Source organism: Streptomyces fulvorobeus (assembly GCF_013167895.1).
GTDB classification, from domain to species: Bacteria; Actinomycetota; Actinomycetes; order Streptomycetales; family Streptomycetaceae; genus Streptomyces; species Streptomyces fulvorobeus.
In genome coordinates this window covers 1,992,667-2,454,039 of record NZ_BLWC01000001.1, presented here as the reverse complement: position 1 = coordinate 2,454,039, position 461,373 = coordinate 1,992,667, and the positions used below count along the sequence as shown (strand labels likewise).

The window sequence follows — 461,373 nt, the reverse complement described above, 5'->3', positions numbered from 1 at the left end:
TGGACCAGCTCCCGGAGCTGCTGGGGGAGGGCGACGACCCCGACGCCTTCCGTCCGCGCCACCGCCTGCTCGCCCTGGCCCGGCACCACCGCCCCGGCCTGCGCCTGCTGCGTACCGGCCTGGTGCTGGAATCCCTGATCCCGTCGATCCTGGAACAGAAGGTCACCACCGACGAGGCGTACCGCGCCTGGCGCCTCCTGGTCCGCACCCACGGCACCCCGGCGCCCGGCCCCGGCGGTCCCGCCTTCACCGCGCTCCAGCTGTACGTGATGCCCGACGCCCGGAGCTGGGCACTGATCCCGTCCTGGGAGTGGCACCGCGTGGGGGTCGACGCCAAGCGCTCGGCGACCGTCCTGCGCGCGGTCCGGGTCGCACGCCGGCTGGAGGAGGCGGCGGCGATGGCCCTGCCCGAGGCCGCCGCCCGTCTGGAACTCGTCCCCGGCATCGGCCCGTGGACCTCGGCCGAGACGCTCCAGCGCTCCAACGGAGCCGCCGACGCGGTCTCGGTCGGCGACTACCACCTCCCGGGCATCGTCGGCCACGCCCTGGCGGGCAACAGGAACGCCGACGACGAGGAGATGCTGGACCTCCTCGCCCCGTACGCGGGCCAACGCCACCGGGCGACGCGGCTGATCCTGCTCTCGGGCCGCACCCCGCCCCGCCGGGCCCCCCGCATGACCCCGGGCGACATCGCCCGCCTCTGACCGGGCGGGCGGCAGCCCACCTCACGCCGGACCGGCGACCGAGGACGGGGCGGCCCGGTGCGGGCCGCCCCGGGAAACTCACCGCAGCGCGACGAAGTCCTCCACAGCCCGCCCGCCCCGCTCCGCGGGCGCCGCCGCCGCATGACCCACGGCCACCGCCCCCAGGGGGTCCCACGAGGCCGGCAGGTCCAGCACCTCGCGCACCACGTCGCGGCAGAACATCGTCGAGGACACCCACGCCGAGCCGAGCCGCTCGCCCGCCAGTGCCACGAGGAAGTTCTGGACGCCCGCCCCCGCCGCGACCACGAACATCTCGCGCTCCGCCGCGTCCCGACGCGCGTCCCCGTACGTGTGCGAGCCGTCCATCACGAGGCACGGCACCGCCAGGTACGGCGCCCGGCGCAGCACATCGCCCCGCCGTACCCGCCGCTCGATCGACTCCTCGCTCTTGCCGTCGCGCCGCAGATCGGCGACCCAGGCATCACGCATGGCGTCCAGCAGCCGGGTCCGCGAGCCCGCCGACTCCAGCAGGACGAAGCGCCACGGAGTCGTGTGATGGGGCGCCGGAGCCGTCACCGCCGCGGCCACCGCGCGCCGGACCGCCCCCGGGTCCACCGGTTCGTCGGTGAACTCCCGCACCGTGCGCCGCAGGGTCACCGCTTCCCGCACCGCCTCGGACGTGCCGAGCCGGAACATGTCGTCGGCCGGATCCCGCACGAGCGCCCGGGCCCCGGCCCCGTCACCGCCAGGCCGGGCGGCACCCGCACCGTCCTCGTCGTCGGCCACCACGTCCGGCAGCCCGCGCACCACCGCGACCGGCAGTCCCGCCGCCTTGCCCTTCACCAGGTCACCGGCCGAGGCCAGCTCGTCCGCGGTGGCCACGACCGTCGCGCTCAGCGGATTGCCGAACGCGTCGCTGCCGCCGCGCAGGTCGTCCAGCACCCGGACGCCCGCCGCCCCGATCGCGACATCCGTCAGACCGTTGCGCCAGGGGCGCCCGAAGGTGTCCGTGACGATCACCCCGACCGAGACCCCGAGCACGTCCCGCAGCCCTTCCCGGAGCGTCCGGGCGGAGGCGTCCGGGTCCTCGGGCAGCAGCAGGACGGTCCCGGCGGCCGTGTTCGACGCGTCGACGCCGGCGGCGGCCATGACCAGGCCCTGCCGGTTCTCCACGATCCGCAGGGTCCCGCGCCGCGCGACCACCCGCACCGTCTCCGCGTCGATCGCCGCCTCCCGGTCGGCGGCCCGCACGATCCGGCCCTCCGCCTTGGAGACGATCTTGGAGGTGACCAGCAGGACGTCCCCGTCCACCAGCCCCGGCTCGGTGCTCGCGATCAGCTTCGCGAGGTCGTCACCGGCCCGCACCTCCGGGATGCCCGGCAGTGCCCACACCCGGTACGAGGGCGGCCCGGCGGGAACGCCGCTCATGCCCGTACCTCCTCGGCGAGCGCCAGCGCCCGCTCCGCCATCCCGGCCGCCGCGTCCACATCCGTCATCATCAGCGGTACGGCACGGCACCGGATGCCCGCCGCCTCCACCTCGTCGACCGCAGCGGCGTCCACCGTGTCGACGAGCCACCCGTCGAGCAGCCCGGAGCCGTAGTGGCGCGCCACCGCCGAGGCGGTCGTCTCGACGCCCACCGCGGCCAGCACCTTGTCGGCCATGCCCCGCACCGGTGCGTCACCGACGATGGGGGAGAGGCCGACGACCGGCACCCCGGCCTCGGCGATCGCCTCCCGGATGCCGGGCACGGCCAGGATCGTCCCGACCGAGACCACCGGGTTCGACGGCGGGAAGAGGATGACGTCGGCTTCCGCGATCGCCTCCAGCACCCCCGGGGCGGGCTTGGCCTGCTCCGCGCCGACCGGCACGATCGCCCGCGCCTCGACGGAGGCGCGCAGCTTCACCCAGTACTCCTGGAAGTGGATGGCCCGGCTCTCGCCGTCGACATCCACCGCCACATGCGTCTCGACCCGGTCGTCGGTCATCGGCAGCAGCCGGACCCCGGGCTTCCAGCGCGCGCAGAGCGCCTCGGTGACCGCGCTCAGCGGATAGCCCGCGCCGAGCATCTGCGTACGGACGATATGGGTCGCGAAGTCACGGTCGCCGAGACCGAACCACTCCGGCCCCACGCCGTACGCCGCGAGTTCCTCCTTGACGTGGAAACTCTCGTCGGTACGCCCCCAGCCCTGCTGCTCGTTGATGCCACCGCCCAGGGTGTACATCACGGTGTCCAGGTCGGGGCAGACCTTCAGCCCGAACAGATGGATGTCGTCGCCGGTGTTGCCGATCACCGTGATGTCCGCGTCGGGCGCGGCCTGCTTGAGGCCACGCAGAAAACGAGCACCACCGATGCCGCCGGCCAGAACCACAATGCGCATGCGCAGCAGTTTGTCAGGCGGGTACGACATCCACGGCGGCCGGGGCGCATCGGGCCGCGTGCATCGGCATGTCGGTCAGGCCGGGGAAGTAGATGTGCAGGCTGACGGCCGGTTCCAGCGAGTCGTTGACGACCTCGTGCACCTGGCCGGGGGCGAGGACCCGCTCCGTGCCGGCGCGCAGGGAACGCGTCCCGCGGTGGGTGTGCTCGGTCAACTGTCCTTCCAGCACGGTCAGTACGCCGGAGGACGGGCCGTGGTCGTGGCGTCCGCTGCCCTGGCCGGGCACCCAGCTGAGCAGCCAGACCTCGTAGCCGGGTCCCTTGCGCAGGCGGTGGTACCAGCGGCTCGCGCTGTCGTACTGGACGAGGGGCGCCCACCGGGCGCGGTCGGCCGCGAGGGAACGGGCCAGGCCGGCGAACTCGGCCACGGTGGAGGGGTGCTCGCGGGCGGGCCGCAGGAGGTGCTGGACCTCAAGGATGTCGCCGGCGATCTGGAGGTCGCTGTCGCTGTTCATGGGTGCGGTGGTTCCTCGGCGTGAGTGGCACGTGCGGGGGGCGTCGCGTGGCGGGGGCGTCGCGCGAAGGGGAGTCGCGGGGCTGACGAGTCACGGGAGCGATGAGCCGTCGCGCGGGAGGAGCTGGAGAGCCGGATCGGCAGCTGAGGCCGGACGCCGGATTCGGAGCGGGAGCGCGCGGACGGCCAGGGGCCGCGAGGACATCAACAGCTGTGACAGCTGGAACAGCAACAGCGGGCCTGGACAGCGGTGCGGAACCCACGGACGTGGGTCGTGCGCATGGCTGAGGTCATCGCTGGCATGCGGTCAAGCAGACCGGCTCCCAGGATGTGTGTCAACTCAATGACCGGTTTGGCCGCAATGTTTCACCTCATCCGGTTGCCTGATCCGAAGAAAGGTTTGTGCAGCGGCATCAGCGGAGACATGGCGCATCAACCGCGCGGGCAAACGCCGTTGGGGGCCTGTGACCCGAATGTGATCTTGGTCGCTTCGGTGATCGAATCGCGACAGCGCGGGTATCCGGTCGTCTCACCCGGTGAGAGCGGATGACGCACCACCCGCAAGGCATATGTCAGGTTTTTGACGATTTGAACACTTACCGCATACGCTTGGTTCCGCAGAGTGAATCCCGGGGCCAATACCAGATCTTCGCTTGACTGGCACGGAGATACACACTTGTAATTTCACTCGTGTCGGCCGGTCGCAACCAGTAGCGGCCGCAACACGGGGACGCAAGAGACGGACGAGGGGCGCACATGACCGAGCTGTTCCAGCAACTGCTGGTCGAGGACGCGGACGAGGAACTCGGCTGGCAGGAGCGCGCGCTGTGCGCCCAGACCGATCCCGAGTCCTTCTTTCCCGAGAAGGGCGGCTCCACCCGCGAGGCCAAGAAGGTCTGTCTCGCCTGTGAGGTCCGGTCCGAGTGCCTTGAGTACGCGCTGGCCAACGACGAGCGGTTCGGCATCTGGGGCGGGCTCTCCGAGCGCGAGCGGCGGCGCCTCAAGAAGGCCGCCATCTGAGAAGCCGTACCGCCGGGGCGGCCTGCCGCCGAGGCACCGCGCAACCGGCGACGGCCGCGTCCGGGAGCTGACCCCTCACCGGCCGCGACCGCCGCGTCGTGAACAGGCCGACGGCCCGTTGTCCGGACCCTGCCCCGCAGGGCCGGGACAACGGGCCGCCGCCATGTCCGCACCCGCCGGTCCGGGCCCGGAAGCCGCGCCCCGGACCCGGTTCCCCCGCTCGGCGCCGCCTCAGTTGTCCGTACCGTTAGTGTGGGGCCCCGTCCGAGATGCGCCAACGCCCCGCCGGGGCGCGCGTGTACACCGATGCAGCCCCCGGGGGGACGCCCCCCGGACCCGGCCGGAGGGCCCGTACCTCGATGTCCGTGCACAGCCACCCGGCGGCGCCGAATCCGGCCGCCACCGCCCCTGAGTTCCCCCGGCACGTCGTCACCGCCGTGCTCGTCTCCCACGACGGCGCACGCTGGCTGCCCGACGTGCTCGCCGGGCTGCTCGGCCAGGAACGCCCCGTGCAGAACGCCGTGGCAGCCGACACCGGCAGCGCCGACGACTCCGCGCGGCTGGTCACCGAGGCCATCGGCGGCGAGCGCGTCCTGCACCTCGCACGCCGTACGGGCTTCGGCACCGCCGTCGACGAGGCAGTCCGTACGGCCGGTGTCCTCACCTCCGAGGACCTGCCGTACCTGAAGCGGCCCAGCGGCTGGGACCCGGTCACCCGCTCCTGGCGCGACGACGCCTACGACCTGCCCGAGCTCCCGCACGGCGAGCCGGTCCAGTGGCTCTGGCTGCTGCACGACGACTCCGCACCCGAGCCCGACGCGCTCGCCGAGCTGCTCCGCGTCGTCGACGGCGACCGGCACGCCGCGATCGTCGGCCCCAAGGTGCGCGGCTGGTACGACCGCAAGCAACTGCTCGAAGTCGGTGTGTCCATCGCCAACAGCGGCCGCCGCTGGACCGGACTGGACCGCCGCGAGCAGGACCAGGGCCAGCACGACCAGGTCCGCACCGTGCTCTCCGTCTCCTCCGCCGGCATGCTGATCCGCCGGGACGTCTGGGAGGAGCTCGGCGGGTTCGACCGCGGCCTTCCCCTGATCCGCGACGACGTGGACCTCTGCTGGCGCGCGCACAGCGCGGGACACCGGGTGCTCATCGCCCCCGGCGCCGTCCTGCGGCACGCCGAGGCGTCCGCGCGCGAACGCCGCCCGATCGACTGCGCCGGGCGCTCCGTCTCCAGCCCGCACCGCGTCGACAAGTCGGGCGCGGTCTACACGATGCTCGTCAACGCCCAGGGCAAGGCCCTGCCGTGGGTCCTGCTCCGGCTGGTCGTCGGCACCCTGCTCCGCACCCTCGCCTACCTGGTGGGCAAGGTCCCCGGACAGGCCGTCGACGAGGTCACCGGACTCCTCGGCACCCTGCTGCGGCCCGGCAGGATCATGGCGGCCAGGCGCCGGCGAGGCAGAGCCGCGGTCGACGCCGGTGAACTGCGCTCCCTGTTCCCCCCGCCCGGCGCCACCGTCCGCGCCACCGTCGAACAGGTCGCCGACAACTTCGGCACCCGATCCGAGTCCGAATCCGGAGGCTCGCGGCACGGCGCGGTGGAGTCCGGCCCCGGCGGTGACGACGCCGACTTCCTGGAGGTCGAGCAGTTCGCCCGGCTGAAGCGGATCGCACGCAGGCCGGGCCCCGTCCTCTTCGCCCTCCTCCTGCTCGTCTCCCTCATCGCCTGCCGGGGCCTCCTGGGCGGCGGGGCACTCGCGGGCGGCGCGCTGCTGCCCGCGCCCGCGGACGTCTCCGAACTGTGGGGGCGCTACGCGGACGGCTGGCATCCGGTAGGCACCGGCGGCACCCAGACCGCGCCGCCCTACCTCGCGATGATCGCCGCCCTGTCCACCCTGTTCCTCGGCTCCACGGGATTCGCGCTCACCCTGCTCCTGGTCTGCTCGGTGCCGCTCGCCGGACTCACCGCCTACTTCGTCTCCCGGCCGCTGATCCCGTCACGGCTCCTGCGGGCCTGGGCGAGCGTCGCGTACGCCTTCCTGCCCGCCGCAACCGGCGCACTGGCCACCGGCCGCCTCGGCACCGCCGTCCTCGCCGTCCTGCTCCCGCTGATCGCGGGAGCCGCCGTCCCGGCCCACGGACTGCGCGTCGCACCGGGGACGGGAACACCCCGCGGCAGCTGGCGCGCCACCTGGGCGTACGCCCTGCTGCTCACCCTCGCGACGGCCTTCACGCCCATCGTCTGGCCGCTCGCGGTGACTCTGGGCATCGGCGTGCTCGTCCTGCGCAGGGGCGACATCACCGCCTACGCGCTCCGCTTCCTGGCCGCCGCCGGCACCCCGCTGCTCGTCCTGGCGCCCTGGTCACTGACCCTGCTGACCAGCCCCGCCGACTTCCTCAAGGAGGCGGGTCTCGACCTCGGCGCCGGTACCGCGTCCGCCGTCGACCTCCTCGGCATCAGTCCGGGCGGCCCGAAGGCGGCGGGCGGCTTCCTGCTCCTGGGCATCGTGCTGGCCGCCCTCGCGGCGCTGCTGCGCGGCGAGCGGCAGTCCGCGATCCGTACGGCCTGGGCCGTCGCGCTCGTCGCCCTGCTCTTCGCGGGCATCGCCAACGGCTCGACGTGGGCCGGCCCCGCCACCCTCGTCTACGGCATGGCGCTGATCGCCGCCGCCCTGCTCGGGGCGGACGGCGCCCGGGTACGGGTCGCCGAGCTCAGCTTCGGCTGGCGCCAGCCCGTAGCGGCCCTGATCGCCCTGGCCGCCCTGGCCGCTCCCGTCCTGGCCGCGTTCGTCTGGATGGCGGGCGGCGCCGCCGGACCGCTGGAGCGCCGGGACCCGGTGCAGGTGCCCGCGTTCGTCGCGGCGGAGAGCGTCACCCCGGACCAGCCCCGCACCCTGGTCCTCGGCGGTACGTCACCGGCTTCCGTCTCGTACACCCTGGTCCGTGGCTCGGGCGCCCGCCTCGGGGACGCCGAGCTGACCGAGTCGGGCGGCGGCAACCCCCACCTCGACAAGGCCGTCGCCAACCTCGTCGCGGGGTCGGGCGCCGACCAGGGCCGCCAGCTGAGCGGCTTCGCCATCCGGTACGTCCTGGTCCGCGACGGGGCCCCGCGCCAGGTGAGCCGGGTGCTCGACGCGACGCCGGGCCTGAGCCGGCTCAGCCAGCTGGACGGCAGCGCCCTGTGGTGGGTCGACCGTCAGGTCGCCAGGGTCATGATCGTCCCCCCGTCCGCCGGAGGCGGCGAGGAGGGCGAGTGGCTGCCCGTCGCCTCGCGGCCGGTGGCCGCCCACACCAAGGTCCCCTCGGGGGCCGCGGGCCGCGTGCTGCGGATCGCCGACGCGGCGGACCCGGGCTGGCAGGCCACGCTCGACGGGAAGCCCCTGACCGGCCGGACCGTCGACGGCTGGGCCCAGGGCTTCGAGCTGCCCGCCGAAGGCGGCACGCTGGACCTGACGTACGACGCCCCGGTCACGCACACCCTCTGGATCTGGGCGCAGGCCCTGCTCGCGGTGGTCCTGCTGGTGCTCGCCCTGCCGGGCCGGCGCAGGCGGATCGACGACGACCTGCCGGAGGAGACCGACGCCGTTCCGCCCGAACCGGTCGCGGGGGAGGGCCGCAGGGCCCGCAGGCTCCGGGCCGCGGCCCTGGCGGAGGCCGAGGACGGCCAGGAGGGTGAAACGTCCGCAGCGGCCCCGGTGGAGGCGCCCGGGGAGTACATCCCGGCGCAGCAGTCCGCCGACCCGTACGCGGCGGTCCCGGAGGGCCAGGACGCCTACGCCCAGCAGCCCGGGTCCGACCCGTACGCGGCGGTCCCGCACCAGCAGTACGCCCAGTGGGACGGGCAGCAGTACCAGGGCGCCGACCAGCAGCAGTACCAGGGCGAGCAGTACGGGAGCGGTGTGCAGCCGCCGGCCGGCCAGTACGGCGGCGAGCAGTACCCGGCAGCCGGGCAGTACCAGGCCGACCCGTACCAGGCCGACCCGTACCAGCAGAACCCCGCCTACGACCAGTACGGCTACGCACAGCAGCCCTACGCCACGGGTCCGGGCGAGACCGCCCCGTACGGCGGCCAGGGCCACTACGTCACCCCGAACGACGAGCACGACGAAACCCCCGCCCCGGGCGAGACCCCGTGGTACCCCGGTAACGCATCGCGAGGCGAGTCCGAGTGAAGTCCACCCCCCTTTCCCTCATCGCGGGCGTCGTCGCCCTCGCCGCGGTCACCGGCTTCGCCGCGCTCAACGCGCCGGGCGATCCGGCCGCCCCCGAGGCGAAGGCCGCGACCCGGCTGCCCGTCGAACGGTCGAGCCTGCTCTGCCCGGCGCCCAGCAGCTCCGACCTGGCGAGCACGACGTACACGTCCTTCACCCCGGCGGGCGAGGGCGACGGCGGGGCGGGCGAGGCCGAGCTGAAGCCCGCCCTCGCGCTCACCACCGACGAGGTGGCGGAACCGGACCCGGAGAAGGAGAAGAAGGCCGCGGCGGAGGCCGACAAGCCGGTCGTCGCCCTCAAGGAGCCCGGCCGCCCGGTGGGCGCCGAGACCTCGGCCTCCGACGCCCCCGCCCTGGTCGGCACCGCCACCGGCCGCCTGGCACCCGGCTGGACCGCCCAGCAGACCACCGCCGTCACCGCGGGGGAGGCCCGCGGACTGCTCGGGGCCACCTGCACACGACCCGACACGGACTTCTGGTTCCCCGGAGCGAGCACCTCCAAGGCGCGCCGGGACTACGTCCACCTCACCAACCCCGACGACAGCGCCGCCGTCGCCGACATCGAGCTGTTCGGCCCGGACGGGCCCCTCCAGTCCGATGTGGGCGAGGGCATCACCGTCCCGGCCCGCTCCAGCGTCCCGATGCTGATCTCCACCCTGACGAGCGAGGCCGTCCAGGACGTGGCCGTCCACGTCACCACCCGGTCCGGCCGGATCGGGGCCCTCGTGCGGGTCGCGGACGACACGGTGGGCAGTGACTGGCTGGCCCCGTCCGTCGACCCGGCGGAGACCCTCGTGCTGCCCGGCATCCCGGCCGACGCGACCTCCGTCCAGCTGGTGGCCTTCGCGCCGGGCGAGGACGACGCCGACATGAAGGTGCAGATGATGGGGAAGAGCGCGATGTTCAGCCCCGCCGGGAACGACACCCTGCGCATCAAGTCGAACATGACCGCGAGCGTCGACCTGAGGGACATCACCCGGGGTGAGCCGGGTTCGCTCCGGCTGACACCCGTGGACGCCAGGCGCACCACCCCGATCGTGGCCGCGCTGCGCGTGGTCCGGGGAACCGGGAGCAAGCGGGAGGTCGCCTTCATCCCGGCGACCGCACCGGTGGGCTCCCGCGCGAGCGTGGCCGACAACCGGGCCAAGGGCTCGACGCTCTCCCTCACAGCCCCGGGCAGGACGGCCGAGGTCAGGGTCACCGCGTCGGCGGGCAGCCAGGGCGGCGAACAGACCGTCAAGACGTACACGGTCAAGGCAGGCACCACACTCGCGGTGGTCCCGCCCGTCCCGTCCGGGCTCAAGGGCAGCTACGCGCTGACGGTGGAGACGGAGTCGGGCGGACCGGTCCACGCGGCGCGCACACTCGCCCTTCCGGAGGGCGGCGTCGACATGTTCACGGTGCAGACGCTGGCCGACGACGGAGGCACGGTGGAGGTGCCGACGGCCCGCCAGGACCTCTCGCTCCTGGACGACTGACCGCCCCTCCCGCCCGCCCCCGGCTCAGTCCTGCCCGTACCGGGGATCGACCGACTCAGGCGCCAGCCCGAGCAGCTCGGCGACCTGTTCGACCACGATCTCGTGCACCAGCAGGGCGCGTTCGTCGCGGCTCTTGGCACGGATCTCGACAGGGCGCCGGTAGACGACGACCTGAGCGGGCTGCCCCTTCCCGGCGGAGACCGCGCGCCCCAGCGGCACGGTGTCACCGAGCGTTCCCGGCACGTCCAGGACCTGGAAGTCGACGTCCGCCAGCTGCGGCCAGCGCCGTTCGAGCCGTTCCACCGAGTCCTGCACGAGGTCGCGGAACGTCTCACTCCTGCTGGTCGACAGCGGCACCTGCGGCGGTGCGACCGGCCCGCGCATACCGCGCCCGTGACGGTCGCGGCGACGCATGCGGGGCTCGGGCGGGTGGGGGGGTACGGGACTGTCCATCACCGACGCAGCGTAACCCTCCCGGCGGCGAGCCGAACGCCCCTCCCGTACGGGCCCGACGTGCGTTTCCTTCCGAACATTCAGGCCAAGGTGAGACCGGATCAGGCCCCGCCTCCGACAGCCGCGCACCCGCCGAACGACGGTGCGCGCGCCCGGCGACGGCCGGAATCGAGGGGACGCCCCGTGACGGTTTCCGCTACCGGGCAGGTCAGGCCGGTCAGCCGCGAGACGGCTGTGCGTGATGTCACAGGGCGACACGTGGGGGTGAGGTGCGGGAGAGTCGTCGCAGCCCGCTCAAGAGTGCGGTACCGTCCAACGTCGTGAGCCCTGTACGTCGCTGTTCGCGAACCGCGTGCGGCCGCCCTGCCGTCGCGACACTGACGTACGTCTATGCCGATTCGACTGCGGTCCTCGGCCCGCTCGCCACCTATGCCGAGCCCCACTGCTACGACCTCTGCGCCGAACACAGTGAGCGGCTCACCGCGCCGCGCGGCTGGGAGGTCGTCCGGCTCTCCGACCCGTCCGCTCCCACGCGCCCCAGCGGTGACGACCTCGAAGCGCTGGCCAACGCGGTACGTGAAGCGGCGAGGCCGCCCGACCGCGGACCCGGCTCCGGCAGTCGCGGACCGCGTACGGCGGACCCGGTGGAGGTAGCGCGCCGGGGCCATCTGCGGGTGCTCCGCTCGCCCGACTCCTGACAGCCGCCGCGACCGCCCCCGGCTCTCCCGCACCTCTCGCGGCTCTCCCGCACCTCCTACGCGTCGGAGGCCCCGCCACCGCCTCCCGCTCCGGCCACCCACTCCCTGACCGGGCTGGATGCCGCTCTGACCGGCATCCCGGGTAGTTTGGGCGCTCCGCAGAGACCCCCAGGAGGACCGGCCGTGGTTGCTGATCTGTCGCAGCTCGTGAAGGCGTACGACGTGCGCGGCGTCGTGCCCGACCAGTGGGACGAGCCCCTGTCCGAACTCTTCGGCGCCGCCTTCGTCCAGGTCACCGAAGCGGACGCGATCGTCGTCGGCCACGACATGCGGCCCTCCTCGCCCGGCCTGGCCGCGGCCTTCGCCCGGGGCGCCGCGGCGCGCGGCGCCGACGTCACCCTGATCGGTCTCTGCTCGACGGACCAGCTGTACTACGCGTCCGGGGCGCTGGACCTGCCGGGTGCCATGTTCACGGCTTCGCACAACCCGGCCCGCTACAACGGGATCAAGATGTGCCGGGCGGGCGCGGCCCCGGTCGGGCAGGACACCGGCCTGACGCAGATCCGCACCCTGGTGGAGGACTGGTCCACGCACGGCGCGCCCCACCGGGCCCCCACGGCCCCCGGCACGATCACGGAACGCGACACCCTCACCGACTACGCCGCGCACCTCCTCGGCCTGGTGGACCTCTCCGCCGTCCGGCCCCTGAAGGTCGTCGTGGACGCGGGCAACGGCATGGGCGGCCACACCGTCCCGACCGTCTTCGCGGACCTCCCGGTGGACCTGATCCCCATGTACTTCGCACTGGACGGCACCTTCCCGAACCACGAGGCCAACCCGCTCGACCCGAAGAACATCGTCGACCTCCAGGCCCGCGTACTCGCCGAGGGCGCCGACCTCGGCCTCGCCTTCGACGGCGACGCGGACCGCTGCTTCGTGGTCGACGAGCGCGGCGCAGGCGTCTCCCCGTCCGCGATCACGGCCCTGGTCGCGGCCCGGGAACTCGCCCGCAACGGCGGCGAGGGCACCGTCATCCACAACCTGATCACCTCCTGGTCCGTACCCGAGGTGATCCGCGAGAACGGCGGCACCCCCGTCCGTACGCGCGTCGGCCACTCCTTCATCAAGGCGGAGATGGCCGAACACGGCGCGATCTTCGGCGGCGAGCACTCGGCGCACTACTACTTCCGGGACTTCTGGAACGCGGACACCGGCATGCTGGCCGCACTCCACGTACTGGCAGCCCTGGGAGGCCAGCAGGCCCCGCTCTCGGCACTCCTCGCCCAGTACGACCGCTACACGGGTTCGGGCGAGATCAACTCCACCGTCGACGACCAGGCCGGCCGCCTGGCCGCGATCAAGGCGGCGTACGGCGACCGCGACGACATCACCTTCGACGAACTCGACGGCCTCACGGCGACGTCGAAGGACTGGTGGTTCAACGTCCGGGCCTCGAACACGGAGCCGCTGCTGCGGCTGAACGTGGAGGCGAGGGACGAGGAGACGCTGACGGCGGTACGCGACGAGGTCCTCACCCTGATCCGCACCTGACCCGCTCCCCACCCTCCACCGCACCCCCACCGGACACCGCCCTCCGACGCGACGCCTCAAGCGGGGCACTTCGCATGGGTTCTCCGCCCCCAGCCCCTCCGGCGTTTGAGGAGCGGGGCCCGGGGCAGAGCCCCGATTACGGTCAGGGCGGTCAGGGGGGACAGCCCACCGCAGGCGCACCCCGTCCACCCCACCGGCCCCGGCCGCGCCCGTGCCACCCCGGCGCTAAGCTGACGTCGCCTGATCCAAGCGACCGCACCCGCACTCGCAACCCCGCCACGCACGACCCCCCGCGCCCCGAAGGGACCCACCCCATGCCGCTCGAAGCCGGCCTTCTGGAGATCCTCGCCTGCCCGGCCTGCCACTCCCCGCTCGACGACCGGTCGGCGGCCGAGAAGCCGGAGCTCGTGTGCACCGGCACCGACTGCGGTCTCGCCTACCCGGTGCGCGACGGCATCCCGGTCCTCCTGGTCGACGAAGCCCGCCGCCCCGCGTAAACGCCACCGGAGACCCCGCGCACGGCGCGACCGGGTCGGCGACGACCACCGCCGCGCGCTCCCGGACCCGCACCCCGCACCCCGTACGGTGATCGGAGCCCCACCCGCCATGCTCGACGAGTCATTGCTCGACGCCCCGGAAGCCCTGGCCCGCGCCGACCGCCGCGGCCTGCTGCGCGGCGCCGCGGAAGCCGGCGCCCGCGTCCGTACCGCGGCGCGGCACGCCGCGGAGGCCGGCATCGGGAACCTGACCCCGGAGGGCCGGCCCAGGGCCGTACTCGTCGCGGGCCCCGGCGCCGCCGCATCCGGCGTCGCCGACCTGATCGGCACACTCGTGGGCGCCGCCGCCCCCGTCGTCCGTATCCACCCCACCGGCGTCGCCCCCGCCGCAGGCGCCCTGCGCTGGGCGCTCCCCGGCTGGGCCGGCTCCGTCGACCTCCTGCTCATCGCCACGCCCGACGGCTCCGAACCGGGCCTCGCCCAGCTCGCCGAACAGGCGTACCGCCGCGGCTGCACGGTCGTCGCCGTCGCTCCCACGCGGTCCCCGCTCCGCGAGGCCGTGGACGGCGTGCACGGCCTCGTCGTACCGATGGCGGCCGCCCCGCACGGCGAGTACGACGCCGAGACCGAGGCGGCGGGCCCCGGCACCCTCTGGGCCCTGCTCACCCCGCTGCTCGCCCTGCTCGACCGCCTGAGCCTGGTCGACGCGCCCGAAGAGGTGCTTCAGGGCGTCGCCGACCGCCTCGACCGCACCGCCGAACGCTGCGGCCCGGCCATCGCGACGTACAGCAATCCGGCCAAGACCCTCGCCGCCGAGCTCGCCGACAGCCTGCCCCTCATCTGGACGGAGGCCGGCGCTGCCGGCCCGGTCGGACGCCGGTTCGCCGCGGTGCTGACCGACCTCGCCGGTCGCCCGGCCCTCGCCGCCGACCTGCCCGAGGCACTGCCCTCGCACGGCCAGCTGCTGGCCGGGGCCTTCGCCGCGGGAGCCGACCCCGACGCCTTCTTCAGGGACCGCGTCGACGAGCCGGAAGCGATGCGGGCCCGCGTCGTCCTGCTCCGGGGCCGCCCCGCCGGTGGCCTGAGCGCGGCCCCCGCGGCCCGTGAACTTGCCCTCAGCCATGACACGCCGATCAGCGAACTCGAACCGGAGGAGGGCACCGAGCTCGAAACCCTCGCCGAGCTCCTCGCGGTCACCGACTTCGCCGCCGTGTACATGACCCTGGCCTCCCGGCCCCACTGACGACCCCGCCGCACCCCACCCCATCGCTTCCCCGAGGACGAACTCCATGGACCGGCTCTCCAACACCGTGCGCCCCTACGCCTGGGGCTCCACCACGGCCATCCCCGAGCTGCTCGGTATCGCCCCCACCGGCGAGCCGCAGGCCGAGATGTGGATGGGCGCCCACCCAGGAGCACCGTCCAGGGTCACCCGCTCCGGAGCCGAGCTGTCCCTCACCGAGGTCATCGCCGCCGACCCCGCCCGCGAACTGGGCCGGGCCGTCGTCGCCAGGTTCGGCCCCCGCCTCCCGTTCCTCCTGAAACTGCTGGCCGCCGGCGCACCGCTCTCCCTCCAGGTGCACCCCGACCTCGACCAGGCCAGGCAGGGGTACGCGGACGAGGAGAACCGGGGTGTCCCGGTCGCGGCCCCCCACCGCACGTACAAGGACGCCAACCACAAGCCCGAACTGATCTGCGCGCTCACGCCCTTCCAGGGACTCTGCGGCTTCCGCAGGCCCACCGAATCGGCCGACGCGATGGAGGCACTCGGCGTCGATTCCCTCAAGCCGTACGTGGACCTCCTGCGCGCCCAGCCCGAAGAGGCGGCCCTGCGCGAGGTCCTGACGGCGATCCTCACCGCTGAACCGGCGGAGACGGCCGCGACGGTCGGCGAGGCGGCAGCCGCCGCCGAACGCCTCGGCGGCGCCCACACCCCGTACGCCCAGCTCGCCCACCACTACCCGGGCGACCCGGGCGTCCTCGCGGCGATGCTCCTGAACTACGTCGAACTCCAGCCGGGTGAGGCCCTGTTCCTCGGTGCCGGCGTCCCCCACGCCTACCTCGGCGGCCTCGGTGTCGAGATCATGGCCAACTCCGACAACGTGCTGCGCTGCGGACTCACCCCCAAGCACATCGACGTCCCCGAACTCCTGCGCGTCGTCCGCTTCGAGGCGACCGACCCGGGCGTCCTGCGCCCCGAGGCGGCACCGTCCGGCGAGGAACCGTACGAGACCCCCGTCGACGAGTTCCGGCTCTCCCGCTACGACCTCTCGCCCGGCGCCGCCCCCGTCGACCTGACGGCGGCCACCCCGCAGATCCTGCTCTGCACGTCCGGCGCCCCTCTGGTCGGCGATCTCGAACTCTCCGCCGGCGAATCGGTCTTCGTTCCCGCGGACGAAAGCGTAGAAGCCTCCCGTACGGGCACGCTCTTCCGCGCGACCGTGGTGGCTTGACGTACCGTCCGCACCAACGGCTGCAACAATGTCCGGCCGTACCGCGGCGCCCGTGCCGCAGCACCGAGGAAGGGACACCAGGCACCCATGAGCGCGTCAGGCGGAACCAAGGCGATCGTGGCGGCACTAGTCGCCAATCTCGCGATCGCAGTCGCCAAATTCGTGGCGTTCCTCTTCAGTGGTTCGTCGTCGATGCTCGCGGAGAGCGTCCACTCGCTCGCCGACTCCGGCAACCAGGGACTCCTGCTGCTCGGCGGCAAGAAGGCCAAACGCGAGGCCACCCCGGAGCACCCCTTCGGGTACGGGCGCGAGCGCTACATCTACGCCTTCCTCGTCTCCATCGTGCTGTTCTCGGTCGGTGGCATGTTCGCGATCTACGAGGGCTACGAGAAGATCAAGCACCCGCACGAGATCGAGGCGTGGTACTGGCCGGTCGGCGTGCTGGTCTTCGCGATCATCGCCGAGACCTTCTCCTTCCGTACGGCCATCCGGGAGTCCAACCTCACCCGCGGCGACCGCTCCTGGACGGAGTTCGTCCGCCGCTCGAAGGCCCCCGAGCTCCCGGTCGTCCTCCTGGAGGACCTCGGGGCCCTCGTCGGTCTGATCCTGGCTCTCGCCGGTGTGAGCCTCGCCCTGGTCACCGGCGACGGCGTCTGGGACGGCATCGGCACCCTCTGCATCGGCATCCTGCTGATCGTCATCGCGATCGTTCTCGCCGCCGAGACGAAGTCCCTCCTCCTCGGTGAGTCCGCGGGTATCGAGGACGTGGAGAAGATCAAGGCCGCGGTCGTCGACGGCGAGACGGTCACCCGCATCATCCACATGCGCACCCTCCACCTCGGCCCGGAAGAGCTCCTGGTGGCCGCCAAGATCGCGGTCGAGCACGACGACACCGCTGCCGAGATCGCGCACGCCATCAACGCCGCCGAGACCCGCATCCGCGCGGCGGTCCCGATCGCCCGGGTCATCTACCTGGAGCCGGACGTCTTCGACGAGAAGGCCGCCGCCGCGGGCTCCGGTCCCGGCGAGTTCCCCGGCGCCCCGGCCCCGACCGAATCCGGCCACTGACGAGCGCTGACGTCCACACCCCGCGGCCCGGTGACCGCCCGCAGCCCCTGGACGGGCTGGGGCACACCGGGCCGACCGGTGTAGATTCTTATGGAGTAACAGACGTCGCTGCTGATGGCGGTCGATCGGTCCGCACTGTGGACCGGCCGAGGGAGAGAGGGCCTCCGACGGACTGCACTGCGAACTCCCGGGCATTCGTGTGCCCGCCGCCGCAGAGCCAGCCCAGCCCACCCTCGACCCATCACGAGGAGCAGCCCGTTATGACGACGGTCACCAATCGCCAGGACTTCAAGGTCGCCGACCTTTCCCTCGCCGCCTTCGGGCGCAAGGAGATCACCCTCGCCGAGCACGAGATGCCCGGCCTGATGTCGATCCGCAAGGAGTACGCCGCCACGCAGCCGCTGGCAGGCGCCCGGATCACCGGCTCGCTGCACATGACCGTGCAGACGGCCGTGCTCATCGAGACCCTGGTCGCCCTCGGTGCCGAGGTCCGCTGGGCCTCCTGCAACATCTTCTCCACCCAGGACCACGCCGCCGCGGCCGTCGCGGTCGGCCCGGACGGCACCCCGGACGCCCCCGCCGGCGTCCCGGTCTTCGCCTGGAAGGGCGAGACGCTTGAGGAGTACTGGTGGTGCACGGAGCAGGCTTTGACCTGGCCGAACACCCCCACCGGCGGCCCGAACATGATCCTGGACGACGGCGGTGACGCCACCCTCCTCGTGCACAAGGGTGTCGAGTTCGAGAAGGCCGGCGCGGCCCCGGACCCGGCGACGGCGGACAGCGAGGAGTACGCGCACATCCTCACCCTGCTGAACCGCACCCTCGGCGAGGCCCCGCAGAAGTGGACCCAGCTGGCGTCCGAGATCCGCGGTGTGACCGAGGAGACCACGACCGGTGTGCACCGTCTGTACGAGATGCACCGCGACGGCACCCTCCTTTTCCCGGCGATCAACGTCAACGACGCCGTCACCAAGTCGAAGTTCGACAACAAGTACGGCTGCCGCCACTCGCTGATCGACGGCATCAACCGCGCCACCGACGTCCTGATCGGCGGCAAGACCGCCGTCGTCTGCGGCTACGGCGACGTGGGCAAGGGCTGCGCGGAGTCCCTGCGCGGCCAGGGCGCCCGTGTGATCATCACCGAGATCGACCCGATCTGCGCCCTGCAGGCGGCGATGGACGGCTACCAGGTCGCCACGCTCGACGACGTCGTCAGCCAGGCCGACATCTTCATCACCACGACGGGCAACAAGGACATCATCATGGCCGCCGACATGGCCAAGATGAAGCACCAGGCCATCGTCGGGAACATCGGTCACTTCGACAACGAGATCGACATGGCCGGCCTCGCGAAGATCGAGGGCATCGTCAAGGACGAGGTCAAGCCGCAGGTCCACACCTGGAAGTTCCCCGACGGCAAGGTCCTGATCGTCCTCTCCGAGGGACGCCTGCTGAACCTGGGCAACGCCACCGGCCACCCCTCGTTCGTCATGTCCAACTCGTTCGCGGACCAGACCCTGGCCCAGATCGAGCTGTACACGAAGCCCGAGGAGTACCCGACGGACGTCTACGTGCTGCCCAAGCACCTCGACGAGAAGGTCGCCAGGCTCCACCTCGACGCACTCGGCGTGAAGCTCACGACCCTGCGTCCCGAGCAGGCCGCCTACATCGGGGTCGAGGTCGACGGGCCGTACAAGTCCGACCACTACCGCTACTGATCCACCGCCGGCGCCCGGTCGTCACCACCTGGCGCCGGCGGAGGGCACAGCCTCAGCAGCAGCTACGCGAGCAGGCCCCCGCACCCCCGTGTCGGGGGCCTGCCCCGTATCGCACCCGCACAGCCCGAGGAACCCGAAGGACCCCATGCCCCGCGGCCGGTATTCGCTCCACGATCTCCACGACCACACCCCCCTCGGCGAAGAACACTTCCACTGCGCCCCCGGCCCCTCCGGCTGGCGCTACGTCTCCCAGACCACGGCCCCGTCCGGGGACCACCTCGGCTCGCTCGACCTCACCCTCGACGAACTCGGCCGTCCCATCCGCCTCGAACTCCACGCCAGGAGCTGGCAGGTCCGCGGCGCCGCACTGGAAGGCGTCACCTGGGTCCGGACCGACCCGAGCGGGGCCCATGCCACCGAAGGCAATGTCCGCGCCCATGCCTTCACCGGTACGTCCCCCGCGTTCCTCGTCGCCACTGCCCGACTTCTCCGCCTCACCCCCGATTCCACCGAGACCCGGGTGCGGCTGGTCACCTTCACCGACCCGGTCCTCGCACCCCGCACTGTCGATCAGTCCTGGGCGCTGGTGAACAGTGAAGCGCACGCCACTGACAACGGCCCGCTGATCGTGGACGAGTACCAGGTCAGCGCCCTGGACACGGGCGACAGGCACACCGTGCACGTGGCCGGAGACGTGGTGCTCTCCGCTCCCGGCATCGAGCTCGAACACCTGGAGTCACCGCCTTCATCCGCCCCGCACTAGGCAGGCGGAGCGAACCCGGTGGAAGGTCCCGCCGCAGGCTCCCGCACCGGAACCCCCGCCCCGGATTCCCCGGCGCCGACCTCGGCCACCCCAACCGGACCAGGCACTTCCGCGCCGGGCACCGGCGCCCCGTACGCCCAGGCCGGCGAGGGTGCGAAGGCCCGCTGCGCGTCGCGCGCCTGGCGCTCGTTCACCACTGCCGCCAGGAAGGCAGCCGATGGCACCCCCGGCGGGACCGGTACGCCGGTCCTCGCCGCCAGATCACCGGCCAGCCGCTCCGCGACCGACCAGCCGACGCCGGGGTCGAGCTGGTGCATCCGCGTCAGGTACTGCCGGATCGCCAGCCAGAGATCGTCGGGAACCGACGACAGGTCGAGTGGCGCGAACTGCCCGACCAGCCAGGGCGGCGGAGGCGGCACGGCGACGACCCGTCCGGCCGGCAGCCGCTCACGTACGACGAGCGTGCCCGCGAAGACATCACCGAGCCGCCGCCCACGCGCCGACACCAGCGACGCGACACACGCGACGACGCCGAACGTCATCAGGATCTCGACGATCCCCATCGACCCCCGGACGAGCGCGTGGCGGAACCTGATGGGCCCTCCGTCGTCGCGCACCACGCGCAGCCCGACCGCCACCTTCCCCAGCGAACGGCCGTGGCTCAGCGTCTCGACAGCGATGGGACCCCCCACCAGCACGAGGAGGAAGGCCGCGACGGCTGTCGCCGCCTGCGCCGCCTCGTCCAGCGACCCCGTCGCGACAGCAAGGCCGATCGAAACAATTACAAACACGACCAGAAGCACCGTGAGGTCGATCGCTATCGCCAACGCGCGGCTCGGAAGCCTCGCCGGCCGCAGTCCCAGAACGACCGCGTCACCGGTCACCAGCTCATTCATCGCCACCCACCCTTCGCAGACCTTCCCTGCCCCTCGGAACCCCAGTCTGCCAAGCTGACCAGCAGCGCGCCGCAGTAGTACGGACCCGTACGCACCCATGCCTGGAGCAGCAGCCGACCATGGACCTCGACGTCTTCGTCACCGCCCACCGCACCGAGTGGGACCGCCTGGACCACCTTCTGCACCGTGGGAGGCGGCTCACCGGAGCGGAGGCAGATGAACTTGTCGCGCTCTACCAGCGCACGGCGACCCACCTGTCACTGATCCGGTCGAGCGCTCCCGACCCCCTGCTCACGGCCCGTCTCACCCAGCTCGTCGCCCGCGCCCGCTCCACGGTCACCGGCACCCGCAAGGCGTCCTGGCGTGACGCCGCACGCTTCCTCTCCGCCGGATTCCCGGCGGCCGTCTACCGCTCCCGGCACTGGTGGGTCCCCACCGCCGTACTCTCCACGCTTCTCGCCGCGCTCATCGGCTGGTGGATAGGCACGCACCCGGAAGTCCAGTCGGCGATCGCCGCCCCCGACGACCTGCGCCGGCTCACGGCGCCGGGCGGGGAGTACGAGTCGTACTACTCCAGCCACCCGGCGGCGTCGTTCGCCGCCCAGGTATGGACGAACAACGCGCGAGCCGCTGCCATGTGCCTGGTCCTCGGCGCGTTCCTCTGCATACCGGTGCTCTACATCCTCTTCGTCAACGTCCTCAATCTCGCGGTCGGCATCGGCCTGATGTCCTCAGCCGGCCGGCTGGACGTCTTCCTCGGCCTCGTCCTTCCGCACGGGCTGCTCGAACTGACCGCGGTGTTCGTCGCAGCCGGTACGGGACTCCGCCTCGGCTGGACCGTCATCGACCCCGGCCCGCAGACCCGGCGCTCCGCTCTCGCCCAGCAGGGCCGCGCCGCCATCGGTATGGCTATCGGACTTGCCCTGGTGCTGTTCATCTCCGGCCTCATCGAAGGCTTCGTCACTCCTTCCGGTCTTCCGACCTGGGCGCGGATCTTCATCGGCATCGCGGCTGAGCTGGCCTTCCTCGCCTACGTCTACATCCTCGGAGGCCGAGCCGCCCGTGCGGGAGACACCGGAGACCTCGACGTGGGCGAGCGCAGCGCGGAGCTGCCCTCCGCGGCCTGAGGAGCGATGTGCAACGGACCTCGCCGACCTGCTATTCTCCTCATCGCCCACAAAAGCTGTTGACACAGCCGGAGTGGGGAGGTAGATTTAAACAGTTCACCCGGACTGGACATGTACGGGTGTGGCAGTTAAGTTCATCTCGCTCGCACCGGAGGCCCAAGGCTTCCGCAGAGCTATCGATTCCCTTGTTTCGAAATCATCGGGCCGTTCAATCGGCCGGAATATTTCTGATAAAGTCGGATCAGCCGAAAGGCAAAGACTCTCCAGCGGGTCACCGGAATTCAGATACGGACCGGAAACGGAACGAATTGAATCTGGTAACGTTGGAACCGCCGGAAAGGGAATCGCGAAAGCGAGGAACTGGAAAGCGAATCCCGTTTCGACTGGGAATCGGACATGAAAGTGTCTGGTAGAGTCGGAGACGCAAGACCGAAGGGAAGCGCCCGGAGGGCCCCGGTGATACGGGACCGAAGGAAGCGTCCGTTCCTTGAGAACTCAACAGCGTGCCAAAAGTCAACGCCAGATATGTTGATACCCCGGCCTGTTTCGGCAGGTTGGTGGTTCCTTTGAAAAAGTCCCGCTCCGGCCCTTTGGGGTATCGGGGTGGGCAACACTAGCGAGGACGCTGTGAACGACCGGTCTTATTCCGACTCGGTCGTTCCGCTCTCATGGTGTGATCCCGATTACGGGAAAACATTCACGGAGAGTTTGATCCTGGCTCAGGACGAACGCTGGCGGCGTGCTTAACACATGCAAGTCGAACGATGAAGCCTTTCGGGGTGGATTAGTGGCGAACGGGTGAGTAACACGTGGGCAATCTGCCCTTCACTCTGGGACAAGCCCTGGAAACGGGGTCTAATACCGGATAACACTCTGTCCTGCATGGGACGGGGTTAAAAGCTCCGGCGGTGAAGGATGAGCCCGCGGCCTATCAGCTTGTTGGTGGGGTAATGGCCTACCAAGGCGACGACGGGTAGCCGGCCTGAGAGGGCGACCGGCCACACTGGGACTGAGACACGGCCCAGACTCCTACGGGAGGCAGCAGTGGGGAATATTGCACAATGGGCGAAAGCCTGATGCAGCGACGCCGCGTGAGGGATGACGGCCTTCGGGTTGTAAACCTCTTTCAGCAGGGAAGAAGCGAAAGTGACGGTACCTGCAGAAGAAGCGCCGGCTAACTACGTGCCAGCAGCCGCGGTAATACGTAGGGCGCAAGCGTTGTCCGGAATTATTGGGCGTAAAGAGCTCGTAGGCGGCTTGTCACGTCGGATGTGAAAGCCCGGGGCTTAACCCCGGGTCTGCATTCGATACGGGCTAGCTAGAGTGTGGTAGGGGAGATCGGAATTCCTGGTGTAGCGGTGAAATGCGCAGATATCAGGAGGAACACCGGTGGCGAAGGCGGATCTCTGGGCCATTACTGACGCTGAGGAGCGAAAGCGTGGGGAGCGAACAGGATTAGATACCCTGGTAGTCCACGCCGTAAACGTTGGGAACTAGGTGTTGGCGACATTCCACGTCGTCGGTGCCGCAGCTAACGCATTAAGTTCCCCGCCTGGGGAGTACGGCCGCAAGGCTAAAACTCAAAGGAATTGACGGGGGCCCGCACAAGCAGCGGAGCATGTGGCTTAATTCGACGCAACGCGAAGAACCTTACCAAGGCTTGACATATACCGGAAAGCATCAGAGATGGTGCCCCCCTTGTGGTCGGTATACAGGTGGTGCATGGCTGTCGTCAGCTCGTGTCGTGAGATGTTGGGTTAAGTCCCGCAACGAGCGCAACCCTTGTTCTGTGTTGCCAGCATGCCTTTCGGGGTGATGGGGACTCACAGGAGACTGCCGGGGTCAACTCGGAGGAAGGTGGGGACGACGTCAAGTCATCATGCCCCTTATGTCTTGGGCTGCACACGTGCTACAATGGCCGGTACAATGAGCTGCGATGCCGCGAGGCGGAGCGAATCTCAAAAAGCCGGTCTCAGTTCGGATTGGGGTCTGCAACTCGACCCCATGAAGTCGGAGTTGCTAGTAATCGCAGATCAGCATTGCTGCGGTGAATACGTTCCCGGGCCTTGTACACACCGCCCGTCACGTCACGAAAGTCGGTAACACCCGAAGCCGGTGGCCCAACCCCTTGTGGGAGGGAGCTGTCGAAGGTGGGACTGGCGATTGGGACGAAGTCGTAACAAGGTAGCCGTACCGGAAGGTGCGGCTGGATCACCTCCTTTCTAAGGAGCATTTCTTACCAGGCTTGCTTGGTCAGAGGCCAGTACACCGGCGAATGTTCGGTGCTGGTTGCTCATGGGTGGAACGTTGACTATTCGGCACGACAGGTTGGTTTTTCGAGTACTGCTTCGGCGTGGAAAGAAGGATTGGTCGGTCGGGTCGGGCACGCTGTTGGGTATCTGAGGGTTCGGGCATTTTTTTGTCTGGATCTTCGGTTGCCGGCCCCGGTGAACTCGCCTGTATGGGTGGGGTGGTGGGTGGCTGGTCGTTGTTTGAGAACTGCACAGTGGACGCGAGCATCTGTGGCCAAGTTTTTAAGGGCGCACGGTGGATGCCTTGGCACCAGGAACCGATGAAGGACGTGGGAGGCCACGATAGTCCCCGGGGAGCTGTCAACCAAGCTTTGATCCGGGGGTTTCCGAATGGGGAAACCCGGCAGTCGTCATGGGCTGTCACCCGCTGCTGAACACATAGGCAGTGTGGAGGGAACGCGGGGAAGTGAAACATCTCAGTACCCGCAGGAAGAGAAAACAACCGTGATTCCGGGAGTAGTGGCGAGCGAAACTGGATGAGGCCAAACCGTATGCGTGTGATACCCGGCAGGGGTTGCGCATGCGGGGTTGTGGGAGTTCTTTTTCATGGTCTGCCGGCTGTGAGACGAGTCAGAAACCGTTGGTGTAGGCGAAGGACATGCGAAAGGTCCGGCGTAGAGGGTAAGACCCCCGTAGCTGAAACATTAACGGCTCGTTTAAGAACCACCCAAGTAGCACGGGGCCCGAGAAATCCCGTGTGAATCTGGCGGGACCACCCGCTAAGCCTAAATATTCCCTGGTGACCGATAGCGGATAGTACCGTGAGGGAATGGTGAAAAGTACCGCGGGAGCGGAGTGAAATAGTACCTGAAACCGTGTGCCTACAAGCCGTGGGAGCGTCGCTGTATGTGCTTGCACATGCAGTCGTGACTGCGTGCCTTTTGAAGAATGAGCCTGCGAGTTAGCGGTGTGTAGCGAGGTTAACCCGTGTGGGGAAGCCGTAGCGAAAGCGAGTCCGAATAGGGCGTTTGAGTTGCACGCTCTAGACCCGAAGCGGAGTGATCTAGCCATGGGCAGGTTGAAGCGGAGGTAAGACTTCGTGGAGGACCGAACCCACCAGGGTTGAAAACCTGGGGGATGACCTGTGGTTAGGGGTGAAAGGCCAATCAAACTCCGTGATAGCTGGTTCTCCCCGAAATGCATTTAGGTGCAGCGTCGTGTGTTTCTTGCCGGAGGTAGAGCACTGGATAGGCGATGGGCCCTACCGGGTTACTGACCTTAGCCAAACTCCGAATGCCGGTAAGTGAGAGCACGGCAGTGAGACTGTGGGGGATAAGCTCCATGGTCGAGAGGGAAACAGCCCAGAGCATCGACTAAGGCCCCTAAGCGTACGCTAAGTGGGAAAGGATGTGGAGTCGCAGAGACAACCAGGAGGTTGGCTTAGAAGCAGCCACCCTTGAAAGAGTGCGTAATAGCTCACTGGTCAAGTGATTCCGCGCCGACAATGTAGCGGGGCTCAAGCGTACCGCCGAAGTCGTGTCATTCATACACATATCCCCAACGGGAGTATGGATGGGTAGGGGAGCGTCGTGTGCCGGGTGAAGCAGCCGCGGAAGCGAGTTGTGGACGGTTCACGAGTGAGAATGCAGGCATGAGTAGCGATACACACGTGAGAAACGTGTGCGCCGATTGACTAAGGGTTCCTGGGTCAAGCTGATCTGCCCAGGGTAAGTCGGGACCTAAGGCGAGGCCGACAGGCGTAGTCGATGGACAACCGGTTGATATTCCGGTACCCGCTTTGAAACGCCCAGTACTGAATCAGGCGATGCTAAGTCCGTGAAGCCGGCCTGATCTCTTCGGAGTTGAGGGTAGTGGTGGAGCCGATGAACCAGACTTGTAGTAGGTAAGCGATGGGGTGACGCAGGAAGGTAGTCCAGCCCGGGCGGTGGTAGTCCCGGGGTAAGGGTGTAGGCCGTGTGATAGGCAAATCCGTCACACATTGAGGCTGAGACCTGATGCCGAGCCGATTGTGGTGAAGTGGATGATCCTATGCTGTCGAGAAAAGCCTCTAGCGAGTTTCATGGCGGCCCGTACCCTAAACCGACTCAGGTGGTCAGGTAGAGAATACCGAGGCGTTCGGGTGAACTATGGTTAAGGAACTCGGCAAAATGCCCCCGTAACTTCGGGAGAAGGGGGGCCATCACTGGTGATCCGATTTACTCGGTGAGCTGGGGGTGGCCGCAGAGACCAGCGAGAAGCGACTGTTTACTAAAAACACAGGTCCGTGCGAAGCCGTAAGGCGATGTATACGGACTGACGCCTGCCCGGTGCTGGAACGTTAAGGGGACCGGTTAGTGCACTTTCGGGTGTGCGAAGCTGAGAACTTAAGCGCCAGTAAACGGCGGTGGTAACTATAACCATCCTAAGGTAGCGAAATTCCTTGTCGGGTAAGTTCCGACCTGCACGAATGGCGTAACGACTTCTCGACTGTCTCAACCATAGGCCCGGTGAAATTGCACTACGAGTAAAGATGCTCGTTTCGCGCAGCAGGACGGAAAGACCCCGGGACCTTTACTATAGTTTGATATTGGTGTTCGGTTCGGCTTGTGTAGGATAGGTGGGAGACTGTGAAGCGGCCACGCCAGTGGTTGTGGAGTCGTCGTTGAAATACCACTCTGGTCGTGCTGGATGTCTAACCTGGGTCCGTGATCCGGATCAGGGACAGTGTCTGATGGGTAGTTTAACTGGGGCGGTTGCCTCCTAAAGAGTAACGGAGGCGCCCAAAGGTTCCCTCAGCCTGGTTGGCAATCAGGTGTTGAGTGTAAGTGCACAAGGGAGCTTGACTGTGAGACCGACGGGTCGAGCAGGGACGAAAGTCGGGACTAGTGATCCGGCAGTGGCTTGTGGAAGCGCTGTCGCTCAACGGATAAAAGGTACCCCGGGGATAACAGGCTGATCTTCCCCAAGAGTCCATATCGACGGGATGGTTTGGCACCTCGATGTCGGCTCGTCGCATCCTGGGGCTGGAGTCGGTCCCAAGGGTTGGGCTGTTCGCCCATTAAAGCGGTACGCGAGCTGGGTTTAGAACGTCGTGAGACAGTTCGGTCCCTATCCGCTGCGCGCGCAGGAATATTGAGAAGGGCTGTCCCTAGTACGAGAGGACCGGGACGGACGAACCTCTGGTGTGCCAGTTGTCCTGCCAAGGGCATGGCTGGTTGGCTACGTTCGGAAAGGATAACCGCTGAAAGCATCTAAGCGGGAAGCCTGCTTCGAGATGAGTATTCCCACCCCCTTTGAGGGGTTAAGGCTCCCAGTAGACGACTGGGTTGATAGGCCAGATGTGGAAGCCCGGTAACGGGTGGAGCTGACTGGTACTAATAGGCCGAGGGCTTGTCCTCAGTTGCTCGCGTCCACTGTGTTAGTTCTGAAATAACGAACGGCTGTGTTGTTGTCCGGTGTTTGTTGATTTCATAGTGTTTCGGTGGTCATTGCGTTAGGGAAACGCCCGGTTACATTCCGAACCCGGAAGCTAAGCCTTTCAGCGCCGATGGTACTGCAGGGGGACCCTGTGGGAGAGTAGGACGCCGCCGAACAATCATTCCGGGAAAGCCCCGTACCGCAAGGTACGGGGCTTTCCTGCGTTTGCCCCCCTTTTTTTCAGCAGGCCCTGTCTCCCTGCTGGAGCGGCCTGCCTTTCGGAGATCAGAGGCGGCCCGCAGCCTTGAGAGCCAGGTAGGCATCGGCCAGCGCGGGCGCGAGCTTCTCCGGGGTGGCGTCGACCACCACCACGCCGTGGCGCTTGAGCTGTTCTGCTGTGCGGTCACGTTGAGCCTGTGCCTGCGTACCGGCCGCCGACTCGTAGATCGCGTCCACTGTGCCTCGTGCCTGCTTCATCGCCTCGATCCGCGGATCGGCGACCGAGGCGAGCAGTACCGTGTGGCGCTTGGTGAGCTGGGGAAGAACCGGCAGCAGACCTTCTTCGACCGGCGCGGCGTCCAGTCCGGTGAGAAGGACGATCAGAGAACGCCGGGGGGCGCTCATCAGGGCCGCCTTGGTGAGACCGTGAGCGTCCGTCTCGACAAGCTCCGCTTCCAACGGCGCCATGGCCCTGACGAGGGAGGAGAGAACATCGCCGGCGGCTGTGCCGCCCTGGACCCGCGCGCGGACGCGGCGGTCGTAGGCAAGGAAGTCGACGCGGTCGCCTGCGCGCGTCGCGAGGGCGGTAAGGAGCAGGGTGGCGTCCATCGAGGCGTCGAGACGCGGTACGTCACCGACCCGACCCGCTGATGTGCGGCCGGTGTCGAGCACGATGAGGATGTGCCGGTCCCGTTCGGGGCGCCAGGTCCGGACGGCGACCGACGACTGGCGGGCGGTGGCCCGCCAGTCGATGGAACGCGTGTCGTCACCTGGCACGTAGGCACGGAGGCTGTCGAACTCGGTGCCTTCGCCTCGGGTGAGCACGCTGGTACGTCCGTCGAGCTCGCGGAGCCGCGCCAGCCGCGAGGGCAGGTGTTTGCGGCTCGTGAAGGGCGGAAGAACCTGCACCGCCCAGGGGACCAGGTGTGTTCCCTGGCGGGCAGCGAGGCCGAGAGGGCCGTAGGACCGGACCGTGACCCGCTCGGCCTCGCGGTCTCCTCGCCGTGTCGGGCGGAGGAATGTGGTGAGGCGGCGCCGCTCGGCAGCGGGCACGGTCACTTCGTGCCGGGATGCGGACTGTGCGGTGCCGGCGGGCCAGCTGCTGGGCGGCCAGGCGTCGCGCACGTGTGCTCGAAGACGGCGGCGCGAAGGGTTGGTTACGGTGAGTTGCACCTCTGCCGCGTCACCCAGTCGAACAGACGTGTCGCCGGATCGGGTGAACCGGAGCGCGCGCACTGGCGCGGCCAGGGCGTAGTCGCACAGAATTGCTAGAGACAGCGGGGCGTTGACCGCGAGCATGCCAGTCCAGCTCGGGGCCAGGATGCCTACGGGGAGTGATCCCAAAGCGGCCAGTAGTGCGGTCCGTCCGGTGAGGGCCATGGTCACCGCCTCATCGGGGAACGGGCACGTGGGCGAGCACCGAGGTGATGACGGAGTCAGGGGTGACTCCTTCCATCTCCGCCTCGGGACGCAGTTGGATGCGATGGCGGAGTGTGGGGAGCGCCAGAGCCTTCACATCGTCCGGTATGACGTAGTCCCGGCCGGTGAGCCAGGCCCAGGCACGTGCGGTGGACAGCAGAGCGGTGGCGCCTCGGGGAGAGGCGCCGAGTGTGAGCGAGGGGGACTCGCGTGTGGCACGGCAGATATCCACGACATATCCGGCGATCTCCGGGGAGACCTTGGTCTTCGAGACGGCCGAGCGGGCAGCCTCCAGGTCGGCCGGGGTGGCGACGGGTCGAATACCCGCGGCTCGCAGATCCCGGGGGTTGAAGCCGTCCGCATGACGGGTCAGGACGCTGATCTCGTCCTCGCGTGACGGAAGGGGGACCGTCAGCTTGAGCAGGAAGCGGTCCAGTTGGGCTTCGGGGAGGGGGTAGGTGCCCTCGTACTCGACCGGGTTCTGGGTCGCGGCCACCAAGAACGGGTCGGGCAGGAGCCGCGGTGTCCCGTCGACGGTCACCTGGCGTTCCTCCATGGCTTCCAGGAGGGAGGACTGAGTCTTGGGGGCGTGCGGTTGATCTCGTCGGCAAGCAGCAGATTCGTGAAGACCGGGCCGGGCTGGAAGGAGAACTCCGCCGTGCGGGCGTCGTAGACGAGAGAGCCGGTGACATCGCTCGGCATGAGGTCCGGGGTGAACTGGACGCGTTTGGTGTCGAGTTCGAGCGAGGCGGCGAGGGCTCGGACCAGCAGGGTCTTGGCCACGCCCGGGACCCCTTCGAGCAGGACGTGCCCCCGGCACAGCAGCGCGACGACCATGCCGGTGACGGCCGCGTCCTGACCGACCACTGCCTTGGCGATCTCGGAGCGCAGAGCTTCCAAGGACGCGCGGGCGCTGTCGGAGTCCACGGAGTCCACGGGGGCCGGAGGGGCCGCAGGGGTCCAGACGGACTCCCTGGACTCCGCGGACTCGGGGGTCGGGGCGCTCATGAAGTGCGTACCTCTCTTTCGAGGGCGTCGAGTTGGACGGTGAGGAGGAGGAGAGCGGCGTCATCAGGGGGAGCCGTGCCGAAGAGAAGAGCGTGGAGATCGCCGCCTGCGTCGCTGACGCGTGCCGCGATGGCGGGAACGAGGACTTCGCTGGAATGCGCGTCGCGGGGAGAGACACCGGCGAGGGGGCGAGCCGGGTACGGGTGGCGGAGCGCAGGGAGTCGGCGGCCCGGTCCCGGGCGTTGGCCTTGCGATGCAGGCGGGCACGGCCCTCGGTGGTCTCGGAGGCGTGGATGGCCACCGGTAGCCGCTCGGTCACGAGAGGGCCCAGACGCCGTGCGCGCCAGATGGCGGCGCATACGGCAGCGAGGGCGAGTTGCAGGGTGCCCCACAGCCACCCGGAGGGGATCAGGTCGGTGAAGCTCGCCGAGCCGGGCGCGGCGCCGTCCTCGTCGGTGGCCCGGTCACCGGGCTCCTCGTCAGTTTCGGCGGCGGAGGGATCAGCGAGCGAGGGGAGGTACCAGAGGAGATGCGGGCGGGAACCGAGGAGTTGCAGGGCCAGAGAGGCGTTGCCCTGCTGGTCGAGGCGGTCGTTGTGGAGCAGGTCGGAAGAGCCGAGGAGGACGGTGTCGCCTGCTCGCTGGCCCTGGACGACGAGGACGGTGGGGAGGCCGTCGCTCGGGTAGCAGCCCGTGTCGGTGCGAACGTCGGCTCTGTAGCGGAGGCCGCCTGTCTCGGCCGGGCCGGCGGTGCGGGCGGCGGGGAGTTGGCAGCGGGGCTCCCTGGGTCTCACGGGGCGGGACGGCTCCGCTCGTACGCCGGGGGCCAAGTGATGCAGGGACCTGGCGGCGGGGGCGAGCAGGACCGTGCGGCCCGCGGAGCCGGCCGTTGCGGTGCTGAGGCGGCGCTGCTGGTACGTCGTGAGGAGATTGGGTGCGGTGACCAGGAGAGTCGTGTCGGGGCCGGTGCCCTTGGTGGCCTCGTCGAGTGTCGTGACGACGTCGACGGACACACCGCTTCGTTCGAGGAGTTCCGCGACAGCACGGCTGCCCTCCGGGTCGACGGAGCGCGGGTCGAGGCGGCCGTGGTGGTCGCCGGAGCGCACGGCTGCCAGGGTGATGCCCGCCACGACCAGGATGAGCAGGGCGAGCAGCAGCCCGCGGGTGCGGTTCCAGACCTGGCGTGCGGTGGGGGAGGCCGAGGTCGGGGAGACCGTCATGGTCTGGGTCACGCGCCCGCTCCCTGGGCCGAGGCGCCGGCCGGTACGGGCTTGGCGTCCATGAGTTCGAGGTCGAGGGTGCGCAGAGTGGCGTACGCCTGCTCGTCCGCTCTGCGGCCGCCGTACGTGACGTCGTCGAAAGCCCGGGCGGCGGCGCTTAGCCGGTCGGCGTACCGGGGGAGGGATCGGCCCGCTTCGGCCGCGGCCTCGTCCGCCGTGCGGCCGGGACGCGGGTCGAGCAGGGCCCGCTCCTCCAGGGTGCGCACCACGGCGCGCATGCGGTCCTGGAGCGCTTCGGTCCAGCGGCCGGAGTCCGCGTGCGTCTCGGCCGTCGTGCGGTACGCGTCCGCGGTCCGCGCGCTGCTGCCGAAGAGGGCGTCGGCCGTGCGGACGGTGCGTCGGGGGGTTCCCAGCCGCCACCAGAGGGTGGCGGCCAGGCCCACGACGATCAGTACGAGAAGGACGATGCCGAGCGGTCCGCCGGGTGCGCCTGCGGCGACCGTCTCGAAGAGACTCCCGAGCCACTCCCAGAAGCGGTCGAGAGCGCGTTGGAGAAGGTTCGGATCGTTCTCGTGGTACATCGGCTTGGACAGTTCGTCCTCCGCCGCCTCGCGGGCGGGTACCCGTGGAAGCTCCACGGGCGGCGTGTCGTCCGCGCTGATGAGTCGCCGTACCGACGTGACGGCCCCCGCCCCCGACACCGCATCAGCTCCTGGGGGTTTCGTAGCCCGGCACGTTCGCGGCCCGGGCCAGGTCGAGGTCGAGGGCTTCGCGGCGGATGCGCTGGTCGATGTAGAGCAGCGCCATCACTCCTGCGGTGAAGGGGTAGGTCAGCGTCGAGACGATCACCTCGCCGATGCCGGAGACGAGGAGGAAGGGCCAGCCGAATGCGGAGGTGTCGCCGCTCATCAGGTCGCCGACTCCGCCGCTGTCGACGGTCATCGCGATGATCGCGAACGGGACGCCGATCACCAGCGCGACGATGACGACCAGCAGGTAGGTGAGCGCCAGGATGCCGAAGGTGCGCCACCACGCACCGCGGACCAGTTTGGCGGACCGGCGCATGGACACCAGGATCGACTGCCGCTCCAGCATCAGTGCGGGGGCGGCGAGAGTGAAGCGGACCATCAGCCAGAGGACGACGACCAGGGCGGCGGCGAAGCCGAACACGGCCAGGAGGACCCCGGCGGTGGAGCCGACCAGGATGGCGGGGAGCAGGCCCACCGCCATGATCCCGACGCTCATGAGGCTGAGCAGCAGAGTCAGACCGACGAGCTGGGGGAGCCGGGGACGGGCCTCGTTCCAGGCGTCGGAGAGCGTCGCGCCGCGGCCCAGTACCGATCGGCTGATCACCACCGTGAGTACGGCCGTGGTGATGAGGGTGGCGATCATCGAGATGAGGGTTGCCGGCGCGGAGCTGAGGAGGGTGGACTGCACGGAGTCCGCGGCCTGGCGCAGGGCCTCGGCGCCGACGGCGTTCGGGTCGACCGAGACGGGGTCGGGCAGGAGATGACGCTGGATGAGGATGATCGCGATCTGGGCGATCACGGCGACGGTGAGGCTGACGCCCAGGACCGTGCGCCAGTGGGCGCGCATGGTGGACACCGCGCCGTCGAGGATCTCACCGACGCCCAGCGGGCGGAGCGGGATGACGCCGGGCTTCGCCGCCATGGGCGGGCGGCCCCATCCAGGGCCCTGAGGAGCGCCGCCCCAGCCGGGTGCCGGCGGGGGCGCTCCCGGGCCGCCACCGGGCGCGCTCGGTGGGGACCACTGCGCGGGGGGCGGCTGAGCGGGAGACCACTGGGGTGCGGGGCTGTTTGCGTCCACGGGGCCGGAGGGTCGGGGAATTCCCGTCTCCTGGCCGTCGGAGGGGGCAGATCCGGGCGAGGCCCAGCCCGGAGAGTCGTTCATTCTCGCTCCTTCACGATCCCGTCCGCTCAATGGGGCGGCGGGTTGGCAGCCATCGTGCCACGCGCCGCTGCGGTGCGGGCCGGGTGCTCTATCTCCTTTGCGCCTTCATTTGTGGGCGCCTCACCGGGCAGACTGGGCGGATGGCTGACAAGGACGCGCAAATGCCGGCGGGCACCGAGCCCCCCGCGCTCTCCGTACTCCGCTGGGCCGAGCCTCCCGAGGGTCCGGTACTGGTTCTCCTCGACCAGACTCGGCTGCCGGTCGAGGAGGTCGAGCTGGTGTGTACCGACGTACCCGCGCTCGTGCGGGCCATCCAGACCCTGGCGGTCCGGGGGGCTCCGCTGCTGGGCATCGCCGGCGGATACGGGGTGGCGCTCGCCGCGGCCCGTGGGTACGACGTGGCCGAGGCGACGGGGCTGCTGGAGCAGGCGCGGCCCACCGCGGTGAACCTCGGGTACGGGGTGCGGAGGGTGGCCCGAGTGTACTGGGCCGCCCTGGAGAAGGGCCTGGGCGCCGACCAGGCGGCCGGGGCGGCGCTGGCCGAGGCGCGGGTGCTGCACCGGGAGGACGCGGCGGCCAGCGGGCGTATGGCGCGTCACGGGCTGGCTCTGCTGGAGGAGCTGCTGCCAGGGGGCGGTCATCAGCTCCTCACGCACTGCAACTCGGGGGCCCTGGTGTCCGGGGGCGAGGGCACCGCCTTCGCGGTCGCGCTCCAGGCGCATCGGGCGGGCCGGCTTCGCAGGCTGTGGGTGGACGAGACGCGCCCGCTGCTCCAGGGGGCACGGCTCACCGCCTACGAGGCGGCGCGGAACGGGATGGCGTACAGCCTGCTCACGGACAACGCGGCGGGCTCGCTGTTCGCGGCGGGTGAGGTGGACGCCGTACTCATCGGGGCGGACCGCATCGCCGCGGACGGCTCGGTGGCGAACAAGGTGGGGAGTTATCCGTTGGCGGTGCTCGCCAAGTACCACCATGTGCCGTTCATCGTCGTCGCGCCGGTCACGACCGTCGATCTGACCACCGCGGACGGGCAGGCGATCACTGTGGAACAGCGTTCCGGACGGGAAGTGACGGAGTTCACACCCCCACACGCGGTGTCACCGGACGGGGCAGCGGGCGGATTGCTCGTGGCGCCCCTGGGGACACCGGCGTACAACCCCGCGTTCGACATCACACCGCCGGAGCTGATCACGGCGATCGTCACGGATGAGGGCGTAATCTCCCCGGTCACGGGGGTCGGACTGGCAGAGCTGTGTGCCAGGTCATCGCAGGTAACGATTAGCTAATGGGATGATGTCGTTTATGAAGGGACGCGTCCTTGTCGTCGACGACGACACCGCACTGGCCGAGATGCTCGGGATTGTGCTGCGTGGAGAAGGGTTCGAGCCGTCGTTCGTAGCGGACGGTGACAAGGCACTTGCTGCATTTCGTGAGGCGAAGCCGGACCTGGTCCTGCTGGATCTCATGCTGCCCGGTAGGGACGGCATCGAGGTCTGCAGGCTGATCAGGGCCGAGTCAGGTGTGCCGATCGTCATGCTCACTGCCAAGAGCGACACGGTCGATGTGGTGGTGGGCCTGGAGTCCGGGGCCGACGACTACATCGTCAAGCCGTTCAAACCGAAGGAGTTGGTTGCCCGGATCAGGGCGCGTTTGCGCAGGACCGAAGAGCCTGCGCCGGAACAGCTGGCCATCGGTGACCTGGTCATCGACGTGGCCGGTCACTCGGTGAAGCGGGAGGGTCAGTCCATCGCGCTGACTCCGCTGGAGTTCGACCTGCTGGTCGCGCTCGCCCGTAAGCCGTGGCAGGTCTTCACACGTGAGGTGCTCCTGGAGCAGGTGTGGGGCTATCGCCACGCCGCCGACACCCGTCTGGTGAACGTCCATGTCCAGCGGCTCCGTTCCAAGGTCGAGAAGGACCCGGAGCGGCCGGAGATCGTGGTGACCGTCCGAGGTGTCGGTTACAAGGCCGGACCGAGCTGACATGGCCCTGGGCAGCGCTGCTCCGAAGCCCGGGGACCCGGGAGTCCGTGCGGAGCGGGCTGCCGGTCCGGGGCGGAAGTCCTCCCGGATGAGCCGGGTGCTTCAGGGGGGTCCTGTGCCCCGCCTGCTGATGCGGTGGGTGCGGCGTCCGCTGCTGCCCGCTGTGCGGCTGTGGCGGCGCAACCTCCAGCTGCGTGTCGTCGCCGGCACTCTGCTGATGTCGATGGGTGTCGTGCTGCTGCTGGGCTTCGTCGTGATCGGGCAGGTCCGCAACGGTCTGCTCGACGCGAAGGGCAAGGCCGCCCAGACACAGGCCGCCGGTGGTTTCTCGGCCGCCCAGGAGAAGGCGAACGAGCCGCTCGTCCCGGGTGACCGGGGCAGGGACGGTACGGACGGCGCGGCCAACACGTCCTGGCGCACCGAGCTGGTCGACCAGCTCGCGAGCGGCGGCAAGAACGCCTTCAACGTGGTCGCGCTCAGCGCCGACTCCGTCGACGGAGGCGCGAGCAGCCGGGCGGCGCGTGGTTCGGGCAGTGTGGACGCCTCCAGCGTCCCCCAGCGCCTGCGGGAGGACGTGTCCAGCGGGCCCGGAGCCTTCCAGACCTACTCCCTGATCCGCTACTCGTACGGCAAGGAGTCACAGCCCGGACTGGTCGTGGGCAAGCGGCTCTACGACATCGACCACAACCCGTACGAGCTGTACTACCTCTTCCCGCTGACGCAGGAGGAGAAGTCCCTGAGCCTGGTCATGACGACGCTGGCGACGGCCGGGCTGTTCGTCGTGGTGCTGCTCGGGGCGATCGCCTGGTTCGTGGTGCGGCAGGTCGTCACGCCCGTACGGATGGCGGCCGGCATCGCCGAGCGGCTCTCCGCGGGCAGGCTCCAGGAGCGCATGAAGGTCACGGGCGAGGACGACATCGCCCGCCTCGGCGAAGCCTTCAACAAGATGGCGCAGAACCTTCAGCTGAAGATCCAGCAGCTGGAGGAGCTCTCCCGTATGCAGCGGCGCTTCGTCTCCGACGTCTCGCACGAACTGCGGACCCCGCTGACCACCGTGCGGATGGCCGCCGATGTCATCCATGAGGCACGCGCCGACTTCGACCCGGTGACCGCGCGCTCCGCGGAGCTGCTCGGGGACCAGCTGGACCGTTTCGAGTCGCTGCTCTCCGATCTGCTGGAGATCAGCCGGTTCGACGCGGGCGCCGCGGCGCTGGAAGCCGAACCGATAGATCTGCGTGCCGTCGTCCGACGGGTGATCGGCGGCGCGGAGCCGCTCGCCGAGCGCAAGGGCACCCGTATCCGGGTGGTCGGTGACGAGCAGTCGGTGATCGCGGAGGCCGACGCCCGCCGGGTCGAGCGGGTGCTGCGCAATCTCGTGGTCAACGCCGTCGAGCACGGTGAGGGCCGGGACGTGGTCGTGCGGCTCGGCGTGGCCCAGGGTGCGGTGGCCGTCGCGGTCCGCGACTACGGCGTGGGACTCAAGCCGGGGGAGGCGACCCGGGTCTTCAACCGCTTCTGGCGCGCAGATCCCGCCCGGGCCCGTACGACCGGTGGTACCGGTCTGGGACTCTCCATCGCCGTCGAGGACGCCCGGCTGCACGGCGGGTGGCTCCAGGCGTGGGGGGAGCCCGGTGGCGGTTCGCAGTTCCGGCTCACTCTGCCGCGTACGGCGGACGAGCCGCTGCGCGGTTCACCGATACCGCTGGAGCCGGAGGACTCCCGGTGCAACCGGGAGAACCGGGAGCGCGCCGAGGCCGGCCGGGCGGCCGTGAGCGACCACCGGCTGATGGCCGTACCGAACCAGGCGTGTACCACGGAGCGCTCGCCGCTGGCCGTGCCCGCGCGTACCCCCGTGGCACCGCGCGTGCCGCCGGCCTCCGTCCACCCGGCGGCGCTGCCGGGCAACGGGGCACGCGTGGTGGCGCGTCAGCCCGGGGACCGGCCGAGCGGTGGTGCCGACTACGAAGCGCAGAATCCGGACCGGGAGGACACCACTCGTGGACACTGACCGTCTGCAGGGCGGCCATGGACGCGCGGTGCGGATGTCCGCGCTGCTCTGCTGCGCAGTCGTGGTGCTGGCCGGGTGCGCCTCCATGCCCGTCGCCGGGGACGTGAAGCCGGTCGACGCCTCGCAGCCCGGTGACTCCCAGGTGCAGGTGTACGCGGTGGCGCCCAGGGAAGGCGCCACGCCCACCGAGGTGGTCGACGGCTTCCTGGAGTCGATGACCAGTGACGACCCCAATTTCATGACGACCCGCAAGTACCTGACCGGGGAAGCGGCCCGCACCTGGAAGCCGAGTGCGGGCACCACCGTGCTGGCCAAGGCGCCCAACAGGAGCGGGTCCTCGCTGTACGACAAGGACCGCAGGCGTACGGAAGGCACCTACACGCTGACCGGCGACCAGGTCGCAGCGGTGGACGCCCAGAGTTCGTACCAGCCGCTGGCGCCCACGGACTACTCCCAGACCCTCCACCTGGTGCAGGAGAAGGGGGCCGACGGCAAGCGGGAGTGGCGCATCGACATCGTGCCGGACGGCCTCGTGCTCGGGCAGTCGGACTTCAGGCGGCTCTACCGGTCCGTCAACAAGTACTACTTCGCCACGGGGCGGACCAACGGCCGTTCGACCCTGGTGGCCGACCCGGTCTACGTACGGAACCGGACCGACCCCGTCACCCGGATGGACACCGCCACGCAGACGGTCCGGGCGCTTCTCGGAGGGCCGACGAACTGGCTGCGGCCCGTCGCGGACTCCCGCTTCCCCACAGGTACGGCGCTGAAGAAGGGCGTCACCTCCCTGGCGCCGGACGACCAGAACGTGCTGAAGGTGCCGCTGAACAAGAAGGCGGACAAGGTCGGCCGGACGGCCTGCCGGATGATGGCCGCCCAGGTCTTCTTCACCCTGCGGGACCTGACGTCCGCGCGTCTCGAACAGGTGGAGCTGCGGAGCGAGCGGGGCCGGCTGTGCGCGCTGGGTGCCGACGAGGCGGTCGAATTCGCCCCGGACAGCGGTTCCGGTGCGCCGGACAGCCAGTACTTCGTCGACGCCAAGGGTCATGTGGGGCGGCTGCCGGGAAGCAGCAAGGGCACCGGTGACCCCGAGCCCGTCACAGGGCCGCTCGGCGAAGGGACGGTGCCGATGAGCTCGGTCGGCGTGGCCCGCGACGAGCAGTCGGCGGCGGGTGTCTCCGCGGACCAGCAGGACCTCTACGTCTCCTCCCTGGTCTCGGACGGGGAACTCGCCGAGCCGGTGGTGACCAGTGGGGCGGCCAGACCGGGTGACCGGCTCTCGGCCCGAGCTGGGACGGCCGGGGCGACCTGTGGGTCGCCGACCGTGATCCGGCGGGCCCGCGGCTGCTGCGCCTGGTCGGCGGCAAGGGCACGCCTCAGGAGGTCACTGTGCCGAGCCTGGACGGGGGACGCATCGAAGCCCTGCGGATGTCGGCCGACGGGGTGCGGATCGCTCTGCTCGTCTCGAAGGACGGGCGCACGACGCTGAAGATCGGCCGGGTCGAACGCCAGGGTTCCGAGGAGCAGCCGCAGGTCTCCGTGGAGGATCTGCGTCAGGCGGCGCCGCAGCTCACGGACGTGTCGGCGATTTCCTGGTCCGGCCGCAGCCGTCTCGTGGTGGTCGGCAAGGAGGAGGGCGGCGTGCAGCAGGTGCGGTACGTGCAGGCGGACGGCTCGACCTCGCCTTCGGGCGTGCTGCCCGGGGTGAACCAGGTGACGGCGGTCGCGGCCGCTGACGACGAGCAGCTTCCGCTGATGGCGGAGACCGAGGGCGACGGAATCGTCCGGCTCTCGCCCGGCGACAACTGGCAGACGGTCCTCAAAACGGGTTCGTCCCTGGTCTACCCGGGCTGAGGCGCTCCACAGTTGTCCACAGGGGGTGGACGGTCTCCGTCCGCCCCCGCACTGTGTGGGGATGCGGGGATGGTGGCGGGAGTTCACCGGACTGGTCCTGCCGGTGGCCTGTGGTGGCTGCGGCGGACCGCGTACCGGGCTGTGCGGGGAGTGCCGGGCCGCGCTGCTCGGTGCGGAGCCGCGCCGGGTGAGGCCCGCGCCCGAGCCGGGGGGACTGCCGGTGGTGTGGGCCGCCGCCCCGTACGAGAACGCGGTACGGGCGGTGCTCCTCGCCCACAAGGAGCGGGGCGCCCTGGGGCTCACCAGGGAGCTCGGAAGGGCCCTGGCGGGCGCTGTACGGGCCGGGGCGGGGGTTTCGGGCGGGGCGGGGCCGCTGCTGCTCGTGCCTGTCCCGTCCGCGCGGCGCTCCACCGCCGCGCGGGGTCATGACCCGGCGCGGCGCATCGCCCTGGCCGCGGCCTCGGAGCTGCGGCGTACGGGGACGCCGGCCGGTGTTCTCGCGGTCCTGCGGCAGAGGCGGACCGTGGCCGACCAGTCGGGGCTCCGGGCGGGGCAGCGGCGGGCGAATCTGGCGGGGGCGCTCGATGTCGCGGACGGGGCGGGGAGGCTCCTCGCGGGCGGTCGGGCGGTGCTGGTCGACGACCTCATGACGACGGGGGCGACGCTGGCCGAAGCGGCGCGCGCCGTGCGGGCGGGCGCCTCGGCGGCTGCCGGTGCACGCTGGAAGAACGCGGGGGAACAAGCCCTGCGGGCCGCGGTGGTGGCAGCCTCTCCGTCCGCCTTCGAAATAAACCGGAACTGACGTCGAACTCGTGTCGTTGCAGGTAGCGAGTGGCCAGATGAACCTGAACGGAGGTACGCGTGAGTAGCGGGTGCCGACAACCGGCCGGGCAGGCTATGTTCGGTTGTGAGGGATGGTGAATGTCAGACCTCGACGAATGCACCACCCGGTTTCGGGCAGGTAACTCATCAGCAGTCCAGACGCGCTGGAGCCGGTGAGGTGCAGACCTCGCCGGTCGGGGAAGAGGGGGTGAAAGCCGCCCAGTCCGAAGCTCCGGCCATGACCGGAGTTTGGTGCAAAAGGGAAATGCTCCGCCGTCGAAGCGGAGCGATCCGGGAACGGAGTTCTGCGTGGACATCGTCGTCAAGGGCCGCAAGACCGAGGTGCCCGAGCGGTTCCGCAAGCACGTGGCCGAGAAGTTGAAGCTGGACAAGATCCAGAATTTCGACGGCAAGGTGATAAGCCTCGACGTCGAGGTGTCCAAGGAGCCGAATCCCCGTCAGGCCGACCGTTCCGACCGGGTGGAGATCACGCTCCGCTCCCGCGGACCCGTCATCCGGGCGGAGGCGGCAGCGGGTGATCCTTACGCGGCACTGGACCTGGCCACCGGCAAGCTGGAGGCGCGGCTGCGCAAGCAGCACGACAAGCGCTACAGCCGCCGGGGCGCCGGCCGGCTGTCAGCCGCCGAGGTCGGGGAGATCGTGCCGGACGCCGCGTCGTTCAACGGGAACGGTGAGCTGGTCGCGGATGAGACGTCGACGGGCGAAGTGCCCACCACCAAGATCGGTCCCCTTGAGGTGCAGGGTGACGGACCGCTGGTGATGCGCGAGAAGACGCACGTCGCGGCACCCATGTCGCTCGACCAGGCGCTCTACGAGATGGAGCTGGTCGGTCACGACTTCTACTTGTTCGTCGACTCCGAGACCAAGGAACCCAATGTCGTCTACCGGCGGCACGCCTACGACTACGGAGTCATCCGTCTGGTGACGGACCCGCTCGCCGCTGACGAAGCAGGCGGCGCGGGGGCGCGCTCGGCGGCTGACGCCACCCGTTCGTGGTGCCCCTGGAGCGTCTGTGCGCCCCCAGGGGCACCGGCGTGCGGCCCTGGCACCCCCGCGTCGGCGTCCCGGCATGAAAGCATGGCGGCCCAGGCCAACGAGGGCTCCGTGAGCTGCGGTTGGCGGACAGCTTGTGGACGACAGGCCGCGGCCTTCAGGGGGAGGAACGATGGCGAACACCTTCGGACCCGTGCGCGACGCGAGGGGCGCCGACGCTGCCACCGGTACGGATGCCGGAGTGGACGCGGCCGACGACAGCTCCCGCAAGGAGCCCATCCGGGTCCTGGTCGTCGATGACCACGCGCTCTTCCGCAGAGGTCTGGAGATCGTCCTCGCGCAGGAGGAGGACATTCAGGTGGTGGGCGAGGCCGGGGACGGAGCGGAGGCCGTGGACAAGGCGGCCGACCTGCTGCCCGACATCGTGCTGATGGACGTACGGATGCCCAAACGCGGCGGCATCGAGGCGTGCACCTCCATCAAGGAGGTGGCCCCCAGCGCGAAGATCATCATGTTGACGATCAGCGACGAGGAGGCCGACCTCTACGACGCGATCAAGGCGGGCGCCACCGGATATCTCCTGAAGGAGATCTCCACCGACGAGGTGGCCACGGCGATCCGCGCCGTCGCCGACGGACAGTCGCAGATCAGCCCGTCGATGGCGTCCAAGCTGCTGACCGAGTTCAAGTCGATGATCCAGCGCACCGATGAGCGCAGACTCGTCCCGGCGCCGAGACTCACCGACCGGGAGCTCGAAGTCCTCAAACTCGTCGCTACGGGCATGAACAATCGCGATATCGCGAAAGAGTTGTTCATCTCCGAGAACACGGTGAAGAACCACGTCCGCAACATCCTGGAGAAGCTCCAGCTCCACTCCCGGATGGAAGCCGTGGTCTATGCGATGCGGGAGAAGATCCTGGAGATCCGGTAGGCAGCCGACAGAGGAGTGGACAGAGGGCGCAGGAGCCCGTCAGGCGAGAGCACGCGTGATCTCCGCCGTCAGCGGCTCGCGCAGCTCCGGGGCGTCGACCCGCTCCAGCCGGACGTTCGTACAGCCCACCCAGGACGCCGCTTCCACCAGGGCCTCGGCCATGGGTGTCACCGCCTTCCGCCCCAGGAGAGACACCTGCCGGGCGACCAGGGTCGAGCCTTCACGGGCCGGGTCCACGCGCCCCTGAAGCCTGCCGCCCGCCAGCAGCGGCATCGCGAAGTACCCGTGGACGCGCTTCGGTCTGGGGACGTACGCCTCCAGGCGGTGGGTGAAGCCGAAGATCCGCTCGGTGCGCGCCCGCTCCCAGATGAGCGAGTCGAAGGGTGAGAGCAGCGTCGTGCGGTGCCGGCCGCGCGGTGGCGACGCCAGGGCCTCCGGGTGGGCCCAGGCGGGCTTCGCCCAGCCCTCCACCGCCACCGGCACCAGCCCGGAGTCCGCCACCACCGCGTCGAACTGCTCGCCCTTGAGGCGGTGGTAGTCCGCGATGTCGGCCCGGGTGCCGACGCCCAGTGACCGGGCCGCCAGGACCACCAGCCTGCGGTGGCACTCGGCGTCGTCGAGGTCGTCGTGCAGGAAGGCGTCCGGGATGGCGCGCTCGGCCAGGTCGTAGACGCGCTTCCAGCCGCGCCGCTCCGTGCAGACGACCTCCCCGTACATCAGCGCCCGCTCGACGGCCACCTTCGAGGCCGACCAGTCCCACCACTCGCCGCCGTTCTTCGCGCCGCCGAGCTCCGTGGCGGTCAGCGGGCCCTCGGCGCGCAGCTGCCCGATCACCGTCTCGTACGCCCCGTCGGGCAGGTCGTGGTGCCACTGCGGACGGGAGCGGTAGGCGCGGCGGCGGAACGCGAAGTGCGGCCATTCCTCGACCGGCAGGATGCACGCGGCATGCGACCAGTACTCGAAGGACCGCCCGCCCGACCAGTACGCGTCCTCGACGGTGCGACGGTCGACGGCGCCGAGACGGGCGTAGGGAACGAGCTCGTGCGATCTGGCCAGCACCGAGATGGTGTCGAGCTGTACGGCTCCGAGGTGACGGAGCACGCCCGGCACACCCGCCCGGCGGTCCGGGGCCCCCAGGAATCCCTGTGCGCGCAGCGCGATCCGGCGGGCCTGGTCGGCGGAGAGTTCCACGGCGGGAAGCGGCACGGGCGTCATGCAGTGAACCCTAGAGCGAGGCACTGACAGCCGGGCCGCCACGCCGGTCGCGGATCGGCTGACAGGTCCGGGACCGCGGTCAGCGGCCCGCGGGCACGTACGGATGACTGCCCGGCAGCCCCAGGTCCGACGGCAGCAGCGCGCCGATCCAGACATCGCGGCGCACCCCCTTGTTGAGCAGCGCCGAGCGCTGCTCGCCCTCCATCCGGAAGCCGGCCCGCCGGGCTACCGATCGCGAGGGGGTGTTGCCGACCTCGGCTCGCCACTCCAGGCGGTCCGCGCCGAGCGCGGTGAACGACCAGTGGGCGCAGGCCAGTAGGGCTTCCGTCGTATAGCCCCGGCCCCGGTGCTCCCTGCCGGTCCAGAACCCCACCTCGTACGTCCCGGGCAGGACGCGGTGGTTGACGCCGAGCGCGCCGACGAGCAGGCCGTTCTCCCTCAGCACCACCGCGAAGTTGTACATCGAGTCGTCGTCCCAGCCCCGGGGCGACAGCGCGGCCGTGAAGATCTCCGCGTCGGCCCTCGCGTACGGGGAGGGCACCACCGTCCAGCGCTGGATGTCATGGTCCTGGCATGCGGCGTACACGCCGTCCGCGTCGTCCGGCGCGAAGGGCGCAGGATCAGGCGTTCGGTGGTGAGGGTGATCGGCTCCATGGGGGAGATTGTGGTGAGGAGCCGTCCGTCGTGCGAGCACTTTTGCCGCATCCCGGCACCTTCGGGCCCTCCCGTCCGTTGTTCTGGAGGGTGCGGTGAGGTCCACGCGGCAGCAGCCCTCCCGAGGCGGTGGGGTCCTCGCTTACGATGGCCGTTGCGGTGGGGCCCACCTGCCGTGCCCGCGCCAGCGTCCATAACACGACCCAGTGCCAGGCCCGACCGGCAAGGAGACCAGCCTCAGTGTCCGTCTTCAACAAGCTCATGCGTGCAGGCGAAGGCAAGATCCTGCGCAAACTGCACCGCATCGCGGACCAGGTCAGCTCCATCGAAGAGGACTTCGTCAACCTCTCCGACGCCGAGCTGCGGGCGCTCACCGACGAGTACAAGGAACGGTACGCGGACGGCGAGAGCCTGGACGACCTGCTTCCCGAAGCGTTCGCGACCGTCCGCGAGGCGGCCAAGCGCGTCCTCGGACAGCGCCACTACGACGTCCAGATGATGGGCGGCGCCGCCCTGCACCTCGGGTACGTCGCCGAGATGAAGACCGGTGAGGGCAAGACCCTCGTCGGTACCCTGCCCGCGTATCTCAACGCGCTCTCCGGCAAGGGTGTGCACCTGATCACGGTCAACGACTACCTGGCCGAGCGTGACTCCGAGATGATGGGCCGGGTCCACAAGTTCCTGGGCCTGTCCGTCGGCTGCATCATCGCCAACATGACTCCGGCCCAGCGCCGTGAGCAGTACGGCTGCGACATCACGTACGGCACCAACAACGAGTTCGGCTTCGACTACCTCCGCGACAACATGGCGTGGTCCCAGGAAGAGCTCGTCCAGCGCGGCCACAACTACGCCATCGTCGACGAGGTCGACTCGATCCTGGTCGACGAGGCCCGTACACCGCTGATCATCTCGGGTCCGGCCGACCAGGCCACCAAGTGGTACGGCGACTTCGCCAAGCTGGTGACGCGGCTTACCAGGGGCGAGGCAGGCAACCCGCTCAAGGGCATCGAGGAGACCGGCGACTACGAGGTCGACGAGAAGAAGCGGACCGTGGCCATCCACGAGCCCGGTGTCGCGAAGGTCGAGGACTGGCTCGGTATCGACAACCTCTACGAGTCGGTGAACACGCCGCTCGTGGGGTACCTCAACAACGCGATCAAGGCCAAGGAACTCTTCAAGAAGGACAAGGACTACGTCGTCGTCGACGGCGAGGTCATGATCGTCGACGAGCACACCGGCCGTATGCTCGCCGGCCGCCGGTACAACGAGGGCATGCACCAGGCCATCGAGGCGAAGGAAGGGGTGGACATCAAGGACGAGAACCAGACGCTCGCCACGATCACCCTCCAGAACTTCTTCCGCCTCTACGGCAAGCTCTCCGGCATGACCGGTACGGCGATGACCGAGGCCGCCGAGTTCCACCAGATCTACAAGCTGGGCGTCGTGCCGATCCCGACGAACCGGCCGATGGTCCGGGCGGACCAGTCGGACCTGATTTACCGCACCGAGGTCGCGAAGTTCGCCGCCGTCGTCGACGACATCGCCGAGAAGCACGAGAAGGGCCAGCCGATCCTGGTCGGCACCACCTCGGTCGAGAAGTCCGAGTACCTCTCGCAGCAGCTCTCCAAGCGCGGGGTCCAGCACGAGGTGCTCAACGCCAAGCAGCACGACCGTGAGGCCACGATCGTCGCCCAGGCCGGCCGCAAGGGCGCGGTCACGGTCGCGACGAACATGGCCGGCCGAGGCACGGACATCAAGCTCGGCGGCAACCCCGACGACCTCGCCGAGGCGGAGCTGCGCCAGCGCGGGCTCGACCCGGTCGAGCACGTCGAGGAGTGGGCGGCGGCGCTGCCCGCGGCGCTGGAGAAGGCCGAGCTCGCGGTGAAGGCCGAGTTCGAAGAGGTCAAGGAGCTCGGCGGGCTGTACGTGCTGGGTACGGAGCGCCACGAGTCGCGGCGTATCGACAACCAGCTGCGCGGTCGTTCCGGCCGACAGGGTGACCCGGGCGAGTCCCGCTTCTACCTGTCGCTGGGCGACGACCTGATGCGGCTGTTCAAGGCGCAGATGGTCGAGCGCGTCATGTCGATGGCCAACGTGCCGGACGACGTGCCGATCGAGAACAAGATGGTGACGCGGGCGATCGCGTCGGCCCAGTCGCAGGTCGAGCAGCAGAACTTCGAGACGCGTAAGAACGTCCTGAAGTACGACGAGGTGCTCAACCGGCAGCGTGAGGTCATCTACGGCGAGCGCCGCCGCGTCCTGGAGGGCGAGGATCTGCAGGATCAGATCCGCCACTTCATGGACGACACGATCGACGACTACATCCGCCAGGAGACCGCCGAGGGCTTCGCCGAGGAGTGGGACCTGGACCGGCTGTGGGGCGCGTTCAAGCAGCTCTACCCGGTGAAGGTCACGGTCGAGGAGCTGGAGGAGGCCGCCGGGGATCTGGCCGGGGTCACCGCCGAGTTCATCGCGCAGTCCGTCAAGGACGACATCCACGAGCAGTACGAGGAGCGGGAGAAGACGCTCGGCTCGGATATCATGCGCGAGCTGGAGCGGCGCGTGGTGCTGTCCGTCCTGGACCGCAAGTGGCGTGAGCACCTCTACGAGATGGACTATCTCCAGGAGGGCATCGGCCTGCGGGCGATGGCGCAGAAGGACCCGCTGGTCGAGTACCAGCGTGAGGGCTTCGACATGTTCAACGCCATGATGGAGGGCATCAAGGAGGAGTCCGTCGGCTACCTGTTCAACCTGGAGGTCCAGGTCGAGCAGCAGGTCGAGGAGGTCCCGGTGCAGGACGCCGCCGAGCGGACCTCGCTCTCCAAGGACGGGGCGCCCGTCGCGGCGGTCTCCCGTCCGGAGATCCGGGCCAAGGGCCTGGAGGCGCCGCAGCGGCCCGACCGCCTGCACTTCTCCGCTCCCACGGTGGACGGTGAGGGCGGTGTCGTCGAGGGTGACTTCACCAACGGCGACAGTGCTCGCTCGGAGGCGGACGGCATGACGCGCGCCGAGCGCCGCAAGGCGCAGAAGGGCGGCAGCCCCAGTGGTGGTGGCGGTGGCCGTCGTCGCAAGAAGTAGCGCACGGCGGTGAGGACGCGGCGGTACCGAGGTACCGCCGGCGTCCGCCGGACGGCTGGGGCCGGGCACCTTCGGGGTGTCCGGCCCCAGCCGTCGCGGCCTCGTGGGGCGCCGGGTCACGGTGGCCTCAGTCGCCGTGGGGGACGGGCCGGGCGTGCGGGACGCGTTCGCCGCCCAGCTCCACCGCCGCGCAGCGCCAGCGGAGGTCGGGGCCCCGTTCCAGGCGGAAGGCCATGGCGCGGACCCGGTCGCCCGCCGCGACGCTCGCGAACGCCTCGACGACCCCGGTGGCGGGCTGGGCGCCGTGGCAGTGCCGCAGGACCGGCCGGACGCCTTCCGCGCCGAACGGGCTGCTGGGGGCGAGTTCGGCGAGCTGGTCGTACGCCTCGCCGATGGTGTGCCCGAGCATCCAGTGCACCGGGCGCCGGCCGCTGAGCACCGCGAGCAGGCGTTCGGCGAACCACTGGTGCGGGCGGGGATGGCGCGCGGTCCGCTGTCGGATCTGCTGCGGAGGTACGGTGCCGGGCCTGCGCTGGTCGCGTCGTGCGGCGGGCCTGGTCTTGTCCATGCTCATGCTCATCGCCCCCGTGCTCTTCCGTGCCCGGCGGAATACCGGGCAGTAACTTCTGTTGCGGATCTTCTACGGGCCCGGAGGGTGGCACCGCAAGCCGGAGAACGCGCACCGCCGCGACGCCCGGAGATCACCTATCCGGGTGTCGGAGCCTGTGCCGCAAGGGCCCGGTGAGGGTGAGGGGCGGTCGCGGGGTGGACGAACGGGGGCCGTTCAAGGACCCCAACGGGGGACCTCCACGTATCCTGAGAACGTCTCCGACTACGAAAGCGGCCAGCCATGCGCGTGTACGTCCCCCTGACCCTCTCCGGTCTCGCTGCGGCGCACAGGGCGGGCGAAGTCGGACCCGGACCGCTGACCGCCTACGCGGTGACGCCCGCGCTGCGTGAGTGGTACGTCTCCGACGACATCGAGGAGCTGGAGTACGCGGCGCTCAACCGGGCCGCCGCCGCTTCGCTGCGTCTGATCGCCGGGAACCCGGACGAACCGCGGCGCAGGACCGTCGTGGCCGTCGACGTACCGGACGGGGCGGCGGTCGCCGATCCCGATCACAGCCCGGACGGGGCCTCGCTCGGAGAGGTGCGGATCGAGGCGGCCGTGGCTCTGGCGAAGGCCGCCGCCGTGCACGTCGACGCGGACGACGCGGAGAAGGACGTGGCGGCCGCCGCGGCGGCGCTGGGAGCCGCGGACCTCGGTGACGACGACGCGCAGTTCACGGTGGACGGCGCCGAGGACCACGAGCTGCTGTGGTTCGGCGTCCAGGAGATCCCCAACCTCATCGGCTGACTGTCGGACCCGCCGGGTACGTTCTTCACATGGGGACGTCAGGGAATCACCGAGCGCATCTGGTCTGGGACTGGAACGGCACGCTGCTCGACGACATCGAGGCCGTCATCGGCGCGACGAACGCCGCGTTCGCCGAGATAGACCTCGCGCCGATCACGCTGGAGCAGTACCGGGAGATGTACTGCGTCCCCATCCCCCTGTTCTACGAGCGGCTGCTCGGCCGGCTGCCCACCGACGCCGAGTGGGAGCGGATGGACGGCATCTTCCACCGCCACTACACCGAGCGCCGCGTCACCTGCGGGCTCACCCAGGGGGTCGAGGAACTGCTCGCGCAGTGGGGCGGGCGGGGCACAGTCAGTCCTTGCTGAGCATGTACGGCCACGAGGAGCTGGTTCCCGTGGTCCGGGGATACGGCATCGAGCGGCACTTCGTGCGGGTCGACGGCCGTACGGGGCCGTCCGGAGGCAGCAAGGCGCTGCACATGGAACGGCACTTCGCGGCGCTCGACGGGGTCTCCCCGGAGCGGGCGGTGGTCATCGGTGACGCGGTGGACGACGCGGTGGCCGCGGCGCACGTGGGCGCGCGGGCGGTGCTCTACACCGGGGGTTCGCACAGCAGGGCCAGTCTGGAGGGCGCGGGGGTGCCGGTGGTGGACACCCTGGCCGAAGCGGTGTCGCTGGCCGCGCTCATAGGGGTCTGAGCTGTGGCGGGCGAGGGCGGCCGGGGCCGGCCCTCCGCCCGCCGGCCCTCGCGCACTGTCCAGAGAGTCCAAGTGCGGGTCCATCTTTTGTACAGATGCGGCTCATGACGGTGACGGGGGCAAGCGAGATAGCCTGGGGCCGTGATCAGCGCGATACGCCTCGGGGGCAGCGAAGCCCCCGGCCTGCGCCCGGAGTGCCACAGTGCCCGGGCGATCCGCGCTCCCCACATCCCGGACCGCCTGCCGAAGATGGCCCATACGGTCCCGGATACCTCTCATGGCGGCATAGCGTCGACTCCGACCGGATACCCCGTGTCGTGGCGGTACGTCGTCTTTTTCACCTACGTCACGCAACGGCGCGCGACAGGAGTCAGAGGACATGCAGACCAAGCTGGACGAAGCCAAGGCCGAGCTGCTCGCACGGGCCGCCGAGGTAGCTGACAACAGCCCGGGCGGTGGAGCCGGTGGCCCGGGCCATACCCCCGGGCACACGTCGCCGGCCCGGGTGCCGGGACCGGGCAGGTGAACCGCCCCGGCGAGGGCAGCCTGCTCGCCTATCTCCAGCGGTACTACCTGCACACCGCTCCTGAGGACGTCAGCGGCCGTGACCCGGTCGACGTCTTCGGTGCGGCTTCCTCCCACTACCGGCTCGCCGAGAACCGCCCCCAGGGCACGGCGAACGTCCGGGTGCACACCCCGACCGTCGAGGAGAACGGCTGGACGTCCAGCCACTCCGTGGTCGAGGTCGTCACGGACGACATGCCGTTCCTCGTCGACTCCGTCACCAACGAGCTGTCCAGGCAGGGGCGGGGCATCCATGTCGTGATCCACCCGCAGATCATCGTCCGCCGCGATGTCGCCGGAAAGCTCATCGAGGTCCTCACCGACGTCAACGGCACCGGCCCGGCCGCCAAGGGCCGCAAGAACGCCAAGGGCGCCCAGGACGACAAGGCCGAGCTGCCGCACGACGCGCTCGTCGAGTCCTGGATCCACGTCGAGATCGACCGTGAGACCGACCGCGCCGACCTGAAGCAGATCACCGCGGATCTGCTGCGGGTCCTGTCCGACGTACGGGAGACCGTCGAGGACTGGGAGAAGATGCGCGACGCCGCCCTGCGCATCGCCGACGACCTTCCCGGCGAGCCGCTGGACGACCTCGCCGACGAGGAGGTCGACGAGGCCCGCGAACTGCTGCGCTGGCTCGCCGCCGACCACTTCACCTTCCTCGGCTACCGCGAGTACGAGCTCAACGACAGCGACGCCCTCACCGCCGTCCCCGGCACCGGGCTCGGCATCCTGCGCGCCGATCCGCGCCACACGGGCGAGGAGACCCACCCGGTCTCCCCGTCCTTCGACCGGCTCCCCGCCGACGTCCGCGCCAAGGCCCGCGAGCACAAGCTGCTCGTCCTGACCAAGGCCAACAGCCGGGCGACCGTGCACCGCCCCAGCTACCTCGACTACGTCGGGGTGAAGAAGTTCGACGCCGACGGCAACGTCATCGGCGAGCGCCGCTTCCTCGGGCTCTTCTCCTCCGCCGCCTACACCGAGTCCGTGCGCCGGGTGCCCGTCGTCCGCCGCAAGGTCGCCGAGGTGCTGGAGGGCGCGGGCTTCTCGTACAACAGCCACGACGGCCGCGACCTGCTCCAGATCCTGGAGACGTACCCGCGCGACGAGCTGTTCCAGACGCCGCCCGACCAGCTGCGCTCCATCGTCACCTCCGTGCTCTACCTCCAGGAGCGCCGCCGGCTGCGGCTGTACCTGCGTCAGGACGAGTACGGGCGCTACTACTCCGCGATCGTCTACCTGCCGCGCGACCGCTACACCACCGGCGTGCGCCTGCGGCTCATCGACATCCTCAAGGAGGAACTGGGCGGCACCAACGTCGACTTCACCGCCTGGAACACCGAGTCGATCCTCTCCCGGCTGCACTTCGTCATCCGGGTCCCCCCGGGCACCGAACTGCCGCACCTCACGGACGCCGACACCGAGCGCATCGAGGCCCGGCTCGTCGAGGCCGCCCGCTCCTGGGCCGACGGCTTCCAGGAGGCGCTGAACGCCGAGTGCGGCGAGGAGCGCGCGGCCGAGCTGCTGCGCCGCTACGGGCACTCCTTCCCCGAGGGCTACAAGGCCGACCACTCGCCGCGCGCGGCCGTCGCCGACCTGGTGCACCTCGAAGCGCTCCAGCGGGGCGAGAAGGACTTCGCGCTCAGCCTGTACGAGCCGGTCGGCGCCGTCGCCCGCGAGCGGCGCTTCAAGATCTACCGGACCGGCGAGCAGGTCTCCCTCTCCGCCGTCCTGCCGGTGCTCCAGCGGCTCGGCGTCGAGGTCGTCGACGAGCGTCCGTACGAGCTGCGCTGCGCGGACCGTACGAACGCCTGGATCTACGACTTCGGTCTGCGCATGCCGCAGATCGAGGGCAGCGGCGACTACCTCGCCGACGACGCGAGGAACCGCTTCCAGGAAGCCTTCGCCGCCTCCTGGACGGGCAAGGCCGAGAACGACGGCTTCAACTCCCTCGTGCTGCGCGCCGGACTCAACTGGCGCCAGGCCATGGTGCTGCGCGCCTACGCGAAGTACCTGCGCCAGGCCGGCTCGACCTTCAGCCAGGACTACATGGAGGACACCCTCCGCAACAACGTCCACACCACCCGGCTGCTGGTCTCGCTCTTCGAGGCGCGGATGTCGCCCGGGCGGCAGCGGGCCGGGACGGAGCTGACCGACGGGCTCCTGGAGGAGCTCGACGGGGCGCTGGACCAGGTCGCCTCGCTCGACGAGGACCGCATCCTGCGGTCCTTCCTCACCGTCATCAAGGCCACGCTGCGGACCAACTTCTTCCAGGAGGCGCAGAGCGGCACGCCGCACGGCTACGTGTCGATGAAGTTCGACCCGCAGGCCATCCCGGACCTCCCCGCGCCGCGCCCGGCATTCGAGATCTGGGTGTACTCGCCGCGCGTCGAGGGCGTCCACCTGCGCTTCGGCAAGGTCGCCCGCGGTGGTCTGCGCTGGTCGGACCGGCGTGAGGACTTCCGTACGGAGATCCTCGGCCTGGTCAAGGCGCAGATGGTGAAGAACACCGTCATCGTGCCCGTCGGCGCCAAGGGCGGCTTCGTCGCCAAGCAGCTCCCGGACCCGGCCGTCGACCGCGACGCCTGGCTGGCCGAGGGCATCGCCGCGTACAAGATGTTCATCTCGGCGCTGCTCGACATCACCGACAACATGGTGGCAGGCGAGGTCGTGCCGCCCGCCGACGTCGTCCGCCACGACGAGGACGACACCTACCTCGTCGTCGCCGCGGACAAGGGCACGGCGAGCTTCTCCGACATCGCCAACGAGGTGGCCGTCGCGTACGGCTTCTGGCTCGGTGACGCCTTCGCGTCCGGCGGTTCCGCCGGTTACGACCACAAGGGCATGGGCATCACCGCCCGCGGCGCCTGGGAGTCGGTCAAGCGGCACTTCCGCGAGCTCGGCCACGACACGCAGACGCAGGACTTCACCGTGGTCGGCGTCGGCGACATGTCCGGTGACGTGTTCGGCAACGGCATGCTGCTCTCCGAGCACATCCGGCTGGTCGCGGCCTTCGACCACCGGCACATCTTCATCGACCCGAAGCCGGACGCCGCGACCTCGTACGCCGAGCGGCGCCGCCTCTTCGACCTGCCGCGCAGCTCGTGGGCCGACTACAGCAAGGACCTGCTGTCCACGGGCGGTGGCATCCACCCCCGCAGCGCCAAGTCGATCCCGATCAACGCGCATGTCCGCGAGGCGCTCGGCATCGAGTCGGGGGTCACCAAGATGACGCCCGCCGAGCTGATGCAGAACATCCTCAAGGCCGACGTCGACCTCCTGTGGAACGGCGGCATCGGTACGTACATCAAGTCGTCCGGCGAGTCGAACGCGGACGTCGGCGACAAGGCCAACGACGCGATCCGGGTCAACGGCGAGGAGCTGCGCGCGAAGGTCGTCGGTGAGGGCGGCAACCTCGGCGCGACCCAGCTCGGCCGGATCGAGTTCGCCCGCAACGGCGGCCGGATCAACACCGACGCGATCGACAACAGTGCCGGTGTGGACACCTCCGACCACGAGGTGAACATCAAGATCCTGCTCAACGGGCTTGTCCGCGACGGGGACATGACCGTCAAGCAGCGCAACAAGCTGCTCGCCGAGATGACCGAGGAGGTCGGCCGGCTGGTGCTGCGCAACAACTACGCGCAGAACACCGCGCTCGCCAACGCCTGCGCGCAGGCACCGTCCCTGCTCCACGCCCAGCAGCGCTTCATGCGCAGGCTGGGGCGTGACGGGCACCTCGACCGGGCGCTGGAGTTCCTGCCCAACGACCGGCAGATCCGCGAACTGCTGAACGCGGGCAAGGGGCTCAGCCAGCCGGAGCTGGCCGTGCTGCTCGCCTACACCAAGATCACGGCCGCCGACGAGCTGATCTCCACGAGCCTGCCGGACGATCCGCATCTGCAGAAGCTGGTGCACGAGTACTTCCCGCGGCAGTTGCGGGAGCGGTACCCCGAGGCCGTGGACGCGCACGCGCTGCGCCGCGAGATCATCACGACCGTGCTGGTCAACGACACGGTCAACGCGGGTGGTTCGACCTTCCTGCACCGGCTGCGGGAGGAGACCGGGGCGTCGACCGAGGAGATCGTGCGGGCGCAGGCCGCGGCCCGCGAGATCTTCGGCCAGTCCCAGGTGTGGGACGCCGTGGAGGCACTGGACAACCAGGTCGACGCGGACGTCCTGACCCGGGTCCGGCTGCACTCGCGCCGCCTCGTCGAGCGCGGATCGCGCTGGCTGCTCGGCAACCGGCCGCAGCCCGTCCAGATCGCCGAGACGATCGGGTTCTTCCGCGACGGGGTGGAGCAGGTCTGGAACCAGCTGCCCAAGATGCTCATGGGGGCGGACCAGGAGTGGTACCAGTCGATCCGGGAGGAGCTCACCTCGGTGGGTGTCCCCGACGAGCTGGCGACGCGGGTCGCCGGGTTCTCCTCCGCGTTCCCGGCGCTGGACATCGTGGCGATCGCGGAACGCACAGGCAAGGACCCGCTGGCGGTGGCCGAGGTCTACTACGACCTCGCTGACCGGCTTCGGATCACCCAGCTGATGGACCGGATCATCGACCTGCCTCGGGCCGACCGCTGGCAGTCCATGGCCCGCGCCTCGATCCGCGAGGACCTGTACGCGGCGCACGCGGCGCTCACGGCGGATGTGCTGGCCGCGGGTGACGGGTCCTCGACGCCGGAGGAGCGATTCAAGGCGTGGGAGGAGAAGAACGCGGCGATCCTGACGCGGTCCCGGTCGACGCTGGATGAGATCCAGAGCTCGGACTCGTTCGACCTGGCGAATCTGTCGGTGGCCATGCGGACGATGCGGACGTTGCTGCGGGCGCACGTGTAGTCGGTGCGGTGGTGGACGCGGTGATGTGCGGTCCACCACCGCCCCTGTCTCCTCAGGCGCCGGTCGGGCCGGGTCGTGCCGTCCGGCGCCCGGGGGTGCGGGTCACTGCTCGTCCTCAGGCGCCGGACGGGCCGACGTCGGGCTGCGGCGCGGTGTCGGCGGGCGGGCCGGCCTCACGTCCTGGGCCGGGGGGGCCTTCCTCGGCCCGGTGAAGCTCTCGTAGGCCGCCACCACCTCCGCGGCGGGGCCGTCCATGCGCAGCGTGCCCGATTCCAGCCACAGCGCGCGGTCACAGGTCTCGGTGATCGACTTGTTGCTGTGGCTGACAAGGAAGACGGTGCCCGCCTCCTGGCGCAGTTCCCTGATCCGGTCCTTGCTGCGCCGCTGGAATCTCGCGTCGCCCGTGGAGAGCGCCTCGTCGATCAGCAGTACGTCGTGGCTCTTCGCCGCGGCGATGGAGAAGCGCAGTCTGGCTCCCATGCCGGAGGAGTACGTCCGCATCGGCAGCGTGATGAAGTCCCCCTTCTCGTTGATGCCGGAGAAGTCGACGATGTCCTGGTAGCGCTCCCGGATCTGCCGGCGCGTCATGCCCATCGCCAGTCCGCCGAGCACGACGTTGCGCTCGCCGGTCAGATCACTCATCAGCGCGGCGTTGACCCCGAGCAGCGAGGGCTGCCCCTGGGTGTGCACCCGGCCCCGCGTCGGCGGCAGTAGGCCCGCGACGGCCTTGAGGAGTGTCGACTTCCCCGAGCCGTTGGAGCCGATCAGGCCGATGGCCTCGCCCCGGTACGCGGCGAAGCTGACGCCCTTCACGGCGTGCACCTCCCGCGCTCCGGGGTTCCTGCCGCGCGAGGCCAGCCGGCTCAGGGCCGAGGTGGCGCTGCCCCTGCCGGTACGGGCGCCATGCACGGTGTACGTGATGTGGACGTCGTCCACGACGACGGTGGGAACGCGTGTATCGGGGATCTCAGCCACGTCCGTACCGCTCCTCGGCCTTCCAGAAGTACACGAAGCCACCGATCGCGAAGACGAGTGCCCAGCCCGTCGCGACGGCCCACACGTGATCGGGCAGCTGCTCCCTGGTGAAGCTGTCGATGAGGGCGAACCGCATCAGGTCGATGTAGACGGCGGCCGGATTGCAGTCCAGCGCCACCACGACCGCGTGCGGCACCCGGCCGCTCGACAGGTGCGTGTCCAGGCTCCACATCACGCCGGACGCGTACATCCACGTCCGCAGGACGAACGGCATGAGCTGGGCGATGTCCGGGGTCTGCGCGGCGAGCCGCGCCACGGCCATCGACAGGCCCGTGCTGAACAGGGCCTGGAGGGTCAGCGCGGGGATGATCAGCAGCCAGGACGGCTGGGGGTACTGGCCGAACGCGAGCAGGATGAGCAGGAGGACCACCAGCGAGTACATGAGCTGCTGGAGCTGCTGGAGGGCGAGCGCGATCGGCAGCGAGGCCCTGGGGAAGTGCAGGGCCCGTACGAGCCCGGTGTTGCCGCTGATCGCCCGGGTGCCCGCGGTGACCGTGCTGCTGGTGAAGGTCCAGATGAAGACGCCTGTGACCAGGAACGGTACGAAGTCGGCGACCCCGTTCCTGGTGTTCATCAGGACGCCGAAGATGAAGTAGTAGACCGTCGCGTTGAGCAGCGGCGTCATGATCTGCCAGATCTGGCCGAGCTTCGCCTGGCTGTACTGCGCGCTGAGCTTGGCACCGGCGAACGCCGTGATGAAGTGCCTGCGCCCCCAGAGCTGCCCGACGTACGCGGGCAGGGAGGGCCGGGCCCCGCTGACGGTCAGCCCGTGCCGGGCCGCGAGCGCGGCCAGCTCACCCGGTGCGTGGACCGGGAGGGGAGTGGGGGCGGCTGGTTCCACGGGCGCCGGAGGCGCTGCTGTCTGGCTCACCAAGATCACTTTCGACGAGGGCTGGAGCGAGGCTGCTTGCAGTGGGATCGGAAGGAAGCTGTCGACGGAACGCAACCGTATCGTCGCAACGCCGAGGGTAGGACGCTTTCACGTCGTAACGCAACCGTTCCGTCGTCACGGACTATCATTTCGCCCATGGCCACCGATCCAGGAACCCGACGCCGCACCCCGGCGGGCGCAGCCGTGCTGCGCGAGGACGTGACCGATGCGATCCGCGCCGCCGTCTTCGAGGAGCTGGCCTCCGTGGGGTTCGCCCGGATGTCGATCGAGGGCATCGCCCGGCGCGCGGGCGTCGGCAAGACGGCGGTCTACCGGCGCTGGAAGTCCAAGCTCGCGCTCGTCCTCGACCTGGTCTCGGCAGTCGCCTCGCAGGGCCTGCCGGCTCCGGCCACCGGTTCGCTGTACGGGGACGTCCGCGCCGTGCTCGAACTGGCCGCGTACGCCCTGCGCCACCCGGTCGCCTCGCAGGTCATCCCCGATCTGCTGGTCGAGGCGGCACGCAACCCGGAGATCTCCGACGCGATCAAGGCCGCCCTGCTCGACCAGCAGCAGGGCGTGGCCGCCGTCGTCGTGCGCGAGGCCGTGGCCCGGGGCGAGCTGCCCGGGGGCAGCGATCCGGACCGTGCCCTGGACCTGATCGTCGGCCCGCTGTACTGGCGCCTGGCCGTGGTCCGGGGAGACCTGCCCAAGGGCTACCTGGACGACCTCGCGGCCTCGGCCGTCGCCGCGCTGCGGCAGCACTGAGACAGACACACAGGCAGCACTGAGACAGACACGCAGGCACACAGACGGCACGGACACCGGCCCGCAGGGCGCACGGACACCGGCCCGCGCGCCACCGGCAGGAGGCGGCGAACGGCAGGCACCGTCAGCCGCCGGGACGGCCGCGCGGGCGTTACGTCCCGTCCGCCAGCAGCCGGTCCGCGACCCGGCCCGCCGCGCCCCCGTCGTCCAGATCGCAGAAGTCCCTGCGGAAGCTCTCGTACGCGTCCGCGTGCCGCGCCGCCAGCACCCCCGTGGTCCGCAGCGCGTGTGCCACCTCCCGCGTGGTGACCAGCAGCGGGCCCGGGGCCCGGGTCTCGAAGTCCAGGCAGAAGCCGCGCACGGTGTCCCGGTAGTGCTCCAGGTCGTAGGTGTGGAAGAGCATCGGGCGGCCGGTGTGCGCGTAGTCGAACACCAGGCCCGCGTAGTCCGTGACCAGGACGTCGGCGATCAGGAGCAGTTCGGTGGTGTCCGGGTGCCCGGACACGTCGAGCACACCGGGGCCGGTCGGCACGCTGCCCGTCACCCGGGGATGCCTGCGCACCAGCACCGTGTGGCCCGCGCCCAGCGACCGTGCCAGGGCGGCCGTGTCGAGCGCCGGGTCCCAGCGGTAGGGTCCGGGCCGGTCGCCGGACGGGGCCGTGCGGTCATGGGCCAGGTGGTCCCGGTAGGTCGGTGCGTAGAGCACGACCCGGTGGCCGTCCGGGACGCCCGTCCGGCGCCTGACCCGCTCGGCCGTCTTCTCCCGGTCGGGCGCGAACAACAGGTCGGCGGCGGGCGATCCCGCCTCCAGCACCTCGCCCCCGTACGCCAGCGCCCGGCGCAGGTGGGGGGTGGCGAACCGGCTCGGGGAGACGAGCACCGACCACTGCGCCGAGCGGTGCGCCAGCGAGGCGAGGACGTGGTGGTCGGCGTACAGGCTGCCGTCGAGGTCCGTGCCGAAGCGGCCGAGCGGCGTGCCGTGCCAGGTCTGCACGACGGTCTGGCCGGGGCGGCGCTCGAACCACTCGGGCAGCTGGTCGTCGGTCACGACGCGCCGGGCCCGCGCCAGCGCCTCGTACCAGGCGGCGCTGTGCTCGACGACGGGGACCGCCGTCTCCGGGACGTGCGCCGCCCGCCCCGCGCGCCCCGAGGTGACCCAGAGGTGCTCGGTGTCGGTGCCGCGCCGCACGAGTTCGGCGTGGACGGCCCGAGGGGAGTCGCCGCCCGTGTACAGGACGGTGTCGCGCAGCGGGAGGGCCCGCTGCGCCGGGTAGTGGGCGGTGCGCAGCAGGCGCCCGCGGTACGCGCCCCGGTCGGCGACCGGCAGGGCGGGGCCCGCGTGCAGGGCCAGCCGGTCGCCGTGACGCCGCTCCAGGGCCAGTTCGCCGCCTCCGTCCGGCCGGTGCAGCGGGAGCCGGGCGATGAGCGACGCCGTGCCCCGTACGGGACAGCCGTCGAGCCGCAGGTCCCAGCGGCCCTCCTGGAGGACTTCGGTGACGAGCCCGGGGGTACGCGGGCGGCGAAGCGGCCTTCCCGCCGCGTCACCGCCACGGTCGCCGTCTCGCGCAGCGCCTCGTGACGCAGGACCAGGTCACCGCCCGTGCCCCCGCCCGTGCCCTCGACGCACAGTCCGCCCTCGGCCGTCCAGCGTGCCCCGTCCACGACCGGCTCACCTGTCAGGTCCACCACGAGTTCGCCCGCCGGGCAGGCGGTGGCGGGCGGTGGCAGGTCGGGCGCGGCGGCGAGCGGGACCCTGCTGCCGCCGGGGAATAGCAGCAGGCCCCGCCACCGGGCGCCGCCCTCCGGTTCCACTTCGCGGGGAGCCCGGTGCGGTGGCGGCGGTACGGCGGCCAGTTCGGCGAGCGGAATCCGTACGGCGAAACGCCCGTCCTCCCCGCACTCCACCGGGCAGGTCCGTTCCTCCTCGGTGCCCTCCAGGGTGAGCGAGAGCGCCTGCGGGCGCGCTCCCCCGTACAACTGCCCGGTCAGGCGCAGGATTCCGGTTCCGCCGTCGTGCGCCTGTGCGAGTGCGGGCAGCCGGGTGACGGCCAGTTCGAGCCGGCCGTCCCGGTAGCCGAGCACCGCCCGCCGCCCGGCGTCCAGGTCGTGGACGAGCGGCTGGGCGGAGGCGGCGTCCAGGGCCCGCACGGCGGCCCGCCGCAACACCCCGTGGCTGGAGACCACCATGCCCACCAGCCAGCGGCCGGGGCGCAGCGTGCGCGGGTCGATGACCATCTCGAACCCCGCGCGGTCGTAGGAGTGCAGCTCCTGACCGGAGTTCACGGTCGCCTCCGGAGCCGTCACGGACCGCACGGGCACCTTCCGCAGCTGCCGGCCCTCCGCCGCCCGCAGCACACCCCACTTCAGCGCGTGCAGCGTGGTGTCCGCCGGGAGGTTGCGGATGTACGCGTATCCGCGCAGCCCGAGCCGCCCGTCCGTACGCCAGGTGGCGGCCGACAGCCGTGCGGCGGCGGGGAGGTCGGAGCGGCCGAGCCGTGAGTCGCCGTGTGCGACGCCCGGATGCCCGGCCCGGCGCCTGCCGGGCAGCCCTTCGACGGTGAACACGCCGGGCCCGTTGGTCCGTTCCAAGGCGAGGACGGCCAGCAGGTCGTCGAGTCTGCGCTCGCGCACCAGCCGCCACTTGACCCGCAGCTCCACGGGCAGCCCGTCCAGAACCGAGCTGCCCGCACGATCCAGGAAGGCGCCCGCGCCGGCCATGAACGCCGTGCGGTAGGCGGCGCTGCCCAGCGTCATCCCCTCCAGGAAGTACAGGAAGTCGTCGCGCAGGCACGACACGTCGTAGCGCCGCCGCTGTGCCTCGTCCCGGCCCGCCAGGAACGCGCTGACCTGCTCGCACGCGGCGATCCTGTCCCGTACACCCGTCACGTCCGTACGCCGCCGGGTGATCGAGCCCTCCCGCACCCGCCAGTGGTAGACGTGCTCGTGCAGCACGTCCACCGAGCCGGCGAGGTAGTGCGCCGGGATCATCACCGGGGTGTCCTCGTAGAGCCTCCCCTCGGGGAAGGTGAAGGCGTGGCGGTCCCAGAAGGAGCGCCGGAACACCTTGTTCCAGGCGACCCGGTCGGCCAGGAGGCGGGGGTCGCGGGTGATGTGGGTCCTGGTGCGGGTGGCCGTCAGCCACCGGTACTGCCACGCCTGCTGTCTGCCCCGCTCGGTCAGCCGCCAGACGTTGCCGGTCGCCAGGTCCGAACCGGTGGACTCCAGCGAGCCCAGCATCCGTGCGTACGCGTCGGGGACGAGGACGTCGTCGCTGTCGGCGAACGCCAGGTACGGGACCCCGGGGTGGTGTGGCGCACCCCCGCGTTACGGGCCGCGCTCAGCCCCGCGTTGGGCTGGTGGACACACCGGAAACGGCCGTCCCGCGCGGCGAACTCCTCCGCGATACGGCGGCTTTCGTCCGTGGAACCGTCGTCGACGAGCACCACCTCGATGGCTTCGAGGGACTGCTCGGCCAGGGACCGCAGGCACTGCTCCAGCCACTCCTCGACGTTGTGGACCGGGACGACGACGCTGAGCAGAGGCTTCATGGTCATGCTCAACCGGGGCGGGCGCCGCGAGTCACCGGCACTGACCCGAACGGGTGAAGGGAAAGGCCGGATCGCGTACCGGCCCGATTACGCTCGGCTGCCATGCTCCTCAGTGTGGTCATGGCCGTCTCCGGCGGACCGGGGTACCTGCGCGCCTCCGTCGACTCCGTGCTCGACCAGCCCGTACGGGAGCTCGAACTGCTCCTGACCGGCGCCGGAGCCTGCGACACCGTCGCCGCCATCGCCGCCGACTACCGGCAACGCGACACGCGGGTGCGGCAGCTCGCCGGGACCGTCACGGCGGGCGGTGCCCGGGACGCCGGAGCCGACGAGGCGCGCGGTGCCTACCTCCTCTTCCTCGACGGCGGCGACCTGCTCCTCCCCGGCGTACTGGAGCGGATCGCCGCCCTGACGGCGGAGAGCCGCCCGGACGTGCTGCGGCTGGGCCACGACCGCGTCGACCGCTGGGACGCGGTCCGTCCCGGCGCCTCCGGCGCCGTCCCCGCCGCACGCAACCAGCTTTTCCGGCGCGACTTCTGGGCCGCCCACGGGCTCCGCTTCACCGGCGGCCCGTACGCGGACGTCCTGCCCGTCCAGCGCGCGTACCTGCTGGCCTCCGACGCGGGGACGCTCGCCACCCTGGACCTGCTCTGCGTCCGTCACCGGCTCCCCGCCACGGGGGAGCGGCGGGGGGCCGGCGCGCTCCTCGACGCGTACGGACGGCTGCTCACCGAGACCGGCGGCGACCCGCGAGCCGCCGCCGCGCGCACGGCCCACCTCCGCGCCCTGCTGGACATGCCCGATGACGCCCCCGAAGCCGTACCCGCCCGGGACCGGGCCGCCCTGTTCCGCGCGGCCAAACTCCCCGGCCCCTACGCCGCGCACCGCGCGCGGGGCGCGGTCCGCACGGCTCGGGCCTTGGTCCCCGGCGCCCTGCTCCGAGGACGGAAGGCGGTGCGCACCCGCGTCCTGCGCACCGCCTACCGGGCCGACCTGCTGCGGCCGCTGGACCCCTGCCTCGCCGTGTACGGCGCGTACTGGAACCGGGGGATCGCCTGCAACCCGGCCGCCATCCACGCCAAGGCGCTGGAACTCGCCCCGCACGTGAGAGGCGTCTGGGCCGTCTCCTCGCGCCACCGCGACCGGGTGCCGCCCGGTGTGCCGTACGTGATCGAGGGCTCCCTCGCCTACTGGCGGGCCATGGCCACCGCCACCTACCTGGTCAACAACTCCAGCTTCCCCGGCGGCTTCACCAAGCGCCCCGGGCAGGTCTACCTCCAGACCCACCACGGGACCCCGCTGAAGACCATGGGACTGGACCAGCGCGGCTACCCCGCCCTCGCCAACGGCGTCAGCTTCGAGAAGATCGTCGCCCACGCCGACCAGTGGGACTACAGCCTCTCCGCCAACCCCCACAGCACCGAGATCTGGGACCGCGTCTACCCGTCCTCGTACGAGCACCTGAACCTCGGCTACCCGCGCAACGACGTCCTCTTCACCACCACCGCCGAGCGGACGGCCGAGATCCGCGCCGGGCTCGGCATCGCCCCCGGGCAGAAGGCGCTGCTGTACGCGCCGACCCACCGCGACTACCGCAAGGGCTTCCTGCCCCGCCTCGACCTGGAGCTGCTCGCCCGCGAACTCGGCCCCGATCACGTCCTCCTGGTGCGCGCCCACTACTTCTACGGGCGCTCGGCGGGGCTCCCGGGCGCGACGCGCGGCCGGGTCGTCGACGTCACCGGGCACCCCCGCGTCGAGGAACTCTGCCTGGCGTCCGACGCGCTGGTCACGGACTACTCCTCGCTGATGTTCGACTACGCCTGCCTGGACCGCCCGATCATCGGCTACGCACCCGACTGGGCGGCCTACCGCGCCTCACGCGGTACCTACTTCGACCCGCTCTCCGGCCGCCCCGGTGAGACACCCGGGGCGGTCGCCACCACCCAGGACGAGCTGGTGGAGGCCGTGCGGAGCGGCCTGGGGGAGACCGGGCGGACGAAGGTGCTCCGCAAGGCGTTCCGGGACCGGTTCTGTCCGTACGACGACGGGGGCGCGGCGGAGCGGGTGGTGCGGCGGCTGTTCCTCGACGGCGGACCGGGGTGAGCCGCACCACCACCCGAACGGCGGATCGGCCCCGTCCCGGGCGACTCCTCGGCATCGCGCCGTCGTTGTGCTCGACGGCGCACGCACACGGCGATGTCGGGAGAACCTCATGCACCAGTCCGCCTATGAGCAGATGGAACTCTGCATCGAGGCGTATCTGCCCAGGACGCGCAGGCACCGCGTCGTCGACCTCGGATCGCGGATCTCCGGCAAGCAGACCCGTACGCACAGGGGACTGCTGGCCAACCACGACATCGACTACTTCGGGGTCGACGTCCAGGACGGTCCCAACGTCGACGCCGTGATGAAACGCCCGTACCGCATCCCCGCCAGGTCCCGCAGCGCGGACGTGGTGCTCTCCGGGCAGGCGTTCGAGCACATCCCCTTCTTCTGGGCGTCGATGCTGGAGATCGCCCGCGTCCTGAAGCCCGGCGGGTACGCCTTCATCACCGCGCCCTCGCGCGGCCACGCGCACGACGCCCAGGACTGCTGGCGCTACTACCCCGACGGTTTCCGCGCGATGGCGGCCCACTCGCGGCTCGAACTCTGCGAGGCGTACACCGACTTCCCGCCACGCAAGGGCATCTGGCACGACTACCGGGGCATCGGCAAGGGCGCCTACTGGGGCGACTCGGTCGGGGTCTTCCGCAGGCCGCGGCGGTATCCCCGGCTGACGATGTTCGCCGTACGCGAGCTGACCGTGTGGTGGGCCAACCGGGTCGGCGGGGTGGACTCGGTCCCCGTGCCGCAACCGCTGCGGGGCCGCGAGCTGTGCGGGCGGCCGGCCCCGTCCCCGGTGGACGTACCCGTCAACAAGGGCTGAATCAATCACAGGTTGACGAAAGATGACATGAGCCGCAATGCGCGCGTACTGTCCCGGGGCATGGCTTGGCGCAACGCCGTCAACGGCGTCCTTCAGCAACTCACCGGGTACCAGCTCAGGCGGGTGTCCGTGCCCGCTCCCCGCACCGCCGCGGCGGGCCCGGAAGCCGCCGTGCAGCCCGAGCCGAAACCCGCGCCGAAGCCCGAGCCGAAGGCGAAGGCCGGTCCGCAGTTCCCGGCGGACTACGACGACGAGGCGAAGGACATCATCCGGGCGGTCAAGCCGTACTCGATGACCTCACCGGAGCGGCTCAACGCCTTCATCCTCGCCACCCGGTACGTCGCCCGCCACGGCATCCCCGGCGACATCGTCGAGTGCGGTGTCTGGCGCGGCGGGTCCATGCAGGCGTGCGCGAAGACGCTGCTCTCGCTCGGCGAGACCGAGCGGGACCTGTACCTCTTCGACACGTTCGAGGGCATGACCCCGCCCACCGACGAGGACCTGCGGCTCGACGGCAGGTCGGCGCGGGAGCTGCTCGACGCGCAGGGCAGGGACCGGCCGATCTGGGCGGTGGCCTCCCTGGAGGACGTGCAGGCCGGATTCGAGAACGTGCCCTACCCGAAGGAGCGCGTCCACTACGTGCGGGGCAGGGTCGAGGACACCGTCCCGGACCGCGCCCCGGAGAAGATCTCCATCCTCCGTCTGGACACCGACTGGTACGCCTCCACCCGACACGAGCTGGAGCACCTCTACGCGCGCCTGGTGAGCGGCGGTGTGCTGCTGATCGACGACTACGGCTACTGGCAGGGCTCGCGGCAGGCCGTCGACGAGTTCATGGAGAAGACCGGCGAGCGGCTGCTGCTGCTGCGCATGGACGAGGGCCGCATCGCCGTCAAGCCCTGACCCCGGTGCCCGCGCCGGGAACCCCGCCAGCCCCGTGCCGCACCGGTACGGGGCTCGGTCATCTCATCGACTCCCGGCCGCCGGCCGTCACCCGAACGGCTGCCGTCGGGTGACCGGGGCCCGGCCGGCGGGGTTAGCCCCGGGGGTGCGTCCGGCCCCGATGCGCCGGACCCGTCCCAGTCCCCCAGGTTGTCCGTCCGGAAGGATCGTGCACAGCGCATGGCACCCCGTCTCACCGTCGTCGTCCCCCTTTACAACGTCGAGGAGTACCTCGGTGCCTGCCTGGACTCGCTGGCCGGGCAGACGATGCCCGACCTCGAAGTCGTCATGGTCGACGACGGCTCCACGGACGCGAGCGGGCGCGTCGCCCGGGAGTTCGCCGCGCGCGACCCCCGCTTCCGGCTGGTCACCCAGGAGAACGCCGGGCTCGGCGCCGCCCGTAACACCGGGGTGATGGAGGCCGATCCGGAGGGGGAGTTCCTGGCGTTCGTCGACAGCGACGACATCGTGCCGCCCGGTGCGTACGAGCGGATGCTCGCCGAACTCGCCCGCTCCGGATCGGACCTCGTCACCGGCAACGTGCTCAGACTCCGCGCGAACGGCGCACTCGAACAGTCGCCGATGTTCCGCGAGATGATGAAGAAGCACCGGTCCGCCACGCACGTCACCCGGGACTGGACGCTCCTGGGCGACCGCATCGCCTGCAACAAGGTCTTCCGCCGGTCGTTCTGGGACCGCCACGCCTTCGCGTTCCCGACCGGGGTGCTGTACGAGGACATCGCCGTCGTGCTGCCCGCCCACTTCCTGGCACGCTCCGTCGACGTGGTCGAGGAGCCGGTGTACCACTGGCGCGACCGCGCCGGGTCGATCACCACACGGCGCGCGGTGCCCCGGGGCATCCGCGACCGGGTCACCGCCGTCTCCACCGTCAGCGCGTTCCTCGCCGCGCGGGGTATGACCGAGGCCAGGCGCAGGTACGAAGCGCACGCGCTCTCCGGGGACCTCTGGCTGTTCATCGAGGCGCTCCCGGAGGGTGACGCCGCCTTCCACGACGCCTTCCTCGAACACGCCAACGCCTTCGCCGCGACCGTCGACCCGGCCGTCACCGACGGGCTGCCCCTGCACCTGCGGGTCAAGTGGCAGCTCGTCCGGGAACGCCGGATGCCCGAACTGCTCGCCCTCCTCGCGTACGAGAAGTCAGACCGCGACACCTTCCATGTCCGCGGCCTGCTCCGGCCCCGCGCGCAGTACCCGGTCCTCGGGGGACCGCTCCCGTACCGCGCCACCGCTCTCGGCGCCACCGACCTCCCCGTCCACTCCCACCTCACCGAGGCCGTCTGGCGCGACGGGCTGCTGCACCTCAAGGGGTACGCCTACGTCCGCAACGCACCGGGACGCTCGGCCGGCACCGGCTGGCTGCGGTCGGGGCGCCGCGTCCTGCCCCTGCGCCTGCGCACCTTCCGTACGGACGAGGCGGCGGCCCGGTCCGGCCGCACGCTCCACCGCTACGAGCGGTCCGGCTTCGAGGCCGTCGTCGACCCCCGCAGGCTCGCCGCCAAGGGCGGGGGAAGGAGCGGCCGTACCACCTGGAAGCTGGAATCGGTCGTCCCCGGCGGTGGCCGTCCCCGCCGCGGGCCGATGCGTCTCCTCGGCAACCCGGCGGCGCCCGCCGTCGTGTACACCGGTGAGCGCACCCGGATCGTGCCCGTCCTGTCGGGCAACAAGCTGGAACTGCGTACCGAACGGATCGACGCCGTCCTCGTCGCGCACATCGCGACGGCGGACGGCGTACGTGTCGAGGTGCGGGTCCTCGACGGGAGCGAGCCGACGGCCCTGCGCGTCCAGGAGTGGCACACCAAGGAGACCCGGGAATTCCCCCTGGGGCCCGGCGGACCGCAGGGAGCGGCGGCCGGCACGGTCGTCGCCGAGGTGCCGCTCACGGCCTTCCACGGGTCCGACGGGGTGTGGGGCGTACAACTCGTGGGCGGCGGGCGGCGGACGCCGGTGGCCGCCCGGCCGGAGACCGGCTCCGCGCGCTACCCGCTCGCCGGTGGCCGCGAGATCCACGCGGCGGCCAACCCCTCCGGCGACCTGGTCCTCACCGACCGCGCCGGGCAGCCCGTCGTCGAACGGCTCTCCTGGGAGGACTCCGGGGAGCTCGTGGTCGAGGGGAGCCTGCCCGGGCCGTACGACAAGGGCGTCGAGCTCGTCCTGAGGCACGGCGGACACCAGGAGGAGGCCGCCTTCGCCGCCGGGACGACCGCGGCCGGGGACACGGCCGGATTCCGGGCCGCACTGCGGCCGGACGCCGTCGAAGGGCTCGCCGGCACCCTCCCGCTCGCCGAGGGCCGCTGGCACCTCTTCCTGCGCGAACACGGCGAGACCGACCCGGACGCCTACCTCCCGCTGCGGGCAGCCACCCCGCTCCACCACGCGCTGCCGCTGCACCACGGACAGGAGGGCGGCCGGTCCTTCACCCTGGGCCGGCGCTTCCACGACCGGCTGGTCCTGGAGTCGGGCAGCGCGCTGCCGGCCGCGGACCGGGGCGCGTACGGGCAGCGCCGGCTGCGCGAGCGGTACGCCGCCCTGCGCGGCGGGGAACTGCTTCCGGCCGTCCTGTACAGCAGCTTCGACGGGCGTCAGTTCTCCGACTCGCCGCGCGCGGTCCACGAGGAGCTGTCCCGCCGCGACAGCACGCTCGAACACCTCTGGGTGGTCCGCGACGAGCAGGTGCGCGTGCCGGCCGGAGTGCGGCCCGTCGCCCTGCACAGCGCCGAGTGGCACGAGGCCCTGGCCCGCAGCCGCTTCATCGTCTCCAACACCCATCTGCCCGAGTGGTTCGAGCGGGCCGAAGGCCAGTTCGTCGTGCAGACCTGGCACGGCACCCCGCTCAAGCGCATCGGCCGCGATCTGGCCGGCACCCCGAGCGCGGACGCCGCCTACATGGCCTCGATGCCGCGGCGGGCCGCCCAGTGGAGCGTGCTCGTCTCACCCAGCACCTTCTCCACCCCGGTCCTGCGGCGGGCCTTCGGCCACACGGGTGCCGTCATCGAGTGCGGCTACCCGCGCAACGACCTCCTGTACGCCCCCGACCGGGAGAAGGTCGCCGACTCCGTACGGGAGCGGCTCGGCATCCCCGAAGGCAAGCGCGTCATCCTGTACGCCCCGACCTGGCGCGAGGACCGGCCCAAGCAGGGCGGCCGCTACGCCCTCGACCTCCAGCTCGACCTGGCCCAGGCCGAGGAGCGGCTCGGCGAGGACAGCGTCCTGCTGGTGCGCCGGCACTACCTGGTGGGCGGCAGCATCCCCCGGAGCGCGTTCGTCCGCGACGTGTCGCGCTACCCGGACGTCGCCGAACTGATCCTGGTCAGCGACGTACTGGTCACCGACTACTCGTCGCTGATGTTCGACTTCGCCGGGACCGGCCGCCCGATGCTGTTCCACACCTACGACCTGGAGCACTACCGCGACACCCTGCGCGGCTTCTGCTTCGACTTCGCCGCGCGGGCGCCAGGTCCGCTGATCCCGACATCGGCGGGCGTGGTGGAGGCGCTGCGCGACCTCGCGTCCGTCACCGAGACCCACCGCGACGCCTACGCCCGGTTCCGGGAGTCGTTCTGCGACCTCGACGACGGCACCGCAGCGGCCCGGGTGGTCGACCTGATGACCGGCGGGGAGCGGGCATGAGCACACCGGAGTTCAGCTGCGTGGTCACCGGCGGGGCGGGCGCCGCCGCGCTGCGGGCCTCCGTCGACTCGGTGACCGGCCAGAGCATGCGGGCCACCGAAGCCCTCGTCGTCCTCCCCGCCGACTGCGATCCGGCCACCCGGGCGGCGGCAGGCAGGCTCGTCACGGACCGGCCCGGCCGGGTCCGCCTCCTCCTCGCGGACGGGACCGCGACCACCACGGGCGCCCTGCGCAACACCGGGCTAGAAGCGGCCCGCGGCCGGCACGTCCTCGTGCTCGGCCCCGGCGAACGGCTCCAGCTCCACGCCTGCCGCAACCTCTGGGAGGCCGCCGAACGCACCGGCGCCGACCTCGTCGCCGGCCGCTGGAGCCGGCTCACAGGAGAGGGCACGAAGGAGCGCGAACCCTCCTGGCAGCAGCAGCTGTTCGCCCGCTCCCGGACCCTCGCCCGCTTCACCGACGCACCGGAACTGACGGTCAGGGACGCCCTGGTGACCGGGTTCTGCCTGCGCCGCGAGGCTCTGGAACGGCACGGCCTGCGGTACGCGGAGGAGCTGAGCCGCAGCGAGATCCTGTTCGGCCCGCTGGCGGCCGCCGCGGCCGGCCGGATCGCACTCGTCCGCAGGCTGGTCGTGACCGGCCGGGCGGAGAGCGACCAGGACCTCACCGGAGTGCTCCGGGCCCACCGGAGCGTCTGCAACGCCCTGGTCGCCCAAGGGCTGCACGACCTGTGCGAACAGCGGGAACGCGCCTTCGCCACCGACCGGTTGGTACCGCTCGTGCGGACGTTCCCCCGGCTCCCCGCCGCCGAACGCGAACGGATCGTCTCCGCCGCCGCCCGCGGTCTCGCCGACAGCGTCCCGGACGCCGTCCGCGAGACACTGCCGCCCCTCGAACGGGTCGCCGTCCACCTCCTCGCGCGGGGCGACGCGGACGGCGTACTCGCGGCGTCCTACGCCCTGCACCGGCCGGCCGCCGTGGCCGCCCCCCTCGTCACGGGAGACGACGGACGGGTCCGCTGGCCCGTGCCGCCCACCGGCACCGGCGTGGAGCCTTCCCCCGGTATCGACGTCACCGAACTCGGCCATCAGTACCGCGGGTTCGGCGAGCTGCGGCTGATGAACCGCCTCACCCGGTGCGCGTCCGAGGACGGCCGGCTGCTCCTCGAAGGGCACCTGGTGCTGCCCGCCCACGCGGCACCCGACCCCGGGACACCGCTCACCGCCGAGCTGGAGTTCCGGGTCCGGGACGGCGCCCGTGCCTTCCGCTTCCCGGTCACCGGGGTGCGCGGGGAGGCCACCGCGATCCACTGGCGTACCCATGCCGACCTGACCCGCGTCCTGCGCCCCCTCGGCGCACGCGACACGGTGTGGGACGCCCGCCTGTTCGTCGAGGCCGGCGGGACCCGGTCCGTCAGCGACCTCTTCGCCGCCCACGACCTGCTCGACCGGGCGGACCGCTTCACCGCCCGGCCCCGGCTCGGACGGCTCGCCGGGGACACCTGGGAGCCCTACGTCACGCTCAGGAACCACCTGGCGCTGCGGCTCGTCCCCACGAACCGGCCCGCCCGCGCGCTGCGCCGCCTGGTCCACTACGCCACCCACTTCCGCCCCGCCCGCAAGGCCCAGCTCGTGCTGAAGGCCCTGCGCCGGAGGCGGGACCGATGGCGCTCGCGCGCCTTCAAGGCACCCGCTTACAACACCTGGCTCTGCCGGCTGCCCGTGCGCAGGGGTTCCGTCGTCTTCGAGAGCCACATGGGCAAGTGCTACGGCGACAGCCCCCGGGCCCTCTACGAGGAGGTGCGCCGGCAGGGCCTTCGGCTGCACTGCGTCTGGTCGTACGAGAGCTCCCCCCAGGGCTTCCCCGCCGACGCGCGGCTGGTGCGGCGCTGGTCGTGGCGGTACCTGTGGGCCCTGGCCAGAGCCGAGTACTGGGTCGACAACCAGGGCTTCCCGCAGAATCTCCGCAAGCGCCCCGGCACCACCTACCTCCAGACCTGGCACGGATCGGCGTACAAGCGCATGGGCTTCGACGAGACCCGCGTACGCATGCAGAACGCCCCGCAGCGCCGGCGCCTCCAGGAGGCCGTGCGGCGCTTCGACCACTTCCTCGTCCGCTCCGCACACGACGTGCACACCCTCGCCCGCGCCTACCGGCTGCCCGCCGACCGGCTGCTGGCGACCGGCTATCCGCGCAACGACGCCCTGCTGGCCGCGCGCGCCAGGGACGAGTCCGAGGGACGGCTGCCACGCCCCGCGCTCGCCGCGGCCCTGGGCATCCCCGACCACAAGAAGGTCGTGCTGTACGCACCGACGTTCCGCGGCGGGCCGGGGAAGCGCAAGCGGCGACGGCTCCCGCTGGACGTGGCGCGCTTCGCGGAACGCTTCGGGGACGAGTACACCCTGCTGGTGCGGGCCCACTACCTGGAGGCCGCGCGGCTGCCCGTCTGCCCGCCCGGCACGGTACTGGACGTCTCGGCGCACCATGACGTCACCGAACTGCTCACGCTCGCCGACGCGCTGATCACCGACTACTCCTCGATCATGTTCGACTACGTGCTGCTCGACCGGCCCGTCGTCCTGTTCGCGCCCGACCTCGACGCGTACGCCGCCGCCCGGGGCAGCTACTTCGACCTGCGGGAGAAGGCACCGGGTCCGCTGGTGGAGACGGAGGAGGAGCTGTTCGCCGTGCTGGGCCGGCTGAAGGCCACCGACATCGAGTTCCGGCAGGCGCGTGCCGCCTTCGCCGAGGAGTTCGGCCACCACGACAAGGGCGACGCGGCCCGCGCCGTCGTCGCGGCCGTCTTCGCCCGCCACCTCTCACGCACCTCCCGGGAGGCAGGCCGATGAGCCGCAGCCGTGACGTCTTCATCGTCTCCAACAGCACGGACGAACTCGGCGGAGTCACCGCCTGGACCCACCGCACGGCCCGCCTGCTCCAGGAGCGCGGGCACCGGGTGCGGGTGGTCGGCATCCACGCGTCCGAGCTGAAGATGGCGCTCCCCGACGCCCCCGGCCACCCCGTCACCGCCCTGTACCCGGCGCACCCGCCGACCCCCTGGGCGCCGAAGGGCCTGCGGGACCGCCTCCGTGTCCAGGCGCGCCGCCGCGAGGCGGCCAGGGTCCGGGAGAAGCGCCGCGCGGTCCAGCGGCTCTCCGGGATCTTCCGCACGGCGGACCCCGGAGCCGTCGTCCTGGTGACCCAGGTGTGGGCCATGGAATGGGTCGGCGAGGCCGACACCCGCGGCCACCGGGTCATCGGGATGAGCCACGAGTCGTACGACTACTCGCGGGCGAGCCACCGCTACCGCTGGATCAGGAACCACTACAGCGCCCTGGACCGCTGGCTCGTCCTCACCGAGGAGGACGCCGACAGCTGGGCGGGCGACGGCATGAACAACGTCGGCTTCATGCCGAACGCCCTGGCCGGACTGCCCGAGGTGCCCTCGCCGCGCACCGGCAGGTGCGTGGCGAGCATCGGCAGGCTCAGTGACCAGAAGGGCATCGACATGCTCCTGGACACCTGGGCGCTGGTGGCCCCGCAGCGGCCTGACTGGCGGCTCGGGGTGTACGGGGCGGGCGAGGACGAGGCGGAGCTGAAGGAGCGGTGCACCGAACTGGGCCTGGACGGTTCGGTCCGGTGGAAGGGCCGTACCGACGACGTGCCGGAAGCCCTCGCGGACGCGTCCGTCTTCGTCCAGTCCTCGCGCGGCGAGGGGTTCCCGCTGGCGCTGATGGAGGCGATGGCGAGCGGGGTGCCGTGCGCCGCCTTCGACTGCGCGCCGGGCGTCCGGGAGATCGTGCGCGACGGTGAGGACGGCCTGCTCGCCCCCGCCGGGGACATCGGCGCCCTGGCCGACCGGCTGCTGCGGTTGACCGGCAACCCCCGCCTGCGGGACGCGTTGGGGGAGCGGGCGCGGGTCAACGTGCAGCGGTTCTCCGAGGCGGAGACCGTACGGCGCTGGGAGGAGCTCTTCGACTTCCTGGAGCGCTGAGGGCGGGTGCGAGACCGCGGTGGCCGGCCCGGCCCCGCACGCCCGGCTCCGCACCCCGGGGCGCCGCCCCCTCAGTCGCCGGGCGCGCCCGCCGCCGCCCGCACCGCCGACTGCCGGGGCAGTGGGGCGGCGGGCCGCCGCTCGGTGAGCGGTACGGGCCGGGGCAGCCCCGCCGTCTCGCCCAGGAAGACCCGGCGCACCACCCGCTCGGCGGCGTACCCGTCGTCGTGGGGACAGAACCGCGCCCGGAACGCCGCCCGCAGCTGCGCCGACCGGGAGCCGCGCCAGTAACCGGAGACGAAGATGTCGAGCAGCTCGTCCTGGCTGCGCGCGACCGCGCCCGGCGGGAACGCCTGAAGGTCGAAGTAGGTCCCCCTGGCCGCCTCGTACGCCTCGCTGTCGTCCAGGTGGATGACGAGCGGGCGGTCCAGATTGGCGTAGTCGAACATCAGCGACGAGTAGTCCGTGACCAGCACGTCCGAGGCAAGGCACAGCGCCTCCAGGGAGGGATGGCCGCTGACGTCGATGATCCGGGGATGCGGGGTCCGGCCGGAAGCGGCCTCGGGCACGCTGTACAGGTAGTGCGAACGGGCCAGGACGACGAAGCGCGGGCCGAGGACCTTGACGAGCCGTTCCAGGTCCAGGGCGTGGTGCTGGGAGCGCCGGTAGTCGCGGTGCGTGGGCGCGTACAGGATGGCGGTGCAGTCCGGCGGGATGGACAGCGTCTCCCGCAGCCGCGCCACCTCCTGCGGGCTCGTGCGGTGGAAGACGTCGTTGCGCGGATAGCCGTACTCCAGCGTCGTGTAGCCGGAGGGGTAGGTCCGCTCCCAGACGAGCGTGGAGTGCAGGTTGGCGGAGAGGGAGAAGTCCCACTTGTCGATGTTGCGCAGCAGCTGCTCGAAGTCGGTGGACCCGGCCGCCGCCGGGCGGTCCACCAGGTCCGTGCCCATCGTCTTCAGCGGCGTCCCGTGGTGCGTCTGCACCAGCACCTGGCCGCGGCGCTTCACCAGCCGCCGGTCGAAGTTCACGTTGTTCACGAGGTACTTGGAGCGGGCGAGGGCGGTCCAGTAACGGTACGTCCCCGGGTGCAGCCTGCGCGTGCCGGGCGGCACGGTGTGCGCGTGCTCCGGGTGGCAGATCCAGGAGGTCCGCAACCCCGGCACCAGCTCACGGGCGCTCGCCTCGATCGCCGCCGGGTTGCAGGCGTAACCGCGGTGCCAGTAGGCGGCGAACACCGCGTCACGGGAGCGGACGGGCAGCCGCAGCTGGACGCGGTAGTGGAGCTGGAGAAGGGCCCCGCGCACCAGGTGGCGCAGGGACGCGGCGCGCAGCCGCAGCGCGCCGCGCGACTGCTGCGCGGCCCACAGCAGCCGGTACGTGCGGTGGGCGCCCAGCCGGATCAGCCCGTGGCGCAGCCGCGTGCGGTGCGGGACGGAGGCGCCGGGGGTGCGGTAGCGGACGCAGTGGGCGCGGGCGCGGCGGAAGAACTCGGCGCGGGTGCCCGGCGGGAGCCGGCCGTGCGAGGTGAACAGTGTCGAGAAGTGGTCGAGCATCCGCCGGAACATCGCCGGCCGCCAGAGCGCGAGTCCGGGGCGCGCGTCGATGAACGCGAAGACCCGGTCGTACTGGTCGAAGACGTCGAAGTGGCGCAGGCTCGTGGTGGAGAGGATGTTGCCCCGGCGCCGCTGGCGGTAGCCGACGCACACGGCGTCGAGGACCGCGATCGAGCCCGCGGCCATGAGCACCGGGTAGGTCCAGGGCGTGTCCTCGTAGTAGCCCGGCGGGAAGGTGAACCCCTCGGACTCCACGAACTCGCGGCGGTACGCCTTGTTCCAGACGACCATCAGGACCTTGAGCAGCTCGGGGCGGTCGGCGAGCCGGAAGGAGGGCGGGCCGGTCTCGGCGAGGTGCCCGGCGAGCTGGTTGCGGACGGTCTCGCCCGACCAGTACACCCGGGTGTAGTCGTAGACCAGGACGTCGGGGCCGCCGGTCGCCGCGATCCGGTCCGCGATGGTCTGGAGCGCGTCCGGCAGGAGGGTGTCGTCCCCGTCGAGGAAGATCAGGTAGTCCCCGCGCGCCCTGGCGATACCGGCGTTGCGCGCGGGCCCGAGGCCGGTGTTCTCCGGGAGGTGGACCACGGCGAAACGGTGGTCGCGGCCGGCGTACTCGTCGGCGATGGCGCCGCAGGCGTCCGGTGAGCCGTCGTCGACCACGACGGTTTCGAAGTCCTTGAAGGACTGGCCCGACACCGAGTCCAGGCACTCGTGCAGATACGCCTGGACCCGGTACGCGGGCACGATGACACTGAACCGGGGCACAACACATCCATGGGTCGGTCGCGGGCGGCAGGTGGCCCGCAAACGGCCGAAGGAGTGACAGGGTTACGCCAGACGTGGCATTCGGGGGACGTACGTGGTGGAGCGGCCCGGTTATGGGTAACGGGGCCGCTCCGTGTTGACGCGCCCGACGGGGCGCCGTGCCGGTGGTTACTTGACGGCGCCCGCCATCACACCGGACACGAACTGCCGCTGGAACGCGAAGAAGACGGCCAGCGGGATCACCATCGAGACGAACGCCCCGGGCGCGAGCACATCGATGTTGTTGCCGAACTGGCGCACCTGCTGCTGGAGCGCCACGGTGATCGGCGGGGAGTCGGAGTCGGCGAAGATCAGCGCCACGAGCATGTCGTTCCACACCCAGAGGAACTGGAAGATGCCGAGCGAGGCGATCGCCGGTCCGCCCAGCGGCATCACCACCTTGGTGAAGAGCCTGATCTCACCCGCCCCGTCGAGCCGCGCGGCCTCCAGCAGTTCGCGCGGGATCTCCGCGAAGAAGTTCCGCAGCAGGAAGATCGCGAACGGCAGCCCGAAGGCCGTGTGGAACATGATCACGCCGAAGGTCGTCTCGAAGATCCCGATGGTGCCGAAGAGCTCGGAGACCGGGATGAGGGCGACCTGTACGGGCACGACCAGCAGCCCGACGACGAGCAGGAACCACCAGTCGCGGCCGGGGAACTCCATCCAGGCGAAGGCGTATCCGGCGAGCGACCCGATCACCACGACCAGGAACGTGGTCGGCAGGGTGATCATCACCGTACTGAGAAGGGAGTCGGTGATGACCGAGTTGTCCAGCAGCCGCTGGTAGTTGTCGAAGGTGAGCTCGGAGGGCGCGGTGAAGATCTTCCACCAGCCGCTCGCGGCGATGTCGTCGGCGTCCCGCAGCGAGGAGAGCAGCAGCCCGATCGTCGGCATCAGCCAGAACAGCCCCACCAGGATCAGGAAGACCCGCATCACCCCGCCCCCGGCCCGGGCGGCGATCCGCGCGCCGAGGGACTGCCTGGCCTTCACCACTGGCGCTGTGGTCACCTGCGCCCCTCCTTCCGTATCCGGCGGATGTTGAACAGCATCACCGGGATCACCAGCAGCAGCAGGAGTACGGCGATGGCGCTGCCGATCCCCAGGTCGGCGTCGGTGCCGAACGAGGACCGGTACAGCTGGAGCGCCAGTACGTTCGCGTCGTCCTGCGAGGACCCCGGCGCGATGATGAACACCAGGTCGAAGATCTTCAGGACGTTGATCATCAGGGTGACCAGCACCACCGCGAGTACCGGTGCCAGCAGCGGCACCGTGATCCGGCGGAACACCTGCCACTCGTTGGCACCGTCCACCCGGGCCGCCTCCAGGAGCTCACGCGGCAGACCGGCCAGGCCCGCCGCGATCAGCACCATCGCGAAGCCCGCCCACATCCAGACGTAGCTGCCGATGATCCCGGGCGTCACCAGGGACGGTCCGAGCCAGTCGACGCCGTTGTACGGCTCCGAGAAGTTGGAGGCGGGCAGCCGGACCTGGGCGCCTTCGGCCGAGGCGGGCAGGGTGAACGTACCGTCCGCGCCCGCCGTCGCCGACGCGATGACCTCGCCGTCCCTGACCGCCTCCACCTTGAGGCCCTTGAGGCCGAGCTCCCTGGGATCGACGGTGTTGGGTGTGCCGCCGCCGCCCCTGGTGAAGTCCAGCCAGGCGGTGCCGGTGATCTTCCCGTCCCCGCCGCCCGCCGCCTTCGCGGGCGCCGCGTCGCCCGGCATCTTCGCCGGGGCCACGCCGACCAGCGGGATCAGGACCGGCTCACCGGCCGTGACCGGCTGCTTCGAGACGAACGAACCGCCGCCGCCCGCCTTGAGCGGGTGCACCGGCAGCGGATGCGCCTTGGGGAAGCCCGACGACTCGGCGAACGTGTCGTGCACCCCCACCCACACGGCGTTGGCGACCCCGCGCTCCGGGGCCTGGTCGTACACCAGCCGGAAGATGATGCCCGCGGCGAGCATCGAGATCGCCATCGGCATGAAGACGATGAGCTTGAACGCCGTACCCCAGCGGATGCGCTCGGTCAGCACCGCGAAGATCAGCCCGAGAGCGGTGGAGACCGTGGGTGCGAACACGACCCAGACCGCGTTGTTCTTCACCGCGGTACGGATGGTGGCGTCGGAGAACAGGGCCTTGTAGTTGTCGATCCCGGCGAAGCCCGTGCCCGCCTGGTCGAAGAAGGAACGGTAGACGGAGTAGACGATGGGATAGACCACGAGCGCGCCGAGAAGCACCAGCGCGGGCAGCAGGAACACCGCCGCGAGGAGCTTCCTGGTACCGGTGACGCTCCTGGCCGCACGAGGGCGTGGACTCTGGTCGGCGGGGGGCACCTCGGCGGTGCCCCCCTTGGCCGCTGTCGTCATCCCGTCAGCTCTTGTACGCCTTGGCCGCGTCGGACTCCAGCTTGGCTTGAGTCCCCGCGATGTCCTTCGGGTTCTTCAGGAAGTCCTGGAGCGTCTTCCACTCACCCTTGCCCGGCGTACCGCCGAACGACTGCGGTGCCTGGTCGGACATGTCGAACCTGACGTCGTCACCGGCCGCGACCAGCGCCTGGGCCATCTCGCGCTGCACGTCGTTCGGATACGCGGCGGCGTCCAGGCTCTTGTTCGGCGAGATGAACCCGCCCGCCTCGGCCCAGATCCTCGCCGCGTCGGTGGAGGCCAGCCAGGTCAGCAGCGCCTGCGCGCCCTTGCTGTCCTTCAGCGCCACCGCCGCGTCGCCGCCCGTCACCACGGGGGCGTCCGCGCCGACCGCGGGGAACGGGAACACCTTGGCGTCCGTACCGATCTTCGCCTCGGTCTGCGCGATGTTGATGGAGACGAAGTCGCCCTCGAAGACCATGGCGCCCTTGGGCTGGTCGCCGCCGGTGAACGTCTGGGTGACGGACGCGGGGAACTCCGTCTGGAGCGCGCCGTCCGCGCCGCCGGCGATCAGGGCGGGCTTCCCGAACAGCTCGGCGAGTGTGGTGAGCGCGTCCTTCACGGACGGGTCCGTCCACTTGATCTCGTGCTTCGCCAGCTGGTCGTACTTCTCGGGACCGGCCTGGGAGAGGTAGACGTTCTCGAACCAGTCCGTGAGGGTCCAGCCGTCCGCGCCGGCGACCGAGACCGGGGTGACGCCCGAAGCGGAGATCGTCTCGGCCGTGGTCAGGAAGTCCTTCCAGGTCTTCGGCTCGCTCGCGCCCGCGTTCTCGAACGCCTGGGCGTTGTACCAGACCAGGGACTTGTTCGCGGCCTTGAAGTACACCCCGTACTGGGTGCCGTCCACCGCTCCGAGGTCCTGCCAGACCTTCGCGTAGTTCTTGCTCAGCTGGGCCTTCGCCTCCGGACCCACGGGCTTGGCCCACTTCTTCGCCACGGCCTGCTGGACCGCGCCGACCTGCGGGATCATCGCGACGTCCGGCGGCTGGCCTCCCGCCACCTTCGTACCGAGGAAGTTGACGATCGGGTCCTGCGCCGGGACGAAGGTGACCGTCGCCCCCGTGCGCTTCTCGAACTCGTCCAGGACCTTGGTGAAGTTGGCCTGCTCGGGCCCGGTCCACACCGCGGCGACCGAGATCTTCTCGCCGTCCAGTTTCGGCAGTACGACGCTCGACGGGCTCTGGCTGTCCTTGGCCGCGCCCTTGCCGGGCTTGTCCTTGCCGTCGCTGTCACCACCGCAGCCGGTGAGGGCCAGTGCCCCGACCGTGGTGCATACCAGTGCGGCCCTACGCATGCGAGGGGTTGTGCGCATTCCTGCCCCGTCTCTCGTGCGCGCAGGTGCGCGGAGCGGTGCCGCCGCCGTGCGGCCCGCGTCGCCGCTCCGTTCACCTGTCGTGCGTTCAGTGCGTGTACGTCGTCCGTGAGCACAGTCCTACGCCCGGCACACGGACGCCGCAATACCGCCATCCGGATCAACCGGCTGATCGTAATGGGCTCGTGACGTGTGGTCAGTGGACCGTACGGCCGTTTCGGATCATGGAGTCAGGAGGGGAAGGGGAGGAGTGGGGGCAGTCGTTCCGCGTTCACCGAACGGGCCGCCCGCTCCAGGGCGCTGGCCAGCAGCGCGAGGTCCGTCGGTCCGTTGCCCAACTCGCGCACGGGCCGCCGGGTGGGCGGATCGCCCATCCGCTCCCACTCCAGCGGGACGACGGTGGGGCGCAGGGTCGCCGTACGGGGGATGCGGCCGGTGACCCGGCCCCCCTGGAACGGGGTGACCCGGCCGTCCGGATGCCCCAGCCTTCCCCGGCCGGGCGCCGGTTCGTCCGGGGAGGGCGGGACGGCCGGCGCGTCGAGGATGATCCGCAGCCGGGCTCCCCTGGCCAGCTCGGTGTCCTCCGTACGGTCAGGGCGGGCCGAGGTGGCGACCAGGTGGACACCGAGCCGCCCGCCGTCCCTGGCGACGGCCTCCAGGGCGCGTACGACGGAACCGGCGGCCGGGCGGCCGGGACTGCCGAGCGCGGGGGCGACCAGCGCGTCGAAGTCGTCCGCCAGGACGACGAGCCGGGGCAGCGGCGAGGGGCCGGGGACGGCGGTCCGCGCGGAGGGTCTCAGCCGCAGGGTGCCGGTGGCCGACGAGTCCGGTTCGCCGCGCTGCTCGGAGGCGGTCGGCGAGCGGCGGGCCAGGGTGCGCTGCCCCGCCTCGTGCCGGGCGTGCCACTCGGCGAAGTCCAGCGGGCCGAGCAGCTCGGCCCGGCGCTTGAGCTCACCGCCGAGTGCCTGGGCGAACTCCCGCATCCGCACGGGATCGGAGGCCACCAGGTGGGAGAAGACGTGCGGGAGCTCCGTGCAGGGGCCGAGCCCCTCGCCGCGCTCGCTGCCCGCCCCGTCGACGAGCAGGACGCCGAGCCGGTCGGGCCGGGCGGCGGCGGCGAGCGAGGCGGCGACGGCACGCAGCAGCTCGGTGCGCCCGCTGCCCGCGGGGCCCTCGATCAGCAGGTGCGGCCCTTCCTCGGCCAGGTCGACACCGAGGGGCCCGCGGGGCCCGGCCCCGAGCACGAGAACCGGCCGCCCGGCGTACACCCCTGTCCCACCCGGCACCCGGCCACCGGCACCGGTGGTGTCGGCGTCGGCGTCGGCGTCGGAGGCCGTGGCGGTGCCGGGGTACGGGGTGCGAGTGGTGTCGGTGTGGGGGGCCTGGTGCGGGGTGCGGTCCGCAGCGGATGTCTCCCCGCCCGGGTGCGGCGTGCGCCCGGACTCGCGGGAGCCCGGGTACGGCGTACGCGCTGAGCCGGTGCTCTCGCCGCGGGGGTGCGGGGTGCGGGCCGGACCGGCGGTGTCCGTGCCCGGGTACTGCGTACGGCCCGGGCCGTGGGCCGCGCCGTCCGGGGGCGTACTCCCCGGCCCCGCTCCCTGCCCGCCGTCCCGCTCCGGGGAGGTGCGCTGGGGGCCCACGCGGGCCGCCGTGCTCACGGTGCGGCCCGAGCCGGGGGAGTCCGGCGCCGGGGGAGCGGGAGAGGCGGCGGGGCGCGACGCACCCGGCTGCTCCTCCGCCGTGGAGGCCCAGCGCGCCATCAACGACGCCGGGGTGGCCCTCGCCAGCCCCAGCTCGTCCAGCAGCCGGGCCGATGGCGGCAGCGCGGCGGCCATCGGGCGGCCCGGCAGGGCCACCGAGCCCTCCTCGCGCAGAGGGGCCAGCGCCCTTCCGAACCGTTCGGCCCAGGCCACCGACACGGCGTCCACGGCCGCCACCGTGCCGTGCCCCGCCGGCCGGCCGCCCGCCGTGCGCAGCAGGCGCAGCGCGGTCGCGACATCGCCGCTCAGCATCGCGACGGCCCCGCACTCGCGGAAGGCGATCGAGGCCCGGCAGGCCGCGTCGTACGTCGCGGTGACCGGCGACGTGGGCGAGGACGCCGGGGTCTCGGCCAGGCAGACCAGATGGATGCCGGCGGCCGCCCCCGCACCGGCCAGCCTGGCCGTGGTCTCGCGCAGAGCGGCCGAGCCGGGGTCCCCGTCGACGACCACCACGGTGTACGGCCCGGTGTGCAGACGGGCGGCCTCGGAGACCGCGGCCCGGTCGGCACTGGCCCAGCCGGAGCCGAGCGGCCCCTCGTCCAGCCGGCGCACCAGCTCCGAGGTACGGGCCGTGGCCTGCTCGCGGTCGTACGCCAGGAGCAGACGGCAGTCCTGGCCGTGCATCGGCCGCAGATGGGGCAGCCAGCCGAGCCACGCCCACTCCCGTCGGCGCTCGTCCACGCCCCGCGCCCGGTCCGAGCTGATCAGCACGATCTCCAGGTCGAACGGCGAGTGCAGCGCGGCGAGCTGCGCCACCACCGACCTGGCCAGACCGGTCAGCCGGGCCCTGGGCCCCGCGAGACCGAGCGAACCGGCCTCGCGCAGGCCGACGGTCACCGGGACGGCGGGCAGCTCCGCCCGGTCGGTCGTCCCCAGGCGTACGACCAGGGCCTCGGGATGAGAAGTGTCGCGCTCCCACAGGCGCGGCCCGGGACCGAGGGCGGTCAGCAGCACCGCTGCCGGGTCGGGCCAGGTGCCCTCCGGGGCGGTGGAACGCGCAGACGGCGGGGCGGAGGGCGTGAAAGCGGAGGACGTGAAAGAGGCCGAGGAAGCCGGGGAGGGCACGCCACCCGGTTCGTCCGCCCGTCCCGCCGGGTCAGGGGCCGCCTCGCCCCTGCCGCTCTTGAGCCGCCGCGCCCAGGCCCCTATGCCCCCGCGCCGGGGCGCCTCGCCCGTGAGCGGGCGGCCGCCGTGTCCGGGGGTGCCGGAGGTGTACTCCCCGGCGGGACCCTGGAGGGCGTCGCCCCGCGCACCGTCGTGTCCGGCGGGCCCGGGCCCGCCCTGGGAAGAAGCCGCGTCGCACGCGGGTGCCGAGCCGCCCGCGTATCCGTTGCGCTCCTGGTGTTCCGCGTCCGCGTGCCGTACCCCGGCCGGGGCGTGGGTGACGGACGCCCGGTTCACCCGGAGATGGCCCTCGCCGTCCGGGGCGGTGGGCAGCACGGGCGTACGGGCGCCCGTGGTGAGCCGGAGCCTCGACTCGCCGAGCCGCAGCAGAGCGCCGGGGTTCAGCCGGACAGGCCGGTCGTGGACCTCCGTACCGTCCAGGGAGGTGCCGTTGGTGGAGCCCAGGTCGCTCACCGAGACCCTGCCGTCGTCCGAGACCGTCACCGCGCAGTGCAGCCGCGACACGTCCGGGTCGTCCAGCGGGACGTCCGCGTCGGCCGAGCGGCCGATCCGGATCTGCCCGCCGTGCAGCAGATGCACCCCGCCCGCGTCGGGACCGGCGACCACATGGAGGTGCGCGGGCACGGCGTCGTCCGCCGCCTCGTCCTCACCGGGAACCTGGAGCGAGAGCACCGCGCCGTCCACCAGTGGGGGCTCGCCCAGCGCGATGCGCTGCGTGTCGAGCCGCTCCCGCCCGGCGAACAGGACCACGGCGCCGCCGCCCATCGAGCTGTCGGGCCCGGAGACGGCCGAGGCCAGCCCGGAGGCGACGGCGGCGAGCGCGGTGCCCGCGGGCGCCGTGACGAGCACATCGCAGGCGCTCGCCGGGGTCGTGGTCCGGCCGCTGCGCGGCGCGAGGACGGTCAGCCGGATCTGCATCGCCGTCAGCGGTCCCTTCTGCGCGGGCACCCGGCAGGGGAGATGACCTGTGACTCCCCCCACCCGGCACGGACGCGTCGTCCGGTACAGGTCGTCACGTACCGCGAGGCTCCCGACCCCACGGTTCCGTGCTGGAGGCATCCTGTCACCTGCCACTGACAACACGCCCGGGGACCGGTACGAAATGATCTTGAATGGTCGGCTGTGGAGCTGAAAGTGCCTGCTCGGGTCCCTCCCGCGGCACTGCGAAGGCTTCCCGGGACCCCCGGACATCGATGTCGGACGCCCGTGCGACAACCATTCGCGCGTACGTCGCGTCTTCACCCCCACACACTCCAGGACACACAGGACACAGCGGGAACACGGCCGGGAGACGACCGGCCGACAGGCCGTTCGGCCCCACTAGAGTGGGCCGGAACATCCGGGCAGGCCCGGCGGACGGCAAGCACCACGATCAGCAGGGAGCGCATGACGTGCGGCCTGTAGGCAGCAAGTACCTCCTGGAGGAGCCGCTCGGACGCGGCGCCACCGGCACCGTCTGGCGGGCCCGCCAGCGGGAGACCGCCGGCGCCGAGGCGGCCGTCGCGGGCCAGCCCGGTGAGACCGTCGCGATCAAGGTCCTCAAGGAGGAGCTCGCCAACGACGCGGACGTCGTGATGCGGTTCCTGCGTGAGCGCTCCGTGCTGCTCCGGCTCACCCACGAGAACATCGTGCGCACCCGGGACCTGGTCGTCGAGGGGGATCTCCTCGCTCTCGTCATGGACCTGATCGACGGCCCGGACCTGCACCGTTATCTCCGCGACAACGGCCCGCTCACCCCGGTCGCCGCGTCGCTCCTCACCGCCCAGATCGCCGACGCGCTGGCCGCGAGCCACGCCGACGGCGTCGTCCACCGCGACCTCAAGCCCGCCAACGTGGTGCTCGACCAGCGCGACGGCCGGATGCGCCCGATGCTCACCGACTTCGGCATCGCGCGGCTCGCCGACTCCCCGGGCCTGACCCGGACGCACGAGTTCGTCGGGACGCCCGCCTACGTGGCGCCGGAGTCGGCGGAGGGCCGCCCGCAGACCTCCGCCGTCGACATCTACGGCGCCGGCATCCTGCTGTACGAGCTGGTCACCGGCCGTCCGCCGTTCGCCGGCGGTACCGCGCTCGAAGTGCTGCACCGCCACCTCAGCGAGGAGCCGCGCCGCCCCGCCACGGTCCCGGAACCGCTGTGGACGGTCATCGAGCGCTGCCTGCGCAAGGACCCCGACCAGCGGCCCAGCGCCGAGAACCTGGCCCGCGCGCTGCGTACCGTCGCCGCGGGCATCGGCGTGCACGCGAACTCCGCCCAGATCGCGGCGGCCGACGGGGTGGGCGCCCTGCTCGCCCCCGATCCGGCACCCGCGGCGGTGCCCGAGACACCGGGCGCCGCCGACCTCACGCAGGTGCTGCCGGGCAACGCGGGCTCGTACGACCCGAACGCGTACGGCCAGGACGCCTACGACCCCTCCGCCGCGACCAGCGTCATGCGCCGGAGCCCCGGCCAGGACCCGGGGCAGGGGTACGGCCAGGGGGCGGGCGGCGCCGATCCGACCTCCGTCATGCCGCCCGTGCCGCCCCGGCCCGACGGACCTCCCGAGCCCGACGGCCCGCACCCCTGGCAGTCGCAGCTCCAGGCGGCGCGCGACCGCAACGAGCAGACGCAGGTGCAGTACCTCGACCCGGACGACGACCCGCTGCGCCGCCGCCCCCAGCGCCGGCAGCCGCCGCCCCCGCAGCCGCAGCAGCGCCGTCAGCAGCCCCCGCAGCCTCCGCAGCGCCGGCAGCCTCCGCCCCACCAGCCGCGGCAGGAGCCCCAGCGCTACCAGCGACAGCCGCAGCAGCGCCAGCAGTACGCCCCCCCGCAGCAGACCCCGCCCCAGCCGCCGGCTCCCCGGCAGCCGAGGCAGCGCAGCTCCAGCCCGATGCGCATCCCGGGACTCGGCTGCCTCAAGGGCTGCCTGTTCACCGTGGTGCTCCTGGTCGTCGCGAGCTGGCTGATCTGGGAACTGACGCCGCTCCAGGACTGGGTGGCCCAGGGTAAGGGCTACTGGGAGGCGATCGGGGACGCGATCACCACCGTGACGGACTGGGTCTCGGATCTCGGCAGCGCCGCCGACAGCGTCGAGAACCCGGGCAACTGACGCCGGAGAGCGGCGATTCTGTAGCTATGTCGACTTCTGGGGGCCGATTTCCCCCGCAGAAGCCGAGGTTGGCGCCCTCCCGGGCACGCAGCACCCCGATCGCCGCGTAACTTTGTCGACCGGGGGTCCAACGCCAGCCGCTGAGGGAGCAGTCTTGGCACGGAATATCGGCAGCCGGTACACCGCCCACCAGATTCTGGGGCGCGGCAGCGCCGGCACGGTGTGGCTCGGCGAGGGGCCGGAAGGCCCCGTCGCCATCAAGCTGCTGCGCGAGGACCTCGCCTCCGACCAGGAGCTCGTGGGCCGCTTCGTCCAGGAGCGCACCGCCCTGCTCGGACTCGATCACCCGCGCGTCGTCGCCGTCCGCGACCTCGTGGTGGACGGCACCGACCTGGCGCTCGTCATGGACCTCGTACGCGGAACCGATCTGCGCACCCGACTGGACCGCGAGCGCAGGCTCGCCCCCGAGGCCGCGGCCTCGATCATCGCGGACGTCGCCGACGGCCTGGCCGCCGCGCACGCCGCCGGAGTGGTCCACCGGGACGTCAAGCCGGAGAACATCCTGCTCGACATGGAGGGTCCGCTCGGCCCCGGCGGCTCGCACCCGGCCCTGCTCACCGACTTCGGTGTCGCCAAGCTGATCGACACCCCGCGCCGCACCAAGGCCACCAGGATCATCGGTACGCCGGACTATCTGGCCCCCGAGATCGTCGAGGGCCTCCCGCCGCGCGCCGCCGTCGACATCTACGCCCTCGCGACGGTGCTGTACGAGCTCCTCGCCGGATTCACGCCCTTCGGCGGCGGCCACCCGGGCGCCGTCCTGCGCCGCCATGTCACGGAGACGGTCGTCCCCCTCCCGGGCATCCCGGAGGAGCTCTGGCAGCTCCTGGTCCAGTGCCTCGCCAAGGCTCCGGCCTCCCGGCTGCGGGCCTCCGAACTCGCGGCCAGGCTGCGCGAGCTGCTGCCGCTCCTGTCGGGCATCCCGCCGCTGGACGTGGACGAGCCCGACACCGAGCCGGAACCGCAGACCTACGACGAGCAGCAGTACGCCCCGGCCGCCGGGGAGCCCCGCCGCCGCGGCGCGGTCCCCCTCGTGCCCGGCGCCGCTCCGGACTCCAACCGCGACACCCACACGAGCATGCGCGTCCCCGCACCCGACGAACTGGCCGGTGGCCCGCTGGGCACGGCCCGCGCGCCGCGCGCCCCGGGCCGTCCGCGCCCCGGCTCGGCCCGCAACAAGTCGGCCGCGGTCCGCAAGCGGCGTATCACCCTGGGTGTGGCTGCGGTCGTCCTCGGGTCGGCGGTGGGGGTCGGCAGCTGGATGGCGACGGGTGGCGACAGCGTGGAACCGACCCCCCAGGACACCAGGAACTCGGCGCCCACATCGCCGTAGCGCCCGGCGCGAACGGGGGCCCGGCAGCGGGTGAGGGACAGCTTCACTCCGCCAGCCGTTACGCTGGACCCGTGGCAGTCGTCGATATTTCCGAAGAGCTGAAGTCCCTCTCCTCCACCATGAGGTCGATCGAGGCCGTCCTGGACCTGGATGCGCTGAGGGCGGACATCGCCGCGCTGGAGGACCAGGCCGCGGCGCCGTCCCTCTGGGACGACCCGGAGGCGGCGCAGAAGATCACGAGCAAGCTCTCGCACCTCCAGGCCGAGGTCCGCAAGACCGAGACCCTGCGCGGGCGCATCGACGATCTCGGCATCATGTTCGAGCTCGCCGAGGACGAGGGCGACGCGGACGCGCTGAGCGAGGCGGAGACCGAGCTGGAGTCCGTGCGCAAGGCGCTGGACGAGATGGAGGTCCGCACCCTTCTCTCCGGCGAGTACGACTCGCGCGAGGCGCTGGTCACCATCCGCGCCGAGGCCGGTGGCGTCGACGCCGCCGACTTCGCCGAGAAGCTCCAGCGCATGTACCTCCGCTGGGCCGAGCGGCACGGCTACAAGACCGAGGTCTACGAGACGGCGTACGCGGAAGAGGCCGGCATCAAGTCGACCACCTTCACGGTCGAGGTCCCGTACGCGTACGGGACGCTCTCCGTCGAGCAGGGCACCCACCGGCTCGTCCGGATCTCGCCCTTCGACAACCAGGGGCGCCGCCAGACGTCCTTCGCGGGCGTCGAGGTGCTGCCGGTGGTCGAGCAGACCGACCACATCGAGATCGACGAGTCCGAGCTGCGCGTCGACGTGTACCGCTCCTCGGGCCCGGGCGGCCAGGGCGTCAACACCACGGACTCCGCGGTGCGCCTGACCCACCTGGCGACCGGCATCGTCGTCTCCTGCCAGAACGAGCGCTCGCAGATCCAGAACAAGGCGTCCGCCATGAACGTCCTCCAGGCGAAGCTCCTTGAGCGCCGCCGCCAGGAGGAGCAGGCGAAGATGAACGCGCTCAAGGGCGACGGCGGCAACTCCTGGGGCAACCAGATGCGTTCGTACGTCCTGCACCCGTACCAGATGGTCAAGGACCTGCGTACGGACTTCGAGATGGGCAACCCCGAAGCGGTCTTCAACGGCGAGATCGACGGCTTCATCGAGGCCGGCATCCGCTGGCGCAAGCAGAGCGAGAAGTAACCCCTGACACCCCGTGGTCGAGCCCGGACGGCCTTGTGCCGCCCGGGTTCTTCCGTGTCCGAGGAGCGTCCGGCGTGCGGGAGTTGAGGGAGCGGCGTGGTGAATGCGTCACAGTCGTGGTGCCGAATGACTGTCAAGAGCCCTCATAGCGGTGCGCATTACACGAAACGGCCTTGACGTAACCCTTAACTCTGGACAAGGTGCTCAGGCAGCATGCGTATGTCCGGGACGGGTGCGGGCGGGGGCGGGCGGGCGGACCACAGCACGACGTGGGCCCCGCGGAGAGCGCAACCCCGCGGAACCGAGGACCCGCATATGGCTGCTCCATATTCAGAACGGCTACTGGGGGTAGCAGCAGATGACCAAGAAGACGCGAGTCCGCGTCGCGCGGATAGCCGCAGGCGCGGTAATCGCCGCGGGCGCCTCGCTCACCGCAGCCGGTGCGGCACAGGCCGTCGGCTTCGGCGTAGACGTCGCCGGTCTCAGCGTGAAGACCGAGGCCGACCAGCAGGGGCTGGAGGTCGGAGTCGACGCCTTCAACGGCGAGGGCGCCGGTGGCACGGACCCGGCCGGTGGCACGGACCCGGCGGGCGGGACCGACCCGGCCGGTGGCACTGACCCGGCCGGTGGCACTGACCCGGTGGGTGGCACTGACCCGGTGGGTGGCACTGATCCGGTCGGCGGGACCGACCCGGTGGGTGGCACTGACCCGGTGGGTGGCACTGATCCGGTCGGCGGGACGGACCCGGTGGGTGGCACTGACCCGGTCGGCGGGACGGACCCGGTGGGTGGCACTGACCCGGTGGGTGGAACGGACCCGGTCGGCGGGACCGACCCGGTGGGCGGCACTGACCCCGTGGGCGGGACCGACCCGGTGGGCGGCACTGACCCGGTGGGTGGGACCGACCCGGTCGGCGGGACCGACCCCGTGGGCGGCTCCGACGACGGCGGCTCGGAAACCGGTGGTTCCCAGGACGGCGGCAACGGCAACGGCAACAACGGCAACGGTAACGGCGGAAACGGCAACGCCACCGGCGGTAACGGAAGCGGTGGCAACGGCGGCAACGGCACCGGAGGCCAGCAGGCCGGCGGCACCGGGTCCTCCGGCACCGACGCCGGCGGCGCGGGTACCTGCACCGTCGACCTCGACGGCGCCCAGTGTGTCGACAACACCGACACGGACAGCATCGCCAGCCAGCCGGTCGCGCAGCCCAAGGGCAAGGACGAGCTCGCCGAGACCGGTGCGCCCGAGACCACGTTCCTGCTGGTCGGCGCCGCGACGATGATCGCCGGTGGTATCGGCTTCCGGATTCTTCCGCGCCTGGTGAGCGGCCGCACCGCCGCCTGACGGCGAGCAGCGGCAAGGTGTACGTAAGAGGGACCCGGCCCGCGCGAGCGGACCGGGTCCCTCTGCATGTCACGCGCCCCTGGGGCGCCCCCGGCGGGTCTGCGCGGCCTGCTACGCGAGCAGCGCCAGCGCAGCGACCAGCAGCACCATCAGCGCTATCAGCATCGCGGGGTTCAGCCCGGAGAACGGCCCCTGATCCCGCTCGCGCTCCATCTGCTGCCGCACGGCCCGGCAGACGCGGCAGCGCCCCTCGTTCACGGGCGCCGCGCAGTTCGCGCACACCAGTCGGTCATAGGTCATGCGCTTTCCTCCTCCGCGCGGCGGAGCCGCATACACGTTCTCTCCACACAACGCTCCGGGAAACGCGGCCGTTCCCCCTACCACTGTGCCAGCTCGCACGGATTTCGGCGCGGGCCGCCGCCCGGCGTACCGCAGGGCCCGTGCGGGAGGCCCCGCCGACGCGGGTTCCGCCGGTTCCGGGTGTCACAAATCACCCATTTCCGGAGCCCGCCTGCACGCGTGAGCCCGGTTCGCGTATGGTCACGCTCACCTACTCCCGGCCGACCGTGGTGCATCCGTGATCCGATTCGACAACGTCTCCAAGACCTACCCGAAGCAGAGCCGCCCCGCGCTCCGCGATGTCTCACTCGACATCGAGAAGGGTGAGTTCGTCTTCCTGGTGGGCTCCTCCGGCTCCGGCAAGTCCACCTTCATGCGGCTGATCCTCCGTGAGGAGCGCGCGAGCCAGGGCATGGTCCATGTCCTCGGCAAGGACCTCGCGCGGCTGTCCAACTGGAAGGTGCCGCAGATGCGCCGTCAGCTGGGCACGGTCTTCCAGGACTTCCGCCTGCTGCCCAACAAGACCGTCGCCGAGAACGTGGCCTTCGCGCAGGAGGTCATCGGCAAGCCCCGCGGTGAGATCCGCAAGGCGGTGCCCCAGGTTCTCGACCTCGTCGGTCTCGGCGGCAAGGAGGACCGGATGCCCGGTGAGCTCTCCGGTGGTGAGCAGCAGCGCGTGGCGATCGCGCGGGCGTTCGTGAACCGCCCCATGCTGCTGATCGCGGACGAACCGACCGGCAACCTCGACCCGCAGACCTCCGTGGGCATCATGAAGCTGCTGGACCGGATCAACAGGACCGGCACCACCGTGATCATGGCGACCCACGACCAGAACATCGTCGACCAGATGCGTAAACGCGTCATCGAGCTCGAGCAGGGCCGTCTCGTACGTGACCAGGCGCGCGGCGTCTACGGTTACCAGCACTGAGACCTCTGAGCATCGAGTACTGAAAGGACGCCATGCGCGCCCAGTTCGTCCTGTCGGAGATCGGCGTCGGTCTCCGTCGCAACCTCACGATGACCTTCGCCGTGGTGGTCTCCGTCGCCCTCTCGCTCGCCCTGTTCGGCGGCGCGCTGCTGATTCGCGACCAGGTCAGCTCGATGAAGACCTACTGGTACGACAAGGTCAACGTCTCGATCTACCTCTGCAACAAGAGTGACGCCAAGGACGTGCCCAAGTGCGCCAAGGGTGCGGTCACCGCGGAGCAGAAGAAGGAGATCAAGGCCGATCTGGAGGAGATGGAGGCCGTCGAGAAGGTCATCTTCGAGACGGTCGACGAGGCGTACAAGCACTACCAGGAGCAGTTCGGCGACTCCCCGATGGCCGGCAACATCACGCCGGACCAGATGCAGGAGTCGTTCCGCGTCAAGCTCGACGACCCGAAGCAGTACAAGGTCGTCGCCACGGCCTTCGCGGGGCGTGACGGGGTGCAGTCCGTCCAGGACCAGAGATCCATCCTGGACAACCTCTTCGAGCTGATGAACGGCATGAACACGGTGGCCCTCTTCGTCATGGCGCTGATGCTGGTCATCGCCCTGATGCTGATCGTCAACACCGTGCGCGTCTCGGCGTTCAGCCGCAGACGGGAGACGGGCATCATGCGGCTCGTCGGAGCCTCCGGCTTCTACATCCAGATGCCGTTCATCATGGAGGCGGCCTTCGCCGGCCTGATCGGTGGCGTACTCGCCTGCGCCATGCTGATAGGGGGCAGGTATTTTCTGATCGACGGCGGTCTCGCCCTCCAGGACAAGCTGAACCTGATCGAGTTCATCGGCTGGGACGCGGTCCTGACGAAGCTGCCGCTGGTCCTCGCGATCGGCCTGCTGATGCCCGCCGTGGCCGCGCTGTTCGCGCTCCGCAAGTACCTCAAGGTGTGAGATGCGCCCCCGGCGCCGCGCGGCCAACCGCCGGTGCGGCGCCGGAGGGTGGCCCTAGAATCGTCGCTATGCCGGGCCCTTCGTACCGCTTCGGGCCTCGCGGTCTCTGCCGCGGGGCGGCCCTCACCCTGCTCTTCGGATGTGCGCTCGCCACCGCCGCGGCCACGGGTTCGCTGCCGGGCGCGGCCGACCCGGCAGAGCCGGGCCCGCGGGCCCGCTCCGTGGCGTCCGCCGTCGACCCCCGCGAGGCGGTCGAGGCCGCAGCGGCCGAGGCCGAGGCCGACGGGAAGTCCGGGACGGACGCGGCCCAGGAGGCCGTCAGCCGCAGCGGGGACCGCTGGGGAGCGGTCTACGACGAGCGGGAGTACGAGGAGTTCGAGCAGGCCCTCGACGGTTCGTACACCGGTGTCGGCCTCTCCGCCAGGCGTTCGGCCGGCCGGGGCGTCATCGTCTCCCGGGTCGAGCCGGGCGGGCCCGCCGCCCGAGCGGGCCTCCGCGCGGGCGACCAGTTGCGTACGGTCGACGGGCACCGGGTCGACCGGCGCCCCGTCGCGGAGGTGGTGGCCCTGCTGCGCGGAGACCGTACGGACGCCGCCGCGGGCACCGCCGTCGCCCTCGGTCTCCGGCGCGGCGGGCACAGCTGGACCGAGACCCTGCACCGGGAGAAGCTGTCCACCGAGCCCGTCTCCGTACGGCGGCTGGGCAGCACGCCCTCCTCCGCCGTCCTGATCAAGGTCTCCGCCTTCACCAAGGGCACGGGCGCCGAGATCCGGGACGCCGTGCGCACGGCCCCCGGGGACGCCGGAATCCTGCTGGACCTGCGCGCCAACGCGGGCGGCCTGGTCACCGAGGCCGTCACCGCCGCCTCCGCCTTCCTGGACGGCGGTCTGGTCGCCACCTACGACGTGCACGGCGAGCAGCGCGCCCTGAACGCCGAGCCGGGAGGCGACACGGACCGGCCCCTGGTCGTCCTCGTCGACGGCGGCACGATGAGCGCGGCGGAGCTGGTGACGGGCGCGCTCCAGGACCGGGGCCGGGCCGTCACCGTGGGCACCCGTACGTTCGGCAAGGGTTCCGTGCAGATGCCCAGCAGGCTGGCCGGCGGTTCGGTGGCGGAACTGACCGTCGGGCACTACCGCACACCGGCAGGCCGCAGCGTGGACGGACGGGGCATCACCCCGGACATGGTGGCCGGTGCGGCGGCCCAGGAGCGGGCCGAGACGGTATTGAGTGGCCTGGGGGGTGGGTCGTAGTGCGAAAATGACCGCACTATGGCCAAGGAAAAAGACACAGGGCGCAAGATGATCGCGCAGAACAAGAAGGCGCGGCACGACTACACCATCCTCGACACCTACGAGTGCGGCCTCGTGCTGATGGGCACCGAGGTCAAGTCGCTGCGGATGGGGCGGGCCTCGCTGGTCGACGGCTTCATCCAGATCGACGGCGGCGAGGCGTGGCTGCACAACATCCACGTCCCGGAGTACGTGCAGGGGACCTGGACCAACCACGCGGCCAAGCGGAAGCGCAAGCTGCTGATGCACCGGGCCGAGATCGACAAGCTGGCGTCGAAGTCCCAGGAGACGGGCCACACCATCGTGCCGCTCGCGCTGTACTTCACCGGCGGCCGGGTCAAGGTCGAGATCGCGCTGGCGAAGGGCAAGAAGGAGTACGACAAGCGCCAGACGCTGCGCGAGAAGCAGGACACACGGGAGACGAACCGTGCGATCTCGGCGGTCCGGCGACGTCAGCGGAGTGCCTGAGCCGCAATGGGCTGGCACCGTCGTGCACCGGTCCCGTAGGATGTCACTGCACCCCCCGGGGTGTGGCACCACCTTTGAAAAAAACACATGGGGATGATCGGTTTCGACAGCGGATGTCGAAGCAGGGGAAGCGAGTCGAGGAAGCGGCAATGATCTCGTAAACCATATGTCGCAAACAATAATCGCCAATTCCAAGCGCGATTCCTCCGCCTTCGCCCTCGCTGCCTAATTAGCAGCTGAGCGAAGACTCTGCGGAGTGTCAGCCCGGGAGTGATCCCGACCCGGATCCTGGCATCAACTAGGGATCTAAACTTCTAGACCCGGTCACGGGGCCTGGAAGGAAATCAAACAGTGGCTGGGCCTGTCGGAGGCTTGTTCGTGTGACCTCCGGGGCCGAGAAAAGCGCAGCGAACTGCACTCGGAGAAGCCCTGGTTCCGCACCGTTGGACGCGGGTTCGATTCCCGCCATCTCCACAGTTCCCATGTACACGAGGACCCCGTTGCCACCCGGCAGCGGGGTCCTCGTGTTTTTCGCCGGCCTGGTCGCTCAGGAGTCAGGAGTCAGAGGCCCGGAGCGCCGCACGCCGACCGCCGCGACGACCAGGGCCAGCCCCGCCGCGACCACGGGCACCGCGTAGCCGGTCACCGTGGAGGCGTGCTCCACCGTCCAGCCGCCCGTCGCCGATCCGGCCGCTATGCCGCCGAGCAGGGCGGTCACCGCGAGCGTCATGCCCTCGTTCAGCTGCCCCTCGGGCGTGAGGCGCTGGACCAGGGTCATCCCGGTGACCATGGTCGGCGCGGTCGCCGCGCCCGCCAGCAGGAGGCAGCCCGCCAGGACGAGCCGTGAGTCGGTCGTGGCGGCGGAGAGCAGGGGGAGGGACATCAGCGCCGTCATCCCGGCCAGGCAGAGCAGCAGCCGGCGCCGCACGTTCTCGACGGGCCGCAGTGATCCGTAGAGGAGTCCCGCGGCGCAGGAGCCGGCCGCCTGGAGGGCGAGGATCGCGCCTCCGGCATGGGCGATGGACACCACTTCCATGGCGCCGAACACCGCGCCCGTGGCGAGGAAGGCGGCGAGCAGGGCGGGCATCCCGGTGGCGCGGAGAGGGGAGGAGGTGCGGGTACGGGGCGCCACCGGGGGTTCGGTCGCCCGCTGGGCGGCGAAGACCAGGACACCGGTCAGCATCAGGACCGCGCCGGCCACGGTGCCGGCCTCCGGGAAGAGCGCCCCGCACAGGATCGCGGCCAGGACGGGGCCGAGCATGAAGCAGAGCTCGTCGGCGGCCTGCTCGAAGCTGTTCGCGGTGTGCAGGGCAGCCGGATCGCCCCGGTGGATGTGCGCCCAGCGGGCGCGGGACATGCCGCCGGTGTTGGGTGTGGTGGCCGTCGCGGCGTAGGCGGCGAACAGGGTCCAGACCGGGGCGTCGTAGTGGACGCACAGCGCCAGCGCGAGGGAGCCGAGCGCGGCGGTCGCGGTGGCCGGTACGGCGACCCTGGCCTGGCCGTACCGGTCGACGAGCCGTGCGGTCCAGGGGGCGACCACGGCCGTGGCCGCGAGTCCGGTGGCGGTGACCGCCCCCGCCAGGGCGTAGGAGCCGTGGGCCCCGGCGATCATGATGACCGCGCTGACGCTGAACATGCCCATGGGCAGCCTGGCCAGCAGACCGCCCGCGGTGAAGGCGCGGACACCCGGCGTGGAGAGCAGCCGGCGGTACGGGTTGCCACGCACATCGGGCACGTCGGACGCAGCGGACCGGGCGGGTGGCAGGGGCGGGGCGGGGGTCTTCGGGGTGCCTGTGGCGGTGTCGGGCGGCATGCGCCCAGCGTCGGGGTGGCCGGCCGGTGCGGTCCAACACCTACTCGGCGCCCATTCACGCGGGCGTGTTGTAAGTTCTGCGCGTGCCCCCATCCGACACCGACCCCCGGCTCCTGCGCGCCTTCCTCGCGGTCGCCGAGGAGCTGCACTTCACCCGTGCCGCGGCCCGGCTCTACGTGGCCCAGCAGGCGCTCAGCAGGGACATCAGGCGGCTGGAGCGCGAGCTCGGCGCGGAGCTCTTCGCGCGTACCACCCGCCAGGTCTCCCTCACCCCGGACGGGCAGCGGCTTCTCCCGCACGCCCGGCGGGTGCTGGACGCCCACGACGCCCTGGCCGCCGCCTTCGGCGATCCGGCCGCCCGGCCGCTGCTCGTCGATCTCAACACCGACGGCATGACCGCTGCCCGGGTGCTGGCCCGGGCGCGGGAGCTCGCCCCGGCGTGCGAGCTGATGGCGCGCTTCGAGAGCGGGCTGTCCTGGGCGGCCGACGAGATCCTCGCCGGGCGGCTCGACGTGTCGTTCGGACGGGCCGCGGGGCTCGACCCCTCGGTGCTCTCCCGGCTCTCGGTGCAGCCCGTGCGGTTCGAGCCGATGGCCGTCCTGCTGCCGGGTGATCATCCGCTCGCCGGGCAGGAGGCCGTCGCGCTCGGCGAGCTGGCCGGAGAGGTCGTCTACGCGGGCGCGGGCAACGCGCGTACCCGGGAGTGGACGGATCTGGCCACGCTGCTCTTCGACGCCTGGTCGATCGTGCTGGCTCCGCCCGTTCCGCTTGCTGTCGGGGCGGCCGAGTTCCAGCGGGTCATGGCCAAGTCGGGTAATCCCGTTCTCGCGGTCGTCGACTTTCCGCCGATGCCGGGAACCGTGGTCCGGCCGCTGTTCCGGCCCGTCCCGCTGTCCCCGCTCATGATGGTCTGGCGCAATGGGCTGATTCACCCCGGTGTGTCCGCTCTGCGCGCCGCCGCTGCCCAACTGGCGGCGTCCGAGGGGTGGATGGAGCGTCCATCTGGATCTTGGCTGCCGGAAATCGACGCGTCACTGATGTGTCACCTTTCCTGAACAAGACCCAGGTACCGGAGTCCGGGGGTCAGGGCTGTGCGCTACATTCATGGTCCGGGTGCACTGGGACATGCGCGCGTGGACAGGGTGGGGGCCCCTTCCGGCCGCAGAAGTCCGGTCGTTCCGCTTGCTCCCGGTTTCATTGAGTGGGGATGTGCTTACACCTGTGGAAAATTGGCGTGAAGGTACCCGGACCGGGCACTCACACGAGCGGCACGAGGTCACGCTTCAACTCGACGGCCTCGGACGGCAGCTCTCCGAACTGATCATGGACCCGGGTGTTCCGGAAGGCTCCGAAGGTCCCGTCTTCGTCGACGCGAGCGGCCGTCGCAGCAAGTCGCTCCGACGCGTCGGCTGGCTGCTCGCCGCCGTCTGCGCCGGCTACGCCGTGACGCTGGTCGTCGCCGTCCTCGGGGGCAGCTCCGACGCGCCCTGGCTGCCACTGACCGGACAGCACGAGAAGTCGGCCGAGACCGGGGTGCGGCCCGCCCCGGCCGAACCGCTCGGCTCCGGGACGGCGCCCGCCGCCGTCCCCGCGGCCGAGCCGCCCGCCGAGCTCCCGCAGAGCCCGGTCCAGCCCGTGGACACGGCCGTTCTGCCGGTGGAAGAACCAGAAGGCGCGCGGTAGATGACACGCCCCGCCCCGCGGGTCGGGAGCCACCGGAAGAAGCGGGCGAAGCGCAGACTCCCCATGCGCTATCTGCTCCCGTCCGTGCTTCTCGTCGCCCTGCTCGCCATGCTCATGCTGCGTGGTTACGTACACAGCGAGGTACTCGCGGACCACCGCGTCCAGCCCCCGGCCCCCACCACCCAGGTGCCCGCGAACGTCCTGGAGGGCGGCCCGGTCATCGACGCGCGGTCGGCCACCGAGCCCGCCAAGACGCTCCGCATACCCGACCACAAGATCGTCCTCACCTTCGACGACGGCCCCGACCCCGTCTGGACGCCACGGGTCCTGGACGCGATGAAGAAGTACGACGCGCACGGCGTCTTCTTCGTCACCGGCACCATGGCCTCGCGCCACCCGGGCCTCGTCCAGCGCATGGTCGACGAAGGCCACGAGATCGGGCTGCACACCTTCAACCACCCCGACCTCTCCTACCAGTCGCCCAAGCGCATCGACTGGGAACTCTCCCAGAACCAGCTGGTGCTGGCGGGCGCGGCCGGCATCCGCACCTCCCTGTTCCGGCCGCCGTACTCCTCGTTCTCCGCCGCGATGGACAACAAGTCCTGGCCCGTCACGCAGTACATCGGCAGCCGCGGCTACCTCACCGTCGTGAACAACACCGACAGCGAGGACTGGAAGCGCCCCGGAGTCCGCGCGATCATCGAGCGCGCCACGCCCGAGGGCGGACAGGGCGCCATCATCCTGATGCACGACTCCGGCGGCGACCGGTCCCAGACCGTGGCCGCCCTGGACACGTTCCTGCCCGCGATGGAGCAGCGCGGGTACGAGTTCACCCACCTCACCGCCGCACTCGGCGCCTCCAGCGCGCACACCCCGGCCACGGGCTTCGCGCTGCTCAAGGGCAAGGCGTTCGTCTCCGCCGTCGGTGTCTCCGAGCGGATCACCGATGTGCTCGTCGTCGGCCTCGCCGTCATCGGCGTGCTGGTCATGGCCCGTTTCGGACTGATGCTGCTGCTCTCCTTCCTGCACGCGAGGCGGGTGCGCGGGAAGGGCTTCAGCTGGGGCCCGCCGCTTGCCCGGCCGGTCTCGGTGCTGGTCCCCGCCTACAACGAACGGGAGTGCATCGCCGCGACCGTGCGGTCCCTGGTGGCCAGTGACTACCCGATCGAGATCATCGTCATCGACGACGGTTCGACGGACGGAACGGCCGACATCGTCCGGGCGCTGCGGCTCCCGAACGTCCGGGTCGTCCGCCAGCACAACGCGGGCAAGCCGGCCGCGCTCAACAACGGCATCGCGCACGCCCGTTACGACATCGTCGTGATGATGGACGGCGACACGGTCTTCGAACCCTCCACGGTCCGCGAGCTCGTCCAGCCCTTCGCCGACTCCCGGGTCGGGGCCGTCGCGGGCAACGCCAAGGTCGGCAACCGCGACTCGCTCATCGGCGCCTGGCAGCACATCGAGTACGTGATGGGCTTCAACCTCGACCGCAGGATGTACGACCTGCTCGGCTGCATGCCCACCATCCCCGGCGCGGTCGGGGCCTTCCGCCGCGAGGCGCTGGACCGGGTGGGCGGCATGAGCGATGACACCCTCGCCGAGGACACCGACGTGACCATGGCCCTGCACCGGGACGGCTGGCGCGTCGTGTACGCGGAGAACGCCCGGGCCTGGACCGAGGCGCCGGAATCCGTCCAGCAGCTGTGGTCCCAGCGCTACCGCTGGTCGTACGGCACCATGCAGGCGATCTGGAAGCACCGGCGCGCCGTCATCGAGCGGGGCCCCTCGGGCCGCTTCGGACGGGTCGGGCTCCCCTTCGTCTCGCTCTTCATGGTCGTGGCCCCGCTGCTCGCCCCCCTCATCGACGTGTTCCTGCTGTACGGACTGGTCTTCGGCCCGACGGGGAAGACGGTCGCCGCCTGGTTCGGCGTCCTGGTGGTGCAGGCGGTCTGCGCCGCGTACGCCTTCCGGCTCGACCGGGAGCGCATGGTCCACCTGATCTCGCTGCCGCTCCAGCAGATCCTGTACCGCCAGCTCATGTACGTCGTCCTGCTCCAGTCGTGGATCACCGCTCTCACCGGCGGCCGGCTGCGCTGGCAGAAGCTGCGGCGTACGGGAGTGGTGGGGACGCCCGGCGCGCAGCGGACCGGGCGGGCCGCCGCCGGACGGGACCGGAGGCCCGTGGCATGACCGATCCGCACCAGCCGTACCCGCAGGCGGCGCACCCGCTGCCGTACCAGCAGGCCCAGCGGTCCCGGAGGCTCCCGAACGTCCCGCCGGCCGCTCGGCCCCACCGGGACGAGCCGGCGGCGAAGCCCGGACGCGACCGCTACCTCGACCTGCTGCGCGCCGTGGCCCTCGTCCGCGTCGTCCTCTTCCACCTCTTCGGCTGGGCCTGGCTGACGGTGCTCTTCCCGTCGATGGGCGTCATGTTCGCCCTGGCCGGCTCGCTGATGGCCCGCTCGCTGGCCAGGCCCGCCGCCACCGTCGTCCGCGACCGGCTCCGCAGGCTGCTGCCCCCGATGTGGGCGTTCGCGGCCGTCGTCCTGCCCGCCATGTTCGCGCTCGGCTGGAAGCCCGTACGGGAGGAGGGCCTGTGGTGGTTCGTCAGGCTCGGCTGCTACCTCCTGCCGGCCGGCTCGCCCCCGTACCCCGAGGAGAGCGGATCGCCCGGCGGGTTCTTCGAGGTGTCCTGGGCCGAACAGGGTGTGGGGCCGCTCTGGTACATCAGGGCCTACCTCTGGTTCGTCATCGCCTCGCCGCTCCTGCTGAAGGCGTTCCGCAAGCTGCCGTGGGTGACGATGCTCGCCCCGACCGGCCTCACCGCCGTGCTCGGCACGGGCCTGGTGACGGTCCCCGGGGCCACCGGCGAGGCGGTCCTCGACTTCGCCGTGTTCGGCTCCTGCTGGATACTCGGCTTCGCCCACCACGACGGTCTCCTGAAACAGGTCCCGCGCTATCTGGTGGTGTCATCGGCCGCGATCGTCATGGGCTTCGGCCTGTGGTGGGCCTCCGGGCACCTCACGGACGAGGGCTGGAACCTCGACGAGATCCCGCTCGCCCAGTCCACCTGGTCCTTCGGCTTCTGCGTGATCCTCCTGGTGTACGCGCCCTCCTGGCGGCGGCTCCCGGGCCGGTTCGCCGGGTGGGACAGCCTGGTCACCCTCGCCAACAACCGGGCCGTGACGGTCTACCTCTGGCACAACCTGCTGCTGATGGCGAGCGCCTACCTCGTCGACCAGCTGTGGAACGTCCCCTGGGTCGGCGACAACCTCGGCTCGTACCTGGAGAGCTCGTACACCGTGCTCACCCTGCTCGCCCTCTGGCCGCTCCTGGGCCTGGCGATCCTCGCGGTCGGCTGGGTCGAGGACGTGGCGGCCCGGCGCCGGCCGCGCCTGTGGCCGAACGGCGCCGGCGAGGACCGGCAGGAGCCGCCGCAGCCGCCGAGGACCCGCTCGGGCGGTCATGCCCGCGCCCGCTGACCCCGTGTCCCTCACCGGGGCGTCCGGCGCCAGGTGAGAGCAAGGTTGCCTACCGGTCACCTCGCAGCACCACGCCGAAACGCGCGCTCCATACGGTCGGGACACAAGCACACGACACCCTGTGGAGGCGCGTGATGACCGGCCGTTGGATCGAACAGTGGGAGCCGGAGGACGAGACCTTCTGGCGCGAGACCGGCGAGCGTGTCGCCCGGCGGAATCTCTGGTTCTCGGTGCTCTCGGAGCACATCGGATTCTCCATCTGGACCCTGTGGTCGGTGATGGTCCTGTTCATGGGGCCGGAGTACGGGGTCGACCCGGCCGGGAAGTTCTTCCTCATCTCCACGGCCACCCTGGTCGGAGCGCTCGTGCGGGTGCCGTACACCTTCGCCGTGGCACGGTTCGGCGGGCGCAACTGGACCGTGTTCAGCGCGCTGACGCTGCTCGTCCCGGCCGTCGCCGCGTTCGCGGTGATGGAACCGGGGACCTCGTACGGCACCTTCGTCGCCGTGGCCGCGCTCGCCGGGATCGGCGGGGGCAACTTCGCCTCGTCCATGACGAACATCAACGCCTTCTTCCCGCTGCGCAAGAAGGGCTGGGCGCTCGGGCTCAACGCGGGCGGCGGCAACATCGGCGTACCCGTCGTCCAGCTCGTCGGTCTGCTCGTGATCGGCACGGCGGGGGCCGCGTACCCCCGGATCGTGCTCGGGGTCTACATCCCCCTGATCGTCGTCGCGGCGCTGTTCGCCACGTTCCGCATGGACAACCTGCGGCCGGTGCAGAACGACACCGGGGCCGCGCTGGAAGCGGTACGCGACCCGCACACCTGGATCATGGCGCTGCTCTACATCGGCACCTTCGGCTCGTACATCGGCTACAGCTTCGCGTTCGGTCTCGTCCTGCAGACCCAGTTCGGACGGACCCCGCTCCAGGCCGCGTCGCTCACCTTCATCGGACCGCTGCTCGGCTCACTGATCCGGCCGGCCGGCGGCTGGCTCGCCGACCGGTACGGCGGCGCCCGCATCACCCTGTGGAACTTCGCGGGGATGGCCGCGGCCACCGGAGTCGTCGTCCACGCCTCCCGGACCGAGTCCCTCGGGGTCTTCCTCACCGGTTTCATCGCACTGTTCGTCCTGACCGGCCTCGGCAACGGATCGACGTTCAAGATGATCCCCGGGATCTTCCACGCCAAGGCCGTGGGCAAGGGCATGCGCGGCGAGGAGGCCGCGGCGTACGGGCGGCGGCTCTCGGGAGCGGCCATGGGACTCATCGGAGCCGTCGGAGCGCTCGGCGGGCTGGCCATCAACCTGGCGTTCCGGCAGTCGTTCCAGGCGGCGGGCTCCGGGACGGCCGCCTTCTGGTCCTTCCTCGCCTTCTACGCGGTGTGCTTCGGCGTCACCTGGGCGGTATACCTTCGGCGGCCCGCGGCGGTGGCGGCGAAGCCGCAGCTCAGCTACGCCGAGGTGTGACCCGGCCGGTGGCTCGTACCGGGGGACGTAACGGGTGTGAAATACAAGTGAACCGAGGCTGTCACGCAGTGTTGGCAGTCTCGGAACTCCGCACCGCCGAGCAGCAGCGGGACACGAGAGCCGGGTACACGCCATGCACGACGACGCACAGCACGGGCCCTCGCGGGCTTCACGGTAGGGGTGACCGCCGCCCGTCGCGCCGAGGAGCTCGGCACACTCCTCCAGCGCAGGGGCGCCGTGGTCCTCCACGCTCCGGCCCTGCGCATCGTGCCCCTCGCGGACGACAGCGAACTCCTCGCCGCCACCGAGGAACTCATCGAAGACGTCCCCGACGTCGTGATCGCGACCACGGCGATCGGCTTCCGGGGCTGGGTGGAGGCCGCAGACGGCTGGGGCATCGGGGAGGCGCTGCTGGGGGTCCTGCGCGGCGTCGAACTCCTGGCGCGCGGTCCGAAGGTGAAGGGCGCCATCCGGGCGGCGGGCCTCACCGAGGCGTGGTCACCCGAATCCGAGTCGATGGCCGAGGTCCTGGACCGGCTGCTCGGCGAGGGCGTCGAGGGCCGCCGTATCGCCCTGCAACTGCACGGTGAACCGCTGCCCGGGTTCGTCGACGCCCTGCTGGCGGCCGGTGCCGAGGTCGTCGGCGTCCCCGTCTACCGGTGGATGCCCCCGGAGGACATCGCCCCGCTCGACCGGATGCTCGACGTCACGGTCTCCCGGGGCCTGGACGCGCTCACCTTCACCAGTGCCCCCGCCGCCGCCTCGTACCTGAACCGGGCCGAGGTCCGCGGCCTGCTGCCGGAGATCCTGTCCGCGCTGCGGGACGACGTGATGACGGTCTGCGTCGGCCCGGTGACCGCGCTCCCGCTCCAGGACAGGGGCATCAGCACCCTCCAGCCGGAACGCTTCCGGCTGGGCCCGCTCGTCCAGCTGCTCTGTGCCCAACTCCCCGGCACCGCCCGCCCGCTGCCGGTCGCCGGCCACCGGATCGAGATCCGCGGCCACGCCGTGCTCGTCGACGGCGCCCTGCGCCCCGTGCCGCCCGCGGGCATGGCCCTCCTGCACGCTCTGGCCCGCAGGCCCGGCTGGGTGGTGGCGCGGGCCGATCTGCTGCGCGCGCTGCCCGGCAGCGGAAGCGACGAACACGCGGTGGAGACGGCGATGGCCCGGCTGCGCAGCGCGCTCGGCGTACCCCGGCTGATCCAGACGGTCGTCAAGCGCGGCTACCGGCTGGCGCTCGACCCCGTGGCCGACGCCACGTACGGGGAGTGAGGCGCGCGTATAGCGTAGGAGGGTGACGGATTCCGTATACCCCCTGCTGGGAGGGGTGACCCTGCGCCCCGCCGCCCTCGGCGACGCGCCCTCCCTCGCCGCCGCGCTGACCCGGAGCCGCGCCTGGATGCGCCCGTGGGAGCCCGCGCGCACCGAGGTCTTCTACACCACCGAGGGGCAGGAGGAACGCCTCACCGGCCTCCTCGCGGACCGGGACGCCGGGCGGGTGATGCCCTGGGTGGTCGCCGACGAGCAGGACCAGGCGGTCGGCGCGTTCACGCTCTCCTCCATCGAACGGGGACCGTTCCGCAGCGGCCGGCTCGGTTACTGGGTCGACGTCGGCCAGGCGGGCCGGGGGCTCGCGACCGCCGCCGTGCACCGCGTCTGCGACATCGCGCGCGACGGACTCGGGCTGCACCGGGTCGAGGCGGGGACCGTCGTGGAGAACACCGCGTCCCAGCGGGTGCTCGCCAAGTGCGGCTTCGAGCTGTTCGGGACGGCGCCGCGCTATCTCCACATCGACGGCGCGTGGCGCGACCACCGGCTGTTCCAGCGAATCCTGCACGACGGTCCGCCGCGCTGACCCGCCCCGGAGCGCACCGGAGCGCCGCGCCCGGCACGGCGGTGGCCCTGCGGTGGGTACGCGGCGCCGGGAAGGCGCTCACCCGGCGCGAGGGGTTCCGGCCCGGCCCTCCGACGGGCACTCTGGTGCTGACTCCCCATCGGGACCCGAGGCGGTGACAGGCTCATGGCGGCGGGCGCGTACGACCGGCGGTTCGACTCCGGCCGGATCTGCCTGGACCTGGTGGCGACGGCGGCGGGTCCCTCCGGGGCGTGCGAACGGCTCGCCGGGCCCGCGGCGCTCACCGAGTGGCTGGTGGCCGCCGGCCTGGTGCCCCGCGGGACGCCGCTCGCCGGGGTCGACGGGAGCTGGGTGGCCCGCTTCAGACAGCTGCGGGCCGGCCTCGCCCGGCTGCTGGCCGCCGAACTCGCCGGCGCCCGCGACGACCCGGCGCTCGACCGCGTCAACGCGCTCGCCGCCGGACCGCCGCCCGGACTGCGCGCGGTCCGCGCCGAGGGCGGCGCGCTCACCCGGACCCTGAACGCCCCGCCGGCCTGCGAGGAACTGCTCGCCGCCGTGGCCCGGGACTGCGTCGACCTGCTCACCGACCCGGCGTCCAGGGCGGCGCTGCGGCGCTGCGCGGGCGAGAGCTGCCGGCGGCTCTACCTCGACACCTCACGGGGGCGCCGCCGTCGCTGGTGCTCCAGCGAGGTCTGCGGCAACCGTGAGCGCGTCGCCCGGCACCGCCGCAGGGCGGCAGCCCTCGCGGACGGCCGCTGAGCGGGACGCCGCGAAGCGCGGGTACACCCGGGCCACCGCCCGCCCCCGCGAGCGCCCGGACCCGGCGGTCCGACGCGCAATCGCAACGCTGGTCACAGGTGCGGAGCGGGCCCTTCTTCGCGTACGGTTGACGGCTGCCCAGTGCACGTCAGAAGGGGGCCCCGGTGGCCGCGCAGGATGCCGCTGTCGATTCGTTGCGGGACCGGGAAATCGGTGTCGAGCAAGAACATCTGGACCGGGTTTACCACCGCCTCGAAGAGAAGATCGACGAGGCGGAATTTCTCATGCACGACGCCGTGAAAAGGGGCCAGGTCGGCACACCGGGGGCGCTCGCCGAGCGCGACGCCCAGGTGTTCCGGGCCGGGGTGCACCTCAACCGGCTGAACAACGAGTTCGAGGACTTCCTCTTCGGGCGGATCGATCTGCTGCTCGGCAAGGACGGTGAGCGCGGCCCGGACGGCGCGTTCACCTCCGTCGAGCCCGCCGACGACGCCGTACGCCCGGACCACACCGCGGACATCGCGGAGACGCTCCACATCGGCCGTATCGGAGTCCTCGACTCCGACTACGCGCCGCTGGTCATCGACTGGCGGGCCCCGGCGGCCGCGCCGTTCTACCGGTCGACGCCCAAGGAACCCGGCCGGGTCGTACGCCGGCGGGTCATCCGCTCCAAGGGCCGCAAGGTCCTCGGGGTCGAGGACGACCTGATGCGCCCGGAGCTCACCGCGCGCCTGGGCGGCGGCACACTGCCCGTCATCGGCGACGGTGCGCTGATGGCGGCCCTGGGCCAGGCCCGCAGCCACACCATGCGGGACATCGTCTCGTCCATCCAGGCCGAGCAGGACATGGTGATCAGGGCCCCCGCCGCCTCCGTCACGGAGGTCTCCGGAGGCCCCGGGACCGGCAAGACCGCGGTGGCCCTGCACCGGGCCGCCTACCTGCTCTACCAGGACCGGCGGCGCTACGCCGGCGGCATCCTGGTCGTCTCGCCGACCCCGCTCCTCGTCGCCTACACCGAGGGCGTGCTGCCCTCGCTCGGCGAGGAGGGCCAGGTCGCGATCCGCGCGGTCGGCTCGCTCTCCGACGAGGCGGCGGGCGTGGAGGGCGCCACCACCTACGACGAACCGGCCGTCGCCCGCGTCAAGGGCTCGTCCCGGATGCTCCACGTGCTGCGCAAGGCGGCGCGCGGGGCGCTGGAGCAGCCCGGGGCGCAGCCCGCGTCCCAGGACGGCCAGCTGTCGTTCGGGGACGAGGAGCCGGAGCCCGCGCGGTCCGCCGGCACCCCCACCCGGCTCCGGGTGGTCGCCTTCGGCGCCCGCGTCGAACTGGAGGCCGACGAGCTCCAGCGCATCCGCAACAACGTGCTCAGCGGCACGGCGCCCGTCAACCTGCTGCGCCCGCGCGCCCGCAAGCTGCTGCTGGACGCACTGTGGAGCAAGTCGTCGGGGCGGGGCCGCTACACCGACCCCGAGCTCGTCGCCGAGCTGCGCTCCTCCTTCGACGAGGACGTCTCCACCGAGACGCCGTTCCTCACCTTCCTCAACGACTGGTGGCCCGAGCTCACCCCGCGCAGGGTGCTCGCGACGATGGCCGACGAGCGGCGGCTCGGCCGGTGGGCCCGCCGCATCCTCAACCAGGGGGAGGTGCGGCGCCTCGCCCGTTCCCTCAAGCGGCTCGACAGCGAGGGCAGGGGCCCGCTCTCCGTCCACGACGTGGCGCTCCTCGACGAGCTCCAGACCCTGCTGGGCACCCCGCACCGGCCGAAGCGCAAGCGCGAGTTCGACCCGCTGGACCAGCTCACCGGACTTGAGGAGCTGATGCCGCAGCGCGAGGAGACCCAGTGGGAGCGGGCCGAGCGGCTGGCGGCGGAGCGCACCGAGTACGCCCACGTCATCGTGGACGAGGCGCAGGACCTGACGCCCATGCAGTGGCGGATGGTCGGCCGCCGGGGCCGGCACGCCACCTGGACGGTCGTCGGAGACCCCGCGCAGTCCTCCTGGTCCGATCCGGACGAGGCGGCGGCCGCCCGCGACGAGGCGCTGGGCGGCCGCCCGCGCCGCCGTTTCACCCTCACGGTGAACTACCGCAACCCGGCGGAGATCGCCGAGCTCGCGGCCAAGGTGCTCGCCCTCGCGATGCCGGGCATGGAGTCCCCGGTCGCGGTCCGCTCGACCGGCGTGGAGCCCCGCTTCGAGCCGGTGCGCGACCGGGACCTGGCCGGCACCGTCCGTGCGGAGGCGCGCAGACTCCTCACGGAGGTGGACGGCACCATCGGCGTGGTCGTGGCCATGAACCGCCGCGCACAGGCCCGCGAGTGGCTCGCGGAGCTCGGGCCGCGTGTGGTGGCGCTCGGCAGCCTGGAGGCGAAGGGCCTGGAGTACGACGCCACGGTCGTCGTCTCTCCCGCGGAGATCGCGGACGAGTCACCGGCCGGCCTGCGGGTGCTGTACGTGGCGCTGACCCGCGCCACGCAGCAGCTCACGGTGGTCTCGGGGGAGCGGGACCTGCCCGACGCGCACGGCGTGCCGGACCTGCTGAGGGAGTGACCGGGGAGCCCGCCGGGGCCGGCCGGGGAGCGGCCGGCTGGCCGGTTTCCGATCGTCCCGCCCTACGGGGACCACTTTCCGGGTGTCTTTGTTAGCCTGGAGTCGGCACCGGCTCGATCCAAGCCCCCGGGCCCAACCTTCGTCGCTTCGAGCGACCACTTGCCGCGAGGCGAGCATGGCGGGTCGGTGCCGCTAAGTGAAGAAGACAGGCCCGCGTCACCTTCCGGTGGCGCGGGTCTGTTTTCGTTCGGGAGGTGCCCCGGAGGTGTTCCGCACGGGGCGGGTGGGGTTCACGGGCGGCTGGGGGTTCCGCCGAACCACCTACTTCTCGTATGGTGGAAACTACTTTCCGAACTGTGGCAGTCATTACCGGCTACTCGCCGGTAGGTGCGACGATCGGGAAGCGTGACCGCGGGCGAGTGCCCCGGCCACGCGGCAATGAAGCTAAGGAAAGCGAAGGACTCGGCCATGGCAACGGCGCCCAGCGTCTCGTACTCGATGACGGTCAGGCTGGAGGTGCCCGCGAGCGGCACAGCGGTCTCCCAGCTCACCACGGCCGTGGAGTCCTCCGGAGGTTCGGTCACCGGCCTCGACGTGACCGCTTCCGGCCACGAGAAGCTGCGGATCGATGTCACCATCGCGGCCTCCTCCACCTCGCACGCGGACGAGATCGTCGAAGGTCTGCGCGACATCGAGGGCGTCGTGCTCGGAAAGGTCTCCGACCGTACGTTCCTGATGCACCTCGGCGGCAAGATCGAGATGGCGTCCAAGCACCCCATCCGCAACCGTGACGACCTCTCGATGATCTACACCCCGGGTGTCGCCCGCGTGTGCATGGCTATCGCCGAGAACCCCGAGGACGCCCGCCGCCTCACCATCAAGCGCAACTCCGTCGCAGTCGTGACGGACGGCTCCGCGGTGCTCGGCCTGGGGAACATCGGCCCGATGGCCGCGCTCCCCGTGATGGAGGGCAAGGCGGCCCTGTTCAAGCGCTTCGCGGGCATCGACGCCTGGCCGATCTGCCTGGACACGCAGAACACCGACGAGATCGTCGCCATCGTCCGCGCCATCGCCCCCGGCTTCGCGGGCATCAACCTGGAGGACATCTCCGCCCCCCGGTGCTTCGAGATCGAGGCGCGGCTGCGCGAGGCCCTGGACATCCCCGTCTTCCACGACGACCAGCACGGCACCGCCATCGTCGTCCTCGCCGCCCTGACCAACGCCCTGCGCGTGGTCACCAAGGAGATCGGGGACGTACGGGTCGTCATGTCCGGCGCGGGAGCGGCCGGTACGGCCATCCTGAAGCTGCTCATCGCCGCAGGTGTCAAGCACGCCGTCGTCGCCGACATCCACGGCGTGGTGCACGCGGGCCGCGAGGACCTGGTCTCCGCCGACCCCGACTCGCCGCTGCGATGGATCGCGGACAACACCAACCCGGAGGGCGTCACCGGCACCCTCAAGGAGGCCGTCGTCGGCGCTGACGTCTTCATCGGCGTCTCCGCCCCCAACGTCCTGAACGGCGACGACGTCGCCGCCATGGCCGAGGGCGCCATCGTGTTCGCGCTCGCGAACCCGGACCCCGAGGTCGAGCCCGCGATCGCCCGCCTCACGGCCGCGGTCGTCGCCACCGGCCGTTCGGACTTCCCCAACCAGATCAACAACGTGCTGGTCTTCCCGGGCGTCTTCCGCGGTCTGCTGGACGCTCAGTCCCGCACCGTCAACACGGAGATGATGCTCGCCGCCGCCGGCGCCCTCGCGGACGTCGTCGCGGAGGAGGAGCTGAACGCGAACTACATCATCCCCTCGGTCTTCAACGACAAGGTCGCCGGAGCCGTCGCGGGGGCCGTCCGCGCCGCCGCGAAGGCCGCGGGCGCCGCCGCCGAGAGCACCTCGGAACTCGCCTGAGAGGCGCTCTCCGCGCCGGCCGGCCACGGCCGGCGCGGAGGGTGCCCTGCCTCACCCGCGCCGCCGTACGGCGCGTCGCGGGTCGCGGCGTCCCAAACGCCCCTTTAGGGTGGCGGGCAGCGGGCCCCGCTGGGCCCGGCCCCGCAGAGCCCGGCATCCGCTGCGGACCGCTTCCGGGAGTCGACGGAACGTCACCACGGGCAAGTCGTGGCGCTTTTCGTGTGACTCCGGAGAGTTCCGGATTGGCTTTCCCGCCGCTGGTGGGGGCAGGATGCGTATTCGGGCGAGAGGGTCTGACATCAGACCCGGGTCCGGGGACTGTCAGAGGGCCCTGGCAGCATCGGCTTCGATCTCACGCCTCACAGGCAAGAAGAACACGGGAGTACAAACATGAACCGCAGTGAGCTGGTGGCCGCCCTGGCCGACCGCGCCGAGGTGACTCGCAAGGACGCCGACGCCGTGCTGGCCGCGCTCGCCGAGACCGTCGGAGAGATCGTCGCCAAGGGCGACGAGAAGGTCACCATCCCCGGCTTCCTGACCTTCGAGCGCACCCACCGTGCCGCTCGCACCGCTCGGAACCCGCAGACCGGCGACCCGATCAACATCCCCGCCGGTTACAGCGTGAAGGTCTCCGCGGGCTCGAAGCTCAAGGAAGCCGCCAAGGGCAAGTAAGGCCCCGAGCAGCAGACGAGGAGCGGCCGTCCCCGTACGGGGGCGGCCGCTCCTCGCCGTTCGCCGTGTGCGGGGCCTCCAGGGCCCCCGCACACGACGGACGGCGGCCGCCCCCTCCCAGGGGGCCGCCGCCGTCCGTCGTGTGCCGCTGCGCGCCGTTGCTAGACGAGCGCCCCGCCCGGCAGCTCGACCTTCGCGCCGAGCTTCTCGAGCTTCTCCATGAAGTTCTCGTAGCCGCGGTTGATCAGGTCGATGCCGTGCACCCGGGAGGTGCCCTGCGCCGCCAGAGCGGCGATCAGGTACGAGAAGCCGCCGCGCAGGTCGGGGATGACCAGGTCGGCGCCCTGGAGCTTCGTGGGCCCCGACACGACCGCCGAGTGCAGGAAGTTGCGCTGGCCGAAGCGGCAGTCGGAGCCGCCCAGACATTCGCGGTAGAGCTGGATGTGCGCGCCCATCTGGTTGAGCGCCGAGGTGAAGCCGAGCCGCGACTCGTACACCGTCTCGTGGACGATGGACAGGCCACTGGCCTGCGTCAGCGCCACCACCAGGGGCTGCTGCCAGTCGGTCTGGAACCCGGGGTGCACGTCCGTCTCCAGGGCGATGGCGTTCAGCGCGCCGCCCGGGTGCCAGAAGCGGATGCCCTCGTCGTCGATCTCGAAGGCCCCGCCGACCCGGCGGAAGGTGTTCAGGAAGGTCATCATCGAGCGCTGCTGGGCGCCGCGCACGTAGATGTTGCCTTCGGTCGCCAGCGCGGCGGACGCCCAGGAGGCGGCCTCGAGGCGGTCCGGGATGGCCCGGTGCGTGTAACCGTCGAGCCGGTCCACACCCGTGATCCGGATGGTCCGGTCGGTGTCCATCGAGATGATCGCGCCCATCTTCTGCAGTACGCAGATGAGGTCCTCGATCTCCGGCTCCACGGCCGCGTTGGACAGCTCGGTGACGCCCTCGGCCAGCACGGCCGTCAGCAGCACCTGCTCGGTGGAGCCCACGGACGGGTACGGCAGCCGGATCTTCGTGCCGCGCAGCCGCTGCGGGGCCTCCAGGTACTGGCCGTCCGCGCGCTTCTCGATCGTCGCGCCGAACTGGCGCAGCACCTCGAAGTGGAAGTCGATGGGCCGGCCGCCGATGTCGCAGCCGCCGAGCCCCGGGATGAAGGCGTGGCCCAGGCGGTGCAGCAGAGGGCCGCAGAAGAGGATCGGGATGCGCGACGAGCCCGCGTGGGCGTCGATGTCGGCGACGTTCGCGCTCTCGACGTGGGACGGGTCGAGGATCAGTTCGCCCGGCTCGTCACCGGGGCGGACGGTCACGCCGTGCAGCTGCAGAAGTCCCCGCACCACCCGTACGTCACGGATGTCGGGCACGTTGCGGAGCCGGCTCGGCCCGCTTCCGAGCAGCGCGGCGACCATCGCCTTGGGCACCAGGTTCTTGGCGCCGCGGACGCGGATCTCGCCTTCCAGCGGGGTTCCGCCGTGGACAAGCAGGACATCGTCTGTGCCGGTCATGAATCTCGCGTTCCGGAGTGGTCGGGCGGGGGCCATCGAAAAGGGTAATGGCCTCCTACCCCCCTTCCGTAAGGGCAACGGGGGCGGGACGACGTCATGAATCCGCCACAACACGCTCCGCGCAGTGTTCCTGGCGGAGGGTGACGGTCCGGATCGGCCCCGGAACCGTGCGCTCTCCGTGCACCCGTGCGCCCCTGAGCTGCACTGGTGACCGCTCAGGGACCACTTCGGCACCGCTGCGGGATGAGCGGGTCCACCTGGTATCCGCGGAGGCCGATGATGCGGGATCATTTCTGCCATGACCGAGGTGTCCTCGCTCACAGGGCGGCTGCTCGTGGCCGCGCCCGCCCTGGCGGACCCGAACTTCGACCGCGCGGTGGTGCTGCTCCTCGACCACGACGAGGAGGGCTCGCTCGGCGTGATCCTGAACCGCCCGACCCCGGTCGGCGTCGGTGACATCCTCGCGCCCTGGGCCGGACTCGCCGGTGAGCCGGACGTGGTCTTCCAGGGCGGACCCGTCTCGCTGGACTCCGCGCTCGGCGTGGCCGTGATCCCCGGCGACCACGGGCCCCTCGGCTGGCGGCGCGTGCACGGGGCGATCGGCCTGGTCGACCTGGAGACGCCGCCCGAACTGCTGGCCGCGGCTCTCGGATCGCTGCGGATCTTCGCCGGGTACGCGGGCTGGGGGCCGGGTCAGCTGGAGGCCGAGCTCGGGGACGGCGCCTGGTACGTCGTCGAGTCCGAGCCGGGCGACGTCTCATCGCCCCGCCCGGAGCACCTCTGGCGGGCGGTCCTGCGGCGTCAGCGCAGCGAGCTGGCGATGATCGCGACGTACCCGGACGACCCCTCGCTGAACTGACGCGCGGCCGGTCGCCGTACGGGTGCGCGGCCCGCGCGGGACCGGCCGCGGGGCCCGGCGTACCTGGCGGCTCCGGCACGGCGCGGCCTTCAGTACCCTTGGCGGTTATGAGCACTCTTGAGCCCGAACCCGGGGCAGGTACGGGGACCCTCGTTGAGCCGGCACCACAGGTGTCGCACGGCGACGGCGACCACGAGCGCTACGCCCATTACGTCCAGAAGGACAAGATCATGGCGAGTGCCCTGGAGGGCACCCCCGTGGTGGCGCTGTGCGGCAAGGTCTGGGTTCCGGGGCGCGACCCCAAGAAGTACCCGGTCTGCCCCATGTGCAAGGAGATCTACGAGTCCATGGGCGCCGGCGGCGACAAGGACAAGGGCAAGGGCGGCAAGGACAAGAAGTAGTCCGCACCGTTCCGTACCGGTCCGTGTTCGCGTTCGCGTTCGCGTTCGCGTTCGTAAGAGCATGTACGCACGGCCTGTGACAGGACCCCCGGGGCGCGGTGACGCGCCCCGGGGGTCCTTCGCGTTGCACGGGCTGCTTCCGCTGGTCACAGAGTGGTTGAGACCACTTGTCGGCGTCCGGATGCGCACCTACTCTCCTGCCAGTTGTGCAGAACGAAACGCGCGTTGCGCATGATGCAACGACTGACCGGTAGGGGCCCCGATGAATCTTTCTGCCCGAATTGCCGCCCCCACTGCGGCGCTGCTGCTGGCGGGCCTCACCGCCACCGCCTGCGCACCGCAGACCTCCGACACCAGCGCCAAGGGCGACGAGAAGTCCGGCACGCTCCGCGTCTGGCTGTTCCAGGAGGTCGGCAACAAGCCCAAGGAGCAGGTCGTCGACGCGGCCGTCGCCGCCTTCGAGAAGAGCCACAAGGCCACGGAGGTCGAGGTCGAGTACATCCCCGTCGACACCCGCGCCCAGCGGATCAAGGCCGCCTTCAACGACCCGAAGAGCGCCCCGGACCTCATCGAGTACGGCAACACCGACACGGCCGGTTACGTGAAGGACGGCGGCCTCGCCGACGTGAGCGAGGAGTTCGCGGCCTGGGACGAGGCCAAGGACACCGACCCGGTCGCCCGGCAGTCCGTGACGGTAGGCGGCAAGGTCTACGGAGCCCCGCTCTTCGTCGGCGTACGGGCGCTCTACTACCGCACCGACGTCTTCGAGGACCTGGGCATCGAGGTCCCCAAGTCCCAGGCCGAGCTGATCTCCACCGCGAAGAAGGTCCACAAGGCCGAGCCCGACCTGTACGGCCTCGCGGTCGGGGGCGCCTACACCTACGGCGCGATGCCGTTCATCTGGGCCGGCGGCGGCGAACTGGCCAACGAGAGCGGCGGCACCTACAAGGCGGCCATCAACAGCGACAAGGCCCGCAAGGGCATCGAGACCTACACCTCGCTCTTCGGGGACGCCAACTGCCCGGCCGCCAAGTGCGCCTCCATGGGCGGCAACGCGACCGTCACCGCCTTCGCCTCGGGCAAGGCGGCCATGGCCATCGGCGGCGACTTCAGCCACACCGCGGTCGAGGCGGGCGCGGTCAAGGGCAAGTACGCGGTCGTGCCGCTGCCCGGAGTCGCACCCGGCTCGATCGCCCCGGCGTTCGCGGGCGGCAACAACATCGGCGTACTCAAGAGCAGTGCGCACCGCACCCTGGCGGTGGAGCTGATGAAGTCGCTGGCCGGCAAGCAGACGCAGGCCAGGCTCTTCGACGCGATGGGCTTCCTGCCGACGTACACCGACGTACGGGACAACGCCGCGAAGAAGGAGCCGTTCATCGCCCCGTTCGTCCAGACCCTCAACGCGGGCGCCAAGTTCGTCCCCGCCTCCCCCGGCTGGGGTCAGATAGACGCCTCGCTCGTCCTGCCGACGATGTTCCAGGAGATCGTCAGCGGACGTAAGGACGTGGCACAGGCGTCGGACGACGCCGCGAAGAAGATGGACGCGGCGTTCGCCGCCGCGGGCTGACGATGACCGCGAACAGCACGACGTACAAGGCTCCGGCCCCCGCCGGGACCGCCGGGGCGGGCGGCGCACGCCCGCGCCCGCCTCGGCGCCGCCGCCCCGTCTCACCCGCGCGGCGGCCCGGCTGGACCCCCTGGCTCTACCTCCTGCCCGCGCTGGTCCTCCTCGGCGGACTCCTCGTCTACCCGATCCACCAGCTGGGCCTGATCTCCTTCCTGGAGTACACCCAGGCCCAGGTCAGCGGCGGCGAGCCGACCACGTTCAAGGGGTTCGGCAACTACACGGCCCTCTTCGGCGACAGCCAGTTCTGGCAGGTGCTCCTCGCGACCGTGGTCTTCGCCGCGGCCTGCGTGCTCGCCACCCTGATGACCGGCTGCGCGCTCGCCGTCCTGCTGACGCGGGTCCGGGCGCTGCCCCGGCTCGCGCTCATGATGGCCGCCCTCGGCGCCTGGGCGACCCCCGCGGTCACCGGGTCCACCGTCTGGGTCTTCCTCTTCGACCCCGACTTCGGGCCGGTCAACCGGGTGCTGGGACTCGGCGACTTCTCCTGGACGTACGGGCGCTACAGCGCCTTCGCCCTGGTCCTGCTGGAAGTGCTCTGGTGCTCGTTCCCGTTCGTGATGGTGACCGTCTACGCGGGCATCCGGGCGATCCCCACCGAGGTGCTGGAGGCGGCCTCGCTGGACGGCGCCTCGCAGTGGCGGATCTGGCGGTCGGTCACGGCACCCATGCTCCGGCCGATCCTGGTCGTCGTCACCATCCAGTCGATCATCTGGGACTTCAAGGTGTTCACCCAGATCTACGTCATGACCAACGGCGGGGGCATCGCCGGCCAGAACCTGGTGCTCAACGTGTACGCGTACCAGAAGGCGTTCGCGTCCTCGCAGTACAGCCTCGGCTCGGCGATCGGCGTCGTCATGCTGGTGATCCTGCTGGCCGTGACCCTGGTCTATCTGCGCCTCGTCCGGCGCCAGGGAGAAGAACTGTGAGCACGCTCAGCACCCGCTTCCGGGTCCGCAGGCCCGGCCGGCTGGCCGCCGAGGCCGCGGCCCTGCTCATCGCCGCCGCCGTCGCCTTCCCGCTCTACTGGATGGTGCTCTCGGCCTTCAAGCCGGCGGGCGAGATCCAGTCCACCGAAGCCCGCCCCTGGACACTGTCCCCCTCCCTGGACTCCTTCCGCCGGGTCTTCGAACAGCAGGACTTCGGCCGCTACTTCCTCAACAGCCTGCTCGTCGCGGGCACGGTCGTCATCGCGTCCGCGCTGATCGCCTTCCTGGCGGCCACGGCGGTTACCCGGTTCCGCTTCAAGTTCCGCACGACGCTGCTGATCATGTTCCTGGTCGCGCAGATGGTGCCGGTCGAGGCGCTGACCATCCCGCTGTTCTTCCTGATGCGGGACTTCGGGCAGCTGAACACGCTGGGATCGCTGATCCTGCCGCACCTCGCCTTCTCGCTGCCGTTCGCCATCTGGATGCTCCGCGGCTTCGTCAGGGCCGTCCCCGAGGCGCTGGAGGAGGCCGCCTACATCGACGGGGCGAGCCGCACCCGCTTCCTGTGGCAGATCCTCTTCCCGCTGGTCTTCCCCGGCCTCGTGGCGACCAGCGTCTTCTCGTTCATCTCGACCTGGAACGACTTCCTGTTCGCCAAGTCCTTCCTCATCAGCGACACCTCCCAGTCGACGCTCCCGATGGCGCTGCTGGTCTTCTTCAAACCGGACGAGAACGACTGGGGAGGGATCATGGCAGCCTCGACGGTGATGACCGTTCCCGTGCTGGTCTTCTTCGTACTCGTACAGCGACGCCTGGTCTCGGGACTCGGCGGAGCGGTTAAGGACTGACGTGCACCACCTCGTTCCCGCACCTGTGCGAACCCACATCCCCGCGCCCCCGCACACCGACGACCAGGGCCCGAACGGCTTCCTCCTGGGCCCGTCCACGACCATCTCGGCGCAGCCCGGCACCGAGACCACCGAGCGGTGGCTGCGCGCCACCGTCGGAGCGGCCTACGGCCTGCCGCTCGCACCGGGGCCGGCGGACGCCGAACGCGCCGGGCACACCGTCCGGCTGCGCCTGGACCCCGCGCTGGAACCCGAGGGCTACCGGCTGCGCACCGGCCCCGGCCTGGGCGTCGAGATCACCGGAGGCAGCCCCGCGGGCGTCTTCTGGGGCGCGCAGACCCTCCGCCAGCTCCTGGGGCCCGAAGCCTTCCGCAGCGCCCCAGTCGGCCCCGGCGGCCCGTCCGCCCTTCCCGTCGCGGAGATCGAGGACAGCCCCCGCTTCCCCTGGCGCGGCCTCATGCTCGACGTCTCCCGGCACTTCCTGCCCAAGGACGACGTCCTGCGCTACCTGGACCTCCTCGCCGCCCACAAGCTGAACGTCTTCCACTTCCACCTCACCGACGACCAGGGATGGCGCGTCGAGATCAGGCGCCACCCCCGGCTCACCGAGGCCGGAGCCTGGCGCGCGCGTACCAAGTACGGCCACCGCGCATCGGATCTGTGGGACGAGACCCCGCACGGCGGCTACTACACCCAGGACGACATCCGCGAGATCGTGGCGTACGCGGCCGCGCGGCATATCCAGGTCGTCCCGGAGATCGACATCCCGGGCCACTCGCAGGCCGCCATCAGCGCCTACCCGAGCTGGGCAACACCGACGTCATCGACACGAGCACCCTGCCCGTCTGGGACAACTGGGGCGTCAGCCCGAACGTACTCGCCCCCACCGACACCGTCCTGCGGTTCTACGAGGGCGTCTTCGAGGAGATCCTCGACCTCTTCCCCGCGGACACCTCGCCGTTCATCCACGTCGGCGGCGACGAGTGCCCCAAGGACCAGTGGAAGGAGTCCGCGACGGCTCAGGCCCGGATCGCCGAACTCGGCCTGGCGGACGAGAAGGAGCTCCAGTCCTGGTTCATCCGCCACTTCGACAGCTGGCTCTCCGCACGCGGACGGCGCCTCATCGGCTGGGACGAGATCCTGGAGGGCGGCCTCGCGGAGGGCGCGGCCGTCTCCTCGTGGCGGGGGTACGCGGGAGGCGTCGCCGCCGCGGAGGCCGGCCACGACGTCGTGATGTGCCCGGAGCAGCAGGTGTATCTGGACCACCGTCAGCACGGCGGCACCGACGAGCCGATGCCCATCGGATACGTACGCACGCTGGAAGACGTCTACCGCTTTGAACCCGTACCCCCGGGCCTCTCCGACGCGGCGGTCCGTCACATCCTGGGCACCCAGGCCAACGTGTGGACCGAGGTGATGCAGAACCGCGCCCGCGTCGACTACCAGGTCTTCCCCCGGCTCGCCGCCTTCGCCGAGGTCGCCTGGTCCCGGCTCCCGGCCCCCGCCGAACGGGACTTCGCCGGTTTTGAACGCCGGATGGCCTCCCACTACGCCCGGCTCGACGCCCTCGGAGTCGGCTACCGGCCGCCGGGCGGCCCGCTGCCCGGTCAGCTGCGGCCCGGAGTTCTCGGCCGCCCGATCGAGGGAACGCCCCCAACGTGTAAGCACCTCCCGGTGTGGGGAGGAAGGGGGCAAGTCGTACGAGAAGCGCTGAAGAGTGGCAATCCGCACTCCGCGCCGAAGGCGCGCGAAACGGGACCATCCTCCCGGTCAGGGGCGGAAACCTCCTTCGCGGACCCTCGCGTCGAGCCGCTCGGAAGATGTGCCAGAGTTGCCATGTCCGGGCTGTGAGCACGTACCGTACGGCGGAACAGGCGGGACAGCCGGGAGACCGGAAAGGGGCAGCTGGGTTGACCACTCACGCACCGCAGGCGATGCAGTCGGTGACGCTTCCGGCCTCGCTCGACGAGGCCGTGGCGGCACTCGGTGCCATGCCCGCCGCCGTACCTGTGGCGGGTGGCACGGACCTGATGTCGGCCGTCAACAAGGGGCTGCTGCGCCCCTCGGGCCTGGTCGGCCTCGGGCGGATCAGCGAACTGCGCGGCTGGCACTACCAGGACGGCCACGCGCTGCTCGGCGCGGGACTGACCCACGCGCGCATGGGGCGGCCCGACTTCGCCGCGCTCATCCCCGCGCTCGCCGCGTCCGCGCGCGCCGCGGGCCCGCCGCAGATCCGCAACGCCGGGACGCTCGGCGGCAACATCGCCGGCGCGGCACCGACCGGCGACTCCCTGCCGGTACTGGCCGCCCTGGAGGCCGAGCTGGTCGTCGCGGGCCCCGGCGGCGCCCGCCGGGAGATCCCGGTCTCGCACCTGCTGGCCGGCCGCGAGATGCTTCTGCCCGCCGAGCTGATCGGTTTCGTGCGCGTGCCGCTGCTGCACGCCCCGCAGGTCTTCCTGAAGGCCACGGGCCGCACCGGCCCCGGCCGTGCGACCGCATCGGTGGCGATCGTCCTCGACCCGGCCAGGCGCGGAGTGCGCTGCGCGGTCGGCGCCGTCGCGCCGATGCCGCTGCGGCCCCTGGAGGCCGAGCGCTGGATCGCCTCCCTGATCGACTGGGACGGCGAACGCGGCCTGGCCCCCGACGCGCTGGCCGCCTTCGGCGAGTACGTCGCCGCGGCCTGCGTCCCCGACCCCGACCCGCCGGCCGACGGGGCGGACGCCCCGCCCCTGCCCCCGGCCATCCAGCATCTGCGCCGCACCGTCGCCGCGCTGGCCCGACGCGCGCTCGGGAGGGCACTGTCGTGAGCAACGAAGACCCCACCGGACAGCAGGACCAGCACGACCCGTACGCACAGCAGTACGGCGGCTGGCAGCCGACCCCGCAGAGCGGCGAGTACGACGCGGAGGCCACGGCGTTCGTCCACCTGCCCCCGGAGGACCTGGCCAACGACCCGCTGGCCGCCCCCGGCCACGGGTACGTACCGCCGATGATCCTGCCGCTGACACCGGCCGCCGGCGTGGACCCGGCGGCGACGGGCAGCTGGGTCGTGCAGCCGCCGTACCCGGAGGCACAGCACCCGCACGCCCCGCAGGAGCAGCACCCTTACGCCCCCGATGGGGCGTCGGCCGGTGAGCGGGCCGCACCCTCCTCGGTGCACTGGCCGGACCCGAACCACCAGCACCAGGAGCACGAGCAGGAGCGCCGGGAGTACCCGGTCACGCCCCCGTCGACGGCCCCCTGGGAGTTCACCGAGGTGACGGTCGCCGCCGCGCCCACCCCCGGGGCGGAGCCGGCCGGTCACACCGGGCAGTGGACGATCCCGGTGGCCGAGGGCGACCTCCCGGAGGAGTCCGGCGAGTTCGCCGCCTCGTCCCCGGCCTCGCGGTGGTACACGGACACGGCCCCGCCGGCCACCCTGCCCGGTGGCGCACCGGCGCCCTGGGCGACCCAGCGCCCCGAGGAGCCCGAAGAGCCCGAGGAGGCGGCCCGGGCCGCCTCCGACGAAGTACCCCAGGACACTGCGGAGGTACCCGAGGCGCCGGAGACCTCCGGGGGCACCGGAACCGTGGAGCCCGCCGACCCCACCGGCTCAGGCGACCCGGCCGGGCTCACCGGATTCCCGTCCACGCCCACCCCGGCCCCCGACACCGCCACGTCGCAGACGGACGACCCGGCCGAGCCCGCACCCGGCCAGGACGCCGCGGCGGTGGCCGACCCGGCCGCGGATGCCGGCAGTGCTGGTAGCGCGGGCAGCGCCGGGAGTGCCGAGAGTGCTCCGAGTGACCACCCCTCCGCCTCGTACGTCCTGCACGTGAACGGCACCGACCGCCCCGTCAGCGACTCCTGGATCGGCGAGTCACTCCTCTACGTGCTGCGCGAGCGCCTCGGCCTCGCCGGGGCCAAGGACGGCTGCTCGCAGGGCGAGTGCGGCGCCTGCAACGTCCAGGTCGACGGCCGTCTCGTCGCCTCCTGCCTGGTCCCCGCGGCCACGGCGGCGGGCAGCGAGGTCCGTACGGTCGAGGGCCTCGCGGCAGGTGGCGAGCCGTCCGACGTGCAGCGGGCCCTGGCCGCGTGCGGAGCCGTCCAGTGCGGCTTCTGCATCCCAGGCATGGCCATGACCATCCACGACCTCCTGGAGGGCAACCACGCGCCCTCCGAGCTGGAGACCCGCAAGGCCCTGTGCGGCAACCTCTGCCGCTGCTCCGGCTACCGCGGTGTGCTCGACGCCGTGGCCCAGGTGATCGCGGGGCGCGAGGCGAGCGCGGAGGCGGCCGGGTCCGAGCCGGCCGGCGAAGCACGCATCCCGCACCAGGCGCCCCGGGCGCCGGTAGTGTCCAGCCTCAGCCGCGCGAGGGAGGCGACCTGTGAGCGACGCACACAGGCAATCCGCCGTCCCGAGCGCGACCCCACCGGCCGACCACAGCTGCTGCCGCAGCGGGGCGAATGACAAGGAGGCGGCGTGAGCAGCGACGCAGCCACCGCGGCCAACGCGACCAGCGCCACCCGCACCACGTACCAGGACAGCACCCGTCCAGGCTCCGGCCCGGACCAGGAGCCGCCCGCGCTCGGCCTGGGTGCCTCACTCCCCCCGGCCGACGCCCGCGCGAAGACCGAGGGCACCTTCCCCTACGCGGCCGACCTCTGGGCCGAGGGCCTGCTCTGGGCCTCCGTACTCCGCTCCCCGCATCCGCACGCCCGCATCCTGTCCATCGACACCTCGGCGGCGGCCGGGATGCCGGGGGTACGCGCGGTCGTCACCCACGAGGACATCCCCGGGGACGGTTCGTACGGCCGCCAGGTCGTGGACCGCCCCGTGTTCGCCTCCGAGCTGGTGCGCCACCACGGAGAGCCCATCGCGGCCGTCGCCGCCGACCACCCGGACACGGCACGCCTGGCCGCCGCGGCCATCGCCGTCGAGTACGAGGTCCTGGAACCGGTCACCGACCCGGAGAAGGCGTTCGCAGCCGAACCCCTCCACCCGGACGGCAACCTCATCCGCCACATCCCGCTGCGCTACGGCGACCCGGAGGCCGAGGGCGAGGTCGTCGTCGACGGCCTGTACCGCATCGGCCGGCAGGACCCCGCCCCGATCGGCGCCGAGGCCGGTCTCGCGGTGCCCCGCCCCGACGGCGGCGTGGAGATCTACACGGCCTCCACCGACCCGCACACCGACCGCGACCTGGCCGCCGCGTGCTTCGGCCTGGAGCCGGACCGGGTGAAGGTCGTCGTCACCGGTGTCCCCGGCGCGACCGGGGACCGCGAGGACCCCGGCTTCCAGATCCCGCTGGGCCTGCTCGCCCTGCGCACCGGCTGCCCGGTCAAGCTGGCCGCCACCCGCGAGGAGTCCTTCCTCGGCCACGCCCACCGCCACCCGACCCTCCTGCGCTACCGCCACCACGCGGACGCCGAGGGCCGCCTGGTCAAGGTCGAGGCCCAGATCCTCCTCGACGCGGGCGCGTACGCGGACGCCTCATCCGAGTCGCTCGCCGCCGCGGTCGCCTTCGCCTGCGGCCCGTACGTCGTCCCGCACGCCTTCATCGAGGGCTGGGCCGTCCGCACGAACAACCCGCCCTCCGGCCATGTGCGCGGCGAGGGCGCCATGCAGGTCTGCGCGGCCTACGAGGGCCAGATGGACAAGCTGGCGGCCAAACTGGGCATCGACCCGGCCGAACTGCGCCTGCGCAACGTCCTGTCCACCGGCGACATCCTCCCCACCAGCCAGACCGTGACCTGCCCCGCGCCCGTCGCGGAACTGCTCAGGGCCGTACGGGACTTCCCGCTGCCCGCCCTGCCGAAGGACATCGCGCAGGAGGACTGGCTGCTGCCCGGCGGCCCGGAGGGCGCGGGCGAGCCCGGCGCCGTACGGCGTGGGGTCGGGTACGCGCTCGGCATGGTCCACATGCTCGGCGCCGAGGGCACCGACGAGGTCTCCACGGCCACGGTCCGGGTCCACGACGGCATCGCCACGGTCATCTGCGCAGCGGTCGAAACAGGCCAGGGCTTCTCGACCCTCGCCCGGCAGATCGTGCAGGAGACCCTGGGCATCGAAGAGGTCCACGTGGCCGCGGTCGACACCGACCAGCCCCCGGCGGGCCCGGCGACGCACGGCCGCCACACCTGGGTCTCCGGCGGGGCGGTGGAGCGGGCCGCGAAGATGGTGCGCACCCAGCTCCTCCAGCCGCTGGCCCACAAGTTCGGCATGTCGACGGAGCTGCTCCAGATCGCGGACGGCAAGATCACCTCGTACGACGGTGTGCTGTCCACGACGGTCATGGAGGCCATGGAGGGCAAGGAACTCTGGGCCACCGCCCAGTGCCGCCCCCACCCGACCGAACCCCTGGACGAATCCGGCCAGGGAGACGCGTTCGTCGGCCTCGCCTTCTGCGCGATCCGCGCGGTGGTGGACGTCGACATCGAGCTCGGTTCGATCCGGGTCGTCGAGATGGCGGTCGCCCAGGACGTGGGCCGAGTGCTGAACCCGGCCCAGTTGGCGGTCCGCATAGAGGCGGGGGTCACCCAGGGCATCGGCGCGGCCTTGACGGAGAACCTCCGCACCGCCCGTGGCCTGATCCGGCACCCGGACCTCACGGGGTACGCGCTGCCGACAGCTCTCGACGCACCGGACATTCGCATCGTGAAACTGGTCGAGGAACGCGACGTCGTCGCCCCGTTCGGCGCGAAGGCCGCCTCGGCGGTACCGGTGGTCACCGCCCCGGCAGCTGTCGCCTCAGCAGTCCGCTCGGCAACGGGCCGCCCGGTCAACCGCCTCCCGATCCGGCCGCAGGCCGCGGTGACAACCCCCAAGGGATGAGCGGTGCCCTGACGGCTTGATTTACGTTGCACGTGCAACCCAGGGGTGCGGGCTGTCAGCGATGCTGACTACAGTGATCTCCGAAGCTGTAAGCAGTCGTAACCGGGGGAGGGGCACTGTGGCGAGCGACGTGGGGTCAGGGACGGGACCGGCTCCTGGGTGGCCGTTCGGCGGCGTCATCAGCGCGGTGCAGGACACGATGGGCGACCTGTACACGGAGCTCACGTCGTTCACCAAGTTCCGCGACCGCGTCGATGAGCTCCTTGAGGACCTCAAGGCGTCACCGGCCGACGCGAGGAAGCTGGGCGAAGACCGGGTGGCGCCCAGCGAGTTCGGTGATCCGGCATGGGCCGAGGCGAACGGACTGTACGGCTCGTACAAGACGGTCATCACCGAGCTGGAAAACCTGTCGAAGATGCTCTCGCACTCGATAGAGGGCATGGGCATCGCGGTTCTCGCGGCCCACAAGGGCTACGAGAACCTCGACGAGGACGTCCGCCACCGCATGCTCGCGATCAGCGACAGCACGAAGAAGCACTACGGCGGCGAGTACGTCCCTGAGCCGCCGGCCGGACAGGGCACACCGCCGCCCACCGCGAAGCCGACGCCCGAAGCGAGCACGGGTAACTACTGATGGCGGCGGTCACTGGAGCGGGAGCGGTAGGGGTGCGGACAGAGGCAGGGACGGGGGAACGGGATGTCTAGAAAGAGGACATCGTTCGAGGGCATGTCACATGAGCAGATGCTCAAGTGGCTCGACCAGGCCAACAGCGGGGCCGTGCAGGGTGCGGCGGACCGCTTGTCGAGTGCGGCTGCGGAGATCAAGAAGATCGCGGAGGAGTTGAAGATCCGTCCGCAGATCGTGGAATGGAAGGGCCAGGGCGCGAACGCGTTCCGTACCTGGACCGCCGACCTGGCCAACGCGACGTTGCGCCTGGCTGAGTACGGCGAGGGCGCGTCGAAGCGGCTGGCCGAGGCATCCGACGCGATCGCCCTGGCCCAGGTGACGATTCCCCGCACGCACGCAGGCGCACAGGCGAACCTGGACGCGGCACTCGCGGCTCGGAACGACCCGGATGCCTCGGCGGTGGCACGGACGTCGGCGGAGACGTTGCTCGCCGAGAGGGAGGCGAACCGCCTGGAGGCCGCCCGGGAGATGAAGAAGCTCGCGGAGGCGTATGAGCTGTCGAACGACCGGATCACGGGCATGGAGGTGCCGAAGTTCCCCCCGCCGCCGGAGGCGTTCGTGCCGGACCGGGACACGAACCGCAGTGGCGAGCAAGGTTATGACCGCGCAGCGACGGGCGGAGTCACGGGTGGGGTAGCCGGCGGAGCCACTGGTGGGTCCGGGGGCGGCTCGGCGGTGTATGCGCAGGCTTCTGATTCGTCGGTCAGGGAGGCGGTAACGCCGGGAGCGGCGTACGTGCCTTCACCTGCGGGCACTGCGGTGTCTCGTCCCGTGGGCATGGAAATCGACAGTGTCGCCACGCTGCCGGACGCTCCGGCCGTCCCTTCGGCCACTCCGCCGAGCATGCCGGGCGCAGGAAGGGGCGATGGCGGCCTGCCGCCGGTGATCGGCGGCGTCCCGCCAGTTGTCGCGGGTGGCCCGCGGGTGCCGCCCACGGCGAGCGGCGGAGGAAGGCAGGCAGGCACTTCGCGCCTGCCCATGCCTCCCGTGACGAGTGCGACCTCCGGCCCTGGCGCCATCGGCCGACCGCCGGGCCAGAACGGAATCGTGGGTGGCCGCCCGGTGCCACCAACTGCGGGCAAGCCGGTGGTGGGCCTTCCCCGTGGCACCGTGATCGGTGGCGAAGCGTCTCACGGCGGCCGTGCACCCATGGGGCACGGCCCGGGTATGAGCGGCCCCATCGGTGGCCAGAACGGCATGACGGGTGGTCGCCGCCTGGCGGGCGAAACCGGCGGAATCGTGGGTGGCCGTCCGCAGCAACAGGGGACCACCAGCGGCCGCCCGTTCACGCCCGGAGGCAGCGGCCTGGTCAGGGGCGGGGGACCGGCTCAAGGCGCACGAGGGGCCGGGCCGGTGGGCCGTGGTGGAGCCCTCACTCCCCAGCGCCCGGGCGACTCGCGCCGTGAGCCGAGGGGCGAGAGGCCGGACTACCTTGTCGAGGACGAGGAGACCTGGCAGCAGAACGGCCGGCGTATCGTGCCGCCGGTCGTCGACTGAGTAACTGGCGAAGGAATCGGATGCGGATCAGCAGAAGCACCAACGGGGGAGTCGCGCGCCCGGGAACCGTGGCCTCGGCCGTTGTCGGGTTGCTGCTAATCGGAGCCGTACCCGCTCGTGCGGACTCCGTACGTTCCGACCAGTGGCATCTCGACGCGATGCAGGCCGAGCAGATGTGGGAGACGAGCACGGGCGAGGGCGTGACCGTGGCAGTCATCGACTCCGGTGTCGATGCCTCGAATCCTGATCTGCTCGGCCAAGTGCTCAAGGGTAAGGACCTGGCGGAGGATTCACCCGGCGATGAACACGTCGACTATGACGGTCACGGCACGGGAATGGCTGGACTGGTCGCTGGTACCGGTAGGTCGGGTGGAGGCGATGGCGCCTTCGGCCTGGCTCCTGGGGCCAAGATCCTCCCTGTTCGTATGACGGATGACACGGGCAAGGTCAACGGGGCCACAGGTGACAAGAACTTCAGCGATGACGTGTCTGTCGGAATTCGGTTCGCGGCGGACAACGGTGCCAAAGTGATCAGCGTTTCCCAGGGGAACGAGGAGGGCAGCCAGGACATCAGCGATGCGGTGAAGTACGCCCTCCAGAAGGGATCGTTGGTCTTCGCTGCTGTCGGAAACACGGGTGACAAGGGCAATGCGCTCGAATATCCGGCGGCCACCCCTGGCGTTGTCGGCGTAGGTTCCACCGGCAAGAACCGCCAGAGAGCTCCCGCGTCACAGTACGGAAGCCAGGTGGACCTTGCGGCGCCTGGAGTGGACATGGTCCACGCGTGTGGCAACCAGAAGTCAGGGCTGTGTAAGTCCACCGGCACCAGCGACGCCACCGCCATCGCCTCCGCCTCCGCCGCGCTGATCTGGTCCCAGCACCCCGAATGGACCAACAACCAGGTGCTGCGCGTCCTGCTGAACACGGCAGGGGGACCCATCAACGGTGCCGAGCGCACCGACTACATCGGCCACGGCATCGTCCGCCCCCGCATCGCCCTGAAGACCCCGGGCGATCCCGGCCCCGCCGACGTCTACCCGCTGCCCGACCTCGCCGCAGCCGAGCCCGCCAGGCCGGCCGCCGAGCCGTCACGGGCCAAGGGCGGCTCCGAAGCGGACACGACCCCGGCCGCCGCAGCCCCGGCCGCCGACGACAGCGGCGACACCGGCCTCTGGGCCGGCCTCGGCGTCGGCGCGGCCGCGCTCGTCGGTGGCGCTGTGGCCTTCACGGTCATCCGGTCGCGCCGCCGCAGTGCGGCCCCCGCCGCCGTACCGCCGTACCAGCAGCAACCGTCCTACCCGGACCCGGCCTACGGCCCGCCCCCGGGGGCTCCGGACGGTCACTCCCCGTACGGCGGCCCGCGCCCTTGAGACCGTCACCAGGTCTCGGAACGCCTTTGCCCGAGAACATGCTCAGGGTGCCGTGCCGCGCGAGCCCCTCGGGTGCGAGAACCGACCAGATCCCGGTGGCCTGCCGTACGTCCCGGTGGTTCCCCGGGGGACACCAGCCCGCGCCCGTTGACGGCCGGGTCCAGCCGGCAGCCCGCCTCGCGGGTGCTCCCGGCCGCGTTCCATGGGGGCGAGGAACTTCTCGGCCCTCGCGCGGGGTTCCCCGGAGACCCGCATGCGGCCGGTGGTGCTCCGGGTGTCCCCGGCCCGGACTGGAGTCGCCGAAACCGGGCCGTTAGCGTGTGCGTCACCGAGTGCGGAGCTGACAGCTCCGGTGGAATCCCACACCTGCGTACGGGGGAACGGAACGGATGACGTTCGAGACGGAATGGGCGGCACTTCGCGCGGAATCGACACAACGAGTCGACATGCGCCTGAACGGTGTCCCCGCGGAACCGGGTGGCCCGTCCTCCGCCGACCTTGCGGTCAACCAGGACAACCTCGGCAAGATCGGCCACGACGCGTACGAACTGCGGACCCGGGTCTCGAAGGACGGCGATCACGCCAGGCCCTCGACCTTCGAAGCGGCCATCGCGCTCACCAACGGGAACTTCGAGAGCGGTTCGGGCCTCCTGAAGGTCCACGACCGCTGGAGCACGCACCTGAAGACACTCCTCGACGCGTGCTCGCAGATCTCGAACCACCTCAACTACACGGCATCGGCCCATGCGAAGGACGACGTCCAGATCGGTGGCGACCTGATCTCGGTGTCCAAGCTCAACGAGTATCTGAAGTAATCCGCGGGGGAGCAGTTCATGCTGAAGTACGAGGACATCGTCGACGCGCCGGTCGCCAAGCTGAAGACGGCCGCGGACGACTGGGCGGAGATGGTCACCAAGCTGGACCGGCTGGCCCAGGACGCCGCCAACGGGATGAAGGCCAAGGCGGACAAGGCCGAGTGGGAGGGCGCCAACGCCGGCGTCACCAGGGAGTTCATCCGCAAGACCGCCGCGGAGTTCAAGGACGCGGCGGCCGAGGCCAAGGGCGTCGGACTCGTCATGGCGGACGCCCACACCGCCATCAAGAAGGCCAAGGACGACCTGGTGACCATCCGGGACGTCGAGGGCCCGGCCGCCGGCATCCACGTCGACGCCAAGGGCAGGGTCACCGCCCGCCATCCGCTGGAGAAGGACAACGCGGCGCGGCACGACCCGGACTACAGCGAACTCCTGAGCAAACAGCGGGCCTCCCTGGAGGCATGGCAGAAGAAGATCGACCTCATCGTCGACAACTGCAACGACACGGACGTCGCCTTCAAGAACGCCCTGGAGACCAACGTCACCGAGGGCAAGGACTTCAACGCTCCGACGTACCGGAACCTGGACCAGGAGGAAGCGGCCAGGGCCGCACAGCTCGCCACCAAGGGCCGTGAACTCACGCACACCGAACTTCAGGCACTCAACGAACTGCTGCACGACAACTCCAGGTCCCAGGAGTTCTCGAAGAACTTCTACGAGAAGCTCGGACCGGAGAAGTCGCTCGCGTTCTTCGGTCAGCTCGCGACGGACACGCACGACTACGGCAAGGTCGACAAGGAACGTCTCAGGGACGTCCAGGAACTCCAGCGCAACCTCGGTCTGAACCTGGCCACCGCCTCGCACGACAAGGCGTTCACGGCGGAGTGGGGGCCGGAGCTGCGCAAGCTCGGGACCGAGCAGATCCCGCTCTCCAAGTACGACAACTCCGGTGGCGCGTACGGGTACCAGCTGCTCGGCGGCATCATGCGCAACGGTAACTACGACGCGAAGTTCCTCAACCCGATCGCGGAACACGTGGCGCAGCTGCACCAGAAGGACCCGTACCTGTTCGCCAACAACAAGCAGATCAACGGCTTCCTGGAACATCCGTTCAACCCGTCGGGCAAGAACGGCGCCGGCTACGACCCGACGACGGCCATGCTGGAAGCGCTGGGGCACAGTCCCGACGCTGCGAAGCATTTCTTCTCCGACCCTCCGACCGCGTACAACGAGGACGGGACGGTCAACAAGGGGGTCGCTGCCGATCTGGGGAAGGACCAGGACGGCAAGGTCATCGGGAACTACCTCGACTTCTTCGGAAACGAGAAATGGGAGGCGTTCCCTGATACCGGTTCGGGGAACCCGGATGACTGGAAGCCGGCACTCGACTACATGCCCGACGCTCTGGGGCATGCTCTGGAGTCCGCGACGACCGGTCATGCCTGGGACGACGCCTCGCCCGAGCTGACGAGGGACGAAACGACAGCGGCCATCATGAAGGACGTCATCGACACCTACGGCGGGGACTCCGGCCTGCGGGACCGCCATGAGGCCATGAAGGACAGTCTGGGCCGCATGGGCGCCGCCTACATCGACGACCTGAACTACTCGACGTACAACTTCGGCGGAGTCGGTGACGAGCTGGGCCGGGACGGTCTCTTCGCGAAGAGCAGTGACGGTTCGGAAAGGACCGACTTCGGAGAAGCGGAGACCCGCCGGTTCATGGCTGCGGTCGCTTCGGACGACGAGGGCTACAAGACCCTCAGTGCCGCTCAGCAGATCTACGAGGTCAGCGGTCTGCAGTCATTCGAGGAGGGGCGCCGGGACGAGGCCCTGGTGTTCGGCGGAAACGGAACGAAGGTCCATGGAATTCTGGACGAGTCGCGCAACATCGGGATCGCCCAGGAGTTCAAGGAGGACGAGGACCGCAGGAACCTGGAGATGGAGAAGAAGGCCGAGTGGCGGAAGTACGGTGTCAGTAGCGCTGTTGCCGGGGTGGTCGGTGTCGGTTCTGCCGTCGTGCTCGGCCCCGCTGCCGGCCTCGTCGCGGTGACCGCGGTGCCACTCATCATGGAGACGGTGGGCGGCGCGGTCGATACGCAGTACGCCACCGACACACTGCAGCACTTGAAGGACGCCGAGTACAGCAACGACGACGAGGCGCTCGACAGCATCGACCAGAACGACAGGCAGGGCCAGGCGAGCGCGGTGGCGCCGATCCTTCACTACGCGGATTCCGTAGGGATGACCCTTGAGGAGAAGCGCGAACTCCTCGCCGACACCGAGACCCACTACAACAACGGCGTTCTTGCTGCCCGACAGCCGATGAAGGTCAACTGATGACGATGCGCGTGCCCTTGTCCACGACGCTGTGTGCCGTGGTTCTCGGCGCTGCGGTGCTCTCGGGTTGCTCAGGCGGCGCGGAAGATGACCGGACCGCCCCGGCCGACCTCCCTCACTGCGAGCTGCTCCTCGGCAAGCGCAACGTGAGCACGGCGCTCGACGCGATGGGTCCCGGAAAGCAGGTGGTCTCCGCCCTCCCGGTCAAGGAACTGACCGGGCAGCTGGTAAGCGAGGCGAAGGCATGGAAGCGGGCGGACCTTCAGCACGACTCCTACAGCGCGTGCCGGATCGACGTTCTCGGTGAGGAGGAAGGCGCTCAGGTGCTGGAGGCCACGGTCAAGTGGTCTGCCCTGCTCCTGGACTCGATGAGTGAGCCGAAGCACGCCAAGACGTGGCGTGAGGTGAACGACCAGGTCTTCGTCGAGCTCGACGCGGGCCGGCCAGCCGCGAGACTGCTCCTCGCGTGCGGCGTGCCGGGAGCGGCGGAGGGCCAGGCGCTGGGTCTGCCCATGGAAGTGGCCGTGAGCGACTCCGGCCTCGACGAGGCCCTGCGCGGAAAGCTCCTTTCGGAGTTCGCGAGGGCTCTCACGAAGAGCGTGGGATGCACCAACGCGCCGCAGGTACCGCCCACTCTGCCGGAGTGACGCGGTGAGCGGCGACGTGACAGGCTGCCCGGGTCGGCGCGGACTGCCGCCCCCACCATGACGGGCAGACGGGACTCGACCCGCAGCCCTCGCTGGACCCGGCCCAGCAGCCCCGGCCGTAGCGGCGCCCGACCGGGGATCGGTCACGTGTGAAGGGGCCGCCCCCACCGTGGGGCGGCCCTTCACACGTGACCGTTCTGGAGACCGTGACCGGATTCGAACCGGTGTAACTCGAGTTGCAGTCGAGCCCCTGAGCCTCTCGGGCACACGGTCGAGGGGGGTGTTCCCTGCTTGCCCGGATGACGCTACGGCGGCCGTGCGGGGCGTACAAGGGGGTCGGCGGGCGTGCCATACGACTGCCATACGCCGTTCACGAGCGGGGTGCGGCGGGGTGCGCCCGGCCTACGACCGACGGACCAGGGGGCCTCAGTCCATCGACAGGGGTCCAACCGGTCTTCGCCCCTTACTCTTGCTCCATGACCGCTCCCGAACCGCGCGACGCCGAAACCTCGCCTCCCCTCGCGGAACTCACCCTCGCCGCCGGAAGCGAGAGCACGGACGGGTTGAAGGCCGAGGGCGTGCTCGGGCGGACCCACCGGGCGCTCAGCCTCGGCATCGTCTCCGTGGTGCTCCTCATCGCCTTCGAGGCCACCGCGGTCGGTACGGCCATGCCGGTCGCGGCGCGCGAGCTGCGCGGTATCCCGCTGTACGCGTTCGCGTTCTCCGCGTACTTCACCACCAGCCTCTTCGCCATGGTGCTCTCGGGCCAGTGGGCCGACCGGCGCGGGCCGCTGGGGCCGCTCGCCGCCGGGATCGGTTCGTTCGCGGCCGGGCTCCTGCTCTCCGGGACCGCCCAGAGCATGTGGATGTTCATCGCGGGGCGGGCCGTCCAGGGCCTCGGTGGCGGGCTGGTGATCGTGGCGCTGTACGTCGTGATCGGCCGCGCCTATCCGGAGCGGATCAGGCCGTCGATCATGGCCGCCTTCGCCGCGAGCTGGGTGATCCCCTCCGTCGTCGGCCCGCTCGCCTCGGGGACCGTGACCGAACACCTCGGCTGGCGGTGGGTCTTCCTCGGCATCCCGGCCCTCATCGTCTTCCCCCTGGCCCTCGCGCTGCCCGCGATCCGGCGGATGGCGGCGGGCCCGGCCGATGGTTCGACGGGCGGGGAGCCGCTCGACCGGCGGCGCGTCAGGCTCGCACTCGGCATCTCGGCGGGCGCGGGACTGCTCCAGTACGCGGGGCAGGATCTGGACCGGTACGCCCTGATTCCGGCGGTTGCCGGGATCGCGCTGCTGGTGCCCGCCGTACGCGGGCTGCTGCCGCCCGGCACCGTGCGGGCGGCGCGGGGGCTGCCCGCGGTGGTGCTGCTGCGCGGGATCGCGGCCGGTTCGTTCATCGCCGCCGAGTCCTTCGTACCGCTGATGCTCGTGACCCAGCGCGGTCTGACCCCGACCATGGCCGGGCTGTCGCTGGCCGTGGGCGGCGCTACCTGGGCGCTCGGCTCGTACGTACAGTCGCGCCCGCGTCTTGAGGAGCACAGGGAACCGCTCATGGTGGCCGGCATGGTGCTCGTCGCGCTGTCGATCGCGGCGGCGCCCACCGTGCTGATCGAGGGCGTGCCGGTCTGGATCGTCGCCGTGGCCTGGGCCTTCGGATGCTTCGGCATGGGCACGGTGACCGCGTCGACGAGCGTGCTGCTCCTGAAGCTGTCGGCGCCGCATGAGGCGGGTGCCAACTCGGCGGCGCTCCAGATCTCCGACGGCCTCTCGAACGTGCTGCTGCTCACGGGCGGCGGGGCGGCCTTCGCCGCCCTCGGCGGCGGAGCGCTGGGCGCGGCGGCGCACGGGGCGGGGGCCGGGGGAGTGGCCTCGCACCCCGGCGCGTTCGTGGCGGTGTTCCTGCCGATGGCGGGGGTGGCGCTCGCGGGGGCGTGGGTGGCGGCGCGGGTGCGGACGAACGCGTAGCACCGCCTGCCCCGTGATCCCGGGCAGGTCCGGCGGCCCCTGGCAGACGTCGACCGCGAACCTGCCCCGGCGCGCGCGGCGTCCGGCTCCTCCGGCTGCCCGGGTCCGCCGCGCAGGCGCCCCGTTGTGAAGCGGGTCTCAGCGGCGGCGGCCTCGGCCTGTACGTACGGGGTTCCAGCCGGCCCCCGGTAAGGTGGCCCGGTTGTCGTATCTCGTACGAGGTCGTGCGAGCCCCGTGGACAGCGCCCCACGTACCCGAGTGCCCCGAATCGGAGACCGTGACTACTACCGCCTCCCACCACCTCTCACCCGCCTTTCCCGGCCGCGCCCCCTGGGGCACGGCGGGGAAGCTGCGAGCCTGGCAGCAGGGCGCGATGGAGAAGTACCTCCAGGACCAGCCCCGCGACTTCCTCGCGGTCGCGACGCCCGGCGCCGGGAAGACTACCTTCGCGCTGACGCTGGCGTCATGGCTGCTGCACCACCACGTCGTGCAGCAGATCACCGTCGTCGCGCCGACCGAACACCTCAAGAAGCAGTGGGCCGAGGCCGCGGCCCGGATAGGGATCAGACTCGACCCCGACTACAGCGCGGGCCCCGTGAGCAAGGAGTACCACGGGGTCGCCATCACGTACGCGGGTGTCGGCGTCCGGCCGATGCTGCACCGCAACCGGTGCGAACAGCGCAAGACCCTCGTGATCCTCGACGAGATCCACCACGCCGGTGACTCGAAGTCCTGGGGTGAGGCGTGCCAGGAGGCGTTCGACCCGGCGACCCGGCGGCTCGCGCTGACCGGGACGCCCTTCCGGTCCGACACCAACCCGATCCCCTTCGTGGCGTACGAGGAGGGGAACGACGGAATCCGGCGCTCGTCGGCCGACTACACGTACGGCTACGGCAACGCCCTCGCCGACGGGGTCGTGCGCCCGGTCATCTTCCTCAGCTACAGCGGCAACATGCGCTGGCGCACGAAGGCCGGTGACGAGATCGCCGCACGGCTCGGCGAGCCGATGACCAGGGACGCCATCGGCCAGGCGTGGCGCACCGCGCTCTCGCCCACCGGGGACTGGATTCCCAACGTGCTCTCCGCCGCCGACAAGCGGCTCACCGAGGTGCGCAAGGGCATCCCCGACGCCGGCGGGCTGGTCATCGCCACCGACCAGGAGTCGGCCCGCGAGTACGCCAAGATCCTCAAGAAGGTGACCGGCCAGAAGGCGACGGTCGTCCTCTCCGACGAGAAGGCCGCCTCGAAGAAGATCGACCAGTTCGCGGCGGACGGTTCGCGGTGGATGGTGGCGGTCCGGATGGTCTCGGAGGGCGTGGACGTGCCGCGCCTTGCGGTCGGCGTCTACGCCACCACCATCTCGACACCCCTCTTCTTCGCACAGGCGGTCGGACGCTTCGTGCGGTCGCGGCGCCGGGGTGAGACCGCCTCCGTCTTCGTACCGACCATTCCGATGCTCCTCGACTTCGCCAACGAGATGGAGGTCGAGCGGGACCACGTCCTCGACAAGCCGAAGAAGGCCGGCGAGGAGGAGAACCCGTTCGCCGAGGAGGACAAGCTCCTCTCCGACGCGGAGAAGCTGGAGGACGAGGAGACCGAGGAGCAGCTGCCCTTCGAGGCGCTGGAGTCCGACGCGGTCTTCGACCGGGTGCTGTACGACGGCGCCGAGTTCGGCATGCAGGCGCACCCCGGCAGCGAGGAGGAGCAGGACTACCTCGGCATCCCGGGACTCCTCGAACCCGACCAGGTGCAACTGCTGCTCCAGAAGCGGCAGACCCGGCAGATCGCGCACAGCCGCCAGAAGCCGGCCGAGGAGGCCGACCTGCTGGAGAAGCCCGCCGAGGCGAGGCCGGTCGTCACCCACAAGCAGCTGCTCTCGCTGCGCAAGTCGCTCAACACGATGGTGTCGGCGTACACGCACCAGAGCGGAAAGCCGCACGGGGTGATCCACACCGAGCTGCGCCGGGTGTGCGGCGGCCCGCCGAGCGCCGAGGCGACGGCCGGACAGATCCAGGACCGGATCAAGAAGGTCCAGGAGTGGGCCACCCGTATGACGTGATGGCACCCAGTCGCCTTCCGGGTGGCCGCACGCTGCACGTACCACCGCCGGCCTGGGCGGGAGCACCGCTCCCCGCCTGGGCCCGGTTACTTTTCCGGCATATTTTTGGCCGATTGTTTACGGCCCGTTAACGCTGGTTCACATGTGGTGCACATGCCCTATACGGAGCGTGGCGGACGAGTCGCCCGACCAGGACGCGCGTAGATGTCCGGTTTCCGGACGGTGCCCGGCTGACCGGCGGTTATGCCCGGCAACCGTACGGAGGTTTCCACGGACGCCCGGATTCTGGACGAGGTCTTCCGCTGAGCGGACTGGCTCGCTACTGTCCCCGCCATATGAACGCCCCGTGGCAATACCGCCGCGGAGCGCAGCCGGTGCCATGGCCAGCCGGCGGCCTCTCCGTGCGTCGCCGCTGGGACCGGTGCCGCCACCGCCGCGAGAGAGCCGCCGCCACTCACCAAGAGGAGAGGGCGTCGTGACCGCGGAGACATCCCAGACGCTCGACCGAGGACTGCGTGTCCTCAAGCTGCTCGCCGACACCGACCACGGCCTGACCGTCACCGAGTTGTCCAACAAACTCGGTGTCAATCGCACCGTGGTCTACCGTCTGCTCGCCACACTGGAACAGCACGCCCTGGTACGCCGCGATCTGGGCGGCCGGGCCAGGGTCGGCCTGGGCGTGCTCCGCCTGGGCCGCCAGGTGCACCCGCTCGTCCGGGAGGCCGCGCTGCCCGCGTTGCGCTCCCTGGCCGAGGACATAGGGGCCACCGCCCACCTCACCCTGGTCGACGGCACGGACGCCCTCGCCGTGGCGGTCGTCGAACCGACCTGGACCGACTACCACGTCGCCTACCGGGCCGGCTTCCGACACGCGCTCGACCGGGGAGCGGCGGGCCGGGCGATTCTCGCCGCCAGGCAGCAGAGCGCACCGGACCACCCCGGCTACACCCTCACGCACGGCGAGCTGGAGGCCGGGGCGAGCGGCGCGGCCGCACCGCTCGTCGGGGTCTCGGGCGTGGAGGGCAGCGTGGGCGTGGTGATGCTCGCCGACGCCGTACCGGAGCGGGTGGGTCCGCGGGTGCTGGACGCCGCCCGGGAGGTCGCGGACGCGCTGCGGTAGCCGGGCGACCCCCGCACGCCCGGCCGCCGGACCGGACCCCGCTCGCACCGGGACCGTCCGCGCCGGGAGCGCGGCACGGCGGCGCCCGCCCCGCACCCGGGCACGGCAGATAGATTGGGCGGGTGCTCTCTCGTCTCTCGCGCCCCGCGCGCTCGCCCTCTGCGCACTGCCCGTCCTCGCGGTGTTCGGTACGGCGGCCTTCGCGCCGCTCCCGTTCACCCTGGCGGAGCCGGGGCTGACCGCGGATGTCCTCGGCAACGACCACGGGAAACCGGTGATCACCATCGAGGGCGCCCCGACGCGGACCACCGAGGGCCGGCTCCGGATGACGACGATCGTCGCCACCGGGCCGTCCGCCGACGTGCGCGTCGGCGACGTGATCGACAGCTGGTTCAGGACGGACCGGGCGGTCATGCCCCGGGACGCCGTCTACCCGACCGGCGGCTCCGAGAAGGAGATCGAGCGGCACAACCTCCGGGACATGAAGGAGTCGCAGAACGTCGCCGTCGACGCGGCCCTCGCCCACCTCGGCAAGGACTCCGGCTCCATCGACGTCACCCTGAACCTCGCCGACGTGGGAGGGCCCAGCGCCGGGCTCTTCTTCTCGCTCGGCATCATCGACAAGCTGGTGGGCGACGGCGCGGGCGGCGATCTCACCGGTGGCCGCAGCATCGCCGGAACCGGCACGATCAGCGCCGACGGCAAGGTCGGCGCCGTCGGCGGCGTCTCCCTGAAGACCCAGGCCGCGCGCCGTGACGGGGCGACGGTCTTCCTCGTGCCGAAGGCCGAGTGCGGGGAGGCGCGGGCGGAGCTGCCGAAGGGCCTGCGGCTCGTTCCCGTCACCACGCTGAGCGGTGCGGTGTCCGCTCTGCGGGCGCTGGAGCAGGGGGGAGAGGTCCCGAGCTGTTGACGCCCTTCCCGGCAGCCGGTCCCGGTTCCTCCACCGCAAGCCTCACCCCTCCCGGATGAACCCCTCCCCGACCAGCCACTCCTTCGCCACCTCGTGCGGGTCCTCCCCCTCCACGTCCACCCTGGCGTTGAGCTCCTGCGCCACCTCCGTCGTCAGCTTCCTGCTGACCGGGTCCAGCAGGTCCGCGATCTCCGGGTACTCCTCGGAGGTCGCCGCGTGGATGACCGGGGCCGCGTTGTAGTTGGGGAAGAAGTGCCTGTCGTCCTCCAGCACCTCCAGATCCATCGCCTTGATCCGCCCGTCCGTGGTGAACACCTCACCGAGCAGGCAGGAGTCGGACTGCGACACCTGGGTGTAGATGATCCCGGCGTCCATCTTCTGGATGCCGGCGGCCGGGACCTTCATCCCGTACGCCTTCTCCATGCCCGGCAGACCGTCGTCGCGCGCGGCGAACTCGTTCTCCACGCAGACCGTCACCGCGCCCGGGTCCTTCTTCACCAGCTCGGCGACGTCCGAGAGGGTCCGCAGCCCGTACCTGGCGTTGTTCTTCCGGCTGATCGCCAGCGCGTAGGTGTTGTCGAGGGTGGACTGCGGCAGCCACGTCACCCCGTTCCGGCGGTCCTGGGCACGCACCGCCTCCCACTGCTTGCGCGGGTCGACGATCGGCTTCGCCCGGCCGAGGTAGGTGATCCACGCGGTGCCCGTGTACTCGTACATCGCGTCGGCGTCACCCTGGATGATCGCCTCGCGGGCGCTGATCGAGCCCGGCAGGTTCGTCCGGTCCAGGACCTCCGCGCCGGCCGCCTTGAAGACCAGCCCGATCATCTGGCCGAGAACGATGTTCTCGCTGAAGTTCTTCGAGGTGACGGTCAGGGAAGCGCCCCTGAGCGGTTCGCCCGCACCGACCGAGCCGGGCTCCACCTCGTCCACCATCGGCGAACCGCTCTTCAGCCCGCACCCGGCGAGTGCCACCGACGCCACCACCATCCCGGCGAGCGCGGCCCTGACCGCGCGTCGGCCCGCTCTCACGGTGCCTCCAAACCACGCGGAGTCAGCGACACCTCGACCAGCGAGGCCATCCAGTCCACCAGCAGCGCCAGCACCACCGTGAGGACGGAACCGAGCACCAGGACCGGCATGCGCTGCGTCTGGATGCCCGACGTGATCAGGTCACCGAGCCCGCCGCCGCCGCCGAACGTGGCCAGCGTCGCCGTACCCACGTTCAGCACCAGGGCCGTCCGCACCCCCGCCAGGATCAGCGGTACGGCGAGCGGCAGCTCCACCTTCGCGAGCACCCCCACGCCCGACATCCCGATCCCGCGCGCGGCCTCGACCAGCGTCGGGTCGATCGATCTCAGACCGGCCACCGTGTTGGACAGCACCGGGAGCACCGCGTAGATCACCATGCCGATGATCGCCGTGGACGGGCCGATACCGAGCCAGATCACCAGCAGGGCCAGCAGCCCGATCGCAGGCGTGGCCTGCCCGACGTTGGCGACGGCCGTGACCACCGGGGCGCCCCGGCGCAGCCTCCGCCTGGTCAGCGCGATGCCCAGGGGGATCGCGATGACCAGCACCCAGAAGGTCGAGACAGCCGTCAGCCTGATGTGCTGCCAGACCCGCAGCCGCACGTTGCCGTCGTCCAGCGAGTTCCTCGCGATCGAGTCCAGGTGGACGCCGGTGATCCACAGGTAGGTGAGGGCCAGGATCGCCGCGAGGGCGAGCGGCACCGGTACCAGCTTGCGCCAGGTGATCCGCCGCGGCGGGCCGGCCGGTACCGGCGAGGGGTACTCCTCCTCGTCGCGGAATGCCTGGCCGCCCACGTCGTGCTCGCCGGGCGGTCGCGTCCCCGGCACCCCGCGCCCGCCAGGCGCCTGATGGCTCGGACTCATGGGGTGGTGCCACCCCCCTCCAGCTCCTGTCCGGTCCGGTGGGCCCGCAGCTCCTCCAGGTCGTGCTCGTGCTCGATCGCGGTGAGCCGGTCGGCCTCCAGGAGCTCCTGCACGGAGTTCATCAGCGTCACCATGTCGACGACCCCGATGAACTCCCCGCGCCGCCCCGTCACCGCCACCCGGCCGCCGCTGTCGGTCAGCACCGCCTCCAGGGCGTCGTGCAGCGTCGCGTCGCGCGTCACCGTGTCGTGCACCAGCTGCCCGGCCCGGGCCAGCGACCCGCGCGCCCGCATCAGGTCGCCGCGCCGCAGCCACTTGTACGGACGGTTCCTGCGGTCCAGCATCAGCAGCTCGTTGTGCGGGCCGTTGCGCAGCTTGTTGAAGATCGACTGGAGCGGGTCGTCGACCGTCACGGTGGGGAAGTCCGCGATCCCCACATCCCGTACCCGCGTGAGGTTGAGCCGCTTGAGGGCCGCGCCCGCGCCCACGAAACCGGACACGAAGTCGTCCGTCGGATTGGTGAGGATCGCCTCGGGGGTGTCGAACTGGGCGATGTGCGAACGCTCCCGCAGCACCGCGATCCGGTCGCCCAGCTTGATCGCCTCGTCGAAGTCGTGGGTGACGAACACGATCGTCTTGTGGAGCTCGTGCTGGAGCCGGATCAGCTCGTCCTGGAGGTGGTCGCGGGTGATCGGGTCGACGGCGCCGAACGGCTCGTCCATCAGCAGTACCGGCGGATCGGCGGCCAGCGCCCGCGCCACCCCCACCCGCTGCTGCTGACCACCCGACAGCTGCCGCGGATACCGCCCGTGGAACTCCCGCGGATCGAGTCCCACCAGATCGAGCATCTCCTCGACCCGGTCCTTCACCCGCGACTTCGACCAGCCGGCCATCTTCGGTACGAGCGCGATGTTCTCCGCGACCGTCATGTGCGGGAAGAGGCCGGAGGACTGGATCGCGTACCCGATCTTGCGGCGGAGCTTCACCGGGTCGATGTCGGTGACGTCCTCGTCGCCGATCCTGATCCGCCCGGACGTCGGCTCGATCAGCCGGTTGATCATCTTCAGCGTGGTGGACTTCCCGCAGCCGGAGGGCCCCACGAAGACGACCGTCTCACCGGCCTTGATCTCCATCGAGACGTTGTCCACCGCGGGGCTCGCACTGCCCGGATACGCCTTGGTCAGATTCTCCAGCCGGATGGGGGCGCCGGATGTCGCCGTGCTGCCGGGCCCGGCACCGGTCGTAGTCTCAGACACGGATACCCCTGGGGATGGTCAGCCGCCCGAGCAGGACGTACGCGGCGTCGAAGAGCAGGGCGAGTACGACGATGCCGAGCGTGCCGGCAAGGACCTGGTTGATCGCGTTGGCGCTGCCCAGTGAGGCGATCCCGCGGAAGATCTCGTTGCCGAGGCCGGGGCCGGAGGCGTACGCGGCGATGGCGGCGATCCCCATCAGCATCTGCGTCGAGACCCGGATACCGGTCAGGATCGGCGGCCAGGCGAGCGGCAACTCCACCCGGCACAGCCGGGCGATCCGCGACATCCCGATACCCGTCGCCGCGTCCACGAGGGACGGATCGACGCCGCGCAGCCCGACGATGGAGTTGCGGACGACGGGCAGCAGCCCGTACAGCGTCAGCGCGATGACGGTGGGGGGCACGCCGAGACCCACCAGCGGGATCAGCAGACCGATCGCGGCGAGGGAGGGGATGGTCAGGATCGTCGCCGTCGAGGTGACGGCCAGGGACCCGCCCCAGCCGCTGCGGTAGCCGGCCACCCCGATCAGGACGCCCAGCACGGTGGCGATGACCATGCACTGGAAGACGGCACTGACGTGCTGGAAGGCGTCGGTGAGCAGTTGCTGGTGCCTATTTCCCAGGTACTCCCAGAAGCTCACACGTCACTCCCCGGCTCAGTCGGTGTCCTCCGCAGCCTGCTCGACCAGCGGGATGATGCGGAGCGGAACCGGGTTTTCCATGACGATCGCCGTGGAGGCCCGGACAATGCCATCAAAACCGACGACCAGGTCGATCACCCGCTGAAGATCGGCGTTCGAGCGGGCGACGAGCCGGCACAGCATGTCGCCGTGCCCGGTCGTGGTGTGCAGCTCCAGCACCTCCGGCACACCGCCCAAATGCGCCCGTACGTCGGCCCCTTGGCCCTGCTTGATCTCCAGCGTGGCGAAGGCGGTGACCGGGTAGCCGAGCGCCGCCGGGTCCACGTCGGGACCGAAGCCCCGGATTACCCCGTTCGACTGAAGGCGGTCCATCCGGGCCTGCACGGTCCCGCGCGCCACCCCGAGACGCCGGGACGCCTCAAGCACTCCGATACGGGGTTCCCGGGCCAGCAGCACGATGAGCCGTCCGTCCAGCCGGTCGATCGTCACGGTCCGCCTCCAGGGGGTCGAGTAAGTGATGGTCATCATGTACAGATCGCCGACCTTGACGGCACCCCCGCTGCACAGATTGACCAGTCGGATCGCGAACTGTTGCGCACCTTGCGAAGCGGCGGGAACCTTCGGACATGACTGAGACTCTGCATACCAGCCCCGACACCGCCCGGCAGGCCGATCCCTTCCCGGTCAAGGGAATGGACGCGGTCGTCTTCGCCGTGGGCAACGCCAAGCAGGCCGCGCACTACTACTCGACGGCGTTCGGCATGAAGCTCGTCGCCTACTCCGGACCGGAGAACGGCTCGCGGGAGACCGCGAGCTACGTCCTGACCAACGGAGCCGCCCGCTTCGTCCTGACCTCGGTCATCAAGGCGTCCACCGACCACGGCCGCTTCCTGGAGGAGCACGTCGCCGAACACGGTGACGGCGTGGTCGACCTGGCCATCGAGGTCCCGGACGCGCGCGCCGCGTACGCCTACGCGGTGGAGCACGGCGCCCGGGGCATCGCCGAGCCCTACGAAGTCCAGGACGAGCACGGCACGGTGGTCCTGGCCGCCATCGCGACGTACGGCAGGACCCGCCACACCCTCGTCGAGCGCGGCGGCTACGACGGCCCCTACCTGCCGGGCTTCGCCGCCGCCGCCCCGATCGTCGCGCCGCCGGCCAAGCGCACCTTCCAGGCCATCGACCACTGCGTGGGCAACGTCGAGCTGGGCCGGATGAACGAGTGGGTGGCCTTCTACAACAACGTCATGGGCTTCACCAACATGAAGGAGTTCGTGGGCGACGACATCGCCACCGAGTACTCCGCCCTGATGTCGAAGGTCGTCGCCGACGGCACGCTCAAGGTCAAGTTCCCGATCAACGAGCCCGCCATCGCGAAGAAGAAGTCGCAGATCGACGAGTACCTGGAGTTCTACGGCGGCGCCGGCGTCCAGCACATCGCGCTGGCCACGAACGACATCGTCGCCACGGTCCGCTCGATGCGCGCGGCGGGCGTCGCCTTCCTGGACACCCCCGACTCGTACTACGACACGCTCGGCGAGTGGGCGGGCGAGACCCGCGTGCCGGTGGAGACCCTGCGCGAGCTGAAGATCCTGGTCGACCGCGACGAGGACGGCTACCTGCTCCAGATCTTCACCAAGCCGGTCCAGGACCGCCCGACGGTCTTCTTCGAGATGATCGAACGCCACGGCTCGATGGGATTCGGCAAGGGCAACTTCAAGGCCCTGTTCGAGGCGATCGAGCGCGAGCAGGAGAAGCGCGGCAACCTCTGACCCTGCCGGGTCAGCGCGACGGGCCCCGCACGGGGCCCGTTCCCCGCGCAGCCGCCGCCAGGACCGCGGTCACCGCCCCCCGGACGCGCCGGCGGACGGGGCCGTGCCGGCCGGGGCGGGAGCCGTCCGGCCGGCGGATGCGGAGGACGTCCGCTCCGGCGCCCGGGACGGGGGCGTCCGCTCCGGCGGGGCCGACGCCGACGCCGTCGGTTCGGGGGCAGGTTCCGGGGCCGTCGCCGGAGGGGTGGCGGGCCGCACGTCCTTCGGACCGCCGTCCGCCAGGTCGCCGAGGGCGGCCAGGGCGTCCTTTGCCAGGGGCGCGGCCAGCGGCGAGAACGCCGGGTTGGTGCGCAGGGCCTCCTCAAGGTGACGGCGGGCCGGACCGTACCGGGCCAGCTCCCGTTCGATGACACCCAGGTGGTACGCGTACGAGGCGTTCCTGACGCCCGTCTCCATGGCCTTGCGGGCGTACTCCACCGCCCGCGCCGAGTCCCCCGACCGGTGCAGCGCCCATCCCAGGGCGTCCGCCACCGCGGCGCTGCGGTGCCGGCGGGCCCACTCCGCGCGCAGCAGCTCCACCGCCGCCGCCGCGTCGCCGTGGTCCGTCTCCAGGCGGGCCAGGACCAGGGTCTCGTTCACCCCGGCGGTCCTCGCCCGCTCCAGCATCCCGCGCAGCTTCGTGTACTGGGTGAGGGCGTCGCCGTCCAGGCCCAGGGACTCGTACAGCTCGCCCAGTTCGAGCACGTACTCCGGGCGGGGCAGCTTCTCCACCGCCGTCTGGTACGCCGCCAGCGCCTCGTCCGCCCGGTCCAGGGCCGCCAGCGCGCGGGCCCGGCCCGCGTGCGAGGCGTGCTGACCGCCGTCGGTGCGCAGGGCCGCGTCGTACTGGGCCAGGGCCTCCGCCGGCTCACCGCGCTCCCAGGCCAGCTCGCCCAGCCGGTGCAGGGCCTCCGCCTTCCCCGCCAGGGTGGTCGCCCGGTCCGCCGCCTCCTGCGCGGTGGCGAGCGCGTCCTCGCGCCACCCCCTGTCGCGGTACATCTGCGCCGTACGGACCAGGGCCGGCACCCCCTTGCGGAGCCGGCCGAACTCCTCCGTCGCCTCCCCGGCCGCCTTGTAGTCGCCCAGGCCGTTGTACGCGTCGATCAGGACGTCGTACGCCCGCCACGTCTTCGGCTCCCGCGCCCTCACCGCCTCGCCCCACTTCTTCGCCGCGAGGAAGTCCTGCCGCGCGTTGGCGAGCGCCGCCAGGCCCGCCCACGCCTCCCCGTTGCCGCGTTCCCCGGGACGCGCGTCCAGCGAACGCCGCAGTGCCTCCTCCGCCCGCGTGTAGGACGCCGCGTCCGCGGTGCGCCGCCCCCACTCCACGTACGCCGAACCGAGCACCGCCCACGACTGCGCGTCCTCCGGGTGCCCGGCCACCCACTTCCGCCGGTCCCCGATCAGGGCCGTGAGATCCGTGAGCGCGGCGGGGGAGCCCGCCGCGCTCGCCTCCCGCGCCCTTTCGGCCGGCCCGGGCAGGCGCGGCCCGGTGTCCCTGCGGTTCTCCGGCACGGCCACCACCGCCCCCGTCACGAGCACCGCCGCCGCCACCGCCCCCAGCGCGGCACGGCGCAGGGTCGTCCGCAGCGTGGGGGCAGGCGGTGCGAGGGCCGTCGCGCCCTCCGGCGCGAACGCGGAGGCGCCGGACGGGGAGTCGTAGGGGCCGGGCGGCTGACGGGATTCCGGGTCCTGCTGCGGCATGACATCCATACCGATCACTCTGCGTCAGTACGAAGAGCACACCGCGCCTTGGGGAGGCCGCCGCAGACGGGTTCACACCTTTGGCCCCGGGTGCCAGTCTTGAAACATGGACGATCTTCTCGAACGGCTCCGTGCCGGTCTGCCCGCCGAGGCACTGCTCACCGACCCCGACGTCACCGCCTCGTACGCCCACGACATGGCGAGCTTCTGCGAGGCGGGCACACCCGCCGTCGTCGTGCTCCCCCGCACGGTCGAGCAGGTCCAGCACGTCATGCGCACGGCCACGGCCCTGCGCGTCCCGGTCGTCCCGCAGGGCGCGCGCACCGGGCTGTCGGGCGCGGCCAACGCATCCGAGGGCTGCGTCGTGCTGTCCCTGGTCAGGATGGACCGGATTCTGGAGATCAACCCGGTCGACCGGATCGCCGTCGTCGAGCCGGGCGTCATCAACGCGGTGCTGTCGCGCGCGGTGAACGAGCACGGTCTGTGCTATCCGCCGGACCCCTCCAGCTGGGAGACGTGCACCATCGGGGGGAACATCGGCACGGCATCCGGCGGACTGTGCTGCGTGAAGTACGGGGTCACCGCCGAGTACGTACTCGGCCTGGACGTCGTCCTCGCCGACGGACGCCTGCTCACCACCGGCCGCCGCACCGCCAAGGGCGTCGCCGGGTACGACCTCACCCGGCTCTTCGTGGGCTCCGAGGGCAGCCTCGGGATCGTCGTCGGGGCGGTCCTCGCGCTGAAACCGCAGCCGCCCCGGCAGCTCGCCCTGGCCGCCGAGTTCGGCTCCGCGGCGGCCGCCTGCGACGCGGTCTGCCGGATCATGGAGGCCGGCCACACCCCTTCACTCCTCGAACTGATGGACGGTACGACGGTCCGCGCCGTCAACGCGATGGCCGGCATGGGCCTCCCCGAAACCACCGAGGCGCTGCTGCTGTGCGCCTTCGACACCTCCGACCCGGCGGCGGACCTGGCCGCCGTGGGGCTGCTGTGCACCGCCGCCGGAGCCACCGAAGTGGTCCCGGCCGAGGACACCGCGGAGTCGGAGATGCTCCTTCAGGCCCGCCGCATGTCGCTCACCGCCCTGGAGACCATCAGCTCCGCCACCATGATCGACGACGTGTGCGTGCCGCGCTCGAAGCTCGGCGCGATGCTCGAAGGGACCGCCGCCATCGCCGAGAAGTACGGCCTCACCATCGGCGTCTGCGCCCATGCGGGAGACGGCAACACGCACCCCGTCGTCTGCTTCGACCACACCGACGCCGACGAGTCCCGCCGGGCCCGCGAGTCGTTCGACGAGATCATGGCCCTCGGCCTCGGACTGGGCGGGACCATCACCGGTGAGCACGGCGTCGGCGTACTGAAGAAGGAGTGGCTCGCCCGGGAACTGGGCGAAGTCGGCATCGAGCTGCAGCGCGGCATCAAGGCCGCGTTCGACCCGCTGGGGCTCCTCAACCCGGGCAAGCTCTTCTGACCCGCGCACCCCTCGCCCTCCCCTCCGCGTCCTCAGAGCTCCCCGTCCTGCGCCGGGGACTCGTCGGACGGCCACGGGTCGCTCAGCCACAGGTCGTCGGCGGGCAGCGGCGCCAGCAGGTCCGCGAGCGCGTCGTCCAGACCCAGCCGCTCGCGCTCCGTACCGGGCGGCACCACGCGCAGCGTCCGCTCCACCCACGCGGACACGGCGGCTGACGGCACCTCGAGCAGGGCGTTGCCGTCTGGTGAGGTGAGGGCGACACAGATGAGGTCGCGCTCGTCGATCTTCGTCGGCCAGATCCGCACGTCCCCGTGCCCGCACGGCCGGAACACGCCCTCCACCAGGAGTTCGCGCGCGAACGTCCAGTGCACGGGGGCCTCGGAGCCGATGTGGAACGTGATGTGCACGGCGTACGGGTCCGCGGTGCGGTAACTCAGGCGGGCCGGGACGGGAATGGACCGCTCGGGTGACAGGACAAGCTTCAGTTCCAGCTCACGTTCCACGACGTCCAGCATGAGAGCGCACGACCTTCCGATGCTCGGTGGCCGGTCCCACGACCGGCCCGCACAAGGAGAGACCGCCCTCCCTGCCACCTGTTACGCGACTTTCCGAAGGAACTTCAGTTTTTCCCCGGAGAAGGGTCAAACTCCGGGACCGGCCCGGGGGCGGGCGGCCGTCTGATAGATGTGGACCCTTGTACAGACGGTCTGAGACCTCGAAGAGAGATACGGGACCACGGTGATGAGCGCGCCAACCCCGGCACCCGGTGACGACAGCCCCCGCGAGGGGTACTACCCCGACCCGTCCATTCCCGGTTACGTCCGGTACTGGAACGGCGCCTCGTGGGTCCCCGGTACGAGCCGGCCGGCGCCCCGGCAGAGTGAGAGGGCCGCCGTGCCGCCGCCCTCGGATCAGGCTGCCGCGCCGGCGCAGCGGGCCGCCGCGGTGGAGGAGACAGGACCGGTCTTCTTCGACGAGGTCGACGACGCAAGCGAGGTGCACCAGACCGACGGCGAACCGGCCGTGGGCAACCGCTCGGAGGCGGGGCCCGCCTGGCAGGCCGACACCTCCCGCCAGGCCGGCTTCGGCGGCGAGCGCGACCACCGGGTCTCCTGGGGCGGCGCCCAGCCGGCCGACGACGCCCGTACACCTGAAGCCCGCACACCCGACGCCCGGACACCTGCCGACAGCGCCCCCGTGGACCGGGCCCCGGCCGAGCGCGCCCCCGCCGACCCCCGCAGCCCCGTGGGGCAGGACCCGGCCGGCGGCGCGCTGCCGGGGATGCGGGACGGGGTGCGGGAGGCGAGTGCGCCCGTCGTGGACGGGACCATGGTCGTCCGGTCCGACCGGCCGGCGGCTGCCGCGGTAGTCCCCCCGGCAGACGGGACGGTCACTATCCGCGCCACGGGAGGCCGGGGCGGCAGGGGCCGGGGAGGGCCCGTGCCCGTGCCCGCGGACGGGACGATGACGATCCGCGCGACGGGCCCCGCCGCCCCACAGCCCGCCGTCCCGCAGCCCATCACTCCGCAGCCCGTCGCCCCGGCCCCGGCCCCGGCCCCGGCCCCGGCCCCCGCACTGCGGCAGGTACCGCCCTCGGGACCGCGGCCGCAGATCCCGCAGGCCCCACGAACTCCGCAGATCCAACAGGCCCCGCAGGCAGCCGGTAACCAGCCCCACGGCCAGATCTACGCGGCCCTCGCCCCCGCCCCCGTACATCCGGCGCTGCCCACGCCTCCCGCGCCCGGCCCCGGGGGCGGTTCGGCGTCCTGGGCGCAGCAGGTGCACCAGCTCGCCCAGCCCGAGCAGGTGGCAGCACCGCCGCACCAGTTCCCACCGCAGCAACCGCAACCGCAGCAACCGCAACCGCAGCAACCGCAGCCGCATCAACAGCCGCAACCCCAGGGGCAGCGGGGCGCCGGGCCCGACCAGCCCGTCATCCCCTGGAAGCCACCTGTCGACGACCACTTCCAGCAGCTCGCCCGCGCCCGGACGTCGGCCAGGCCCGCCGGGCTCGGCAAGCGGTTCGTCGCCCGGGTCCTGGACACCGTCGTGCTCGGCGCGGTCGTCGGCGCGGCCGGATTCCCGCTCGTCAGCCATGCCCTGGCCCACATCGACGACAAGATCGAAGCCGCCAAGCAGTCCGGCGAGACGGTCACCGTCTGGCTGGTCGACTCCACGACGGCCGCCATGTTCGGCGGTGTCCTCGGCGCCTTCCTCGTCCTCGGCTTCCTCCTGGAAGCGCTGCCCACCGCCAAGTGGGGGCGCACGATCGGCAAGAGACTCTGCGGCCTGGACGTACGCGACATCGAGTCCCACGGCCCGCCCACCGTGGGCGCCGCCCTGCGCCGCTGGCTCGTCTACGGCGTGCTGGGCATCCTGGTGGTCGGCGTGTTCAACGTGCTGTGGTGCCTCATCGACCGGCCGTGGCGCCAGTGCTGGCACGACAAGGCGGCCCGTACCTTCGTCGCGGGCTGAGCCGTGGGCCGAGTGGCGGGCCGAGCGGTGGGCCGAGTGGCGGGTTCCCCCGAACGCACCTGAGCCGTTGCGGGCGTGGGTGGGCCGGGATGCACTGCCCCCATGAGTAACGACCAGCCGACGCCCGGCCAGCCGCCCGAGGACGACGATCCGTTCCTCAAGAAGCCGCAGGAGCCGACGCCGCCGTCCGGCGGTTCTCCCTACGGCAGCGTGCCGCCTCCGCCTCCTCCGCCGCCGTACGGTCCCGGCGGGTACGGCGGTCCGTACGGCGGCGTCGACCCGCTCGCCGGGATGCCGCCGCTCGCCGAACCGGGCAAGCGCGTCCTGGCGCGGCTGATCGACTTCCTCATCATCTCGATCCCGCTGTATCTGATCTCGCTGCCCTTCGGCGGCGCGGTGGACGTCACCAACGACAACGGTGACGAGGACTTCTCCTCGGCCGTCAGCAACTCGTACGGCGGGCACCAGCTGCTCTGGTCCCTGATCGGTCTCGTGGTCTACGTCGCGTACGACACCTATCTGACCAAGAAGGACGGCCGGACGATCGGGAAGCGGCTGCTGAGGCTGCGCGTCGCGATGCTCAACGACGGGCGCGTACCCGACACCAGTGCCGCGCTGATGCGCGCGGTCGTGCTGTGGCTTCCGGCGCTGCTGTGCTGCCCGTGTCTGTGGTGGCTGATCAACATCGTGCTGATGTTCACGGACAAGCCCTACCGGCAGGGACTCCAGGACAAGGCGGCCAAGACGGTGGTGGTCTCCGTCCCGTAGGGACGCGGCGGCTCAGCGGCGCAGCGAGTGCTGCCCGGCGCGCTCGGCGGCACGGGCGGCGGGGACCCGGGCCGGGGCTCCGCCGCCCGGCTGGGGGGTGCGGACGCCGGCCGGGGCCGACGCCGTGGTGCCCGCGCTCCGCGCGCCTCCCGTACGCGTCGGGAGCGGCACGGTCACGGCCACCAGCAGCCCGAGCGCGAGCGCCGTGGTGCAGACGACCGCGACCCCGGCGAGCGAACCCGTGCCGGAGAGCAGCAGCATGGCGAGGGCCGAGAAGACGACGGTGACCGAACCGTAGGAGAGCTGTGCGGCAGTGGGACGCGGCATGGCGGTATCCGTCCTCGGGACGTCGGTTGGGGCGGTCTCTCAACACGGTCGCACTGGCAAGCGACTCTACGACGGTGGATGCCCGAGCGGGACGTGCGGTAAGCGTGACCTAACCCGGTGCCGATGCACGGGGGCGCACGGGGTCACGTTCTTGGTCGGCGCGAGGGGGAACGCGCCCGTTGCGATTCCGGGAACGTCCGGATACCGGAAAGAGACTCCTGCATAGTGCACTTGGTGTGTCCAAGTCAAGGTCTGTCTTTTCTTCGATAACTCCGATCGAATGTCGTCACTTGTGACGCGTTTACGCGCGCGGCCCTCCAGAAACCCCCTGGCCGCGGACGCGGGCGCCTGGGAGGACTGCATCAAGTGACGACTACAAGACGTGCGCTCCGCACCACCGCGGTGATCGTGGCCCTGGCCGCGAGTGCCGCCACGGCATCGGCCTTCGGCACCGCCCAGGCGGACGAACAGCCCTCGGGCTCCGCCGCTTCTCTCATCGACCGCCGTGACCCGGCGGCTCCGGCGAAGGGGCACGACCACGATCTGGAGGGACCTTTCAGCAAGCAGCAGGACGCGCAGCGTCAGGCCGCCCTGGAGCAGGTCATATCCGGAGACAAGAAGGTCTCGAACCGCGACGGTTCCAAGGTCGTCAAGCTCGACGACAAGAAGTACGTCGAGCTCGGCCGCGAGAAGACCGACAAGATCTTCACCGTCCTGGTGGAGTTCGGCGACCAGGTCGACGACACCACCATGTTCGACCCTGACGGCGACGGCCCCAGGCCGCCCGTCAAGAAGTACGGCGGCACGCCCGGCCCGGCGCACAACCAGATAGCAAAGCCCGACCCGGCGAAGGACAACAGCACCGCCTGGAAGGCCGACTACAACCAGGCCCACTTCCAGGAGCTGTACTTCGGCGAGGGCAAGGGCGTCGACTCGCTCAAGACCTACTACGAGAAGACCTCCTCCGGCCGCTACTCGGTCGACGGCGAGGTCTCGGACTGGGTCAAGGTCCCGTACAACGAGGCCCGTTACGGCTCCAACTACTGCGGCAGCAGCAACTGCGCCAACGTGTGGGACACGGTGCGCGACGGCGTCAACGCCTGGGTCGCGGACCAGAAGGCCAAGGGCCGCACCCTCGACCAGATCAAGACGGACCTGGCGCAGTACGACCAGTGGGACCGTTACGACTTCGACGCCGACGGCGACTTCAACGAGTCCGACGGCTACATCGACCACTTCCAGCTGGTCCACGCCGGCGAGGACGAGTCGGCGGGCGGCGGCGCCCAGGGCACCGACGCCCTCTGGGCCCACCGCTGGTACGCCTACGGCACCAACGCCGGGGCGACCGGTCCGGCCGGCAACAAGGCCGGCGGCGCCGAGATCGGTGACACGGGCATCTGGGTCGGTGACTACACCGCGCAGCCCGAGAACGGCGGCCTGGGCGTCTTCGCCCACGAGTACGCGCACGACCTCGGTCTCCCGGACCTGTACGACACCTCCGGCGGCGGCGAGAACTCGGTCGGCTTCTGGTCCCTGATGTCTGCGGGCTCCTGGCTCGGCACCGGCACCGGTGAGATCGGCAACCTGCCGGGCGACATGACCGCCTGGGACAAGCTCCAGCTGGGCTGGCTCGACTACGCCACCGCCAAGGCGGGCACGAAGTCGCTGCACAAGCTGGGCGTGTCCGCGTACAACACCAAGGACAAGCAGGCGCTCGTCGTCGAGCTCCCGGAGAAGGCCGTCACCACCTCTGTCACCAAGCCCGCCGAGGGCTCGAAGCAGTGGTGGAGCGACATGGGCGACGACCTGTCGAACACGCTGACCCGCCCGGTCGACCTGACCGGCACGTCCGCCGCCTCGCTGGACCTCTCGGGCTGGTACGACATCGAGGCCGACTACGACTACCTCTACACCGAGGTGTCCGAGAACGGCGGCGCCGACTGGACCGCCCTCGACGGTACGGCGGACGGCAAGGCCATCCCGCGTGACGCCAGCGACAAGCCGGCGCTCACCTACGTCTCGGGCGCGTACAGGAAGCTCTCGTACTCCCTGGACGCCTACGCGGGCAAGAAGATCGACCTGCGCTTCCGCTACCAGACGGACGGCGGCGCGGGCGGCAAGGGCTTCACGGCCGACGCCATCACGGTGACCGCCGACGGCAAGGTGCTCTTCTCGGACAACGCCGAGGGCGACGACAACGGCTGGACCGCCAAGGGCTTCTCGCGGATCGGCGCGTCGTTCACCAACGACTACCCGCAGTACTACATCGCCGAGAACCGCCAGTACGTCTCGTACGACAGGACCCTCAAGGTCGGCCCGTACAACTTCGGCTTCTCCACGACCCGCCCCGACTGGGTCGAGCACTACCCGTACCAGAACGGTCTGCTGGTGTGGCTCTGGGACACCTCCCAGAAGGACAACAACACCTCCCAGCACCACGGCCACGGGCTGATCCTTCCGGTCGACTCCCACGCCGAGCCGCTGAAGTGGGCCAACGGATCGCTGCTGCGCAACAAGATCCAGCCGTTCGACGCCCCGTTCAGCTGGCAGCGCACCGACGGCTTCACGCTCCACAACGCCGACGTGCCGCTCCAGATCAAGCCCTCGCGCGGGGTGCCGTTCTTCGACGACCGCAAGGGCACCTACTGGTACCCGGAGAACCCGACCGGCGGGGTCAAGGTTCCTGACACCAACACCCGGATCTCGATCGTCAGCGAGCCGCGCAACGGCTCCTCGATGACCGTCCTGGTTGGTCCGTCGACCAAGTAACTCGTATCACCGCAGGTCACACCATGATCGGCCGTCGCCCTCTAGCGGGCGGCGGCCGATCGTGTTTAGGTGCCTCTTGTTCAGATCCTTATTGACGTGAAGTCTCATGGGGGAGCGCTGATGGCAGGCGGCGGTTTCTGCAGGTTGCCGAACGGCACGGTGGTGGTGGCCCTCACCCTGACCCACTCGGCCGAGGTGACGGTTCCGGCGGCGCCCGTCCGGGTCCTGGTCCACGCGGCCAACCGGGCGCGCGCCCTGACCCGGCTGCGCAACCTCGGGCTGCGCGCCGTCTACCTGCGCGGCAACGCCCAGCCGCCCACGCCGGACGAGATCACGGCCGTGCTGCACCACCCGGACGGCCTGCTGTGGCGGGCCTCCCCGCAGACCGGCCAGGAGCTCTGGCACCCGATCCGAGCCCTGCTCGCGCCGGGCGGCGGCTACGGGGGCCCGGTCCGCCCCGCCGCCTGAGCGGGCCGGCCGCCGGGCCCGTCCGGCGCTCAGGCGGCCGGCTGGACCACCGGCTTGCCGATGAGCGCCACCCCAGCCGTACGCAGCTCGCTCAGCGCCCGTTCCGTGGTCGCCTCGGCGACCCCCGCGGTCAGATCGAGCAGGACGTGCGTGGTGAAGCCCTCGCGGGCCGCGTCGAGCGCCGTCGCCCGGACGCAGTGGTCGGTCGCGATACCCACCACGTCGACCTCGGTGACGGAGCGGTCCCGCAGCCACCGGGCGAGGCCGACGCCGTTCTCGTCGACGCCCTCGAAGCCGCTGTACGCCGCGGCGTACGCGCCCTTGTCGAAGACGGTGTCGATGGCGCCCGACGCGACGGCGGGGGCGAAGTTCGGGTGGAAGCCGACCCCCTCCGTACCGGCGACGCAGTGGGCGGGCCAGGAGTGCTCGAAGTCGGGCCGGTCCGAGAAGTGCCCGCCCGGGTCGACGTGGTGGTCCCGGGTGGCGACCACATGGCGGTAACCGGGCTGGGCCTCACCGATCAGGTCGGTGATGGCGGCGGCGACGTCGGCGCCGCCGGCCACCGCGAGGCTGCCGCCCTCGCAGAAGTCGTTCTGGACGTCCACGACGATCAACGCGCGGTGCATGGCGGGTGTCCTTCGGTGGGGGAGAGGTGCGACGGCCGTGCCGGGTGGGGACGGTTCGAGCCTAGAGACTCCGGCCCCACAATCAAGTCCGCCCGGTGAACGGGGCCTCAGCGGCCCCGGCGGGCGCCCGGAGGACCGGGCGCCCCTCAGACGCGCTCGGTCGGAATCACCGGCTCGCCGCGGGACAGCTGGCTCGCCGACATCGGCAGCCCCCCGCGGGCGGCGAGGTGCCGGGTGCGGGCGGCCTCCAGCGGCTCCCGGGCCACGACCTCGCCGCCCCGCACCAGCTCCACCTGCAGCTGCCGGTCGGCCAGCTCCGCCGGGACCGGCCCGGTCCCGACCACCTCGGCCTCCGCCACCCCGTGCTCGTCCAGCCGGCGCGCCGCCCACTTGCGGCCACCCACCGAGGACTTGGCGCCCAGCGACTTCTTGGCGACCGGACGCAGCTCCTCGGCCGGGTCGGCGGACCCGGCGCGGGCGACCAGCTTGTAGACCATCGAACAGGTGGGGTGGCCGCTGCCCGTCACCAGCTGCGTCCCCACCCCGTACGCGTCGACCGGAGCCGCCGCGAGCGAGGCGATGGCGTACTCGTCCAGGTCGGACGTGACCACGATCCTGGTTCCGGTGGCGCCCAGCTCGTCCAGTTGCTGGCGCACCCGGTGCGCGACCAGGAGCAGGTCCCCGGAGTCGATCCGTACGGCCCCGAGCTCCGTACCGGCGATCTCCACCGCCGTACGGACCGCCTCGGTCACGTCGTACGTGTCGACCAGCAGCGTCGTGTTCCGGCCGAGCGAGTCCACCTGCGCCTGGAAGGCGTCCCGCTCGGTGTCGTGGAGCAGGGTGAAGGCGTGGGCGCTGGTACCGACGGTCGGAATGCCGTACCGGAACCCCGCGGCCAGGTCGGAGGTGGTGTCGAAGCCGCCGACGTACGCGGCACGGGCCGACGCCACGGCGGACAGCTCGTGCGTGCGCCGGGCGCCCATCTCGATGAGCCCCCGGCCACCGGCCGCGGCCGACATCCGGGAGGCGGCTGCGGCGATCGCCGAGTCGTGGTTGAGGATGGAGAGGATCACGGTCTCCAGCAGCACGCACTCGGCGAAGGAACCCTCGACCCGCAGGATCGGCGAGCCGGGGAAGTACACCTCGCCCTCCGGGTAGCCCCAGATGTCACCGCTGAAGCGGTAGTCGGCCAGCCATTGGAGGGTCGGCGCGTCGACGACGTCCCGGTCCCGGAGGAAGGCCAGCATCTCGTCGTCGAAGTGGAAGTTCTCCACCGCGTCGAGCACCCGGCCGGTGCCTCCGACCACTCCGTAGCGGCGCCCCTCGGGCAGCCGCCGGGTGAATGCCTCGAACACCGAGTACCGGTCGGCGGTGCCGGCCTTCAGGGCCGCCTGCACCATGGTGAGCTCGTACTGGTCGGTGAAGAGAGCGGTCGACGGCACGCCGACCCGTCGCCCAAGGTCCGCTGAGTTCATGACACGGATGCTACCCCCTATTTCGTCAAAGTGACGAGATGTAGGGTCCGTTTGTGCGATGAGCCCTCCCGGGTGGCAGCATGGGGTAGGTGAGCGTTGCTGCCCCCGTAGAGATCGAACGTCCTGAATCGGCCGAGGAGACCTCCGTCGTCCCCGAGCCCGACGTCCCCTGGGTGACGCTGGTCCACAACGACCCGGTCAACCTCATGAGCTACGTGACCTATGTCTTCCAGGCGTACTTCGGCTACTCCAAGGACAAGGCCCACAAGCTCATGCTGGACGTCCACCTGAAGGGCCGCGCCGTCGTCTCCAGCGGAAGCCGCGAGGAGATGGAACGCGATGTCCAGGCCATGCACGGCTACGGTCTCTGGGCGACGCTGACCCAGGACCGCAACTAGCCGCTTCGCCGCCCCGCCCCGCCCTTCCGTCCGCCCCACCATCGGAGAATCCATGGCCGGCCATTTCGAGGCCACCCCCGGCGGCGGCGCGGCCGTCGCGCTCGACGAGGTCGAGACCGCCATCCTGCGCTCCCTCGCCGTCCAGCTGCTGGAACTGATCGGCCCGGGTGACGAACCCGCCGAGGGCGAGGACCCCCTCGCCGCGCTCTTCTCCGAAGGCCCCAGCGAACCCCCGTCCGACCCCGCCCTGGCCCGGCTCTTCCCCGAGGCGTACGGCGACCAGGACAAGGAGCTGCGCGAGGCGTCCGCCGAATTCCGCCGTTTCACCGAGAACGACCTGCGCACCCGCAAGCGCGACGACGCCCTCGCCGTCGTCAGGACGCTCGACTCGCTCTCGCCCGCGGGCGGAGGCGGCGCCGTGCTCAGGCTCACCTCCGAGGAGTGCCGCCAGTGGCTCGGCTCGCTCAACGACCTGCGGCTCACCATCGGCACCCGTCTGGAGGTCTCCGACGAGGACGGCGCCGACGAGAGCTCGCTCTACCGCCTCCCGGACAGTGACCCGCGCAAGCCCATGGTGATGGCCTACCTCTGGCTCGGCGCCCTCCAGGAGACGCTGGTCGAGACCCTGATGCCGTAAGCGGGTCGCGACCAGCGCCCTCGGTGTTCGCTCAACGGACGCTCAAATCCGAATAACGATCGCGTCACCTGTATGGCCTTTTTTGCCGCCCCGGGAAACGCTTGTCCGCTTTTTCCTGTGGTGTGCGCCACACAATGACTCCAGGTCCCTGGGGCATACGTGATAAATCTTCACGACCGCCCGGGGACGTCACCCCTGTCCCCGTGGTCGCTGCGGACCGGCCGAACGCCGGAGGCACTCCATCCATATCCGGGGGATCAGGACCTGATCCGCAGCCTGAGAAGGCGCGGATCGGCGTGGAGAAAGGCGCACCACCCATGACATCGGCGCAGGTCGACAAGGGGCACGCGGAGCAGGAGCCCGCGCGTGCCGAAGCAGCGGGCGAGGGTTACCAGCGCGGACTGGGAGCCCGGCAGATCCAGATGATCGCCATCGGCGGAGCCATCGGCACGGGGCTCTTCCTGGGCGCGGGCAAGGCGATCGACCGGGCGGGGCCCAGCCTCATCCTGGCCTACGCCATCGCCGGCCTGGTGATCTTCTTCATCATGCGGTCCCTGGGCGAACTCCTCATGTACCGGCCGGTGTCGGGTTCCTTCGCGGAGTACGCCCGCGAGTTCATCGGCCCGTTCTTCGGATTCGTGACCGGCTGGACGTACTGGCTGTTCTGGGTCGTCACCGGCATCACCGAGGTCACCGCGGCCGCCACCTACATGACGTACTGGTGGGACATTCCCCAGTGGCTGTCCGCGCTCGTCTTCACCGTCATTCTGTACGGCGCCAACCTGATCTCCGTGAAGCTCTTCGGTGAGCTCGAGTTCTGGTTCTCGATGGTCAAGGTCACCGCGATCATCGGCATGATCCTGATCTGCGCCGGCGTCCTCACGCTCGGCTTCTCCGACGCCGGGGACACCGCGACCGTCGCCAACCTCTGGAACGACGGCGGATTCTTCCCCGAGGGCATCGGCGGCACCCTGATGACCCTCCAGATCGTCATGTTCGCCTTCCTCGCCGTCGAGCTCGTCGGCGTCACCGCGGGCGAGTCCAAGGACCCCCAGACCGTCCTGCCCAAGGCCATCAACACCGTGCCCTGGCGCATCGCCGTCTTCTACGTCGGCGCGCTGATCATGATCCTCTCCGTGGTGCCGTGGAGCTCGTTCAAGCCGGGTGTCTCCCCGTTCGTCGCCGCCTTCGAGCAGATGGGCCTCGGCGTCGGCGCCGCCATCGTCAACTTCGTCGTCCTCACCGCGGCGCTCTCCTCCTGCAACTCCGGCATGTACTCCACCGGCCGCATGCTCCGCGACCTCGCGCTCAACGGCCAGGGTCCCAAGTCCTTCACCAGGCTGACGAAGAACGGCCTCCCGCTGGTGGGCACCACCTTCTCCGCCGCGCTGATGCTCGTCGGCGTCTGGATCAACTACCAGTGGCCGGGCGAGGCGTTCAACTACGTCGTCTCCTTCGCGACCATCTCCGGCATGTGGGCCTGGATCATGATCCTGGTCTCCCAGCTCCGCTACCGCGCCAGGGCAGACCGCGGCGAGCTGCCGCAGTCCAGCTTCCGGGCCCCGGGTGCCCCCTTCACCAGCTGGTTCGCGCTGGCCTTCATCGGTCTCGTCATCGTGATGATGGCCGTGGACGAGGACGCCAGGATCTCGCTGTACTGCGCCCCGCTCTGGGCCCTGCTCCTGGGCGTCTCCTACCTGGTGCTCAAGGCCCGCAACCCCGAGAACACCGCCTTCGTCAAGCGCTGACCCCGCTCGAAGGCCACCCCGGACGCCCGGCCGCCCCAACGGCCGTGTCCACCATGTGGGCCCGTCCGTACCACTCCCCGGTACGGACGGGCCCGCACGCATATCCTGGGCGCCATGCTGACCATCACCCAGGCGCTGTACGACCAGATCGTCGCGCACTCCCGCGCGGACCACCCCGACGAGGCGTGTGGCGTGGTCGCGGGTCCGGCAGGAACGGGCCGCGCCGAGCGCTTCATCCCCATGCTCAACGCCGCACGCTCGCCCACCTTCTACGAGTTCGACTCGGGCGACCTGCTGAAGCTCTACCGCGAGATGGACGACCGCGACGAGGAGCCCGTGATCATCTACCACTCGCACACGGCGACCGAGGCGTACCCCTCGCGCACCGACCTCACCTACGCCAACGAGCCCGGGGCCCACTACGTCCTCGTCTCCACCGCGGACACCGACGAGGCGGGCCCCTTCCAGTTCCGCTCGTACCGCATCGTCGACGGCGAGATCACCGAAGAGGACGTCCAGGTCGTCGAGGCGTACTGAGCCCGCTCCTGACTCCCGGACCCCGCCCAGGAGAGTCATCTCCCGTACGCGGAACGGGAGTCAGGAAGCCGTTCCATGCCTCTTGTCCATCGTGTGAACGCATACCATCCATCATGTGGGATCACACTCGGGTTTTCGGGGTGGGAATCGATACGATGACCGCATGGTTATCCATGACGTGAGCGACAAGACGCCGGGCATGCTGCTCGTCGCGCGGCTGCACGTCGACCTGTGCAGGCTGTCCAGCGCGATCTGTCCCGGCTGCGGCCTGCCCGCGAGCCGCACCGTCTGAGCCGCGGACCGGAGCGCCACCCACCCGCCCCACCCCCTGCGCGGGGGCAGAAACGCGCGTCCCACGCCACTTCTCCGCTTCCGACAGGAGCCCACGCCATGGCCATCGAGGTCCGCATCCCGACCATCCTCCGCACCTACACCGACGGCGCCAAGGCGGTCGACGGCAGCGGGGAGACCATCGCCGACCTGCTCACCGACCTGGAGAGCCGCCACACCGGCATCCGGGAGCGCATCGTCGACGGTGAGGGGCTCCGCCGCTTCGTGAACGTGTACCTCAACGACGAGGACGTGCGCTTCCTCCAGGGCATCGACACGAAGCTCAGCGACGGCGACAGCATCACCATCCTCCCGGCCGTCGCCGGCGGCATGCGCTGATGCGTTACGACACCCCGCTGGCGGCCGTGGGCAACACCCCCCTGGTCCGCCTGCCCCGGCTCTCCCCCTCCGACGACGTACGCGTCTGGGCCAAGCTGGAGGACCGCAACCCCACCGGCTCGATCAAGGACCGCCCCGCGCTCCACATGGTCGAACAGGCGGAGAAGGACGGCCGGCTGACCCCCGGCTGCACGATCCTCGAACCCACCAGCGGCAACACCGGCATCTCGCTGGCCATGGCGGCGAAGCTCAAGGGCTACCGCATCGTCTGCGTCATGCCGGAGAACACCTCGCAGGAGCGCCGCGACCTGCTCACCATGTGGGGCGCCGAGATCATCCCGTCCCCCGCGGCGGGCGGCTCCAACACCGCCGTCCGCGTCGCCAAGGCACTCGCGGCCGAACACCCGGACTGGGTGATGCTCTACCAGTACGGAAACCCGGACAACGCGGGCGCCCACTACGCCACCACCGGCCCGGAGATCCTCGCCGACCTCCCGTCGATCACGCACTTCGTGGCCGGCCTCGGCACGACGGGCACCCTCATGGGGGTGGGCCGCTACCTGCGCGAACATGTCGAGGGCATCAAGATCGTCGCAGCCGAGCCCCGCTACGACGACCTGGTCTACGGTCTGCGCAACCTCGACGAGGGCTTCGTCCCCGAGCTCTACGACGCCTCGGTCCTCACCACCCGCTTCTCGGTCGGCTCGGCCGACGCGGTCACCCGCACCCGCGAACTCCTCCAGCAGGAGGGCATCTTCGCGGGCGTCTCCACGGGCGCCGCCCTGCACGCGGCGATCGGCGTCGGGAACAAGGCGGTGAAGGCCGGCGAATCCGCCGACATCGTGTTCGTCGTCGCGGACGGCGGCTGGAAGTACCTGTCGACGGGCGTCTACACGGCCCCCACGACGGAAGCGGCCATCGAGACCCTTCAGGGCCAGCTCTGGGCGTGACACGGACCGGGCCCCGCCCCCTGCCGTCCGCGAATCGCCGGACGGGCTGACCCGCCAGCCCGTCCGGCACTCCGCCGGCCCCGTCACCCCGACGCCCGCACCCGTGCCCACACCACCGGGTCCACCACGCCCACCTTCCGCCGGAACCCGCGCACCGCCACCTTCCGCGTCTCGTCCGGCTCCAGATAGCTCGGCCGCCCCTGCGCGTCGCCCACCGTCCCCTGCGGCAGCGCGATCACCCCGGGCCGCTCCGCATGGTGTTTGCTGGTGATCTTCGCGACGACGGCCGTGCCACGCCGTACCGACAGCACGAGACACGGCCGGTCCTTCGACCCCGGCCCGTCCTCGTACGGCACCTCGGCCCACCAGATCTCACCCGGCCGAGGCCGCTGCCCGGTCCCGCGCCGCGGCCCCGCCGGCCGGCCCGGCGGCCGGGCCCGCCCACCCGGACGGCCCCGGCCGCCGCGTACCCGGCCCTGCACCACCGCCGCCACCAGAGCGAGCAGTACGACCGCGGCCAGCGCCACCCACCAGGACGAGTTCATACGGACGACCGTACCGGCGCCTTCCATCGAACCGGTGACAGAGCAGGTGAGTTCCCCCACAACGGCAGGCCGCGGAGGAGCGACCAGGTGTTTCGCGCCTTACGCTCGACGAACCGTTCCACGCACCGCTCACCGCACCGCTCAGGAACCGCACGAACCCTCCCCGTTCCCACGTATCGGAGGTTCACGCTCCATGAAGCTCACCGTCGTCGGCTGCTCCGGCTCGTTCCCGTCAGCGGGTTCGGCTTGCTCGAGCTACCTGGTAGAGGCCGACGGCTTCCGGCTGCTTCTCGACATGGGCAACGGCGCCCTCGGCGAGCTGCAGCGCCACGTCGGTCTCTACGACCTCGACGCGATCTTCCTCAGCCACCTCCACGCCGATCACTGCATCGACATGTGCGCCTACTTCGTGGTGCGCTACTACCGCCACGACGGTGGACGCCCCGTCCCCATCCCGGTGTACGGCCCCGAAGGCACGGAGCAGCGGCTGATCACGGCCCACGGCGACACTCCGTCGGACCGGGCGATGAGCGAGGTCTTCGACTTCCACACGCTCAAGTCGGGATCGTTCGAGATGGGCCCCTTCTCGGTGCGTACGGAGCAGCTGTGCCATCCGGTCGAAACCTTCGGCATCCGTGTCGAACACGGGGGCCGGACCCTCACGTACTCCGGTGACACCGGGGCCTGCGAGGCCCTGGACGAACTCGCCTACGGCGCGGACCTGTTCCTGTGCGAGGCGTCGTTCGTCGACGGCAAGGAAGACATCCCCGACCTTCACCTCAACGGCCGCGAGGCGGGCGAGCACGCCGCCCGCGCCGGAGCGGGGCGCCTGGTCCTCACGCACATCCCGCCGTGGACGGACGCCGCCCGCAACGTGGCCGACGCCCGGCGGGCGTACGACGGCCCGGTGGAGCTGGCGGCCCCGGGCGCGGTGTACGAGATCTGAGGGACAGCCCTTGGGCGGGTCGGCGGGTCGCACCACGCACGAGGCCCCTCACCTTCCGCCGGGAAGGTGAGGGGCCTCGGTGTACCGGTCCGGCCAGGGCTTACGCCTTGGTCAGGTCCTCGACCTCTTCCTCGGGCTCGCGGCCCGGGGTGGTCAGGTTGAACTTGGTGATGGCGAAGCGGAAGACCACGTAGTAGATCACGCCGAAGACCAGGCCCACCGGGATCATCAGCCACGGCTTGGTCGAGATGCCCCAGTTGATCAGGACGTCGGTGAGACCGGCCGAGAAGCTGAAGCCCATGTGGATGCCCAGCGCCCAGGTGACGGCCATCGATATGGCCGTGAGAACCGCGTGGATCGCGTACAGCAGCGGCGCGATGAACATGAACGAGAACTCGATCGGTTCCGTCACACCCGTGACGAACGACGTCAGCGCGAGCGACATCATCATGCCCATCACGGCCTTGCGGCGCTCGGGGCGAGCGGTGTGCGCAATGGCGAGAGCGGCAGCGGGAAGGCCGAACATCATGATCGGGAAGAAACCCGTCATGAACATACCGGCGCTCGGGTCTTCGGCGAAGAAGCGCGGAAGGTCACCGTGGACGACGTCACCCGCGGGGGTCGTGAACTCGCCGATCTGGAACCAGGCGACCGAGTTCACGAACTGGTGCATGCCGATCGGGATGAGACCGCGGTTGATCAGGCCGAACAGGCCGGCACCCGTGGCACCCAGGCCGGTCATCCACTCACCGAAGTTGGTGATGACGTTGCCGATCGGCTCCCAGCCCAGGACGACCAGCACACCGAGCAGGGTGCCGACGGCGGCCGTGATGATCGGGACGAGCCGGCGTCCGTTGAAGAAGCCCAGCCAGTCGACCAGCCTGGTGCGGTGGAAGCGCTGCCAGAGAACGGCGGTCAGCAGGCCCAGAATGATGCCTCCGAGGACGCCCGGGTTCTGGAAGGTCGCAGTCGTGGCCGCCTCGGTGCCCTTCTGCCAGAAACCGCCGCCGAGGCCGGTCCCGGTGTAGGTGGCGCCCTCGTGGCCCTCCTCGATCGGGAACTGGTGGATCACCGCGTAGTAGGTCAGGAAACCCACCACCGCCGCGAGCGCCGTCGAGCCGTCTGCCTTCTTCGCGAAGCCGATCGCCACACCGATGCAGAAGAGCAGCGGCAGCCCGAACGAGCTGTCCAGGATGGCGCCACCGGCGCCCGCGAAGACCTTCGCGACACCTTCCGGGAGGTGCAGTTTCTCCTGGACGTCTGCCTGGCCGAGGCGGAGCAGGAGCCCTGCCGCGGGCAGCACGGCGATCGGCAGCTGAAGGCTGCGTCCCACCTTCTGCAGGCCCTGGAACAGGCCGGAGCCCCGCTTCTTCGCGGGGGCCGCCGAAGCGGTGGCCGTACTCATCAACTTCCTCCATAGGCAAGGCGCCGCCATGGACAGATACTCTTGGGGGCGACGACTCAAGGAACGCGGCGGGTCGGTGCCGCGTGGTCTGGACCACTGAGTGGTGTAGACCAGTTTTAGCACGGTGAAGGTTAGATAAGGAACCTGCGAATTCCCCCTGATTCCCAGTAGTGCGTCCGGCACCCTCGGTGACATGAAGGAGGCCCCCGGACCATGCGGTCCGGGGGCCTCCGTGCGGCCGGAAAGGGAGCCGGGAACGGCCTACTTCGTGAGGTCCTTCTCGATCTCCTCCTCGACCTCCTCGGGCTCGCGCCCAGGCGTCTGGAGATCGAACTTCGTGATGGCGAACCGGAAGATCACGTAGTAGACGACGGCGAAGCACAGCCCGATCGGGATGATCAGCCACGGTTTCGTGTCCAGGTGCCAGTTGACGACGTAGTCGATCAACCCGGCCGAGAAGCTGAACCCCGCGTGCACGCCGAAAGCCCAGGTGACTCCCATCGAGACACCGGTCAGGATCGCGTGCACGCCGAACAGCAGCGGAGCGACGAAGAGGAACGAGAACTCCAGCGGCTCCGTCACACCCGTCACGAACGAGGTCAGCGCCACGGACAGCATCAGCCCGGACACCTCCTTGCGCCGCTCCGGCCGCGCGGTATGGGCGATGGCCAGCGCGGCGGCCGGCAGGCCGAACATCATGATCGGGAAGAAGCCCGAGGTGAACTGGCCCGCTGTCGGGTCCCCGGCGAAGAACCGCGAGATGTCGCCCTGGACGGTGGCGCCGTCCCCACCGGTGAACTCGCCCGCCTGGAACCAGAAGAAGGTGTTCAGGAACTGGTGCATGCCGATCGGGATCAGCAGCCGGTTGGCGAAACCGAAGATCGCCGCACCCCACGCACCCAGATCGATCAGCTGCTTGGCGAACCAGGTCAGCGCATCACCCACCGGCTGCCACAACAGGCCGAACAGCACGCCCAGGATCACGCAGAGGAACGCCATCAGGATCGGGACGAGCCGGCGTCCGTTGAAGAAGCCCAGCCAGTCGACCAGCCTGGTGCGGTGGTAGCGCTGCCAGACGACGGCGGTCAGCAGCCCGATGAGGATTCCCCCGAGAACGCCCGGGTTCTGCGGCACCCCGTCAGGCACGGCCTCGGTCACGGAGCCGTCCACCGGGAACGCCGCCAGCACGCCCCGGTAGACGAGGAAGCCGACCACCGCCGCGAGCGCCGTGGAGCCGTCCGCCTTCTTGGCGAAGCCGATGGCGACCCCGATGCAGAAGAGCAGCGGCAGGCCCAGCTGGCCGTCGAGGATCGCCGTACCGCCGTTGAGGAGGACCTTGGCGAACTTGTCCCAGAAGGCGCCGTGCAGCGAGGAGTCGAAGAGGTTGCCCAGGCTGACGAGGAGCCCCGCCGCAGGCAGTACCGCCACCGGCAACTGCAGACTGCGGCCGACCTTCTGCAACCCCTGGACCGGCCCGTTCCACCACTTCCGTGCTGGCACTGTCGCGCTGCTGGAGCTCATCGGCATCCTCCCGGAACACGCCTGGTTTGGCGGTTGTCGCAAACTGGTGTAGACCAGTCGCGGTACGGTGCGGAGCCCGCTCGGAAGACAGGGCGCCGGTGATCGTCATCTTTCGTGATCAACCGGATACGCGCCTGAGAAGTTGGGCCAACCGTGCGTTACCGTGACGAAACGGACCCATGGTGGGCCGCTCAGAGCACGCAAAGACCAGGGAGTAGGACATGGCCAGCAAGGCTGAGAAGATCGTCGCCGGGCTCGGCGGTATCGAGAACATCGACGAGATCGAAGGCTGCATCACCCGCCTCCGCACCGAGGTCCACGACGCCAGCAAGGTCGACGAAGCCGCCCTCAAGGCCGCCGGAGCGCACGGCGTCGTCAAGATGGGCACCGCGATCCAGGTCGTCATCGGCACCGACGCCGACCCCATCGCCGCCGACATCGAAGACATGATGTAGCCCCTGTCACCCACTGACACCGGCTCACCCCACCGGCCGCCGTCCCCGCCCAGGGAACGGCGGCCGGTCCCGTACCCCGCGCACGCCCATTAGGCTGCCCCATGTCTCGCATCGACGGCCGCACCCCCGATCAGCTCCGCCCCGTCACCATCGAACGCGGATGGAGCAAGCACGCCGAAGGATCCGTACTCGTCTCCTTCGGCGACACTAAGGTCCTCTGCACGGCCACCGTCACCGAAGGCGTCCCGCGCTGGCGCAAGGGCAGCGGCGAAGGCTGGGTCACCGCCGAGTACTCGATGCTGCCCCGCGCGACCAACACCCGCGGCGACCGCGAATCCGTACGCGGCAAGATCGGTGGCCGCACCCACGAGATCAGCCGGCTCATCGGCCGCTCCCTGCGCGCCGTCATCGACTACAAGGCACTCGGCGAGAACACCGTCGTCCTTGACTGCGACGTCCTCCAGGCGGACGGCGGCACCCGCACGGCCGCCATCACCGGCGCCTACGTCGCCCTCGCCGACGCCATCGCCTGGGCGCAGGCCAAGAAGATCGTCAAGCCCGGCCGCAAGCCGCTGACCGGCACCGTCTGCGCCATCAGCGTCGGCATCGTCGGCTCCGTGCCCCTGCTCGACCTCCGCTACGAGGAGGACGTCCGCGCGGACACCGACATGAACGTCGTCTGCACCGGCGACGGCCGCTTCGTCGAGGTCCAGGGCACCGCCGAGGCCGCGCCCTTCGACCGCAGGGAACTCGGCGCCCTCCTCGACCTCGCCACCGCGGGCTGCGAGAACCTCACCGCACTCCAGCTCGAAGCGCTCGCCCGCACCCTCGGCGAGTAGAGAAGCAACCAGAAGCACACCACACAGCGTCGTTACGAGTACGGGCGCACGGGTCGAACTGTGCGCCCGTCCACGTAGCAACCTCCGGGGAGGGACCGCACCATGGCCACGCGCCATCACCGTCACCAACGCATCGCACTCGCCGTCACGGCCGGCCTGCTGACCCTCACCACGGCAGTCGGATGCAGCGCCCTCGACAAGGCGATGGACTGCGTCCAGACCGCCGACGCCATCGCCACCAGCGTCAGCAAGCTCCAGCAGGCCGTCTCCACCGCCTCCGAGGACCCGACACAGGCGTCCGAAGCCCTGGACGAGATCGACAAGGAGCTGAAGAGCCTCGGCGGCAAGACCGACAACGCCGACCTCAGCGCGGCCGTCGACGACCTCCAGGCCGGTGTCACCAACGTCCGCGGCGCCATCGAGTCCGGCGACGCCACCCCCGACATCACCCCGGTCACCAACGCGGCCACCGAGATCGGCAAGGTCTGCACCCCGGGATAATCGGGGCATGACGCGTCTCATCCTCGCCACCCGCAACGCCGGGAAGATCACCGAACTCCACGCGATCCTCGCCGACGCAGGTCTCACCCACGACCTCGTCGGCGCGGACGCCTACCCCGACATCCCCGACGTCAGGGAGACCGGCGTCACCTTCGCCGAGAACGCCCTCCTCAAGGCCCACGCCCTCGCCCGCGCCACCGGCCACCCGGCCGTCGCCGACGACTCCGGCCTCTGCGTCGACGTACTCGGCGGCGCCCCCGGCATCTTCTCCGCCCGCTGGGCCGGCACCCACGGCGACGACAAGGCCAACCTGGACCTGCTCCTGGCCCAACTCGCCGACATCGCCGGCCCGCACCGCACGGCCCACTTCGCCTGCGCGGCGGCCCTGGCCCTCCCCGACGGCACGGAACGCGTGGTCGAGGGCCGCCTCCTGGGCACCCTGCGCCACACCCCGTCCGGCACGCACGGCTTCGGCTACGACCCGGTCCTCCAGCCGGAGGGTGAGACCCGCACGTGCGCGGAACTGACCCCGGCGGAGAAGAACGCGATCAGCCACCGGGGCAAGGCGTTCCGGGCGCTGGTACCGGTGGTGCGGGAGTTGGTGGGCTGACGCCAAGAAGGCCGTCGCCTTCGAAACGAAGGCGACGGCCTCATTCTGCCTGTGGGCCCGGTGGGACTCGAACCCACGACACACCGGACCTAAACCGGCGCCCTCTTGCCAGCTGGGGTACGGACCCGCGCGCGACAGTCTACTGGGTGCGGTCTCGCCCCTTGGCGAAGGTTTCCGTCTGGCTGTGGCAGGAGGGGCACAGGTACCGCAGGTTCTCGCGGCGGTTGTCGAGTCGGTCACCGTTGATGTGGTCGATCTCCAGGACGAGGCGCTTGCCCTGCCATACATCGCCCAACCCGCAAGCGCCGCAGGCATGAGGCACCCCGGTCTCGTCGAGTGCTCGCCGCAGCAGCACCGTCCTGATCCGCGACGAACCAGTCGGGAGCCGTTGGAGGATGGCCTCGGCCGTCCGGCGATTGCGGGAGTTGCGACCGGGGTTGTGGCCCTGCCCGACGAAGTGGTCCGTCGACAGTCCGTACGCCGCGATGCTCCGTTTCGCCTTAGGGTGAAATGTCCGATGTCGATGCCGAACGTCTCAAGTTTTCGGCTGATGTGGGTGTAGACGCTGGCGTACGGGACGATGCCCATGAAGTCGAGCATCTCGCGGATGCTGTGCGAGCAGGCTGCTGCCTCCTGCAGTGCTTCCCTCGTATAAGAGTGGGCGGCCCGCGGTGGCAGCGGCTCGTCCACGAAGTGCGACGTGTCGATGCCGTAGTGGGCGAGCCTGATGCGGAGGTATCGGTGAGTTCCGCTGCCCAGGGGTGTGCCGAGCAGGCGCATGAGATCGGGAAGACTTGATGCGGCAGGCGCCGTCCGCGTGAGCAATTCGCGTGTGTATCGCGGCTTGCTCATGATGTCGCCCGCCGCTTGCGTCCACGATAGGTATCCGTCACCGCATGGCAGTTGGGGCAGAGCAGTCGGAGATTCTCCGGCCGGTTGTCCCACCAGTCGCCGTTGATGTGGTCGACTTCGAGCCGGAGTGGCTTGCCGTTCCACTCTGTTCCTGTGGCGCACACGGCGCACGACTCCGACGCCCCGGTCCGGAGGAGCTCGCGGCGTAGACGTTCACCGGGAACTCTGCCGTCCGACGGTGAGCCGAGGACCAGCCGGTTGCCGAGAGCCCCCTTTGGCCGGCGGGGAGGCGTACGAACGAAATGTGAGGTGTCGATGCGTAGTGCGGCTATCCGGCGGCCGATATGGGAGTGGTTGCCTCCGACCGGGTTGATCCCCAGTCGGCGTACGACCTCGACCACGCTCGTGGAACACGCGACCAGTTCCCGAAGCGTCTCCTCCGTGTGCCGGGTCCGCCGTGTCGTGAAGTGGGAGGTGTCGATCCCCGCCCCCGCCATCTTCTGGCGCAGATAACTCCTGCTCCCCGGAGTCACCGCGCCCCCGCACCACCGCACCGCGTCGTCGAAGTTCGTCGTCTCGCGCGCTGCCTCTTCGAGCAACTCGCGTGTGTACCGGATCGCCGCCATGTTCCCCTCCGTACGAGGCCACCCGTGCATGGCCTCGTACGGAGTAACGACCCGTTAATCGGAGCGTCACGTCCGATATCCGACAAGATGCGGAACGGCCCGCACCGCTTCGGGGATACCGACGCGGTGCGGGCCGTTGGCCCGGGAGGGGACTCGGGTCAGAACTTCGGGCCCGGGCTCTGGGCGTGGCAGAGTGCTGCCGCCTCCTCGGCCGTCTCCACCGACGGCGGGGAGCCCGCCAGCGGCTGGTTGGCCGTCTCCTTCATGCAGGCCACCGCGATCACGCCGACCAGGGCCGCCGCCATCGCGTAGTACGCCGGCATCAGGTTCGAGCCGCTCCAGCTGATCAGGGCCGTGATCACCAGCGGAGTCGTACCGCCGAAGATCGACGCGGAGATGTTGTAGCCGACCGAAAGGGAGCCGTAGCGGACGTTCGTGGGGAACAGGGCCGGGAGCGCCGCGGACATCGTGCCGAGCATGCAGACCAGGGAGAGGCCGAGCATCAGCATGCCGAGGGTGATCGCGAGGATGCTGCCCTGGCGGATCAGGAGGAAGGACGGCAGGGAGAGGAAGAGGAAGCCGAGCATCCCCGCCATCAGCAGCGGCTTGCGGCCGAAGCGGTCGGAGAGTTCGCCGAACCGGCTGATGACCAGCATCAGGAAGACCATGACGGCGAGCAGGATGAGCAGGCCGTGGGTCTCGCTGTAGCCGAGCTCGTCCGAGAGGTACGTCGGCATGTACGACAGCAGCATGTAGTCGGTGATGTTGTACGCGCCGACCAGGGCGACGCAGAGGATCAGCGTCGGCCAGTACTGCCGGAAGATCTTGGCGAGGTCGCCCTTGGCCGTGGTCTCGACGCCGTCCGCGGCCTCCGGTGCGTGGGCGGTGCCGCCTTCGAGCTTCTGGAACGCGGGGGTCTCGTCCAGGCGCAGTCGCAGGTAGAGGCCGACCAGGCCGAGGGGGCCCGCGACGAGGAACGGCACGCGCCACCCCCAGGACTCCATCTGCGCGGTGTCCAGAAGGGCGTACAGCGCGGTGACGAGGCCGGCCGCGCCGACGTAACCGGCGAGTGTGCCGAATTCGAGGAAGCTGCCGAAGAAGCCGCGGCGCTTGTCCGGGGCGTACTCCGCGATGAACGTGGACGCGCCGCCGTACTCACCGCCGGTGGAGAAGCCCTGGAGCATCCGGAAGAGGATCAGCAGGGCGGGGGCCCAGAGGCCGATCGTGCCGTGGGACGGGATGAGGCCGATGGCGAAGGTGCCGATGGCCATCAGGATCATCGTCAGGGCGAGGACCTTCTTGCGGCCGATCCTGTCGCCCATCGGCCCGAAGAACATTCCGCCGAGCGGCCGTACGAGGAAGGCCACGGCGAACGTCGCGAAGGAGGAGAGCAGCTGGGTCGTCTCGTTCCCGGACGGGAAGAAGACATGCCCCAGGGTGACGGCCAGGTAGGAGTAGATGCCGAAATCGAACCACTCCATGGCGTTGCCGAGCGACGCCGCCTTGACCGCCCTCTTCACCGCCTTGTCGTCGGTGACGGTGATGTCGGTCCGGCGCAGCTTGGGGTTCTGGCGCTTGCGGATGGCCCGGAAGAGGGTGGGGTGGCGTTTGACCGCTTCGGGGTCGGCCCCCTTGTTGGTGTCGGAGGCCGCCATGGCCGGTTCCTTTCCTGGGAGGACGCTTGCAGGGCAAGCTCCTGTTCGGCCATGGCAGCCGCAAACCGACTCATCGGCCGATTGGGACGTGGGTCACACGCCTTCGACCTGCGGGAACCGGCGGAACGGGCGGGTCAGACGCCGAGATCCTTGATGATCTTGGCCACGTGGCCGGTCGCCTTGACGTTGTAGAAGGCGTGCTCCACCTTGCCTTCCGCGTCGACCACGATCGTGGACCGGATGACGCCCGTCACCACTTTGCCGTAGAGCTTCTTCTCGCCGAAGGCGCCGTACGCCTTCAGGGTCTCCTTGGCGGGGTCGGCGACCAGGGTGACCTTGAGGTTCTCCTTCTCGCGGAACTTGGCGAGCTTCTCCGGGTTGTCGGGGGAGACGCCGATGACGTCGTAACCGGCACCGGCCAGGACGTCCAGGTTGTCGGTGAAGTCGCACGCCTGCTTGGTGCAGCCGGGGGTAAGCGCGGACGGGTAGAAGTAGACGATGACCTTGCGCCCCTTGTGGTCCGCGAGCGAGATCTCGTTGCCGTCGGCGTCGGGAAGGGTGAAGGCCGGGGCGGTGTCGCCGGGCTGGAGTCGCTCGCTCATGGTTCTCCTCAAGTGGCACATCAGGTGTCTGGGACCGAGCGTAATAGGGGTGCCGCCGGGTGTACGGGCGGTCGAGCTGACAGACTGTCGATGAATCTTTACCGGACGACGACCACGGAGGCGGCGCAGTGTCGGATGCCAGGACCCCTGCGCAGATCGAGGCGGACATCATCACCAGGCGCGAGCGGCTCGCCGTGGTGCTCGACGAGATCGGGGTGCGGGTGCACCCGAAGACGATCATGGGTGACGCGAAGGCCAAGGTGGCCGGGACGGTGGACCGGACGGCCGGGCGCGCGTTCGTCGCGGTGAACCGTTCGGTGTCGGACGTGAAGGCGCGGTTCGTGGCGAAGGACGGCTCGCCGCGTCTGGAGCGTGTGATTCCGGCCGCGCTGCTCGTGGTGGGCGTGGTCGGCCTGCTCACGGTGTCGGTGCGGCGCAGGAAGTGACGGGCGCCACCCCTGGGGCGTGCGGCGCGGGTGTGAGCAGGTAGGTTTCGGCTCGTGAGCGACAACACCCACGACGACAAGCTGCCCATCCGTATGCTGCACGACCGCGTGCTGGTGCGGTCCGATTCGCCCGAGGGCGAGCGGCGCTCGGGCGGTGGCATCCTGATTCCGGCGACGGCGGCGGTCGGCCGGCGCCTCGCGTGGGCCGCGGTGGTCGCGGTCGGCCAGAACGTGCGGACGGTGGAGCCGGGGGACCGGGTGCTGTACGACCCCGAGGACCGTGCCGAGGTCGAGGTGCGGGGCGTGGCGTACGTACTGATGCGGGAGCGGGATCTGCACGCGGTGGCCGCGGACCGGTTCGAGGGTGCGGTGGATTCGACGGGTCTGTACCTGTAGCCGGGGCGCTGTCCGTACCCCGCGGGGGCGGCGCCCGGATGGCGGCCGGGAGAGCCTGGTGACCGGTGTCACCGGGCTTTTCGCCGTGTTCTTGCTACGGTGGAGGGACCCCGACGAGACGCGCCGTACCGGGCCCCGCAAAGACGACGCACCGTGTTGTTCGCGTGTTCTCGTCGGAAGGTGCCTGTCATGGCCTGGGTTCTGCTGGTGGTCGCCGGTCTGCTCGAAGTGGGCTGGTCGGTCGGGATGAAGTACACCGAGGGGTTCACGCGGCTGTGGCCGAGCGTGTTCACCGGCCTCGGGATCGTCGCGAGCATGGTGTTGCTCTCCCATGCGGCGAAGACGCTGCCGATCGGAACGGCCTACGGTGTGTGGGTCGGTATCGGTGCGGCCGGTGCGGCGGTGCTCGGCATGGTGGTGCTGGGTGAGCCCGCCACCGCGGCCCGGATCTTCTTCGTCTGTCTGCTGCTGGTGGCCGTGGTGGGTCTGAAGGTGACCTCGGGCCACTGAACCCGGGTGCGCCGCGCGGGTCATGGGGCCTGTGGGCGGGCACCGCGTACGCCTTCGAGGGAGCCTCCGGTGTTGCCGGGGGCTTCTTCCGTTTCCGCGGTTTCTGCGGCTGCGGTACCGGTGGCGCCTCTGCCTCCGGTGTCTGTCCCGCCTCCGGTGGCGTCCGGGGTGGTGGCGGCGCTGGTGGCGGGGCGGCCGGGGGTGAGGCGGGGGACGGGGCCTCGGACGGCGTGCCCGTCGTTTCGGTGGGTTCGGTGGGTTCGGCAGGGGTGTCGCCGGTGCCTTCGGGTTCCGGTTCGGGTTCTTCCCCGGTCGGCGGGGCGGACTCGTCGGCGCCTTCCTGGAGTTCGAGTTCGAACTCGCGCGGCGCGGTGTCGCCGAGGGCCGCCGCGGTGTAGTCGGCCCAGGTGGCGGCGGGCGGGCCGCCGCCGTTCATCCGGGTCAGGCCGAGCGCTCCGTACAGCGGTGTCTGGGCGCCGGTCGCGGGGTCCTGGCCCATGACGGCGACGACGGTCGCGAGGTCGGGGGTGTAGCCGGCGAACCAGGCGGCCTTGTCCTCTTCCGCCGTGCCGGTCTTGCCGGCGGCGGGGCGCCCGGCCGCCCCTGCGGCGGTTCCGGTGCCGCCGTCGACGACGCTGCGCAGGATCGCCGTGGTGGTGTCGGCCGCGGTCCGGCTGACGGCCTGTTCGGTCTCCCTGGCCGGGAGCGTGATGGTCCCGCCGTCCTTGGTGACCTTCTTGACCAGGGTGTACGTGCCGTGCCTGCCGTGGTCGGCGAGGGTGGCGTACGCCTTGGTCATGTCCAGGACGCTGGCGGTGGCGGTGCCGAGCGCGATGGACGGTGACGCGGTCAGGTCGGGGGTGTTCTCGGGGACGCCGAGGCCGACGGCGGTGTCCTCGACCTTGCCGGGGCCGACGTCCTGGGCCATCTGGGCGTAGACCGCGTTGACGGACCTGTCGGTGGCGGTGCGGACGGTGACGGCCCCGTAGTCGGTGTCGTCCTCGTTGGCGGGGGCGTATCCGGTGGGGCCTTCCGGGCCCACCACCATGCGTTTGTTGGTGCCGTCGTAGACCGTCTCGGGGCCGATGGGGCGGCCGTCCTGGGTGGTGGAGCCGTTGGCGACGGCGGAGGTGAAGACGAAGGGCTTGAAGGTGGAGCCGACCTGGTAGTCGCGTCGGGTCGCGTTGTTGACGTACTGCCTGGTGTAGTCGACGCCGCCGTACATCGCGACCACCTCGCCGGAGTCCACGTCGATGGAGGCGCCGCCGACGCGCACGTTGCGGTCGATCGCCCGGGTGTCGCTGGTCAGGGAGATGACGTTCCTGTCGACGGCGTCGACGAGGGCGTCCTGCTTCGCCCTGTCCAGGGTGGTGGTGACGCGGTAGCCGCCGGCGGCGAGTGTCTTCTCGTCGATGACCCCGGTGCTCGTGAGGTGGTCACGGGCCGCCTGGACGAGGTAGCCGCGCTGTCCGGAGAGGCCCGTCGCGGGCTTGGTCTCGCCCGGTACGGGGAACCGGGTGGCGGAGCGTCCGGCGGCGGTGAGCCAGTCCTCCTTGACCATGCCGTCCAGGACGTAGTTCCAGCGGGCGACGACGTCGGGCCGGTTCTCGGGGTGCGCGACGACGTCGTACGCGCTGGGGGCGTTGAGGAGGGTGGAGAGGTACGCGCCTTCGGCGGTGGTGAGGTCCTCGACGTTCTTGCCGTAGTACGCCTGGGCGGCGGCCTGGATGCCGTACGCGTTGCGGCCGAAGTAGCTGGTGTTGAGGTAGCCCTCCAGGATCTCGTCCTTGGTCTCCTCGCGGTCGAGCTTGATCGCGATGAAGAACTCCTTGGCCTTGCGGACGACGGTCTGTTCCTGGCCGAGGTAGTAGTTCTTGACGTACTGCTGGGTGATGGTCGAGCCGCCCTGTCTGCCCTTGCCCGTGAGGGTGTTCCAGGCGGCGCGGCCCATGGCCTTGATGTCGACGGCGCGCTCGGAGTGGAAGTCGCGGTCCTCGGCGGCGAGTACGGCGCGCTGGACGGTGAGGGGGACCTGGCTGAGGCGGACGTTCTCGCGGTTGACCTCGCCGTCGCGGGCGATGACCGTGCCGTCCTCGTAGAGGTAGGTGTTGGACTGGGCGGTGGCGCTGGCGTTGGCGGCCGGAATGTCGACGAGCTGGTACCCGGCGATGAGACCGCCGATGAGGAGGAGCGCGACACCGAGGAGGGTGCCCAGGAGCATGCGCCAGGTGGGGAGGGCCCGGCGCGGGCCGGTGCGCCTGGGGCGCTTGACGCGCCCCTCCTCCTCTTTCGCGCCCCGCGCCCCGGGGGAGCCGGCGGGCAGGGGCCGGCCGTCGGGGTCGCGCGGGGCCCAGTGCTGCGCGTCGCTCATGTCGGTGGGGACTCCTCGGCGCCGTGGTCATTCGTCCCATAGTGCACTTTTTGTGCCGATAACTTGAGGATTCTCCTCCGATCGGTGCTCGCGGCGGCGACGCGGCTCGCGGCGGTGACAACCGGTCGCGGCGGCTGCGCCCCTGGTGGCGCGGATCGCCGCCGGCTATCCGATGGTGGATCTCTCGGTGCGGGAGCCGGACATCGAGGCCGTGATCGCGAGGATGCACGAGGCGGGTTCGGCGCCCGGCGGCTGAGCACGTGGACCGGGGCGTGGTCCCGCCGTCGATGACGTGCGCGGGACGTGTTCCCTAGGCTGCTCGGTATGACAAGTGAACTTCCGGATATGCGCGCTTCCGATACCGAGCGCGACCGGGTCGCTGAGCGGCTGCGCGAGGCGGTGGCCGAGGGCCGGCTGGAGACGGACGAGTTCGAGCACCGGCTAGACGCGGCGCTCAAGGCCCGTACGCACGGGGAGTTGGCGCCGCTGGTCCGGGACCTGCCGTCGCCGGGGTCGACCATGGAGCCCGCGGGTGCTGCCTCTCCCGTCCCGGCCGGGCGGGACGGGACCTGGGTGGAGCGCATCGGCGGACCTGCCACGTCCAGGAGGGCTTTCGCCTTCTGGGGCGGGTTCAACCGTGGCGGCCGGTGGACCGTGGGCCGTGAGTTCACCGCCTTCGCGATGTGGGGCGGCGGCCACCTCGACCTGCGTGAGGCCCGTTTCGAGGAGCGCGAGGTCCTCGTCCGCTGCTTCGCGGTCATGGGCGGGATCGGGGTCACGGTCGAGCCCGACGTCCATCTGGAGGTCGACGGCGTGGGCGTCATGGGCGGCTTCGGCGAGTACTCCCCCATGAGCGAGGAGGCCGAGCCGGTGCCGGGCGCGCCCCGGGTGCGGATCGTCGGCTTCGCGCTGCTGGGCGGGGTGGACGTGCAGCGCAAGTGGTCGAAGGCCGGGCGGCGGAAGCTGACCGGCGGCTCCTGACCCCCGCCCGGTCTGTCTGTCTGCCCGTCTGTCTGCCGGGGTACCGGACCCCGGCAGACAGACAGCGGGGCAGTCAGGGCCGGGTCACAGCTCGTCGGACTTCGGTGTGTCCACCAGCTGTTGCAGGTCGATCAGCTCCGCCAGCGCCCGGTAGCCGTCGTCGTTGAGGTGGAGCCGGTCGCCCGAGTCGTACGCCGCCAGGATGCGGTCCTTCGCGTACGGGTCGCGCACCGCCCGGTCGAAGTCCACGTACGCGTCGAAGACGGTGCCCGCCCTGATCTGCTCGTTGACGGCCAGCCGTACCGCGTTCCGTTCGGGCGTCCACGTCGGGTAGCCCTGGTACGGGGTGAGAGTCGCGCCGACGACCCGCAGCCCCCGGGCATGCGCCTGAGCGGTCAGGGAGCGGAGGCCGGAGAGGATGCGCTGCGGGTCGGGCTCCTGCGGGGCCTGCTGCACGTCGTTGATGCCGAGCGCGATGACCACCGTCCTGGCCCCGGCCACCGACAGCACGTCGCGTGCGAAGCGGCTCGTGCCGTTGGGTCCGGTCAGCGGGTTCGGGCCGTCGGCCAGGAGCCGGTTCCCTGCTATGCCCTGGTTGACGACGCCGTACCGGCCGCGAAGCCGGTCGGAGAGCAGGTCGGGCCAGCGGTTGTTGGCGTCGGTGGTGGAGCCGCTGCCCGCGGCGAGGGAGTCACCCAGCACCACGATCGTGCCGGGCGTCGTCTTGTTGCGGACGTCGACGGCCGTCAGATAACGCCAGTCGGTGGTCCGCCAGGTGCCCCGGTCGTCGGCCACGTAGGAGGTCTGATGGGAGTTCGGGTGGAAGGTGACCGGCCCGGAGGCCCTGGGGGTACGGAAGCTGACGATCAGGTCGGCGTCGGAGGCCACCGGAACGACGACCGGGTCACTGACCACCTGCTCGCCGGCCGGGACGCTGACGAGGCGCGCGCCCCGGAAGGTGACGGGCCGGGTGTTGACGGTGGCGCGGTCGACGACGAGGGGAGCCGTACCGAAGAGGTTGGAGAGGGTGATGCGGGCCGCGTCGCCCGCGACACTCGTGTGCACGGTGTTGCGGATGGTACGGCCGGGGAGTCCGCGCGCGGTGCCGGGTTCGGCGCCGACGGCTGCCGCGGTCCACGTCGCGACCCAGGTGCCCGCGGAGTTGGCCGGTGCGGCCGGGGGACGGGCCGCCGCGTGCGGCTCCGGCCCGGGCCGGAGCCCCGGCCGGGCCCCGGTCAGGAGCGTCGTCCCGAAGGCGATGACGGCGGCGAGTACGGCTGTGCCCGCCGCAAGGGCGATGAGCAGGGCATAGCTCCGGCGCCTCGGCATGTGCGGTGTGTCTCCTCGTGAAGATCGAACTGGTCCCATGATGCGACAGGCCGTCGGGAACTCGACATGCGGCCCGGGAGTAGGTGAGGTAGGGACAATGCGTACGGCACGGGGGCGAGTCGTACGCGGACGGGTGGGACGCATGGAACGGACCGAATCCGGAGCGCGCGACGGGCAGGACCCCGGGGCGCACGACGCCGGACAGAAAGCGGAACAGGGAGCGGGACGGGTGACCGATGCCGGGAAGCAGCCGGGGCGGGCGGATGCCGGTCCCACGGCTGGACACGATACGGGCGGTGGGCGGCGCTCCACGCCGCTCGCCGTGTTCGCGTACACGGCAGCGGACGAGGAGAAGCGCCGGGGCGTACGCCGGATGAAGGCCACCGCCACCGGTCTCCTCCTGCTCGTCGCACTGATCTACGTCCTGGCCACCTGGGCCAAGAGCGCAGGGGTGAGCGGCTGGCCGGCCTACGTCGCGGCGGCTGCCGAGGCGGGCATGGTGGGGGCGGTAGCGGACTGGTTCGCCGTGACAGCGCTCTTCCGGCGTCCGCTCGGCCTGCCCATCCCCCACACCGCCATCATCGCCACCAAGAAGGATCAACTCGGGACGTCACTCGGTTCCTTCGTGGGCGAGAACTTTCTCTCCGGAGAGGTCGTCCGTGACCGAATTCACGCTCTGGGGATCGGCGCGCGGCTCGGCGCGTGGCTGGCGGAGCCGGACCACGCCGACCGGGTCACCGCCGAACTGGCCACGGCGCTGCGCGGCGCGCTGACCGTGCTGCGGGACGCCGACGTGCAGGCGATCGTCGGCGAGGCGATCACACGGCGGGCCGAGTCGGCGGAGGTCGGGCCGGGGCTCGGCAAGATGCTGGAGAAGATCGTCTCGGACGGCGGCCACCGCAAGGTCGTCGACCTGGTCTGCGTACGCGCGCACGACTGGCTGGTCCTGCACGGCGACTCGGTGATGGACGCGGTGCAGGGCGGGGCGCCGGGCTGGACGCCGAAGTTCGTCGACAAGCGGGTGGGGGAGCGGGTCTACAAGGAGCTGCTCCGCTTCGTGACGGAGATGCGGGACATGCCGGCCCACCCCGCGCGCGGCTCGATCGACACGTTCCTGACGGACTTCGCGGCCGACCTCCAGATGGACTCGGACACCCGGGCGCGGGTGGAGCGGCTGAAGTCGGAGATCCTGGGGCGCGGCGAGGTCCAGGACGTCATCGCCTCGGCCTGGTCGTCCGTACGCACGATGATCATCGCGGCGGCGGAGGACGAGCAGAGCGAACTGCGGCTGCGGGCGAGGGCCTCACTGATGTCGCTCGGCGCCAGGCTGGCCACGGACGACCGGTTGCAGGCCAAGCTGGAGGGCTGGCTGGAGGACGCGGCGGTGTACGTCGTGACGACCTACCGCTCGGAGATCACGTCGCTGATCAGCGACACGGTGGCCGGCTGGGACGCGGGTCAGACGTCGAAGAAGATCGAGGCGAACATCGGCCGGGACCTCCAGTTCATCCGGATCAACGGCACGGTGGTGGGGGCGCTGGTGGGCCTGCTGATCTACACGGTGTCGCACGGGCTGGGGGCCTGAGGGCGATTCGCCTGCCCGGTTTGCGTTCGGGTCTCCGCTCTCTGCGCGCGGCGGGAGAACCTGGGGTGGGGGGCGGGTGTTCGGGCGGGCGGGCGTGCGGCTGGTGTTCAGGTGTGCGGCAGGCGTGCATACGGCGGGTGTTCTAGGTGCGTGTGCCCTCGGCACGGCGGGTGACCGCCCAGGAGGCCGCGGCGACGCCGCCCGCCACCGTGAACACCGCGGGCCACGCGCCCAGCTTCTTGGCGAGCGGGTGCGAGCCGGCGAACGCGGCGACGTACGCGACGGTCAGCCCCGCGGCGGCACGCGGCCCCGCCTGCCGGTTCCACTCGTACGCGGCGACGGCGCCGGCGGCGGCCAGCGCCACCCCGCCGAGCGGACGCTTCCTGGTCCACCGGGCGACCCCGTACCCCCCGACGAGCCCGCTCGCCGCCACCACCGCTGCCGGAACCTTCGCCGTCTTCCGCATCTGCCGCCACCTCGCCTTGTGTCTGGTCTGCGCCAATCCTAAGGGTGGCTGTCGTGGCGTAGTCGGCATCGTGCAGCGGTACGTCGTCCGGCGGGGACCGGGCGGCGGCGTGCCGGGGGTCCCGGCGGCGCGGGGCCCGGTATCGCGCCTGCACGCGTATCGCGGACCTTGCGCAGCGCAACACGCGACGCGGAGTCCGCAATCGCCCCCTTCGGTTGGAACCGGCGCCTCCATGGGGAGGAGGGAACCATGGCCGCTGCGCGGAAAGCCGATGTCAGGACGCTCGACCGGCTCGCGGGCCGGCAGCGGGGCCTGGCCACCCACCGCCAGCTCCAGGCCGCCGGAGTGGCCAGGAGCATGATCGGGCGCCGGTGCCGGCCGGGGGGTCCGTGGCAGCGGGTGCTGCCACGGGTGACGTTGATACAGACCGGCGCCCCGGACCCGTACCAGCGGATGCCGGCGGCGGTCCTCTACGCCGCGGGACCGGGCTCGGCCCCGCTGTCCGGCGCGACAGCCGTGGTGACGGGCGAGGCGGCGCTGTCGCTCTACCGGGTACGCGGTACGGGCAGCGGCACGGTGGACGTGCTGCTCCACGAGGGGCGCAAGCTGCGGGACATCGCGTACGTACGCATCCGACGCACCCGCCGGCCGCCGCCCAGCCTGCTCTTCGAGGGCGTACCGTGCGTCCGCAGGCCGCGCGCGGCGGCCGACTTCGTCGCCCGCGAGACCCGCCGCCGCCTCAAACTGGAGACCCACGGCATCGAGGTGGTCACCGTGGCCCGTCCCTGGTCCGGGACCACCCGGACGAGGTGGTGGCAGCGGTCTTGGCCAAGCTGCGCCTGGGCGCGGGACGAAGGGAGCCACTCGCGGTGAGGGTGGCGGCGTAGGAATGGGGACTGGGTTCTACCAGGGGAATCATCGGTGGGCTGATTTGAACTACGCAGTGGGGTCGCGTCTTGACGGAGCGTCGGTGGCCTGCTGGGGTTGTCGTGCTGAGATCGACTACAGGGGGTTTCATGGCCAGGTCCGATCTTCGTGCGCTGTTCAGGTCCAACGATCGTGAACTCAAAGCGGTCGACTTCTTCGCGGACCGGCGTGACGAGTGGGCCACTGTGGCGGCCGCCCTTGTGAAGCACACCCGGCGGGTTACGCGGCCCGGCTTCGACGTGGAGGACCTGGAGACTGCCCGGCGGAACACCCTGGTCTTCTACGGGGTGGGGGGCATTGGCAAGTCCACTTTCTCTCGCGGTGTGGCGGAGCACCTGGCGAGCGGCTCGGCCCGGGACTGGGCACCGCTCGATGCCGAAGTGGGGCGGGTTTTACCTGTACGCATCGATCTATCGCGTGAATCGGGTGCTGACTTTGAGACACTCATGCTGGCCTTACGGCTGGCGGCATCGGAGCTCGGTGAACCCATGCCGGCCTTCGACCTTCCCTTCCAGCGATACTGGGAGCGCAACCACCCCGGCGAACCGGTCGACGAGTATCTGCGGCGGCGCACCTGGTTCAGCAGATTCCCCGGCACACGGTCGCTCTCGGGTCAGATGCAGTCCGCGCTTTCCGACGTCGCGCAGGCGGTGGCCCTGCCGGGAACCGCGGGCGCACTCATCGGCCAGAGCGTCGGCCTGGTCGTGCGGGCACTGCGCGAGCACCGTCAGCAGGTACGCGCCCTTGCGGAGTGTCGTCGGCTAGCTGACCTGCTGGAGGCCGACCCGGACCTGGAGGCTCTGAGCTACTACTCTCATTTGCTCGCTTGGGATCTTAGCCGTGTACCGGACAAGAAGCGGGCGACTCTCGTAGTTCTGCTGGACTCCTTCGAGGACGTCGGCGACCGAGTACACCGCGATGTGGAGAGGCTGATCCAGCGCGTGGTGTGGCTTATGCCGAACGTGTTGTTCGTCATCACCGGCCGAAATCGGCTCCAGTGGGACGACCCCAAGCTCGAAGGCCAGCTCGACTGGGCGGGACCGGAATGTTGGCCGCTGCTGGTCGGCGGTGCGAGTGAGGAACCACGCCAGCACACGGTCGGTTACCTCTCGGCAGAGGACTGCGAGATCTACCTGTGTGAGCGGCTGACTATTGCCGGGCGACCGCTGATGGACGACCGCACCCGTCACATGATCACCGCGAACTCCCATGGCTTGCCGCTCTACCTCGACCTGGCAGTCATGCGGTTTCTCGACCTCTACCGCCGCCACGAACGCGCCCCGGCGCACAATGAGTTCAACCTCGACTTCCCTGCCCTCGTCGCGCGTACGTTCCGCGACCTCAGCCCAGATGTACGCCGTGTCCTGCGGGCCGTCAGCCTGCTGGACTCCTTCTCGGTGGAGCTGGCCACCGCCGCAGCGGGCTTGGATCACGATGCCCCGGCCCTCGATCTGGTCGAGCGACCGTTCGTCGACTCCGACCCCGATGCCCCCTGGCAGTATCGGTTGCACAACCTTGTGCGCGACGTGGCACGCGAGGCCGATCATACGAGCGAGGACCGGTGGAGCGAGGCTGACTGGGAGCGCGCGGCGCGCCGCACCTTTGCTGCACTCGGCCGGGAGACAATCGGTGACGACCGCACGCGGCTCGTGGCCGCACTGAGGCAGGGCTTGCGCTTGGCCCGCGACTACCAACTGGATCTGGGCTGGCTGGCCGACGCCGCATTCCAGTACGTCGACGACTTCATCTGGGAACCTATCGAGCTCCCCGCTCTGGACGAGAGCGGTGTGGCGGTGATCAGCACTCCCGCGGATGCGCTCGCCGTGACGCTTTCGGCGATTGCCCAACGACAGCGCGAGCACCGTGGACGCACGGCGGACCGACTGCGAGCGGTCCTGGCCTCGGATCAACTTCCCGAGGAACTGCGTGAACTACCGCGCTACTTCCTGGCGGAATGCGAGCGTGATCTGGGGCACTTCGACGACTCGCTGGACGGTATGCGACAGGTCGCCGACGCCGGAGGTCGACTCGCTGCCACAGCAGCACGTGGCCTGGTGCACCTGGCCCGCCGGGTCGGCCGGTTCGAGCGTGTACGTATCGCTGTCGATGCCCTCGGTTCGCAGGGCCGGGCCGACAGGGCCCGCGGCGACCTGTGGTGGACACAGGGGAACATCGGGCCGGCATGCTCCGCCTACGCCACAGGCCGGGACGGAGCACTGGGCCTTAACCAGCCGGGAGAAGCAGCGCTCTCCCAGGCATGCCTGGCCTTTGCCGCCGCCTTCCAAGACCGTCCGCGCGCAGCGGAACAGATCGCCCGCGCACGAGAAATGCTCGGCGGAGTGTCGATCCGATGGGCAGACATTCAGACCGCCATCGCCACGCTCGTACGGGATGCCGGTGTCGCCGCGGACCTGCCTCAGCGTGCTGAGGACACCGTCACCCAAGCCCGCGAAGCGGGACTCACGTCTTCCATCGCCTACATCCGCTTGGCGGTGTGCCTGCATTTCCTGGTGCTCGGAAGGCCCGCCCAACTGGACGAAGCGCGGGGGAACCTGCGGGCGTGCGTCAGAGGGGAGGAGTTCGCGTACTTGGCGGAACTTTCGTATCTCATGGCCGACGAGGAGCCGCCGGCTGACCTTCCCCGAGCGCAATGGCTGGACGGACAGGCATCCGTACGGGCACGCTGGGTGGCGATCGTTGAAGATCGGCGCCGGGAGGCTGCCGCGATCAGAGGAGAATGAGCCGGTGGCGAAGTACACCACGCTGGAGCAAATCGACCTGTCGGCCGTGGCCGACAGTTACGACCTCCGCGATCCAGGGCTCGCCCCCTTGTCGGGCGGCGCGGCCAACTCCAGCTTCCGTCTCTCCACGGCCTCCGCCGAATTCGTTCTGACCATCCTGGACAATCACGACACAATGAGCGCCAGATCCTTGGCTGCGCACACTCAGGCACTTTTCCTCCTCGGTATACCGACTACTGAGGTCGTTCCGGCCGCCGATGGCTCGCTCATCACGCATTGCCATGGGCGTTCGGTGATTCTGAAGACATGGATCGAGGGGCAGGTGTTGCAGCCCTTGCCGTTCACACTCCTGCCTGAGGCGGGTCGGATTCTCGCGCAACTGCACGATCTTCCTACGCAGTCAGCGGGTCTTACCGATATTCCGGTTGGAACCCGCCGCCTGTCGGCGGACCAAGAAGCCCTCATTCCGGAACTCCCGGACAGGGACTTCGCGGCATGGCTTACCGACCGGCTCAACTTGTTGCGTCGGGTCGAAGCGACGGATCGCCGCCCACGAACGGTCACACACGGGGACCTGTTCGACGACAACATCATTGTGCGGACCGACGGCAGGCTCACCGTCCTCGACTGGGAGACGATTTCCCTCGATGATCCGCTGCTCGACCTTGGTATGGCTGCTGTGGGATTGGCTCAGGTAGACAGCGAACTGGCCCCGGAGCGTGTGCAGGCTCTGGTCGCCGGTTACGAGGAAATCGCGCCGCTCTCGCAGAAAGACGAGGCGGCGCTCCCCGGGGAGATCATCCACGCGGCGCTGATCATCGCATTCCACCGCTACTACCGGCACAACATCCGGTTCCCCGACCCGTCCAAGAGCACATACCACAGGGAGATGATGAGGTTCGTGGAGTCGGTGGACGGGGCCGGGGTGCGGGGCTGACGGAACGAGGCTAGTTTCAGCCAGGGGGGATCTTTATCGGACACACGTGCGGCTGGAGTGTGCGGTGATGGTCAGGTGTAGCTGCCTCGCGGCAGCATGTCCGCATGGCTGCATACAGAGCGAACTTCGGACATGTGAACGACATCCTCCCTGGTACTCACTTTGAGTCACGGAAGGATGTGAAGGATGCCCAACTCCACAAGGAGCGCGAGGCGGGCATTTCGTGGGGGCGTGACGACGAGGATGAGCGGGCGGCAGATGCCATCGTGCTCAGCAATGGTTACGCAGATGATGTGGATCAGTGGAACGAGATCACGTACACGGGCGCTGGAGGGCAGACTCGAAACTCCAGTCAGCAGACGTCTGACCAAAGCTGGGATAACTATGGCAACGCCAGTCTCCGACGCAGCCGAATCAAGGGAAACTGTGTTCGCGTCATCCGTGGAAGTAAGGGTGAGCGGGCATACTCACCGGGTAGCGGTTATCGGTACGACGGTCTGTACGAGATCGTGGCTGATTGGTCGGAGACCGGGCGGGCTGGATTCCAGATTTGCCGCTTCAAGCTAAGGCGCCTCGCCGATGAGCGCCAGGAGCTCACCTCGGTTGAGCGGCAGGTCCAGGACATGCTGGACCGCAGAGGGCAGCATTTGACTGAGGATTCGGCTGACGACGCTGTCAGTCGAAGGCGCACCACGACGGTCGAGCGCATCGTCCGTGATACCGCGGTCGTCCGGCGAGTGAAGCGGTGGCATAACTTTGCGTGCCAAGTGTGCGGTCTCTCCCTCGCGGTGGGGGCAGATGGCAGAAGCTATGCCGAAGGTGCGCATATACACGCACTCGGCGGGCCGGATGGCGGCCCAGATGTCGATAGCAATGTGCTGTGCCTGTGCCCGAATTGCCACGTGCAGTTGGACCGAGGGGCGCTCTATCTCACAGATGACCTACGCGTCGTAAACCGGTTCGCGAGGGGTGGGGCGCCTCGGTCTGCGCCGTTGAGGACGGTGGAGCAGCACCGCATAGAGAAGCGTTTCATACGAGCTCACCGTCGCTTCTGGGGTATTCAAGAGCAGAGTCTCAATTCTTAAGCAGCCGCGATAGCGGAGTACGTCAGCACGCAGGAGTGATGAGCGTTTCGTACAGCCCAGCAACAGGTGCGGCGTCGCGTCCGTGAGGGAGTGTGGTGTCGGCAAAGCCGTGTCGGATGTCAACTGGCGTGAAATAATGGCAGGTTCAGGGGACGGGACGTTCCAGGTCGCTTCGGGTGGACGGTAATGGCGCCGATGGGGGTACGCGGATGACGGACGGGTCGAGCGTGGGTGGGCAGGGGTCCGGGGTGGCGGGCGGGACTGTCGCGGTGCGGATCGGGGTGAGTGGTACGCACACCCGGCGCGATGACCTCGAAGCGCTGCACACCTGGTTGCAGAGTGCCCCTGATCTCGAAGAGGTGCGCGAGGCCGACCAGCTGGCTGTCGGGCGGGAGGTCTCCGCTCAGCAGACCGAGGGCATGAGCGGGGAGCTGATCCAGGACATCGTGCTCGTGGTGTCCGTGGAGGTGGCTCGCAACGTCATCGACAAGGTCTGGCGGTCCGTGGAGACCTGGGTGCGCAACCGGCGCAGGTTCGCCGATCCCGAGGAGACGCCGCGCGTCACCCTCGACGGGCCGGCCACCGGGCCCGGGGCCGGGCTCGGGCGCGACACCGACCGGGACGGGGCTGGCCGGCCTGGCGGCAACGGCGACGGGCAGCCTGGCGGCGACACCGGCGGGCGGCCGGGCGGCGGAGGGCGTACGCGCGGTGACGACGAGGCCGGGGAGGTCTAGGCGCCGTGCCGCCGTACAGCGCGCGCGGCGAGGAGGGCAGGGGCAAGCGGCACCGTGCCGTGATCGTCGGCGTCGCCCCCTACACCGGTGGACGTAACGACCTGCCCGCCGTCCGCCACAACCTCCGGCTGGTGGCCGAGGCGCTGACCGCCGAGGGCACCGGGGTGCTCGACCCCGCGGATCTCGTCCTCATCCCCGGCGAGGGCGAGGGCGAGGGTAAGGGCAAGGGCGAGAGTGAGGGTGCCGGGAAAACCGGTGCCGTCGATCCGCTTCAGGTGCGCGCCGCCCTGCGCGCCGCGCGGGACGAGGTCGACGGGCTGCTGATCGTTTACTTCGCGGGACACGGCATCGTGCGCCCCGACGGCAGCGATCTGCATCTGCTCTTCACCTCCTCGCGGGTGACCCGGGACCGGCAGCACCCCTTCGTGGACACGCTGTCCTGGCGCGACGACGTGATGCCGGAGCTCTCCAAGGCCCGCGCCGACTGGGTCGTGGCGATCCTCGACTGCTGTTTCGCCGGCAACGCCCTGCAGGCGTTCAACCCTGCCGTGGGGCAGAACTTCGCCCTGCTCACGGCGGCGGAGCCCGGTGTGGAGATCCCTCCCGGTGATCCCTCGGCCGGCACGGAGTTCACGGTCCGCCTCCACCGGCTGCTGACCCGGCGCGCGGGCGCCGGGCAGCCGGCCACCTTCACTCGGCTCGTCACCGAGATACGGGAGGCGATGGCCCCCCTCAAAGCCGTCGACGGACACCGGTGGATTCCGGAGGAGCGGCGTCACGGGGACGACGTACTGCTCGCCGTCCCGGGGGGCGGGGGCAGCGGGGCCCTTCCGGCAGAGGGAGAGCGCGAGCCCCGGCCTACGGGGGAGCCTGTAGGTGCGCAGGGTGTGGTGCGGCGGCCTTCCGTGGTGGGGCGGCGGTGGTTACGGCCGGGGCTCCTCGGCCTCGTACACCGTGTACGCCGCCGGGCGTCGTCGTCCCACCAGCCCGTACGCCGCCGCGCGCCGTCGCTCCACCGCCCGGCCCCCGGGTCCGTACCCCGTGGCCCACGGTCGCGGCGCGCACGCATGACGGCGCTCGGTCTCCTGGGCGCCGTCGTCGCCGCCGGGGTCGCGGTCTTGATGTCCGGGGGCTGCCGGGCGGGGCGTCCGGGGACTGCCCGCCCGCCATGGAACTCCGGGTGCTGACCGATCCCGATCTGCGGTCCACCGTCAAGAAGGCCGCCGACGCCTATATGGAGCGCGGCGACGGCTGCCGGGCGGTCGGCATCACCACCTACGACGCCAAGGCCACCGACGCGGTGGCCGCCCTGCGGTCCTCGTCCCTCTGGCAGGACCCGCCCGCCACCTGTCCCGCGAGCGGGGACTGCCTGCGGCCCCAGCGTGATGTGGGCGCGCAGCCCGACATCTGGATTCCGGCAGCGGGAAGCGCCTGGCGCCGGGTGATGGACGACGGGCAGGCCAAGGACGGGGCGAGTGTCCCCGCTTCCTCGGCCGGTGCGGGGGCGAAGGGCGAGGGCGGTGCGGAAGGGGAGGCGGGCGAGCGGGTGGTGAGCCTGAAGTCCCTGGGGTCCGTCGCCTTCACGCCCATGGTCCTGGCCGTGCCGCTCTCCGTGCCCATGGCGGAAGCCGCGAAGACCGGATATCCGCTCGGCGCGATCGTCGCCGCACTCCGCGACGCCCAGCGGCCCGGCCGTTCCGTCTCGGTCCTACGGCCGGACCCCGAAGGCACCGACGGGGCGCTGCTGGCCACCGAGGCCCTGTACGGCTCATCGGGGGCCGGGGCGGCATCGGCCCTCGAACAGAGCATGGCGCAGGCGCTGCGGCCGATGCCCGGTACCGCCCGCGAGCTGATGTGCGCGCTGGCCGACGGCTCCCGCAACCGGCTGGAGGACGGTGCGGCGGTGCTCGTACCGGAACAGACCATGGCCCAGTTCAACCAGCTGCCCGCCCATCTGGGCCGCCCCGCCTGCGCGACGGACACGCTGGAGGGCCGCGCCGCCTACTACCCCTCCGACGTGCCGGTGCTGGATCTGCCCTTCCTCCGGGTCACCTGGGAGGACGCGGGCCGCGACGCCAAGGCGCGCGACCGTGAGGTGACGCGCTTCCACGAGTGGCTGGCCAACGACCCGCAGGCGCAGGAGTTCTTCGTCCAGGACGGTTTCCGCGGGGTCAGGGACGGCGAGCCCGTACCGCCTGCCGAGACCTCGCCGCTCAGGTCGGGACCGAACGGCTCCGCTGTTCTCCGCTCGATCCCGCCGACGACCGGCAGCAAGGCCACGGCCGCCTCGCTCAGCGCCACCCTGCGCCGCTACCGGCAGGCGCTCGGCCCCGGGCGGGTGCTGTATCTCCTGGACAACTCGACGTCGATGGCGGACAAGCGGGTCTGGGAGGGCCCGGGGCGGGCCAAGGAGCTGGTCACCCGGTCGATGGGCTCGCTGGGCGCAGGGGACACCTACGGAGTGTGGTCGATCGCCTCCAGGAAGGGCGCGGATGTGGTGCCGTTCGGGCGGCACGGCCGCGCCGCCGCGCAGAAGGCGGTGGCCGGGGCCCGTACCGCCGATGTCGACGCCCGCGTCGTGGGCGGCCTCCGCGAGGGGTTCGCCACGCTGCGCGACGGGCCGGCCGGGGAAGATCCGCCGAGGCTCCTCGTCCTGGTCACCGATGACGAGGACTCCAGGGACCTCACGAAGAAGGAGCTGGCGGACCTGGTCGCCCTCGCCGAACGCGCACCACCGGTACGGGTCGTGGTGGTGTCGTTGCGCAGCAGCGGCTGTACGTCGGGCCGGCTCAACGCGGCGCTCACGGCGGCGACCGGCGGGCGCTGTCTGGACCTGGCGGACGACATGGAGACCGAGCTGACCGCCGAAGTCGCCAAGACGGGTACGGGGGACGCGGAATGAGCCGGAGCGGGAGAGTTCGGGGGAACACGGGTACGCGAGGGCGGGCCCTGCCCGCCGCCGCGCTCGGCTGTCTGTTCGCCCTCGTCTCGGCCGCCTGCTCGGGTGGGCCCGGCGGTACGGCCCCGCCGGGCAAGGACGCCGGAGCGTCCGACCGGGGGCCGATCGTCGTCGCCAGCGGGCTCGACGTCACCGGGTCCGGCGGGGTGCGGCAGCAGCTCATAGAGGAGTGGAACCGGCGGCACGCCGGCTCCGAGGCCGAGCAGGCCAAGCTCGTCGAGCTGCCTGGCGGCGCCGACCAGCAGCGCAGCCAGCTGCTCGGCGCGTTGCAGTCCGGGAGCGCCGGATACGACGTGGTCAACCTCGACATCACCTGGATTCCCGAGTTCGCCGAGGCGGGCCTGATCCGTCCGGTGCCCGCCGACGAGCCGGTCGACCGCGACTTCATCAACCGGGTCCACCGGACCACCCTCTGGAAGGGCCGTTCCTACGCGCGGCCCTTCAACACCGACGTGGGCCTGCTCTTCTACCGCCCCGACGTGCTGGAGGACGCCGGAATCCAGCCCAGTCGCCAGCCCACCGTCAACTGGACCTGGCGCGACCTCAACGCCTCCATCAAGACCCTCGCGCTCAGTCCGCGACGGGGGGAGGACCAGGCGGGCTGGACCACGCAGCTCAAGCAGTACGAAGGACTCACCGTCAACGCCGTGGAGGCGTTCGCCACGGCGGGGGTCGAGCTCGCCGACGAGGACGGCAGCTACACGGCGAGCGAGGCGGAGCTCAAGAAGGGCCTCGACGAGCTCCTGGCGCGCACCCACCACGAGCGCATCCTGCCCAGCGCGGTCTCCTCGGACGAGACGGCGACGCTGGCCGACTTCGCGGCCGGACGCGTCGCCTTCCTGCGCCACTGGCCGTACGTGTACGGGGCGTTGCGGACCCTGCTGCCGCCCGACGCGTACTCCGTGAACCGGCTGCCCGGCACCTCGGTGCTGGGCGGGCAGAACCTCGCCGTCGCATCCGATTCCCCGCGCGCCGGGAACGCCCGCGCCCTCATCGAGTTCCTCACCTCGCAGGAGAGCGAGCAGTGCCTCCTCGACGCGGGCTTCGCCGCGACCCGGGCCTCCGTGTACAACAGCAGTTCAAGGCGCTGCTGGCCCCGTGTCGCCGCCACGCTCCGCCCCGCCCAGGGGGCGCCCCGGCCACCGGCGGTCCGTCGCCCACGCCGCCCGCCCCGGCGGGGGAGGGCGGCGCGGACGACCAGGGGGCGTTGGCGCGGGCCGCGTACACCCAGACCCTGAGCCGGGCGCTGAACGAGGCGGTGCAGCGCCCCCGCACGCCGTACTACGGGGCGTTCACCCAGGTGTTGCAGTCACACGTGCACGCGCTGCTGGCCGCCGAGTCGCCGGACAGCGCAGCGGTGGCCGCCAGGCTCCACCGCGACCTGCGGGACGCCTTCGAAGGGAAGTGACGCCGCACGCGGCCGCCCAGCGCACGCGGCCGGACAGCTCACGGGGACGGGTCAGGCGGCTCCGTGGCACGTCCGGTACGCCCGCTGCGATCCGCACCAGCACGCCGCGCTGCGCGCCGGGGGCCACGGGATCGCGCGGCCCCGGGCGGCGAGCGTGGTGGCGTACTGGGGGAGGAGGTCCGGATCGGCCGGGGAAGCGGCCTCCGAGGCGGCGAACGCCTCGTACGAGGGAACCGTGCCCGCGACGATGCCCAGGTTCGGCGTACCCCCGGCGTGCAGGTCGCGCAGTGCGGTCTCCAGGCGGGCCAGGTGCTCGGCAGGGGAGGGGTACTCGTCGGCCAGGTCCGGGTAGGCGCCCAGCAGCTCGGTCAGCTCCGCTTCCGGCCAGTGCAGGACGGCCACCGGGAACGGACGCGACAAGGCGGCCCGGTAGGTGCCCAGTTCGGCGCGGAGCCGGGTGATCTCGGCCTTCAGCTCGCCCGGGTCCGATGAGCCCAGGGACCACAGGCGCTTCGGGTCGTGGAGCTCGTCGAGCGGGACGTTCGCCGTGCTGAGGGCGTCGGCCAGCTCGTCCCAGGCGTCGTGGTCGTGACCCATCAGCCTGCGTACGCGGTGCCGGGCGGTCAGCAGGGACTGGGTGGCGTACGGGACCTCCTCGCCCGGCGCCAGGAGCAGGGTCAGGGCGGTCTGGAGGAAGTCGTGGGCCGCCTCCAGCTCGTCGTGGGCTTCGAGGGTCCCGGCGACGATCTCCCACGGGGCCGCCTGGAGGGGGCCCGCGACGCGGATGCCGTCGATGATCGCGCGGGCCTCCGCCTCGTGGCCGTACTCCCACAGGTTGGCCGCCTTGAGGGCCTTGACCAGGTACGGGTTGCCGGTCTCGGTGGGGGGCGCGCTGAGCAGTGCGTCGTAGAGGCCGGTGGCGCGAGCGCGGTCACCGGCCAGTTCCAGATGGGCCGCGGCCTGGAGGAACAGCGGTTCGTGGTCCTCGGGGTACTGCGCCGCGGTGCGCAGCAGGCGCTCGGCTTCGGTGATGTGGTCGGCAGGCGTGTCGGGGCGCATGGACCACACGGTACTGCCGTACGGGTGCTTGGCGAGAGAGCCGGCGGACGGCGTGGGTGACGACACATGTCCGTGGGTGACGGGGATGCGCCTGCCGGCCGCGCGAGGACCAGGCGTACGCCGCCGCCCGCGCATCCACGGACCGGTCCGTGCCGTGCTGTCCATCCGGTCCGTGCGGCCGTCCCTGGTCCGTGCCGTCGCCCCCCGGCCGCACCGTCGCCCCCAGGGCGCCCGTCACCTCGCCACGCCGCCTCCCGCCACGCCGTACCACCTGTCACCCCGTCATACCCCGCCGCCCGTCATACCCACCCTCCGTCGTTCCCGGCACCCGAACGACGTACCCCTCTCGCGCGGACCGCGCCGAACCTCCGCCGCGCGCGGCCCCGTTGGAGCGCCCCCCGATGACCAGGCAGGTCCCCGGCGGCAGCCCGATCCGTCCGGCGCGCGAGTGTCCCACCCCAGTGTTGCGTCTTAATGAAAGACGAAAGAAAAGTCTGGTCGGGGTTATTGACCGTGCGATCCGGGGCGGGCAAGGTTCCGGAGAGCGCTCTCCCATCCAGCTTTGTTCCAAGGAGACCCCCCATGCCCGCACCTGGCATACGTGTGTCCGCACCACCTCTGAGAACAACCTCGGCAGCCGCCCGCCGCGGCATCGCGGGAACCGTCATCGGCGCCCTGGTCGGCACCCTGCTCGTCCTGCTCCCCGCATCCGCCGCCCAGGCCGCGCCCGTCCTGCTGTCGCAGGGCAAGCCGGTGACGGCGTCCAGCGAGGAGAACTACGGCACCCTCGCCGCGTCCGCCGTCGACGGCAACAGTGCGACCCGCTGGTCCAGCGCCCACTCGGACCCGCAGTGGCTCCGCGTCGACCTCGGCGCGACCACCCAGGTCAGCCAGGTCGTCATGGACTGGGAGGCGGCGTACGGCAAGGGCTACCGCATCGAGCTCTCGACCAACGGCACCGACTGGTCGACGGCCTTCCAGACCACCACCGGCGACGGTGGCACGGACACCGTCAACATCTCCGGCGAGGCCCGCTACGTCCGGATGAACGGCACCGCCCGCGCCACCCCGTACGGTTACTCGCTCTGGGAGTTCAAGGTCTACGGCGAGACCGGCGGCGACGGTCCGCAGCTGCCCGGCGGCGGTGACCTCGGCCCCAACGTGCACGTCTTCGACCCGTCGACCCCCGGCATCCAGACCAAGCTGGACCAGGTGTTCAAGGAGCAGGAGGCGGCGCAGTTCGGCGCCGGCCGGCACCAGTTCCTCTTCAAGCCCGGCACCTACAACAACCTGAACGCCCAGATCGGCTTCTACACATCGATCTCCGGTCTCGGCCTCAAGCCCGGCGACACCACCATCAACGGTGACGTGACCGTCGACGCAGGCTGGTTCAACGGCAACGCCACGCAGAACTTCTGGCGCTCCGCCGAGAACCTGGCCCTCAACCCGGTCAACGGCACCAACCGCTGGGCCGTCTCGCAGGCCGCGTCCTTCCGCCGCATGCACGTCAAGGGCGGACTCAACCTCGCGCCGAACGGCTACGGCTGGGCCTCGGGCGGCTACATCGCCGACTCCAAGGTCGACGGCCAGATCGGCAACTACTCGCAGCAGCAGTGGTACACCCGTGACAGCGCGATCGGCGGCTGGTCCAACGGCGTCTGGAACCAGACGTTCTCCGGCGTCGAGGGCGCTCCGGCGACCGGTTTCCCGAACCCGCCGTACACCACGCTCCAGACCACCCCGATCTCCCGTGAGAAGCCGTTCCTCTACCTGGACGGCAGCACCTACAAGGTCTTCGTCCCGGCGAAGCGGGACAACGCCCGCGGCGTCTCCTGGAGCGGCACCCCGCAGGGCACCTCGATCGGCCTGGACAAGTTCTACGTCGTCAAGGCCGGCGCCACCGCCGCCACCATCAACCAGGCGCTGGCCCAGGGCCTGCACCTGCTCTTCACCCCCGGCGTCTACCACCTCGACCGGACGATCAACGTCAACCGCGCCGGCACGGTCGTCCTCGGCCTCGGCCTGGCGACGGTCATCCCCGACAACGGCGTCACCGCGATGAAGGTCGCCGACGTCGACGGCGTCAGGCTCGCCGGCTTCCTGATCGACGCCGGCACGGTCAACTCCCCGACCCTGCTGGAGATCGGCGCGCAGAACTCCTCCGCGGACCACGCCGCCAACCCCACCACCGTCCAGGACGTCTACGTCCGCATCGGCGGAGCGCACGCGGGCAAGGCCACCACCTCCATCGCCGTCCACAGCGACGACGTGATCATCGACCACACCTGGGTGTGGCGCGCCGACCACGGTGACGGCGTCGGCTGGGAGACCAACCGGGCCGACTACGGGGTCCGCGTGTACGGCGACGACGTGCTGGCCACCGGCCTGTTCGTCGAGCACTTCAACAAGTACGACGTCGAGTGGTACGGCGAGCGCGGCCGGACGATCTTCTACCAGAACGAGAAGGCGTACGACGCGCCCAACCAGGCCGCCATCCAGAACGGCGACACCAAGGGGTTCGCGGCCTACCGGGTCGACGACTCGGTGAACGTCCACGAGGGCTGGGGCATGGGCAGCTACTGCAACTACAACGTCGATCCCAGCATCAGGCAGGACCACGGCTTCAAGGCCCCGGTCAAGCCCGGCGTGAAGTTCCACAGCCTGCTCGTCGTCTCCCTCGGCGGGATGGGCCACTACAACCACGTCATCAACAACACAGGGGCTTCGACGGTCCCGGCCGGCACCACGACCGTGCCGTCCAACGTCGTCTCCTTCCCCTGATCCCTGCCCGATGACGTGATACCGGTGGCGCGGGCCGTGCCCGCGCCGCTGATCCCCCCGGGGTGGCCGCCGCCCTTTCCGGCGGCGGCCACCCCCGCCCCCACCCTCACTGGAGCCGCCATGCTCTCCCTGCGCAGACCAGCTCTCACCCTCACCGTGGCCGCCCTGCTCGCCACCTCCCTGAGCGTCGTGGCCCAGCCGACCGAGGCCCGCGCCGCCGACGCCCTCCTGTCCCAGGGCAAGACCGCCACCGCATCCTCGTCGGAGGGCGACGGCTACTCCGCCGCCCTCGCCGTGGACGGCAACCTCACCGGCACCCGCTGGGCCAGCCAGTGGTCCGACCCCCAGTGGATACGGATCGACCTGGGCAAGAAGTACAACCTCAGCCGGGCCGTGCTCAGCTGGGAAGGTGCCTACGGCAAGGCGTACGAGATCCAGGTCTCGGACAACGGCACCGACTGGACCACCGCCAAGAAGGTCACCGACTCGGACGGCGCCACCGACGACCTCGCCCTCACCGGCTCGGGCCGTTACGTCCGGATGCTCGGCACCACCCGCGCCAGCGGTTACGGCTACTCCCTGTGGGAGTTCCAGGTCTACGGCAGCGAGGGCACGCCCCCGCCGCCCACCGGCGCCGTGCGCGTGACCGGCTCCCAGGGGAACTGGCAGCTCACGGTCGGCGGCACCCCCTACACGGTCAAGGGCCTCACCTGGGGTCCCGCCATCGCCGACGCCCCCAAGTACCTCCCCGACGTGCGGTCGATGGGCGTCAACACCATCCGTACCTGGGGCACGGACGCCGGCACCAAGCCGCTCCTCGACTCGGCCGCGGCGAACGGCCTGCGGGTCGTCAACGGCTTCTGGCTCCAGCCCGGCGGCGGCCCCGGCAGCGGCGGCTGCGCGAACTACGTCACCGACACGGCGTACAAGAACACCATGCTCACCGACATCTCCAAGTGGGTGGAGACCTACCGCAGCCACCCCGCCACCCTCATGTGGAACGTCGGCAACGAGTCGGTACTCGGCCTCCAGAACTGCTACAGCGGTACGGAGCTCGAAGCGCAGCGCAACGCGTACACCACCTTCGTCAACGACGTCGCGAAGAAGATCCACACGATCGACCCGGACCACCCGGTCACCTCGACCGACGCCTGGACCGGCGCCTGGCCGTACTACAAGCGCAACGCCCCGGACCTCGACCTCTACTCGATGAACGCCTACGGCGACATCTGCGGAGTGGAGCAGGACTGGGTCGAGGGCGGCTACACCAAGCCCTACCTGATCACCGAGGCCGGACCGGCCGGTGAGTGGGAGGTGCCCGACGACGCGAACGGTGTGCCCGACGAGCCGACCGACGTGCAGAAGGCCGCCGGATACACCAAGGCGTGGGACTGCGTCACCGGACACCAGGGTGTCGCCCTGGGCGCCACGCTCTTCCACTACGGGACCGAGCACGACTTCGGCGGGGTCTGGTTCAACCTCGTGCCCAACGGGCTGAAGCGGCTGTCGTACTACGCCGTGAAGAAGGCGTACGCGGGCTCGACGGCCGGTGACAACACTCCGCCGGTCATCACGAACATGACGGTCAGCCCGGCCTCCGCCGCCCCGGCGGGCGGGGAGTTCACCGTGCGCGCCGACATCCGGGACCCCGAGGGCGACCCGGTCGTGAACAAGATCTACCTGAGCGGCAACTACGCCAGTGGCGACAAGCGGCTCGTCGAGGCGCAGTGGAGGTCGACGGGCAACGGCACCTTCGCCGTGACGGCGCCGGAGAAGCTCGGCGTCTGGAAGGTGTACATCCAGGCCGAGGACGGACGCGGCAACGCCGGCATCGAGACGAAGTCGGTCAAGGTCGTCGCACCGCCCGTCACCGGCACCAACCTCGCCCTGAACAAGCCCACCACGGCCTCGTCCCACCAGGCCGCGTACGGCGACTGCCCGTGCCCGCCCGCCCGGGCGACGGACGGCAGCACCGACACCCGCTGGGCCAGCGACTGGAGCGACCCGCAGTGGCTCCAGGTCGACCTCGGCGCCCGTACGTCCTTCCGCAAGCTCCAGCTGGTCTGGGACCCCGCCTACGCCAAGTCCTACGAGGTGCAGGTGTCGGACGACGGCACCACCTGGCGCTCCGTTTACCAGACGACCACCGGCAACGGTGACATCGACACCCTCGACGTCTCCGCGACCGCCCGCCATGTGCGCCTCCAGCTGACCGCTCGCGGTACCGGCTGGGGCTATTCCCTCCACGAGTTCGGTGTCTACAGCTGACCGCACCGACCCGACCGAAAGGCAGGAGAACCTCCATGGGATTACGCAGCAGACGGCTTCCCGCACTTCTTCTCGGCACCGCGCTCGTCGTGAGTGTCCTGGGCGTCGGCACGATCGCGACCGCCGCCGATCCGGGTAGTGCCACGGGACCGCGTACGACCGCGACGGCCGCGGCGCACACCGGGCACACCATGGCGCTGTCCACCCAGGCATCGGGTGACGACCTCGACGGGGACGGCTACATACCGGCCGTGCCGCAGGTCACCGGGGTGACACCGTCCACGGCGACCCCTCCGCGCGCCTACTTCCACGAGTTCCAGGCCAACTGCGAGGTCACGCACACCGCACCGGACGACCCGATCGTCTACCCGGGCCAGGCGGGGAAGTCCCACGACCACACGTTCATGGGGAACAGGTCGACGAACGCGAACAGCACCACCGGCTCGCTCTACGGCGGTGCCACCACCTGCAAGGCGCCGGCCGACGCCTCCGCGTACTGGATGCCCTCGCTGTACAAGGGCGAGCAGAAGATCCTGCCCGTGGGGCCGCAGGTCATCTACTACAAGGCGGGCGTCACCGACTACACCAGCGTGCGGCCCTTCCCCAAGGGCCTGCGGTTCGTCGTCGGCAACCCCATGCAGACCGCCCAGCAGTTCCGCGCCCACAAGGGCTTCGTCGAGGGCTGGGAGTGCGGTGACAGCTTCTTCAACACCGACATCCCGGCGAGCTGTCCGAGCCGGCCCGACGTGCAGCTCAACCTGCGCATGCAGGCGCCCAGCTGCTGGGACGGCAGGTACCTCGACACACCCGACCACCAGAGCCACATGAGCTACCCGGTCGTCAGGCCGGGGACCAACGACAACATGTGCCCGGCCTCCCACCCGGTCGCCCTGCCGATGGTCGAGTTCAAGATGGCGTGGCCGGTCAACGGCGACATGAGCCAGGTCCGCCTGGCCAGCGGACGCGGCTACTCCTTCCACTACGACTTCTTCAACGCCTGGGAGGAGCGCACCCTCAAGGCCATGGTCGACCACTGCATCGTGGGCGGCCTCCAGTGCGACCCGCGCGGTTACGACCAGAACCAGCCGCAGAAGGGCGCGGTACTGAACTCGGAGTACCGGCTGCCCTGATCACGAGCTGATCCGATACGGGCGGTCCGTGCCCGGCCGTCCCCTCGCCACCGCGGGAGGGGGCGGCTCTCGCCGTCAGTGGGCCGCCCGCTGCTGGAGGGTCGCCCGCCAGGCGGGGGCAGGCTCCTCCGGGCCGGTCTCCCGCGCACGGCCGCCGCGCGCGAAGAAGTCGGCGAGCGGCAGGATCGCCGCGCCGACGGTGACGGCGTCCGGTCCCAGGGTGCCGAGGTCGATGCGCACGTGGGAGGCCGGGTAGGACAGGGCGTAGGAGGTGGCGTACGTGCGTACGGACTCCAGGAAGCGCGCGCCGAGCTGGAGCCCCGCCCAGCCGCCCACCAGGATGCGCTCGGGCTGGAAGAGGTTGATGAGGTCGGAGAAGCCCGCGCCGAGGTACTCGGCGGTCTCGTCCAGCACGGCCAGCGCCGTGGCGTCCGCCTCGGGCACCGTGCCCTTCCCGTCCCCGCGGGGATAGGCGGCGGCGAGCATCGCGGTCAGTGCCGTCTCCTCGTCGGCGCCCTCGGGCGGGCACCCGCCCGCCTCGGCCCAGCGCTGGAGGAGCGCCTCGGCTCCCGCGTACGCCTCCAGACAGCCCTGGGCTCCGCAACGGCAACGGCGTCCGCGGACCCGTACCGTCAGGTGCCCCCACTCCACGGCCCGGCCCGGACGCATGGAGTCGGAGACCACGCAGGCGCCGACGCCGGAGCCGAAGAGCACGACCACCGCGCTCTGCGCCCCGCGGCCGGCCCCGAACCACATCTCGGCCTGGCCGAGCGTCTTGGCGCCGTTGTCGATGTAGTACGGCACGGTCTCGGGCAGCACCCCGGACTCGCGCAGCAGCCGCTCCAGCGGTACGGCGTCCCAGCCGATGGTCTGGCCGTGCACCACGGCCCCGTCGTCGGGGGTCCGCGCGACGATGCCGGGCACCCCGATGCCGACCCCGAGCAGCCGGTCGGGAGGGATGCCTGCCCGGTCCAGGACCTCGGCGATGCCGTCGAGGAGGTGGCCGACGACGACACCGACGTCGTAGCGGGTGTTGCGGCCGACGCGGTCGCCGGTCAGGGGTTTCTCGACCCGGGCGAGCTCGGTGAGGGCGAGGTCGAAGAGTTCGATGCGCACGCGGGTCTCCCCGACGTCGACGCCGATCATGTAACCGCAGCGGGGGCTGATGCGCACCAGGATGCGCGGGCGCCCGCCGCCGGAGTCGACGCTTCCGGCCTCCTCCACGAGCCCTTCCGCGACCAGCTCCGCCACCACGTTGCTGACCGAGCCGGAGCTGAGGCCGGTGGCGGGTCCGAGCGAGAAGCGGCTCAGGGGCCCGTCGAAATACAACCGTTGCAGAACGGCGGTGCGGTTTTCCCGCCGCAGGTCACGCACCGTACGGCCACTGCGCACCTTCACCTTGCCCCCTTTTGAAGTTCCTGCCCGCAACCTACAGGCGCCGAGGCCCTTGACGCGACCTTCGCTTGAGGTTTAACTCACATCCTAAATTAAGTCGTAGGGGCCTTCGAGGTCCGAACGCGGGACGCTGCTCCGGCCCATCTCCCCTCCGATGCCACTCACCTCCTGAAAGGCCCCTGTCGACATGCGCAGAAGCCGAGCCGCGGCCGTCGGTGCCGTCACCCTCTCACTGGTTCTCACCGCGGCCGCCTGTGGTGGCGGATCGTCCGGTACCGAGGGCTCCAACGAGAAGCCGAAGACCCTCACCTACTGGGCCTCCAACCAGGGTGCCAGCCTCGAAGTCGACAAGAAGGTCCTTCAGCCGGAACTCGACAAGTTCGAGAAGGAGACCGGCATCAAGGTGAAGCTGGAGGTGGTCCCCTGGGGCGACCTGCTCAACCGCATCCTCACCGCGACCACCTCCGGCCAGGGCCCGGACGTCCTCAACATCGGCAACACCTGGACGGCCTCGCTCCAGGCCAGCGGCGCGCTGCTGCCGTGGGACGCGAAGAACTTCGACAAGATCGGCGGCAAGGACCGCTTCGTCGAGTCGGCGCTCGGCTCGACCGGCGTCCAGGGCCAGGACCCCTCGGCCGTGCCGCTCTACTCCATGGCGTACGCCCTCTACTACAACAAGAAGATGTTCGCGGAGGCCGGCATCACCAAGCCGCCGGCCACCTGGGACGAGGTCGCCGCCGCCGGCAAGAAGCTGTCCAAGGACGGCAAGTGGGGCCTGGGCGCCGAGGGGTCGAACCTCTCCAACAACATCCACCAGGTCTTCGTGCTCGGCAAACAGCACGGCGCCGACTTCTTCACCCCCGACGGCAAGGCGGACTTCACCTCCGACGGGGCCGTCGCCGCCGTCAAGCAGTACGTCGACCTGATGGCCAAGGACAAGATCATCGCGCCCGGCAACGCCGAGTACGCGCAGAACCAGTCCCTCAGCGACTTCGCCACCGACAAGACCGCGATGGTCCTGTGGCAGACCGCGTCCGCCACCTTCAAGTCCCAGGGCATGAACGAGGACGAGTGGGGGTCGCGCCCGCCCCGGTGCAGTCCGGCGCCCCGGGCGAGGGGACCGGCACCAACTCCATGGTGGCCGGCATCAACATGGCCGTCTTCAAGAACACCAAGAACATCGACGGCGCCACGAAGTTCGTGAAGTTCATGACCAGTGACGAGGAGCAGAAGGTCCTCAACAAGGCGTACGGCTCCATCCCGCCGGTCAAGGCCGCGCAGGAGGACCCCGCGTTCAACGGCCCGGCCCTCGCGGTCCTCAGGGAGACCCTCGCCACCAGCGCCGCCGCCCTGCCCCAGGTCCCCGAGGAGTCGCAGTTCGAGACCGTCGTCGGCACCGCGGTCAAGGAGCTCTTCGCCGACGCCGCCGCCGGACGCCCGGTGACCGAGGCGTCGGTCAAGTCCAAGCTCGACAAGGCCCAGCAGCAGATGCCCAAGAAGTGAGTGCGGACACCACCATGACCACCACCGCAGCCCCCGACCACACGGGCGCGCGGACAGCACCGAAGGACAACCCCGGAGCGGCGCCCCGCAAGCGCCGCTCCGGGCGGCTGCGCCGTATCAGCCTGCCCTACCTGCTGCTGCTCCCCGCCGTCCTGCTGGAACTCCTCGTCCACCTGGTGCCGATGATCATCGGCATCGTGGTCAGCTTCAGGGAACTCACCCAGTTCTACCTGCGCGACTGGACCACAGCCCCCTGGGCCGGTCTGGACAACTACGCCCTCGCGGTCGACTTCGACGCCCCCGTGGGCCAGGCGCTCCTCAAGTCCTTCGTCACCACCTGCATCTTCACCGTCGCCTCGGTGGCCCTGTGCTGGTTCATCGGCACGGCCGCCGCGATCTTCATGCAGGAGAACTTCCGCGGCCGGGGCTTCCTGCGCACCCTGTTCCTCGTGCCCTACGCGCTGCCCGTCTACGCGGCGGTCATCACCTGGGCGTTCATGTTCCAGCGGGACAACGGCCTGGTCAACCACGTGATCCACGACCAGCTCGGGCTCACCGACAGCCCGCCGTTCTGGCTGATCGGCGAGAACAGCTTCATCACCCTGCTCGTCGTGGCGGTGTGGAAGGGCTGGCCCTTCGCCTTCCTCATCATGATGGCCGGGCTCCAGAACATCCCCCGGGAGATCTACGAGGCCGCCGCGCTCGACGGGGCCGGCGTCTGGCAGCAGATCCGCCGCATCACGCTCCCCTCGCTGCGCCCGGTCAACCAGGTCCTGGTCCTCGTCCTGTTCCTGTGGACGTTCAACGACTTCAACACGCCGTTCGTGCTCTTCGGCAAGTCGGCGCCCGAGTCCGCGGACCTGATCTCCATCCACATCTACCAGTCCTCGTTCCAGACCTGGAACTTCGGTACGGGCTCCGCCATGTCGGTCCTGCTGCTCCTGTTCCTGCTGGTCGTCACGGGGCTCTACCTCCTCTTCACCTCACGGGGAAGGAAGGCCACCGATGTCTAGCCACTCCGCGCCGCAGCCGCGCTCACCCATGGCCCCGCCGCAGTCGTTCCTGTGGAGCCGGCGGATCTTCCTCTCGCTGCTCACGGTGTTCGTGGTGCTGCCGGTCTTCGTGATGGTCTCCAGCTCGCTCAAGCCGCTCCAGGACGTCTCGGGGAAGTTCCAGTGGATTCCCTCGGGGCTCACCATCCGTCCCTACTTCGACATCTGGGAGACCGTCCCGCTCGCCGACTACTTCCTCAACTCGCTGATCGTGGCCGGTTCCGCGACGGTCCTATCCGTGGTCATCGCCGTCTTCGCGGCCTACGCCGTCAGCCGGTACGAATTCCGCGGCAAGCGCGTCTTCACCGTGACGGTGCTGTCCACCCAGATGTTCCCCGGCATCCTCTTCCTGCTGCCGCTCTTCCTCATCTACGTCAACATCGGCAACGCCACCGGCATCGCGCTCTTCGGCTCGCGGGCCGGGCTCATCCTCACCTACCTGACCTTCTCGCTGCCGTTCTCCATCTGGATGCTGATCGGGTACTTCGACTCCGTACCCCGGGATCTCGACGAGGCGGCCAAGGTCGACGGCTGCGGACCGCTCGGGGCGCTGTTCCGGGTCATCGTGCCCGCCGCGATCCCCGGCATAGTCGCCGTCGCCGTCTACGCGTTCATGACCGCCTGGGGCGAAGTGCTCTTCGCGTCCGTCATGACCAACGAGTCCACCCGGACACTCGCCGTCGGCCTCCAGGGCTACTCCACCCAGAACGACGTGTACTGGAACCAGATCATGGCCGCCTCCCTCGTCGTGAGCGTGCCCGTGGTCGCCGGTTTCCTCCTCCTCCAGCGCTACCTCGTCACCGGCCTGACCGCCGGCGCCGTCAAGTAGCCGCAGCGGTCCCCGACCCTGCCTCCCACCCACGGACAACCCAGAGAGGTCCCCTGTGTCCGCATCCATCGACCTTGCCGCCTTCCCCGCGACTTCGCCTGGGGTACCGCCACCTCCGCCTACCAGATCGAGGGCGCCGTCACGGCGGACGGCCGGGGCCCCTCCATCTGGGACACGTTCTCCCACACCCCCGGGAAGACCGACAACGGTGACCACGGTGACGACGCCTGCGACCACTACCACCGGTGGCCCGAGGACATCGCGCTGATGAAGCGGCTCGGCACCGACACCTACCGCCTCTCCCTCGCCTGGCCCCGGGTCCTCCCCGGCGGCGACGGTCCGGTCAACGACGCCGGACTCGACTTCTACGACCGCCTCGTCGACGGACTCCTCGACGCCGGCATCACCCCCTCGGTCACCGCCTACCACTGGGACCTTCCCCAGGCGCTCCAGGACCGGGGCGGCTGGGCGGAACGCGAAACGGCCGAGCACTTCGCCGCGTACGCCTCCGTCGTCGCCGGACGCCTCGGTGACCGGGTCACCCAGTGGGCCACCCTGAACGAGCCGCTCTGCTCCGCCTGGATCGGCCACCTCGAAGGCCGGATGGCCCCGGGCATCACCGACCTCACGACCGCCGTACGGGCCTCCTACCACCTGCTGCTCGCCCACGGCCTCGCCACCCAGGCGATCCGCGCGGCGGCCCCCGGCGCGCAGATCGGCCTCGTCACCAACCACTCGACGGTGGCCGCCGCCTCCACCCGCTCCGAGGACATCGCGGCGGCCGCCCGCCTGGACGGGCACATCAACCGCTGGTGGCTCGACCCGGTGTACGGCAGGGGCTTCCCCGCCGACATGCGCGAGGTGTACGGGGTCGAGCTGCCCGAGCGCCCCGGCGACCTCGACACGATCGCCGCGCCCCTCGACTGGCACGGTCTCAACTACTACTTCCCGGCGACCGTCACCGACGACCCGCAGGGGCCCGCCCCGTACGCCCGGGAGATCCGCCTGCCGGACGTGCCGCGCACCGGACTGGACTGGCAGATCGACGCGGACGGCCTGGAGGCGCTGCTGATGCGCCTCACCGACGACTACGGGGTCGGCCGGATCTACGTCACCGAGAACGGCTCCGCCTTCCCGGACAGCCGGAACGCCGACGGCTCCGTCCACGACCCGGAGAGGACCGGCTACCTGGAGCAGCACGTGGCCGCCTGCGCCCGCGCGGTCCGCAAGGGAGCGCCGCTGGCCGGGTACTACGCCTGGTCGCTGCTGGACAACTTCGAGTGGGCGTACGGCTACGAGCCGCGCTTCGGCCTCATCCACGTCGACTACCCGACACAGACCCGCACCATCAAGAGCAGCGGCCACCGGTACGCCGAGATCATCGCCGCCCACCGGCAGGCGCACGGCTGACGCGGCCGGGCGCCCGGCCGGGCCCGGCCGCCGGGGTCAGGCGGACTCGCGGACGATCAGCTCGGGGGTGAAGACCATGGACGTGGGCTCGGTGCGCACGCCCCGCACCTGCTCCTCGAGGAGCCGCGCCATGGTCGCCGCCATCCGCTCGACCGGCTGGCGCACGGTGGTCAGCGGCGGCCGGCACGTCACGGCGATGCCCGAGTCGTCGAAGCCGATGACGGCCACGTCCCCGGGGATGCGCCTGCCCTGTTCCCGCAGGACCTGGCAGGCGCCCTGGGCCATCAGGTCGTTGGCCGCGAACACCCCGTCGACCCCGGGGTGCTCCGCCAGCAGCCGGGCCATCGCCACCGCGCCGCTGTCGAGGGTGAACGTGCCCTCGACGACCGGCGGGTGGTGCTGGCCGGCCCGTGCCAGGGTGTCGCGGAACCCGCCGAGCCGCTCGCGGGCGGCCGAGATGTCCAGGGGCGCGCGGATCGTGGCGATCCGGCGGCACCCCCTGGCCAGCAGGTGCTCGGCTGCCAGCCGCGCACCGGTGTAGTGGTCCAGGTCGACGTAGCTGACCTGTTCCGACCGGTCGGGACGGGTGAACAGGACGGTGGGGACCCCGGCGGCGGTCAGCAGCTCCGGCAGGGGATCGGCGGACTGGATGGAGACCACCAGCGCGCCGTCCGCGCCGCCCTGGCGCAGATAGTCGACCGCCTGGTCCCTGGCCTGCTCCGACTCGGCGAACATCAGCACGGGGTGGATGCCCCGGCCCCTCAGGTATCCGAGGGCGCCGCTGACGACCCGGCCGAAGAAGGGGTCGGCGAAGACCCTGGCGGCGAACGCGTCCCCCGCGCCGGAGACGACGAGCGCCACGGTGCCGGCGCGCCGGGTCACCAGGGACCTGGCCGCCCGGTTGGGCGCGTACCCCGTGCGGTCGATCGCATGGCGTACCAGATCCTGGATGCCGGGGTCGACGTTGCGTACCCCGTTCACGACCCGCGACACCGTCGCCCGGGACACCCCCGCCTCCCGCGCCACGTCTTCGAGCGTCGGGCCCCGTCTGCTCATGGCCTGAACCTTAAACGCCTTCCGCCCGGACCCCGCCCGGGCATCGTGTATAACGGCCTGAGGGGCGAACGCGTGTACGCGCGCTCCGCAGGACCGTGACCGTGGTGACCGTGGCGGAGGAGGGGCCGATGCGCGACGCGAACCGTCTCCGTGGCTCCTTCGCCCGGCTGCTGCGCCCCCTCGGTCCGATCGTGCTCCTCCTCACCGCGGTCCTCCTCGCCGAGGGCGGCGGCCTCTCCGCCGCGGTCGCGCTCGCCGCGACCGCCGCAGCCGGTTCCGCTCTGCTGGTCTGCGCCGTCATCAGCGCGCGCTGCGCCGTCCCCGTGCCCCGCACCCGGGTCCGCACAGCCATCCGCGACCGGGAGAAGCGCACCGCGTTCCTGCCCCAGCGGGACCCCGACGCACGGGGCCGCACCCGGCCCCGCGCACCCGGCCGCGCCCTCCTGACGGCCGCGTAGGGGCTTCACCGCAGCAGGAATGCCGCACCAGCACCACCTGTGCACCCCGCGTGGGCCGTCCCGCCGAGTACGTACTCCCGGCACGACGAGACCCCCGGAGGGCTCACCCATGTCCGCTTTCATGTCCGCCTTCGCGAGCCTGGTCGGCTCGCTCGCCGACCTGCTCCAGCCGCTCTTCCACACGGCGTCCACCGCCGCCGCGATCGTCCTGTTCACCGCCCTCGTACGGCTCGCCGTACATCCCCTGTCGCGGGCGGCCGCCCGGGGCCAGAAGGCGCGGACCAGGCTCCAGCCCAAGATCGCCGCGGTGCGCGAGAAGCACGCGAGGAACCCCGAGCGGATGCGGAAGGCGCTCGCGGAACTGCACGCCGCCGAGAAGGTCTCCCCGCTCTCCGGATGCCTGCCGAGCCTTCTCCAGGCCCCCGCCTTCTTCCTGCTGTACCACCTCTTCTCCAGCGCGCGGATCGGCGGCGAGCCCAACGCCCTGCTCGGCCACCGGCTCTTCGAGACCCCCCTCGGCACCCGCTGGTACGACCTGGCAGGCGAGGGCGGCGCCTTCGGGGCGCAGGGCCTCGTCCACCTGGCGCTCTTCGTGATCGTCGCCGCCGTCGCCACCTTCAGCTACGGGCATACGAAGCGTCAGATGGCCGCCCACCCGATGACCCCCGCCACGGGCCCCGACGGCCGGCCGGTCCCCGGCATGGACGCGATCACGGGACTGATGCCGCTGATGTCCTTCATGACGCTCTTCACCGTGGCCTTCGTACCGCTCGCCGCCGCTCTCTACGTGGTGACCAGCACCACCTGGACCGCGATCGAGCGGGCCTGCCTGTACCGCGACCTGACGGCACCGGGCACCCCCGTCACCGCCGCGGTGTGAGGCGGGCGGGGATGGCGGAGGAGGGGGGCAGGCGGGTCCAGTGCGTGAACGGGGTCTTGCCAGGTGATCCGCCGTCTTGGAGGATCGGCCAAGCCCATTCGATGGCCGCAACCACCGACGGGCTCGATCTCGACCTTGGGAGATGGACCGTTGAAGCTGCTTCGAGTCGGTACGGCGGGCGCGGAGCGTCCCGCTCTGCTCGACCAGGACGGAACCCTGCGTGACCTGTCGGGCCTCGTCGGCGACGTCGACGGCGGGCTGCTGGCGGACGCGTCGGCGCTCGCCCGGATACGGTCCGCGGCCGAGGCGGGCGAACTGCCCGAGCTGGCCGCGGACGGCGTGCGGGTGGGGCCGCCGCTCGCCCGGATCGGCAAGATCGTGTGCATCGGGCTGAACTACCACGACCACGCCACCGAGGCCGGCGCGGCGATCCCCTCGGAGCCGATCCTGTTCTTCAAGGCACCGGACACCGTCGTGGGGCCCCAGGACACCGTGCTGGTGCCGCGCGGTTCCCGCAAGACCGACTGGGAGGTCGAGCTCGCGGTCGTCATCGGGCGGACCGCCCGCTACCTGGACTCCGCCGAGGAGGGGCTCGCCCACGTGGCCGGCTACGCCACGGCGCACGACGTCTCCGAGCGCGAGTTCCAGATCGAGCGCGGCGGCACCTGGGACAAGGGCAAGAACTGCGAGACGTTCAACCCGCTGGGCCCCTGGCTGGTGACCGCCGACGAGGTGCCCGACCCGCAGGCCCTGTCCCTGAGGCTCTGGGTCAACGGCGAGCTGAAGCAGGACGGCAGCACCGCCGACCAGATCTTCCCGGTGGGGGAGGTCGTCCGCTACCTCAGCCACTTCATGACGCTGTACCCGGGCGATGTCATCAACACCGGTACACCGGCCGGGGTGGCCATGGGGCAGCCCGAGCCCAAGCCGTATCTCAGGGCGGGCGACGTCGTCGAGCTGGAGGTCGAGGGGCTCGGACGGCAGCGGCAGGAACTGAAGGACGCCTGACCGCTGTCCCGCGGGGCGCCTGACAGCTCCTGCGGACCGTGGAAGGGCCGGAGGGCTCGCGTCCTCCGTACACCGGCGGGCGGGCCGGGAAGCACACAGGCTTCCCGGCCCGGGCCGTTATTGCGAGTTACTTGCAACAACCATCACCATGCAACACTATGGATTCCGGCGGGGCCGACCCGTCAGCTCTCGCGAGGCCGGCACCCCGTCGTGCTGCCCTTCCGACAGGTGATCGTCTTCCATCCGGCACCCGCCGGCCCGGTCGGCCCCGCCCGCTGCCGGTCAGCCGGTCAGCTCGGTGGCGAACTGCTCCAGTGCCTCGACGACCAGCGCGTGGTCCTCGGCCTGCGGCAGCCCGGAGACCGTGACCGAGCCGATGACGCCCGCGCCCTCGACCGCGATCGGGAACGAGCCGCCGTGAGCCGCGTAGACGTCCGGGTCCAGGCGCGAGGACTCCTCGAACGTGGTTCCCTTCGCCCGGAAGCGGGTGCCGACCAGGTACGAACTCTCCGCGTACCGCTCCACCACCCGGCGCTTGCGGTCGATCCACGCGTCGTTGTCCGCGGTCGAGCCGGGCAGCGCCGCGTGGAACAACTGCTGCGCGCCGCGCCGGATGTCGATCGCGACCGGGGCGTGCCGGGCGCGCGCCAGCCTGACGAGGAGAGTGCCGAGCGCGTAGGCGTCGTCGTAGCCGAAGTGCGGCAGCGTCAGGCTGCGCTCCTGGGCGATGAGCTCGGAAACGGTCGGAGCGGTGGGGCTCATGCGGAGTGCTCCTCGGTGGGGTGGGGGAGAAGGGTCACGGATGTGCCCTCGCGCGCCGAGCGGCGGGCGGCCTCCAGGACGTCCAGGGCCGCCGCGGCCTGGAGGGCGGTCACCGGGTTCTCGCCGGTGCCGCGCAGGGCGGCGGTCACCGCCGCGTAGTAGGCGGGGTAGTCGCCGGGGAGCGAGCGGACCGGGGCGCCGCCGTCGGTCAGGGGCGACTCGCCGGCGCCGACGCGGCCCCACAGCTCCTGCGGCTCCTCGCCCCAGGGCTCTCCTGCGACGGGGCGCAGCCCGTCGCGCAGCGCTGCCTCCTGCGGGTCCAGGCCGTACTTCACGTAACCGGCCGCGGAACCGAGCACCCGGAAGCGGGGGCCGAGCTGCGCCGTGGTGGCGCTGACGTAGAGGTGCGAGCGCACCCCGTTCGCGTGTGTGATCGCGATGAAGGTGTCGTCGTCGGCCGAGGCGCCCGGGCGGCGTACGTCGCTCTCCGCGTACACCTGTACGGCCGGGCCGAACAGGGTGAGCGCCTGGTCGACGACATGGCTGCCCAGGTCGTACAGGAGCCCGCCGATCTCCAGCGGGTCGCCGGACTCGCGCCAGCCGCCCTTGGTCTGCGGACGCCACCGCTCGAACCGGGACTCGAAGCGCTGTACGTCGCCGAGCGCGCCGTCGGCGATCAGGCGGGTGAGGGTGAGGAAGTCGTTGTCCCAGCGGCGGTTCTGGAAGACCGAGAGCAGCAGACCGCGCTCGTCGGCGAGCGCGGCGAGCTCCCGCGCCTCGGCGGCGGTGCCCGCGATCGGCTTGTCCACGATCACCGGCAGACCGGCCTCGACGGCGGCCTTCGCGAGTCCGACGTGGGTCTTGTTGGGGAGGCGATCACGATCAGGTCGAGCTCGTCCGCGCGCGGCCAGAGCTCGTCGGGCGAGGCGGCGAACCGTACGCCGGGGAACTCGGCGCGGGCCTGAGCCCGCCGCTCCTCGTTCGACGTGACGACCGTGTCCAGGGTGAGGCCCTCGGTGGCGGCGATCAGCGGGGCGTGGAAGACGGAGCCGGCCAGGCCGTAGCCGACGAGTGCCACCCGGAGGGGGGCGTTGGGGTTCCCAGTCATGCCCGCCACTTAAGCAACGCTGTTGCCAAAGTGCAAGCGGCGGGGACAATGGGGTCGTGAACAGAAGCAATACCAGGAGCGGCGGCGGAGCCAACCTCCCGACACTGCGCCACCATAACGCCGCGCTCGTGCTGGACCTGCTGCGTGTGGCGGGCGAGCGCGGGATCAGCAGGCTGGAGCTGGCGGAACGCACAGGGCTCACCCCGCAGGCGGTCAGCAAGATCACCACACGGCTGCGGGCGGAGGGGCTGGCGGCGGAGGCGGGGCACCGGGCTTCGACCGGGGGCAAGCCGCGTACGGTGCTGCGACTGGTTCCGGACGCGGGGTACGCGGTGGGGCTCCACCTGGACCGCGACGAGCTGACGGCCGTCCTGGTCGACCTCGCGGGCACCCCGGTGGCCGCCCGGACCTCGCCCCTCGACCTCGGCGCTCCGGCGGACCTGGTGGTGGCGGACGCGGCGGCGGCCGCCGAGGCGGTCCGGGGCGGACGGCCGGTCTTCGGGCTGGGTGTCGCCATGCCGGGCCCGCTGGACCACCGGGGCGGGGTGCTGCACCGGGTGACCGGCTTCCCGCAGTGGGACGGCTTTCCGCTGCGGGACGCGCTGGCCGGGCGGACCGGGCTGCCGGTGGTCCTCGACAAGGACACGAACGCGGCGGCACTCGGGCTGGCCCTGCGGGAGCCGGGCGGCAGCGACTTCGCCTACCTCCACCTGGGGACCGGGCTGGGCGCGGGGCTGGTGCTCGGCGGCGAGCTGCACCGGGGGGCGCGTACGGGAGCGGGGGAGTTCGGTCACCAGACGCTTCAGCTGGACGGGCCGCCCTGCGAGTGCGGGGGCCGGGGCTGCGTCGAGGCCCTGTGCCTGGCCGCGGTGGCGCGCGGCGACGTGGCGGAGGCGGTGCGGGTGCTGGGGCGGGTGCGGCGAATCTGGTGGGGCTGCTCGACATCGACCGGGTCGTGCTGGGCGGGCGGATCGTGGCGGCGGACGAGGAGGCGTACGTACGGGGCGTACGCGCGGTGATCGAGGACCGGGCCCGCCGCGGGGGCACGGGCCGCGCGACCCCGGTCACCGTGGCGGGCGGCGGTGACCGCCCGGTCGCGGAGGGAGCGGCCCAGCTGGTGCTGGCCCCGGTCTTCGGCCGGGTGAACGGGACGGGGGCGCTGCGGGGGGCGGTGTGAGGCGGCCGGGCGCCCGTGTACCTGCGGGGCGGCAGCCTCCCGGCTCGTCCGGGCGCTCCCGGCCGGACGGGTGACCGTCCCCGCGTGTCGGCGCCCTTCACCCCCGCGCCCGTGGCAGCGTCGCCGGAGCCCCGCCCCGCCCGGCCGTACGCGAGCAGCGAAGGGTGACCCCCTATGCCCCCCAAGCCCCCCGCCCGGCCGCGTGACGGCCGTGCCCTCATCACCCTCGGAACACTCGGCCCCGCGGCAGGCATCGCCGCGGCAGCCGTGCTCCTGGTCGGAGCGCCCCCCGCGGGCGCCACCGCCCCCACCGTCAGCGACGCCGGCCGGCAACCCGGCTGCGGCGACCCGGACGCCGCCGAGTTCCCCATCGAGACCCGCATCCACGGTGGCCCCGGTACGTACGCCTCCGGCGGCGGCTACGGGGTCTGGTACCTCGACCTCACCAACACCACCTCCGAGCCGTGCCGCGCCGTCCACCCGGTCCTGGTCCTCACCGACCAGGACCGGAGGCTCGCCGCCGACCAGATCCAGCTGGAGTTCTCCGCACGGACCGGGCGCGCCGACCCCGACGCGGAGTACCGCGTCAGCTGGGAGACCACGGACCGGGACGAGCAGATCGGCGTCTTCGGAGGAGGGGCGGAGGACGAGGACTTCGCCGGGTTCACCGTCCCCGCCGGACGTACCGTCACCGTCCAGGTCCGGATGGCCTTCACCTCCGGCACCGCGCCCGGCGAGGTCACCGTCAGCGCCGCCGTCGTCCACCGGCACAAGGGCGGCGAGGGCGCCGGCGACGGCGAGTGGGTGGGGGAGTCCGGCGCCTACCCCTTCGTCATCGTCGACGGCGGCGCGGGCGCGACGGCCGACCCGGACAGCGAGCCCGGCACCGGCACGACCCCCCGCGACGCCGCCGGCAACCCCCTCCCCGAACTGGCCCGCACCGGCCAGGACCCGGTGCTCCCGCTCGGCTTCGCCACCGGAGTGCTGATCATCGGCGGAGCAGCCGTCGTGACCCGCGCGGACCGCGCGCGCCGCGAACAGGACTAGGGGTGTCCGCGTGTCAGCCCCGTATCCCGCCACCGACGGGTTCCGGAGCCGCACGGACGACTCGACGCCCGTCACCCCGGCGTACCCACCGGGCGGTCGACGACGTCAGGATCAGCCCCTCGTGACCCACGAGTTCCAGCCGGTCGCACCAGCCACCTAAAATCGGGGACGTCGGCGCTGCACAACGCGGTGCCGCCGGCGTCCCCGCACCTCGCGTGCACCGTACGTACGGCAGGAGCCCGTCCCCATGGCAGAGCGCAAGCCGATCGAATCCTGGCTGACCGACATGGACGGCGTCCTCATCCACGAGGGCACGCCGATCCCCGGCGCGGACGCCTTCATCAAGCGGTTGCGGGACTCCGGGCTGCCCTTCCTGGTCCTCACCAACAACTCCATCTACACGGCACGGGACCTGCACGCCCGGCTCAAGCGCATGGGCCTGGACGTGCCGGTGGCCAATATCTGGACCTCGGCCCTGGCCACCGCCCAGTTCCTCGACGACCAGCGGCCCGGCGGCACGGCGTACGTCATCGGCGAGGCGGGCCTGACGACAGCGCTGCACGACATCGGCTACATCCTCACGGACCACGCACCCGACTACGTGGTGCTCGGAGAGACCCGTACCTACAGTTTCGAGGCGCTCACCAAGGCGATCCGGCTGATCAACGGCGGTGCCCGCTTCATCTGCACCAACCCGGACGAGACGGGCCCCTCCGCCGAGGGCCCGCTGCCCGCGACCGGTTCGGTCGCCGCCCTGATCACCAAGGCCACCGGCAAGGAGCCCTACTTCGCGGGCAAGCCCAACCCGCTGATGATGCGGACGGGGCTCAACGCCATCGGCGCGCACTCCGAGACCAGCGCCATGATCGGCGACCGGATGGACACCGACGTCCTGGCGGGCCTGGAGGCGGGGATGCAGACGTTCCTGGTCCTCACCGGTCTCACCACCCTGGCCGACATCGACCGCTACCCCTTCCGGCCGTCCACCGTCGTCGACTCCATCGCCGACCTGGTCGACCTCGTCGACCTGCCCTGACACCGGTCCGCGGGGGTGGTGGCGACCCGCGTCGCGACCCGGCCCCGGCCCCCTGCGGATGCGGAAGGCTGACGCGCGGGTGAACCTGCCGGAAGGAGGTTCACCATGCGTTCACTGCCCCTCACGTTCTGTGCCGCAGCGGCGGCCGCGGCGACTCTGCTGCCCGCGACCGCCGCACTGGCCGACTCCGAGCCCCAGGGAAGGGTCTCGGTCACCCCGTCCGCCACGGCCCCCGGCGGGGAGGTGGAGCTCTGGGTCGACGTCTGCGGCAGAGGCAGGGAGGCCAAGGGCAACTCCGACGCCTTCGTCTCGGAGGCCCACTTCGCCCCCGCCGACGAGACGGGCCTGTTCGCCGAGGCCCGCATCCGCTCCGACGCCGAACCCGGCGACTACGACGTCTGGGTGAACTGCAAGGGCGGCAAGGGCAAGGCCACCGGCAGGATCACCGTCGTCCACCACCGGCAGCCCTCGCCCGTCGCGCCCGTCAGGGCCGGCGGCGGCGGCACCGCCACCCTCGCCGACCAGGCGGCCGGGCAGGCGGCCGGGCAGGACGGCCCCGGCACGTGGCACGCCGTGACCGGACTGGTCCTGGGGGCCGTCGCGGCTGTCGCCGTCGCCTTCCGCAGCGTACGGCGCCGTCGCTCGGCCGCGGACTGACGTGTCGGCCACGGACCGCCCGGCGGGCACCGGGCGGCTGCTCACCGGAGTCGCCTGGGCCGTTCTCCTGCTGGGCCTGTGGCTCTGGGGACGCGAGATCACCGAGGGGCCGGACAGCGGCTCCGCACCGGCGAGCGGTGACGTCGCGGCGGCCGGGCGACCCCTCGGCGTACCCCTGCCCCCGCCGCACAGACCGCTCGACGGTGCCGCGCCGGAGCGGGTGGAGGTCCCCTCCATAGGTGTCGAGGCCCCCGTCGTCCGGCGTGGTCTGGACAAGGGCGGGGCGATCGACCCGCCGCCGTACGCGAAGCCGCAGACGGTCGGCTGGTACGGCAGCGGCACCGAGCCGGGCGCCGAGGGCGCCGCGCTGCTCGTCGGCCATGTCGACACGGAGACGAAGCCCGCCGTGTTCTACGGGCTCAGCACGGTCCGCCCCGGCGAGCAGGTCCGGGTGACCAGGGCCGACGGCACGGTCGCGGTGTTCACCATCGACGACGTCCAGGTCTTCACCCGGGAACGCTTCGACGCCGAGAAGGCGTACGGCCCCCGCGAGGACGGCCGGGCGGAACTCAGACTGATCACCTGCGGCGGTACGTACGACCGGAAGTCGCGTTCGTACACGGCCAACGTGGTCGTCTCGGCCTATCTGACGGGCCAGGAGCGCGAGGCCGCGAGGAGCCCCGCCTGAGCCATGGACCCGAAGGACTCGCCGGGATACGAACAAGGCCCCCTCACACGGTGAGGGGGCCTTGTTACTGCGTGCGCCGTCAGGGACTCGAACCCCGGACCCGCTGATTAAGAGTCAGCTGCTCTAACCAACTGAGCTAACGGCGCCTGCTGACCTGGAGAACTCTACCCGATGGGCCGGTGTGCCCCTGACCAATTCCGCCGCGCCGCACCCTGTGGGATGGTCGTTTTTTCTCTTTGATCCGTCAAAATGCGAAATGTCGGGAGAACGGAACGCTGACGCCCGGAGGGGAATCGCATGACTGTGCCGGTCTTCGAGGAGTACGAACCCGCTGTCGACTGTGCCTGTGCGGGGTGTACCGCGCAGCGGCGGACCGCGGCCAGGGCTCCGCGGGCGCGGGACGGCGGACATCCCGCGGCGCACGGCGCCCGGCGCGCGCTGGTGCTGGTGACGGCCGCGGGAGTGGTCCTTTCCAGCGGGGCCGCCGAGGCGGCGAGCACTTCGGGACACGCCGCAGGACCCGTCAGGACGGACGCGCCGGCCGATCCCGAGCCGGCCACTCCGCAGGGCGAGAAGGGTCCGCTCAAGGGCCCCGGCTCCCCGGGGCCGCCCGCGGAGCCGGCCTACCGGGAGACCACCCGGGCCGACATCATCAACCGGGCCAAGGTCTGGGCCGCCGCGAAGGTCCCGTACAGCATGCAGAAGTACTGGTCGGACGGTTACCGCCAGGACTGCTCGGGCTATGTGTCGATGGCGTGGAACCTGGACGGCAACGAGTGGACCGGCAGCCTCGCCCGGTTCGGGACGCGGATCTCCCGGGAGGAGCTCCAGCCCGGAGACATCCTGCTCTTCCACAATCCGTCCGACCCGGGCAAGGGCTCGCACGTCACGATCTTCGGCGGCTGGACCGACTACCGGCACACCCACTACACCGCCTACGAACAGGCACGCCCGCACACACGCAGGCAGACGACACCCATGGCGTACTGGAACAACTCCGACCAGTACGTGGCCTACCGCTACCGGGGCCTCACGGGAGGGGCGGGCGGCAGCGGCTCGTCGACGTCCTTCCCCGGGGCGGGGAAGTTCGGGCCGGGGGCGGACAACGCGCACGTGGCCGAGCTCGGCAGGATGCTCGTGGCGCGGGGCGGCAAGCGGTACTACACGCAGGGGCCGGGACCGCGCTGGGGTGAGGCGGACAGGCGCGCGACCCAGGCGTTCCAGAAGGCCCAGGGCTGGAAGGGCAAGGAGGCGGACGGCATCCCCGGGCCGCACACCTGGCGCCACCTGGTCTCGGGCACCGGGCGCGACATCCCCGCGGCCGGTACGGGCGGTAGCCCGAGTGCCGCGCCGGCCTTCCCGGGCCGCGGCTATTTCAAGCCGGGTCAGTCCAGCAGCCATGTCGCCCGCCTCGGGCGGCAGTTGGTGAGGAAGGGCCACGGAAAGCACTACCTGTCGGCCCCCGGTCCCCGGTGGACGGAGGCGGACCGCCGCAACGTCGAGGCGTTCCAGCGGTCCCTGGGCTGGCGGGGCGGCGCGGCCGACGGCTACCCGGGGCCGGAGACCTGGCGGCGGCTGTTCGCGTGACGGCACGGACATGACGGAGGCGGGATTGCGACCCATGGTGTCGGACAGCTCCGGATTCCCGGAGAACGGAAAGGCAGGGCAGCCGGTGCACGGACACGAGGGCGCGAGCGAGGTCCCCACCACGACCACTCCGGCCGGGGCCGGGCCGGCTGCGGTCACCTCGGCCTGGGACGGTCCGGCTGCGGACTCCCCGCCGGGTTCCCCGGAGCCCGGCCCCGCGGCAGGAACGGTCCCGCTCCGCGAACCGGCCCCGGAAACCCCGCTACCGGCCCGCGCACCGGAACCGGGCTCGGGCGGGCGCGGGCCGGAGTTCGGGACCGGGGCGCCCGGCGTGCCGGCCGGTGAGCACGCGGAGCGGGGTTCCGACACCGTGGTGGACCTGGTGCTCGACCTCGCCCCGGCGGACGCCGGCGCCGGGGCGTCCGTGCCGGCGCCGGTCAGGGGGTCCCACGGTGTCTCCGGGGCCGTTGACCCGGCCGCGTCCGTGCCGTGCACCACCGGACTCGTCAGCCTGCCGGGGCCGGGCGGCGGATGCGGGGGCCCCGATGCCGACACCTGGTGGGAGACCGGGCGGCGCCACCCCGTCATCGCCAACGAGACCACGGCCTCCATCCCCGTCCACCTCCTCTTCCGCGACGACCGCGACGCACAACAGGCCCGCGACGCACAACAGGCCCGCGACGCACACCAGGCCCGCGACGCACAGGACGCAGAAGGCCCCGGCAGGGGCCCGGAGCCCGGCGATCCGGGGGCGCTGCCCGCCTTCGTGGCCCAGGGAGCACGGCCCGCCCCGCGGCCGCCCCTGCCCCGCTCACCGCGGACCACCGCGCGGACACAGGTGCAGGCGCCGACCCGGCCGGCCCCGCTCGGCGACCCCCGGCTCTCCGAGCGGCCCGGGCCCGCGCTGCCCGGCTGGGCCGCGCTGCTCACCGGGGCGCTCGGCATCCTGGCCGGCCTCGCCGTCCTCTGGTGGTGCGGCGCGCTGCCCGCCGCCGCGCTCCACCGGGTGGGGATCGCCTCCCGCCCGTACGACGGCATCGGCATCGGGGCGTGGGCGCTCCTCGCCTTCCTGGTGACGGTGGTGCTGTTCGCGCTCGGCGGGATCGGCCGGGGACGGGTCGGGTACGCCCTGGTGCTGACCCTCTTCGGCGACTACCGGGGCAGTGTCCGCCGCACCGGTCTGATCTGGGTCTCCCCGCTCCTGCTGCGCCGCCGCGTCGACGTGCGGCTGCGGCACTGGCGCAGTGAGCCGCTGCCCTCCGTCGACGCGAACGGCACGGCGCTGCGGGTGGTCGTGCTCGTCGTCTGGCGTGTCAAGGACACCCTTCGGGCCACTCTGGGGGTCGCGGACCACGAGAAGTATCTGCGTGAGCAGGTCGAGGCCGCGATGGCGCGGGTGCTCTCGCAGTTGCCGGCCGACGCCTTCGACGAGGACGCGCACACCCTGCGCGACGCCGAGGCGGTCGGGGACGCGCTGACCCGGATGCTGAAGGCGGACTGCGCGCCAGTGGGCATCGAGGTGTACTCGGCGCAGCCGACCGGAATCGAGTACGCCCCCGAGGTCGCCGCCGCGATGCAGCGGCGACGGATCGCGGCGATCGACGCCAGGCACCGCGACACCGTGCTGACCTCGGTGGTCGACGCCGTCGACGACACGGTTCACCGGCTGACCTCGCGCGGCATCGTCGAGCTCGACGACTACGAGCGAAAAATGCTGGTGAAGGACCTGACCGTGGCCTTCTACACCGGTCGCAGCGGCACGGACGGCGTCTGAGGAGCGCCGGGGGGTGCCCGGGGGCGCTCCGGAATCGCATGCCCATTGGTCTGGACATGTTCATGCCCTGTCCATAACCTAGGACTTGGTCTAGACCGCACAACTCGCGCGCAGAGCAGAGCTGATGGAACCTCCCCCACGTTCTTGAGGAGCAAAAGCATGCGGAAAAAGGCAAGCGCGGCCGTCATCGGCCTCGCGATAGCGGGCGCTTCCATGTTCGCCACCAGCAGCGCCAGCAGCCACGGCTACACGGACTCCCCGATCAGCCGGCAGAAGCTGTGTGCCAACGGCACGGTGAGCGGCTGCGGCAACATCCAGTGGGAGCCGCAGAGCGTCGAGGGCCCGAAGGGCTTCCCGGCGGCCGGTCCTGCGGACGGCAAGATCTGCTCCGGCGGGAACGGCGGGTTCGCGGCGCTGGACGACCCGCGTGGCGGCAACTGGCCGGCCACCAAGGTCACCGGCGGCCAGGGCTACAGCTTCCGCTGGCAGTTCACCGCCCGGCACTCCACCAGCGACTTCCGGTACTACATCACCAAGAACGGCTGGAACTCCACCCAGCCGCTCACCCGGGCCGCGCTGGAGTCCCAGCCGTTCATGACGGTGCCGTACGGCAACCAGCAGCCCCCGTCGACCCTGACCCACCAGGGCACCATCCCCACCCTGAAGTCCGGTAAGCACATCATCCTCGCCGTCTGGAACGTCGCGGACACCGGCAACGCGTTCTACGCCTGCTCCGACGTGCAGTTCTGACGCTCGGCTCAGCACAGTGGTGCGGCGGCGGCCCGGGCGGGGGCCGCCGCTCCGGCGTGTCGAGGCGACGCAAAAGCGCGGTGGGCGGTTTCCGTATAACGGAAACCGCCCACCGCGTTGTCTGTGCGCCGTCAGGGACTCGAACCCCGGACCCGCTGATTAAGAGTCAGCTGCTCTAACCAACTGAGCTAACGGCGCCTGGTGACTCGAAAATAATACCTGCTCTCCGGGGGTGCTGACGCCACGCACCACCACCCCCGGGTCCCCGGCCGTCACGCCCGGGAGCCAGCCGTGCAGTGGGCTCAGAGCGCCAGTGACAGGAGCACCGGCGCCGCCCGCCGGTTCAGCGTGTCCGCCGCCGCCCGCAGCCGGTGGGCGTCCTCGATCGGCAGAGAGAGCGCCAGACATCCGGCCGACGCCCCGGCGGTGAGCGGCACCGCGGCGCACACCGTGCCCAGCGCGTACTCCTGGAGGTCCAGCACCGGGACCGTCGCGGGCTGGCTGTCCAGCTTGGAGAAGAGGACCTTCTCGCTGGTGATGGTCCGCGAGGTGAGCCGGGCGGTCTTGTGCCGGGAGATGTGGTCGCGCCGGCCGTTCTGGTCGAGCTGCGTCAACAGGCACTTCCCGATCGCGCTGGCGTGCGCGGCCGACCGGAAGTCCACCCACTCGTTGACCGCGGGCGTGCGGGGACCGTCCGCCATCTGGGTGACCCGGATCTCTCCGTCGACGTATCGGCTGAGGTAGACCGCGGCGCCGACGGAGTCGCGCAGCTGCACCAGGGTCTGCTGGAGCTTGTCCTCGAGGGCCTGGCGGCGGGGCGCGCCGGAGCCGAGCAGCAGGAGCGAGGCGCCGATCACGTAGGCCCCGTCCGTGACCTGCTCGACATACCCCTCGCGGCGCAGGGTCAGCAGCAGGGAGGCGAGGTGTCCGGTGGGCAGCCCGGTCTCGCGGGCGATCTGGACGTCGGTCACGCCGGTGCCGTGCTTGGAGACCGTTTCGAGCACGCGCAGCGCGTACTGCACCGAGTGGAACGGCGCGGTCGGTTCCGGCTTCAACGCCACGGCGTCCCCCTACCAGGTAGTGACCGTCGGCTTTCGCCCCACGATAGCCGCCGACACCCCGGCGAGGAGGGGGTGTTGCCGACTTGGCGAAGGCGCCCCGGCCCCGTCAGCTGGGGCGCATCCGTCCGGCATATGCCTCTGTCATAGACATCGGATCAACAGTGTGGTCACAGCACCGCGGCGAGGAACTCGCGCGTACGTTCGTGCTCCGGGTCGGAGAAGATTTTCTCCGGGGTACCGGACTCCACGACCCGTCCGGCGTCGAACATCAGCACCTTCTCCGAGACGTCCCGGGCGAAGTTCATCTCGTGGGTCACGCACAGCATCGTGATGTCGGTGCTCCTGGCGATGTCGGACAGCAGGTCCAGGACGCCCGCCACCAGCTCCGGGTCGAGCGCCGACGTCACCTCGTCGAGCAGCAGGATCTCCGGCCGCATCGCCAGGGCCCGGGCGATGGCCACCCGCTGCTGCTGGCCACCGGAGAGCTGGGAGGGGTGCGCGTCGGTCTTCCCCGCGAGACCCACCAGGTCGAGCAGTTCCCGGGCCCGGCTCTCCGCCTCGTCGCGGTCCATGCCCAGCACGCTGACCGGTGCCTCGGTGATGTTCTGGAGCACCTTCATGTTCGGGAAGAGGTTGAACTGCTGGAAGACCATCCCGATCTTCTTCCGGGACTCCCTCAGCTGCTTCTCTCCGGCCGGTTTCAGCGACCCGTTCGCGGCCCGGACGTGCGACAGGGGTGAACCGTCGACCCAGATCACCCCGTCGCTGACCTTCTCCAGCGTCATCAGCAGCCGCAGGATGGTCGTCTTGCCCGAGCCGCTCGGGCCGATCAGGGTGACGTGCTCACCGCGCCGCACGGTGAAGTCCAGCTCGTCCAGGACCACGTGGTCGCCGTACCGCTTCACGACCCGGTCGAAGCGGACGAGTGGCCCGACGCCGGTCGTCACCTGGCCCGGGACCGGGCCGGCGGGCTCCTTCAGGGGGCGGACTCAGTGGCCAAGGCGCTTCTCCAGCTTTCTCATCAGTAGCGAGGTCGGGTAGCTCGCGACCAGGAAGACCAGGCCCGCGAGGGTGAACGCCTCGGTGTAGGCGAAGTGCTCGGCGCCGTACCTGCGCGCCTCGAAGACCATCTCCTGGACCGTGATCACGGCGAGAAAGGGGGTCTCCTTGAACATCGAGACGGCGTAGTTGCCGAGCGCGGGCAGCACGTTGCGCACCGCCTGCGGGAGGATCACGGCCTGCCAGGTCCGCCTCGCCGGGAGCGAGAGCGCCCGCGCCGCCTCCCACTGGCCCCTGGGCACGCCGTCGATCCCGGCGCGGTACACCTCGGAGGTGTACGCCGCGTAGTGGACGCCCAGCACCACGACGCCGACGGTCAGCGGCTCGACCGAGCTGAACACCGCCGCCGCGCCGACCAGTTGGACCAGCAGCGGGGTGGAGCGGACGAACTCCGTCACGGCCCGGACCGGGAGGGTGACGAGCCTGCTGGGAGCCCGTCCGGCGACCGCGACGGCCAGCCCCAGGACGGCGGCCACGAGGGTGCCGAGCACCGTCGCGAGCAGGGTGACCCTGAATCCTTCGAGCAGCAGGGGCAGGGCGTCCCCCGCCGCGTTCCAGTCGAATCCGTTCACCGGACACCCCCGGCGGCGGCGGCGCCGCGGGTCCTGAACAGGCTGCCCGGACCGGTCTCCAGGCCGAGCCGCCGTTTGGCGTTCCGTTCCAGGAGGTTCATCAGCAGGGTCAGCGCGTAGGCCAGTACGAAGTAGGCCGCCAGCAGTGTCAGATACGCGGTGAGGGTCTCACCGGTGCGGTCGCGCACCTGCTGGACCACCGTCATCAGGTCGGCGGCCGAGATCAGCCACAGCAGTGGGGTGCACTTGAGGAGCTGGATCAGGAGGTTGGTGAAGGAAGGGATCATCTGCACCCACGCCTGCGGAAGGATCACCTTGCGCAGCCGCCTGGCCGGGGCGAGGTTCAGCGCGAGGGCCGCCTCGTACTGCCCGCGCGGTACGGAGTTGACGGCGCCGCGCACCACTTCGGAGCCGTATGCCCCGTAGTTGAGCCCGAAGGCGAGGACGCCGCAGAGCAGCGGCGTCAGCTCGTAACCGGTCAGGGGCGGCATCGCGTAGTACAGCCAGAAAAGCTGGATGTAGAGCGAGGTGCCGCGGAAGAACTCGACCACGGTCCGCGAGAGGCCGCGGACCAGGAGAAGCCGGCTGCCGGCCATCAGGCCGAGGGCGAAGGACAGGGCCAGAGCCAGCAGGGAGCCGAGCACGGTGGCCTGGAGGGTGACCCACAGACCGGCGCGGACCTGGGGGAGTTCGTCGAGGAGCGTGGAGAAGAAGTCACTCATACGCTGCGGTCCGCCCCCGTCAGCCCTTGCACAGATCGGCGGTCTTCAGGGTGGCGGGCGGGATCTCCGTGGCCCCGAAGCCGTAGGGCGCCAGCAGGCTCACATAGCGCGAGCGGTCCGAGACGATCTTCTTCAGTTCGCGGTTGAAGGCGTCCCGCAGGACCTCGTTGCCCTGGCCGAACACCGCGCCGCCGGGGGAGTACTGCTTCTTGCCGTCCAGCTCCGGCAGGAACGCCTCGGTGACCTCGGTGCCCGGGTTGGTCCTGGCGAGCCAGCGCAGCGAGATGCCGGTGAGCAGGAACGCGTCGACGCGCCCGCCCTTGACGGCGTCGGCGCCGTCCTGCGGCTTCTGCAGCGTCCTGATCCGGTCCTCGGCGATGCCCGCCCCCTTGGCGTACGAGCCCTCGACCGCGCCCGCCATGACGCCGACGGTGATCCCGGCGGCCTTGGCGGATGCCAGGTCGGTGACCTTCCTCGGGTTGCCCTTCTTCACCATCAGCGCCGTGGGGAGATGAACTCGGGCTCGGAGAAGAGGGCGTTGGCGCAGCGCTCGGGGGTGATCGCCATGCCCGCGCTGACCACGTCGTACTTGCCCGCCTGGAGTCCGGGTATCAGGCCGTCCCACTCCGAGAGGGTGGGCTTGAGCTCGTCGACGCCGAGGGCCTTGAATATCTCGCGGTGCAGCGTGGGCGCCTCGCCCTTGAGCTCGCTGCCCTCCAGAAAGCCGTACGGCGCCTCGTTCGCGTACGCGACCCGTACGAAGCCCTGTTTGCGGAGCTTGACGAGGGCTCCTTCGCCTTCCACCGCACCGGCGCCGGTCCTGCTGCACGCGGAGAGGAGGCCGGGAACGACGAGTGCTCCCCCCACGGCTGCCGATCGGTTGAGGAAACCCCGGCGGGACAGATTCGGGAAGTCAGCCATGGTTCGCAATCTCCTGGAGGTCGCAGTCCGGACGGGGTGACCGCCTGCCCGATCCCGGACGTCTATGCAGGGCGGGGCGCCATGTGACCCAACAGAGGCCGGAGGGAGACCGTTTCGTGCCCTGTGGCGGGCGGAGGGCGACCAGGGATGCGCGGGGTGTGTTCCCCGGCAGGTGCGTTCCCCGCCCGGCGCGGCCCTCAGGGGTGAACAGCGGAATACTTGGCAGGGTCGGGGGAAGCAGCGACGGGGTCACCTGCTCGGCGCTGCGGACGCAACAGGAAGGGCGGACATGACGACCATCGGACTTCTCTACCCGGGCCACTCCGCGGAGGACGACTTCCCCCGGATCGAGATCACGCTCGGCAGCGACATCAGACTGCCCCTGTTCCACACCGAGGCCGGAGTGGACGTCCACCGCGTCGGCACCCTGCGGGAGATCGGCGCGGCCGAGCGGCTCGCGGCCGGGTGGAGGACCTGCGCCTCGCCGGTGCCGAGGCCCTCGTCTGGGCCTGCACCGGCGGAAGCTTCGTGTACGGCTGGGAGGGCGCCCACGAGCAGGCGGCGACCCTGGCCAGGGCGGCCGGCCTGCCGGCGTCCAGCACCTCGCTCGCCTTCGTGCACGCGGCGGGGGAGGTGGGAGCGGCCCGCGTCGCCGTCGCCGCGGCCTACCCCGAGGACATCGCGCTGCTCTTCACCCGCTTCCTGGAGGCCGCGGGCATCGAGGTGGTGGCCACCCGGGGCAGCGGCATCATCACGGCCGCCGAGGTGGGCGCCTGGGACGAGCGGCTCGTGAAGGAGCTGGCCGTCGCGGGGGACCATCCGGACGCCGACGCGGTGCTCCTCCCGCACACGGCCCTGCACACCGCCGCGTACGTCAGGGAGCTGGAGCGACTCCTCGGCAAGCCGGTGCTCACGGCGAACCAGGTGACGGTCTGGGAGGGCCTGCGGCTGGTGGACCGCCGCGTCTACGAGCCGGGGCTCGGCGCCCTCTTCGCCACCCGGCAGCCGCCGCCCGGCGCCGTCGAGCCGCGGGGCATCGAGGTGAGGGAATAAGCGGAGCCATCCTCCTGTTGGCTTCTTCCGTTACGTACGCACCACCGGGAGAGGCCGAAACATGGACGAGATCCGAGGCGACCAGATTCGCGGCACCGCGGCGGGAACGGCTTCCGTGCCCCTGTCCGTGCTCGACCTGGTGACCGTGGGACAGGGCCGCACCGCGACCCAGGCGCTGCGCACCAGCGTCGACCTCGCCAAGCTCACCGAGCGCCGCGGCTTCCACCGCTTCTGGGTCGCCGAGCACCACTCCATGCCGGGTGTCGCCTCCTCGTCGCCCGCCGTGATCCTCGCCCACCTCGCCGCGCACACCGAGCGCATCCGGCTCGGCTCCGGCGGGGTGATGCTGCCCAACCACGCACCGCTCGTGATCGCGGAACAGTTCGGCACGCTGGAGGCCATGGCCCCCGGACGCGTCGACCTCGGCCTGGGCCGAGCGCCCGGCACCGACGGGGCGACCGCAGCGGCGCTGCGCCGTACGGACCGGCTGAACGAGGGGGCGGACGACTTCCCGCAGCAGCTCGCCGAGCTGGTCCGCTTCCTGGACGACGACTTCCCCGACGGCCACCCCTACGCCAGGATCCACGCCGTGCCCGGCCCCGTGCAGGCGTCCGCTCCGGGCGGCGTGCAGTCCCCGGCCCGCCCGCCGGTCTGGCTGCTCGGCTCCTCCGGCTTCAGCGCGCGGCTGGCCGGTGTCCTCGGCCTGCCGTTCGCCTTCGCGCACCACTTCTCGGCGCAGAACACCGTTCCGGCGCTCGACCTGTACCGCGAGTCGTTCAAGCCGTCCGCCGTGCTGGACGCCCCGTACGCCGTGATCGGCGTCTCGGCCCTCGCCGCCGACGAGGAGCGGGAGGCCCGCCGCCAGGTGTTGACCGGCGCCCTGTCGATGGTCCGCCTGCGCACCGGCCGCCCGGGTCTGATCCCGAGCCCGGAGGAGGCGGAGGCGTACACCTTCGCGCCCATGGAGCGGGAGTTCGTCGACGGCTGGCTCTCCAACGTCGTCCACGGCACCGCGGACGAGGTCCGCACCGGCCTCGACGACCTGGTCAAGCGGACAGGCGCGGACGAGCTGATGATCACCTCGAACGCGCACGGCGGCCAGGCGCGGCTGCGCAGCTACGAGCTGATCGCGGACGCGTACGGCCTGCCTTCCTGAACGCCATGGGCGCGCTGATCCACCCGGGGTCACCGGACAGCCCTCAGTCGCCGGACGGACCCGACGTTCCCGGAGCCCTGGCGGCGCGCGAAGCCCTCGCGCCGATCAGTTCCCCGATGCGCTCGGGGGCCACGGCCCGCGAGTACAGCCACCCCTGCCCGGTGTCGCAGCCGATCCTGCGCAGCCGTTCCGCCTGGCCCGCCGTCTCCACGCACTCCGCGGTGACGGTGAGGCCCAGCCGGTGGGCCAGCTGCACCATCGCCTCCACGATCGTCTCGTCGGCGGGGCTCGGGTGCGTGTCGTCCTCGTAGCGGAAGCCGCGTACGAAGGAGCCGTCCAGCTTCAGCACGGAGACCGGCAGCCGGCTCAGGTAGGCGAGGTTGGAGTAACCGGTGCCGAAGTCGTCGATGGCGATCCGGACGCCCATGTCGCTGAGCGCTTGCAGCGCCCGCAGCGGGCGGCCCGCGGAGCCCATCACGGCGGACTCCGTCAGCTCCAGCTGGAGCAGCCCGGCGTCCAGCCCCGTGTCGGCGAGGATCTCCGCCACGTCGGCCACCAGATCGGAGTCCCAGACCTGCCGTACGGCCACGTTGACGCTGATGAACAGCGGCGGCTCGTCCGGGTGGTCGAGCTGCCAGCTCCGGGCCTGGCGGCACGCGGTGCGCAGCACCCACCGGCCGAGCTGGACGATCGTGCCGTCCTCCTCGGCGATCGAGACGAACCGATTCGGCGCCAGCCGGCCGAACTGCGGATGGTTCCACCGCACCAGCGCCTCGACGCCGCGTACGGCCCCGTCGGCCATGCAGACCAAGGGCTGGTAGTCCAGGGTGAACTCGCCCCGCTCGACGGCGGGCCGCAGCGTGGAGGAGAGCGCCTGCCGGGTCATGCGGTGGGCGTTGCGCTCGGGGTCGAAGAGCGTCCAGCGCGCCTTGCCGTCCTCCTTCGCCCAGAACAACGTCGTGTCGGCGGCCTGCATCAGACCGGTCGGCGAGGTGCCCGCCGATGCCCGCTCGACCACTCCGATCGAGGCCGATACGGAGAGCCGCTGACCGGCGAGGTCGAAGGGCCGCTGGAGCGAGAGGAGCACCGCGTTCGCCAGCTCGGTCAGCTGGGGCGTGCCGGTGGAGTCCTCGACGAGGATCGCGAACTCGTCGCCGCCGAGCCGTGCCACCAGATGACTCCCGCCGCGCTCCGAGCCCTCGCGTCCGGCGCAGTCGGTGAGCCGGCCGGCGACGGCGGCCAGGAGCCGGTCGCCCATGCGGTGCCCCATGGTGTCGTTGACGGCCTTGAAGCCGTCCAGATCCAGGTAGCAGAGGCCGATCCGGCCGTGCGGGGGCAGTGAGTCGTCGTGGAACGGCGGTGTCTCCAGGGCCGCCGAGAGCCGTTCGAAGAACAGGGTCCGGTTGGGCAGCCGGGTCACCGGGTCGTGCATCTGGAGGTGGCGCAGCCGCTTCTGGAGCTCGCGCCGGTCGCTGATGTCCGCCACCGACAGCAGGAGGCCGCCGGTGGACGGCGGGTCCATGGGTACGACGGTGATCTCCGCCCACAGGGAGCGCCCGTCGGGGTGCTTCAGCCGGCGGGTGCAGCGAAGGCGGGAGCGCCGGCCGTGCAGCACCTCGCGGTACGCGTGCCAGGTGCGGTCGTCCGACGAGAGGCCGACGAGGGCGGCGGCCGGCTGCGCGGCCAGGGCGGCGGCTTCGGTGCCCAGCAGTCCGGCCAGGGCGTCGTTCGCGCTGACGATCTGGCCCTCGTGGTCGAGGACGGCCATGGCGAGTACGGAGACGTGGAAGGCGGCCCGGTAGTCGCGCAGTTCCGAAGGACTCGCCGCCACCGCATGACGTTCCGTGACCGGCGGCCGCACGGTGCCCAGTGCTCTGCCCGCCGGGGGCTCCGGCCCTTCGGAGGTTCCGCTCACCGCGTGCTCCCGCTGTGCAGATCGTCGTGAACAGGTGTCGTCGTGACAGGGCACCGTGTGGCGTCCCCTGTGGGGACCGTAACGACGGGGGAAAGCGTGGTGAAGCATAGAGGGTGGCGAGCCGGCCGCTCCAGCGCGCCGACCGACGCCGCTCCTCCGTACCCGCATGGCCCCTGCTTCCGACGTCAATCCAGTTTGCCCATAAGTGAACGTTTCCGTGTGCTCTTGTTCTGCCACTTCCCCGGATTGATTGATTGTGACTTTCTGTGACACCCAAGGTGCGGCCTCTCTGACCCGAGTGGGGCAGCCCAACAGGACGTACGGCTCCGGACCGGCACAGGGTGGGTGGGGTGTCCCGTGTTTCCCACCCGGAGGTAGACGTGCCGCGACAGCGCAGACCCGGGGGGCTGGAGAGACCCAGTCCACGTGGCGTGGCCGCCGCTCTGACCTCGCTCATGGCGCTCGCCGCGATGTCCCTCGTGGCGGGCCCCGCGGTCGCCGCCGACAGTGACGCGGGCCCCTGCGCCCTCCCCCGGAGCGAGGCCCACCACTCCCTCGGCCTCGACACCTGGAACGGCGCCTACCCCCGCCCCACCCGGACCCTCGACGCCGTCCTGGTCTTCCTGTCGTTCCCCGACTCCGAGCCCGCGGTCGGACCCGCCGCCCTCACCGCCGACTACTTCCCCTCCACCACCCGCTTCTTCGAGCGCGCCTCCTACGGGAGGTTCACCCTGCGCCCGCACCCCCAGCGGCAGTGGATCGAGATGCCCCGCGCCTCCACCTGGTACGGCATAGAGCGGGACTGGGACGCGGGGCGGCGCAGCGCCTACCTGCGCGACGCCGTCGAGGCCGCGGACGGAGCGGTCGACTTCTCGGCGTACGACATCGTCTACCTGGTCGCCGACCCGGACGCGCCCGGCGTCGACTCCGACGCCACCAAGGTCGTCAACTTCGACCGGCCGCTGCGCGCAGACGGCACGGACATCAGGCGCGTCGTCACCGTCTTCGAACAGCACCCGCCGGACCGGAACGTCCTCGCTCACGAGACCGGGCACGTCTTCGACCTGGCGGACCTCTACCACCGGCCCACGGACGGCAAGGGCGACTGGGACACCTACGTCGGGGACTGGGACGTCATGGGCAGCCAGTTCGGGCTCGCCCCCGAGCTGTTCGGCTGGCACAAGTGGAAGCTCGGCTGGCTCGACACGCGCCAGGTCCGATGCGTGCAGGGCAGCGCCGGCCTCACCCTGGAACCCGTCGCCGCCCCGCCCCTGCCCGGCGGATCGGCCGGCACGCGGCTCGCGGTCATCAGGACGGGCGAGGGCAGCGCCCTGGCCGTCGAGGCCCGCAGCGCCATCGGCAACGACCGGGCGACCTGCACCGAAGGCGTACTCATCTACCGGATCCGCAACGAGACCCCGTCCGGCGGCGGTCCCGTCGAGGTCCTGGACACCCACCCCGGCACCGAGGCGTGCTGGGACCGGTCCGTCTACCCGCCCCTCGCCGACGCCCCGCTGGGCGTGGGCGAGACGTACACCGTGCCCGGCGAGCGCACCAGGATCGAGGTCGCGGACCGGACCCCGTCCGGGTCCTGGACGGTCCGGATCACCACGGGTACGTAGAGAGCACGTACGCAGCGAGCACGTACGCGGGGAGCGTCCGGACACGAAGAAGCCCCCCGCTTCCGCGGGGGCTTCTTCCGTCTGTGCGCCGTCAGGGACTCGAACCCCGGACCCGCTGATTAAGAGTCAGCTGCTCTAACCAACTGAGCTAACGGCGCCTGGTGACGTCGTAGACATTAGCACCCGGATCGGCGGGAGGAAAAATCGAATACCCGGAGGCCGGGGAGGGCTGTGACCTGCCCACCCGCACGCAGGCCCACAGCAGCACGTCGGGGCCGGGGAGCCACGGGTCGCGGGTGTCGGGGGCGACCACCCAGCGGGGTCCCGTGCCCTCGGACCGGCCGGCCAGGGGCGGCACGGTCACCGCGTCACCGGTGCCGTGGCAGAGCAGCGGCGGTACGGCGGCCCGGTGTGCCCCGGGCTGTCCGGCGCCGCCGGTGCCCCACTCCTCCCAGCCCAGCAGGGACGGCAGCCGCTGGGCCGTACCGGGCGCGGCGAACAGGAGCATCCGGCCCCGGTGCGTGGCCACCGGGCCGGAGCCGGGGCCCTCGGTCCAGAGCTGCTCCAGCACGCGCCGGCCGAACAGCGCGGGCACGTTCACCACGTCGAAGACGGACCCGCAGGGCAGGACGCCCGGGGAATCAGGGTGTGCCTGCCACTGGGAGAACGTGCTGCGCGGATAGCCCGAGGCCCCGGCGAGCCAGGAGGCCCCCGCCGCGGTGACCTGGGTCGCCTGATGCCTGGGCTGGTCCCGCAGCAGAGCGAAGATGTCGACGTCGCGAGGGGAGGATGCCGCGGAGGCGGGGAGGGTCGTTTCGTCTTTCAGCCAAGCGCTCATACGGCAGGTCTACTAGGAGTGACGGCGCTGAATCAGAGAGTTGCCGAAAACGAGGACAGGGCGGCGCCCGCGGAGTATCTTGCGCGCGGGCATATGCCAGCGGCGGGGGCGGTGCGCGGCGAATCCCCCGGCCGGGTCAGGGGCCGGCGTTCCTGAGCAGCGACCTGCCGAACTCGATCATCTTCTTGGCATAGTCCTCCGTCCACTCCGCGCGCTCCGCGACATCGGCTGCCGTCAGCCGGTCGAAGCGGCGCGGATCCGCGAGCTGCGCGGCGGCCACCGCCTGGAACTCGACGGCCCGGTCGGCCGCCGCGCGGAAGGCGTGCGTCAGCTCCGTGGCACGGGCGAGGAGCTCCTGTGGGTCCTCCATCGCGTCGAGGTCGAAGAAGTGCTCGGGGTCGGCTGCCGCCTCCGACGGCTCGAAGAGCAGCGGCGCGGGACGCATCCGCTGCCGCTCGTTCCGTTCGGGTTGTGCCATGGGGTGCTCCTCCTTCGGGCGGCCGGGCGGCCACCCTCCATTGTCCGACCCGGCGCAAGAGGGCCGCCGCCGTGTGCCCGGCGGCCCCGGGCGCCGCCGCGTCCATCCGTCTATCCGTCTTCCCGAGGATCAAGGCCGCCAGCGCACCCGGTGTTCCGCGAGATGGGCCAGCACCGAGTGATTCGCGTCCCATCCGTCCGGGAACTTGACCGTGACACCCAGCTGCACCGGTTCCGTCGACGGGTGCTCGTCCAGCAGCTCCGCGACCCCCTCCCGGCACACCACCACGCAGGCGTGGCGGTGGCGGGAGGCCAGCACGCACAGGCGGCCCGTCTCCAGATGGAAGGCCGTGGCGTCCGGGCGGCCCGACAGGGGGTGCAGGACCACCGTCACGTCGAACTCACGGCCCTGGAGCCGGTTCGCCGTGTCCACGGCCACGCCCGTGACCCCCAGCTCGGCCAGCGCCGCCCGGACCGCCGCGGCCTGGTCGCGGTGGGCCGTGCCGACCGCCACCCGGTCCGCAGTCACGGGAACGGGGTGCGGGGAACGCTCGCTGGTCGCCGCGCCGCCCCGGTCCAGCAGCCGGCGCACGGTCCGGGCGACCGCCCGGACCGCCTCCGGATCGGTACGCGGCGTGTGCCGCGCCGGAAGTTCCAGCAGGCCCCAGCCGGACTCCGCCGCCTCGTCCAGCACCCGGTCGGGGCCCGATCCGTCCGACGGTACGGCGAACGCCAGGCGCCGTTCCCCGTGCGCCGTACCGCTGCGGAACGGCGTGTACGGGTAGAACGCGTCCGAGACGAGCGGCGCCGCCGAGGCCGGCAGCCGCCAGGACACCGGCAGCCGGTGCTGCGGCAGCTCCGGGTTGTGGGCGAGGAGCGTGGAGACGGCGCTCGCCGACGGATCGTAGGAGAGCCCCGCCCACTGGTCGGCGCCGACGATCGAGAAGGGGTCCAGCTGGCCCGGGTCACCGACGAACAGGGCCCGCTCGAAGAGCCCCGCGACCGCCAGCAGGGCGTCCGACCGCATCTGGTACGCCTCGTCGACGATCGCGTGTCCCCACGGCTCCACGTTCTTCACGTGGGCCCACTTGGCGGCCGTCGAGATGACGATGTCGAGCCCGGCCAGGTCTGTGGCCTTCGCCGACTTGCGTACGTTCTCCAGGCCGTCCAGGACCGTGTCGTACGGGTCGGAGTCGTTGCTGTGCAGACGGCCCACCGGCAGGCCGGGCTCCTTCTCGGCCAGCCGGACGACCAGGTCGTCCACCTGGGCGTTGGTCTGCGCGATCACCATCAGGGGCCGTCCCGCGGCGGCCAGTTCCAGCGCGGCGCGCACCACCAGGGTCGACTTCCCGGCCCCCGGGGGCGAGTCCACCACGACGCCGCGCGAGCTGCCGCGCAAGGTGTCGTGGAGGATCGCGTCGGTGGCCCGTGTCGCCTCGGCGCCCGGATCGAACGTGGCCCTCGTCGAGCTCACAGCAGGTCCTCCGCGGTCACGGGGTCGGGCCGTTCGGCCCGTTCGACGGCGGCGCCGGGAGGCCCGCCGTGGGTCCAGGGGGTCTCCTCCGGGTCCGGCAGTTTCGGGCCCCCGCGAGGATCGTGCTCGAACAGCGTCCACACGGTCCGGTCGCCGGGCTCGGGGACCGAGCCCGGCGCGGGCTCCTTGCTCCGCCCCATCCGGTCGGTGATCCGCAGCACCAGCAGGAGCCCGCCCTCCTCGGCGGGCGTCCCGCTCACGAACTCCGCGGTCTGCGGCTTGCCGTCCAGCGAGCGGTACACCTTCGTCCGCCCGCCGAGATGCGGGTGCTCGTCCGTACGGACCGTGACCAGCGGGCGCGGAGAGGGGCGCTTGGACTCGCTGTACGCCATCTCCACCCCCGTCACCTCCCCGACGAACGCCTCACCGGCCAGCCGGCGCCCCGCGAGGACCAGCGGGTCGTCCAACGCCTCCTGCGCGTCGAGCTGGGCCTGTGCCGCCTCCCGGGACGCCAGCTTCTGCGCCGCCGTCACCGCGTCGTCCCGGCGGGGCTGCGGGGGCTCTCCGGCCAGCACCCGGTCCCGGTGGGCCGTGAAGGACCACCGGTCGCGCGTCCAGCGGTCCTCGGCCCTGGCCCCCTCCGGCAGGCCGGCCAGCAGGTCGAGCCCCCGCCACACGGCGTCCCAGGTGGGCAGCGCCACCTTCGCCAGCAGGGACCTGATCTGCCGTTCGGCGCGGGCGAGTTCGGCCAGGAGGGCATCGGCCGCGAGACCGTCCTCCGCCGCCGCGAGCGCCGTACGCGCCCGGTCGTACGCCTCGATGGCGGGGGCCAGCAGCCGGTTGTCGAACGCCGGGTCCGTGGCCGGTCCGGCCGGCGGGCAGAGCAGCTGGCCCTCCCGGTCGCGCTCCAGCTCCGCCCGCAGGGCGGCCTCGGCGCCCGAACCGCCGTCCGAGGGGGCGATCCAGGCCAGCAGCGCACCGAGGTGCTGGTCCTCAAGACTGCTCTGGCCGGTCGCCCAGTGCCGGTTGAGCAGATCGGTCGTGGCGAGGAGCAGGGACGAGCCGGGCACCCGGGCCCGCTCCGCGTAGTGGGTCAGCCAGCGGCCCAGCAGGGGGACCCGGGCGGGCGCCGGATACGGGGTGTCCGGGTCGTCCTCCGCGGTCCGCCGGAAGCGCATCGAACGCCCCAGGAGACGTACGAAGTCGATGCCTGCCCGGCTCGGCACGATCAACTGGGCCGCGTCCGTGCAGAGTTCGACCTCGACCTTGGTCTTCTTGCCGGTCTCGGGATCGATCTGGCTGCGCTCGGCAGGCTCCACCACGCCGGCGTACGACTCGATGTGCGGCAGCACCGCCTCGGCCAGCTCGGCGAGGAACGCGAACCGCAGCTCACGGTCGCGCGGCTGGGCCACGGCCAGCAGCCGGGGCGCCTCCCGGTCCGTGCCCACCAGCGCGCCCAGTGGGGCGCCTGCCTCACCGGCGGTGGCGAGCGGCACCAGGACGAGCGGCCGGCCGGTGAGATGGCGGTGGCGGACGGTGGTCAGGGGTTGCGCCCGCCCGCTCTCCACCGCCTCCAGCCGGGCCAGCGTGGTGATCAGTGACATACCGCCCGGCCCTCCAGTGCCTCCGCGCGCAGCGCCGCGGCACGGCGCAGCGCGGCGACCGTCGGGTCCGCGGGGTCGCCCTCCTTGCCCGCGGCGGCGGCCAGCACCGCGCCGACCGTGGTGAGCCCGCCGAGCTCACCCCTGACGCTGCGGCCCAGCGCCTCCACCGCCCCGCGGGCCCGGGACCTCTCGCGGCAGTGGAAGGCGAGCTCGCACGCCGCCAGGCACTCCGGCGCGTACGCGGCGCCGACCGCGTCGACTGCCCGGTGGAGCTCCTGGGGCGAGCAGCCCGGATCGAACGTGGCGTCCTCGGGCAGGGTCGCGGCGATGTCCTCGATACGGGTCAGCCTCGTCAGCTGGCGGCGGGTGACGGCCCGCTGCTTGCGGACGTCGACGACCGAGGCGGTCGGCAGGTTGGAGAAGTCCTTCGGGCACACCAGCAGCACCCGGTGCCCGACCTCGGCGCCCTCGGTCATCGCGGCGATCCGCTCCAGGGCCAGGACGTAGACGGCGGACTGCCGGGCCGCGGCGCCGACCTTCGCCGCGTCGGCCGAACCGTCGATCATGGGGAACGACTTGATCTCGACGACCGTCCAGGTGCCCTCGGGGTGCACCACCACGGCGTCCGGCTCCAGGTAGGCGGGCGAGCCCGCCACCTCAAGGGCGAGCAGCGGATGGTCGAGCAGGGTCCAGCCCTGCGCCGCCGTCGCCTCCCGCAGCGCCAGCGCCGTCCTGGCCGCGCGGCCCTCGGGCCCGGCCGCCGCCAGATCCGGCACCCGCACCTCGTGCGGTGCCTCGCCGGGGCCGCCGAGCCGCTCGTACAGCAGGCGCAGCAGCTCCGTGCCGCCGTCGGCCTTCACCTTCGCCTCGAAGGCGTTGCCCCGCATGAAGGCGAACTGCGACTGGCCGAAGGCGGCGGGGGAGCCGAGCGCCGTGGCGAGCGCGGCCTTGTCCACCCCCGCGGCGTCCAGCAGGGCGCGGCGTCCGCAGCCGGGGTTGGCGGCGAGGGCGGCCAGCGCGCGTGCGTCGAGCGGGTGCGGGGCGACGGACGGGCCGCGCAGCTCAGCGAGCCGCTGCGGCAGCGTCTTCGCCGGCCGGGGCGCCGGTGTCGGTGGAGTCTGCGGAGGAGGTCCGCTGGCCGGGGATTCGCTCACCCGCGGAAGTCTCGCATCCGGCACTGACATCCGGGGTCTCACCGGTGTCCACGGCCGTGCGCTCGGGGGCGGAGCCGGCCAGGAAGCGGCCCTTCAGCCGGCCCTTCAGCCGGTCCGCGAGGCGGATCACCGGCCTGGCGAGAACGGCTCCGGCGGCCATCACGGCGACGCCCGCGACGGCGTCGAGGAAGTAGTGGTTCGCGGTCCCCATGACCACGAGCGTGGTCAGCAGGGGGTAGGCGACGCCGAGGGCGCGTATCAGCGGATGGCGGCCGTGCCGCCACAGCAGGACGCCGCACCACACGGACCAGCCGACGTGCAGGCTGGGCATCGCCGCGTACTGGTTGGTCATCCCGCCGAGCCCGCGCGGGGCGCTCGCCTCGGTGCCCCACCAGCCGTACGAGCTGTACTGGGCCATGGTGTCGACGAAGCCGTGCCGCGCGTCGAGCAGCCGGGGCGGGCAGGTCGGCATCAGCGTGAAGCCGATCAGGCCGACGAGAGTGGAGGTCATCAGCCAGGTGCGGGCCACCCGGTAGGCGTCCCTGCGGCGCCGGAACATCCATATGAGGACGGCCGGGGTGACGAGGTAGTGCAGCGACGCGTACATGAAGTCGGCGGGTATGCCGAGCGCCGGGTGGGAGGTCAGCAGGCGGTTCAGGGGGTGTTCCGCGTTGAGGTGGAGCGACTGCTCCAGGCGGAGAATGGCGAGCCCGTGGTCGACGGCGCTCGACACGTCGCCGCGGACCAGCAGCCTTCCCGCGGAGTACAGCGCGTACACCGCCGCGATGAGAGGCAGCTCCGTCCACCAGCGGGGGCGGTGGCCGGGTGCTGGCGCGGCGGTGGCGTGCTGCATCCGGTCGGCTCTCCCATGTTCATGCTGCCGTCGTAGGGCATTCAACCGTACGGTGTTCGCCGGCCGTGATTCCCGGGGGCCCCGGGACCCCTGGTGAGGGACGCCGCCATGGCCCCGGAGGTTGCCTCCCGGGCACGTGGGAGATGATGGAGCGGGGGGAATCGGCCGGGCCCTCGACGGGCCCCGGGCCGGTCGCCGCCCGTCGCCGACGTATCGGACACCGCCGTCCGGAACCCGACCGATCATGAGATCCCAGTTCCAGGGAGAGCTTCCATGGCACCGCGCATCCTGCTCGCCCGGCACGGCCAGACCCAGTGGTCCGTGCGGGGCAATCACACCGGCAGGACGGACATTCCGCTGCTGGACACCGGCCGTGAGGGCGCCAAGCTGCTCGGTGAGCGTCTGCACCGGGAACCGTGGGCGGGGCTGCCGGGGGTCGAGGTCAGGACCAGCCCCCTCGTACGCGCGTCCGAGACGTGCGCGATAGCCGGCTTCGGGGAGCGTGCCGAGCCGTGGGACGCGCTGATGGAGTGGGACTACGGGGCGTACGAGGGTCTGACGCCGGCCCAGATCCGGGAGCGCAGGCCGGACTGGCTGATCTGGCGGGACGGGGTGCCGGACGGCGAGACGACGGCGGAGCTGTCCGCCCGCGCGGACGAGGTCGTGGAGTGGGCGCGGTCGGCCGACCGCGACGTCCTGGTCTTCGCCCACGGCCACATCCTGCGGGCGCTGGGGGCGCGGTGGCTCGGCGAGGACGTGTCGTTCGGCGCCCGCATCCGGCTGGACCCGACGTCGCTCTCGGTACTGGGCTGGGCGTACGGCCTGCCGGCGATGGAACGTTGGAACGACACCGGCCACCTGGACCGGTAGCCGCCCGCCCGGGCGCCGCCCCCTTGAGCCCGGAACGGGTTCTGGGGTGCCAGGCGCCCGCTCAAGCCCGTCCGGCGATCGGGGACGGAACCGTCGCCCCCGGGGCCGCCCTGCCCCCTTCCCCCTGCCCGTACCGGTCCACGAGATCCCGTACCGCCGGCGACGCGCTCCGCGCCCGCAGCACCCCCACCGCGCCCGCCAGTATCGCCCGGATGCGGGAGGACTGGACCCGGTCCAGCAGGTCCAGCACCCCGTGCCCCGCCTGCGCCGCCTCGTCCGGGATTCCGGCCCGGGCCAGGTCCCCTGTCAGCTGCGCCCGGTACAGCGCCAGGTTCCGGGTGAAGTGCGGGTCCTGGAGCAGCGTCGCCCGCCGCGCGTGCCGCGCGGCACGCGGCCAGTCGCCCAGGGCTGACCAGCACTGGGCCTGGAGCATCTCCAGCTCCGCCTCGCGGAAGAAGGTCATCCACTCGGGGTCCGCCGCCGACGCCCCCTGTTCGAACGCCGCGTACGCCCGCCCGATCGCCCGGTCGCACCCGGTCCGGTCACCGAGCCCCGCCCGGCCCCCCGCCTCCCGCAGGGCCAGCAGCGCCAGCAGGCGGGGTGAGCCGAGCGGCCGGGCGGCCCGCTGCCCGGCCTCCGCCGCCCCCACCGCCTCGCGGGCCCGCCCCGTATCCCTGGCCAGGAACGACGCGTTGCAGAAGGCGTGGGCCTCCAGCGCCGCGTCGCCCGCGACCCGCGCCGTCGCCAGCGCCTCCGCGTAGTGGGAACGGGCGTCCTCGAAGCGGCCCGAGTCGTGTGCCAGCCAGCCCACCGAGATGGCGAGCTCGCCGGCGCCGGCGTGCAGCCGGTCCGCCGTGGCACGGCGCGTGGCCGTCCCCGCGTCGAGCAGGGCGTACGCCGCCCGCAGCGGTTGCGAGGCCCGCCGGTAGAGGCCGTCGCCCCCGTGCCGGTCGTCCAGCAGCCGGATCTGGCGCACCGCCTTCTCGACGGCGCGCACTTCGGCCTCACCCACCCGCCGCTGTGCGGGCGGGCCGGCGAGGCCCGCGGCGGTGGACGCGCCGCCGAGCCCCAGGGAGGCGGCCGCCACCGTGGCGGTCCCGCTGGTCATGAACATGCGACGCAGCACGTCGCTCTCCTCGTCGGTGTCGCTGTGGGGTGTGGGGGGCGGTGGAGCGGGGGAAGGCGCGGGGAGGTCCGGGCCCGAGGTGCGCGACCCCCGGCCGCGCACGGTCTCGCGGGCCGAGAAGCCCAGGTCCGCCAGTGCGGCGCCCGGGAACATATGGCGGAAGACCCGTTCGTACGCGTAGTTGGGACAGCGGATCTCACCGGACTCCACGCGCCCGATGTACCGGGCGTCGCAGGCGACCTGTTCGCCGATCTCCCGCGCGGCCCGGCGGACCGCCGCCGCGAACTCCCCCGCGGAGCGCTGTCCGCGCAGCCGGCGGAAGGCGAGGTTGGGAACTGGCCGTGTCGACACCATGGCGGGCCCTCTCCGGTGCGGCCGGACGTTGGATCTGTTGTCCCGGCGGAGCAAGAACGTACCTGCTGTGACGAGACACACACGGAGCGTTTGCAAATAAAAAGGACCTATCGCCCCTGATCCGCCATGAACTGCCACCCTTTGCGGCGGCGTGGTGCCGTAGCCCTTGACGCCGCGCAGGCGTTGGTCCATGTGGAGACGGAGTCTGGCTCCGTTCGGCGATGAGAGGAGGGGTTCCCTTGCTGCACATCGGCACGGAGACCGGCTCACGGACGACCGCGGCGCACCCCATGACCGCACCACCCGCCGCACCCGCACCCCTGCGCACCCAGGCCGCACCCGCCGGTGGAGCGTGCGACCTCGTCACGGTCCCGGCCCGCCAGGGCCTGGAGGCCGTCGACATCCTGCGCCGGGGCGCCGGCCAGCAGGCCGTGGGCCCGGTCCTCCACGACGGCGCGTGCCACACCCTCGGCTTCCTGGTGCCCCCGGGCACCGCCGACGCCTGGGACGTACCGGGAAGCGCCTGTACCCGGACCAACGGCCGCGGCTTCCGCATCCCCGCCGAGCCCTCCGTCTCCGGCAGCGGCTGGCTGCTGCCGCCCGCCGCCGACGCGCCGGTCACCGACCCGGCCGTGCTCAGGAGGGCCCTGGGCCAGGCGGCCAGGATGATCGAGGCGGCCGACAACTGCCGGTGAGCCCATAATGGCCGGACGGCCGGAACACCCGGCGCCGCCGGTGAGGTGCCGGCCCCGGACCCATGAGACAAGGGCGAACGAGCGTGGCACGTCGAGGAGCGCCGGCAGGAGGCGCGAGCGCCCGGAAGCGGTCCGACCGCAAGCGGGAACCCCTCGTCGCGGAGGTGGACGGCGGTCGCGCCGAGCTCGTACCCGACCGGGAACGGCCGCGCGGCTGGACGCTGCTGCTGGACGAGGCCCCGCAGTCGCACGTGGACCTGGACGACCCCACGTACCTGTCCTTCGAGTACCAGCGCAGGATCGGCCACATGATCGATCTGGCCGCGCCCGCTCAGCAGCCCCTCCAGGTGGTGCACCTGGGCGGCGGGGCCTTCACCCTCGCCCGCTACGTCGCCGCGACCCGCCCCCGCTCCACCCAGCAGATCGTCGAGGTCGACGCCGCACTCGTCCAACTGGTGCGCCGGGAGCTGCCGCTGGACCCGCAGGCCCGGATACGGGTGCGCTCCACGGACGCCCGTGCCGGCCTCGGCAGAATGCAGGACGGCTGGGCCGATCTCGTCATCGCGGACGTCTTCAGCGGAGCCCGTACCCCCGCGCACCTCACCTCGGCCGAGTTCCTCGCCGAGGTCCGCCGGGTCCTCAGGCCCGGCGGGCAGTACGTCGCCAACCTCGCCGACGGGCCGCCGCTGGCCCATCTCCGGGGCCAGATCGCCACCGCCGCCGCCCTCTTCCCCGAGCTGGCGCTCGCCGCCGACCCGACCGTGTGGCGCGGCAGGCGTTTCGGCAACGCCGTCCTGCTCGCATCGGACCTTCCGCTCGCCGTCGCCGAGCTCACCCGCCGTGTGGCGGGCGACCCGCACCCCGGACGTGTCGAGCACGGCCGGGCGCTCGCGGACTTCACCGGAGGCGCCGCCGCCGTCACGGACGAGGGCGCCAGGCCGTCCCCGGCGCCGCCGCCCTCCGCGTTCGGCTAGAGGGTGTCAGCGGGAGGGGTACGGCGGCACCCTCGTTCCGCCGTACCCCAGTTCGTGGCGTCCTGGGACCGTGAGGTCCTCAGACCGCAGGTACCTCCGGAAGAACTCCCGTCCTCGCCAGCTCGCCGTACCAGTGGGCGCTGGCCTTGGGCGTACGCGTCTGCGTGGGGTAGTCGACGTGGACGATGCCGAAGCGCTTGCCGTAGCCGTACGCCCATTCGAAGTTGTCCATCAGCGACCAGAGGAAGTAGCCGCGCACATCGGCCCCGTCCGCGATCGCCCGGTGGACCGCCGACAGGTGCCCGTGCAGATAACGGATACGGTCCATGTCCTCCACCACACCGTCGTCCCCCGGCTTGTCGGGGTAGGCCGCGCCGTTCTCCGTGATCATCAGAGGTATGCCGGGCGCCTCCGAGGTGTACCTCATCAGCAGGTCGTGCAGGCCCGTCGGGTCGATCGACCAGCCCATCTCGGTCTGCTCACCGGGCGGCTGGTGGAAGGCCACGTGCTCCGAGCCCGGCCACGGCGAGTGGTCGCTCGCACCGTGTCCGTCGCGCCGCGGCCCCTCGTCGTCACTGCCGTCGGAGACGACCGCGGGCGTGTAGTAGTTGATGCCCAGCGAGTCCAGCGGCTGGTTGATCGCCGCCAGGTCACCCGGCTCCACGAACGCCCAGTCCGTCAGCCGCGCCGTGTCCTCGAACAGGTCCTGCGGGTAGGAGCCCTTGAGTACCGGGTCCGAGAAGACCCGGTTGGCCAGCGCGTCGATCCTGCGCGCCGCGTCCAGGTCCCGCGGGGACCGCGTCCGCGGCCGCACCGCGCTCGGGTTGAGGCACAGGGAGACCTGTGCGCGCGGGGGCAGCGCCGCACGCAGGGCCTGCGTGCCCAGACCGTGCGCCAGGTTCAGGTGGTGGGCGGCGCGCAGGGCGGCCACCGGCTCCGTACGGCCCGGGGCGTGCACCCCGGAGCCGTAACCCAGGAAGGCGCTGCACCAGGGCTCGTTGAGCGTGGTCCACAGCTCCACCCGGTCACCCAGCGCCTCCGCGACGATCCCCGCGTACTCGGCGAACCGCAGGGAGGTCTCCCGCGAGGTCCACCCGCCCGCGTCCTCCAACTCCTGCGGGAGGTCCCAGTGGTAGAGCGTGAGCATCGGCTGCACGCCCCGCTCCAGGAGCTCGTCGGCCAGCAGGCGGTAGAAGTCCAGACCGCGCTGGACCCCGGGACCGCGCCCCGTGGGCTGCACCCGGGACCAGGAGACGGAGAAGCGGTACGCGTTGACCCCGAGGTCCGCGATCAGCCGCACGTCCTCGGTGCGGCGGTGGTAGTGGTCGGTGGCGATGTCGGCGTGGTCGCCGCCCTCCGTCTTGCCCGGAGTGTGGCTGAAGGTGTCCCAGATGGAGGGGGTACGGCCGTCCTCCCGTACCGCGCCCTCGATCTGATGGGCGGAGGTCGCGGTGCCCCAGAGGAAACCGGGTGGAAAGTGTGCGGACATGGAAAGCCTCCGTGAGTGTCCTGAGAGTCCTGGAGAGGAGAAGGGCGCCCGGGGGGGTCAGCCCTTGACTGCGCCCTGCATGATGCCGCCGACGATCTGCTTGCCGAAGAGCACGAAGACAGCGAGCAGGGGCAGCGTGCCGAGCAGCGCGCCCGCCATGATCACCGACTGGTCCGGGATGTACCCCCGGCCGAGCCCGGTGAGCGCCACCTGCACGGTGGGACTGCCGTTCTGGGTCAGCGCGATGATCGGCCAGAAGAAGTCGTTCCAGGCCATGACGAACGTGAGCATCCCGAGCACCGCCATCGCCGGCCGCGCGGCCGGGAAGACCACGTGCCACACGATGCGCAGACTGCTGGCCCCGTCGACCCGGGCCGCCTCGATCAGTTCGGTGGGCAGCGCCCCGATCAGGTACTGCCGCATGAAGAACACCCCGAAGGCGCTCACCAGCGTCGGGAGGATGACCGCCTGGAGCTGATCGGTCCACTGGAGCTTGGCGACCATCATGTACAGCGGTACCACGCTGAGCTGCGGCGGCACCATCATCGTCCCGATGACCAGCAGCAGCAGGATGTTCTTGAAGCGGAAACGGAGCTTGGCGAAGGCGAAACCCGCCAGCGTGGAGAACAGGACGGTGCCGACGGTGATGGAGCCTGCCACGATCGCCGTGTTCAGCAGCGCCGCCCCCATGTTGGCGTCGGTCCAGGCGATCTCCAGGTTCTTGAAGAGATTGCCGCCGAACCAGAACGGCGGCGGATTCTGCGCCAGCCGGTGGTTGTCGCGGGACGCCGCGATCGCCGTCCACACCAGGGGGAAGAGCGAGATCACCGTGAAGAAGACCAGAACCGCATAGGTGAACTTGCCGCCGTGCAGGTGCTTGCCGGCGCGGACCTTGCCCCGCCGCCCCTTCCGCTTGCCCGACGGCTCCGGCGCCCTCGTCGGCACCCGGTCGGCCGGAGTCAGGGTTGTCATCGTGTCGCCCCTCATGAGCTCTTGCGCAGACGACGGCCGACCAGCCAGTTGACGGCGCCGATCAGCAGAAGGATCAGGAACATCGCCCAGGCGATGGCCGAGGCCCTGCCGAGATGGAGATTGACCCAGCCCTGCTCGTACAGGTAGAGACCGAGCGTCTGGAACTGGTGGTTGGCCCCTCCGGTGGCGCCCGCGCCCCGGTTGAAGAGCAGCGGCTCACCGAACAGCTGGGTCGCACCGATCGTCGACACCACCACGGTGAACAGGATCGTCGGCCGCAGCGACGGGACCGTCACATGGACGAACTGCTGCCAGCGGGTGGCGCCGTCCAGCGCCGCCGACTCGTACAGGTCGTTCGGGATCGCCTGCATCGCCGCCAGGTAGATCAGCGCGTTGTAGCCGGTCCACCGCCAGACGACGATCGTCGACACGGCGAGCTGCGAGGTCCACTCGCCGTTCTCCCAGTCCACCGGACCGACACCGACCTGCCCCAGCGCCCAGTTGATCATCCCGATGTCACGGCCGAACAGCATCACGAACACGAGCGTCGCCGCTGCCACGCTCGTCGCGTACGGAGTGAGGATCGCGACCCGGAAGAACATCGAGCCGCGGAGCTTGTAGTTGAGCAGATGCGCGATGCCGAGCGCGATCAGCAGCTGCGGAACCGTGGAGAGGACCCCGATGGTCACGGTGTTGCGCAGCGCGTTCCAGAAGAACTCGTCCTCCATCAGCCTGGAGAAGTTGCGCAGGCCGATCCATTCCATGTCGTTCGGAGCGGTCAGCTCCACCTGGTGCAGCGAGGCCCATCCCGTGTAGAGCAGCGGGAACAGGCCGAAGGCCAGGAAGAAGACGAAGAACGGAGCCACGAAGGCGTACGGACTCCACTTCAGGTCCCACCGGTACAGCCGGCTGCGCCGCTCGCTGCGCACGGGACCCGCTGAGCCGCCGCCCACGCGGCGCGGGGCCGCGCCCCCTCGTCGAGGGGCGCGGCCGTGCGGGACTTACTTGTCGTTCCGCTCACCGGAGGTCACTTCTCCAGGGCGTTGTCGATCGCCTTCACCGCGGCGTTCCAGCCGTCCTCGGAGGAAACACCCTTCTGGTCGACCTGGAGCATGCCGACATCGGCCAGGTTCTGCGCGATGACCAGGTCCTTCGGGCCGACGATGGTCACCGGGATGTTCTTGGCGGCGTCGGAGAAGATCTTGCCGATCGGGGCGTCGTTGATGTACGGGTCCTTGGCGTCGGCGACCTCGGGAAGCGAGAACGCTGCCTGCGAGCTCGGGAAGCTGCCCCGCTTGGCGAAGAACGTGGCCTGCTGCTCAGGGGCGGTCAGCCAGGCGACGAGCTTGGCGGCCTCCTCCTTGTTCTTGCCGGCCTCGGGCACGGTCAGGAAGGAACCGCCCCAGTTGCTGCTCTTGGGCGCGGCGGCGACGTCCCACTTGCCCTCGGTCTTCTCGGCGCCCTTGTCCTTGATGTAGCCGACCATCCACGGCGGGCAGGAGAGGGTGGCGAAGGTGCCGTTCACGATCGCCTGGTCCCAGGAGGGCTGGAACTGCTGGAGCTTGGCCGTCAGACCGAGGTCCGCCGCCTTGGCGGCGACGTCCCAGGCGTCCTTGACCGCCGGGTTGGTCTTGTAGATGACCTTCCCGTCCTTGTCGTAGAAGCGCTCGGCCGAGCCGCCCTGCACGGCGTTCATCAGACCGGCGGCGGAATCGACGAACGCGGTGCCCTTGGGCGCCTTCGCCTTGTACTTCTCGCCCGCCGCGAGGAACTTCTGCCAGTCGCCGGCCCACAGCGCGCCGACTTCCTCGCGGTCGGTGGGAAGCCCGGCCTTCTCGAAGAGGTCCTTGCGGTAGCAGATGCCCTGGGGGCCGATGTCCGTACCGAGCGCGACCGTCTTACCGCTCTTGTCCGTGCCCTGGGACCACTTCCACTCCAGGAAGTTCTCCTTCTTCACCCCGGAGGTCTTGCCCAGGTCCATCAGCTTGGAGGACTGTGTCTGGGCGATCTCGGCGATGTTGTTGACCTCGACGGCCTGGATGTCGGCGAGACCACTGCCCGAAGCGAGGTGGGTGAGCAGTTGCGGATAGTAGTTCTCGTTGCGCTCGATCGACGTCTGCTCGATGTTGATCTCGGGGTGGAGCTTCATGTACTCGTCGTACAGCCCCGCCTCCTTCAGACCGAAGGCACCGAACACACCGACGGTGATCGTCGTCTTGCCCTTGCCGTTCCCACCCGAGGACGAGCTGCCCGAGGCGTCACCGGAGTCCTCCGCACAGCCGGCCAGCAGTCCGGCGCCGAGGGCAGCGACGGCAGCGACGACCACGGCTTTGCGGAACGTGCGACGGGGAGGTGGTGCGGTTGTTCCCCGGGTGAAGACAGAAGTGCGCATTGCGGCCTCCTAGTGCCCTGCACATGCACCTCCCCGGCCCGGCTGCGCGAACGCGTCCGTACGTTGTTCCGCGCTAAGGCCCAGGTGAGAGACGTGCGGGTCGTGAATGAGTCAGGTACGGTGGGAGCGCTCCCATACGTGATGTGTTGAAGGGTTGCGGCTCGCCGGGAGGGTGTCAAGAGATCGGACGGTGCTACTTGTTCCAGCGGATTCCCGTGAGGAGCGCCGGAGCCCGGGCCTCCGCAGGATACGCGTCCCGCGACATGACGCGTGGAGCGTCGCCGAGGTGTGTTGGGGGGCTCGGGACGCCCGCATCCCCGCCTGTCGAGAGGCCGCCCGCACCTGCCGCGCGTGCGGAGTCGTTGATCACGCGGACCATAATGCGTCCCACGGCCTCGTCCGGCGAGGCCGGTGCGGGCGGGTCCGCGGGGCCCGGTCGAGGGTCCCGGCTCTCCTTACCGCGCAGGCGATGAGGGGAGCGGGGCACGGCCGCGACCGTCACGGTCAGTGACGGTCACCGGCGGTGAGTCCGGCCCCCGGGCGTGGACCTATCGGCTTGTGAGAAATTAGCGACGACTGGGAGGGGCAGCCATGACTGTTCGTGGAAGGCAGGGGCGGCGGCCCACACTGGAGGAGGTCGCGGCCAGGGCGGGAGTCGGCCGGGGACGGTGTCCCGGGTGATCAACGGATCACCGCGCGTGAGTGACACGACCCGGGCCACCGTCGAGGCGGCGGTCAACGAACTGGGGTACGTGCCCAACCGCGCGGCCCGCGCGCTGGCGGGCAACCGCACGGACGCCATCGCCCTGGTGGTGCCCGAGCCCGAGACCCGGTTCTTCGCCGAGCCGTACTTCTCCGACATCGTGCGCGGGGTCGGCGCCGCCCTCGCCGACACCGAGATGCAGCTGCTGCTCACCCTCGCGGGCAACGACCGCGAGCGCCGCCGGCTGGCCCAGTACCTGACCGCGCACCGGGTGGACGGCGTGCTGCTGGTCTCCGTACACGCCGACGATCCGCTTCCCGACCTCCTGGAACAGCTCGGCATGCCGTGTGTGATCAGCGGTCGCAGGCACGCCGCCGAACCGCTCGCCTCGGTCGACTCGGACAACTTCGAGGGCGCGCGCTCGGCCGTCGTGCACCTCATCTCGCGAGGGCGCCGCTCCATCGCCACCATCACCGGCCGTCTCGACGTGTACGGCGCCCAGCGCCGCCTCGACGGCTACCGCGAGGCCGTCGCCGCGGCGGGCATGGCCCCCGACGAGCGCCTCATCGCTCCCGCCGACTTCACCGAGGAGGGCGGCGCCCGCGCCATGCGGGAGCTGCTCGCCCGCTGCCCCGATGTCGACGCGGTCTTCATCGCGTCCGACGTGATGGCGGCGGGCGCCCGCCAGGTCCTGCGCGAGGCGGGCCGCCGGGTCCCGGACGACATCGCCATGATCGGCTTCGACGACTCGGCGGTCGCCCGGCACATGGACCCGCCGCTCACGAGCGTGCGCCAGCCCACCGAGGAGATGGGCCGCACGATGACCCGCGTCCTGCTCCAGGAGATCGCGGGCCCTCCCGAGGACCGCCCGAGGATAGTGCTGCCCACCGAACTGGTCGTACGGGACTCGTCCTGAGGGTGGGGCGGCCCCGCACGGGAGACCCGCACATGAGAAGGGCCCCGGTCCGAAGACCGGGGCCCTTCTTTCAGGGTGAGTAACGGGACTTGAACCCGCGACATCCTGGACCACAACCAGGTGCTCTGCCAGCTGAGCTATACCCACCATGTCGCCCGGTCGCGTTTCCGACCGGCCGAGAAAAAGTGTACAGGGTCCGGGAGGGTGCTCGCGCCCCGGTTGATCCCGCCCCGCCCACGGGCCCCGGAAGGCCCGTGACCAGGGGCGTCCTTCTACTCCGCGGGCGCCGCGAAGCGCGCCGCGATCTCCTTGGCGCGCACCGAGTCGGGACCGGGCTGCGGTACGAATACGGCCTCCCGGTAGTAGCGAAGCTCCGTGATGGAGTCGCGGATGTCCGCCAGTGCCCGGTGGTTGCCGTTCTTCTCCGGACTGTTGAAGTACGCCCTCGGATACCAGCGGCGTGCCAGTTCCTTGACCGAGGAGACATCGACGATCCGGTAGTGGAGGTAGCCCTCCAGTGACGGCATGTCCCGCAGGAGGAAGCCCCGGTCGGTGCCGACCGAGTTCCCGCAGAGCGGGGCCTTGCCCGGTTCCTTCACGTGCTCGCGCACGTAGGCCATGACCTGCTCCTCGGCGGCTTCCAGGGTGGTGCCCCTGCCAGCGCGTCGAGGAGCCCCGAGGCGGTGTGCATCTGCCGCACCACCTCGGGCATGGTCACCAGGGCCGCGTCCGGCGGGCGGATCACGATGTCCACCCCTTCGCCGAGCACGTTCAGCTCCGAGTCGGTGACCAGTGCGGCCACCTCGATGAGTGCGTCGTCCGTCAGCGAGAGCCCGGTCATCTCGCAGTCGATCCACACCATACGGTCGTTCATGTGCCCCACCCTACGGGGCGCTGCGCTGCCCCGGCAGGGCCGGCCGTCCCGGGGCGTAGGCGTCCGGGCCCGGTCTCAGGTGCTCCATGGAGCCGCCGGAGACCGCCGCGACCGGGGAAGCCCCCGGGCGCCGGCCGGCGATCGCCACCTGGGCGGGTACGACCGGGTCGATCATCGAGGTGATGTTCTCCAGCCCCCCGCCCTGCGGACGGCGTGCCCGGTAGGCGGCCCGGTAGGCCGCCGGGGACGATCCGAGCTGGCGGCGGAAGTGCCCGCGCAGCGCGACGGGCGAGCGGAAGCCGCAGCGTCCCGCGACCTCGTCGACCGAGTAGTCGGATGTCTCCAGGAGCCGTTGGGCCTGGAGGACCCGCTGGGTGATGAGCCACTGGAGCGGTGCGCTGCCGGTGAGCGAGCGGAACCTCCGGTCGAAGGTCCGCCTGCTCATGTAGGCGCGTGCCGCCAGCGTCTCCACGTCGAACTGCTCGTGCAGATGCTCCAGCGCCCACGCCACCACCTCGGCGAGCGGGTCGGAGCCGATCTCCTCGGGCAGCGACCTGTCGAGGTAGCGTTCCTGCCCGCCACTGCGGCGCGGCGGCACGACGAGCCGGCGGGCGAGTGCCCCGGCCGCCTCCGTGCCGTGGTCCGTGCGCACGATGTGCAGACAGAGGTCGATTCCGGCGGCCGTGCCGGCGGAGGTGAGCACGTCACCGTCGTCGACGAAGAGCTCACGCGGATCGACGTGTACCGACGGATAGCGCTTGGCCAGCGTCGGCGCGTACATCCAGTGCGTCGTCGCGGGACGGCCGTCCAGCAGGCCGGCCGCGGCGAGGACGAAGGCCCCCGTGCACAGTCCGACGATGCGCGCGCCCTCTTCGTGGGCACGGCGCAGTGCGTCCAACGCCTCTTCGGGCGGTGGTGATGTGATGGACCGCCAGGCGGGCACCACGACGGTGCCTGCCCTGCTGATGGCCTCAAGGCCGTACGGTGTGCTGAGTTCGAGTCCACCCGTGGTGCGCAGTGGCCCCTCCTCGCCTCCGCAGACGAGCAGCCGGTAGCGGGGAACTCCCGCGTCCTGCCGGTCGATTCCGAAGACGGAGAGCGGGATGGAGCTCTCGAAGATAGGGCCGCCGCTGAAAAGCAGTACGGCTACGACCTCCCGGCGTCGCCGCCCGGTCAGCTTCCGTGCGGCCTCCGTTGCGGTGGCGGAGTCCTGGCTCATGACGCTAAGCCCCCCTCGGTGTTCGCGTCTTCCTGGTCCTTACGGGCCTGTCGCTCCTGCACGTTTCCCCTCGGTCTCGCACGAGTCCGCAGACTTCGTCCCATGATCGAATCTACTGCGTCCCGTGGTGCCGTAGTGACACGTTCTCCCACCGGCACTATGTCGACAAGGCAACTTGGCGCGAAGCTGTCGATCACGAAGCGTTCCACTCCCGAGGCGCACAGGGAAGTGCGCCTCGCGATCTTGGCCCGTCCCCGTTGGGTGAAAGCGTACCGCGCGGTCTATTCCTGCCTGCTGGCACGTGGCTTGGCCGGGTGAAACACCAAGAGTTCAACCTCATCGCGAAGTTGGCTGAAAACCAGCGGTTGCGTATGCGGAATCCAGTCACACCCGGCGCACCACCGTTCGATCACCGCCCGCCCCGGCGCGCCCCCTCGCTCTCGCGGGCGCATGAGTGCGGTGGAGCCGGGACGGCCGATCCGGTGGAGGCGTGCTCGCGGCGGCGCAGCAGGAGCCGGCAGGCCGCGGTGACGGCGGCGAGCCCGAGGGCCCAGGAGCCGGGGCTGCCGAACCAGGTGCCGTACCCCGCGAGGGCGGCGGGGACGAGCAGGCAGCAGAACGGCCCCCAGTGGACCGCTGCGGCCGGCGTGGCGGCGGGTCCGGGCTCGATCAGGGGGGTGTCCGCGGTCGGGCCACCCGGATCTGCGGCCGGGGGCTCGGACACGGCTACGGGCACGGTTCTGCTCCCTGGAGGAGTGTGGTGGCTCAGGGTGACGGTCGGGCTAACGCCGGAGTGCCGTACCTGGTCACTGCCGGTCCCGGGGGGCCTGCCGGAGCCCCGGTGGACGCCCTGCGGGCCCCGGGGGACGGAGGGGAGGGCCGTGAACGCAAACGGAACGGTGTCTTCCGGTCGGGTGAGGGCCGACGCGGGCTCGGTGTACGGCACAATCGGCATTGCCATACGCGCCCGGCTCGGGCATGCTCCCTGCAACGTCGCACGCGCTTTGCGGGGGTCTGGGCTGTGGAGGAGTGGCGCCGTACCCTTAGGGGTATGGCGTTGGGAAGATGATTCCCGGACACCATTACCGCCCCGACGCGCCGCCCGCAGCCGCTCCCTCCACCCGAGGACTCTCTTCGCCGAGACACCGATGGCCGGTCACGAAATCCCTGAACCCGCAGACCGCAAGCAGGTAGCCGACCCCGAGTCGGAGCCGCTGCCGGTCGAAGAAGCACGTCCTTCCTGCGATCCTGCCTTCCGGCACGGAGTCGTGGTCGGTTTCGACGGCTCCATGTCCAGTGAACGGGCCCTGGCGTACGCGATCGGCATGGCCTCGCGCTCCGGTTCCGGTCTGATCATCGTCCATGTCGCCAACCGGCTGCCGACCACGGTGTGGGCGGGCTGCGAGCCCCCCGTCTTCGTGGATGTGCCCGATCACCGCACCGAGGTCCTCGGTCTCGAACTGGCGTGCGCGGAGTACCTCTCCGATGTGCCGTGGGTGCTCGTCGAGCGCGGCGGGGACATCTGCCACGAGCTGGAGGAGGTGGGCCGCGAGTACTCGGCGAACGCCATCGTCGTCGGTTCGACCCACGGCATCGTCGGCCGGATCTTCGGCTCGGTGGCGGGCCGTCTCGCGCGCCGCGCGCAGCGCCCGGTCATCGTCATCCCCTGACCGCCCGCACCGGGTCACCGGCGCCCTGTCGAACGGGTGAACGACGAACGGCCCCGCGTCCACCTCACCGTGGATCGCGGGGCCGCTCGCGGGGCGGGGCCGTACAGCGGTGGCTACTCGACCGTGACGGACTTCGCGAGGTTGCGCGGCTTGTCGATGTCACGGCCCATGGCGAGTGCCGTGTGGTAGGCGAAGAGCTGGAGCGGGATGCCCATCAGGATCGGGTCCAGCTCGTTCTCGTTCTTGGGGACGACGATCGTGTGGTCGGCCCGCTCCTGCTCGCGGTGGGCGATGGCGAGGATACGGCCGCTGCGGGCCTTGATCTCCTCCAGGGCGGCGCGGTTCTTCTCCAGCAGGTCGTCGTCGGGGACGATGGCGACCGTGGGGAGCGCGGGCTCGATGAGCGCGAGCGGTCCGTGCTTCAGCTCGGACGCCGGGTACGCCTCGGCGTGGATGTAGGAGATCTCCTTGAGCTTCAGCGACGCCTCCAGGGCCACCGGGTAGCCCCGTACCCGGCCGATGAACATCATCGACTGGGCGCCCGCGTACACCTCGGCGAGCTTCTTGATCTCGGCCTCGGTCTCCAGGATGCGCCCGATCTGCTCGGGGAGCTTGCGCAGGCCCGCGATGACGCGCTTGCCGTCGGCGACCGACAGGTCACGGATGCGCCCGAGGTGCAGGGCGAGCAGCGCGAAGGCGACGACCGTGTTGGTGAAGCACTTGGTGGAGACGACGCAGACCTCGGGGCCCGCGTGGACGTACATCCCGCCGTCGGCCTCGCGGGCGATCGCGGAGCCGACCACGTTGACGACGCCGAGGACGCGTGCGCCCTTGCGCTTGAGCTCCTGGACGGCCGCCAGTACGTCGTACGTCTCACCGGACTGGGAGACGGCGACGTACAGGGTGTCGGGGTCGACGACCGGATTGCGGTAGCGGAACTCGGAGGCGGGCTCGGCGTCCGCGGGGATGCGGGCCAGCTCCTCGATGAGTCCGGCGCCGATCAGACCGGCGTGGTACGACGTGCCGCAGCCCAGGATCTTGATCCGGCGCACTCCGCGGGCCTCGCGGGCGTCCAGGTTGAGGCCGCCCAGGTGCACGGTGGAGAAGCGGTCGTCGATGCGGCCGCGCAGCACACGGTCCACGGCCTCGGCCTGCTCGGAGATCTCCTTGTGCATGTACGTGTCGTGGCCGCCCATGTCGTACGACTCGGCCTCCCACTCCACGGTCGTGGGCGTGGCCGTCGTGGTCGACCCCTCCGTGGTGTACGTGCGGAAGTCGTCGGCCTTCAGGGTGGCCATCTCGCCGTCGTCCAGGGTGACGATCTGGCGGGTGTGGGTGACGAGGGCCGCCACGTCGGAGGCGACGAACATCTCCTTCTCGCCGATGCCGAGGACGACCGGGGAGCCGTTGCGCGCGACGACGATGCGGTCGTTGAAGTCGGCGTGCATGACGGCGATGCCGTACGTGCCCTCGACGAGGCGCAGGGCCTCGCGGACCTTCTCCTCCAGGGTGTCCGCCTGCGAGCGGGCGACCAGGTGGACCAGCACCTCGGTGTCGGTCTCGGAGAGGAAGACGATCCCGTCGGCGACGAGCTTGGCGCGGAGCTCGGAGGCGTTGTCGATGATGCCGTTGTGGACGACGGCCACCTTGTTGTCGGCGTCCAGGTGGGGGTGGGCGTTCTCGTCGCTGGGGGCGCCGTGGGTAGCCCAGCGGGTGTGGGCGATGCCGGTGGTGCCGGCGAAGCGCTTGGGGACCCGGGCCTCCAGCTCGCGGACCCGGCCCTTGGCCTTGACCATCTTCAGCGTGCCGGGCTTGCCTGCCGCGGCCTTGCTGGTGACCACGAGGCCCGCCGAGTCGTACCCCCGGTACTCCAGCCGCTGCAGACCCTCCAGCAGCAGCGGTGCCACATCACGCCTGCCGATATAACCGACGATTCCGCACATGAGTTCTCTGCCCCTCCATCGACGTACCAGTGAGTGCTCAGCCGTAGACGATGCGGCGCAGCTGGCGGAGCGACAGCTCCGGCGGTGCGACCGCGCGGTGCGGCAGCTCGGCCGCGATCCGTTCGAAGATCTCCGTGTTCACCAGGCCGCCGGACTGCAGCTCGCGGTGGCGGCGGCGGACGAAGTCGTCGGTCGTCTCGTCGAAGTACGCCAGCACGTCGAGGATCACCCGGGCCGCCTCACCGCGCTGGAGCGCGGTGCTGCGCACCAGGTGGTCGATGAGGTCGTCATGCGACGAGCGGCGTTCGAGCACGCGTCGATATTGCTTGGCAGAGCCGTAATGTGCAAGAAATCTGCCCGATATCGGGCAGCGGGCCATGGAATCCTGCCTCCGGCCAGGGTGCGGGTGACCGGATCGACAGGCTGGGAGCGGGCCTCGGCCGCCGGACGGGCTTGTTCAGGGAGCCCGTCCGGCGGTCCGCTCCTACCGCCCCGCGAGGGGGTTCCTGAGGGTGCCGACCAGTTGCAGGGCGCCGGACGGGTCCGCCAGGTCGACCATCTGCCTGTTGTCACGCAGTTGCAGACGGTTCAGGCAGGACAGCGCGAACTCCTCCGTGAACAGGTCGTACTGCTTGAACTTCTCCGCGAGGTGGGGCACCGACTCCTGGTAGCCGCTCACGCACTCGGCGACCGTCCGCCAGAACGTGTCCTCGTCGAGGACGCCCTCGGTGGCCAGCCCGGCGGCCAGGAAGCGGAAGAAGCAGTCGAAGACGTCGGTCAGCACCGACAGCAGCTTCATGTCCTCGGGGACGTCGGCCCGGACGCGCTCGACCTGGGGCGGCAGCACCGCGTCCGGGTCCATGACCGCGATCTCCTCGGCGATGTCCTTGAAGATCGTGCGGCGCACGGCGCCGTCCTCGATGACCAGGATGACGTTCTCGCCGTGCGGCATGAACACCAGGTCGTAGGCGTAGAAGCTGTGCAGCACCGGGACGAGGTAGGCGTCCAGGTAGCCGCGCAGCCACTGCGCGGGCGTCAGGCCCGACTCGGCGATCAGCACGCCCGCGACGGACGTGCCCTCGTGGTCGGTGTGGAGCAGCGAGGCCATCGTGGCGACCCGCTCGCCAGGCGCCAGGTCCGGGACGGGGCTCTCACGCCAGAGCGCGGCGAGCATCTTCAGGTACGGGGAGCCCTTGGCCGTCGCCGCCTCGTACGCCCGGTGGTGGTAGCCGATGGCCGCCCGCTCCCGGATGATCGAGAACCGGGCCCCGCGCAGCAGCTCGTCGCGCTCGACGAGTCCCGCGAGCCAGTCGTTGATGGCGGGCGTCGCCTCCATGTACGCGGCCGAGAGCCCGCGCATGAAGCCCATGTTGAGGACGGAGAGCGCCGTCTTCACATAGTGCTTCCCGGGGTGGTCGGTGTTGAAGAACGTACGGATCGACTGCTGTGCGAGGTAGGCGTCGTCACCCTCGCCCAGGCAGACCAGGTGCCGCTGCGCGAGCTCTCCGGCGAAGGTGACGGACAGCTTGTTCCACCACTGCCAGGGGTGTACGGGGATGAGGAAGTAGTCGTCGAGGTCGAGGCCCAGGCCGGTCATCGTCTCCGCGAACCGGCCGAGGGTCTCCTCACCCAGTTCCCCGGCGATGAGCGTCCCGTAGTCGAGCCCGGCGCCCGCGGTGAACGTGGCGCGGTCGCGGCGGGCGGCGAGCCAGACCAGCCGGATCTGCGCCGCCGTCTCGGGGGCGTACGCGCGGTACTCGTCCACGCCGAAGCCCAGGCGCCCGTTGTTGGCCACGAAGCACGGGTGGCCCTCGGTCATCCCGGTCTCGATCGCCTGGAAACCGGCGGCGACCAGCTGGGCCGAGGTGACCGGTTCCTTGGTGAGTTTGTACGCGGTTCCGGCCAGGGTGGAGGAGATCTCCTCCAGGTAGACGGGCAGGATCTCCTGGAGAGGCCCAGGGCCGAGCGTAGCTCGATGAAGAAGTCGAGCGCGTCCAGGGGGAGTTCGCCGCCGTGCCGGTGGCGGGTGATGGAGTCGGCGTCGACCTGCCAGTGGTCGAGGGCGAAGAGCCGGGCGGCGAAGCGGTACTCCGTCTCCCCGTCGTCGCTGCGGACCGAGTAGCGGCCCTCGCCCAGCGGGGCCGGGGTCAGCAGGCGCTCGTGGGCGAACTCGGCGAGGCCCTTGCGGATCAGCAGCCGGTTGGCGGTGGCCCAGCGCCCGGGGAGAGGTGGGCGACGCTGTCGGTGAGAGCCGGCATCAGGAGAGACCTCCGGTCGTGGCCTGGAACCGTTCGCGGGTGCACGCGCTGAGCAGCGCGGTCTTCTCCGGCTTGGTGATCTCGCGCAGGACCTCGAAGCCGACGGCCTTGTTCAGGGCGTGCACGGCGTCGTTGCGGACGTCGGGCTCGACGACGACACGGAGTACCGAGGGGTCGGCGAACAGCTCCTTCATCACGGCGGTGATCACGGCGAGCGTGAAGCCGTGCAGCGGGGTGTCGGTGGGGGCGACCAGGAAGTGCATCCCGATGTCGCCGGGCTCGGCCTCGTACAGCCCCTTGAGCTCGACCTCGGCCGGGTCGTAGCGCTCCATGAGGAAGGCGGGCTCCCCGTCGTGCAGCCCGATGAAGGCGTCGTGGTGCGGGTGGGAGGTGATCGCCATGTACTCGCGCTCGACGTCCTCCAGGCGGGCGTCGCCCATCATCCAGAAGGACGCCTTGGGGTGGGTGACCCAGCCGTGCACCAGCTCGGCGTCGGTCAGGGGGTCCAGCGGGCGGATGGTGAGGGTACCGATGGTCCGGCTCATATGGCGAACTCCTGGAAGGCGATGGACTTCTCGACCGGGTAGTACTCACGGCCGAGCAGCTCGCCGATGATGTACGCGTTGCGGTACGCGCCCATGCCCAGGTCGGGCGAGGTGATCGAGTGGGTGTGCGTGCCCGCGTTCTGGAGGAACACCCCGCGTCCTGTGGTGTCGATGCTGTAGTTGCGGGCCACGTCGAAGCGTCCCCGGCTGTCGTGTCTCAGCCGGCCGGCGATCGGTTCCAGGAAGGCCGGAGGGGTGTACTTGTAGCCGGTGGCGAGGATCAGTCCGTGAGTGGTGAGGGAGTAGTCCTTGTCCTGCTCCTCCTGGCGCAGCCCCAGGGTGTACGTGCCCGTCGCCTCGTCGTAGGCGGCCGTGTGGAGCGAGGAGTTGGTGAGCAGGCGGGTGGGGACGGGGCCGGGCAGGTTCTTCTGGTAGAGGAGGTCGAAGATGGCGTCGATCAGTTCGCCGTCGATCCCCTTGAAGAGCCCCTTCTGGCCGGACTCCAGCCGGTAGCGGGTCTCCTCGGGCAGGGCGTGGAAGTAGTCCACGTACTCCGGCGAGGTCATCTCCAGCGTCAGCTTGGTGTACTCCAGCGGGAAGAACCTCGGGGAGCGCGTCACCCAGTTGAGCCGGTAGCCGTGCACGTCGATCTCGGAGAGCAGGTCGTAGTAGATCTCCGCCGCGCTCTGGCCGCTGCCGACGAGGGTGATGGACTCCTTCGCCTGGAGCGCCGCCTTCTCCTGGACGTAGCGCGAGTTGTGCAGCAGGTCGCCGCCCAGGCCCTGGCAGGGCTCCGGGATGTACGGCGGGGTGCCGGTGCCCAGGACCAGGTGGCGGGCGCGGAAGACGCTGTCGTCGGTGCGCACGGTGTAGAGCGCGTCGCCCTCCTCGTACGTGACCGACCGCACGGTCTGCCCGAAGCGGACGCTGCTCAGTTTCGCGGCGGCCCAGCGGCAGTAGTCGTTGTACTCGGTCCGCAGGGGGTAGAAGTTCTCCCGGATGTAGAAGGAGTACAGCCTGCCCCGCTCCTTGAGGTAGTTCAGGAAGGAGTACGGCGACGTCGGGTCGGCCATCGTCACGAGGTCCGACATGAAGGGCGTCTGGAGGTGGGCCCCTTCGAGGAACATGCCCGCGTGCCACTCGAAGTCCGGCTTGGACTCCAGGAAGACACCGTTCAGTTCCCCGATCGGCTCGGTCAGGCACGCGAGCCCGAGGTTGAACGGTCCGAGGCCGATCCCGATGAAGTCGTGGGGGTCAGGAAGCGCGGTCAAGGGATTCTCCCAGGTACTGCTCGGCGTGGCCCGAGATCAGGTCGAGGACCGCGGTGATGTCCTGCGCGGTCGTTTCAGGGTTGAGCAGGGTGAACTTGAGGTACTGGCGGTCGCCGACCTTCGTGCCGGCGACGACGGCCTCGCCCGAGGCGAACAGGGCCTTGCGGGCGTGCAGGTTGGCCCGGTCGATCTCGGCGGGCGCGGTGACGGCGGCCGGGATGTAGCGGAAGACCAGGGTGGAGAGCTGGGGTTCGACGACGACGTCGAAGCGCGGGTCGGCGGCGAGGAGCCGCCAGCCCTCGGCGGCCAGCGCGCAGACCTCGTCGAAGAGCTCGCCCACGCCGTCGGCGCCCATGACGCGCAGCGTCATCCAGAGCTTGAGCGCGTCGAATCTGCGGGTGGTCTGGAGGGACTTGTCCACCTGGTTGGGGATACGTTCCTGCGCCATCCGCTGCGGGTTGAGGTACTCCGCGTGGTACGTGGCGTGGCGCAGGGTCACCCCGTCGCGGACCAGCACCGCCGAGGAGCTGACCGGCTGGAAGAAGGACTTGTGGTAGTCGACCGTGACCGAGTCGGCCAGCTCGATGCCGTCGAGGAGGTGGCGGCGGGTACGCGAGGCCAGCAGTCCGCAGCCGTAGGCGGCGTCCACGTGCATCCAGGTGGAGAAGCGCTCGCACAGGGCGGCGATCTCGGGGAGCGGGTCGATGGAGCCGAAGTCGGTGGTACCGCTGGTGGCGACGACCGCCATCGGCACGGAACCCTCCGCGACGCACTGTTCCAGGGCGCGGGCCAGGGCGACGGTCTGCATCCGCTTGTTGCTGTCGACGGGCACGGAGACGACGGAGTCGGGCCCGAGGCCGAGGAGTTTCGCCGACTTCTGGACGCTGAAGTGGCTGCACTCGGAGGCGAAGATCCGCAGTCGGCCGAAGTGCTCGGGCCGGGTCTTGGCCTCCTCGCGGGCCAGCAGGAGGGCCTGCAGGTTCGACTGCGTACCACCGCTGGTGAAGATGCCGTCGGCGGCGGGGCCGAGGCCGATCCGCTCGGTGGTCCAGTCGATCAGCTTGCGCTCGATGAGTGTGCCGCCCGCGCTCTGGTCCCAGGTGTCCAGGGAGGAGTTGACGGCCGAGAGCACGGCCTCGCCGAGGACGGCCGGGATGACGACCGGGCAGTTGAGGTGCCCCAGGTAACGGGGGTGGTGGAAGTAGACGGCGTCACGCAGGTAGACGTCTTCCAGTTCGTCCAGAGCGGCCGACGAGTCGCCCAGCGGACGGTCCAGGTCTATCGCGTCGATGACGGGTGCCAGCTCGTCGACGCCTATGCCGCTGAAGGGCCGCTCGGTGGCGGCGAGTTTGGCCGCGACCCGTTCGACTCCTGCGGTGACGGAGCGACGGTAGTGCTCTGCGGTCGAGTCGTTGAGCAGGTGCGAACGCATGAAGGGGGTCCTCCCGGGTGAGGGGAACTTCATCGAAACCCTCCGGGCAGGAGAAAAGGGGACGAGGGCGCGATGTCGAAGTAAGGGTAGCCTAACCTAAGTTTTTACGCCTGCCTCCCCCGTCTCCGAAAGAGGCGGACGGGCCGGCCGGATCACGCGTCCTCGGCGGCCACTTCGGCGCGCAGCTGCTCCTCGCTGAGACCGCGGCGCCAGTACCCGACGAACGTCACGCGCTTGCGGTCGAAGCCCCGCTCGTGCACGAGGTGCCGGCGCAGGGCGCGCACCTCGGAGGACTCGCCGGCGATCCAGACGTACGGGGTCCCGGAGGGCAGCTCGGCGGCCCGGACGGCGTCCACGGCGGAGGGCGCGTTCTCGTCCCGCACCAGCCAGTTGACGGTGGCCCGCGCGGCGGTGTCGATGACCTGGCGGTCCTCGGCGTGGTGGACCTCCAGCCAGACCAGGGCGCGCGTCCCGGCCGGGAGCCACTCCAGGGCGGCCGAAGCGGCGGGCAGCGCCGTCTCGTCGGCCCAGATCAGCACCCAGTCGGTGTCCTGCGGGGGGCGGAAGCGTACCGCCGTGTTGTCCTCCACGGCCGGGCCGATGGCCTTGATGAACTGCCCCGGAGCGGCGGCGCTCGCCCAGCGGCAGGCAGGTCCGCCGTCCTCGTGCAGGGCGAAGTCGATGTCGATCTCGTTCGAACCGTCGGCCGCGCGGCGCTGGGCGCGCACCGTGTACGAGCGCAGCACCGCCCGCTCGTCCTCGGGCAGGGCCCGCCAGGCGGCGAACCACTCGCCGTTCCCGTCGACCGGGACGAGCGGTTCCGGCTGTCCGGGGTGCGGCAGGAAGAGCGAGAGGCTCTGGTCCCGGCCGCCGGCCGCGAAGCCGTCGAGTCCGGGGCCGCCGAAGGTGATCCGGAGCATGGTCGGCCCGAGTCGTCGGGTCCGCGTCACCGTCAGTCCGAAGAACCGGAAAGGGGCTGGGTCGGATGCGGTGGCGGTCGTCATGCGGGAGCTCCTCCGGAACGGGACCGGGCGCCGCTTCTGCGGCGACCGGCGACTGCGGTCCGAAGGGAAGGTTAGCCTACCCTTTCTTCTCCTGCCCGGGCGGCCCACCCGCTCCTGAGGCGACGCGCCAACCGTCCCCCGCGCCCCCGCCCTTGGTGGATATCGGACGGTCCGGCGCCCATGGGGTCTTACGTCCGGTAGCGCACCCTATGCGTCAACGGTTGACATGAACCCCACTAAACGCAGTAGAACTCTCGCGCCGGTGACGAACGCTGGGGAGCCGGTCAGATACCGACCGTCGCCTCCAGCCGCTTTCGCGTACCCCGCGAAGGGGCCTGGTCCGGTGCGGTCCGAAGGCACTGAGGATGAATACGAGCGATGTTCGGACCACGCACACGCAGAAATCTGACGACCAGCAGCATCGTGGTGCTGCTGTTGACGGGTCTGCCCCAGCCGGCGTTCGCCGCGCAGGTCGAGGGCAAGGCGCTCGTCGACGGCGTACGCAGCTGGTTCGGGGCAGACGACGACGGCGACGGGAAGAGATCCCGGCCACCCGCGCTTCCCGACGAGGGGGTGCCGGACAACGAACGTCTTCCCGCGGGGCGCGAGGCACCCACACCCAGGCGGACGGCCGAGATCGAGGAGCGGCGCACACCCAGCGCCCGCTACTGGAAGCTCTCGGACGGCAGGGTCCAGGCCGAGGTCTCCGGCACCCCGACGCACTACGAGTCGGGCAAGGAGTGGAAGGCCATCGACACGGCGGTACGCCCCGCCGCCCGTGACGGCTTCAGCCACGCCAACACCACCAACGTCGCCGGGACCCGGTTCGGTTCCGACCCGGACCGGCTCGTCCGCTTCACCACCGAGAACGGCCACGGGGTGACCGTCGGCCTCAAGAAGCCGGCGAAGGCGAAGCTCACCCCCGAGGTGTCCGGCAACGCCGTCACCTACCCGGGCGCGCTGGGCACCGGAGCGGACCTCCGTTACACCGTGGGCCACGGGTCGGTGAAGGAGGACATCGTCCTTACCGCCCCGCCCGCCGGCGGCGCCGCGTACACCTTCACCCTGGAGACCGGGGGCCTGGCGGCCGAGCAGCTGGACAACGGTGCCATCGCCCTCCACAGCGAGAGCGGCGGCCCCGGACGGCCCGAGCTGGTCATCCCCGCCCCGTTCATGACGGACGCGAGGAAGGACGCCGCTTCCGCGTACGGAACGGCCTCCAGCGACGCCGTCGAGCAGAAGCTCTCGGGCTCCAAGGGCTCGTACGAGCTGACCCTGCGCCCGGACGCCAAGTGGCTGGCGGCCCCCGAGCGGCGCTACCCGGTGGTGATCGACCCGACCATCTCGATCGCGCCGACGCCCACCCAGTCCCAGGACGTCATGATCTCCTCGGACGACCCCTCCGCGAACTACGACGGCAACTGGCGGATGTCCGTCGGCGCCACGAGCCTCGGCGGGGCCTCCCGTGCCCTGGTGCGGTTCCCGCTGACCGGCGTACCGGCCGGGGTGAAGCTGGACTCCGCCGACCTGAAGCTGTACTACGACCAGACGCACAGCGCCGGCGACACGAACGTCCCCCTGGCGGCGCACCGCGCCACCGCGGCCTGGGACGAGACCACCGCCACCTGGGCCAGTGCCCGGAACATCACGGGTGAGCTCTCCGGCACCTCGGTCGTCGTCGACGACGGCGACGCCGGGACCACCGCGGCCAAGGGCGCCTGGCCCGCTTCCTCGAACACCGCGTTCACGCAGTACGCGGTCGAGAAGGACTACCTGTTCAACAAGGACGCGGTCGCCGGGGACACGTACACCTGGCAGCCGAAGCTCCCCTCGGACGGCACCTACCGGGTCGACGTGCACAGCGTTCCGGCGTCCGACCGGGCCACCAACGCCCCGTACACCGTGACGTTCGACGGGGGTACGAAGGCGTACACCGTCGACCAGCGCACCGGTACGGGCGGGGTGTGGAAGACGCTCGGCAGCCACCCCTTCAAGGCGGGCAACGCCGGCAAGGTCGCCCTCGGCGACACCCCGGTGACCACCTCCAACGGGGTCATCGCCGACGCGGTACGGCTGACCAAGGACGCCACCGTCACCAAGCGGGCCGGGACCGTCAACACCTGGCACTCCTTCGGGGTCACCGACACCGTCCAGTCCTGGATCAACGGCACCAACGCCAACAACGGCTTCGTCGTCAAGGCCACCGACGAGTCCACCACCGCGCCCAGGGGCGGCCCGCGCTACGAGGCCGCCGAATTCGCGTACAAGGGCGAGAGCGCCAACTTCCCCCGCCTCGTGCTGACCTGGGGCCGCCCCGGAGTCAGCCTCGACACGCCCCGGGTCATCCACTCCACCGGCGCCGAGCTGAACTGGTCCGCGTACGCCGACCCGTCCGCGGTCTCCACGGCCGACGACATCGTGGAGTACCAGGTACACCGCAGCGTGTTCCAGACCTTCACGCCGTCCTCGCAGACCCTGCTCGCGCCCGTGGCGCCCACCGGCAGGTCCTTCACCGACTCCACCGCCACCCCGACCCCGGCCGACTCGGCGGACACCTTCGGGAACGTCTTCTACTACATGGTCGCGGTGAAGACCCGCGACGGGCAGGTGATCCCGGCCCCCACGCAGATCGTCAGACTGCCCACCGCGGGCCGGACGACCGTCGTCCTCCAGGGCGACGCGGCGGACACCACGCTCACCAGCGCCCAGCCCACCACCGGCCACGACGCGGTCACCGAGTCGGGGATCAGCCACCCGTGGCTGTCGGTCGGCAACAACTCCGCCACCTACGGCAGGACGCGGGCGCTGCTGAAGTTCCCCTCGCTGAGCGAGGTACCCGCCGGCGCGCGCGTGCTGGAGGCACAGCTCGACCTGTGGGGCACGACGACCACCACCGGCAGTGACGGCGCCGTCTACGAGCTCCGCGCACTCACCAAGGACTTCGACGAGACCGCCGCGAGCTGGAACAACGCCACCGCCACCACCCCGTGGACGGCACCTGGCGGCGACGTGGGCACGGCGGTCGCGGACACCGTGGGCACGGTCACCAACGACCCGGCCCGCCAGAGCTGGACGCTCACCTCACTGGCCCAGCAGTGGGTCTCCCAGCCCACGGAGAACAAGGGCGTGGCGGTCAAGCTCCGGGACGAGTCCCCGAGCGGCCCCCAGGAGCGCACGGTGTTCCTGTCATCCGAGGCCGAGGAGGAGCAGCTCCGGCCCCAGCTCGTCGTCACGTACATCACCAAGTCCACAGCCTCCACGTACTTCGCCCCCGACACCCCGGCGCGGATGATCCCGGGCGACGAGTACGGCATCGACGTCACCCTCACCAACACCACGACCACCGAGTGGAAAGCGGCCGACCAGGCCCTCTCCTACACCTGGTCGCTGCCCGACGGCACGGACGCCACGACCGGCGGCAACCAGCTCCGGACACCGCTGCCCAAGGACGTCCTGCCCGGTGAGACCGTCACCGTCAAGGCGCAGCTGAAGACCCCGATCAACTCGGACTCCGGCAACAAGCGCCTCGACTACGTCCTCAAGTGGGACCTGCGCAACAACACGGCGGGCACCTGGCTCTCGGCCACCGATTCCATCCCGCCGCTCGCGCAGAACGTGCGCGTGGAGGACCCGACCTCCGACCAGCTGGGCATGGAGAAGTTCTTCTCGTACTCGGGGAAGAACACCGGTGGCGGCGGCACGCTCATGAACAACGTGTACGCGGGCAACACCGTCTGGCAGTACAACGCACTCAGCAACCCGGGCCGCGGCCTGTCGACGTTCGCCCGCTTCGCCTACAACTCGCTCGACACCTCGGACACCGTCCTGGGCCACGGCTGGTCGGCGCAGGCCGCCTCTCCGCTGCGCCTGGGCGCGGCGCTCGACTTCCACCCCAACCCGAACCCGCGCGAGGTGACCCTGCCGGACGGCGACGGCACCTCGCACATCTTCCGCAAGCAGGACGACGGGTCGTGGAAGGCGCCCGCGGGCGTGCACTACCTGCTGGAGCAGGGCTCCGGCGTGGACTGCACGCCGAACAAGGACGGTGACCCGCAGGCGTGGTCGCTGACCCGTCCGGACCGTACCCGGTTCTTCTTCGACTGCGACGGCTACGTCACCTCGACGGTGGACAAGAACGGCAACACACAGCTCTTCACCTACGAGGAGCGCAAGTCCAACAACAAGCCGGTCAAGTTCCTCCGGTACATCACCGACCCGGCCGGCCGGCAGTCGCTCACCCTGGACTACTACTCCAAGGCGGAGAGCAGCAACCCGAAGATCATCGACCACCTCAAGTCGATGACCGACATCTCGGGGCGCAGGCTGACCTTCGCGTACTCGGACAAGGGGCTGCTCACCACCCTCACCGACGGCGCGGGCTCGGCCCAGCCGAAGGTGTTCCGCTTCGAGTACGACGCCACGCAGGGCAACAAGAACGTCAAGCTGGTCAGGACGACCGACCCGCGCTCCCATTCCACCTCGCTCGACTACTACTACCCGAACGAGGGCGACGACCCGAAGTTCCACTGGCGCACCCAGCAGATCACCGACCGCCTCGGCGGCACCACGGGCTTCGTGTACACCGACCCGGACGGCACGGCGGGCTCGGTGATCGAGACCAAGGTGACGGACGCGGAGAACCACGTCACCACGCAGGTGCTCGACGGGTACGGGCGTGCCACGCAGATCACGAACGCCAAGTCGGAGACGACGAAGCTGAACTGGGACGCGGACAACAACGTCACCCGGCTGGAGGAGGCCAACGGGGCGGTCACCACCTGGGTCTACGACCAGAAGACCGGCTACCCGCTGGAGCAGAAGGACGCCGAGGCCAACAAGAACGGCACCCCGGCCCGTACCTACACCTATTCCACCGGCCTGAACGGCCATATCGCCGATCTCTTCGAGAAGCGGTCCCCCGCGGGCCGCACCTGGAAGTTCGGGTACGACACCCGGGGCAACCTGACCTCGGTCACCGACCCCAAGGGTCTCGCCACGGCGACCCCGGACGACTACACGGCGAGGTCCGAGTACGACACGTACGGCCAGCTGACGAAGTCGATCGACGCGAACGGTCACGCGACCGTGAACAGCGACTTCCAGCCGGTGGGCTACCCGGCGACGATCACCGACGCCACCAACGCCCGGTCCACCTTCGTGTACGACGAACGCGGCAACGTCAGCAAGGTCACCAACGCCAAGGGCGCCGTGGTCACCCAGACCTACGACACCTTCGCCCGCCCCCTGGAGAAGAAGGAGCCGAAGGACCAGGCGTCCGGGGACTTCATCACGACGCCGGCCCCCGTCTACGACGCGAACGACAACATCACGCGGACGTTCTCGCCGAACGGCTCGCCGTCCGACTCCGTGTACGACAGGGCCGACCAGCTCACCGCGGCGACCATGCCCGGTGACGAGGCGACGGACCCGGTCCGCAGGACGACCGCCACCTACGACAAGGTCGGCAACGTCACCACGATCACCGACCCCCGGGGCAACGAGACCCCGACCGTCGGGGACCACACCTCGACGACCCGGTACGACGCGGTGTACCAGCCGGTCGAAATGGCCGACTCGGACGGCGGGAAGGTCACCACGGCGTACGACAACGTCGGAAACGTCGTCAAGGTGTCCGACCCGAAGAAGAACGCCAGCGCCGACCCCGACGACTACACCACCTCCTTCACCAACGACCTGAACCACCGCGTGGTGAAGACCACGGACGCCATCGGCAACTTCACCACCGTCAGGTACGACCTCGACGGCCTCACCGTCGGCAAGACGGACTCCGAGGGCAACGAGGCGCTCGCCACGTACGACGAGCGCGGCGGGCTCGTCGAGTCGAAGGTGCCGTTCTCGAAGGACGGTGCGGGAGGCGTCACCTACCGCACCACCAGGTACGCGTACGACCAGGTGGGCAACCGCACGAAGACGATCACGCCGCGCGGTGTCGAGACCACGGACGACGACAGCGACTTCACGTCGGAGACCGTGTACGACGAGCTGAACCGGGTCAAGGAGGAGCGGTCGCCGTTCGACAAGGACGCGACGCGCTACAGCACACCCGACTCGACGTTCTACTTCTACGACTCCGTCGGCAACCTGAGCTCCGTATCGGCCCCGCCGTCGGACGGCCAGAGCGTCCGCAACATCACCGAGTACAGCTACTTCGACAACGGCTGGACCCGGACCGCGAAGGACCCGTGGGACATCTCCACGTCCTACGAGTACAACGACCTGGGCCAGCAGACGAAGAACACCATGACCTCGGCCGGTGGGTCCCAGCAGCGCACCATGACCTGGGACTTCTTCGACTCCGGTAACCAGCGGGCCCGCTCCGACGACGGTGTGCCCGTCGGCAAGCAGGTGGTCCTGGTCGACAGCTCGGACTTCAACAACTCCACCAACCGGGGCAACTGGGCGCGATCCCAGGCCGAGCAGCAGTACGGCTACGACACCTACTCGCACCCGGCCGGTTCGGGCGCGGACCAGTTCGTGTGGCAGCTGAACATCCCGCAGAAGGGCACCTACGAGGTCCTCGTACGCCACCCGAAGATGACGGGGGCGGCGAGCGACGCCAAGTTCACGATCGACCACAGCGGTGGCAGCGTCACCAAGACCGTCAACCAGACGCAGAACACCGGCACGTGGGTCTCGCTCGGCAGCTACGCGTTCGTCGAGGACGGTCCGCAGAAGGTCAGCGTCAGCGACCAGGCCAACGGAACGGTCCTCGCCGACGCGGTGAAGCTGGTCCGGTCCAACACCGGCGAGACCGACACCGAGAAGAAGGACTTCACCTACAGGTACGACGCCAACGGCGCCATGGTGGAGGTCAAGGACAACTCCTCCGGCGCCAAGATCGACACGTACCGGATCGCCTACGACGGCGGAAACCGCATCTCCAAGGTCGAGGAGGTCGCCGCCGGCACCGTCAAGCACTCCACCGCGCTGACCTACGACGCCAACGGCAACCCCGTCACCTCCACCCACGACCTGACCTGGTCGAAGATCGAGTACGACGCGCGCGAGCTGGTCGCGAAGGTGACCAACGCGGACTCGGCGACGGCGGGCAACCAGCAGGTCACCACGTTGTCGTACACCGCCCGGGGGCAGCTGCTCAAGCAGACCCGGCCCAACGGCAACACGCTCGACATGTCCTACTACCTGGACGGCTCGGTCAAGCAGTCCGTCGAGAAGACCTCGGGCGGAACCGTCGTCTCCCAGCACGACCTGGAGTACTCGCCCAACGGGCACCGCTCCAAGGACGTACTGAAACTGATGAACGCCGACGACAACTCGGCGTACATCAACAACACCCACACCTTCGAGTACGACCCCCAGGACCGGGTCACCAAGGCCGAGAAGACCGGTGACTCGCCGGCCACCGAGTCCTACACCTACGACCGCAACAGCAACGTCATCGAGCAGACGGTCGACGACGTCACCACGACCCAGCGCTACGACCGCAACCGGCTGCTGAGCGCGAGTGCCGAAGGCATCTCCTCCACCTACAACTACGACCCGCTCGGCCGGCTCGACACCGTCAGCATCGGCGGCGAGACCGCGCAGAAGTACACCTACGACGGCTTCGACCGCCAGGTGAAGGCCCGTGCGGGGTCCGGTGCGGCGGCGGTGACCACGTCCTACACCTACGACCCGTTCGACCGGACCGTCTCCCAGGTCACCTCCGGCGCCGAGTCCAAGACCACGGCGTTCACCTACCTCGGTCTGGACAGCCAGGTCCTGCGCGAGGAGCTGGACGGCAAGGCCGACAAGTCCTACCAGTACCTTCCGTCCGGCCAGCAGGCCACCCAGATCAAGCACAAGGACGACGGCACCAAGGAGTACTCGCAGTACACGACCAGCCCGCGCGGCGACATCGAGGCGATCACCAAGGAGGATGGCAGGACCCGCGCGACGTACGGGTACACCGCGTACGGCAAGGACGACGCGTCGCAGTTCACCGGCGCGGACAAGCCGGATGCGGGGAACGCGGGCAAGGAGTCGTACAACGCCTTCCGGTTCAACTCGTCCCGCTGGGACAAGGGCTCCGGCACGTACGACATGGGCTTCCGCAACTACGACCCCGGTCTGAACCGCTTCACGACCCGCGACTCCTACGGCGGGGCGCTCGCCGACATGTCGCTGGCCACGGACCCGTTCACCGGTAACCGCTACGCCTTCGCGGGTGGCAACCCGGTCACCTTCGTGGAGCTGGACGGCCACCTGTTCGGCCTGTCGCTGTCCGACATCGGTCATGCCGCACTCGACGTGGTCGGCCTGATCCCGGTGGTCGGCGAGGTCGCGGACGTCGCCAACGGCATCTGGTACGCGGCCGAGGGCAACTACGCCGACGCCGCCCTGTCCATGGCCTCCGCGATCCCGCTCGTGGGGTACGGGGCGACGGCCGTCAAGGCCGGCAAATACGCGAAGAAGGGCCTCGACGCGGCCGACTCGGCCGGAGACGCCACCAAGGCCGCGGACAAGGTCGACGACGTCGCCGACGCGAGCAGCACGGCCCGCAAGGCCGACGGTGACACACCCGGGGCCCCGAAGAAGGAGCCCGAAGCGCCCAAGTGCACCAACAGCTTCGTTCCCGGAACCCGGGTGGTGATGGCCGACGGCTCCACCAAGGCCATCGAGGAACTGCGCGAGGGCGACCACGTCCTCTCCACCGACGTCGAGTCCGGTGACACCCGCAGCCGGGAGGTGACCGACACCCTCAGCAGCAAGGGCGGAAAGGACCTTGTCACCCTGACCGTCGACGTGGACGGCCGGGACGGGAAGCGGACCGCCAACATCACCTCCACCGAGGCGCACACCTACTGGCTGCCCGACGCGGGCCGCTGGGCGGAGGCGGTCGACCTCGAACCCGGCGCCTGGCTGCGCACCTCCAGCGGCACCTGGGTCCAGGTCACCGCGGTCGATCACCAGCACCGCACCGCACGCGTCCACAATCTGACCGTCGACGCCGTCCACACGTACTACGTGGTCGTCGCGGGGCAGAGCGTCCTCGTACACAACGCGAACTGCGGACCGGCCGAGGTCACGGTCAAGTACCAGCAGGGGATGTCGAAGTTCGAGTTCGCCAAGAAGGCGGCGGCTCTGCAGAAGCTGAGCGACCAGGGGAAGCTCTTCAAGGCGCCCAACCCGGTCAAGCGCAACAAGCAGATCACCAAGAACTACAAGGGTGACCTGATCAAGCGGGTCTACGACCAGTACGGGTCGACGAACCCGGCCTTCGCCGACAAGCTCAAGGACCGGATTCTCAACCGGATGGACCCCGACCACGTCCACGAGCTGCAACTCGGCGGTGCCGACGCGGCCGGTAATCTCAAGATGCTGGACCGGTTCACCAACTGGCACATCGGTACCCAGCAGATCTGGCCCCAGATCAAGAACCTGGACGATTTCACCCCGATCAAGATCAAGGTCGAATGGTAGGTGTGCACGGTGAATGACGAGCTTCGGCGGGTCGTGGAGGAGTTGCGCGTGGCGGTCTCCACCCAGGAGGAGTGGCGCATGATGAACTCGCTGCCCGCCGGAGCCGGCCCCGAGAGCATCGGGGCCGGGCTGCCGGAACAGGTCAGGGAGTTTCTGACCGTCGCCGACGGAGCGACCTGTGGTGACGTCACCGTCTTCGGTGCCACCACGGTCGACGGGATGCAGTTCCACACCGACCCGGTCGAGGGGGCCCCGGTCACCCTCGGCCGTGCGGAGTGGTTCTGCCCCGGGGTCGTCTCCGACGAGCCGTTCTTCGTCAACCGGTCGTCGGGCGAGGTCTGGTACTTCCCGGACACCGGGGTCGAATGGTGGATGTCCGCCGCGTTCGAGAAGGCGGCGGACGACTTCACCACGTTCTTCCTGGAGTGGGTGGCGGGCCCGGAGTACGCCCGGCTCTCCGCCACCGGCCCCGACGACTCCTGGGCGGACGTGCTGAGGCACGTGGGCCGACTGCGGCTGTGAGAGCCGCCCCCGCGGGCCTCGGCGCGCGGGGGAGTCCGTCGGCGCCAATCGGATGAATCGGCGGGCCCCGGAGACACTGTCTCCGGGGCCCGTTCGCCGTTCTCCGGGGGAGTTCTTCAGGTGTGTCATGGCGGACGACCTCGGTAGACGGAGGAGCCGCCCGCCGGAAGGTGACGCGGTGGGTGTGCCAGGCGGTACCTGCGGCCCGGTTCGTCGCCGGGAGGATCGGTGCCGACGTGGGGTGAGGCCGCTCGCAGACGTACATCGCAGGGGGTTATGGCGTGGGCACCATGACCTGGTGGCTCTGAAGACGGACGACAGTGACGGTCGAGGAGGAAGGGCATCCCGGTGCTCGACTTCGGGGGACCGGACTCGGCGGAGGACGTCGACGAGGCGATGCGGATGCGGCCTTGACGCTGATCACGTGTAAGGCGGACGAGGAGACCGTTCGGGCGGCAGAGGAAGTGGGCTCCGTTCCGGGCCGCTCCACGGACGTACCGGACCACGAGACGATGATCCGTCTGCCCGCGCACATGCTTCAGTTCAACCCCCGCCCGGACAGTGAGGACAACGGTGGCAACAGCGGTACGTGAAGCCCTCGCAAAGGCGCAGCGCTCAGCGATGCACCTGGAGATGCGGGACAGTTACATGCGGGATGACCCCGAGTTCATCCGCTGGCAGGAAGGTCACCGGTACGACCCGGCCGACCGTGAATCGTGGTGGCGCTCGTGGCTGGACGTGGTGGCCGAGACGACCGGCCGGGGTGTGGTCATGCGGCGGCTGCAAGTCGTGTCCGAGCCGCTGAGCGACTACGTCCGGTACGAGTACGACGGCACCTTCACCAATGTCGCGGCGGGTGAGGATGTGCGTTGGCTGCCCCGTTCGCGGGCGCGTGATCTGCTGCTCCCCGCGCTGGACGGGTGGGTGATGGACAGGGAAACCGTGATCCTTCACCACTTCAGCGGCGAGGGGCAGTGGACCGGCCCGCGCATGGAGGTACTCCACGATCCGGCGTTGGCCGCACAGTACGCGACGGCCTATGAGGCAGCATGGCAGCGCGCGATCCCTCACGCGGAGTACCGGCCGGACTGATCACGCACCATGGCTCTTTCCCCATCCTCCAGTGCCCAGCAGGCCCGGCGGGCTCTCGCGGATCGTCTCGCGGAACTCTGTCGGGATGCCGGCCTGTCCGGGCTCGACCTGGCCGAGCGCTGCGAGTGGAGCCGGTCCAAGTCGTCCCGGATCATGAACGCCAGAACGCCCCCGTCCCCCGGCGACAGCCGGGGCAATTCGCGTGCAACCTTAAGCAGTCGCCTGTGACTTGACCGACGCTGCCCCAGCAGCGCGCGACAGCACGAGGCCCCGACCGTCCGCCAGGAGAAGGTGGACGACCGGGGCCGGTTCGGGGCGCGAGGCGCACAACTGCCGGGCGTACACCGGCCAGGTGCGGTACCTAGGGGGCAGGGCCGCCGCCCCCGCCGCTGTCGGCGCGCAGCCTTGCGACCAGGCACGCCCATTCGATCTCCGCTCTGTCGTGCTCCTACGCGGCAGCCATCGCCATGGGAGCGGTGCGGCGGGGAGCGATCACACAGCATCAGGCAGAGGAACGGCTGGCTCTGCTCGCTGAGCGACAAGCGTCCCTGGAGCGGACTCCCCCGCCATTCATCTACGCAGTGCTGGACGAAAGCTGCATCAATCGCCCGGTCGGGGGGCCGGGGGTCATGGCAGGTCAGCTGGACCGGCTCATTGCGGTTGCCGAGCTGCCGACCACAGTGTTGCAAATCGCTCCGTACGCCCTCGGTGAGCGGCGAGCCTTTGACCTACCGGTCAGGCTCGTCACGCTCCCTGATCGGACGATGGTTGTCTACGCAGAGTCGGCAACTCAGGGGCGCCTAGACCGAGATAGCCGGGTCGTTCTTCCCATGTTGACGGCCTACCATCAGCTACAGGCCGAAGCCCGCTCGCAAGCGGACTCCGTGGCCATGATCGAACAGCTTCGAAAGGGTGCACCGTGACCGAACCGCAGTTCTTCAAGTCCTCGTACAGCAGCAACGGCGGCGACTGCATCGAGATCGCGGCCAACCTTGCCGTCTCCCACGACATCGTCCCCGTCCGTGACTCCAAGAACCCGAGCGGCCCGGTTCTGAACTTCCCCGCAGGCTCGTTCGCCTTCTTCATCGCGAGCATGAAGGCCGAAGAACTCAGCGTCTAACCACTCAGCCCACAGCGGCCCCATGCCGAATCGCCCTCTTGGGCGGACTCCGTGGTCGTGATCAATGTGGAACGAAAGGGCAAACCGTGACGACCAATTCCCCCCGTTGGTACACGTCCTCCTACAGTGAGAACGGCGGCCAGTGTGTCGAGGTCGCCGCAAACCTCGTCGCTTCGCGCAGTGTGGTCCCCGTCCGTGACTCCAAGAACCCGAGCGGCCCTGTTCTGAACTTCCCCGCAGGCTCGTTCGCCTCCTTCGTGGCGGGCGTGAAGGCTGAAGAGTTCGGTACTGTCTGACCAGTCGGCCAACCCGCACCGGTTCGAAGCGGCCCCATTGTGCATCGCATGGTGGGGCTTCGCTGTGCCCGGACCACGTGCCTCCGGAGCGCGAGGTGTGAGCCCGTGCAGGCTGTGACCGGATGGTCCGTTCACAGCGGAAGGCCGCCGTGCGCTGCGCCGCCGCACGCGCACGGCGGCCCTGTAGCCGTAGGTTCCGACCCTCAGGCCGGCAGCCCCAGCTCCCGCGCGATCAGCATCCGCTGCACCTCGCTCGTGCCCTCGCCGATCTCCAGGATCTTGGAGTCGCGCCACATGCGGGCCACCGGGTACTCGTTCATGAAGCCGTAGCCGCCGTGGATCTGGGTCGCCTCGCGGGCGTTGTCCACCGCCACCGTCGACGAGTACAGCTTCGCGATCGCCGCCTCCTTCTTGAAGGGCTCGCCCGCCAGCAGGCGCGAGGCCGCGTCACGCCAGCCGACGCGGGCCATGTGCGCGCGCGTCTCCATGTCAGCGATCTTGAACTGGATGGCCTGGTTGGCGCCGATCGGCCTGCCGAAGGCGTGGCGCTGCGCCGCGTACTTCACCGACTCGTCGACGCAGCCCTGGGCCAGGCCCGTCGACAGGGCCGAGATGGCGATCCGGCCCTCGTCCAGGATGCGCAGGAACTGCGCGTACCCGCGCCCCTCCTCGCCGAGCAGGTTCGCCGCCGGGACACGGACGTCGCTGAAGGACAGCTCGCGGGTGTCCGAGGCGTTCCAGCCGACCTTGGAGTACGGGGCGGCGACCGTGAAGCCGGGGGTGCCGGACGGCACGATGATCGCGGAGATGCGCGGGGCGCCGTTCTCCTTGCGGCCCGTCACCGCCGTGACCGTGACCAGCTCCGTGATGTCCGTACCGGAGTTGGTGATGAAGCACTTGGAGCCGTTGAGGACCCACTCACCGGCCGCCGCGTCGAGGACCGCCGTCGTACGCGTGCCGCCCGCGTCCGAGCCGCAGTCCGGCTCGGTCAGGCCGAACGCGCCGAGCGCCTCGCCCGAGCAGAGCCTCGGCAGCCACTGCCGCTTCTGCTCCTCCGTACCGAAGCGGAACACCGGCATCGCCCCCAGCGAGACCCCGGCCTCCAGGGTGATCGCCACGGACGAGTCGACCCGGGCCAGCTCCTCCAGGGCGATGCCGAGGGCGAGGTAGTCGCCGCCCATGCCGCCGTACTCCTCGGGGAACGGCAGACCGAACAGGCCCATCCGTCCCATCTCGCGCACGATCTCGTACGGGAACTCGTGACGCTCGTAGAAGTCGCCTATCTTCGGCGCGACCACGTCGTGGGCGAACGCCTCGACGGTGCGCCGCAGTTCCTCGTGCTCGGCGGTCAGCCGGTGGTCCAGGGACATGGGGGATCACTGCTCCTTGTGGGACTGGGACCGCGTCGGCTGCTCCGAGAGCGCGCGGACGGTACGGGAAGGGCTGGGCCGGCCCAGGTGTCCGGCGAGCCACACACTGGTGGCGGTGAGCTCGGCGAGGTCGACCCCGGTGTGGATGCCGAGACCTTCGAGCATCCACACGAGGTCCTCGGTGGCGAGGTTGCCGGTGGCGCTCTTCGCGTACGGGCAGCCGCCGAGGCCGCCGGCCGAGGCGTCCACGGTGCTCACCCCGTGCTGGAGCGCGGCCAGCGTGTTGGACAGTGCCTGGCCGTAGGTGTCGTGGAAGTGCACGCCGATGGCGTCCGTGGGGACACCCTCCGCGTTGAGCGCGGAGAGCAGGGACCGCACATGGCCCGGCGTGGCCACACCGATCGTGTCGCCCAGGGAGAGCTCGTCGCAGCCCAGGTCCATCAGCGCCCTGGCGACGCGGACGACCTGGGCGACCGGGACGGGCCCCTCCCACGGGTCGCCGAAACACATCGAGAGGTAGCCGCGCACGTGCACCGCGCCGGCCTTGGCGCGGGCCACGACCGGTTCGAACATGGCGAGCGACTCGTCGACGGTCCGGTTGAGGTTGCGCGCGGCGAACGTCTCGGTCGCCGACCCGAACACCGCGATCCGGCGGGCGCCCAGCGCGAGCGCCCGGTCGAGGCCGCGCTCGTTGGGGACGAGGACGGGCAGTGCGACGTCCCCGACGTCCGCGATGTCGCCGAGCATCGGGAACAGCTGCTCCGCGTCGGCCAGCTGGGGAACCCACTTGGGGTGCACGAAGCTGGTCGCCTCGATGGTGGTGAGCCCGGCGACGGCCAGCCGGCGGACGAACTCCGCCTTCACCTCGGTCGGGACGACCGCCTTCTCGTTCTGGAGGCCGTCGCGGGCCCCGACCTCGTGGATGCGGACCCGGGGCGGCAGCCCCTCGGCGGGCACCCGCTGGGGAAGTCCCCCGGTCATGATTCCTCCCCGGCGGTCACGACGGCCAGCACCTGGTCCATGGCGACGGTGGCGCCCGCCGTGACGTCGATCGCGGTCACGGTCCCGGCGTGCGGCGCGGAGATGACGTGCTCCATCTTCATCGCCTCGACGACGAGCAGGCTCTGTCCGGCGGCCACCTCGTCCCCTACGGCGACCTTCACCACGGTGACGGTCCCCGGCATGGGCGCGGCCAGCGTGTCGAGCCCGGCGCGGCCCGCGCCGCTGAGGGACGCCTCCACCGGGTCGTGGTCCTGGACGTGCCAGGTGTCGCCGTCCCGGCCCAGCCAGCTGCCCTCGGGCGAGGTGGCGTGGTCGAAGGTGTGGGTCAGGCCGTCGATCTCGACGGTGATCCGGTGGCCGGACCCGACGACGAGCCGGGCCGCCCGCGCGCCCGGCTGCGGCGGGACCGGCCCGCAGGCGTCCGTCTGGACGTCCCCGGCCCGGCCGCCGCCGTCCGCGGTGAGCCCGATCGTCAGCTCGGCCCCGGTCGGCCACGGGCGCAGCGCGGTCCGCACCGGCTCGTGTCCGGGCACCCGGAAGTGCCGGACGACCGGAGCCGGAGTGCCGCCCATACGCCAGCCGTCCGGCGCGGAGAACGGGTCCGCCCAGGTGCCGGGCGGTGCGGCGGGGGAGGACTGCCGCAGCAGCGCGGCCGCCCCGTACACCTCCTCGGGTACGCCGTCCGGGACCAGGCCCGCCACCTCGCGCTCCACGAGACCGGTGTCCAGCTCGCCCGCTGCCACCGCCGGGTGGGCGAGCAGCCGGCGCAGGAAGCCCGCGTTGGTCGGGACGCCGAGCACCACCGTGCCCGCGAGGGCCGCCCGCAGCCGGCGCAGGGCCGTCGCCCGGTCGGGGCCGTACGCGATGACCTTCGACAGCATCGGGTCGTACGTGCTGCCGACCGCCACCCCCTCGCTGAGCCCGGAGTCCGTGCGGACCCCGCCGCCCTGCGGCTCGCTCAGCCGCAGCACCGTACCGCCGGAGGGCAGGAAGCCCCGGGACGGGTCCTCGGCGCAGACGCGGGCCTCGATGGCGTGACCGGTGAGTGTGATGTCGTCCTGCCCGTAGGGGAGGCGTTCGCCCGCGGCGATCCGCAGCTGCCACTCGACGAGGTCGAGTCCGGTGATGAGCTCGGTCACCGGGTGCTCGACCTGGAGGCGGGTGTTCATCTCCATGAAGCAGTACGCGCCGGGGTCGTCGCCCGGCACGATGAACTCCACCGTGCCCGCGCCCACATAGCCGCAGGAGCGGGCCGCCTGCACGGCCGCCTCGCCCATCGCGGCCCGGGTCGCCTCGTCGAGCAGGACCGAGGGGGCCTCCTCGATGATCTTCTGGTGGCGGCGCTGGAGGGAGCACTCGCGCTCACCGAGGTGCACCACGTTCCCGTGGCCGTCGGCCAGGACCTGGATCTCGATGTGGCGCGGGCGGTCGATCCACCGCTCCACCAGAAGGGTGTCGTCGCCGAAGGAGGCGCGGGCCTCGCGCCGCGCCGCCGCGATCTCGTCCGCGAGCAGGCTCTCGTCGCGCACCAGGCGCATGCCCTTGCCACCGCCGCCCGCCGAGGGCTTCAGCAGGACGGGCATGGCGATCTCGCGGGCGGAGGCGGCCAGTTGGGCGTCGGTGAGCCCGCTGCCCGAGGAGCCGGGAACGACCGGGACGCCCGCCGCCGCGACCGTCTCCTTGGCCCGGATCTTGTCGCCCATCAGCGAGATCGCGGAGGCGGGCGGTCCGATGAAGACGAGACCGGCCTCGGCGCACGCCTGCGCGAAGCCCGCGTTCTCCGCGAGGAAGCCGTACCCGGGGTGGACGGCCTCGGCGCCGGTGCGCCGGGCGGCGTCCAGCAGACGTTCCACGCAGAGGTAGCTCTCGGCGGCGGGCGCGGGCCCGATCCGTACCGCCGTATCGGCCTCCCGTACGTGCCGGGCGTCCGCGTCCGCGTCGCTGAAGACGGCGACCGACCGCACGCCGAGCTCGCGCAGGGTCCGGATGACCCGGACGGCGATCTCGCCTCGGTTGGCGACCAGAACAGTGCTGAACATGGAAGTCCTCACATCACATCCGGAAGACGCCGAACTGGGGTTCACCCAGCGGGGCGTTGGCACAGGCGGTCAGAGCGAGCCCCAGCACCCGCCGGGTCTCCAGCGGGTCGATCACCCCGTCGTCCCAGAGCCGGGCGGTGGCGTAGTACGCGTTGCCCTGCTCTTCGTACCGGGCGCGGATCGGGGCCTTGAAATCTTCCTCGTCCCCGGCGCTCCAGTCGTCGCCGAGCTGGTCGCGCTTGACGGTGGCGAGCACCGACGCGGCCTGCTCGCCGCCCATGACGGAGATCTTCGCGTTGGGCCACATCCACAGGAAGCGGGGGCTGTAGGCGCGCCCGCACATCGAGTAGTTGCCCGCGCCGTAGGACCCGCCGACCACCACGGTCAGCTTGGGGACCCGGGTGCAGGCGACGGCGGTGACCATCTTCGCGCCGTGCTTGGCGATGCCGCCGGCCTCGTAGTCGCGGCCGACCATGAAGCCGGAGATGTTCTGGAGGAACACCAGCGGGATGCCGCGCTGGTCGCACAGCTCGATGAAGTGGGCGCCCTTCTGGGCGGACTCGGAGAACAGGATGCCGTTGTTCGCGACGATGCCGACGGGGTGGCCGTGGATCTGCGCGAAGCCGGTGACGAGCGTGGTCCCGTACTCCGCCTTGAACTCCGCGAAGCGCGAGCCGTCCACGACCCGGGCGATCACTTCCCGTACGTCGTAGGGGGTCCGCGAGTCGACGGGCACCGCCCCGTAGAGCCCGGCCGGGTCGGTCTTCGGCTCCTCGGCGGGCCGCACCGGCCACGGGAGCGGGGCCCGCGCGGGCAGGGTGGCCACGATGTTCCGCACGATCCGCAGCGCGTGCGCGTCGTCCTCGGCGAGATGGTCGGTCACGCCCGAGGTCCGTGAGTGCACCTCGCCGCCGCCCAGCTCCTCGGCCGTCACGACCTCGCCGGTCGCGGCCTTCACCAGGGGCGGACCGCCGAGGAAGATCGTGCCCTGGTTGCGGACGATCACGGCCTCGTCGCTCATCGCGGGGACGTACGCCCCGCCCGCCGTGCAGGAACCGAGCACCGCGGCGATCTGCGGGATACCGGCGCCCGACATCCGCGCCTGGTTGTAGAAGATCCGTCCGAAGTGGTCGCGGTCGGGGAACACCTCGTCCTGCATCGGCAGGAAGGCGCCGCCCGAGTCGACCAGGTACAGGCAGGGCAGCCGGTTCTCCAGCGCCACCTCCTGGGCCCGCAGGTGCTTCTTCACGGTCATCGGGTAGTACGTGCCGCCCTTGACGGTGGCGTCGTTGGCGACGATCACGCACTCCCGGCCGCTGACCCGGCCGATCCCGGCGATCACGCCCGCCGCCGGGGCCGCGCCCTCGTACAGCCCCTCGGCCGCCAGCGGGGCCAGCTCCAGGAAGGGCGAGCCCGCGTCCAGGAGGGTGTCCACCCGCTCCCGGGGCAGCAGCTTGCCGCGTGCCACATGCCGGGCGCGGGCCTTCTCACCCCCGCCGAGCCGTGCCGTGGCGAGCCGCGTCCGCAGCTCGTCGGCGAGCGCGTGGTGCGCCGCCTCGTTGGCCTTCCAGACCTCCGAGGCGGGATCGGCCGCGCTCGTCAGGACCGGTGCCTGCTGCATCGTTGGAGCCCCCTTGCCCGTACCGCACTGGTTAGTGACCGTTAACGTGTTGCGCTCAGGTTAACGAGCGCTAACGGCCCTGTCTAGAATGAATCCCATGAGCACCCATGCCACCACCCGAGTCGCGGCTCCCACCCGCCGCGAGCAGATCCTCCGGGAGGCGGCACGCCTCTTCGCCGAGCGCGGCTTCCACGGAGTGGGCGTCGACGAGATAGGGGCCGCCGTCGGCATCAGCGGTCCCGGCCTCTACCGGCACTTCGCCGGGAAGGACGCGATGCTCGCCGAGCTGCTGGTGGGCATCAGCGAGCGGCTCCTGGACGGCGGGCGGACGCGCGTGTCGCAGGACGCGGCGGCCGGTGACGGCTCGCCCGGGTCGCTCCTCGACGCGCTCATCGAGGGCCACATCGACTTCGCCCTCGACGACCGCCCCCTGATCACCCTCCACGACCGCGAGCTGGACCGCCTGCGGGAAGCCGACCGCAAACGGGTGCGCCGGCTCCAGCGGCAGTACGTCGAGGTCTGGGTCGAGGCGGTCCGCGCCCTCTACCCGGCCCTGGCCGAGGCCGAGGCCCGGATGACCGTCCACGCGGTCTTCGGTCTGCTCAACTCCACCCCGCACCTCACCGGCGCCCTGCCGGACCGCGACGCGACGGCGGCGCTGCTGCACCGGCTGGCACGCGGCGCCTTCGCGGCCGCGGCCTGCTCCGAGGTGCCCGCGTAGGCCGCCGGCGCACGGAGTGTGCCCGAACGGATGCGGAGTGTGTGCGTCCCGCCTGACGCGCGTACAAGCTCGGAGTGTCGCGGCGGACGCCACCGCACTCTCTCCCCGGTGGCAGGTCCCCGACCGCGAGATCCAGCACCGAACAGGAGCACGTCCATGCGCGCACGACCGATCGCAGTCGGCATCTCCCTCGCCGCCCTGGCCTCGCTGACCATCGCCGCGAGCCCCGGTACCGGAGGCGATCCGCACCACGACCTCGACACCGCCGCCGCGGCCACCGGAGCCTTCCACTCGCCGGAACTCGCCGAAGAGGCCGACTTCGAGAGCACCGACCGGTGCGTCAGCCACCCCGTCGAGGGCGGCATGGGCTACCACTACGCCAACAAGGACAACATCGGCTCCGTCCACCCCGGGCGCCCGGCAGCCCTGCTCTACGCGCCGGACAAGAAGGGGAAGCGGCAGCTGGTGGCGGTGGAGTACATCGTGCGCGACGCCGACCAGGACACGGGGACCACCGGCGACCGGCCGAAGATGTTCGGCCAGGCGTTCGACGGCCCCTTCGCCGACATCCCGGGCCTGCCCGTGCACTACTCCCTGCACGTGTGGCTGTGGAAGGACAACCCCAGCGGCCTCTTCGCGCCCTACAACCCCCGGGTGAAGTGCCCGTGAGCCGGTAGGGGCGGCGAGCGGGCGGTTCCGGCGGGCGCACGGGCATCCGCCGGAGCCGCCCGTCGCCCCTCTGTCCGCCGTGCAAGACACCCGGCACACCGCGCACACCTGGCGGCACAATGGGTTCATGCCGATACCCAGCCGCGCCGCCCTCGTCGACCACCTCGTCCGTACGCGCATCGCGGGAGACGTCGCCACCCCGCGCGACAACAACCTCTCGCACTACCGCAAGCTCGCCAACGGTGACCGTCACTACTGGCTGGGTCTGGAGCTCGGCGACCGCTGGACCGACGAGCAGGACGTGCTCGCCGTGATGGCGGAGCGCTGCGGGGTCAACGACGATCCCGGACACCGGTTCGGGCAGGACACCATCGATCCCGAGCTGACCGTCGACGCCCTGGAGCGGATGGCGGCGCGGCTGCGCAAGGCCGCCGCCGACTCGGAGCGGGTGCTGTTCGCGACCGGTCACCCGGGCGGCCTGCTGGACGTGCACCGGCAGACCGCGGACGCGCTGCGGGCCGCCGGCTGCGAGATCGTACGGATTCCGCGAGGGCTGATGACGGACGAGGGCATGGTCTTCCAGTTCGCGGACGTCGCCGTCCTGGAGCGCGGGGCCTCGCTGTGGCACACCCATTCGCCGGCCCCGATGGCGGCGATCCTGGACGGTCTGGAGCGCGAGGGCCGGCCGCGTCCCGACCTGGTCGTGGCCGACCACGGGTGGGCCGGCTGCGCCGGTCAGCGGGGCGTCGACGCGGTCGGGTACGCGGACTCCAACGACCCCGCGCTGTTCCTCGCCGAGGCGGAGGGCACGCTCCAGGTGACGGTGCCGCTGGACGACCACGTCACCGATCCGCGCTTCTACGACCCGATGACCGACTACCTGCTGGACGCGGCCGGACTCCTCTGACCGGTCCGGAGCGCCGGGCGCGCCCGCACTCCCGCGATCACCCGCGATCCGGCGCGGAGCGGCCCCCGTGCCGCTGTTCCGGCCCCGGGGTGGGGTCCAGATAGACCCGGCGGACAGCGGGGAAGCGTTCCCGCAACCGCGCCTCCGCCTCCTCGCACGCCCACTCCACCTGCTCGGCGCTCGCCATGTCCCGGAAGTCGACCTTGGCGGCGATCAGGATCTCCGCCGGGCCCTGGATGAGGGTGGTCAGCTCGATCACGCCCATGATGTGCGGGACCGAGAGCAGTTCCTCGCGTACGCCGTCGCGCATCGCCTCCGGCAGCGGACGGCCGATCAGCAGCTGGGCGTTGGAGCGGCCGAGCACCCAGGCCACGTACACCAGCAGGACGCCGATCAGGACCGAGGCGACGCCGTCCCAGACGCCGGAGCCGGAGAGCTGGCCGCCGAGCAGGCCGCCCGCGGCGAGCAGCAGCCCGATCAGCGCGGCGGAGTCCTCCATCACGACCGCCTTGACGGCCGTGTCGGGTGTGTGGCGCAGATAGAAGCCGGCGGGGGAGTGCAGCCGAGCGGCCTCGCGGCGGACCTGCCTGACGCCCGTGCGCAGGGAGAAGCCCTCCAGCAGGAAGGCCACGCCCAGCACGAGGTACGAGACGAGGGGGTCGCCCAGCTCCTCGCCCTCGACGAGGGTGTGCACCCCGTCGTAGACGGAGAAGACGGCGCCGCCGACGAACGTCGCGATGGAGGCGAGCATCGCCCAGATGTAGCGCTCGGGGCCGTAGCCGAGCGGGTGCTCCTCGTCGGCCGGCTTCGCGCTGCGCCGGAGCGCGGTCAGGAGCATGACCTCGGTGACGGTGTCGGCGACCGAGTGCGCCGCCTCCGAGAGCATCGCGCTCGACCCGCTGATCAGTCCGGCGACCGCCTTCGCCACGGCGATGCCCAGATTGGCGAGCGCCGCGACGACGACGGTGGACGTGGATTCCCCATCCGTACTTCCTGTCTCGGTCATGGAGGGAGTATGTCCGGATCAGGGGGGTGTGGCCGGTCAGCCCCGCGGGGTACGGATCACGCCCTCCTGGATGACGGTGATCGCGAGGCGGCCGTCCTGGGTGTAGATGCGGGCCTGGCCGAGCCCGCGCCCGCCGGAGGCGGACGGCGACTCCTGGTCGTACAGCAGCCATTCGTCCGCGCGGAAGGGCCGGTGGAACCACATCGCGTGGTCGAGACTGGCGCCCACCACGTCCCCGACCGCCCAGCCGCCGCGCCCGTGGGCCAGCAGCACCGAGTCCAGCAGCGTCATGTCGGAGACGTACGTGGCCATGCAGAGGTGGAGCAGCGGGTCGTCCGCGAGCTTGCCGTTGGTCCGGAACCACACCTGGGAGCGAGGTTCGCGCGGATCGCCGACCGTGGCGAAGGGCGGGGCGCCGCAGTACCGCAGGTCGACCGCCGCCCGTGCCTCCAGGAGGCGTTCCGGGACCCCCGGATCGACGAACCGGTCGGCGTACCGGGGCAGCATCTCCGCCGCGGTGGGCAGCGTCTCGGGGTCCGGCGCGGGCGGCATGGCCGCCTGGTGGTCCAGCCCCTCCTCGTACGTCTGGAAGGACGCCGAGAGGTGGAAGACGGGCTGCCCGTGCTGGACGGCGACGACCCGCCGGGTGGTGAAGGACCGGCCGTCGCGGATGCGGTCGACGGTGTAGACGATCGGGGCCCCGGGATCACCCATGCGCAGGAAGTAGGAGTGCAGGGAGTGGGCCGTCCGGTCCGCGGGGACGGTCCGGCCCGCGGCGACCAGCGCCTGGGCCGCGACCTGTCCGCCGAAGACCCGGGGCACGACCGCGGAACGGCTCGTGCCCCGGAAGATGTCCCGTTCGATCCGCTCCAGGTCGAGCAGATCGAGCAGGGAGCCGAGTGCTTCGCTCATGGAGGGAACGTAACCGCCCTACAGGCCCATCGACTTGGCGATGATCGACTTCATGACCTCGCTCGTGCCGCCGTAGATCCGGTTGACCCGGTTGTCGGCGTACAGGCGGGCGATCGGGTACTCGTTCATGAAGCCGTAGCCGCCGTGCAGCTGGAGGCAGCGGTCGATGACGCGGTGGGCGACCTCGGTGCAGAAGAGCTTGGCGGACGCGGCCTCGGCGGCGGTCAGCTCACCGGCGTCCAGTGCCTCCAGGGCGCGGTCGGCGACGGCCTGGGCCGCGTCCACCTCGGCCTGGCAGGCGGCCAGCTCGAACTTGGTGTTCTGGAAGGAGGCGACCGTCTTGCCGAAGACGGTGCGGTCCTGGACGTACTGCTGGGCGAAGCGGACGGCGGCGGCGGCCTGCGCGTACGCGCCGAACGCGATGCCCCAGCGCTCGGACGCCAGGTTGGTGCCCAGGTAGCCGAAGCCCTTGTTCTCCTCGCCGAGCAGGTCCTCGACCGGCACCTTCACGTCGACGAACGCCAGCTCGGCGGTGTCGGAGACCCTCAGGCCCAGCTTGTCGAGCTTGCGGCCGATCGAGTAGCCCTCGGACTTGGTGTCGACGGCGAAGAGCGAGATGCCGAAGCGGCGGTCGTCCTCGCGCGGGGCGGAGGTACGGGCGCAGACGATCACCCGGTCGGCGTGCACACCGCCGGTGATGAAGGTCTTCGAGCCGTTGAGGACGTAGTGCGTGCCGTCCTCGGAGAGCTTGGCGTTGGTCTTCATGCCCGCGACGTCGGAACCGGTGCCCGGCTCGGTCATCGCGAGGGCCCACATCTCCTCACCGCTGACGAACTTGGGGAGCCAGCGCTTCTTCTGGTCGCCCGTGGCGAGCATCTTGATGTACGGGAGGCCGAGCAGGACGTGCACCCCGGAGCCGCCGAAGGAGACGCCCGCGCGGGCGCACTCCTCCTGGAGCACGGCCTCGTACTTGTGCGAGTCGACACCCGCGCCGCCGAACTCCTCCTCGACCGAGATGCCGAAGACGCCCAGCTCGCCGAGCTTGTGGTAGAACTCGCGCGGGGCCTGGCCCGCGGCGAACCACTCGTCGTAGACGGGCACGACCTCGGCCTCGATGAAGGCGCGAAGGGTCTCCCGGTACGCCTCGTGGTCCTCGTTGAATACCGTACGGCGCACGGGGTGCCTCCTTGGGTTCCTGTCCTGGTCCGACGCCCCTGACGCTTTGTCTAAGCGCTTGCTCAGGGTGCTCCCTCGAAGTTACCCATCGGTCACCCGCTCTGTCCAGAGCTCTCGACTGTGATCCAGCGCCCTCCGGCGGCGTCGTACTCATGGACCGGCCTCCCCGCGGTCCCGTTCGTCCGGAACGGCTTCCCGCCGCTGTCCGTGATCCGGGCGGTGCCCGTGCGCCCCTCCGAGCTCCACTCCAGCTCCAGGTACCAGCGGCAGTCGCACCCCGCCGCCTTCGCCGAGACCAGCAGTTCCTCCGGATCGGCGGCGCTGACCGCGTACGGGAAGGAGACCGCCGGGAGCGTCCGGCCCTCCTCCCCGGAGGCGTCGTACCCGTCCAGCGCCCGCGCCACCGGCCGCGGCGGGTCCAGGTCCACCTCGAAACGGCGCGGCGTCACCGCCCCGCCGCACCCGCCGTCCATCCGGTACGCCGCCCACGGCAGCGGCGCGCCCCGCTCCACCACCCGCACGTGCAGAGCCTGGAGCACCACCGCCGCCGCGCCCTTCCCCTGCACCGACACCCGCACCAGCGTCTCCCCGCCGTCCACGGCCCCCTGCGCCGCCGCCCAGCTCCGCGCGTCGGCCGCCTCCGGCGGGGGAGGGGGCGTCCGCTCCACGAGGTAGGTGTGCCCGCACCCGTTCTCCCAGATGTGCGAGGCGACCGTCCACGTCAGCGGCGCCGGTGGTTCGGCGGCCCGCTCCCGGGTGTTCCCGGGCAGGAGTACGGCTCCGATCGTCACCGTCCCCACGACCGCCAGCGCCCCGCAGACCACGCCCACCCACCCCCACCGGCGCTTTCGCCGCTCGGACGGGAGGCCCGGCACGCGCGCGTGCACGGGTTCCAGCTCGGGCTCGGGGGGCGCCTCCGGGGCCGGCGCGGGTTCCGGAGCCGGATGCGGCTCCGGGCCGCGGTCGGGCGCCGACTCCAAGCCGGGCTCGGGCACCGGCTCCGCGCCGGGTTGCGGTGCCGGAGGGCGGCGGGCGGTGTCCGCGCGGGTCCAGGCCACCTCCAGGGCCCGCCGCTCCTCCTCGTCCGTCCCGCACAGCAGCGCGAGGCGGTCGACCACGGCGAACTCCTCCGGGACGGTCGCGCCGGAGCAATAACGGTGGAGGGTGGACGCGCTGACGCTCAGGCGCCGGCCCAACGCCTCGTAACTCCTCCCGTCCCGCGCCTTCAGCGCGCGCACGAGCCGCGCGAATTCCTCGACGGCGGCGTCCTTCGGCATTCCATCCCCCTCGACCCTGCGTCCCACCCTTTACGTCCTTGCACGTCAGCGGAGGTGGAATGGTTCCGGGACGGATGGTGGGCGCGTCACCGTTGCAGGCGGCGGGCGCCGGCCCGACGCTGGTTGAGCACTGACCGAACGACCCGACGGGGGACACATCACCATGAACAAGCTCCGTACCGCACTCGCCACCGCCGCCGCTGCCGCCCTGGGCCTCGCGGCCCTCGCCACGGCCCCGGCGCAGGCCGCTGCCCAGCCCGCCTTCCTCGCCGCCTCCCAGATGCCGCCGTCGTCGACGCCCTGGACCGCCACCCAGGTCTTCACCGGCATCCCGGAGAACGGCGGCGCCCTCTGCGCCCCGTACAAGATCCCGGCGCAGAACACCCGCTACCGCGAGTTCAGCACCGAGCTCGACACCAACGGCGTCCAGATCACCACCGTCGCCCCCACCGAGGCCGACGCCGTGAAGCTGGTCGACACCCTCCGCAAGGCCCTCGCCGGCTGCGGCCCCCTGCTGGAGCAGCAGAACCCGGGCCTGCAGGCCGTCAGCGCCTCCCACGGCGCGCTCGCCGTCGAGGAGGGCGCCTGGGTCTACAGCCTGGACACCGCAGACCCGCAGATCGGCATCACGGACATCCACCTCTTCTCCGTCGGGCGCGACGGCCGCACCGTCACCTTCGTCCGCTGGGGCCAGGTGGGCGACTTCGAGGACGCCCCGCTGACCGCCTTCCGCACCACGACGAAGACCGCCGTCAACAAGCTCCACTGATCCGAGGGCTCTCCCAAGGGCTCACGACAGCTCCGCAGCGGCGCGGCCGGAACCAGGGCGCGCCGCTCTCGGGCCCACCTCCTACGCTGACGGCGGTGAGGGGCCGGCATGCTGCTGGGATTCCGCACGGCCAACGTGCGGTCACCGCGCGACGAGCGAGCGCGGCAAGGCCGACCTGCGTCTGGGATGGCCGCTGTTCCAACTGCCATGCACCGTGTCGGCCACGTGATCGCCCATGAGCTCGCCCATGTGCGCGTACCCGGGCACGGGACGGACTTCTGGCGACTCCTGGGACGGGCTCTGCCCGGGTACGAGGAGTGACGGGCCGAGTTGGACGAACTCGGGAGGCGCATGTGGACGGGCGACATCGCGTAGCCGAAATCTGCCGATCCGACTCCGGGTCACGAAGCGCTGAGGGCGAACCACAGCTCGGTGCGCACGTCCATGTCGTCCAGGTCCGCGTCCAGCAGCGCCGCGCAGCGGGTGATGCGCTGGCGCACCGTGTTGCGGTGGACCTGGAGCGCGACCGCCGTGCGGTCCCAGCTGCCGTGCAGGCTCAGCCAGCAGCGCAGGGTCTCGGTCAGCGGTTCGGTGAGCGGGGCGAGGAGGGCGGCGGCGTGGGCCTCGGCCTGGTCGCGGGGGACCAGGTCCGCGAGGCCGCTCGTGGGGCGGTGTACGGAGAGCGGGGTGCGGGTGGCCTCCGCTCGGCCCAGGGCGCGGGCCGCCTGGGCGTCGGCCGCCGCCAGGTCCGCGACCGGCGCGGGGGCCGATGCGCCGAGCGTCCAGCCGGGCTGCGGGGTGATCCGGCCGGGGTCGGTGACCAGGACACGAACGGCATGGCGGTCGGCGTCGAGGAGGGCGGAGCCCAGCGCCGTACCGAGTGCCCCGGCGGTGAGCGGATCGGCGGGGCCGCCGCCCGTGCGGCGCGCGTGCACCACCGTCCACCGGTCGGCCGGGCCCAGGAGCGGGGTGACGTCCTTCGGCGCGGCGCCGAGCAGCAGCCGTACGAGCGCGGCCGCCCGCCCCGCCGCGCCGGCGCCCTGGTGCGGGGCGGTCAGCAGGGAGAGCAGGACGACCGCGATACCGGCCACGGTGTGGTCCCCCGGCTCGCGCCGGTCCGCCGACAGGGCGAGGACAAGGCCCTGGCCCCCGCCGAGCGGATACGCGGACAGCTGCGTGCCGCCGACCGTGTCCGTGGCGGACGCGGGAGCCGGATCGGTGCGGGCTCCGGTAGTTCCGGCAGCTCCGGGGATCGCCGGGGAGACGACCCGGGCCAGGCGCGCCAGGGCCTCCTGCGCCGCCGGGGCCGGGTGGCGGCCCGCCGCGTGCAGCTCCTCGCCGTCGGCGGTCAGCAGGGCCGCCCGCCCCGCCAGCCGCACGGCCAGCTGGTGCAGCACCGCGGGCACCGGGTCGGGCCTGGCCGCCGCCGAGGCCAGGGCCTGCTGGGCGCGGGTCACCCGGCGCAGCTCCCGGTGCCTGGCCTCCGCCATCAGCCGCCACACCGCCCGCGCGATCGTGGTGAACGGCGTCTCGGGCGGCACCTCGACGAGCGGCAGGCCGTGCCGGTCGCACGCCTCGACCAGCGCCGGGGGCACGGTGTCGTGCACCGGCGCCACTCCGAAGCCGAGCGCCGCCGCCCCCGCCGCCACGAGCCTGGCGACATAGGTGTCCGGGTCCTTCAGCAGCACCCCGGCGCTCAGCAGCAGCTCGCCCCCGAGGAGGTACGGGTACGGGTCGGCCATCTCGGAGGTGTGCACCCACAGCAGGTCCGCGTGGACGGGCCCGGCGATCAGGCGCAGCCCCAGCTCCTCCCTGGCCAGCAGCTCGGCCAGCGGGACGGGTGGGGTGGGCGGGGCAGAAGGGGCCATGGGGGAGTCCGGCATGGACGGTTCATCCATTCAATGCGACGAGGATGGATGAAACGTACGCTTCATGGCCGCTGATCGGCCACCTAGCGTCGTCTGCGCCCGGTAGTCGGGTGCCGGGCGTCCGGCGGCGGACCACGGACCCCCGCGATCCCGCACACTCGAAGAACGCAAGAAATCGAAGGAAAGGCACTCCGCCCCATGAGCAGCAACGAAACGCCGCGCGGTCCCGTCGACTCCTCCCGCGTCCCGAGGTACGCCGGACCCGCGACCTTCGCCCGGCTGCCCCGGCTGGACGAGGTCGGCACCGCCGATGTCGCCGTGGTCGGCGTGCCCTTCGACAGCGGGGTCTCCTACCGGCCAGGGGCCCGCTTCGGCGGCAACGCGATCCGGGAGGCGTCGCGGCTCCTGCGCCCCTACAACCCCGCCCAGGACGCCTCCCCGTTCGCCCTCGCGCAGATCGCCGACGCCGGTGACATCGCCGCGAACCCGTTCGACATCAACGAGGCCGTCGACACGATCGAGGCCGCCGCCGACGACCTGCTCGGCACCGGCGCCCGTCTCATGACACTCGGCGGCGACCACACCATCGCTCTGCCTCTGCTGCGCTCCGTCGCCAAGAAGCACGGCCCCGTCGCCCTGCTCCACTTCGACGCGCACCTGGACACCTGGGACACCTACTTCGGCGCCGAGTACACCCACGGCACCCCGTTCCGCCGGGCCGTCGAGGAGGGCATCCTCGACACCGAGGCGCTCTCGCACGTCGGCACGCGCGGCCCGCTGTACGGCAAGCAGGACCTCACCGACGACGCCAAGATGGGCTTCGGCATCGTCACCTCCGCCGACGTCATGCGCAGGGGAGTCGACGAGATCGCCGACCAGCTGCGCGGGCGGATCGGCGACCGCCCGCTCTACATCTCCATCGACATCGACGTCCTGGACCCGGCCCACGCGCCCGGCACCGGCACCCCCGAGGCCGGCGGCCTCACCTCGCGTGAGCTGCTGGAGATCCTGCGCGGGCTCTCCTCCTGCAACCTGGTCTCCGCCGACCTGGTCGAGGTCGCCCCCGCGTACGACCACGCCGAGATCACCTCCGTCGCCGCGTCCCACACGGCGTACGAACTGACCACGATCATGGCCCGCCAGATCGCAGAGGCCCGTACGAAGTGAGCCACGACCACGACGACCGCCCCCGGCTCACCCCCGCGCAGGCCGAGGCGGCGCTCAGCCCGCCGCCCGGCCGCAACGGCGGCGACCTCGTCGTCGAGAGCCTCCAGGGCCTCGGTGCCACGACCGTCTTCGGGCTGCCCGGCCAGCACGCGCTCGGCATGTTCGACGCGCTGCGCCGCTCCTCCCTCACGTACATCGGCCTGCGCGTGGAGAACAACGCGGGCTTCGCCGCCGACGCCTACGGCCGTGTCACGGGCGAGGCCGCCCCGCTGCTGCTCTCCACCGGGCCCGGCGCCCTCACCTCGCTCGCCGCGCTCCAGGAGGCGGCGTCCGCCTCCGCCCCGGTGCTCGCCATCTCCAGCCAGATCCCGGCCGCGGGTCTGGGCGGCGGCCGCCACGGCTACCTGCATGAGCTCCGCGACCAGAAGGCGTCGTTCCGCGACATCGTGAAGTCGGTGCACACCGTGCGTACCGCCTCCCAGATCCCGTCCGCGATCGCCGCCGCCTGGGAGTCCGCGCTCACCGCACCGCACGGCCCGGTCTGGGTGGAGATCCCGCAGGACGTGCTCCTCGCCGAGACCGTGCTGCCCGTCGTCACGGCGATGGACGCCACCCCGCGCGAGCTGTACCCGCCCGGAGCTGACCGTCGCCGCCGCCCACCTGCTGTCGAAGGCCGAACGGCCGGCGATCATCGCGGGCGGCGGAGTCGTACGGTCCGACGCGGCGGGCAAGCTGCGCGCCCTCGCGGAGAGGATCGACGCCCCGGTCGTCACCACCTTCGGCGGCAAGGGCGCCTTCCCCTGGGAGCACCCGCTGTCCCTGCGCTCCTGGCTGGAGGACCGGCACACCACCGACTTCCTGGAGTCCGCGGACGTCCTGCTGGTCGTCGGCTCGGGCCTGGGGGAGCTCTCCTCGAACTACCACACCTTCCGCCCGCGCGGACGGATCATCCAGATCGAGGCCGACGCGGGGAAGCTGGAGGCGAACCACCCCGCGCTCGGCATCCACTCCGACGCCCGGGAGGCGCTCGCCGGCCTCCTCGACGCGGTCGAGGCGCGCGAGGAGGCGGGGGCGGCCGAGCGGGTCCGCACGCTGCTGGAGAAGGTACGGGCCCGGATCGACGCCCAGGACCTCGCCCTGGAGCAGCGGGTCCTCGCCTCGGTACGCGAGGCGCTGCCCGACACCGCGCCGAGCTTCTGGGACATGACGATCCTCGCGTACTGGGCCTGGTCCGCGTTCGACGCCCGCCACCCGAACACGATGCACTCGGCCCAGGGCGCGGGCGGCCTCGGCTACGGCTTCCCGGCGGCGCTCGGCGCCGCAGCGGCCGATCCCACGAAGCCGGTCCTCGCGGTCTCGGGCGACGGCGGCGCGATGTACTCGATCGCCGAACTGGCCACGGCACGGCAGTACGCCCTCCCCGTCACCTGGCTGATCGTCGACGCCGGCGGCTACGGCATCCTGCGCGAGTACATGACGGGCGCGTTCGGCGAGGCCACCGGGACGGAGCTCTCCCGCCCCGACTTCGTGGCCCTGGCCGAGTCCTTCGGCGTCCCCGCGGTCCGCACGTCACCGGAGTCCCTCACCGAGGACCTCACAAGGGCCCTGGCGGCCCCGGGCCCCTCCGTGGTGGTGCTCCCGGCGCTGCTGAGGATGTTCGAGCCGACACATCTGTGACGAGGCCGGCCCCGGGGCGCCGCCCGTGCCCCGGGGCCCGTCCGGGCCGCGGAGGAATGAAATCCGCTGCTCGGCGCGTTGGCGTCTCCGGCAGATCAGGTGGACAGCGGGTCGAGAGGGAGGCATCGGTGGAGGGCGAAGCGCAACAGGGGTGGGGCCGGCGGCTGGCCGGATACGCGTGGCGTTACCGGCGCAACGTGGTGCTGGCGCTGGGCTCCTCGCTCGCCGGTATGGCCGTCATGGCCCTCGTCCCGCTGATCACCAAGGTGATCATCGACGACGTGGTCGTCAGCCACAACCGGTCCCTCGCCGTCTGGACCGGGCTCCTCATGGGCGCGGCCGTGCTCGTCTACGTCGCCACGTACATCAGGCGCTACTACGGCGGCAAGCTCGCCCTCGACGTCCAGCACGACCTGCGCACCGAGATGTACACGACGATCACCCGGCTCGACGGGAAGCGGCAGGACGAGCTGTCCACCGGACAGGTCGTGGGGCGCGCCACCAGCGACCTCCAGCTGATCCAGGGGCTTCTCTTCATGCTCCCGATGACGATCGGCAACGTCCTGCTCTTCGTCATCTCCCTGGTGATCATGGCGTGGCTCTCGCCGCTCCTGACCCTCGTCGCCCTGGCCGTCGCCCCCGCCCTCTGGTTCATCGCCCGCCGCTCCCGCACCCGCCTCTTCCCCGCCACCTGGTACGCCCAGAGCCAGGCCGCAGCCGTCGCGGGAGTCGTCGACGGGGCCGTCTCCGGAGTCCGGGTCGTCAAGGGGTTCGGCCAGGAGGACCAGGAGACCGGCAAGCTGCGCGAGGTCGGCCGCAGGCTCTTCGCCGGCCGGCTGCGCACCATCAAGCTGAACTCCCGCTACACCCCCGCCCTCCAGGCCGTGCCCGCGCTCGGGCAGGTGGCGATGCTGGCGCTCGGCGGCTGGCTCGCCACCCGGGGGGAGATAACCCTGGGCACGTTCGTCGCCTTCTCCACCTACCTCGCCCAGCTCGTCGGCCCGGTCCGGATGCTCGCCATGGTCCTCACCGTCGGCCAGCAGGCCAGGGCCGGTGTGGAGCGCGTCCTGGAGCTCATCGACACCGAGCCGTACATGAAGGACGGCACGAAGGAACTCCCCGCCGACGCCCCGGCCCGGGTCGAGTTCGACGACGTCCGCTTCGGTTACGACGAGGAGCGCCCCGTCCTCGACGGGTTCTCGCTCACCATCGAGCCCGGCGAGACCGTCGCCGTCGTCGGCGCGTCCGGCAGCGGCAAGTCCACCGTCTCGCTCCTGCTGCCCCGCTTCTACGACGTGACGCACGGCGCCGTCCTGGTCGGCGGCCACGACGTCCGCGAACTCACCCAGGAATCCCTGCGGGCGGCCATCGGGCTCGTCCCCGAGGACAGCTTCCTGTTCTCCGACACGGTCGGCGCCAACATCGCGTACGGACTCCCCGGAGCCACCCAGGAGCAGATCGAGGAGGCCGCCCGCTCCGCGCAGGCCCACGGCTTCATCACGGACCTGCCCCACGGCTACGACACCAAGGTCGGCGAGCACGGGCTCACCCTCTCCGGCGGCCAGCGCCAGCGCGTCGCGCTCGCGCGCGCCATCCTCACCGACCCCCGCCTGCTGCTCCTGGACGACGCCACCTCCGCCGTCGACGCCCGTGTCGAGCACGAGATCCACGAAGCCCTCAAGCAGGTGATGGCGGGCCGCACCACCCTCCTGATCGCCCACCGCCGCTCCACGCTCGCCCTCGCCGACCGGATCGCCGTCCTCGACCGGGGCCGCCTCGCCGACATCGGTACGCACGCGGAGCTGGAGAAGCGCTCCGCGCTCTACCGCCGCCTCCTCACCGACCCCGACGAGCTGGGCGCCACCTCGCCGGGCCACCGGCCGGTCAGGGCGGATGTGCGCGAGGACGACCGGATGCTCAAGGAGGAGCTGGAGGCCGAGTTCGACGCCGAGCACGGCATCACCCCCGAGCTGTGGATACGCAAGGAGGAGCCGCGCGGCCCGGTGGCGGACGGCATGTCCGCCACCCCCGAACTGCTGGCCCAGGTCGACGCGCTGCCGCCGGCCACCGACACCCCGGACATCGACGAGGCGAGCGCCGTACGGCCCGAGGAGTCCTACGGCCTGCGCCGGCTGCTGCGCGGCTTCGGGCTGCCGCTGCTGGTGAGCCTCGGACTCGTCGCGGTCGACGCCGGCATGGGCCTGCTCCTGCCCGTCCTCATCAGGCACGGCATCGACGAGGGGGTCACCCAGCTGGCGCTCGGCGCGGTCTGGGCCGCCTCCGGGATCGGCCTGTTCGTCGTGCTCGTGCAGTGGCTCGCCCAGATCGGCGAGACCCGGATGACGGGCCGCACCGGTGAGCGCGTCCTGTACTCGCTCCGCCTGAAGATATTCGCGCAGCTCCAGCGGCTCGGCCTCGACTACTACGAGCGCGAGCTCACCGGCCGGATCATGACCCGGATGACGACGGACGTGGACGCGCTGTCCACCTTCCTGCAGACCGGCCTGGTCACGGCCTTCGTCTCCGTCGTCACCTTCTTCGGCATCATGGCCGCCCTGCTCGTCCTCGACGCCGAACTGGCGCTGGTCGTCTTCGCCACCCTGCCCGTGCTGGTCGTCGGGACGTTCTTCTTCCGCCGCAAGAGCGTCGCTGCCTACGAGCTGGCCCGTGAGCGGATCAGCGGCGTCAACGCCGACCTCCAGGAGTCCGTCTCCGGACTGCGCATCGTGCAGGCGTTCCGCCGCGAGCACGACGGCGCCGAGCGGTACGCCGCGAGCAGCGCCCACTACCGCGAGGCGCGGGTGCGCGGCCAGTGGCTCATCTCGGTCTACTTCCCCTTCGTCCAGCTGCTGTCCTCCGTGGCAGCCGCCGCCGTACTGATCGTCGGCGCCGGCCGCGTCGACAACGGGACGCTGACGACCGGGGCGCTGGTCGCCTACCTCCTCTACATCGAGCTGTTCTTCGCCCCCGTGCAGCAGCTCTCCCAGGTCTTCGACGGCTACCAGCAGGCCACGGTCTCCCTCGGCCGCATCCAGGAACTCCTCCAGGAGCGGACCTCCACGGCCGACCCCGACGAGCCGCTGGAGGTGCCCTCGCTGCGCGGCGACATCGCCTTCGAGGGAGTGTCCTTCGCGTACAACGGTGAGGAGGAGGCGCTCACCGGCATCGACCTGCGCGTCCCGGCGGGTCAGACGGTCGCCTTCGTCGGTGAGACGGGCGCGGGCAAGTCCACGCTCGTCAAGCTCGTCGCCCGGTTCTACGACCCGACGGCGGGCCGGGTCACGGTGGACGGCACCGATCTGCGCAGGCTCGACATGACCGCGTACCGGCACCGGCTCGGGGTCGTGCCGCAGGAGGCGTACCTCTTCGCCGGCACGGTCCGCGACGCCATCGCCTACGGTCTGCCGGACGCCACCGACGCGCAGGTGGAGGCGGCGGCGCGGGCGGTCGGCGCGCACGAGATGATCGCCACGCTCGACGGCGGCTATCTGCACGAGGTCTCCGAGCGGGGCCGCAACCTCTCGGCCGGCCAGCGCCAGCTGATCGCGCTCGCCCGCGCCGAGCTGGTCGATCCGGACATCCTGCTGCTCGACGAGGCCACGGCCGCCCTGGACCTCGCCACCGAGGGCCTGGTCAACCAGGCCACCGACCGGCTCACCGGCCGCCGCACCACCCTGGTCGTGGCACACCGGCTGACCACGGCGGCCCGCGCGGACCGGGTCGTGGTGATGGACCACGGCCGGGTCGTCGAGGACGGCACGCACAGCGAGCTGCTGGCGAGGGACGGGGCGTACGCCCGGCTGTGGCGCACGTTCATCGGCGAGGACGAACCGGCGGTGGTGTGACGCGTCGTCCGCGCACGGCGGTGTGACAACCGGGTCCCCCTCCACGCAACCTTCGGGCGACCGCTCGCGTCGTACGCATGTACGCGCACGCCTCGGGCACGGCCCATGTGCCGATGGGAAGGGTGAGACCACTGAGGTCATCGAGACCGCCGGGATACGCCGGGAAGCACACCCTCGCGTATCTGCTCGTCCTGCCGCTGCTCGCCTCCCTCGCCCTCACCCTGGGCACCCCCGCCCAGGCCGCCGGCGCCTGCTCGGGCCGGCCGGCCAAGACGGTGTCCTTCGCCAAGGGAGAGCTGCGCGTCTACAAGAGCCGCGCCTACGTCTGCGCGGTGACGGTCGCCGGCCGGCCCGGCGCGCGCCGGGCCATGAGCGTCTCTCTCCAGGCGCGCGGCGGCCGGCCGGTGGTCGACAAGGGCCGTTTCACGACGAGGGCGGGCCCGGTCACGGTCTACGCGCTCAACCGCTGCGTCCGCGCGACGGGCGCGGTCGCGGGCAGTTCGGGCTCCACCGGATGGGTCCTCTGCTGACGCCCTGGGGAAAGACCGGGTCCACCGGGTCTGGCGTGGCACGTGTCACCCCCGCTAGGTTCACGGCGAATGTCGTGAATCAAGGGGAGGGTGCATGCGCAAGGCGCTCACAGGGGTTCTGTCGCTCGCGGTGCTCATAGGCACTGCCGGCGCGACCGGAGCCTCGGCCGGTGCGGCCACCGCCGCGGAACCGGCCGCGACGCGGAGCAGCACGATCAGCAGCGAGGCGAGCAGCGAGGACATCAGGGACCGTCTCCTGGCCATCCCGGGAATGAGCCTGATCCAGGAGAAGCCGTATCCCGGGTACCGTTACTTCGTCCTCAACTACACCCAGCCGGTGGACCACCGGCGCCCGTCCCAGGGCACGTTCCAGCAGCGCCTCACACTGCTGCACAAGGACACGAGCCGTCCGACCGTCTTCTTCACCAGCGGCTACAACGTCTCCACCAATCCCAGCCGCAGCGAGCCGACGCAGATCGTCGACGGCAACCAGGTGTCTCTGGAGTACCGTTTCTTCACCCCGTCCCGCCCGGCGCCCGCCGACTGGTCCAAGCTGGACATCTGGCAGGCCGCCAGCGACCAGCACCGGGTCTTCAAGGCGCTGAAGGGCATCTACTCCAAGAAGTGGCTGACCACGGGCGGTTCGAAGGGCGGCATGACCGCCACCTACTTCGAGCGCTTCTACCCGAAGGACATGGACGGCGTCGTCGCCTACGTCGCGCCCAACGACGTGGTGAACAAGGAGGACTCGGCCTACGACCGGTTCTTCGCCAACGTCGGCACCAAGGACTGCCGCGACCGGCTGGCCGGGGTGCAGCGCGAGGCGCTGGTGCGCCGCGAGCCGCTGGAGAAGAAGTTCGAGGCGTTCGCCGCCGAGAACGGCTACACCTTCAACACCGTAGGCACACTCGACAAGGCGTACGAGGCCGTGGTCATGGACTACGTCTGGGCGTTCTGGCAGTACAGCCTGGTCGCCGACTGCGAGGCCGTCCCCGCCGATGCCGCCGCCGCGAGCGACGAGGAGATCTGGGACTCCGTCGACAGCATCTCCGGCTTCGCCGCCTACGCCGACCAGGGCCTCTCGAACTACACCCCGTACTACTACCAGGCGGGCACCCAGCTCGGAGCCCCGGACATCAAGCAGCCGTGGCTCGGCGACCTGAGCCGCTACGGCTACCAGCCGCCGCGCAACTTCGTGCCGCGCGACATCCCGATGACGTTCCAGCCGTCGGCGATGCGGGACGTGGACAGCTGGGTCCGGCACAACGCCGACCGGATGATGTACGTCTACGGCGAGAACGACCCGTGGGGTGCGGAGCCCTTCCGTCTCGGCGCGGGCGCCCGGGACAGCTACGTCTACACCGCGCCGGGCGCCAACCACGGGGCCAAGGTGTCCGCTCTCCTCGCCGACGAGAAGGCCGAGGCCGTCGCGGCCATCCTGCGCTGGGCCGGAGTCGCCCCGGCGGCCGTCCAGGCCGACCCGTCGAAGGCGAAGCCGCTCGCCCCGTACGACGCGCGTCTGGACAAGCGGGACATGAAGACCGAGCGGGGCCAGGGCACACTGCGTCCGTGACGCCCTGACACCGGAGCGGGCCGCTCCCGCCGGGTTCCGTACAGCGAACCCGGCGGGAGCGGCCCCTCGGTGGTTCCGGCCCGTGTGCCCCCGCTCAGTACGAGAGCCCGTAGCCGACCGGGTGGAGCACCCGCGAGGGGTCGTCGGCGCGCTGGACGGGCACCGGCAGCCTGCCCTCGGGGCGGGCGGCGCCCGCGATGACCCGTACGGCCGCCCGCAGTTCGACGTCCGTCCAGGAGTACGTGGCGAGGCTCGCCGCGTACCCCGTCCCCTCCAGCCGGGCGATGTCGTACGGATTGCGGATGGCCACGGCGATCACCGGGACTCCGGTCGCGGCGAGCGACCTGACCAGCGTGCGCTGCGAGCTGGTCATCGAGACGTTGTACGTCCCCACGACCACCGCGTCCTTGCCATGCGCGGCGGCCACCGCCTCGGCGATCCTGGCCTGGGTGGGGGCCGTGCCGGTGGACAGGGCGGTCGCCGTGTACCCGAGCTCGCCGAAGGCCGCGGCGAGCGTGCCCGTGGGCGGGCCCGTGGTGCCGGACGGCGAGGCCGGGTCGGCGCCGACCACCAGGATGTTCCGGTGGGAGAGGCGCGAAAGGGGGAGCAGGCCACCGGAGTTGGCGAGCAGGGTGGTGGTGTGCTCGGCGATCCGGTCGGCGGCGGCCAGGTGCGAGCGGGTGCCGACGACCGTGTCCACGCCCCGGCGGCTGACGAACGGATCGCGGAACAGCCCGAGCTTCGCCTTCAGCCGCAGGATGCGCAGGACCGACTCCTCGATCCGGGCCTCGCTGATCTCGCCGCTCCTGACGGCCGCCAGGACGCCGTTCCAGGCGACGGCGAGGTCCGGCGGGTTCAGCAGCTGGTCGCAGCCCGCCTTGAGCGCGAGCACGGGCACCCGGTCGTCGCCGTACTTCGTGCGCACCCCCTCCATGTTCAGCGCGTCGGTGACCACGACCCCGTCGTAACCCAGCTCCTCGCGCAGCACCCCGGTGAGGATCGGGTGCGAGAGCGTCGCCGGGTCCTCCGAGGCGTCGAGGGCGGGCACCACGATGTGCGCGGTCATGATCGAGTCGATGCCCGCGGCGATCGCCGCCCGGAACGGCGGGGCGTCCAGCTCGGCCCACTGCTCCCGGGTGTGGTGGATGTAGGGGATGCCGGTGTGGCTGTCGGTGTTGGTGTCGCCGTGCCCGGGGAAGTGCTTGGCGGTGGCGGCGACCCCGGCGCTCTGGTACCCCTTCACCTGCGCGGCGACGAGACCGGCCACCGACCGGGGGTCGGAGCCGAAGGAGCGTACGCCGATCACCGGGTTGGCCGGGTTGACGTTGACGTCGGCGTCCGGCGCGTAGTTCTGCCGGATTCCGAGGGCGGCCAGCTCGGCGCCCGCGATCCGGCCCGCGAGCCGGGCGTCGGAGAGGGAACCGCCCGCGCCCAGTGCCATCGCGCCGGGAAGCAGGGTGGCGGGTTCACCGACCCGGCAGACGATGCCGTGCTCCTGGTCGGTGGAGATCAGCAGCGGCACGGGCGTGCGCCCGGCGAGCCCGGCCCGCTGGATGCCGTTGGATAGTTCGGCGATCTGGTGCGGGTCGCGGGTGTTGTGCGCCCAGGTGAAGTAGATGATCCCGCCGACGTGGTACGTGGAGATCAGCTCGGCGGCCGTACGCACCCCGATCTCGGTGAGGTTGGCGTCGATGTCGGCCTGGTCGGGTTCGGTGGCGGAGTGCCCGTACACCCGCATCACGAAGAGCTGGCCGACTTTCTCCTCCAGGCTCATGCCGGAGACGAGCCGCCGGAGACGGTCGTGCGTGGTGGCGCTGACGGACTCCCCGGCGGCGGCGCCGGGGGCGACGGCGCCTGTCGCGGCCGCTGCGGCGGTGACCGCAGCGGCGGTGAGGAGAGCGCGTCGGGAGGTGCGGTGGTGCACGTGAGCTCCTTCCGGTACTGAAAGAAACTTCCAAGACTGTACGGATATATGGAAAGTAACTACCGGTCAAGGGTGTCGCTGGAGAAGCGTGCGGCATATTTCGTATCCGCCCGGAGATTGCGGACGAAACGACGGCCTCCGGGGCGGCCGCGCCCCCGCGCGCTTCACGGCCGGGGCCTCCACCACGGCCCTGCTCGTACCGGTGCTCGGCATGTCCCCGGCCGCGCCGCCCGCCCCCGCGCGGGCACCCGCGGCGCGGGTCCGGCCTACTGCTTCGGCGCGCCCAGCCGCAGCAGGTGCTCACGCCCCGCCGCCAGCAGCGCCGGCAGCTCCGCCGCCTGGGGGTACCAGCGCTTCTCGTACTCCCAGCAGACCCAGCTGTCCGGGTCCAGGGTGTCCAGGCAGGCGGCCAGCGGCAGCACGCCCGCGCCCAGCGGCAGCGGCTCGGTCCGGTCGGCCGACGCCACGTCCTTCACCTGTACGTACCCCAGGTGGGGGGCCAGCACGGCGTGGCTGGCGGCCGGCTCCTCGCCCGCCAGCCAGGTGTGCATGACGTCCCACAGCGCGCCGATGTGCTTGTGTCCCACGGTCCCCACCACCCGGGCGGTGTCCACGCCGGCCCGGTGCGAGTCGTGGGTCTCCAGCAGGATGCGGACGTCGTGGTCGGCGGCGTGCGGAGCGGCGGCGCCGAGCCTGCGGGCGGCTGCCGCGTCGGCCTCCGCGAGGTCCTGGTCCCCGCCCCCGGGGAACACCCGGACGTGGCGCGCGCCCAGGTCCCTGGCCAGTTCGACCAGCTGGGCGAGTTCCGCGATCACGGTCTCGTCCTCGCCGTCGGCCGCCACGCGCACGTACCCGGCGAGGCCCAGGATCTCCACCCCGCCCCGCGCGAACTCCTCGGCCACCTGGCTCCGCTCGGCTGGTGACAGCCCCGGATGGACCGGCTCCTCCTCCGGGTGGGTGCGCAGCTCCACCCCCTGGTAACCGTGGTCGGCGGCGAGCCGGACGACCTCGGGGATCGGGGTCCCCGGAACTCCGAGGGTCGAGAAAGCGAGCTTCACGTGCGTGTTCCTTCCGTCGGTCCGTATACGGGTATCCGGGGCCCGGAGGTGGAAACCTTCACGCACCCGCCCGGCCGCCTCAGCCCGTCCGGGGCGGGGCCGTCGAGTCCCGCACCATCAGCTCCGCCGCGATCGTCGCGATGCCGCCGGGTGGCGGGGTCTCCTTGCCCATCGCGAGCCGGCCCGCCCGCGCCCCCGCCTCGAACAGCGGCAGCCGTACGGTCGTCAGCGCGGGGACGGCGTCCACCGAGAACGGCAGGTCGTCGAAGCCGGCCACCGACACGTCCTGCGGGATGCGCAGCCCCTGGCCGCGGACGGCGGCGCCCGCGCCCAGCGCCACGGTGTCGTTGGCGGCGACGATCGCCGTCACGCCCGGATCGCGGCGCAGGAGTTCCAGTGTGGCCTCGTACCCCGAGCGGCGGTCGTAGGGGCCGTGGACGGTGAGGCGTTCCAGGTCGGGGTGGGCCGTGGAGCCGTTCCCCTCCCCGTACAGTCCCGCCGCCCGCATCGCCTCGCGGTGGCCTTCCAGCCGGTGGCGGGTGGTCGTGCGCTCGCGGGGCCCCGCGACGTAGCCGATCCGCCGGTGGCCGAGCGAGACGAGGTGTTCGGTCAGACGCCGGCCGCCGCCCCGGTTGTCGAAGGCGAGGGAGGCGGCGACCGCGCCGCCGCCCGGGAGCGGGGGGCGCCCGCAGAAGACGATCCGGGTGCCCGCGTCGGCGAGCCTGGCCAGCTTCGCGGAGATCGCGGCCTGGTGGACCGGGTCCTCCAGCGCTCCGCCGGTCAGGACCACGGCCGCCGCTCGCTGGCGCTGGAGCAGGGTGAGATAGGTGAGCTCGCGGGCGGGGGAGCCGCCCGTGTTGCAGACGACGGCCAGCTTCTCGCCGCCCGCCCGGCCGGAGCCGTCACCCGGGCCGCCGATCTCGGACTGGGCGGCTCCCGCCATGATCCCGAAGAACGGGTCGGCGATGTCGTTGACCAGGATGCCCACCAGGTCCGACGTGGCCGCGGCGAGCGAGCTGGCAGGCCCGTTGAGCACGTAGTCCAGGTCGTCCACCGCGCGCAGGACCCGGTCACGCGTCGAGGCGGCCACCGGGTAGTTGCCGTTCAGCACACGGGAGACGGTGGCCGGGGACACCCGGGCGCGAGCCGCCACGTCCGCCAGGGTGACTGTCATCGCTTTCCTCCGGGGAGTAATCGGGGCGTCCCCTCTTGTCCGGGCCGCTGTCGGCAGGCTAGCGTCATGCCCTGTAGAAAGCGCTTGCTACGGCTGTATGGAGGGAACTTCGTGACACGCAGGACAGTGCGCATCGCCATGAACGGCGTCACAGGTCGCATGGGATACCGGCAGCACCTGGTGCGCTCGATCCTCGCGATCCGCGAGCAGGGCGGCCTCGGCCTCGGCGGCGGCGAGGTGCTCTGGCCCGAACCGGTGCTCGTCGGCCGCAGAACCCACGCCCTGGAGGATATGGCCGCGCGGCACGGCCTCACCGAGTGGTCGGCCGACCTGGACGCGGTGCTCGCCGACGACACCATCGACATCTACTTCGACGCGCAGGTCACCTCGGCACGGGTCGAGGCGATCAAGAAGGCCATCGCGGCCGGCAAGCACGTCTACACGGAGAAGCCCACCGCCACCGACCTCGCGGGCGCCCTGGACCTGGCCCGGCTGGCGCGCGACGCGGGCATCAAGCACGGCGTCGTCCAGGACAAGATCTTCCTGCCGGGGCTGGTGAAGCTGAAGCGCCTCATCGACGGCGGCTTCTTCGGCGAGATCCTGTCCGTGCGGGGGGAGTTCGGCTACTGGGTCTTCGAGGGCGACTGGCAGGACGCCCAGCGCCCGTCGTGGAACTACCGCGCCGAGGACGGCGGGGGCATCGTCGTCGACATGTTCCCGCACTGGGAGTACGTGCTGCACGAGCTGTTCGGCAAGGTCACCACCGTCCAGGCGCAGGTGCAGACGCACATCCCGCAGCGCTGGGACGAGCAGGGCAAGCCGTACGCCGCCACCGCCGACGACGCCGCCTACGGCATCTTCCAGCTGGCCGGCGGTGCGGTCGCCCAGATCAACTCCTCCTGGACCGTGCGCGTCAACCGCGACGAGCTCGTCGAGTTCCAGGTGGACGGCACCCACGGCTCCGCCGTCGCCGGGCTGCGCAACTGCCGGGTCCAGCACCGCTCGGCCACCCCCAAGCCGGTCTGGAACCCGGACCTCCCCGTCACCGAGCCGTTCCGCGACCAGTGGCAGGAGGTGCCGGACAACACCGTCTTCGACAACGGCTTCAAGGCCCAGTGGGAGCTGTTCCTGCGCCACGTCGCGCTCGACGAGCCCTACACCTGGGACCTGATGGCCGGTGCGCGCGGCGTCCAGCTCGCCGAGCTCGGCCTGAAGTCCTCCGCCGAGGGCCGGCGCTTCGACGTGCCGGAGCTGACACTGTGACGATCCGCCTCCCGCAGGGCCCCTACGAACCCCGGGCCACCCCCCTGGACCTCGCGCCGGGCAAGGCGCCGCTCACCTCGCGTACGGTCTTCTCCGCCGCCCACGTCGTCGCCGATCCGTACGCCGACATCAGCCCGGACGCACCGGCGGCCGTCGACTGGGACGCCACCCTCGCCTTCCGCCGCCACCTCTGGTCGCACGGCCTGGGCGTCGCCGAGGCCATGGACACCGCGCAGCGCGGCATGGGCCTCGACTGGGCGGGCGCGGCCGAGCTGATCCGCCGCTCGGCGGCCGAGGCGAGGGCGGTCGGCGGCCGGATCGCCTGCGGCGTGGGAACCGACCAGCTCACCGGCCCCGTGAGCCTCTCCGAGGTCCGCGCGGCGTACGAGGAGCAGCTCGCCCTCGTCGAGCAGAGCGGCGCCCAGGCGATCCTGATGGCTTCCCGCGCCCTCGCCGCGACGGCGAAGGGGCCGGAGGAGTACCTGGAGACGTACGCCCATCTCCTGCGCCAGGCCACGGAACCGGTCGTCCTGCACTGGCTCGGCCCGATGTTCGATCCCGCCCTGGAGGGCTACTGGGGGAGCGCCGACCTCGACGCCGCCACCGACACCTTCCTGAAGGTCATCGCGGAACACCCCGACAAGGTGGACGGCATCAAGATCTCGCTCCTGGACGCCGAGCGCGAGATCGACGTGCGGCGCCGCCTTCCCGGCGGGGTGCGCTGCTACACCGGCGACGACTTCAACTACCCGGAGCTGATCGCGGGCGACGAGCGGGGCTTCAGCCACGCGCTGCTCGGCATCTTCGACCCCCTGGGCCCGCTGGCCGCGCACGCGGTACGGGTCCTGGACACCGGCGACAGCGAGGGCTTCCGCGCACTCCTCGACCCCACGGTCGAGCTGTCCCGGCACCTGTTCCAGGCGCCCACCCGCTTCTACAAGACGGGCGTGGTCCTCCTGGCCTGGCTGGCCGGGCACCAGGAGCACTTCACGATGGTCGGCGGCCTCCAGTCCGCCCGCTCGCTCCCGCACCTGGCGAAGGCGTACGAACTCGCGGACCGGCTGGGGCTGTTCCCCGACCCTGAGCTGGCCGAGTCACGGATGCGCGCGCTGCTGACGGTCCACGGAGGTTCCCGATGAGTGACCTGACCCGGCTGAGCATCAACCAGGAGACCATCAAGCAGTGGTCCCTGCCCGAGCTGGCGGAGGGCTGCGCCAAGGCGGGCATCGACAAGGCCGGCCTGTGGCGGGGCCCCGTCCAGGAGTACGGGGTCGAGCGCACCGCCCGCCTCCTGGGTGACGCGGGCATCGGTGTCACCAGTCTCTGCCGGGGCGGCTTCCTCACCGCCCCCGACCCGGCCGGGCGGGCCCGTGCCCTGGACGACAACCGGGCGGCGCTGGACGAGGCGGCCGGCCTGTCCACCGACACCCTGGTCCTGGTCTCCGGCGGCCTCCCGGCCGGCAGCCGCGACCTGTACGGCGCCCGAGAGCGGGTCGCCGACGCACTCGCGGAACTGGCCCCGTACGCGGCCGAGCGCGGCGTACGCCTGGCCATCGAACCGCTGCACCCGATGTTCGCGTCGGACCGCTGCGTCGTCTCCACGCTGTCCCAGGCCCTCGACATCGCGGAGCGCTTCCCCGCCGAGCAGGTCGGCGTGGTCGTCGACACCTACCACGTGTGGTGGGACGACCAGGCGCCCGCCCAGATCGCCCGTGCGGGCGCGGGCGGACGCATCCACTCCTTCCAGCTCGCGGACTGGATCACTCCCCTTCCGGCAGGGGTCCTGCTGGGCCGTGGCCAACTGGGCGAGGGAAGCGTCGACTTCCGCGCACTGCGGCAGCAGGTGGAGGACACGGGCTTCACCGGCCCGATCGAGGTGGAGATCTTCAACGAGTCCCTGTGGGCCCGCGACGGCTCCGAGGTCCTCGCCGAAGTGGCCGCCCGGTACCTCGAACACGCCTGCTGAGAGCCCCGGGAACGACCAAAGGTAAAGAGATCGTCAAGGGATGCAACCTTTACGTACCCTGCCGGGTCGTACTCGGCGTCGGGGCTTCTGGGGAGGGGTCCGGGGGGACGGGAAGGCCCGACGGGAGGGGAAAGCGAGGGGGGCCCGGCCGCGAGGCCGGGCCCCATTCTGCTTCTCCGGCGCGGACCTCCGTTCCCGTGGAGGGAGTCCCGGAGCGTTTCCATGCACGCTCTGTGGGGTGCTGAGGCACTGCTGAGCCACTGTCAGCGGCGCACGGTAGCGTCGGCGCATGTCCAACATGGCCGTCCTCGAAGGCGTACTCGAGCGGATCACCTACGCCAACGAGGAGAACGGGTACACCGTCGCCCGCGTCGACACCGGGCGCGGTGCGGGCGACCTCCTCACGGTGGTCGGTTCGCTGCTCGGGGCGCAGCCCGGCGAGTCGCTGCGGATGGAGGGCCGCTGGGGCTCACACCCGCAGTTCGGCAAGCAGTTCACCGTCGAGAACTACACGACGATCCTCCCCGCCACCATCCAGGGCATCCGCCGCTACCTCGGCTCCGGCCTGATCAAGGGCATCGGCCCCGTCATGGCCGACCGGATCACCACGCACTTCGGCGTCGACACCCTCGACATCATCGAGCAGGAGCCGAAGCGGCTCGTCGAGGTGCCCGGCCTCGGCCCGAAGCGGACGAAGATGATCGCCGCCGCCTGGGAGGAGCAGAAGGCGATCAAGGAGGTCATGGTCTTCCTCCAGACCGTCGGCGTCTCCACCTCCATCGCCGTCCGCATCTACAAGAAGTACGAGGACGCCTCGATCTCCGTCGTGCGGAACCAGCCCTACCGGCTGGCGGCCGACGTCTGGGGCATCGGCTTCCTCACCGCCGACAAGATCGCCCAGGCCGTCGGCATACCCCACGACAGCCCGGAACGGGTCAAGGCCGGCCTCCAGTACGCCCTCTCGAACTCCACCGACCAGGGGCACTGCTTCCTCCCCGAGGAGCGGCTCATCGCCGACGCCGTGAAGCTGCTCCAGGTCGACACGGGACTCGTCATCGACTGCCTCGCCGAACTCGCCGGCGATCCGGAGGGCGTCGTACGGGAGAAGGTGCCGGGGCCGGAGGACGGACAACCGGTCACCGCCGTCTACCTGGTGCCCTTCCACCGTGCCGAGGTCGCCCTCGCGGCCCAGGTGGGGCGGCTGCTGCGGACGCCGGAGGACCGGCTGCCGTCCTTCCAGGACGTGGACTGGGGCAAGGCGCTGGCGTGGCTGGCGCGGCGGACCGGGGCCACGCTGGCGCCCGAGCAGGAGGCCGCGGTCCGGCTCGCGCTGAGCCGCAAGGTGTCCGTCCTCACCGGCGGACCCGGCTGCGGCAAGTCGTTCACCGTCCGGTCCGTGGTCGAGCTGGCCCGGGCCAGGAACGCGAAGGTGGTGCTCGCCGCCCCCACCGGGCGCGCGGCGAAACGGCTCGCGGAGCTGACCGGCGCCGAGGCGTCCACCGTGCACCGGCTGCTGGAACTGAAGCCGGGCGGGGACGCGGCGTACGACAGGGACCGTCCGCTCGACGCCGACCTGGTCGTCGTCGACGAGGCGTCGATGCTGGATCTGCTGCTCGCCAACAAGCTGGTGAAGGCGGTGGCACCTGGTGCCCACCTCCTGCTGGTGGGCGACGTCGACCAGCTCCCCTCCGTCGGCGCGGGGGAGGTACTGCGTGATCTGCTGTCCGAGGGCAGCCCGGTACCCGCCGTCCGGCTGACCACGATCTTCCGCCAGGCCCAGCAGTCCGGCGTGGTCACCAACGCCCACCGGATCAATTCCGGACTGCCGCCGCTGACCCAGGGGCTGTCCGACTTCTTCCTCTTCGTGGAGGACGAGACCGAGGACGCCGGTGTGCTCGCCGTCGATGTCGCGGCCCGGCGCATCCCGGCCAAGTTCGGTCTGAACCCCCGCCGTGACGTGCAGGTTCTCGCTCCGATGCACCGGGGCCCGGCGGGCGCGGGACACCTCAACGGGCTGCTTCAGCAGGCCATCACCCCGGGCCGCCCCGACCTGCCGGAGAAGCGGTCCGGCGGCCGGGTCTTCCGGGTCGGCGACAAGGTCACGCAGATCCGCAACAACTACGAGAAGGGCGAGAACGGCGTCTTCAACGGCACGGTCGGCGTCGTCACCTACCTCGACGCGGACGAACAGAAGCTGACGGTCCTCACGGACGAGGACGAGGAGATTCCGTACGATTTCGACGAGCTCGACGAGCTGGCCCACGCCTACGCCATGACGATCCACCGCTCCCAGGGCAGCGAGTACCCGGCGGTGGTCATCCCGGTCACCACCAGCGCGTGGATGATGCTCCAGCGGAACCTGCTGTACACGGCCGTGACCAGGGCGAAGAAGCTGGTCGTCCTGGTCGGGTCGCGCAAGGCCATCGGGCAGGCGGTCCGCACGGTTTCCGCCGGGAGGCGCTGCACAGGACTGGATTTCCGGCTGCGCGGCGGGCCGGTCGAAGACTTCGCACATAAATGATCGATCAAATCGGTGGGAAACATCACGGAGGGCTTCCGGAACCGGATTCGAGGGGCAGGATGAGTAAGTTGGCGGCACTCAGTGCCGCCATTAGGTCCAATGGACGACCCCGAGTGCACTCTCCTGAGCCAAATGGGGGAGGGTGGAAGACAGTCAGGGCACCTCGAAGAAGAGGCACTACGTCGGTGAGGGATGACGTGAGCGAGCACACCAACAACGCTGTGGTACTGCGGTACGGCGATGACGAGTACACCTACCCGGTGATCGACAGCACCGTCGGCGACAAGGGCTTCGACATCGGGAAGCTCCGGGCCAATACCGGCCTGGTGACGCTGGACAGCGGATACGGCAACACCGCCGCGTACAAATCGGCCATCACCTATCTCGACGGTGAGCAGGGCATCCTGCGCTACCGCGGCTACCCGATCGAGCAGCTGGCGGAGGAGTCGACCTTCCTTGAGGTCGCCTACACGCTGATCAACGGTGAGCTTCCCAAGGCCGACGAGCTGTCGGACTTCAAGAACGAGATCACCCAGCACACGCTGCTGCACGAGGACGTCAAGCGGTTCTTCGACGGCTTCCCGCGCGACGCGCACCCGATGGCCATGCTGTCCTCGGTCGTCAGCGCGCTGTCCACGTTCTACCAGGACAGCCACAACCCCTTCGACGAGGAGCAGCGCCACCTCTCGACGATCCGGCTGATGGCCAAGCTCCCGACGATCGCGGCATACGCGTACAAGAAGTCGATCGGTCATCCGTTCGTCTACCCGCGCAACGACCTCGGCTACGTCGAGAACTTCCTGCGGATGACGTTCTCCGTCCCGGCCCAGGAGTACGTGCCGGACCCGGTCGTCGTCTCGGCGCTGGAGAAGCTGCTCATCCTGCACGCGGACCACGAGCAGAACTGCTCGACCTCCACCGTGCGTCTGGTCGGCTCCTCGCAGGCGAACATGTTCGCCTCCATCTCCGCCGGCATCTCGGCGCTGTGGGGCCCCCTGCACGGCGGCGCCAACCAGTCGGTGCTGGAGATGCTGGAAGGCATCCAGGCCAACGGCGGCGATGTCGACTCCTTCATCAGCAAGGTGAAGAACAAGGAGGACGGCGTCCGCCTGATGGGCTTCGGCCACCGGGTGTACAAGTCCTTCGACCCGCGCGCCAAGATCATCAAGGCTGCGGCCCACGACGTGCTGTCCTCGCTCGGCAAGTCCGACGAGCTGCTGGACATCGCGCTCAAGCTGGAGGAGCACGCGCTCTCCGACGAGTACTTCGTCTCGCGCAACCTCTACCCGAACGTGGACTTCTACACCGGCCTGATCTACCGGGCCATGGGCTTCCCGAGCGAGATGTTCACCGTGCTCTTCGCGATCGGACGGCTGCCGGGCTGGATCGCCCAGTGGCACGAGATGATCAAGGAGCCGGGATCGCGCATCGGCCGCCCGCGCCAGATCTACACCGGCGAGGTCCTGCGCGACTTCGTCCCGGTCGAGGGTCGCTGACCCCCGACCCTCCGCAGAGCTTCCGGGTACGACTGGCTCTGCCGCATCCGGCCCTCCCTCGGGCCGTCTGTCTTCGCCCCGCGTACCGCGCTTTCGCACAGAGCGCGGTGTCCGGGGCGATTCGGCGTTCAGGGGCGCGGGAAAAAGCGAGAAGCGCCCCGCCGCCGATCCCCCCACGGGTCGACGTACAGGGCGCTCCCCTTTGTCCCGGAGCGGATTCCCCCACGGGATCCGGCCGGGCGTCTGTGCGGAGCCGAAGCTCCGGTGTCGCGCTGGTCGTACGTGTGCAGTTCGATGCGGCCCGGCGTTCCGCCGGGGTACGTACGGGAGGGCCGCTCAAGCTCCCCGGCGCACGTGCCCCGGCCAACGCGAGCCAGGAGCGTCCCCCTAGACACTCCATCGGACGTCCCCCAAGACGTCCTTGACATCGCACTCTAAGACTCCCGAACCCGTCAGATGGTTACCCCAAATGCAGTGTGATCTAGATCTCTTTGTGGAAGTTACGTGAAGGAGCACAACCGGAGGCTGTTCGTCACCACGAAAACAGCCGGAAAAGCCGGGGTCGCTCCCGCGATCATGGGGTTGAGCAGGCCGAACGCGGCGAGGGGCAGGGCGGCCGCGTGGTAGCGGAACGCCCGGAAGAGGTTGCTCCTGATGGGGGCGAGCGTCCTCCGGGAGGACCGGATGGTGTCGGCGGCGACCTTGAGATCTCCACGAACGAGTGTCGGATCGCTCGCGTCGATGGCGGTGTCCGTACCAGTGGTTCTCAGGCGCGGCCGACGAGCTCGTAACCCGCCTCGTCGACGGCGGCGCGGACCGCGTCCTCGTCCAGAGGTGCCTGGGAGTCCACGGTGACCAGTCCCGTCGAGGCGACCGCCTTCACGGAGGTCACACCGGAGATGCCGGAGAGCTCCTCGGAGACGGCGCCTTCGCAGTGACCGCAGGTCATGCCCTTGACCTGGTACACCGTGGTGACGGCGCCCGGCTGGTCGGCGGCGCCGTCGTGGCAGGAACCGCTGGGTGAGCAGCAGGAGCCGGTGGTGGCCTGGGGGGTCTCGGTCTCGGCGGTCATGGCCTTCTCCTCTTGGGCGAACGCGGGTGGGCTTCGTGTGCGGGGGTCCGGGCGGGCCGGTGCGCCCTCACAAGCGTCACACTATACCCCTAGGGGGTATGAAGGCGAGTCTCCGGAGTGCGGCTCCCTCCGTCCGAACCGGCGAGGCGGGAACGGCCGTGGCGGCGAGGGTGGTCCGGTGCGCGGGTGATGCCCGTGACCCGCTCCAGGGGTGCTCAAATCCTACGCTCCCGCCCTTATCGGGCATGCGGAACCGACGCCTCTCGTCCCTGGTGTGCCGCCCCCGGCGGGAGGCGGGACAGGACCGGCGGCGGCGCGTAGATTCGGCGCCTTCAAGCGGCGGGCGAGGCGAGGGGCGGAACGGTGCGGGCAGTGGTGTTCGAAGAGTTCGGGCAGGAGGCCCGGCTCCGGGAGGTGCCCGATCCGGTCCCCTCCGCGCAGGGAGTGGTGGTCCGGGTCGAGGCGACCGGCCTGTGCCGGAGCGACTGGCACGGCTGGATGGGCCATGATCCGGACATCACCCTCCCTCATGTACCCGGGCACGAACTGGCGGGAGTGGTCGAGGCGGTGGGCGCCGGAGTCGTCAACTGGCGGCCCGGCGACCGGGTGACCGTGCCCTTCGTCTGCGCCTGCGGCCGGTGCGAGGCGTGCGCCGCCGGTGCCCAGCAGGTCTGCGAGCGGCAGACCCAGCCCGGCTTCACCCACTGGGGCTCCTTCGCCGAGTACGTGGCCCTGGAGCAGGCGGACGTGAATCTGGTGGCCCTGCCCCAGGAGCTGTCGTCCGCCACGGCGGCGGCACTGGGCTGCCGATTCGCCACGGCGTTCCGGGCCGTTGCCGGCCAGGGCCGGGTGGCACCGGGTGAGTGGGTCGCCGTGCACGGCTGCGGCGGGGTCGGCCTCTCGGCCGTGATGATCGCGGTGGCCTGCGGCGCGCGGGTCGTGGCCGTCGACGTCTCGGCCCGCGCCCTGGAGCTGGCCCGGGGCTTCGGCGCCGTGGAGTGCGTGGACGCCTCCGCGCATCCGGAGGGCGCCGACGGGGCGGTCCGTGAACTCACGGGCGGCGGCGCCCATCTGTCGATCGACGCGCTCGGTTCACCGGTCACCTGCGCCGCCTCGGTGCGGAGCCTGCGCCGGCACGGCCGCCACGTACAGGTGGGTCTGCTGCCGTCCGCGACCGGAGACCCGGTCGTCCCCATGGCCCGGGTGATCGCTCTGGAGCTGGAGATCCTCGGCAGCCACGGCATGGCCGCCCACGACTACCGGCCGATGATGGACATGGTGCGGGCGGGGACCCTGCGCCCCGATCTGCTGGTGACCGCCACGATCCCGCTGGCCGCGGCACCGGCCGCGCTCGCCGCGATGGGTGCGGCGCCCGGGGCGGGTGTGACGATCATCGAACCGTACGGGGAGCGGCGCGACTGAGGCCCCGCACGGGACCGGAGGGAACCGGTCGCCGTACGGGGCCCGGGAGGCGAGGCGGGTGGGCAAAGTCCCCGTCAGCCGCGTCGGCCGCGGTTTCCGGGACGGGAGGCGACCCAGGCGCGGACCGTGTCCGCGTACCAGTAGGGCTTGCCGTTCTCCACCTGGTCGGGCGGCGGGAGAAGACCGTGCTTGCGATAGGAACGGATCGTGTCGGGCTGCACCTGGATGTGCGCGGCAATGTCCTTGTAGGACCAGAGACTTCTGTCCGTCATAGGTGACACCTCTCTGTACCGCAACGGCGGCGGATGGCCGCCGGGGGATGTGCGGTAGGGACGCTGACGATCACTTAGCCTGTGCCTGATCAACGACGCAGAGTGACGAGCGGGGAGGGATGTCGGACGCCTGTGACGGAAGACCCGCGTAACGGAGACACGTGTGACAAAAGGGTGACAGCCGTGACAGAACGAGGTCAATGGGGAGTGCGGGGGCTGCGCGCGCTCCCGGACGGGCCGCAGGAGCGGAGGAACTCGCGGGTGCGGCGGGCGATCGGCAGCGGCTTGTCGGGAGCGCAGGGGTACATGTCCTGCTCGACGATGGCGAACATGTCGACCTCCAGGGCGCGGGCGGCCACCAGGACCGGCTCGAGTGCCGGAACTCCGCTCGGCGGTTCGCACATCACTCCCCGGGCGACGGCCGGCCCGAACGGCACCCCGCCCGCGACGACCTCGGCCAGGACCGCGGGATCGACCTGCTTGAGGTGCAGATATCCGATGCGCTCACCGTAGGTCTCGATGAGCTTGACGCTGTCCCCGCCGCAGTAGGCGTAGTGGCCGGTGTCCAGGCAGAGGGAGACCAGGGCGGGATCGGTGGCGTCCAGGAAGCGGCTGACGTTCTCCTCCGTGTCGATGTGCGTGTCCGCGTGCGGGTGGACGACGATGCGCAGCCCGTAACGGTCCTGGACCTCGCGGCCGAGCCGCTCGGTCTGCGTGGTCAGGTCGCGCCACTGCGCCGCCGTGAGCGTGCGGTCCTCCAGCACCTCACCCGTCTTGTCGTCGCGCCAGAACGAGGGGATGACGACCAGGTGGTCCGCGCCCATGGCCCGGGTGAGTGCCGCGATGTCCGCGACATGGGCCCAGGTCCGGTCCCAGACGGCGGGGCCGTGGTGCAGTCCGGTGAAGACGGTGCCCGCCGAGACCTGGAGTCCGCGGCGCCGCGTCTCCTCCGTCAGGCGCGCCGGATCGACGGGGAGATAGCCGTACGGGCCGAGCTCGATCCACTCGTAACCGGCCTCGGAAACCTCGTCGAGGAAGCGCTGCCAGGGCACTTGCCGCGGGTCGTCGGGGAACCACACCCCCCAGGAATCGGGTGCCGAGCCGATACGGATGCGGGCCGGAGGGGGTACGGAGGAGGTCATATCGCCCACCCTCCGGGCCTCGCGGAGGGGTGTCAAGAGTTGGTCCGAATGTCCGGACAAAATGTTGACAGGGTTCCGGGGGAGGGCTAGACCTGGGACCAGCCGTCCGGCCGCGGTCGAACCGCGGCGCGAAGGGATGCGTATGCCTGAGCCGTACGACGAGCCGTACGACGAGCCGTACGACGTGATCACGATGGGGCGGATCGGGGTGGACATCTACCCTCTGCAGACCGGTGTGCCGCTCGCTCGCGTCGAGACCTTCGGGAAGTTCCTCGGAGGTTCGCCGACCAACGTCGCGGTGGCCGCGGCCCGCCTCGGACGGCGCGCGGCCGTGATCACCCGGACCGGCCGGGACGCCTTCGGCGACTACCTGCGGGAGCAGCTGCGGGAGTTCGGGGTGGACGACCGGTGGGTGACGGCCGTCGAGCAGTACCCGACCCCGGTCACCTTCTGCGAGATCTTCCCGCCGGACGACTTCCCCCTCTACTTCTACCGGCAGCCCAAGGCACCCGATCTGGAGATCCACGGCGCGGAACTGGACCTGGAAGCGATCCGTTCGGCCCGGGTGTTCTGGATGACGGGCACCGGGCTGTGCGCCGAACCGAGCCGCACCGCCACCCTCGCCGCACTCACCGCCCGGAGCGCGGCGGCCGGGGACGGGAGGGCCGGGGGCGGGGGCGGGGCGCCCCGGATCACCGTGTTCGACCTGGACTGGCGGCCCATGTTCTGGGAGGGCGGCGACCACAGCGCCGTGGCCCCCGCTCGGTACCGGGAAGCGCTCGCCCACGCCACCGTGGCCGTAGGCAACCTCGACGAGTGCGAGATCGCCACCGGGGAACGCGAGCCCCGCGCGGCGGCCCGCGCCCTGCTCGCCGCCGGGGTCGAGTTGGCCGTCGTCAAACAGGGGCCCAGGGGGGTCCTGGCCATGCACCGCGACGGCACCACGGCCGACGTACCGCCCCTGCCCGTCGACGTCGTCAACGGACTGGGCGCGGGCGACGCGTTCGGCGGGGCGCTCTGCCACGGACTGCTCGCCGGATGGACCACCGAGCGCGTCATGCGGTACGCGAACGCGGCCGGCGCCCTCGTCGCCTCCCGCCTGGCCTGTTCGTCCGCGATGCCGTACCCCGCCGAGGTGGAACGGGCCCTCGCGGACGGCGCCGTCATCCCGGCCGGAGCGACCCCATGACGCCCGCGGCCTCCTCCGCGTCCGAGCTCGTCCGGCTGCGGGTGCACCACCCCGAAGCCGTGGCCGAGGCCGCGGCCCGGCGGAGGCGGCGGCCCCTTCTCCCTCCCGGCGGGCGGCTGATGATCATCGCGGCGGACCATCCGGGCCGCGGCTCGCTCGGCGTCGGTGAACACGCGCTGGCCATGGCCAACCGCTTCGAGCTCCTCGACCGGCTCTGCCTCGCCCTCTCCCGGCCCGGCGTCGACGGGGTGCTCGCCACCGCCGACATCCTCGACGACCTGCTGCTCCTCGGAGCCCTGGAGGGCAAGGTCGTCATCGGCTCCATGAACCGGGGCGGACTCGCCGGAGCGTCCTTCGAGCTGGACGACCGGTTCACCGGCCACCGCCCCACCGATCTGGCCCGGCTCGGCTTCGACGCGGGCAAGCTGCTGCTCCGCCTCGACTACGACGACCCGGGCTCCCTCGACACCCTGCACACCACGGCCCGCGCCATCGACGACATGGCGGCCCACCGGCTGCCCGTCTTCGTCGAGCCGTTCCTCTGCCGCCGCGTCGGCGGGCGGCTCCGCAACGACCTGGGCGCGGAGGCCGTGACCCTGTCCATCGCCATCGCCTCCGGCCTGGCCGGTACCTCCGCGTACACCTGGCTCAAGGTCCCCGTCACGGAGGACCCCGACGACATGGCCCGGGTGATGGAGACCTCCACCCTGCCCGCCGTACTGCTCGGCGGAGAGGTGGGCGGCGATCTCGACGGGACGTACGAGAAGTGGCGCGGCGCGCTGCGGCTGCCGTCCGTCCAAGGGCTGGTGGTGGGCCGCTCGCTGCTCTATCCGGCCGACGACGACGTGGCCGCAGCGGTCGACACGGCCGTGGCACTGCTCTAGGAGGGCGGGGGAAGGGCATGGGTGGAACCATGGAGACGACGACGCACGAGGACCAGGGACGAAACCGCCACCACCTCCCGGCCGGCAGCGCGGGAACCGGTGCCTACGCCCTCGACATCGGCCCGGAGCGGGCCGGATGGGACCGGTCGAGTCTGCGTGTGCTCGAACTGGAGCCGGGCGGTGTTCACACCCTGGCAACCGGGGAGAGCGAATGGATCATTCTGCCGTTGACCGGTGGCTGTACGGTGCACACGGCAGGTGAGATCTTTGAACTGCTGGGCAGGGACAGTGTGTTCAGCGGGGTGAGCGATTTCGCGTATCTACCGCGTGACGCCCACGCACAGATCGCCTCCGGCGCGGGAGGCCGCTTCGCCCTGGCAGGAGCGAGGTGCGAGCGACGGCTCCCCGCTCGCTACGGCCCCGCGCCGGAGGTACCCGTCGAGCTGCGCGGCACCGGGAACTGCTCCCGCCAGGTCAACAACTTCGCCGCCGCCGACACCTTCGACTGCGACCGCCTCATCGCGGTCGAGGTCCTCACCCCCGGGGGCAACTGGTCCTCCTACCCGCCGCACAAGCACGACGAGCACGTGCCCGGAACCGAGTCCGTGCTGGAGGAGATCTACTACTTCGAGGTGGAGGAGGACGGCCTCGCCTACCACCGGGTGTCGCCGTCGCGGCCCGGCGGCACGGACGTCCTCGCCGAGGTCCGTACCGGCGACACCGTCCTCATCCCCGACGGCTGGCACGGCCCGTCCATCGCCCCGCCCGGCAGCACCCTCTACTACCTGAACGTGATGGCGGGGCCGGGGGAGCAGCGCGAGTGGCTGATCCGCGACCACCCCGACCACAGCTGGGTCCGCGAGACCTGGCCACAGCGGCCCGTCGACCCCAGGCTCCCCCTCTACGGCCCGGAGGCCGCCCGATGACACCCGCACACGACGGTGAGGGAGCGGGGACCCGCAGGCTGACCACGGCCCAGGCCCTCGTCGCCTTCCTCGCCCGCCAGTACACCGAACGCGACGGCCACCGCCACCGCCTGATCGCCGCCACCTGGGGCATCTTCGGCCACGGGAACGTCGCCGGGATCGGCCAGGCTCTCATCGAGACCGGACGGGCCGGCATGCCCTTCCTCCAGGGCCGCAGCGAACAGGCCATGGTGCACGCGGCCGTGGGATACGCCCGCCAGTCCGGCCGGCTCTCCGCGCACGCGGTCACCACCTCCATCGGCCCCGGCGCCACCAACCTCGTCACCGGCGCCGCCCTCGCCACGGTCAACCACCTGCCCGTCCTCCTCCTCCCCGGGGACACCTTCGCGACCCGGCCCGCCGATCCCGTGCTCCAGCAGCTCGAAGCGGGGTACGCGGGCGACGTCTCGGTCAACGACTGCCTGCGGCCGGTGTCCAGATACTTCGACCGGGTCGCCCGTCCCGAAGCGCTGATCCCCGCCGCGCTCGCCGCGATGCGCGTCCTCGCGGACCCGGCGGCCACCGGCGCGGTCACCCTGGCGCTGCCGCAGGACGTGCAGGCGGAGGCGTTCGACTGGCCGGAGGAGTTCTTCCGGGAGCGGGTCTGGCACGTCCGCAGACCGCGTCCCGAGGACCGCGAACTGGCCGCGGCAGCCGAGGCGATCGGCGAGAGCAGCCGCCCGCTCATCGTGGCGGGCGGCGGCGTCCGCCACAGCGGGGCCCAGGCGGCGCTGCGCGCCTACGCGGAGGCGACCGGCATCCCCGTCGCCTCCACCCAGGCGGGCAAGGGGGCCCTGCCCCATGACCACCCCTGCGACGTCGGGGGCATCGGGCACACCGGTACGGCCACCGCCGACGATCTCGCCCGCGCCGCCGACCTGGTGATCGGCGTGGGCACGCGCTACAGCGACTTCACCACCGCCTCCTCGACGCTCTTCGCGCCATCGGCCCGCTTCGTCAACGTCAACGTCAACTCCTTCGACGCGCACAAGCTCTCCGCGCTGACCGTGCTCGCCGACGCCCGCGAGGCACTGGACGCCCTGCGCGCCACCCTGGACTCCGCCCCGTACCGGGTCGACGCGGCGTACGAGGCCGGGTACGGCGCCGCCAAGGCCCGGTGGGAGGCACGGGTCACCGCCGCCTACGCCCCGGCAGATCCCTCGGCGCGCCCCACGCAGGCCCAGGTCCTCGGCGTACTCGACACCCTGGTCACCGAGGAGGACATCCTGATCAACGCCGCCGGTTCGCTCCCCGGCGACCTCCACAAACTGTGGCGGACGCGCTCGGCGGACCAGTACCACGTCGAGTACGGCTACTCGTGCATGGGATACGAGATCCCGGCCGCGATCGGAGTCCAGCTCGCGGCCCCGGGCCGCCCGGTATGGGCACTGGTCGGCGACGGTACGTACCTGATGAATCCCACCGAGATCGTCACCGCGGTCCAGGAGGGACTGCCCGTCAAGGTCGTCATCCTCCAGAACCACGGCTACGCCTCGATCGGCGGCCTCTCCGAGTCCACCGGCGGCGAGCGCTTCGGTACGGCCTACCGCCACCGGACGGCGGACGGCGGCTTCACCGGCCCCCCGCTGCCCGTCGACCTCGCTGCCAACGCGGCCTCCCTCGGCATGCGGGTACTGCGCCCCCGGACCGTGACTGACCTGCGAGAAGCCCTCTCGGACGCCCGCGGCGCGGACCGTCCCACTTGTGTCTACGTCGAGACCGAAACGGCAGACACAGTGTCGGGCCCCCCTCCGGCACAGGCGTGGTGGGATGTTCCGGTAGCCGAGACCGCTACCCGCCCGTCGGCGGTCAAGGCCAGGGAAGAGTACGAACGCCACGTCGCAGCCCGACGCCGCCACCTCTGAAGGAGCACGCAGTCATGACGAAGACCGTCAACCACTGGATCGGCGGCAAGAGCGTCGAGGGCACGTCGGGCACGTACGGTCCGGTGACCGACCCCGCCACCGGCGCAGTCACCACCGAGGTCGCGCTCGCCTCGCTCGACGAGGTGGACGCCGCGGTCGCCGCGGCGAAGGCCGCGTACCGGACGTGGGGCACGTCCTCCCTCTCGGCGCGCACCGCGGTCCTCTTCCGCTACCGGGCCCTGCTCGACGCCCACCGCGACGACATCGCCGCGCTGATCACCGCCGAACACGGCAAGGTGCACTCGGACGCGCTCGGTGAGGTCGCCCGCGGTCTGGAGATCGTGGAGCTGGCCTGCGGCATCACCACCCAGCTCAAGGGCGAGCTGTCCACCGAGGTCTCCAGCCGGGTCGACGTCTCCTCGATCCGCCAGCCGATCGGTGTCGTCGCCGGTATCACGCCGTTCAACTTCCCGGCCATGGTGCCGATGTGGATGTTCCCGCTCGCCATCGCGTGCGGCAACACCTTCATCCTGAAGCCCAGCGAGAAGGACCCGTCGGCCGCCAACCTGCTCGCCGAGCTGGCCGCCGAGGCCGGTCTGCCGGACGGCGTCCTCAACGTCCTGCACGGTGACAAGGCTGCCGTCGACGGCCTGCTGAACCACCCGGACGTCGCCGCGGTCTCCTTCGTCGGCTCCACCCCGATCGCCCGGTACATCCACGCCACGGCCTCGGCCAACGGCAAGCGCGTGCAGGCACTCGGCGGCGCCAAGAACCACATGCTGGTCCTGCCCGACGCCGACCTGGACGCGGCGGCCGACGCGGCGGTCTCGGCGGCGTACGGCTCGGCGGGCGAGCGCTGCATGGCGATCTCCGCCGTCGTCGCCGTCGGCTCCGTCGCGGACGAGCTCGTCGCGAAGATCAAGGAGCGGGCCGAGAAGATCAGGATCGGCCCCGGCAACGACCCCGCGTCCGAGATGGGCCCCCTGATCACCGCCGCCCACCGCGACAAGGTCGCCTCCTACGTCACGGGCGCGGCAGCCCAGGGCGCCGACGTCGTCCTCGACGGCACCGGCCACACCGTGGAGGGCTTCGAGGACGGCCACTGGATCGGCCTGTCCCTCCTCGACAACGTCTCGACGGACTCCGACGCCTACAGGGACGAGATCTTCGGCCCGGTCCTGTGTGTGCTGCGCGTCGACACCTACGACGAGGGTGTCGCCCTCATGAACGCCTCGCCGTTCGGCAACGGCACCGCGATCTTCACCCGCGACGGCGGCGCCGCCCGGCGCTTCCAGCTGGAGATCGAGTGCGGCATGGTCGGCGTCAACGTGCCGATCCCGGTGCCGGTCGGCTACCACTCCTTCGGTGGCTGGAAGGACTCGCTCTTCGGCGACCACCATGTCTACGGCAACGACGGCGTGCACTTCTACACCCGCGGCAAGGTCGTCACGACCCGCTGGCCCGACCCGGCAGACGCCCCTTCCGGCGTGGACCTGGGCTTCCCCCGCAACCACTGACCCGTACATCCACACATCCGTACGCCCCGAGCCCTCGCCCGCACCCCGCGGGTGGGGGTTCCGTGGTCCGGGGCGGTCCAGGATGACAAGGTGGCCTCATGAGGGGTTCCCAACTGCCGTTCGGGGAAGTGCTGCGGGCCCAGCTCGGAGCCCCCAGGCGCCCACGCGGCCTGGAGAGCAGCCCGCGTTCGCGGGTCTGGCGCATCGGGCTGGACGGGCGGACAGCGGTGCTGAAACAGCTCGTCGAAGGGCCCGGCGCGGAGGAACGGTACGGGCGCGAGGTCGCCGCCCTGAGGATCGCCGCCCGCGCCGCGAGCCCCGTGGTGCCCGCGCTGCTGGGAACCGACCCCGGGGAACGGGTCCTCGTCCTGGAACACGTGGCGGCCCGCCGGCCGGCCGCCGACTGGATCGTCGACTACGCGGCGGCCCTGGCCAGGCTGCACGCCACCGCGGAGTCCGGCGACACCGGGTCCCTTCCCCGCCGCCAGGGCCCCACGGAGGCCGACGTCACCTCCTTCCTCGCCCTGGCCGAGACGCTCGGGGCCCCGGCGCCACCGGGCGTGAGGGACGAGCTGGACGCCCTGGTCCACAGGCTCGCCCACGCCCCGGTGAACGCCCTGCTCCACGGGGACCCGTGCCCCGGGAACGATCTGCACACCACCGACGGCGTCAGGTTCATCGACTTCGAACAGGCGGCGCTGGGCAACGGTCTGACCGAACTCGCCTACCTGCGCATCGGCTTCCCGACCTGCTGGTGCGTCACCACCGCGGCCGGACCCCTGCTGGACCGGGCCACCACCGCCTACCGCACGGCTTGGCGCACCGCGACCGGCGGCGACCTCGACGACACCGGCCTCACCGACGCGTGCGCGGGCTGGCTCATCCTCGGTGACGCCCTGGTCCAGCGGGCCCACCGCGGCACCACCGGCCACCTGGCCCGCATCCCGGACCAGGACTGGAAGTGGGGCACCACGACGGCCCGTGGCCGCCTCGTCCACCGCCTGCGCGTGGTGGCCGACCTGACAGCCGCCCACCCGGAGCTCCACGCTCTGAGCACCCTCGCCACGGACCTGCGCCACCGCATGCTGACACGCTGGCCGGGACTGAAGCCCGTGCCCTCGAAGCGCCCCTAGAGATGCCGGTGCGCAAGCTCCGGTCCTTCTCCGCAGGCTGTACTCCATGAGCGCACAGCTTGCGACCCGGCCGTCCCGCGAGACACGCCACGTCGGGACTCCGTCAGTGCGCGATGCCGTCGATCAGTTCTCGCGCGCCCTGGCGTAGCAGGGCGACGGCGACAGAGGTGCCGAGGGTGGCGGGGTCGAGGCGGCCGGCCCACTCGTGGGCGTTCAGGACCGTCTTCCCGTCGGGGGTGAACACCTTCGCTCGTAGCGAGAGTTCACCGTTTCCCTCAGTCTGGGCGTACCCGGCGATGGGCGAGTTGCAGTGCCCTTGCAGGACGTGGAGGAACATGCGCTCGGCCGTCGTCTCGCGGTGCGTGTCGGGGTCGCCGAGCGCGCTCACGAGGTCGATGAGCTCGGTGTCGTCCTCGCGGCACTGAAGGGCCAGGACCCCGGCTCCGATCGGCGGGCACATGACCTCGGGCGACAGGATCTCGGTGATCACATCGGTGCGGCCGATGCGCTCAAGGCCGGAGACGGCCAACAGGAGCGCGTCGGCCTCACCGGCGGCGAGCTTTTCCAGGCGGCGATTGGCGTTGCCGCGCATCGGTACGCATTCCAGGTGCGGGTGCGAGGCGGCGAGCTGGGCGATGCGCCGTACGGAGGAGGTGCCGATCCGGGTCCCGGACGGGAGCTGGTCGAGGTGCAGGCCGTCCGGGTGGATGAGAGCGTCGCGAATGTCGTCGCGTTCGAGGAAGGCGGCGAAGGTCGTGCCGGCCGGCAGGGGCCGGTCAGCGGGGACGTCCTTCACGCAGTGCACCGCTAGGTCCGCGTCCCCGGCGAGCAGCGCCTGGTCGACCTCTTTGGTGAACGCGCCCTTGCCCTCGACCAGGGCCAGGTCGCCCATCCACTTGTCACCGGTCGTCTTCACAGCGACGACCTCGGTGCGGGTGTCGGGGTGGAGCGCGGCCAGTTCGGCGCGGACGCGCTCCACCTGGGCGAGCGCCATGGGCGAGTCGCGGGACACGATGCGAATGAGATCAGCGGCCATGGCGCCCACGATAGACCGTCAGATACGCGATCCGATGACCAGTCCTGATGCCCATGTCGCGGCGGTTCCAAGCAAGTTGCTTTGATCAGGCAATTGTTCGAGGAACGCGTCGACGCGGGGCCGGTGGTCGGGGGGCCACCTGGGTTGCGGCAGGAGATCGTCGACGATGTGGAGGCCGCCGGGTGCCACCGGTCGCGTACGTCGAGGGTGAACGCGGGACGGTCCCTGAGGTGCGGGCCCTCTCGCGGTGTACCGCGAAAGGAGTACGAGGGAGACACCCCGTACCTCTCAAGGAGGCCGGGTACCTCCCCCCGCCGACTTTCCGGGGAGCTTCGGCGTCCGCTTAGGGTCGGAGTATGGACTCCCCAACTTCCCGGTGGCGGCCCCGGCTGCCACACAAGCGCGGCCGATGGGTCGCCGGCCTCGCCGCGCTCGTCGTGCTCGCGGGTGGCGGCACGTGGACCGCGGTCGCCGACGACAGCGGTCCCACGGTGCGGCGCGAGGACCGGACGCTGCGGATGGACGGGGTGCCGATCGACACGTCGTACTTCACGGCCGGGGGCTCCGAGCGGCGGCCCGCCGTGCTCATCGGGCACGGCTTCGGCGGCAGCAAGGCCGAGGTGCGGGACCAGGCCCGGAAGCTGGCCGCGGACGGGTACGCCGTGCTGACCTGGTCGGCGCGCGGGTTCGGGAAGTCGGGCGGGGAGATCTCGCTCAACGCGCCCGATCGCGAGGTCAAGGACGTCTCCGGCCTCATCGACTGGCTGGCCGGCCGGCCGGAGGTGCAGCTCGACGGCGAGGGCGATCCCCGCGTGGGACTCACCGGGGCCTCCTACGGGGGCGCCGTCTCGCTGCTGGCCGCCGGGCAGGACAAGCGTGTCGACGCCGTCGCGCCGGTGATCGCCTACTGGAACCTGGCCGACGCGCTCTTCCCCGACGGGGTGTTCAAGAAGCTCTGGGCCGGGATCTTCGTCACCACCGGCGGTGGCTGCCAGAAGTTCGAGAAGCGGCTCTGCGAGATGTACGAGCGGGTCGCCGTCAGCGGGAAACCGGACGCCGCCGCACGTGCGCTGCTGACCGAGCGCTCCCCGGTAGCCGTGGCCGACCGCATCGACGTGCCCGCGCTGATCGTTCAGGGCCAGTCCGACTCCCTCTTCCCGCTCGACCACGCCGACGCCATGGCGAAGGCCATCAGCGGCAACGGCGCGCCCGTCGCCGTCGACTGGATCGCCGGTGGGCACGACGGCGGGAACAGGGAGGGCGACCGGGTCGAGGGGCGCGTCGGAGCGTGGTTCGACCGCTATCTCAAGGAGGAGAAGGGGGCCGACGCAGGGCCCGCCTTCCGTATCACCCGTACCGGAGGCATCGACTCCACCGACGGGGCCGCCCAGCAGCGGGGCGCGAGCAGCGCCCGCTATCCGGGGCTGAAGGGTGCGGGAGAGAAGGTCGTACTCCGCGGGGGCGAACAGACCTTCCGCAACCCCGCCGGGGCCGCCCCGCCCGCGATCTCCGCCGTCCCGGGCATCGGCGGCGGGCTCTCGCAGCTGTCCTCCTTCGGCGTCGGGCTCTCGCTCGACTTCCCCGGGCAGTACGCGCGGTTCGACTCCGGTCCGCTCGCCGATTCCGTACGCGTCACCGGGACACCCACCGTCCGGGTGAACGTCACCGCTGACGGTGGAGAAGGCAGCGGCGACGCCGTGCTGTTCGGGAAGGTGTACGACGTGTCGCCTGACGGGAAGCAGCAGGTGCTGCCCTCCCAGCTTGTCACCGCCCACCGGATCACCCCCGCCCAGCAGGGCAGGCCCATCGAGCTGACCCTCCCGGCCGTCGACCACGAGCTCGACTCCGGGCACCGGCTGCGCCTCGTCCTGTCCGCCACCGACCTCGGCTACGCCTCCCCGGCCGAGCCCGCCACGTACACCGCGTCCCTCGAAGGCCCGCTGTCCCTGCCCACCGCACCCCTGGTCACGACCGCGTCGACCGCCCTGCCCTGGTGGACCTGGGGGCTCCCGGCCGCCGCCGCCGTGATCGCCGCGGCGCTCCTGCTCTCCGCCCGCCGCCGTACCGCCACCCCCGCGCCCGACCCGGCGCTCGCCGGCGTACCGCTCCAGATCACCGGTCTCTCCAAGAAGTACGCCAAGTCCGCCGACCGGTACGCGGTGCGGGAGCTGTCCTTCCGGGTGGAGAAGGGGCAGGTGCTGGGACTCCTCGGGCCCAACGGTGCCGGGAAGACCACCAGCCTGCGCATGCTGATGGGGCTCATCACCCCCGACGAGGGCGATATCCGCGTCTTCGGTCACGCCATCCGGCCGGGCGCCCCGGTCCTGTCGCGGGTCGGTTCGTTCGTGGAAGGGGCGGGCTTCCTGCCGCACCTGTCGGGACGCGCCAACCTGGAGCTGTACTGGCAGGCCACCGGACGGCCCGCCCAGGACTCCCGCATCGAGGAGGCCCTGGAGATCGCCGGGCTCGGTGACGCTCTCGCCCGCGCCGTGCGGACGTACTCGCAGGGCATGCGGCAGCGGCTCGCCATCGCCCAGGCCATGCTCGGGATGCCGGACCTCCTGATCCTCGACGAGCCGACCAACGGGCTCGACCCGCCCCAGATCCGCGAGATGCGTGACGTGATGATCCGGTACGCGGCCGGGGGCCGGACCGTCATCGTCTCCAGCCACCTCCTCTCCGAGGTGGAGCAGTCCTGCACGCACCTGGTGGTGATGGACCGGGGCCGGCTCGTGCAGGCGGGACCCGTCGCCGAGATCACCGGCTCCGGTGACATGCTGCTCGTCACCACCGCGCGGGAGGTCCCACAACCGCTCGTCGAGAAGGTCGCCGCACTCCCGGGGGTCGGCTCGGCGGTGCGCACGGGCGACGGCCTCGGGCTGCTCGTACGGCTCGACGGGGCCACCTCCTCCGAGCTGATCCCCGAACTGGTCCGCCTCGACCTGCCGTTGACGGGCGTCGGCCCGCACCGGCGCCTGGAGGACGCGTTCCTCACCCTGATCTCCGGAGGCTCCGCATGAGTGCCGCAGTCGATGTGACCCAGGCCCCCGAGGCGCCCGGCTACCGGGCCGGGCGCACGCTGCCGCTGCGGGTCGAGGCGATGCGCCAGCTGCGCAGGCGCCGCACCCTGCTGATGGGCGGGGTGCTGGCCGCCCTGCCGTTCGTCCTGATCATCGCCTTCGCGATCGGCGGCACCCCGGACGGCGGGCCCGGCGGCGGCGAACGGCTCACCCTGATGGACACCGCGACGGCCTCCGCCGCGAACTTCGCCGCGACCTGCCTGTTCGTCTCGGCCGGCTTCCTGCTGGTGGTGCCGGTGGCCCTGTTCTGCGGGGACACCGTCGCCTCCGAGGCCAGCTGGTCCTCCCTGCGCTACCTGCTCGCGGCGCCCGTGCCCCGGAACCGGCTGCTGTGGAGCAAGCTCGTCGTCGCGCTCGGCTTCAGCCTGGCCGCGATGACGCTGCTGCCGGTGGTCGCGCTCGCGGCGGGGGCCGCGGCGTACGGCTGGGGGCCCCTGGAGCTCCCCACCGGGGGCGCACTCGCCACCGGCGACACGGTGCCGCGCCTCGCGCTCGTGGTGGCGTTCATCTTCGTCTCCCAACTGGTCACCGCCGCGCTGGCGTTCTGGCTTTCGACGAAGACCGACGCGCCTCTGGGAGCGGTCGGCGGAGCCGTCGGCCTCACCATCGTCGGCAACGTCCTGGACGCGGTCACGGCGCTCGGCTCCTGGCGCGAGTTCCTCCCCGCGCACTGGCAGTTCGCCTGGGCGGACGCCCTTCAGCCGGATCTGGAGTGGGGCGGCATGGTCAAGGGCGCCGCGGTGTCCGTCACCTACGCCCTGATCCTGTTCGCCTTCGCGTTCCGCGGCTTCAGCCGCAAGGACATCGTGTCCTGAACCCGGCCTCCCGCGATTCGGCGTCACCCGATTCGACGTTCCGCTGATGACCGCGCCCACTCCGCCCGCCGTTGCCGCATCGAGATCCATCCGCAACTCTTTCGTCTGGTCCTTCGCGCCCCCCGTTACGTCCCATGCACAGACGCCGACGATGTGGGGGGACCGATGAGGTACCGGACAGCGAAGTGCGGGGGGACGCTCGCCCTGCTGCTGGCGGGCGGAGTGCTGCTCACCGGCTGCGGCACGGGGGCGGACGGGACGGCCTCGGCGGACCGCAAGACGGGCGCACGGGGTTCGTACGGCGGGGCGCCCGCCCCGGACGGGCCGGCGGACGAGGTCCGTCCCGGAAAGCGGGCGGAGGCGGGCCGCGAGGCGGCGCCGCCGGACTACCTGTCGACCTTCGCCCTGGACGTGGACACGGCCAGTTACGGATACGCGCGCCGTACCCTGGGCGGCGGGCGGCTGCCCGAACCGGGGACCGTGCGGCCCGAGGAGTTCGTCAACAGTTTCCGCCAGGGCTACCAGCGGCCGAAGGGTGACGGCTTCTCGGTGAGCGTCGACGGCGCCCGCGCCGGGTCGGGCGCGGGCGACTGGTCGCTCGTACGGATCGGGCTGGCCACCAAGGCCGCCGCCGGCGTGAGCGGACGCCCGCCCGCCGCGCTCACCTTCGTCGTCGACATCTCCGGGTCGATGGCCGAACCAGGCCGCCTGGACCTGGCCAAGAAGTCCCTGGGCGTGCTCACCGGCGAACTGCGCGACGACGACTCCGTCTCCCTGGTCACCTTCAGCGACCGGGCCGAGACCCGCCTTGCGATGACCCGGCTCCAGGGCAACAGGACCAGGATCAGGGACATCGTCGAGGACATGGAGCCGCAGGACTCCACCAACGTGGACGCCGGCATCAGGCGCGGTTACGACGAGGCCGTGAAGGGGCACCGGGAGGGGGCCACCAACCGGGTGGTGCTGCTGTCCGACGCGCTCGCCAACACCGGGGAGACGGAGGCCGACGCGATCCTCGGACGCATCGACTCCTCCCGCCGGGAGTACGGCATCACCCTCTTCGGCGTGGGCGTCGGCAGCGACTACGGGGACGAGCTGATGGAACGCCTCACCAACAAGGGCGACGGCCACACCACGTACATCTCCGACGAGACGCAGGCCCGCGAGGTCTTCGTCGACCAGCTCCCCGCCCATGTCGAGCTGCGGGCCCGCGACGCCAAGGCGCAGGTGGCCTTCGACCGCGGGACCGTCCGGCAGTTCAGGCTCATCGGCTACGAGAACCGCGAGGTCGCGGACGAGGACTTCCGCGACGACAGCGTGGACGGCGGCGAGGTCGGCCCCGGCCACACGGTGACGGCGCTCTATGCCGTACGCCTGCGGGACGGCGCGTCAGGACACGTGGCGACCGCGACCGTGCGCTGGCAGGACCCGAAGACCCGCAGGGCGCACGAGGAGACCGGGTCGGTGGAGACCGGGGAGATCGACGGGGCGCTGTGGGGCGGCGGAAACAACCGGCTCCAGGTGACGGCCGTGGCCGCCTACTTCGCCGACGCACTGCGCGGCGGCGACCTGCCGGGAGCACCGGGCCTCGGCGAACTGGCCTCGCGCGCCGACACGTTGGCGGACCGGACGGAAGACGGTTCGGTACGCGAACTGGCCACCGCGGTCGAGGCGGCGGACCGGCTCAGGGGCGGCGGCGAGCCGGGCGGCGACGGCGGGGACGAGGGCGAGATCGGCTGACCAGGTGCGACCGCCCGTACGGACCAGGGGAATTGGGGCTGTGCGGGCGGCGCCTTCCGGCCATGATGTGCACCATGTCCTCCCTGCTGCTCATGCTCGCCGTGATCACCGCCGGTCTCTACGCCGGTTTCCTGCTGACCTTCCTGGCCGTGGTCATGCCCGGTCTGGCGCTGCTGCCCGACGAACGGTTCGTGGCCGCGATGCGCCGCTTCAACGAGAAGGTGCCCGGGCCGGGCTTCCTGCTCGTCTTCCTCGGCGTGGTCGCCCTGCCGGCCGCCGCACTCGTATCGGACCTCGGGGGCCCGGCGAGCGGGAGTGGATGCTCGTCCTGGCGGCCCTGGTCTGTGCGGTGGTCAGCCACCTCATCACGGTCATCGGGAACGTTCCGCTGAACAACGCGCTGGCCGGCGCCGAGGGTGGGGACGACGCCGCGGCCCGCGCCGCGTTCGAGCCGCGCTGGAACACGCTGCACCGGGTCCGCACGGTTCTCTCCACGGCCTCCTTCGTGCTGCTGGCCGCCGTCGTGCTGTAGTCCCGGGCGGCCGGGGGAACGTGGGCGCGGCTACGGGACGGCCCGGGTGCCCGGACCCGGCGCGGCGGCCACGGCTGCGTAGCCCGGTCCGGTGGGAAGGGCTCGGGCGCGTGGCCCAGACGGTGGCGGAACCGGTCACCCTGCCCCCGGCGCGCGCGATCACGGACAGGCGGGCGTACAACCCCTGTCCGGGTCCGGGTGTCTCAGCGTGTGCGGTCCACACCCCCACGTACTCCCCGGTACGACACCACGAACATTCCCTGAACTTCCGACAAGGAGTCCGTGTGGCATCCCGAGCATTCGGAACGACCGCGGCACTCGCCATCATGGTGGCAGCCGCCGCCGTCGCACCCGCCGCCCAGGCAACCGTTCCCACGCGTGCGACGGCGACCGCCGCCGCACCGGTCACCCCGGTCGAGGGCCGCGTCGACTACAACGGCGACGGCTTCGCCGACCTGGCGGTCGCCGCGCCGGGTGCCACCGTCAACGGCCAGGCGGGGGCGGGCTACGTCGCTGTCGTGTACGGCTCCGCGAAGGGTTCCGCGACCGCCACGAGGCAGATCGTCACCCAGGACTCCGCGGGTGTCCCCGACACCGCCGAGGCCGGGGACGCCTTCGGCGGCGCCCTGGTCTCCGCCGATCTCGACCGGGACGGCTACAGCGACCTGGTGGCCGGCGCCGCGTCGGAGAAGGACGGCACCGTCGACCGCACCGGTCTCCTCACCGTCGTCTGGGGCGGGGCGACCGGCCTGTCCGGCGGCGCCACGCTCCTGGCGGGTGAGCAGTACCACCAGGTCGGCGGCCGTCTGACCGCCGGCGACTTCGACGGGGACGGCTTCGCGGACCTGGCCACCGTCAGGGCGACGAGTCTCCAGACCCTGGCGGGCCCCTTCACCCGTGCGGGCGCCGCGGCGGGCACGGCCGTGTACCCCGACGTGGAGGACGTGCGCTACCTGGGCCTCGCCTCGGGTGACGTCAACGGCGACGGCCGCGACGACATCGCCGCGCTCACGCACGCAGGTGACGAGTTCGACAGCCGTACGATCCTCGTCGCCGCCGGTGGCGCCGCCGGCCTGGGCGCTCTCACCCCGGTCACGGGCGGCCCCCACGGGTACGCGATCGAGGGCGGCGAACACCTCGCGGTCGGCCGGGTGAACGGTGACGGGTACGCCGACCTCGTCGTGGGCCGGGCCATCGACGGCTATGACAGCGACCTCGGTCTGCCGCTGGCCAGGGGCGGCATGGTCACGTACGTGCCGGGTGGCGCCGGCGGCGCGCAGGGCACCAAGGCGAAGGTGTTCAACCAGGACTCGGCGGGCGTCCCCGGTACGGCCGAGGCTGCCGACGGATTCGGTTCGTCCGTCGCGATCGGTGACACGGACGGCGACGGCTTCGGCGACATCGCGGTGGGCGTCTCCCGCGAGGCACTCGGCACCGTCCAGCGTGCGGGTGCGGTTCTCGTCATGCCGGGTACCTCCGCGGGTCCCACGGGCACCGGGACCAAGGGGTTCAACCAGGACACGCCGGGTGTCACCGGAGTCGCCGAGCTGAACGACAGGTTCGGCTCGGCCGCCGCCTTCGTCGACGGGAACAACGACGGCCGCAAGGAGCTCGCGGTGTGCGCTCCCGGCGAGGACACGGGCGCGGGCGCCTTCTGGTCCTTCCCGGCCACCACGACCGGCATCACGGTCACCGGTTCGTCGGCCGTCAACAACGCGACGCTCGGCACGGTCGCCGTGAATGCCGCACTGGGCGCGTCCTTCGGCCGCTGACGGTCACGGGGCGAGGCACTGCGGGGGGCGGCCGGGCGGTCGCTCCCCGCAGTGCGGTGTGCGCTCCCCGGCCGGGCGTACCCTCCGCGGTCCGTGTCCGTCGCGATCCGTGTCCTTCGCGAAACGTGTGTCCCAGGGTCGCGATCGTCCGCTCAGGCGGACGGGCCCGGGGCGATCTCCTCGATCAGGCCCTCGACGAGCTTCCTGATCTCGTCCCGGATCGGCCGGACGGCCTCGACGCCCTGGCCCGCCGGGTCCTCCAGCGCCCAGTCCAGGTACCTCTTGCCCGGGAAGACAGGACACGTGTCGCCGCAGCCCATGCTGACGCAGACGTCCGATGCCCTGACCGCCTCGATGTCGAGGATCTTGGGTGTCCGGGCCGCGATGTCGATGCCGACCTCGCGCATGGCCTCGACCGCGGCGGGGTTGACCTGTGCGGCTGGTGCGGAACCGGCGGAGCGGACCTCGACGCGGTCCCCGGCCAGGTGCGTCAGCCAGGCGGCGGCCATCTGCGAACGGCCGGCGTTGTGGACACAGACGAACAGCACGGAGGGCTTCTCGGGCATCAGGGGGCTCTTTCGTCTCACGGTGGGATCAGGCGTGTCCCGTGAGGGGATCAGGCCCGGGTGACATCAGCGCCGAGTGGCGTCAGTCTTCACTGATGTGACAGTATCAGCCCATGATGACGTCAGTCGACACCGAACTGATCCGGGTGCTCGCCGATCCGCTCAGGCTCAGGATCGTGACCCTGCTGGCCCGCGAAACGCTCTGCACCACGCACCTGGTCGAGGAGACCGGTGCCAGGCAGACCAACCTCTCCAACCATCTGAGGGTGCTGCGCGAGGCGGGCGTGGTGGAGACCGAGCCGTGCGGACGCTTCACCTACTACCGGCTCCGCCCCGACGTCATCGCCCAGCTCGCCGGCCACTTCGCCGAGCTGGCCGAATCCGCTCGTAACGCCGCCGAGAACAAGAGGGCCTGTCCGTGACCCCCACCCGAGCGACCGCGCCCCCGAGGACACTTCGGTCGTCGCGAAGCTTTCGACGCTCGACCGCTTCCTCGCCGTATGGATTCTGCTCGCCATGGGCCTCGGCCTGGGGCTCGGCAGGCTGGTCCCCGGGCTGGACGACGCCCTCGCGAAGGTCGAGATCGGCGGGATCTCCCTGCCCATCGCGGCCGGTCTGCTGATCATGATGTACCCGGTCCTCGCGAAGGTCCGGTACGACAAGCTCGACGCCGTCACGGGCGACCGCAAGCTGATGGTCTCCTCGCTGGCCGTCAACTGGCTCCTCGGCCCTGCGCTGATGTTCGCACTCGCGTGGATCTTCCTGCCGGACCTCCCCGAGTACCGCACCGGCCTGATCATCGTCGGCCTGGCCCGCTGCATCGCCATGGTCATCATCTGGAACGACCTCGCGTGCGGCGACCGCGAGGCGGCCGCCGTGCTCGTGGCGCTCAACTCCGTCTTCCAGGTCGTCGCGTTCGGCGTCCTCGGCTGGTTCTACCTCGACCTGCTGCCCGGCTGGCTGGGTCTCGGCGACGGCGAGACGCTCGACATCTCCATGTGGAAGATCGCCCTCAACGTCGTCATCTTCCTCGGAGTCCCGCTGGTGGCCGGCTTCCTCACCCGCCGCGTCGGCGAGAGGAAGATGGGCCGCGAGTCCTACGAGTCGGCCTTCCTCCCGAAGATCGGCCCCTGGGCGCTCTACGGTCTGCTCTTCACGATCGTCATCCTCTTCGCCCTCCAGGGGAAGACCATCACGTCCCAGCCGATGGACGTCGTACGGATCGCGCTCCCGCTGCTCGTCTACTTCGCCGTGATGTGGTTCGGCACCTTCCTGCTGGGCAAGGCCATCGGCCTGAACTACGACCGCACGGCGACCCTCGCCTTCACGGCGGCGGGGAACAACTTCGAGCTGGCCATCGCGGTGGCCATCGCCACCTTCGGCGTGACGTCGGGCCAGGCGCTCTCCGGCGTCGTGGGCCCGCTGATCGAGGTCCCGGTGCTGATCGCACTCGTCTACGTGTCCCTTGCCTGGCGCAAGAAGTTCACGACGCCGGCCCTCTGAGTACCCCACCGGGTTGACCGGCGGATTCGGGGGGTGCGAAATGGGATCTAAGTAAGATTCCCTTACGTAAGGGGCGATCTGCTTTTTTCTTCAGGGAGAGCGGTGGAAGCGGTCGACGCCCTGCTGATCACCAGGGGCTTTCCGGAGATCGTCCAGTCCTGGCGGGTGGGGGTGGGACGAGTGGACTTCCTGCGCGTGGCCGTGGCGAACCCCCTGCCACCGTTGGTGGTAGCCGTGTCCCGCAGCGGATTTTCGGACGGGCTGCCGCTGGCCGCCGCCTGGAGGCGGAGGACCTTGTCCGTGCCTGGCGGTGAGTAGTCGTCAGGACGGGTGGGTCATGCCGGCACGCCGAGGTGCGGGCCGCTTCACATCGTCCGACGAGGTGACCGTTCCGGCGGTGGGCGCCGGACCGGGCACCCTCCGGCCTGCGAAAACGTGGTGCCCCCGGCAGGACTCGAACCTGCGGCCAAGCGCTTAGAAGGCGCCTGCTCTATCCACTGAGCTACGGGGGCCGGTAGTGGCCTGGGGCCCTGTGGTCGGGTCCGTCCCGGCCGGTCCTGGCCTTGCCGGGACAAGGATAGGGCTCCGACCACCCCGACCCGGCTGCTTCACCTGCGTGACACGATGTGTAGGTTCAGTGAAGCGAACCGATAATCGCAGGTAGGTGCGATTCCTGCACCGATTTTGACGTCTCGCGCCCCGGGTGTTGTGCACTCGTTATGCCTGCGTCCCACTCGTCCCCTCTGTCCCCGGGAGAGAACCGCCGCGCAGAGGTGCCTATACGCTTCAAAAAGGCGCCAAAATTGGGCATTCTTCACATGTGGTAACCATGGACGTACGGCCTCAGCTCATCGACGCACTTTCCGCCCTGCGCGACCGTGTCGCCGCCGTGCGTCTTCCACTGCCCCTCCCGGGGGCCGAACGGGCCTGGCAGACCAGAGTCGAACTGCTCGACCAGCTCGACGACTACCTGCTGCCACGGCTCAAGGACCCCGAGGCCCCGCTGCTCGCGGTGGTCGGCGGGTCCACCGGAGCCGGCAAGTCCACTCTGGTCAACTCGCTCGTCGGCTGCCGGGTCAGCCAGGCCGGTGTGCTGCGCCCGACGACGCGCACGCCGGTACTGGTCTGCCACCCGGACGACCACCACTGGTTCGCCGGGGTACGGGTGCTGCCCCAGCTGACCAGGATCTGGCTGCCGCCGGGCCAGGCCAGGGACCCGGACGGGCTCGACGACCTCGGTGCCGCCGGCGGGGACGAAGAGAGCGCCCTGCGGGTGGAGACCGCCGTCAGCCTGCCGCGCGGTCTGGCCCTGCTCGACGCCCCCGACATCGACTCCCTCGTCGTACACAACCGGGTGCTCGCCGCGGAACTCATCTGCGCCGCGGACATCTGGGTGATGGTGACCACCGCCTCCCGCTACGCCGACGCCGTCCCCTGGTACCTGCTGCGCACGGCCAAGGAGTACGACGCCTCCCTGGTCACCGTCCTCGACCGGGTGCCGCACCAGGTGATCGCCGAGGTCTCCCGGCAGTACGCGGCGCTGCTCACCAGGGCCGGACTCGGCGACGTCCCCCGCTTCACCATCCCCGAGCTGCCCGAGTCCGCGGGCGGCGGCAGCGGACTGCTGCCCACCACAGCCGTGGCCCCGCTGCGGGCCTGGCTCACCCACCGCGCCCAGGACCCGGCGGCCCGTCAGCAGTCCGTGGGGCGCACGGCGTCCGGGGTCCTGCGGTCGCTGAACGTGCGCCTGCCCGAGCTGGCCGGAGCCGTCGCCGCGCAGTACGCGGCGGCGGTGCGGCTGAGCGGCGTCGTCGAGGAGGCGTACCGCAAGGAGGCGGCCCGGGTCCGCCGCAGGCTCCAGAGCGGCGCCGTGCTCGCCGGGGACGCGCGGACCCGGTGGCGCGGCTACCCGCTGGACAGTTCCACCGGCGAACTGCTCGACGCACTGGTGGAGAGCCTGGTCGCGCTGCTCCAGTGCGCGGTGGCCGCCGCCGACGACGAGATCCGCACGACGTGGCGCGGGGAACCGGCCTCCGGGGCGTTCCGCTTCGAGGACGCAGGCCGGGAAGCGGGCGGATGGGGTCCGGCCGAGGACATCGAGGGCCGTATCGCCGTGGCCGTACGACGCTGGCGGCGGGTACTCGAAGAGCTGGCGGACGAGGAGGTGCGGCTCCTGGAGAAGAACGCCGCCCCGGACGCCGAGACCGTCGCCGCCCTGCTGGCCGCCGCCCTGCTCGGCGGGCGCCGCACCCGCACGGCGGGGGAGCAGCTCGCGGAGCGCATCGGCGTCCAGGGCGCCCTGCGGCTGCGTGACAAGGGAGGGGCGCTGCTCACCGCCTGTCTCGACCAGGTCATGCACGGCGAGCGGGACCGGCGGCTCGCCCCGCTCGACGCCCTGGACGTGGCCCCGGAACCACAGGCCGAGCTGATCGCCGCGCTGTCCGTACTGCAGAAGGAGAGGGTGAAGCCATGACCGCCGTCACCGACCAGGACCAGGACCGCGACCCGGCACACGGGCCCGGGGGCGGGCAGGGCGTCGAGCGGGCCGGGACGGAGCCGCAGGCTCCGGCGAAGGGCGCGGGCCGGGACGGGCGCTGGGACGACGGACTGATCGCCCGCCGCGCCGCCACCGCCTCCGAGGAGCCCGACGAGGCGGCGGATGCCGAGGACCCCGGCGACGCGGGGGACGGGCCTGACGGCCCTGACGGCGACATCGCTACCGAGGTCGAGGCGTACGAACGGTCCGGCGGGCCGCTCACCCCGCGCCTCGACTCGCTGCGCGAACTCCTCGGCCTGTCACGGGCCAGACTGGACCGGGAGACCCTCGCGGAGGCGGGCCGCGTGCTCGACGAGGCGGCGGCCAGGCAGCGGCTCTCCTCGCGGCACACCGTCGTGGCCATCGCCGGGGCGACCGGCAGCGGGAAGTCCACGCTCTTCAACTCCCTGGCGGGCGCCCAGATCTCCGACACCGGGCTGCGCCGGCCGACGACCGCCTCACCGATCGCCTGCAGCTGGACCGACGGGGCCGCGGGGCTCCTGGACCGGCTCGCGATCCCGGGACGGCTGCGGCGCAGGCCCCAGCAGGGCGGCTCCGAAGCCGATGCGGCACTCCAGGGGCTCGTCCTCATCGACCTGCCCGACCACGACTCGGCGGCGCCGGGGCACCGGGAGCAGGTGGACCGGGTGCTGGCCCTCGTCGACGCGGTGATCTGGGTCGTCGACCCGGAGAAGTACGCCGACGCGGCGCTCCACGAACGCTATCTGCGGCCGCTGGCCGGACACGCCGAGGTCACCTTCGTCGTCCTCAACCAGATCGACCGGCTGCCCGGGGAAGCCGCCGAGCTGGTCCTGGACGATCTGCGCCGGCTTCTCGACGAGGACGGCATGGCGCTCGGGGAACACGGCGAGCCGGGCGCGACCGTCATGTCGCTGTCCGCCCTCACCGGCGAGGGCATGCCCGAACTGCGCGAGGTGCTCGGCCGCTTCGTGCAGGAGCGCACGGCCGCCGCGCGCCGGCTCTCGGCCGATGTGGACGCGGCGGCCGCCCGGCTCCGGCCGGTGTACGTCGCCGATGGCCGGCCCGGTCTCGGCGAGCGGGCCCGGGAGGATTTCACCGACCGGCTCGCTGAGGCGGTCGGGGCGGCGGCCTCCGGACAAGCGGCCGAGCGCGAATGGCGCAGGAACGCCGGACGGGCCTGCGGGACGCCCTGGCTGCGCCTCTGGCGCTGGTACGAGTCCACCCGGCAGCTCGGCGGCCTGGACCGCATGGCCCTGGCCCTCGCACCAGCCCCCGCCCCGCCGGAGGAGGAGATCACCGCCCGCCAGCGGGTCGAGCAGGCGGTACGGGCCGTGGCGGACGCGGCCTCCGCCGGGCTGCCGGGCCCCTGGGCGCAGGCCGTCAGGGAAGCGGCGGTCAACGGGGCGCGGGGGCTGCCCGAGGCCCTGGACGAGCTGGCCAGGAACGCGAGTGCCGGGGCCGGGGCCGGGGCCGCCAGGCGGGCGGCAGGGGCGGGGACACGGACACGGGCAGAGGTACGGGCAGGGGTACGGCGCCGGGCGGCCGGGCCGCCACGCCGCCGCGTCCGGCCTGGTGGCCGGCGGCGGTACTGGTGCAGGCGACGATGACTCTGCTGCAGATCTTCGGCGGGCTCTGGCTGCTCGGCCAGATCGTCGGCGTGCTCGAACCGGGCCTGGTCACCCCGGCCCTGGTGATGCTCGCCGGAGTCGTCGGCGGGCCGCTCGTGGAGTGGTCCTGCGCGGCGGCCGCGCGCGGTCCGGCGCGGCGGTACGGGCAGGAGGCGGAGCGGCGGCTGCGCGACGCCGCGGCCGGGTGCGGGCGTGCCAGGGTCCTGGACCCGGTCTCGGCGGAACTGGCGCGCTACCGGGAGGTACGGGAGAGGTACGTGGCGGTGACGGAGTTCTCCACAACCGGCCCGTAGTCCACAGGCGTCAGCGGGATCTCCTTTCCCCGTCCAGCATGGAACCCGGTGCGGGAAGCGGCGCGCGGAGTGCGCGCCGCTCCGGTACGCGGAATCCGGACGGGAGACGGGGAAATGAACGACACCTTTGTGACGCTGGTGGGAAACGCGGCGACCGCCGTGGAGTTCCGGGAGACGGCCACCGGCGGAATGGCGCGCTTCCGCTTCGCTGTGACGGCGCGCCGCTGGGACCGGGAGAAGCAGCTCTGGGCGGACGGGCACACCAGTTTCTACACGGTGCTGGCGTGGCGCACCCTGGCGGTGAATCTGTCCGGCTCCGTCTCCGTGGGCGAGCCACTCGTGGTGCACGGACGGCTGAGGGTGCGCGAGGAGGAACGGGAGGGCAGGCGGCGGGCGTTCGTCGACATCGAGGCGGTGGCGGTGGGACACGACCTGACGCGGGGGACCGCCGCGTTCCGCCGGGTGCTCCGGGCGGATCCGTCCCTGACATCGCGCGCGCCGACAGGCGCCGGTCCGGGCGACGAGGATGCGACGCGCCGTCAGGAACCGGCCACCGAACTGATGTCGGTGTCCTGAAAGGGCGGCGGGTGCCGGATACAGCGATAACGATTATGAGTCGGAATGGTTGTCCGACCGTATGACGGGGGATTGGGCTTCGCCCGGTCTTTAGGATTCCTCAGTATTCATGGGGCACTTGAGTCTGCTGGCGAGGCGATCCCCACACGCGCGACCGGCGCGAGGTCCTCGCCCGGAGGGGAATTCTGTGTTTTCTGCGTTTTCTGCGTTTGCGGTGCGTGCGGTGCCTGTGGTGTCTGCGGTGGTTTCGACGGCTTTCGGATCATCCGGGACCTGTGTGTCCGCTCCGCCGTCCGGCGCGCTGTCAGCGGCCTCGACGACGAGCTCCGTACGGGGGCGCGCCGGAGGGCTCGGCAGGCTGGCGGCCACCGTCCTGGTCACCGGCCTCGTGGCGGCCGGCACCCTCGCGGGAGCGGGTCCCGCCGCCGCCGGGAGCACCCCCCAGCAGGAGGGCGGCGTGACCGCGGTCCTGGACGGACTGAAGACGTTCGACCGCGCCGTGCTCAGCGTCCCCGGCGAGAACGGCGCGAAGGACACCACGCAGACGATCCCCGCCGGCCTCTTCGAGATGACCGTCGAGGGCGGCGGCAAGCTCAAGACGTACTGCGTCGACATCCACAACGCCACCCAGGACCAGGCGAAGTACGTGGAGACCTCCTGGGACCAGACGTCCCTCGGGGCCAACAGGAACGCCGGGAAGATCCGCTGGGTACTCCAGCACTCCTACCCGCGGATCGACGACCTCGCCGCCCTGGCCCGCCGGGCCGGCACCGGGCCGCTCACCGAGCGCACCGCGGCCGCCGGGACCCAGGTCGCCATCTGGCGCCACTCGGACGACGTGCGTGTGGAGGCGGCCGACCCGCAGGCCGAGAAGCTCGCCGACTGGCTGTCCGCACACGCCTCCTCCTCCGCCGAGCCCAAGGCGTCCCTCACGCTGGAGCCCGCGGCCGTCTCCGGCCGGGCCGGGGAGCGGCTGGGCCCCGTCACCGTGCGTACCAACGCGGACCAGGTCTCCCTGGCCCCGCCGGCCGACGCGGCGAGCGGCGTCAGGATCACCGGCCAGGACGGCAAGCCCGTCACCTCCGCGACGGACGGCGCGCGGCTCTACTTCGACCTGCCCGAGGACGCCGCCGACGGTTCGGCGCAGCTGACCGCGCAGGCGACCACCTCGGTGCCGGTCGGCCGGGTCCTCGCCGGGGTCACCAGGAGCCAGACGCAGATACTCGCCGGCTCCAGCGAGTCCACCGTCTCCGCGGGGGCCACCGCCACCTGGGCCGGAGCCGGGGCCGTACCCGCCCTCACCGCGAGGAAGAACTGCGTCGAGGGCGGCGTGGACATCACCGCGAGCAACAAGGGGGACGCGCCGTTCACCTTCGAGCAGGCGGGCTCCACGTACACCGTCGCCGCCGGGGCGACCAGGACCGTCACGGTCCCGGTCGCCGAGGACCAGACGTACGACATCACGATCACCGTTCCGGGCGGCCTGCGAAAGAGCTTCAGGGGTGTCCTGGACTGCGTCACGGCCTCCGGCGCCGCCGCCGGTGACCAGGGCGGCATCGATACGCAGAGCGCCGGGCAGCCCGTCCCCGCGTCCACCGGCACCAGCTCCACGGGCCTGGAGGGCGGCCTCGCGGCGACCGGCGGTTCCGGTGCCACCCCGGTCATCGCGGGCGTCGCCGTCGCCTTCGTCGTCATCGGCGGCGGCACGGTCGTCCTGCTCCGCCGCCGGAAGCCGGCCGGCGACAGCGAGTGAGCGGATGACCCCCGGCGCCCCCTGAGCGGGGCGCCGGGCCCGGGCCCCCGAGGGGGCGCGGCGCGTGCCGGGGAGCGGACGGGTTTCCTTCCGGCGGCAGGCGTCAGGCAAGATGGGTGTATCTGCCCACACCTCTACTGCTGCCGGACGGTTTCTCTTGGCTGAGTTCATCTACACCATGCGCAAGACGCGCAAGGCGCACGGCGACAAGGTGATTCTCGACGACGTCACCCTGAACTTCCTGCCCGGCGCGAAGATCGGTGTCGTGGGGCCCAACGGTGCCGGTAAGTCCACGGTACTGAAGATCATGGCGGGCCTTGAGCAGCCGTCCAACGGCGAGGCGTACATCTCGCCCGGCTTCAGCGTCGGCATCCTCATGCAGGAGCCGGAGCTCGACGAGTCGAAGACCGTCCTGGAGAACGTGCAGGACGGCGCCGCCGAGATCATGGGCAAGCTCCACCGCTTCAACGAGGTCGCCGAGCTCATGGCGACCGACTACTCCGACGCGCTCATGGACGAGATGGGCAAGCTCCAGGAGATCCTGGACCACGCCAACGCGTGGGACCTGGACGCCCAGCTGGAGCAGGCCATGGACGCCCTGGGCTGCCCGCCCGGCGACTGGCCCGTCACCAACCTCTCCGGTGGCGAGAAGCGCCGCGTCGCGCTCTGCAAGCTCCTCATCGAGGCCCCGGACCTGCTCCTCCTCGACGAGCCCACCAACCACCTCGACGCCGAGTCGGTGAACTGGCTGGAGCAGCACCTCTCCAAGTACGCGGGCTGCGTCATCGCCGTCACTCACGACCGGTACTTCCTGAACAACGTCGCCGAGTGGATCCTCGAACTCGACCGCGGCCGCGCGATCGCCTACGAGGGCAACTACTCCACGTACCTGGAGAAGAAGCAGGCCCGCCTCAAGGTCGAGGGCCGCAAGGACGAGAAGCGCCAGAAGCGGCTCAAGGAAGAGCTCGAGTGGGTCCGCTCCAACGCCAAGGGCCGGCAGACCAAGTCCAAGGCACGTCTCGCCCGGTACGAGGAGATGGCGGCCGAGGCGGACAAGATGCGGAAGCTGGACTTCGAGGAGATCCAGATCCCGCCGGGCCCGCGTCTCGGTTCCATCGTCGTCGAGGTCGAGAACCTCTCGAAGGCGTTCGGCGACAAGGTCCTCATCGACGACCTGTCCTTCACGCTGCCGCGTAACGGCATCGTCGGCATCATCGGACCGAACGGCGCGGGCAAGACCACGCTGTTCAAGATGATCCAGGGCCTGGAGACGCCGGACTCCGGCGCCATCAAGGTCGGCGACACGGTCAAGATCTCCTACGTCGACCAGTCCCGCGCCAACATCGACCCGAAGAAGTCCCTCTGGGCCGTCGTGTCGGACGAGCTGGACTACATCAACGTCGGCCAGGTCGAGATGCCGTCGCGGGCGTACGTCTCCGCGTTCGGCTTCAAGGGCCCCGACCAGCAGAAGCCGGCCGGTGTCCTCTCCGGTGGTGAGCGCAACCGCCTCAACCTGGCGCTCACGCTCAAGGAGGGCGGCAACCTGCTGCTCCTCGACGAGCCCACCAACGACCTCGACGTGGAGACCCTGTCCTCGCTGGAGAACGCCCTGCTCGAATTCCCCGGTGCGGCCGTGGTCATCTCCCACGACCGCTGGTTCCTGGACCGGGTCGCCACGCACATCCTGGCGTACGAGGGCGACTCCAAGTGGTACTGGTTCGAGGGCAACTTCGAGTCGTACGAGAAGAACAAGGTCGAGCGGCTCGGCGCGGACGCCGCCCGCCCGCACCGCGCCACGTACAAGAAGCTCACGCGAGGCTGATCGTCTTGGCTCGTCACATCTACAGCTGCCCGCTGCGCTGGTCGGACATGGACGCCTTCGGCCACGTGAACAACGTGGTCTTCCTCCGCTACCTGGAGGAGGCGCGTATCGACTTCATGTTCCGGCTGGCGCCGGGGGACGGCTCGCCGTCGTTCTCCGGCGGGTCCGTCGTGGCCCGGCACGAGATCGACTACGTACGCCCGCTGGTCCACCGGCACGCTCCGGTGACCGTCGAGTCGTGGGTCACGAAGATAGGCGCCGCCTCGCTCACGATCGCGTACGAGATCAAGGACCCGGACCAGGTGTACGTACGGGCGTCGACCGTCGTCGTCCCGTACAACCTGGCCGAGGAGCGGCCGCGGCGGATCTCCGCCGAGGAGAAGCTCTTCCTCCAGGAGTTCCTGGCCGAGGAGCCCGCCGCCGTATGACGGTGCCCCTGCGTTCCCTGCTGTTCGCCGACCCGAGGGAGGCGGCGGACCTCGCCGCCTTCCTCGGCCGGCTGCTCCACTACGACCGGGCGGCCGCCGTCCGGTTGCAGGCCGGCGGCGAGGCACTGGCCGTGTTCGGCCGGCCGCCGTCGTTCGATGTCCTCGCGATCCGGACGGCGCGGCTGGCCGGCCCGCACACCCTCGACGTGACCGTTTCCGCCGGTGAGCTCCTCGAATCCCTGGAGGAGACGACCGGTGCGGGGGCCGTCCCCGCACCCGTCACGGGACCGCCGTGGACGGGTGTCCTGCCGCCCCGCGGCGGCTGGCGCGAACAGCCGGGACTGCCGGACCCGCTCGCCCTGCGCGCCCAGCTCACCGCCGCCGTCGCGGACTTCCGCACCCGGGACGGCGCACTGCCCGACGACCGGCGCACCAGGGCCGAACGCGACACGATCGGCCGCGAGATCTGGTCACGCCCGGTCGGCGGCACTCGGCTCCCGCTGCGCGCCGTCCACGCCGCCCAGTCTCTGGGCTTCCTGCGCGCCGCCCCGGACTTCCCGGTGACCCTGCTGGCGTCCGGGCCCTGGCTCCGGCTGCGTACGCCCTTCGGCTCGGTCATCGTCCGCGGCCCCGGCGGCGGACTCGGCACACTCGCGGTGACGGTCGGCCGCGGGCACTGACCCGTCCCGGGCGGCGGCGCTACTCCTCACGCCCGTCCGGCCACACCCCGATGTGGCCCCGCTCCGGCATGGACCACCGGGTCAGCCCTCGGTGTTCACCATCGAGGCGGCGGCGTACGTGAGGTAGTTCCACAACTGCTGCTCCTGCTCCGCCGGCAGCCCGAGCTCGTCGAGGGCGACCCGCATGTGGCCGAGCCAGGCGTCGTGCGCCGCGCGGTCGACGCGGAACGGGGCGTGGCGCATCCGCAGCCGGGGGTGTCCGCGGCCGTCGCTGTACGTCCGGGGGCCGCCCCAGTACTGCATGAGGAACAGGGTGAACCGCTCCTCGGCGGGGCCCAGATCCTCCTCCGGGTACATCGGACGCAGCAGCGGGTCCTCCGCGACCCCCTGGTAGAAGCGGTGTACCAGGCGCCGGAAGGTCTCCTCGCCGCCGACCTGCTCGTAGAAGGTCTGCTCCTGAAGCGTGTCGCGCGGAATCTCAGTCACCTGTCCATGGTCGCAGACGAACCGGCCGAGGACCGGGGTCCTAGGACTCCGGTCCCCTCCGGCAGCGCGAGGGGCGCCGCCGGAGGGAGGGACGGCACTCAGCCGCGACGGAGCGTGATGGTCGTCCAGGCCCCGACATGCACCTGGTCACCGTCCTGGAGCGGGACCGGGACGTAGGGCTGGATCGGGTCCTCGGCGGTGTTGAGGGTGGTGCCGTTGGTGGAGTTCTGGTCGACCACGGCCCAGCCACCGTCAGGCTGCTGCACCAGGACCGCGTGCTGGTGGGAGACGCCCGGGTCCTCCGGCGGCACGGACAGGTCGATGTCGGGGGACTCGCCCGTGCTCTGCCTGCGGCGCCCGATGGTGACCTGGCTGCCGGTCAGCGGAATGTGCTGTTCCGGGGAGTACGCGGGCAGGTTGAGCCCGGTCGCCTCGGGTCCGCTGCGCTGCATCATCGCGAGGAAGTACTCGCGGTCCGGGGCGATGACAGCCGTCCAGGTGGTGGACTGCCGGCCCCGGTTCTGCCCCTGGTCGGGTCCGTGTCCCTGGTCGGGTCCGGGTCCGCGTCCGGGTCCCTGACCGGGGCCGTGGCCCTGCCCCGGGAACGGCTGCTGGAAGCCCTGCGGCGGCTGCGGGAGGCCGGGCGGCTGCGGCGCGAGGCCCTGCGAGGGCGGCGGCAGCATCCAGTCGTCGCCGCCGGGCCGCCCGGCTTGGGGCTGCGCGGGGGCGGGCGGAGCGGACTGCTGCTGGAACCCCTGCGGCGCCTGCTGGTGCTGCTGGGGATGCTGGGGCTGCTGGAAGGAGTGCGGGGGCGGCGGTCCCTGCGGGAACGACGGCGGGGCCGGGGGGCCGGAGTGGCCGCCCTGCTCGGAGGTGAGCGGCTCCGAGGGCCGGTTCGTCTGCGAGGGCCGCGAACCCTGGTGTTCGAAGGGGTCCCGCTGCTGTTGCCGCGGCTGGGGCGGCGGCGGTCCCTGCTGGGCCTGGAAGCCGGGCGGCAGGTGGAGACCCGGTACCGGGGCACCGGGAGCGCTCTGCTGCGGGGCGAGCGGGGTGTACGTGGTCGCCGTGTTCGTGAGGAAGTCCCAGCGGCACTCCTCGCAGAACGGCGCCATCGCCTCACGTGGGGTGCGGCACTGCGGGCAGAGCTCGGCCCGGGCGGCCGGCTCGCCGGGGCCGGGGCCCTGCGGGTAGCCGTAGCCGGGCGTGGGCGGAGGCGGAGGCGGGGGAACCGCGCCCGCTCCGGCGATGCGGTGTCCGCAGACCTCGCACCACTCCTCGGAACCCGACTGGTGTCCGTTCGGGCAGGTCGGCATGTCGGCGCTTCCCCCTCTCCTCGTCCGGCCCGGGGGCCGTCATGCTCGTTCGGTTTGCCGGTGGTCGCCGCGCCGCTACTTCCTGACGCGAACGGTCTTGGTGGAGCGCGTTTCGAGGGTCGTCCCGTCCGCCTCCGCCACCTTCGCCTTCAGTCGCACAGTACCGGTCGCCGCGTCGACGACGTCGACCACCTTCGAAAGGAGTTTCGCAGTGCCCTCGTTCCCCGAGGCCGACGCGAGCTGTACCGCGCGGCAGAGCTTCGCGGTCGCTCCGTCGAAGTTCGCCGACTTGCGCGCATCGAACCCCTGCTGGATGACCCGCCGTCGCGTCGCGCGTCTTCTCATTCCCGTACACCTCGACGGAGAACCACGGCACGTCCGACCTGGAGAATCCCGCCATCTGGTCTGCTCCCTGTGGCTCCGCGCAGGTCGGATCAGGTCGTACCGGACGGGCTGAGCGGCGCTCAGTCGGTGCTCGACGGGGGCGCTGCCCCCTGGGGCGTCACGACGAACGGCAGCAGAGCCACGGTGACGTTGTCGTGCCCCCCGCCGTCGAGCGCGTGGCCCACCAGCACCTGGGCCGCGTGCAGCGGACGTTCGCGCGCGTCCGGCGGCAGCACCGCCGCCATCTCCGCCGCGCCCTCCGCGTAGTTCCACAGTCCGTCCGTGCACACCACGACCAGGCCCGGGCGGTCCGGCTTGAACGAGGCGGTGTGCGGCTCCAGTTCGTAGGCGTCGGCGCCGAGCCAGCCCGTGATGGCGTGGGCGCGCTCGTCGGCGTACGCCTCCGCCTTGTTCATCAGGCCCGCCGCCACCATCTGCGCCGCCCAGGAGTCGTCCTCGGTGAGACGGGCGGGCGCTACGGCACGGTCGTCCGGCACCCAGTAGACCCGGCTGTCGCCGACCCAGCCGATGACCAGCAGCCCGCCGGCCATGACCGCTGCGACCAGGGTGCAGGCCGGGGCGTTCTGATGGCGCGGCTGGTCGGGCTCCGTCGCCCGGCCCGGCTCACCGGCCAGCGCGTTGACCGCCTCGGACGCGGCGATGATCGCCTCGTGCATGGCCTGCTGGGGATGCGTCCCGCGCGGCAGGGACTCCAGCAGCGACTCGTTGGCGGTGCTCGCGGCGGCGGCCGACGCCTCGTCGGGGCGGCTCGCCGAAGAGACGCCGTCGCAGACGATGGCGACGACGGCCGGGGAACCGTCCGGCAGCGCGGTGCCGGAGACGGCGAACGCGTCCTCGTTGCGGTGGTGGCGCAGGCCCCGGTCGCTGACCGCGGCCACCGAGCCGAGCTCCTGCTCCATGTGATCGCGTTCGCGGGGCTGGGCGTGGCCGCAGTTCTCGCAGTACCCGTCGGTGTCCACCCGGCCCGAACGGCAGGCCACGCACAGCTTCCCGCCTGCCGCCGGGGCGGCGCTACCCGGACCGGGCGCTCCGGGCGCCCCGGGGGCCGCCAGTTCGAAGTCGTCGGAGCCGGGTGACGCCCCGCCGGGGTCGTCGCGGCAGACGGGTGGCGCCGTCGTGGGCAGCGGTGAGCCACCCGAGTCCGTACCCGGCAGATCCGTCGCCCGGTGCGCGGGGGCGGGCAGGTCGCCACCGCCGGCCTCCGAGGCCGCGGGCCACTTCGCCGGCCCGCCCGGCCCCGGTACGGCGACCGCCGGCCGGTCATCCGGCGGCGCCGGCACGGCCGACAGGTCGTACCCGCACGCCCCGCAGAGCAGGTCGCCCGTCGCCAACGGCTCCTCGCAGCCTGGGCAGTTGGTCAAGGAGGTCTGCTGGTGGATCTGTGACATCTTCACACCCACGTCCGGGGGCGGAAACGGTTGGCCCGCTCCGCCAGTTCGATCCGCTCGTCGCCCCGCTGTGTGAGCCGGGCGAGTATCCGGTGCGAGCGCTCCAGGCCCGATCTGGGGCCCCGCTCGTCCAGTTCACTGCCCAGCAGCGTCCTCGGGCCCGGCAGCGCGTGCCGCGACGGGCCCGGTGAGGGAGCCGCCGGACTACCGGAGAGTACCCAGTCGAGCGCGGTACCCAGTACCTCGGCCGACAACTGCTCACGCCGTACGGCGTCGAGGCCGAAGCCCTCCAGGCCCGTCACCTGCGTACTCACGGTGTCTCCCCCTGTCCGCCCCGCCGGTCCTCCGGGCCCGGCGGTCGCTGCGGGGTGAGCAGCTCGGCGGCCGCCTGCTGGAAGCGCAGCACCGCCTGCCCGGCGACGCGCAGATCGCACGGCGCGCTCCACAGCATCCGGCGGGCCGCGTCGTACCGCTCGATGAGCAGCGGGTCCTCCGCCAGGCCGTGCCGGGCGGCCTTCGCCCTGTACGCGTCCAGCCTGCCCCGCAACTCCGCGCGGACCGCGAGCGGCGCCGTCACGGACGTCAACGACTCGCGGGCGCGCAGCAGTTCGTCCTCCGCCTCGCGCTCCAGCGTCTCGAGGAGCGGGGAGAGCCGGTGCCACTGGGCGTGTCTGCGGTAGTCGGAGGCCGCGGCCAGCCGTTCCTGCAACGCGGTCGGCGGGCCGCTGACCACGGGCACCTCCGAGGCGGCGATCTTCGCCAGCACCTCGCCGCGCGCCGACCGGGCCTCGGAGAGTGTGCGGTCCGCGCGGGAGAGCACGTCACGCAGGCGGACCAGACGCTGTTCCGCGTCCTGCCGGACCGCGAGCACCGCCTCGATCTCCCGCCGTACGTCCTCCAGGGCGCGGGCCGCCCGGTCGTAGCGTGTGGTGTCGGGACGGCCGCTGCCGGGCGCCGCGCTGCCGGGGCCGGGCAGCCAGAACGCCAGCGGGTCGGAGATCACCTGCGCCCGGAGCGCCGTCAGCTCGTGGGTGATCGACTCCAGGTCGTCCCCGGCCGGATGCTCACCCGGCCGCACCCCCACGGAGTACGCGAGCGACGCGGTACGGCGCAGTTCGGCGGCGAGCAGGTCTATCCGGGCGGGCAGCGCCGACCATACGGAGTCGGAGGCCACGACCATGTCCAGCGCACCCGCGTACAGCTCGTTCATCCGGGCGACGAGCTCCTGGAGCGAGAACCGCTCGGAGAGCACGGCGGGACCGGTGACCGAACGGGCCCGCGCCGCACCCGGGCCGGCCACGGTGACGCCCTGGCCGCACAGCAGCTCCGTCAGGGCGAGCAGGTCCTCCCGGTCCGGATGGCGCCTGCGGGCCCGCACCGCACGGGCCTCGGTGAGCGCGTCCTCGTAGGCGTCGAAACACCGCCACAGCAGGGTGATCGACTGCTCGGTGGCAGCCCAGCGGTCCTGGGTGACGCCCGTCAGCTCGGCGCCCTCCAGGAGCCGGCGGCCCGCATGGTCCTGAAGCGCGAGGAGCGAGGTCTCGATGGCCTCGTACTCCGCCCCCAGCCGGGCCAGCGCACGGTCCGCCTCGTCCCGGTCCAGGACCGGGCCGGGGGGCCTCCCCGCGAAGCCGGGGAAGGAACCCGCCACGCCCATCGATCACCTCTCCGCTCTTCCCGTCCGGCCCGGGGGCCGGAGGATTCAGTTGCTCAGGTACCCGGGCGCCGGCGGTCCGGTGATCCCGGGCAGGCCCGTCGCCGGCCACGCCCGGCAGGACACCATCCACGGGCTGTCGTCGCCGCCCTCGCGGTAGTCGGCCAGCACCTTGTCGACGCGGGCCACCAGGTCCTCCGCGCCCTGCTTCGCCGCCACCCCGTAGTACGCCGTGGAGATGGAGACCTGTTCCAGCCGCTCGCAGTTGATGGTCATCGTCCGCACGACGACGTCGACCCGGTCGTTCTCCAGCGCGGCGACGCGCTGGTCGGTGGGTATCGCACGGAAGATCACCGCGTTCCGGTCGCTCAGGATGTCCTGCGCCATGGCCCGCACCGGATCGATGTCGAAGCCTTCGAGTTCGCGGGTCTCCGGGTTGCGGTACCCCCAGCGGAAACCGTTCCGGCCGGCACCGGCGATCAGCCTGCCGCGCTCCTCGATCCGGTCGATGCCCGGGCCGTCGTCGCCCGAGAGCCGCGGGCTCGCCTCCGGGTCGGTGCACCCCTCGGCGCGCGCGTGCACCGTCGGCGTCGAGCCCTGGCCCGCCGCCCTCGTACCGAAGGAGCCGCCCCCGCTGTGGGAGAGCGGCAGCAGCGTGAGCGAGGCGGTGATCGCACAGGCCACCGCCATGCCCGCCACGCCGCCCCAGCCGCGTAGCCTGCCGGGCGCGGACCGGCCCCTGGCCATCGCCGCCCCTCTCACCGGTACTCCGAGAGCCCGCGGCTGACCCCGGCGACGGCGGCCGCCGCGCCCAGGGCGGTGCTCTCCCGGCCCGGCTCGGTCGTCGCCGCCGTACGCAGTCGCTCCGCCGGTCCGGGCCAGGCGCTCCGGCGCCGCGCGGGCACAGACGGCGCCACGGGCGCACGCTCCCGTGGAGAGCCCCCGTTCGGCGGGTATGTCACCTGACCTCCCCCTCGGTCACCGACTGCGGCACGGCCCCCCGGCCGAGCACGGGACCGGCACCCGGCCAGCAGTATGGCCGGAGTGACCGCCGTCCACACCAGGAACCGGCGGATCGGCCACCCCCGCAGAGAACACGTATGGGACGAGTGATCGGTTCCCGGACCCCTCAGGCGTACTGCGCGCGCAGCCTGGCATGCACCTCGGGCGCCGCACCCGTGTGGTCCAGGCCCAGCAGCCCCGCCCCGAGGACGGGCGGCTGCGCGACCACACCGATCACGGCCTTCGGGGCGCGGGCCGCGAGCAGCGCGGATATCCGCTCGTCGAGCTGGGTGTGACCGGCCGTCAGCACACTGCCGCCCAGCAGCACGGGCACCTCCTCGTCGAGCAGGTCCAGGCGGGTCAGCGCCACCGAGGCCATGGCGACGACCTCGTCCGCCTGCCGGTCCACCAGGGCGCGCGCCACCGGGTCGCCCGCCGCGCTGGTGGCGAAGAGGACCGGGGTGAGTTCGTGCCGCGCGGCGGGCGGGATGGTGCCCCGGTGCAGCGCCTCGATCAGTTCGTACACCGAGCCGAGCCCGAAGTGCCCCGGCAGCGTGCGGGCGAGCGCGGTCGCCCCGCCCCGGCCGTCCTCGGCGCGCGCCGCGAACCACAGGGCCTCCTCGGCGAGCCCCGAACCGCCGCCCCAGTCCCCGGAGATCCGGCCGATCGCGGGAAAGCGGGCGGTGCGCCCGTCCGGCAGCATGCCCACGCAGTTGATGCCCGCCCCGCAGACGACGGCCACCCCCCGCGGTTCGTCCACCCCGGCGCGCAGCAGCGCGAAGGTGTCGTTGCGCACCTCCACCGTGCGCGACCACCCCCTGGCGAGCAGAGCCTCCGTCAGCTCCGCCTCCTCGGCCGGGAGATCGGCGTTGGCCAGGCACGCGGACACATGGCCCAGGGAGCCGGTGCTCCCGCCGCACGCGGCCAGCGCCCGGTCCAGGATCACGCCCAGCACGTCCAGTGCCGCGTCGATGCCCACGACCGGCGGCTGGAAGCCACCGCCGCGGGCCGTGGCCAGGACCGTGCCGTCCGCCCCGATCAGCGCGATGTCGGTCTTGCTGTTGCCCGCGTCGACGGCGACGACCGAGACGTTCACGCCCACGCGAGGTGCTCCCGGTTGTGGGCGATCAGCCGGTCGGTGAGACCTTCGGCGTGCTCGTACTGACCGATCAGCGGGTGCGAGAGGAGCGCCCTGAACACCCGGTCCCGGCCGCCGCGCAGCGCCGCGTCCAGAGCGAGGTCCTCGTACGCCGTCACGTTGGCGATCAGACCGGCGTAGAGCGGGTCGAGCCGGGGAACGGCGAGCGGAGCCGCCCCCGTGCCATCGACCCGGGCCTGCACCTCGATCACGGCGTCGTCCGGCAGGAACGGCAGCGTCCCCCTGTTGTACGTGTTGACCACCTGCACCGCGGAGCCACCCCCGCCCAGGAGGGACGCCGCCAGGTCCACGGCCGCCTCCGAGTAGAAGGCGCCGCCGCGCTTGGCGAGCAGCGCGGGCTTCTCGTCCAGCGCCGGGTCGCCGTACAGCGCGAGGAGTTCCTTCTCCATCGCGGCGACCTCGGCCGCCCGGGACGGCTTCGTGCCGAGCTCCCGTACGACCTCGTCGTGCGCGTAGAAGTACCGCAGGTAGTACGAGGGGACGACGCCGAGCCGGCCGACCAGCTCCCGGGGCAGGTGCAGGTCCCCGGCGATGGCGTCCCCGTGCTCGGTGAGCAGCTTCGGCAGCACGTCCTCGCCGTCCGGGCCGCCGAGGCGCACCCCGAGCTCCCAGGTCAGATGGTTGAGACCGACGTGGTCCAGATGCACCTCGCCGGGCGTCACATCGAGCAGCCGGGCGAACTTCCGCTGGAAGCCGATCGCCACGTTGCACAGGCCGACGGCCTTGTGCCCGGCCTGGAGCAGCGCCCGGGTGACGATGCCGACCGGGTTGGTGAAGTCGATGATCCAGGCGTCCGGGTTGGTGCGGCGGACGCGTTCGGCGATGTCCAGGACGACCGGGACGGTGCGCAGCGCCTTGGCGAGGCCGCCGGCTCCGGTGGTCTCCTGGCCGACGCAGCCGCACTCCAGCGGCCATGTCTCGTCCTGGTGGCGGGCGGCCTGCCCGCCGACCCGGAGCTGGAGCAGGACCGCGTCGGCGTCCGCGACCCCGGCGTCCAGGTCGGATGTGGTGGTGATCCTCCCCGGGTGGCCCTGCCTGGCGAAGATCCGCCGGGCGAGGTCGCCGACAAGTGCCAGGCGGTCGGCGGCCGGATCGATGAGCACGAGCTCCTCGACCGGCAGGGTGTCCCGCAACCGGGCGAAACCGTCGATCAGTTCGGGGGTGTAGGTGGACCCGCCACCCACTACTGCGAGCTTCATGTCAGTCCTTCACTCCGGTCGGTGTGTTGCGTGCCCTTGGGGAACTCCAGGCCGTCCCCGAACGCCATCGGGATGATGACGATGCGAGGCGGGCGGCAGCGTCGTCATCGAGATGCGCTCCCGCCGGGCCGGAGGTCGATCGTCCGCGCATGACAGGACTCCCAGGGGCAGGGGCAGGGGCAGGGGAACCGTGGCGATCTCAGCGAGAGGTGTCGAACACCTCGTCGCGGGTGTCCGCGAGGGCCCTTTCGAGGGCGCCCCGCAGCACGGGATGGCGGTCGATCTCGCCGAGGACGAGGCGGGGCCGGGACGCGGCGAGCTCCGCGAGCTCCGACTGGATCAGTGAACGCAGCAGCTCACCGCCGGAGGAGACGAGCTCGCCGGAGAGCACGATCAGTTCCGGGTCGAGCACGGCGGTGACGGATGCGAGACCGGTGGCGAGCCGCTGGGCGTACTGCCGCAGCAGCTCGGTGAGCGCCTCGTCGCGCTCGTACGCCTCGACCGCCCGCGCCAGCAGGGCCGCCGCGACCCGCGCGTACGGCTGGTGGGGGGTGTCGATGCCGAGTGCCGTGGCCAGCCTCGGCAGCGACTGGGCGCCCGCGAGCTCCTGGAAGCCGCCGCTGTTGGCCTTCACGACCTGGCGTACGAGAGGGGTACCGGGCACCGGCAGGAAGCCGACCTCGCCCGCGCCGCCGGTCCAGCCGCGGTGCAGCCGGCCGTTGATCACCAGGGCGGCGCCGAGGCCCTCCTCGTTCCACAGCAGGACGAAGTCCTCGTGTCCTCGGGCGGCCCCGAGCCGCTGCTCGGCCACCGCGACCAGGTTCACGTCGTTCTCGTACTCCACCGGCATCGGCAGGGAGGCCGCCAGCTCCGCCAGCAGGGTGGGGGAGTGCCAGCCGGGCAGGTGCGAGGCGTAACGCAGCCGGCCGGTGCCAGGGTCGAAGGCGCCCGGGGTGCCGACGACGAGGCGGTGCACGCCGGAACGGGCCAGCCCGGCGGCCTCGACCGCGCCGTCGAGGGCCTCGGCCACCTGCCGCACGACCCCCGCGGCGCCGCGGCCCGGGGTGCGCAGCTCGTACCGCCCGACCGTCTCGCCCGTGACGTCGGCGACCGCGGCGACGATCCGCCCGGCGGTCACGTCGAGGCCGGCGACGTGGGCGGCGCGGGCGTTCACGGCGTAGAGCTGGGCGCCGGGCCCGGGCCGGCCCTCGCTGGTGCCGGTGGCGACGACGAGTCCCGCGGCCTCCAGGCGGGTCAGCAGCTGGGAGGCGGTGGGCTTGGAGAGGCCGGTCAGCTTCCCGATCTCCGTACGGGAGAGAGGGCCGTGTTCAAGGAGCAGGTCGAGGGCGGCCCGGTCGTTCATGGCGCGCAGGACCCGTGGTGTGCCCGGGGTCCCCGGCGTGGTCCCCGCCATGGCCGTCCACCCGCCCTCTGTAAGGAAACTTTCCTGTTCGTGTGAGGAAGGTAGAGCGCGGATCACCGTGCCGTCAATGGTCCGCCCCCGCAGCTGTCGAAGCGTTATCCGCAGTGCCCCGTACGCCGAAGGGGCGCCCCGCACGCGCGGGACGCCCCTTCGGCCACACCTCGCCGTCCGGCAGGGCCGGGCGGCGGTACTCGCGCTCCTCGGTTCCGCGCTACTTGGCCAGGTTCGGCGGTATCGGCGTGGTCGCGACCGACTGCGGCGAGGTCGCCGAGGCGTACGCGGACGGGGGGGCCATGCCGGCCGTCGGGTCCGGCGGCGCTTCCCCGTCCACCAGCGGCAGGGCCCCGACCATCCGGATGCCCGCCTCGTCCAGCGTCTGCTTGATCCGCCAGCGCAGCTCGCGCTCCACGCCCAGCGCCTTGCCCGGCATCGTCTTCGCGGTCACCCGCACCGTCATCGAGTCCAGCAGGACCGCGTCCAGGCCCAGGACCTCCACCGGTCCCCAGAGGCGCTCCGTCCACGGGTCCTCCTTGGCCATGGCCTCGGCCGCCGCGAGGATCGACGCGCGGACCCGCTCCAGATCCTCCGTGGGGCGCACCGTCACGTCGACCCCGGCCGTCGACCAGCCCTGGCTGAGGTTGCCGATCCGTTTCACCTCGCCGTTGCGGACGTACCAGATCTCCCCGTTCTCACCGCGCAGCTTCGTGACCCGCAGCCCCACCTCGATGACCTCGCCGGAGGCCACGCCCGCGTCGACCGTGTCCCCGACTCCGTACTGGTCCTCCAGGATCATGAAGACGCCGGAGAGGAAGTCGGTGACCAGGTTCCGCGCGCCGAAGCCGAGCGCGACCCCGGCCACACCGGCCGAGGCCAGCAGGGGCGCCAGGTTGATCTGGAACGCGCCCAGGATCATCAGGCCCGCCGTGCCGAGGATCATGAACGACGTCACCGAACGGAGTACGGAACCGATCGCCTCCGAGCGCTGGCGGCGTCGCTCCGCGTTGACCAGCAGACCACCGAGGGCGGTGCCCTCCACCGCCTGGGCGCTGCGGTTCATCCGCTCGATGAGGTTGGTCAGGGCGCGCCGGATCACGTAGCGCAGCACGAGCGCCACGGCCGCGATGAGCAGGATGCGCAGACCGGTGCTCAGCCAGGTGGACCAGTTCTCCTCGACCCAGCCCGCGGCGTTTCCGGCCTGTTCGGCGGCCTCACCGAGGGAACCGACCGGTTCCGGTGAGGGCGCTGCGGCCAAGAGGGCGGACAGGTGCACGGCGGGGACCTCCATGAGCGGCGACGGGTGACCAACAACAGTAACGACGCCAGGGGAGTGGTTCGTTGCCGTGTTCGGGGGAGAGACACGTCTCACCCGGGGATACACCACGTGTGGCCGATCGCCCAGGGCGGGCGGCCGCCGTGGTGAAGCGCCTGTTCCCGGGCGCCCCGGACGGCACCGGGCCGGGGGGGAGTGAGAAAAATCCCCCGGCCCGTTACCGGCACGTGGTGGCGTTCGGACCAGGCATGAGGAGAGACTGAGATCGGATCGTCCCGGCGCGAGCCACGCGCCGCCGGCGTACAAGGAGGCATCCACCGTGCCGCACGTCCTGGTTCTCAACGCGTCGTACGAGCCGCTCGGCGTCGTACCGCTCCACCGCGCGCTCGTCCTCGTCCTGGAGAACAAGGCGATCTGCCTTGAGGAGTCCGGCGCGTTCCTGCACAGTGCCACCCGTGCCGTGGCCGCGCCCAGCGTCATCCGGCTGAAGCGGTTCGTACGGGTCCCCTACCGGGGGCCCGTCCCCCTGACCCGGCGGGCGCTCTTCGCCCGGGACGGCGGGCGCTGCATGTACTGCGGCGCCGCGGCCACCAGCGTCGACCACGTCATTCCGCGCAGCCGCGGCGGACAGCACGCCTGGGACAACGTGGTGGCGGCCTGCCGCCGCTGCAACCACGTCAAGGCCGACCGCCACCTGCCGGAGCTCGGCTGGCGGCTGCGCCACCCGCCGGCCCCGCCGAGCGGTCTGGCCTGGCGGATCATCGGGACCGGGCACCGGGACCCGCGCTGGCTGCCGTATCTCCAGCCGTTCGGCGCGGACGACGTACTGGCCCGGATCGACGGCGTATCGGCGTGAGCGCCATCAGGCGCGTCCGGCGACCGGGGAGACCACGCCTGCCGGCCGCCCGTTCGGCGCCGCCGCCGTGCCGCCCCGGTCGCACCGCGACGGCCTGTGACCCCGCTACCGCGCCGCCACCGCGTACGCCTCCACCGACCACAGCGAGTACCCGAACTCCGTGGCCCGGCCGTCGCCCTGCACCCGGATGAACCGGGTGTCCTTCGCGTCCATCCGGACCGACTCGCGCCCGCCCCGGCCCTCGCGCACGGTGGCCGCCGTTCGCCAGGTGCGGCCGTCCGCCGAGACCTGCACGCGGTAGCGCGAGGCGTACGCGTCCTGCCAGCGCAGCACCACCTGGCCCAGCCGCACCGGCTCCGCCAGCTCCGTCTGCCACCAGGCGCCGTCCTCCACGGGCGAGGACCAGCGGGTGGCGGGATCGCCGTCCGACGCGGCCGCCGCCGGGAAGTCCGGGGTCTCGTCTCCGGAGGAGGACGCCGTGCCCGTACGGGCCAGATCGGCGCCCCCGGCAGGGGGAAGGCCCGCACCGTCAGGGTGCTGCGCTCCCCGCCGAAGCTGAACGGCACCTGGTACTCACCGGCCGGGGTGTCCGCCGGGACCGTGATGTCCACCGGGACGTCCGTGCGGGAGCCGCGCGGGACCGTCGTCCGCTTGGGGACCTTCACCGTGATGCCCTCGGGCGCGTCGGCGGTCAGCGCCCCCCGCACATCCGAGGGCCGCCGCCCGGCCAGCCGCGCCTCGACACGCTGCGGGCCGCCGCCGATCACGGCGTCCGTCTCGCCGCGTACGAGAGCCAGGCCGGCGGCGGGCTCGTCACCGAACCACGGCACGACCGCCCGCACCCGTGGACCCGCGGCACCGGTGGCGGGGCCCGGGAGCAGCGGGGCCCGGGTGCCGGTGAAGGAGGGGGCCGCGGCCGGCAGGCTGACCCGGACCGCGTCGGCCCGCAGGCCCTTGGTGGACGCCTGGGTCCAGCCGGACGCCGAGAGCGGGCCGAGACCGCGCCAGCCCTCGCCCGGCACGTGGGCCTGCAGGACCGCGTCGGCGGAACCGCCGCCGGGGTCCGTCAGGACGGTCACGGCGTCCACCGGGCGGGGGCGGCCCAGCCGGACGGTGTAGCTGTCCGCGTCCTCGGTGACGGTGCCCGAGTCGCGGTCGACGCCGTTCCAGCCGTCGGACTCCTTGCGGACCCGGTCCAGAAACGGTCCAAGCACGCCCTCGCCGACCGTCGTCCCGCCGTCCTTGATCCGCTCGCGCAGGCCGTCCAGCTCCAGCCGCGCCCGCCAGGCGCCCGCCCCGTCACCCCGGGCCTGCGCCTGGAGCAGGTCCACGGCGAGCTCACCCGCCCGGCCGTACCGGGCCAACTGGTCCGACCAGGGACGTACCTCGTCGTCGAGCCGCCCCTCCGCCGGGGCGGCCAGCCGCTCCGGGGCCTCGCGCATCACGGTGAACGCCGCCCGCAGCTCGCGCGCCGCCTCACCGCGTTCCGGGCCGCTCGCCGCCCGGGACGCCCAGAACGCGGTGAGCAGGGGCCGCAGGTAGGCCGACTCCGCGCCGCCGAGCAGGGAGGCCGCGCTGTTGCCGGCCAGCGCGTGCAGCGCGGCCCGGGTCCCGGCGTCGCCGCCCGCCAGGTCGTCCATCGCCGCCTGCCAGGACTCCTGCGGCCGGTAGCCCCGCGGGTTCCAGGCGAAGTCGGCGGCGGTGAAAAGCGGGATGCGGGAGGCGGACGGCTGCTCCATCGCGTTGGCGATCAGCGCGGCCGAACCGATCGCGACCGCCGGCTCCCGGCCGGTGTACGGGCCGAGGAAGATACGGTCCTGCGCGTAGTCGTTGACCGGGTAGTTGTCCATGGTGACCAGGGGGTGGCGGAAGGTGGACCGGGCACCGGCCAGCTCCCGCCCGGTGATCGTCTTCGGGACGACCCCGACTCCGGTCCAGGCCACCTGCACCCGGTCGTCGAGCTCCGCGGCGAGCGCCTCGCGGTACTCCGTCGAACCGTTCTGGTAGTACTCCGTCGGCATCACCGTCAGCGGCTCCGCGTCCGGGTGGCGCTGCGCCAGATGCCGGTCGACGGCGCTCGCGACGCGCGCCTGGGCCCGCGCCGCGGCTCGCGGGCCGTTGCCGAAGGTGTCCGCGTCGTCGTCGCAGTGCCACTCGCTGTAGCTGACGTCCTGGAACTGGAGCTGGAAGACCCGCACGCCCAGCGCCCACATGGCGTCGATCTTCCGCGTCAGCGCCCTGATGTCACCATCCGACGCCATGCACATCGCCTGACCGGGGGAGACGGCCCAGCCGAGTGTCACGTGCTCGGCACGCGCCTTCCTCGCCAGTGCCCGGAACTCCGCGCGGTGCCCGGCGGGGTACGGCTCGCGCCAGCGGGCCTGGCGGTAGGGGTCGTCGCCCGCCGCGTACAGGTAGCGGTTCTGCTTGGTGCGCCCCATGAAGCCGATCTGCGCGAGCCGCTCCTCATGGGTCCACGGCTGCCCGTAGAACCCCTCGGCCGTCCCCCGGACGGCCGTGCTCGGCCAGTCGCGCACCACGGCGCCGGCGACAGCGCCGTCGCGGATGAGCTGGCGCAACGTCTGGACCGCGTGGAAGAGGCCGTCCTCGCCGACGCCGTCCAGGGCGACGGTGTCGCGTCCGGCGACCGGGCCGGACGCGATGCGGTAGCCGCCGGACGGCAGGTCCGCGCGGTCGGGGGCCCGCAGGACCCGCAGGGCCTCCAGCGCACCGGGACCGCCGATACGGACCACGGGGCCGCGCCCAGGGAACGCGTCGTGCAGGGTGGTGACCCCCGCCTCGCGCAGCACGGTCCGCAGGGCGTCCACGGCGTACGGATCGGCGCCCGCCCCGGCGAGAACGGTGACCTCGGTACCCAGGGGCACGGTCCGGCCGGACGCCTTGACGGTCTGCGGGCGGGGCCAGACGGAGGGCAGCGAGGCGTCGGCCCGGTCGGGCGCGGCGGCCGGCGGGCCGGGGACGGCAGGGGCCGCCGTCGCGGCCGGGACGACGGGACCGAGCAGCCCGCCGATCACGGCGACGGCGACGGCCGTCGCCTGCTTCCTGCGCCCGAACCGCACGTCGCGCCCCTCTCGTCCCGCTGGTGGGCTCCGAGCCCACCACCCGCGCGCGAGGGTGTCAATGCGCGTGACCGTTGCGCCAGATATGCCCGGACGCGTGGAGGGAATCCCCTGCTACGCGTCCGCGCGGGGCCCGCGGGCCCAGGCGAGTGGCCGGAATCGGTCCGTGTCCGCCGGACGGGGGAACGGAATGTGACCTACGGCACGTTGGGCTCGTTGTCATGACGCCTATGTCACGTCCACGTCTGCGGTCCGCACCGGCTGGGTAGGTCTGGCGGTGACCTGTTCCCTACGGCCAGGAGGCCACCATGCCCGCTGCCGCGCAGCTTCTGCTCTCCGCCCTGACCAAACAGGCACCGAGCCCCGCGGGTCCTGCCGCACCGACCACCGAGCCGCCCCTGACCGACCTCGCGCCTCCGATGATCAGTGAGCTGCCGCTCGCCGATGTCTCCCATCTGAGCTTCGAGGCCGCGTTCGCCGACGCCGCACCGCTGACCAGCGAGCCGCCGCTCGCCGATGCCACCCCTCTCACGAGCGAGCCTCCGCTCGCCGCCGTCGCCCCTCTGACCAGCGAGCCGACCGCACCCGGCACCGCAGGGGGCATGGAGACCCCAGGAGTCTGAATGGGCTTGTCCCGGCTCGCCGCACTGCACGGTGTCGCCACCTCCTACTCGCCGTCCCCGGATGTCACGGTGTCCGTCCCCGACGACACGGTCACGGCCGTGCTCGCCGCGCTGGGCGTCGACGCCGGCACCCCCGAGGCCGTACGCAGGGCGCTGGACGCCGCGCAGTCCGCCGCGGTCTCCCGCCTGCTCCCGCCGACGGTGGTCGTCTGGTCGGGAGAGCCCCTGCCCGCTTCCCTGACGGCGCTGCCCCGGGACACGGCGCTGACGATCGAGCTGGAGCCCGCTCCGGGGGCGGCCGCCGCGCCCCCGGAGCACCTGAGCCAGGTGGCGAACCCGACCGCCCCGGCCCCGACGGCTCCCGCCGCGCAAGGCGTCTCCGCGCCCACGGACCGGACACCCGCCTGGTGGAGCGAACCGCCCCCGGGCGTCCACCGGCTGACCGCGCGCGCGTCCGACGGCCGCCACGCCGCCGTCACGCTCGTCGTCGCCCCCGCCCGCGTCCCGCAGCCGCCCGCCCGCGTCCACGGCTTCCTCGTCCAGCTCTACTCCCTGCTCTCCGCGAGATCCTGGGGGATGGGTGACCTCGGTGACCTGGCCGACCTCGCCGCCTGGTCCGGGCGGAGCCTGGGCCTGGGGTTCGTGCAGGTCAACCCGCTTCACGCCGCCGTGCCCGGTGCCCCCACCGACCCCTCCCCGTACCGCCCCTCCTCGCGCCGCTTCCCCGACCCCGTCCACCTGCGCGTCGAGTCGGTGCCCGAATACGGCCACGTCCAGGACCGCGCGGTCCTGGACGACCTCCGCCAGGACGCCGCCGGGCTCTCCGAAGCCGTCCTCAGCAAAGGCGCCCTGATCGACCGGGACGCCGTCTGGGAGCTCAAGCGGAAGGCGCTGGAGCTCATCCACGAGGTGCCGCTGACCCCGGGCCGCAGAGCCGAGTACTGCGACTTCCTGGCCGGACAGGGGCAAGCCCTGGAGGACCACGCCCTGTGGTGCGCGCTGACGGAGGTGCACGGCCCTAACTGGCACGCCTGGCCCGAAGGGCTGCGTGACCCGCGCTCCCCGCAGACCGCCAGGGCCCGCGCCGAGCTGCTCGGGCGGGTCGACTTCCACTGCCGGCTGGCCTGGCTGACCGCAACCCAGCTGGCCGAGGCCCAGCAGGCGGCGCGCGACGCCGGAATGGCCGTGGGGATCGTCCACGACCTGGCCGTGGGCGTGCACCCGGCCGGCGCCGACACCTGGAGCCAGCAGGACGCCTTCGCGCACGGGATGTCGGTCGGCGCGCCCCCGGACGCCTTCAACGCGCGCGGCCAGGACTGGGGGCTGCCCCCGTGGCGCTCCGACGCGCTCGCCGCCTCGGGGTACGCCCCGTACCGCGGCCTGCTGCGCGGGCTCCTGGCCCACGCGGGCGCCCTGCGCATCGACCACGTGATGGGGCTGTTCCGGCTCTGGTGGGTGCCCGAGGGGCGTCCGCCCACCGAGGGCACGTACGTCGCCCAGGACGCCGAGGCGATGCTCGCCGTCCTCGTCCTGGAAGCGCACCGGGCCGGCGCCGTCGTCGTAGGGGAGGACCTGGGCACCGTCGAGCCCGGTGTCCGCGAAGCGCTCGCCAGGCGCGGTGTGCTCGGCACCTCCGTGCTCTGGTTCGAGCGCGACTGGGACGGCACGGGCGAACCCCTGGCCCCCGAGCGGTGGCGGCGCGACTGCGTGGCCACGGCCACCACCCACGACCTGCCCTCGACGGCCGCCCGGCTGACGGGCGACCACGTGACACTCCGCCACCGCCTTGGGCTGCTCACGCGCCCGCTGGAGCAGGAGCTCACCGACGACGCCACCGAGACCGCCGAGTGGCTTGCGTACCTCTCACGGCTCCGGCTCCTGCCCGAGGGGGAGGGTGACGAGGAGGCGGCGATCCGGGCCGTCCACCGCTTCCTGCTGAGCACCCCCGCCCTGATGACAGGCGTCTGGCTGCCCGACACGGTGGGCGACCGCCGCCCGCAGAATCTGCCGGGCACCTGGGACCAGTACCCCAACTGGCGACTGCCCGTCGCCGACGCCGAAGGCCATCCGGTCACCCTGGAGGAGCTCGCCGCCTCGCCCCGGCTGCACCGGCTGATGGAGGTGGTGCGCCCCCGCCCGGAGCGCCCCGGGTTCCGTACGGGACCCCCGGGCGCGCGCCGCCCGTAGCCGTTCGCTACGTTTGCACCGTGGACAAGAAGAACGCTATGCGCGCCGGCGCCGTCGCAGCCGGTACGACGCTGATGATGCTGCTCATGTCGTCGCCCGCGCTCGCTCTCACCCGCGACGACGGTGACGACCCGGGCCCGGGTCTGAGCGTGATGGAAACGATCGGGCTGTATGTCGTGGCACCGCTCGCCCTGTTCGCGGTGATCGCGGGCCTGGTCATGGTCCTGGACAGGTCCAGGAAGCACGCTTAAGAACTCTCCCGAGTGCACCGCCGGTATACCGTGCCGCGCGGTGCACCGGCATGTCCGGGCCCGTCCCATGGCCCCGGATAGGTTGCGCCCATGACCGAGTGGGACGTCAAGAAGCTCCGCATCCTGCGCACCCTGCGCGACCGGGGCACCGTGACCGCGACCGCCGAGACGCTGCTGATGACCCCGTCCGCGGTCTCCCAGCAACTCAGCAACCTGGCCAGACAGCTCGGCGTGCCCCTGCTCGAAGCCCAGGGCCGCCGGGTCCGCCTCACCGACGCCGCGCATCTGGTCCTGCGCCACGCCGAGGCGGTCTTCGCCCAGCTGGAACGCGCCGACGCCGAACTCACCGGCTATCTGAACGGCGAGGCGGGCGAGGTGCGGGTCGGCGCCTTCTCGACGGCCGTGGCTGCCCTGGTCGTACCGGCGGTCCGTCTCCTGCGCGCGCGGGAGCGCCCGGGCCCGGAGGTGCGCGTACGGGAGGCGGAGGCGGCGGAGGCGTACGAACTCCTCTCCTGCGGTGACGTGGACCTCGCCCTGTCCCTCGCGGCGCACGCCCCGACCGCCCGCGACCCCCGCTTCACCCTGGTGACCCTCCTGGCCGACCCGCTGGACGTGGCCCTGCCGGCGGGCCACCGTCTCGCCCAAGCCCCCGGTCTGCGCCTGGCCGACCTCTCCCGCGAACCCTGGATCTTCGGCGGTTCGGGCCCCTGGTCGGAGATCACCACCGCCGCCTGCGAGGCGGCGGGCTTCGTGCCCGAGCAGGCCCACAGCGCCTCCGGCTGGAGCGCGATCCTCGCCATGGTCGAGGCGGGCATGGGTATCGCCCTGGTCCCCCGGATGGCGGCGAGGGAGCGCAGCGACGGGGTGGTGATGCGGGTCCTGGAAGCGGACCAGCCGCGCCGCCACGTGGTGGCGGCGGTACGGCGGGGGGCGGAGGAGGGTCCGGCGGTGGCCCGCGTGCTGGAGGCGCTGACGGCGGTGGCCGGTGCCCGCCGACAGACCGTTCAGCTGAGCTGAACGAACCTTGCGAAAACTTTCGATGGACCTGATGGGTCACTCCGTACGACAGTCATCCCATGACCTTCGACGCGAGCGGGACCACATTCCACGACGACGACCCCCACGCCAACGACGCGGCCCCCTACGGCGGCGGCGACCCCTACGCCGACTACCGCACCGCCCCCGGCCTGCCCTTCACCGAACTCGTCGATCTGGCCGACCGCCGCCTCGGCGCGGGTGTGATCGCCGCCAACGACGAGTTCTTCGCCGAACGCGAGAACCTGCTCAGCCGCGAGCGCGCCGTCTTCGACCCCGAGCGCTTCGGCCACAAGGGCAAGATCATGGACGGCTGGGAGACCCGCCGACGCCGGGGCGCCGACGCAGCCCACCCCTTCCCGGCGCCCGAGGAGCACGACTGGGCCGTCGTCCGGCTCGGAGCGCCCGGCATCATCCGCGGCCTCATCGTGGACACGGCGCACTTCCGCGGCAACTACCCGCAGCGCGTCTCGGTCCAGGCGACGTCCGTCGAGGGCTCGCCCGGCCCGCAGGAGCTCCTCGCCGACGACGTGAAGTGGGAGGAGATCGTCCCGCCGACCCCGGTACGCGGCCACGCCGCCAACGGGTTCGAGATCACCGGCGGACGCCGCTACACCCACATCCGCCTCTGCCAGCACCCCGACGGCGGCATCGCCCGCCTGCGCGTCCACGGCGAGGTCGTCCCCGACCCGGCGTGGCTCGCGGCGCTCGGCACGATCGACCTGATCTCGATCCTGAACGGCGGCACGTACGAGGACGCCTCGGACCGCTTCTACTCCTCACCGGCCCAGATCATCCTGCCCGGCACCTCCCGCAAGATGGACGACGGCTGGGAGAACCGCCGCCGCCGGGTCCGCGACACGAACGACTGGGTCCGCTTCCGCCTGCCCGCCCAGGGCGCGGTCCGCGCGGTCGAGATCGACACCGCCTACCTCAAGGGCAACGCGGCCGGATGGGTCGCCCTGCACGGCCGCAACGGCGAGACGGGCGAGTGGTTCGAGATCATCCCTCGTACGAAGCTCCAGCCCGACACGCCGCACCGCTTCGTCCTGCACGCCCAGGCGGTGGTCACCCACGTCCGTCTCGACACGTTCCCGGACGGCGGAGTGGCCCGCATGCGCCTGCACGGCTCCCTGACCGAATCCGGCACGGCCGAGCTGGCGCGCCGCCACGAGGAGTCGGGCGCGTGAGCGCACTGCTCCCGTAAGGGGGACGGCCGGGACTAACCTGCTGGACGGGGACGGGGTGTCGCTGACTGCCGGAGGCGACACATGCCAAAGACACGAACCCCTGAAGGGAGTCCCATGCTGCGAGTCAAGGACTTCGACCATCTGGTGCTCAACGTGCGGGACGTCGAACGGGCGCTGGAGTTCTACTGCGGGCCCCTCGGCCTGGAGCCCGTGCGGGTGGAGGAGTGGCGGGCCGGGAAGGTGCCGTTCCCTCGGTGCGGGTCAGTCCCACGACCATCATCGACCTGCTCGACCGGCCACGCGGCACGTCCAACGTGGACCACATCTGTCTGGCCGTCGAGCCGCTCGACTGGCAGCAGGTCATCGACTCGGGGAGTTCACCGTGCTGGAGGGACCGGCCGGCCGCTTCGGCGCCCGGGGCGAGGCGCAGTCGCTCTACGTACAGGACCCGGACGGCAACACCGTCGAACTGCGCTGGTATCCGCAGGACGTGACGGAGTAGGCGCGGCGGACGCGAGAAGGGGGCGCCACCGGTGGTGGCGCCCCCTCACCGCTCAGCCGAGCCGTCAGGCAGTCGCCGCCGCGCCGTCGGCCGCCCGGGCCCTCAGCGCCCGCTCGACGCCCGCGCGGGACTCCGACATCAGCCGGCGCAGGGCCGCGTTCGGCTCCGCCGCCGCGAGCCAGGCGTCCGTCGCGTCGAGCGTGGCCTGCGAGACCTGGAGCGACGGGTACAGACCGACCGCGATCTGCTGGGCCATCTCATGGCTCCGGGTGTCCCAGACGTCCTTGACCGCGGCGAAGAACTTCTCCGTGTACGGGGCCAGCAGCTCCCGCTGGTCCGTCTGCACGAAGCCGCTGATCACCGCCTCCTGGAGGGAGTTCGGCAGCTTGTCGGACCCGACGACCGACGCCCAGGCCGCCTCCTTCGCCTCCGGGGTCGGCTGCGCGGCGCGCGCGGACGCCGCGTGGCGCTCGCCCGCCGCCGTCCTGTCGCGCTCGTACTCGGCGGTGATCTCCTCCTCGTCGAACAGCCCGGTCGCGGCCAGCCGCTCCACGAACGCCCAGCGCAGTTCCGTGTCGACGGCCAGGCCCTCGATCGTCTCCGTACCGGCCAGCAGGGACTGGAGCAGGTCCAGCTGGACCGGGGTACGGGCCGTCGCCGCGAAGGCGCGGGCCCAGGCGAGCTGGTGGTCGCTGCCCGGCTCCGCTGTACGCAGATGGGCCAGCGTGGCCTCCGTCCACCGCGCCAGAGCCGCCTCACGGGCCTCCGGCGCCGCGTACAGGTCCAGGGCCAGCTTCACCTGGCGGTGCAGCGACTGGACGACGCCGATGTCCGTCTCCTTGCCGATGCCCGAGAGGACGAGGGAGAGGTAGTCGCGCGTCGCCAGCTCGCCGTCGCGGGTCATGTCCCAGGCCGAGGCCCAGCTCAGGGCGCGCGGCAGGGACTCGGCGAAGTCGCCCAGGTGGGCGGTGACGACCCGCAGCGACTCCTCGTCCAGGCGGACCTTCGCGTACGAGAGGTCGTCGTCGTTGAGGAGGACGACCGCGGGACGGGCGGTGCCCGCCGGGAACGGCACGGTCGTGCGCGCGCCGTCGACGTCCAGCTCGATCCGGTTCGTACGGACCAGCTTGCCGGCCTCGTCGAGGTCGTAGCAGCCGACCGCGATCCGGTGCGGACGCAGCGTGGGCTCGCCCTTCGCACCCGCGGGGAGCGCCGGGGCCTCCTGGAGGACCGTGAAGGACGTGACGTGGCCGTCATCGTCCGTCTCGATCTCCGGGCGCAGGATGTTGATCCCGGCCGTCTCCAGCCACAGCTTCGACCAGGTCTTCAGGTCACGGCCGGAGGTCTCCTCCAGCGCCCCCAGCAGGTCCGAGAGCCGGGTGTTCCCGAAGGCGTGCGCCTTGAAGTACGCCTGGACGCCCTGGAAGAACGCGTCCATCCCGACGTACGCCACGAGCTGCTTGAGGACCGAGGCGCCCTTCGCGTACGTGATCCCGTCGAAGTTGACGAGCACGTCGTCGAGGTCGCTGATGTCCGCCATGATCGGGTGCGTGGACGGCAGCTGGTCCTGGCGGTACGCCCACGTCTTCATGGAGTTGGCGAACGTGGTCCAGGAGTGCGGCCACCTGGAGCCCTCGGCGTACGCCTGGCAGGCGATCGAGGTGTAGGTGGCGAACGACTCGTTCAGCCACAGGTCGTTCCACCACTCCATGGTGACGAGGTCGCCGAACCACATGTGGGCCAGCTCGTGCAGGATGGTCTCCGCACGGACCTCGTACGCGGCGTCCGTCACCTTCGAGCGGAACACGTACTGGTCGCGGATCGTCACAGCGCCCGCGTTCTCCATCGCGCCCGCGTTGAACTCCGGGACGAAGAGCTGGTCGTACTTGGCGAAGGGGTACGCGTAGTCGAACTTCTCCTGGAACCAGTCGAAGCCCTGCCGCGTGACCGCGAAGATCTCGTCCGCGTCGAGGTACTCGGCGAGCGAGGGGCGGCAGTAGATGCCGAGCGGGACGGTCTGGCCGTCCTTCTCGTAGCTGCTGTGCACCGCGTGGTACGGGCCGGCGATCAGCGCCGTGATGTACGTCGAGATGCGGGGCGTCGGCTCGAAGACCCAGAGGTCGTCCTGGGGCTCGGGCGTCGGCGAGTTGGAGATGACGGTCCAGCCGGCCGGGGCTTTCACGGTGAACCGGAAGGTCGCCTTCAGGTCGGGCTGCTCGAAACTCGCGAACACCCGGCGGGCGTCCGGTACCTCGAACTGCGTGTAGAGGTACGCCTGTTCGTCGACCGGGTCGACGAAGCGGTGCAGGCCCTCGCCGGTGTTGGTGTACGAGCAGTCGGCGACGACCTTCAGCTCGTTGGCGCCCGCGCGCAGATGCTTCAGGGTGATGCGCGAGTCGCGGAAGACGGCGGCGACGTCCAGCGCCTTGCCGTTCAGCTCCACCTCGTGCACGGCCGGGGCGACCAGATCGATGAAGGTCTGCGCACCGGCCTCGGCGGAGTCGAAACGCACGGAGGTGACGGACCGGAAGATGCCGCCCTCCTGTGCTCCGGAGAGGTCGAGATCGATCTCGTACGCGTCCACGGTCAGCAGGCGCGCCCGCTCCTGTGCCTCTTCGCGGGTCAGATTCGTGCCAGGCACGCGGTCATCTCCTTGGTATGCGAGTTTTCGGTCATCCTTCCACGGGAGACGCGCGCAGCGCGATGTCCGTTTTCCGCCGGACGCCCGATGCGGGCCGCGCGACCCTCGAACCATGAACGGCTACGAGGCACGTCCCATCGAACCGACCGCACTCAGGGAACTCCGGGAGACGGACGACGCGGGGCGCCCGTGCGTCCCCCGCACGGCCACCGGAACCGGTGATCCGCTGCGCTGCTGTCTGCGGGGCGCGGAGCCGGGGGAGCGGATCGCCCTCGTCTCGTACGCGCCGCTGCGGCGCTGGGCGGCCGCGAGTGGGGCGAAGCCGGGGGCGTACGACGAACAAGGGCCCGTTTTCATCCACGCGGAGGAGTGCGCGGGCCCGGCGGGCGAGCGGACGGGATATCCGTTCTCCCGTGCCGGCGCGCTGAGGGCCGTGCGGCGCTACGACGCGCAGGGCCGGATCGTCGGCGGCCGGCTGCTGGAGATCCCGGCCGAGGAGGAGCGGGGCTTCGACGCGGCCTTCACGGAGGCGTTCGCCGACCCGGGGGTGGCGCTGGTGCACGTACGGGCCGTTGAGTACGGGTGCTTCCACTTCGAGGTGCGCCGGCACCTCGCCCTCTGAGGCAGGCGAAAGGGCGGCCACCGCGATCCGGTGGCCGCCCTTTCGCCGTACGACGGATCAGCCGGTCAGCTCGGCCGCCACCAGCTCCGCGATCTGCACGGCGTTGAGCGCCGCGCCCTTGCGGAGGTTGTCGTTGGAGACGAACAGCGCCAGACCGTGTTCGACGGTCTCGTCGACCCGGATGCGGCCCACGTACGAGGCGTCCTTGCCGGCGGCCTGGAGCGGGGTCGGGATCTCCGAGAGCTCGACGCCCTCGGCATCCTTCAGCAGCTCGTACGCGCGCTCCACGCTGATCGGACCGGCGAACCGGGCGTTGATCTGGAGCGAGTGGCCCGAGAAGACCGGGACGCGGACACAGGTGCCGGACACCTTGAGCTCCGGGATCTCCAGGATCTTGCGGGACTCGTTGCGGAGCTTCTGCTCCTCGTCCGTCTCGAACGAACCGTCGTCCACGATCGAACCGGCCAGCGGCACCACGTTGAACGCGATCGGGCGCTTGTATACGGCCGGCGCGGGGAAGTCGACGGACTCGCCGTCGTGGGCCAGCTTGTCGGCGTCGGCGACGACCTTCAGCGCCTGGCCGTGCAGCTCCGCCACACCGGCGACACCGGAGCCCGACACCGCCTGGTACGAGGCGACCGTCAGAGTCTCCAGACCGGCTTCGGTGTGCAGCGGGCGCAGCACGGGCATGGCGGCCATCGTCGTGCAGTTCGGATTGGCGATGATGCCCTTGGGGCGGCTCTTCACCGCGTGCGGGTTGACCTCGGAGACGACCAGCGGTACGTCGGGGTCCAGACGCCAGGCGGAGGAGTTGTCGATCACGACGGCACCCTGGGAGGCGACCTTCTCCGCGAGCGCGCGGGAGGTGGCGCCGCCCGCCGAGAAGAGCACGATGTCCAGCCCCGTGTAGTCGGCGGTGGAGGCGTCCTCGACGGTGATGTCCGTGCCCTCCCACGGGAGGGTGGTGCCCGCGGAACGGGCGGAGGCGAAGAGCCGCAGCTCGGCGACGGGGAACTTCCGCTCGGCCAGGATACTGCGCATGACTGTGCCGACCTGACCGGTGGCGCCGACGATTCCGACCTTCACGAAAGACTCCTCTGTACGTGTGTGCGACCCGCTTGCCGCTCCATGATGCGTGCGTCCCCGCCCACCTTGTCCAATCCATTGTCCGTTCCCCGGACGGCGGCGGCCAGCCGGTGGAACGCTCCGCCGCACGTGCGTGCCACCGGGGAAGATCCTCCCGTCCGGCACAGGTGAACCGGGTACGGGCGCTTCTCCGCCCGCCCCGCCGGGACCGGCATCCCCCTGGTCGGTGACGTACAGCGGGGCGGGAGCTCCCGGAAGAGCGCCCGCCCCGCTGCTCAGACGTAACGGCCGGTCGTTACGGCGTGACCTTCTCGATCACGACGCTGCCGGTGCCCGCCGCGGTGCCGCGGGAGTTCACCAGCCGGACCTCACCGAAGAACTGACGTCCCTCGGGCGCCGTACCGGCGACCAGGACCTCGGCGCCGACCTGGGCCGAGGCGCCGTTGGCCAGGTTCACCGCCTTCGACTCGTCGACCGTGATCGCGCCGAGCGACGGCGCGTAGTACACGTCGCGGTAGTCGTACGCGGTGGTCCCCGCCGGGACCGCGTAGCCGTCGACGACGACGGTGTACGTACCGGCGGCGGGCTTGACCAGGCTGACCGACTCCTCGGAACCGGCCCACGTGGACGCACCGACCTCGGTGTCACCGTTGTAGACGTACAGGTCGATGTCGGCGTTGGCGTCCGAGGTGCCGCCGATGGCGAAGTCGAGCTTCTCGACACCCTCACCGATGGTGACCGTGGTCTCGTACGTCTCACCCGTGGAGATCGACGGACGCTCGACCTTGGCCGAACCCAGCGAGCCGCCCTTGAGCTTGCCCTCCAGGTCGCCCGCGTTGTTGGTGACCGTCCAGTTCACGGCGGCCGGGGTACCGGCCTTCGCCTCGGCGATGGTCTGCACCGCCGGGTCGAACGAGGCGCCGAGCAGTGAGACATCCAGCTTGTACGAGTTGTCCAGCAGCGCCGACGTACGGCGCGACTCGACCTCGATCTCCCAGACACCGGGCTGCGGGTCCTTGTACGAACGCACGTCCGGCCGGCAGGTGTTGCTGGGGCTCTCGTAGTTCGCGTAGCAGAAGATCGTGGAGCTGTCCTCCACCGCGACCCCGTAGGGGTGGATGGAGATGAACCGCGTCTGGCTGCCCGAACGGAGCGCGCTGAGTGCGACCTCAAGGGTCTCCGCGCCCTCCGGCACGTTCACGAAGTAGGACTTGTGGTCGTTGCGCTGCACCGAACCGGAGGCCGTGAACGCGTAACCGGGCGCCACCAGCGGCTTGGCGACGACGACGGTGGTGAGGATCTGGTGGTCCACGCCGACCGTCTTCGCGTCGTTCACCCGGAGGATCGCGCTGTGCACACCGGCGCTGCCGGGGCGCGCCTTGACCTTGACGGTCACGGGCTTGCCGAGCGGCAGCGAGACCGTGCTCGGACCGGCCAGCGAGAAGGTGCCGTCGTTGTTCTTCCAGGACAGGGAGTGCGCGACGCCGCGGTCGGGGCCCGTGGTGCGGGTGACCGTCACGTCGTACGTCTTGCTCTGGCCGGCCTTGAGGCCGCCCTCACGGTCGTACAGACCGGTACCGAAGCCCGGGGTCTTCAGCGCGAAGTCGATCGCGGTGTCGACCGGGGCCTTCACCGTGTACTCGTGCGCCGTGGCACCCGCCTTGATGGTCTTCCAGGCACCGACGATGTCGATCAGACCGGCGCCCTGGGCGTGCGCGGGCACTCCCTTGATGTGGGTGGCGGTGCTGGTGAGCGCGGTGCGCAGATCGGCCGGGGGAGCTCGATGTTCTTCTGCTCCGCGGCCGAGAGCAGCAGCGCGGCGGCACCGGCGGCCTGCGGCGAGGACATCGAGGTGCCCTGCATCATGGAGTAGCCGGCAGGCAGGCTGTAGCCCGCCTCCTTGACGGGCCCGCCGGCCTGCCAGGTCTGGGTGGTGTTGACGGCCGCGCCAGGCGCCGTCAGGATCGGCGCGAAGCCGCCGTCCTCACGCGGTCCGCGCGAGGAGAAGGGCAGCATGGCGTACTTCTTGGTGACGTTCGAGCCGTAGTTGGCGGCCCATGTCTCCTTGGAGATGGACGCACCCACCGAGATGACGTGGTCGGCGAGGCCGGGGTCACCGATGGTGTTCACACCGGGGCCGTCGTTGCCGGCCGAGATGACCAGCTGCACGCCGTAGGTGTCGATGAGCCGCTTGTAGAGCTCCGCGCGGGCGTTGTTGCCGTCGTTCAGCGGCGGCAGGCCGCCGATCGACATGTTGACGATGTCGACACCGCGGTTGACGACGAGGTCGATCATGCCCTCGGTCAGCGCGATGTTGGTGCAGCCGCCGGTCCAGGTGCAGGCGCGCGAGGAGACGACCTTGGCGCCGGGCGCCGCGCCGTTCATCTCGCCGCCGAACAGGCCGTTGGCCGCGGTGATGCCCGCCACGTGCGTGCCGTGCGAGCCCTCGATGACGCCGATGTTCACGAAGTCGGCCTTGGCGCCGGCCGTGTTGTACACGACGTTCTTGCGGGTCTCGACGACGAACGGAATGCGCTCGACGATCTCGGTCGCCGGGTTGTCCGTACCGAAGTAGCCGACCTGGTGGCCGTCCTTGTACGGCTTCATGGCGGCGTCGTTGGTGAAGTCGGCGTCGTTGTTCAGGTCGACGCGCGCGGAGCCGGTGACCGCGTCGTACAGGACGGCCCACACATCGGTGGTGTCGCCGTCCCGGTTCAGGTCTCCCGCCATGTCGCCGCCGCGGGTGGCGGCCTCGGGGAAGAGCTGGATCTTGTACGCGCCCTCGGGAGCCGAGTACGCGCGTCCGCCGATGGTGAAGGCGGGACCGGCCACGGAGGCCGTCATCCGCAGCCACGTACCGTCGCTGTCGCTGACCGGGTCGGTGGCCGTCACCCAGTCGACGATCTTGCGCTCGCCCGTGGTGGTCTTCTGCAGCGCGGGGTGACCGAGGTCGACGCCCGAGTCCAGCACACCGATGGTGATGCCGCGGCCGTCGGCCTTCGGGTTCTGCTCGACGAAGTCGACCGCGCCCGTCTCGAAGGAGGGGTTGTACGGGTTCTTCGCCGGGGTCCGCTTGCCGGGCGCCGGGTAGGAGCCCGTCGCCTGCGTGGACGCGCCGGCCGCCCGGTCACCCGCGGGGGTCGGGTCGTCGAGCTTGATCTCCTGCTTGAGGTCGATGCCGTACACCGACGTCAACTTCTGCGCCGCCTTGAGCGTGGCCTCGGCGGTGGCGGTCGGGACGGTCGCACGGACGTAGCCGAGCTTGTCGTACGTCTGCCCGAGCACGGAGCCCTTGACGGCGTCCAGCTGCCGGGAGACCTCCTCGGTCGCGCCGGGAGCGGTGGCGACCATCAGGGTGATGTTCTTCTCGCCCTTGGCCTGGGCCTTCGCCAGCACGTCGGCGTCGGCACTGCCGAGCTTGTCGCCCTTGCCGTCAGCCGCGGCGGGCTTGACCGGCGCGGTGCCCGGGTCGTCGGCGGCGAAGACCGGGGCGGTGCCGGCGGCGGCCAGCGCGGCCACCAGTCCGGCGGCGGCCGCCATACGGGCCGCGCGTCTCGCTCCGGGTATGAGGCTGGGGGATTCCTTGGTCATCAGCATCCCTGTAAGTGAAAGAGAGAGTCCGGAATTCGGTACCCGATGACCGCTCACCCTGTCTTAGATGACAGCGGTTTGTGGAGAGTTGACGGGGGCGAGTATCGAACATGGCGTAGATCCGCCACTGAGGTCAAAGCGTCACGCGGGACGAACAGGACATAGAGGGCTCACCGCGGCAGGATCACCACGTAGGCGGCGGGCTCCCGGTCGTCCGCCGCCATCAGCGCCGTGCGCACCACGGTCGCCTGCTGCTCCGGGGCCTCCCGCAGCTTCTTCGGGGTGACGTGGACGACGGTGATCCCGAGCCGCTCCAGATGGTCGCGCCTGGCCGCGTGCGCGGACCAGTGCTCCTCGTCGTCCTCCTGGCGCGGGGGGCGGCAGTCGATGTCCACGGCCACGGCCTGGTCGGGCCAGTACGCGTCGACCGCGCCCAGCCGGGGACCGCCCGGCAGCCGCAGCTCCACGTTCCACAGCGGGACCGGCAGTCCCTGGCCGCGGACCATCTCGTACAGCCGGCTCTCCGCGACCGCCCGGCCCTCGGCCAGCAGGAAGTCGACGGCCTCCCGCAGATGGGCCCGCCCCAGCAGCTTCGCCGCGCTCAGCTCCCGCACCACGGCGGCGGCTTCGCAGTGCCCGCCCCGGACTGCGTCCGTCAGCAGCCGGCGCGCCACGGAGCCGTCCGTGATCCCGGCGACGGCGTCCGCGAGCGCGCGCTCCACGGGGGCCACGGGGACCCCGTCCATCTCCACGGGCCCGGGCAGCCCGGCGCCGCGCACGACCTCCACGAACCGGGTGGAGCGCAGGCGCCGGGTGCGGGGCACGAGGACGTCGATCCGGTGCAGCGAGACCAGCGGCGGGGCGGTGGGAAACCCGTACAGGGTGAGCGCGGCCATCCCCGTCACCATGGCCTCTCCGTACCGGGACCCGGCCGGCGCGTGTGCCGGGCGCCGCGCGGAGACGGGTGGCCGCCCGGCGTAGAGCAGGGCGCCGTGCAACCGCTCCTCGCCGGTGGGCGGGCCGGAGTGCAGGAGGTACACCCCGGGCAGCAGTTGCTGCCACGGGCCGCCGGGGAGGCACTGCGCGGGGGTCTGCGCGGCCGACACGCCCCGCGCCCGCAACTGCGCGGCGGACTGCACGCGTCGGCGTACCTCGTGGGGGTGGGGGAAGAGAGGGGTGTTCTGTGTCATGCCCCCGGCGTTCCCGCTCACCCAGGGCGCCCTAACCTCTGTTACAGGCCCGTCGACAATTCAGGACAACGCCGTCCTAAAGTACGGGAGTTCGACTGCCGAAAAGACCCGTCCCGCCCGGATTCCGTTCGGCGTCGTACGTATGCGCGCCCGAGCGCCGCGCATACGTACGACGCTCGGGCGCGCGGGACCCGCACCCCGGCCCGGATCAGACCGCCTGCCCCCGCAAGGCCCGCGCCAGATCGTCCCGCGCCTCCAGGACCAGCCGCCGCAGCGCCGGCGCCGCGTTCGGGTGCGAGGCCAGCCACGCGTCCGTCGCGACCAGCGTCTCCGGACTGTCCTGGAGCCCGGGGAACAGCCCCGACACCACGTCCATGCCGATCTGGATCGACCGGTCGGCCCACACCCGTTCGATCGCGTCGAAGTAGGCGCCCGCGTACGTCGCCAGCAACTCCCGCTGCGAGGGTTGCACGAAGCCCGCGATCGTGGCCGTCACCAGCGCGTTGGACAGCTTGTCCGACTCCACGACCGCGGCCCACGCCTGCGCCTTCACGGCAGCGGACGGCCGCGAGGCCAGGCACCGCACCTGGTGCCGCTTGCCGGACGCCGTGTCGTCCCGTGCCAGCTCGGCGTCGATGACCGCTGCGTCGGCCCGCCCGTGCGAGGCGAGCGGCGACAGGAACGCCCAGCGCAGCTCCTGGTCGACCTCCAGCCCGTCGATCCGCGCCGAGCCGTCGAGGACTCCCGCCAGCAGCTCGAAGTCCGCGTCCGATGAGGCCACGGAGGCGAAGAACCGCGCCCAGGTCAGCTGGTGCTGACTGCCCGGCTCCGCGGCGCGCAGCTCACGCAGCGCGCCCTCGGCCAGCAGCCGGCCGCCCTCCTCGCGCCACCCGGGCGCGACGTAGTGCACGAGCGCCGACTGCGTCCAGTTGTGGAGCATCTGGAGCACGCCGATGTCCGATTCACGGCCGGAGAAGGCGAGTACGAGGGAGATGAAGGAACGGGCCGGCAGCAGCGCGTCCCGCGTGAGGTTCCACAGGGCCGACCAGCAGACCGCCCGGGCCAGGGGGTCGGTGATGTCCCCGAGGTGGTCCCCGAGGGTGGCGAGCGACCCGGCGTCGAAGCGGACCTTGCAGTACGTGAGGTCGTCGTCGTTGACGAGGATCAGCTCGGGCTTCTCCGCCCCGGCCAGCTCCGCGACGACCGTGCGCGCCCCGGCGACGTCCACCTCGGCGCGCGCGTATCGGACCAGCGCGCCGCCGGGGTCGTGCCGGTAGAGGCCGACCGCGACACGGTGCGGGCGCAGCTCCGGATGGGAGGCGGCGGCGTCCTGGAGGACGGCCAGCTCCGTGATCCGCCCGGCCACGTCGTACGTCACGTCCGGCGTGAGCACGTTGACGCCCGCCGTCTGGAGCCAGGCGCGCGACCAGGCCGTCATGTCGCGCCCGGACGTCTCGGCGAGCACGGACAGCAGGTCGCCCAGGCGCGTGTTGCCGTACGCGTGCCGCTTGAAGTAGCGCCGCGCGCCTTCGAGGAACGCCTCCCGTCCGACGTACGCCACCAGCTGCTTCAGCACCGAGGCGCCCTTGGCGTAGGTGATGCCGTCGAAGTTGAGCTTGGCGTCCTCCAGGTCACGGATGTCGGCCGTGACGGGGTGGGTGGACGGCAGCTGGTCGGCACGGTAGGCCCACGCCTTGCGGTTGTTGGCGAAGGTGACCCAGCCGTTGGTGAAACGGGTCGCCTCGACCTGGGAGAACGTGCCCATGAAGTCGGCGAAGGACTCCTTCAGCCACAGGTCGTCCCACCACCGCATGGTGACCAGGTCGCCGAACCACATGTGCGCCATCTCGTGCAGGATGACGTTGGCCCGGCGCTCGTAGGACGCCGAGGTCACCTTGCCCCGGTAGACGTACTCCTCACGGAACGTGACACAGCCGGGGTTCTCCATCGCGCCGATGTTGTACTCGGGCACGAACGCCTGGTCGTACTTCCCGAACGGATACGGGTAGTCGAAGGTGTCGTGGAAGAAGTCGAGACCCTGCTTGGTGACGAGGAAGATGTCGTCCGCGTCGAAGTGGCGGGCGAGGCTCTTGCGGCACATCGCGCCGAGCGGGATCTCCAGCGTCGAACCCGCCGCGGAGCCCTCGGCCGGGGAGGTGCCCCCTTCGGACACCCGGGTGTAGACGTCGGTCTCGTAGTGGTACGGACCGGCGACGACCGCCGTGATGTACGTCGAGATCGGCTTCGTCTCGGCGAAGCGCCACACCTCGCCCTCGTGTGACTCCTCGGCGCCGTTGCTCCAGACCCTCCAGCCGTCGGGAGCCGTCACCTCGAAGCGGAAGGGAGCCTTCAGGTCGGGCTGTTCGAAGTTGGCGAAGACGCGCCGGGCATCGGCCGGTTCGTACTGCGTGTAGAGGTAGACCTCGCCGTCCTCCGGGTCGACGAACCGGTGCATACCCTCGCCGGTCCGGCTGTACGCGCACTGCGCGTCGACCACCAGGACGTTGTCGCCCTCGGCGAGACCGTCCAGCGCCACCCGGGCCCCGTCGAAGACGGCGGCCGGGTCCAGCGGCTTCCCGTTCAGCGTCACCGCGTTCACGCTCGGCGCCAGCAGGTCGGCGAAGGTGGAGGTTCCCGCACGCGCGGAGCGGAAGCGGATGGTGGTCTGCGAACGGAACGTGCGCGGACCGGCCTCCCCGTCGCCCGCTTCGGGCTCGCCGACGGCGGAACGCAGGTCTAGGGCGACCTCGTAACCGTCGACGGTCAGCAGCTCGGCCCGCTCACGGGCCTCGTCGCGGGACAGGTTTTCACCGGGCACGGGCACTCCTTCGTGTCTCGTTTGAACGGCTTTGAGTCTCGCACGCCGCATCTCGCGCCGGCATCCGGGAATGGCCGGGGAGTCCGGCGGTGTTCTGGCGCTCAGTGGACGCGCCCTTCCGAGGAGAGACATGTCTGAGAACAGCACCGCGAACGGCCGGACCCCGGTCGACTTCTGGTTCGACCCGCTCTGCCCCTGGGCGTGGATGACCTCCCGCTGGATGCTGGAGGTGGAGAAGGTCCGCGACGTCGAGGTCCGCTGGCACGTGATGAGCCTGGCCGTCCTCAACGAGAACAAGCTGGACGAGGTGCCCGAGCGGTACCGCGAGCTCCTGGCGAAGGCGTGGGGGCCGGTCCGGGTCGTCGTCGCCGCGCAGCAGAAGCACGGCGACGAGGTGGTGGGCCCCCTGTACACGGCGCTCGGTACCCGTTTCCACAACAAGGGCGAGGGCCCCACCCCCGAGGCGGTGGCCGCGGCCCTGGCCGACGTCGGCCTGCCGGCGGAGCTCGCGGAGTACGCCGATTCCGACGCGTACGACACCGAACTGCGCGCCTCCCACAAGGAGGGCATCGACAAGGTCGGCCAGGAGGTCGGCACGCCGGTCATCGCCGTGCCGGGCGCGGACGGCGAGCAGATCGCCTTCTTCGGCCCGGTCGTGACCCCCGCCCCCAAGGGCGAGGACGCGGCGAAGCTGTGGGACGGCACGCTGCTGGTGGCGTCGATCCCCGGTTTCTACGAGATCAAGCGGACCCGGACCCAGGACCCGGTCTTCGACTGACGGTGGTCAGGAGGGCGGGCCGCGCGGCGGGCTGCGCGGCCCGCCCTCCGTCCTCCCGGGGCGATGCGGGGTCTCACCCCCGCGGCTGCGCCGTGGTCCGGTCCCGCCGGCCTGGCCCGAGGCCGGTCGCGGTCAGGACCGCGTCGACCGTCTCCTCCACCGACTGCCCCGAGGTGTCGATCCACGTCCCCGCGTCGCCGAGTTCCGCGCGCATCGCACGGTCCAGGGGCGTCCAGTCGGTCTCCAGCACCTTGTCCCGGGTCCGGTTGCGCTCCCACGCGACACCCGGGTCCGGCGCCAGCACGACGACGTGGAACCGGCCGGTCCGCAGGGTCTCCCGGTAGAAGGCGAGATGGGTCCTGCGTACGACCACGTCGGCGAGGACGGGGACGAAGCCGGCCGCCACGAAGCTGTCCGCCAGCAGGCAGGCGTGGCGGGCCCGCAGGAAGATCTGCCGGTCCGCCTCCGGGCTGCCCTCCATGATGGGCCACTCGCCTCCGCCGACGATCATGTCCTGGAGCGCGTCCACGTCGATGTACGCCGACTTCGGCAGCCGCGCGGCCACCGCGGCGGCCACCGTGGACTTGCCGCTGCCGGGGATGCCGGTCAGCAGGACGGCGCAGGGCGCGGGCTCCCGGTCGACGGGGCGGGGATCGAAGGTCACGGGCGGCTCCGCCCGCCGGGCGCGGCCGCTTCCAGTTCGTCGATGCCGCCGGACATGATCGTGCGGACGTGCTCGGTGATGTGCTCGGCGGGCCAGTCCCACCACGCGACGGCGAGCAGACGGGCGACGTCCTCCCGCGCGTACCGGGTCCGGATCAGCTCGGCGGGGTTGCCGCCGACGATCCCGTAGTCCGGTACGTCGGAGACGACCACCGCACCGGAAGCGATGATCGCGCCGTGGCCGATCCGTACGCCGGGCATGACCGTCGTGCGGTAGCCGAACCACACGTCGTTGCCGACGACGGTGTCGCCCCGGCCGGGCAGTCCGGTCAGCAGGTCGAAGTGGTCGGCCCAGGAGCCGCCCATCGTGGGGAAGGGGAACGTGGACGGGCCGTCCATACGGTGGTTGGCGCCGTTCATGATGAACCGCACCCCGGTGCCGATCGCGCAGAACTTCCCGATGACCAGCTTCTCCGGCCCGTAGTGGTACAGCACGTTGCGCGTCTCGAAGCCGGTCGCGTCGTCCGGATCGTCGTAGTACGAGAACTCCCCGACCTCGATCAGCGGCGAGGTCACCAGAGGCTTCAGCTGCACCACCCGCGGCTGCCCCGGCATCGGGTGCAGCACCGTGGGATCGGCGGGGACGAGGTTCATGCGCACCACTTCCGACGGTCTCTGCTCTCGGGCGAGCTCTCATGATGGCAGTCGCCCCGGGACGGCCGCACACCCGTTTCCGTGCGGCGGCCGTTCTCCCCGGCTCAGACCCGCAGGCCCTCCCGCGCGTCGACCGCGATATCGGGGAAGTCCGTCACGACGGCGTCCACACCCTGTGCGTAGTGGAAGGCGTACTCGGCGAACGCGTCACCGAACTCGGTGGGTACGGCGGAGCGGCGGTAGGAGGCGGGCAGGTACTGGTTCTCCGCGCGGAACGTGTACGCGCCGACCTTCAGACCCGCCGCGTGCGCGTCCGCCAGCAGGGTGTGCGGGGGGACGAGCGAGGACTTGTCCGGGCCGATCCAGTCCGCGTAACGGGCGATCTCCCGCAGCCCGGCGGGCGTCATCATCTCCTTGTACGTGACCGGGTGTCCGTACGGACCGCCGCTCGTGCCGAGCGCCTGCCAGAGCGGCAGCCCCAGGCGGGCCTCGGCGACCCGGTGCAGGCTGGACGGTTCGAAGGACTGGACGACGCACTCGCGGGCACTCAGCCGGTTGCGGCGGACGACGCGGATCAGCTCGGGTTCCAGGGGCAGCCCGATCGACCGGAAGTACGTGGGGTGCTTGGTCTCGGGGAAGACCGTTATCCGGCGGCCGTGTTCCCTGGACAGGGCGCGGGCCAGATCGACGACCTCCTGGAACGTCATGACCTGCTCGCGGCCGTCGAAGACCGTGTTGCGGTCGCGGACCAGTGGCAGCCGCTCCACCGCCCGCAGCGTCTTCAGCTCGGCGAGCGTGAAGTCCTCCGTGAACCACCCGGTGACCGCCCTGCCGTCGACCGTCCTCGTGGTGCGGCGGCCGGCGAACTCCGGGTGCGCGGCGACATCGGTGGTGCCCGAGATCTCGTTCTCGTGACGCACCACCAGGACGTGGTCCTTCGTGGGTACGAGGTCGGGCTCGATCCAGTCCGCACCGGCCCGCACGGCGAACGTGTAGGCGGCGGCGGTGTGCTCGGGCCGCCAGCCCGCCGCGCCCCGGTGCCCGATGACCAGGGGGCCCACGGGCCGGCCCCCGGCCGACGGCCGGGCTCCGGCGGGGTCCGCCACGGTCGCCGTCACCGCGGCGGCGGTGGCCAGGAGGAACGAGCGTCGTCGTGCGGCGTGGTTCATGCGGAACTCCTCGCGTGGACGGAGTTCCCACACAAGCGAGGCCGGGTTACGTCCCGGAGACCGCGGTCCAGCGCCCGCGTGTACGCCCGGCACACCCCACCCGCCTCAGGCCGGACAACCCGCTCCGGCCTGACCGGTGTTCGAGGAGAGGGAAGCGGCTACCGGACGGCCTTGGCGTCCCTGCGCTGCCGTACCAGCCCGATCCCCGCCAGCACCAGGGTCAGCAGCCCCGTCGCCAGCAACTGGTCCCGGGTGTCGGGTTGGCGCAGCATCAGCACGAAGATCCCCGCCATCGCGGCCAGCGCCACGATCGTCCCCACCGGGAACAGCCACATCCGTACGACCAGCTTCTCCGGAGCCTCCCGCTCGGTGCGGCCCCGCAGCAGCAGCTGCGACACCGCGATGAAGATCCACACCACCAGGATCACCGCCCCGATCATGTTCAGCAGCCAGGGGAACACGTCATCGGGCCGCCAGTAGCTCAGCAGCACGCACAGGAAGCCGAAGACGGAGGAGACGAGCACGGCCCGCCGGGGAACACCCGAGGTGATCCTCCCGAGCCGCGCCGGTCCCTGGCCGCGCGCCACCAGCGAGCACGCCATGCGCGAGGCGCCGTAGATGTTGGCGTTCATCGCGGAGAGCAGCGCGATCAGGATGACCACGTTCATGATCTCCGCCGCGCCGCTGATCCCCAGCTGGTCCAGGGCCGCGTAGAACGGGCCCACCTCGGCCACCTCCGGGTCGTCCCACGGGACGACCGTCACGATGACCGCCATCGAGCCGACGTAGAACAGCGCGATCCGCCACATGGCCGTCCGCACGGCCTTCGCGACACCCTGCACCGGGTTCTCCGACTCGGCCGCCGCGATGGTGACCGTCTCCAGACCGCCGTACGCGAAGACGGAGGCGAGCAGCCCGATGATGAAGCCGTCGGAGCCGTTCGGCAGGAAGCCGCCGTCCCCCGTGAGGTGGGAGGTGCCCGGCGCGTCCGTGCCCGGCAGTACACCGAGGATCGCCAGGACGCCGAGCACCAGGAAGAGCGTGATGGCGACGACCTTGAGCGAGGCGAACCAGAACTCGAACTCGCCGAAGTTCTTCACGGCCGCCAGGTTCGTACCGAGGAACATCACCATGAACAGCGCGACCCAGGCCCACTCCGGAGTCCCCGGCAGCCAGCCGGTGACGATCTTCGCCGCGCCGATGCCCTCAAGGCCCACCGCGACACAGAGCAGCACCCAGAACGCCCACCCGGCGGTGAAACCCGCCCAGGGCCCGATGGCGCGCTCGGCGTGCACGGAGAAGGAACCGGAGGCCGGGTTCGCCGCCGACATCTCGCCGAGCATGCGCATCACGAACATGACGAGCAGTCCGGAGACGCCGTACGCGAGGACGATCGAGGGGCCGGCCGCCGCGATACCGGCGCCGGAGCCGACGAACAGCCCGGCGCCTATGACCCCGCCGAGGGCGATCATCGACAGATGGCGCTGCTTGAGTCCGTGGGTGAGAGCGGAGTCGACCGGCACGGTGCCGGGGGAGTGCGGTCCGGCGGCGGAGGGCGGCGAGGAGGTCCGGGACATGGACAGACTCTGTTCGGTAGCCGGGACAGGGGAGGCATCCAGTCTGGGCAGGACCCCGCCCACGGGGAACAGGTGTCCGCTATACGGTCACCAGGTTCACACATGGTGTACACCCGGCTACGTACGGGGCGGTACCCGGCGGCCCCGGTACTCCCGGCCCACCGCGACCAGCAGCACCAGCCCCGTCGCTCCCGCCGACCACAGCACCTGCGGGCGCGCGGTGTCGTCGGTCAGCATCAGCACCAGTACGCCGAGCAGCCCGGCCAGCGTCAGCCAGGTCAGATACGGGAAGCACCACATCTTCAGGATCAGCGCCCCGGGCGCCTCCCGCTCGATCCGGCCGCGCAGCCGCAGCTGGGACGCCGCGATCAGGGCCCAGACGAACAGCAGCACCGCGCCGACCGAGTTGAGCATGTAGAGGAAGACCGAGTCGGGCCACCTCAGATTGAGCAGGACGGAGACGAAGCCGAAGGCGACCGAGGCCAGCACCGCCCGCCGGGGCACGCCCGCACCGGGCGCGCCGCCGCCGGACACCTTCAGCAGCGCGCGCGGCGCCTCGCCGCGCTCGGCCAGCGAGAAGATCATCCGGGACGAGCCGTACAGATTGGCGTTGAGCGCGGAGAGCAGCGCCACGAAGACCACGATGTTCATGATCTGCCCGGCGGCCGGCACCCCGACCGCGTCCAGGACCTTCACATACGGGCTGAGCCCGGCCTGCTGCGCGGTCCACGGCAGCACGGTCACGATCACCAGCATCGAACCGACGTAGAAGAACAGGATGCGCACCACGGCGCTGCGCACCGCACGCCCCACCGCCCGTGCCGGATCGTCGGTCTCCGCCGCCGCGATGGTGACGACCTCCAGGCCGCCGAAGGCGAACACCACCGTCAGTACGCCCGAGACCACCCCGGCCCAGCCGTTCGGCAGGAAGCCGCCCTGCCCGGTCAGATGGGCCGGCCCGACCGGATCGGTCTCCGGGAGCACCCCGAGGATTGCCAGCACCCCGAGCACCAGGAAGACCACGATCGCGGTGACCTTCAGCGCGGCGAACCAGAACTCGAACTCGCCGAAGTTCTTCACCGCCGTCAGATTGGCCGCGGTGAACACCACCATGAACACCAGCACCCAGGCCCACGGCTCCACTCCCGGCACCCAGCCGTGGGCGATCTGCGCGGCGGCCGTCGCCTCCACGGCGAGGACGACCACCAGCAGGAACCAGTAGAGCCAGCCCGCGCCGAAACCCGCCCAGCGGCCCAGCGCCCGCTCCGCGTGGACGGAGAAGGAGCCGGAGGCCGGCATCGCCGAGGACATCTCGCCGAGCATCCGCATCACCAGCATCGCGAGCGTGCCCGCGATCAGGTACGAGAGGACGATGGCGGGTCCCGCGACCGCGATACCGGCGCCCGATCCGACGAACAGCCCGGCGCCGATCACCCCGCCCAGCCCGAGCATCGTCAGATGGCGCTGCTTCAGACCGTGGGACAACGGCTCGGAGCGCGTGGGGCAGATGAGTCGTGCATGGGGTAGGGGTCACTCTCGGATCATTTATGGGGAACCTACAGTCTCACGCCATACGAGCGGTCGCGGCGCAGGGCCATACCCCGCTCCCACCTCAGTGATGAGCATCACGCCCAGGTGGGATGGTGTTCCGTGCTTTGTCCGAACCCCACCAATACCCCAACCCCCGCTTTGTGGAAGGCTGATGGTGATCGGGCGTCGGCCCGTGGGCTACCGTCGGCCGCAGTCACCTGTCCTGCTGCCCTCACCCGCGGAGTCCCGATGAGTCTCGCCGCCACCCCCGTCCGCTCCGGAGCGGTCCTCGCCGACCTGCTGCCCACGGCCCGTGTCCGCTACGCCGTCGACGCGGCCCTGGTCATGGGCGGCGCCGCCCTCACCGGTATCGCGGCCCAGATCGCCGTCCCGGTCCCCGGCTCCCCGGTCCCCGTCACCGGCCAGACCTTCGCGGCGCTCCTCGTCGGCACGGCGCTCGGCGCCCGGCGCGGCTTCCTCGCCCTGGCGGTGTACGCGCTGATCGGCATGGCCGGCTTCCCGTGGTTCGCGGGCGGCACCTCCGGCGCGGGCGGCGCCTCGTTCGGGTACGTGCTGGGCATGCTGCTCGCCGCCACCGTGGTCGGCGCCCTGGCACGCCGAGGCGGCGACCGCTCCGTCCTGCGCACCGCGGGCACGATGGCCGTCGGCTCCGTCATCATCTACGCGGTCGGCGTGCCCTACCTGGCTCTCTCCACCGGGATGCCGATGAGCTCGGCCTTCGCGCTCGGTCTGACGCCCTTCCTGATCGGTGACGCCATCAAGGCGGCCCTGGCCATGGGCGCGCTGCCCGCCTCCTGGAAGCTGCTCGGGCGTCGCGGCTGACGCCGTACGCCCCGCGGAAGAGGCTCGCCAGGTCTGGAACGGCACCGGACCGGCGAGCCTCTCGCGTTCCCGGGGGCCGGCCCGGTCGCTCAGCCCTCGGGTCCCGTTACTTCCTGCTGGAGTCCGACACCGGGACGCCGTCCGCCGTGCCCGGCTTCCGGCGGCCGCGGAACTCCCGTACCAGCGAGACCGCCACCACGAGCGCCGCGACCAGCAGGGAGAGGATGACCTGCTCGCGCGCGGTGTCGTCGGTCAGCATGTAGACCAGCACGAAGGAGATCATCGCGATCGTCGCCCAGGTCAGATACGGGAAGAGCCACATCCGTACGACCAGCTTCTCCGGCGACTCGCGCAGGATGATGGGGCGCATCCGCAGCTGGGTGAAGCAGATGACGAGCCACACGAACAGCGCGACCGCTCCGGAGGAGTTCAGCAGGAACGCGAAGACGGTGTCCGGCCACTGGTAGTTGAAGAAGACGGCGACGAAGCCGAAGACCACCGAGGACAGGATGGCCGCCTTCGGCACGCCGCGCTTGTTCACCTTGGCGAACGCCTTCGGCGCGTCACCGCGCTGTCCGAGCGAGAACGCCATCCGCGAGGCCGTGTAGAGGCCCGAGTTGAGGCAGGACAGCACCGCGGTCAGCACGATGACGTCCATGACCTGGCCGGCGTGCGGGATGCCGATGGAGTTGAGCGCGGCGACGTACGAGCCGTCCTCGACGATCGACGGGTCGTTCCACGGCAGCAGGGTGAGGACGACGAAGATCGAGCCCAGATAGAAGATGGCGATACGCCAGATGACGCTGTTGGTGGCCTTGGAGACCGCGCGCTGGGGGTCCTGGGACTCACCGGCCGCCAGGGTGACGATCTCGCTGCCCATGAAGGAGAAGACGACCATCAGCACCCCGGTGAGGATGGCTCCGGGGCCTTCGGGGAAGAACCCGCCGCTGTCCGTGAGATGGGCGATCCCTGAACCGGGGTTGTCCGACCCGGGCAGGAGGCCGAAGACCGCGAGGAAGCCGATGACGACGAAGGCGCCGATCGCCACGACCTTGATCCCGGCGAACCAGAACTCGAACTCGCCGTACGAACCGACCGAGACCAGGTTGGTCGCCGTCAGCACCACCATCACGATGAGCGCCCAGGCCCACTGCGGTACGCCGGGAATCCAGCTCTCCAGGATCTTCGCGCCGGCGGTCGCCTCGACGGCGAGCACCACGACCCAGAAGAACCAGTAGAGCCAGCCGATCGAGAAACCGGCCCAGCGGCCCAGTGCCTGGTCGGCGTAGGCCGAGAAGGAGCCCGAGCTCGGGCGTGCGACGGCCATCTCGCCCAGCATCCGCATGACGAAGACGACCATGAGGCCGACCAGCGCGTACGAGAGGAGGATGGCGGGGCCCGCGGCGGCGATGCCCGCGCTCGAACCCACGAAGAGGCCGGCGCCGATGACGCCGCCGATCGCGATCATCGAGAGATGGCGGTTCTTCAGTCCGGCCTGGAGTCCGTCGGGCGAGCCGGGGCTGTCCGGCGTACCGGGCTGATCGCCCGGCTCCGCCAGAGTCGTCTGCGACGTCATGGAGGGAGTCCTTACGTGTTCTGTCCGCGCCTTGTGGGCGGTGCCGCGGTGGTTCTGGGACGCGGTGGCGTCAAGTCACGCATTGAAGCCCGGGGGACGCCGGAATTGGAAGCCCCTCCTCCATTTCGTTCACCGGATCGTTGCCGCTGTGGTGTTGCGCACACCGCGCGCACCCCCTCGCGAACGGGGTCCGGGCGCCCGACCCCGCTGACGGCTACCCGCTGAGGTCCGTGCCACACTCGGGACATGCGCGTGTACCTCGGCTCCGACCATGCCGGCTACGAACTCAAGAACCACCTCGTCGAGTGGCTCACGGCCCATGGCCACGAAGCCGTCGACTGTGGTCCCCACCTCTACGACGCCCAGGACGACTACCCGCCGTTCTGCCTCCGTGCCGCCGAGAAGACGGCAGCGGACCCGGGCAGCCTGGGCATCGTCATCGGCGGTTCGGGCAACGGCGAGCAGATCGCCGCGAACAAGGTGAAGGGCGTCCGCGCCGCGCTCGCCTGGAGCGAGCAGACCGCCGCGCTCGGCCGCGAGCACAACGACGCCAACGTGGTGGCCATCGGCGGCCGGATGCACTCCCAGGAGGAGTCCACGAAGTTCGTCGAGATCTTCCTCGGCACCCCGTACTCGGGTGAGGAGCGCCACACCCGGCGCATCGAGATGCTCTCGGCGTACGAGACGACCGGCGACCTCCCCCCGATCCCGGCCCACCACCCCCAGAAGGGCTGAACGAGCCGGAACCCGACCCGACCGTGCCGCCGGGCTACCCCCCGGCGGCACGGCCATGTCACAGCCCCCCCACACCTGTACGGGAGCCCGCGTGCCCGAGGGACACACGATCCACCGCCTCGCCGCCGACCACCGCGAGCGGTTCGCGGGCGCCCCGGTGCGGGTCAGCAGCCCGCAGGGCACGTTCGCCGCCGGCGCCGCCCTGCTCGACGGCCGCACCCTCACCGGTGTGGACGCCCACGGCAAACACCTCTTCCTGGGCTTCGGTGACACCGGCTGGGTCCACATCCACCTCGGCCTCTTCGGCAAGCTCGGCTTCGGCGGGACCCCGGCCCCGCCGCCCACCGACACCGTCCGGCTGCGCCTGGTGAACGAGGACCACCACGCCGACCTGCGCGGCCCCACCACCTGCGCCCTGATCACCCCGGCGGAGAAACAGGCCATACACGCCCGCCTCGGCCCGGACCCGCTGCGGACCGACGAGGACGGCGAGCGGGCCTGGCGGCGCGTCAGCGGCAGCCGCGTCACCGTCGCGGCGCTCCTGATGGACCAGAAGGTCGTCGCAGGTGTGGGCAACGTCTACCGCGCCGAGGTCCTGTTCCGGCACGGCGTCGACCCGTACCGCCCCGGCAAGGAGCTCACCCGCGCCGAGTGGGACGCGATCTGGACCGACCTCGCGCAGCTCATGCGCGAAGGCGTCCGTCACAACCGCATCGACACGGTCCGTCCCGAGCACCTGCCCGAGGCGATGGGCCGCCCCCCGCGCGTCGACGACCACGGCGGTGAGGTCTACGTCTACCGCCGCACACACCAGCCGTGCCTCATCTGTTCGACGGAGATCCGCACGGCGGTCCTGGCGGCCCGCAACCTCTTCTGGTGCCCGAACTGCCAGGAACACTGAGCCGCACCGGGCCCGCCCGGCGTTCGCCGTGCCGCCCCGCCAGGCATATGCGCGACGAGCGCCCCGATTTCGAACGCATTGTCACCGGGGTCCCCCTGCACCGGAGCCCCCCGGGTGGATAGGGTCCCCGCAATGGCACGTCGCGGAGGACCAGACTCGTACGCGGCCCGGTGGCGAAGATCGGCGCACCGGGCCCGCATCGCCCTGCGTAAATCCGGAGTGGACTACTTCCGCGGCGACGGCTCCGACTGGATCGCCCTCGTCGGCCTGCTGCTCACCATCCCGGCCATCACCTGCGCCACCCTCCTCAACCCGCTGTGGTGCGCCCCCGCGGCCCTCGTGCTCCCGATCGTCGCGGGCGGCCTGGTCCTGCGTCCGGCCAGCCTGCTCGGCCTGTACGCGGCGGCCGCCGCCGCGCTGATCGTCGAGTCCCTCACACTCGGCCCGTACGGCGCGGAGTCCGCCCGCGTCACCCCCGGCACCGTGCTGGTGGTCGCGGCCTGCGGCTTCTTCGGCCTGGTACTCGCCCAGTTCAGGGCGAGAGTCGGCGTTCCCTGGCGCGGCGGCGGCACCATGCTCTTCGACCTGCGCGAACGTATCCGCGTGCAGAGCGCCCTGCCGATGCTGCCCCAGGGCTGGCACCGGGAGATGGCCCTGCGCCCGGCGGGCGGCCAGTCCTTCTCGGGCGACTTCGTCGTCGCCGCCCGCACCAACGGCGGCCGGACCCTGGAGGCCGTCCTGACCGACGTCTCAGGCAAGGGCATGGACGCCGGCTCCCGCGCCCTGCTGCTGTCCGGGGCGTTCGGCGGCCTGCTCGGCTCGCTCCCCCCGCACGGCTTCCTGCCCGCCGCCAACGGCTACCTCCTGCGCCAGGACTGGGACGAGGGCTTCGCCACCTCGATCCACCTGGTCCTGGACCTGGAGTCGGGCGACTACGAGCTCCTCTCCGCCGGCCATCCGCCGGCCCTCCAGCTCCACGCGGGCAGCGGCGCCTGGGAGGAGATGGCGGCGGAGGGCCCTCTCCTCGGCGTCTACGACGGGGCCCAGTTCGAGGCGGTCAAAGGCCATCTGGCCCCAGGCGACGTCCTGATGCTCTTCACCGACGGCCTGGTGGAGACCTCGGACCGGGACATCGCCGAGGGCATCGACCGGCTGACGGGCGAAGCCGACCGCTATGTCGCCACCGGCTTCGAAGGCGCTGCCTGGCATCTGATCGAGGCATGCGCGAAGGACGTCAACGACGACCGCGCACTGCTCCTGCTGTCCCGGCGCGTCTGAACCACCCCCGAACCACAGGGAAGCGGCCGAAACGCCGCACCCGTCAACCCGGCAGTGCTGCCCCGTACTCCCCGCCCTTCGCGCCCTCTTGCCCCGGCCCATGGGTAGGGTCGGCAACGTGACGACTCCCCGACTGACCCTGGCCGAAGTCGAGGCGATCGCCCGCGAGGCCCACGCCGGACAGACCGACAAGGCGGGGCGCCCCTATGCCGAGCACCTGGCGGCCGTCGCCGACGGCGTGCGGGCGCGGGGTGGGAGCGAGGAGCAGATCGCCGCGGCCTGGCTGCACGACGCCGTCGAGGACGGGGCGCTCAGCCGGCGGTGGCTGGACGGGGCGGCCTTGCCGCAACCCGTCAAGGACATGGTCCTGGCCGTCACCAAACAGGACGGCGAGGATCTTCCGGCGTACACCGCGAGGATTCTCGCGACCCCCGGCGCCCTGCTCGTCAAGGAGTCGGATCTGGCTCACAACGCCGACCCGGCCAGACTCGCGGTGCTGGAAGCGGCCACGCGTACCCGTCTGACAGCGAAATATGCGCAGGTACGAGAGCTGTTGAGTCTCACGGACGGCGAACCGCCCGTCGAACGACGGAATCAAGCCAACCCGTCGTCCCGCTGACTCAGAGCCTTCCGGCGTCCCGCCGGAACGCCCACTTCATGTCCGGCTCCGTGGCGAACCGCAGGAGGCGCCGCACCGGCGGCGTACAGAACAGCGTGACCGCCGCCGCGGCGACCAGCGAGACGAGCACCAGTCCGCCGGGAGAGCCCAGCCACTCGAACCGGTCGAACAGCCCGGCGTATCCGGCGCCCTTCACCAGGAAGCCGTGCAGGAGGTAGCCGCAGACCGTCCCGGCGCCCAGCACCGTGAACCACAGGTGCCGACGCGGCACCCAGGCCAGGAACGCGGCGGTCAGGACCAGCGCGCAGCCGAACATCGCCACGGACATCACGGCCCCCGCCCACCAGGAAGCGCCCATCTCCTGCGCGCTGTTGCTGCGGTAGAACCAGCCGAGCCGCATGCGGGGCGCGGCCCAGTACGCGAACAGCAGGGCCCCCGCGAGCAACGGCAGGCTGAGGAGCCTGACTTCGCGCCGCCGCACCAGCTGGAAGTGCCCGGGCTGCAGAAGCAGGCCGAGCACGAAGAAGGGCAGCAGCTGGAGCACCCGCTGGAGATCGAGGTCGTCGCCGATCGCCGGGGTCATTGAGGCGAGCACGGCGATCCCGAGCGCCACCGCCAGCGGGTGGCGCAGGGTCTTCCATAGCGGGGTGGTGACCCGCCAGACGAACAGGGCGATCAGGAACCAGGTGAGGAACATCGGGTCGAGCAGGCTGATCTCCTGCCCGGGTGCCCCCCCGGCGTACCGCTTGAACAGCGAATACGCGGTCTCGAACACCACGTAGGGCACGACGACGCCGGTGATCAGGCGCTTCACCTTTCCCGGCGTCATCTCGAAGGAGCGCGAGAAGTATCCGGAGACGATGATGAAGGCCGGCATGTGGAAGGTGTACACGACCATGTACAGCGCCCGGGTGGCCCGGCTGCCCTCCATCACCGGTTCCCAGGCGTGCGCCACCGCGACGAGCACGATGGCGAGGAACTTCACGTTGTCGAAGTAGGCGTCCCGCCTTCCGGCCGGTGCGGCGGCAGGGAAACCGGTCGGCACGGGGTGGGGGGAGTGCCGGGGGCGGTCATGGTCCGCACGGGTCTGGGCTCCGACTCCCGGGTCGCAGGGGGGAGTGGGGCCCTCTGGAATGCGCTCGGAGCGTGGAACATCTAAGGCACCCTAGACCCGTCGATCGCCATTGGTGAAACTCTCAAGATAAATCTCGTGTTCTCGATCATCCGGAAGTCAAACCACCGATCTCCGGTCGTTTCACGCCCTTTAATCCCCCTTAAATGGTGCATATGGAAGGATGGTCGGGGGATATGAATTCCCTTCGGTGGAGTCCTGGTAATGGGCTGTGAATGAAGTGTGGGGATATGGAAACGGCCCCGACCCTTCGAATTCCCCTTGGCCGGCGCACAGGTGACTCACAGCTTTCTCCCGGCGGGGCCCGCAGCCCGTGCGCCGCATGGCCGGGGCCGGGCGGAGGCGCCCGCCCCCAGCTGTCCGCCCCGGAGCGCGCGCGGGCGCGACTATGGCGCGATTCGGGCAGGTCGGTACGTCACCCGGCAGCGACCACGCGGGAGTTGATGGCACGATGGACGCGACGGAGCGTTCGGGAGTGCACGCTGCCGGGCCGGCAAGGCGGACCGACCAAGGGTGTGATCAGTAGTGGCCATCTCACTGTCTGTGGTGCTTCTGTTGGCGATCATCCTGGTGGTGCTGATCCGAGGTGGGTCCATCAAGGCCGGGCCCGCGATCGTCGCAGTGCTCTTCGGCTTCTTCCTGGCGTCGACCGGCATGGCGCCGTCGATCAACAGGTTCATGAACTCGCTCGCGGACACCATCAACCAGATCAGCTTCTGAAGCCTCCGGGCGACGAACGCGAAAGGCCCGGTCAGGCGGTGACTGCCTGACCGGGCCTTCGCATGGAGCGGGCGACGGGAATCGAACCCGCGTAGCTAGTTTGGAAGACTAGGGCTCTACCATTGAGCTACGCCCGCACGCACCGTGCCGCGGGTCCGTGGACCTCGGCACGAACAGCATCGTAGCGGGTTCGCGGCGTGCTCCGCACACCCGTTGCGGTGCCGGGCGCCGCCGCCCCGGACACCCGCTGTGAGGCGTCCGGTGCAAAGCGTGCGAGGGACCGCCCGGCGGCATGTACCCTACGTGTCGCACCGACGGGGTGTGGCGCAGCTTGGTAGCGCGTCCGCTTTGGGAGCGGAAGGTCGTCGGTTCGAATCCGGCCACCCCGACCACAGACAAGATCGCATTGGGGGAGTCATCCCCCTTGCCGTTACTATGCACAGTGCGTGCCCGTGTGTCCGATGAACCGGGCCCGATCCGCGAAGCCGCCCCCGGCGGTCCAGCAGAACCCAGAGAAGTCAGCCCCCAAGGAGACCGAACCGTGAAGAGCGCCGTGGAGACCCTGAACCCGACCCGGGTTCGGCTCAGCATCGAGGTGCCCTTCGAGGAGCTCAAGGACAGCCTCGACGCGGCGTACAAGAAGATCAACCAGCAGGTCACGGTGAAGGGCTTCCGTAAGGGCAAGATCCCCAACCGGATCATCGACCAGCGGTTCGGCCGTGGTGCTGTTCTGGAGGAGGCCGTCAACGACGCCCTCCCGAAGTTCTACACCGAGGCGGTCAACGAGGGTGAGCTCAACGTTCTGGGCCAGCCCGAGGTCGACATCACCGAGCTGAAGGACGGCGAGCTGCTGTCCTTCACCGCCGAGGTTGACGTGCGCCCCGAGATCGAGATCCCGGACTACTCCGGCATCGAGGTCACCGTGGACGCCCTCGACGTCACCGACGAGGACGTCGAGAAGGCCGTGGAGCAGCTCCGTGAGCGCTTCGCCTCCACCAACCCGGTCGAGCGCGCCGCCGCCGAAGGCGACGTCGTCACGATCGACCTGGAGGCCAAGGTCGAGGGAGAGGTCCTTGAGGACGGCGTGGCCGCCGGTGTCTCGTACACCATCGGTTCCGGCGAGCTCCTCGAAGGCATCGACGAGGCCGTGACCGGCCTGGAGGCCGGTGGCGAGGCCACCTTCACCTCTCAGCTGAAGGGCGGCTCCGCCGAGGGCAAGGTCGCGGAGGTCACCGTCAAGGTCACCGCCGTCGCCTCCCGCGAGCTCCCCGAGCTGGACGACGAGTTCGCCCAGATGGCGAGCGAGTTCGACACGCTCGACGAGCTGAAGGCGGACAGCCGGAAGCGCCTGGAGAACACCAAGCAGTACGACCAGGCCACCCAGGCCCAGGAACGCGTCCTGGAGGAGCTGCTGAAGCTGGCCGAGGTCCCGATCCCCGAGAAGCTCCTCGCGGACGAGGTCCAGACCCGCAAGCACAACCTGGAGCACCACCAGCTCGGTCAGATGGGTATCGACCTGGCGAAGTACCTGGAGATCCAGGGCAAGACCCTGGAGGAGTTCGAGGCCGAGACCGCCGAGCAGGCGGTCAAGGGCATCAAGACCCAGTTCATCCTCGACGAGCTCGTCAACAAGGAGAAGCTGAACGTCAACCAGGAGGAGCTCACCGAGCACCTCATGCGGCGTGCGGCTTCCTCCGGCATGAGCCCCGACCAGTTCGCCCAGGCCGTCGTCGAGGGTGGCCAGGTGCCGATGCTCGTCGGCGAGGTCGCCCGCGGCAAGGCGCTCGCCGTCGTCGTGGAGGCCGCCAAGGTCCTCGACACCAACGGTGACGTCGTCGACCTGGAGGACGACGAGGAGGAGCCCACCGAGGCCGCAGAGGCCACGGAGGCCGCCGACGGCGACTCCGGGACCGCCGAGGCCAAGCCCCAGGGCTGAGCCTCGCACCGATCCGTACGACGGGTCCCGGACGCTGTGCGTCCGGGACCCGTCGCCGTATCGGCGTGCGATCGTCGGAACCCGTGTGCGGACTGCTCACCTTGCGCTCCCAGCGAACAGTTGGGGAAGCGGGATGGCGTTGTCCTACCTGCGCGTTAGGGTCCATGAAGGAAGGGTGGAGCAGTCCCGGGCCACCCGGTACGAAGACGCTGAGACGGCCGGAGCCGTCAGAGACGAGCAGGTGGATACGTGACGAATCTGATGCCCTACGCCGCCGGAGAGCCGTCCCTCGGTGGTGGCCTCGGCGACCAGGTCTACAGCCGACTGCTCGGCGAGCGCATCATCTTCCTCGGTCAGCAGGTCGACGATGACATCGCCAACAAGATCACCGCACAGCTGCTGCTCCTTGCCGCCGAGCCGGACAAGGACATCTACCTCTACATCAACAGCCCCGGTGGCTCGGTGACCGCAGGCATGGCGGTCTACGACACCATGCAGTACATCCCGAACGACGTCGTCACCATCGGTATGGGCATGGCGGCCTCGATGGGCCAGTTCCTGCTGACCGGCGGCTCGGCGGGCAAGCGCTTCGCGCTCCCGAACACCGACATCCTCATGCACCAGGGTTCGGCCGGCATCGGCGGTACCGCCTCGGACATCAAGATCCAGGCCCAGTACCTGCTCCGGACGAAGACGCGTATGGCGGAGATCACCGCCCGCCACTCCGGTCAGACCGTGGAGACGATCATCCGCGACGGCGACCGTGACCGCTGGTACACCGCGGAAGAGGCCAAGGAGTACGGCCTCATCGACGAGATCATCACGGTCGCGTCGGGCATCCCGGGCGGCGGCGGCACCGGCGCCTGATCCGGCTTCCACCGGACCGGCACCCTCTTCCGCACCTCTCGTACGCCGAGAACCCAGCCCCCAGAACGCCACCAGGATGGTGAACACCCACATGAACAACTTCCCCGGCGCCTCCGCGAGCGGTCTCTACACCGGCCCGCAGGTGGACAACCGCTACGTCGTCCCGCGCTTCGTGGAGCGCACCTCGCAGGGTGTGCGTGAGTACGACCCGTACGCGAAGCTCTTCGAGGAGCGCGTGATCTTCCTCGGCGTCCAGATCGACGACGCCTCGGCCAACGACGTCATGGCGCAGCTCCTGTGCCTGGAGTCGATGGACCCGGACCGCGACATCTCGATCTACATCAACAGCCCCGGCGGCTCGTTCACCGCGCTCACCGCGATCTACGACACGATGCAGTTCGTGAAGCCGGACATCCAGACGGTCTGCATGGGCCAGGCGGCCTCCGCCGCCGCGGTCCTGCTGGCGGCGGGCACGCCGGGCAAGCGCATGGCGCTCCCGCACGCCCGTGTCCTGATCCACCAGCCGTCCTCGCAGACCGGCCGTGAGCAGCTCTCCGACCTGGAGATCGCGGCCAACGAGATCCTCCGGATGCGTACGCAGCTGGAGGAGATGCTGGCCAAGCACTCCACCACCCCGCTGGAGAAGATCAGCGAGGACATCGAGCGCGACAAGATCCTTACCGCGGAGGGAGCCCTCGCGTACGGTCTGGTGGACCAGATCGTCTCCACCCGCAAGACGACTGCAGGCGCCTCCGTCTGAGTCGGTCTTTCCCCTTGGCACATCCCGTTCGCACGGTCTCGGCCGTGTGAACCGTGCCAAGGGGGGCCCGTACGGGGGGTCAGGCAAGGTACCGTCGGACAGAGGGACCAGGAGCCGCTGAACCAGGCGTCTCCCAGGCGAAGGGGAAGCACCTCGTGGCACGCATCGGTGATGGCGGCGACTTGCTCAAGTGCTCGTTCTGCGGAAAGAGCCAGAAGCAGGTGAAGAAGCTCATCGCGGGGCCCGGTGTGTACATCTGCGATGAGTGCATCGATCTCTGCAACGAGATCATCGAGGAGGAGCTCGCTGAGACCTCCGAGGTGCGGTGGGAGGAGCTTCCCAAACCGCGCGAGATCTACGAGTTCCTTGAGGGGTACGTCGTAGGCCAGGAGCCCGCGAAGAAGGCCCTCTCGGTCGCTGTGTACAACCACTACAAGCGGGTCCAGGCCGGTGAGAACAGCGGCGGGGCCAACCGGGACGACGCGATCGAGCTCGCCAAGTCCAACATCCTGCTGCTGGGCCCCACGGGCTCGGGCAAGACGCTCCTCGCGCAGACACTCGCCCGCATGCTCAACGTCCCGTTCGCCATCGCCGACGCGACGGCGCTGACGGAGGCCGGCTATGTCGGCGAGGACGTCGAGAACATCCTGCTGAAGCTGATCCAGGCCGCTGACTACGACGTCAAGAAGGCCGAGACGGGGATCATCTACATCGACGAGATCGACAAGGTCGCCCGCAAGAGCGAGAACCCGTCGATCACCCGCGATGTCTCCGGCGAGGGCGTCCAGCAGGCCCTGCTGAAGATCCTGGAGGGCACCACCGCCTCCGTACCGCCGCAGGGCGGCCGCAAGCACCCGCACCAGGAGTTCATCCAGATCGACACGACGAACGTGCTGTTCATCGTGGGCGGTGCCTTCTCCGGTCTGGAGAAGATCATCGAGTCGCGGGCCGGCGCCAAGGGCATCGGCTTCGGCGCGACGATCCGCTCCAAGCTGGAGATCCAGGCGAGCGACCAGTTCCAGGAGGTCATGCCGGAGGACCTGGTGAAGTTCGGGATGATCCCCGAGTTCATCGGCCGCCTCCCCGTGCTGACCTCGGTCCACAACCTGGACCGCGAGGCGCTGCTCCAGATCCTCATCGAGCCGCGTAACGCACTGGTGAAGCAGTACCAGAAGCTGTTCGAGCTCGACGGTGTGGAGCTGGAGTTCGAGCGCGAGGCGCTGGAGGCCATCGCCGACCAGGCGATCCTGCGCCAGACCGGCGCGCGCGGCCTGCGCGCCATCATGGAGGAAGTCCTCCAGTCCGTGATGTACGAGGTGCCGTCCCGCAAGGACGTCGCCCGTGTCGTCATCACCTCGGACGTCGTCCGCAACAACGTCAACCCGACGCTGGTCCCGCGCGAGCCGCGCACGATCGGCAAGAACGACGGCGGCCGCCACGAGAAGTCCGCGTAGCGGCACGCGACAGCACGTACGCCGAAGGGGCGCCCGGCCGGGTAGAGCGGCTGGGCGCCTTTTTCTTGACGAGTATCATTAGTTGGAGCTAATATATTCGTCGTGGACGGTCCGTACGAACTCAGATTCTTCGCAGATGTCCTGGAGTGGATTCAAGAGCTCGCCAAGGAGGATCCGGACAGTCACGAGCATGTCATTGCTGCTTTGGAGAGACTCCAGGAGTGCGGACCCGCCCTGCGGCGCCCGACGGTGGGAGCCATTGAGCGCAGCCAGTTCCGCAACATGCGAGAGCTCCGCCCTCGGAGTGGGAGCTCGGTCAGCATCAGGATGCTCTTCGTCTTCGATCCTGTGCGGCGGGCAGTCTTTCTCGTCGCAGGGAACAAGGCGAGCGGTCGGCAGTGGGCGGCCTGGTACACCAAGGCGATCAAGCAGGCTGATGCAAGGTACGTCGCTTACCTTGAAGCTCTGAAGGAGGAGGACGACTGATGAAGCTCGGCAGCATGGCCGACCTCACGGCTGACATCACGCCGGAGAAGCGTGCCCGCATCGACGCCATCAAGGACGAGATGGTCGATGCGGAGAGAGGTCATGAACTGGCCTCCCTCCGTAAAGCGCAGGGGATGACCCAGGTGCAGGTAGCGAAGGTAATGGGAGTGACGCAAGGGCGGATCAGTCAGATCGAGCGTGGAGGCGTCCGCCTGGATACGTCGACGATGTCGGCCTACCTCCAAGCCATCGGCGGCGAGCTGACGATACTGGCTACGGTCGGAAATGTGTCAGTGAAGCTCTGATCCAGGAGCTCCGCCACAGGTCTCGCACGAGCCGGCCCGATCGGAAGAATCGACAGCGGCTCGCACGAGAACGCGGCGTAGGGTCAGACTACTTCCAGTGCCTCCCGCCAGGTGATGGGCGCGGAGCCCGTGGGGGCCACCTCGCATCCAGGAAGCCCAGTCGCCTTTAAGCGCGAATGCATGCCGAATAGCGGATTGCCCATGTTGTGATCCCCGCCTGCTGGAGCAGTGTCATGCATGCGGTACTGGGTGTGACGCCAGGGTAGGCGGCAGGCCAGTTGCACGCTGCTCTTACCTTCGGACCTATGGTGACTCCGGCGTTGGAAAGGCTGAGAATGCATGAACTCTGAGATGCGGATGCTGGCGTTGCCGTAGTCAACGGAACCGCGGTAAGTGCCGCAGTCAAGACAAAGCCTGTCGCCAGTCGGCTGGATTTCAAGCGCATGATGCAATCCTTCATGTTCGTCGCTAGTGATGTGACGCTGAACGATGAAATCATGTGAAAATCTGCCATGTAAGCGGGGTTCGAAATTTTGGCCGAAATCTTTTTGTTTGATACCAGTGAGCGTTCTACTGGCAGACGGGATTCCCTGGTCGGCACCCCTGCTCAAGCTGAGGGAACGATCCTGTGCGAGTCAGTGCTCAAGAACTTCTTGCTTTCAGGTGAGTAAGAGGATGTCTCACGTGATGAGTCGGTGATACGGCATGATGCTGGATCGTGAGTGTTGATCTGTCGCGTCGGCTCGTGCCCGACGGTTTGTGGGAGTTGGCAGCTCCGTTGCTGCCTGGGTTCAAGCCTCGTCCGCAGGGAGGTGGGACGGCCCTAGTCGATGAGGGGGCGGTGTTCACTGCGGTCGTGTACGTGCTGACCAGTGGGTGTGCCTGGCGGCATCTGCCGCCGACGTTCCATACCTCGCCGGCGACAGCGCATCGCCGGTTCACGATGCGGACCGAGGTGGGAGTTGTGGCGTCGGCTGCACCGGGCGGTGCTGGACGAACTCGGGGCCAGGGGTGAACTGGACCGGACGTCGGCGATCATCGACGCGGCGTCCGTCCGCGCAAAAAAGGTGCCTCTATGGTTTTCGTCAAGCCGTAGCTGGTGTGGGCGGTTGGTAGAAGGTGCCGTCTCGGAGCATGGCGAAGAGGACGTCGATGCGTCGTCGGGCGAGTGCGATGAGGGCGGCGATGTGGTGTTTTCCCTCGCGGCGTTTGCGGTCGTAGTAGGCGCGGGACTCGGGCTGGGAGAGCGAGGCGAACGCGGCGAGGTAGAAGGCCCGCTTGAGCTGTTTGTTGCCGCGTCGTGAGGGGTGCTCGCCGCGGATGGAGGAGCCGGAGTTCCTGGTCACGGGTGCCAGGCCGGCGTAGGCGGCGAGATGTCCGGCGGTGGGGAAGCCGCTGCCGTCACCGACGTCGACGAGGATGCGGGCCGCGGTCCTGACCCCGATGCCGGGCATCGAGATCAGGACCTGGGAAAGAGGGTGGGTGTCCAGAAGTTCCTCAATCCTTGTGGCGAGGAGTTTGCGCTGGTCAGGGACGGCCTGGAGGGAACTGGCGAGGCTGGGGACGATCAAGGCGGCTGCTTCGGTGCCTGGGACGACGACGGTCTGTTCGTCGAGTGCGGTGAAGATGTCCTCGACCAGCCGTTCGGCCATCCGCGGCGCCTTGGGACGTATCAAGGTCACGAGGCGACGGCGTCCGGCTTTGCGGATCTGAGCCGGGGATCCGAACTGGTCCAGCAACTTCAACACGGCCGGGTGCTGGATACGCGGGCCCAGGACCCGCTCGAGCGACGGGTGGATTTGGGTGAGGAGGCCGCGGAGCCGGTTGGCGATCCGGGTGGACTCACCCGCGAGGTCGTCGTCGAACCCGGCGATCATCGCGAGCTCGGCAGCAGTCTCGTCCGCGGGATCAATCGTCCTCAGGGTGTGGGGCATCGCTCTGGCTGCGTCCGCGATGATGAACGCGTCGCGGGCGTCGGTTTTCGCTTCGCCGGGGTAAAGATCGGCGATCCGTCGCATCGTGAGTCCGGGCAGGTAGGCGACCTGACATCCCGCGTCCCGGGCGACCGCCAGTGGCAGAGCCCCGATGGAAGCCGGCTGGTCGACGGCCACCAGCACCGTTCCGTGCTTGGTCTGGAGCTTGTCGAACAGCTCCCGCAGCTTCGGTTCGCTGTTGGGCAGCGGCTTGTCGAAGACCTTCTTCCCCGCCCGGTTCACGGCGGTGGCGTGGTGAACCCCCTTGCCGACGTCCAGGCCCAGATAGACGTCGATGCCAGTCTCGTCCGACGTGCCCTTCGCTCCCGTGCTCGCCTGTTCCCCGGCCTCACCTGCGGCATCAGCGTGCCGGCATCCACGTTACGAAGAGACTGCCCCAAGGGGCGATCGTGCCTCTAATCAGCGGTCTGCCAATGCCTCCGGCACCCGGCGACACCACCTTTTCGATCATCTCGACTGGGGGCTCAAGTCATACCGGGGCCGAAGGCCGGGAGCCTCATTGCGAGGCCACGAAGAAGGTAACGGGGGATCGCTGACCGGGCCAAACCCGGTTGATCGTGGTGCGAAGGGCAGCAAACTGCATGTTCTGTCCGACGCCCAGGGCATCCCGTTAGTCGTCGGGGTGTCGGGGGCGAACCCGCACGACAGCCAGGCGTTCAAGCCGCTGATCCTCGGCATACCCGCCGTCCGGTCCCGACGCGGACCACACCGGCGGAACCCCGTGAAGATCCGAGCGGACAAGGCATATCACTCCGCCGAGCACCGCAAGTGGCTCCGCGGCCGGAACCTCGTCCCACGGATCGCCCGCCCCGGCATCGAGTCCGGCGAGCGCCTCGGCCGTCACCAATGGAAGATCGAGCGGTCGATCTTCTGGCTCTTCGGCTACCGACATCTTACCGTCCGATACGAACGAAAGGGCAGCCACTTCCTGGCCTACCTCGGCCTCGCCGCAGCTCTCACCTGCTACAAGAAGCTGGCGAAGCTCACCACATGAGACATCCCGAAGTAAATGAGGCAAGTGAAAGGGGCGCCCGACCAGGACAGCCGGATGCCCCTTCGTTCGTACTGAGAGTCAGATCTTGGTGCGGGAGGTATTGTAAAGCTTGGCTGCGAGTTCGGCAACCTCAGACTGGGGCATGGGCTTGTTGGTCATTGCTGCGCCGACGTCAAAGCCAACGACCACGCCGACCGTGCTGTAGTCGGTCCACACACAGACCGGCATGATGATTTCCTTCGGGCCGTTCGCCGCGGTGCCGTCGGCCTCGTCATTGATCGTCTTCAGGTTCTGGCACTTCATCAGAGCGCCATCGAAGCCTTCGGGCGTGATGTTCTTGGGGCTGCCGACGAGGGAGATGTCCGCGCTGCCGGACGTCTTGCCCATTTCCTTTTCGGCGTTCTTGAAGGAGCCGTCGATGACCTTCGCCGGGTCGGTGATCTCGCCCCACATGCCCGTCAGGTAGAGCATCTTCTGCGTGAGCGGGTTCTCCTTAGTGCCACTGACGTACTGGGCGCCGGCGTTGTTGGCGTTCTTGACGCCCATGGCCTCGGCCTCGGCCTTGTCCTTGCCCGTCATCGGGCCCGAGGGCATCTCGTTCGAGGAGCCCTTCTTGAAGTCGTCCACGGATGCCGCGGGCGTCAGCTTGTAGCCCTTGGTGGAGTCCGCGACGTCACTGTTGCTGGCGCCGCCCCCCGACGTCATGAAGTACACGCCGCCCGCGATGACCGCCAGGGCCACGACGGCGCCCCCGATGATCAGACCGGTCTTCTTCCTGGGCGCGGCCGGCGGCATCGGCACCTGACCGCCGTACGCGGGCTGTCCGCCGTACGGGGGAGTGGGCGGCTGCTGGCCGTACGGACCGGGCTGCTGGCCCTGCTGCGGGTAGCCGTAGCCCTGCGGGGGCTGCTGCGGCGGTACGCCCTGAGGGGCCTGCTGCGGGTACCCGTAACCGGGCTGGCCCTGCGGGGGACCCTGTGGCGGCTGGCCGCCGTACGGGCCCGGCTGCTGGCCGTACGGTCCGGGCTGGCCCTGCGGCGGCTGCCCGCCGTACGGACCCGGCTGGTTGTGGCTCATGCTGCTGTCCCCTCCAGAATGCTTATGCGTTCCGAACATCCTCGCGGACGCGGCCCTGACGTGGGGCATCGGGCGGCACACCGTTACTGAACAACCGGTTTCAGTGCAGGACCGTGACGGCCCTAAACTGTGCCCCGTGACCGAGAACACTCAGCAGCAGACAGTCAGCAACCCCGAACTGCCGACCCAGTACGCGCCGGCCGAGGTAGAGGGGAAGCTGTACGAGCGCTGGGTGGAACGCGGGTACTTCGAAGCCGACGAGCACAGTGACAAGCCCCCGTACAGCATCGTCATCCCCCCGCCCAACGTCACGGGAAGCCTCCACCTCGGGCACGCTTTCGAGCACACGTTGATCGACGCCCTCGTGCGCCGCAAGCGCATGCAGGGCTTCGAGGCGCTCTACCAGCCCGGCATGGACCACGCGGGCATCGCCACCCAGAACGTCGTCGAGCGCGAGCTCGGCAAGGAGGGCAAGTCCCGCCACGACCTGGGCCGCGAGGCGTTCGTCGAGCGTGTCTGGCAGTGGAAGAACGAGTCCGGCGGCCAGATCTCCGGCCAGATGCGCCGCCTCGGCGAGGGCGTCGACTGGTCCCGTGAGCGCTTCACCATGGACGAGGGCCTCTCCAAGGCCGTCCAGACCGTCTTCAAGCGGATGTTCGACGACGGGCTGATCTACCGCGCCGAGCGCATCATCAACTGGTGCCCCCGCTGCCTCACCGCGATCTCCGACATCGAGGTCGAGTACCAGGAGGACGACGGCGAGCTCGTCTCCATGACGTACGGCGACGGCGAGGAGACCATCGTCGTCGCCACGACGCGCGCCGAGACGATGCTCGGTGACACCGCCGTCGCCGTCCACCCCGACGACGAGCGCTACAGGCACCTCGTCGGCAGGCAGATCAGGCTGCCGCTCACCGACCGTACGATCCCCGTCGTCGCCGACCACCACGTGGACCCCGAGTTCGGCACCGGCGCGGTCAAGGTGACCCCGGCGCACGACCCGAACGACTTCGAGATCGGCAAGCGACACGACCTGCCGTTCCTCACCGTCATGGACGAGCGCGCCGTCATCACGGTCCCCGGTCCCTTCGAGGGCCTGGACCGCCTGGAGGCCCGCTCCGCCATCGTCGCCGCGCTGCGCGCCGAGGGCCGGATCGTCGCCGAGAAGCGCCCGTACGTCCACTCCGTCGGCCACTGCTCGCGCTGCAAGACCACCATCGAGCCGCGCCTCTCCCTCCAGTGGTGGGTCAAGGTCGCCCCGCTCGCCAAGGCGGCCGGTGACGCCGTCCGCGACGGCAGCGTCAGAATCCACCCGCAGGAGATGGAGAAGCGGTACTTCGACTGGGTCGACAACCTCCACGACTGGACGATCTCGCGCCAGCTCTGGTGGGGCCACCGCATCCCCGTCTGGTACGGCCCGGAGGGCGAGGTCGTCTGCGTCGGACCGGACGACGAGGTCCCCACGGGTGCGGGCTGGACGCAGGACAGCGATGTCCTGGACACCTGGTTCTCCTCCGGCCTGTGGCCGTTCTCCACGCTGGGCTGGCCCGAACAGACCGACAGCCTCGCGAAGTTCTACCCGAACTCCGTCCTGGTCACCGGCTACGACATCCTGTTCTTCTGGGTCGCCCGGATGATGATGTTCGGCCTGTACGTCAACGACGGTGTCCCGCCGTTCAGGACGATCGTCCTGCACGGCATGGTCCGCGACGAGCACGGCAAGAAGATGTCGAAGTCCTTCGGCAACGTGGTCAACCCACTGGACTGGATGGACAAGTACGGCTCCGACGCCCTGCGCTTCACCCTGGCGCGCGGCGCCAACCCGGGCGTGGACGTCCCGATCGGCGAGGAGTGGGTGCAGGGTTCCGCGAAGTTCGCCAACAAGATCTGGAACGCCACGCGCTTCGCGTTGATGAACGGCGCCACGATCGAGGGTGAACTCCCCTCCGCCGCCGCGATGTCGGTGACGGACCGCTGGATTCTCTCCCGGCTCAACAAGACGGTCGCCGAAGTCGACGCGTACTACGACGACTTCCAGTTCTCCAAGCTCAGTGAGGCGCTGCGGCACTTCGCCTGGGACGAGGTCTTCGACTGGTACGTCGAGCTGTCCAAGACGACGTTCTTCGCGGGCGGCAAGCCCGCCGAGGTCTCGGGCCGGGTCCTCGGCGAGGTGCTGGACGTGATGCTGCGCCTGCTGCACCCCGTGGTCCCGTTCGTCACCGAGACGCTGTGGACGGCCCTCACCGGCCGTGAGTCCGTCGTCATCGCCGACTGGCCCACCGACTCCGGTTTCCGCGACGACGCCGCGGAGACGGAGATCGAGCTGGTCCAGCAGGTCGTCACCGAGGTCCGCAGGTTCCGCTCGGACCAGGGTCTCCAGCCGGGCCAGAAGGTCCCGGCGCGGCTCACCCTGACCGGGACGGAGCTCGCCCCGCACGAGGCGGCCATCCGCCAGCTGCTTCGCCTCCAGCCCGCCGATGACGGCTTCCAGGCCACGGCGACGCTGCCGGTCGCGGGCGCCACCGTGGCGCTCGACCTCTCCGGGACGATCGACGTCGCGGCCGAACGCAAGCGCCTGACGAAGGACCTCGACGCGGCCCGCTCGGAGGTCGCGCAGGCCAATGGCAAGCTCGGCAACGAGGCGTTCGTGGCGAAGGCCCCGGACCACGTCGTCGAGAAGATCCGCGGTCGCCTGGCCAAGGCCGAGGCGGACATCGCTCGCATCCAGGGTCAGCTGGACGGTCTGCCCGCGGCCTGACCGGTGCGCCCATGTAAGGCCCGGACCTTGGTCCGGGCCTTACGCGTACCGGGGAGGAGGCGCGGGGGAGGGCGGGTAGCGGGCCGTGTCGGTGGTCCTCCGTAGACTGGGCCCGTGACCGAGCAGCCCGACCCCAGCGACAACAGCTTCGACGAGATCGTCGACGCCGAGACCCGGCGCGACCCCGACCTGGCGGTGATCGAGGCCGGGAGCCGCACACTGCGCACCCACACGGGACCGCCGCAGGACGCCGGGGTTCCCGCCCGTCCCACCGACCCGGAGACCGACAAGGCACTGCGCGCCGTCGAGCGGGAGCTCGCCGGCCGGTGGGGCGAGACCAAACTCGAACCCTCGGTGACGCGCATCGCGGCGCTGATGGACGTGCTCGGTGACCCGCAGCGCGCCTACCCCTCCATCCACATCACCGGGACCAACGGCAAGACCAGTACGGCCCGCATGATCGAGGCCCTCCTGAACGCCTTCGACCTGCGCACCGGCCGCTACACCTCGCCGCACGTCCAGTCGATCACCGAGCGGATCAGCCTGGACGGCGCCCCGATCGAGGCCGAGCGCTTCGTCGAGACGTACGAGGACATCAAGGCGTACGTCGACATGGTCGACGCCCAGCAGGAGATCCGGCTGTCGTTCTTCGAGGTGCTGACGGGCATGGCGTACGCGGCCTTCGCCGACGCGCCGGTGGACGTCGCGGTCGTCGAGGTCGGCATGGGCGGCACCTGGGACGCGACCAACGTCATCGACGCCGCGGTCGCGGTCGTCACCCCCATCTCGCTGGACCACACGGACCGCCTCGGCAACACGCCCGGGGAGATCGCGGGGGAGAAGGCCGGCGTCATCAAGCAGGGCGCGACGGTCATCCTCGCGCAGCAGCCCGTGGACGCCGCCCAGGTGATGCTGAAGAAGGCCGTCGAGGTGGACGCCACCGTGGCCCGGGAGGGCATGGAGTTCGGCATCGTCTCCCGGGAGATCGCGGTGGGTGGCCAGTTCCTCACCCTGCGGGGGCTCGGCGGGGAGTACGACGGCATCTTCCTCCCGCTGTACGGCGCCCACCAGGCCCACAACGCGGCGGTGGCGCTCTCCGCCGTCGAGGCGTTCTTCGGCATCGGTGCCGAGCAGAGCGGTTCGCTCGGCATCGAGGCGGTCCGCAAGGCGTTCGCCTCCGTCGCCTCGCCCGGCCGGCTCGAAGTCGTGCGCAGCAGCCCCACCGTCGTCCTGGACGCGGCCCACAACCCGGCGGGCGCGCGAGCCGCCGCGGCCGGGCTGTCGGAGGCGTTCAGCTTCTCCCGGCTCATCGGTGTCGTCGGCACGAGCGGGGACAAGGACGTACGGGGGCTCCTCGAAGCCTTCGAGCCGATCTTCGCCGAGGTCGTCGTCACGCAGAACTCCAGCGGGCGCGCGATGGACGCGGACGAGCTTGCCACCATCGCCGTCGAGGTCTTCGGCAACGACCGCGTACAGGTCGAGCCGCGCCTCGACGACGCGCTGGAGGCGGCGATCACGCTCGCCGAGGAAGAGGACGAGTTCGCGGGAGCGGGTGTGCTCGTGACCGGTTCCGTGATCACGGTCGGCGAGGCCCGGCTGCTTCTGGGAAAGGGCTGACCTGTGCGTATGCTCTGCGCGTCGACGCTGATCGGCGAGTTCTTCGTCATCGGCTTCGCCGGTCTCGTGGCCATGAAGTCCGACGGCCTGTCGACGGCCGCGGTGTGGACGGTCTGCGGCGTCGGGATGCTGCTGTCCCTCGTCCTGTGCGGTCTGATCACCCGTCCGGGCGGCATCCAGCTGGGCTGGGCGCTCCAGGCCGCTCTGGTGCTGAGCGGTTTCGTCGTTCCGATGATGTTCGTCCTCGGGCTGGCCTTCGGCGGCCTGTGGTGGGCGTCCGTACATTACGGGCGCAAGATCGACGAGGCCAAGGCCAGATGGGCGGCTCAGGAGGCCGCGCGGACACCGGCCGCGGGCTGAGCTCCACCGTGCCGTCGCGCGGCGGCACCGTGCGCAAACCCGGCCGTGGGTCCGTTCGGGCAGCCCTGTAATCTCGCCTCACCGCACCCGTATGCCTGCAAGGAGCCGTCCATGACTCAGCGCACCCTCGTCCTTCTCAAGCCCGACGCCGTCCGGCGTGGGCTGATCGGCGAGATCGTCGGCCGCATCGAGCGCAAGGCCGGCTGGCAGATCACCGCGCTGGAGCTGCGCACGCTCGACCAGGAGACGCTGGAGCAGCACTACGGCGAGCACAAGGGCCGTCCGTTCTACGAGCCGCTCGTCGCATTCATGGCATCTGGCCCTGTCGTCGCTCTTGTGGCCGAAGGTGAGCGGGTCATCGAGGGAGTCCGCGCCCTCGCGGGTCCGACCGACCCGATCGCCGCCGCGCCCGGATCGATCCGTGGTGATTTCGGCACGATCACCAGGGAGAACCTCATCCACGCCTCGGACTCCGAGGAGTCCGCCGAACGGGAACTGAAGCTGTTCTTCCCCGGACTTTCCTGACTCCGGATCAGCCAAACAGCGCTCATGACCTGGGGCGACCGAAGTAATTCGGTCGCCCTTCCGCTTAGGCTCTGGGAGTGCGGGAACCCATCCTCCCGACGTATCGTCACCATGAGTGGAACGGACACCCGTTCCGCCCACAATGGCGCAGGACCGTCGCGCTGTGTCCGTGCATACGGCACTACGATGGAAGCTTCCACGCCCACAGCGCCCACCCTCGCCTACCAAAACAAGCCAATCGCTTCAATTGGGAAGGCCCGACGCATCCTCATGGGGAACAAGGGGAACTCAATGTCGTTCATCGGCCGTGACATGGCTATCGACCTCGGGACTGCCAACACGCTGGTGTACGTCAGGGGGCGCGGCATCGTTCTGAACGAGCCGTCCGTCGTGGCCATCAACACCAACACGGGTGGCATTCTCGCGGTCGGTTCCGAGGCCAAGAAGATGATCGGCCGCACTCCGGGCAACATCGTCGCCGTGCGGCCACTGAAGGACGGCGTGATCGCCGACTTCGAGATCACGGAGCGGATGCTCCGCTACTTCATCCTCAAGATCCACAAGCGCCGCTATCTGGCCCGCCCCGCGTCGTCGTCTGTGTGCCCTCCGGCATCACAGGGGTCGAGCGACGCGCCGTCATCGAGGCATCGACGCAGGCCGGCGCGCGTCAGGTGCACATCATCGAGGAGCCCATGGCGGCGGCCATCGGCGCGGGACTGCCGGTCCACGAGGCCACTGGGAACATGGTCGTCGACATCGGTGGCGGCACCACCGAGGTCGCGGTGATCTCGCTCGGCGGAATCGTCACTGCCCAGTCGATCCGGGTCGCCGGTGACGAGCTGGACAACGCGATCATCCAGCACATCAAGAAGGAGTACTCGCTCCTCCTCGGTGAGCGGACCGCCGAACAGATCAAGATCACGATCGGCTCCGCGTACGACCTGGACAAAGACGAGCACACCGAGATCCGGGGCCGCGACCTCGTGTCCGGGCTCCCCAAGACGGTCGTCATCTCGGCCGCCGAGGTCCGCAAGGCCATCGAGGAGCCGGTCAACGCGATCGTCGACGCGGTGAAGACGACCCTCGACAAGTGCCCGCCGGAGCTCTCGGGCGACGTGATGGACCGGGGCATCGTCCTGACCGGCGGCGGCGCGCTGCTGCGCGGCCTGGACGAGCGGCTGCGCCGGGAGACCGGCATGCCGATCCACATCGCCGAGGACCCGCTGGACTCCGTGGCGCTCGGTTCCGGCAAGTGCGTCGAGGAGTTCGAGGCGCTCCAGCAGGTACTGGACGCCCAGCCGCGCAGGTGAGTGATCCTCCGCCCGGCCCTCACCCCCTCCGGGGTGCCGGGACGGGCGGACGCTGCCGCCCGGTGGCGAAGACCGTTGATATCCAGGCACGAACATTCCGACGAGGAAGGCACGGCCGCCGCACGTGAGGGACACACGAGAGAGCCGGCTGCTCCTGGTGCTGCTGATCGCCAGCGCGTTCGCACTGATCACGGTGGACATCCGTGGCGGCGAGGAGTCGCCGGTCGACGGCGCCCGGCAGGCCGCCGCGACGGTCTTCGGACCGGTCGAGAACGGCGTGGCGGCGGCGGTGGACCCGGTGGGCAACGCCATAGGAGCCGTACGGGACTCCGGCGACCGGCACGACCGGATCGCTGCTCTCGAACACGAGAACGCGGCGCTGAAGGCGAAGCTCGGCAGCGACGACCGCAACCGCAGCCGGGTCCGTCAGCTCGACGCGATGATGAAGAACGCGGGTGCCGGGCAGTACGGCATCAAGGCCGCCGAGGTCATCGCCATAGGAGCGGCCCAGGGCTTCTCCTGGACGATCACCATCGACGCGGGTGCCAACGACGGACTCAAGCGCGACATGACCGTACTGAACGGTGAGGGGCTGGTCGGCCGGGTCACCACGGTCGGACCCGACGCCGCGACCGTCCTGCTCGCCAACGACCCCGACTTCACCGTGGGCACCCGGATGGAGAAGACCGACGAGCTCGGCTTCGCCACCGGCCAGGGCTCCAGGCCGCTCTCGGTCCAGTTCCTCAACGGCAAGGCGAAGGTGAGGAACGGCGACCGCCTCGTCACCTTCGGCTCCAGCAAGGACAAGCCGTTCGTGCCCGGAGTCCCGGTGGGTGAAGTGGTCCGGGTGGACCCGTCCGGCGGCGCCCTCACCCGGACGGTCTACGTGAGGCCGTACGTCGGCTTCACCAAGCTCGACATCGTCGGCGTCGTCGTCCAGGCACCGCGCGAGGACCCCCGCGACATGGTCCTGCCCAAGCAGCCCAAGAAGCCCGAGAAGCCGAAGCCCACACCGACCGTCACGGTCACCCTCCAGCCCAACGGCGACCTCGTGGACGACAGCGGAAAGGTCGTCGGGAACGTCGACGAGACCGGGAAGCCCGTGGAGGACGGCGCCGCCGACCCGCAGGGGGACGCCGACCCGCAGGGGAACACCGGCACCGCCGACCCGCCTGGCGACGCCGATCCCGCCGATCCCTCCGATCCCGCCGGCAACGCCGCAACCGACCAGGAGTAGAGCTGATCCCCATGCGCCTCAACCGGACTCTGCTCTCCGCCGCCCTGGTCGTGTTCGCCCTCGTCGTCCAGGTCTCCGTACTCGCCCGGCTCCAGCTCCCCGGCGCCGTCCCCGACCTGCTGCTGCTCGTCGTGGTCGCGCTCGCCCTCGTCTACGGCCACGTCAGCGGAGCCCTCATCGGCTTCGGCGCGGGCCTCCTCGCCGACCTGGCGCCCCCCGCCGACCACGCCGCCGGGCGCTACGCCCTGGTGCTCTGTGTCATCGGCTACCTGGTGGGCCTGGCCAGGCCGGAGAACGGGCAGCTCAAGTCGGCGTTCGTCCCGATGGCCGTCGTCGTCGCCGCGGCCGTCGGCTCCACCCTGCTGTACGCGGGCGTCGGCGCCCTCGTCGGTGACACGGCCGCCCGCCATGTGGGCCTGGGCAGTCTGCTGTTCACCGCGGCGCTCTACGATCTGCTCCTCGCGCCGTTCACCGTGCCGCTCATCATGGCGCTCGCCAGACGTACCGACAACGATCCGCTCTCCGAGAGTTCGAGCGGCGACGTCGCCGCGGGCTGGCTGGCCTCGGGCACGGGACTGCGCATCGGCAGCCAACGCGGCGGACTGCGCGTCAGGGCCGCCCGTAACCGCGCCGCACGCGCGGGAAGGATCAAGGGGGTCAAGCGACTGTGAGGCCGCACCAGTACCCGAACCGCACCGGGGGCGCCGCATGAGCAACATTCCCGAGACCGGACGGACCCAGCGGGTCCAGATCCGCCTCATCGTCATTCAGGTCCTCGTCTTCTCCCTGCTGCTGACGCTCGGCGGGCGCCTCTGGTACATCCAGATCCGCAACGGGCAGGAGTACACGGACGAGGCGAAGAACAACCACGTGCAGCAGGTCGTCCAGCCCGCCGTGCGAGGCGCCATCCTGGACGCGCGCGGCGTCCCCCTCGCCGACAACGAGACCCGTCTCGTCGTCTCCGCCAGCCGCACCGAGCTGATGAAGATGAAGGACGACGGCGACGCCGTACTCACCCGGCTGGCCGAGGTCCTGGACATGCAGCCAAGGGAGGTCCTCGACAAGGTCCGCCTCTGCGACTCCAAGACCCCGCAGCCCTGCTGGAACGGCTCGCCCTACCAGCCCATCCCGGTGACGGACGAGGCCACCACGCAGCAGGCCCTCCAGATCCGCGAGCGCGCCGAGGACTTCCCCGGCATCACCGCCGAGCCCACCGCCGTACGCCGCTACCCGGCCCCCGGCAAGGCCAACACCGCGCAGGTCCTCGGCTACCTCTCGCCGGTCACCGACGAGGAGCTCACCAAGGCGCAGAACACCGACTCCCCGTACCTGCGCTCCGACCAGGTCGGCCGCTCCGGCCTGGAGCGCACGTACGACAAGGAACTGCGCGGCAAGGCCGGTGTCACCCGCTACGAGGTCGACAACCTGGGCCGGGTCATCGGGCAGGCCGAGAACGACAAGGCCGAGCCCGGCGCGAGTGTCGTCACCTCCATCGACGCCCGGGTCCAGGCCGTCGCCGAGTACGAGCTGAACCAGGCCATGGAGATCGCCCGCAAGGAGATGGACCGCAACACCAACCAGCGCTACAAGGCCGACTCCGGCGCCGTCGTCGTCATGGAGACCAAGACCGGCCGCATCGTCTCCATGGCCTCCCTGCCCACCTACGACCCCAACGCCTGGGTCGGTGGCATCTCCGGCAAGGACTACGCCGACCTCACCGGGAAGAAGTCCAACTTCCCCCTCCTGAACCGGGCCATCCAGGGGCAGGCCGCCCCCGGATCGATCTTCAAGGTCGTCTCCACGACCGCCGCGGTCAACGCCGGATACGACTTCGACGGCAACTACCCCTGCCCCAGCTCGTACTCCATCGGCGGCCAGGTCTTCAAGAACTTCGAGTCCCAGGGCTACGGCAGCATCAGCCTCGGCCGCGCCCTGGAAGTCTCCTGCGACACCGTCTACTACGGCCTCGCCCACAAGGAGTGGCACCGGGACGGCGGCATCCGGCCGAAGAAGAAGACCAACGACTGGTTCTACCGGACGGCCCACCAGTTCGGCCTCGGCAAGGAGACCGGCATCGACCTCCCCAACGAGGTCACCGGCCGCGTCCCCGACCGCCAGTGGAAGGAGAACTTCTTCCGGGCGAACAAGGAGGGCTGGTGCAAGCAGGGCAAGAAGAACGGCACGTACGTCGAGATGATCGCGTACGAGAACTGCCTCGAAGGCGACAGGATGCGCGCCGGTGACTCCGTCAACTACTCGATCGGCCAGGGTGACACGCTCGTCACCCCGATCCAGATGGCGACGATCTACGCGGCCATCTCCAACGGCGGCACGCTCTACAACCCGACCGTCGGCAAGGCCATCGTCAGCGGCGACGGCAGGACCGTCCGCGAGATCCAGCCGAAGGCGCACGGAAAGCTCCCCTTCGAGGGAGACACGCGCGACAAGATAGACGAAGCCCTCGCGGGTGTCGCGACCCGGGGCAGCGCCGCCTGGCGATTCGGCGGCTGGCCCCAGGACAAGATCCCGATGCACGCCAAGACGGGCACGGCCGAGGTCTACGGCAAGCAGACGACCTCCTGGTTCGCCACGTACACCGAGGACTACTCGATCGTCATGACGATCTCCCAGGGCGGTACGGGATCCGGCGCTTCCGGGCCCGCCGTGCGCAACATCTACAACGCGCTCTACGGTCTCGACGCGGCGGGCAAGCAGAACCTGAAGAAGGCCCTCCTGCCCAAGCCGCAGAAGGCCCTGCCCCGGATTCAGCCCGACGGTTCGATCGACGCGCCGAAGATCAAGCCGTACGACCCCGCGTCGCAGAAGCCCGTCGAAGTGGTAGGGCAGGCACTCGCCGGAGCCCCGGGAAGGCGCGACTGATGGCCGGCTTCTCCGTCTCCCGGTACGCTCCGGAACAGTCCTCCTGGGCCAGGCTCACCGCTCGCGACTCGGTCGTACGGCGGCTCGACTGGCCGCTGCTCAGCTCCTCGCTCGCCCTCTCCCTCATCGGCTCGCTGCTGGTGTGGTCGGCGACCCGCAACCGCGACACGCTCACCCACGGCGACCCGTACTACTTCCTGTTCCGGCACATCCTCAACACCGGCATCGGCGTCGCCCTGATGATCGGGACGATCTGGCTCGGCCACCGCACCCTGCGCGGCGCCGTCCCGGTCCTGTACGGCCTCTCGGTCCTTCTCGTCCTGGCCGTGCTCACCCCGATCGGCGCCACCGTGAACGGCGCCCACGCCTGGATCATCATCGGCGGCGGCTTCTCCCTCCAGCCCTCCGAGTTCACCAAGATCACGATCATCCTCGGCATGGCGATGCTGCTCGCCGCCCGGGTCGACGCGGGCGACCAGCTCCACCCCGACCACTGGACCGTCGCCAAGTCGCTCGGCCTGGCGATCGTCCCGATAGCGGTCGTCATGCTGATGCCGGACCTCGGCTCGGTCATGGTCATGGCGGTCATCGTCCTCGGTGTGCTCCTCGCCTCGGGCGCGTCCAACCGCTGGGTCTTCGGACTGCTCGGCGCGGGCACCGTGGGCGCCGTCTCGGTCTGGCAGCTCGGGCTCCTCGACGACTACCAGATCGCCCGGTTCGCGGCCTTCGCCAACCCCGCACTCGACCCGGCGGGCGTCGGCTACAACACCAACCAGGCCCGCATCGCGGTCGGCTCGGGCGGCCTCACGGGCACCGGTCTCTTCAAGGGCTCGCAGACCACCGGCCAGTTCGTCCCCGAGCAGCAGACCGACTTCGTCTTCACCGTCGCCGGCGAGGAACTGGGCTTCCTCGGCGCCGGGCTGGTCATCTTCCTGCTCGGCGTCGTCCTGTGGCGTGCCTGCCGGATCGCCCGGGAGACCACCGAGCTGTACGGCACGATCGTCGCCGCCGGGATCATCGCCTGGTTCGCCTTCCAGTCCTTCGAGAACATCGGGATGACGCTCGGCATCATGCCCGTCGCCGGGCTTCCCCTGCCGTTCGTCTCGTACGGAGGATCGTCGATGTTCGCCGTCTGGGTGGCGATCGGGCTGCTCCAGTCGATCCGGGTCCAGCGGCCCATAACGGCCTGATCCACGGCCGATCGGCCGACGCCCCCTGCCCGTGCGCGCGCAACCCGTCTAGATTCGTTACATGACGGACTCGAAGCGCGAAATCGAGCGTAAGTACGAAGCGACTCCGGATACCCGGCTGCCCGACCTGACCAGGGTGGCCGGGGTCTCCGCCGTCACCCACCACGGCGTCACCCAGCTCGACGCGGTCTACTACGACACCGCGGACCTCCGGCTGGCCGCCTCCTCACTCACCCTTCGGCGCAGGACCGGCGGAGGCGACGAGGGCTGGCACCTCAAACTCCCGGTCGCCCCCGGCGTCCGCGACGAGATCGGCGCCCCGCTCGCCGACACCCTGCCGCCCGGCCTCGCGGAGCTGCTCCGCTCCCGGGTCAGGCACGCCGGCCTGGCCCCCGTCGTCCGGCTGCTCACCACCCGTGACGTCCACCACCTCGCCGACGCGGACGGCACCTTCCTGGCCGAGGTCAGCGTCGACGAGGTCCTCGCCGAACGGCTCACCGGGAAGGGCCGCGGGGCCACCGCCGGGTGGACCGAGATCGAGGTCGAACTCGCGGACGACGGCGACCCGGCCTTCCTGGACGCCGTCGAGAAGCGGCTGCGCAAGGCCGGCGTCCGGCCCGCCGCGTCCGCCTCGAAGCTGGCCAGGGCTCTTAACGAGACCGAACCCGGGAAGGAGGGCCGCCCGGCGAAGCGGCCGAAGAGGGAGCGCGAGCGGCGGCCCCCGACCGCCGGCGACCACGTCCTCGCCTACGTACGCGCCCAGATCGAGGCCGTCATCGCCTACGACCCCGCCGTACGCCGCGACCTGCCCGACTCCGTGCACCAGATGCGCGTCGCCACCCGCCGGCTGCGCAGCGCCTTCAAGACGTACCGGAAGATCCTCGACCGCGAGGTCACCGACCCCCTCGGCGCGGAACTGAAGTGGCTGGCGGCCGAACTCGGCGTCGAACGCGACAGGGAGGTCCTGGGGGCCCGCCTCGACGCCCGAACCGCCGATCTGCCCCGCACCCTGCTCCTCGGCCCCGTCGAAGCCAGGCTGCGCGTCTGGTCGGTGGTCAGGAGCGCCGGCTCGGAACGCCGCGTCGCCGCCGTACTCGACAGCGAGCGCTACCTGGCCCTGCTGGACTCCCTGGACGCCCTTCTCGCCGATCCGCCCCTGCTGCCCGCCGCCGCCCGCAAGCCCGCCGAGGTGCTGCCGCACGCCCTGCTGAAGGACTACGGACGCCTGGCCACCCGGGTCACCCACGCCCTGGAACAGCCGCCGGGCCAGGGCCGGGACGTGGCGATGCACGAGGCCCGCAAGGCCGCCAAGCGCGCACGGTACGCGGGGGAGGCGGCGCGGCCGGCGCTCGGCAAGCCCGCCAGGAGGTTCGCCCGACGTATCGAGGCCGTGCAGAAGGTCCTCGGCGACCACCAGGACAGCGTCGTCGCCCGCGACGCCCTGCGGGAGCTGGCGGTCCAGGCGCACGCGGCCGGGGAGACCGCCTTCACCTGGGGACTGCTGTACGGACAGGAGCAGTCGGCCGCCGCCGACAGGGAACGGGAACTGCCGCACGTCTGGGCCCGGGCCTCCCGGCCCGCCGTCCGCTCGGCGCTGAAGGGCTGAGCCCCGGGGTACGCTGGATGGTCATCCCTGCCAGCTCACGAAGGTCCCCAGATGTCTGCCGAGTCGGTCTTCCCACAGCTCGAAGCTCTGCTCCCGCATGTGCAGAAGCCCATCCAGTACGTCGGCGGTGAGCTCAACTCCACCGTCAAGCCGTGGGACGAATGCGACGTCCGCTGGGCCCTGATGTATCCGGACGCGTATGAGGTCGGACTCCCCAACCAGGGCGTCATGATCCTGTACGAGGTACTCAACGAGCGCCAGGGCGTCCTCGCCGAGCGCACGTACAGCGTCTGGCCGGACCTCGAAGCGCTGATGCGCGAGCACGAGGTGCCGCAGTTCACCGTGGACAGCCACCGGCCGGTCGGCGCGTTCGACGTGTTCGGGCTGAGCTTCTCCACCGAGCTCGGCTACACCAACATGCTCACCGCCCTGGACCTCGCGGGCATCCCGCTGGAGTCCAGGGACCGCACCGTCGAGGACCCGATCGTGCTCGCGGGCGGCCACGCGGCCTTCAACCCCGAGCCGATCGCGGAGTTCATCGACTGCGCGGTGATCGGCGACGGCGAGCAGGCGGTCCTGGAGATCACCGAGATCGTCCGCGCGTGGAAGGCCGAAGGCCGCCCCGGCGGCCGCGACGAGGTGCTCTTCCGCCTCTCGAAGACCGGCGGGGTGTACGTGCCCCGCTTCTACGACGTCGAGTACCTCCCGGACGGCCGCATCGGCCGCGTCGTGCCCAACAGGTCGGGCGTGCCGTGGCGGGTGTCCAAGCACACCGTGATGGACCTCGACGAGTGGCCCTACCCCAAGCAGCCCCTCGTGCCCCTCGCCGAGACCGTCCACGAGCGGATGTCCGTCGAGATCTTCCGCGGCTGCACCCGCGGCTGCCGTTTCTGCCAGGCCGGCATGATCACGCGCCCCGTGCGGGAGCGAAGCATCACCGGCATCGGCGAGATGGTCGAGAAGGGCCTCAAGGCGACCGGCTTCGAAGAGGTCGGCCTGCTCTCGCTCTCCTCCGCGGACCACTCGGAGATCGGTGAGATCGCCAAGGGCCTCGCCGACCGGTACACCGAGGACAAGATCGGGCTCTCGCTGCCCTCGACCCGCGTCGACGCGTTCAACGTGGACCTCGCCAACGAGCTGACCCGCAACGGCCGCCGCTCCGGTCTCACGTTCGCCCCCGAGGGCGGCTCCGAGCGCCTGCGCAAGGTCATCAACAAGATGGTCTCGGAGGAGGACCTGATCCGTACGGTCTCCACCGCGTACGGCAACGGCTGGCGCCAGGTGAAGCTGTACTTCATGTGCGGTCTGCCCACCGAGACCGACGAGGACGTCCTCCAGATCGGCGACATGGCGGTCAAGGTGATCGCCAAGGGCCGCGAGGTGTCCGGCCAGAACGACATCCGCTGCACCGTCTCCATCGGCGGCTTCGTCCCCAAGCCGCACACCCCGTTCCAGTGGGCCCCGCAGCTCAGCGCGGAGGAGACCGACGCCCGGCTCAAGAAGCTCCGGGACAAGATCCGCGACGACAAGAAGTACGGCCGCTCGATCGGCTTCCGCTACCACGACGGCAAGCCGGGCATCGTCGAGGGCCTGCTCTCCCGGGGCGACCGCCGGGTCGGCTCCGTCATCCGCGCGGTGTACGAGGCGGGCGGCCGTTTCGACGGCTGGCGCGAGCACTTCAGCTACGACCTGTGGATGAGCAGCGCCGAGAAGACACTGCCCGACCTCGGTGTGGACGTCGACTGGTACACCACCCGGGAGCGGACGTACGAGGAGGTCCTGCCCTGGGACCACCTGGACTCCGGCCTCGACAAGGACTGGCTCTGGGAGGACTGGCAGGACTCGCTCGACGAGACCGAGGTCGAGGACTGCCGCTGGACGCCGTGCTTCGACTGCGGCGTCTGCCCGCAGATGGACACGAGCATCCAGATCGGCCCGACCGGCAGGACGCTGCTGCCGCTCACGGTGGTGAAGTAGCCGCACCGAGAGGCGCCCGGACCGTAGGGTCCGGGCGCCTTCTGCGTGGCACCCATGGACTGCATCGGGTCGGATCGGGGTGATCAAGCCCCCTTGCCCCGCAGGTTCCGACAGAGTGAAGGTCGTGCAACCAGGCGCAACGTGCTCGACAGGGAGGGGCACCACGGCCTTACGGTTCGTCGGTAAAGATCCCTAGTCCGGAGATCACGGATCACCCGCTGTGTGGGTGGACCGGGAATTGAAGGATCTTGTGATCCAGGGGTGGACGGCAGACGAGTAGCCCACGGGCGAGAGCTCGCGAGATGTGCCGATCCCCGGGCACGAGTCGGTGGTCAGGGTTCCGAAGCGGGTGATCCCGCTTCCCAGGGAGGCGCTCCGTGTCGCAGAGTCTGACTGACTTCTCTGAGCTCACCAGGTCGGTGCAGGAGTCAGCCGTGCATCTTGAGATGCGCGACACGTACGGCGTCGAGAGCGAAGGCTTCGCCGCATGGAAGCAAGGGCGCCGGCTCGACCCCGAGGACCGAGCTTCGTGGTGGCGTCCCTGGCTCGACCTCGTTCAGGAGGTCACGGCCAAGGGTGTGGTCAGCCGACGTGCCCGCATCGTCTCGGAGCCCGTCAGCGATTACATCGCCTTCGAGCACTCGGGCACCTTCACGAACGTGGCTGCCGGAGAGCAGATCCGTTGGCTGCCCCGTCGCAACGCCTCGGACCTCGCCCTGCCGGGCAACGATTTCTTGTTGTTCGACGGCCGCCTTGTCCAGTTCAACCTATTCGACGGCGTCGGCCGGTGGGTCCACACGGACCAGACGGAAGACCCTGCCGCAGTTGAGCTGTGCGCGTCGGCGTTCGAAGCGGTGTGGGAGCGAGCCATCCTGCACGAGAACGCCGTCTGATTCCTGACCGGTCAGCTCATGCCTTCCTCCCCACTTTCCAGCGCCCAAGCGGCACGAGCCGCTGTGGCTGCGCGCTTGCAGGGCCTCATGCAAGACGCTGGCCTGTCAGGGCATGAGCTGGCCGCTCGGTGCGGCTGGCACAAGTCCAAGTCATCCCGGATCGCGCGGGGCAAGACGCTACCTTCGGACGCTGACATCCGTGCCTGGTGTGCTGCATGCGAGGCGGACGATCACGCGGCTGATCTGATCGCTTCGTCCCGCAACGCGGAGTTGATGTACGTCGAGTGGAGGCAGATCCACCGCGACGGGATGCGGCGAGTCCATGAGCAGACTGTCCCGCTGTACCAGCGAACCCGCTCCTTCCGCGTGTACGCCTCGAACGTCATGCCGGGGATGCTTCAGACCCCCGGCTACGCGACGGGGCTTCTACGCTCCATCACAGCCTTCCAGGGAACCCCGGACGATGTGGCTGAAGCCGTTAAGGCTCGGACCCAACGGTCTCGCGTGATCCGGGAAGGTGACCATCGGTTCGCCCTGGTGCTCGAAGAGGCGGTTCTCTACTACCGGGTGAGTGACGATGCCGCGATGGCGGCCCAACTGGAACACGTGCTTACGGTGATGGGACAGCCGAACGTATCCCTCGGCATCATCCCCGCACGGGCCCGCCGTACCGTCTGGCCGCTCGAAGCCTTCTACGCCTTCGACGATCAACAGGTGGCGGTGGAGACCCTCACCGCAGAGATCAACCTGACCACGCCCGGCGAGATCCGTACGTACCTCCGGGCCTTCTCCGAGCTGTCCCGGTCCGCTGTGCGCGGAGCCGAAGCACGCGCCCTGATCACGAAGGCTCTCGCTGCCCTCGGGTGAATCCGTGCAACCGCGTGCAACAGCGTGGACCCCTTACGCCCCCGCTCCCTACGGTCTGTTCATCGACCTCGGAAGCGACAGGGAGGGCGCGACGGTGACGACGACGGAACCCACGCGGTGGCAGGAAGCGCCGGTAGAACTGCCGATCAGGGAGGAGCGCCCTGCGCCCCGTCCGGTACCTGGCTGCCCCGAATGCGCGCGGCTCGGCCAGCTCCGAAAGGCAGCGGGTATGGAGCACGACAGCACCACGGTCGCTGACTGCAACATCCTGCTTCGGATGCACGGGACCGGCCACTGATGGACATGCAGACGTGGAGAGACGCCAGGGCTCAGGCGACGGACGCCACGGAGTCCATACGCGCGGCACTCGCCGCGCTCGGAGTTCCCGAGTCGGCGTGGAGCAGCGTCCGGCCCGTCGTGACGCACAGCGGGCAGGCGTACGTCCACCTCGGGATGATCCGCGCTGATGCGGTCGAGCAGATCGCCGAGGCGCTGCGGGTGCCCTCGGCTTCCTGAGCCGTCACAGAATCCTGTCACCGCTGCCCTCCCGGCGGGAGGCAGGTAGTCCCCCGATCGACAAGCCGTTGAGCAGAGGCAGGACGTGTCTCGTCCGGGTTGACGTGCCCAGGTTCTGGCCCGGTCCGCTCCTTGACTGGAGTGCCGCCCTGGGCGGTGAGGGCGACCGCTTCGGGCCCCGGGTAACCGAAGCACCCATCGACTCCCGCCCATCACGGGCGGGTGCAGCCGGCCCTCGCCCGGCTGTGAAGCAGATCAGGAAGGGCACAACGATGACCGACCTGTACGGGCTCCCCATCGAGGGAGCCGAGTTCTCGAAGGCGTGCGGCGGCAGTACCCACCCGGACGGCGAGGCGTGCGTGACCCTCGCGAAGATCGGGCCGGACGCATGGGCCATGGGCGACAGCAAGCGCCCGAGCGCCGAGCCGCTGCGCTTCACCACGGCCGAGCTGGACGCGGCGGGTATCGACCCCGCCCGCTTCGACCTCTCCGCCTGATCCACGGCACCACGTGAACTGACGGCCCCGCCCTCACGCCGACGGGCGGGGCCGTCGTCATCTCTCGGAACGGAGCAGCGGTGCACCACCACGGTTACGCATGGGTGGGGGAGAAGAAGACGTTCGACAGGGAGAGCGTCCGCAGACCGGCCGGTCAGGCCCCGACCGCGAGCAGCGAGAAGGAGGTACTCGACCGGCACCGGGAAGCCGTGGCCGTGTTTCCGACCACCGATGTCCCCCCGATCCAGACGGCGCACTGGCTGATGAAACCGCCCTCGATGATCCGAGGGACATGGGAGGAACCCAAGGAAGCCGGTGAGTGGCTCGGCCTTCAGCTCGCAGAGTTCGCGCCCCGCTTCGCCTCTGAGCAGGATGGGGAAGTGACGAGACTGGTTCTCCTGGTGAAGGGTGCAGTCGAGCGGCTGACGTGGGGAGGAGACGTGTCCCTCGGGCACTACCTGAAGGGCACTGTCTTCCACTCCCTCGCCCTTGTGACGTGCTCGCCGAACCGTGCTGCCCCCGACCTGCCCTGCCCCGCCCAGCAGGCCCGCACATGACAGCGGCCCCCGGCGTACGCCGAGGGTTTGTCCGTGTCCGTGTGCGCCTGTCTCAGGCGCTCTCGCCAAGATGGCGGTACAAGGTGGCACGACCGATTCCCAGCGCCTTGGCGATGGCTGTGACGCTCTCTCCCTTGGTGTACCGGGCACGGGCTACGGCGAGCGCGTCGTCATCCACGACGGACGGACGCCCACCGACGTTGCCCTTGCGGGCCGCAGCCTCCAGCCCTTCCAACGCCTTCTCCCGGATGCCTTCCCGCTCAACCTCGGCACTCACGGCGAGCACGGCGAACACGATGGCACCCGCCCCGTTCGGGTCGTACACGCCCTGAAGAGGACCGGACAGGAGTTCCAGTTGGATGCCGTCCGCCTGAAGGGTGAAGACAGCGTCATCAGCTCTGACGCACTGCGGGCCAGACGCTTCATTTCGACCACGGTCAGGATGACCGGCTGATTCGGTGCGGCTGCCTTGATCTCTCGTGCCAGGGTGAGCGCCTTCTCCAGCTCCGGCCGCTCCTTCACGCGGGTACTGGTCTTCTCCGAGAAGACGCGGGTGCAGTCGGCACGGGCAAGCATGTCCAACTGCGACTGGAGTTCCTGCCCAACGGTTGAGCAACGGGCGTAGCCCAGCCGGATCGCAGCGCCCGGTATCGCGCCGGGTACCTGTGTGACAGGAGCGCCCTGTGCCCACGCCTTGCCGGGGTTGCGGTCGGTCGGAGTCTTCACGGTCAGTTCCGCCGTGAGTGCGGGCACCAGGGCGAAGCGGCCCGTGTGGTAGTTCGCTGCCACTTGCCCGTCGTCGTACGGCAGGAGCTACCGGCGGGGGCTTCGCACTTCGGGCAGGCGTGGCGTTCAACCTGTGCGGCCGGGGCGTTCGTGGTCATGACCAGGCCGTCTCACAAACGTGTCCCGAAAGCCAGTGGGGAGGGTGATGTTTCGGGACGGGTTACGAGACGACGGAGCGGGGGTGAAACGGACACGCCGAGAGCGCTGGCCATCCGTCCCGAAAACGAAGGTTTACGGGACGGTCGGATCATCCGCGCTGAGTGGGCCCTTCGGGATGTCCTTTGCCGGGACGGCGGAGGCGGCAACGAGGATGGGACCGGCAGCGGAATTCCATGGTCTGCCCTGTACCAGGGCCGCCCTGCCCGCCGTACGCAGGTTCTCCGATACCGGCGTAAGGAAGTTCTCGAGGAAGCTCTGCGCTGCTTCGGGGTCATGCTGCTTGCTGCGACCGCAGCTCCGCCCCTTGTCTCTAGGGCCGCTGCGCACTCTTGCGCATCATCCCCGGTCCACTCGTCTGCGTGCTCACCTATGAGGGCCCAAGACGTCTTGATCATGTCGGCATCGTGGGCACGGGCGACGTTGCAAGCGCCGGACTTGTTCAACCACAGGGGTGGGGGATGGTCCCTTGAAGAGGCTTTGCTCGGCCGCTACGTCTTAGCAGGTCGGGTTCCGCCACGGTTCCAGGGTCGTTACCTCGAGTGGCTGAGTGTGCCGTTTGAGCCGCCACCCCCCGGATGGACCCATAGTCTTGGGCCGACTGGTCGGCGTCGGCCGACGCGGCAAGAGACCTCGGAGTGAACCCTGATGGCTTCGAACCCCTCCACTTCCAGCGATGCATTTCTGGCTTGCTACGAAGCCATGCAGCGCGCGGTGCTGATCAAGCGCGTGAGTAAATCGGATAAGGAATTTCACTTTCAGAACTGGATGGGGGATCGTTTGACCGATGCCGGTCTCATGCATGACTCGATCGGCAGGAATAGCTACCCGGACTTCACCCTGGTGCACCAGCCGGAGGGCTATGAGGTCAAGGGTCTCCAGTGGCCTGGGCGAGAAGCAGACTACGATAGCAATAGCCGAGTTCCTACCGGTCTACATAATGGTCGAACGGTGTTCTACGTCTTCGGTCGCTATCCGGCAAACTCTGGGGAATCCGAGTATCCCGTAGTCGACTTGGTCGTTTGTCACGGTGACTTCCTCAATGCCGACCACACGTATGTCCACAAGAATAAGAGTTTCCGAGGGTTCGGGTCATATGGTGATCTGCTGGTCCGTGACCGGAAGATGTACGTGGCTCCGACTCCATTTGCTCTGGCTGAAGGGACAACGGGGCAGGCGACGCTTATTGTTCCTGCTGAGCTTCCGATGGACGGAAGGCTAGAGAAAGTAGGCGATCTGATTCGCGTGGAGACGCGTGATATTATAGTCGGATACAGTTTCGACATGCGCGAAAATGTGCTCACACCCGAGTTCGCGCCAAATCCTTCGGCTGGCAAGGAACATCACTTTACCGCCTATCGCGCGCGAGGGGCAGGTAGTGGACTCGTCAGGATGAAGAGTTCTGAGCAGATCAATGACCAGCTTCTCCTTGGTGGCGACGAGTGACCCTATTTGAAATTGACCGCGCGACCGATCTTGCTCGCAAGCTTTATCGGGTTCCAGCTCGAACTGCCTTGGAGTATGACTTTCCTGCTGCAGAGTTGAGTCAGATCGGGGAAGCGGAGTCGTGGCGCAAGGAGGTGCATCGTCCAGCGACTAGCACTCACAAATGGTGGGCCAAGCGACTTGGCTCGGTCTTCCGCGGGATTCTAACATCAGCTCTCACTGACGATCGTTCCAAGGCGCTGGACGCGTATTCAACGGCGACAAGCCTCGATGGCATCACTGTGTTTGATCCATTTTCGGGATCGGGAACCACCATCGTGGAAGCTGCGAAGCTCGGAGCCTCGGTGGTCGGCTGGGATATCAACCCAGTCGCGACGCTTACGCAACGCCAGGCTGTCCAGATGTGGGAGACTTCCGAGCTTCAGCGGGCATTCAAGATCCTTGAAGTGAGTTGCAGGTCGGAGATCGATCGAGTGCATCGATCTGAGACCGGTGAGACTGTCCTCTACTATTTCTGGGTAGGGCTAGCAGACTGCTTGGACTGCGGCGTGGCTACGCGGCTCTTTTCTTCTCACGTCTTCTCTCAACACGCCTACCCGAAACGGGTGCCCGACGCTCAGATTGTTTGCCCTGAGTGTCTGGATATTCTCCCTGGCAGGTATGAATTCCAGGAAATGGAATGTAGCAATGGTCACCGTTTCCGGCAGGAGGGAGCGGTAAGCCGTAGCGTCATGACATGTCCGCAGGGGCACACGTCAAAGGTGGTTGATGCGCTTGGAGGGCAGCCTCCCAAGCGAGAGATGTTCGCCAAGCTTGTGCTCGGCTTTGATGGAAAGAAGCGATACGAACCCATCAGCAACTTCGACAGAGATCTTTACACCGAGTGCTCCGAGCTGCTCAAGGAGAAGCAGGGAAGCCTGGTAGCTCCGCGTGGGGGACTCGACGACGGGCAAAACACCCGACAGGCCACCCGATGGGGCTTCCGGGAATGGCGCCAGTTCTTCAATGATCGCCAGCTCTATTCGTTGGGGTTGCTGGGTGCCGCCATCCGGGAACTCGATGTCAATGCCTCCGAGCGAGAGGCTCTCGCAACGCTCTTCTCTGGGACCCTTGAGTTCAACAACATGTTCTGTTCCTTCAAGGGGGAAGGAACCGGTGCCGTCAGGCACATGTTCAGCAATCACGTGCTGAAGCCGGAACGCACGCCCCTTGAAGCGCACCCGTGGGGAACTCCGGCATCTTCCGGTTCATTCTCCACTCTTTTCTCCAGCCGGATCATGAGGGCGCAAGCGTACAAGGTTTCACCCGCCGACCAGGTGCTGGTCAGTGGCCAGGTGAAGCGTGTCGAGGGCTTGTCCCAACCGATCGAATTGAACCTTGTTGATGAATGGCCGGCGGAAGGCTTGCCTGCTGGCACAGTCTATCTGCGAACTGGGGATTCCTCGCAGACTGACTTGCCTGACGGGTCGGTTGATCTCGTTGTCACCGACCCGCCGTACATGGATAACGTGCACTACTCCGAGCTGGCCGATTTCTTTCACGCCTGGCTTCGGGAAATTGGACCGTTCGATCATTATCCGGTGGGACGAGAGACGACCCGGAGTGTGGGCGAAGTGCAGAGCGCCTCTCCCGATGAATTCCGTGAAGCGATCGCTCGCGTCTGGGGTGAGTGTGCTCGTGTTCTGAAGGTTGACGGTCTACTTGCCTTCACATTCCACCAAGCTCGTATCTCCGGGTGGGTGGCGCTTATGCATGCTCTCGCGGATGCAGGGTTGGTAGTAACCGCCGTCCGTCCCGTCAAGGGAGAGATGGCCACGAGCGTCACAAAGGGTGGAAAGGAGCCTTCCAACCTAGACTCAGTCGTAGTCTGCCGAAAGCGGTCGGGAACCGCTCTCAACATGATGACTGACCCGCGAGCGGCTTCACGTGCAGCTGAGCTTTTGCTGAGTGAGCTGCTAGCCGCGCAGGTTCCGGTTGGCGCGGGCGACATTCGATCCGTGGTCCGTGGTTACGTGCTCGCCACGTACACCGCCAACCCGGAAGATATCGATCTCTTGGCCACAGCCGCGCTGGCGGATGACTTGGCTACGGAGTGCATCGGGCGCCTGGTGCCTTAAGGACATCGGCGAGTTGTTCGACACCTTCGAGCGAGAGGCGTTCCGGCTTGAGACTCTCGCCGACTACAGCAAGTCGGGGAATGCGGACGCCTATCAAGCGTTCCTCTCGGGGCAGCCGCAGCCGACCGACTACAACGAATCCTGGTTGTCGGAAGTCCGGGCCCACACGGGCGACGGCAGGCGCATCTGTCGCGTGCACATCCTGTCGCGGCCTCTCACACCGTATCTGCGGTTCGAGCTGGGTTGGGGGTACCGCAGGAACGCGACCGGTGGTGAAGAGTTCTTCATTCTCGACACCACGGACAAGCCCAATCCGCTGGAGGGTGTGGAGGACTTCTGGCTCTTCGATGAGGGAACGGCCGTCGTCATGCGTTACGACGACACCGGGGCTGTCACGGGACGGGACACTGTTCCCGAGAGTCGGGCACAGGAGTTCGTCGCCATCCGGGACACGGCACTGGCGCACGCGGAGCCGTTCTCCGAGTGGTGGAAGAAGCACGCCGGTACGTGAACAGAGGGCAGCTGGGGGCGGCACCGCGGGCGCTTCGGCAGGCATCCGGGAAGGAAGCCAAGGTCGTCGCCCGCAGACGGTGAGCGCGACACCGCTGCCGCTCACGGTGGTGCCGTCGCCGCACCGCTTCCCGGGTGACAACTCGGTGACGAAGGCGCAGTCCCGTAAACCGGCGGACCGGGCCTTCGCGTCATGTCCGTCATGGACGAGGAAGCGCAGCCCGCCCCGTACGGAAAGCACCAGGCGCCGGCGCCGTACCCACCGGGTGATGGCTGCCTGACCACGCTGATCAGGATTCCGGTCCGGATCGTGGTCCTGGTGCTCGTCCTTCCCGTACGCATGCTCTGGGACCTCCTGGTGGCCGGCGCGCGCGCCGCTGACCGCGTGCTGCTGCGCCCGCTGGGCAGGGCGCTGGTCCGGCTCCTCGACGTACTGGCCGTCGTTCCGGCGGCGTGGCTGTACCGCTCCGTCCTCACCCCGCTGGGCCACGCGCTGCTGTGGCTCGCCGCCGCAGTCTTCGTACGGCCCTGGGTGGGCCTGTGGCGTCACATCGTCGTCCCCCTGGTCCACTACGGCATCACCGTCCCGCTCGGCTGGTTCCACTCCGCCGTCCTCACCCCGCTGGGGCACGGCCTCATGTGGCTCGGCCGCACGCTGCTCGCACCCGCCGGACGGGGGATCGTCCGAGCGCTTGGGTGGGTGCTGACCGCGCTGTTCGTGTGGCCGGTGGCCGGTGCGTGGAGGTACGTCCTCGCCCCGCTCGGCCGGGCGTTCGCCTGGACGGCACGCAACCTGGTGGTGCTGCCGCTGGTCCTGGCCTACCGGCACCTGCTGACCCCGCTCGGCCACGGCATCGCGTGGCTGCTCGCCGTGCTGCTCGTCGTCCCCCTCGTCTGGGTGTGCCGACGTGTTCTCGCCCCGGTCGGCCGCGAGATCCTCGGCGCGCTCGCCATGGCGTGGCGGATCGCGGGATTCATCGCGCGTGCCGTCGGCCGGGCCCTGGTATGGCTGGCCCGGCACCTGGTCGGCGCGCCGGTGGCCTGGTGCTATCGCACGCTCTGCACACCGGTCGGGCGAGTCGTACGGGACCGGGTCTGGGCACCCGCCCGGCGGGCGGCCGCGGAGGCGGGACGGGTGGCTCGGGGAGCGCTCGGCGCGGCACGCGAAACCGTGCGGCAGGCCCGCCGCGACGCGTGGAGAGCACTGGTGGGAGAGCGGCGGGTGGCCGAGACCCGGGAACTCGACGGGTCGCCTGCGCGTAGGCTGGGTAGTAAGCACCATGCAACGACTGACCCCGGCGTGGTGCCCGCACCCGAGATCTCCCCGCCGGCAGCGAAAGCGGCCGGGCGGGGGTGAGCCGGAGCGGACCCCCCGGGCCCCCCATACTTCGTGGGCGGTACGCCACCGCGACCGCCCCGCACCGAGGAGAAGAACCACTGGGCAAGCGACAGCCCGAAGGCCCGCCGCCCGCACCGGCAGTGCAGCGCATCCGACTGCGCTATACAAAACGCGGCCGCCTCCGGTTCACCAGTCACCGAGACTTCCAGCGTGCCTTCGAGCGGGCGCTGCGCCGCTCCGATGTACCCATGGCCTACTCGGCGGGCTTCACCCCGCACCCCAAGGTCTCCTACGCCAATGCCGCACCCACCGGTACGGGCAGCGAGGCCGAGTACCTGGAGCTCGCCCTCACCGAGGCGCGTGACCCGGACACCCTTCGGGAACTGCTCAACGAGTCCCTGCCGGACGGCCTGGACGTCATCGACGCGGTGGAGGCCCGGACCTCCGGCCTCGCCGACCGGCTGACCGCCTCCGTATGGGAGATGCGCCTCGACGGTGTGAGCGTCGAGGACGCGGCGAAGGCCGTTTCCGCCTTCCTCGACGCCGAGGCCGTGGAGGTCCAGCGCCGGGCGAAGAACGGGATGCGCACCTTCGACGCCCGCGCCGCCGTCGCCGACCTGCAGGCTCTTGATCCACCGGCTGATAGGCCCGGGGACAAGCCCTGTGCGATACTGCGGCTGGTTGTTCGGCACGTGACACCTGCCGTGCGACCCGACGACGTCCTGTCCGGTCTCCACGTTGTGGCCGACCTCGCGCCGCCGGTTGCCGCAGCGGTGACCAGGCTGGCGCAGGGGCTCTTCGACGAGGAGTCCGGCACGGTGACCGACCCGCTCGCGCCCGACCGCGAGGCAGCCCCGACCGCTGTTCCAGCGGTCGCCCCGGCCGCCGCCGCGACGGCGCCGGAAGGTGCAGGTTCCGCGTAGGGCGGTCGTCGTAGCGCGGCCCTTCGACCCGGGAACCACCTGGGTCGGGCCGCGAACCGACCAGAAGACTTTCGCCAGGCCGTACGCACACCGCGTACGGAACCGGCGAGCCAGACATCAGCTCCCGTGCGGCGCCCGCGCCCCGGACGGCGGTATCGCGCACTACACGCGAACCGTGCCGGACCGGAATCAGGCGCGACGCCCGGGAGCGTGACGGGAGAACCGCCCGCATGCTCGAACCGACCGAACCCGGAACCAACGGGACCACCGAAGACACCAACACCGCCGGCGACAAGCTGCCGCCGCGCCGCAGGCGCCGCGCGGCCTCGCGTCCCGCGGGCCCGCCGTCGGCGGGTGCGCCGGAAGCCGTCGCCGAGGACGCCGCGCCGGCCGTACAGGCCGATGCCACCGCGCAGTCCGGGACCACCGACGCCGCCCCGCCGCGTGCCCGCCGCCGAGCGGTCCGCAAGGCGACCGCTCCGGCCGGCGCCCCCGGTACGAGCCCCGAGCCCGCTGAGGCCCCCGTCGCCGCCGAGGCCCCTGTGACGGCCGAGGCCGCCGAGCCTGTCGAGGCACCCAGCACCGAGGCCGCCCCGCCGCGTGCCCGCCGCCGCGCGGTCCGTAAGGCGGCTCCGGCCGGCGCCCCGCAGGCCCCGGCCGAGCCCGGGACGGCGCCCGAGCCCGTCGCCGAGGCCGCCCCGGCACCCGCCGAACCCGAAGCCGCTGCTCCGCGCGGCCGTCGTCGTGCCGTGCGCAAGGCGACCGCCCCCGCGGGCGCCCCGCAGCCTGCTGAGGACATCGCGGACGTCGAGGCAGGAGCGGCGGTCGCCGAGCCCGCCGCTCCCACCGAGGAGCCGGAAGCCGCACCCGTCGTCGAGGCCCGGCGAGGCCGCACCAGGCGCCGCGCCTCGGCCCCCGCCGGTACGCCGCAGGCCGAGGCTCCGGCCGAGCCCGCCGTGGCTGTCGAGCCCGCCGCCGAGGTCACCGAATCGGCCCAGGCCACCGAAGCACCTGTTGTCGAGGCCGCCCCGCCGCGTGCCCGCCGCCGCGCGGTCCGCAAGGCCACCGCTCCGGCCGGCGCCCCCCAGTCCGCCGAGGCGCCCGCTGCCGAGCCGAACGCCACGGAGAACGTCGCCGCGGAGACCGCCGGAACCGGCGAGACCCTTCCCGCGGCCGTGGCCGAGGAGCTCGCCACCGAGCCCGAGCAGGTCGAGGAGGCCGCCCCGCGCGGCCGTCAGCGCCGCCGGGCGACCGCCGCCGCCGGCAGGCCGGAGTTCACCGGCAAGGTCGAGGAGCCCGCGCGCAGGAGCCGTGGCGCGGCGCGCCCGGCCGTGGCCGTCTTCCAGGCCCCGGTCTTCGCCGAGCCGATGTTCCAGACCCCGGAGACCGCGGCTGCCGCGGCCGCCGTCGTGAGCCCCCTGCCGGAGGAGGACGAGGTCGAGGAGGCCGAGCAGGCCCCCGTGGCCGAGCCCGCCGCCGAGGAGGTCCGGACACCGGAGCCCGCCGAGTCCGCGCCCCAGGGCGGTTCGCGCCGCCGTCGCCGTCGCCGTGGTGAGGCCGCCGAGGCCGAGCCGGCCGCCGCCCCCGTGGCAGCGCCCGTCGAGGAGGCTGTGGAGGACGAGCACGAGGCCGAGAGCGACGCCGAGCCCGAGGGCGAGGAGACGGACGAGTACGGAGACCGGCCCTCGCGCCGCCGTCGTCGTGGCGGCCGTCGCCGCCGTCGCGGTGAGAGCAACGACCTGGACGACGCCGAGCACGGCGACGAGGCCCCGCGGACCGTACCGAGGACGAGGCCGAGCGCGCCCCGGAGCACGACGATGAAGAGGATGACGACGACGACTCGCCCGCCGGCTCCAGCAGCAGCCGTCGCCGCCGTCGCCGTCGCCGTCGCAGCGGTGAGAGCGCGGCCGAGGCCGACAACGGCCCGGACGACCCGGAGCGTACGGTCGTCAAGGTCCGCGAGCCCCGCAAGAAGGAGGTTGAGCGCGAGCCCGGCACCGGCTTCGACGAGGTCCAGTCCATCAAGGGCTCGACCCGTATGGAGGCCAAGAAGCAGCGCCGCCGCGAAGGCCGCGAGCAGGGCCGCCGCCGGGTGCCGATCATCACCGAGGCGGAGTTCCTGGCGCGTCGCGAGGCCGTCGAGCGGGTGATGGTCGTCCGCCAGAGCGGCGAGCGCACCCAGATCGGTGTCCTTGAGGACAACGTGCTCGTCGAGCACTACGTCAACAAGGAGCAGGCCACCAGCTACGTCGGCAACGTCTACCTGGGCAAGGTGCAGAACGTACTGCCGTCCATGGAGGCCGCTTTCGTCGACATCGGCAAGGGCCGCAACGCCGTGCTGTACGCCGGTGAGGTGAACTTCGAGGCGCTCGGGATGGCCCACGGGCCGCGCCGCATCGAGACCGCGCTCAAGTCCGGCCAGTCGGTCCTCGTCCAGGTGACCAAGGACCCGATCGGCCACAAGGGTGCCCGTCTGACCAGCCAGGTCTCGCTGCCCGGCCGCTACCTGGTCTACGTGCCCGAGGGCTCGATGACCGGGATCAGCCGCAAGCTGCCCGACACCGAGCGGTCCCGGCTGAAGACCATCCTCAAGAAGATCGTTCCCGAGGACGCGGGCGTCATCGTGCGCACCGCGGCCGAGGGCGCGAGCGAGGAGGAGCTGCGCCGCGACGTCGAGCGGCTGCAGGAGCAGTGGGAGGACATCCAGCGGAAGGCGAAGAGCCACGGCAGCTCCAACGCCCCCACGCTGCTCTACGGCGAGCCGGACATGACCGTCCGCGTGGTCCGCGACATCTTCAACGAGGACTTCTCGAAGGTCATCGTCAGCGGTGACGAGGCGTGGGAGACCATCTCCGGCTACGTCTCGCAGGTGGCTCCGGACCTCACGCACCGGCTGTCGCGCTGGACCTCCGAGGTCGACGTCTTCGCGACGTACCGGATCGACGAGCAGCTGATGAAGGCGCTGGACCGCAAGGTCTACCTGCCGAGCGGCGGCTCGCTGGTGATCGACAAGACCGAGGCGATGGTCGTCGTCGACGTCAACACCGGCAAGTTCACCGGCCAGGGCGGGAACCTGGAGGAGACCGTCACCAAGAACAACCTGGAGGCGGCCGAGGAGATCGTGCGTCAGCTGCGGCTGCGCGACCTCGGTGGCATCGTCGTCGTCGACTTCATCGACATGGTGCTGGAGTCCAACCGGGATCTCGTGCTGCGGCGCCTGCTGGAGTGCCTCGGCCGGGACCGTACGAAGCACCAGGTGGCCGAGGTCACCTCGCTGGGCCTCGTGCAGATGACCCGCAAGCGGGTGGGCCAGGGTCTGCTGGAGTCCTTCTCCGAGACCTGCGTCCACTGCAACGGCCGCGGTGTCATCGTCCACATGGAGCAGCCGACCACGGTCGGCGGCGGTGGCGGCAAGCGCGCCAAGAAGCGCGGCCGGGGCGGAGTGGGTCAGGACCAGGTCCACGAGCACGACCACGAGCAGGCCGACGAGCACGAGCTGGAGAGCGAGAGCGAGAGCGAGGCCGAGGTGGCGGCGGAGGTCGCCGCCCCGATCGCGCTGCCCGAGCCGGAGTTCGTCCCCGACGAGGAGCTGTACAGCAGCCCGGCCGAGGCCGAGGCGGCTGCCGGGCGCCGCGGACGCCGCCGTGCGACCCGCAGGGTGTCGGCTCCGACCGGTGCCCCCAAGGCCGAGGCCGAGCGGGTGACGGCACCGGAGCCGGTGGCCGAGGCCGCAGCGGCCGTGGAGCCCGAGCCGGCCGTGGAGCCCGAACCGGTCGTCGAGACCCCGGTGGCCGCTCCGGCCCCCGAGGCCGAGGCGCCCGTCATGGGCCGTACGCGTCGCCGGGCGACCCGCAAGGCGACCGCACCCGCGGGCTCGCCGAAGCAGGCCGAGCCGGTCGAGACGGCCGAGCCGGTCGCCGAGGAGGACCCGGTCGTCGGGTCGCCCGTCGTGTCGGTGCCGGTCGCCGACGCGCCCGGGGAAGCCGCTCCGGTCGCACCGCCGCGTGCGCGCCGCCGGGCCACCCGTAAGGCCACCGCGCCCGCGGGTTCGCCCGCCGGAGCCCAGGAGGCGGAGGTCGTCGTCGTGACCGCCGCGCCCGCGACCGAAGCGCCCGCGACCGAAGCCGCCGCCGAAACCGTGTCCGAGGACAAGGACAAGGACACGTCCGAAGCCGCCTCCGGGACGGACGAGGAGGCAGCCGCGCCCGCCAGGAAGACGCCGCGCAAGGCCGCCGCCAAGAAGGCACCGGCCAAGAAGGCGGTTGCCAAGAAGGCGGTCGCCAAGAAGACCGCGGCGAAGAAGACGACCGCCAAGAAGGCCGCTTCGAAGAAGACGGTGGCCGCCGAGCAGTCGTCGCCCTCCGTGACGGCTTCGGCCTCCTCGCAGGAGCCGGAGCCCTCAGCCGGCTGAACACTCGACAGCCGGTCGCGCACCACCGCCTGCCCCGCCCCGAGAGCTTCGGGGCGGGGCAGGCACTTTGTTCCAGAACTGATGCGCCCACCGGTTAACGCCCCCGAAATGGGACACCAAATCCCTGATAATGTGACGACGGTTGCTGTGCTGTGAGGGTCTTCTCCATGGGACCACACACAGTGACCGGGTGCCGGTGGAGGACAGGCCGGCCCCGGATTCCTCGGCAGGGCGTCGGCAATCCGCCGGTGGGGTTAGCGCGGCCTCGTAAGACGTCCCGCACCCCAGATCTCTGCCAGTAAAGAGCTCTTGCGGTGTTCAAGGAGGACGTCCATGACGAGCATCAACGAGCAGCCGATTCCTGCTGCCCGCCCGGTCATCGGTGAAGAAGAGATCGAGGCCGCCGTACGTGTGCTGCGCAGCGGACGCGTCGTACAAGGGCCGGAGGTAGCGGCGTTCGAGGAAGGTTTCTCGGAGCTGGTCGACGGCCGCCACTGCGTCGCGGTGAACTCCGGGACCTCCGCGCTGCACCTGCTGCTGCTCGCCCTCGGTATCGGTCCGGGCGACGAGGTGATCGTCCCCTCGTTCTCCTTCGCCGCGTCCGCCAACGCGGTCCGCCTCGTCGGCGCGGACGTCGTCTTCGCCGACATCGAGCCCGGCAGCTTCGGCCTGGACCCGGCGGCGGTCGAGGCGGCGATCACGCCCCGTACCGCCGCGATCATGCCGGTGCACCTCTACGGTCACCCGGCGGCGATGGACAAGCTCATGCCCATCGCCGGGAAGCACAAGCTCGCCGTCGTCGAGGACGCCTGCCAGGCGCACGCCGCCGCGCTCGGCGGAACGCCCGTGGGTGCCTTCGGCTCCGGCGGAACGTTCAGCTTCTACCCGACCAAGAACATGCACTCCCTCGAAGGCGGCATGGTCACCACGGCCGACGCCGAACTCGCCCGTACCCTGCGCCTCCTGCGCAACCAGGGCATGGAGCAGCGGTACGCCAACGAGATCGTCGGCGCCAACATGCGCATGACGGACGTGGCCGCCGCGGTCGGCCGCGTACAGCTGGCGAAGCTCGACGGCTGGACCGAGAAGCGCCGCGCCAACGCCGCGTACCTCGACGCGCACATCACCACCCCGGCCGTGGTCACTCCGCCGGTCGCCGACGGCGCGCGCCACGTCTACCACCAGTACACGATCCGGGTACGGGGCGACCGCGACGCCGCGATGGCCGCGCTCACCGAGGCGGGCGTCGGCAACGCCGTCTACTACCCGACGCCGATCCACCGGCTCAAGCCGTACTGGGAGCCGGACCAGAAGGCCGGCCGCACCTGGGACCTGCCGGAGACCGAGCGCGCCGCCGCCGAGGTCGTCTCGCTGCCGGTCCACCCGTCGCTCGCCGAGAGCGAGCTCGAACGCATCGCCAACGCCGTGAACACCCTGGGAGCCAAGCTGTGACCCCCGCACTCAAGGCCGGACTGATCGGTCTGGGCTCCATGGGGCGCCACCACGCCCGGGTCCTGGCCTCTCTCGACGGCGTGACGCTGGTCGGTGTCGTCGACCCGATGGGGGACAAGAACGGCTGGGCGCAGGGCGCCCCCGTCCTGTCCACGGTCGAGGAGCTCATCGCCCTCGGCGTCGACTACGCCGTCGTGGCGTGCCCCACCGGGCTGCACGAGGAAGTCGGTCTGAAGCTGGCCGACGCCGGGGTCTGCGCCCTGATCGAGAAGCCGCTCGCCGACACCGTCGAGGGCGCCCGCCGCCTGGTGGACGCCTTCGAGTCGCGGTCCCTGGTGGCCGGGGTCGGCCACATCGAGCGCTGCAACCCCGCGCTGCTCTCACTGCGCAGCCGCCTGGAGGCCGGCGAACTCGGCGACGTGTACCAGGTCGTCACCCGCCGCCAGGGACCCTTCCCCCACCGCATCGCCGATGTCGGTGTGGTCAAGGACCTGGCCACGCACGACATCGACCTGACGGGCTGGGTGACCGGCCAGGCGTACACCTCGATCGCCGCGCACACCGTGTCGAAGTCGGGCCGCCCCCACGAGGACATGGTCTCCGCGGTCGGCAAGCTCTCCGACGGCACCATGGTGAACCACCTGGTCAACTGGTTGAGCCCGCTCAAGGAGCGCTTCACCTCGGTCACCGGCGAGCGCGGCTGCTTCATCGCCGACACGCTCACCGCCGACCTGACGTTCCACTCCAACGCCGCGGTGACCACCGAGTGGGAGGCGCTCCGCGCGTTCCGCGGTGTCTCCGAGGGCGACATGATCCGCTACGCCATCCCCAAGCGTGAGCCGCTGCTCGTGGAGCACGAGCTCTTCCGCGACGCGGTGCTGGGCGAGCCCGCCGACATCTGCACCCTGCGACAGGGGCTGCGTACGGTCGAGGTGGCGGCGGCGGTGCTGGAGTCCGCCATGAGTGGAACGACCATCCGTCTCGACGTCGACAGTGCGGTCGGCTGACCTGCCGAAGGTTCCGTTCGTCTGCCCGTCCCGCTTCGCACTTCCAGCAGGTGCGAAGCGGGCACCGGCTCGCTCGTCTTCCACCGGAGGAAGTACAGAATGAAATCCCCTGCCCGTCCCCCCGCCTTGCGGTGATCGTCGCCAACGGCATCACGGGCGACTCGCGGGTCCAGAAGACGGCTGTGGCCGCCGCCCGCGACGGCTGGGACGTCACGCTGATCGGCAGGAGCGATACAAAGCGCGTCCAGCGGTCACGTATGGGTCCGATAGACGTCGTCCGCGTGCCCGTGCCCGCTGAGTACGGGCGGTCGGTGAAGGCACGTAGGGCGCATCCGCTGCGTGGCGCCATGACCCAGTTCCGCTTCCCCGACCAGGCGGCACTGAACCACTACCGTGCTTCCTACCGGGCCTGGGTCCGCGAGACCTCCGCCGAGACGGTCTGGTCGGGCGCGCCCCGGCGGGCGTCGCTCAAAGCGATACTGCGTGCCCGCCGCGCCGTCTACCGGCTGCGGATGCGTGCCTTCAAATGGGAACAGCGCCGGACGCCGAAGGATCCCGGTCCGGTCCGTGACTGGCGTCGTGACTGGCCTCAGCTGGTGGATCTGGACCTGGCGTACGGCCCCGTGATCGAGGAGCTCAAGCCGGACGTCATCCACGCCAACGACGCCACCATGATCGTGACGGCTGCGCGCAGTGCCGCCAGGCTCCGGGCGAGCGGTCACCGGTGCGCCTGGCTGTACGACGCGCACGAGTACATCCGCGGCGTCGAGTGGCCCAACCCGCGGCAGGCATGGGCTCTTCCCGCCGCCGAGGCCGAGTACATCGGCCGGGCCGACGCGGTGGTCACCGTCTCCCCGCAACTCGCTGAGCTGCTCAAGAACGACCACAAGCTCTCCGAGCTTCCTGTGGTGGTGGGCAACTCCCCGGTCCGTGAAGTGATCGGCTCCGGATCGGTGCGGTCGTCCGTCCGCGAGGTCTGCGGTCTCGGTCCGGAGGTCCCGCTGATGGTGTACTCGGGCTGGCTGGGCCCGGAACGCGGTGTGGACGCCGTCATCAACGGCCTCCCCGAACTCCCTGGCGTGCACCTGGCGCTCGTGTGCAGCCGGGTGAATCCGCTTCTGGAGCAACTGCTGGAAACATCCGTGTCGCTCGGCGTGCGTGACCGCATCCACCTCGTGCCGTACGTCCTGCAGCACGAAGTCGCCGACTACCTGTCCTCGGCGGATGTGGGACTGACTCCGTTCAGGCGGGTCCCCAACTGTGAGGTCTCCCTCCCGACGAAGGTGTCCGAGTACCTTCAGGCCGGACTTCCGCTGGTCACGAGCGACGTCCGTGTGATCAAGGCGTACGTGGAGGAGAAGAAGCTCGGAGAGGTCTTCACCTGGGACGACCCGACCACGTTCGCGGCTGCCGCTTCCCGCGCACTGGAGCGCCGCGACGAACTGGCCGGGAACATCACCGAGGACGTGCTCAAGGAGCTCTCCTGGGAGCAGCAGAGTGCGGGGCTCCTGAAGCTGTATCGCAGCCTGTCGAAGAAGATCCCGCCGGTGCCTGCCACCGAGGTGTCCTGGACGGTCGGGGAGACCCCAGGAGCCGCGCCGATCGGCGCGAGCAGCGGCAAGTCCGGTGTACCGGTGTGGACTCCTCTCGGCTCCACGCGGATCAAGCTGGGTATCGGCCCGGCCAACTACGCGGGTCAGGGAGCGGCCTTCGCGCAGGCCGTGTCGCAGGCGAACGCGGATGTGTCCGTCGAAGTCGTGATGAACCACCGGGCCGATACGTTCGACTACCCTGCCGACGTCTATGTCGACGCGGCCCGGCTCGGCGAGCTCGATGTCCAGCTGGAGCAGGTGAAGCGGGTGGTCGGCCGCTACACCCACCTGATCGTCGATGCCTTCATGCCGGTGTTCGGACGGCTCAACGGTGACACGATCGCGGGTGACCTGGCAGCCTTGCGCAAGGCGCGTATCAAGGTGGCGCTGCTGTCGCACGGAAGCGACATCCGCAACCCCGTTCGTCATATGGAGCGTCACGAGTACTCGCTGTTCCGGGACGCTCCCGACGGCATCGCCGAGAAGCTCCGGAGCAAGGCCGAGGTGAACCGGAGGATCGCTGACGAGTGCGGGCTGCCGCTCTTCGTGACGACGCCCGACCTCCTGGACGACCTGCCGTCGGCACGGTGGGCACCCCTCGTGGTGGATGTCGCGTCGTGGGCGGTCGAAGCTCCCACGATGGAGCGCAAGCGCCCTGTCGTGATGCACGCCCCGTCCAAGCGCTGGACGAAGGGCACGGACCGGATCATGCCCGTACTCACCGAACTGCATGAGCGTGGCGTGATCGACTTCAGGTGCGCCGAGAACATCCCCTGGGCCGAGATGCAGGCTCTGGTCAAGGAGAGTGACCTGGTCCTGGACCAGTTCACCACGGGCAGCTACGGCACGTTCGCCGTGGAGGCGATGGCTGCGGGCAAACCGGTGGTCGGTTACATCAGCGATGGTGTGAAGGCGGCGACCAACGGCGAGCTGCCGATCGTCAGCGCCACTCCGGACACCTTGCGCGAGGTGCTCGGCTCCCTGCTCGACGATCGCGAGGGAACCGCGGCCGTGGGCCGCGCCTCGTCGGAATTCGCACGCACTTATCACGACGGACGTTGGACCGCACAAGTACTGAGCGGTTTTCTCAAGTGACGAGTCCGGAGGAAAGGTTGTTGATGGAGACGCAGGAACTCGGCATGGGCAGACCCGGCAAGGGCCGGGTCGTCATGCTGGTCGACAACAAGGTCGAAGGCGATTCGCGGGTCCAGAAGGCTGCCGAATCCATGGCGGCAGCCGGCTGGGACGTGACGCTGCTGGGCCTTGTGCGTTCCGGCAGCGGCCGCAGCTGGAAGCTGGGCGACGCCGAGGTGCGCCTGCTGCCGCTGAAGACGCCTCTGGCCAAGCGTCATGCCGAGAGGCATCGGTCGCTGCTGCGTCGGCCTCTGGCGTATCCGCCCGGCCCCCTCGCCGCCTACCGGCGTCAGTGGGCGAAGGCGTGGCGTGCCGATGTCGCCACGCGTCGAGCCGCGCTCAAGGTGGCACCGCAGGCGGTCGGCACCCCCGCGTTCCGCAGGTCCGAGCAGACCCGTCTGGCTCTGGCAGGGCCGACGTCGAAGGTGATGCAGCGCTGGGTGGAGTTCCGTTCCCGGCAGGCCACCGAGGCCCAGAAGGCCGGGCGCCGGCTTCAGGGTCCGCTGGACCGGGCATTCACGGCGGCCTGGAAGGCGGCCAAGGGGAAGCGGGCCTGGCGCAGGCTGGAACCCGCACTCTGGGACTACGAACTGACGTATGGCAAGGAGATCGACGCGCTCAAGCCCGATCTGATCCATGCCAACGACTTCCGGATGCTCGGTGTCGGCGCCCGTGCCGCGGTCCGTGCCAGGGCGGCAGGCCGTCAGGTGAAGCTGGTCTGGGACGCCCACGAGTTCCTGCCGGGCGTGCGTCCCTGGGAGGACAACGCGCACTGGATTCCGGGCAACACGGCACACGAGAGTGAGTACGCGCCGTTCGCCGACGCGGTTGTCACCGTCTCAGAGGGCCTCGCGGACCTGCTGCGTGAGCGCCACTCCCTGGCCGGGCAGCCCTCGGTCGTCCTCAACGCGCCCGACCGGCCGGTCGAGCGGCAGGAGGACGCCGCCACGCCCGGACCTGATCTACGGGAGCTGTGCGGCATCGGTCCGGATGTTCCGCTGGTTGTCTACAGTGGTTCCCCCGGTCCGCAGCGCGGCCTCGGAGACATGGTCGAGGCACTGCCGCACCTGGACGGCGTACACATGGCGCTCGTCGTTCCCAGCCCTGCGGCCGCCTACATAAGAAGCCTCCTGGCCCGGGCGGAGGAGCTGGGGGCGGGCGGTCGTCTGCACGCGGTGCCGTACGTACCGCACGGGCAGGTCGTCGCGTTCCTCTCGGCGGCGGATGTCGGCTGTATCCCGATCCATCACTGGCCGAACCATGAGATCGCTCTGATCACCAAGTTCTTCGAGTACTCGCACGCACGGCTGCCGCTGGTCGTCAGTGATGTGAAGACCATGTCCGAGGTGACCCGTTCGACCGGCCAGGGCGAGGTGTGCGTCGCCGAGGACGTCCCCGATCTGGTCCGTGCGATCAAGCAGGTGCTGTCCGATCCGGAGCGCTACCGCGCGGCGTACGACAAGCCCGGTCTGCTCGACACCTGGACCTGGGAGGCTCAGGCCGAGGTCCTCGACGAGCTGTACACCAACCTGCTCTCCGACCGCGAGAGGGCGGAAGACGGACGATGACGACGGTCCCCGACGTCAGTGTGGTTGTTGCCGTGTACAACACGATGCCTTACCTGACGGAGTGCTTGAACTCGCTCGTCGCGCAGAGCATCGGTCTCGACCGGCTCGAGGTCGTGGCGGTTGACGACGGCTCGACCGACGCGAGCGCTGCCGAGCTCGACCGGTTCGCCGAGCGGTACCCCGGTACGGTCAAGGTCATCCACCAGGCCAACTCCGGTGGCCCCGCGGCGCCCAGCAACCGGGCGCTGGACGTGGCCACCGGACGGTTCGTGTACTTCGTAGGCTCTGACGACTACCTGGGCGAGGAAGCCCTGGAGCGCATGGTGGCCTACGCGGACGAGCACGACTCCGACGTGGTCATCGGCAAGATGGTCGGAACCAATGGCCGCTACGTCCACCAGAAGCTGTACGCGAAGAACGACCCGGACCTCGACATGTTCGAGTCGAGCCTCCCCTTCACGCTGGCGAACACCAAGCTCTTCCGTCGCTCGCTCGTCGAGAAGCACAAGCTGCGGTTCCCCGAGGACCTGCCGGTCGGCAGCGACCAGCCGTTCACCATCGAGGCGTGCGTCCGCGCTCGAAAGATCTCGGTCCTTTCGGACTACACGTTCTACTACGCGGTGAAGCGGGGAGACGCCAGCAACATCACGTACCGTGCGGATCATCTGTCCCGGCTACGGTGTACGGACGCGATCATGAAGCACGCGGCCTCACTCGTGGAACCGGGCCCGCACCGGGACGCGCTCTTCAAGCGTCACTTCACCTGGGAGCTCGCCAAACTCGTCCAGGACGACTTCCCCGCCCTGGACGCGGAGACCCGGCGCGAGCTCTGCGCCGGGATCGCGGCGCTCGCCGACGCGTACCTCACCGACGCACTGCGCGACTCCCTGGACGTCAAGCGCCGGGTGCGTATCTGTCTCGCCCGGGTGGGTGCTGTGGACGAGTTGGTCCGGGCGATCACCGAAGAGGCCGAGCGGGGAGCCCCGCCCTTCCGTCTGGAGGGCGGCCGGGCCTTCGCCCTGTATCCGGGCTTCCGTGACGAAGCCGTCGGGCTGCCCGACCGCTGCTACGAGCTGGTCGGTGAGGCGGTCCCCGGACGACTGGCACAGGGCACGGAACTGGTGTCCGCCGAGTGGGAGCAGGCCGGTGACGACCTGTGGTTGATCCTCTCCGTGCGCATCGGTGTCCTGGGTGAGACAGACTCCGCGACCGTGCGTCTGGCGCAGGGTGCCATGCCCAAGAGCGCCGACAAACCCGGCGCCCGCCGCCTCCCCAAGGGGTATGAACTGCCTCCCCGGGCAGGTGAGTGCACCGTGGAAACCACCAGCGGAGGACGGGCGACGACGCTGCGCGGGCGGATTCAGGTCCACACTGTGAAGGCCAAGCTGGGCGTCCGGGTGTACGTGGACGTGGCAGGCTCGACGTACGAGATTCCCGTGAAGGTCGATGGCAGACCGCTGCCGTTGGCTCGTCGCTGGGGTGCCGTCCCGTACAGGGTCTCGGTGAACAGAAACCCCAAGGGCCGTCTCGTGATGACGACGGCTCCCCTGTGGGAGACCGATTCCGGTCTTCGTGAGCGGCTGCGCCGCAAGCTGTCCAGGCTGAAGAGGAAGATTTCCCGATGAATATCTGTGTAGTCGCGCTCGGCAAGATCGGCCTTCCGCTCGCCGTGCAGTTCGCCGCCAAGGGCCACAAGGTCATCGGCGCGGACGTCAACGAGAACGTCGTCGGGCTGGTCAACGCGGCCACCGAGCCGTTCCCCGGCGAGCACGACCTGGACGTCAAGCTCAAGGAGACCGTGGGCGCCGGCCTGCTCTCCGCGACGACGGACACCACGGCGGCGGTCGCCGCGTCCGACGCCGTGGTCGTCGTCGTGCCGCTCTTCGTCGACGCGGAGGGCGTCCCGGACTTCGGCTGGATGGACTCCGCCACCAAGGCGATCGCCGCGGGCCTGAAGCCGGGCACCCTGGTCAGCTACGAGACCACCCTGCCGGTCGGTACCACGCGCACCCGCTGGGCGCCGATGCTCGCCGAGGGTTCCGGCCTCACCCCGGGTGACGACTTCCACCTGGTGTTCTCCCCGGAGCGGGTGCTCACCGGCCGGGTCTTCGCCGACCTGCGCCGCTACCCCAAGCTCGTCGGCGGCATCGACGAGGCGTCCGCGAAGCGAGGGGTGGAGTTCTACGAGGCCGTGCTCGACTTCGACGAGCGCGAGGACCTGCCGCGCCCCAACGGCGTGTGGGACCTCGGAACGGCGGAGGCGTCGGAGCTGGCGAAGCTCGCCGAGACCACGTACCGCGACGTCAACATCGGTCTGGCCAACCAGTTCGCCCGGTTCGCCGACCAGAACGACATCGACGTCAAGAAGGTCATCGAAGCCTGCAACAGCCAGCCGTACAGCCACATCCACCAGCCCGGCATTGCCGTCGGCGGCCACTGCATCCCGATCTACCCGCGGATGTACCTGTGGAACGACCCGGAGGCGACCGTCGTGCGTGCGGCCCGCGAGGCCAACGCGGCCATGCCCGCCTACGCAGTGGACCTGCTGGCCGCCGCCTACGGCGACCTGGACGGCGTCGGCGTGCTGGTGCTGGGCGCCGCCTATCGCGGTGGTGTCAAGGAGACGGCCTTCTCCGGTGTCTTCGGCGTGGTCGAGGCCCTGAAGGCGCGCGGCGCGGTGCCGTTCGTCTCGGACCCGATGTACACGGCCGAAGAGCTGACCGCGCACGGTCTCATCCCGCACGAGGGTCAGGCCGTCACCGCGGCCATCCTCCAGGCCGACCACGCCGAGTACCGTGAGCTGGCTGCCGCGGACCTGCCGGACGTCCGCGTCCTTGTCGACGGACGCCGCACGACGGACCCGGCCAACTGGGCCGGTGTCCGCCGTGTCGTCATCGGCGGCTGACCGGGCTCCTGGCGATGGATGAGGCCCCGCCCGGCGCTTGCCGGGCGGGGCCTCATCCATCGGCGCTCAGTCGCGTGGCCGGACCCCGGTAAGCCCGGTGCGGGCCGACGCCTGTGCAGCCTCCTGTTCCAGCCGTGCGCGCAGCCAGCGCTGGGACGGCCGCTCCACCAGCCGGTGCAGCAGCCAGGCCGCCAGAACGATGACAGCGGTGGTCGCCAGAAGCGTGGGCCAGGCCCCCAGATGTCCGTACAGGTTCCGGATCAGAGCCCAGCCGAGCTCCTCGTGCAGCAGGTAGAGCGGGTAGACCAGTGCGCCCAGCGTGGCGAATCCGGTCCAGCGGATCCGGTCGAGCCTGTGCAGCGCGACGGCCAGTACAAGCAGGTAGAACACGGTCACCAGCGCCAGCGCGATATAGGGGTGCCGGTCCATGCCCCGGTCGTGACGGAGCCCGTCGGCGTGCTGTACGAGGTCGCTCTGCATGACCAGCCAGCTCGCGGCCAGCAGACCCCACAGCTTGAGGTCGGGGCCGAAACGGTAGATCAGGTACATCGCGATGCCGCCGACGAAGAGCGCCGTGTTGAGGGGCTGGGCGAAGATCCCGAGGAGCGGTACCTGGTTGCCCTGCTGCTGGATCAGCACACTCGCCAGCAGCCAGAGCCAGCAGAACACACTGACGCGGAGGTAGTCGAGGCCCTTCCAGATCACCAGCAGGAAGATCAGGTAGAAGGTGAGCTCCGCCCACAACGTCCAGTAGGCGCCCACCAGGTGCTGCGCGGCCAGCGGAACCTGGAGCATCGTCAGGTTGGTCAGGGACTCACTGATACTGGGGCCCGTTCGCGAGCCGTCCGGCAGGGCGCGCCACACCACGAACGCGACGGCGGCCGAGAACCAGTAGGCGGGGAACAGCCGAAGGAAGCGGGCCCGCACGAATTGACCCGGGGTCCGGTCCCAGGCGGACAGACAGATCACGAAGCCGCTGATCAGGAAGAACAGCTGGACGCCGTAGGAACCGTAGGAGGTCACCGGGTACAGCCAGGGGAACAGCTTCTCCGGATGCACCCCCCAGTTGGCTTCCGTCGCCGCGTCCACGCCGGTGAAGTGGAAGGCGAGCACGGCGAGCGCGGCGACGACCCGCAGCGCGTCCAGAGCGTGCAGCCGCGGCGCGGGTGTCCTGACAGGGCTCGGCTGCGGGGCTGTCGCGGTGCCAGCCGTCTGGCTGGAGACCTGGACCTCGGTCTGGGGCATGTCGGCCTCGTTGGCTTGTACCGGGCACCTCGGATCGGTGCTGCGTCCGGTCATCCTAGAGAGCTCGCGGACAGACGAAGACCGGGGTGCGTGCGGACGCGGACCGGCGGGCTCTGCCGACGATGCGCCGTACGGTCCTGGGGAAGCCGTGAAGCGGGGTCACCGGTTCACGGCGTCGGACCGGCGCGGGATGTCCGTGAGAACTTCGGGTCAGAGCGTCCGGTCGGCACGCTCGGTGAGGACGCCGTCGCTCTCGTCGTGCAGGGCGCCCGTCCGAGGGCACTCCCAGACACCCGGCTCGTCCGCGCGCTCGAAGAGTTTTTCCCCCGCCCTGCCCACCCAGCCGATCCGACGGGCGGGTACGCCCACGACCAGTCCGAAGTCGGGAACATCCCTGGTGACCACGGCGCCCGCCGCCACCATGGCCCAGCGTCCGACCCGGAGCGGCGCCACGCAGACCGACCGCGCGCCGAGGGACGCGCCCTCCGCGACCTTCACACCCACGGCCTCCCAGTCGCCGCCGCGCTTCTGCTTGCCGTCGGGGTCGACGGAGCGCGGGTTGTGGTCGTTGGTGAGGACGACGGCCGGACCGACGAAGACGCCGTCGCCGAGCTCGGCCGGCTCGTAGACCAGGGCGTAGTTCTGGATCTTGACGTTGTCGCCGATCTGTACCCCGGTGCCCACGTACGCACCGCGGCCGACGACGCAGCCCTCACCGAGCCTGGCGCCCTCACGGATCTGCGCGAGTTCCCAGACGCTGCTGCCTTCGCCGATCTCGGCGCGTTCGTCGACCTGGGCGGTGGGCTGGACTCGGTAGTTCACGGGAGGCGCCTTCCGGAGAGCGGAGTTGCCCGGAGAGCATACGATCCCCCGGCGAAGCAGTCCGCGCGCGGGGCACCGAACCCGGTTTGACCCCCCGCGCCCCGCCCCGTAGCCTTGACCCTCGGCGTGTTTGCCTGCGCCTACCCCTGAGCACATCCCTCCCGGCCTCGGCGTTCGCGTCGTCCGTCGTGGAGAGGCCGCTCATCCTTCCGGACCGTCGTGGGCTCTGCCTGCGCGGGCGGCTGGCTTCAGGGGATCCGTTCCGAGCGAAAGAGAGATCCGCGTGTACGCCATCGTGCGCAGCGGTGGTCGCCAGCACAAGGTAGCTGTCGGCGACATCGTTGAGGTTGACAAGATTCCCACCGCCCAGGTCGGCGACACCGTAGAGCTCTCTACGCTGCTCGTGGTCGACGGCGACGCCGTCACCAGCGACCCGTGGGTGCTGGACGGGATCAAGGTCCAGGCCGAGATCGTGGACCACCACAAGGGCGCGAAGATCGACATCCTTCGCTACAAGAACAAGACCGGCTACCGCCGTCGCCAGGGTCACCGCCAGCAGTACACGGCGATCAAGGTCACCGGTATCCCCGCGGCTGCGAAGTAAGGGACTGAGGAGACATGGCACATAAGAAGGGCGCATCCTCCACTCGGAACGGGCGCGATTCCAATGCTCAGCGGCTCGGCGTGAAGCGCTTCGGCGGTCAGGCCGTCAACGCCGGTGAGATCCTGGTCCGCCAGCGCGGTACCCACTTCCACCCGGGCACGGGCGTCGGCCGTGGCGGCGACGACACGCTGTTCGCGCTGACCGCCGGTGCGGTGGAGTTCGGTACGCACCGTGGCCGCAAGGTCGTGAACATCGTTCCGCTCGCCGTCTGATCTCAGGCGCGCGCAGAACGGCACAGCACCTTCCGAGGGCGGATCTCAGCTTTCCCGGTTATCGGGGAAGCGGGTCCGCCCTCGGCGTGTTACGTACACAGACGTACAGAGACATTCCCGTATTTACCAGGAGGCACCATCCATGACCACCTTCGTGGACCGCGTCGAGCTGCATGCCGCCGCAGGTAACGGAGGCCACGGCGTGGCCTCCGTCCACCGTGAGAAGTTCAAGCCGCTGGGAGGCCCCGACGGGGGCAACGGCGGCCGTGGCGGCGACGTGATCCTCGTCGTCGAGCAGTCCGTCACCACGCTGCTGGACTATCACCACAGCCCTCACCGCAAGGCCACCAACGGCCAGCCCGGTGCGGGTGACAACCGTTCGGGCAAGGACGGCCAGGACCTCGTGCTGCCGGTGCCCGACGGCACGGTCGTCCTCGACAAGGAAGGCAACGTACTCGCCGACCTGGTCGGCCAGGGCACCGTCTTCGTAGCGGGCCAGGGCGGCCGCGGCGGCCTCGGCAACGCCGCGCTCGCCTCCGCCCGCCGCAAGGCCCCCGGCTTCGCGCTGCTGGGCGAGCCGGGCGAGAGCCGGGACATCGTCCTGGAGCTCAAGACCGTCGCGGACGTCGCACTCGTGGGTTACCCGAGCGCCGGCAAGTCCTCGCTGATCTCGGTGCTCTCGGCCGCCAAGCCGAAGATCGCGGACTACCCGTTCACGACCCTCGTCCCGAACCTGGGCGTCGTCACCGCCGGATCGACCGTGTACACGATCGCGGACGTCCCCGGCCTCATCCCCGGCGCCAGCCAGGGCAAGGGCCTCGGGCTCGAGTTCCTGCGTCACGTCGAGCGCTGCTCGGTGCTGGTGCACGTCCTGGACACCGCGACGCTGGAGTCGGACCGTGACCCGCTGTCCGACCTCGACATGATCGAGGAGGAGCTCCGGCTGTACGGCGGTCTGGAGGACCGGCCGCGCATCGTCGCCCTCAACAAGGTCGACATCCCGGACGGCCAGGACCTCGCCGACATCATCCGCCCGGACCTGGAGGCCCGCGGGTACCGCGTCTTCGAGGTCTCGGCCATCGCGCACAAGGGCCTGAACGAGCTCTCGTACGCCCTCGGCGGGATCATCGCCGAGGCGCGCGCCGCCAAGCCGGCCGAGGAGTCGACCCGGGTGATCATCCGCCCGAAGGCCGTCGACGACGCGGGCTTCACCGTCAAGCTGGACGACGAGGGCGTGTACCGCGTGCGGGGCGAGAAGCCCGAGCGCTGGATCCGTCAGACGGACTTCAACAACGACGAGGCCGTCGGCTACCTCGCCGACCGGCTCAGCCGCCTCGGCGTCGAGGACGCGCTGCGCAAGGCGGGTGCCCACGCAGGCGACGCCGTGGCCATCGGCTCCGACGAGAACTCGGTCGTCTTCGACTGGGAGCCGAGCATGATGGCCGGCGCCGAGATGCTGGGCCGCCGCGGCGAGGACCACCGCCTGGAGGCACCGCGGCCCGCCGCGCAGCGTCGTCGGGACCGGGACGGGGAGCGCGACGACCCGCAGCGCGAGTACGACGAGTTCGACCCCTTCTAGACAGCGGGCGGGCGAACCGAGTACGGAGCGGGTGAGGCCCGTGCGACACCGGCGTGAACGGTGGCGCACGGGCCTCACCCGCATCACAGAAGGCGTCACACGACCGCCTGATCCGTCGTGTCGCAGCGGGCACCCACCGTCACACTGGGCACAATTGCCTGGTGGCGGCAGCCGGATGGCGCCGACGGTGTACGAATTGGGTAACACGTCTGTGGGGTCGGTCACGGCCCGTACACCCCCGCCGGAGCCCAACCTCCCTGACCAGGCGGTGAACTGCGGGTTTCCGCAAGGCGTGCGCCGATCGACGTCCGCCTTGCGAGACGGTCACGGAGAGTGCGACCATCACACTGTTCCCTCGCCATCGCAAGGTAGGTCGTCTGTGTCTGTGCCGCACCACGCCAAGCCCCGGACCACTGCTGTCGTACTCGCCGGTGGTACCGGTCAGCGCGTCGGACTGTCGATCCCCAAGCAGCTGCTGAAGATCGCCGGCAAGGCAGTCATCGAGCACACGCTGACCGTCTTCCAGAACGCCGAGGACATCGATGACGTGATCGTCCTGATGGCACCCGGTTTCGTGCCCGACGTCGAGAAGATCGTCGCCAAGGCCGGGCTGACCAAGGTCACCAGGGTCATCGAGGGTGGCAGCACCCGTAACGAGACCACCGAGCGGGCCATCGCCGCCCTCGGTGAGGGCCTCGCCGAGGGCGAGGACCGCAACGTCCTCTTCCACGACGCGGTCCGCCCCCTGCTGTCACAGCGCGTCATCAAGGACTGCGTCGACGCCCTCGACCGCTACGAGGCCGTCGATGTCGCCATCCCGTCCGCGGACACGATCATCGTCACCCGGACCCACGGCGGGGACGGCGAGTTCATCACCGACGTGCCGGACCGGTCCCGGCTGCGCCGCGGGCAGACCCCGCAGGCGTTCAAGCTCTCGACGATCCGCAAGGCGTACAAGATCGCCGCGGGTGACCCCAACTTCCAGGCCACCGACGACTGTTCGGTGGTCCTGCGGTACCTCCCCGACGTGCCGATCTACGTGGTCGCGGGCGACGAGTACAACATGAAGGTGACCCAGCCGGTCGACGTCTTCATCACGGACAAGCTCTTCCAGCTGGCCTCCACCGCGGCCCCCCGCCAGGCCGACGAGGCCGCCTACCGCGAGCTGCTGTCGGGCAGGACGCTGGTCGTCTTCGGCGGCTCGTACGGCATCGGCGCCGACATCGCGAAGCTGGCCGAGCAGTACGGCGCGAGCGTCTACGCGCTGGGCCGCTCCACCACCGGCACGCACGTCGAGAACCCGGAGCACGTCGACGACGCGCTGTCCAAGGCGTACGCGGAGACCGGGCGCATCGACTACGTCATCAACACCGCCGGCGTGCTGCGCATCGGCAAGCTGGCGGAGACGGACAACACGACGATCCAGGAGGCGCTGAACGTCAACTACCTGGCGCCGGTCCAGATCGCCCGCGCCTCGTACAAGTACCTCGCGGAGACCAGGGGGCAGCTGCTCCTGTACACCTCCAGCAGCTACACGCGGGGCCGCGCCGAGTACAGCCTGTACTCCTCCACCAAGGCCGCGATGGTGAACCTCACCCAGGCGCTCGCCGACGAGTGGGCGGGTGAGGGCATCCGGGTGAACTGCGTCAACCCGGAGCGCACGGCGACGCCGATGCGCACCAAGGCGTTCGGCCAGGAGCCGGACGGTTCGCTGCTCTCCTCGGAGGCGGTGGCCAGGACCTCGCTGGACGTGCTGCTGTCCGCGATGACCGGTCACGTCATCGACGTCCGGCAGCAGGACCCGACCAGTGACGTCTCCGGTTCCTCCGGTTTCGAGCAGGCCCTGGCCTCCGTGCTCGACCGTCAGGAAGATGTGTCATAATTCTCGGCAAATGTTCTCTTTCGGGCCTCTGTAATCGCATTTCGCGAATGCAGAGGCCCGAATGCGTGAAGTTCCGTCTTCACATTTCCCTCAATACGTGAATCAAACCGGCACCCCCCTGGAGCAGGTTCTTCGTGATTTCGACAGCCATTCGCCTGGCCCGTGTGGGCAGCCGGTCAGAACTGGCCGCGGCCGTACTGATGATGCTGGGATATCCCCTCGTCATGTGTGCCGCGCTTCTGCCCGATATCTGGTTCTTCGCGGCGGCCGCGGCTGTCACGTATATCGCGGACTGGTATCTCCACCAGCGCGGCAGTTATCTCGTCAACCGGCTCAGCAAGGTGCGGGCGGGACTCTCCATCCGCTTCCTGCTCCGCCAGCTGATGGTCATCCTCCTGCTGGCGCGGCTCGACCTCGCCGCGGAACCGCTCTTCTACACGGCGGTCGCCTGCTTCCTGCTCTTCTACGGCCTCCAGGCCCCGCACGGCGCGATGGCGACCCTGGTCCGGATGCGCCGCACCATGCCGGTCGTCACCCGCAACGTCGACCTGCACTCCGTACGCATCCCCGACGCCCCGCCGCGCGCGCTGATGTACCGCTCGGCCGAGAAGATGCTCCACCTCGACATCCCCGCGGTGGCCGGCATCCTCGCCGCCGCCGGTACCGGCGTGAACGCCATCGGGTACGCCGGTGCCGCGCTCACCCTGCTGCTGGCGCTCGCCTACACCGCGGCGGTCGTCCCGTATCTGCGCCGCGGCCGGCTGGTCCCCCCCGCAGCCGCCGTGCTCAAGGCCGTGGACCGCTGGCTGAGCGAGTACCAGCCGACCGTCGCGCTCTACTTCTCCGGCTCCAACGAGTCGGCGTACCAGGGCAACATGTGGCTCGACACGATGGCGAAGATCGACGGCCGGCCGCTGATCATCATGCGGGAGCGCGGTCTCGTCCCCCAGCTCGCCGAGACCTCGGTGCCGGTGCTCTGCGTCCCGGCGGGCACCCACCTGATGAACATGGACTTCTCCAGCGTCCGGGTCTGCCTGTACCCCGCCAACGTCGGCAAGAACATCCACATGCTGCGCGTCCCGACGATGAAGCACGTGTTCATCGGGCACGGCGACAGCGACAAGCTCGCCAGCGTCAACCCGTACTCCAAGGTGTACGACGAGGTGTGGACGGCCGGCCGCGCGGGCCGCGACCGCTACGCGCTGGCCGACGTCGGTATCCGCGACGAGGACATCGTCGAGGTGGGACGGCCGCAGCTGGCGCCGATCACGACCTGGACCGGCACCACCAGGAACCCCGTCCCGACCGTGCTGTACGCCCCCACGTGGGAGGGCTGGGACGACAACCCCGGCAACACCTCGCTGCTGCTCGCGGGCGAGAACATCGTGCGCCGCCTGCTGACCGCCGACAGTCCGGTACGGGTCATCTACAAGCCGCACCCCTTCACCGGCATCCGCAGCGCCAAGGCCAAGGCCGTCAACGCGCGGATCGTGAATCTGCTGGCCAAGGCCGCCGAGAAGCGTGCCGCCGAGCCGCGCTGGGTCCAGGCGGCCGCCGCCGCCGCCGACGCCCAGAACGCCGCGAAGGCCGAACTGGTGAGGATCGAGGCCGAGCTCGCCGGACTGGCGAGGACCGGGCGGGCCGGCGGGGACGACGCCGAGGAGTCGAGGGTTTCGCTCGCCGACCCCGCGCGCCAGGACCGGGTCGAGACGCTCCGGGCCGAGTGGAACGACGCCTACTGGCGCTCCTTCGGCTGGTGGGAGCATAAGACGGTGACCGGCGCGCAGCCCAAGCTGTACGACTGCTTCAACGAGTCCGACGCCATGGTCTCGGACATCTCCAGCGTGGTGTCCGACTTCATCGCGAGCGGCAAGCCGTACGCGGTCACCGACTCGGCGGAGCTGGGTGCCGAGGAGTTCAAGCGGCAGAACACCGCCGTACGGGCCGCGGTCATCCTCTCCAACAGCGCAGAGGAGATCGGTGAGCTGCTGGCCGCGGTCGCCGACAGCGCGGCCGACCCGCTGGCCGGCGCCAGGCGCGAGCTGAAGAGCTATCTGCTCGGCCCGGACGAGCCGACCTCCATCGAGCGGTTCAACGCCGCGGTACGGGCGCTCGCGGCGAGGGCCGAGGCGCGCAACGCCGGGGTCAGGCAGCGGCTGGGGGAGCAGACCGTGGCGAGGCCCGACATGGAGGACGAGTCCAGCGGCGCGGGGGACGGCGAGGAGCGGATCGTCGCCGAAGCCGTGGCCGCGGCCGACGCGGACGCCGAGGTCGCCACCGGGCCCTCCGGGGTCCGCTGAGCCCTTGTGACCAGGCCGTCGTTGCGGCCGGGCAACCCATCGGACGGCCCGTGCATCTCTCCAGGGGAGGGATGCACGGGCCGTCCTGCGTGTTGCCGCGCACCTGGGGTATCAGCTCGGCATTCTGTTTTCATTTGTGATGATTATTTACGAGATGGATACTTCCGAGATGGTCATGGACGCCAACGAGACCGAGACCCGCGGCTCCGGTACCGCCGGGCCCGACGCCGCGGAACCGGACGTCAGCATCGTCATCGGGGCCTACGAGGCCATGCCCTATCTGATCCGCTGCCTGGAGTCCGTCGAGGAGCAGACACTTGCGGCGGACCGTATGGAGATCGTGGCGGTCGACGACGGTTCCACGGACGGCACGGGGGAGTACCTGGACTCCTTCGCCGCGCGTACCGCCATTCCCATGAGGGTCGTCCACCAGGCCAACTCCGGCGGACCCAGCGGGCCGCGCAACGTCGGCCTCGGCCTGGCCCGGGGACGGTACGTCTTCTTCCTCGACGCCGACGACTACTTCGGCCCGGAAGCCCTGGAGCGGATGGTCGCGATGGGCGACCGCGCCGGTACTGACGTGGTGCTCGGCAAGATCGTCGGGGTCAACAGGGGCGCCGCCAAGTCCATGTGGAAGGAGACGGTCGAGCGCGCCGACCTGTACCGCTCCAACGTCAAGTTCACCCTGAGCGCCCAGAAGCTCTTCCGGCGCGCGCTGCTCCAGCGGCTCGGGATGTCCTTCGACGAGAAGCTGAGGACGGGGGAGGACGCCCTGTTCACGATGGAGGCGTACCTGCGGGGAGCGGCGTCTCCGTCGTGGCGGACTACACCTGCTACTACCTCGTGGGCCGGGACGACGGCAAGCACGTGACCAAGAGCGGCGACTACGTACTGCGGTTCGATTCGGCGCGCGCGCTGATGGGGCTGATCGCCGACCACCTGCCTCCGGGACCCCGCCGCGACTCCTTGATGGTCCGCCCGTTCGTCATCACGTTGCTGCCACAATTCGGTCCCGGTCTGCTGAAGCAGCCGGAGGCCGTGCGCGCGAGGAAGATGGAACTGGCGGCGCCGCTCATCGCGGCCTACTGGACGCCTGGGCTGGCACGCCGGCTGAAGGTGAACGAACGGCTCAGGCTCACCTGTGTGGCGAACGACCGGCTCGATCTGCTCCTGGACGTCGTGCGGTTCGTGAAGGCCAAGAGCGAACCGGCTCTGGTCCGTGAGGAGCGCCCAGCCCGGCTCTACCTTGCGTATCCCCATTTCAGGGACGGCTCAGGACTGCCCGACCCGGCGTACGAGGTGACCGTCACCGAGTGGATCGGCGGCCGGCGGATCGAGCCTCCGGAGCCGAAGTCCTTCCTCTCCCTCGTGCGCCGCGCGGTGCGCGGAATCCGCCGGCGAGCGCTGCGGGCAGTGCGGTCGGGACGGGTGCGCGGCGGGCGAACAGGCACTCGTACCAGAGCCTGAGTGTGGTGAAACTCGTCCCACCGGGAGGGGATTGTGACGGGCGTCACCCCTCCCGGTCGGGCAACCATGAGACCTTGGTGAGAGTCTCATTCACGCCCCGTCTTCCTGGGGTTCACGTCTGTAAGTCCCCCGGAAAGGCCCTCTCGCCGTGGCGTCCCGACCTGTCGAAACCATCCCCGAAGAGCTCAGCCGTCTCATGAAGTACTTCCCCGAGACACCGGTCGAGGAGCGCACCGCCTTCCACACAGCCGCCAAGGACTTCCTGGCGCAGGCGGCTCCCAAGCTGGTCAGGCAGTTCTCGCCGATGGCCCGGGTCAAGTGGCACCTGGCGGCCAGCGGACGCGGGGACGAGCTCGCCGACGTCCTGCACTACGAGCGCGAGAACCCCGGCGTCTTCTCGGTCAAGGGCCTGCGCAGGGCCCGCATCGAGCTGCCCGGTGTCGAGAGCGCCTCGCTGCCCCCACGGTGCGCAACTTCACCCGCAGTGAGCTCCCCGTACGCGGCAAGCTGACGGACCTGGCCTGGCAGGACGGCCGCCTGGTCGTCCGCGGCTACGCGTACATCCCCAACGTTCCCTCCGCCACCGGCAAGCGCTCGCTGCGCGTCGCCGTGCTGCGCCGCCAGGGCAGCAGGAGCACCATCCCGCTGCGGCTGCGCACGGTCCTGGAGCCCGCGGCCACGGCGGAGGCCAAGGGCGCCCTGCACTGCTACGACTGGTCGGGCTTCGAGATCGCCATCGACCCCTCGCGCCTGCGCTCCCGCGGTCAGTGGCAGAGCGGCACCTGGCGTCTGGGCATCGGCATCCCGCGCCCCGGCGGCATGTCCGTGGGCAGCGTCCTGAAGGGCAGCAGCGGAGCCGCGGGACACAGCCAGGTGCACGTGCTGGACGACGGCGTACGGCTCGTCGCCGGCTTCGACCGCAACCGGCTCAAGTTCTCCGTGGACGTCGTGCCGGCCGAGGTCGTGTCCCAGGAGACCGACGACAACGGCCTCACGGTGACGCTGCGCTCGCGCGGCACGTCGAGCGCGGGCAGGACCCCGACGGCTCTGCGCGTCGACCACGAGGGGAGCGAGTTCTCGATCGACCTCCCGCTGGACGCCGCGGGCACCGGCACCGACGGCTGGAACCGCTTCACCGCGCGCCTGCCCTTCGGCGACCTGCCCGTCGAGGGAATCGCCCCCGGACATTCCCGCAAGTACCGCACCCGGATCGTCTTCGCGGACGGCACGATGCGCCGCGCCACCATCGGGCAGTCCCTGCGTACCGGTGTGCAGCAGCTGCCCGGCACCCTTGAGTTCGCCCTGCTCACCGATGGCGCGGGCAACTTCACCCCGCAGCTCCGCACCGCCCAGCCCGTCGTCGACAAGGCCGACTGGTCCGCGAACGGCGAGCTGACGCTGTCCGGTACGTACACGGGCCCCGCCGAGAAGATGCGGTTCGTCCTGCGCCACAGCGGCCGCAACGAGGACAAGCCGCTGCCCGCCGAGTTCGCGGGCGGGCGCTTCACCGCCCGCCTCACGCCCGACGCCATGCCCGCGTACGACGGGACGCTCCCGCTCAGGGCCGGCCGCTGGCTGCCGTTCCTGCGCTCCCGCGACGAGTGGGACCACCGGCACGACATCCCTGTGACGATCCGGCCCGACCTGGTCTCCCTGCTGCCCTCGGCCCACGAGGGTGCCCGCCGGACGTACACCCTGGAGCGGCTGGACTACGACCGGATCTTCCTGGAGTCGGGCCCCGCCCTGGAGCCCGAGCTGCACGGCGCGTACCGCCAGCGGCTCATGCGCGACGTGTACACCCCGGAGCAGCGCAGGCTGCCGCTGCGCGAGGCCGTGCTCTACAACAGCTTCGGCGGCAAGCAGTTCTCCGACTCACCCCGCGCGGTCTACGAGGAGCTCGTACGCCGGGGCACCGAGGTCGAGCACATCGCGATGGTCCACGACGAGCAGGTCGTGCTGCCGCCAGGGGTCCGGGGAGTGCTGTGGGGCAGCAGGGAGTGGTACGAGGCGCTGGCCCGCAGCCGCTACATCGTCACCAACGGCGGCATCCGCGAGTGGTTCGTCCGCCGTGAGGGCCAGGTCGTCGTCCAGACCTGGCACGGCACCCCGCTCAAGCGCATCGGCGCCGACCTGCTCGGCACCCCGCAGGCCAACCTCGCCTACATCTCCAGCCTGCCGCAGCGCTCGCGCCAGTACAGCCTCTTCATCACGCCGAACGCCTTCACGACGCCCATCATGACGAACGCCTTCCGCCTCCAGTGCGAGGTCCTGGAGGCCGGCTACCCGCGCAACGACGTCTTCCACGCACCGGACCGGGTCAAGCGCGCTGCGGCCGTACGGGAGAAGCTCGGCATCCCCGCGGGCAAGAAGGTCGTCCTGTACGCGCCGACCTGGCGCGACGACCAGCGGTACGGCGGCCGGCGCTTCAAGCTCGACAACCAGATCGACGTCACCGCGGCCCAGGAGCAGCTCGGCGACGACCACGTCCTGCTCTACCGCAAACACCACAAGGTCCTCGACAGCATCCCCGGCGCGGGCCAGGGCTTCGTCTGGGACGTGACGTACTACCCGGACATCGCCGACCTCTACCTGATCGCCGACGTGCTGATCACCGACTACTCATCCGTGCTCTTCGACTTCGCCCACTCGGGCCGGCCGATGCTCTTCTTCACGTACGACCTGGAGCACTACCGGGACACCCTGCGCGGCTTCTACTTCGACTTCACCTCGCGCGCCCCCGGCCCTCTGATCAAGACGTCCGCCGAACTCGTCGACGCCATCCGCGACATCGACGCGGTGACGGAGGAGTACAAGGAGAAGTACGCCCAGTTCCGGGTGGACTTCTGCGAGCCCTCCGACGGGCGCGCCGCGGCGCGGGTCGTCGACCGGATGCTGACGGTGAACAGCGACTGACGCTGTCGCGGGCGGCCGTGCCCGGTACCTCCCCAGCTGTCCGGCGAAATCGTCCGCCGAAACTGTCCGCAGCGGCTGTCCATCGAGCGGAACGGGAGGGCGCCGGGCGCGGCCGCTCGCGTACTGTGCTGCTCGGGGACGGCCCCCGCAAGCCCGGGCCACGAGGGCCGCGACGGTCTCTCGGGGAGCGCCGGGCCCGCCAGAGTGAGGAAGTACGTGTCAGCTGCCAGGCCGGGTGTGACCGGCGCCCGCAGGATCGTGGTCAAGGTCGGTTCCTCCTCTCTCACGACGGCGGCAGGCGGCCTCGACGCCGACCGCGTGGACGCCCTCGTCGATGTCCTGGCAGGCGTCAGGAGCGGCGGGGAGAAGGAGATCGTCCTCGTCTCCAGCGGCGCCATCGCCGCCGGGCTCGCCCCGCTCGGGCTGGTCCGCAGACCCAAGGACCTGGCCCGCCAGCAGGCTGCCGCCAGCGTCGGCCAGGGACTCCTGGTCGCCCGCTACACGGCCTCCTTCGCGCGCTACGGCGTACGCGTCGGGCAGGTGCTCCTCACCTCCGACGACACCAGCAGGCGTGCCCACTACCGCAACGCCTACCGCACGCTGGACCAGCTCCTCGACATGGGCGCCCTGCCCGTCGTCAACGAGAACGACACCGTGGCCACCGACGAGATCCGGTTCGGCGACAACGACCGGCTCGCCGCGCTCGTCGCCCACCTCGTCCACGCCGACCTCCTGGTCCTGCTCTCCGACGTCGACGGGCTGTACGACGGCGACCCCAGGACCCCCGGTGCCACACGCGTCGCGGAGGTCAGCGGGCCGCGGGACCTCGAAGGTGTCACGATCGGCAGCGCGGGGAAGGCGGGCGTCGGCACCGGCGGGATGGTGACCAAGGTCGAAGCCGCCAGGATCGCCAGCGCCGCCGGAATCCCCGTCGTCCTCACCTCCGCCAGCCGGGCCGCCGACGCCCTCGCGGGCCGGGACACCGGCACGTACTTCCACCCGACCGGGCGCCGCTCCGCCGACCGGCTGCTCTGGCTGGCCCACGCGTCGACCCCGCAGGGCGCCCTGACCCTCGACGACGGTGCCGTACGCGCCGTGGTGGACCGCCGCACCTCGCTGCTGCCCGCCGGAATCTCCGCGGTCGAGGGCGAGTTCACCGCGGGCGACCCCGTGGAGCTGCGCGACCTCTCCGGCCGGGCCGTCGCCCGCGGCCTCGTCAACTTCGACGCCAAGGAGATCCCCCAGCTGCTCGGCCGGTCCACCCGCGAGCTGGCGAAGGAACTCGGTCCCGCCTACGAACGCGAGGTCGTACACAGAGACGATCTGGTCATCCTGGTGCCTCGGCTCACCCCCCGAAGCGGTTGAAAGTCCAGACAATCGGCAGAGACCTTTACCAAAAGCGCCCCACGCCCGGCCTCGGACTGGTCAACTTTGTAGTGGGGACACAAGGCGTACAGCACAGCAACGCATTCACAGGAGGCCGCCGGTGAGACGAGCGCGCCCGGGGGCGCCGCCCCGAGGGACGGGCAGCCGCGCCCTGACCAGCGTCGGGGCGGGCTCCGACCTCGGCGCCGTGCTGCCCACGGGCAGCACCACGGACAGCACCGCGGACCGCACCACCGGGCAGGAACCGATGGCGGCGCGGGAGGAACGGACCCAGTCCAAGCTCTGGCACATCACGCTCAGCGTCTCCGGTGCGGAGATCCCGCTCACGGAGGTCAGACGCGGCCTGGAGCAGCTGGCCCATGACCACCCGTTCCTGCTGACCAGCCGATATGCCCGCGACCACGCGGAGATCCGCTACTGGGAAGAGGCCCGCGACCTCCACGACGCGGCGGCGGTCGCGCTGCGGCTGTGGGGCGAGCACCGCTCCAGCGCCGGGCTCCCGCCGTGGAAGATCGTCGGCCTGGAGGTCATCGACCGGGAGACGTACCACCTGCGCATCGCCGAGGGGTACGGCCCGCCGCCGGCCGCCCCGGTCGGGGTGCACCCGTACTGAACGCACGGCCACCTCTCGAAACGGCCGTCTCGCATCACGGGATACGTGCGGGGTGTCCGCAGGGTGCGCATTACCCTGCGGGCATGACCACGCTTTCGCCGTACGACAACATGTCCCCGGTCGCCCAGGCCGCCTACCGGGCACGCGCCGCCGCCGCTGACATAGCGCCACTCCCGCGCGCGGCGAAGGACGACGCGCTGCTGGCGATCGCGGACGCGCTCGAAGTGCGCACGGGCGAGATCGTCGCCGCGAACGCCGAGGACGTCGCCCGCGCCCGTGCGGCGGGGACCGGTGAGTCGATCGTCGACCGGCTCACCCTCACCCCCGAGCGCGTCCGCGCCATCGCCGCCGACGTGCGCGACGTGGCGGCCCTGCCCGACCCGGTCGGCGAAGTGGTGCGCGGCTCGACGCTTCCCAACGGCATCGACCTGCGGCAGGTCCGCGTGCCGCTCGGCGTGGTCGGGATCATCTACGAGGCCCGTCCCAACGTGACCGTGGACGCCGCCGCCCTCTGTCTGAAGTCGGGCAACGCCGTACTCCTGCGGGGCTCCTCCTCCGCCTACGCCTCGAACGTCGCCCTCGTCCGGGTGGTGCGCGACGCGGTCGGCGGCTCCGGTCTCCCCGCCGACGCGGTGCAGCTGGTACCGGGCGAGAGCCGTGACTCGGTACGGGAGCTGATGCGCGCCCGCGGCCTGGTCGACGTGCTGATCCCGCGCGGCGGCGCCTCCCTGATCCGCACGGTCGTGGAGGAGTCCACGGTGCCCGTGATCGAGACCGGCACCGGCAACTGCCACGTCTACGTGGACGCGCGGACCGACCTCCGCATGGCCGTCGACATCCTGATCAACTCCAAGGCGCAGCGCCCGAGCGTGTGCAACGCCGCTGAGACCCTGCTCGTCCACAAGGACGTCGCCGACCAGTTCCTCCCGCTGGCCCTGGACGCCCTGGCGGAGGCCGGGGTGACGGTCCACGGCGACGAACGGGTCATGGAGTACGCCGAAGGCTCGAAGGCCACCGTGGTCGAGGCGACGCCGGAGGACTGGGAGACCGAGTACCTCTCGTACGACATCGCGGCGGCCGTCGTCGAGTCGCTGGACGCCGCCGTCGCGCACATCCGGCTCTGGTCCTCGGGCCACACCGAGGCGATCGTGACCACGTCGCAGGCCGCGGCCCGCCGTTTCACCCAACTGGTCGATTCCACGACGGTCACGGTGAACGCCTCCACACGCTTCACGGACGGCGGCCAGTTCGGCTTCGGCGCCGAGATCGGCATCTCGACGCAGAAGCTGCACGCCAGAGGCCCCATGGGGCTTCCGGAGCTGACGTCCACGAAGTACATCGTGACCGGCGACGGCCACATCCGGTAGCCGGGGGGAGCGCCGCCGGATGTGTGCGCTCCCTGCCCAAAGCGACCGGGCGCGGCTACGCTGAAGCTGTGCCGGACGACGTGGGAGGCAGGCCGTTCCAGGACGGCTGGGAGCCCGACGACGACCGCGGGGGCGCGGACGAGGACTTCGCCTCCGTGGTGTTCGACGAGGACTTCGTACGGGCCGCCGAGGTCCATGAACCCAGCGCGGTGGAGCGGCTGGTCTCGGCGGCGGAGATGCGCGCGGAGGCCGAGGCGGCCCGGGCGCGACCGGGCGGCGGTCCACTCGACGAGGACGGCTACGAAGGCCATGAAGCGGACGGCGTGTACGGCCGCGGACGGGCCGCGGAGGGCACGGCCGGCCCCGAGGGGGACGATGAGGACTACAGCGGCCCCTACGGGCGGCACGGCGGCGCGCTGCGCCCCTACCGCGGCACGGCACGCTGGCACCGGCCGGTGGCCTGGCTGCTCGCCCTCCTGATGGGCGTCGGCATGGTCGCACTGGCCTTCTCCGCCGTGTACCGGGGCGCCGCAGGCGACAGCCAGGACCAGACCCCGCAGCCGGTGACGAGTGGCGTCGACGAGCCGGGCGCGAACCCCTCGGTCCCGGCCGTCCACTCCCGCCCCGCGGTCTCCGCCGTACCCCGCACCCCCTGACGGCCGCCGCCCGGACCGTCCCGCACGCCGTCCTTCTTCTGGCCTCCCCCGCGTTTACCTTCCCTCCGATCGACCTACCCTGAAGATATGACCCCTTCTGGGAGGGGCTTCTCACTGTCCGCACGTGCGTCCGAGCACGCGCCGGACAACCTGCCCGACGCCTTTCCGGCCGCAGCGGACCGTACCGCTCCCGGCCCTCCGGCCGGTGACGTGGAGATCGGGAGAAGTCATGACTGGTCGCGGAGAACCGCCGGAAGGGCCGCCCGAGAACCACGCGGGCGGCGAGGACGAGTACCGCTCGCTCGTCTTCGACGAATCATTCGTCCGCGCTGCCCGGCTCCAGGAGTTCTCCGCGCAGGAACGCATGGGCGACCACGCCCTCGCCGTCCGCTCGCTGCCCGGCCGCGCCGCCCGCCACGGCTCCAGGGCCGCCCTCGCCATCGTGGTCCTCATCGCCCTGGCCTTCGCCACCGCCCTCTACATAGGCTTCCGCCACCCTTTTCCGCCGCCCGCCACCAGACAGGCCGAACCGCTCAGGTCGACCGTGGTGCCCCTCGCACCCCGGGGCACCGTGCCGGGCGGTACCCCGGACGCCCTCTACGCGGCGAGCCCGGCCGCCGAATTCCGCGAAGGCGCCGAAGGGATCAACCTGCCCCTGGTCCGGCGTACGCCCAGCTTCTCGGAGAGTCAGGTCATGGCCGCCCTGAGCACGGTCAGGGAGTACCTGGCGGGGTCCTCGCTCGACGCCGACGTACTGACCGGGGCGACCACCCGGCCGGTCGAGCGCCTCCTGGACCCCGATCAGAGGGACCAGTTCGACCGGAGCATGAGCGCACCGGTCGACGACGGCCGGCACTCCGCCACCGGCTGGCTCGTGCGCTTCGACGCCAGGAGCGTGGAGCTCGCCGATCCGGGGATCAGGGTGCAGGGGACGCTCGCCTACGCGGAGGTGGGGTCGGACACCCTGGAGGTGGTGTCCGACCACACGTTCACCTACGCGCTCCGCCCGGTCGCCTCAGTCCCCCGGAACGTGGACGACGCCTCGCTCTTCACCGTACGGCGGGAGCTGCGCTTCCACCTCGACCGGGAGGATCTGCGCCTGCACCGCCTGGAGGTGCGGACGGCCCAGGTGCAGGCCGGGCCCCAGTCGTGCTCGGCTGACACGGCTGGTGCGCTGGCCCCGCTGCTCGCCGGCGAGCGGGCGGACGGGCGCGGACCGGCCGGCACGGACCCCTACACCACGGGCCCGCGCACGGCGGCGCTGTGCGGAACGCTGGCGGTCAGCTCCGGTCCGTCCCGGAACCCTCCTGCGGACCTTCCGGCCGGCGGTTCCCCGGCCCGTCCGTAGCACCGGAGCCCGCGCCCGCGCCCCCGCCGCCGCCGCCGGTGAACCTGTCACGGAGCTTGCCGCCCAGATCCCCCGCACCGCCCGCGATGTCGCCCACCAGCTTCATCAACGGGTCCTTGCTGGTGCGCACCGTGTCCGCGTAGTGCGAGGCCGACTCCCGGAAGGAATCCGTGACGGAGGCGTCCTTGTCCTCGTCGCGCCGGGGTAGTGGCCATCCATGATCCGCTGGTGGTCCCGGGTCTCCGACCACTTCTTCAGCTCGGCGGCCCGCACCGCGGTGAACGGATGGGAGCGGGGCAGCACGTTGAGGATCTTCAGCACGGAGTCGCGCAGGTCGCCGCCCTTCTCGTACTCGTCGGCCTGGGCGAGGAACGCGTCCACGTTCATCTCGTGCAGATGGTTGCCGCCGGCGATCTTCATCAGGCCGCGCAGCGAAGCCCGCAGATCCTGTCCCACCAGCAGCCCCGCCCGGTCCGCCGACAGCTCGGACTTGCGGAACCACTCGCGCAGCGCCGTCACTATCGCCATGATCGCGACGTTGCCGAGGGGAATCCAGGCGATCTTGACGGCCAGATTGGTGAGGAAGAGCAATATCGTCCGGTAGACCGAGTGGCCGGAGAGCGCGTGGCCCACCTCATGGCCCACGACGGCCCGCATCTCCTCCTCGTCCAGCAGTTCGACCAGACCCGTCGTCACCACGATGATCGGCTCCTCCAGACCGATGCACATCGCGTTAGGCCGGGGGTCCTGGCTGACGTACATCGGTGGGACCTTCTCCAGGTCCAGGATGTAACAGGCGTCCCGCAGCATGGCGTTGAGATGGGAGAACTGGGCGTCACTCACCCGGACGGAGTCCGAGAGGAAGAGCAACCGCAGGCTGCGCTCGGGAAGGAGCCCGCTGAGCGCCTTGAACACGGTGTCGAACCCCGTCAGCCGGCGCAGGGCCACCAGGGCGGAGCGGTCCGCCGGATGTTCGTACGCCCGGGAGGAGATTCCCGGGAATCGCCTGCGCTGCCTGCTCGGCACGTTCTCGTGGCTGTTTTCGGTCATGGAAGGCCCCCTGTTTTGTACGAGATGTCGCTCGTCCCCCTGGCAGTTCTCAGCGTAGGTGCTGGCGCCACGGTGTGCGGAGGGCTGTGGACAACTTCGAGGAACGCCCGAAACGCCGTACACCGTCGCACTGCTCGCCGCCGCGTCCGGGGCCCAGGGGCCGGGCGACACGCTTCGGATCGTGCTGATCGTCTCCATCGGCGGAGCCACCCTGCTCGGCTGGCTCCTCCTGCGCGGACACCGCAACGAGGAGACCAACGACTGAGTCGGCGTGAGCGTGCCCGAGGCGCCCGCATACGATGTCGGCGACGTCTTCCCTCCGACTCCCGACGAAAAGGTCCCGCCGAAGATGAGCCTCACGAGCACCGCGCACCAGCTGGTCACTCTCGCCTCCGAAGGCGGCGAGTCCGGTGGTAACCACGAAAGCCTCAACCCGTACCTCACCGGCGGCGGTGCGCTCCTCGCGCTGCTGGTCCTGCTGTGGATCACCACCCGCTTCAACCGCGACCGCTGAGGCAGAGGCGTACGGCCGTACCAGTAGGGTCTGCACGCATGGGAGAGCAGGAAGTGCCTACCGGACGCGCCAAGCGCCGACTCGGCGTGATGGGCGGGACGTTCGACCCGATCCATCATGGACACCTGGTGGCGGCCAGTGAAGTGGCCGCCCAGTTCCATCTGGACGAGGTCGTCTTCGTCCCGACCGGGCAGCCGTGGCAGAAGAGCCACAAGCAGGTCTCGCCGGCCGAGGACCGCTATCTGATGACGGTCATCGCGACGGCCTCGAACCCTCAGTTCTCCGTGAGCCGCCTGGAGATCGACCGCGGCGGACCGACGTACACCATCGACACGCTGCGGGACCTGCGCGCGCTCCACGGTGACGCGGACCTCTTCTTCATCACCGGTGCGGACGCCCTCTCCCAGATCCTCACCTGGCGGGACGCGGAGGAGCTGTTCTCGCTCTCCCACTTCGTCGGCGTGACCCGCCCGGGGCATGTGCTCACCGACGACGGGCTGCCGGAGGGCGGTGTCTCCCTCGTGGAGGTCCCGGCGCTGGCCATCTCCTCCACGGACTGCCGTGCGAGAGTCGCGCAGGAGAATCCGGTCTGGTATCTGGTACCGGACGGAGTGGTCCGGTACATCGACAAGCGCCAGCTGTACCGCGGCGAATGAGCCACGGAGAGGGGCACCGGTGAACGACCGACAGAATCCGTACGACCCGTACTACCAGCAGTCTCAGATCGTCGGCTACGACGAGTACGGGCAGCCGGTGTACCAGCAGCCGGGACAGCCGCAGGCGCAGCAGCCGTACGACCCGTACGCCGAGCAGCCCCAGCAGCCCCAGCAGGGTCAGAACGGCGACCAGGGCTACGGGTACGACCCGTACGCGCAGTTCCCGCAGCAGCCCCAGGGTTACGACCCATACGCCGCACAGCAGCCGCAGACCGTGCCCCCGTACCAGCCGGTGCAGGACGCACACCCCCAGGAACAGGGTTACGGCTACGGCGACTACGGGCAGGGAGTGGGCGGCCAGCAGCCCGCAGCGGCGGGCGCGACCCAGCAGTGGAGCATGCCGCCGCAGGCCCCCGCCCCCGCGGTGGCACCGCCGGAGCAGGAGCGGCCATCCGAGCCGGACCCCGAACCGGTCGTCCCGGGGCAGCGGCGCGCCGCTCCCGGCTACAGCACCGAGCAGTTCTCGTTCATCGAGGAGCCCGACGAGGACTCCGAAGACGTCATCGACTGGCTGAAGTTCACCGAGAGCCGCAGTGAGCGCCGCGAAGAGGCACGGCGCCGGGGCCGCAACCGGATCGTCGCCCTGATCGTCGTCGCGGTGCTCGTGGTGGTCGCCGGCGCGGGCTACCTCTGGGCCACCGACAGCATCCCCGGCCTCTCCGGACCGGACGAGCGGAAGGCCGCCGGGGCCGGCGCGCAGCAGCGGGACGTCATCGTGGTGCACCTGCACAACACCAAGGAGGGCGGCACCTCCACCGCGCTGCTCGTCGACAACGCCACGACCGGGCAGGGCACCACCGTCCTGCTGCCGAACTCGCTCGCCCTCACCCAGGACGACGGCTCGGCCACCACGCTCGGCCGCTCCGTCGAGGACGACGGCTCCAGTGCCACGAGCGAGTCGATCGACACCCTGCTGGGCACGGACATCAGCGGCACGTGGCGGCTCGACACGCCGTACCTGGAGAATCTGGTCGAGCTGGTCGGCAACATCGAGGTCGACACCGACACCGACGTGCCCGACGCCAAGAAGGGTGCCTCGCCGCTGGTGAACAAGGGGGAGGCGCAGACCTTGAGCGGCCAGACGGCCGTCGCGTACGCCACCTACCGCGGCCCGGGCGAGCCCGAGGCGAAGCAGCTGCTGCGGTTCGGGCAGGTGGTGCGCAGTGTCCTGCGGAAGCTGTCGGAGGACCCGGCGACCGCGACGGTGACGGTGCAGACACTGGGCCAGATCCTCGATCCCTCGCTCCCCGAGCGGGACCTCGGAGCGTCGCTCGCCAAGCTCGCGGGGCGTGCCAAGGTCGGCGACTACAAGACCGCGCTCCTGCCGGTCGAGCCGGATGGAACGCTCACCGAGCAGACCACGAACAGCGTGGTCAAGGACGTGCTCGGCGGGACGGTGAAGGCGCCGGACGGCGACTCGGCCGTCCGGGTGGGCATCAGGAACGCGACCGGGAACCCCGAGGCCCTGGAGAAGGCCCGGGTACAGCTGGTCAACGGCGGATTCGCCTACGTCGACGGCGGGAAGAGCGAAACGGCGGCCTCGTCCGCCGTGACCTACCGGACGCCCGAGGACAGGGCCAAGGCGACCGAGGTCGCCAAGACACTGGGGCTGCCGACGGCCTCGGTACAGAAGGGCGAGCCCGCCGCGAACGCCGAGGTGTCCGTCGTGCTCGGCCAGAACTACAGGACGAAGTAGCGAAACGACACCGCCGGACGCTCGTCGTAGGGGCTGTCGGCGGTCCGTGAGACCCTAGAGGTTGATCTGACCGCCGACGAAAGCCTGCATGTGACCGCCACGGACCGCTCCATCGAGCTCATCAACGCCGCCGCTCAGGCGGCCGCCGACCGGCTCGCGCACGACATCATCGCCTACGACGTCAGCGACGTGCTGTCGATCACCGACGCCTTCCTGCTGGCCTCGGCCCCCAATGACCGCCAGGTCAAGTCGATCGTCGACGAGATCGAGGAGCGGCTGCAGAAGGAGCTCGGCGTCAAGCCGGTGCGCCGCGAGGGGGACCGCGACGCCCGCTGGATCCTTCTCGACTACGTCGACATCGTCATCCACGTCCAGCACAGCGAGGAGCGTGTGTTCTACGCTCTCGAACGCCTGTGGAAGGACTGTCCCGAGATCGGTCTCCCCGAAGACGCGATCAAGACCCGCGGCAAGGCCGCGGAGCACGCCCAGCTCAACGGGGTCCCGGAAGGTGAGCAGCACTGAGCGGCAGCAGCAGCGGCAGGGGCCGCAAGATCGTCCTCTGGCGGCACGGTCAGACGGCGTGGAATCTGGAGCGCCGTTTTCAGGGCTCCACGGACATCGAGCTGACCGAAGCCGGCGTCGGGCAGGCCCGCCGGGCCGCCCGGCTGCTCGCCTCTCTGAAGCCGGATGCCCTCGTGGCCTCCGACCTGCGGAGGGCGTCGGCCACGGCGGCTGAGCTCGCCGCGGTCACCGGTCTCACGGTCGAGCACGACGCGGGGCTGCGCGAGACGTACGCGGGCGCCTGGCAGGGGCTCACGCACGAGGAGATCGTCGCGCGGTTCGCCGAGCAGTACGCGGCGTGGAAGCGCGGCGAACCCGTGCGCCGGGGCGGCGGCGAACTGGAGACCGAGGTCGCCGACCGTGCCGCCCCCGTGGTGCTCCGGCACGCCGACAAGCTGCCTGATGGCGGCACGCTCGTCGTGGTCAGCCACGGAGGCACGATCCGTACGACGATCGGCCGTCTGCTCGGCTTGGAGGCCCACCACTGGGAAGGGCTCGGCGGTCTCACGAACTGCTGCTGGTCCGTTCTCGGTGAGGGCGCGCGCGGCTGGCGCCTGCTGGAGCACAACGCGGGCACGCTGCCGGAACCGGTGCTGGGCGACGACGACTGACGGCTGCCCGGAGGCCGTCTCCGGGCGGCGTCGGCCGGATTTCACTTTCTGGCCGGTCGCAGGCTAAAGTTCTTCTTGTTCGCAGCGCGGAAACGCGGGAAACAAAGCGAACAGCGGGGCTATAGCTCAGTTGGTAGAGCGCCTGCATGGCATGCAGGAGGTCAGGAGTTCAATTCTCCTTAGCTCCACAATCAAGATCCCGTCCCCTGGTGGGGGCGGGATCTTTTCGTCGTCGGCAAGGTCGGCTCCTCCGCGGGCTGACCCCCTTGCGGTGCCATGGCAGAATCGGACCGCCGGAGGGGGCGAAGGACCGATCGGGAGGAAGCGCGATGCCTGTGCGCCGCGAACTGGTCCCGGGTCCGGTCCTGGGTGACGACGGAGGAGTTCCCTACGTGTGCACGGCCTGCGGCCACAGCTGGAGCTGACTGATGGGTGCACACAGGCGTAAGTGCGACTGGTGCGGCAGTGGTACGCCCATCGTGCGGGACATGGACCCGGTCAACCCGGACTACCAGTACTGGTGCGAGGAGTGCGCGCGGGCGCTGATCATAAAAGGCGACCCCATCGAGACCTACCGGGAACTGGAGGGGGAGCCGATCTACGGCCGGCTCCTGGAGGAGCACTGCACCCTCAAACGGTTCTACTCCTTCGCCACCGCATGACCAGGAATCGGACAAAACGGACTGACCTGGAATCGATTTGCTGGAGGACCGGGGGGACCGTGTAATGTTCTCGATGTCGCCGGGGGAAACCGGGCGGCGAGCATCGAGGGGCTATAGCTCAGTTGGTAGAGCGCCTGCATGGCATGCAGGAGGTCAGGAGTTCAATTCTCCTTAGCTCCACAGCGAAAAAGGGTGGGTCATCCGGATCGGATGACCCGCCCTTTCGTCGTTCCCCTCAGCCACGCACGCCTGTTGCCCAGTGCCTCACGTCCGGCGCTCGGCAGGGCGGGTCGCTCCAGTCGTCGGCGTACAGGCCGTGGAGCAGTGCCGAGCGCCAGTCGGGGTGTCCCAGCCCTGTCCCGGCCTGGCTCCGGCCCCGTGCGGTACCCTGACGCCATGCGTGCCGTACGCCTTCTGCTTAGCGAGCCGCGCTGATCACTGCCGACCGGTGAGAACGCCTGGTCGGACCCGGCGCGGCGTCCCCTCCTGTGCGAGGGGATTTTTCGTTTCCGTAGACGTGTGTCCGTAGACGTGGGCGCCGGCAGATGACGATCGATGGAGCTTTGAGGATCATGAGCGAGACGAACACCGCAGCCGAGACGGCCGCGCCGCACCGCTACACGGCGGCGATGGCCGCCGACATCGAGGCACGCTGGCAGGACTTCTGGGACGCCGAGGGAACGTACGAGGCACCGAACCCGACCGGTGACCTGGCGGGCGATCCGGAGCTGGTCGCCAGGCCCAAGAAGTTCATCATGGACATGTTCCCGTACCCCTCGGGTGCGGGACTGCACGTCGGCCACCCGCTGGGTTACATCGCCACCGACGTCTACGCCCGCCACCAGCGTATGACCGGTCACAACGTCCTGCACACCCTGGGCTTCGACGCCTTCGGCCTGCCCGCGGAGCAGTACGCCGTGCAGACCGGGACGCACCCGAGGGCCTCCACCGAGGCCAACATGGAGAACATGAGGCTCCAGCTGCGCCGGCTGGGCCTGGGCCATGACAACCGCCGTTCGTTCGCGACGATCGAGGCGGAGTACTACAAGTGGACGCAGTGGATCTTCCTGCAGATCTTCAACTCCTGGTACGACACCGAGGCCGGCAGGGCCCGCCCGATCGCCGAGCTGGTCGCCCAGTTCGAGAGCGGTTCGCGGGCCACCCCGGACGGCCGTGACTGGAGCGCGCTGAGCGCCGCCGAGCGCGCCGACGTCCTGGGCGAGTACCGCCTGGCGTACGCCTCGGACGCGCCCGTCAACTGGTCGCCCGGGCTGGGCACCGTGCTGGCCAACGAGGAGGTGACGGCGGACGGCCGCTCCGAGCGCGGCAACTTCCCGGTCTTCAAGGCCAAGCTGCGCCAGTGGAACATGCGCATCACCGCGTACGCCGACCGGCTGCTGGACGACCTGGACGGGCTGGACTGGCCCGAGGCCATCAAGCTGCAGCAGCGCAACTGGATCGGCCGCTCGGAAGGCGCGCGGGTCGATTTCCCGGTCGACGGCGCCGGTGCCGTCACCGTGTTCACCACCCGCCAGGACACCCTGTTCGGCGCGACGTACATGGTGCTGGCGCCCGAGCACGAGCTGGTGGAGCGCATCATCCCGGCCGCGTGGCCCGAGGGCACGCACCCGGTGTGGACCGGCGGCCACGCGAGCCCGGCCGAGGCCGTCACCGCGTACCGCAAGCAGGCCGCCGCCAAGTCGGACGTCGAGCGGCAGGCCGAGGCCAAGGACAAGACCGGTGTCTTCACCGGCGCGTACGCGACCAACCCGGTCAGCGGCGAGAAGGTGCCTGTATTCATCGCCGACTACGTCCTGATGGGCTACGGCACCGGCGCGATCATGGCCGTACCGGCGCACGACACACGCGACTTCGCCTTCGCGCGCGCCTTCGAGCTGCCGATGCGCTGCGTCGTCGAGCCCTCGGACGGCCGCGGCACGGACACCACGACCTGGGACGACGCCTTCGCCTCGCACGACGCGAAGCTGGTCAACTCCTCCAACGAGGAGGTCTCGCTGGACGGTCTGGGCGTCGTCGCGGCGAAGGCGAGGATCACCGGGTGGCTGGAGGAGCACGGCGTCGGTGAGGGCACCGTCAACTTCCGTCTCCGCGACTGGCTGTTCAGCCGCCAGCGCTACTGGGGCGAGCCCTTCCCGATCGTGTACGACGAGGAGGGCATCGCCCACCCCCTGCCCGAGTCGATGCTGCCCCTGGAGCTGCCGGAGGTCGAGGACTACTCGCCGCGAACCTTCGACCCCGAGGACGCCGACACCCAGCCCGAGACCCCGCTGTCGCGCAACGCGGACTGGGTCCACGTGACCCTGGACCTGGGCGACGGCAACGGGCCCAGGAAGTACCGCCGCGAGACCAACACCATGCCCAACTGGGCGGGCTCCTGCTGGTACGAGCTGCGCTACCTGGACCCGCACAACAGCGAGAAGCTGGTCGACCCCGCGATCGAGCAGTACTGGATGGGCCCGCGCGAGGGGCAGCCGACCGGCGGTGTCGACCTGTACGTCGGCGGTGCCGAACACGCCGTGCTGCACCTGCTGTACGCCCGTTTCTGGTCCAAGGTCCTGCACGACCTGGGGCACATCTCGTCCGCGGAGCCGTTCCACAAGCTGTACAACCAGGGCATGATCCAGGCGTTCGTCTACCGCGACAGCCGCGGTATCGCGGTCCCGGCCGCCGAGGTCGAGGAGCGCGACGGGGCGTACTACCACCAGGGCGAGAAGGTCAGCCGCGTCCTGGGCAAGATGGGCAAGTCCCTGAAGAACGCGGTGACGCCCGACGAGATCTTCGGCGAGTACGGGGCGGACACCCTGCGGCTGTACGAGATGGCGATGGGCCCCCTGGACGTCTCACGTCCGTGGGACACGCGTGCCGTGGTCGGCCAGTACCGCCTGCTGCAACGGCTGTGGCGCAACATCGTGGACGAGGAGACCGGTGAGGTCACCGTCGTGGACACGGAGCCCGGCGAGGACACGCTGCGGGCGCTGCACAAGGCCATCGACGGGGTCGGCCAGGACATGGCGGGCATGCGGTTCAACACCGCCATCGCCAAGGTCACCGAGTTGAACAACCACCTGACGAAGGCCGGCGGCCCGCTGTCCCGTTCGGTCGCCGAGTCACTGGTGCTGCTGGTGGCGCCGCTCGCCCCGCACGTGGCGGAGGAGCTGTGGCGCCGCCTGGGCCACACGGAGTCCGTCGTGCACCAGGACTTCCCGGTCGCGGACCCGGCGTACGTCGTGGACGAGACCGTGACCTGCGTCGTGCAGATCAAGGGCAAGGTCAGGGCGCGTCTGGAGATCTCCCCGTCGATCACGGACGAGGAACTGGAAGCGATGGCCCTGGCCGACGAGGGCGTCGTCGCGGCGCTGGGCGGGGCCGGTATCCGCAAGGTGATCGTGCGCGCACCGAAGCTGGTCAACATCGTCCCCGCGTAACGGGTCGGGGCCATCCCCTACGGGGCAGGTCGGGGGTTTCTCTGGAACCCCTGGCCTGCCTGTTCCGTTTACGGTAGAAGCGGCGACCGGCACACCGGCAGCCGAATCGGACACCGAGGGGCGCTCATGGAAGTCGCGATCACGATTCTGGTGCTGCTCTTCGTCGCGTTCGTGGCGTTGGGTGTGTACGCGGGCGTGAAGGTCGTCGGCGCCGCGCGGCGCGGTGTGGACCGCACGGTCACGCAGGCGCGCCGCACCGTGGAGGAGACGGCGCTGCGGGCGAAGAGTTACGGGCAGCCGGGAGTACCGGGAGAGCTGGCGCAGTTGCGGCTCAGCCTGCGTACGTCGATGAGGGCCACCCAGGACGCTCTGCACGCCGGGGTGGCGGAGGACGCGTCGCTGGCGGAGTCGCTCGCGCTGTTCGAGCGGCTGAGCGTCCACGGCCGCGAGCTCGACGACGAACTGAAGCGGCTGGAGCGGGAGCCCGACCGGGCGACGGTGGCTTCACTGCTGCCCGGCCTGAAGGAACGCACCGCGCGGATCACGCACTCGGCGGAGTCGCTGCGATGGGCGGCGCGCGACCGGGCCCGGCAGTTCGCCGACGACGACCTGGACGCGCTGAGCGCGCAGATCGACCTGGAGGCGGGGGCGCTGCGGCACTGGACGGTGGCGGAGCCGTCGTCCCAGTCGTCGTCCCAGGCACCGACGAGGGCGCAGGGGTCGGCGCAGGACCATGAGGGCCAGGAGGACGGCCGGTCCGGAGCCTCCGGTCCGGCGGGGCCGGACGCACCGCAGGCGATCACGGCCGCGGACCCGAGCCGCCCGGCCGGTTATCCGTGGCAGAAGTCGGGTCAGCAGTCGGCACGGCGCGAGACGACCAACTGAACGGGGTGGTTCGCGGGCGGCCTCCCGGGGACGTTTACCGGAGTGGTTTCCCGGAGCGGGTTCCGATCCGGAAAGCCCCGAAGCGGTCCGAAGCGACCGGAAACGATCAGCTGATCGGGGCCGGGCTGCTGCATCCCCGCCCCGGAAGGTAACCTCCGGCTCATGTCCCGCCATGTCGCGATCGTCACCGATTCAACGGCCTACCTGCCGCCCCGGACGAGGGAACGGCACGGCATCACCACGGTGCCGCTGACCGTCGTCCTGGGCGATCAGGCTCTGGAGGAGGGTACGGAGATCTCGGCCCGCTCGCTGGCCGCCGCGCTGCAGAAGCGCCGCTCCGTGACGACGTCCCGGCCCAGCCCCGAGGTGTTCGCCGCCGCGTACCGCGCGGCTGCCGAGGCCGGAGCGACGGCCGTCGTCTCCCTGCATCTGTCCGCCGAGATCTCGGGGACGTACGATTCCGCCCTGCTCGCCTCCCAGGGAGCACCCGTGCCCGTACGCGTGGTGGACACCGGCATGGTCGCCATGGCCCTGGGGTTCTGCGCGGTGTCCGCGGCGGAGACCGCCGAGGCGGGCGGCAGCCTGGACGAGGCGGTCGCCGCGGCGGAGAAACGAGCGGCGGCCACATCCGCTTATTTCTATGTCGACACGCTCGACTATCTGCGCCGGGGCGGGCGCATCGGCGCCGCCCAGGCGATGCTGGGGTCCGCGCTCGCGGTGAAACCGCTGCTGCAACTGGACGGCGGCAGGATCGAGCTGCTGGAGAAGGTGCGGACGGCCTCCAAGGCGATCGCGCGGCTGGAAGAACTCGTGGTGGAGCGGGCGGGGGCGGGTGCCGTCGACATCGCCGTGCACCACCTGACCGCTCCGGACCGGGCGGAGCGGCTGGCCGAGCGGCTGCGTGAACGGGTGCCGGGCCTGGTGCACCTGCATGTGAGCGAGGTGGGCGCGGTGATCGGGGCCCACACCGGGCCTGGGCTGCTCGGAGCGATCATCTCACCGCGCTGAATCCGGTGCGGGGCCCCCTGTGCCGGGTCGTTCCCCTGCGGGTCCCGCTCCGCACGGGTCGCCCGGGCGGTCACTCGGACGGATGAGGGAGTTATCCACAACTGTATTGTTTTCCACCGGAATTGAGGGTGCTCAGCGGGTTGGGGGAGATATGCCTAACGTCGTGAGGCATGGACCTGCGAACACTTCACACAGCCTCTTCCGTCTCCCCGCCTTCGGACTCGTCCGCCTCGTCCGCGCGTAGGCAAGCGGGTCCGCCTTCCTCCTCTCATTCCCCTTCGTCCGGCGTGCATCCGTCTCCGCCCTCCGGCGCGGCTTCGACGGCCCGCACCGGTCTGCGTGCGGGGCGGCGGTCGGCGGGTGGGGCCGGCCACGGGCCCGGGCGCGGGGCGGCCGGGGCGGGCGTCGGACCCGGTGCCCGCCGTGTCGATCGTCACGGGCGCCGACGGGTGACGCGCGGGCGCGCGGCGGCAGTCGCGGCGGCCTCGCGGCGCAGGGCGGATGAGCTGATGGCGGGGGTGGCAGCCTGCGGGGGCCCCGCAGGACCGCCCTCGCACACCGCCCCCGTCCACGCCGGGGGAGCGGAGCTCGAACCGGCTCCCTCCGCACTGCCCGCCCCTGCCGGGGAAGTGAGGGCAGCAGGGGAGGAGCGGGAGCGGCCGGGGTGGCGTGACCGGGTGATGCCCGCGCTGCGGGAGCGGCTGCCGCTGTGGCTGCAACTGCGGTGCGGGCTGGAACCAAGACCTCTCGCCGCGCTCGGAGTGGTGATGGTCGCGGCCGCGATTCTGGCGGGGACGCACTTCTGGTCGGGGCGGCCACAGGCCGTCAGCGCTCCCGAACCGGTGAACGACGGCCCCAGTGCGCAGGCGCAGCTCCGAGTTCCGCTTCCCGAGGGCTCCGGGCCGCTGCCGCAACCGTCGGCAGGACCACCGCCAGCCGGTGCGGCGGGCGGGCGGATCGTCGTCGATGTGAGTGGCAAGGTGCGCAGGCCGGGCATCCAGCATCTTCCGCACGGGTCGAGGGTGGCTGACGCCCTGCGTGCCGCAGGCGGGGTGCGGGACGGCACCGACGTCACGGGACTCAACCGTGCGAGGGTCCTGACGGACGGGGAACAGGTGGTGGTGGGGATGCCTGCCGGGCCCTGGTCCACGGGGGGCGCGGGAGGCGGTGGACCCGGAGTGGGGGCGACGGGAGCAGCAGCTCCGGCGGCACCGGTCAGCCTCAGTACGGCGACCGTCGAACAGCTGGAAACACTTCCCGGTGTCGGGCCGGTCCTCGCCCAGCACATCGTCGACTACCGCACCCAGCACGGCGGTTACCGGTCCGTCGACGAACTCCGCGAAGTCGACGGGATCGGTGACCGCCGGTTCGAGGACCTCCAGCCGCTGGTGCGGCCATGAGCGGCCCCGACGTCCACGCGGCGTCGGGCGGGAGGCTGGGCGCGTCCGACCCGCGACAGGAAGGGCCCGCCGACCTGCGCCTGGTCCCTCCCGCACTGGCGGTGT

Annotated in this window: 341 protein-coding genes, 11 tRNA genes, 3 rRNA genes, 1 other RNA gene, 36 pseudogenes and 1 riboswitch (2 of these 393 cut by a window edge); of the genes and pseudogenes, 256 read left to right on the top strand and 136 right to left on the bottom strand. The window is 70.8% G+C overall.

Annotated elements, in window-relative coordinates; all coding sequences use genetic code 11:
* Positions 1–704, top strand: the 3' portion of a protein-coding gene (locus Sfulv_RS11045; protein WP_173313526.1) for a DNA-3-methyladenine glycosylase family protein. Its footprint begins 319 nt before the window's first position; the window shows 704 of its 1,023 coding nt (coding positions 320–1,023); the start codon falls outside the window, past its left edge; its stop codon occupies positions 702–704.
* A gap of 78 nt (positions 705–782) precedes the next feature.
* Here the strand turns inward: Sfulv_RS11045 and Sfulv_RS11040 are convergent, their stop codons facing one another.
* From Sfulv_RS11040 to Sfulv_RS11030, 3 genes are read right to left on the bottom strand one after another with little or no spacing between them, the layout of a single operon-like run.
* Positions 783–2,132: a coenzyme F420-0:L-glutamate ligase gene (locus tag Sfulv_RS11040; RefSeq protein ID WP_173313525.1), complete on the bottom strand. Its 1,350-nt coding sequence runs from the start codon at positions 2,130–2,132 to the stop codon at positions 783–785.
* Entirely contained in the window at positions 2,129–3,085 is a 957-nt protein-coding gene (gene cofD / locus Sfulv_RS11035) for a 2-phospho-L-lactate transferase (protein ID WP_173313524.1), read from the bottom strand. Before cofD ends, Sfulv_RS11040 begins: the two co-directional genes overlap by 4 nt.
* Before the next feature lie 13 nt (positions 3,086–3,098).
* Positions 3,099–3,599: a cysteine dioxygenase gene (locus tag Sfulv_RS11030; RefSeq protein ID WP_173313523.1), complete on the bottom strand. Its 501-nt coding sequence runs from the start codon at positions 3,597–3,599 to the stop codon at positions 3,099–3,101.
* 755 nt (positions 3,600–4,354) lie between these two features.
* Here Sfulv_RS11030 and Sfulv_RS11025 point away from each other — a divergent pair.
* The 3 genes from Sfulv_RS11025 to Sfulv_RS11015 all read left to right on the top strand — a co-directional run bounded on the left by Sfulv_RS11025 (position 4,355) and on the right by Sfulv_RS11015 (position 10,304).
* Complete coding sequence (locus Sfulv_RS11025) at positions 4,355–4,618, top strand: WhiB family transcriptional regulator (protein WP_014046372.1); 264 nt, start codon at positions 4,355–4,357, stop codon at positions 4,616–4,618.
* Positions 4,619–4,977: 359 nt separating this feature from the next.
* A complete protein-coding gene (locus tag Sfulv_RS11020) occupies positions 4,978–8,787 on the top strand; it encodes a glycosyltransferase family 2 protein (protein ID WP_173313522.1) in 3,810 nt (1,269 codons plus the stop codon).
* Positions 8,784–10,304, top strand: coding sequence for a DUF5719 family protein (locus tag Sfulv_RS11015; RefSeq protein ID WP_173313521.1), 1,521 nt, complete (start codon positions 8,784–8,786; stop codon positions 10,302–10,304). The genes Sfulv_RS11020 and Sfulv_RS11015 overlap by 4 nt, the downstream gene beginning before the upstream one ends.
* A gap of 24 nt (positions 10,305–10,328) precedes the next feature.
* Here the strand turns inward: Sfulv_RS11015 and Sfulv_RS11010 are convergent, their stop codons facing one another.
* Positions 10,329–10,757, bottom strand: coding sequence for a metallopeptidase family protein (locus Sfulv_RS11010; RefSeq protein ID WP_173317751.1), 429 nt, complete (start codon positions 10,755–10,757; stop codon positions 10,329–10,331).
* Between the two features lie 320 nt (positions 10,758–11,077).
* Here Sfulv_RS11010 and Sfulv_RS11005 point away from each other — a divergent pair, with 320 nt between their 5' ends.
* The 8 genes from Sfulv_RS11005 to Sfulv_RS10970 all read left to right on the top strand — a co-directional run bounded on the left by Sfulv_RS11005 (position 11,078) and on the right by Sfulv_RS10970 (position 19,505).
* Complete coding sequence (locus tag Sfulv_RS11005) at positions 11,078–11,455, top strand: DUF3499 domain-containing protein (protein WP_218578046.1); 378 nt, start codon at positions 11,078–11,080, stop codon at positions 11,453–11,455.
* 183 nt (positions 11,456–11,638) lie between these two features.
* Entirely contained in the window at positions 11,639–13,006 is a 1,368-nt protein-coding gene (locus Sfulv_RS11000; protein ID WP_173313519.1) for a phosphomannomutase/phosphoglucomutase, read from the top strand.
* A 314-nt stretch (positions 13,007–13,320) separates the two neighbouring features.
* Positions 13,321–13,503 (top strand): Trm112 family protein, encoded by a 183-nt coding sequence (locus Sfulv_RS10995; protein ID WP_173313518.1) that lies wholly within the window; start codon positions 13,321–13,323, stop codon positions 13,501–13,503.
* Positions 13,504–13,612: 109 nt separating this feature from the next.
* Positions 13,613–14,746 carry an SIS domain-containing protein gene (locus Sfulv_RS10990; protein WP_173313517.1) on the top strand — a complete coding sequence of 378 codons (1,134 nt, stop codon included), beginning with the start codon at positions 13,613–13,615 and terminating at the stop codon, positions 14,744–14,746.
* A 46-nt stretch (positions 14,747–14,792) separates the two neighbouring features.
* Entirely contained in the window at positions 14,793–15,956 is a 1,164-nt protein-coding gene (gene manA, locus Sfulv_RS10985) for a mannose-6-phosphate isomerase, class I (RefSeq protein ID WP_173313516.1), read from the top strand.
* A gap of 87 nt (positions 15,957–16,043) precedes the next feature.
* A complete protein-coding gene (locus Sfulv_RS10980; RefSeq protein WP_173313515.1) occupies positions 16,044–17,024 on the top strand; it encodes a cation diffusion facilitator family transporter in 981 nt (326 codons plus the stop codon).
* A gap of 260 nt (positions 17,025–17,284) precedes the next feature.
* Positions 17,285–18,742: an adenosylhomocysteinase gene (gene ahcY / locus Sfulv_RS10975; protein WP_173313514.1), complete on the top strand. Its 1,458-nt coding sequence runs from the start codon at positions 17,285–17,287 to the stop codon at positions 18,740–18,742.
* A gap of 145 nt (positions 18,743–18,887) precedes the next feature.
* Complete coding sequence (locus tag Sfulv_RS10970) at positions 18,888–19,505, top strand: hypothetical protein (RefSeq protein WP_173313513.1); 618 nt, start codon at positions 18,888–18,890, stop codon at positions 19,503–19,505.
* On the opposite strand, the gene Sfulv_RS10965 is transcribed toward Sfulv_RS10970, so the two are convergent.
* Positions 19,502–20,401 (bottom strand): RDD family protein, encoded by a 900-nt coding sequence (locus tag Sfulv_RS10965; RefSeq protein ID WP_173313512.1) that lies wholly within the window; start codon positions 20,399–20,401, stop codon positions 19,502–19,504. The two genes, Sfulv_RS10970 and Sfulv_RS10965, sit on opposite strands and share 4 nt — an antisense overlap.
* A 119-nt stretch (positions 20,402–20,520) precedes the next feature.
* Between Sfulv_RS10965 and Sfulv_RS10960 the strand changes: the two genes are divergently transcribed.
* The 4 genes from Sfulv_RS10960 to rrf all read left to right on the top strand — a co-directional run bounded on the left by Sfulv_RS10960 (position 20,521) and on the right by rrf (position 27,373).
* The gene (locus tag Sfulv_RS10960; RefSeq protein ID WP_173313511.1) at positions 20,521–21,528 is read left to right on the top strand and encodes a stage II sporulation protein M; all 1,008 of its coding nucleotides are present in this window, start codon (positions 20,521–20,523) and stop codon (positions 21,526–21,528) included.
* Positions 21,529–22,224: 696 nt separating this feature from the next.
* Positions 22,225–23,750, top strand: a 16S ribosomal RNA gene (locus Sfulv_RS10955).
* A 302-nt stretch (positions 23,751–24,052) separates the two neighbouring features.
* Positions 24,053–27,178: ribosomal RNA gene (locus Sfulv_RS10950) — 23S ribosomal RNA — on the top strand.
* A gap of 79 nt (positions 27,179–27,257) precedes the next feature.
* A 5S ribosomal RNA gene (gene rrf / locus Sfulv_RS10945) occupies positions 27,258–27,373 on the top strand.
* The 16S, 23S and 5S rRNA genes sit together here, the layout of an rRNA operon.
* Positions 27,374–27,482: 109 nt before the next feature.
* Here the strand turns inward: rrf and Sfulv_RS10940 are convergent.
* From Sfulv_RS10940 to Sfulv_RS10920, 5 genes and pseudogenes are all read right to left on the bottom strand, one after another.
* Positions 27,483–28,796 (bottom strand): DUF58 domain-containing protein, encoded by a 1,314-nt coding sequence (locus Sfulv_RS10940; protein WP_173313510.1) that lies wholly within the window; start codon positions 28,794–28,796, stop codon positions 27,483–27,485.
* A gap of 10 nt (positions 28,797–28,806) precedes the next feature.
* Positions 28,807–29,843: pseudogene (locus Sfulv_RS10935) on the bottom strand (AAA family ATPase).
* A pseudogene (locus Sfulv_RS10930) lies at positions 29,840–31,062 on the bottom strand (DUF4350 domain-containing protein). The pseudogenes Sfulv_RS10935 and Sfulv_RS10930 overlap by 4 nt, the downstream one beginning before the upstream one ends.
* A gap of 8 nt (positions 31,063–31,070) precedes the next feature.
* Positions 31,071–31,763, bottom strand: a complete 693-nt coding sequence (locus tag Sfulv_RS10925; protein WP_173313509.1) for a DUF4129 domain-containing protein — start codon at positions 31,761–31,763, stop codon at positions 31,071–31,073.
* Positions 31,764–31,767: 4 nt separating this feature from the next.
* Positions 31,768–32,973, bottom strand: coding sequence for a DUF7847 domain-containing protein (locus tag Sfulv_RS10920; protein WP_173313508.1), 1,206 nt, complete (start codon positions 32,971–32,973; stop codon positions 31,768–31,770).
* A 140-nt stretch (positions 32,974–33,113) separates the two neighbouring features.
* Between Sfulv_RS10920 and mtnA the strand changes: the two genes are divergently transcribed.
* The 7 genes and pseudogenes from mtnA to Sfulv_RS10885 all read left to right on the top strand — a co-directional run bounded on the left by mtnA (position 33,114) and on the right by Sfulv_RS10885 (position 41,582).
* On the top strand, positions 33,114–34,259 hold the full coding sequence (gene mtnA, locus Sfulv_RS10915) for an S-methyl-5-thioribose-1-phosphate isomerase (protein ID WP_173313507.1): 1,146 nt from the start codon (positions 33,114–33,116) through the stop codon (positions 34,257–34,259).
* Between the two features lie 4 nt (positions 34,260–34,263).
* Positions 34,264–34,953, top strand: a complete 690-nt coding sequence (gene mtrA / locus Sfulv_RS10910; RefSeq protein WP_281385806.1) for a two-component system response regulator MtrA — start codon at positions 34,264–34,266, stop codon at positions 34,951–34,953.
* A gap of 1 nt (position 34,954) precedes the next feature.
* Positions 34,955–36,961: an MtrAB system histidine kinase MtrB gene (gene mtrB, locus Sfulv_RS10905; RefSeq protein WP_173313505.1), complete on the top strand. Its 2,007-nt coding sequence runs from the start codon at positions 34,955–34,957 to the stop codon at positions 36,959–36,961.
* A gap of 28 nt (positions 36,962–36,989) precedes the next feature.
* Positions 36,990–38,815 (top strand): annotated as a pseudogene (locus tag Sfulv_RS10900) (LpqB family beta-propeller domain-containing protein).
* A gap of 61 nt (positions 38,816–38,876) precedes the next feature.
* Positions 38,877–39,617, top strand: a complete 741-nt coding sequence (locus Sfulv_RS10895) for a ComF family protein (protein WP_173313504.1) — start codon at positions 38,877–38,879, stop codon at positions 39,615–39,617.
* A 329-nt stretch (positions 39,618–39,946) separates the two neighbouring features.
* Positions 39,947–40,638, top strand: a pseudogene (gene hpf / locus Sfulv_RS10890) (ribosome hibernation-promoting factor, HPF/YfiA family).
* 185 nt (positions 40,639–40,823) lie between these two features.
* Positions 40,824–41,582, top strand: coding sequence for a response regulator (locus tag Sfulv_RS10885; RefSeq protein WP_173313503.1), 759 nt, complete (start codon positions 40,824–40,826; stop codon positions 41,580–41,582).
* Positions 41,583–41,621: 39 nt separating this feature from the next.
* Here Sfulv_RS10885 and Sfulv_RS10880 read toward each other — a convergent pair whose 3' ends face one another.
* Positions 41,622–42,797, bottom strand: coding sequence for a winged helix-turn-helix domain-containing protein (locus Sfulv_RS10880; RefSeq protein WP_173313502.1), 1,176 nt, complete (start codon positions 42,795–42,797; stop codon positions 41,622–41,624).
* Between the two features lie 79 nt (positions 42,798–42,876).
* Positions 42,877–43,451, bottom strand: a pseudogene (locus tag Sfulv_RS10875) (GNAT family N-acetyltransferase).
* A 240-nt stretch (positions 43,452–43,691) separates the two neighbouring features.
* Here Sfulv_RS10875 and secA point away from each other — a divergent pair.
* Entirely contained in the window at positions 43,692–46,529 is a 2,838-nt protein-coding gene (gene secA, locus Sfulv_RS10870) for a preprotein translocase subunit SecA (protein WP_173313501.1), read from the top strand.
* A gap of 127 nt (positions 46,530–46,656) precedes the next feature.
* Here secA and Sfulv_RS10865 read toward each other — a convergent pair whose 3' ends face one another.
* Entirely contained in the window at positions 46,657–47,103 is a 447-nt protein-coding gene (locus tag Sfulv_RS10865) for an Rv3235 family protein (RefSeq protein WP_173313500.1), read from the bottom strand.
* Positions 47,104–47,379: 276 nt separating this feature from the next.
* Here Sfulv_RS10865 and Sfulv_RS10860 point away from each other — a divergent pair, with 276 nt between their 5' ends.
* From Sfulv_RS10860 to Sfulv_RS10850, 3 genes and pseudogenes are all read left to right on the top strand, one after another.
* Positions 47,380–47,886: a DUF6912 family protein gene (locus Sfulv_RS10860; protein WP_173313499.1), complete on the top strand. Its 507-nt coding sequence runs from the start codon at positions 47,380–47,382 to the stop codon at positions 47,884–47,886.
* A gap of 29 nt (positions 47,887–47,915) precedes the next feature.
* Positions 47,916–48,586 (top strand): annotated as a pseudogene (locus Sfulv_RS10855) (HAD family hydrolase).
* Between the two features lie 379 nt (positions 48,587–48,965).
* A pseudogene (locus Sfulv_RS10850) lies at positions 48,966–53,986 on the top strand (NAD-glutamate dehydrogenase).
* A 102-nt stretch (positions 53,987–54,088) separates the two neighbouring features.
* On the opposite strand, the gene Sfulv_RS10845 reads toward Sfulv_RS10850, so the two are convergent.
* Together Sfulv_RS10845 and Sfulv_RS10840 are read right to left on the bottom strand one after the other, a co-directional pair.
* The gene (locus Sfulv_RS10845; RefSeq protein ID WP_256668870.1) at positions 54,089–54,961 is read right to left on the bottom strand and encodes an ABC transporter ATP-binding protein; all 873 of its coding nucleotides are present in this window, start codon (positions 54,959–54,961) and stop codon (positions 54,089–54,091) included.
* On the bottom strand, positions 54,954–55,895 hold the full coding sequence (locus Sfulv_RS10840) for an ABC transporter permease (protein ID WP_173313498.1): 942 nt from the start codon (positions 55,893–55,895) through the stop codon (positions 54,954–54,956). Before Sfulv_RS10840 ends, Sfulv_RS10845 begins: the two co-directional genes overlap by 8 nt.
* 153 nt (positions 55,896–56,048) lie before the next feature.
* Between Sfulv_RS10840 and Sfulv_RS10835 the strand changes: the two genes are divergently transcribed.
* On the top strand, positions 56,049–56,657 hold the full coding sequence (locus Sfulv_RS10835; protein WP_173313497.1) for a TetR/AcrR family transcriptional regulator: 609 nt from the start codon (positions 56,049–56,051) through the stop codon (positions 56,655–56,657).
* 151 nt (positions 56,658–56,808) lie between these two features.
* On the opposite strand, the gene Sfulv_RS31455 is transcribed toward Sfulv_RS10835, so the two are convergent.
* Together Sfulv_RS31455 and Sfulv_RS31450 are read right to left on the bottom strand one after the other, a co-directional pair.
* The gene (locus Sfulv_RS31455) at positions 56,809–57,846 is read right to left on the bottom strand and encodes a CDP-glycerol glycerophosphotransferase family protein (RefSeq protein ID WP_371874657.1); all 1,038 of its coding nucleotides are present in this window, start codon (positions 57,844–57,846) and stop codon (positions 56,809–56,811) included.
* 1,987 nt (positions 57,847–59,833) lie between these two features.
* A complete protein-coding gene (locus Sfulv_RS31450; protein WP_371874656.1) occupies positions 59,834–60,211 on the bottom strand; it encodes a glycosyltransferase family 2 protein in 378 nt (125 codons plus the stop codon).
* Positions 60,212–60,307: 96 nt separating this feature from the next.
* Here Sfulv_RS31450 and Sfulv_RS10825 point away from each other — a divergent pair, with 96 nt between their 5' ends.
* From Sfulv_RS10825 to Sfulv_RS10800, 6 genes are all read left to right on the top strand, one after another.
* Positions 60,308–62,308 carry a bifunctional glycosyltransferase/CDP-glycerol:glycerophosphate glycerophosphotransferase gene (locus Sfulv_RS10825; RefSeq protein ID WP_173313496.1) on the top strand — a complete coding sequence of 667 codons (2,001 nt, stop codon included), beginning with the start codon at positions 60,308–60,310 and terminating at the stop codon, positions 62,306–62,308.
* A 109-nt stretch (positions 62,309–62,417) separates the two neighbouring features.
* Positions 62,418–63,131, top strand: coding sequence for a methyltransferase domain-containing protein (locus tag Sfulv_RS10820; RefSeq protein ID WP_173313495.1), 714 nt, complete (start codon positions 62,418–62,420; stop codon positions 63,129–63,131).
* A 27-nt stretch (positions 63,132–63,158) separates the two neighbouring features.
* The gene (locus Sfulv_RS10815; protein WP_173313494.1) at positions 63,159–64,034 is read left to right on the top strand and encodes a TylF/MycF/NovP-related O-methyltransferase; all 876 of its coding nucleotides are present in this window, start codon (positions 63,159–63,161) and stop codon (positions 64,032–64,034) included.
* A 219-nt stretch (positions 64,035–64,253) separates the two neighbouring features.
* Complete coding sequence (locus tag Sfulv_RS10810; protein WP_173313493.1) at positions 64,254–67,721, top strand: bifunctional glycosyltransferase/CDP-glycerol:glycerophosphate glycerophosphotransferase; 3,468 nt, start codon at positions 64,254–64,256, stop codon at positions 67,719–67,721.
* Positions 67,718–70,570, top strand: coding sequence for a bifunctional glycosyltransferase/CDP-glycerol:glycerophosphate glycerophosphotransferase (locus Sfulv_RS10805; protein ID WP_173313492.1), 2,853 nt, complete (start codon positions 67,718–67,720; stop codon positions 70,568–70,570). The genes Sfulv_RS10810 and Sfulv_RS10805 overlap by 4 nt, the downstream gene beginning before the upstream one ends.
* Positions 70,567–71,715 (top strand): glycosyltransferase, encoded by a 1,149-nt coding sequence (locus Sfulv_RS10800; protein ID WP_173313491.1) that lies wholly within the window; start codon positions 70,567–70,569, stop codon positions 71,713–71,715. The genes Sfulv_RS10805 and Sfulv_RS10800 overlap by 4 nt, the downstream gene beginning before the upstream one ends.
* Positions 71,716–71,786: 71 nt before the next feature.
* Here the strand turns inward: Sfulv_RS10800 and Sfulv_RS10795 are convergent, their stop codons facing one another.
* From Sfulv_RS10795 to Sfulv_RS10775, 5 genes are all read right to left on the bottom strand, one after another.
* Entirely contained in the window at positions 71,787–74,033 is a 2,247-nt protein-coding gene (locus Sfulv_RS10795; protein ID WP_173313490.1) for a bifunctional glycosyltransferase/CDP-glycerol:glycerophosphate glycerophosphotransferase, read from the bottom strand.
* Between the two features lie 168 nt (positions 74,034–74,201).
* Positions 74,202–75,080 carry a carbohydrate ABC transporter permease gene (locus Sfulv_RS10790; RefSeq protein ID WP_173313489.1) on the bottom strand — a complete coding sequence of 293 codons (879 nt, stop codon included), beginning with the start codon at positions 75,078–75,080 and terminating at the stop codon, positions 74,202–74,204.
* Complete coding sequence (locus tag Sfulv_RS10785; RefSeq protein WP_173313488.1) at positions 75,077–76,438, bottom strand: carbohydrate ABC transporter permease; 1,362 nt, start codon at positions 76,436–76,438, stop codon at positions 75,077–75,079. The genes Sfulv_RS10790 and Sfulv_RS10785 overlap by 4 nt, the downstream gene beginning before the upstream one ends.
* Positions 76,439–76,442: 4 nt before the next feature.
* Positions 76,443–77,807: an ABC transporter substrate-binding protein gene (locus tag Sfulv_RS10780; protein WP_173313487.1), complete on the bottom strand. Its 1,365-nt coding sequence runs from the start codon at positions 77,805–77,807 to the stop codon at positions 76,443–76,445.
* A 230-nt stretch (positions 77,808–78,037) separates the two neighbouring features.
* Positions 78,038–81,610, bottom strand: a complete 3,573-nt coding sequence (locus tag Sfulv_RS10775; protein WP_173317750.1) for an FHA domain-containing protein — start codon at positions 81,608–81,610, stop codon at positions 78,038–78,040.
* Positions 81,611–82,083: 473 nt separating this feature from the next.
* On the opposite strand from Sfulv_RS10775, the gene Sfulv_RS10770 reads away from it, so the two are divergent.
* From Sfulv_RS10770 to Sfulv_RS10755, 4 genes are all read left to right on the top strand, one after another.
* A complete protein-coding gene (locus Sfulv_RS10770) occupies positions 82,084–83,778 on the top strand; it encodes a serine/threonine-protein kinase (protein WP_173313486.1) in 1,695 nt (564 codons plus the stop codon).
* Between the two features lie 154 nt (positions 83,779–83,932).
* Positions 83,933–85,171 (top strand): serine/threonine-protein kinase, encoded by a 1,239-nt coding sequence (locus tag Sfulv_RS10765; RefSeq protein WP_173313485.1) that lies wholly within the window; start codon positions 83,933–83,935, stop codon positions 85,169–85,171.
* 71 nt (positions 85,172–85,242) lie between these two features.
* The gene (gene prfB, locus Sfulv_RS10760) at positions 85,243–86,349 is read left to right on the top strand and encodes a peptide chain release factor 2 (protein WP_173313484.1); all 1,107 of its coding nucleotides are present in this window, start codon (positions 85,243–85,245) and stop codon (positions 86,347–86,349) included.
* A gap of 358 nt (positions 86,350–86,707) precedes the next feature.
* Positions 86,708–87,697 (top strand): hypothetical protein, encoded by a 990-nt coding sequence (locus Sfulv_RS10755; protein WP_173313483.1) that lies wholly within the window; start codon positions 86,708–86,710, stop codon positions 87,695–87,697.
* Positions 87,698–87,808: 111 nt separating this feature from the next.
* Here Sfulv_RS10755 and Sfulv_RS10750 read toward each other — a convergent pair whose 3' ends face one another.
* A complete protein-coding gene (locus Sfulv_RS10750) occupies positions 87,809–87,997 on the bottom strand; it encodes a hypothetical protein (protein ID WP_173313482.1) in 189 nt (62 codons plus the stop codon).
* A 277-nt stretch (positions 87,998–88,274) separates the two neighbouring features.
* On the opposite strand from Sfulv_RS10750, the gene ftsE reads away from it, so the two are divergent.
* The 5 genes from ftsE (at position 88,275) to ssrA (ending at position 92,151) form a co-directional block, all read left to right on the top strand.
* Complete coding sequence (ftsE, locus tag Sfulv_RS10745) at positions 88,275–88,964, top strand: cell division ATP-binding protein FtsE (protein ID WP_014046319.1); 690 nt, start codon at positions 88,275–88,277, stop codon at positions 88,962–88,964.
* A 32-nt stretch (positions 88,965–88,996) separates the two neighbouring features.
* Positions 88,997–89,914 (top strand): permease-like cell division protein FtsX, encoded by a 918-nt coding sequence (ftsX, locus tag Sfulv_RS10740; protein WP_173313481.1) that lies wholly within the window; start codon positions 88,997–88,999, stop codon positions 89,912–89,914.
* Between the two features lie 68 nt (positions 89,915–89,982).
* The gene (locus Sfulv_RS10735) at positions 89,983–91,167 is read left to right on the top strand and encodes a S41 family peptidase (RefSeq protein WP_173313480.1); all 1,185 of its coding nucleotides are present in this window, start codon (positions 89,983–89,985) and stop codon (positions 91,165–91,167) included.
* Between the two features lie 18 nt (positions 91,168–91,185).
* Positions 91,186–91,674, top strand: a complete 489-nt coding sequence (gene smpB / locus Sfulv_RS10730) for an SsrA-binding protein SmpB (RefSeq protein ID WP_173313479.1) — start codon at positions 91,186–91,188, stop codon at positions 91,672–91,674.
* An 89-nt stretch (positions 91,675–91,763) separates the two neighbouring features.
* Positions 91,764–92,151: a transfer-messenger RNA gene (gene ssrA / locus Sfulv_RS10725) on the top strand.
* A 70-nt stretch (positions 92,152–92,221) separates the two neighbouring features.
* On the opposite strand, the gene Sfulv_RS10720 is transcribed toward ssrA, so the two are convergent.
* Entirely contained in the window at positions 92,222–93,487 is a 1,266-nt protein-coding gene (locus tag Sfulv_RS10720; protein WP_173313478.1) for an MFS transporter, read from the bottom strand.
* An 83-nt stretch (positions 93,488–93,570) separates the two neighbouring features.
* On the opposite strand from Sfulv_RS10720, the gene Sfulv_RS10715 reads away from it, so the two are divergent.
* The 11 genes from Sfulv_RS10715 (at position 93,571) to Sfulv_RS10665 (ending at position 107,858) form a co-directional block, all read left to right on the top strand.
* A complete protein-coding gene (locus tag Sfulv_RS10715; protein WP_173313477.1) occupies positions 93,571–94,542 on the top strand; it encodes a LysR family transcriptional regulator in 972 nt (323 codons plus the stop codon).
* 166 nt (positions 94,543–94,708) lie between these two features.
* Complete coding sequence (locus tag Sfulv_RS31165; protein ID WP_305961368.1) at positions 94,709–95,170, top strand: hypothetical protein; 462 nt, start codon at positions 94,709–94,711, stop codon at positions 95,168–95,170.
* Between the two features lie 63 nt (positions 95,171–95,233).
* Positions 95,234–97,363: a bifunctional polysaccharide deacetylase/glycosyltransferase family 2 protein gene (locus tag Sfulv_RS10705; RefSeq protein ID WP_173317749.1), complete on the top strand. Its 2,130-nt coding sequence runs from the start codon at positions 95,234–95,236 to the stop codon at positions 97,361–97,363.
* On the top strand, positions 97,360–98,655 hold the full coding sequence (locus Sfulv_RS10700) for an acyltransferase family protein (protein WP_173313476.1): 1,296 nt from the start codon (positions 97,360–97,362) through the stop codon (positions 98,653–98,655). Before Sfulv_RS10705 ends, Sfulv_RS10700 begins: the two co-directional genes overlap by 4 nt.
* Positions 98,656–98,789: 134 nt before the next feature.
* On the top strand, positions 98,790–100,121 hold the full coding sequence (locus Sfulv_RS10695; protein ID WP_173313475.1) for a nitrate/nitrite transporter: 1,332 nt from the start codon (positions 98,790–98,792) through the stop codon (positions 100,119–100,121).
* Between the two features lie 180 nt (positions 100,122–100,301).
* Positions 100,302–101,393 carry a uroporphyrinogen-III synthase gene (locus tag Sfulv_RS10690; RefSeq protein WP_173313474.1) on the top strand — a complete coding sequence of 364 codons (1,092 nt, stop codon included), beginning with the start codon at positions 100,302–100,304 and terminating at the stop codon, positions 101,391–101,393.
* A gap of 22 nt (positions 101,394–101,415) precedes the next feature.
* A complete protein-coding gene (locus tag Sfulv_RS10685) occupies positions 101,416–101,976 on the top strand; it encodes a GNAT family N-acetyltransferase (protein WP_173313473.1) in 561 nt (186 codons plus the stop codon).
* A 165-nt stretch (positions 101,977–102,141) separates the two neighbouring features.
* Positions 102,142–102,735 carry a CGNR zinc finger domain-containing protein gene (locus tag Sfulv_RS10680; protein WP_173313472.1) on the top strand — a complete coding sequence of 198 codons (594 nt, stop codon included), beginning with the start codon at positions 102,142–102,144 and terminating at the stop codon, positions 102,733–102,735.
* Positions 102,736–102,899: 164 nt separating this feature from the next.
* Positions 102,900–105,281 (top strand): HelD family protein, encoded by a 2,382-nt coding sequence (locus Sfulv_RS10675; RefSeq protein ID WP_173313471.1) that lies wholly within the window; start codon positions 102,900–102,902, stop codon positions 105,279–105,281.
* A 468-nt stretch (positions 105,282–105,749) separates the two neighbouring features.
* On the top strand, positions 105,750–107,186 hold the full coding sequence (locus Sfulv_RS10670; protein ID WP_173313470.1) for an NAD-dependent malic enzyme: 1,437 nt from the start codon (positions 105,750–105,752) through the stop codon (positions 107,184–107,186).
* 390 nt (positions 107,187–107,576) lie between these two features.
* Entirely contained in the window at positions 107,577–107,858 is a 282-nt protein-coding gene (locus Sfulv_RS10665) for an HU family DNA-binding protein (protein ID WP_003968811.1), read from the top strand.
* Positions 107,859–108,019: 161 nt separating this feature from the next.
* Here Sfulv_RS10665 and murA read toward each other — a convergent pair whose 3' ends face one another.
* Positions 108,020–109,360 carry a UDP-N-acetylglucosamine 1-carboxyvinyltransferase gene (gene murA / locus Sfulv_RS10660; RefSeq protein WP_173313469.1) on the bottom strand — a complete coding sequence of 447 codons (1,341 nt, stop codon included), beginning with the start codon at positions 109,358–109,360 and terminating at the stop codon, positions 108,020–108,022.
* A 298-nt stretch (positions 109,361–109,658) separates the two neighbouring features.
* Here murA and Sfulv_RS10655 point away from each other — a divergent pair, with 298 nt between their 5' ends.
* The 15 genes and pseudogenes from Sfulv_RS10655 (at position 109,659) to Sfulv_RS10585 (ending at position 128,192) form a co-directional block, all read left to right on the top strand.
* A complete protein-coding gene (locus tag Sfulv_RS10655; protein WP_173313468.1) occupies positions 109,659–110,219 on the top strand; it encodes a YqgE/AlgH family protein in 561 nt (186 codons plus the stop codon).
* A gap of 107 nt (positions 110,220–110,326) precedes the next feature.
* A complete protein-coding gene (locus Sfulv_RS10650; RefSeq protein ID WP_173313467.1) occupies positions 110,327–110,620 on the top strand; it encodes a DUF3039 domain-containing protein in 294 nt (97 codons plus the stop codon).
* 262 nt (positions 110,621–110,882) lie between these two features.
* On the top strand, positions 110,883–112,187 hold the full coding sequence (locus Sfulv_RS10645; protein ID WP_173313466.1) for an extracellular solute-binding protein: 1,305 nt from the start codon (positions 110,883–110,885) through the stop codon (positions 112,185–112,187).
* Positions 112,188–112,189: 2 nt separating this feature from the next.
* A complete protein-coding gene (locus Sfulv_RS10640; RefSeq protein WP_173313465.1) occupies positions 112,190–113,173 on the top strand; it encodes a carbohydrate ABC transporter permease in 984 nt (327 codons plus the stop codon).
* On the top strand, positions 113,170–114,021 hold the full coding sequence (locus Sfulv_RS10635; RefSeq protein WP_173313464.1) for a carbohydrate ABC transporter permease: 852 nt from the start codon (positions 113,170–113,172) through the stop codon (positions 114,019–114,021). The genes Sfulv_RS10640 and Sfulv_RS10635 overlap by 4 nt, the downstream gene beginning before the upstream one ends.
* 1 nt (position 114,022) lies before the next feature.
* Positions 114,023–115,872: pseudogene (locus Sfulv_RS10630) on the top strand (beta-N-acetylhexosaminidase).
* 59 nt (positions 115,873–115,931) lie between these two features.
* Positions 115,932–116,828 (top strand): FAD binding domain-containing protein, encoded by an 897-nt coding sequence (locus Sfulv_RS10625; RefSeq protein ID WP_173313463.1) that lies wholly within the window; start codon positions 115,932–115,934, stop codon positions 116,826–116,828.
* A pseudogene (locus Sfulv_RS10620) lies at positions 116,825–118,392 on the top strand ((2Fe-2S)-binding protein). The gene Sfulv_RS10625 and the pseudogene Sfulv_RS10620 overlap by 4 nt, the downstream one beginning before the upstream one ends.
* 91 nt (positions 118,393–118,483) lie before the next feature.
* The gene (locus Sfulv_RS10615; RefSeq protein ID WP_173313462.1) at positions 118,484–120,835 is read left to right on the top strand and encodes a xanthine dehydrogenase family protein molybdopterin-binding subunit; all 2,352 of its coding nucleotides are present in this window, start codon (positions 118,484–118,486) and stop codon (positions 120,833–120,835) included.
* A 118-nt stretch (positions 120,836–120,953) separates the two neighbouring features.
* Entirely contained in the window at positions 120,954–121,469 is a 516-nt protein-coding gene (locus tag Sfulv_RS10610) for a DUF2563 family protein (protein WP_256668867.1), read from the top strand.
* 93 nt (positions 121,470–121,562) lie between these two features.
* Entirely contained in the window at positions 121,563–123,020 is a 1,458-nt protein-coding gene (locus tag Sfulv_RS10605) for a mediator complex subunit 15 domain-containing protein (RefSeq protein WP_173313461.1), read from the top strand.
* Positions 123,021–123,040: 20 nt separating this feature from the next.
* Positions 123,041–124,390, top strand: a complete 1,350-nt coding sequence (gene mycP / locus Sfulv_RS10600; protein ID WP_173313460.1) for a type VII secretion-associated serine protease mycosin — start codon at positions 123,041–123,043, stop codon at positions 124,388–124,390.
* 389 nt (positions 124,391–124,779) lie between these two features.
* Positions 124,780–125,205 (top strand): hypothetical protein, encoded by a 426-nt coding sequence (locus Sfulv_RS10595; protein WP_173313459.1) that lies wholly within the window; start codon positions 124,780–124,782, stop codon positions 125,203–125,205.
* Positions 125,206–125,223: 18 nt separating this feature from the next.
* Positions 125,224–127,545, top strand: a complete 2,322-nt coding sequence (locus Sfulv_RS10590; protein WP_173313458.1) for a hypothetical protein — start codon at positions 125,224–125,226, stop codon at positions 127,543–127,545.
* Positions 127,545–128,192: a hypothetical protein gene (locus Sfulv_RS10585; protein ID WP_173313457.1), complete on the top strand. Its 648-nt coding sequence runs from the start codon at positions 127,545–127,547 to the stop codon at positions 128,190–128,192. Before Sfulv_RS10590 ends, Sfulv_RS10585 begins: the two co-directional genes overlap by 1 nt.
* Positions 128,193–128,390: 198 nt before the next feature.
* Here the strand turns inward: Sfulv_RS10585 and Sfulv_RS10580 are convergent.
* Positions 128,391–128,465, bottom strand: a tRNA-Cys gene (locus tag Sfulv_RS10580).
* 203 nt (positions 128,466–128,668) lie between these two features.
* Here Sfulv_RS10580 and Sfulv_RS10575 point away from each other — a divergent pair.
* The 4 genes from Sfulv_RS10575 (at position 128,669) to Sfulv_RS10560 (ending at position 134,246) form a co-directional block, all read left to right on the top strand.
* Positions 128,669–130,156, top strand: a complete 1,488-nt coding sequence (locus Sfulv_RS10575; protein WP_173313456.1) for an MFS transporter — start codon at positions 128,669–128,671, stop codon at positions 130,154–130,156.
* Between the two features lie 278 nt (positions 130,157–130,434).
* The gene (locus tag Sfulv_RS10570; protein WP_173313455.1) at positions 130,435–132,216 is read left to right on the top strand and encodes a DEAD/DEAH box helicase; all 1,782 of its coding nucleotides are present in this window, start codon (positions 130,435–130,437) and stop codon (positions 132,214–132,216) included.
* 475 nt (positions 132,217–132,691) lie between these two features.
* Complete coding sequence (locus Sfulv_RS10565; RefSeq protein WP_173313454.1) at positions 132,692–133,336, top strand: IclR family transcriptional regulator; 645 nt, start codon at positions 132,692–132,694, stop codon at positions 133,334–133,336.
* Positions 133,337–133,445: 109 nt separating this feature from the next.
* On the top strand, positions 133,446–134,246 hold the full coding sequence (locus Sfulv_RS10560) for a S16 family serine protease (protein WP_173317747.1): 801 nt from the start codon (positions 133,446–133,448) through the stop codon (positions 134,244–134,246).
* 42 nt (positions 134,247–134,288) lie between these two features.
* Here Sfulv_RS10560 and Sfulv_RS10555 read toward each other — a convergent pair whose 3' ends face one another.
* Genes Sfulv_RS10555 through Sfulv_RS10535 form a run of 5 tightly spaced genes read right to left on the bottom strand, consistent with a single transcriptional unit; the run spans position 134,289 to position 138,523 of the window.
* Positions 134,289–135,233, bottom strand: a complete 945-nt coding sequence (locus Sfulv_RS10555; protein WP_173317746.1) for a glycine betaine ABC transporter substrate-binding protein — start codon at positions 135,231–135,233, stop codon at positions 134,289–134,291.
* A 38-nt stretch (positions 135,234–135,271) separates the two neighbouring features.
* Positions 135,272–136,138, bottom strand: coding sequence for an ABC transporter permease (locus Sfulv_RS10550; RefSeq protein WP_173313453.1), 867 nt, complete (start codon positions 136,136–136,138; stop codon positions 135,272–135,274).
* Positions 136,135–137,394, bottom strand: a complete 1,260-nt coding sequence (locus Sfulv_RS10545; RefSeq protein ID WP_173313452.1) for a betaine/proline/choline family ABC transporter ATP-binding protein — start codon at positions 137,392–137,394, stop codon at positions 136,135–136,137. The genes Sfulv_RS10550 and Sfulv_RS10545 overlap by 4 nt, the downstream gene beginning before the upstream one ends.
* Positions 137,387–138,034: an ABC transporter permease gene (locus Sfulv_RS10540; protein WP_173313451.1), complete on the bottom strand. Its 648-nt coding sequence runs from the start codon at positions 138,032–138,034 to the stop codon at positions 137,387–137,389. The genes Sfulv_RS10545 and Sfulv_RS10540 overlap by 8 nt, the downstream gene beginning before the upstream one ends.
* 15 nt (positions 138,035–138,049) lie before the next feature.
* The gene (locus tag Sfulv_RS10535; RefSeq protein WP_173317745.1) at positions 138,050–138,523 is read right to left on the bottom strand and encodes an Lrp/AsnC family transcriptional regulator; all 474 of its coding nucleotides are present in this window, start codon (positions 138,521–138,523) and stop codon (positions 138,050–138,052) included.
* A 137-nt stretch (positions 138,524–138,660) separates the two neighbouring features.
* Between Sfulv_RS10535 and hppD the strand changes: the two genes are divergently transcribed.
* Entirely contained in the window at positions 138,661–139,806 is a 1,146-nt protein-coding gene (hppD, locus tag Sfulv_RS10530; protein WP_173313450.1) for a 4-hydroxyphenylpyruvate dioxygenase, read from the top strand.
* A 69-nt stretch (positions 139,807–139,875) separates the two neighbouring features.
* Here hppD and Sfulv_RS10525 read toward each other — a convergent pair whose 3' ends face one another.
* Positions 139,876–141,555, bottom strand: coding sequence for a tetratricopeptide repeat protein (locus Sfulv_RS10525; RefSeq protein ID WP_173313449.1), 1,680 nt, complete (start codon positions 141,553–141,555; stop codon positions 139,876–139,878).
* 97 nt (positions 141,556–141,652) lie between these two features.
* Here Sfulv_RS10525 and Sfulv_RS10520 point away from each other — a divergent pair, with 97 nt between their 5' ends.
* On the top strand, positions 141,653–143,020 hold the full coding sequence (locus Sfulv_RS10520; RefSeq protein WP_173313448.1) for an FAD-binding oxidoreductase: 1,368 nt from the start codon (positions 141,653–141,655) through the stop codon (positions 143,018–143,020).
* Positions 143,021–143,052: 32 nt separating this feature from the next.
* Here Sfulv_RS10520 and Sfulv_RS10515 read toward each other — a convergent pair whose 3' ends face one another.
* Positions 143,053–143,535 (bottom strand): SsgA family sporulation/cell division regulator, encoded by a 483-nt coding sequence (locus Sfulv_RS10515; RefSeq protein ID WP_173313447.1) that lies wholly within the window; start codon positions 143,533–143,535, stop codon positions 143,053–143,055.
* Positions 143,536–143,761: 226 nt separating this feature from the next.
* Here Sfulv_RS10515 and Sfulv_RS10510 point away from each other — a divergent pair, with 226 nt between their 5' ends.
* The gene (locus Sfulv_RS10510) at positions 143,762–145,495 is read left to right on the top strand and encodes an RDD family protein (RefSeq protein ID WP_173313446.1); all 1,734 of its coding nucleotides are present in this window, start codon (positions 143,762–143,764) and stop codon (positions 145,493–145,495) included.
* A gap of 102 nt (positions 145,496–145,597) precedes the next feature.
* Positions 145,598–146,263, top strand: a complete 666-nt coding sequence (locus Sfulv_RS10505; protein WP_173313445.1) for an RDD family protein — start codon at positions 145,598–145,600, stop codon at positions 146,261–146,263.
* 12 nt (positions 146,264–146,275) lie between these two features.
* On the opposite strand, the gene Sfulv_RS10500 is transcribed toward Sfulv_RS10505, so the two are convergent.
* On the bottom strand, positions 146,276–146,590 hold the full coding sequence (locus Sfulv_RS10500) for a hypothetical protein (RefSeq protein ID WP_173313444.1): 315 nt from the start codon (positions 146,588–146,590) through the stop codon (positions 146,276–146,278).
* 366 nt (positions 146,591–146,956) lie between these two features.
* Here Sfulv_RS10500 and Sfulv_RS10495 point away from each other — a divergent pair, with 366 nt between their 5' ends.
* Positions 146,957–149,359, top strand: a complete 2,403-nt coding sequence (locus Sfulv_RS10495) for an immune inhibitor A domain-containing protein (protein WP_173313443.1) — start codon at positions 146,957–146,959, stop codon at positions 149,357–149,359.
* A 120-nt stretch (positions 149,360–149,479) separates the two neighbouring features.
* Positions 149,480–149,827 (top strand): hypothetical protein, encoded by a 348-nt coding sequence (locus Sfulv_RS10490; protein WP_173317743.1) that lies wholly within the window; start codon positions 149,480–149,482, stop codon positions 149,825–149,827.
* Positions 149,828–149,856: 29 nt separating this feature from the next.
* Here Sfulv_RS10490 and Sfulv_RS10485 read toward each other — a convergent pair whose 3' ends face one another.
* Together Sfulv_RS10485 and Sfulv_RS10480 are read right to left on the bottom strand one after the other, a co-directional pair.
* Complete coding sequence (locus Sfulv_RS10485; protein ID WP_173313442.1) at positions 149,857–150,453, bottom strand: isochorismatase family protein; 597 nt, start codon at positions 150,451–150,453, stop codon at positions 149,857–149,859.
* A 146-nt stretch (positions 150,454–150,599) separates the two neighbouring features.
* The gene (locus tag Sfulv_RS10480) at positions 150,600–151,928 is read right to left on the bottom strand and encodes a nicotinate phosphoribosyltransferase (protein ID WP_173313441.1); all 1,329 of its coding nucleotides are present in this window, start codon (positions 151,926–151,928) and stop codon (positions 150,600–150,602) included.
* An 89-nt stretch (positions 151,929–152,017) separates the two neighbouring features.
* Between Sfulv_RS10480 and clpS the strand changes: the two genes are divergently transcribed.
* The 7 genes from clpS to Sfulv_RS10450 all read left to right on the top strand — a co-directional run bounded on the left by clpS (position 152,018) and on the right by Sfulv_RS10450 (position 156,867).
* A complete protein-coding gene (gene clpS / locus Sfulv_RS10475; RefSeq protein WP_173313440.1) occupies positions 152,018–152,326 on the top strand; it encodes an ATP-dependent Clp protease adapter ClpS in 309 nt (102 codons plus the stop codon).
* A gap of 52 nt (positions 152,327–152,378) precedes the next feature.
* Positions 152,379–152,963, top strand: a complete 585-nt coding sequence (locus tag Sfulv_RS10470; protein WP_173313439.1) for a DUF2017 domain-containing protein — start codon at positions 152,379–152,381, stop codon at positions 152,961–152,963.
* 317 nt (positions 152,964–153,280) lie between these two features.
* Complete coding sequence (locus tag Sfulv_RS10465; protein WP_173313438.1) at positions 153,281–154,711, top strand: amino acid permease; 1,431 nt, start codon at positions 153,281–153,283, stop codon at positions 154,709–154,711.
* Between the two features lie 114 nt (positions 154,712–154,825).
* Positions 154,826–155,248, top strand: coding sequence for a M67 family metallopeptidase (locus Sfulv_RS10460; RefSeq protein WP_173313437.1), 423 nt, complete (start codon positions 154,826–154,828; stop codon positions 155,246–155,248).
* Between the two features lie 163 nt (positions 155,249–155,411).
* Entirely contained in the window at positions 155,412–155,540 is a 129-nt protein-coding gene (locus Sfulv_RS30255; protein ID WP_256669318.1) for a putative leader peptide, read from the top strand.
* Between the two features lie 98 nt (positions 155,541–155,638).
* On the top strand, positions 155,639–155,917 hold the full coding sequence (locus Sfulv_RS10455) for a MoaD family protein (protein ID WP_173313436.1): 279 nt from the start codon (positions 155,639–155,641) through the stop codon (positions 155,915–155,917).
* Positions 155,917–156,867 (top strand): PLP-dependent cysteine synthase family protein, encoded by a 951-nt coding sequence (locus Sfulv_RS10450; RefSeq protein ID WP_173313435.1) that lies wholly within the window; start codon positions 155,917–155,919, stop codon positions 156,865–156,867. Before Sfulv_RS10455 ends, Sfulv_RS10450 begins: the two co-directional genes overlap by 1 nt.
* Before the next feature lie 83 nt (positions 156,868–156,950).
* On the opposite strand, the gene Sfulv_RS10445 is transcribed toward Sfulv_RS10450, so the two are convergent.
* On the bottom strand, positions 156,951–157,412 hold the full coding sequence (locus Sfulv_RS10445) for a type II toxin-antitoxin system PemK/MazF family toxin (RefSeq protein WP_173313434.1): 462 nt from the start codon (positions 157,410–157,412) through the stop codon (positions 156,951–156,953).
* A 193-nt stretch (positions 157,413–157,605) separates the two neighbouring features.
* On the opposite strand from Sfulv_RS10445, the gene Sfulv_RS10440 reads away from it, so the two are divergent.
* On the top strand, positions 157,606–158,358 hold the full coding sequence (locus Sfulv_RS10440) for an MBL fold metallo-hydrolase (RefSeq protein ID WP_173313433.1): 753 nt from the start codon (positions 157,606–157,608) through the stop codon (positions 158,356–158,358).
* 100 nt (positions 158,359–158,458) lie between these two features.
* Here Sfulv_RS10440 and Sfulv_RS10435 read toward each other — a convergent pair whose 3' ends face one another.
* Positions 158,459–159,763, bottom strand: a complete 1,305-nt coding sequence (locus Sfulv_RS10435) for a PTS transporter subunit EIIC (protein WP_173313432.1) — start codon at positions 159,761–159,763, stop codon at positions 158,459–158,461.
* Positions 159,764–160,024: 261 nt separating this feature from the next.
* Positions 160,025–161,284 (bottom strand): PTS transporter subunit EIIC, encoded by a 1,260-nt coding sequence (locus Sfulv_RS10430; protein WP_173313431.1) that lies wholly within the window; start codon positions 161,282–161,284, stop codon positions 160,025–160,027.
* Positions 161,285–161,505: 221 nt separating this feature from the next.
* On the opposite strand from Sfulv_RS10430, the gene Sfulv_RS10425 reads away from it, so the two are divergent.
* The 4 genes from Sfulv_RS10425 to rdgB all read left to right on the top strand — a co-directional run bounded on the left by Sfulv_RS10425 (position 161,506) and on the right by rdgB (position 163,689).
* Positions 161,506–161,739, top strand: coding sequence for a PTS sugar transporter subunit IIB (locus Sfulv_RS10425; protein ID WP_173313430.1), 234 nt, complete (start codon positions 161,506–161,508; stop codon positions 161,737–161,739).
* Between the two features lie 101 nt (positions 161,740–161,840).
* Positions 161,841–162,578: a ribonuclease PH gene (rph, locus tag Sfulv_RS10420; protein WP_173313429.1), complete on the top strand. Its 738-nt coding sequence runs from the start codon at positions 161,841–161,843 to the stop codon at positions 162,576–162,578.
* A gap of 102 nt (positions 162,579–162,680) precedes the next feature.
* The gene (locus Sfulv_RS10415) at positions 162,681–163,079 is read left to right on the top strand and encodes a hypothetical protein (RefSeq protein WP_173313428.1); all 399 of its coding nucleotides are present in this window, start codon (positions 162,681–162,683) and stop codon (positions 163,077–163,079) included.
* 7 nt (positions 163,080–163,086) lie between these two features.
* Complete coding sequence (rdgB, locus tag Sfulv_RS10410) at positions 163,087–163,689, top strand: RdgB/HAM1 family non-canonical purine NTP pyrophosphatase (RefSeq protein WP_173313427.1); 603 nt, start codon at positions 163,087–163,089, stop codon at positions 163,687–163,689.
* 52 nt (positions 163,690–163,741) lie between these two features.
* On the opposite strand, the gene Sfulv_RS10405 is transcribed toward rdgB, so the two are convergent.
* The 5 genes from Sfulv_RS10405 to bcp all read right to left on the bottom strand — a co-directional run bounded on the left by Sfulv_RS10405 (position 163,742) and on the right by bcp (position 167,424).
* A tRNA-Leu gene (locus tag Sfulv_RS10405) sits at positions 163,742–163,816 on the bottom strand.
* 12 nt (positions 163,817–163,828) lie between these two features.
* A complete protein-coding gene (locus Sfulv_RS31160) occupies positions 163,829–163,984 on the bottom strand; it encodes an HNH endonuclease (RefSeq protein WP_305961367.1) in 156 nt (51 codons plus the stop codon).
* A gap of 553 nt (positions 163,985–164,537) precedes the next feature.
* The gene (locus Sfulv_RS10395) at positions 164,538–165,167 is read right to left on the bottom strand and encodes an HNH endonuclease (protein ID WP_173313426.1); all 630 of its coding nucleotides are present in this window, start codon (positions 165,165–165,167) and stop codon (positions 164,538–164,540) included.
* Between the two features lie 158 nt (positions 165,168–165,325).
* Positions 165,326–166,822 carry a glycine betaine/L-proline transporter ProP gene (gene proP / locus Sfulv_RS10390; protein ID WP_173313425.1) on the bottom strand — a complete coding sequence of 499 codons (1,497 nt, stop codon included), beginning with the start codon at positions 166,820–166,822 and terminating at the stop codon, positions 165,326–165,328.
* Between the two features lie 134 nt (positions 166,823–166,956).
* Complete coding sequence (bcp, locus tag Sfulv_RS10385; protein WP_173313424.1) at positions 166,957–167,424, bottom strand: thioredoxin-dependent thiol peroxidase; 468 nt, start codon at positions 167,422–167,424, stop codon at positions 166,957–166,959.
* Between the two features lie 128 nt (positions 167,425–167,552).
* Between bcp and Sfulv_RS10380 the strand changes: the two genes are divergently transcribed.
* The 3 genes from Sfulv_RS10380 to Sfulv_RS10370 all read left to right on the top strand — a co-directional run bounded on the left by Sfulv_RS10380 (position 167,553) and on the right by Sfulv_RS10370 (position 168,776).
* Positions 167,553–167,870 (top strand): DUF3618 domain-containing protein, encoded by a 318-nt coding sequence (locus Sfulv_RS10380; protein ID WP_173313423.1) that lies wholly within the window; start codon positions 167,553–167,555, stop codon positions 167,868–167,870.
* A 54-nt stretch (positions 167,871–167,924) separates the two neighbouring features.
* Positions 167,925–168,266 carry a GroES family chaperonin gene (locus Sfulv_RS10375; protein ID WP_173313422.1) on the top strand — a complete coding sequence of 114 codons (342 nt, stop codon included), beginning with the start codon at positions 167,925–167,927 and terminating at the stop codon, positions 168,264–168,266.
* 85 nt (positions 168,267–168,351) lie between these two features.
* Positions 168,352–168,419: riboswitch (guanidine-III (ykkC-III) riboswitch) on the top strand.
* A gap of 36 nt (positions 168,420–168,455) precedes the next feature.
* On the top strand, positions 168,456–168,776 hold the full coding sequence (locus tag Sfulv_RS10370) for a DMT family transporter (protein WP_173313421.1): 321 nt from the start codon (positions 168,456–168,458) through the stop codon (positions 168,774–168,776).
* 300 nt (positions 168,777–169,076) lie between these two features.
* Here Sfulv_RS10370 and Sfulv_RS10365 read toward each other — a convergent pair.
* Positions 169,077–171,147, bottom strand: a pseudogene (locus Sfulv_RS10365) (transglycosylase domain-containing protein); the annotation flags it as partial.
* A gap of 127 nt (positions 171,148–171,274) precedes the next feature.
* Between Sfulv_RS10365 and Sfulv_RS10360 the strand changes: the two are divergent.
* Together Sfulv_RS10360 and Sfulv_RS10355 are read left to right on the top strand one after the other, a co-directional pair.
* A pseudogene (locus Sfulv_RS10360) lies at positions 171,275–171,403 on the top strand (methionine ABC transporter ATP-binding protein); the annotation flags it as partial.
* 89 nt (positions 171,404–171,492) lie between these two features.
* Positions 171,493–172,128 (top strand): DUF1707 SHOCT-like domain-containing protein, encoded by a 636-nt coding sequence (locus Sfulv_RS10355; protein WP_173313420.1) that lies wholly within the window; start codon positions 171,493–171,495, stop codon positions 172,126–172,128.
* Between the two features lie 84 nt (positions 172,129–172,212).
* Here the strand turns inward: Sfulv_RS10355 and Sfulv_RS10350 are convergent, their stop codons facing one another.
* Entirely contained in the window at positions 172,213–173,457 is a 1,245-nt protein-coding gene (locus Sfulv_RS10350) for an SGNH/GDSL hydrolase family protein (protein ID WP_173313419.1), read from the bottom strand.
* Positions 173,458–173,599: 142 nt separating this feature from the next.
* Between Sfulv_RS10350 and Sfulv_RS10345 the strand changes: the two genes are divergently transcribed.
* Positions 173,600–175,042, top strand: a complete 1,443-nt coding sequence (locus Sfulv_RS10345) for a DUF445 domain-containing protein (protein ID WP_371874655.1) — start codon at positions 173,600–173,602, stop codon at positions 175,040–175,042.
* A gap of 142 nt (positions 175,043–175,184) precedes the next feature.
* Here Sfulv_RS10345 and Sfulv_RS10340 read toward each other — a convergent pair whose 3' ends face one another.
* Positions 175,185–175,508, bottom strand: coding sequence for a hypothetical protein (locus tag Sfulv_RS10340; RefSeq protein WP_173313417.1), 324 nt, complete (start codon positions 175,506–175,508; stop codon positions 175,185–175,187).
* A gap of 249 nt (positions 175,509–175,757) precedes the next feature.
* On the opposite strand from Sfulv_RS10340, the gene Sfulv_RS10335 reads away from it, so the two are divergent.
* The 9 genes from Sfulv_RS10335 (at position 175,758) to Sfulv_RS30250 (ending at position 186,299) form a co-directional block, all read left to right on the top strand.
* Positions 175,758–176,381 (top strand): hypothetical protein, encoded by a 624-nt coding sequence (locus Sfulv_RS10335; RefSeq protein ID WP_173313416.1) that lies wholly within the window; start codon positions 175,758–175,760, stop codon positions 176,379–176,381.
* Between the two features lie 143 nt (positions 176,382–176,524).
* Positions 176,525–179,176 (top strand): winged helix-turn-helix domain-containing protein, encoded by a 2,652-nt coding sequence (locus Sfulv_RS10330; protein WP_173313415.1) that lies wholly within the window; start codon positions 176,525–176,527, stop codon positions 179,174–179,176.
* A 4-nt stretch (positions 179,177–179,180) separates the two neighbouring features.
* Positions 179,181–180,113, top strand: coding sequence for a phosphotransferase (locus tag Sfulv_RS10325; protein WP_173313414.1), 933 nt, complete (start codon positions 179,181–179,183; stop codon positions 180,111–180,113).
* Positions 180,114–180,247: 134 nt separating this feature from the next.
* The gene (locus Sfulv_RS10320) at positions 180,248–181,198 is read left to right on the top strand and encodes a YDG/SRA domain-containing protein (protein ID WP_173313413.1); all 951 of its coding nucleotides are present in this window, start codon (positions 180,248–180,250) and stop codon (positions 181,196–181,198) included.
* Between the two features lie 248 nt (positions 181,199–181,446).
* Positions 181,447–181,932 carry a hypothetical protein gene (locus Sfulv_RS10315; protein ID WP_246353081.1) on the top strand — a complete coding sequence of 162 codons (486 nt, stop codon included), beginning with the start codon at positions 181,447–181,449 and terminating at the stop codon, positions 181,930–181,932.
* 5 nt (positions 181,933–181,937) lie between these two features.
* Positions 181,938–183,119 (top strand): caspase family protein, encoded by a 1,182-nt coding sequence (locus tag Sfulv_RS10310; RefSeq protein ID WP_173313411.1) that lies wholly within the window; start codon positions 181,938–181,940, stop codon positions 183,117–183,119.
* Positions 183,113–184,834 (top strand): substrate-binding domain-containing protein, encoded by a 1,722-nt coding sequence (locus tag Sfulv_RS10305; RefSeq protein ID WP_256668864.1) that lies wholly within the window; start codon positions 183,113–183,115, stop codon positions 184,832–184,834. The genes Sfulv_RS10310 and Sfulv_RS10305 overlap by 7 nt, the downstream gene beginning before the upstream one ends.
* Positions 184,831–186,129 (top strand): extracellular solute-binding protein, encoded by a 1,299-nt coding sequence (locus Sfulv_RS10300; protein ID WP_256668863.1) that lies wholly within the window; start codon positions 184,831–184,833, stop codon positions 186,127–186,129. Before Sfulv_RS10305 ends, Sfulv_RS10300 begins: the two co-directional genes overlap by 4 nt.
* Complete coding sequence (locus tag Sfulv_RS30250) at positions 186,099–186,299, top strand: hypothetical protein (RefSeq protein ID WP_256668862.1); 201 nt, start codon at positions 186,099–186,101, stop codon at positions 186,297–186,299. The genes Sfulv_RS10300 and Sfulv_RS30250 overlap by 31 nt, the downstream gene beginning before the upstream one ends.
* A 51-nt stretch (positions 186,300–186,350) precedes the next feature.
* On the opposite strand, the gene Sfulv_RS10295 is transcribed toward Sfulv_RS30250, so the two are convergent.
* Positions 186,351–187,358, bottom strand: a complete 1,008-nt coding sequence (locus Sfulv_RS10295) for an SEC-C domain-containing protein (RefSeq protein ID WP_173313409.1) — start codon at positions 187,356–187,358, stop codon at positions 186,351–186,353.
* Between the two features lie 582 nt (positions 187,359–187,940).
* On the opposite strand from Sfulv_RS10295, the gene Sfulv_RS10290 reads away from it, so the two are divergent.
* From Sfulv_RS10290 to Sfulv_RS10280, 3 genes are all read left to right on the top strand, one after another.
* Positions 187,941–190,139: a discoidin domain-containing protein gene (locus Sfulv_RS10290; RefSeq protein ID WP_173313408.1), complete on the top strand. Its 2,199-nt coding sequence runs from the start codon at positions 187,941–187,943 to the stop codon at positions 190,137–190,139.
* A gap of 120 nt (positions 190,140–190,259) precedes the next feature.
* On the top strand, positions 190,260–192,407 hold the full coding sequence (locus Sfulv_RS10285; protein ID WP_173313407.1) for a discoidin domain-containing protein: 2,148 nt from the start codon (positions 190,260–190,262) through the stop codon (positions 192,405–192,407).
* A gap of 35 nt (positions 192,408–192,442) precedes the next feature.
* A complete protein-coding gene (locus Sfulv_RS10280) occupies positions 192,443–193,537 on the top strand; it encodes a DUF1996 domain-containing protein (protein WP_173313406.1) in 1,095 nt (364 codons plus the stop codon).
* Between the two features lie 75 nt (positions 193,538–193,612).
* Here Sfulv_RS10280 and Sfulv_RS10275 read toward each other — a convergent pair whose 3' ends face one another.
* Positions 193,613–194,935 (bottom strand): ROK family transcriptional regulator, encoded by a 1,323-nt coding sequence (locus tag Sfulv_RS10275; RefSeq protein ID WP_173313405.1) that lies wholly within the window; start codon positions 194,933–194,935, stop codon positions 193,613–193,615.
* A gap of 184 nt (positions 194,936–195,119) precedes the next feature.
* Here Sfulv_RS10275 and Sfulv_RS10270 point away from each other — a divergent pair.
* From Sfulv_RS10270 to Sfulv_RS10255, 4 genes and pseudogenes are all read left to right on the top strand, one after another.
* A pseudogene (locus tag Sfulv_RS10270) lies at positions 195,120–196,435 on the top strand (ABC transporter substrate-binding protein).
* Positions 196,436–196,449: 14 nt separating this feature from the next.
* Positions 196,450–197,448, top strand: a complete 999-nt coding sequence (locus Sfulv_RS10265; RefSeq protein ID WP_173313404.1) for a carbohydrate ABC transporter permease — start codon at positions 196,450–196,452, stop codon at positions 197,446–197,448.
* A 28-nt stretch (positions 197,449–197,476) separates the two neighbouring features.
* Positions 197,477–198,316 carry a carbohydrate ABC transporter permease gene (locus tag Sfulv_RS10260; RefSeq protein WP_173317741.1) on the top strand — a complete coding sequence of 280 codons (840 nt, stop codon included), beginning with the start codon at positions 197,477–197,479 and terminating at the stop codon, positions 198,314–198,316.
* 55 nt (positions 198,317–198,371) lie between these two features.
* Positions 198,372–199,726, top strand: a pseudogene (locus tag Sfulv_RS10255) (GH1 family beta-glucosidase).
* Between the two features lie 36 nt (positions 199,727–199,762).
* Here the strand turns inward: Sfulv_RS10255 and Sfulv_RS10250 are convergent.
* The gene (locus Sfulv_RS10250) at positions 199,763–200,782 is read right to left on the bottom strand and encodes a LacI family DNA-binding transcriptional regulator (RefSeq protein WP_173313403.1); all 1,020 of its coding nucleotides are present in this window, start codon (positions 200,780–200,782) and stop codon (positions 199,763–199,765) included.
* A 128-nt stretch (positions 200,783–200,910) separates the two neighbouring features.
* On the opposite strand from Sfulv_RS10250, the gene Sfulv_RS31155 reads away from it, so the two are divergent.
* From Sfulv_RS31155 to Sfulv_RS10235, 3 genes are all read left to right on the top strand, one after another.
* Complete coding sequence (locus Sfulv_RS31155; protein ID WP_173313402.1) at positions 200,911–201,240, top strand: DUF6412 domain-containing protein; 330 nt, start codon at positions 200,911–200,913, stop codon at positions 201,238–201,240.
* Between the two features lie 109 nt (positions 201,241–201,349).
* Positions 201,350–202,120: a YidC/Oxa1 family membrane protein insertase gene (locus tag Sfulv_RS10240; RefSeq protein WP_173313401.1), complete on the top strand. Its 771-nt coding sequence runs from the start codon at positions 201,350–201,352 to the stop codon at positions 202,118–202,120.
* Positions 202,121–202,270: 150 nt separating this feature from the next.
* Complete coding sequence (locus Sfulv_RS10235; RefSeq protein WP_173313400.1) at positions 202,271–203,128, top strand: fumarylacetoacetate hydrolase family protein; 858 nt, start codon at positions 202,271–202,273, stop codon at positions 203,126–203,128.
* Between the two features lie 282 nt (positions 203,129–203,410).
* On the opposite strand, the gene Sfulv_RS10230 is transcribed toward Sfulv_RS10235, so the two are convergent.
* Positions 203,411–203,890 (bottom strand): heme-degrading domain-containing protein, encoded by a 480-nt coding sequence (locus Sfulv_RS10230; protein WP_173313399.1) that lies wholly within the window; start codon positions 203,888–203,890, stop codon positions 203,411–203,413.
* A pseudogene (locus tag Sfulv_RS10225) lies at positions 203,887–204,998 on the bottom strand (Gfo/Idh/MocA family oxidoreductase). The gene Sfulv_RS10230 and the pseudogene Sfulv_RS10225 overlap by 4 nt, the downstream one beginning before the upstream one ends.
* Positions 204,999–205,054: 56 nt before the next feature.
* On the opposite strand from Sfulv_RS10225, the pseudogene Sfulv_RS10220 reads away from it, so the two are divergent.
* From Sfulv_RS10220 to Sfulv_RS10200, 5 genes and pseudogenes are all read left to right on the top strand, one after another.
* Positions 205,055–206,175: pseudogene (locus Sfulv_RS10220) on the top strand (ROK family transcriptional regulator).
* A 174-nt stretch (positions 206,176–206,349) separates the two neighbouring features.
* Complete coding sequence (locus Sfulv_RS10215; RefSeq protein WP_173313398.1) at positions 206,350–207,222, top strand: hypothetical protein; 873 nt, start codon at positions 206,350–206,352, stop codon at positions 207,220–207,222.
* A gap of 247 nt (positions 207,223–207,469) precedes the next feature.
* The gene (locus tag Sfulv_RS10210; protein ID WP_173313397.1) at positions 207,470–208,258 is read left to right on the top strand and encodes an HAD-IIA family hydrolase; all 789 of its coding nucleotides are present in this window, start codon (positions 207,470–207,472) and stop codon (positions 208,256–208,258) included.
* 105 nt (positions 208,259–208,363) lie between these two features.
* Positions 208,364–208,915, top strand: a complete 552-nt coding sequence (locus tag Sfulv_RS10205) for a hypothetical protein (protein ID WP_173313396.1) — start codon at positions 208,364–208,366, stop codon at positions 208,913–208,915.
* Between the two features lies 1 nt (position 208,916).
* On the top strand, positions 208,917–209,603 hold the full coding sequence (locus Sfulv_RS10200; protein WP_173313395.1) for a class F sortase: 687 nt from the start codon (positions 208,917–208,919) through the stop codon (positions 209,601–209,603).
* A gap of 72 nt (positions 209,604–209,675) precedes the next feature.
* Here Sfulv_RS10200 and Sfulv_RS10195 read toward each other — a convergent pair.
* Positions 209,676–209,749, bottom strand: a tRNA-Lys gene (locus Sfulv_RS10195).
* Positions 209,750–209,900: 151 nt separating this feature from the next.
* Here Sfulv_RS10195 and Sfulv_RS10190 point away from each other — a divergent pair.
* From Sfulv_RS10190 to Sfulv_RS10180, 3 genes are all read left to right on the top strand, one after another.
* Positions 209,901–211,190 (top strand): peptidoglycan-binding protein, encoded by a 1,290-nt coding sequence (locus Sfulv_RS10190; RefSeq protein ID WP_173313394.1) that lies wholly within the window; start codon positions 209,901–209,903, stop codon positions 211,188–211,190.
* A gap of 34 nt (positions 211,191–211,224) precedes the next feature.
* Positions 211,225–212,964 carry an SPFH domain-containing protein gene (locus Sfulv_RS10185; protein ID WP_246353079.1) on the top strand — a complete coding sequence of 580 codons (1,740 nt, stop codon included), beginning with the start codon at positions 211,225–211,227 and terminating at the stop codon, positions 212,962–212,964.
* Between the two features lie 159 nt (positions 212,965–213,123).
* Positions 213,124–213,714 carry a lytic polysaccharide monooxygenase auxiliary activity family 9 protein gene (locus Sfulv_RS10180; RefSeq protein WP_173313392.1) on the top strand — a complete coding sequence of 197 codons (591 nt, stop codon included), beginning with the start codon at positions 213,124–213,126 and terminating at the stop codon, positions 213,712–213,714.
* Between the two features lie 124 nt (positions 213,715–213,838).
* On the opposite strand, the gene Sfulv_RS10175 is transcribed toward Sfulv_RS10180, so the two are convergent.
* The 6 genes and pseudogenes from Sfulv_RS10175 to ehuB form a co-directional block, all read right to left on the bottom strand.
* Positions 213,839–213,912: transfer RNA gene (locus tag Sfulv_RS10175), tRNA-Lys, on the bottom strand.
* Positions 213,913–214,016: 104 nt separating this feature from the next.
* On the bottom strand, positions 214,017–214,775 hold the full coding sequence (locus Sfulv_RS10170; protein WP_173313391.1) for an IclR family transcriptional regulator: 759 nt from the start codon (positions 214,773–214,775) through the stop codon (positions 214,017–214,019).
* Positions 214,776–214,942: 167 nt separating this feature from the next.
* Positions 214,943–215,755, bottom strand: coding sequence for an ectoine/hydroxyectoine ABC transporter ATP-binding protein EhuA (gene ehuA, locus Sfulv_RS10165; protein ID WP_173317737.1), 813 nt, complete (start codon positions 215,753–215,755; stop codon positions 214,943–214,945).
* Positions 215,756–215,764: 9 nt separating this feature from the next.
* A complete protein-coding gene (ehuD, locus tag Sfulv_RS10160; RefSeq protein WP_173313390.1) occupies positions 215,765–216,406 on the bottom strand; it encodes an ectoine/hydroxyectoine ABC transporter permease subunit EhuD in 642 nt (213 codons plus the stop codon).
* Complete coding sequence (ehuC, locus tag Sfulv_RS10155) at positions 216,403–217,128, bottom strand: ectoine/hydroxyectoine ABC transporter permease subunit EhuC (RefSeq protein WP_173313389.1); 726 nt, start codon at positions 217,126–217,128, stop codon at positions 216,403–216,405. The genes ehuD and ehuC overlap by 4 nt, the downstream gene beginning before the upstream one ends.
* Before the next feature lie 19 nt (positions 217,129–217,147).
* A pseudogene (gene ehuB / locus Sfulv_RS10150) lies at positions 217,148–218,049 on the bottom strand (ectoine/hydroxyectoine ABC transporter substrate-binding protein EhuB).
* Positions 218,050–218,338: 289 nt separating this feature from the next.
* Between ehuB and Sfulv_RS10145 the strand changes: the two are divergent.
* Together Sfulv_RS10145 and Sfulv_RS10140 are read left to right on the top strand one after the other, a co-directional pair.
* A pseudogene (locus tag Sfulv_RS10145) lies at positions 218,339–219,102 on the top strand (maleate cis-trans isomerase family protein).
* 61 nt (positions 219,103–219,163) lie between these two features.
* On the top strand, positions 219,164–220,258 hold the full coding sequence (locus Sfulv_RS10140) for an LLM class flavin-dependent oxidoreductase (protein WP_173313388.1): 1,095 nt from the start codon (positions 219,164–219,166) through the stop codon (positions 220,256–220,258).
* Between the two features lie 43 nt (positions 220,259–220,301).
* On the opposite strand, the gene Sfulv_RS10135 is transcribed toward Sfulv_RS10140, so the two are convergent.
* On the bottom strand, positions 220,302–222,173 hold the full coding sequence (locus tag Sfulv_RS10135; RefSeq protein ID WP_173313387.1) for a putative bifunctional diguanylate cyclase/phosphodiesterase: 1,872 nt from the start codon (positions 222,171–222,173) through the stop codon (positions 220,302–220,304).
* 380 nt (positions 222,174–222,553) lie between these two features.
* Between Sfulv_RS10135 and Sfulv_RS10130 the strand changes: the two genes are divergently transcribed.
* The gene (locus Sfulv_RS10130; RefSeq protein WP_173313386.1) at positions 222,554–223,795 is read left to right on the top strand and encodes a M6 family metalloprotease domain-containing protein; all 1,242 of its coding nucleotides are present in this window, start codon (positions 222,554–222,556) and stop codon (positions 223,793–223,795) included.
* Positions 223,796–223,879: 84 nt separating this feature from the next.
* Here Sfulv_RS10130 and Sfulv_RS10125 read toward each other — a convergent pair.
* The 7 genes from Sfulv_RS10125 to Sfulv_RS10095 all read right to left on the bottom strand — a co-directional run bounded on the left by Sfulv_RS10125 (position 223,880) and on the right by Sfulv_RS10095 (position 230,195).
* Positions 223,880–223,953: transfer RNA gene (locus Sfulv_RS10125), tRNA-Lys, on the bottom strand.
* Positions 223,944–224,633 (bottom strand): hypothetical protein, encoded by a 690-nt coding sequence (locus Sfulv_RS10120; protein WP_173313385.1) that lies wholly within the window; start codon positions 224,631–224,633, stop codon positions 223,944–223,946. The genes Sfulv_RS10125 and Sfulv_RS10120 overlap by 10 nt, the downstream gene beginning before the upstream one ends.
* A gap of 136 nt (positions 224,634–224,769) precedes the next feature.
* Positions 224,770–225,111 (bottom strand): DUF8844 domain-containing protein, encoded by a 342-nt coding sequence (locus Sfulv_RS10115; protein ID WP_173313384.1) that lies wholly within the window; start codon positions 225,109–225,111, stop codon positions 224,770–224,772.
* A 129-nt stretch (positions 225,112–225,240) separates the two neighbouring features.
* A complete protein-coding gene (locus tag Sfulv_RS10110; RefSeq protein WP_173313383.1) occupies positions 225,241–226,584 on the bottom strand; it encodes an AAA domain-containing protein in 1,344 nt (447 codons plus the stop codon).
* Entirely contained in the window at positions 226,581–228,188 is a 1,608-nt protein-coding gene (locus tag Sfulv_RS10105; protein ID WP_173313382.1) for a hypothetical protein, read from the bottom strand. Before Sfulv_RS10105 ends, Sfulv_RS10110 begins: the two co-directional genes overlap by 4 nt.
* Positions 228,179–229,342 carry a hypothetical protein gene (locus tag Sfulv_RS10100; protein ID WP_173313381.1) on the bottom strand — a complete coding sequence of 388 codons (1,164 nt, stop codon included), beginning with the start codon at positions 229,340–229,342 and terminating at the stop codon, positions 228,179–228,181. Before Sfulv_RS10100 ends, Sfulv_RS10105 begins: the two co-directional genes overlap by 10 nt.
* Positions 229,251–230,195 (bottom strand): phosphatase PAP2 family protein, encoded by a 945-nt coding sequence (locus Sfulv_RS10095; RefSeq protein ID WP_173313380.1) that lies wholly within the window; start codon positions 230,193–230,195, stop codon positions 229,251–229,253. Before Sfulv_RS10095 ends, Sfulv_RS10100 begins: the two co-directional genes overlap by 92 nt.
* 273 nt (positions 230,196–230,468) lie before the next feature.
* Here Sfulv_RS10095 and Sfulv_RS10090 point away from each other — a divergent pair, with 273 nt between their 5' ends.
* On the top strand, positions 230,469–231,065 hold the full coding sequence (locus Sfulv_RS10090) for a histidine phosphatase family protein (protein ID WP_173313379.1): 597 nt from the start codon (positions 230,469–230,471) through the stop codon (positions 231,063–231,065).
* Between the two features lie 61 nt (positions 231,066–231,126).
* Here the strand turns inward: Sfulv_RS10090 and Sfulv_RS10085 are convergent, their stop codons facing one another.
* Positions 231,127–232,545: an NsdA family TPR-like regulatory protein gene (locus tag Sfulv_RS10085; protein ID WP_173313378.1), complete on the bottom strand. Its 1,419-nt coding sequence runs from the start codon at positions 232,543–232,545 to the stop codon at positions 231,127–231,129.
* Between the two features lie 239 nt (positions 232,546–232,784).
* On the opposite strand from Sfulv_RS10085, the gene Sfulv_RS10080 reads away from it, so the two are divergent.
* Positions 232,785–233,240 (top strand): hypothetical protein, encoded by a 456-nt coding sequence (locus Sfulv_RS10080; protein WP_173313377.1) that lies wholly within the window; start codon positions 232,785–232,787, stop codon positions 233,238–233,240.
* Positions 233,241–233,323: 83 nt separating this feature from the next.
* Positions 233,324–234,214, top strand: coding sequence for a spermidine synthase (locus Sfulv_RS10075; protein WP_256668859.1), 891 nt, complete (start codon positions 233,324–233,326; stop codon positions 234,212–234,214).
* Between the two features lie 79 nt (positions 234,215–234,293).
* Here Sfulv_RS10075 and Sfulv_RS10070 read toward each other — a convergent pair whose 3' ends face one another.
* The 4 genes from Sfulv_RS10070 to Sfulv_RS10055 form a co-directional block, all read right to left on the bottom strand.
* On the bottom strand, positions 234,294–235,703 hold the full coding sequence (locus Sfulv_RS10070) for a GH1 family beta-glucosidase (RefSeq protein WP_173313375.1): 1,410 nt from the start codon (positions 235,701–235,703) through the stop codon (positions 234,294–234,296).
* A gap of 57 nt (positions 235,704–235,760) precedes the next feature.
* A complete protein-coding gene (locus tag Sfulv_RS10065; RefSeq protein ID WP_173313374.1) occupies positions 235,761–236,675 on the bottom strand; it encodes a carbohydrate ABC transporter permease in 915 nt (304 codons plus the stop codon).
* An 11-nt stretch (positions 236,676–236,686) separates the two neighbouring features.
* Positions 236,687–237,628: a carbohydrate ABC transporter permease gene (locus Sfulv_RS10060; RefSeq protein ID WP_173313373.1), complete on the bottom strand. Its 942-nt coding sequence runs from the start codon at positions 237,626–237,628 to the stop codon at positions 236,687–236,689.
* A gap of 74 nt (positions 237,629–237,702) precedes the next feature.
* The gene (locus Sfulv_RS10055) at positions 237,703–239,067 is read right to left on the bottom strand and encodes an ABC transporter substrate-binding protein (RefSeq protein ID WP_173313372.1); all 1,365 of its coding nucleotides are present in this window, start codon (positions 239,065–239,067) and stop codon (positions 237,703–237,705) included.
* Between the two features lie 591 nt (positions 239,068–239,658).
* Between Sfulv_RS10055 and Sfulv_RS10050 the strand changes: the two are divergent.
* A pseudogene (locus Sfulv_RS10050) lies at positions 239,659–240,686 on the top strand (LacI family DNA-binding transcriptional regulator).
* 74 nt (positions 240,687–240,760) lie between these two features.
* Here the strand turns inward: Sfulv_RS10050 and Sfulv_RS10045 are convergent.
* The 4 genes and pseudogenes from Sfulv_RS10045 to Sfulv_RS10030 all read right to left on the bottom strand — a co-directional run bounded on the left by Sfulv_RS10045 (position 240,761) and on the right by Sfulv_RS10030 (position 243,515).
* Positions 240,761–240,833, bottom strand: a tRNA-His gene (locus Sfulv_RS10045).
* Between the two features lie 125 nt (positions 240,834–240,958).
* Positions 240,959–241,560, bottom strand: a pseudogene (gene orn, locus Sfulv_RS10040) (oligoribonuclease).
* A 10-nt stretch (positions 241,561–241,570) separates the two neighbouring features.
* Positions 241,571–242,779, bottom strand: coding sequence for a helix-turn-helix domain-containing protein (locus tag Sfulv_RS10035; RefSeq protein WP_173313370.1), 1,209 nt, complete (start codon positions 242,777–242,779; stop codon positions 241,571–241,573).
* Positions 242,780–243,188: 409 nt separating this feature from the next.
* Positions 243,189–243,515 carry a hypothetical protein gene (locus tag Sfulv_RS10030; protein WP_173313369.1) on the bottom strand — a complete coding sequence of 109 codons (327 nt, stop codon included), beginning with the start codon at positions 243,513–243,515 and terminating at the stop codon, positions 243,189–243,191.
* A gap of 412 nt (positions 243,516–243,927) precedes the next feature.
* On the opposite strand from Sfulv_RS10030, the gene Sfulv_RS10025 reads away from it, so the two are divergent.
* Positions 243,928–244,449 carry a universal stress protein gene (locus tag Sfulv_RS10025; RefSeq protein ID WP_173313368.1) on the top strand — a complete coding sequence of 174 codons (522 nt, stop codon included), beginning with the start codon at positions 243,928–243,930 and terminating at the stop codon, positions 244,447–244,449.
* Between the two features lie 113 nt (positions 244,450–244,562).
* Here the strand turns inward: Sfulv_RS10025 and glmS are convergent, their stop codons facing one another.
* The 7 genes and pseudogenes from glmS to Sfulv_RS09990 all read right to left on the bottom strand — a co-directional run bounded on the left by glmS (position 244,563) and on the right by Sfulv_RS09990 (position 252,902).
* Positions 244,563–246,392, bottom strand: coding sequence for a glutamine--fructose-6-phosphate transaminase (isomerizing) (glmS, locus tag Sfulv_RS10020; RefSeq protein ID WP_173313367.1), 1,830 nt, complete (start codon positions 246,390–246,392; stop codon positions 244,563–244,565).
* 37 nt (positions 246,393–246,429) lie between these two features.
* The gene (locus Sfulv_RS10015) at positions 246,430–246,705 is read right to left on the bottom strand and encodes a hypothetical protein (RefSeq protein WP_173313366.1); all 276 of its coding nucleotides are present in this window, start codon (positions 246,703–246,705) and stop codon (positions 246,430–246,432) included.
* 171 nt (positions 246,706–246,876) lie between these two features.
* A pseudogene (locus tag Sfulv_RS10010) lies at positions 246,877–248,650 on the bottom strand (IucA/IucC family protein).
* Positions 248,650–249,195, bottom strand: coding sequence for a GNAT family N-acetyltransferase (locus tag Sfulv_RS10005; protein WP_173313365.1), 546 nt, complete (start codon positions 249,193–249,195; stop codon positions 248,650–248,652). Before Sfulv_RS10005 ends, Sfulv_RS10010 begins: the two are co-directional and overlap by 1 nt.
* Positions 249,192–250,466 (bottom strand): lysine N(6)-hydroxylase/L-ornithine N(5)-oxygenase family protein, encoded by a 1,275-nt coding sequence (locus tag Sfulv_RS10000; protein ID WP_173313364.1) that lies wholly within the window; start codon positions 250,464–250,466, stop codon positions 249,192–249,194. Before Sfulv_RS10000 ends, Sfulv_RS10005 begins: the two co-directional genes overlap by 4 nt.
* A complete protein-coding gene (locus Sfulv_RS09995; protein WP_173313363.1) occupies positions 250,450–251,898 on the bottom strand; it encodes a pyridoxal phosphate-dependent decarboxylase family protein in 1,449 nt (482 codons plus the stop codon). The genes Sfulv_RS10000 and Sfulv_RS09995 overlap by 17 nt, the downstream gene beginning before the upstream one ends.
* A gap of 152 nt (positions 251,899–252,050) precedes the next feature.
* The gene (locus tag Sfulv_RS09990; protein WP_173313362.1) at positions 252,051–252,902 is read right to left on the bottom strand and encodes a siderophore-interacting protein; all 852 of its coding nucleotides are present in this window, start codon (positions 252,900–252,902) and stop codon (positions 252,051–252,053) included.
* Between the two features lie 378 nt (positions 252,903–253,280).
* Between Sfulv_RS09990 and Sfulv_RS09985 the strand changes: the two genes are divergently transcribed.
* The 8 genes and pseudogenes from Sfulv_RS09985 (at position 253,281) to Sfulv_RS09960 (ending at position 265,376) form a co-directional block, all read left to right on the top strand.
* The gene (locus Sfulv_RS09985; protein ID WP_173313361.1) at positions 253,281–262,346 is read left to right on the top strand and encodes a golvesin C-terminal-like domain-containing protein; all 9,066 of its coding nucleotides are present in this window, start codon (positions 253,281–253,283) and stop codon (positions 262,344–262,346) included.
* A gap of 9 nt (positions 262,347–262,355) precedes the next feature.
* Entirely contained in the window at positions 262,356–262,868 is a 513-nt protein-coding gene (locus Sfulv_RS09980; protein WP_173313360.1) for a hypothetical protein, read from the top strand.
* A 410-nt stretch (positions 262,869–263,278) separates the two neighbouring features.
* A complete protein-coding gene (locus Sfulv_RS29785) occupies positions 263,279–263,461 on the top strand; it encodes a hypothetical protein (protein WP_179763841.1) in 183 nt (60 codons plus the stop codon).
* On the top strand, positions 263,442–263,960 hold the full coding sequence (locus Sfulv_RS09975) for a DUF6879 family protein (RefSeq protein ID WP_344571344.1): 519 nt from the start codon (positions 263,442–263,444) through the stop codon (positions 263,958–263,960). Before Sfulv_RS29785 ends, Sfulv_RS09975 begins: the two co-directional genes overlap by 20 nt.
* A 9-nt stretch (positions 263,961–263,969) precedes the next feature.
* Entirely contained in the window at positions 263,970–264,188 is a 219-nt protein-coding gene (locus Sfulv_RS09970) for a helix-turn-helix domain-containing protein (protein ID WP_371874653.1), read from the top strand.
* Positions 264,189–264,409: 221 nt separating this feature from the next.
* A pseudogene (locus tag Sfulv_RS30240) lies at positions 264,410–264,883 on the top strand (DUF5753 domain-containing protein); the annotation flags it as partial.
* Positions 264,880–265,080 (top strand): DUF397 domain-containing protein, encoded by a 201-nt coding sequence (locus Sfulv_RS09965; RefSeq protein ID WP_173313359.1) that lies wholly within the window; start codon positions 264,880–264,882, stop codon positions 265,078–265,080. The pseudogene Sfulv_RS30240 and the gene Sfulv_RS09965, both read left to right, overlap by 4 nt.
* An 86-nt stretch (positions 265,081–265,166) precedes the next feature.
* Positions 265,167–265,376, top strand: a complete 210-nt coding sequence (locus Sfulv_RS09960) for a DUF397 domain-containing protein (protein WP_173313358.1) — start codon at positions 265,167–265,169, stop codon at positions 265,374–265,376.
* A 203-nt stretch (positions 265,377–265,579) separates the two neighbouring features.
* Here the strand turns inward: Sfulv_RS09960 and Sfulv_RS09955 are convergent, their stop codons facing one another.
* The 4 genes from Sfulv_RS09955 to Sfulv_RS09940 are packed head-to-tail and all read right to left on the bottom strand — an operon-like array spanning position 265,580 to position 271,408.
* Positions 265,580–266,746: an acyl-CoA dehydrogenase family protein gene (locus Sfulv_RS09955; protein ID WP_173313357.1), complete on the bottom strand. Its 1,167-nt coding sequence runs from the start codon at positions 266,744–266,746 to the stop codon at positions 265,580–265,582.
* A gap of 6 nt (positions 266,747–266,752) precedes the next feature.
* On the bottom strand, positions 266,753–267,727 hold the full coding sequence (locus tag Sfulv_RS09950) for a hydroxymethylglutaryl-CoA lyase (RefSeq protein ID WP_173313356.1): 975 nt from the start codon (positions 267,725–267,727) through the stop codon (positions 266,753–266,755).
* On the bottom strand, positions 267,724–269,787 hold the full coding sequence (locus Sfulv_RS09945) for an ATP-binding protein (RefSeq protein WP_173313355.1): 2,064 nt from the start codon (positions 269,785–269,787) through the stop codon (positions 267,724–267,726). Before Sfulv_RS09945 ends, Sfulv_RS09950 begins: the two co-directional genes overlap by 4 nt.
* 13 nt (positions 269,788–269,800) lie before the next feature.
* Positions 269,801–271,408 (bottom strand): carboxyl transferase domain-containing protein, encoded by a 1,608-nt coding sequence (locus tag Sfulv_RS09940; RefSeq protein WP_173313354.1) that lies wholly within the window; start codon positions 271,406–271,408, stop codon positions 269,801–269,803.
* 97 nt (positions 271,409–271,505) lie between these two features.
* Here Sfulv_RS09940 and Sfulv_RS09935 point away from each other — a divergent pair, with 97 nt between their 5' ends.
* The 3 genes from Sfulv_RS09935 (at position 271,506) to Sfulv_RS09925 (ending at position 273,705) form a co-directional block, all read left to right on the top strand.
* A complete protein-coding gene (locus tag Sfulv_RS09935; RefSeq protein ID WP_173313353.1) occupies positions 271,506–272,129 on the top strand; it encodes an SACE_7040 family transcriptional regulator in 624 nt (207 codons plus the stop codon).
* A 156-nt stretch (positions 272,130–272,285) separates the two neighbouring features.
* Positions 272,286–272,798, top strand: coding sequence for a hypothetical protein (locus tag Sfulv_RS09930; protein WP_173313352.1), 513 nt, complete (start codon positions 272,286–272,288; stop codon positions 272,796–272,798).
* Positions 272,799–272,925: 127 nt separating this feature from the next.
* A complete protein-coding gene (locus Sfulv_RS09925) occupies positions 272,926–273,705 on the top strand; it encodes a phosphatase (protein ID WP_173313351.1) in 780 nt (259 codons plus the stop codon).
* A 37-nt stretch (positions 273,706–273,742) separates the two neighbouring features.
* Here the strand turns inward: Sfulv_RS09925 and Sfulv_RS09920 are convergent, their stop codons facing one another.
* The 4 genes from Sfulv_RS09920 to Sfulv_RS09905 form a co-directional block, all read right to left on the bottom strand.
* A complete protein-coding gene (locus Sfulv_RS09920; protein ID WP_173313350.1) occupies positions 273,743–274,711 on the bottom strand; it encodes a cation diffusion facilitator family transporter in 969 nt (322 codons plus the stop codon).
* 36 nt (positions 274,712–274,747) lie between these two features.
* A complete protein-coding gene (locus Sfulv_RS09915) occupies positions 274,748–275,623 on the bottom strand; it encodes an acyl-CoA thioesterase (RefSeq protein ID WP_173313349.1) in 876 nt (291 codons plus the stop codon).
* A gap of 18 nt (positions 275,624–275,641) precedes the next feature.
* Positions 275,642–276,799, bottom strand: a complete 1,158-nt coding sequence (locus Sfulv_RS09910) for an acyl-CoA dehydrogenase family protein (protein ID WP_173313348.1) — start codon at positions 276,797–276,799, stop codon at positions 275,642–275,644.
* Between the two features lie 92 nt (positions 276,800–276,891).
* Entirely contained in the window at positions 276,892–278,076 is a 1,185-nt protein-coding gene (locus Sfulv_RS09905; RefSeq protein ID WP_173313347.1) for a helix-turn-helix domain-containing protein, read from the bottom strand.
* Between the two features lie 163 nt (positions 278,077–278,239).
* On the opposite strand from Sfulv_RS09905, the gene Sfulv_RS09900 reads away from it, so the two are divergent.
* Both Sfulv_RS09900 and Sfulv_RS31150 read left to right on the top strand, forming a co-directional pair.
* Positions 278,240–278,845, top strand: a complete 606-nt coding sequence (locus Sfulv_RS09900) for a hypothetical protein (RefSeq protein WP_173313346.1) — start codon at positions 278,240–278,242, stop codon at positions 278,843–278,845.
* A 108-nt stretch (positions 278,846–278,953) separates the two neighbouring features.
* Positions 278,954–279,166, top strand: coding sequence for a M48 metallopeptidase family protein (locus Sfulv_RS31150; RefSeq protein WP_305961366.1), 213 nt, complete (start codon positions 278,954–278,956; stop codon positions 279,164–279,166).
* An 80-nt stretch (positions 279,167–279,246) separates the two neighbouring features.
* On the opposite strand, the gene Sfulv_RS09890 is transcribed toward Sfulv_RS31150, so the two are convergent.
* Positions 279,247–280,728, bottom strand: coding sequence for a PucR family transcriptional regulator (locus Sfulv_RS09890; protein WP_246353073.1), 1,482 nt, complete (start codon positions 280,726–280,728; stop codon positions 279,247–279,249).
* A 183-nt stretch (positions 280,729–280,911) separates the two neighbouring features.
* Between Sfulv_RS09890 and speB the strand changes: the two genes are divergently transcribed.
* From speB to Sfulv_RS09865, 5 genes and pseudogenes are all read left to right on the top strand, one after another.
* A complete protein-coding gene (speB, locus tag Sfulv_RS09885) occupies positions 280,912–281,880 on the top strand; it encodes an agmatinase (protein ID WP_173313344.1) in 969 nt (322 codons plus the stop codon).
* Positions 281,877–283,557, top strand: a pseudogene (locus tag Sfulv_RS09880) (thiamine pyrophosphate-binding protein). The gene speB and the pseudogene Sfulv_RS09880 overlap by 4 nt, the downstream one beginning before the upstream one ends.
* A gap of 128 nt (positions 283,558–283,685) precedes the next feature.
* A complete protein-coding gene (locus Sfulv_RS09875) occupies positions 283,686–287,402 on the top strand; it encodes an ABC transporter ATP-binding protein (protein WP_173313343.1) in 3,717 nt (1,238 codons plus the stop codon).
* A 77-nt stretch (positions 287,403–287,479) separates the two neighbouring features.
* Complete coding sequence (locus tag Sfulv_RS09870) at positions 287,480–287,932, top strand: hypothetical protein (RefSeq protein WP_173313342.1); 453 nt, start codon at positions 287,480–287,482, stop codon at positions 287,930–287,932.
* 94 nt (positions 287,933–288,026) lie between these two features.
* Positions 288,027–289,505, top strand: a complete 1,479-nt coding sequence (locus tag Sfulv_RS09865; protein WP_173313341.1) for a S28 family serine protease — start codon at positions 288,027–288,029, stop codon at positions 289,503–289,505.
* Between the two features lie 94 nt (positions 289,506–289,599).
* Here the strand turns inward: Sfulv_RS09865 and Sfulv_RS09860 are convergent, their stop codons facing one another.
* The 3 genes from Sfulv_RS09860 to Sfulv_RS09850 form a co-directional block, all read right to left on the bottom strand.
* A complete protein-coding gene (locus Sfulv_RS09860; protein ID WP_173313340.1) occupies positions 289,600–291,429 on the bottom strand; it encodes a glycoside hydrolase family 3 protein in 1,830 nt (609 codons plus the stop codon).
* 266 nt (positions 291,430–291,695) lie between these two features.
* Positions 291,696–292,487: a sugar phosphate isomerase/epimerase family protein gene (locus Sfulv_RS09855; protein WP_173313339.1), complete on the bottom strand. Its 792-nt coding sequence runs from the start codon at positions 292,485–292,487 to the stop codon at positions 291,696–291,698.
* A gap of 79 nt (positions 292,488–292,566) precedes the next feature.
* Complete coding sequence (locus Sfulv_RS09850) at positions 292,567–293,661, bottom strand: LacI family DNA-binding transcriptional regulator (RefSeq protein WP_173313338.1); 1,095 nt, start codon at positions 293,659–293,661, stop codon at positions 292,567–292,569.
* Positions 293,662–293,772: 111 nt separating this feature from the next.
* Here Sfulv_RS09850 and Sfulv_RS09845 point away from each other — a divergent pair, with 111 nt between their 5' ends.
* The 5 genes from Sfulv_RS09845 to Sfulv_RS09825 all read left to right on the top strand — a co-directional run bounded on the left by Sfulv_RS09845 (position 293,773) and on the right by Sfulv_RS09825 (position 300,907).
* Positions 293,773–294,924: a Gfo/Idh/MocA family protein gene (locus tag Sfulv_RS09845; protein WP_173313337.1), complete on the top strand. Its 1,152-nt coding sequence runs from the start codon at positions 293,773–293,775 to the stop codon at positions 294,922–294,924.
* On the top strand, positions 294,921–296,063 hold the full coding sequence (locus tag Sfulv_RS09840; protein ID WP_173313336.1) for a dihydrodipicolinate synthase family protein: 1,143 nt from the start codon (positions 294,921–294,923) through the stop codon (positions 296,061–296,063). The genes Sfulv_RS09845 and Sfulv_RS09840 overlap by 4 nt, the downstream gene beginning before the upstream one ends.
* A complete protein-coding gene (locus tag Sfulv_RS09835; RefSeq protein WP_173313335.1) occupies positions 296,060–296,890 on the top strand; it encodes a sugar phosphate isomerase/epimerase family protein in 831 nt (276 codons plus the stop codon). The genes Sfulv_RS09840 and Sfulv_RS09835 overlap by 4 nt, the downstream gene beginning before the upstream one ends.
* A gap of 289 nt (positions 296,891–297,179) precedes the next feature.
* Positions 297,180–299,411, top strand: coding sequence for an SF1B family DNA helicase RecD2 (gene recD2 / locus Sfulv_RS09830; RefSeq protein WP_173313334.1), 2,232 nt, complete (start codon positions 297,180–297,182; stop codon positions 299,409–299,411).
* A gap of 197 nt (positions 299,412–299,608) precedes the next feature.
* A complete protein-coding gene (locus tag Sfulv_RS09825) occupies positions 299,609–300,907 on the top strand; it encodes a citrate synthase (RefSeq protein ID WP_173313333.1) in 1,299 nt (432 codons plus the stop codon).
* Positions 300,908–301,407: 500 nt separating this feature from the next.
* Here the strand turns inward: Sfulv_RS09825 and Sfulv_RS30235 are convergent.
* A pseudogene (locus tag Sfulv_RS30235) lies at positions 301,408–301,668 on the bottom strand (heavy metal translocating P-type ATPase); the annotation flags it as partial.
* 5 nt (positions 301,669–301,673) lie between these two features.
* Positions 301,674–301,979 carry a heavy-metal-associated domain-containing protein gene (locus Sfulv_RS09820; protein WP_173313332.1) on the bottom strand — a complete coding sequence of 102 codons (306 nt, stop codon included), beginning with the start codon at positions 301,977–301,979 and terminating at the stop codon, positions 301,674–301,676.
* Between the two features lie 363 nt (positions 301,980–302,342).
* Here Sfulv_RS09820 and Sfulv_RS09815 point away from each other — a divergent pair, with 363 nt between their 5' ends.
* A complete protein-coding gene (locus Sfulv_RS09815) occupies positions 302,343–303,401 on the top strand; it encodes a zinc-dependent alcohol dehydrogenase family protein (RefSeq protein ID WP_173313331.1) in 1,059 nt (352 codons plus the stop codon).
* A 74-nt stretch (positions 303,402–303,475) separates the two neighbouring features.
* Here Sfulv_RS09815 and Sfulv_RS09810 read toward each other — a convergent pair whose 3' ends face one another.
* Both Sfulv_RS09810 and Sfulv_RS09805 read right to left on the bottom strand, forming a co-directional pair.
* Positions 303,476–303,673, bottom strand: coding sequence for a helix-turn-helix transcriptional regulator (locus tag Sfulv_RS09810; RefSeq protein WP_173313330.1), 198 nt, complete (start codon positions 303,671–303,673; stop codon positions 303,476–303,478).
* 197 nt (positions 303,674–303,870) lie between these two features.
* Positions 303,871–304,815: a sugar phosphate isomerase/epimerase family protein gene (locus Sfulv_RS09805; protein WP_173313329.1), complete on the bottom strand. Its 945-nt coding sequence runs from the start codon at positions 304,813–304,815 to the stop codon at positions 303,871–303,873.
* A 142-nt stretch (positions 304,816–304,957) separates the two neighbouring features.
* Between Sfulv_RS09805 and iolC the strand changes: the two genes are divergently transcribed.
* The 6 genes from iolC (at position 304,958) to Sfulv_RS09775 (ending at position 312,368) form a co-directional block, all read left to right on the top strand.
* Positions 304,958–306,004 carry a 5-dehydro-2-deoxygluconokinase gene (gene iolC, locus Sfulv_RS09800; protein WP_173313328.1) on the top strand — a complete coding sequence of 349 codons (1,047 nt, stop codon included), beginning with the start codon at positions 304,958–304,960 and terminating at the stop codon, positions 306,002–306,004.
* Positions 306,001–306,888: a Cgl0159 family (beta/alpha)8-fold protein gene (locus Sfulv_RS09795; RefSeq protein ID WP_173313327.1), complete on the top strand. Its 888-nt coding sequence runs from the start codon at positions 306,001–306,003 to the stop codon at positions 306,886–306,888. The genes iolC and Sfulv_RS09795 overlap by 4 nt, the downstream gene beginning before the upstream one ends.
* A gap of 29 nt (positions 306,889–306,917) precedes the next feature.
* The gene (gene iolB / locus Sfulv_RS09790) at positions 306,918–307,814 is read left to right on the top strand and encodes a 5-deoxy-glucuronate isomerase (RefSeq protein WP_173313326.1); all 897 of its coding nucleotides are present in this window, start codon (positions 306,918–306,920) and stop codon (positions 307,812–307,814) included.
* Positions 307,811–309,718 (top strand): 3D-(3,5/4)-trihydroxycyclohexane-1,2-dione acylhydrolase (decyclizing), encoded by a 1,908-nt coding sequence (gene iolD, locus Sfulv_RS09785; RefSeq protein ID WP_173313325.1) that lies wholly within the window; start codon positions 307,811–307,813, stop codon positions 309,716–309,718. Before iolB ends, iolD begins: the two co-directional genes overlap by 4 nt.
* Positions 309,719–309,732: 14 nt before the next feature.
* On the top strand, positions 309,733–311,235 hold the full coding sequence (mmsA, locus tag Sfulv_RS09780) for a CoA-acylating methylmalonate-semialdehyde dehydrogenase (protein WP_173313324.1): 1,503 nt from the start codon (positions 309,733–309,735) through the stop codon (positions 311,233–311,235).
* 98 nt (positions 311,236–311,333) lie between these two features.
* A complete protein-coding gene (locus Sfulv_RS09775; RefSeq protein ID WP_173313323.1) occupies positions 311,334–312,368 on the top strand; it encodes a protein kinase family protein in 1,035 nt (344 codons plus the stop codon).
* 103 nt (positions 312,369–312,471) lie between these two features.
* Here Sfulv_RS09775 and hemC read toward each other — a convergent pair whose 3' ends face one another.
* The gene (gene hemC / locus Sfulv_RS09770; RefSeq protein ID WP_173313322.1) at positions 312,472–313,404 is read right to left on the bottom strand and encodes a hydroxymethylbilane synthase; all 933 of its coding nucleotides are present in this window, start codon (positions 313,402–313,404) and stop codon (positions 312,472–312,474) included.
* Positions 313,405–313,760: 356 nt separating this feature from the next.
* Here hemC and Sfulv_RS09765 point away from each other — a divergent pair, with 356 nt between their 5' ends.
* The 6 genes from Sfulv_RS09765 to Sfulv_RS09745 all read left to right on the top strand — a co-directional run bounded on the left by Sfulv_RS09765 (position 313,761) and on the right by Sfulv_RS09745 (position 321,343).
* The gene (locus Sfulv_RS09765) at positions 313,761–316,424 is read left to right on the top strand and encodes an alpha/beta fold hydrolase (RefSeq protein ID WP_173313321.1); all 2,664 of its coding nucleotides are present in this window, start codon (positions 313,761–313,763) and stop codon (positions 316,422–316,424) included.
* Positions 316,421–317,299 carry an ABC transporter permease gene (locus Sfulv_RS09760; protein ID WP_173313320.1) on the top strand — a complete coding sequence of 293 codons (879 nt, stop codon included), beginning with the start codon at positions 316,421–316,423 and terminating at the stop codon, positions 317,297–317,299. Before Sfulv_RS09765 ends, Sfulv_RS09760 begins: the two co-directional genes overlap by 4 nt.
* A 165-nt stretch (positions 317,300–317,464) precedes the next feature.
* Positions 317,465–319,039, top strand: a complete 1,575-nt coding sequence (locus Sfulv_RS09755) for a vWA domain-containing protein (protein WP_173313319.1) — start codon at positions 317,465–317,467, stop codon at positions 319,037–319,039.
* 74 nt (positions 319,040–319,113) lie between these two features.
* Positions 319,114–319,431: an anthrone oxygenase family protein gene (locus Sfulv_RS09750; protein ID WP_305961365.1), complete on the top strand. Its 318-nt coding sequence runs from the start codon at positions 319,114–319,116 to the stop codon at positions 319,429–319,431.
* The gene (locus Sfulv_RS31145; protein WP_305961364.1) at positions 319,389–319,571 is read left to right on the top strand and encodes an anthrone oxygenase family protein; all 183 of its coding nucleotides are present in this window, start codon (positions 319,389–319,391) and stop codon (positions 319,569–319,571) included. Before Sfulv_RS09750 ends, Sfulv_RS31145 begins: the two co-directional genes overlap by 43 nt.
* Before the next feature lie 284 nt (positions 319,572–319,855).
* On the top strand, positions 319,856–321,343 hold the full coding sequence (locus Sfulv_RS09745; protein ID WP_173313318.1) for an FG-GAP repeat protein: 1,488 nt from the start codon (positions 319,856–319,858) through the stop codon (positions 321,341–321,343).
* Between the two features lie 152 nt (positions 321,344–321,495).
* Here Sfulv_RS09745 and Sfulv_RS09740 read toward each other — a convergent pair whose 3' ends face one another.
* Positions 321,496–321,909, bottom strand: a complete 414-nt coding sequence (locus Sfulv_RS09740; RefSeq protein ID WP_173313317.1) for an arsenate reductase ArsC — start codon at positions 321,907–321,909, stop codon at positions 321,496–321,498.
* A gap of 113 nt (positions 321,910–322,022) precedes the next feature.
* Here Sfulv_RS09740 and Sfulv_RS09735 point away from each other — a divergent pair, with 113 nt between their 5' ends.
* The 3 genes from Sfulv_RS09735 (at position 322,023) to Sfulv_RS30230 (ending at position 323,730) form a co-directional block, all read left to right on the top strand.
* Positions 322,023–322,331 carry an ArsR/SmtB family transcription factor gene (locus tag Sfulv_RS09735; RefSeq protein WP_173313316.1) on the top strand — a complete coding sequence of 103 codons (309 nt, stop codon included), beginning with the start codon at positions 322,023–322,025 and terminating at the stop codon, positions 322,329–322,331.
* Positions 322,332–322,425: 94 nt separating this feature from the next.
* Positions 322,426–323,412 carry an ACR3 family arsenite efflux transporter gene (gene arsB / locus Sfulv_RS09730; protein ID WP_173313315.1) on the top strand — a complete coding sequence of 329 codons (987 nt, stop codon included), beginning with the start codon at positions 322,426–322,428 and terminating at the stop codon, positions 323,410–323,412.
* Between the two features lie 102 nt (positions 323,413–323,514).
* The gene (locus tag Sfulv_RS30230) at positions 323,515–323,730 is read left to right on the top strand and encodes a hypothetical protein (protein WP_256668854.1); all 216 of its coding nucleotides are present in this window, start codon (positions 323,515–323,517) and stop codon (positions 323,728–323,730) included.
* A gap of 118 nt (positions 323,731–323,848) precedes the next feature.
* Here Sfulv_RS30230 and Sfulv_RS09720 read toward each other — a convergent pair.
* A tRNA-Arg gene (locus tag Sfulv_RS09720) sits at positions 323,849–323,924 on the bottom strand.
* Between the two features lie 317 nt (positions 323,925–324,241).
* Here Sfulv_RS09720 and Sfulv_RS09715 point away from each other — a divergent pair.
* The 7 genes and pseudogenes from Sfulv_RS09715 (at position 324,242) to Sfulv_RS09685 (ending at position 333,110) form a co-directional block, all read left to right on the top strand.
* The gene (locus tag Sfulv_RS09715) at positions 324,242–325,885 is read left to right on the top strand and encodes a dynamin family protein (protein ID WP_173313314.1); all 1,644 of its coding nucleotides are present in this window, start codon (positions 324,242–324,244) and stop codon (positions 325,883–325,885) included.
* Positions 325,882–327,851, top strand: a pseudogene (locus tag Sfulv_RS09710) (GTPase). The gene Sfulv_RS09715 and the pseudogene Sfulv_RS09710 overlap by 4 nt, the downstream one beginning before the upstream one ends.
* A gap of 114 nt (positions 327,852–327,965) precedes the next feature.
* Positions 327,966–328,427, top strand: coding sequence for a single-stranded DNA-binding protein (locus tag Sfulv_RS09705; protein ID WP_173313313.1), 462 nt, complete (start codon positions 327,966–327,968; stop codon positions 328,425–328,427).
* Between the two features lie 277 nt (positions 328,428–328,704).
* Positions 328,705–330,180 (top strand): Cys-Gln thioester bond-forming surface protein, encoded by a 1,476-nt coding sequence (locus Sfulv_RS09700; RefSeq protein WP_256668853.1) that lies wholly within the window; start codon positions 328,705–328,707, stop codon positions 330,178–330,180.
* A 157-nt stretch (positions 330,181–330,337) separates the two neighbouring features.
* A complete protein-coding gene (gene ettA / locus Sfulv_RS09695) occupies positions 330,338–332,002 on the top strand; it encodes an energy-dependent translational throttle protein EttA (protein ID WP_173313311.1) in 1,665 nt (554 codons plus the stop codon).
* 5 nt (positions 332,003–332,007) lie between these two features.
* The gene (locus Sfulv_RS09690) at positions 332,008–332,430 is read left to right on the top strand and encodes an acyl-CoA thioesterase (protein ID WP_173313310.1); all 423 of its coding nucleotides are present in this window, start codon (positions 332,008–332,010) and stop codon (positions 332,428–332,430) included.
* On the top strand, positions 332,427–333,110 hold the full coding sequence (locus Sfulv_RS09685; RefSeq protein WP_173313309.1) for a DUF8010 domain-containing protein: 684 nt from the start codon (positions 332,427–332,429) through the stop codon (positions 333,108–333,110). The genes Sfulv_RS09690 and Sfulv_RS09685 overlap by 4 nt, the downstream gene beginning before the upstream one ends.
* Positions 333,111–333,191: 81 nt before the next feature.
* Here the strand turns inward: Sfulv_RS09685 and Sfulv_RS09680 are convergent, their stop codons facing one another.
* The 12 genes and pseudogenes from Sfulv_RS09680 to Sfulv_RS09625 form a co-directional block, all read right to left on the bottom strand.
* Positions 333,192–333,596, bottom strand: a complete 405-nt coding sequence (locus tag Sfulv_RS09680) for a globin (protein ID WP_173313308.1) — start codon at positions 333,594–333,596, stop codon at positions 333,192–333,194.
* 98 nt (positions 333,597–333,694) lie between these two features.
* Positions 333,695–334,909, bottom strand: coding sequence for an FHA domain-containing protein (locus tag Sfulv_RS09675; RefSeq protein WP_173313307.1), 1,215 nt, complete (start codon positions 334,907–334,909; stop codon positions 333,695–333,697).
* A 75-nt stretch (positions 334,910–334,984) separates the two neighbouring features.
* Positions 334,985–335,233, bottom strand: a pseudogene (locus tag Sfulv_RS09670) (hypothetical protein); the annotation flags it as partial.
* Positions 335,234–335,373: 140 nt separating this feature from the next.
* Positions 335,374–336,702 carry a PP2C family protein-serine/threonine phosphatase gene (locus tag Sfulv_RS09665; RefSeq protein WP_173313306.1) on the bottom strand — a complete coding sequence of 443 codons (1,329 nt, stop codon included), beginning with the start codon at positions 336,700–336,702 and terminating at the stop codon, positions 335,374–335,376.
* Between the two features lie 2 nt (positions 336,703–336,704).
* Positions 336,705–337,013: pseudogene (locus tag Sfulv_RS09660) on the bottom strand (tetratricopeptide repeat protein); the annotation flags it as partial.
* Positions 337,013–338,359, bottom strand: a complete 1,347-nt coding sequence (locus tag Sfulv_RS09655) for a hypothetical protein (RefSeq protein WP_173313305.1) — start codon at positions 338,357–338,359, stop codon at positions 337,013–337,015. The gene Sfulv_RS09655 and the pseudogene Sfulv_RS09660, both read right to left, overlap by 1 nt.
* 45 nt (positions 338,360–338,404) lie before the next feature.
* A complete protein-coding gene (locus Sfulv_RS09650; RefSeq protein WP_173313304.1) occupies positions 338,405–339,103 on the bottom strand; it encodes a transporter substrate-binding domain-containing protein in 699 nt (232 codons plus the stop codon).
* Between the two features lie 11 nt (positions 339,104–339,114).
* Positions 339,115–339,273: a hypothetical protein gene (locus Sfulv_RS09645; protein WP_173313303.1), complete on the bottom strand. Its 159-nt coding sequence runs from the start codon at positions 339,271–339,273 to the stop codon at positions 339,115–339,117.
* 212 nt (positions 339,274–339,485) lie between these two features.
* Entirely contained in the window at positions 339,486–340,460 is a 975-nt protein-coding gene (locus tag Sfulv_RS09640; RefSeq protein WP_173313302.1) for an N-acetylglucosamine kinase, read from the bottom strand.
* The gene (locus Sfulv_RS09635) at positions 340,451–341,716 is read right to left on the bottom strand and encodes a 6-phospho-beta-glucosidase (RefSeq protein ID WP_173313301.1); all 1,266 of its coding nucleotides are present in this window, start codon (positions 341,714–341,716) and stop codon (positions 340,451–340,453) included. The genes Sfulv_RS09640 and Sfulv_RS09635 overlap by 10 nt, the downstream gene beginning before the upstream one ends.
* Before the next feature lie 199 nt (positions 341,717–341,915).
* Positions 341,916–343,130, bottom strand: a complete 1,215-nt coding sequence (locus Sfulv_RS09630) for an ROK family transcriptional regulator (protein ID WP_173313300.1) — start codon at positions 343,128–343,130, stop codon at positions 341,916–341,918.
* A gap of 220 nt (positions 343,131–343,350) precedes the next feature.
* The gene (locus Sfulv_RS09625; RefSeq protein WP_173313299.1) at positions 343,351–344,409 is read right to left on the bottom strand and encodes a mechanosensitive ion channel family protein; all 1,059 of its coding nucleotides are present in this window, start codon (positions 344,407–344,409) and stop codon (positions 343,351–343,353) included.
* 319 nt (positions 344,410–344,728) lie between these two features.
* Between Sfulv_RS09625 and Sfulv_RS09620 the strand changes: the two genes are divergently transcribed.
* Positions 344,729–345,265, top strand: a complete 537-nt coding sequence (locus Sfulv_RS09620; RefSeq protein ID WP_173313298.1) for an HNH endonuclease — start codon at positions 344,729–344,731, stop codon at positions 345,263–345,265.
* Between the two features lie 105 nt (positions 345,266–345,370).
* On the opposite strand, the pseudogene Sfulv_RS09615 reads toward Sfulv_RS09620, so the two are convergent.
* Positions 345,371–348,345: pseudogene (locus Sfulv_RS09615) on the bottom strand (glycoside hydrolase family 84 protein).
* Positions 348,346–348,653: 308 nt separating this feature from the next.
* Between Sfulv_RS09615 and Sfulv_RS09610 the strand changes: the two are divergent.
* The 6 genes and pseudogenes from Sfulv_RS09610 (at position 348,654) to Sfulv_RS09585 (ending at position 354,133) form a co-directional block, all read left to right on the top strand.
* Positions 348,654–348,968, top strand: coding sequence for a hypothetical protein (locus Sfulv_RS09610; RefSeq protein WP_173313297.1), 315 nt, complete (start codon positions 348,654–348,656; stop codon positions 348,966–348,968).
* Positions 348,969–351,155, top strand: a complete 2,187-nt coding sequence (gene malQ, locus Sfulv_RS09605; protein ID WP_173313296.1) for a 4-alpha-glucanotransferase — start codon at positions 348,969–348,971, stop codon at positions 351,153–351,155. It abuts the gene before it with no gap.
* A gap of 20 nt (positions 351,156–351,175) precedes the next feature.
* Complete coding sequence (locus Sfulv_RS09600) at positions 351,176–351,406, top strand: hypothetical protein (RefSeq protein ID WP_173313295.1); 231 nt, start codon at positions 351,176–351,178, stop codon at positions 351,404–351,406.
* Positions 351,407–351,496: 90 nt separating this feature from the next.
* Complete coding sequence (locus tag Sfulv_RS09595) at positions 351,497–352,423, top strand: LysR substrate-binding domain-containing protein (protein WP_173313294.1); 927 nt, start codon at positions 351,497–351,499, stop codon at positions 352,421–352,423.
* Positions 352,424–352,482: 59 nt separating this feature from the next.
* Positions 352,483–353,631 carry an allantoicase gene (alc, locus tag Sfulv_RS09590; protein ID WP_173313293.1) on the top strand — a complete coding sequence of 383 codons (1,149 nt, stop codon included), beginning with the start codon at positions 352,483–352,485 and terminating at the stop codon, positions 353,629–353,631.
* Between the two features lie 117 nt (positions 353,632–353,748).
* Positions 353,749–354,133, top strand: a pseudogene (locus tag Sfulv_RS09585) (VOC family protein).
* A gap of 64 nt (positions 354,134–354,197) precedes the next feature.
* Here Sfulv_RS09585 and pepN (Sfulv_RS09580) read toward each other — a convergent pair.
* Positions 354,198–356,774 (bottom strand): aminopeptidase N, encoded by a 2,577-nt coding sequence (pepN, locus tag Sfulv_RS09580; protein WP_173313292.1) that lies wholly within the window; start codon positions 356,772–356,774, stop codon positions 354,198–354,200.
* A gap of 112 nt (positions 356,775–356,886) precedes the next feature.
* Here pepN (Sfulv_RS09580) and Sfulv_RS09575 point away from each other — a divergent pair, with 112 nt between their 5' ends.
* Positions 356,887–357,396, top strand: a complete 510-nt coding sequence (locus Sfulv_RS09575) for a DUF1203 domain-containing protein (RefSeq protein ID WP_173313291.1) — start codon at positions 356,887–356,889, stop codon at positions 357,394–357,396.
* A 57-nt stretch (positions 357,397–357,453) separates the two neighbouring features.
* Here the strand turns inward: Sfulv_RS09575 and Sfulv_RS09570 are convergent, their stop codons facing one another.
* From Sfulv_RS09570 to pepN (Sfulv_RS09555), 4 genes and pseudogenes are all read right to left on the bottom strand, one after another.
* A complete protein-coding gene (locus Sfulv_RS09570; RefSeq protein ID WP_173313290.1) occupies positions 357,454–358,482 on the bottom strand; it encodes an aspartate-semialdehyde dehydrogenase in 1,029 nt (342 codons plus the stop codon).
* A 295-nt stretch (positions 358,483–358,777) separates the two neighbouring features.
* Positions 358,778–362,079: pseudogene (locus Sfulv_RS09565) on the bottom strand (S8 family serine peptidase).
* Between the two features lie 164 nt (positions 362,080–362,243).
* A complete protein-coding gene (locus Sfulv_RS09560; protein WP_173313289.1) occupies positions 362,244–363,263 on the bottom strand; it encodes a hypothetical protein in 1,020 nt (339 codons plus the stop codon).
* 208 nt (positions 363,264–363,471) lie between these two features.
* Positions 363,472–366,081: an aminopeptidase N gene (gene pepN / locus Sfulv_RS09555; protein ID WP_173313288.1), complete on the bottom strand. Its 2,610-nt coding sequence runs from the start codon at positions 366,079–366,081 to the stop codon at positions 363,472–363,474.
* 130 nt (positions 366,082–366,211) lie between these two features.
* Here pepN (Sfulv_RS09555) and Sfulv_RS09550 point away from each other — a divergent pair, with 130 nt between their 5' ends.
* Positions 366,212–366,859: a mycothiol-dependent nitroreductase Rv2466c family protein gene (locus Sfulv_RS09550; protein WP_173313287.1), complete on the top strand. Its 648-nt coding sequence runs from the start codon at positions 366,212–366,214 to the stop codon at positions 366,857–366,859.
* Between the two features lie 73 nt (positions 366,860–366,932).
* Here the strand turns inward: Sfulv_RS09550 and Sfulv_RS09545 are convergent, their stop codons facing one another.
* The 5 genes from Sfulv_RS09545 to Sfulv_RS09525 form a co-directional block, all read right to left on the bottom strand.
* Positions 366,933–367,523 carry an AAA family ATPase gene (locus tag Sfulv_RS09545; RefSeq protein WP_173313286.1) on the bottom strand — a complete coding sequence of 197 codons (591 nt, stop codon included), beginning with the start codon at positions 367,521–367,523 and terminating at the stop codon, positions 366,933–366,935.
* Positions 367,520–368,176 carry a CatB-related O-acetyltransferase gene (locus Sfulv_RS09540; protein WP_173313285.1) on the bottom strand — a complete coding sequence of 219 codons (657 nt, stop codon included), beginning with the start codon at positions 368,174–368,176 and terminating at the stop codon, positions 367,520–367,522. Before Sfulv_RS09540 ends, Sfulv_RS09545 begins: the two co-directional genes overlap by 4 nt.
* Before the next feature lie 104 nt (positions 368,177–368,280).
* The gene (locus tag Sfulv_RS09535) at positions 368,281–369,345 is read right to left on the bottom strand and encodes a glycerophosphodiester phosphodiesterase family protein (protein ID WP_173313284.1); all 1,065 of its coding nucleotides are present in this window, start codon (positions 369,343–369,345) and stop codon (positions 368,281–368,283) included.
* A gap of 158 nt (positions 369,346–369,503) precedes the next feature.
* Positions 369,504–370,922 carry an amino acid permease gene (locus Sfulv_RS09530; RefSeq protein ID WP_173313283.1) on the bottom strand — a complete coding sequence of 473 codons (1,419 nt, stop codon included), beginning with the start codon at positions 370,920–370,922 and terminating at the stop codon, positions 369,504–369,506.
* Positions 370,923–371,039: 117 nt separating this feature from the next.
* Positions 371,040–372,374 (bottom strand): amino acid permease, encoded by a 1,335-nt coding sequence (locus Sfulv_RS09525; RefSeq protein ID WP_256669241.1) that lies wholly within the window; start codon positions 372,372–372,374, stop codon positions 371,040–371,042.
* Positions 372,375–372,701: 327 nt separating this feature from the next.
* On the opposite strand from Sfulv_RS09525, the gene Sfulv_RS09520 reads away from it, so the two are divergent.
* On the top strand, positions 372,702–373,295 hold the full coding sequence (locus Sfulv_RS09520; protein WP_173313282.1) for a biotin transporter BioY: 594 nt from the start codon (positions 372,702–372,704) through the stop codon (positions 373,293–373,295).
* 106 nt (positions 373,296–373,401) lie between these two features.
* Here Sfulv_RS09520 and Sfulv_RS09515 read toward each other — a convergent pair whose 3' ends face one another.
* A complete protein-coding gene (locus Sfulv_RS09515; RefSeq protein WP_173313281.1) occupies positions 373,402–374,871 on the bottom strand; it encodes an amino acid permease in 1,470 nt (489 codons plus the stop codon).
* Positions 374,872–375,117: 246 nt separating this feature from the next.
* On the opposite strand from Sfulv_RS09515, the gene Sfulv_RS09510 reads away from it, so the two are divergent.
* From Sfulv_RS09510 to Sfulv_RS09495, 4 genes are all read left to right on the top strand, one after another.
* Entirely contained in the window at positions 375,118–375,606 is a 489-nt protein-coding gene (locus Sfulv_RS09510) for a ribose-5-phosphate isomerase (RefSeq protein ID WP_173313280.1), read from the top strand.
* 91 nt (positions 375,607–375,697) lie between these two features.
* Positions 375,698–376,507 carry an Fpg/Nei family DNA glycosylase gene (locus Sfulv_RS09505; RefSeq protein ID WP_173313279.1) on the top strand — a complete coding sequence of 270 codons (810 nt, stop codon included), beginning with the start codon at positions 375,698–375,700 and terminating at the stop codon, positions 376,505–376,507.
* Between the two features lie 132 nt (positions 376,508–376,639).
* Complete coding sequence (locus Sfulv_RS09500; protein ID WP_173313278.1) at positions 376,640–377,785, top strand: PP2C family protein-serine/threonine phosphatase; 1,146 nt, start codon at positions 376,640–376,642, stop codon at positions 377,783–377,785.
* A gap of 118 nt (positions 377,786–377,903) precedes the next feature.
* The gene (locus Sfulv_RS09495; protein WP_256668850.1) at positions 377,904–378,404 is read left to right on the top strand and encodes an HD domain-containing protein; all 501 of its coding nucleotides are present in this window, start codon (positions 377,904–377,906) and stop codon (positions 378,402–378,404) included.
* A 1-nt stretch (position 378,405) separates the two neighbouring features.
* On the opposite strand, the pseudogene Sfulv_RS09490 reads toward Sfulv_RS09495, so the two are convergent.
* Positions 378,406–379,559, bottom strand: a pseudogene (locus Sfulv_RS09490) (acyltransferase family protein).
* Positions 379,560–380,061: 502 nt separating this feature from the next.
* Here Sfulv_RS09490 and Sfulv_RS09485 point away from each other — a divergent pair.
* The gene (locus tag Sfulv_RS09485; protein WP_173313276.1) at positions 380,062–380,256 is read left to right on the top strand and encodes a hypothetical protein; all 195 of its coding nucleotides are present in this window, start codon (positions 380,062–380,064) and stop codon (positions 380,254–380,256) included.
* Between the two features lie 63 nt (positions 380,257–380,319).
* On the opposite strand, the gene Sfulv_RS09480 is transcribed toward Sfulv_RS09485, so the two are convergent.
* Positions 380,320–380,393: transfer RNA gene (locus Sfulv_RS09480), tRNA-Gly, on the bottom strand.
* Between the two features lie 178 nt (positions 380,394–380,571).
* On the opposite strand from Sfulv_RS09480, the gene Sfulv_RS09475 reads away from it, so the two are divergent.
* The 8 genes from Sfulv_RS09475 (at position 380,572) to Sfulv_RS31445 (ending at position 387,079) form a co-directional block, all read left to right on the top strand.
* Positions 380,572–380,648: transfer RNA gene (locus Sfulv_RS09475), tRNA-Pro, on the top strand.
* Between the two features lie 149 nt (positions 380,649–380,797).
* Positions 380,798–382,192, top strand: coding sequence for a trigger factor (gene tig, locus Sfulv_RS09470; protein WP_173313275.1), 1,395 nt, complete (start codon positions 380,798–380,800; stop codon positions 382,190–382,192).
* 261 nt (positions 382,193–382,453) lie between these two features.
* The gene (locus Sfulv_RS09465; protein ID WP_173317729.1) at positions 382,454–383,059 is read left to right on the top strand and encodes an ATP-dependent Clp protease proteolytic subunit; all 606 of its coding nucleotides are present in this window, start codon (positions 382,454–382,456) and stop codon (positions 383,057–383,059) included.
* 76 nt (positions 383,060–383,135) lie between these two features.
* Entirely contained in the window at positions 383,136–383,819 is a 684-nt protein-coding gene (locus Sfulv_RS09460) for an ATP-dependent Clp protease proteolytic subunit (RefSeq protein WP_281385805.1), read from the top strand.
* 155 nt (positions 383,820–383,974) lie between these two features.
* The gene (gene clpX, locus Sfulv_RS09455) at positions 383,975–385,273 is read left to right on the top strand and encodes an ATP-dependent Clp protease ATP-binding subunit ClpX (protein WP_173313273.1); all 1,299 of its coding nucleotides are present in this window, start codon (positions 383,975–383,977) and stop codon (positions 385,271–385,273) included.
* A gap of 102 nt (positions 385,274–385,375) precedes the next feature.
* Entirely contained in the window at positions 385,376–385,759 is a 384-nt protein-coding gene (locus Sfulv_RS09450) for a type II toxin-antitoxin system RelE/ParE family toxin (protein WP_173313272.1), read from the top strand.
* Positions 385,759–386,064, top strand: coding sequence for a helix-turn-helix domain-containing protein (locus Sfulv_RS09445; protein WP_173313271.1), 306 nt, complete (start codon positions 385,759–385,761; stop codon positions 386,062–386,064). The genes Sfulv_RS09450 and Sfulv_RS09445 overlap by 1 nt, the downstream gene beginning before the upstream one ends.
* 718 nt (positions 386,065–386,782) lie before the next feature.
* A complete protein-coding gene (locus Sfulv_RS31445) occupies positions 386,783–387,079 on the top strand; it encodes a transposase (RefSeq protein ID WP_173313270.1) in 297 nt (98 codons plus the stop codon).
* A gap of 70 nt (positions 387,080–387,149) precedes the next feature.
* Here the strand turns inward: Sfulv_RS31445 and Sfulv_RS09435 are convergent, their stop codons facing one another.
* Complete coding sequence (locus tag Sfulv_RS09435; RefSeq protein ID WP_179764412.1) at positions 387,150–388,334, bottom strand: IS110 family RNA-guided transposase; 1,185 nt, start codon at positions 388,332–388,334, stop codon at positions 387,150–387,152.
* On the opposite strand from Sfulv_RS09435, the gene Sfulv_RS09430 reads away from it, so the two are divergent.
* Positions 388,333–389,052, top strand: a complete 720-nt coding sequence (locus Sfulv_RS09430; protein WP_246353069.1) for a transposase — start codon at positions 388,333–388,335, stop codon at positions 389,050–389,052. The two genes, Sfulv_RS09435 and Sfulv_RS09430, sit on opposite strands and share 2 nt — an antisense overlap.
* A 78-nt stretch (positions 389,053–389,130) precedes the next feature.
* Here Sfulv_RS09430 and Sfulv_RS09425 read toward each other — a convergent pair whose 3' ends face one another.
* A complete protein-coding gene (locus tag Sfulv_RS09425; RefSeq protein WP_173313268.1) occupies positions 389,131–390,129 on the bottom strand; it encodes a hypothetical protein in 999 nt (332 codons plus the stop codon).
* Between the two features lie 136 nt (positions 390,130–390,265).
* Between Sfulv_RS09425 and Sfulv_RS09420 the strand changes: the two genes are divergently transcribed.
* From Sfulv_RS09420 to Sfulv_RS09345, 16 genes and pseudogenes are all read left to right on the top strand, one after another.
* Positions 390,266–392,887, top strand: coding sequence for a valine--tRNA ligase (locus Sfulv_RS09420; RefSeq protein WP_173313267.1), 2,622 nt, complete (start codon positions 390,266–390,268; stop codon positions 392,885–392,887).
* 114 nt (positions 392,888–393,001) lie between these two features.
* Positions 393,002–394,504, top strand: coding sequence for a bifunctional tetrahydrofolate synthase/dihydrofolate synthase (gene folC, locus Sfulv_RS09415; protein ID WP_173313266.1), 1,503 nt, complete (start codon positions 393,002–393,004; stop codon positions 394,502–394,504).
* A gap of 3 nt (positions 394,505–394,507) precedes the next feature.
* On the top strand, positions 394,508–394,864 hold the full coding sequence (locus tag Sfulv_RS09410; protein WP_173313265.1) for a DUF4233 domain-containing protein: 357 nt from the start codon (positions 394,508–394,510) through the stop codon (positions 394,862–394,864).
* A 111-nt stretch (positions 394,865–394,975) separates the two neighbouring features.
* Complete coding sequence (gene ndk, locus Sfulv_RS09405) at positions 394,976–395,389, top strand: nucleoside-diphosphate kinase (protein WP_173313264.1); 414 nt, start codon at positions 394,976–394,978, stop codon at positions 395,387–395,389.
* 24 nt (positions 395,390–395,413) lie between these two features.
* Positions 395,414–396,699: pseudogene (locus Sfulv_RS09400) on the top strand (rod shape-determining protein).
* Positions 396,700–396,823: 124 nt separating this feature from the next.
* Positions 396,824–397,936, top strand: coding sequence for a rod shape-determining protein MreC (gene mreC, locus Sfulv_RS09395; RefSeq protein ID WP_256668849.1), 1,113 nt, complete (start codon positions 396,824–396,826; stop codon positions 397,934–397,936).
* Between the two features lie 11 nt (positions 397,937–397,947).
* On the top strand, positions 397,948–398,607 hold the full coding sequence (gene mreD, locus Sfulv_RS09390; RefSeq protein ID WP_173313263.1) for a rod shape-determining protein MreD: 660 nt from the start codon (positions 397,948–397,950) through the stop codon (positions 398,605–398,607).
* A gap of 37 nt (positions 398,608–398,644) precedes the next feature.
* Positions 398,645–400,816 carry a penicillin-binding protein 2 gene (gene mrdA, locus Sfulv_RS09385; protein WP_173313262.1) on the top strand — a complete coding sequence of 724 codons (2,172 nt, stop codon included), beginning with the start codon at positions 398,645–398,647 and terminating at the stop codon, positions 400,814–400,816.
* Positions 400,816–402,006: a rod shape-determining protein RodA gene (gene rodA, locus Sfulv_RS09380; RefSeq protein WP_173313261.1), complete on the top strand. Its 1,191-nt coding sequence runs from the start codon at positions 400,816–400,818 to the stop codon at positions 402,004–402,006. The genes mrdA and rodA overlap by 1 nt, the downstream gene beginning before the upstream one ends.
* A 61-nt stretch (positions 402,007–402,067) precedes the next feature.
* Positions 402,068–403,612: a CYTH and CHAD domain-containing protein gene (locus Sfulv_RS09375; RefSeq protein ID WP_173313260.1), complete on the top strand. Its 1,545-nt coding sequence runs from the start codon at positions 402,068–402,070 to the stop codon at positions 403,610–403,612.
* A gap of 51 nt (positions 403,613–403,663) precedes the next feature.
* A complete protein-coding gene (locus tag Sfulv_RS09370; protein ID WP_173313259.1) occupies positions 403,664–405,589 on the top strand; it encodes a TIGR03960 family B12-binding radical SAM protein in 1,926 nt (641 codons plus the stop codon).
* 377 nt (positions 405,590–405,966) lie between these two features.
* The gene (locus tag Sfulv_RS09365; protein WP_173313258.1) at positions 405,967–406,482 is read left to right on the top strand and encodes a DUF6879 family protein; all 516 of its coding nucleotides are present in this window, start codon (positions 405,967–405,969) and stop codon (positions 406,480–406,482) included.
* A gap of 18 nt (positions 406,483–406,500) precedes the next feature.
* A complete protein-coding gene (locus tag Sfulv_RS09360; RefSeq protein WP_173313257.1) occupies positions 406,501–407,349 on the top strand; it encodes a helix-turn-helix domain-containing protein in 849 nt (282 codons plus the stop codon).
* A 303-nt stretch (positions 407,350–407,652) separates the two neighbouring features.
* Entirely contained in the window at positions 407,653–407,865 is a 213-nt protein-coding gene (locus Sfulv_RS09355) for a hypothetical protein (protein ID WP_246353067.1), read from the top strand.
* A gap of 272 nt (positions 407,866–408,137) precedes the next feature.
* Positions 408,138–408,362 carry a DUF397 domain-containing protein gene (locus Sfulv_RS09350; protein WP_173313255.1) on the top strand — a complete coding sequence of 75 codons (225 nt, stop codon included), beginning with the start codon at positions 408,138–408,140 and terminating at the stop codon, positions 408,360–408,362.
* Positions 408,363–408,442: 80 nt separating this feature from the next.
* Entirely contained in the window at positions 408,443–408,919 is a 477-nt protein-coding gene (locus Sfulv_RS09345; protein ID WP_173313254.1) for a hypothetical protein, read from the top strand.
* Between the two features lie 52 nt (positions 408,920–408,971).
* Here Sfulv_RS09345 and Sfulv_RS30225 read toward each other — a convergent pair whose 3' ends face one another.
* The 3 genes and pseudogenes from Sfulv_RS30225 to Sfulv_RS31715 form a co-directional block, all read right to left on the bottom strand.
* A complete protein-coding gene (locus Sfulv_RS30225; RefSeq protein WP_256669239.1) occupies positions 408,972–409,097 on the bottom strand; it encodes a helix-turn-helix domain-containing protein in 126 nt (41 codons plus the stop codon).
* A gap of 81 nt (positions 409,098–409,178) precedes the next feature.
* Positions 409,179–409,495: pseudogene (locus Sfulv_RS30220) on the bottom strand (recombinase family protein); the annotation flags it as partial.
* Positions 409,496–409,647: 152 nt separating this feature from the next.
* Entirely contained in the window at positions 409,648–409,803 is a 156-nt protein-coding gene (locus Sfulv_RS31715; protein WP_425576913.1) for a zinc finger domain-containing protein, read from the bottom strand.
* Positions 409,804–410,509: 706 nt separating this feature from the next.
* Between Sfulv_RS31715 and Sfulv_RS09335 the strand changes: the two genes are divergently transcribed.
* The 12 genes and pseudogenes from Sfulv_RS09335 to Sfulv_RS09280 all read left to right on the top strand — a co-directional run bounded on the left by Sfulv_RS09335 (position 410,510) and on the right by Sfulv_RS09280 (position 430,265).
* Positions 410,510–411,307 (top strand): hypothetical protein, encoded by a 798-nt coding sequence (locus Sfulv_RS09335; RefSeq protein WP_218578045.1) that lies wholly within the window; start codon positions 410,510–410,512, stop codon positions 411,305–411,307.
* Positions 411,304–413,424, top strand: coding sequence for a DNA methyltransferase (locus tag Sfulv_RS09330; protein ID WP_218578044.1), 2,121 nt, complete (start codon positions 411,304–411,306; stop codon positions 413,422–413,424). Before Sfulv_RS09335 ends, Sfulv_RS09330 begins: the two co-directional genes overlap by 4 nt.
* Positions 413,384–413,935, top strand: a complete 552-nt coding sequence (locus Sfulv_RS09325; RefSeq protein ID WP_173313253.1) for a DUF6879 family protein — start codon at positions 413,384–413,386, stop codon at positions 413,933–413,935. Before Sfulv_RS09330 ends, Sfulv_RS09325 begins: the two co-directional genes overlap by 41 nt.
* Before the next feature lie 201 nt (positions 413,936–414,136).
* Positions 414,137–415,291 (top strand): hypothetical protein, encoded by a 1,155-nt coding sequence (locus Sfulv_RS09320; protein WP_173313252.1) that lies wholly within the window; start codon positions 414,137–414,139, stop codon positions 415,289–415,291.
* Positions 415,292–415,413: 122 nt separating this feature from the next.
* Positions 415,414–416,196 carry a TIGR03936 family radical SAM-associated protein gene (locus Sfulv_RS09315; protein WP_173313251.1) on the top strand — a complete coding sequence of 261 codons (783 nt, stop codon included), beginning with the start codon at positions 415,414–415,416 and terminating at the stop codon, positions 416,194–416,196.
* A 230-nt stretch (positions 416,197–416,426) separates the two neighbouring features.
* Positions 416,427–420,607: pseudogene (locus tag Sfulv_RS09310) on the top strand (Rne/Rng family ribonuclease).
* Positions 420,608–420,940: 333 nt separating this feature from the next.
* A complete protein-coding gene (locus Sfulv_RS09305; protein WP_173313250.1) occupies positions 420,941–422,059 on the top strand; it encodes a DegT/DnrJ/EryC1/StrS family aminotransferase in 1,119 nt (372 codons plus the stop codon).
* Positions 422,056–423,066 (top strand): Gfo/Idh/MocA family protein, encoded by a 1,011-nt coding sequence (locus tag Sfulv_RS09300; RefSeq protein ID WP_173313249.1) that lies wholly within the window; start codon positions 422,056–422,058, stop codon positions 423,064–423,066. Before Sfulv_RS09305 ends, Sfulv_RS09300 begins: the two co-directional genes overlap by 4 nt.
* Before the next feature lie 131 nt (positions 423,067–423,197).
* Positions 423,198–425,753, top strand: coding sequence for a glycosyltransferase family 4 protein (locus tag Sfulv_RS09295; RefSeq protein ID WP_256668848.1), 2,556 nt, complete (start codon positions 423,198–423,200; stop codon positions 425,751–425,753).
* Between the two features lie 23 nt (positions 425,754–425,776).
* Positions 425,777–427,360 carry a glycosyltransferase family 4 protein gene (locus Sfulv_RS09290; RefSeq protein ID WP_246353065.1) on the top strand — a complete coding sequence of 528 codons (1,584 nt, stop codon included), beginning with the start codon at positions 425,777–425,779 and terminating at the stop codon, positions 427,358–427,360.
* Complete coding sequence (locus Sfulv_RS09285) at positions 427,357–428,985, top strand: glycosyltransferase family 2 protein (RefSeq protein ID WP_173313248.1); 1,629 nt, start codon at positions 427,357–427,359, stop codon at positions 428,983–428,985. The genes Sfulv_RS09290 and Sfulv_RS09285 overlap by 4 nt, the downstream gene beginning before the upstream one ends.
* On the top strand, positions 428,982–430,265 hold the full coding sequence (locus Sfulv_RS09280) for a nucleotide sugar dehydrogenase (RefSeq protein ID WP_173313247.1): 1,284 nt from the start codon (positions 428,982–428,984) through the stop codon (positions 430,263–430,265). Before Sfulv_RS09285 ends, Sfulv_RS09280 begins: the two co-directional genes overlap by 4 nt.
* Before the next feature lie 66 nt (positions 430,266–430,331).
* Here the strand turns inward: Sfulv_RS09280 and Sfulv_RS09275 are convergent, their stop codons facing one another.
* Both Sfulv_RS09275 and Sfulv_RS09270 read right to left on the bottom strand, forming a co-directional pair.
* A complete protein-coding gene (locus tag Sfulv_RS09275; RefSeq protein WP_173313246.1) occupies positions 430,332–431,510 on the bottom strand; it encodes an acyltransferase family protein in 1,179 nt (392 codons plus the stop codon).
* Between the two features lie 210 nt (positions 431,511–431,720).
* Positions 431,721–432,332: an acyltransferase gene (locus tag Sfulv_RS09270; protein ID WP_173313245.1), complete on the bottom strand. Its 612-nt coding sequence runs from the start codon at positions 432,330–432,332 to the stop codon at positions 431,721–431,723.
* Between the two features lie 283 nt (positions 432,333–432,615).
* Between Sfulv_RS09270 and rplU the strand changes: the two genes are divergently transcribed.
* The 12 genes and pseudogenes from rplU to Sfulv_RS09210 all read left to right on the top strand — a co-directional run bounded on the left by rplU (position 432,616) and on the right by Sfulv_RS09210 (position 448,719).
* Complete coding sequence (gene rplU / locus Sfulv_RS09265) at positions 432,616–432,936, top strand: 50S ribosomal protein L21 (protein WP_173313244.1); 321 nt, start codon at positions 432,616–432,618, stop codon at positions 432,934–432,936.
* A gap of 14 nt (positions 432,937–432,950) precedes the next feature.
* Positions 432,951–433,208, top strand: a complete 258-nt coding sequence (gene rpmA / locus Sfulv_RS09260; protein WP_015608479.1) for a 50S ribosomal protein L27 — start codon at positions 432,951–432,953, stop codon at positions 433,206–433,208.
* 142 nt (positions 433,209–433,350) lie between these two features.
* Entirely contained in the window at positions 433,351–434,787 is a 1,437-nt protein-coding gene (gene obgE / locus Sfulv_RS09255) for a GTPase ObgE (RefSeq protein WP_173313243.1), read from the top strand.
* Positions 434,788–435,166: 379 nt separating this feature from the next.
* Positions 435,167–436,669 (top strand): bifunctional cytidylyltransferase/SDR family oxidoreductase, encoded by a 1,503-nt coding sequence (locus Sfulv_RS09250; RefSeq protein ID WP_173313242.1) that lies wholly within the window; start codon positions 435,167–435,169, stop codon positions 436,667–436,669.
* Positions 436,670–436,803: 134 nt separating this feature from the next.
* Positions 436,804–438,969: a hypothetical protein gene (locus tag Sfulv_RS09245; RefSeq protein WP_173313241.1), complete on the top strand. Its 2,166-nt coding sequence runs from the start codon at positions 436,804–436,806 to the stop codon at positions 438,967–438,969.
* 175 nt (positions 438,970–439,144) lie between these two features.
* A pseudogene (locus Sfulv_RS09240) lies at positions 439,145–440,436 on the top strand (glycosyltransferase family 2 protein).
* Positions 440,437–440,632: 196 nt separating this feature from the next.
* Positions 440,633–443,349: pseudogene (locus Sfulv_RS09235) on the top strand (CDP-glycerol glycerophosphotransferase family protein).
* 237 nt (positions 443,350–443,586) lie between these two features.
* Positions 443,587–444,714, top strand: a complete 1,128-nt coding sequence (gene proB / locus Sfulv_RS09230) for a glutamate 5-kinase (protein WP_173317714.1) — start codon at positions 443,587–443,589, stop codon at positions 444,712–444,714.
* 121 nt (positions 444,715–444,835) lie between these two features.
* Positions 444,836–445,348, top strand: a complete 513-nt coding sequence (locus Sfulv_RS09225) for a DUF8830 family protein (protein WP_173313240.1) — start codon at positions 444,836–444,838, stop codon at positions 445,346–445,348.
* Between the two features lie 83 nt (positions 445,349–445,431).
* Complete coding sequence (locus tag Sfulv_RS09220; protein WP_173313239.1) at positions 445,432–446,715, top strand: glutamate-5-semialdehyde dehydrogenase; 1,284 nt, start codon at positions 445,432–445,434, stop codon at positions 446,713–446,715.
* Between the two features lie 68 nt (positions 446,716–446,783).
* The gene (locus tag Sfulv_RS09215) at positions 446,784–447,371 is read left to right on the top strand and encodes an SCO2584 family spore wall biosynthesis protein (RefSeq protein WP_173313238.1); all 588 of its coding nucleotides are present in this window, start codon (positions 446,784–446,786) and stop codon (positions 447,369–447,371) included.
* A 229-nt stretch (positions 447,372–447,600) separates the two neighbouring features.
* A complete protein-coding gene (locus Sfulv_RS09210; RefSeq protein WP_173313237.1) occupies positions 447,601–448,719 on the top strand; it encodes an SCO2583 family membrane protein in 1,119 nt (372 codons plus the stop codon).
* Here the strand turns inward: Sfulv_RS09210 and Sfulv_RS09205 are convergent.
* Positions 448,652–449,769: pseudogene (locus tag Sfulv_RS09205) on the bottom strand (M48 family metallopeptidase). The gene Sfulv_RS09210 and the pseudogene Sfulv_RS09205 sit on opposite strands and share 68 nt — an antisense overlap.
* 58 nt (positions 449,770–449,827) lie before the next feature.
* Here Sfulv_RS09205 and Sfulv_RS09200 point away from each other — a divergent pair.
* The 14 genes from Sfulv_RS09200 to Sfulv_RS09135 form a co-directional block, all read left to right on the top strand.
* On the top strand, positions 449,828–450,034 hold the full coding sequence (locus Sfulv_RS09200) for a hypothetical protein (RefSeq protein ID WP_256669317.1): 207 nt from the start codon (positions 449,828–449,830) through the stop codon (positions 450,032–450,034).
* An 84-nt stretch (positions 450,035–450,118) separates the two neighbouring features.
* A complete protein-coding gene (locus Sfulv_RS09195; RefSeq protein WP_173313236.1) occupies positions 450,119–450,283 on the top strand; it encodes a hypothetical protein in 165 nt (54 codons plus the stop codon).
* 38 nt (positions 450,284–450,321) lie between these two features.
* Positions 450,322–450,939, top strand: coding sequence for a nicotinate-nucleotide adenylyltransferase (gene nadD / locus Sfulv_RS09190; protein WP_173313235.1), 618 nt, complete (start codon positions 450,322–450,324; stop codon positions 450,937–450,939).
* Between the two features lie 19 nt (positions 450,940–450,958).
* Positions 450,959–452,695 (top strand): LCP family protein, encoded by a 1,737-nt coding sequence (locus Sfulv_RS09185; protein ID WP_173313234.1) that lies wholly within the window; start codon positions 450,959–450,961, stop codon positions 452,693–452,695.
* Positions 452,696–452,785: 90 nt separating this feature from the next.
* On the top strand, positions 452,786–453,217 hold the full coding sequence (gene rsfS, locus Sfulv_RS09180; protein WP_173313233.1) for a ribosome silencing factor: 432 nt from the start codon (positions 452,786–452,788) through the stop codon (positions 453,215–453,217).
* Entirely contained in the window at positions 453,214–453,867 is a 654-nt protein-coding gene (locus tag Sfulv_RS09175; RefSeq protein ID WP_173317710.1) for a histidine phosphatase family protein, read from the top strand. Before rsfS ends, Sfulv_RS09175 begins: the two co-directional genes overlap by 4 nt.
* 115 nt (positions 453,868–453,982) lie before the next feature.
* Positions 453,983–454,055 (top strand) — tRNA-Ala (locus Sfulv_RS09170).
* A gap of 240 nt (positions 454,056–454,295) precedes the next feature.
* The gene (locus Sfulv_RS09165) at positions 454,296–454,529 is read left to right on the top strand and encodes a hypothetical protein (protein ID WP_124268198.1); all 234 of its coding nucleotides are present in this window, start codon (positions 454,296–454,298) and stop codon (positions 454,527–454,529) included.
* 107 nt (positions 454,530–454,636) lie between these two features.
* Positions 454,637–454,709: transfer RNA gene (locus Sfulv_RS09160), tRNA-Ala, on the top strand.
* 392 nt (positions 454,710–455,101) lie between these two features.
* Positions 455,102–457,975: a leucine--tRNA ligase gene (gene leuS, locus Sfulv_RS09155; protein ID WP_173313232.1), complete on the top strand. Its 2,874-nt coding sequence runs from the start codon at positions 455,102–455,104 to the stop codon at positions 457,973–457,975.
* A gap of 126 nt (positions 457,976–458,101) precedes the next feature.
* A complete protein-coding gene (locus Sfulv_RS09150) occupies positions 458,102–458,860 on the top strand; it encodes a hypothetical protein (protein WP_173313231.1) in 759 nt (252 codons plus the stop codon).
* A gap of 162 nt (positions 458,861–459,022) precedes the next feature.
* Positions 459,023–459,868 carry a DegV family protein gene (locus Sfulv_RS09145; RefSeq protein WP_173313230.1) on the top strand — a complete coding sequence of 282 codons (846 nt, stop codon included), beginning with the start codon at positions 459,023–459,025 and terminating at the stop codon, positions 459,866–459,868.
* 506 nt (positions 459,869–460,374) lie between these two features.
* The gene (locus tag Sfulv_RS09140) at positions 460,375–461,268 is read left to right on the top strand and encodes a ComEA family DNA-binding protein (protein WP_371874716.1); all 894 of its coding nucleotides are present in this window, start codon (positions 460,375–460,377) and stop codon (positions 461,266–461,268) included.
* Positions 461,265–461,373 carry the 5' portion of a ComEC/Rec2 family competence protein gene (locus tag Sfulv_RS09135; RefSeq protein ID WP_173313228.1) on the top strand. The gene runs 2,411 nt beyond the window's last position, so only the first 109 of its 2,520 coding nucleotides appear in the window; it begins with the start codon at positions 461,265–461,267; its stop codon lies beyond the right edge, outside the window. Before Sfulv_RS09140 ends, Sfulv_RS09135 begins: the two co-directional genes overlap by 4 nt.

Coding starts and splice junctions, on each gene's coding strand:
- Sfulv_RS11040 (WP_173313525.1), bottom strand. CDS start 2,132: ATGAGCGGCGTTCCCGCCGGGCCGCCCTCGTACCGGGTGTGGGCACTG.
- cofD (WP_173313524.1), bottom strand. CDS start 3,085: ATGCGCATTGTGGTTCTGGCCGGCGGCATCGGTGGTGCTCGTTTTCTG.
- Sfulv_RS11030 (WP_173313523.1), bottom strand. CDS start 3,599: ATGAACAGCGACAGCGACCTCCAGATCGCCGGCGACATCCTTGAGGTC.
- Sfulv_RS11025 (WP_014046372.1), top strand. CDS start 4,355: ATGACCGAGCTGTTCCAGCAACTGCTGGTCGAGGACGCGGACGAGGAA.
- Sfulv_RS11020 (WP_173313522.1), top strand. CDS start 4,978: ATGTCCGTGCACAGCCACCCGGCGGCGCCGAATCCGGCCGCCACCGCC.
- Sfulv_RS11010 (WP_173317751.1), bottom strand. CDS start 10,757: ATGGACAGTCCCGTACCCCCCCACCCGCCCGAGCCCCGCATGCGTCGC.
- Sfulv_RS10995 (WP_173313518.1), top strand. CDS start 13,321: ATGCCGCTCGAAGCCGGCCTTCTGGAGATCCTCGCCTGCCCGGCCTGC.
- Sfulv_RS10990 (WP_173313517.1), top strand. CDS start 13,613: ATGCTCGACGAGTCATTGCTCGACGCCCCGGAAGCCCTGGCCCGCGCC.
- manA (WP_173313516.1), top strand. CDS start 14,793: ATGGACCGGCTCTCCAACACCGTGCGCCCCTACGCCTGGGGCTCCACC.
- Sfulv_RS10980 (WP_173313515.1), top strand. CDS start 16,044: ATGAGCGCGTCAGGCGGAACCAAGGCGATCGTGGCGGCACTAGTCGCC.
- ahcY (WP_173313514.1), top strand. CDS start 17,285: ATGACGACGGTCACCAATCGCCAGGACTTCAAGGTCGCCGACCTTTCC.
- Sfulv_RS10970 (WP_173313513.1), top strand. CDS start 18,888: ATGCCCCGCGGCCGGTATTCGCTCCACGATCTCCACGACCACACCCCC.
- Sfulv_RS10965 (WP_173313512.1), bottom strand. CDS start 20,401: ATGAATGAGCTGGTGACCGGTGACGCGGTCGTTCTGGGACTGCGGCCG.
- Sfulv_RS10960 (WP_173313511.1), top strand. CDS start 20,521: ATGGACCTCGACGTCTTCGTCACCGCCCACCGCACCGAGTGGGACCGC.
- Sfulv_RS10940 (WP_173313510.1), bottom strand. CDS start 28,796: ATGGCCCTCACCGGACGGACCGCACTACTGGCCGCTTTGGGATCACTC.
- Sfulv_RS10920 (WP_173313508.1), bottom strand. CDS start 32,973: ATGAACGACTCTCCGGGCTGGGCCTCGCCCGGATCTGCCCCCTCCGAC.
- mtnA (WP_173313507.1), top strand. CDS start 33,114: ATGGCTGACAAGGACGCGCAAATGCCGGCGGGCACCGAGCCCCCCGCG.
- mtrA (WP_281385806.1), top strand. CDS start 34,264: ATGATGTCGTTTATGAAGGGACGCGTCCTTGTCGTCGACGACGACACC.
- mtrB (WP_173313505.1), top strand. CDS start 34,955: ATGGCCCTGGGCAGCGCTGCTCCGAAGCCCGGGGACCCGGGAGTCCGT.
- Sfulv_RS10895 (WP_173313504.1), top strand. CDS start 38,877: ATGCGGGGATGGTGGCGGGAGTTCACCGGACTGGTCCTGCCGGTGGCC.
- Sfulv_RS10885 (WP_173313503.1), top strand. CDS start 40,824: ATGGCGAACACCTTCGGACCCGTGCGCGACGCGAGGGGCGCCGACGCT.
- Sfulv_RS10880 (WP_173313502.1), bottom strand. CDS start 42,797: ATGACGCCCGTGCCGCTTCCCGCCGTGGAACTCTCCGCCGACCAGGCC.
- Sfulv_RS10865 (WP_173313500.1), bottom strand. CDS start 47,103: ATGAGCATGGACAAGACCAGGCCCGCCGCACGACGCGACCAGCGCAGG.
- Sfulv_RS10860 (WP_173313499.1), top strand. CDS start 47,380: ATGCGCGTGTACGTCCCCCTGACCCTCTCCGGTCTCGCTGCGGCGCAC.
- Sfulv_RS10835 (WP_173313497.1), top strand. CDS start 56,049: ATGGCCACCGATCCAGGAACCCGACGCCGCACCCCGGCGGGCGCAGCC.
- Sfulv_RS31450 (WP_371874656.1), bottom strand. CDS start 60,211: ATGACCATGAAGCCTCTGCTCAGCGTCGTCGTCCCGGTCCACAACGTC.
- Sfulv_RS10825 (WP_173313496.1), top strand. CDS start 60,308: ATGCTCCTCAGTGTGGTCATGGCCGTCTCCGGCGGACCGGGGTACCTG.
- Sfulv_RS10820 (WP_173313495.1), top strand. CDS start 62,418: ATGCACCAGTCCGCCTATGAGCAGATGGAACTCTGCATCGAGGCGTAT.
- Sfulv_RS10815 (WP_173313494.1), top strand. CDS start 63,159: ATGAGCCGCAATGCGCGCGTACTGTCCCGGGGCATGGCTTGGCGCAAC.
- Sfulv_RS10810 (WP_173313493.1), top strand. CDS start 64,254: ATGGCACCCCGTCTCACCGTCGTCGTCCCCCTTTACAACGTCGAGGAG.
- Sfulv_RS10805 (WP_173313492.1), top strand. CDS start 67,718: ATGAGCACACCGGAGTTCAGCTGCGTGGTCACCGGCGGGGCGGGCGCC.
- Sfulv_RS10800 (WP_173313491.1), top strand. CDS start 70,567: ATGAGCCGCAGCCGTGACGTCTTCATCGTCTCCAACAGCACGGACGAA.
- Sfulv_RS10785 (WP_173313488.1), bottom strand. CDS start 76,438: ATGACGACAGCGGCCAAGGGGGGCACCGCCGAGGTGCCCCCCGCCGAC.
- Sfulv_RS10780 (WP_173313487.1), bottom strand. CDS start 77,807: ATGCGCACAACCCCTCGCATGCGTAGGGCCGCACTGGTATGCACCACG.
- Sfulv_RS10775 (WP_173317750.1), bottom strand. CDS start 81,610: ATGCAGATCCGGCTGACCGTCCTCGCGCCGCGCAGCGGCCGGACCACG.
- Sfulv_RS10755 (WP_173313483.1), top strand. CDS start 86,708: ATGACCAAGAAGACGCGAGTCCGCGTCGCGCGGATAGCCGCAGGCGCG.
- Sfulv_RS10750 (WP_173313482.1), bottom strand. CDS start 87,997: ATGACCTATGACCGACTGGTGTGCGCGAACTGCGCGGCGCCCGTGAAC.
- ftsX (WP_173313481.1), top strand. CDS start 88,997: ATGCGCGCCCAGTTCGTCCTGTCGGAGATCGGCGTCGGTCTCCGTCGC.
- Sfulv_RS10735 (WP_173313480.1), top strand. CDS start 89,983: ATGCCGGGCCCTTCGTACCGCTTCGGGCCTCGCGGTCTCTGCCGCGGG.
- smpB (WP_173313479.1), top strand. CDS start 91,186: ATGGCCAAGGAAAAAGACACAGGGCGCAAGATGATCGCGCAGAACAAG.
- Sfulv_RS10720 (WP_173313478.1), bottom strand. CDS start 93,487: ATGCCGCCCGACACCGCCACAGGCACCCCGAAGACCCCCGCCCCGCCC.
- Sfulv_RS10705 (WP_173317749.1), top strand. CDS start 95,234: ATGCGCTATCTGCTCCCGTCCGTGCTTCTCGTCGCCCTGCTCGCCATG.
- Sfulv_RS10700 (WP_173313476.1), top strand. CDS start 97,360: ATGACCGATCCGCACCAGCCGTACCCGCAGGCGGCGCACCCGCTGCCG.
- Sfulv_RS10695 (WP_173313475.1), top strand. CDS start 98,790: ATGACCGGCCGTTGGATCGAACAGTGGGAGCCGGAGGACGAGACCTTC.
- Sfulv_RS10680 (WP_173313472.1), top strand. CDS start 102,142: ATGGCGGCGGGCGCGTACGACCGGCGGTTCGACTCCGGCCGGATCTGC.
- Sfulv_RS10670 (WP_173313470.1), top strand. CDS start 105,750: ATGGCAACGGCGCCCAGCGTCTCGTACTCGATGACGGTCAGGCTGGAG.
- Sfulv_RS10665 (WP_003968811.1), top strand. CDS start 107,577: ATGAACCGCAGTGAGCTGGTGGCCGCCCTGGCCGACCGCGCCGAGGTG.
- murA (WP_173313469.1), bottom strand. CDS start 109,360: ATGACCGGCACAGACGATGTCCTGCTTGTCCACGGCGGAACCCCGCTG.
- Sfulv_RS10655 (WP_173313468.1), top strand. CDS start 109,659: ATGACCGAGGTGTCCTCGCTCACAGGGCGGCTGCTCGTGGCCGCGCCC.
- Sfulv_RS10650 (WP_173313467.1), top strand. CDS start 110,327: ATGAGCACTCTTGAGCCCGAACCCGGGGCAGGTACGGGGACCCTCGTT.
- Sfulv_RS10645 (WP_173313466.1), top strand. CDS start 110,883: ATGAATCTTTCTGCCCGAATTGCCGCCCCCACTGCGGCGCTGCTGCTG.
- Sfulv_RS10640 (WP_173313465.1), top strand. CDS start 112,190: ATGACCGCGAACAGCACGACGTACAAGGCTCCGGCCCCCGCCGGGACC.
- Sfulv_RS10605 (WP_173313461.1), top strand. CDS start 121,563: ATGTCACATGAGCAGATGCTCAAGTGGCTCGACCAGGCCAACAGCGGG.
- mycP (WP_173313460.1), top strand. CDS start 123,041: ATGCGGATCAGCAGAAGCACCAACGGGGGAGTCGCGCGCCCGGGAACC.
- Sfulv_RS10595 (WP_173313459.1), top strand. CDS start 124,780: ATGACGTTCGAGACGGAATGGGCGGCACTTCGCGCGGAATCGACACAA.
- Sfulv_RS10590 (WP_173313458.1), top strand. CDS start 125,224: ATGCTGAAGTACGAGGACATCGTCGACGCGCCGGTCGCCAAGCTGAAG.
- Sfulv_RS10585 (WP_173313457.1), top strand. CDS start 127,545: ATGACGATGCGCGTGCCCTTGTCCACGACGCTGTGTGCCGTGGTTCTC.
- Sfulv_RS10575 (WP_173313456.1), top strand. CDS start 128,669: ATGACCGCTCCCGAACCGCGCGACGCCGAAACCTCGCCTCCCCTCGCG.
- Sfulv_RS10555 (WP_173317746.1), bottom strand. CDS start 135,233: ATGGTGGTGGCGTCGGTGGCACTCGCCGGGTGCGGGCTGAAGAGCGGT.
- Sfulv_RS10550 (WP_173313453.1), bottom strand. CDS start 136,138: ATGAGTCCGAGCCATCAGGCGCCTGGCGGGCGCGGGGTGCCGGGGACG.
- hppD (WP_173313450.1), top strand. CDS start 138,661: ATGACTGAGACTCTGCATACCAGCCCCGACACCGCCCGGCAGGCCGAT.
- Sfulv_RS10525 (WP_173313449.1), bottom strand. CDS start 141,555: ATGGATGTCATGCCGCAGCAGGACCCGGAATCCCGTCAGCCGCCCGGC.
- Sfulv_RS10520 (WP_173313448.1), top strand. CDS start 141,653: ATGGACGATCTTCTCGAACGGCTCCGTGCCGGTCTGCCCGCCGAGGCA.
- Sfulv_RS10515 (WP_173313447.1), bottom strand. CDS start 143,535: ATGCTGGACGTCGTGGAACGTGAGCTGGAACTGAAGCTTGTCCTGTCA.
- Sfulv_RS10510 (WP_173313446.1), top strand. CDS start 143,762: ATGAGCGCGCCAACCCCGGCACCCGGTGACGACAGCCCCCGCGAGGGG.
- Sfulv_RS10505 (WP_173313445.1), top strand. CDS start 145,598: ATGAGTAACGACCAGCCGACGCCCGGCCAGCCGCCCGAGGACGACGAT.
- Sfulv_RS10500 (WP_173313444.1), bottom strand. CDS start 146,590: ATGCCGCGTCCCACTGCCGCACAGCTCTCCTACGGTTCGGTCACCGTC.
- Sfulv_RS10490 (WP_173317743.1), top strand. CDS start 149,480: ATGGCAGGCGGCGGTTTCTGCAGGTTGCCGAACGGCACGGTGGTGGTG.
- Sfulv_RS10485 (WP_173313442.1), bottom strand. CDS start 150,453: ATGCACCGCGCGTTGATCGTCGTGGACGTCCAGAACGACTTCTGCGAG.
- Sfulv_RS10480 (WP_173313441.1), bottom strand. CDS start 151,928: ATGAACTCAGCGGACCTTGGGCGACGGGTCGGCGTGCCGTCGACCGCT.
- Sfulv_RS10470 (WP_173313439.1), top strand. CDS start 152,379: ATGGCCGGCCATTTCGAGGCCACCCCCGGCGGCGGCGCGGCCGTCGCG.
- Sfulv_RS10465 (WP_173313438.1), top strand. CDS start 153,281: ATGACATCGGCGCAGGTCGACAAGGGGCACGCGGAGCAGGAGCCCGCG.
- Sfulv_RS10460 (WP_173313437.1), top strand. CDS start 154,826: ATGCTGACCATCACCCAGGCGCTGTACGACCAGATCGTCGCGCACTCC.
- Sfulv_RS30255 (WP_256669318.1), top strand. CDS start 155,412: ATGGTTATCCATGACGTGAGCGACAAGACGCCGGGCATGCTGCTCGTC.
- Sfulv_RS10455 (WP_173313436.1), top strand. CDS start 155,639: ATGGCCATCGAGGTCCGCATCCCGACCATCCTCCGCACCTACACCGAC.
- Sfulv_RS10450 (WP_173313435.1), top strand. CDS start 155,917: ATGCGTTACGACACCCCGCTGGCGGCCGTGGGCAACACCCCCCTGGTC.
- Sfulv_RS10445 (WP_173313434.1), bottom strand. CDS start 157,412: ATGAACTCGTCCTGGTGGGTGGCGCTGGCCGCGGTCGTACTGCTCGCT.
- Sfulv_RS10440 (WP_173313433.1), top strand. CDS start 157,606: ATGAAGCTCACCGTCGTCGGCTGCTCCGGCTCGTTCCCGTCAGCGGGT.
- Sfulv_RS10435 (WP_173313432.1), bottom strand. CDS start 159,763: ATGAGTACGGCCACCGCTTCGGCGGCCCCCGCGAAGAAGCGGGGCTCC.
- Sfulv_RS10430 (WP_173313431.1), bottom strand. CDS start 161,284: ATGAGCTCCAGCAGCGCGACAGTGCCAGCACGGAAGTGGTGGAACGGG.
- Sfulv_RS10425 (WP_173313430.1), top strand. CDS start 161,506: ATGGCCAGCAAGGCTGAGAAGATCGTCGCCGGGCTCGGCGGTATCGAG.
- rph (WP_173313429.1), top strand. CDS start 161,841: ATGTCTCGCATCGACGGCCGCACCCCCGATCAGCTCCGCCCCGTCACC.
- Sfulv_RS10415 (WP_173313428.1), top strand. CDS start 162,681: ATGGCCACGCGCCATCACCGTCACCAACGCATCGCACTCGCCGTCACG.
- rdgB (WP_173313427.1), top strand. CDS start 163,087: ATGACGCGTCTCATCCTCGCCACCCGCAACGCCGGGAAGATCACCGAA.
- Sfulv_RS10395 (WP_173313426.1), bottom strand. CDS start 165,167: ATGGCGGCGATCCGGTACACACGCGAGTTGCTCGAAGAGGCAGCGCGC.
- proP (WP_173313425.1), bottom strand. CDS start 166,822: ATGGCGGCCTCCGACACCAACAAGGGGGCCGACCCCGAAGCGGTCAAA.
- bcp (WP_173313424.1), bottom strand. CDS start 167,424: ATGAGCGAGCGACTCCAGCCCGGCGACACCGCCCCGGCCTTCACCCTT.
- Sfulv_RS10370 (WP_173313421.1), top strand. CDS start 168,456: ATGGCCTGGGTTCTGCTGGTGGTCGCCGGTCTGCTCGAAGTGGGCTGG.
- Sfulv_RS10355 (WP_173313420.1), top strand. CDS start 171,493: ATGCGCGCTTCCGATACCGAGCGCGACCGGGTCGCTGAGCGGCTGCGC.
- Sfulv_RS10350 (WP_173313419.1), bottom strand. CDS start 173,457: ATGCCGAGGCGCCGGAGCTATGCCCTGCTCATCGCCCTTGCGGCGGGC.
- Sfulv_RS10345 (WP_371874655.1), top strand. CDS start 173,600: ATGGAACGGACCGAATCCGGAGCGCGCGACGGGCAGGACCCCGGGGCG.
- Sfulv_RS10340 (WP_173313417.1), bottom strand. CDS start 175,508: ATGCGGAAGACGGCGAAGGTTCCGGCAGCGGTGGTGGCGGCGAGCGGG.
- Sfulv_RS10335 (WP_173313416.1), top strand. CDS start 175,758: ATGGCCGCTGCGCGGAAAGCCGATGTCAGGACGCTCGACCGGCTCGCG.
- Sfulv_RS10330 (WP_173313415.1), top strand. CDS start 176,525: ATGGCCAGGTCCGATCTTCGTGCGCTGTTCAGGTCCAACGATCGTGAA.
- Sfulv_RS10300 (WP_256668863.1), top strand. CDS start 184,831: ATGAGCCGGAGCGGGAGAGTTCGGGGGAACACGGGTACGCGAGGGCGG.
- Sfulv_RS10295 (WP_173313409.1), bottom strand. CDS start 187,358: ATGCGCCCCGACACGCCTGCCGACCACATCACCGAAGCCGAGCGCCTG.
- Sfulv_RS10290 (WP_173313408.1), top strand. CDS start 187,941: ATGCCCGCACCTGGCATACGTGTGTCCGCACCACCTCTGAGAACAACC.
- Sfulv_RS10285 (WP_173313407.1), top strand. CDS start 190,260: ATGCTCTCCCTGCGCAGACCAGCTCTCACCCTCACCGTGGCCGCCCTG.
- Sfulv_RS10280 (WP_173313406.1), top strand. CDS start 192,443: ATGGGATTACGCAGCAGACGGCTTCCCGCACTTCTTCTCGGCACCGCG.
- Sfulv_RS10265 (WP_173313404.1), top strand. CDS start 196,450: ATGACCACCACCGCAGCCCCCGACCACACGGGCGCGCGGACAGCACCG.
- Sfulv_RS10260 (WP_173317741.1), top strand. CDS start 197,477: ATGGCCCCGCCGCAGTCGTTCCTGTGGAGCCGGCGGATCTTCCTCTCG.
- Sfulv_RS10250 (WP_173313403.1), bottom strand. CDS start 200,782: ATGAGCAGACGGGGCCCGACGCTCGAAGACGTGGCGCGGGAGGCGGGG.
- Sfulv_RS31155 (WP_173313402.1), top strand. CDS start 200,911: ATGCGCGACGCGAACCGTCTCCGTGGCTCCTTCGCCCGGCTGCTGCGC.
- Sfulv_RS10240 (WP_173313401.1), top strand. CDS start 201,350: ATGTCCGCTTTCATGTCCGCCTTCGCGAGCCTGGTCGGCTCGCTCGCC.
- Sfulv_RS10230 (WP_173313399.1), bottom strand. CDS start 203,890: ATGAGCCCCACCGCTCCGACCGTTTCCGAGCTCATCGCCCAGGAGCGC.
- Sfulv_RS10215 (WP_173313398.1), top strand. CDS start 206,350: ATGCCCCCCAAGCCCCCCGCCCGGCCGCGTGACGGCCGTGCCCTCATC.
- Sfulv_RS10210 (WP_173313397.1), top strand. CDS start 207,470: ATGGCAGAGCGCAAGCCGATCGAATCCTGGCTGACCGACATGGACGGC.
- Sfulv_RS10205 (WP_173313396.1), top strand. CDS start 208,364: ATGCGTTCACTGCCCCTCACGTTCTGTGCCGCAGCGGCGGCCGCGGCG.
- Sfulv_RS10190 (WP_173313394.1), top strand. CDS start 209,901: ATGACTGTGCCGGTCTTCGAGGAGTACGAACCCGCTGTCGACTGTGCC.
- Sfulv_RS10185 (WP_246353079.1), top strand. CDS start 211,225: ATGGTGTCGGACAGCTCCGGATTCCCGGAGAACGGAAAGGCAGGGCAG.
- Sfulv_RS10180 (WP_173313392.1), top strand. CDS start 213,124: ATGCGGAAAAAGGCAAGCGCGGCCGTCATCGGCCTCGCGATAGCGGGC.
- ehuC (WP_173313389.1), bottom strand. CDS start 217,128: ATGAGTGACTTCTTCTCCACGCTCCTCGACGAACTCCCCCAGGTCCGC.
- Sfulv_RS10140 (WP_173313388.1), top strand. CDS start 219,164: ATGGACGAGATCCGAGGCGACCAGATTCGCGGCACCGCGGCGGGAACG.
- Sfulv_RS10120 (WP_173313385.1), bottom strand. CDS start 224,633: ATGAGCGCTTGGCTGAAAGACGAAACGACCCTCCCCGCCTCCGCGGCA.
- Sfulv_RS10115 (WP_173313384.1), bottom strand. CDS start 225,111: ATGGCACAACCCGAACGGAACGAGCGGCAGCGGATGCGTCCCGCGCCG.
- Sfulv_RS10105 (WP_173313382.1), bottom strand. CDS start 228,188: ATGTCACTGATCACCACGCTGGCCCGGCTGGAGGCGGTGGAGAGCGGG.
- Sfulv_RS10095 (WP_173313380.1), bottom strand. CDS start 230,195: ATGCAGCACGCCACCGCCGCGCCAGCACCCGGCCACCGCCCCCGCTGG.
- Sfulv_RS10090 (WP_173313379.1), top strand. CDS start 230,469: ATGGCACCGCGCATCCTGCTCGCCCGGCACGGCCAGACCCAGTGGTCC.
- Sfulv_RS10085 (WP_173313378.1), bottom strand. CDS start 232,545: ATGGTGTCGACACGGCCAGTTCCCAACCTCGCCTTCCGCCGGCTGCGC.
- Sfulv_RS10070 (WP_173313375.1), bottom strand. CDS start 235,703: ATGTCCGCACACTTTCCACCCGGTTTCCTCTGGGGCACCGCGACCTCC.
- Sfulv_RS10065 (WP_173313374.1), bottom strand. CDS start 236,675: ATGACAACCCTGACTCCGGCCGACCGGGTGCCGACGAGGGCGCCGGAG.
- Sfulv_RS10055 (WP_173313372.1), bottom strand. CDS start 239,067: ATGCGCACTTCTGTCTTCACCCGGGGAACAACCGCACCACCTCCCCGT.
- Sfulv_RS10035 (WP_173313370.1), bottom strand. CDS start 242,779: ATGAGCCAGGACTCCGCCACCGCAACGGAGGCCGCACGGAAGCTGACC.
- Sfulv_RS10025 (WP_173313368.1), top strand. CDS start 243,928: ATGGCCGGTCACGAAATCCCTGAACCCGCAGACCGCAAGCAGGTAGCC.
- glmS (WP_173313367.1), bottom strand. CDS start 246,392: ATGTGCGGAATCGTCGGTTATATCGGCAGGCGTGATGTGGCACCGCTG.
- Sfulv_RS10005 (WP_173313365.1), bottom strand. CDS start 249,195: ATGAGCCGGACCATCGGTACCCTCACCATCCGCCCGCTGGACCCCCTG.
- Sfulv_RS09995 (WP_173313363.1), bottom strand. CDS start 251,898: ATGCGTTCGCACCTGCTCAACGACTCGACCGCAGAGCACTACCGTCGC.
- Sfulv_RS09990 (WP_173313362.1), bottom strand. CDS start 252,902: ATGACGACCGCCACCGCATCCGACCCAGCCCCTTTCCGGTTCTTCGGA.
- Sfulv_RS09985 (WP_173313361.1), top strand. CDS start 253,281: ATGTTCGGACCACGCACACGCAGAAATCTGACGACCAGCAGCATCGTG.
- Sfulv_RS09970 (WP_371874653.1), top strand. CDS start 263,970: ATGGCTCTTTCCCCATCCTCCAGTGCCCAGCAGGCCCGGCGGGCTCTC.
- Sfulv_RS09955 (WP_173313357.1), bottom strand. CDS start 266,746: ATGTCCCTGGACCACCGGCTGACCGCCGAGCACGAGGAACTGCGGCGC.
- Sfulv_RS09950 (WP_173313356.1), bottom strand. CDS start 267,727: ATGACCGGGGGACTTCCCCAGCGGGTGCCCGCCGAGGGGCTGCCGCCC.
- Sfulv_RS09945 (WP_173313355.1), bottom strand. CDS start 269,787: ATGTTCAGCACTGTTCTGGTCGCCAACCGAGGCGAGATCGCCGTCCGG.
- Sfulv_RS09940 (WP_173313354.1), bottom strand. CDS start 271,408: ATGCAGCAGGCACCGGTCCTGACGAGCGCGGCCGATCCCGCCTCGGAG.
- Sfulv_RS09935 (WP_173313353.1), top strand. CDS start 271,506: ATGAGCACCCATGCCACCACCCGAGTCGCGGCTCCCACCCGCCGCGAG.
- Sfulv_RS09930 (WP_173313352.1), top strand. CDS start 272,286: ATGCGCGCACGACCGATCGCAGTCGGCATCTCCCTCGCCGCCCTGGCC.
- Sfulv_RS09925 (WP_173313351.1), top strand. CDS start 272,926: ATGCCGATACCCAGCCGCGCCGCCCTCGTCGACCACCTCGTCCGTACG.
- Sfulv_RS09920 (WP_173313350.1), bottom strand. CDS start 274,711: ATGACCGAGACAGGAAGTACGGATGGGGAATCCACGTCCACCGTCGTC.
- Sfulv_RS09915 (WP_173313349.1), bottom strand. CDS start 275,623: ATGAGCGAAGCACTCGGCTCCCTGCTCGATCTGCTCGACCTGGAGCGG.
- Sfulv_RS09905 (WP_173313347.1), bottom strand. CDS start 278,076: ATGCCGAAGGACGCCGCCGTCGAGGAATTCGCGCGGCTCGTGCGCGCG.
- Sfulv_RS09900 (WP_173313346.1), top strand. CDS start 278,240: ATGAACAAGCTCCGTACCGCACTCGCCACCGCCGCCGCTGCCGCCCTG.
- Sfulv_RS31150 (WP_305961366.1), top strand. CDS start 278,954: ATGCTGCTGGGATTCCGCACGGCCAACGTGCGGTCACCGCGCGACGAG.
- Sfulv_RS09890 (WP_246353073.1), bottom strand. CDS start 280,728: ATGCCGGACTCCCCCATGGCCCCTTCTGCCCCGCCCACCCCACCCGTC.
- speB (WP_173313344.1), top strand. CDS start 280,912: ATGAGCAGCAACGAAACGCCGCGCGGTCCCGTCGACTCCTCCCGCGTC.
- Sfulv_RS09870 (WP_173313342.1), top strand. CDS start 287,480: ATGTACGCGCACGCCTCGGGCACGGCCCATGTGCCGATGGGAAGGGTG.
- Sfulv_RS09865 (WP_173313341.1), top strand. CDS start 288,027: ATGCGCAAGGCGCTCACAGGGGTTCTGTCGCTCGCGGTGCTCATAGGC.
- Sfulv_RS09850 (WP_173313338.1), bottom strand. CDS start 293,661: ATGACAGTCACCCTGGCGGACGTGGCGGCTCGCGCCCGGGTGTCCCCG.
- Sfulv_RS09835 (WP_173313335.1), top strand. CDS start 296,060: ATGAGTGACCTGACCCGGCTGAGCATCAACCAGGAGACCATCAAGCAG.
- recD2 (WP_173313334.1), top strand. CDS start 297,180: ATGTCCAACATGGCCGTCCTCGAAGGCGTACTCGAGCGGATCACCTAC.
- Sfulv_RS09820 (WP_173313332.1), bottom strand. CDS start 301,979: ATGACCGCCGAGACCGAGACCCCCCAGGCCACCACCGGCTCCTGCTGC.
- Sfulv_RS09810 (WP_173313330.1), bottom strand. CDS start 303,673: ATGACGGACAGAAGTCTCTGGTCCTACAAGGACATTGCCGCGCACATC.
- Sfulv_RS09805 (WP_173313329.1), bottom strand. CDS start 304,815: ATGACCTCCTCCGTACCCCCTCCGGCCCGCATCCGTATCGGCTCGGCA.
- iolC (WP_173313328.1), top strand. CDS start 304,958: ATGCCTGAGCCGTACGACGAGCCGTACGACGAGCCGTACGACGTGATC.
- Sfulv_RS09795 (WP_173313327.1), top strand. CDS start 306,001: ATGACGCCCGCGGCCTCCTCCGCGTCCGAGCTCGTCCGGCTGCGGGTG.
- iolB (WP_173313326.1), top strand. CDS start 306,918: ATGGAGACGACGACGCACGAGGACCAGGGACGAAACCGCCACCACCTC.
- iolD (WP_173313325.1), top strand. CDS start 307,811: ATGACACCCGCACACGACGGTGAGGGAGCGGGGACCCGCAGGCTGACC.
- mmsA (WP_173313324.1), top strand. CDS start 309,733: ATGACGAAGACCGTCAACCACTGGATCGGCGGCAAGAGCGTCGAGGGC.
- Sfulv_RS09775 (WP_173313323.1), top strand. CDS start 311,334: ATGAGGGGTTCCCAACTGCCGTTCGGGGAAGTGCTGCGGGCCCAGCTC.
- hemC (WP_173313322.1), bottom strand. CDS start 313,404: ATGGCCGCTGATCTCATTCGCATCGTGTCCCGCGACTCGCCCATGGCG.
- Sfulv_RS09765 (WP_173313321.1), top strand. CDS start 313,761: ATGGACTCCCCAACTTCCCGGTGGCGGCCCCGGCTGCCACACAAGCGC.
- Sfulv_RS09760 (WP_173313320.1), top strand. CDS start 316,421: ATGAGTGCCGCAGTCGATGTGACCCAGGCCCCCGAGGCGCCCGGCTAC.
- Sfulv_RS09755 (WP_173313319.1), top strand. CDS start 317,465: ATGAGGTACCGGACAGCGAAGTGCGGGGGGACGCTCGCCCTGCTGCTG.
- Sfulv_RS09750 (WP_305961365.1), top strand. CDS start 319,114: ATGTCCTCCCTGCTGCTCATGCTCGCCGTGATCACCGCCGGTCTCTAC.
- Sfulv_RS09740 (WP_173313317.1), bottom strand. CDS start 321,909: ATGCCCGAGAAGCCCTCCGTGCTGTTCGTCTGTGTCCACAACGCCGGC.
- Sfulv_RS09735 (WP_173313316.1), top strand. CDS start 322,023: ATGATGACGTCAGTCGACACCGAACTGATCCGGGTGCTCGCCGATCCG.
- arsB (WP_173313315.1), top strand. CDS start 322,426: ATGGGCCTCGGCCTGGGGCTCGGCAGGCTGGTCCCCGGGCTGGACGAC.
- Sfulv_RS09715 (WP_173313314.1), top strand. CDS start 324,242: ATGGACGTACGGCCTCAGCTCATCGACGCACTTTCCGCCCTGCGCGAC.
- Sfulv_RS09705 (WP_173313313.1), top strand. CDS start 327,966: ATGAACGACACCTTTGTGACGCTGGTGGGAAACGCGGCGACCGCCGTG.
- Sfulv_RS09685 (WP_173313309.1), top strand. CDS start 332,427: ATGACGGTGCCCCTGCGTTCCCTGCTGTTCGCCGACCCGAGGGAGGCG.
- Sfulv_RS09675 (WP_173313307.1), bottom strand. CDS start 334,909: ATGCCGACCTGCCCGAACGGACACCAGTCGGGTTCCGAGGAGTGGTGC.
- Sfulv_RS09665 (WP_173313306.1), bottom strand. CDS start 336,702: ATGTCACAGATCCACCAGCAGACCTCCTTGACCAACTGCCCAGGCTGC.
- Sfulv_RS09655 (WP_173313305.1), bottom strand. CDS start 338,359: ATGGGCGTGGCGGGTTCCTTCCCCGGCTTCGCGGGGAGGCCCCCCGGC.
- Sfulv_RS09650 (WP_173313304.1), bottom strand. CDS start 339,103: ATGGCCAGGGGCCGGTCCGCGCCCGGCAGGCTACGCGGCTGGGGCGGC.
- Sfulv_RS09635 (WP_173313301.1), bottom strand. CDS start 341,716: ATGAAGCTCGCAGTAGTGGGTGGCGGGTCCACCTACACCCCCGAACTG.
- Sfulv_RS09630 (WP_173313300.1), bottom strand. CDS start 343,130: ATGGCGGGGACCACGCCGGGGACCCCGGGCACACCACGGGTCCTGCGC.
- Sfulv_RS09610 (WP_173313297.1), top strand. CDS start 348,654: ATGCCCGCTGCCGCGCAGCTTCTGCTCTCCGCCCTGACCAAACAGGCA.
- malQ (WP_173313296.1), top strand. CDS start 348,969: ATGGGCTTGTCCCGGCTCGCCGCACTGCACGGTGTCGCCACCTCCTAC.
- Sfulv_RS09595 (WP_173313294.1), top strand. CDS start 351,497: ATGACCGAGTGGGACGTCAAGAAGCTCCGCATCCTGCGCACCCTGCGC.
- alc (WP_173313293.1), top strand. CDS start 352,483: ATGACCTTCGACGCGAGCGGGACCACATTCCACGACGACGACCCCCAC.
- Sfulv_RS09575 (WP_173313291.1), top strand. CDS start 356,887: ATGAACGGCTACGAGGCACGTCCCATCGAACCGACCGCACTCAGGGAA.
- Sfulv_RS09560 (WP_173313289.1), bottom strand. CDS start 363,263: ATGACACAGAACACCCCTCTCTTCCCCCACCCCCACGAGGTACGCCGA.
- Sfulv_RS09550 (WP_173313287.1), top strand. CDS start 366,212: ATGTCTGAGAACAGCACCGCGAACGGCCGGACCCCGGTCGACTTCTGG.
- Sfulv_RS09540 (WP_173313285.1), bottom strand. CDS start 368,176: ATGAACCTCGTCCCCGCCGATCCCACGGTGCTGCACCCGATGCCGGGG.
- Sfulv_RS09535 (WP_173313284.1), bottom strand. CDS start 369,345: ATGAACCACGCCGCACGACGACGCTCGTTCCTCCTGGCCACCGCCGCC.
- Sfulv_RS09530 (WP_173313283.1), bottom strand. CDS start 370,922: ATGTCCCGGACCTCCTCGCCGCCCTCCGCCGCCGGACCGCACTCCCCC.
- Sfulv_RS09525 (WP_256669241.1), bottom strand. CDS start 372,374: ATGCTCGGGCTGGGCGGGGTGATCGGCGCCGGGCTGTTCGTCGGATCG.
- Sfulv_RS09520 (WP_173313282.1), top strand. CDS start 372,702: ATGAGTCTCGCCGCCACCCCCGTCCGCTCCGGAGCGGTCCTCGCCGAC.
- Sfulv_RS09515 (WP_173313281.1), bottom strand. CDS start 374,871: ATGACGTCGCAGACGACTCTGGCGGAGCCGGGCGATCAGCCCGGTACG.
- Sfulv_RS09510 (WP_173313280.1), top strand. CDS start 375,118: ATGCGCGTGTACCTCGGCTCCGACCATGCCGGCTACGAACTCAAGAAC.
- Sfulv_RS09500 (WP_173313278.1), top strand. CDS start 376,640: ATGGCACGTCGCGGAGGACCAGACTCGTACGCGGCCCGGTGGCGAAGA.
- Sfulv_RS09465 (WP_173317729.1), top strand. CDS start 382,454: ATGCCCTACGCCGCCGGAGAGCCGTCCCTCGGTGGTGGCCTCGGCGAC.
- Sfulv_RS09460 (WP_281385805.1), top strand. CDS start 383,136: ATGGTGAACACCCACATGAACAACTTCCCCGGCGCCTCCGCGAGCGGT.
- Sfulv_RS09445 (WP_173313271.1), top strand. CDS start 385,759: ATGAAGCTCGGCAGCATGGCCGACCTCACGGCTGACATCACGCCGGAG.
- Sfulv_RS09430 (WP_246353069.1), top strand. CDS start 388,333: ATGCCAGTCTCGTCCGACGTGCCCTTCGCTCCCGTGCTCGCCTGTTCC.
- Sfulv_RS09425 (WP_173313268.1), bottom strand. CDS start 390,129: ATGAGCCACAACCAGCCGGGTCCGTACGGCGGGCAGCCGCCGCAGGGC.
- ndk (WP_173313264.1), top strand. CDS start 394,976: ATGACTCAGCGCACCCTCGTCCTTCTCAAGCCCGACGCCGTCCGGCGT.
- mreD (WP_173313263.1), top strand. CDS start 397,948: ATGCGCCTCAACCGGACTCTGCTCTCCGCCGCCCTGGTCGTGTTCGCC.
- mrdA (WP_173313262.1), top strand. CDS start 398,645: ATGAGCAACATTCCCGAGACCGGACGGACCCAGCGGGTCCAGATCCGC.
- rodA (WP_173313261.1), top strand. CDS start 400,816: ATGGCCGGCTTCTCCGTCTCCCGGTACGCTCCGGAACAGTCCTCCTGG.
- Sfulv_RS09375 (WP_173313260.1), top strand. CDS start 402,068: ATGACGGACTCGAAGCGCGAAATCGAGCGTAAGTACGAAGCGACTCCG.
- Sfulv_RS09370 (WP_173313259.1), top strand. CDS start 403,664: ATGTCTGCCGAGTCGGTCTTCCCACAGCTCGAAGCTCTGCTCCCGCAT.
- Sfulv_RS09360 (WP_173313257.1), top strand. CDS start 406,501: ATGCCTTCCTCCCCACTTTCCAGCGCCCAAGCGGCACGAGCCGCTGTG.
- Sfulv_RS09355 (WP_246353067.1), top strand. CDS start 407,653: ATGCAGACGTGGAGAGACGCCAGGGCTCAGGCGACGGACGCCACGGAG.
- Sfulv_RS09350 (WP_173313255.1), top strand. CDS start 408,138: ATGACCGACCTGTACGGGCTCCCCATCGAGGGAGCCGAGTTCTCGAAG.
- Sfulv_RS31715 (WP_425576913.1), bottom strand. CDS start 409,803: ATGACCACGAACGCCCCGGCCGCACAGGTTGAACGCCACGCCTGCCCG.
- Sfulv_RS09335 (WP_218578045.1), top strand. CDS start 410,510: ATGGCTTCGAACCCCTCCACTTCCAGCGATGCATTTCTGGCTTGCTAC.
- Sfulv_RS09325 (WP_173313253.1), top strand. CDS start 413,384: ATGACTTGGCTACGGAGTGCATCGGGCGCCTGGTGCCTTAAGGACATC.
- Sfulv_RS09320 (WP_173313252.1), top strand. CDS start 414,137: ATGGACGAGGAAGCGCAGCCCGCCCCGTACGGAAAGCACCAGGCGCCG.
- Sfulv_RS09305 (WP_173313250.1), top strand. CDS start 420,941: ATGACGAGCATCAACGAGCAGCCGATTCCTGCTGCCCGCCCGGTCATC.
- Sfulv_RS09290 (WP_246353065.1), top strand. CDS start 425,777: ATGGAGACGCAGGAACTCGGCATGGGCAGACCCGGCAAGGGCCGGGTC.
- Sfulv_RS09285 (WP_173313248.1), top strand. CDS start 427,357: ATGACGACGGTCCCCGACGTCAGTGTGGTTGTTGCCGTGTACAACACG.
- Sfulv_RS09280 (WP_173313247.1), top strand. CDS start 428,982: ATGAATATCTGTGTAGTCGCGCTCGGCAAGATCGGCCTTCCGCTCGCC.
- Sfulv_RS09275 (WP_173313246.1), bottom strand. CDS start 431,510: ATGCCCCAGACCGAGGTCCAGGTCTCCAGCCAGACGGCTGGCACCGCG.
- rpmA (WP_015608479.1), top strand. CDS start 432,951: ATGGCACATAAGAAGGGCGCATCCTCCACTCGGAACGGGCGCGATTCC.
- obgE (WP_173313243.1), top strand. CDS start 433,351: ATGACCACCTTCGTGGACCGCGTCGAGCTGCATGCCGCCGCAGGTAAC.
- Sfulv_RS09220 (WP_173313239.1), top strand. CDS start 445,432: ATGACCACGCTTTCGCCGTACGACAACATGTCCCCGGTCGCCCAGGCC.
- Sfulv_RS09210 (WP_173313237.1), top strand. CDS start 447,601: ATGACTGGTCGCGGAGAACCGCCGGAAGGGCCGCCCGAGAACCACGCG.
- Sfulv_RS09195 (WP_173313236.1), top strand. CDS start 450,119: ATGAGCCTCACGAGCACCGCGCACCAGCTGGTCACTCTCGCCTCCGAA.
- nadD (WP_173313235.1), top strand. CDS start 450,322: ATGGGAGAGCAGGAAGTGCCTACCGGACGCGCCAAGCGCCGACTCGGC.
- Sfulv_RS09165 (WP_124268198.1), top strand. CDS start 454,296: ATGGGTGCACACAGGCGTAAGTGCGACTGGTGCGGCAGTGGTACGCCC.
- leuS (WP_173313232.1), top strand. CDS start 455,102: ATGAGCGAGACGAACACCGCAGCCGAGACGGCCGCGCCGCACCGCTAC.
- Sfulv_RS09150 (WP_173313231.1), top strand. CDS start 458,102: ATGGAAGTCGCGATCACGATTCTGGTGCTGCTCTTCGTCGCGTTCGTG.
- Sfulv_RS09145 (WP_173313230.1), top strand. CDS start 459,023: ATGTCCCGCCATGTCGCGATCGTCACCGATTCAACGGCCTACCTGCCG.